At 72.8% G+C, this 451182-nt stretch carries 412 protein-coding genes, 8 tRNA genes, 3 rRNA genes, 3 pseudogenes and 1 riboswitch (1 of these 427 cut by a window edge); of the genes and pseudogenes, 154 read left to right on the top strand and 272 right to left on the bottom strand.

Annotation, left to right across the window (positions count from 1 at the left end):
• From secD to pgsA, 12 genes are all read right to left on the bottom strand, one after another.
• Positions 1–389: the start of a protein translocase subunit SecD gene (secD, locus tag ACSURM_RS29905; protein ID WP_436958888.1), read on the bottom strand. It extends 1420 nt beyond the left edge of the window; only the first 389 of its 1809 coding nucleotides appear in the window; its start codon is at positions 387–389; its stop codon lies beyond the left edge, outside the window.
• 142 nt (positions 390–531) lie between these two features.
• Complete coding sequence (gene yajC, locus ACSURM_RS29900) at positions 532–1008, bottom strand: preprotein translocase subunit YajC (RefSeq protein WP_359044761.1); 477 nt, start codon at positions 1006–1008, stop codon at positions 532–534.
• Between the two features lie 177 nt (positions 1009–1185).
• Positions 1186–2256: a Holliday junction branch migration DNA helicase RuvB gene (ruvB, locus tag ACSURM_RS29895; protein ID WP_359044763.1), complete on the bottom strand. Its 1071-nt coding sequence runs from the start codon at positions 2254–2256 to the stop codon at positions 1186–1188.
• 26 nt (positions 2257–2282) lie between these two features.
• The gene (gene ruvA / locus ACSURM_RS29890) at positions 2283–2888 is read right to left on the bottom strand and encodes a Holliday junction branch migration protein RuvA (RefSeq protein ID WP_436958887.1); all 606 of its coding nucleotides are present in this window, start codon (positions 2886–2888) and stop codon (positions 2283–2285) included.
• Positions 2885–3424: a crossover junction endodeoxyribonuclease RuvC gene (gene ruvC, locus ACSURM_RS29885; RefSeq protein ID WP_436958886.1), complete on the bottom strand. Its 540-nt coding sequence runs from the start codon at positions 3422–3424 to the stop codon at positions 2885–2887. The genes ruvA and ruvC overlap by 4 nt, the downstream gene beginning before the upstream one ends.
• Before the next feature lie 125 nt (positions 3425–3549).
• The gene (locus tag ACSURM_RS29880) at positions 3550–4302 is read right to left on the bottom strand and encodes a YebC/PmpR family DNA-binding transcriptional regulator (protein WP_436958885.1); all 753 of its coding nucleotides are present in this window, start codon (positions 4300–4302) and stop codon (positions 3550–3552) included.
• A gap of 75 nt (positions 4303–4377) precedes the next feature.
• Positions 4378–4983: a pyridoxal 5'-phosphate synthase glutaminase subunit PdxT gene (gene pdxT, locus ACSURM_RS29875; protein WP_436958884.1), complete on the bottom strand. Its 606-nt coding sequence runs from the start codon at positions 4981–4983 to the stop codon at positions 4378–4380.
• 29 nt (positions 4984–5012) lie between these two features.
• Positions 5013–5918 carry a pyridoxal 5'-phosphate synthase lyase subunit PdxS gene (gene pdxS, locus ACSURM_RS29870; protein WP_030781005.1) on the bottom strand — a complete coding sequence of 302 codons (906 nt, stop codon included), beginning with the start codon at positions 5916–5918 and terminating at the stop codon, positions 5013–5015.
• A 114-nt stretch (positions 5919–6032) separates the two neighbouring features.
• On the bottom strand, positions 6033–6575 hold the full coding sequence (locus tag ACSURM_RS29865) for a hypothetical protein (protein WP_436958883.1): 543 nt from the start codon (positions 6573–6575) through the stop codon (positions 6033–6035).
• Positions 6576–7218: 643 nt separating this feature from the next.
• The gene (locus ACSURM_RS29860; protein ID WP_436958882.1) at positions 7219–8382 is read right to left on the bottom strand and encodes a glycosyltransferase family 4 protein; all 1164 of its coding nucleotides are present in this window, start codon (positions 8380–8382) and stop codon (positions 7219–7221) included.
• A complete protein-coding gene (locus ACSURM_RS29855) occupies positions 8379–9287 on the bottom strand; it encodes a phosphatidylinositol mannoside acyltransferase (protein ID WP_436958881.1) in 909 nt (302 codons plus the stop codon). The genes ACSURM_RS29860 and ACSURM_RS29855 overlap by 4 nt, the downstream gene beginning before the upstream one ends.
• Positions 9284–9946: a phosphatidylinositol phosphate synthase gene (gene pgsA / locus ACSURM_RS29850; RefSeq protein ID WP_354671417.1), complete on the bottom strand. Its 663-nt coding sequence runs from the start codon at positions 9944–9946 to the stop codon at positions 9284–9286. The genes ACSURM_RS29855 and pgsA overlap by 4 nt, the downstream gene beginning before the upstream one ends.
• A 307-nt stretch (positions 9947–10253) precedes the next feature.
• On the opposite strand from pgsA, the gene ACSURM_RS29845 reads away from it, so the two are divergent.
• Together ACSURM_RS29845 and ACSURM_RS29840 are read left to right on the top strand one after the other, a co-directional pair.
• Complete coding sequence (locus ACSURM_RS29845) at positions 10254–12455, top strand: elongation factor G-like protein EF-G2 (RefSeq protein ID WP_436958880.1); 2202 nt, start codon at positions 10254–10256, stop codon at positions 12453–12455.
• Positions 12456–12656: 201 nt separating this feature from the next.
• Positions 12657–14303 (top strand): hypothetical protein, encoded by a 1647-nt coding sequence (locus tag ACSURM_RS29840; protein ID WP_436958879.1) that lies wholly within the window; start codon positions 12657–12659, stop codon positions 14301–14303.
• A gap of 36 nt (positions 14304–14339) precedes the next feature.
• On the opposite strand, the gene ACSURM_RS29835 is transcribed toward ACSURM_RS29840, so the two are convergent.
• The 3 genes from ACSURM_RS29835 to ACSURM_RS29825 all read right to left on the bottom strand — a co-directional run bounded on the left by ACSURM_RS29835 (position 14340) and on the right by ACSURM_RS29825 (position 17253).
• Positions 14340–14900 carry an HIT family protein gene (locus ACSURM_RS29835; protein ID WP_289971488.1) on the bottom strand — a complete coding sequence of 187 codons (561 nt, stop codon included), beginning with the start codon at positions 14898–14900 and terminating at the stop codon, positions 14340–14342.
• Between the two features lie 106 nt (positions 14901–15006).
• The gene (gene thrS / locus ACSURM_RS29830; RefSeq protein WP_436958877.1) at positions 15007–16983 is read right to left on the bottom strand and encodes a threonine--tRNA ligase; all 1977 of its coding nucleotides are present in this window, start codon (positions 16981–16983) and stop codon (positions 15007–15009) included.
• Positions 16984–17097: 114 nt separating this feature from the next.
• Positions 17098–17253, bottom strand: a complete 156-nt coding sequence (locus tag ACSURM_RS29825; protein WP_436958876.1) for a hypothetical protein — start codon at positions 17251–17253, stop codon at positions 17098–17100.
• 521 nt (positions 17254–17774) lie between these two features.
• Between ACSURM_RS29825 and ACSURM_RS29820 the strand changes: the two genes are divergently transcribed.
• A complete protein-coding gene (locus ACSURM_RS29820) occupies positions 17775–18500 on the top strand; it encodes a 3'-5' exonuclease (protein WP_436958875.1) in 726 nt (241 codons plus the stop codon).
• A 73-nt stretch (positions 18501–18573) separates the two neighbouring features.
• On the opposite strand, the gene ACSURM_RS29815 is transcribed toward ACSURM_RS29820, so the two are convergent.
• The 10 genes from ACSURM_RS29815 to ACSURM_RS29770 form a co-directional block, all read right to left on the bottom strand.
• Positions 18574–18645 (bottom strand) — tRNA-Val (locus ACSURM_RS29815).
• Between the two features lie 39 nt (positions 18646–18684).
• A complete protein-coding gene (locus ACSURM_RS29810; RefSeq protein ID WP_436958874.1) occupies positions 18685–19131 on the bottom strand; it encodes an SRPBCC family protein in 447 nt (148 codons plus the stop codon).
• Positions 19132–19260: 129 nt separating this feature from the next.
• The gene (locus tag ACSURM_RS29805) at positions 19261–21999 is read right to left on the bottom strand and encodes a Tat pathway signal sequence domain protein (RefSeq protein ID WP_436958873.1); all 2739 of its coding nucleotides are present in this window, start codon (positions 21997–21999) and stop codon (positions 19261–19263) included.
• Between the two features lie 468 nt (positions 22000–22467).
• On the bottom strand, positions 22468–23058 hold the full coding sequence (locus ACSURM_RS29800; RefSeq protein WP_436958872.1) for a hypothetical protein: 591 nt from the start codon (positions 23056–23058) through the stop codon (positions 22468–22470).
• Positions 23059–23061: 3 nt separating this feature from the next.
• On the bottom strand, positions 23062–23961 hold the full coding sequence (locus ACSURM_RS29795; protein WP_436958871.1) for a carbohydrate ABC transporter permease: 900 nt from the start codon (positions 23959–23961) through the stop codon (positions 23062–23064).
• Positions 23958–24929: a carbohydrate ABC transporter permease gene (locus tag ACSURM_RS29790; protein ID WP_436958870.1), complete on the bottom strand. Its 972-nt coding sequence runs from the start codon at positions 24927–24929 to the stop codon at positions 23958–23960. The genes ACSURM_RS29795 and ACSURM_RS29790 overlap by 4 nt, the downstream gene beginning before the upstream one ends.
• On the bottom strand, positions 24929–26212 hold the full coding sequence (locus ACSURM_RS29785) for an ABC transporter substrate-binding protein (protein WP_436958869.1): 1284 nt from the start codon (positions 26210–26212) through the stop codon (positions 24929–24931). The genes ACSURM_RS29790 and ACSURM_RS29785 overlap by 1 nt, the downstream gene beginning before the upstream one ends.
• A gap of 240 nt (positions 26213–26452) precedes the next feature.
• Positions 26453–27523, bottom strand: coding sequence for an alpha/beta fold hydrolase (locus ACSURM_RS29780; RefSeq protein ID WP_436958868.1), 1071 nt, complete (start codon positions 27521–27523; stop codon positions 26453–26455).
• Positions 27524–28423: 900 nt separating this feature from the next.
• A tRNA-Val gene (locus ACSURM_RS29775) sits at positions 28424–28495 on the bottom strand.
• An 85-nt stretch (positions 28496–28580) separates the two neighbouring features.
• Positions 28581–29045, bottom strand: a complete 465-nt coding sequence (locus ACSURM_RS29770; protein WP_436958867.1) for a TIGR02611 family protein — start codon at positions 29043–29045, stop codon at positions 28581–28583.
• Between the two features lie 191 nt (positions 29046–29236).
• Between ACSURM_RS29770 and ACSURM_RS29765 the strand changes: the two genes are divergently transcribed.
• Both ACSURM_RS29765 and ACSURM_RS29760 read left to right on the top strand, forming a co-directional pair.
• Complete coding sequence (locus ACSURM_RS29765; protein WP_004002642.1) at positions 29237–29650, top strand: SsgA family sporulation/cell division regulator; 414 nt, start codon at positions 29237–29239, stop codon at positions 29648–29650.
• A gap of 395 nt (positions 29651–30045) precedes the next feature.
• A complete protein-coding gene (locus tag ACSURM_RS29760; protein ID WP_436958866.1) occupies positions 30046–30606 on the top strand; it encodes a CGNR zinc finger domain-containing protein in 561 nt (186 codons plus the stop codon).
• Between the two features lie 98 nt (positions 30607–30704).
• Here the strand turns inward: ACSURM_RS29760 and ACSURM_RS29755 are convergent, their stop codons facing one another.
• Together ACSURM_RS29755 and ACSURM_RS29750 are read right to left on the bottom strand one after the other, a co-directional pair.
• Positions 30705–30857 (bottom strand): hypothetical protein, encoded by a 153-nt coding sequence (locus ACSURM_RS29755; RefSeq protein ID WP_184971216.1) that lies wholly within the window; start codon positions 30855–30857, stop codon positions 30705–30707.
• Between the two features lie 154 nt (positions 30858–31011).
• A complete protein-coding gene (locus tag ACSURM_RS29750) occupies positions 31012–31467 on the bottom strand; it encodes a hypothetical protein (RefSeq protein ID WP_436958865.1) in 456 nt (151 codons plus the stop codon).
• Positions 31468–31691: 224 nt separating this feature from the next.
• Here ACSURM_RS29750 and ACSURM_RS29745 point away from each other — a divergent pair, with 224 nt between their 5' ends.
• Positions 31692–32225 carry a DsbA family protein gene (locus ACSURM_RS29745; protein ID WP_436958864.1) on the top strand — a complete coding sequence of 178 codons (534 nt, stop codon included), beginning with the start codon at positions 31692–31694 and terminating at the stop codon, positions 32223–32225.
• Positions 32226–32307: 82 nt separating this feature from the next.
• Here the strand turns inward: ACSURM_RS29745 and ACSURM_RS29740 are convergent, their stop codons facing one another.
• From ACSURM_RS29740 to ACSURM_RS29730, 3 genes are all read right to left on the bottom strand, one after another.
• A complete protein-coding gene (locus tag ACSURM_RS29740; RefSeq protein WP_436958863.1) occupies positions 32308–33132 on the bottom strand; it encodes an N-acetyltransferase family protein in 825 nt (274 codons plus the stop codon).
• 132 nt (positions 33133–33264) lie between these two features.
• A complete protein-coding gene (locus ACSURM_RS29735) occupies positions 33265–34086 on the bottom strand; it encodes an aminotransferase class IV (RefSeq protein ID WP_436958862.1) in 822 nt (273 codons plus the stop codon).
• Positions 34083–35138, bottom strand: coding sequence for a chorismate-binding protein (locus ACSURM_RS29730; RefSeq protein WP_436958861.1), 1056 nt, complete (start codon positions 35136–35138; stop codon positions 34083–34085). The genes ACSURM_RS29735 and ACSURM_RS29730 overlap by 4 nt, the downstream gene beginning before the upstream one ends.
• Positions 35139–35316: 178 nt before the next feature.
• On the opposite strand from ACSURM_RS29730, the gene ACSURM_RS29725 reads away from it, so the two are divergent.
• The 5 genes from ACSURM_RS29725 to ACSURM_RS29705 all read left to right on the top strand — a co-directional run bounded on the left by ACSURM_RS29725 (position 35317) and on the right by ACSURM_RS29705 (position 35785).
• Positions 35317–35389: transfer RNA gene (locus tag ACSURM_RS29725), tRNA-Gly, on the top strand.
• A 38-nt stretch (positions 35390–35427) separates the two neighbouring features.
• Positions 35428–35501, top strand: a tRNA-Cys gene (locus tag ACSURM_RS29720).
• A 1-nt stretch (position 35502) separates the two neighbouring features.
• Positions 35503–35574, top strand: a tRNA-Val gene (locus ACSURM_RS29715).
• Between the two features lie 38 nt (positions 35575–35612).
• Positions 35613–35684: transfer RNA gene (locus ACSURM_RS29710), tRNA-Val, on the top strand.
• A gap of 29 nt (positions 35685–35713) precedes the next feature.
• A tRNA-Val gene (locus ACSURM_RS29705) sits at positions 35714–35785 on the top strand.
• Positions 35786–35834: 49 nt separating this feature from the next.
• Here the strand turns inward: ACSURM_RS29705 and ACSURM_RS29700 are convergent.
• From ACSURM_RS29700 to ACSURM_RS29690, 3 genes are all read right to left on the bottom strand, one after another.
• Positions 35835–36134, bottom strand: coding sequence for a zf-TFIIB domain-containing protein (locus ACSURM_RS29700; protein WP_436958860.1), 300 nt, complete (start codon positions 36132–36134; stop codon positions 35835–35837).
• An 81-nt stretch (positions 36135–36215) separates the two neighbouring features.
• Entirely contained in the window at positions 36216–37220 is a 1005-nt protein-coding gene (locus tag ACSURM_RS29695) for a phosphotransferase (protein WP_436958858.1), read from the bottom strand.
• Positions 37221–37473: 253 nt separating this feature from the next.
• On the bottom strand, positions 37474–37650 hold the full coding sequence (locus tag ACSURM_RS29690; RefSeq protein WP_030613749.1) for a hypothetical protein: 177 nt from the start codon (positions 37648–37650) through the stop codon (positions 37474–37476).
• Between the two features lie 601 nt (positions 37651–38251).
• Here ACSURM_RS29690 and ACSURM_RS29685 point away from each other — a divergent pair.
• The gene (locus ACSURM_RS29685; RefSeq protein ID WP_436958857.1) at positions 38252–39691 is read left to right on the top strand and encodes a protein kinase domain-containing protein; all 1440 of its coding nucleotides are present in this window, start codon (positions 38252–38254) and stop codon (positions 39689–39691) included.
• A gap of 140 nt (positions 39692–39831) precedes the next feature.
• Here ACSURM_RS29685 and ACSURM_RS29680 read toward each other — a convergent pair whose 3' ends face one another.
• From ACSURM_RS29680 to ACSURM_RS29635, 10 genes and pseudogenes are all read right to left on the bottom strand, one after another.
• Positions 39832–40650 (bottom strand): TrmH family RNA methyltransferase, encoded by an 819-nt coding sequence (locus ACSURM_RS29680; RefSeq protein ID WP_436958856.1) that lies wholly within the window; start codon positions 40648–40650, stop codon positions 39832–39834.
• Between the two features lie 124 nt (positions 40651–40774).
• Entirely contained in the window at positions 40775–42007 is a 1233-nt protein-coding gene (gene cobA, locus ACSURM_RS29675; RefSeq protein WP_189996244.1) for a uroporphyrinogen-III C-methyltransferase, read from the bottom strand.
• A gap of 396 nt (positions 42008–42403) precedes the next feature.
• Complete coding sequence (gene cobT / locus ACSURM_RS29670) at positions 42404–46576, bottom strand: nicotinate-nucleotide--dimethylbenzimidazole phosphoribosyltransferase (protein ID WP_436958855.1); 4173 nt, start codon at positions 46574–46576, stop codon at positions 42404–42406.
• A gap of 342 nt (positions 46577–46918) precedes the next feature.
• The gene (gene cbiE / locus ACSURM_RS29665; protein WP_436958853.1) at positions 46919–48214 is read right to left on the bottom strand and encodes a precorrin-6y C5,15-methyltransferase (decarboxylating) subunit CbiE; all 1296 of its coding nucleotides are present in this window, start codon (positions 48212–48214) and stop codon (positions 46919–46921) included.
• A gap of 90 nt (positions 48215–48304) precedes the next feature.
• Positions 48305–48943, bottom strand: coding sequence for a GNAT family N-acetyltransferase (locus tag ACSURM_RS29660; protein ID WP_436958851.1), 639 nt, complete (start codon positions 48941–48943; stop codon positions 48305–48307).
• A 160-nt stretch (positions 48944–49103) separates the two neighbouring features.
• Complete coding sequence (locus ACSURM_RS29655; protein WP_436958850.1) at positions 49104–49937, bottom strand: MetQ/NlpA family ABC transporter substrate-binding protein; 834 nt, start codon at positions 49935–49937, stop codon at positions 49104–49106.
• A 22-nt stretch (positions 49938–49959) separates the two neighbouring features.
• A complete protein-coding gene (locus ACSURM_RS29650) occupies positions 49960–50790 on the bottom strand; it encodes a MetQ/NlpA family ABC transporter substrate-binding protein (protein ID WP_436958849.1) in 831 nt (276 codons plus the stop codon).
• 91 nt (positions 50791–50881) lie between these two features.
• Positions 50882–51619, bottom strand: a complete 738-nt coding sequence (locus ACSURM_RS29645; protein ID WP_436958848.1) for a methionine ABC transporter permease — start codon at positions 51617–51619, stop codon at positions 50882–50884.
• Entirely contained in the window at positions 51616–52707 is a 1092-nt protein-coding gene (locus tag ACSURM_RS29640) for a methionine ABC transporter ATP-binding protein (RefSeq protein WP_289967422.1), read from the bottom strand. The genes ACSURM_RS29645 and ACSURM_RS29640 overlap by 4 nt, the downstream gene beginning before the upstream one ends.
• Before the next feature lie 297 nt (positions 52708–53004).
• Positions 53005–53157: pseudogene (locus tag ACSURM_RS29635) on the bottom strand (HAD family hydrolase); the annotation flags it as partial.
• A 39-nt stretch (positions 53158–53196) separates the two neighbouring features.
• Between ACSURM_RS29635 and ACSURM_RS29630 the strand changes: the two are divergent.
• Together ACSURM_RS29630 and ACSURM_RS29625 are read left to right on the top strand one after the other, a co-directional pair.
• Positions 53197–53556 (top strand): hypothetical protein, encoded by a 360-nt coding sequence (locus tag ACSURM_RS29630; protein ID WP_436958847.1) that lies wholly within the window; start codon positions 53197–53199, stop codon positions 53554–53556.
• A 1-nt stretch (position 53557) separates the two neighbouring features.
• Positions 53558–53977, top strand: a complete 420-nt coding sequence (locus ACSURM_RS29625; protein ID WP_436958845.1) for a hypothetical protein — start codon at positions 53558–53560, stop codon at positions 53975–53977.
• Between the two features lie 72 nt (positions 53978–54049).
• Here the strand turns inward: ACSURM_RS29625 and ACSURM_RS29620 are convergent, their stop codons facing one another.
• The 3 genes from ACSURM_RS29620 to ACSURM_RS29610 all read right to left on the bottom strand — a co-directional run bounded on the left by ACSURM_RS29620 (position 54050) and on the right by ACSURM_RS29610 (position 56367).
• Positions 54050–54547 carry a GNAT family N-acetyltransferase gene (locus ACSURM_RS29620; RefSeq protein WP_436961208.1) on the bottom strand — a complete coding sequence of 166 codons (498 nt, stop codon included), beginning with the start codon at positions 54545–54547 and terminating at the stop codon, positions 54050–54052.
• A 45-nt stretch (positions 54548–54592) separates the two neighbouring features.
• Entirely contained in the window at positions 54593–55099 is a 507-nt protein-coding gene (locus ACSURM_RS29615; RefSeq protein WP_436958844.1) for an RNA polymerase sigma factor, read from the bottom strand.
• Between the two features lie 92 nt (positions 55100–55191).
• Positions 55192–56367 (bottom strand): glycerophosphodiester phosphodiesterase, encoded by a 1176-nt coding sequence (locus tag ACSURM_RS29610; RefSeq protein WP_436958843.1) that lies wholly within the window; start codon positions 56365–56367, stop codon positions 55192–55194.
• A gap of 330 nt (positions 56368–56697) precedes the next feature.
• On the opposite strand from ACSURM_RS29610, the gene ACSURM_RS29605 reads away from it, so the two are divergent.
• Positions 56698–57387 carry a lysophospholipid acyltransferase family protein gene (locus ACSURM_RS29605; RefSeq protein WP_289967402.1) on the top strand — a complete coding sequence of 230 codons (690 nt, stop codon included), beginning with the start codon at positions 56698–56700 and terminating at the stop codon, positions 57385–57387.
• A 122-nt stretch (positions 57388–57509) separates the two neighbouring features.
• Positions 57510–59117 carry a multicopper oxidase family protein gene (locus ACSURM_RS29600; protein WP_436958842.1) on the top strand — a complete coding sequence of 536 codons (1608 nt, stop codon included), beginning with the start codon at positions 57510–57512 and terminating at the stop codon, positions 59115–59117.
• A 67-nt stretch (positions 59118–59184) separates the two neighbouring features.
• Here ACSURM_RS29600 and ACSURM_RS29595 read toward each other — a convergent pair whose 3' ends face one another.
• From ACSURM_RS29595 to ACSURM_RS29575, 5 genes are all read right to left on the bottom strand, one after another.
• Positions 59185–60708: an MFS transporter gene (locus ACSURM_RS29595; protein ID WP_436958841.1), complete on the bottom strand. Its 1524-nt coding sequence runs from the start codon at positions 60706–60708 to the stop codon at positions 59185–59187.
• On the bottom strand, positions 60705–61256 hold the full coding sequence (locus ACSURM_RS29590; protein ID WP_436958840.1) for a TetR/AcrR family transcriptional regulator: 552 nt from the start codon (positions 61254–61256) through the stop codon (positions 60705–60707). The genes ACSURM_RS29595 and ACSURM_RS29590 overlap by 4 nt, the downstream gene beginning before the upstream one ends.
• 83 nt (positions 61257–61339) lie before the next feature.
• A complete protein-coding gene (locus ACSURM_RS29585) occupies positions 61340–62311 on the bottom strand; it encodes an aldo/keto reductase (protein ID WP_436958839.1) in 972 nt (323 codons plus the stop codon).
• A gap of 88 nt (positions 62312–62399) precedes the next feature.
• Positions 62400–63833, bottom strand: coding sequence for an argininosuccinate lyase (argH, locus tag ACSURM_RS29580; protein ID WP_436958838.1), 1434 nt, complete (start codon positions 63831–63833; stop codon positions 62400–62402).
• 114 nt (positions 63834–63947) lie between these two features.
• The gene (locus ACSURM_RS29575) at positions 63948–65150 is read right to left on the bottom strand and encodes an argininosuccinate synthase (RefSeq protein WP_436958837.1); all 1203 of its coding nucleotides are present in this window, start codon (positions 65148–65150) and stop codon (positions 63948–63950) included.
• 126 nt (positions 65151–65276) lie between these two features.
• Between ACSURM_RS29575 and ACSURM_RS29570 the strand changes: the two genes are divergently transcribed.
• Both ACSURM_RS29570 and ACSURM_RS29565 read left to right on the top strand, forming a co-directional pair.
• On the top strand, positions 65277–65864 hold the full coding sequence (locus ACSURM_RS29570; RefSeq protein WP_030781143.1) for a pyridoxamine 5'-phosphate oxidase family protein: 588 nt from the start codon (positions 65277–65279) through the stop codon (positions 65862–65864).
• 3 nt (positions 65865–65867) lie between these two features.
• The gene (locus tag ACSURM_RS29565; RefSeq protein WP_436958836.1) at positions 65868–66572 is read left to right on the top strand and encodes a L,D-transpeptidase family protein; all 705 of its coding nucleotides are present in this window, start codon (positions 65868–65870) and stop codon (positions 66570–66572) included.
• A gap of 106 nt (positions 66573–66678) precedes the next feature.
• On the opposite strand, the gene ACSURM_RS29560 is transcribed toward ACSURM_RS29565, so the two are convergent.
• The 9 genes from ACSURM_RS29560 to ACSURM_RS29520 all read right to left on the bottom strand — a co-directional run bounded on the left by ACSURM_RS29560 (position 66679) and on the right by ACSURM_RS29520 (position 76281).
• Positions 66679–67224 carry an arginine repressor gene (locus ACSURM_RS29560; RefSeq protein WP_030613671.1) on the bottom strand — a complete coding sequence of 182 codons (546 nt, stop codon included), beginning with the start codon at positions 67222–67224 and terminating at the stop codon, positions 66679–66681.
• A 7-nt stretch (positions 67225–67231) separates the two neighbouring features.
• Positions 67232–68437 carry an acetylornithine transaminase gene (locus ACSURM_RS29555; protein ID WP_289967385.1) on the bottom strand — a complete coding sequence of 402 codons (1206 nt, stop codon included), beginning with the start codon at positions 68435–68437 and terminating at the stop codon, positions 67232–67234.
• Positions 68434–69333 (bottom strand): acetylglutamate kinase, encoded by a 900-nt coding sequence (gene argB, locus ACSURM_RS29550; RefSeq protein ID WP_436958835.1) that lies wholly within the window; start codon positions 69331–69333, stop codon positions 68434–68436. The genes ACSURM_RS29555 and argB overlap by 4 nt, the downstream gene beginning before the upstream one ends.
• Positions 69330–70481 carry a bifunctional glutamate N-acetyltransferase/amino-acid acetyltransferase ArgJ gene (argJ, locus tag ACSURM_RS29545; RefSeq protein WP_436958833.1) on the bottom strand — a complete coding sequence of 384 codons (1152 nt, stop codon included), beginning with the start codon at positions 70479–70481 and terminating at the stop codon, positions 69330–69332. Before argJ ends, argB begins: the two co-directional genes overlap by 4 nt.
• Positions 70478–71506: an N-acetyl-gamma-glutamyl-phosphate reductase gene (gene argC, locus ACSURM_RS29540; RefSeq protein WP_436958832.1), complete on the bottom strand. Its 1029-nt coding sequence runs from the start codon at positions 71504–71506 to the stop codon at positions 70478–70480. Before argC ends, argJ begins: the two co-directional genes overlap by 4 nt.
• Positions 71507–71551: 45 nt before the next feature.
• A complete protein-coding gene (locus tag ACSURM_RS29535) occupies positions 71552–71920 on the bottom strand; it encodes a GtrA family protein (protein WP_189996219.1) in 369 nt (122 codons plus the stop codon).
• On the bottom strand, positions 71920–72870 hold the full coding sequence (locus ACSURM_RS29530; protein ID WP_436958831.1) for a glycosyltransferase family 2 protein: 951 nt from the start codon (positions 72868–72870) through the stop codon (positions 71920–71922). The genes ACSURM_RS29535 and ACSURM_RS29530 overlap by 1 nt, the downstream gene beginning before the upstream one ends.
• A gap of 21 nt (positions 72871–72891) precedes the next feature.
• Positions 72892–75441: a YfhO family protein gene (locus ACSURM_RS29525; protein ID WP_436958830.1), complete on the bottom strand. Its 2550-nt coding sequence runs from the start codon at positions 75439–75441 to the stop codon at positions 72892–72894.
• Positions 75442–75687: 246 nt separating this feature from the next.
• Positions 75688–76281, bottom strand: a complete 594-nt coding sequence (locus ACSURM_RS29520) for an ABATE domain-containing protein (RefSeq protein WP_436958829.1) — start codon at positions 76279–76281, stop codon at positions 75688–75690.
• 105 nt (positions 76282–76386) lie between these two features.
• Here ACSURM_RS29520 and ACSURM_RS29515 point away from each other — a divergent pair, with 105 nt between their 5' ends.
• Positions 76387–77619 carry a cysteine desulfurase gene (locus tag ACSURM_RS29515; protein ID WP_436958828.1) on the top strand — a complete coding sequence of 411 codons (1233 nt, stop codon included), beginning with the start codon at positions 76387–76389 and terminating at the stop codon, positions 77617–77619.
• Between the two features lie 15 nt (positions 77620–77634).
• On the opposite strand, the gene ACSURM_RS29510 is transcribed toward ACSURM_RS29515, so the two are convergent.
• On the bottom strand, positions 77635–80115 hold the full coding sequence (locus ACSURM_RS29510; protein ID WP_436958827.1) for an alpha-L-arabinofuranosidase C-terminal domain-containing protein: 2481 nt from the start codon (positions 80113–80115) through the stop codon (positions 77635–77637).
• 133 nt (positions 80116–80248) lie between these two features.
• Here ACSURM_RS29510 and ACSURM_RS29505 point away from each other — a divergent pair, with 133 nt between their 5' ends.
• Positions 80249–80758 (top strand): DUF6314 family protein, encoded by a 510-nt coding sequence (locus tag ACSURM_RS29505; RefSeq protein ID WP_436958826.1) that lies wholly within the window; start codon positions 80249–80251, stop codon positions 80756–80758.
• Positions 80759–80789: 31 nt separating this feature from the next.
• Here ACSURM_RS29505 and ACSURM_RS29500 read toward each other — a convergent pair whose 3' ends face one another.
• Positions 80790–81281: a GNAT family N-acetyltransferase gene (locus tag ACSURM_RS29500; protein WP_436958825.1), complete on the bottom strand. Its 492-nt coding sequence runs from the start codon at positions 81279–81281 to the stop codon at positions 80790–80792.
• Between the two features lie 43 nt (positions 81282–81324).
• Positions 81325–82758, bottom strand: a complete 1434-nt coding sequence (locus ACSURM_RS29495) for a PLP-dependent aminotransferase family protein (RefSeq protein WP_289967368.1) — start codon at positions 82756–82758, stop codon at positions 81325–81327.
• Here ACSURM_RS29495 and ACSURM_RS29490 point away from each other — a divergent pair.
• Together ACSURM_RS29490 and ACSURM_RS29485 are read left to right on the top strand one after the other, a co-directional pair.
• The gene (locus tag ACSURM_RS29490; protein ID WP_436958824.1) at positions 82757–83668 is read left to right on the top strand and encodes a DMT family transporter; all 912 of its coding nucleotides are present in this window, start codon (positions 82757–82759) and stop codon (positions 83666–83668) included. The two genes, ACSURM_RS29495 and ACSURM_RS29490, sit on opposite strands and share 2 nt — an antisense overlap.
• A 17-nt stretch (positions 83669–83685) precedes the next feature.
• Positions 83686–83886, top strand: coding sequence for a DUF1918 domain-containing protein (locus tag ACSURM_RS29485; protein WP_436958823.1), 201 nt, complete (start codon positions 83686–83688; stop codon positions 83884–83886).
• Here ACSURM_RS29485 and ACSURM_RS29480 read toward each other — a convergent pair whose 3' ends face one another.
• The gene (locus ACSURM_RS29480; protein WP_436958822.1) at positions 83887–85200 is read right to left on the bottom strand and encodes a glycoside hydrolase family 10 protein; all 1314 of its coding nucleotides are present in this window, start codon (positions 85198–85200) and stop codon (positions 83887–83889) included. It abuts the gene before it with no gap.
• A 170-nt stretch (positions 85201–85370) separates the two neighbouring features.
• Here ACSURM_RS29480 and ACSURM_RS29475 point away from each other — a divergent pair, with 170 nt between their 5' ends.
• Both ACSURM_RS29475 and ACSURM_RS29470 read left to right on the top strand, forming a co-directional pair.
• The gene (locus ACSURM_RS29475; protein WP_436958821.1) at positions 85371–86231 is read left to right on the top strand and encodes a 3-hydroxybutyryl-CoA dehydrogenase; all 861 of its coding nucleotides are present in this window, start codon (positions 85371–85373) and stop codon (positions 86229–86231) included.
• A 206-nt stretch (positions 86232–86437) separates the two neighbouring features.
• A complete protein-coding gene (locus ACSURM_RS29470) occupies positions 86438–86698 on the top strand; it encodes a hypothetical protein (protein WP_030613616.1) in 261 nt (86 codons plus the stop codon).
• Here ACSURM_RS29470 and ACSURM_RS29465 read toward each other — a convergent pair.
• The 10 genes from ACSURM_RS29465 to infC all read right to left on the bottom strand — a co-directional run bounded on the left by ACSURM_RS29465 (position 86695) and on the right by infC (position 97344).
• Positions 86695–87231: an NUDIX hydrolase gene (locus tag ACSURM_RS29465; protein ID WP_436958820.1), complete on the bottom strand. Its 537-nt coding sequence runs from the start codon at positions 87229–87231 to the stop codon at positions 86695–86697. The genes ACSURM_RS29470 and ACSURM_RS29465 overlap by 4 nt on opposite strands.
• A 64-nt stretch (positions 87232–87295) precedes the next feature.
• Positions 87296–88636, bottom strand: a complete 1341-nt coding sequence (locus tag ACSURM_RS29460) for a transcriptional regulator (protein WP_436958819.1) — start codon at positions 88634–88636, stop codon at positions 87296–87298.
• 28 nt (positions 88637–88664) lie between these two features.
• The gene (locus tag ACSURM_RS29455; RefSeq protein ID WP_436958817.1) at positions 88665–89732 is read right to left on the bottom strand and encodes a PP2C family protein-serine/threonine phosphatase; all 1068 of its coding nucleotides are present in this window, start codon (positions 89730–89732) and stop codon (positions 88665–88667) included.
• Between the two features lie 160 nt (positions 89733–89892).
• Positions 89893–92406 carry a phenylalanine--tRNA ligase subunit beta gene (gene pheT / locus ACSURM_RS29450; RefSeq protein ID WP_436958816.1) on the bottom strand — a complete coding sequence of 838 codons (2514 nt, stop codon included), beginning with the start codon at positions 92404–92406 and terminating at the stop codon, positions 89893–89895.
• Entirely contained in the window at positions 92406–93527 is a 1122-nt protein-coding gene (gene pheS / locus ACSURM_RS29445) for a phenylalanine--tRNA ligase subunit alpha (protein WP_189754939.1), read from the bottom strand. Before pheS ends, pheT begins: the two co-directional genes overlap by 1 nt.
• Positions 93528–93656: 129 nt before the next feature.
• Positions 93657–94790: an ATP-binding protein gene (locus ACSURM_RS29440; protein ID WP_436958814.1), complete on the bottom strand. Its 1134-nt coding sequence runs from the start codon at positions 94788–94790 to the stop codon at positions 93657–93659.
• Between the two features lie 50 nt (positions 94791–94840).
• Positions 94841–95704 carry a TrmH family RNA methyltransferase gene (locus tag ACSURM_RS29435; protein WP_436958813.1) on the bottom strand — a complete coding sequence of 288 codons (864 nt, stop codon included), beginning with the start codon at positions 95702–95704 and terminating at the stop codon, positions 94841–94843.
• A gap of 199 nt (positions 95705–95903) precedes the next feature.
• Positions 95904–96287, bottom strand: a complete 384-nt coding sequence (rplT, locus tag ACSURM_RS29430) for a 50S ribosomal protein L20 (protein WP_006141703.1) — start codon at positions 96285–96287, stop codon at positions 95904–95906.
• Between the two features lie 98 nt (positions 96288–96385).
• On the bottom strand, positions 96386–96580 hold the full coding sequence (rpmI, locus tag ACSURM_RS29425) for a 50S ribosomal protein L35 (RefSeq protein WP_004933563.1): 195 nt from the start codon (positions 96578–96580) through the stop codon (positions 96386–96388).
• Positions 96581–96705: 125 nt separating this feature from the next.
• Complete coding sequence (infC, locus tag ACSURM_RS29420) at positions 96706–97344, bottom strand: translation initiation factor IF-3 (protein WP_078637498.1); 639 nt, start codon at positions 97342–97344, stop codon at positions 96706–96708.
• 400 nt (positions 97345–97744) lie between these two features.
• Here infC and ACSURM_RS29415 point away from each other — a divergent pair, with 400 nt between their 5' ends.
• Positions 97745–98101, top strand: coding sequence for a DUF1844 domain-containing protein (locus tag ACSURM_RS29415; protein ID WP_190015665.1), 357 nt, complete (start codon positions 97745–97747; stop codon positions 98099–98101).
• A gap of 25 nt (positions 98102–98126) precedes the next feature.
• Here ACSURM_RS29415 and ACSURM_RS29410 read toward each other — a convergent pair whose 3' ends face one another.
• Positions 98127–98858, bottom strand: a complete 732-nt coding sequence (locus tag ACSURM_RS29410) for an SseB family protein (RefSeq protein ID WP_436958811.1) — start codon at positions 98856–98858, stop codon at positions 98127–98129.
• A 227-nt stretch (positions 98859–99085) separates the two neighbouring features.
• Between ACSURM_RS29410 and ACSURM_RS29405 the strand changes: the two genes are divergently transcribed.
• Positions 99086–100258, top strand: a complete 1173-nt coding sequence (locus ACSURM_RS29405; RefSeq protein ID WP_436958810.1) for an alpha/beta hydrolase family protein — start codon at positions 99086–99088, stop codon at positions 100256–100258.
• A 6-nt stretch (positions 100259–100264) separates the two neighbouring features.
• Here ACSURM_RS29405 and mycP read toward each other — a convergent pair whose 3' ends face one another.
• Positions 100265–101443 (bottom strand): type VII secretion-associated serine protease mycosin, encoded by a 1179-nt coding sequence (gene mycP / locus ACSURM_RS29400; protein WP_436958808.1) that lies wholly within the window; start codon positions 101441–101443, stop codon positions 100265–100267.
• Complete coding sequence (locus tag ACSURM_RS29395; RefSeq protein WP_436958807.1) at positions 101440–102900, bottom strand: hypothetical protein; 1461 nt, start codon at positions 102898–102900, stop codon at positions 101440–101442. Before ACSURM_RS29395 ends, mycP begins: the two co-directional genes overlap by 4 nt.
• Before the next feature lie 273 nt (positions 102901–103173).
• On the opposite strand from ACSURM_RS29395, the gene ACSURM_RS29390 reads away from it, so the two are divergent.
• Entirely contained in the window at positions 103174–104376 is a 1203-nt protein-coding gene (locus tag ACSURM_RS29390; RefSeq protein WP_436958806.1) for an amino acid deaminase/aldolase, read from the top strand.
• 6 nt (positions 104377–104382) lie between these two features.
• On the opposite strand, the gene ACSURM_RS29385 is transcribed toward ACSURM_RS29390, so the two are convergent.
• Genes ACSURM_RS29385 through ACSURM_RS29375 form a run of 3 tightly spaced genes read right to left on the bottom strand, consistent with a single transcriptional unit; the run spans position 104383 to position 107917 of the window.
• The gene (locus tag ACSURM_RS29385; RefSeq protein WP_436958805.1) at positions 104383–105174 is read right to left on the bottom strand and encodes a 3-oxoacyl-ACP reductase; all 792 of its coding nucleotides are present in this window, start codon (positions 105172–105174) and stop codon (positions 104383–104385) included.
• Entirely contained in the window at positions 105171–106544 is a 1374-nt protein-coding gene (locus tag ACSURM_RS29380; protein WP_436958803.1) for an aldehyde dehydrogenase family protein, read from the bottom strand. Before ACSURM_RS29380 ends, ACSURM_RS29385 begins: the two co-directional genes overlap by 4 nt.
• Before the next feature lie 11 nt (positions 106545–106555).
• On the bottom strand, positions 106556–107917 hold the full coding sequence (locus tag ACSURM_RS29375) for a glutamine synthetase family protein (protein WP_436958802.1): 1362 nt from the start codon (positions 107915–107917) through the stop codon (positions 106556–106558).
• Between the two features lie 96 nt (positions 107918–108013).
• On the opposite strand from ACSURM_RS29375, the gene ACSURM_RS29370 reads away from it, so the two are divergent.
• The gene (locus tag ACSURM_RS29370) at positions 108014–108751 is read left to right on the top strand and encodes a FadR/GntR family transcriptional regulator (protein WP_436958801.1); all 738 of its coding nucleotides are present in this window, start codon (positions 108014–108016) and stop codon (positions 108749–108751) included.
• A gap of 109 nt (positions 108752–108860) precedes the next feature.
• Entirely contained in the window at positions 108861–109547 is a 687-nt protein-coding gene (locus ACSURM_RS29365; RefSeq protein WP_436958800.1) for a gamma-glutamyl-gamma-aminobutyrate hydrolase family protein, read from the top strand.
• On the opposite strand, the gene ACSURM_RS29360 is transcribed toward ACSURM_RS29365, so the two are convergent.
• Both ACSURM_RS29360 and ACSURM_RS29355 read right to left on the bottom strand, forming a co-directional pair.
• Entirely contained in the window at positions 109531–110481 is a 951-nt protein-coding gene (locus ACSURM_RS29360; protein ID WP_436958799.1) for an aminoglycoside phosphotransferase family protein, read from the bottom strand. The two genes, ACSURM_RS29365 and ACSURM_RS29360, sit on opposite strands and share 17 nt — an antisense overlap.
• Before the next feature lie 156 nt (positions 110482–110637).
• A complete protein-coding gene (locus ACSURM_RS29355; RefSeq protein WP_436958798.1) occupies positions 110638–111561 on the bottom strand; it encodes a LysR family transcriptional regulator in 924 nt (307 codons plus the stop codon).
• A gap of 70 nt (positions 111562–111631) precedes the next feature.
• On the opposite strand from ACSURM_RS29355, the gene ACSURM_RS29350 reads away from it, so the two are divergent.
• Complete coding sequence (locus ACSURM_RS29350) at positions 111632–112777, top strand: TDT family transporter (RefSeq protein WP_436958797.1); 1146 nt, start codon at positions 111632–111634, stop codon at positions 112775–112777.
• Here the strand turns inward: ACSURM_RS29350 and ACSURM_RS29345 are convergent.
• The 4 genes from ACSURM_RS29345 to ACSURM_RS29330 all read right to left on the bottom strand — a co-directional run bounded on the left by ACSURM_RS29345 (position 112689) and on the right by ACSURM_RS29330 (position 117275).
• Positions 112689–113417 carry a helical backbone metal receptor gene (locus tag ACSURM_RS29345; RefSeq protein ID WP_436958796.1) on the bottom strand — a complete coding sequence of 243 codons (729 nt, stop codon included), beginning with the start codon at positions 113415–113417 and terminating at the stop codon, positions 112689–112691. The two genes, ACSURM_RS29350 and ACSURM_RS29345, sit on opposite strands and share 89 nt — an antisense overlap.
• 17 nt (positions 113418–113434) lie before the next feature.
• A complete protein-coding gene (locus ACSURM_RS29340; protein WP_436958795.1) occupies positions 113435–114007 on the bottom strand; it encodes a helix-turn-helix domain-containing protein in 573 nt (190 codons plus the stop codon).
• 384 nt (positions 114008–114391) lie between these two features.
• On the bottom strand, positions 114392–116206 hold the full coding sequence (locus tag ACSURM_RS29335) for an ABC transporter permease/substrate binding protein (protein WP_436958794.1): 1815 nt from the start codon (positions 116204–116206) through the stop codon (positions 114392–114394).
• Positions 116199–117275, bottom strand: coding sequence for a quaternary amine ABC transporter ATP-binding protein (locus ACSURM_RS29330; RefSeq protein WP_436958793.1), 1077 nt, complete (start codon positions 117273–117275; stop codon positions 116199–116201). Before ACSURM_RS29330 ends, ACSURM_RS29335 begins: the two co-directional genes overlap by 8 nt.
• Before the next feature lie 154 nt (positions 117276–117429).
• Here ACSURM_RS29330 and ACSURM_RS29325 point away from each other — a divergent pair, with 154 nt between their 5' ends.
• A complete protein-coding gene (locus ACSURM_RS29325; protein WP_436958792.1) occupies positions 117430–118350 on the top strand; it encodes a 5'-3' exonuclease in 921 nt (306 codons plus the stop codon).
• Positions 118351–118525: 175 nt separating this feature from the next.
• The gene (locus ACSURM_RS29320; RefSeq protein ID WP_436958791.1) at positions 118526–119377 is read left to right on the top strand and encodes a siderophore-interacting protein; all 852 of its coding nucleotides are present in this window, start codon (positions 118526–118528) and stop codon (positions 119375–119377) included.
• A gap of 191 nt (positions 119378–119568) precedes the next feature.
• On the opposite strand, the gene ACSURM_RS29315 is transcribed toward ACSURM_RS29320, so the two are convergent.
• The gene (locus ACSURM_RS29315) at positions 119569–120150 is read right to left on the bottom strand and encodes a GNAT family N-acetyltransferase (protein WP_436958790.1); all 582 of its coding nucleotides are present in this window, start codon (positions 120148–120150) and stop codon (positions 119569–119571) included.
• Positions 120151–120302: 152 nt separating this feature from the next.
• Here ACSURM_RS29315 and ACSURM_RS29310 point away from each other — a divergent pair, with 152 nt between their 5' ends.
• Positions 120303–121265 (top strand): pseudouridine synthase, encoded by a 963-nt coding sequence (locus ACSURM_RS29310; RefSeq protein WP_436958789.1) that lies wholly within the window; start codon positions 120303–120305, stop codon positions 121263–121265.
• Positions 121266–121281: 16 nt separating this feature from the next.
• Here the strand turns inward: ACSURM_RS29310 and ACSURM_RS29305 are convergent, their stop codons facing one another.
• From ACSURM_RS29305 to ACSURM_RS29230, 16 genes are all read right to left on the bottom strand, one after another.
• Positions 121282–122796, bottom strand: a complete 1515-nt coding sequence (locus ACSURM_RS29305) for a cytochrome P450 (RefSeq protein ID WP_436958788.1) — start codon at positions 122794–122796, stop codon at positions 121282–121284.
• A gap of 44 nt (positions 122797–122840) precedes the next feature.
• On the bottom strand, positions 122841–123461 hold the full coding sequence (locus tag ACSURM_RS29300) for a GTP-binding protein (protein WP_359044949.1): 621 nt from the start codon (positions 123459–123461) through the stop codon (positions 122841–122843).
• Entirely contained in the window at positions 123442–123858 is a 417-nt protein-coding gene (locus tag ACSURM_RS29295) for a DUF742 domain-containing protein (protein WP_030781275.1), read from the bottom strand. Before ACSURM_RS29295 ends, ACSURM_RS29300 begins: the two co-directional genes overlap by 20 nt.
• Positions 123855–124259 carry a roadblock/LC7 domain-containing protein gene (locus ACSURM_RS29290; protein WP_030608271.1) on the bottom strand — a complete coding sequence of 135 codons (405 nt, stop codon included), beginning with the start codon at positions 124257–124259 and terminating at the stop codon, positions 123855–123857. Before ACSURM_RS29290 ends, ACSURM_RS29295 begins: the two co-directional genes overlap by 4 nt.
• Entirely contained in the window at positions 124256–125926 is a 1671-nt protein-coding gene (locus tag ACSURM_RS29285; RefSeq protein ID WP_436958787.1) for a sensor histidine kinase, read from the bottom strand. The genes ACSURM_RS29290 and ACSURM_RS29285 overlap by 4 nt, the downstream gene beginning before the upstream one ends.
• 368 nt (positions 125927–126294) lie before the next feature.
• Positions 126295–129147 (bottom strand): DEAD/DEAH box helicase, encoded by a 2853-nt coding sequence (locus tag ACSURM_RS29280; protein WP_436958786.1) that lies wholly within the window; start codon positions 129145–129147, stop codon positions 126295–126297.
• A 159-nt stretch (positions 129148–129306) separates the two neighbouring features.
• Positions 129307–130257, bottom strand: coding sequence for a twin-arginine translocase subunit TatC (gene tatC, locus ACSURM_RS29275; RefSeq protein ID WP_436958785.1), 951 nt, complete (start codon positions 130255–130257; stop codon positions 129307–129309).
• A gap of 47 nt (positions 130258–130304) precedes the next feature.
• A complete protein-coding gene (gene tatA / locus ACSURM_RS29270) occupies positions 130305–130586 on the bottom strand; it encodes a Sec-independent protein translocase subunit TatA (protein WP_436958783.1) in 282 nt (93 codons plus the stop codon).
• A gap of 259 nt (positions 130587–130845) precedes the next feature.
• Positions 130846–131040 (bottom strand): hypothetical protein, encoded by a 195-nt coding sequence (locus ACSURM_RS29265; protein ID WP_189754965.1) that lies wholly within the window; start codon positions 131038–131040, stop codon positions 130846–130848.
• A 98-nt stretch (positions 131041–131138) separates the two neighbouring features.
• Positions 131139–131399 carry a hypothetical protein gene (locus ACSURM_RS29260; RefSeq protein ID WP_436961207.1) on the bottom strand — a complete coding sequence of 87 codons (261 nt, stop codon included), beginning with the start codon at positions 131397–131399 and terminating at the stop codon, positions 131139–131141.
• Between the two features lie 184 nt (positions 131400–131583).
• Complete coding sequence (locus ACSURM_RS29255; protein ID WP_436958781.1) at positions 131584–132588, bottom strand: helix-turn-helix transcriptional regulator; 1005 nt, start codon at positions 132586–132588, stop codon at positions 131584–131586.
• Positions 132589–132602: 14 nt separating this feature from the next.
• Positions 132603–133556, bottom strand: coding sequence for a helix-turn-helix transcriptional regulator (locus tag ACSURM_RS29250; protein WP_359044963.1), 954 nt, complete (start codon positions 133554–133556; stop codon positions 132603–132605).
• A gap of 221 nt (positions 133557–133777) precedes the next feature.
• Positions 133778–134149: an FKBP-type peptidyl-prolyl cis-trans isomerase gene (locus ACSURM_RS29245; RefSeq protein ID WP_436958780.1), complete on the bottom strand. Its 372-nt coding sequence runs from the start codon at positions 134147–134149 to the stop codon at positions 133778–133780.
• Positions 134150–134232: 83 nt separating this feature from the next.
• On the bottom strand, positions 134233–135237 hold the full coding sequence (locus ACSURM_RS29240) for an FKBP-type peptidyl-prolyl cis-trans isomerase (RefSeq protein WP_436958779.1): 1005 nt from the start codon (positions 135235–135237) through the stop codon (positions 134233–134235).
• A gap of 142 nt (positions 135238–135379) precedes the next feature.
• Positions 135380–136741, bottom strand: a complete 1362-nt coding sequence (pafA, locus tag ACSURM_RS29235; RefSeq protein ID WP_030781321.1) for a Pup--protein ligase — start codon at positions 136739–136741, stop codon at positions 135380–135382.
• Positions 136742–136750: 9 nt separating this feature from the next.
• Positions 136751–138010 carry an MFS transporter gene (locus ACSURM_RS29230; protein WP_436958778.1) on the bottom strand — a complete coding sequence of 420 codons (1260 nt, stop codon included), beginning with the start codon at positions 138008–138010 and terminating at the stop codon, positions 136751–136753.
• 105 nt (positions 138011–138115) lie between these two features.
• On the opposite strand from ACSURM_RS29230, the gene ACSURM_RS29225 reads away from it, so the two are divergent.
• Positions 138116–139132, top strand: coding sequence for a LacI family DNA-binding transcriptional regulator (locus ACSURM_RS29225; RefSeq protein ID WP_436958777.1), 1017 nt, complete (start codon positions 138116–138118; stop codon positions 139130–139132).
• Between the two features lie 61 nt (positions 139133–139193).
• On the opposite strand, the gene prcA is transcribed toward ACSURM_RS29225, so the two are convergent.
• The 6 genes from prcA to arc all read right to left on the bottom strand — a co-directional run bounded on the left by prcA (position 139194) and on the right by arc (position 145335).
• Entirely contained in the window at positions 139194–139946 is a 753-nt protein-coding gene (gene prcA, locus ACSURM_RS29220) for a proteasome subunit alpha (protein WP_181794042.1), read from the bottom strand.
• Positions 139947–140007: 61 nt separating this feature from the next.
• Positions 140008–140853: a proteasome subunit beta gene (gene prcB / locus ACSURM_RS29215; protein WP_436958776.1), complete on the bottom strand. Its 846-nt coding sequence runs from the start codon at positions 140851–140853 to the stop codon at positions 140008–140010.
• Positions 140805–141038: an endonuclease VII domain-containing protein gene (locus ACSURM_RS29210; protein WP_307784797.1), complete on the bottom strand. Its 234-nt coding sequence runs from the start codon at positions 141036–141038 to the stop codon at positions 140805–140807. Before ACSURM_RS29210 ends, prcB begins: the two co-directional genes overlap by 49 nt.
• 397 nt (positions 141039–141435) lie before the next feature.
• Positions 141436–141654, bottom strand: coding sequence for a ubiquitin-like protein Pup (locus ACSURM_RS29205; protein WP_030608326.1), 219 nt, complete (start codon positions 141652–141654; stop codon positions 141436–141438).
• A gap of 171 nt (positions 141655–141825) precedes the next feature.
• A complete protein-coding gene (gene dop, locus ACSURM_RS29200) occupies positions 141826–143337 on the bottom strand; it encodes a depupylase/deamidase Dop (RefSeq protein ID WP_351325955.1) in 1512 nt (503 codons plus the stop codon).
• A 231-nt stretch (positions 143338–143568) separates the two neighbouring features.
• Positions 143569–145335 carry a proteasome ATPase gene (gene arc / locus ACSURM_RS29195; protein WP_436958775.1) on the bottom strand — a complete coding sequence of 589 codons (1767 nt, stop codon included), beginning with the start codon at positions 145333–145335 and terminating at the stop codon, positions 143569–143571.
• Positions 145336–145854: 519 nt separating this feature from the next.
• Here arc and ACSURM_RS29190 point away from each other — a divergent pair.
• The gene (locus ACSURM_RS29190; protein WP_189996167.1) at positions 145855–146157 is read left to right on the top strand and encodes a ferredoxin; all 303 of its coding nucleotides are present in this window, start codon (positions 145855–145857) and stop codon (positions 146155–146157) included.
• A gap of 7 nt (positions 146158–146164) precedes the next feature.
• Here ACSURM_RS29190 and ACSURM_RS29185 read toward each other — a convergent pair whose 3' ends face one another.
• The 3 genes from ACSURM_RS29185 to ACSURM_RS29175 all read right to left on the bottom strand — a co-directional run bounded on the left by ACSURM_RS29185 (position 146165) and on the right by ACSURM_RS29175 (position 149582).
• On the bottom strand, positions 146165–146737 hold the full coding sequence (locus tag ACSURM_RS29185; RefSeq protein ID WP_436958774.1) for a hypothetical protein: 573 nt from the start codon (positions 146735–146737) through the stop codon (positions 146165–146167).
• A 282-nt stretch (positions 146738–147019) separates the two neighbouring features.
• Entirely contained in the window at positions 147020–147922 is a 903-nt protein-coding gene (locus tag ACSURM_RS29180; protein ID WP_043499232.1) for a tRNA (adenine-N1)-methyltransferase, read from the bottom strand.
• Between the two features lie 52 nt (positions 147923–147974).
• Positions 147975–149582 carry a site-2 protease family protein gene (locus tag ACSURM_RS29175; protein WP_436961206.1) on the bottom strand — a complete coding sequence of 536 codons (1608 nt, stop codon included), beginning with the start codon at positions 149580–149582 and terminating at the stop codon, positions 147975–147977.
• A gap of 432 nt (positions 149583–150014) precedes the next feature.
• On the opposite strand from ACSURM_RS29175, the gene ACSURM_RS29170 reads away from it, so the two are divergent.
• Both ACSURM_RS29170 and ACSURM_RS29165 read left to right on the top strand, forming a co-directional pair.
• Entirely contained in the window at positions 150015–150959 is a 945-nt protein-coding gene (locus tag ACSURM_RS29170) for a RecB family exonuclease (RefSeq protein WP_436958773.1), read from the top strand.
• A gap of 53 nt (positions 150960–151012) precedes the next feature.
• Complete coding sequence (locus ACSURM_RS29165) at positions 151013–151684, top strand: response regulator (RefSeq protein WP_436958772.1); 672 nt, start codon at positions 151013–151015, stop codon at positions 151682–151684.
• A gap of 82 nt (positions 151685–151766) precedes the next feature.
• Here the strand turns inward: ACSURM_RS29165 and ACSURM_RS29160 are convergent, their stop codons facing one another.
• From ACSURM_RS29160 to metH, 4 genes are all read right to left on the bottom strand, one after another.
• The gene (locus ACSURM_RS29160) at positions 151767–153350 is read right to left on the bottom strand and encodes an ABC transporter substrate-binding protein (protein ID WP_436958771.1); all 1584 of its coding nucleotides are present in this window, start codon (positions 153348–153350) and stop codon (positions 151767–151769) included.
• A gap of 98 nt (positions 153351–153448) precedes the next feature.
• Complete coding sequence (locus ACSURM_RS29155; RefSeq protein WP_436958770.1) at positions 153449–155053, bottom strand: ABC transporter substrate-binding protein; 1605 nt, start codon at positions 155051–155053, stop codon at positions 153449–153451.
• Between the two features lie 378 nt (positions 155054–155431).
• The gene (locus ACSURM_RS29150) at positions 155432–156133 is read right to left on the bottom strand and encodes an HAD family hydrolase (RefSeq protein WP_436958769.1); all 702 of its coding nucleotides are present in this window, start codon (positions 156131–156133) and stop codon (positions 155432–155434) included.
• A 112-nt stretch (positions 156134–156245) separates the two neighbouring features.
• Positions 156246–159761 carry a methionine synthase gene (metH, locus tag ACSURM_RS29145; RefSeq protein WP_436958768.1) on the bottom strand — a complete coding sequence of 1172 codons (3516 nt, stop codon included), beginning with the start codon at positions 159759–159761 and terminating at the stop codon, positions 156246–156248.
• A 275-nt stretch (positions 159762–160036) separates the two neighbouring features.
• Between metH and ACSURM_RS29140 the strand changes: the two genes are divergently transcribed.
• From ACSURM_RS29140 to ACSURM_RS29120, 5 genes are all read left to right on the top strand, one after another.
• Positions 160037–160801 carry an IclR family transcriptional regulator gene (locus ACSURM_RS29140; RefSeq protein ID WP_436958767.1) on the top strand — a complete coding sequence of 255 codons (765 nt, stop codon included), beginning with the start codon at positions 160037–160039 and terminating at the stop codon, positions 160799–160801.
• Between the two features lie 366 nt (positions 160802–161167).
• Positions 161168–161962, top strand: a complete 795-nt coding sequence (locus ACSURM_RS29135; RefSeq protein WP_436958766.1) for an MIP/aquaporin family protein — start codon at positions 161168–161170, stop codon at positions 161960–161962.
• Positions 161963–162041: 79 nt separating this feature from the next.
• Positions 162042–163580 (top strand): glycerol kinase GlpK, encoded by a 1539-nt coding sequence (gene glpK / locus ACSURM_RS29130; RefSeq protein WP_436958765.1) that lies wholly within the window; start codon positions 162042–162044, stop codon positions 163578–163580.
• A gap of 47 nt (positions 163581–163627) precedes the next feature.
• Positions 163628–165244, top strand: coding sequence for an FAD-dependent oxidoreductase (locus ACSURM_RS29125; protein ID WP_436958764.1), 1617 nt, complete (start codon positions 163628–163630; stop codon positions 165242–165244).
• Between the two features lie 140 nt (positions 165245–165384).
• Entirely contained in the window at positions 165385–166302 is a 918-nt protein-coding gene (locus ACSURM_RS29120; protein WP_436958763.1) for a PAC2 family protein, read from the top strand.
• Positions 166303–166374: 72 nt separating this feature from the next.
• Here ACSURM_RS29120 and mshC read toward each other — a convergent pair whose 3' ends face one another.
• From mshC to ACSURM_RS29100, 4 genes are all read right to left on the bottom strand, one after another.
• Positions 166375–167604, bottom strand: coding sequence for a cysteine--1-D-myo-inosityl 2-amino-2-deoxy-alpha-D-glucopyranoside ligase (gene mshC, locus ACSURM_RS29115; protein ID WP_436958762.1), 1230 nt, complete (start codon positions 167602–167604; stop codon positions 166375–166377).
• Between the two features lie 181 nt (positions 167605–167785).
• On the bottom strand, positions 167786–168610 hold the full coding sequence (locus tag ACSURM_RS29110) for an SCO1664 family protein (protein ID WP_436958761.1): 825 nt from the start codon (positions 168608–168610) through the stop codon (positions 167786–167788).
• The gene (locus ACSURM_RS29105) at positions 168574–169164 is read right to left on the bottom strand and encodes a DUF3090 domain-containing protein (protein WP_189996152.1); all 591 of its coding nucleotides are present in this window, start codon (positions 169162–169164) and stop codon (positions 168574–168576) included. Before ACSURM_RS29105 ends, ACSURM_RS29110 begins: the two co-directional genes overlap by 37 nt.
• A 97-nt stretch (positions 169165–169261) precedes the next feature.
• On the bottom strand, positions 169262–169948 hold the full coding sequence (locus ACSURM_RS29100; protein WP_359045017.1) for a histidine phosphatase family protein: 687 nt from the start codon (positions 169946–169948) through the stop codon (positions 169262–169264).
• A 61-nt stretch (positions 169949–170009) separates the two neighbouring features.
• Here ACSURM_RS29100 and corA point away from each other — a divergent pair, with 61 nt between their 5' ends.
• Positions 170010–171005 carry a magnesium/cobalt transporter CorA gene (gene corA, locus ACSURM_RS29095; RefSeq protein ID WP_436958760.1) on the top strand — a complete coding sequence of 332 codons (996 nt, stop codon included), beginning with the start codon at positions 170010–170012 and terminating at the stop codon, positions 171003–171005.
• Positions 171006–171234: 229 nt separating this feature from the next.
• On the opposite strand, the gene ACSURM_RS29090 is transcribed toward corA, so the two are convergent.
• A complete protein-coding gene (locus tag ACSURM_RS29090) occupies positions 171235–172290 on the bottom strand; it encodes an LLM class F420-dependent oxidoreductase (RefSeq protein ID WP_436958759.1) in 1056 nt (351 codons plus the stop codon).
• A 198-nt stretch (positions 172291–172488) separates the two neighbouring features.
• Between ACSURM_RS29090 and ACSURM_RS29085 the strand changes: the two genes are divergently transcribed.
• Together ACSURM_RS29085 and ACSURM_RS29080 are read left to right on the top strand one after the other, a co-directional pair.
• Positions 172489–173472, top strand: coding sequence for an aldo/keto reductase (locus ACSURM_RS29085; RefSeq protein ID WP_436958758.1), 984 nt, complete (start codon positions 172489–172491; stop codon positions 173470–173472).
• Complete coding sequence (locus tag ACSURM_RS29080) at positions 173469–175841, top strand: helix-hairpin-helix domain-containing protein (RefSeq protein WP_436958757.1); 2373 nt, start codon at positions 173469–173471, stop codon at positions 175839–175841. Before ACSURM_RS29085 ends, ACSURM_RS29080 begins: the two co-directional genes overlap by 4 nt.
• 67 nt (positions 175842–175908) lie before the next feature.
• On the opposite strand, the gene ACSURM_RS29075 is transcribed toward ACSURM_RS29080, so the two are convergent.
• Complete coding sequence (locus tag ACSURM_RS29075; protein WP_436958756.1) at positions 175909–176601, bottom strand: hypothetical protein; 693 nt, start codon at positions 176599–176601, stop codon at positions 175909–175911.
• Positions 176602–176648: 47 nt separating this feature from the next.
• On the opposite strand from ACSURM_RS29075, the gene ACSURM_RS29070 reads away from it, so the two are divergent.
• Complete coding sequence (locus ACSURM_RS29070) at positions 176649–176837, top strand: DUF5703 family protein (protein ID WP_043407302.1); 189 nt, start codon at positions 176649–176651, stop codon at positions 176835–176837.
• Positions 176838–176949: 112 nt separating this feature from the next.
• On the opposite strand, the gene ACSURM_RS29065 is transcribed toward ACSURM_RS29070, so the two are convergent.
• The 3 genes from ACSURM_RS29065 to ACSURM_RS29055 form a co-directional block, all read right to left on the bottom strand.
• Complete coding sequence (locus ACSURM_RS29065; RefSeq protein ID WP_436958755.1) at positions 176950–177807, bottom strand: chaplin; 858 nt, start codon at positions 177805–177807, stop codon at positions 176950–176952.
• A gap of 117 nt (positions 177808–177924) precedes the next feature.
• Complete coding sequence (chpH, locus tag ACSURM_RS29060; RefSeq protein WP_436958754.1) at positions 177925–178158, bottom strand: chaplin ChpH; 234 nt, start codon at positions 178156–178158, stop codon at positions 177925–177927.
• A 194-nt stretch (positions 178159–178352) separates the two neighbouring features.
• Entirely contained in the window at positions 178353–179678 is a 1326-nt protein-coding gene (locus ACSURM_RS29055; protein WP_436958753.1) for a M20/M25/M40 family metallo-hydrolase, read from the bottom strand.
• A gap of 217 nt (positions 179679–179895) precedes the next feature.
• Between ACSURM_RS29055 and ACSURM_RS29050 the strand changes: the two genes are divergently transcribed.
• Both ACSURM_RS29050 and ACSURM_RS29045 read left to right on the top strand, forming a co-directional pair.
• Positions 179896–179980, top strand: a tRNA-Leu gene (locus ACSURM_RS29050).
• Positions 179981–180172: 192 nt separating this feature from the next.
• Positions 180173–181339, top strand: a complete 1167-nt coding sequence (locus ACSURM_RS29045) for a serine hydrolase domain-containing protein (RefSeq protein ID WP_436958752.1) — start codon at positions 180173–180175, stop codon at positions 181337–181339.
• 29 nt (positions 181340–181368) lie between these two features.
• Here the strand turns inward: ACSURM_RS29045 and ACSURM_RS29040 are convergent, their stop codons facing one another.
• The 3 genes from ACSURM_RS29040 to ACSURM_RS29030 are packed head-to-tail and all read right to left on the bottom strand — an operon-like array spanning position 181369 to position 184171.
• Positions 181369–182481: a CapA family protein gene (locus ACSURM_RS29040; protein ID WP_436961205.1), complete on the bottom strand. Its 1113-nt coding sequence runs from the start codon at positions 182479–182481 to the stop codon at positions 181369–181371.
• Positions 182482–182538: 57 nt separating this feature from the next.
• A complete protein-coding gene (locus ACSURM_RS29035) occupies positions 182539–183843 on the bottom strand; it encodes a phosphoribosyltransferase family protein (RefSeq protein WP_436958751.1) in 1305 nt (434 codons plus the stop codon).
• Between the two features lie 16 nt (positions 183844–183859).
• Positions 183860–184171, bottom strand: a complete 312-nt coding sequence (locus tag ACSURM_RS29030) for a dsRBD fold-containing protein (RefSeq protein WP_436958750.1) — start codon at positions 184169–184171, stop codon at positions 183860–183862.
• Between the two features lie 92 nt (positions 184172–184263).
• Here ACSURM_RS29030 and ACSURM_RS29025 point away from each other — a divergent pair, with 92 nt between their 5' ends.
• Positions 184264–184665 (top strand): YchJ family protein, encoded by a 402-nt coding sequence (locus tag ACSURM_RS29025; protein ID WP_436958749.1) that lies wholly within the window; start codon positions 184264–184266, stop codon positions 184663–184665.
• Between the two features lie 23 nt (positions 184666–184688).
• Here the strand turns inward: ACSURM_RS29025 and ACSURM_RS29020 are convergent, their stop codons facing one another.
• A complete protein-coding gene (locus ACSURM_RS29020) occupies positions 184689–185390 on the bottom strand; it encodes a FadR/GntR family transcriptional regulator (protein WP_436958748.1) in 702 nt (233 codons plus the stop codon).
• 140 nt (positions 185391–185530) lie between these two features.
• On the opposite strand from ACSURM_RS29020, the gene ACSURM_RS29015 reads away from it, so the two are divergent.
• Together ACSURM_RS29015 and ACSURM_RS29010 are read left to right on the top strand one after the other, a co-directional pair.
• Complete coding sequence (locus ACSURM_RS29015; RefSeq protein WP_436958747.1) at positions 185531–186070, top strand: gluconokinase; 540 nt, start codon at positions 185531–185533, stop codon at positions 186068–186070.
• Positions 186071–186095: 25 nt separating this feature from the next.
• On the top strand, positions 186096–187493 hold the full coding sequence (locus tag ACSURM_RS29010; RefSeq protein WP_436958746.1) for a GntP family permease: 1398 nt from the start codon (positions 186096–186098) through the stop codon (positions 187491–187493).
• A gap of 95 nt (positions 187494–187588) precedes the next feature.
• Here the strand turns inward: ACSURM_RS29010 and ACSURM_RS29005 are convergent, their stop codons facing one another.
• Complete coding sequence (locus ACSURM_RS29005) at positions 187589–188638, bottom strand: hypothetical protein (protein ID WP_436958745.1); 1050 nt, start codon at positions 188636–188638, stop codon at positions 187589–187591.
• Positions 188639–189034: 396 nt separating this feature from the next.
• Between ACSURM_RS29005 and ACSURM_RS29000 the strand changes: the two genes are divergently transcribed.
• The 4 genes from ACSURM_RS29000 to ACSURM_RS28985 all read left to right on the top strand — a co-directional run bounded on the left by ACSURM_RS29000 (position 189035) and on the right by ACSURM_RS28985 (position 191245).
• The gene (locus tag ACSURM_RS29000) at positions 189035–189931 is read left to right on the top strand and encodes a DMT family transporter (RefSeq protein ID WP_436958744.1); all 897 of its coding nucleotides are present in this window, start codon (positions 189035–189037) and stop codon (positions 189929–189931) included.
• Between the two features lie 61 nt (positions 189932–189992).
• Positions 189993–190508 carry an NUDIX hydrolase gene (locus ACSURM_RS28995; protein WP_436958743.1) on the top strand — a complete coding sequence of 172 codons (516 nt, stop codon included), beginning with the start codon at positions 189993–189995 and terminating at the stop codon, positions 190506–190508.
• Between the two features lie 21 nt (positions 190509–190529).
• Positions 190530–190922: a YidH family protein gene (locus ACSURM_RS28990; RefSeq protein ID WP_189996126.1), complete on the top strand. Its 393-nt coding sequence runs from the start codon at positions 190530–190532 to the stop codon at positions 190920–190922.
• Positions 190919–191245: a DUF202 domain-containing protein gene (locus tag ACSURM_RS28985; RefSeq protein WP_436958742.1), complete on the top strand. Its 327-nt coding sequence runs from the start codon at positions 190919–190921 to the stop codon at positions 191243–191245. The genes ACSURM_RS28990 and ACSURM_RS28985 overlap by 4 nt, the downstream gene beginning before the upstream one ends.
• A 41-nt stretch (positions 191246–191286) precedes the next feature.
• On the opposite strand, the gene ACSURM_RS28980 is transcribed toward ACSURM_RS28985, so the two are convergent.
• Positions 191287–192453 carry an esterase-like activity of phytase family protein gene (locus ACSURM_RS28980; protein ID WP_436958741.1) on the bottom strand — a complete coding sequence of 389 codons (1167 nt, stop codon included), beginning with the start codon at positions 192451–192453 and terminating at the stop codon, positions 191287–191289.
• Positions 192454–192596: 143 nt separating this feature from the next.
• Complete coding sequence (locus ACSURM_RS28975; protein ID WP_436958740.1) at positions 192597–193547, bottom strand: NADP-dependent oxidoreductase; 951 nt, start codon at positions 193545–193547, stop codon at positions 192597–192599.
• A gap of 81 nt (positions 193548–193628) precedes the next feature.
• Here ACSURM_RS28975 and ACSURM_RS28970 point away from each other — a divergent pair, with 81 nt between their 5' ends.
• The 6 genes from ACSURM_RS28970 (at position 193629) to ACSURM_RS28945 (ending at position 199986) form a co-directional block, all read left to right on the top strand.
• Positions 193629–193928, top strand: coding sequence for a hypothetical protein (locus ACSURM_RS28970; RefSeq protein ID WP_436958739.1), 300 nt, complete (start codon positions 193629–193631; stop codon positions 193926–193928).
• A 144-nt stretch (positions 193929–194072) separates the two neighbouring features.
• Positions 194073–195095, top strand: coding sequence for a phosphotransferase family protein (locus tag ACSURM_RS28965; protein ID WP_436958737.1), 1023 nt, complete (start codon positions 194073–194075; stop codon positions 195093–195095).
• A 6-nt stretch (positions 195096–195101) separates the two neighbouring features.
• Positions 195102–196316 carry an acyl-CoA dehydrogenase family protein gene (locus ACSURM_RS28960; protein ID WP_436958736.1) on the top strand — a complete coding sequence of 405 codons (1215 nt, stop codon included), beginning with the start codon at positions 195102–195104 and terminating at the stop codon, positions 196314–196316.
• A gap of 219 nt (positions 196317–196535) precedes the next feature.
• Positions 196536–198209: a PucR family transcriptional regulator gene (locus ACSURM_RS28955; protein ID WP_436958735.1), complete on the top strand. Its 1674-nt coding sequence runs from the start codon at positions 196536–196538 to the stop codon at positions 198207–198209.
• Positions 198210–198424: 215 nt separating this feature from the next.
• Complete coding sequence (locus ACSURM_RS28950; RefSeq protein WP_436958734.1) at positions 198425–199768, top strand: diaminopimelate decarboxylase; 1344 nt, start codon at positions 198425–198427, stop codon at positions 199766–199768.
• Positions 199769–199779: 11 nt separating this feature from the next.
• Entirely contained in the window at positions 199780–199986 is a 207-nt protein-coding gene (locus tag ACSURM_RS28945; RefSeq protein ID WP_436958733.1) for a hypothetical protein, read from the top strand.
• 16 nt (positions 199987–200002) lie between these two features.
• Here ACSURM_RS28945 and ACSURM_RS28940 read toward each other — a convergent pair whose 3' ends face one another.
• Genes ACSURM_RS28940 through ACSURM_RS28930 form a run of 3 tightly spaced genes read right to left on the bottom strand, consistent with a single transcriptional unit; the run spans position 200003 to position 203052 of the window.
• Positions 200003–200596 carry a TetR/AcrR family transcriptional regulator gene (locus tag ACSURM_RS28940; protein WP_189996117.1) on the bottom strand — a complete coding sequence of 198 codons (594 nt, stop codon included), beginning with the start codon at positions 200594–200596 and terminating at the stop codon, positions 200003–200005.
• Between the two features lie 27 nt (positions 200597–200623).
• Positions 200624–202285 (bottom strand): class I adenylate-forming enzyme family protein, encoded by a 1662-nt coding sequence (locus ACSURM_RS28935; RefSeq protein ID WP_436958732.1) that lies wholly within the window; start codon positions 202283–202285, stop codon positions 200624–200626.
• The gene (locus ACSURM_RS28930; RefSeq protein WP_436958731.1) at positions 202282–203052 is read right to left on the bottom strand and encodes an SDR family oxidoreductase; all 771 of its coding nucleotides are present in this window, start codon (positions 203050–203052) and stop codon (positions 202282–202284) included. Before ACSURM_RS28930 ends, ACSURM_RS28935 begins: the two co-directional genes overlap by 4 nt.
• 139 nt (positions 203053–203191) lie before the next feature.
• Between ACSURM_RS28930 and ACSURM_RS28925 the strand changes: the two genes are divergently transcribed.
• Positions 203192–204412, top strand: a complete 1221-nt coding sequence (locus ACSURM_RS28925) for an exo-beta-N-acetylmuramidase NamZ family protein (RefSeq protein WP_436958730.1) — start codon at positions 203192–203194, stop codon at positions 204410–204412.
• A 31-nt stretch (positions 204413–204443) separates the two neighbouring features.
• A complete protein-coding gene (locus tag ACSURM_RS28920) occupies positions 204444–205745 on the top strand; it encodes a serine-threonine protein kinase (protein WP_436958729.1) in 1302 nt (433 codons plus the stop codon).
• Between the two features lie 27 nt (positions 205746–205772).
• Here the strand turns inward: ACSURM_RS28920 and ACSURM_RS28915 are convergent, their stop codons facing one another.
• Positions 205773–208562, bottom strand: a complete 2790-nt coding sequence (locus tag ACSURM_RS28915) for a penicillin acylase family protein (RefSeq protein WP_436958728.1) — start codon at positions 208560–208562, stop codon at positions 205773–205775.
• A 208-nt stretch (positions 208563–208770) separates the two neighbouring features.
• Here ACSURM_RS28915 and ACSURM_RS28910 point away from each other — a divergent pair, with 208 nt between their 5' ends.
• Together ACSURM_RS28910 and ACSURM_RS28905 are read left to right on the top strand one after the other, a co-directional pair.
• Complete coding sequence (locus tag ACSURM_RS28910) at positions 208771–209373, top strand: hypothetical protein (protein ID WP_436958727.1); 603 nt, start codon at positions 208771–208773, stop codon at positions 209371–209373.
• Between the two features lie 110 nt (positions 209374–209483).
• Positions 209484–210236 carry a 3-keto-5-aminohexanoate cleavage protein gene (locus ACSURM_RS28905; protein WP_436958726.1) on the top strand — a complete coding sequence of 251 codons (753 nt, stop codon included), beginning with the start codon at positions 209484–209486 and terminating at the stop codon, positions 210234–210236.
• A 6-nt stretch (positions 210237–210242) separates the two neighbouring features.
• Here ACSURM_RS28905 and soxR read toward each other — a convergent pair whose 3' ends face one another.
• A complete protein-coding gene (gene soxR / locus ACSURM_RS28900) occupies positions 210243–210701 on the bottom strand; it encodes a redox-sensitive transcriptional activator SoxR (RefSeq protein ID WP_436958725.1) in 459 nt (152 codons plus the stop codon).
• A gap of 113 nt (positions 210702–210814) precedes the next feature.
• Between soxR and ACSURM_RS28895 the strand changes: the two genes are divergently transcribed.
• On the top strand, positions 210815–211276 hold the full coding sequence (locus tag ACSURM_RS28895; RefSeq protein ID WP_436958724.1) for a MaoC family dehydratase: 462 nt from the start codon (positions 210815–210817) through the stop codon (positions 211274–211276).
• Positions 211277–211305: 29 nt separating this feature from the next.
• Here ACSURM_RS28895 and ACSURM_RS28890 read toward each other — a convergent pair whose 3' ends face one another.
• The 3 genes from ACSURM_RS28890 to ACSURM_RS28880 form a co-directional block, all read right to left on the bottom strand.
• Entirely contained in the window at positions 211306–211929 is a 624-nt protein-coding gene (locus ACSURM_RS28890; RefSeq protein ID WP_436958723.1) for a TetR/AcrR family transcriptional regulator, read from the bottom strand.
• A 73-nt stretch (positions 211930–212002) separates the two neighbouring features.
• Positions 212003–212290 carry a YiaA/YiaB family inner membrane protein gene (locus ACSURM_RS28885; RefSeq protein WP_344350317.1) on the bottom strand — a complete coding sequence of 96 codons (288 nt, stop codon included), beginning with the start codon at positions 212288–212290 and terminating at the stop codon, positions 212003–212005.
• 59 nt (positions 212291–212349) lie between these two features.
• On the bottom strand, positions 212350–213501 hold the full coding sequence (locus ACSURM_RS28880) for an acyl-CoA dehydrogenase family protein (protein ID WP_436961204.1): 1152 nt from the start codon (positions 213499–213501) through the stop codon (positions 212350–212352).
• Between the two features lie 104 nt (positions 213502–213605).
• On the opposite strand from ACSURM_RS28880, the gene ACSURM_RS28875 reads away from it, so the two are divergent.
• Complete coding sequence (locus ACSURM_RS28875; RefSeq protein WP_359050359.1) at positions 213606–214241, top strand: TetR/AcrR family transcriptional regulator; 636 nt, start codon at positions 213606–213608, stop codon at positions 214239–214241.
• A 43-nt stretch (positions 214242–214284) separates the two neighbouring features.
• Entirely contained in the window at positions 214285–214998 is a 714-nt protein-coding gene (locus ACSURM_RS28870; RefSeq protein ID WP_436958722.1) for an ArsR/SmtB family transcription factor, read from the top strand.
• A gap of 9 nt (positions 214999–215007) precedes the next feature.
• Here the strand turns inward: ACSURM_RS28870 and ACSURM_RS28865 are convergent, their stop codons facing one another.
• The 8 genes from ACSURM_RS28865 to ACSURM_RS28830 all read right to left on the bottom strand — a co-directional run bounded on the left by ACSURM_RS28865 (position 215008) and on the right by ACSURM_RS28830 (position 223773).
• Positions 215008–216090 carry a Zn-dependent alcohol dehydrogenase gene (locus tag ACSURM_RS28865; protein WP_436958721.1) on the bottom strand — a complete coding sequence of 361 codons (1083 nt, stop codon included), beginning with the start codon at positions 216088–216090 and terminating at the stop codon, positions 215008–215010.
• 14 nt (positions 216091–216104) lie between these two features.
• Positions 216105–217493, bottom strand: coding sequence for an aldehyde dehydrogenase family protein (locus tag ACSURM_RS28860; protein ID WP_436958720.1), 1389 nt, complete (start codon positions 217491–217493; stop codon positions 216105–216107).
• Between the two features lie 289 nt (positions 217494–217782).
• Positions 217783–218439: a class F sortase gene (locus ACSURM_RS28855; RefSeq protein WP_436958719.1), complete on the bottom strand. Its 657-nt coding sequence runs from the start codon at positions 218437–218439 to the stop codon at positions 217783–217785.
• Positions 218426–219118, bottom strand: a complete 693-nt coding sequence (locus ACSURM_RS28850; protein ID WP_359050369.1) for a hypothetical protein — start codon at positions 219116–219118, stop codon at positions 218426–218428. The genes ACSURM_RS28855 and ACSURM_RS28850 overlap by 14 nt, the downstream gene beginning before the upstream one ends.
• Before the next feature lie 102 nt (positions 219119–219220).
• Entirely contained in the window at positions 219221–220459 is a 1239-nt protein-coding gene (locus ACSURM_RS28845; protein ID WP_436958718.1) for an MFS transporter, read from the bottom strand.
• A gap of 23 nt (positions 220460–220482) precedes the next feature.
• Positions 220483–221865, bottom strand: coding sequence for a CitMHS family transporter (locus ACSURM_RS28840; protein WP_436958716.1), 1383 nt, complete (start codon positions 221863–221865; stop codon positions 220483–220485).
• A gap of 141 nt (positions 221866–222006) precedes the next feature.
• Complete coding sequence (locus ACSURM_RS28835) at positions 222007–222624, bottom strand: TetR/AcrR family transcriptional regulator (RefSeq protein WP_189996099.1); 618 nt, start codon at positions 222622–222624, stop codon at positions 222007–222009.
• Between the two features lie 603 nt (positions 222625–223227).
• Positions 223228–223773, bottom strand: coding sequence for a hypothetical protein (locus ACSURM_RS28830; protein ID WP_436958715.1), 546 nt, complete (start codon positions 223771–223773; stop codon positions 223228–223230).
• Between the two features lie 150 nt (positions 223774–223923).
• Between ACSURM_RS28830 and hmgA the strand changes: the two genes are divergently transcribed.
• The 4 genes from hmgA (at position 223924) to ACSURM_RS28810 (ending at position 228533) form a co-directional block, all read left to right on the top strand.
• Positions 223924–225234 carry a homogentisate 1,2-dioxygenase gene (hmgA, locus tag ACSURM_RS28825; RefSeq protein ID WP_436958714.1) on the top strand — a complete coding sequence of 437 codons (1311 nt, stop codon included), beginning with the start codon at positions 223924–223926 and terminating at the stop codon, positions 225232–225234.
• A 46-nt stretch (positions 225235–225280) separates the two neighbouring features.
• Entirely contained in the window at positions 225281–226030 is a 750-nt protein-coding gene (locus ACSURM_RS28820; protein WP_436958713.1) for a GntR family transcriptional regulator, read from the top strand.
• A 24-nt stretch (positions 226031–226054) separates the two neighbouring features.
• Positions 226055–227209: a type ISP restriction/modification enzyme gene (locus ACSURM_RS28815; RefSeq protein WP_436958712.1), complete on the top strand. Its 1155-nt coding sequence runs from the start codon at positions 226055–226057 to the stop codon at positions 227207–227209.
• 127 nt (positions 227210–227336) lie between these two features.
• A complete protein-coding gene (locus ACSURM_RS28810; protein WP_436958711.1) occupies positions 227337–228533 on the top strand; it encodes a CaiB/BaiF CoA transferase family protein in 1197 nt (398 codons plus the stop codon).
• A gap of 41 nt (positions 228534–228574) precedes the next feature.
• Here ACSURM_RS28810 and ACSURM_RS28805 read toward each other — a convergent pair whose 3' ends face one another.
• Complete coding sequence (locus tag ACSURM_RS28805) at positions 228575–228844, bottom strand: hypothetical protein (protein WP_359050385.1); 270 nt, start codon at positions 228842–228844, stop codon at positions 228575–228577.
• A gap of 403 nt (positions 228845–229247) precedes the next feature.
• Positions 229248–230054, bottom strand: a complete 807-nt coding sequence (locus tag ACSURM_RS28800; protein WP_436958710.1) for an SGNH/GDSL hydrolase family protein — start codon at positions 230052–230054, stop codon at positions 229248–229250.
• A gap of 304 nt (positions 230055–230358) precedes the next feature.
• Here ACSURM_RS28800 and ACSURM_RS28795 point away from each other — a divergent pair, with 304 nt between their 5' ends.
• The 3 genes from ACSURM_RS28795 (at position 230359) to ACSURM_RS28785 (ending at position 232874) form a co-directional block, all read left to right on the top strand.
• Positions 230359–230790, top strand: a complete 432-nt coding sequence (locus tag ACSURM_RS28795; RefSeq protein WP_436958709.1) for a hypothetical protein — start codon at positions 230359–230361, stop codon at positions 230788–230790.
• A 160-nt stretch (positions 230791–230950) separates the two neighbouring features.
• Positions 230951–232045 (top strand): DUF5925 domain-containing protein, encoded by a 1095-nt coding sequence (locus ACSURM_RS28790; RefSeq protein ID WP_436958708.1) that lies wholly within the window; start codon positions 230951–230953, stop codon positions 232043–232045.
• Positions 232046–232091: 46 nt separating this feature from the next.
• Positions 232092–232874, top strand: coding sequence for a DUF72 domain-containing protein (locus ACSURM_RS28785; RefSeq protein ID WP_436958707.1), 783 nt, complete (start codon positions 232092–232094; stop codon positions 232872–232874).
• Between the two features lie 155 nt (positions 232875–233029).
• Here ACSURM_RS28785 and ACSURM_RS28780 read toward each other — a convergent pair whose 3' ends face one another.
• Complete coding sequence (locus ACSURM_RS28780; RefSeq protein ID WP_436958706.1) at positions 233030–233401, bottom strand: GntR family transcriptional regulator; 372 nt, start codon at positions 233399–233401, stop codon at positions 233030–233032.
• A 72-nt stretch (positions 233402–233473) separates the two neighbouring features.
• On the opposite strand from ACSURM_RS28780, the gene ACSURM_RS28775 reads away from it, so the two are divergent.
• Entirely contained in the window at positions 233474–234403 is a 930-nt protein-coding gene (locus tag ACSURM_RS28775) for an N-acetyltransferase family protein (protein WP_436958705.1), read from the top strand.
• A gap of 60 nt (positions 234404–234463) precedes the next feature.
• Here ACSURM_RS28775 and ACSURM_RS28770 read toward each other — a convergent pair whose 3' ends face one another.
• Positions 234464–235084 (bottom strand): class I SAM-dependent methyltransferase, encoded by a 621-nt coding sequence (locus tag ACSURM_RS28770; RefSeq protein WP_436958704.1) that lies wholly within the window; start codon positions 235082–235084, stop codon positions 234464–234466.
• Between the two features lie 137 nt (positions 235085–235221).
• Between ACSURM_RS28770 and ACSURM_RS28765 the strand changes: the two genes are divergently transcribed.
• Positions 235222–235359 (top strand): hypothetical protein, encoded by a 138-nt coding sequence (locus ACSURM_RS28765; RefSeq protein WP_436958703.1) that lies wholly within the window; start codon positions 235222–235224, stop codon positions 235357–235359.
• 12 nt (positions 235360–235371) lie between these two features.
• Here ACSURM_RS28765 and ACSURM_RS28760 read toward each other — a convergent pair whose 3' ends face one another.
• From ACSURM_RS28760 to ACSURM_RS28710, 11 genes and pseudogenes are all read right to left on the bottom strand, one after another.
• A complete protein-coding gene (locus tag ACSURM_RS28760; protein ID WP_436958702.1) occupies positions 235372–235839 on the bottom strand; it encodes a GNAT family N-acetyltransferase in 468 nt (155 codons plus the stop codon).
• A gap of 33 nt (positions 235840–235872) precedes the next feature.
• A complete protein-coding gene (locus ACSURM_RS28755) occupies positions 235873–236739 on the bottom strand; it encodes an esterase/lipase family protein (protein WP_436958700.1) in 867 nt (288 codons plus the stop codon).
• A gap of 167 nt (positions 236740–236906) precedes the next feature.
• Positions 236907–237875: a DNA polymerase Y family protein gene (locus ACSURM_RS28750; protein WP_436958699.1), complete on the bottom strand. Its 969-nt coding sequence runs from the start codon at positions 237873–237875 to the stop codon at positions 236907–236909.
• Positions 237872–241378 (bottom strand): annotated as a pseudogene (locus ACSURM_RS28745) (DNA polymerase III subunit alpha). Before ACSURM_RS28745 ends, ACSURM_RS28750 begins: the two are co-directional and overlap by 4 nt.
• A gap of 199 nt (positions 241379–241577) precedes the next feature.
• On the bottom strand, positions 241578–242480 hold the full coding sequence (locus ACSURM_RS28740) for a S1 family peptidase (RefSeq protein WP_436958698.1): 903 nt from the start codon (positions 242478–242480) through the stop codon (positions 241578–241580).
• Positions 242481–242724: 244 nt separating this feature from the next.
• Entirely contained in the window at positions 242725–243507 is a 783-nt protein-coding gene (locus tag ACSURM_RS28735) for a DUF1684 domain-containing protein (protein WP_436958697.1), read from the bottom strand.
• A 22-nt stretch (positions 243508–243529) separates the two neighbouring features.
• Entirely contained in the window at positions 243530–244831 is a 1302-nt protein-coding gene (locus tag ACSURM_RS28730) for an NtaA/DmoA family FMN-dependent monooxygenase (protein WP_436958696.1), read from the bottom strand.
• Complete coding sequence (locus ACSURM_RS28725; protein WP_436958695.1) at positions 244828–245910, bottom strand: LLM class flavin-dependent oxidoreductase; 1083 nt, start codon at positions 245908–245910, stop codon at positions 244828–244830. The genes ACSURM_RS28730 and ACSURM_RS28725 overlap by 4 nt, the downstream gene beginning before the upstream one ends.
• A gap of 34 nt (positions 245911–245944) precedes the next feature.
• Positions 245945–246706 (bottom strand): amino acid ABC transporter ATP-binding protein, encoded by a 762-nt coding sequence (locus ACSURM_RS28720; protein ID WP_436958694.1) that lies wholly within the window; start codon positions 246704–246706, stop codon positions 245945–245947.
• Complete coding sequence (locus tag ACSURM_RS28715; RefSeq protein ID WP_436958693.1) at positions 246703–248484, bottom strand: FAD/NAD(P)-binding protein; 1782 nt, start codon at positions 248482–248484, stop codon at positions 246703–246705. Before ACSURM_RS28715 ends, ACSURM_RS28720 begins: the two co-directional genes overlap by 4 nt.
• Positions 248481–249338: an amino acid ABC transporter permease gene (locus ACSURM_RS28710; protein WP_436958692.1), complete on the bottom strand. Its 858-nt coding sequence runs from the start codon at positions 249336–249338 to the stop codon at positions 248481–248483. Before ACSURM_RS28710 ends, ACSURM_RS28715 begins: the two co-directional genes overlap by 4 nt.
• A gap of 437 nt (positions 249339–249775) precedes the next feature.
• Here ACSURM_RS28710 and ACSURM_RS28705 point away from each other — a divergent pair, with 437 nt between their 5' ends.
• Positions 249776–250696: an ABC transporter substrate-binding protein gene (locus ACSURM_RS28705; RefSeq protein WP_436958691.1), complete on the top strand. Its 921-nt coding sequence runs from the start codon at positions 249776–249778 to the stop codon at positions 250694–250696.
• A 311-nt stretch (positions 250697–251007) separates the two neighbouring features.
• Positions 251008–251445, top strand: coding sequence for a cell division protein SepF (locus tag ACSURM_RS28700; RefSeq protein ID WP_030790534.1), 438 nt, complete (start codon positions 251008–251010; stop codon positions 251443–251445).
• A gap of 37 nt (positions 251446–251482) precedes the next feature.
• On the opposite strand, the gene ACSURM_RS28695 is transcribed toward ACSURM_RS28700, so the two are convergent.
• Both ACSURM_RS28695 and ACSURM_RS28690 read right to left on the bottom strand, forming a co-directional pair.
• Positions 251483–252673 (bottom strand): acyl-CoA dehydrogenase family protein, encoded by a 1191-nt coding sequence (locus ACSURM_RS28695; protein WP_436958690.1) that lies wholly within the window; start codon positions 252671–252673, stop codon positions 251483–251485.
• A 182-nt stretch (positions 252674–252855) separates the two neighbouring features.
• Positions 252856–254481 (bottom strand): MFS transporter, encoded by a 1626-nt coding sequence (locus tag ACSURM_RS28690; protein WP_436958689.1) that lies wholly within the window; start codon positions 254479–254481, stop codon positions 252856–252858.
• Between the two features lie 259 nt (positions 254482–254740).
• On the opposite strand from ACSURM_RS28690, the gene ACSURM_RS28685 reads away from it, so the two are divergent.
• Together ACSURM_RS28685 and ACSURM_RS28680 are read left to right on the top strand one after the other, a co-directional pair.
• Complete coding sequence (locus ACSURM_RS28685; protein ID WP_436958688.1) at positions 254741–255979, top strand: glycosyltransferase family 39 protein; 1239 nt, start codon at positions 254741–254743, stop codon at positions 255977–255979.
• Positions 255980–256217: 238 nt separating this feature from the next.
• Entirely contained in the window at positions 256218–257237 is a 1020-nt protein-coding gene (locus tag ACSURM_RS28680; RefSeq protein WP_436958687.1) for a phosphatase PAP2 family protein, read from the top strand.
• A 106-nt stretch (positions 257238–257343) separates the two neighbouring features.
• On the opposite strand, the gene ACSURM_RS28675 is transcribed toward ACSURM_RS28680, so the two are convergent.
• Positions 257344–257559, bottom strand: a complete 216-nt coding sequence (locus ACSURM_RS28675) for an I78 family peptidase inhibitor (protein WP_436958686.1) — start codon at positions 257557–257559, stop codon at positions 257344–257346.
• Positions 257560–258016: 457 nt separating this feature from the next.
• Here ACSURM_RS28675 and ctaD point away from each other — a divergent pair, with 457 nt between their 5' ends.
• A complete protein-coding gene (ctaD, locus tag ACSURM_RS28670) occupies positions 258017–259702 on the top strand; it encodes an aa3-type cytochrome oxidase subunit I (RefSeq protein WP_436958684.1) in 1686 nt (561 codons plus the stop codon).
• Positions 259703–259776: 74 nt separating this feature from the next.
• On the opposite strand, the gene ACSURM_RS28665 is transcribed toward ctaD, so the two are convergent.
• A complete protein-coding gene (locus ACSURM_RS28665) occupies positions 259777–260472 on the bottom strand; it encodes a transglycosylase family protein (RefSeq protein ID WP_436958683.1) in 696 nt (231 codons plus the stop codon).
• A gap of 544 nt (positions 260473–261016) precedes the next feature.
• On the opposite strand from ACSURM_RS28665, the gene ACSURM_RS28660 reads away from it, so the two are divergent.
• Both ACSURM_RS28660 and ACSURM_RS28655 read left to right on the top strand, forming a co-directional pair.
• Positions 261017–261808 carry a hypothetical protein gene (locus tag ACSURM_RS28660; protein ID WP_436958682.1) on the top strand — a complete coding sequence of 264 codons (792 nt, stop codon included), beginning with the start codon at positions 261017–261019 and terminating at the stop codon, positions 261806–261808.
• 77 nt (positions 261809–261885) lie between these two features.
• Positions 261886–262281: a hypothetical protein gene (locus tag ACSURM_RS28655; protein ID WP_436958681.1), complete on the top strand. Its 396-nt coding sequence runs from the start codon at positions 261886–261888 to the stop codon at positions 262279–262281.
• Positions 262282–262348: 67 nt separating this feature from the next.
• Here ACSURM_RS28655 and der read toward each other — a convergent pair whose 3' ends face one another.
• The 5 genes from der to aroH all read right to left on the bottom strand — a co-directional run bounded on the left by der (position 262349) and on the right by aroH (position 266868).
• Positions 262349–263830 (bottom strand): ribosome biogenesis GTPase Der, encoded by a 1482-nt coding sequence (der, locus tag ACSURM_RS28650; protein WP_359051296.1) that lies wholly within the window; start codon positions 263828–263830, stop codon positions 262349–262351.
• Between the two features lie 83 nt (positions 263831–263913).
• Positions 263914–264501, bottom strand: coding sequence for a lysophospholipid acyltransferase family protein (locus ACSURM_RS28645; protein ID WP_436961203.1), 588 nt, complete (start codon positions 264499–264501; stop codon positions 263914–263916).
• A 62-nt stretch (positions 264502–264563) separates the two neighbouring features.
• The gene (gene cmk, locus ACSURM_RS28640) at positions 264564–265259 is read right to left on the bottom strand and encodes a (d)CMP kinase (RefSeq protein WP_436958680.1); all 696 of its coding nucleotides are present in this window, start codon (positions 265257–265259) and stop codon (positions 264564–264566) included.
• Positions 265260–265423: 164 nt separating this feature from the next.
• Entirely contained in the window at positions 265424–266509 is a 1086-nt protein-coding gene (locus ACSURM_RS28635; RefSeq protein ID WP_436958678.1) for a prephenate dehydrogenase, read from the bottom strand.
• Positions 266506–266868, bottom strand: coding sequence for a chorismate mutase (gene aroH, locus ACSURM_RS28630; protein WP_436958677.1), 363 nt, complete (start codon positions 266866–266868; stop codon positions 266506–266508). Before aroH ends, ACSURM_RS28635 begins: the two co-directional genes overlap by 4 nt.
• A 146-nt stretch (positions 266869–267014) precedes the next feature.
• Between aroH and ACSURM_RS28625 the strand changes: the two genes are divergently transcribed.
• Together ACSURM_RS28625 and ACSURM_RS28620 are read left to right on the top strand one after the other, a co-directional pair.
• Positions 267015–267500 (top strand): Rieske (2Fe-2S) protein, encoded by a 486-nt coding sequence (locus ACSURM_RS28625; RefSeq protein ID WP_436958676.1) that lies wholly within the window; start codon positions 267015–267017, stop codon positions 267498–267500.
• Between the two features lie 22 nt (positions 267501–267522).
• A complete protein-coding gene (locus ACSURM_RS28620; RefSeq protein ID WP_436958675.1) occupies positions 267523–268266 on the top strand; it encodes a nucleotidyltransferase domain-containing protein in 744 nt (247 codons plus the stop codon).
• Here the strand turns inward: ACSURM_RS28620 and ACSURM_RS28615 are convergent.
• The 11 genes from ACSURM_RS28615 to ACSURM_RS28565 all read right to left on the bottom strand — a co-directional run bounded on the left by ACSURM_RS28615 (position 268192) and on the right by ACSURM_RS28565 (position 280754).
• Positions 268192–268941, bottom strand: a complete 750-nt coding sequence (locus tag ACSURM_RS28615) for a nucleotidyltransferase domain-containing protein (protein WP_436958674.1) — start codon at positions 268939–268941, stop codon at positions 268192–268194. The two genes, ACSURM_RS28620 and ACSURM_RS28615, sit on opposite strands and share 75 nt — an antisense overlap.
• A 4-nt stretch (positions 268942–268945) precedes the next feature.
• The gene (locus ACSURM_RS28610) at positions 268946–269953 is read right to left on the bottom strand and encodes an ADP-ribosylglycohydrolase family protein (protein WP_436958673.1); all 1008 of its coding nucleotides are present in this window, start codon (positions 269951–269953) and stop codon (positions 268946–268948) included.
• A 66-nt stretch (positions 269954–270019) separates the two neighbouring features.
• Entirely contained in the window at positions 270020–271081 is a 1062-nt protein-coding gene (locus ACSURM_RS28605) for a pseudouridine synthase (protein ID WP_436958672.1), read from the bottom strand.
• A 13-nt stretch (positions 271082–271094) separates the two neighbouring features.
• Positions 271095–271712 carry an SMC-Scp complex subunit ScpB gene (scpB, locus tag ACSURM_RS28600; protein WP_359051278.1) on the bottom strand — a complete coding sequence of 206 codons (618 nt, stop codon included), beginning with the start codon at positions 271710–271712 and terminating at the stop codon, positions 271095–271097.
• A complete protein-coding gene (locus ACSURM_RS28595; RefSeq protein ID WP_436958671.1) occupies positions 271709–272779 on the bottom strand; it encodes a segregation and condensation protein A in 1071 nt (356 codons plus the stop codon). Before ACSURM_RS28595 ends, scpB begins: the two co-directional genes overlap by 4 nt.
• Positions 272780–272797: 18 nt before the next feature.
• Complete coding sequence (locus ACSURM_RS28590) at positions 272798–273346, bottom strand: hypothetical protein (RefSeq protein WP_436958669.1); 549 nt, start codon at positions 273344–273346, stop codon at positions 272798–272800.
• Positions 273331–274464, bottom strand: a complete 1134-nt coding sequence (locus ACSURM_RS28585) for a ParA family protein (RefSeq protein ID WP_189996052.1) — start codon at positions 274462–274464, stop codon at positions 273331–273333. Before ACSURM_RS28585 ends, ACSURM_RS28590 begins: the two co-directional genes overlap by 16 nt.
• A gap of 425 nt (positions 274465–274889) precedes the next feature.
• Positions 274890–276014, bottom strand: coding sequence for an alanine dehydrogenase (gene ald / locus ACSURM_RS28580; protein WP_436958668.1), 1125 nt, complete (start codon positions 276012–276014; stop codon positions 274890–274892).
• A gap of 135 nt (positions 276015–276149) precedes the next feature.
• Entirely contained in the window at positions 276150–278225 is a 2076-nt protein-coding gene (locus ACSURM_RS28575) for a tetratricopeptide repeat protein (protein ID WP_436958667.1), read from the bottom strand.
• Between the two features lie 164 nt (positions 278226–278389).
• Positions 278390–279016 (bottom strand): NUDIX domain-containing protein, encoded by a 627-nt coding sequence (locus ACSURM_RS28570; RefSeq protein ID WP_436958666.1) that lies wholly within the window; start codon positions 279014–279016, stop codon positions 278390–278392.
• A gap of 88 nt (positions 279017–279104) precedes the next feature.
• Positions 279105–280754, bottom strand: coding sequence for a CTP synthase (locus ACSURM_RS28565; RefSeq protein ID WP_436958665.1), 1650 nt, complete (start codon positions 280752–280754; stop codon positions 279105–279107).
• Between the two features lie 542 nt (positions 280755–281296).
• Here ACSURM_RS28565 and ACSURM_RS28560 point away from each other — a divergent pair.
• Together ACSURM_RS28560 and ACSURM_RS28555 are read left to right on the top strand one after the other, a co-directional pair.
• Complete coding sequence (locus ACSURM_RS28560) at positions 281297–283099, top strand: glycoside hydrolase family 15 protein (protein WP_436961202.1); 1803 nt, start codon at positions 281297–281299, stop codon at positions 283097–283099.
• 74 nt (positions 283100–283173) lie between these two features.
• The gene (locus ACSURM_RS28555; protein WP_436958664.1) at positions 283174–284538 is read left to right on the top strand and encodes an FAD-binding oxidoreductase; all 1365 of its coding nucleotides are present in this window, start codon (positions 283174–283176) and stop codon (positions 284536–284538) included.
• Between the two features lie 15 nt (positions 284539–284553).
• Here ACSURM_RS28555 and ACSURM_RS28550 read toward each other — a convergent pair whose 3' ends face one another.
• Together ACSURM_RS28550 and ACSURM_RS28545 are read right to left on the bottom strand one after the other, a co-directional pair.
• The gene (locus tag ACSURM_RS28550) at positions 284554–286182 is read right to left on the bottom strand and encodes a flavin monoamine oxidase family protein (protein ID WP_436958663.1); all 1629 of its coding nucleotides are present in this window, start codon (positions 286180–286182) and stop codon (positions 284554–284556) included.
• Positions 286183–286191: 9 nt separating this feature from the next.
• Positions 286192–287700, bottom strand: coding sequence for an APC family permease (locus tag ACSURM_RS28545; RefSeq protein ID WP_436958662.1), 1509 nt, complete (start codon positions 287698–287700; stop codon positions 286192–286194).
• Positions 287701–287923: 223 nt separating this feature from the next.
• Between ACSURM_RS28545 and ACSURM_RS28540 the strand changes: the two genes are divergently transcribed.
• Positions 287924–289570 carry a PucR family transcriptional regulator gene (locus ACSURM_RS28540; protein WP_436958661.1) on the top strand — a complete coding sequence of 549 codons (1647 nt, stop codon included), beginning with the start codon at positions 287924–287926 and terminating at the stop codon, positions 289568–289570.
• Positions 289571–289614: 44 nt separating this feature from the next.
• On the opposite strand, the gene ACSURM_RS28535 is transcribed toward ACSURM_RS28540, so the two are convergent.
• From ACSURM_RS28535 to ACSURM_RS28510, 6 genes are all read right to left on the bottom strand, one after another.
• Positions 289615–290769, bottom strand: coding sequence for a glycosyltransferase family 4 protein (locus tag ACSURM_RS28535; RefSeq protein WP_436958660.1), 1155 nt, complete (start codon positions 290767–290769; stop codon positions 289615–289617).
• Positions 290770–291074: 305 nt separating this feature from the next.
• The gene (locus tag ACSURM_RS28530) at positions 291075–291827 is read right to left on the bottom strand and encodes a hypothetical protein (RefSeq protein WP_436958659.1); all 753 of its coding nucleotides are present in this window, start codon (positions 291825–291827) and stop codon (positions 291075–291077) included.
• 83 nt (positions 291828–291910) lie between these two features.
• Positions 291911–293653: a DNA repair protein RecN gene (gene recN / locus ACSURM_RS28525; protein ID WP_436958658.1), complete on the bottom strand. Its 1743-nt coding sequence runs from the start codon at positions 293651–293653 to the stop codon at positions 291911–291913.
• Positions 293654–293692: 39 nt separating this feature from the next.
• Positions 293693–294610 (bottom strand): NAD kinase, encoded by a 918-nt coding sequence (locus ACSURM_RS28520; RefSeq protein ID WP_189996041.1) that lies wholly within the window; start codon positions 294608–294610, stop codon positions 293693–293695.
• On the bottom strand, positions 294607–295422 hold the full coding sequence (locus ACSURM_RS28515) for a TlyA family RNA methyltransferase (RefSeq protein WP_436958657.1): 816 nt from the start codon (positions 295420–295422) through the stop codon (positions 294607–294609). Before ACSURM_RS28515 ends, ACSURM_RS28520 begins: the two co-directional genes overlap by 4 nt.
• A gap of 23 nt (positions 295423–295445) precedes the next feature.
• Positions 295446–295727, bottom strand: coding sequence for a hypothetical protein (locus ACSURM_RS28510; RefSeq protein WP_436958656.1), 282 nt, complete (start codon positions 295725–295727; stop codon positions 295446–295448).
• 42 nt (positions 295728–295769) lie between these two features.
• On the opposite strand from ACSURM_RS28510, the gene ACSURM_RS28505 reads away from it, so the two are divergent.
• Complete coding sequence (locus ACSURM_RS28505) at positions 295770–296117, top strand: sterol-binding protein (RefSeq protein WP_436958655.1); 348 nt, start codon at positions 295770–295772, stop codon at positions 296115–296117.
• Here the strand turns inward: ACSURM_RS28505 and ACSURM_RS28500 are convergent.
• From ACSURM_RS28500 to ACSURM_RS28485, 4 genes are all read right to left on the bottom strand, one after another.
• Positions 296101–296943, bottom strand: a complete 843-nt coding sequence (locus ACSURM_RS28500; RefSeq protein WP_436958654.1) for an ABC transporter ATP-binding protein — start codon at positions 296941–296943, stop codon at positions 296101–296103. The genes ACSURM_RS28505 and ACSURM_RS28500 overlap by 17 nt on opposite strands.
• Complete coding sequence (locus ACSURM_RS28495; RefSeq protein ID WP_436958653.1) at positions 296940–297986, bottom strand: FecCD family ABC transporter permease; 1047 nt, start codon at positions 297984–297986, stop codon at positions 296940–296942. Before ACSURM_RS28495 ends, ACSURM_RS28500 begins: the two co-directional genes overlap by 4 nt.
• The gene (locus tag ACSURM_RS28490; RefSeq protein WP_359051238.1) at positions 297983–299026 is read right to left on the bottom strand and encodes a FecCD family ABC transporter permease; all 1044 of its coding nucleotides are present in this window, start codon (positions 299024–299026) and stop codon (positions 297983–297985) included. Before ACSURM_RS28490 ends, ACSURM_RS28495 begins: the two co-directional genes overlap by 4 nt.
• Positions 299027–299159: 133 nt before the next feature.
• On the bottom strand, positions 299160–300188 hold the full coding sequence (locus tag ACSURM_RS28485; RefSeq protein ID WP_436958652.1) for an HAD hydrolase-like protein: 1029 nt from the start codon (positions 300186–300188) through the stop codon (positions 299160–299162).
• Between the two features lie 74 nt (positions 300189–300262).
• Here ACSURM_RS28485 and ACSURM_RS28480 point away from each other — a divergent pair, with 74 nt between their 5' ends.
• Entirely contained in the window at positions 300263–301621 is a 1359-nt protein-coding gene (locus tag ACSURM_RS28480) for a DUF1015 family protein (RefSeq protein WP_436958651.1), read from the top strand.
• Between the two features lie 70 nt (positions 301622–301691).
• Here the strand turns inward: ACSURM_RS28480 and ACSURM_RS28475 are convergent, their stop codons facing one another.
• Positions 301692–302444 carry a hypothetical protein gene (locus ACSURM_RS28475; RefSeq protein ID WP_436961201.1) on the bottom strand — a complete coding sequence of 251 codons (753 nt, stop codon included), beginning with the start codon at positions 302442–302444 and terminating at the stop codon, positions 301692–301694.
• Between the two features lie 57 nt (positions 302445–302501).
• Between ACSURM_RS28475 and ACSURM_RS28470 the strand changes: the two genes are divergently transcribed.
• Complete coding sequence (locus tag ACSURM_RS28470; protein WP_436961278.1) at positions 302502–303746, top strand: hypothetical protein; 1245 nt, start codon at positions 302502–302504, stop codon at positions 303744–303746.
• Between the two features lie 29 nt (positions 303747–303775).
• Here ACSURM_RS28470 and rrf read toward each other — a convergent pair.
• The 4 genes from rrf to ACSURM_RS28450 form a co-directional block, all read right to left on the bottom strand.
• Positions 303776–303892: ribosomal RNA gene (gene rrf / locus ACSURM_RS28465) — 5S ribosomal RNA — on the bottom strand.
• 109 nt (positions 303893–304001) lie between these two features.
• A 23S ribosomal RNA gene (locus ACSURM_RS28460) occupies positions 304002–307123 on the bottom strand.
• A gap of 306 nt (positions 307124–307429) precedes the next feature.
• A 16S ribosomal RNA gene (locus ACSURM_RS28455) occupies positions 307430–308956 on the bottom strand.
• The 16S, 23S and 5S rRNA genes sit together here, the layout of an rRNA operon.
• A 606-nt stretch (positions 308957–309562) precedes the next feature.
• Complete coding sequence (locus ACSURM_RS28450) at positions 309563–310213, bottom strand: DNA-3-methyladenine glycosylase (protein WP_436958650.1); 651 nt, start codon at positions 310211–310213, stop codon at positions 309563–309565.
• A gap of 100 nt (positions 310214–310313) precedes the next feature.
• Between ACSURM_RS28450 and ACSURM_RS28445 the strand changes: the two genes are divergently transcribed.
• From ACSURM_RS28445 to ACSURM_RS28435, 3 genes are all read left to right on the top strand, one after another.
• Positions 310314–311096 (top strand): sporulation protein, encoded by a 783-nt coding sequence (locus tag ACSURM_RS28445; RefSeq protein ID WP_436958649.1) that lies wholly within the window; start codon positions 310314–310316, stop codon positions 311094–311096.
• A gap of 44 nt (positions 311097–311140) precedes the next feature.
• Positions 311141–311680, top strand: coding sequence for a YbhB/YbcL family Raf kinase inhibitor-like protein (locus tag ACSURM_RS28440; protein ID WP_436958648.1), 540 nt, complete (start codon positions 311141–311143; stop codon positions 311678–311680).
• Positions 311681–311848: 168 nt separating this feature from the next.
• A complete protein-coding gene (locus ACSURM_RS28435) occupies positions 311849–312355 on the top strand; it encodes an HNH endonuclease (RefSeq protein WP_436958647.1) in 507 nt (168 codons plus the stop codon).
• A 106-nt stretch (positions 312356–312461) separates the two neighbouring features.
• On the opposite strand, the gene ACSURM_RS28430 is transcribed toward ACSURM_RS28435, so the two are convergent.
• The 3 genes from ACSURM_RS28430 to ACSURM_RS28420 all read right to left on the bottom strand — a co-directional run bounded on the left by ACSURM_RS28430 (position 312462) and on the right by ACSURM_RS28420 (position 314815).
• On the bottom strand, positions 312462–313406 hold the full coding sequence (locus tag ACSURM_RS28430) for an SPFH domain-containing protein (RefSeq protein ID WP_436958646.1): 945 nt from the start codon (positions 313404–313406) through the stop codon (positions 312462–312464).
• 122 nt (positions 313407–313528) lie between these two features.
• Positions 313529–313957, bottom strand: a complete 429-nt coding sequence (locus tag ACSURM_RS28425) for an NfeD family protein (protein ID WP_189998053.1) — start codon at positions 313955–313957, stop codon at positions 313529–313531.
• A gap of 60 nt (positions 313958–314017) precedes the next feature.
• Complete coding sequence (locus ACSURM_RS28420) at positions 314018–314815, bottom strand: ABC transporter ATP-binding protein (protein WP_436958645.1); 798 nt, start codon at positions 314813–314815, stop codon at positions 314018–314020.
• Between the two features lie 148 nt (positions 314816–314963).
• On the opposite strand from ACSURM_RS28420, the gene ACSURM_RS28415 reads away from it, so the two are divergent.
• Positions 314964–315752: a hypothetical protein gene (locus ACSURM_RS28415; RefSeq protein WP_436958644.1), complete on the top strand. Its 789-nt coding sequence runs from the start codon at positions 314964–314966 to the stop codon at positions 315750–315752.
• Positions 315753–316217: 465 nt separating this feature from the next.
• On the opposite strand, the gene ACSURM_RS28410 is transcribed toward ACSURM_RS28415, so the two are convergent.
• From ACSURM_RS28410 to ACSURM_RS28400, 3 genes are all read right to left on the bottom strand, one after another.
• On the bottom strand, positions 316218–316457 hold the full coding sequence (locus ACSURM_RS28410) for a chaplin family protein (protein ID WP_436958643.1): 240 nt from the start codon (positions 316455–316457) through the stop codon (positions 316218–316220).
• Positions 316458–316636: 179 nt separating this feature from the next.
• On the bottom strand, positions 316637–317278 hold the full coding sequence (locus ACSURM_RS28405; protein WP_436958642.1) for a response regulator: 642 nt from the start codon (positions 317276–317278) through the stop codon (positions 316637–316639).
• Complete coding sequence (locus tag ACSURM_RS28400; protein ID WP_436958641.1) at positions 317271–318416, bottom strand: GAF domain-containing sensor histidine kinase; 1146 nt, start codon at positions 318414–318416, stop codon at positions 317271–317273. Before ACSURM_RS28400 ends, ACSURM_RS28405 begins: the two co-directional genes overlap by 8 nt.
• Positions 318417–318971: 555 nt before the next feature.
• Here ACSURM_RS28400 and ACSURM_RS28395 point away from each other — a divergent pair.
• Complete coding sequence (locus ACSURM_RS28395) at positions 318972–319712, top strand: transglycosylase SLT domain-containing protein (protein ID WP_436958640.1); 741 nt, start codon at positions 318972–318974, stop codon at positions 319710–319712.
• A 102-nt stretch (positions 319713–319814) separates the two neighbouring features.
• On the opposite strand, the gene ACSURM_RS28390 is transcribed toward ACSURM_RS28395, so the two are convergent.
• On the bottom strand, positions 319815–322445 hold the full coding sequence (locus ACSURM_RS28390; RefSeq protein ID WP_436958639.1) for an FHA domain-containing protein: 2631 nt from the start codon (positions 322443–322445) through the stop codon (positions 319815–319817).
• A gap of 616 nt (positions 322446–323061) precedes the next feature.
• Here ACSURM_RS28390 and serB point away from each other — a divergent pair.
• A complete protein-coding gene (serB, locus tag ACSURM_RS28385; protein ID WP_436958638.1) occupies positions 323062–324285 on the top strand; it encodes a phosphoserine phosphatase SerB in 1224 nt (407 codons plus the stop codon).
• 423 nt (positions 324286–324708) lie between these two features.
• Here serB and ACSURM_RS28380 read toward each other — a convergent pair whose 3' ends face one another.
• The 4 genes from ACSURM_RS28380 to ACSURM_RS28365 form a co-directional block, all read right to left on the bottom strand.
• Positions 324709–325227: a SixA phosphatase family protein gene (locus ACSURM_RS28380; RefSeq protein WP_436958636.1), complete on the bottom strand. Its 519-nt coding sequence runs from the start codon at positions 325225–325227 to the stop codon at positions 324709–324711.
• A gap of 78 nt (positions 325228–325305) precedes the next feature.
• Positions 325306–325512 (bottom strand): hypothetical protein, encoded by a 207-nt coding sequence (locus ACSURM_RS28375; RefSeq protein ID WP_436958635.1) that lies wholly within the window; start codon positions 325510–325512, stop codon positions 325306–325308.
• Between the two features lie 453 nt (positions 325513–325965).
• On the bottom strand, positions 325966–326085 hold the full coding sequence (locus tag ACSURM_RS28370; protein ID WP_094374424.1) for an SGM_5486 family transporter-associated protein: 120 nt from the start codon (positions 326083–326085) through the stop codon (positions 325966–325968).
• Between the two features lie 57 nt (positions 326086–326142).
• Positions 326143–327462 (bottom strand): CynX/NimT family MFS transporter, encoded by a 1320-nt coding sequence (locus ACSURM_RS28365; protein WP_436958634.1) that lies wholly within the window; start codon positions 327460–327462, stop codon positions 326143–326145.
• Positions 327463–327544: 82 nt separating this feature from the next.
• Here ACSURM_RS28365 and ACSURM_RS28360 point away from each other — a divergent pair, with 82 nt between their 5' ends.
• The gene (locus tag ACSURM_RS28360; protein WP_436958633.1) at positions 327545–328237 is read left to right on the top strand and encodes a FadR/GntR family transcriptional regulator; all 693 of its coding nucleotides are present in this window, start codon (positions 327545–327547) and stop codon (positions 328235–328237) included.
• On the opposite strand, the gene ACSURM_RS28355 is transcribed toward ACSURM_RS28360, so the two are convergent.
• From ACSURM_RS28355 to fabG, 3 genes are all read right to left on the bottom strand, one after another.
• Entirely contained in the window at positions 328215–328580 is a 366-nt protein-coding gene (locus ACSURM_RS28355) for a hypothetical protein (protein WP_436958632.1), read from the bottom strand. The genes ACSURM_RS28360 and ACSURM_RS28355 overlap by 23 nt on opposite strands.
• Positions 328581–328820: 240 nt before the next feature.
• Positions 328821–329588: an enoyl-ACP reductase FabI gene (gene fabI, locus ACSURM_RS28350; RefSeq protein ID WP_030791082.1), complete on the bottom strand. Its 768-nt coding sequence runs from the start codon at positions 329586–329588 to the stop codon at positions 328821–328823.
• Between the two features lie 5 nt (positions 329589–329593).
• Complete coding sequence (gene fabG, locus ACSURM_RS28345) at positions 329594–330298, bottom strand: 3-oxoacyl-[acyl-carrier-protein] reductase (RefSeq protein ID WP_189998068.1); 705 nt, start codon at positions 330296–330298, stop codon at positions 329594–329596.
• Positions 330299–330701: 403 nt separating this feature from the next.
• Here fabG and ACSURM_RS28340 point away from each other — a divergent pair, with 403 nt between their 5' ends.
• From ACSURM_RS28340 to tyrS, 3 genes are all read left to right on the top strand, one after another.
• Entirely contained in the window at positions 330702–332225 is a 1524-nt protein-coding gene (locus tag ACSURM_RS28340; RefSeq protein ID WP_436958631.1) for a TldD/PmbA family protein, read from the top strand.
• The gene (locus ACSURM_RS28335) at positions 332222–333613 is read left to right on the top strand and encodes a metallopeptidase TldD-related protein (RefSeq protein ID WP_436958630.1); all 1392 of its coding nucleotides are present in this window, start codon (positions 332222–332224) and stop codon (positions 333611–333613) included. The genes ACSURM_RS28340 and ACSURM_RS28335 overlap by 4 nt, the downstream gene beginning before the upstream one ends.
• 66 nt (positions 333614–333679) lie before the next feature.
• A complete protein-coding gene (gene tyrS / locus ACSURM_RS28330) occupies positions 333680–334948 on the top strand; it encodes a tyrosine--tRNA ligase (protein ID WP_436958629.1) in 1269 nt (422 codons plus the stop codon).
• Positions 334949–334984: 36 nt separating this feature from the next.
• Here tyrS and ACSURM_RS28325 read toward each other — a convergent pair whose 3' ends face one another.
• Complete coding sequence (locus ACSURM_RS28325) at positions 334985–335269, bottom strand: GlsB/YeaQ/YmgE family stress response membrane protein (protein WP_436958628.1); 285 nt, start codon at positions 335267–335269, stop codon at positions 334985–334987.
• A 245-nt stretch (positions 335270–335514) separates the two neighbouring features.
• Between ACSURM_RS28325 and ACSURM_RS28320 the strand changes: the two genes are divergently transcribed.
• A complete protein-coding gene (locus ACSURM_RS28320) occupies positions 335515–335922 on the top strand; it encodes a DUF3099 domain-containing protein (RefSeq protein WP_436958627.1) in 408 nt (135 codons plus the stop codon).
• Positions 335923–336160: 238 nt separating this feature from the next.
• Positions 336161–336385: a hypothetical protein gene (locus tag ACSURM_RS28315; protein ID WP_189998077.1), complete on the top strand. Its 225-nt coding sequence runs from the start codon at positions 336161–336163 to the stop codon at positions 336383–336385.
• Positions 336386–336407: 22 nt separating this feature from the next.
• Here the strand turns inward: ACSURM_RS28315 and moaA are convergent, their stop codons facing one another.
• The 3 genes from moaA to ACSURM_RS28300 all read right to left on the bottom strand — a co-directional run bounded on the left by moaA (position 336408) and on the right by ACSURM_RS28300 (position 339548).
• A complete protein-coding gene (gene moaA / locus ACSURM_RS28310; protein WP_436958626.1) occupies positions 336408–337397 on the bottom strand; it encodes a GTP 3',8-cyclase MoaA in 990 nt (329 codons plus the stop codon).
• 172 nt (positions 337398–337569) lie between these two features.
• Positions 337570–339195: a solute symporter family protein gene (locus ACSURM_RS28305; RefSeq protein ID WP_436958625.1), complete on the bottom strand. Its 1626-nt coding sequence runs from the start codon at positions 339193–339195 to the stop codon at positions 337570–337572.
• Positions 339192–339548 (bottom strand): DUF485 domain-containing protein, encoded by a 357-nt coding sequence (locus tag ACSURM_RS28300; protein WP_030791110.1) that lies wholly within the window; start codon positions 339546–339548, stop codon positions 339192–339194. Before ACSURM_RS28300 ends, ACSURM_RS28305 begins: the two co-directional genes overlap by 4 nt.
• A 285-nt stretch (positions 339549–339833) precedes the next feature.
• On the opposite strand from ACSURM_RS28300, the gene ACSURM_RS28295 reads away from it, so the two are divergent.
• Both ACSURM_RS28295 and ACSURM_RS28290 read left to right on the top strand, forming a co-directional pair.
• On the top strand, positions 339834–341357 hold the full coding sequence (locus ACSURM_RS28295) for a S8 family peptidase (RefSeq protein WP_436958624.1): 1524 nt from the start codon (positions 339834–339836) through the stop codon (positions 341355–341357).
• A 69-nt stretch (positions 341358–341426) separates the two neighbouring features.
• Positions 341427–342821 carry a CoA transferase gene (locus ACSURM_RS28290; protein WP_436958623.1) on the top strand — a complete coding sequence of 465 codons (1395 nt, stop codon included), beginning with the start codon at positions 341427–341429 and terminating at the stop codon, positions 342819–342821.
• Between the two features lie 59 nt (positions 342822–342880).
• Here the strand turns inward: ACSURM_RS28290 and ACSURM_RS28285 are convergent, their stop codons facing one another.
• Both ACSURM_RS28285 and ACSURM_RS28280 read right to left on the bottom strand, forming a co-directional pair.
• Complete coding sequence (locus ACSURM_RS28285) at positions 342881–343591, bottom strand: VIT1/CCC1 transporter family protein (RefSeq protein WP_436958622.1); 711 nt, start codon at positions 343589–343591, stop codon at positions 342881–342883.
• 79 nt (positions 343592–343670) lie between these two features.
• Complete coding sequence (locus ACSURM_RS28280) at positions 343671–344474, bottom strand: acetoacetate decarboxylase family protein (protein ID WP_436958621.1); 804 nt, start codon at positions 344472–344474, stop codon at positions 343671–343673.
• A 274-nt stretch (positions 344475–344748) separates the two neighbouring features.
• Here ACSURM_RS28280 and ACSURM_RS28275 point away from each other — a divergent pair, with 274 nt between their 5' ends.
• The 5 genes from ACSURM_RS28275 (at position 344749) to ACSURM_RS28255 (ending at position 349651) form a co-directional block, all read left to right on the top strand.
• A complete protein-coding gene (locus ACSURM_RS28275) occupies positions 344749–345732 on the top strand; it encodes a DEDDh family exonuclease (protein WP_436958620.1) in 984 nt (327 codons plus the stop codon).
• 103 nt (positions 345733–345835) lie between these two features.
• The gene (locus ACSURM_RS28270; RefSeq protein WP_436958619.1) at positions 345836–346069 is read left to right on the top strand and encodes a hypothetical protein; all 234 of its coding nucleotides are present in this window, start codon (positions 345836–345838) and stop codon (positions 346067–346069) included.
• Positions 346070–346118: 49 nt separating this feature from the next.
• Positions 346119–346922 carry an SURF1 family cytochrome oxidase biogenesis protein gene (locus ACSURM_RS28265; protein ID WP_436958618.1) on the top strand — a complete coding sequence of 268 codons (804 nt, stop codon included), beginning with the start codon at positions 346119–346121 and terminating at the stop codon, positions 346920–346922.
• A 184-nt stretch (positions 346923–347106) separates the two neighbouring features.
• Complete coding sequence (locus ACSURM_RS28260; RefSeq protein WP_436958617.1) at positions 347107–348891, top strand: glycoside hydrolase family 15 protein; 1785 nt, start codon at positions 347107–347109, stop codon at positions 348889–348891.
• A gap of 4 nt (positions 348892–348895) precedes the next feature.
• Positions 348896–349651, top strand: coding sequence for an SDR family oxidoreductase (locus ACSURM_RS28255; protein WP_436958615.1), 756 nt, complete (start codon positions 348896–348898; stop codon positions 349649–349651).
• Positions 349652–349751: 100 nt separating this feature from the next.
• Here the strand turns inward: ACSURM_RS28255 and ACSURM_RS28250 are convergent, their stop codons facing one another.
• The 3 genes from ACSURM_RS28250 to abc-f form a co-directional block, all read right to left on the bottom strand.
• A complete protein-coding gene (locus ACSURM_RS28250) occupies positions 349752–350555 on the bottom strand; it encodes an enoyl-CoA hydratase/isomerase family protein (protein ID WP_359050236.1) in 804 nt (267 codons plus the stop codon).
• A gap of 117 nt (positions 350556–350672) precedes the next feature.
• Positions 350673–350894, bottom strand: a complete 222-nt coding sequence (locus ACSURM_RS28245; RefSeq protein ID WP_004002281.1) for a helix-turn-helix domain-containing protein — start codon at positions 350892–350894, stop codon at positions 350673–350675.
• Between the two features lie 336 nt (positions 350895–351230).
• Positions 351231–352829, bottom strand: a complete 1599-nt coding sequence (abc-f, locus tag ACSURM_RS28240; RefSeq protein WP_436958614.1) for a ribosomal protection-like ABC-F family protein — start codon at positions 352827–352829, stop codon at positions 351231–351233.
• A 466-nt stretch (positions 352830–353295) separates the two neighbouring features.
• Here abc-f and ACSURM_RS28235 point away from each other — a divergent pair, with 466 nt between their 5' ends.
• A complete protein-coding gene (locus ACSURM_RS28235; protein ID WP_436958613.1) occupies positions 353296–353709 on the top strand; it encodes a VOC family protein in 414 nt (137 codons plus the stop codon).
• Between the two features lie 17 nt (positions 353710–353726).
• Here ACSURM_RS28235 and ACSURM_RS28230 read toward each other — a convergent pair whose 3' ends face one another.
• The 3 genes from ACSURM_RS28230 to ACSURM_RS28220 form a co-directional block, all read right to left on the bottom strand.
• Positions 353727–355145 carry a hypothetical protein gene (locus tag ACSURM_RS28230; RefSeq protein WP_436958612.1) on the bottom strand — a complete coding sequence of 473 codons (1419 nt, stop codon included), beginning with the start codon at positions 355143–355145 and terminating at the stop codon, positions 353727–353729.
• A gap of 193 nt (positions 355146–355338) precedes the next feature.
• Positions 355339–356466, bottom strand: a complete 1128-nt coding sequence (locus ACSURM_RS28225) for an alpha/beta hydrolase (RefSeq protein WP_436958611.1) — start codon at positions 356464–356466, stop codon at positions 355339–355341.
• 639 nt (positions 356467–357105) lie between these two features.
• On the bottom strand, positions 357106–357843 hold the full coding sequence (locus ACSURM_RS28220) for a class II aldolase/adducin family protein (protein ID WP_436958610.1): 738 nt from the start codon (positions 357841–357843) through the stop codon (positions 357106–357108).
• A 217-nt stretch (positions 357844–358060) separates the two neighbouring features.
• Between ACSURM_RS28220 and ACSURM_RS28215 the strand changes: the two genes are divergently transcribed.
• The 10 genes from ACSURM_RS28215 (at position 358061) to cobI (ending at position 371805) form a co-directional block, all read left to right on the top strand.
• Positions 358061–358795 (top strand): lysozyme, encoded by a 735-nt coding sequence (locus tag ACSURM_RS28215; RefSeq protein WP_436958609.1) that lies wholly within the window; start codon positions 358061–358063, stop codon positions 358793–358795.
• Between the two features lie 143 nt (positions 358796–358938).
• Positions 358939–360222 (top strand): anion permease, encoded by a 1284-nt coding sequence (locus ACSURM_RS28210; RefSeq protein WP_436958608.1) that lies wholly within the window; start codon positions 358939–358941, stop codon positions 360220–360222.
• 34 nt (positions 360223–360256) lie between these two features.
• A complete protein-coding gene (locus ACSURM_RS28205; RefSeq protein ID WP_436958607.1) occupies positions 360257–360478 on the top strand; it encodes a hypothetical protein in 222 nt (73 codons plus the stop codon).
• 158 nt (positions 360479–360636) lie between these two features.
• Positions 360637–360779, top strand: a riboswitch (cobalamin riboswitch).
• Between the two features lie 98 nt (positions 360780–360877).
• Entirely contained in the window at positions 360878–361822 is a 945-nt protein-coding gene (locus ACSURM_RS28200) for a cobalamin biosynthesis protein (RefSeq protein ID WP_436958606.1), read from the top strand.
• Positions 361819–363327, top strand: a complete 1509-nt coding sequence (locus ACSURM_RS28195; protein ID WP_436958605.1) for a cobyric acid synthase — start codon at positions 361819–361821, stop codon at positions 363325–363327. Before ACSURM_RS28200 ends, ACSURM_RS28195 begins: the two co-directional genes overlap by 4 nt.
• Complete coding sequence (gene cobN, locus ACSURM_RS28190) at positions 363324–366974, top strand: cobaltochelatase subunit CobN (protein ID WP_436958604.1); 3651 nt, start codon at positions 363324–363326, stop codon at positions 366972–366974. Before ACSURM_RS28195 ends, cobN begins: the two co-directional genes overlap by 4 nt.
• Before the next feature lie 169 nt (positions 366975–367143).
• Entirely contained in the window at positions 367144–369132 is a 1989-nt protein-coding gene (locus ACSURM_RS28185; protein WP_436958603.1) for a putative cobaltochelatase, read from the top strand.
• A complete protein-coding gene (cobO, locus tag ACSURM_RS28180; protein WP_030620436.1) occupies positions 369132–369731 on the top strand; it encodes a cob(I)yrinic acid a,c-diamide adenosyltransferase in 600 nt (199 codons plus the stop codon). Before ACSURM_RS28185 ends, cobO begins: the two co-directional genes overlap by 1 nt.
• Positions 369725–371077, top strand: a complete 1353-nt coding sequence (locus ACSURM_RS28175) for a cobyrinate a,c-diamide synthase (protein WP_436958602.1) — start codon at positions 369725–369727, stop codon at positions 371075–371077. Before cobO ends, ACSURM_RS28175 begins: the two co-directional genes overlap by 7 nt.
• Positions 371074–371805, top strand: coding sequence for a precorrin-2 C(20)-methyltransferase (gene cobI, locus ACSURM_RS28170; protein WP_436958601.1), 732 nt, complete (start codon positions 371074–371076; stop codon positions 371803–371805). Before ACSURM_RS28175 ends, cobI begins: the two co-directional genes overlap by 4 nt.
• 11 nt (positions 371806–371816) lie before the next feature.
• Here the strand turns inward: cobI and ACSURM_RS28165 are convergent, their stop codons facing one another.
• Positions 371817–372755, bottom strand: coding sequence for a ZIP family metal transporter (locus tag ACSURM_RS28165; protein ID WP_436958600.1), 939 nt, complete (start codon positions 372753–372755; stop codon positions 371817–371819).
• A gap of 91 nt (positions 372756–372846) precedes the next feature.
• Between ACSURM_RS28165 and cobM the strand changes: the two genes are divergently transcribed.
• From cobM to cobC, 6 genes are read left to right on the top strand one after another with little or no spacing between them, the layout of a single operon-like run.
• Entirely contained in the window at positions 372847–373683 is an 837-nt protein-coding gene (gene cobM, locus ACSURM_RS28160) for a precorrin-4 C(11)-methyltransferase (RefSeq protein ID WP_436958598.1), read from the top strand.
• Positions 373680–374915 (top strand): precorrin-6y C5,15-methyltransferase (decarboxylating) subunit CbiE, encoded by a 1236-nt coding sequence (cbiE, locus tag ACSURM_RS28155; protein WP_436958597.1) that lies wholly within the window; start codon positions 373680–373682, stop codon positions 374913–374915. The genes cobM and cbiE (ACSURM_RS28155) overlap by 4 nt, the downstream gene beginning before the upstream one ends.
• On the top strand, positions 374912–376591 hold the full coding sequence (gene cobJ / locus ACSURM_RS28150) for a precorrin-3B C(17)-methyltransferase (RefSeq protein WP_436958596.1): 1680 nt from the start codon (positions 374912–374914) through the stop codon (positions 376589–376591). The genes cbiE (ACSURM_RS28155) and cobJ overlap by 4 nt, the downstream gene beginning before the upstream one ends.
• Entirely contained in the window at positions 376588–377178 is a 591-nt protein-coding gene (locus ACSURM_RS28145; protein ID WP_436958595.1) for a precorrin-8X methylmutase, read from the top strand. The genes cobJ and ACSURM_RS28145 overlap by 4 nt, the downstream gene beginning before the upstream one ends.
• On the top strand, positions 377175–378089 hold the full coding sequence (locus ACSURM_RS28140) for a sirohydrochlorin chelatase (RefSeq protein ID WP_436958594.1): 915 nt from the start codon (positions 377175–377177) through the stop codon (positions 378087–378089). The genes ACSURM_RS28145 and ACSURM_RS28140 overlap by 4 nt, the downstream gene beginning before the upstream one ends.
• Positions 378079–379176, top strand: coding sequence for an Rv2231c family pyridoxal phosphate-dependent protein CobC (gene cobC, locus ACSURM_RS28135; protein WP_436958593.1), 1098 nt, complete (start codon positions 378079–378081; stop codon positions 379174–379176). Before ACSURM_RS28140 ends, cobC begins: the two co-directional genes overlap by 11 nt.
• A gap of 77 nt (positions 379177–379253) precedes the next feature.
• Here the strand turns inward: cobC and ACSURM_RS28130 are convergent, their stop codons facing one another.
• From ACSURM_RS28130 to ACSURM_RS28110, 5 genes are all read right to left on the bottom strand, one after another.
• Entirely contained in the window at positions 379254–380162 is a 909-nt protein-coding gene (locus tag ACSURM_RS28130) for an SCO1860 family LAETG-anchored protein (protein WP_436958592.1), read from the bottom strand.
• 142 nt (positions 380163–380304) lie between these two features.
• Complete coding sequence (locus ACSURM_RS28125; protein ID WP_436958591.1) at positions 380305–381396, bottom strand: amidohydrolase family protein; 1092 nt, start codon at positions 381394–381396, stop codon at positions 380305–380307.
• A gap of 18 nt (positions 381397–381414) precedes the next feature.
• The gene (locus ACSURM_RS28120) at positions 381415–382209 is read right to left on the bottom strand and encodes an amino acid ABC transporter ATP-binding protein (protein ID WP_436958590.1); all 795 of its coding nucleotides are present in this window, start codon (positions 382207–382209) and stop codon (positions 381415–381417) included.
• Positions 382206–383039: an amino acid ABC transporter permease gene (locus ACSURM_RS28115; protein WP_436958589.1), complete on the bottom strand. Its 834-nt coding sequence runs from the start codon at positions 383037–383039 to the stop codon at positions 382206–382208. Before ACSURM_RS28115 ends, ACSURM_RS28120 begins: the two co-directional genes overlap by 4 nt.
• Positions 383036–383884 (bottom strand): transporter substrate-binding domain-containing protein, encoded by an 849-nt coding sequence (locus tag ACSURM_RS28110; RefSeq protein WP_436958587.1) that lies wholly within the window; start codon positions 383882–383884, stop codon positions 383036–383038. The genes ACSURM_RS28115 and ACSURM_RS28110 overlap by 4 nt, the downstream gene beginning before the upstream one ends.
• Positions 383885–384022: 138 nt before the next feature.
• On the opposite strand from ACSURM_RS28110, the gene ACSURM_RS28105 reads away from it, so the two are divergent.
• The 5 genes from ACSURM_RS28105 to thpD all read left to right on the top strand — a co-directional run bounded on the left by ACSURM_RS28105 (position 384023) and on the right by thpD (position 388652).
• Complete coding sequence (locus tag ACSURM_RS28105) at positions 384023–385123, top strand: pyridoxal-phosphate-dependent aminotransferase family protein (protein WP_436961200.1); 1101 nt, start codon at positions 384023–384025, stop codon at positions 385121–385123.
• 324 nt (positions 385124–385447) lie between these two features.
• Entirely contained in the window at positions 385448–385966 is a 519-nt protein-coding gene (ectA, locus tag ACSURM_RS28100) for a diaminobutyrate acetyltransferase (protein WP_436958586.1), read from the top strand.
• 13 nt (positions 385967–385979) lie between these two features.
• Positions 385980–387251, top strand: a complete 1272-nt coding sequence (gene ectB / locus ACSURM_RS28095; RefSeq protein WP_436958585.1) for a diaminobutyrate--2-oxoglutarate transaminase — start codon at positions 385980–385982, stop codon at positions 387249–387251.
• A gap of 96 nt (positions 387252–387347) precedes the next feature.
• Positions 387348–387752 (top strand): ectoine synthase, encoded by a 405-nt coding sequence (locus tag ACSURM_RS28090; RefSeq protein WP_436958584.1) that lies wholly within the window; start codon positions 387348–387350, stop codon positions 387750–387752.
• A 6-nt stretch (positions 387753–387758) separates the two neighbouring features.
• The gene (thpD, locus tag ACSURM_RS28085) at positions 387759–388652 is read left to right on the top strand and encodes an ectoine hydroxylase (RefSeq protein ID WP_436958583.1); all 894 of its coding nucleotides are present in this window, start codon (positions 387759–387761) and stop codon (positions 388650–388652) included.
• A 52-nt stretch (positions 388653–388704) separates the two neighbouring features.
• Here thpD and ACSURM_RS28080 read toward each other — a convergent pair whose 3' ends face one another.
• Complete coding sequence (locus ACSURM_RS28080) at positions 388705–389766, bottom strand: alkene reductase (protein ID WP_436958582.1); 1062 nt, start codon at positions 389764–389766, stop codon at positions 388705–388707.
• 143 nt (positions 389767–389909) lie between these two features.
• Here ACSURM_RS28080 and ACSURM_RS28075 point away from each other — a divergent pair, with 143 nt between their 5' ends.
• Positions 389910–390473, top strand: a complete 564-nt coding sequence (locus tag ACSURM_RS28075; protein WP_436958581.1) for a MarR family winged helix-turn-helix transcriptional regulator — start codon at positions 389910–389912, stop codon at positions 390471–390473.
• Here ACSURM_RS28075 and ACSURM_RS28070 read toward each other — a convergent pair.
• From ACSURM_RS28070 to ACSURM_RS28055, 4 genes are all read right to left on the bottom strand, one after another.
• Positions 390422–391483: an aminotransferase class V-fold PLP-dependent enzyme gene (locus tag ACSURM_RS28070; RefSeq protein WP_436958580.1), complete on the bottom strand. Its 1062-nt coding sequence runs from the start codon at positions 391481–391483 to the stop codon at positions 390422–390424. The genes ACSURM_RS28075 and ACSURM_RS28070 overlap by 52 nt on opposite strands.
• A 118-nt stretch (positions 391484–391601) precedes the next feature.
• Entirely contained in the window at positions 391602–392321 is a 720-nt protein-coding gene (locus ACSURM_RS28065; RefSeq protein ID WP_436958579.1) for a DsbA family oxidoreductase, read from the bottom strand.
• Between the two features lie 174 nt (positions 392322–392495).
• Entirely contained in the window at positions 392496–393221 is a 726-nt protein-coding gene (locus ACSURM_RS28060; protein WP_436961199.1) for a dienelactone hydrolase family protein, read from the bottom strand.
• Between the two features lie 259 nt (positions 393222–393480).
• Positions 393481–394479 (bottom strand): GlxA family transcriptional regulator, encoded by a 999-nt coding sequence (locus ACSURM_RS28055; protein ID WP_436958578.1) that lies wholly within the window; start codon positions 394477–394479, stop codon positions 393481–393483.
• A 49-nt stretch (positions 394480–394528) separates the two neighbouring features.
• Between ACSURM_RS28055 and ACSURM_RS28050 the strand changes: the two genes are divergently transcribed.
• Positions 394529–395905: an MFS transporter gene (locus ACSURM_RS28050; RefSeq protein ID WP_436958577.1), complete on the top strand. Its 1377-nt coding sequence runs from the start codon at positions 394529–394531 to the stop codon at positions 395903–395905.
• Positions 395906–395964: 59 nt separating this feature from the next.
• On the opposite strand, the gene ACSURM_RS28045 is transcribed toward ACSURM_RS28050, so the two are convergent.
• Positions 395965–397494 carry an aldehyde dehydrogenase (NADP(+)) gene (locus ACSURM_RS28045; RefSeq protein WP_436958576.1) on the bottom strand — a complete coding sequence of 510 codons (1530 nt, stop codon included), beginning with the start codon at positions 397492–397494 and terminating at the stop codon, positions 395965–395967.
• Positions 397495–397639: 145 nt separating this feature from the next.
• On the opposite strand from ACSURM_RS28045, the gene ACSURM_RS28040 reads away from it, so the two are divergent.
• The 5 genes from ACSURM_RS28040 to ACSURM_RS28020 all read left to right on the top strand — a co-directional run bounded on the left by ACSURM_RS28040 (position 397640) and on the right by ACSURM_RS28020 (position 402193).
• Positions 397640–398413, top strand: a complete 774-nt coding sequence (locus tag ACSURM_RS28040; RefSeq protein WP_189998125.1) for an IclR family transcriptional regulator — start codon at positions 397640–397642, stop codon at positions 398411–398413.
• A gap of 53 nt (positions 398414–398466) precedes the next feature.
• Positions 398467–398970, top strand: a complete 504-nt coding sequence (locus ACSURM_RS28035; protein ID WP_436958575.1) for a GNAT family N-acetyltransferase — start codon at positions 398467–398469, stop codon at positions 398968–398970.
• Between the two features lie 65 nt (positions 398971–399035).
• Positions 399036–400490, top strand: coding sequence for a peptidoglycan D,D-transpeptidase FtsI family protein (locus tag ACSURM_RS28030; RefSeq protein WP_436958573.1), 1455 nt, complete (start codon positions 399036–399038; stop codon positions 400488–400490).
• Positions 400491–400769: 279 nt separating this feature from the next.
• A complete protein-coding gene (locus ACSURM_RS28025) occupies positions 400770–401339 on the top strand; it encodes a SigE family RNA polymerase sigma factor (RefSeq protein ID WP_436958572.1) in 570 nt (189 codons plus the stop codon).
• Positions 401336–402193, top strand: a complete 858-nt coding sequence (locus ACSURM_RS28020; RefSeq protein WP_436958571.1) for a hypothetical protein — start codon at positions 401336–401338, stop codon at positions 402191–402193. Before ACSURM_RS28025 ends, ACSURM_RS28020 begins: the two co-directional genes overlap by 4 nt.
• Positions 402194–402211: 18 nt before the next feature.
• Here ACSURM_RS28020 and ACSURM_RS28015 read toward each other — a convergent pair whose 3' ends face one another.
• The 14 genes from ACSURM_RS28015 to ACSURM_RS27950 form a co-directional block, all read right to left on the bottom strand.
• Positions 402212–403009 carry an HAD family acid phosphatase gene (locus ACSURM_RS28015; protein WP_436958570.1) on the bottom strand — a complete coding sequence of 266 codons (798 nt, stop codon included), beginning with the start codon at positions 403007–403009 and terminating at the stop codon, positions 402212–402214.
• Between the two features lie 80 nt (positions 403010–403089).
• Positions 403090–404205 (bottom strand): pectinesterase family protein, encoded by a 1116-nt coding sequence (locus ACSURM_RS28010; RefSeq protein WP_436958569.1) that lies wholly within the window; start codon positions 404203–404205, stop codon positions 403090–403092.
• Positions 404206–404258: 53 nt separating this feature from the next.
• Positions 404259–405575 (bottom strand): pectate lyase family protein, encoded by a 1317-nt coding sequence (locus ACSURM_RS28005; RefSeq protein ID WP_436958568.1) that lies wholly within the window; start codon positions 405573–405575, stop codon positions 404259–404261.
• A gap of 89 nt (positions 405576–405664) precedes the next feature.
• A complete protein-coding gene (locus ACSURM_RS28000) occupies positions 405665–406444 on the bottom strand; it encodes a rhamnogalacturonan acetylesterase (RefSeq protein WP_436958567.1) in 780 nt (259 codons plus the stop codon).
• A 103-nt stretch (positions 406445–406547) separates the two neighbouring features.
• A complete protein-coding gene (locus ACSURM_RS27995; protein WP_436958566.1) occupies positions 406548–407882 on the bottom strand; it encodes an ABC transporter substrate-binding protein in 1335 nt (444 codons plus the stop codon).
• A 142-nt stretch (positions 407883–408024) separates the two neighbouring features.
• Complete coding sequence (locus ACSURM_RS27990; RefSeq protein ID WP_436958565.1) at positions 408025–409530, bottom strand: glycoside hydrolase family 43 protein; 1506 nt, start codon at positions 409528–409530, stop codon at positions 408025–408027.
• Positions 409527–410372: a PmoA family protein gene (locus tag ACSURM_RS27985; protein WP_436958564.1), complete on the bottom strand. Its 846-nt coding sequence runs from the start codon at positions 410370–410372 to the stop codon at positions 409527–409529. The genes ACSURM_RS27990 and ACSURM_RS27985 overlap by 4 nt, the downstream gene beginning before the upstream one ends.
• Entirely contained in the window at positions 410372–411511 is a 1140-nt protein-coding gene (locus ACSURM_RS27980) for a Gfo/Idh/MocA family protein (RefSeq protein ID WP_436958563.1), read from the bottom strand. Before ACSURM_RS27980 ends, ACSURM_RS27985 begins: the two co-directional genes overlap by 1 nt.
• Positions 411508–412797, bottom strand: coding sequence for a pectate lyase family protein (locus tag ACSURM_RS27975; RefSeq protein ID WP_436958562.1), 1290 nt, complete (start codon positions 412795–412797; stop codon positions 411508–411510). Before ACSURM_RS27975 ends, ACSURM_RS27980 begins: the two co-directional genes overlap by 4 nt.
• Positions 412794–413678 carry a carbohydrate ABC transporter permease gene (locus ACSURM_RS27970; RefSeq protein WP_436958561.1) on the bottom strand — a complete coding sequence of 295 codons (885 nt, stop codon included), beginning with the start codon at positions 413676–413678 and terminating at the stop codon, positions 412794–412796. The genes ACSURM_RS27975 and ACSURM_RS27970 overlap by 4 nt, the downstream gene beginning before the upstream one ends.
• Positions 413675–414610: a carbohydrate ABC transporter permease gene (locus tag ACSURM_RS27965; RefSeq protein WP_436958560.1), complete on the bottom strand. Its 936-nt coding sequence runs from the start codon at positions 414608–414610 to the stop codon at positions 413675–413677. Before ACSURM_RS27965 ends, ACSURM_RS27970 begins: the two co-directional genes overlap by 4 nt.
• An 80-nt stretch (positions 414611–414690) precedes the next feature.
• On the bottom strand, positions 414691–416424 hold the full coding sequence (gene araD / locus ACSURM_RS27960; RefSeq protein ID WP_436958559.1) for an L-arabinonate dehydratase: 1734 nt from the start codon (positions 416422–416424) through the stop codon (positions 414691–414693).
• The gene (locus ACSURM_RS27955; RefSeq protein WP_436958558.1) at positions 416421–417332 is read right to left on the bottom strand and encodes a dihydrodipicolinate synthase family protein; all 912 of its coding nucleotides are present in this window, start codon (positions 417330–417332) and stop codon (positions 416421–416423) included. The genes araD and ACSURM_RS27955 overlap by 4 nt, the downstream gene beginning before the upstream one ends.
• Positions 417329–417985, bottom strand: coding sequence for a GntR family transcriptional regulator (locus ACSURM_RS27950; RefSeq protein ID WP_436958557.1), 657 nt, complete (start codon positions 417983–417985; stop codon positions 417329–417331). The genes ACSURM_RS27955 and ACSURM_RS27950 overlap by 4 nt, the downstream gene beginning before the upstream one ends.
• 275 nt (positions 417986–418260) lie before the next feature.
• Between ACSURM_RS27950 and ACSURM_RS27945 the strand changes: the two genes are divergently transcribed.
• A complete protein-coding gene (locus ACSURM_RS27945) occupies positions 418261–419481 on the top strand; it encodes an MFS transporter (protein ID WP_436958556.1) in 1221 nt (406 codons plus the stop codon).
• A 103-nt stretch (positions 419482–419584) separates the two neighbouring features.
• Here the strand turns inward: ACSURM_RS27945 and ACSURM_RS27940 are convergent, their stop codons facing one another.
• Complete coding sequence (locus ACSURM_RS27940; protein ID WP_436958555.1) at positions 419585–420748, bottom strand: hypothetical protein; 1164 nt, start codon at positions 420746–420748, stop codon at positions 419585–419587.
• Positions 420745–421686, bottom strand: a complete 942-nt coding sequence (locus ACSURM_RS27935; RefSeq protein WP_436958554.1) for a 5-dehydro-4-deoxyglucarate dehydratase — start codon at positions 421684–421686, stop codon at positions 420745–420747. The genes ACSURM_RS27940 and ACSURM_RS27935 overlap by 4 nt, the downstream gene beginning before the upstream one ends.
• Positions 421687–421926: 240 nt before the next feature.
• Here ACSURM_RS27935 and ACSURM_RS27930 point away from each other — a divergent pair, with 240 nt between their 5' ends.
• The 7 genes from ACSURM_RS27930 (at position 421927) to ACSURM_RS27900 (ending at position 429279) form a co-directional block, all read left to right on the top strand.
• On the top strand, positions 421927–422736 hold the full coding sequence (locus ACSURM_RS27930; protein ID WP_436958553.1) for an NAD-dependent epimerase/dehydratase family protein: 810 nt from the start codon (positions 421927–421929) through the stop codon (positions 422734–422736).
• Positions 422737–423021: 285 nt separating this feature from the next.
• The gene (locus ACSURM_RS27925) at positions 423022–423792 is read left to right on the top strand and encodes a DeoR/GlpR family DNA-binding transcription regulator (RefSeq protein WP_436958552.1); all 771 of its coding nucleotides are present in this window, start codon (positions 423022–423024) and stop codon (positions 423790–423792) included.
• 92 nt (positions 423793–423884) lie between these two features.
• Positions 423885–425252, top strand: a complete 1368-nt coding sequence (locus ACSURM_RS27920; protein WP_436958551.1) for an ABC transporter substrate-binding protein — start codon at positions 423885–423887, stop codon at positions 425250–425252.
• Positions 425249–426184, top strand: a complete 936-nt coding sequence (locus ACSURM_RS27915) for a carbohydrate ABC transporter permease (RefSeq protein ID WP_436958550.1) — start codon at positions 425249–425251, stop codon at positions 426182–426184. Before ACSURM_RS27920 ends, ACSURM_RS27915 begins: the two co-directional genes overlap by 4 nt.
• Positions 426181–427005, top strand: coding sequence for a carbohydrate ABC transporter permease (locus ACSURM_RS27910; RefSeq protein ID WP_436958548.1), 825 nt, complete (start codon positions 426181–426183; stop codon positions 427003–427005). The genes ACSURM_RS27915 and ACSURM_RS27910 overlap by 4 nt, the downstream gene beginning before the upstream one ends.
• Positions 427002–427991 carry a zinc-dependent alcohol dehydrogenase family protein gene (locus tag ACSURM_RS27905; protein ID WP_436958547.1) on the top strand — a complete coding sequence of 330 codons (990 nt, stop codon included), beginning with the start codon at positions 427002–427004 and terminating at the stop codon, positions 427989–427991. The genes ACSURM_RS27910 and ACSURM_RS27905 overlap by 4 nt, the downstream gene beginning before the upstream one ends.
• 97 nt (positions 427992–428088) lie before the next feature.
• A complete protein-coding gene (locus ACSURM_RS27900) occupies positions 428089–429279 on the top strand; it encodes a TerD family protein (protein WP_436958546.1) in 1191 nt (396 codons plus the stop codon).
• A gap of 60 nt (positions 429280–429339) precedes the next feature.
• Here ACSURM_RS27900 and ACSURM_RS27895 read toward each other — a convergent pair whose 3' ends face one another.
• The 4 genes from ACSURM_RS27895 to ACSURM_RS27880 form a co-directional block, all read right to left on the bottom strand.
• On the bottom strand, positions 429340–430164 hold the full coding sequence (locus ACSURM_RS27895; protein ID WP_436958545.1) for a S1 family peptidase: 825 nt from the start codon (positions 430162–430164) through the stop codon (positions 429340–429342).
• A gap of 133 nt (positions 430165–430297) precedes the next feature.
• A complete protein-coding gene (locus ACSURM_RS27890; protein WP_436958544.1) occupies positions 430298–430873 on the bottom strand; it encodes a TetR/AcrR family transcriptional regulator in 576 nt (191 codons plus the stop codon).
• A gap of 102 nt (positions 430874–430975) precedes the next feature.
• Positions 430976–432427: an alkaline phosphatase PhoX gene (locus ACSURM_RS27885; RefSeq protein ID WP_436958543.1), complete on the bottom strand. Its 1452-nt coding sequence runs from the start codon at positions 432425–432427 to the stop codon at positions 430976–430978.
• Positions 432428–432742: 315 nt separating this feature from the next.
• Complete coding sequence (locus ACSURM_RS27880) at positions 432743–434176, bottom strand: hypothetical protein (RefSeq protein ID WP_436958542.1); 1434 nt, start codon at positions 434174–434176, stop codon at positions 432743–432745.
• A gap of 268 nt (positions 434177–434444) precedes the next feature.
• On the opposite strand from ACSURM_RS27880, the gene ACSURM_RS27875 reads away from it, so the two are divergent.
• Entirely contained in the window at positions 434445–436268 is a 1824-nt protein-coding gene (locus ACSURM_RS27875) for an endonuclease/exonuclease/phosphatase family protein (RefSeq protein WP_436958541.1), read from the top strand.
• 71 nt (positions 436269–436339) lie between these two features.
• On the opposite strand, the gene ACSURM_RS27870 is transcribed toward ACSURM_RS27875, so the two are convergent.
• On the bottom strand, positions 436340–436975 hold the full coding sequence (locus ACSURM_RS27870; RefSeq protein WP_436958540.1) for a DUF3618 domain-containing protein: 636 nt from the start codon (positions 436973–436975) through the stop codon (positions 436340–436342).
• Positions 436976–437079: 104 nt separating this feature from the next.
• Entirely contained in the window at positions 437080–437244 is a 165-nt protein-coding gene (locus tag ACSURM_RS27865) for a hypothetical protein (RefSeq protein ID WP_436958539.1), read from the bottom strand.
• A 149-nt stretch (positions 437245–437393) separates the two neighbouring features.
• Between ACSURM_RS27865 and dapA the strand changes: the two genes are divergently transcribed.
• Complete coding sequence (gene dapA / locus ACSURM_RS27860; RefSeq protein ID WP_436958537.1) at positions 437394–438305, top strand: 4-hydroxy-tetrahydrodipicolinate synthase; 912 nt, start codon at positions 437394–437396, stop codon at positions 438303–438305.
• Between the two features lie 53 nt (positions 438306–438358).
• On the opposite strand, the gene dapD is transcribed toward dapA, so the two are convergent.
• The 11 genes from dapD to ACSURM_RS27805 all read right to left on the bottom strand — a co-directional run bounded on the left by dapD (position 438359) and on the right by ACSURM_RS27805 (position 446903).
• On the bottom strand, positions 438359–439345 hold the full coding sequence (gene dapD, locus ACSURM_RS27855; RefSeq protein WP_189752301.1) for a 2,3,4,5-tetrahydropyridine-2,6-dicarboxylate N-succinyltransferase: 987 nt from the start codon (positions 439343–439345) through the stop codon (positions 438359–438361).
• Positions 439346–439409: 64 nt separating this feature from the next.
• The gene (locus ACSURM_RS27850; protein WP_436958536.1) at positions 439410–439946 is read right to left on the bottom strand and encodes a TetR/AcrR family transcriptional regulator; all 537 of its coding nucleotides are present in this window, start codon (positions 439944–439946) and stop codon (positions 439410–439412) included.
• Positions 439946–440269 carry a DMT family transporter gene (locus tag ACSURM_RS27845; RefSeq protein WP_436958534.1) on the bottom strand — a complete coding sequence of 108 codons (324 nt, stop codon included), beginning with the start codon at positions 440267–440269 and terminating at the stop codon, positions 439946–439948. The genes ACSURM_RS27850 and ACSURM_RS27845 overlap by 1 nt, the downstream gene beginning before the upstream one ends.
• Before the next feature lie 90 nt (positions 440270–440359).
• Positions 440360–440692: a metal-sulfur cluster assembly factor gene (locus ACSURM_RS27840; protein WP_436958533.1), complete on the bottom strand. Its 333-nt coding sequence runs from the start codon at positions 440690–440692 to the stop codon at positions 440360–440362.
• A complete protein-coding gene (gene sufU, locus ACSURM_RS27835) occupies positions 440689–441156 on the bottom strand; it encodes a Fe-S cluster assembly sulfur transfer protein SufU (protein ID WP_359050141.1) in 468 nt (155 codons plus the stop codon). The genes ACSURM_RS27840 and sufU overlap by 4 nt, the downstream gene beginning before the upstream one ends.
• 16 nt (positions 441157–441172) lie before the next feature.
• Complete coding sequence (locus ACSURM_RS27830; RefSeq protein ID WP_436958532.1) at positions 441173–442429, bottom strand: cysteine desulfurase; 1257 nt, start codon at positions 442427–442429, stop codon at positions 441173–441175.
• On the bottom strand, positions 442426–443190 hold the full coding sequence (gene sufC, locus ACSURM_RS27825) for a Fe-S cluster assembly ATPase SufC (RefSeq protein ID WP_289965555.1): 765 nt from the start codon (positions 443188–443190) through the stop codon (positions 442426–442428). Before sufC ends, ACSURM_RS27830 begins: the two co-directional genes overlap by 4 nt.
• Positions 443191–443197: 7 nt before the next feature.
• Positions 443198–443518 carry a non-heme iron oxygenase ferredoxin subunit gene (locus ACSURM_RS27820; RefSeq protein WP_189998169.1) on the bottom strand — a complete coding sequence of 107 codons (321 nt, stop codon included), beginning with the start codon at positions 443516–443518 and terminating at the stop codon, positions 443198–443200.
• Positions 443515–444696, bottom strand: coding sequence for a Fe-S cluster assembly protein SufD (sufD, locus tag ACSURM_RS27815; protein ID WP_436958531.1), 1182 nt, complete (start codon positions 444694–444696; stop codon positions 443515–443517). The genes ACSURM_RS27820 and sufD overlap by 4 nt, the downstream gene beginning before the upstream one ends.
• A gap of 54 nt (positions 444697–444750) precedes the next feature.
• Positions 444751–446172 carry a Fe-S cluster assembly protein SufB gene (gene sufB / locus ACSURM_RS27810; RefSeq protein ID WP_436958530.1) on the bottom strand — a complete coding sequence of 474 codons (1422 nt, stop codon included), beginning with the start codon at positions 446170–446172 and terminating at the stop codon, positions 444751–444753.
• A complete protein-coding gene (locus ACSURM_RS27805) occupies positions 446169–446903 on the bottom strand; it encodes a helix-turn-helix transcriptional regulator (protein WP_436958528.1) in 735 nt (244 codons plus the stop codon). Before ACSURM_RS27805 ends, sufB begins: the two co-directional genes overlap by 4 nt.
• 183 nt (positions 446904–447086) lie before the next feature.
• Here ACSURM_RS27805 and ACSURM_RS27800 point away from each other — a divergent pair, with 183 nt between their 5' ends.
• The 4 genes from ACSURM_RS27800 (at position 447087) to ACSURM_RS27785 (ending at position 450735) form a co-directional block, all read left to right on the top strand.
• On the top strand, positions 447087–447902 hold the full coding sequence (locus tag ACSURM_RS27800; RefSeq protein WP_436958527.1) for an aminoglycoside N(3)-acetyltransferase: 816 nt from the start codon (positions 447087–447089) through the stop codon (positions 447900–447902).
• 30 nt (positions 447903–447932) lie between these two features.
• On the top strand, positions 447933–448856 hold the full coding sequence (locus ACSURM_RS27795) for an ABC transporter ATP-binding protein (RefSeq protein ID WP_189998173.1): 924 nt from the start codon (positions 447933–447935) through the stop codon (positions 448854–448856).
• Positions 448857–448903: 47 nt separating this feature from the next.
• Complete coding sequence (locus tag ACSURM_RS27790) at positions 448904–449620, top strand: ABC transporter permease (RefSeq protein ID WP_436961198.1); 717 nt, start codon at positions 448904–448906, stop codon at positions 449618–449620.
• A gap of 104 nt (positions 449621–449724) precedes the next feature.
• The gene (locus ACSURM_RS27785) at positions 449725–450735 is read left to right on the top strand and encodes a COX15/CtaA family protein (protein ID WP_436958525.1); all 1011 of its coding nucleotides are present in this window, start codon (positions 449725–449727) and stop codon (positions 450733–450735) included.
• A gap of 3 nt (positions 450736–450738) precedes the next feature.
• Here the strand turns inward: ACSURM_RS27785 and ACSURM_RS27780 are convergent.
• Positions 450739–450878: pseudogene (locus ACSURM_RS27780) on the bottom strand (nucleotidyltransferase); the annotation flags it as partial.
• Between the last annotated feature and the right edge of the window lie 304 nt (positions 450879–451182).

Genomic DNA, 451182 nt, shown 5'->3' with positions numbered 1-451182 from the left:
GCCAGGACCGGCCGGAAGTACAGCTTGGCGGTGGTGCCTACCTGCTCCTGGGCCTCCTCGGAGTTGGTGCCCTTGGGGATGTTGACGATGATGTTGTCGTTCCCCTGGGTCTGCACCTCCGCCTCGGAGACACCCAGGCCGTTGACCCGGCGGTTCATGATGTCGACCGCGGTGTCCATGTTGGCCTTGTTGATCGCGGACCCCTGGTCGGCCTTCGCCTTGAGCGTGATGCTCGTACCACCGGCGAGGTCGATGCCGAGACGCGGAGTGGTGTGCCCGGAGGCGAACATCCCTCCGGCGAGCGCCACGATGGCGATCAGGATGAGGGCCAGCGAGCGCCCTGGCTTGCTCGGGGCGCTCGCGCTTCGGCCCCTCTTAGGTGCTGCCACCTTCTCGTACTCCCTCTCGGGCCGCCCCGCGCCCGGTCGGCGCGGTCGGCCATGACATGGTGTCGGACTCCCGTGCGGGAACGGACGCGCCCGGGACACGCGGGGCGCCCGTCATGGCGTCGCCGCGTATCCAGGGGAGTGCCTACTTCGCGTCGGAGTCGCCGTCGGTCTTCTTCGGCTGGTCGTCCGCACCGGCCTCGGCGGTGTCCTTCTTACCGAGGTCGATCTTGTCGTCCGAGGCGGCGGCAGCGTCGGCGGATCCGTCGGTCTCGTCGGTCTCGGTGAGGGAGGAGGCGTCGTCCGGGACGATGCCGGTGTCGGACTTCAGGTCGTGCTCGATGCCGTGGACGATGCGGTTGTACTCGTCGTCGGAGAGGACGGCGCCGATGGCGTTCTTGGCGAAGAGGAGGTCGACGCCCGGCCCGGCGTCGAGGAGGACCGTGTCCTCGTTGACCTCCTTGACCGTCGCGTACATCCCCCCGATCGTGCGGACTCCGGATCCGGGCTGCATCTGGTTCCGCATGTCGGCGGCCTGCTGCTGCTTCTTCTTGGCCGAACGCGTCATCAGGAACATGGCCGCGATGAGCACGATGAACGGGAGAAGGGTATAGGCATTCACGGGACGGAATTTCCTTCGCGCGACCGCGCGGGTGAGCGGCCTGTTGGATGGGGGTGTGGTCGGCGCCGCCCGCAAGGGCGGCATCGGCGGAGTCTAAGCGAGTCCGCTCTCATGGAACAACGCTCAGCATGGCACCTGGGTTCCGGCCGGGCCATCGCCCTCGCCGCTCGGCCGCCCTCACGCCCCGAACAAGTCCTGTTGTCCGTTTCCCGCCGCCGGTGCGTGCGGCGGGGTCAGGCCCAGGTGCGCCCAGGCGGCGGGGGTGGCGACCCGGCCGCGCGGGGTGCGGGCGAGCAGTCCCTCGCGGACCAGGAACGGCTCGGCGACCTCCTCCACGGTCTCCCGCTCCTCCCCCACCGCGACGGCCAGGGTGGACAGGCCCACCGGACCGCCGCCGAACAGCTTCAGCAGGGCCTCCAGGACCGCGCGGTCCAGCCGGTCCAGGCCGCGCTCGTCGACCTCGTAGACGGCGAGCGCGGCGGCGGCGATCTCCCGGGTGATCATGCCGTCGGCCTTGACCTGCGCGTAGTCGCGGACGCGGCGCAGCAGGCGGTTGGCGATGCGGGGCGTGCCCCGGGAACGGCCGGCGATCTCGGCGGCGCCGTCCGGCTCGATCCCGACGTCCAGCAGGGCCGCCGAGCGGTGCACCACGCGCTCCAGCTCGTGCGGGGAGTAGAACTCCATGTGCGCGGTGAAGCCGAAGCGATCGCGCAGCGGCGGCGGCAGCAGGCCCGCCCGCGTGGTGGCGCCGACCAGGGTGAACGGCGGCAGCTCCAGCGGGATCGCGGTGGCGCCGGGGCCCTTGCCCACGATGACGTCGACGCGGAAGTCCTCCATCGCCATGTACAGCATCTCCTCGGCGGGCCGGGACATGCGGTGGATCTCGTCGAGGAAGAGCACCTCGCCCTCCTGGAGCGAGGACAGGATCGAGGCGAGGTCGCCGGCGTGCTGGATGGCGGGGCCGGAGGTGATGCGGATGGGGGCGCCCATCTCCGCCGCGATGATCATCGACAGGGTGGTCTTGCCGAGGCCGGGCGCGCCGGAGAGCAGCACGTGGTCGGCGGTGGCGCCCCGCGCGCGGGCGGCGCGCAGCACCAGGTCGAGCTGTTCGCGGACCTTCTCCTGGCCGATGAACTCGCCGAGGTCCTTGGGGCGCAGGGCGGCCTCGACGGCCTGGTCCTCCCGGTCGGCGGACGCACCGACGAGCCGCTCCTCGGCGGGGGTGGGGGTGGTGTCGTCCCAGTTCACGAAGTTCTCCTAGCGGGTGGCGCAGGTCAGCGGGCGCGGTTCAGGGTCTGCAGGGCGGCCTTCAGCAGCGGGCCCACCTGCGGGGTGCCGGCCGCCGCCTCGGCCTGGGGCGCCACGGCGGCCACCGCCTCGTCGGCCTCGCGGGTGGCGTAGCCGAGACCGATCAGGGCCGCGTGCAGCTGGTCGCGCCACCCCTGGCTCACGGGCGCGCCGACGGCCGGGGCGCCGACGGGCGCGCCGAGCCGGTCCTTCAGCTCAAGCAGCAGCTTCTGGGCGCCCTTCTTGCCGATGCCGGGGACGGCGGTGAGCGCCTTCTCGTCACCGGTGGCGACCGCGCGGCGCAGCGCGTCCGGGGAGTGCACGGCCAGCATGGCCTGGGCGAGGCGCGGGCCGACGCCGCTCGCGGTCTGGAGCAGCTCGAAGACCTGGCGTTCGTCGTCGTCCGCGAAGCCGTACAGGGTGAGCGAGTCCTCGCGGACGACGAGGGAGGTGTGCAGCCGGGCGGGCCGGCCGACGCGCAGCGCCGACAGGGTGTTCGGCGTGCACTGGACGGCCATGCCGACGCCCCCGACCTCGACGACGGCGGCGTCCGGGGCGAGCGCGGCGACCGTGCCGCTGACGAAGGCGATCATGCCGTGGGGCCTTTCGTTGCGTGGACCGTGTGCCGGGCCACTGCCTGCTGGAGCCGGTTCTGGGCGGGGGCCCGCCAGATGTGGCAGATGGCGAGCGCGAGGGCGTCGGCGGCGTCGGCGGGCTTGGGCGGCGCGGCCAGCCGCAGCAGGCGGGTGACCATGGCGCCCACCTGGGCCTTGTCGGCGCGTCCGGAGCCGGTGACGGCGGCCTTGACCTCGCTGGGGGTGTGCAGGGCGACCGGGATGCCGCGCCGGGCGGCGCACAGCATGGCCACGGCGCTGGCCTGGGCGGTGCCCATGACCGTCCGCACGTTGTGCTGGCTGAAGACGCGTTCCACGGCGACGAACTCGGGCCGGTGCTCGTCCAGCCACTCCTCGATGCCCCGCTCGACGGCGAGCAGCCGGTGGCTGAGGTCGGCGTCGGCCGGGGTGCGGACGACCCCGACGCCGAGCATCGTCAGCGGGCGGCCCGCGACGCCCTCGACCACGCCGATCCCGCACCGGGTCAGGCCGGGGTCCACCCCCAGAACACGCACGCGCACCGCTCCCTTCGGTCACCCGATCGCATGTTTGTGCAGGCTATCGGGTGCCACTGACAACGCCGTACAACGCGACGGGCCGACGGGGGATGTCCCGTCGGCCCGGTCGTCAGCCGTACGCGTTACGCGTCGACCTTCTCCATGATCTCGTCGCTCACGTCGAAGTTGGCGAAGACGTTCTGCACGTCGTCGCTGTCCTCCAGCGCGTCGATGAGCTTGAAGATCTTCTTGGCGCCGTCCTCGTCCAGCTCGACCTGCATGGTCGGGACGAAGTTGGCCTCGGCGGAGTCGTAGTCGATGCCGGCGTCCTGCAGGGCGGTGCGCACGGCGACCAGGTCGGTGGCCTCGCTGAGGACCTCGAAGGTCTCACCGAGGTCGTTGACCTCCTCGGCACCGGCGTCCAGGACGGCACCGAGGACGTCGTCCTCGGTCAGCTCGCCCTTGGGGACGATGACGACGCCCTTGCGGTTGAACAGGTACGACACCGAGCCCGGGTCGGCCATGGAGCCGCCGTTGCGGGTCATGGCGACGCGGACCTCGGAGGCGGCGCGGTTGCGGTTGTCGGTGAGGCACTCGATGAGCACCGCGACACCGTTCGGGCCGTAACCCTCGTACATGATCGTCTCGTAGTCGGCGCCGCCGGCCTCCAGGCCCGCGCCGCGCTTGACCGCGGAGTCGATGTTCTTGTTGGGGACCGACGACTTCTTCGCCTTCTGGATGGCGTCGTACAGCGTCGGGTTGCCCTCGGGGTCCGCGCCGCCCATGCGCGCCGCGACCTCGATGTTCTTGATCAGCTTCGCGAAGAGCTTGCCGCGCTTGGCGTCGATCACGGCCTTCTTGTGCTTCGTCGTGGCCCATTTAGAGTGGCCGGACATCTGCCTGTCTCCTTCGCGTAACCCATCCTGTACGAACGCCCCTCGGTCGCAAGGCCGGGGGGACCCCCGGAGATCCTACAAGGACTCCGCCGCCCGGTTGGCGCGCACCATGTCGACGAACAGCGCGTGCACGCGGTGGTCGCCGGTCAGCTCCGGGTGGAAGGAGGTGGCGAGCGCGTTGCCCTGGCGGACGGCGACGATGTGGCCGTCGTGCTCGGCGAGCACCTCGGTCTCGGCGCCGACGGACTCCACCCAGGGGGCGCGGATGAAGACGCCCTCCACGGGGTCGCCCGTGATTCCCTTGACGTCGACCGATGCCTCGAACGACTCGTTCTGCCGGCCGAAGGCGTTGCGGCGCACGATCATGTCGATGCCGCCGATGGTCTCCTGGCCCGAGCGCGGGTCGAGGATCTTGTCGGCGAGCATGATCAGGCCCGCGCAGGTGCCGTAGACGGGCATGCCCTCGCGCACACGCGCGCGGAGGGGCTCCATCACGCCGAAGAGGACGGCCAGCTTGGAGATGGTGGTCGACTCGCCGCCGGGCAGGACGAGGCCGTCCACCCCGGCGAGTTCCTCGGGGCGCCGCACCGGCCTGGCCACGGCGTCGGCCGCGGCCAGGGCGATGAGGTGCTCCCGTACGTCGCCCTGGAGGGCCAGGACGCCTATGACAGGAGTGTTCATGACTCTTCGGTGTCTTCAGAAGGGGCCGTTTACCAGCCGCGGTTCGCGTAGCGCTCGGTCTCGGGGAGGGTGTCGCAGTTGATGCCGACCATGGCCTCGCCGAGGTTGCGGGACGCGTCCGCGATGATCTTCGGGTCGTCGTAGAAGGTGGTGGCCTTCACGATGGCGGCGGCGCGCTTGGCCGGGTCGCCGGACTTGAAGATGCCGGAGCCGACGAACACGCCCTCGGCGCCGAGCTGGCGCATCAGGGCCGCGTCGGCCGGGGTGGCCACACCGCCGGCGGAGAACAGCACCACCGGGAGCTTGCCCAGCTCGGCGACCTCCTTGACCAGCTCGTACGGGGCGCGCAGCTCCTTGGCGGCGGCGTACAGCTCGTGGTTGTCCAGGCCGCGCAGGCGGGCGATGTCGCCCTTGATCTGGCGCAGGTGGCGGACGGCCTCGACCACGTTGCCGGTGCCGGCCTCGCCCTTGGAGCGGATCATCGCGGCGCCCTCGGCGATGCGGCGCAGGGCCTCGCCCAGGTTGGTGGCACCGCACACGAACGGGGTGGTGAAGGACCACTTGTCGGAGTGGTTGACCTCGTCGGCCGGGGTGAGCACCTCGGACTCGTCGATGTAGTCCACGCCGAGGGACTGCAGCACCTGGGCCTCGACGAAGTGGCCGATGCGGGACTTGGCCATCACCGGGATGGAGACCGCGTCGATGATGCCCTCGATCATGTCCGGGTCGGACATACGGGCCACGCCGCCGTCCTTGCGGATGTCGGCCGGGACTCGCTCCAGGGCCATGACGGCGACGGCGCCCGCGTCCTCGGCGATCTTCGCCTGCTCCGGCGTGACGACGTCCATGATCACGCCGCCCTTGAGCTGCTCGGCCATGCCGCGCTTCACACGGGCGGTGCCGGTCTCGGGAGCCTGGTTCTCGGTGGTGGACACGGGTGACCTCACTGATGGGAAAGAGGGTTGGTGCTCCCCTGAGGAAACGCGAACCGACCAGGCCACAGCAAGGGCCAATGGCAAGCCGGTGGATCCTTTTGGTTCACCCGGGCTTCAGGAGACCCGCTCCACCAGGGCCGCGGGCGGCTCGTCGTCCATCTCGAAGGCCAGCGGGAAGGGAGCGTGGCCGGCCAGCCGGAACCAGCGGACCTTGCGGTGTTCGCGGAGTCTGCGGGCGGCCCCCACGGCGTCGTTGTGGAACCGGCGGGCCATCGGCACCCGGCGGACGGCCTCGGCCAGCTCACGGGCCGCCGCGTCACCGCCGGGGGCCTCGCGCACCGCCTCCACCTGGGCCGCGTGCTCGAACACCGCCCGCAGCGCCTGGCTCAGCTCGCTCTCGGCGACCTCCCGCTGCTCCTCCTCGGCCTGCCGGGCGGCGTGCGCTGCCTCGTAGAGCACGATCGAGGCGGCCGGGTCCAGCACGCCGGAGGTCGCCAGCTCCTGGGCCACCGAGGCGCGCCGCAGCAGCTGGGCGTCGAGCGCGGCCCGGGCGGCGTCCATCCGCACGTGCAGCCGGTCCAGCCGCCCGGCCGTCCAGCTGAGGTACACGCCGACGGCGACGAGCACGACGAGGATCCAGATGAGGGTTGCGGTCACGCCCGAAGGCTATCCGCCGCCCCACGGCCTCCTCCAAGCCGCCGGGGCCGGGGCCGCCGCGCTGTCCGGAAGCCAGTGCGGGCTCGTACCGGGCCGGTTGTCGCGTGGGGGCCGGGCGTTCGGCTTCCGGCGCCGGAGTGCCGGGGCGCCGGGTTCGAGGCGGCTCGTCCCGCTCCCTGAGGGTCCGGGGGCGCGCGAGCCGGGACGGCACCTCCCGCCCACGCCACGTACTCGGCGCGCGGGCTTCGCCGCTACCGCGGGCGGCCGGATCCCGGTGCGCGTCGCGGGGCTCGTGTGTCCGGGTCCGACTGGGGCCGCCGCCCCGCGTACGGCACACCCCGGGGTCCGGCACGCCGGTGACTTCGGGCGGCTGCGGCGGCCCGCCGGGGTCGATAGGGCCGCCAGGGACGGTAGGCCCGCCGGGGACGGTAGGCCCGCTGCGGAATCGGCACGGCGGCGGACCGGTGGCCGGCGGCCGTCCCGGACCCGTACGGCCGCAGGGCGGATCCGGCGCGCGCCGCTCCGGACGGGCCCCGGACAGGGGCCCGGCTCACACGCCGCCGGGGCCGGGGCCGGGGCCGCGCCCGCCCCGCGACCGGCGCGGCGTTCGCCCGGGCCCGCGCCCGCCCATATCAGTCCCGTGTCAGTCCCGTGCCAGGCCGAAGCGGGCCCGCAGGCCCGTCGCGCGTTCGTCCGTGGCGACCGCCGCCGCGCCCGCCGTCACCGTCTCGTAGACGGACAGGATGTCCGCGCCGACCGTCGACCAGTCGAAGCGCCGTACGTGGGCGCTGCCCCGCGCGCGCAGCTCGGCGAGGCGGGCGGGGTCGCCGAGCAGGCGTACGGCGGCCCCGGCCAGCGCGTCGGCGTCCTCGTTGGCGAACACCTCGCCGGCCTCGCCCTGGTCGAGGACCTGCACGAACGCGTCCAGGTCGGAGGCGAGCACGGGCGCGCCCGCCGACATCGCCTCGACCAGGATGATGCCGAAGCTCTCCCCGCCGGTGTTGGGCGCCACGTACAGGTCGACGCTGCGCAGCAGCCGGGCCTTGTCCTCGTCGCTGATCATGCCGAGGAACTCCACGCGCGGGCGCAGCTCCTCGGGCAGGTCGGCGACGGCCGCCTCCTCGTCGCCCCGCCCGGCCACCAGCAGCCGGGTCTCCGGCCGGGCCGCCAGGATCCCCGGCAGCGCCCGCATCAGCACGGGCAGCCCCTTGCGCGGCTCGTCGATCCGGCCGATGAACCCGATGGTGCCGCCCTGCCACTCGGGCCGGGGCTCGGCCTGGGCGAAGAAGTCCACGTCGACGCCGTTGGGGATGACCACCGCGTCCCCGCCGAGGTGCTCGACCAGCGTGCGCCGGGCGTACTCGCTGACCGCGATCCGCGCGCTGATCTTCTCCAGCGCGGCCTGGAGGATCGAGTAGGCGGCGATCATCGCGCGCGAGCGCGGGTTGGAGGTGTGGAAGGTGGCCACGATCGGGCCGGACGCCGCCCAGCAGGTCAGCAGGCCCAGCGAGGGCGAGGTCGGCTCGTGGATGTGCACCACGTCGAAGGCGCCCTCGTGCAGCCAGCGCCGTACCCGCGCGGCCGACAGGAAGCCGAAGTTCAGCCGGGCCACCGAGCCGTTGTACGGCACCGGGACCGCGCGGCCGGCGGAGACGACGTACGGCGGCAGCGGGGTGTCGTCGTCGGCCGGGGCGAGCACGGACACATCGTGGCCCAGGCGGAGGAAGTACTCGGCGAGGTCACGGATGTGGAACTGGACGCCACCGGGCACGTCCCAGGAGTACGGGCAGACGATCCCGATTCTCACGAGGGTCCCTTCGCGGGGTCGAGGTCGGCGAGCCACAGGCGCTGGAGCATGTGCCAGTCCTCCGGATGCTCGGCGATCCCGGCGGCGAAGGCGTCGGCCAGCGCCTGTGTCACTACAGACGTCTTCTCCGCGCGCGTACCTGACCCGGGTACCTCGATCGGGGGGTGAACCCGGCCCCGCATGACCGGCGAGTCGTCGTACCAGAGCGTGACGGGCAGCAGCAGCGCGCCCGTGTGCTGGGCGAGCAGGGCCGGACCGGCCGGCATGCGGGCCCGCTCCCCGAAGAAGTCGACCTCGACGCCGGAGGCGGACAGGTCCCGGTCGGCGACCAGGCAGACCAGGCCGCCGTCGCGCAGCCGCCGGGCCAGCGTGCCGAAGGCCGCTCCGCCGCTGTGCGGCAGCACCTCCATGCCGAGACCTTCGCGGTAGGCCACGAAACGGTCGTAGAGCGACTCCGGCTTCAGGCGCTCGGCGACCGTCGTGAACGGCGTTCGAAGCTCGGTGGTGACCCACGCCCCGGCCAGGTCCCAGTTGGCCAGGTGCGGCAGGGCGAGGACCACGCCCCGGCCGGCGGCCAGCCCGTCGGTCAGATGGTGCAGGTCCTCGGGGACGAAGCCGGCCTTCACCCGCTCCGCGCTCCAGGCCGGCAGCCGGAAGGACTCCATCCAGTACCGCAGGTACGAGCGCATGCCCGCGCGCGACAGCTCCGCCAGCCGCTCGGGGGACGCGCCGGGCACCACGCGCGCGTAGTTCGCCTCCAGGCGCCGTACCCCCTTGCCGCGCCGCTTCCAGGCGGTGTCGGCGATGGTCCGGCCCAGGCGCACGGCGACCGGCTCGGGGAGCTTCTTCACGGTGCTCCAGCCGAGGCCGTACAGCGCGTCGGCGAACCGGTCGGCGGCGCTCACCGCGCGGCCCCGCCGGCCTGGCCGGCCGCCGCCTCGGCCTCCGCGGACTCACGGCGGACGGTGACCACCCGCTGCACCAGGGTGACCAGGCTGCCCGCCGCGACGATCCACAGCGCGATCGGCAGCAGCCACTGGATGCCCGGCACACCGAACTTGTGCAGGCCCGCGAAACCGGCCGCGACCAGCGAGATCACCAGCCGCTCGGCGCGTTCGACGAGCCCGTTGACGGCGACCGGCAGCCCGATCGACTCGCCGCGCGCCTTGGTGTACGACACCACCTGGCCGCTGGCCAGGCAGAAGATCGACACGGCACACAGCACGTTGTCGTCGCCGCGGCCCGCGTACCAGAGCGCGAAACCGCCGAAGATCGCGCCGTCGGCGACCCGGTCCAGGGTGGAGTCCAGGAAGGCGCCCCAGCGGCTGGAGCGGCCCAGCTGGCGGGCCATGTTGCCGTCGACCAGGTCCGAGAAGACGAACAGGGTGATCACGACCGTGCCCCAGAAGAACTCCCCCCTGGGGTAGAAGACCAGCGCCCCCGCGACCACCCCGGCCGTGCCGATGAGCGTCACCGTGTCAGGGCTCACCCCCCGCCGGATGAGAAACGCGGCGAACGGTGTGAGGACACGCGTGAAGAATGCACGCGCGTACTTGTTCAGCATGGCCTTCCCGACGGTCGGTGACGCCGCGGCCCCTGCTGGCCGCCGGCTGGCCCATCGTAGCCACGCGCGCGCGTGGCCGACGGGCGGGCACCCGCGGCCGCTGCCCGGAAGCGGTGCGCGCGGCGCCCCACGAGGCCGGCGTGACGGAAACGGACAATAGCGCGCACTCTTCGTAGTCCTTCGTATGGACGCAACGTGACGGGAGTGGAAAGCTCGAATAACCGCGGGCGTCGCCGGAGCCGCCAGAGCACGCGGATCCCGCGTGTCCGCGCCCACAGTGACCTCACCGTGCACGGGAGGCAGGATCATGGGCGACAAGGCACAGACACACCACCCCGGAGCCGCCGGCAGGGCTCTCACGGCCGACCGGCCCACCTCCGTACGGAACGTGGTGCTGGTCGGCCACACCGGTTCGGGAAAGACGACCCTCGTGGAGGCCCTCGCGCTCACCGCGGGGGCGGTGAACCGGGCGGGCCGCGTGGAGGACGGCGGCACCGTCTCCGACTACGACGACATCGAGCACCGCCAGCAGCGCTCGGTCCAGCTCTCCCTGGTACCGGTCGAATGGGACGGCATCAAGGTCAACCTGCTCGACACCCCCGGATACGCCGACTTCGTCGGGGAACTGCGGGCCGGGCTGCGCGCCGCGGACGCGGCCCTCTTCGTCGTCTCGGCCTCGGACGGCGTCGACGGCTCCACCCGGATGGTGTGGGAGGAGTGCGCGGCCGTCGGCATGCCCCGCGCCATCGTGATCACCCACCTGGAGGCCGCCCGCGCGAACTTCGAGGAGATGACCCGGATCTGCGCGGAGGCCTTCGGCGGCGACGACCCCGACGCCGTACTGCCGCTGTACCTGCCGCTGCGCGGCCCCGAGGGACCCGACGGACACGCACCGGTCACCGGCCTGGTCGGCCTGCTCTCGCGGAAGCTGTACGACTACTCGACCGGCGAGCGCAAGGAGTCCGAGCCCGGCGAGGACCAGCTGCCCGGCATCGAGGAGGCCCGCGACCGGCTCATCGAGGGGATCATCGCCGAGAGCGAGGACGAGACCCTCATGGACCGCTACCTGGGCGGCGAGCAGGTCGACGTCAAGACCCTGGTCCAGGACCTGGAGCGGGCCGTGGCGCGCGGCTCCTTCCACCCCGTGCTGGCCGCCGCGCCCGCCGCCGAGGGCGCCCGGCAGGGACTCGGCACCGTGGAACTGCTGGAACTGGTCACCGGCGGCTTCCCCACCCCCTTCGAACACCCCATGCCCCAGGTCACCACGATCGACGGCAGGCCGCGCGAGCTGAAACCGTGCGACACCGACGGCCCCCTGGTCGCCGAGGTCGTCAGGACCTCCTCCGACCCCTACGTGGGCCGGCTCTCCCTGGTCCGCGTCTTCTCCGGCACCCTCCGCCCGGACCAGCCGGTGCACGTCTCCGGGCACGGCCTCGCCGACCGCGGCCACGAGGACCACGACGTGGACGAGAAGGTCGGCACCCTGTCCATGCCCTTCGGCAAACAGCAGCGCCCGGTCACCCACGCCGTCGCCGGCGACCTGGTGTGCGTGGCCAAGCTGGGCCGCGCCGAGACCGGCGACACCCTCTCCGCCAAGGATGACCCGCTGCTGATGGAGCCCTGGCAGATGCCCGACCCGCTGCTGCCGGTCGCCATCCGGGCGCACAGCAAGGCCGACGAGGACAAACTCTCCCAGGGCCTGGCCCGGCTGGTCGCCGAGGACCCGACGATGCGCCTGGAACAGAACCAGGACACCCACCAGGTCGTCCTGTGGTGCCTGGGCGAGGCGCACGCCGACGTCGCCGTGGAACGGCTGCGCAGCCGCTACGGCGTCCAGGTCGACGTCGTCCCGCACAAGGTCTCCCTCCGGGAGACGTTCGCCACCAGGGCCACCGGGCGGGGCCGGCACGTCAAGCAGTCCGGCGGGCACGGCCAGTACGCCATCTGCGAGATCGAGGTGGAGCCGCTGCCGGGCGGCTCGGGCATCGAGTTCGTGGACAAGGTGGTCGGCGGCGCGGTGCCCCGGCAGTTCGTCCCGTCCGTCGAGAAGGGCGTCCGCGCCCAGGCCGCCAAGGGCGTCGCCGCCGGATACCCCCTGATCGACGTCCGGGTCACGCTGCTGGACGGCAAGGCACACTCGGTGGACTCCTCCGACGCCGCCTTCCAGACGGCGGGCGCGCTCGCCCTGCGCGAGGCCGCCGCGGACGCGCGCATCCATCTGCTGGAACCGGTCGCCGAGGTGAGCGTGCTCGTCGGCGACGCCTACGTGGGCGCCGTGATGAGCGACCTCTCCAGCCGCCGCGGCCGGCTGCTCGGCACCGAGCAGGCCGGCTCCGGGCGGACGCTGATCCGCGCCGAGGTGCCCGAGTTCGAGATCGGCCGGTACGCCGTCGACCTGCGCTCGCTCTCGCACGGCACCGCCCGCTTCGACCGCGCCTACGCCCGGCACGAACCGATGCCGCCGCAGATCGCCGAACGCGTCCGCGCACAGGCCGGGGACGAGGGGTAGCACGGAAGCACCGGACCGGCGCACGGGCGGGCGGCTTCGGCCGTCCGCCCACGGCTGTCGGTGCCGGCCGATACGCTGATCACCTGACGACGTCGTGCCGCCGCCCACCCGGCGGCGGCCCGGCGACCGGTCCAACAGGTGTGCGGAGCAAGGAAGTCGGGAAGGCCGCAGGCACGGCACCGGCGGCGATAGGGGCGGGGAATGTCGATAGGAACGGAGTGGGACGGGCCCCAGGTACCCGTCTCGGTCGGCGAGGGACAGGCGGCGACCGCCGCGCTGGCCTCCGCGGCATACCGGGACAGCCCGATCGAGAAGATCAAAGAGGCCGACAACGAGTGGCACCAGTCGACCGTCAAGGCCGGCCGGATCAAGATGTTCCGGCCCAACCTGGGCGAGGCGTTCTCCCGGGCCCTCGTGGACCGGATGCTGTCCCCCGGCCGCAAACCGCTCATCCAGTCCTTCGGCACCGAACCGCAGTTCGTGGTCGAACACGCCCTGGCCGCCAACAACATCCGCCGGGAGCGGGACAACCGCCTGACGGTCATCACCGTCGTCTGCGGCCTCGTCTTCCTGCCCGGGTTCATCGCCTGGCTGCTCGTCTTCCTGCTGCGCTCCTTCGTCGCCCGGCGCGACGACAAGCGGGCCGGGACACTGGCCACCACCCTCCTGCTGGGCGTCGGTCTGCTCGCCGCGCTGTTCCTGGTCAAGATGCCGTTCTCCGGCTTCTGGGCGTGGTACGCCCGCGCGGCCGTCGTCGCCCCCGTGGTCGGCTGGTACCTGGCCAAGCAGCTGTGCGAACGCACCGCCAAGGACCTGCGCGCGCGCTGGGACGGCCTGCTCTCCGGGACCAGCGTCGGCGCCAAGATCCCGGAGGCCGTGCCCCGCGGCCCCGACCAGACCGCCGCCGAGGAGCTGCGCCAGTCCCTGGCCCGGTTGAGCGCCGAGCAGCAGTCCAACGCGGTCTTCTACGCCGGCCCCAAGGGCATACTCGGCATGGGCACCCGCTGGGGCGCCTGGCAGCTCGCCGAGGACCTGGTGCCCGCCGACCCCGGCCGGGAGATCCACCCCTTCCGCAGCTGGGACGTGATACGCGCGATCCACGACAAGCTGTCCCTGCTGGAACGCGGCCCGCTGCACACCGGCGGCTTCCCCAAGCCCTCCGTACGGCACTGGATCGTCACGCCCATCGGCGAGAAGGCCACGGCGGTGTCCCGGCCCGAGGGCGCCGACGTCGAGGCGTTCCAGGTCAAGCCGCACGCCATACAGGAGATCTGCAACAAGCAGCAGTTCGGCAGCGGCGACCGGCACTACCTGGGCGTGCAGTGGACCCTGTGGGACGGCCAGCTGGTGATCACCATGCTGATCACCGTCACCGTGCTGCACCAGACCCTGCGCATCGAGGTCACCGGGCACGCGCTCGGGCCGGTGAACTCCCTGTTCACCAGCAAGCCGGAGGCACCGACCAAGGAAGTCGCCAAGTCCCTCAAGCCCTGGGAGAACCGCACGATCAAGCTGCCGCTGGTCACCACCGACGAGGTCGTACGGCTCGCCGTCCGCGCCCCGCTCACCTGGTATCCGCCGCTGCTGAACTGGCTCGGCGGCTCCCTCGGCCTGCCCGAGCCGTTCGGCCTGCGGCACGCCTGGGCCGACCAGCCGTGGCGCCATCGTTTCATGGCCGACGACGCGCTGCGCGCGGCCACGCCGGTGCTGCGCGTGGTGCACTCGGCTGCGATCAAGGTATTGGAGGAGAACGGCGTGGACACCGAGAAGTTCGGCGCCCGCTCGTCGTTCCTCAGCGGCAACGTCCAGGACCCGACGCCGAGGAAGGCCGACCTCTACGACGCCTGACCGGGTGCCCTCCGAGGAGGGCACCCCGTCGTACGCCTAGGCGGCCGGCCAGGAGTCCGCGAGCATCTTGCGGGTGTCGGCCAGCAGCTGCGGCAGCACCTTCGTGTGGCCCACCACCGGCATGAAGTTCGTGTCCCCGCCCCAGCGCGGCACGATGTGCTGGTGCAGATGCGCGGCGATGCCGGCGCCCGCGACGGAGCCCTGGTTCATGCCGATGTTGAACCCGTGCGCGCCGGACGCGGTGCGCAGGGCCGTCATCGCCTGCTTGGTCAGCTCCGCCAGCTCGGCGGTCTCCGGCCCGGTCAGCTCGGTGTAGTCGGCCACATGCCGGTAGGGCACGGTCATCAGATGGCCGCCGTTGTACGGGTACAGGTTGAGCACGGCGTACACCTGCTCACCGCGCCGCACGATCAGCCCGTCCTCGTCCGACTTGGCCGGGATCGAGCAGAAGGGGCAGCCGTCGTCGGCCCCCGGACCGGTCGGCTTGTTCTCGCCCTGGATGTAGGCCATCCGGTGGGGCGTCCACAGGCGCTGGAACGCGTCCTGCGTCCCCACTCCGATCTGCTGCTCCGGCTCACTCGTCATGCTAGGCAGCATATGGCGTCACCCCGGCCCGCCGTGCGGCCGGGGCGGACTCGGGTCACCGCCGCGCACGAGCGGGCCCCCGGGACGGTGGTCCCGGGGGCCGCGGCGCCGGTGCGGATCAGACCTGGGTCCGCTCCGTCACGATCTGCTCGATCTTCGCGATGGCCTCGTCGAACGGGATGCCGTTCTCCTGCGAGCCGTCGCGGTAGCGGAAGGACACCGAGCCGTTGGACATGTCCTCGTCGCCGGCGATGACCATGAACGGCACCTTCTGCTTCTGCGCGTTCCTGATCTTCTTCTGCATGCGGTCCGAGGAGGAGTCCACGTCGACGCGCAGGCCCTTCTTCTTGGCCGCGGTCGCGAACTTCTGGAGGTACTCCACGTGCGCGTCGCCGATCGGGATGCCGATCGCCTGGACCGGGGCCAGCCACGCCGGGAAGGCGCCCGCGTAGTGCTCCAGCAGGACGGCGAAGAACCGCTCGATGGAGCCGAACAGCGCGCGGTGGATCATGACCGGGCGCTGCTTGGAGCCGTCCGGGCCGGTGTACTCCAGGTTGAACCGCTCGGGCAGGTTGAAGTCGAGCTGGATGGTCGACATCTGCCAGGTCCGGCCGATGGCGTCCTTCGCCTGCACGGAGATCTTCGGGCCGTAGAAGGCGGCGCCGCCCGGGTCCGGAACCAGGGGCAGGCCCTGCTTCTCGGCGACCTGGCGCAGGGTCTCGGTCGCCTCCTCCCAGACCTCGTCGGAGCCGACGAACTTCTCCGGGTCCTTGGTCGACAGCTCCAGGTAGAAGTCGGTGAGGCCGTAGTCCCGCAGCAGGCCGAGGACGAAGGTGAGCGTCTTGTCCAGCTCCTCGGACATCTGCTCACGGGTGCAGTAGATGTGCGCGTCGTCCTGGGTGAAGCCCCGCGCGCGGGTCAGGCCGTGCACGACGCCCGACTTCTCGTACCGGTACACGGTCCCGAACTCGAACAGGCGCAGCGGCAGTTCGCGGTAGGACCGGCCGCGCGCGTCGAAGATCAGGTTGTGCATCGGGCAGTTCATGGGCTTGAGGTAGTAGTCCACGCCCTCGTCGAGCTGCATGGGCGGGTACATGCCCTCGGCGTACCAGTCCAGGTGCCCGGACGTCTCGAAGAGCTTCCCCTTCGTGGCGTGCGGGGTGTAGACGAACTCGTAGCCCTCTTCCTCGTGGCGGCGGCGCGAGTAGTCCTCCATCACGCGGCGGACGATGCCGCCCTTGGGGTGGAAGACGGCCAGGCCGGAGCCGATCTGCTCGGGGATCGAGAAGAGGTCCAGCTCGGTGCCGAGCTTGCGGTGGTCGCGCTTCTCGGCCTCGGCGAGGAAGTCGAGGTACGCCTTCAGCTCGTCCTTGGACGGCCAGGCGGTGCCGTAGATGCGCTGGAGCATCGGGTTCTTCTCGCTGCCGCGCCAGTAGGCGGCGGCGTTGCGCATCAGCTTGAACGCCGGGATGAGCCGGGTCGAGGGCAGGTGCGGACCGCGGCACAGGTCCTTCCAGCACAGCTCGCCGGTCTTGGCGTCCAGGTTGTCGTAGATCGTCAGCTCGCCGGCGCCGACCTCGACGTCCGCGCCGTCGTCGTGCGAGGCGGAGCCCTTGAGGCCGATCAGCTCCAGCTTGTACGGCTCGTCCGCCAGCTCCTCGCGGGCCGCCTCGTCGGTGACGACACGGCGGGCGAACTTCTGCCCGCGCTTCTGGATCTCCTGCATCTTCTTCTCGATGGCCTTGAGATCCTCGGGCGTGAACGGCTTGTCCACGTCGAAGTCGTAGTAGAAGCCGTCCTTGACGGGCGGGCCGATGCCCAGCTTGGCCTCGGGGAACAGCTCCTGCACGGCCTGCGCCATGACGTGCGCGGTGGAGTGGCGCAGGATGTTCAGGCCGTCCTCGGACGAGATCTCGACGCCCTCGACCTCGTCGCCGTCGGACAGTGCGTACGTGAGGTCCTTCAGCTCGCCGCCCACGCGTGCGGCGATGATCGAGCGCTCGCCCGCGAAGAGGTCGGCGGCCGTAGTGCCCGTCGTCACCACGCGTTCTTCCCGCTCGGAATCGCGTTGGATGATCACACGGACGTCTGACACCGGTCTCTCCTGACTGAAGGTGGGGTGCGGCGCCATACCAGGAGCGCGCGCACAGGCGATCGTACCGACCCGACGGCACCGACCGCGAAACGGTCACCCTCGGTCCGCGTCCGGTCACCCGTCCCCGCCGGTCTCCTCGGGGAAGCCGGGGTACTCCTGGAGGGACCTCAGCAGCCGGTCCCGTTCGGCGTCGTCCACGGGTACGGCGACGACACCGGAGGCGCCGGTGAGTACGCGGAAGCCGCCGCGGCGCTCCAGCCGGCCCCGCACACGGACGGGCCTCGCGGGACGCGTGCAGGGCGTGGTGGAGGCGGACGGCGAGGGGGCGGCGGCGCCGGGCGCCGTGGTAGCCGGCCCGGGCGTGGGTGGCGAGGGCGGCGGCGAGCAGCAGGTGCCGGGTGGCGGAGCGCGGCCGGTCGTCGGCGCTCCGGGGGGCAGCACCGGCGGGGCCGCCGGGGGTGTCGCGCCACCAGCGGGTCTCGTCGCTGGGTACGGCCAGGGCGATCAGGATCTTGGGTACGGAGACGGGGCTGCGGGCGAGTCGGTGAGCAGCCGGCCGCGGCGGTATCGGCGTGCGGACAGCCGACCTGGAGTGTCTCCATGCGGGCGGTGGTGACGAGGGTGGCCAAGCCCAAGTTCCTTCCATGACCGTTGTGTTGCCGCTGTGGGCCGCTGAACTGCGCGGACTCGTACTCCTGTTGCCTCCGGGCGGCGTACGGCGCAAACGGGCCGGGTATCACCAAACGGCAGAAGTCGGGACGTCAGCTGCCGTGGGTGAGCGAGGAGTTGGGATGACGACCTGGTACGAGGGGCCGCTGGCCGCCTTCGACACGGAGACGACGGGCGTGGACGTGGAGACCGACCGGATCGTGTCGGCCGCCGTCGTCGTCCAGGACGCGCCGGGGACCCGGCCCCGGGTGTCGCGCTGGCTGGTGAATCCGGGGGTGCCGGTGCCGGCGGAGGCGACGGCGGTGCACGGGCTGACGGAGGAGCACCTCCAGCACAACGGGCGCTGGCCGGCGCCGGTGATGTACGAGATAGCCGAGCAGCTGGCGGAGCACGCGACGCTGGGCCGCCCGCTGGTGGTGATGAACGCGCCGTTCGATCTGACGCTGCTGGACCGGGAGTTGCGCCGGCACCGCGCGTCGTCGCTGGCGCGCTGGTTCGACTCGGTGCCGCTGAAGGTGCTGGATCCGCGGGTGCTCGACCGGCAGCTGGACCGGTACCGCAAGGGCCGCCGCACGCTGGGCGATCTGTGCGGGCACTACGGCGTGACGTTGCGGGGCGCGCATGACGCGGCGGCGGACGCGCTGGCCGCGCTGGATGTCGTACGGGCGCTGGGGCGGCGTTTCGCGACCCGGCTGGAGCGGCTGTCCCCGGCCGAGTTGCACGCGCTCCAGGTGGAGTGGCACGCGGCGCAGGCGCGCGGGTTGCAGGCGTGGTTCGCGCGCAGTGGTTCGGAGGAGACGGTGTGCCCGGAGTGGCCGCTGCGGCCGGAGCTGCCGGCGGCGGCGTGATCCGGGCTCCGGCGGGAGGGCGGTAGGAGATACGAAGAAGGCCGGTCCGCTGTGGCGGACCGGCCTTTCCCGGTGGGCGATACTGGGATCGAACCAGTGACCTCTTCGGTGTGAACGAAGCGCTCTCCCGCTGAGCTAATCGCCCGGGAACGCACTGAACAATACAGGTCCGGGCGCCCTTCGTTCAAACCGCGTCCAGGCGGCGCAGCAGTCCGCGCCGCCCGGCCCGCATCATCAGGCGGTGATTGAGGCGGAAGAGGGGTCGTCCGGGCAGGGCGAGCCGCCTGAGCAGGGGCCGGCCCACGCGGACGTCCTGTTCGTAGTGGGCGAGGGTGCCGGGGCCGTCGGCGGTGATCGTCCAGCGGGCCCAGCCCCGGAGGTCTCCGGAGAGGGTGGCCTCGATGACGCCGGCGGCCGGGTCGCGGCGGGTCTGCCGCAGGGTGGCGGTGAGGGCGAGGGGCAGCGCGGAGCGGATGACGACGAGGCCGGTGTGCTCGGCCAGGCGGGTCGCCGACCGCACCTGGGGCCACCACCGGGGGTAGTCGTCGGCCCGCTCCAGCACCGCGTAGACGGCGGCCGGCGGTGCGGGCAGGGGCCAGGTGCTGTGGAAGCGGTAGTGGTGGGGGTCCATGGGGCGAGTGTGCCGGGGTGGTCGCGGGAATCTGAGTACGCGTACTCATGTGCCCCGCCGTGGGCCGGGTCACACTCGGAGGGCGAGCGCCGCCGCCCGTGCTGCGGCGCTCCCCCAGCCGCCTTCCGGCTAGCCCGGCATCCTGTGGCCGAGCAGGGCGAGGTTCTCGATGGCGGCGAGGCCGTAGAGGGCGGTGTCGTTGGTGGACACCCAGGCCGCCTCGTCGCTCTCCACGAGGGCGGCCGGTCCGGTCAGCTTCTCGGTCTTCCAGGGGGAGGACTCGGTGTAGCCGTCGGAGCCGTAGAACTTGGCCCAGGCGCGTTCGGCGAGGGCCGCGTCGCCGGTCTGTACGGCGGCGTAGGCGTCGAGGCGCGAGTGGCCCTGGAAGAGCAGCAGGCTGCCGAAGTGGGTGCCGTAGCGGGCGGCCTGTTCGGCCTTGGTGGCGTTGAAGTAGCGGCAGTAGTCCAGGTATGCCTCCTTGAACTCCGGCATGTCGACGAGGTGGATGAGTTCGGCGCACAGTTCGTTGAGTCCGAAGACGGCCGAGAGGTGGGAGACGGAGACGGCCGGCTTGTCGGCGACGGCGAACTCGCCGGTGTCGAGGTCGTACAGTCCGCTGCCCTGGACGAAACCGTTGGGCTGGGCGGCGATGCCCGCCATCGTGGACAGCACGCGTGCCTTGGCCTTCTCCCACTTGGGGCCCTTGCGTTCCCACTCGGTGAGCCAGGCCGACACCAGGCCGCTCCAGTCGGTGCCGAAGCCGATGGACAGGGCGTGCCGGTCGGGGGTGTAGGGGTCGGTGCGGACCTTGCGCTGGGGGTCGAGGGCGAGGAAGGTCTCGTCGGAGTCGACGTTGGCGTGCATGAGGTCGCCGACGCGTTCGTCGGCGGTGAGGAAGTAGTAGAAGCGCCGGTAGGTGGTGTTGGCGATGCGCTGCTGTTTGGCGCTGTCGGCGAAGTGCTGGACGCCGTGCCGGGTGCCGAGGCCCGCCCAGGTGCCGAGGTGGTAGACGTCGACCTCGCCGGTGTGCCGGGTCATGGCCTCGGCGAAGCGGAAGATGTCGGAGCGGCCGCTCCTGAGGTAGGCGTACCAGAGCCACAGGTCGGGTGAGAGCTCGGAGTTGTCCCAGGCGTAGCCGCCGATGTCGTAGCGCCATGCGTGCCGGGCGGAGTCGTAGGTGTGCATGATGTCGCCGTAGTCCCAGAAGCCGTACCAGCGGCGCGTCTCCACCTGGTCCTTGTAGTAGGTGAAGAGGAAGTCGAGGTGGTCCTCGATCCTGGCCTTGGCGGGGGTGGAGCGGTCGGGCTCGGAGTACAGGCCGGGGCCGAAGACCTCGGCCTTGATGAGCTGCCCGGGCGGGGCGGCGAGCTGCGGCGGGACGCGTACGGCTTCGGCCTGCCGGGCGAGGGTGTCGGCGGTGGGGGTGGAGTCGTTGGCCCAGAAGAGGAGTTCGGAGGTACGGGCGATGCCGTAGGGGGTGCCGAAGCCGGGCTCGTGGTCCTCGTAGGTGATGTTGAGGCCCTCGAGCTGTTCGGCGTAGGTGTCCTGGCCCATGCCGTCGTGGTAGAAGCGCAGGTCCATGGGCTGGGCCTCGGGTGACCAGAGCCAGAGGGTGACGGTGGCCTGGTCGGTGTGGGCGTCGCGGATGTCGAGCTGGGCGGGGAACTTCTCCCAGAAGTCGCGCAGGCCGAAGGAGAGGCCGCCGCTCGCGCCGCCGACGTAGCCGAATCCGGAGGCGCGCCGGCCGCCGCCGGCGGTGATCCAGCCGTGGCCCTTCTTGGTGCGCTTGCGGACGGTGAAGCCGTCGGCGGAGAGCTGGGCGAGGGTGTAGTCGCCCCAGTGCGGGATGTACCGCAGGCGGGTGGTGACCCGCTGGTCCCAGGTGGCGGGGTCGGGGAGCCTCTTCCCCTCGTACTGGGCGGCCTGGACGGCGGCGCCGGGGTCGCGGCGCAGTCCGGTGATGCCCTGGACGGCCTCGCGCAGCAGTCCGGTGCCCTCGCCGCCGATGCGGATGTGCCGGTCGTAGGCCGGGTCGCGCATCGGCACGGTGAAGCGGACGCCGAGGCCGCGGATGAAGTCGCCGCTCGCCTTGCCTGGCTCCTGCTTCCCGTCGTAGGTGAGGGTGTGCACCATGCGGAAGGAGTCGGAGCCGGCGTAGAAGTACAGGCGGAGGGAGAACGGCAGCCATTCCCGGCCCCCCTTGCGGTGTCTGCCGTCGACGCGGACGACGGCCCGGACCGGTCCGTCCTGTTCCACGGTGACGGCGGAGACGGCGCCGTCGAAGCGTTCGGTCCTGACCGTGCCCTGGTCCTCGTCCTCGATCTCGGGCTGGCGGAGGAGGACGAGCCGGCCGTTCCGGGCGATCTCGGTGGAGCCGCGGGTGACGGACTTGATGAGCGTGGAGCCGTTCTTGCCGATCTTCGCGGTGATGACGCCGGTGGAGACGTCGATGGTGCCGCCGCCGCTGTCGACGGTGACCTTCCGCGCGGGCTCGGCGGGGGTGCCCGTGGTGAGCGTGAGCCTGCCGGTGCCGGTGCCGACGGCGTGGGCGGTCCATTTCAGGGAGCCGTCGGGCCAGTAGGCGAGCGGCCAGGTCTGCACGGGGACGGGCCCGCCGTCGGCGTCGGTGACCGCGAAGGACTGGTCCGGCTGGTGGGCGCCCATCGGCCAGGGCACGCCGACGGTGGTCCCGGGCGCGGCGCCGAGGCCGCCGTCCTCCAGCCAGTCCAGGGTCACCGGGTCGGCACCGTCGGCGGCGGCAGCGGGCGCGGCCCCGGCGTCCCGGGCGCCGAGGGCCCAGCTGAACTGGGCGGCCGCTCCGGCGACGGCGGCGGCCTTGAGGAGGGACCTGCGGGGTATGGGGGACATGACCTTTCCTTCCGTTGAGGCGCTGTGGTCAGGGGCATGACAGCGGTGGCGGTGGTTACGAGGCTCGGGGCGCGGGTCGCGAGAGGGGCGGCGGTCCGGCGGCGCCCGGCTCCGGGGACCGCCCGTTCAGCGGCGCCCGGCTCCCCCAGACCGCCCGTTCGGCGAAGCCGGGGTCCGGGCCGCGGGTCCCAGGGCGCCAGTCCTCGGCGGACGCGAATTCCAGGGGGCATCCGTCATCGGATGCCGCGAGTTCCGGCGGCTACCGAATCTCCGGCGTTGCCGGTCGCCCGGTGGCGCCGCACTCCGCGGGCCGCCGCTTCCCGGCCCGTCCGGCGCCGGACGGGGCACCGTCGGTCCCGACGGCGGCCGGGCTCGGCGGTGGCCGGGCTCGGCGGTGGCCGGGCTCGGCGGTGGCCGGGCTCGGCGGTGGCCGGACTCGGCGGTGGCCGGACTCGGCGGTGGCCGGACTCAGCGGCGGCGGTGGCGTTCCTCGACGGCGACGGCCGCCGCGGCCACGGCTCCCAGCACGGGGACCGCCAGCGGGGCGATGAGCAGGGCGGAACAGCAGGTCAGGGCGGCTCCGGCGACCAGCAGGAAGGAGCCCGCGGGATCCCGTACGGTACGCCGCCCGGCGTCGGCGAGCAGGGTCCGCCAGCGCTCCCCCGGCGCCCACACCGCCGCCGCCCGCAGCCCGGCCACCGCGAGCCCGAGCAGCGCGAGCAGTCCCACGGCCCCGACCAGGGGGCCGCCGGGCAGCCCGGCGCGTACGGCCCGGACGTCCAGCCAGGCGACCGCCGCGGCGACCCAGCCGACGGCGCCGACGGCCCATCCCCCGCGCAGCGCACGGCGGAAGTCGGTGGTGAACTCCCGCCATCCGCCGCCCTGGTGGGCGGTACGCCGGCGCAGGTGCCGGGCCCCGGCGGCGAACGCGGCCGGGTAGGTGACCACACCGAGGCAGGCCACCGCGATCCACACCCCGGTCAGCAGGGACTCGGCGAAGACGCCGTAGCGCTCCGCGAAACCGGACTCCCGGCGCGGCCGCACCCGAGCTTGGGACATGGTTCAGCCCTTCAGTCCGGAGGTCGCCATGCCGTCGATCAGATAGCGCTGGAAGGCGAGGAAGAACAGCAGCACCGGCAACAGCGCGACCAGTGACATGGCGATCATGCCGCCGTAGTTGGCGGCGACGCCGTCGGAGTCGCGGAACATCATCAGGCCCAGGGAGACGGTGTACTTGCCGGGCTCGTTGAGGTAGATCAGCGGGCCCATGAAGTCGTTCCAGGCGTTGATGAAGGTGAAGATCGCGCTGGTGATGAGCGCGGGCCGGCACAGCGGCAGCACGATCGACCAGTAGGTGCGCAGGTGCCCGCAGCCGTCGAGGCGGGCGGCCTCGTCCAGTTCCCGGGGCAGGTTCCGCATGAACTGCACCATGAGGAAGACGAAGAAGGCCTCGGTGGCGAGGTACTTGCCGATCAGCAGCGGGACGTAGGTGTTGACCAGCTCCAGCTTCTGGAACATCACGTACTGCGGGATCAGCAGCACGTGGTACGGCAGCAGGAGCGTGCCGATCATGAGGGAGAACAGCAGGTTGCGCCCGGCGAACTTGACGCGCGCGAAGGCGTAGGCGGTCAGCGAGCAGGAGACCAGGACGCCGACGACCGCGCCGCCCGCGTAGAGCAGGGAGTTCTGGAAGAACGTCCAGATCCTGATGTCCGCTATGCCGTCGGCGAGGCCCTTGAAATTGGACAGGATGGGGTGGGACGGGAACAGCGTGAGGCTGTTGATGATGTCCTTGCTGGGCTTGAACGAGGCGCCGATCACCCAGACGACCGGGTAGAGAATGACGGCCAGGATCAGCAGGGCACCGAGGTGCCAGGCGAGGGAGCCGGCCCGCCGTCGGCCGGGGCCCGGGGTCCGGGTGCCGGCCGCGCGCACCGGGGCCTTGGTCATGGTGGCGCTCATCGGGCGTCCTCCTCGTAGTGCACCCACTTCTTCTGGGACCAGAAGAGGACGGCCGTCACCAGGGCCACGGCGAGCAGCAGCATCCAGGCCATGGCGGAGGCGAAGCCCATCTGGGCGTTCTTGAAGCCCTGCTGGTAGAGGTAGCAGGTGTAGACGAGCGTGGCGTCGGCCGGTCCGCAGGCGGTGTTGGAGACGACGTAGGCCGAGCCGAAGATCTGGAACGAGTGGATGGTCTCCAGCAGCACGTTGAAGAACAGCACGGGGGAGATCATCGGCAGGGTGATGTTCCAGAACCTGCGCAAGGGCCCGGCGCCGTCCATCTCGGCCGCCTCGTACAGTTCCCTGGGCACCTGCTTGAGCCCGGCCAGGAAGATGACCATGGGCGCCCCGAACTGCCAGACGGTCAGCGCGACCAGGGAGTACATCACCCAGTCGGCGTTGCCGACCCAGCCGCCGACGTGGAAGCCGAGGAAGGTCTGCGTGCGGTCCACGACGGCGCCGTCGGAGAACAGCGAGCGCCAGACGAAGCCGACCGAGACGCTCGCGCCGATGAGCGAGGGGGCGTAGAAGGCGGCCCGGTAGAAGGCCTGGCCGCGGCGGCTCTGCGCGAGGAGCAGGGCGACGCCCAGGGCGAGCAGCAGCTTGAGCGGGGTGCCGATGACGACGTACTTGGCCGTCACCTCCACCGACTTCTGCCAGCGCGGGTCGTCGAACATCTTGGTGAAGTTGTCGAGACCGACCCACTTGGGGCTGGTGAAGAGGTTGTAGTCGGTGAACGCGAAGTAGAGGGAGGCGATCATCGGGCCCGCGGTCAGCAGCAGGAACCCGGCGAGCCACGGGGACATGAACAGATAGCCGGCGAGGTTCTCCCGCCGCCGGCCCGGCCGCCCCGTCCTCGCGGTGGCGGCCCGGCGCGCGCCGCGGGTCGCGGGCACGGAGTCCTTGACGAGCGTCACGGCGTTTCCCATCAGGCCTGGAAGGCGGCTTCGGCCTCGGTGAAGAACTGCTTCACCGCGTCGGAGACCTTGGACTTGCCCTGTCCGAGGTCGCCGCCGATGCGCAGGAAGGCGGACTCGATGGTGTCGGCGCCGGAAGGGTGCGGGGTGATCGCGCCGAGGACGCCGGCCTTGGCGGTGTCCTCCTCGTACTGCGCGATCTCCTTGTTGACCGCGTCGGCCGGCTGGTAGGCCGCGAACTGCTCGGTGCTGGTGAGGATGCCGCGGTCGTAGCCCATGATCTTGCCGACTTGGGGGTCGTGGACCATGAAGTCGATGAACCGCGCGACCTCCTCGGGGTGCGAGGTGCGGGCGGAGGCGCTGAGCATCAGGGAGGCGAGGTACTGGCCGGTGTGCTTGCCGTCCATGGTGGGGATGGGCGCGAGGCCGTACTCGCTGTCGCCCTCGGCCGAGTAGCGGACGGTGAAGTTGTCCCAGGTGAACTCCGAGGCGCCGTGACCGGCGGAGAGGGAGGACTTGGGCTTGTCCTGCTGGACGACCTTGGGGTCGGTGACCACACCGGCCCTGACCCGGCCCAGGCCGTCCGTCCACCACTCCGTCAGGTCGGCCTGGTCGAAGCCGAGTCCGTCGTCGCTGAAGAACGCCTTGCCGTTCTGGCGCAGGTAGAGGTCGTACAGGTACATGATGGTGAAGTAGCCGGTGTCCCCGGGGACCCGCGTCTTGTCGCGGATGGTCTTCAGGGCCTTGAAGTACTCGTCCCAGGTCCAGCCCGGCCGGGGTTCGACGCCCGCCTTCCGGAAGACCTTCTTGTCGATGACGAGTGACATGGTGTTGGAGCCGACCGGAACTCCGAGCTGCTTGCCGTCGACCTCGCCGACCTTCGTGACGCCCGCGCGGAAGTGATCCAGGCTCAGATTCCCGGCATCGACCTGAGGCTTGAGATCGAGGAGAATTCCGCGCTTGTCGTACTTCCTGAGGAAAGTGACGGCATTTTGGAAAACGTCCGGGGGGTTTCCGCCGGCGGCCTGGGTCTGGAACTTCTCCCAGAACGAGTCGTACGTCTGGAAATCTGTTTTGACCTTGATCTTGGGGTATTTCCGCTCGAAGAGGGCGATGGACTGGTTGATCTTCTTGGCCCGCTCCTCGGCACCCCACCAGGAGTAACGGATCGTCACCGTGCCGTCCCCGGAGCCGCTTCCGCCGCCGCAGCCGGTGGTCGCGGCGAGCCCGAGCGTGGCCGCCGACGCCCCGGCCGCCTTCAGGATCGTACGCCTGTCAAGATTCCTGGTTCCCACAGTCGGGCCTCCCCGCAGCATCTCCGCCACGCGCATGAATCGTTTCAAGTAAGCGCTTGCTGGCACAAGGTACGAAGGGGCCCGGGGTGCGTCAATGACCCGGACAGGATTTTCTCGCGGGCGCCCGGACCGGCCGACCGGCCCGGCATCTGACCCCACCGCCGGAAACGGACCGGCCCGTCGGCCGTTCCCACTGGTGAGGGAAGCGCGGCCGACGGGCCGAACGAGCCGGACGGGGAATCAGGCGGGCAGCGCGGCCAGCCAGTCGAGCAGGATCCGATTCGTCTCCTCCGGACGCTCCTGCTGGACGAAGTGCCCGCAACCGTCCAGGATGTGCGAACCGAGAAGGCCGGGCAGCGTCTCGGGGTACGCCTCGACCGCGTCGGCCAGCCAGGCGAGGGAGGCGTCCCGTTCACCTCCGATGAACAGCGAGGGCCGCGTGATCGGCCGCCCCGCCCACTCGGCCAAGTCGGCCCAGTCCCGGTCCATGTTCCGGTACCGGTTCAGGGCCCCGGTCATCCCCGTCCGCTCGAACTCACCGGCGAAGACGTCGAGGTCCCCCTCCCCCAGCCAGTTCGGCAGCACACCGGTGGGAAAACGCTCGCGCAGCGTCCCGCCGGCCCCGGTGAAGTGCGGGTCGGGGGCGCCGGGGGCGGGCATGGTGCCGGCGGACAGGGCCGCGTAGAAGCCCGCGAGCCAGCCGCGCACATCGGGCTCGATCTCGGCTTCGGCCCGGCCGGGCTGCTGGAAGTAGGAGACGTAGAACTCCTCGGGGCGGGAACGGGAGTCGGCGCCGGGCTCGTCCCCCGCGCCGGCTCCGCCCATGCGGGCGAAGACCTCGCTGGGGCGGGGGCCGCCGGGCGGGGTGTACGGCACCCCGAGCAGCCCCACGGCCCGGAAGACGTCCGGCCTGGTCAGCGTGGACATGGCGGCGATCGTCGCGCCCCAGTCGTGCCCGACGACCACGGCGGAACGCTCGCCCAGCCCCTCCACCACGGCGACGTTGTCCGCGACCAGGTCGAGCATCCGGTACGCCTCCACGGCCTCCGGCCCGGAGGAACGGCCGTACCCCCGCACGTCGATCGCCACCGCGCGGTACCCGGCCGAGGCGAGCGCCGCCAACTGGTGCCGCCAGGCGTACCAGGACTCCGGGAAACCGTGCAGAAGCAGCACCAAGGGCCCGCTGCCCTGCTCGACCAGGTGGATACGCCCGGCCGGGGAAGGGAGAAGACGGTGGGTGGGGGCGGAGGAGGGCGCGGCGGAGGAAGAGCCGGTGGAGGCGGCGGGGGTGGAGCCGGCGGTGGGTGGCACGGGATCTCCTGTGGGTCGCGGGAGCTGGATGGGCGGGTCGGGAGTGGTCCTGGGGGGGGTTCTGGGTGCTTACGCGGAGCGGTCGCACGCGCCGGGAGCGGGTCGGGTCGGTCGGCGCGCCGATGGCCGGTCGGTGTCGGGTGTGCGGGCCACGACAGCGCCGGTCGGAACGGCTCCGGGGGCGCCGGAGGCGTGGGTACGCGCGGGCGGGTGTCGGCGACGGTGGGTGGCTCTTGCCCGGGGCCCTGAGCACGATCATCCGGCGGGTGGCCGGGCCGGAACGAGGGTTGTTGCCGGTTCGGCAAAACACGCCCGCTCGACGGTGGAGCGGAGACCGACCACGGCGGGTGTCCCCCTGACCACGCCCGCGCGTCCGAGCCGGTCACCGTCCGTGAGCCGACGCTCGGCCGCATGCCCGGTGCAGGAGGCATCCCGAGCCGTCCCTGTACGCCGGTGCACAGGGCGTACGTCGGTACGCCGCAGCCGCAAGGGCTGCTACCGCCTTCGGTGGGTCGAGCCGGGCCCCGCGCGGGGCAGGGGGCTTGGAGGCCCAAGGCGCCAGAGGGCTCGGTAGGGCATGGGCTCAGGGGGGCGGTACACGGAAGAGGGCGCCTGCGGAGGTGAAGGATGCCCGAGGCCGTCACGGGGGCGGAGACGGGGCGGGAACGCCCAGGAAGCCCGGCCAGGCAGCCCCAGGGGCTCTGAGCCCGCAAAGGCCCGACCAAGCCGGCCTCATAGGGCCCTGAGCCCGCGAGGGGGCCCGAAGAGGCCGGCTGCCTTCCGGCGAGCCACCCGCCCGGCACCCGACCGCCCGCCGCGCCCTCCCACCGCCGTACGCCCGCGCCGGTGCGGATACGCCGACGGCCCATCTGCTCGTCGCAGATGGGCCGTCGGTCCGGGTGGGCGATACTGGGTTCGAACCAGTGACCTCTTCGGTGTGAACGAAGCGCTCTCCCACTGAGCTAATCGCCCGGGCGCAGGAAGAACATTACCCCATGTCAGGGGGTGCTTCCGACCAGAGGCCGGGCGGCGGACGCCGCCGACCCCCGGTGCCGCGTCACTGGTCCTTGATCTTCCAGGGCATGACGACGCCGAACTTCCACAGGTAGATCCCGGCGAGCACGCCGATGATCACCAGACCGATCACGGTGAGGGCGATGTTGCGGCGGCGCACCTTGGGGTCGAGGGCCCGTTGGGCCGCCTCGGTGACCTTGCGTTTGGTCCAGCGCAGCACGAGCTGGGCCCAGACGAACTCGGTCGCCCAGATCGCCATGCCGCCGAAGATCACGACCCAGCCGGGCCCGGGCAGCGGCAGCATGATGATGCCCGCGACGACCACCGCGAGGCCGACCACGAAGACCCCGACCTGCCAGCTCAGATGCAGGAGCCGGCGGGCCTTGATGAATTCCGGCGCCCGCGAGCCCAGCCCGCTGCCGGCTCCTTCGGCGGTCTCCTGCCGGTCCGTGTTGGCTTTGTTGGATGCCACGGCGACCTCGCCCGGTTCGTCACTCCCCGTATTCATATAGACAAACCCTACCCGAGTGAAACCAGTCACCGGGATGGTCGTAGATCCGGTACGAGTTCTCGGCCGGAAGAGTTACGTAAACACACCCAAAACCCTCAGAGGGGTTTACAACGGCACCGTAGGTGGCATGTCGATTTCGCCGACGTGCGAATCCCCGAGCGCACACTGAGCGAAAGGCCCTGGCGCTTATGAACACCACGGTCAGCTGCGAGCTGCACCTGCGCCTCGTTGTGTCGAGCGAGTCCTCCCTGCCTGTCCCCGCAGGCCTGCGGTACGACACGGCCGACCCCTACGCCGTGCACGCCACCTTCCACACCGGAGCCGAGGAGACCGTCGAGTGGGTGTTCGCCCGTGACCTCCTCGCCGAGGGCCTGCACCGGCCCACCGGCACCGGCGACGTCCGCGTCTGGCCGTCCCGCAGCCATGGTCAGGGCGTCGTGTGCATCGCCCTCAGCTCCCCGGAGGGAGAGGCGCTGCTCGAGGCCCCCGCGCGGGCCCTGGAGTCCTTCCTGAAGCGAACCGACGCCGCCGTGCCGCCCGGCACGGAGCACCGGCACTTCGACCTCGATCAAGAGCTCTCGCACATCCTGGCGGAGAGCTAGGCCGCGGCCCCTCCGAGCAGCCCGGCGCCGTCCACTCGGGGAGACGGCTCGGGCCAAGACAACCGCATACGGCAACGGACCGACGCCGCCCCGTGAGCGTTCACGGGCGGCGTCGGTCTGCCGCCGCAGGCCGCGGACCGCGAGCGGACGGACGGTGTGCGTGGACGGCGCCCGGGTCAGCGCCCCGTACGGCGCGGTCGGCCGTCATCCCGTTCGGCCGGCCCGGGCCGTGGGCCGCCGCGCGGCCGGGCCGGTGCGGCGGGAACCCCGTGCGGGGCGGGGGCGTTCTCACGGCAAGCGGGGTCGGGGAAGCAGGGGTGCGGTCGGCGCGGGAGTCGCTACCATCGGCCAGCATCGGCGGGCGCCCGCCCGACCCCCAGGCCAGGGAGCGAAACGTGCTGATCACCCACGACACCCGGTGTGCCCTCGACACCGTGGTGGATCTGGTGAACTCCGCGCCCGAGGACGATGCGGCGGCGGACGGTCTGCCCGATGTCCAGGCACTCACGGATTTCGTGCGAAGCCACAAAATCAGCGATGTCGGCGTGCTGTCGGAGCTGGATCTCTCCGCGGTGCGCAGGCTCCGGGGGCGCTTCGCGGCGGTCTTCGCGGCGCCGGACGCCCGGTCGGCGGCCGTGCTGATCAACGAGCTGGTCGCCGCCGCCGGCACCACCCCCCGGCTGACCGACCACGACGGCTACGACTGGCACATGCACTACTTCGCTCCGGGTGCCTCCGTGGCCGACCATCTCGCCGCCGACTGCGGGATGGCGCTGGCCTTCTTCGTGGTGGCCGGAGAGCAGGAGCGGCTGCGGCGCTGCGAGGCACCGGACTGCCGGCGCGCCTTCGTGGATCTCTCCCGCAATCGCTCGCGCCGCTACTGCGACAGCCGTACCTGCGGGAACCGGCTGCATGTCGCCGCCTACCGGGCCCGGCGCAAGGAAGCGGCGGGCTGAGCGGGGCGGATGGGGCCGGCCGGCCATGTGCATGCCCGGGACGGTGCCCCGATGCGACGTCGGTCCCGGCGGGTGGCGCCGGGACGGACGTGTACGGCTCACAGCAGCAGCAGGTCGTGCAGCGCAGCCGTGAGCAGCAGACACCCGATCACCGCCAGGAAGATCATCAGCGGTGGCTGGGAAAGGGCGAAGAGGCACCCGCGAGGCTCGTCCTTGGGCGGCGCGGCCTCGCTCTGTGTAGTGTCCAGCATCTCGCCGCAGATCATGGCGTACCCGGTGCCCGGCCGCGATCAGCGCTCGGAGATCTTGCGGGAGTTCGCCGAATACCGTGAGGACTCGTCCGGCTGGTGAACGATTCCGGCCGCCCGGGGACACTCTGTGTCCCTTCGGCCAGTCATGTGACTGTCATATGCCGTGCTTCTTGAGGATGGCCTCGATGTCGCTGAAGTCCTCCGACGCGTCGCCGGGCCGGGGGGCGGACCGCGCGGTGGAAGGGCGGGCCGAGGGACCGGCCGTCGTCCCGCCGAGGGGCGGCGCCGTGGCCGTGGGAGCCACCGCCTCGCGCCGCGCCCGTCTCGCCGCCTTGCGCCCGTCGCCGGTCGTTCCGCGCCGGCGCTCCACGGCCCGGGTGCCGGTGAACAGGAGCCAGGCCGCGCCGAGCACTCCGAAGCCGGCCCAGGCGGTGGGGCTCAGCGCGGTGTCGGCGAGCCAGCCGACGACCCCGGTCAGTACCAGGCCGACCGGGACCAGCGAGTAGGCCGCGATGCGGGCCGCCGCCAGGAAGCGTCTGCGGTAGGCCGTGACCACCGCGATACCCAGGCCCGCCGCGGAAACGGCGGAGCAGACTGTCTCGGCGATCATCTGGTCCTCCTGGCGGGCTCGGTGCGTCGCTTCCATCGTGCACCGCCGGATCCCCGCGAGGCCATGGTCCAGCCGGACATCAGGGACATCTCCGGGTTCTCTCCTACTGGAGTCCCGGCACGTCCCGGCACGTCCCCGCCTCCCCCGCCCCTCCCGGCGCTCGACCCGCTCGCACAGCGAGGTCCGGTTGGGCCGCCCGGGCCCGGCCTGGAAGACTGGTGGCCATGAGCGACTCCTCCCCCGCCCGCACCGCCCCCCTCGTCCTCGACGTCTGGTGCGAGCTGCAGTGCCCCGACTGCCGTACGGCCCTGGACGACGTACGCGCCCTGCGTGCCCGCTACGGCGACCGGCTGGAGCTGCGGCTGCGGCACTTCCCGCTGGAGAAGCACAAGCACTCCTTCGCCGCCGCGCAGGCCGCCGAGGAGGCGCTGGAGCAGGGCAAGGGCTGGGCGTACGCGGAGGCCGTGCTGGAGCGGGTGGCGGAGCTGGACCGTCAGGGGGAACCCTTCCTGGTCGAGGTGGCGCGGGAACTCGGGCTGGACGCGGAGGAATTCGACACCGCGCTGATCGACGGCCGGCACATCCTGGCCGTGGACGCCGACCAGGCCGAGGGCAAGGCCATCGGTGTGACCGGCACGCCGACGTACGTCATCGAGGGCGAGCGTCTCGACGGCGGCAAGAGCCAGGAGGGCCTGCGTGCGCGCATCGAGCAGATCGCGGACCGCCTGCTGGCCGACCGCGCCCCGGAACAGGGCTGAGCGCCCGCCGGTACGGAACCGAACACCGGCCGGACCCGAGTACCGCACCAGGTGCGACCGGGCCCGGGAGCAGCCGCGGCGGCTACAGCAGGGGCTTGCTCAAGAAGTACGTCACCGTTTCGTAGCCGAGTGACGTGTACAGGGCCTCGGCCGGAGTGTTGCCCGCGAAGACGTTGAGGCCCAGGACCTGGCGGCCGGAGCCGGTCGCCTGGTGTTCCGCCAGGAGCATGAGCGTACGGCCGTGCCCCCGGCCCCGGTGGGCCGGGTACGCCTGCACGTCGAACACGAACGCCTTGCCCTCCTGGAGTGCCACCCACAGGGTGCCCACCGGGCTGTCCTCGTGCTCCAGCACGCTGAAGAGCATGCCCTCCGTCGCCGAGCCGTGCGGCAGCAGCCGTGCGTGGTCGTCCCGGGACTTGGCGCGGGCGGCGGCCTCCGGGATGCCGCGCTCGATCCACGTACGCGCGAACTGCTCGCGCTCCGCCTCCAGCCAGGCGTCGAACTCCTCCCCCGTCATGGGTCGCGCACGGCTGCCCGCGGGCAGGGCGGGCGGGGTGCCGCCCAGGCGTTTCTCCATGCCGCGGTTGCGCACGGTGTAACCGAGGGCGCGGAACAGGCCGAGGGCGGCGTCCGCCGCGCCGGGCACCGCGGCCTCCAACTGCGCGCAGCCCCAGCCGCGGGCCACCTCCTCCGCGGCCAGCGCCGCCACGGTGGCCCGCCCGCGCCGCCGGTCGGGCTCGGCGATCCGCAGGTCGATGACGCGGGCCACGGAGTCGCCGAGGGACGGGGAGGTGCCGAGGTGGATCTCGCCGACGGGACGGCTGTTCACGCACACCGCGTAGCGGCGTGAGCGGGTCCCGTCGGGGTTCTGCCGGAGCGGCTCGGCCGGCCGCAGGGTCGTCGTCATTACAGAGGTTCTACCCGCGCCGGCCGGCCGAGTCAGCCCGTTTTCGGGCCCGCCCCCGGCCCCCGCCTCCGGGCCCGTCCCCGGGCCCCGCTACCGGTGGGCCGCATCGCCGTCGCCGGTCCGGCCGTCGGCTCAGGGGTCCAGGTGCCTCCCGGACCGCTCGTCGAAGACGCGCATCACCTCGGTGGTCAACGGCCCCTCGGCGCCGGGAAGTTCACGGTCGTCGACGCGGTGCAAAGCCTGTACGTCCCGCAGGGAGGAGGTGAGGAAGACCTCGTCGGCGCGGTCGAGGACGTCCAGCGGCAGGTCCGTCTCCCGGGCACCCGTCCACTCGATGACCAGGGCGCGGGTGATGCCGGGCAGACAGCCGGAGGCGACCGGCGGGGTGTGGATCTCGCCGTCCAGGACGACGAAGACGTTCGTCGCGGTGCCCTCGCAGAGGAGTCCGGCCGTGTTGCCGAACAGCGCCTCGGAGGCGCCGAGTCGGCGGGCGCGCTCCAGGGCGACGAGGTTCTCGGCGTACGACGTGCTCTTCACGCCGGCGAGGGCGCCGCGCTCGTTGCGGGTCCACGGAACGGTGACCGCCGCGGTGGAGTCGGGGCGGCGGGTGGCCCCGGCGACGGCGACCACCAGGGTCGGGCCGTGCTCGCCGCGGCCGGGGCCGAGCGGGCCGGGGCCGCCGGTGCAGGTGATCCGCAGCCGGCCGAGCGGCACCGGGTTGGCCTCCAGTACGGCCGTACAGGCGCGGCGGATCTCGTCGTGGTCGGGGTCGGGCAGGCCGAGGACGCGGGCCGAGCGGGTCAGCCGGTCGAGGTGCCGGGTGAGCGCGAAGGGGCGGCCGTGGACCGTCTTCACGGTCTCGAAGACGCCGTCGCCGACGGTCAGACCGCGATCGAGGACGGAGACCCGGGCGGCTTCCGCCTCGCGCAGGCCGCCGTCCAGCCAGATCCTCATCCGAGGGCCTCCTCGGTCTCCTCGTACGCGCCCGACGCCACCGCGAGCAGCCGGGCCGCCTTCAGCTCGGTCTCCCGCCACTCCCCCTCCGGGTCGGACCCCCAGGTGATGCCGGCGCCCGCGCCGAAGCGCAGGGTGCCGTCGGCGCGGTCGATCCAGAAGGTGCGTATGCCCACGGCCAGCTCGCCGGTGCCCCGGTCGGCGTCCACCCAGCCGATACCGCCGCAGTAGGGGCCGCGCGGTGCCGTCTCCAGCTCCTCGATGATCCTCATGGCGCTCGACTTGGGGGCACCGGTGACCGAGCCGGGCGGGAAGGCCGCGGCCAGCAGCTCGGGCCAGCCGGCGTCCGGGCGCAGCTCGCCGCGCACGGTGGAGACGAGGTGGACGAGGCCGGGGTGCTTCTCGACCGCGCACAGGTCGGGGACGGTCACGCTGCCGGTCTCGCAGACCCGCCCGATGTCGTTGCGGACCAGGTCCACGATCATCACGTTCTCGGCGTAGTCCTTCTCCAGGAGGTCCGCCTCGGTGCGCCCGGTGCCCTTGATGGGACCCGACTCGACGGTCCGGCCGTCCCGGCGCAGGAACAGCTCGGGAGAGGCGGTGGCGATCTCCACGCCGTGCTCCGGCAGGCGGATCGTTCCGGCGTACGGCGCCGGGTTGCCGCGGGCCAGTACGGCGGTCAGGGCGTCCACGTCGGCGCCGGGGACGGCGGGCGCGCTGAGCACGCGGCAGAGGTTGGCCTGGTAGACCTCGCCGGCCGCGATGTGCTCGCGGATGCGCTGGACGGCCGCCGTGTACGCGGCGCGGTCCAGGGAGGAGGTCCACTGTCCCGGCTCCGGGCCCCGCCACCGGCCGGGGCGCGGCGCGGGCACCGGCTCCTCGCGTACGTCCGCGAAGCGGGCGCAGGTCAGCCGGCCCTCGTAGTCCGCGCAGACGGCCCAGAAGCCGGTGGAGTCCAGGGCGGCCGGGTCGCTGGTGACGTCGAGCAGACCCGTGGCGACACGGTCGCCGAAACGGGCCAGGGGAGGGAGTCCGCAGGGGTCGTGGAGCACGTGGTCGAGTCTAGGTCGGGTGTCCGCCGGGTGACCTCGGGATGTCCCGCGGGGGGCGCTGACCACGGGGTACGCGGGGCGCACCGCAGCACGCTGCGCAAACGCGTTTTTGTGCTGGCCCAGGAATCCGCTAGAGTTCAACACGTCGCCGGGACGCGGAAGCGGACCGAAACGACAAGCGGACGTAGCTCAGTTGGTAGAGCGCAACCTTGCCAAGGTTGAGGTCGCGAGTTCGAGCCTCGTCGTCCGCTCGAAGGAAGAAGGGGTCATCCCGATCCCCTACACTCCTGGTGGAGTGGCCGAGAGGCGAGGCAACGGCCTGCAAAGCCGTCTACACGGGTTCAAATCCCGTCTCCACCTCCAAGGACGATTAGCTCAGCGGGAGAGCGCTTCCCTGACACGGAAGAGGTCACTGGTTCAATCCCAGTATCGTCCACTGGATCTTCGGATCCCGGATCTTCTCGAAGGTCCCCCGCGCGATTAGCTCAGCGGGAGAGCGCTTCCCTGACACGGAAGAGGTCACTGGTTCAATCCCAGTATCGCGCACTGCCCGTGCCCCTTAGGTCACGGTCCGCGGACGATTAGCTCAGCGGGAGAGCGCTTCCCTGACACGGAAGAGGTCACTGGTTCAATCCCAGTATCGTCCACACAGCAAGAGCCCCCGGCCGTCTCGTACGGCCGGGGGCTTCTTCGTGCTCAGCTGGAGAACAGCATGTGGCCGAAGCTCTTGTGGCGGTGGTGGCCGTAGTGACCGTGGTCGCCGTGGTGACCGCCGTGCGGGGCGCCCCAGGCGGGCGCGGGCGGGGCCGCCGGGGGGTATGCCTGCGGGGCGGGCGGCGGGGGCGGGGCCGGCTGGGACCACTGGGCCTCCAGACGGGTCAGCGCCTCCAGCTCGCCGTAGTCGAGGAAGATGCCGCGACAGCCGCCGCACTGCTCGATCTGGACGCCGTTGCGGTTGTAGGTGTGCATCGGCGCATGGCACTTCGGACACTGCATGCTCGGCTCAACTCCTCGCCGGTCGGTACTGCTTGGTGCTTCCCCGGGGACAGACTCCGTCCGGCCCCGGGCGGTTGCAGCCTAGCCCGGGATTCCGGGTGCCCGGCGGGGAGGGTGCGCGGGGGCGGACGGCATGCGCGCACAGGCGTCGGCCAGGGCCTGCTCCACCTCGTCCAGCGGGCGGGCGGCGGCGAGCGCCTTGCTGATCGCCAGGGCGGCCGTCTGCACGGTGAGCGCGCGGGCCGGGACGTCCAGGGCGGGCCAGGGGTCGCCGTCCGCGGGCACGGCCGGGCCGCCGGCCCGCCGGTAGGCGGTCAGGAAGCGGGTCCACTCGTCGGGCGGGAGGAGTCCGCAGGCGTACCAGGCGGCGGGGCGGGCGAGGTCCCAGGCGGGGACGCCCGCGCCGAGGTCGTCCACGTCTATGAGCCGCCACGGGCCGTCCGGCACGGGGTGCCGGACGAGCTGGCCGAGGTGCAGGTCGCCGTGGCAGAGGGCCGCCGGGCCGGGCATCGGGGCTCCGGCCCCGGCCCAGGCGGGCAGCGCGGCCCAGGCGGCGAGCACCGGGCGGGCGGCGGAGCGGGCGGGCCCGTGGGGCGTGGCGCGCAGGGCCGCGTGGAGCCGGTCGAGGGCGCGGGCGGCTTTGGCGGGGCCGCGCATCGGGGGGAGGCCGGCGGGGACGGGGGTGCGGTGCAGCCGGGCCAGGAGGGTGGCCACGGCCTCCCAGGGGGCCGCGTCGGGGTCGTCCCGGTCCACGGGGGCGCCGTACGGCCAGAGGGTGACCAGACGGCCGTGCGGGTCGCGCAGCGGGGCCGGGGCGGGGGTGATGGGCGGCAGCAGCACGTCCGGGAGACGGGCGGCCGTGGCGACCCGGAGGGTCAGGGCGGCCGGGTCGCTGTCCGGGGCGTGGGCCTTGGCCACGGCGCCGGCGTGGCGGACGACGGTGGCGTCGGGGCGGACGGCGAGGGAGGTGGTGGCGCACGGGCAGGGGGCCGGGCTGCCGTGGGCCGCCGCCCTGGCCCGGGCGGTCAGGGCGGATATGAGGGGGTCGGCGGGGGTGTCTGTGCTGGTGGCTGTGTCTGCGGTCACCGTTGCCTCGGGGAAGGGGGATGTCCGGCCGAGGGTACTGGGGCCGGTCACGGGGAGGACCGCTCGCCCGCGGCCCCTGAGGGCCCGGAGGGGGAGCGCGCCCCCCTACGGGGCACCACGGCGGGAAACGGCCGATGCCGGCGCAGCTCCCCAGCTGCGCCGGCATTCTGCCGTCCGCCGTACCCCCGTCCCCACGGGGTTTCATGGATCGATGTCCCCGCCCGGACCGCTCTTCCGGGCCTGGGGTCGCCGCTCAGCGCCCCAGCATCGCACCCACGGACGACGCTTGTGTGGCCACCGTCTCCCAGCCGTCGAAGACGAGCAGGAGCAGGGCCGCGAGGGGAAGGGCCATGAGCGTCGCCACCAACGGGTGGCGACGGCCCGTGCGGCGGGAGGCGAACGCCGGGCGTCGCGGTGCCGTGTGGGCCATGGTCCCTCTCCTTACTGTTCGGTTGTCTGCCGCGGCGGCGGATGTCCGGCCTCGGGACCGAGTACCGCACCCGCCGCTCGACCTCAAATCTAGGCGGACCGCCCGGGACTGACGTCATGCCCTCGTACCGATTGCCGGGCCTCCGGGAGGATGAGCCCCCGGCCACGGAGTACTCCCCTGGGTGGAGACGCGGGCCCGGGCATCGGGGACTTCCCGGAGGGGTCGTCCGCTCTGTCCGGTCATTTCGGAAGCGTCCCGCTCACCGGGTGGAGTGACTTCGCTCACTCGGACCGGTGCCGGAAGGGGTACCGGAGGTGGCTCCCGGTCCGGGGCCCGGCCCCGCCCGCGGACGGCCCGCGACCGGCGGCCGGCCCGGGTGCCGCCCTGGGTGCCCCGGCTCCGCGCGGGCTCAACCTCCCGGAGCGGCAGGCGGGTTGAGCGCCCGTCCGGTGCGAAGTCGCGCTGCCGCGTGGCCTGCTGACCGGGTTTCACCTCCCCCGGACGGCCCGCGCAATCCGTCCCGCCGAGAGGGCGCGGCCTATGCGCGCGGGCGGCCGTGGAAACGTAAGCTGTGCCACGTCACAGGGACCGGGCAGCGGGGATGAACATGGCGATGATGCGCCTGAGGCGCGAGGACCCGCGCGTCGTCGGCTCGTTCAGGCTTCACCGACGGCTCGGCGCGGGCGGAATGGGCGTGGTGTACCTCGGCTCCGACAAGAAGGGGCAGCGGGTCGCGCTGAAGGTGATCCGGCCGGACCTGGCGGAGGACCAGGAGTTCCGGTCGCGGTTCGCGCGCGAGGTGTCCGCCGCCCGGCGGATCCGCGGCGGCTGCACGGCCCGGCTGGTCGCCGCCGATCTGGAGGCCGAGCGGCCCTGGTTCGCCACGCAGTACGTGCCCGGCCCCTCCCTGCACGACAAGGTCGCCGAGGAGGGGGCGCTCGGCGCGGCGGACACGGCGGCGATCGGCGCGGCCCTGTCCGAGGGGCTGGTCGCCGTGCACGAGGCCGGTGTCGTCCACCGGGACCTGAAGCCCTCCAACATCCTGCTGTCCCCCAAGGGGCCGCGGATCATCGACTTCGGCATCGCCTGGGCCACCGGCGCCTCCACGCTCACCCACGTCGGCACCGCGGTCGGCTCCCCCGGCTTCCTCGCCCCCGAGCAGGTGCGCGGCGCGGCGGTCACCCCGGCCACCGACGTCTTCTCGCTCGGCGCCACGCTGGCGTACGCCTCGACCGGTGACTCGCCCTTCGGGCACGGCAGTTCCGAGGTGATGCTGTACCGGGTGGTGCACGAGGAGCCGCAGCTGGCCGGCGTGCCGGACGCGCTGGCCCCGCTGATCCGGGCCTGCTTGGCGAAGGACCCCGAGGAGCGGCCCAGCACGCTCCAGCTGTCGCTGCGGCTGAAGGAGATCGCCGCCCGGGAGGCGCAGGGGCTCAACGACGTACGGCCGCCGCACCCGCGGGCCGCCGAGGCCGACCGGCCCACCGGGCGGCTCGCCGACACCTACCCCGAGCCGCAGCGCGCCCAGCGGCGAAGCTCCTCCGGCACGCCGCCGCGCCCGGGCGTCTCCGCGCGGGGCGGGATGCCGTCCCGGGGCGGCGTCTCCGCGCGCGGCGACGCGCCGTCCCGTGAGGGGGCGCCCTCGCGGGGCCGCGGCGGGACCGCGTCCGCCCGGCCGGGTACGGTACGCCCCACCCCGGCGCCACGCGGCGGCCCGCGCTCCGGTGGCGGCCGTCCGGTTCCGCGCGGCGGCTCCGGGCGGCGCCCGACGGGGACCGGTCTGCGGCCCGCCAATCCGCGGCTGCTGCGGCAGCGACTGTTCGTGTTCGTGGTGGTGACGCTGCTGGTGGCGCTCGGCATCGCGGTGGCCCAGGGCTGCCAGGGTCCGGCGCGCGGGCTGGACGGCGACGGCGGGGTCCGGTGGGAGCGGCACGCTCGGCCAAGCGCTCCGGCACACCACAGCGTCACGGGGCCGTCGGGTGACGGCAGGCCGACGTGGGACCCGTCGGCTCGGACGCCGGTCGACGGCAGCGGAAGCTGACGGCTTCGGGGAAGCGCGGGCGCTGAGCACCGGGGCGGGCAGCGGGGGTGAGGCGGGCACCGGCGGGCGGCTCCGTGCGTCGGGCTCCGAGGGGCGGTGACCGGGTGCCGAGGGCGGGCATCGCGTGCCCGCCCCTACGGTCAGGCCTTCGGCCGGCCCGTCGCCACCGCGTAGAACGCCACCGCTGCCGCCGCGCCCACGTTGAGGGAGTCGACGCCGTGGGACATCGGGATGCGGACCCATTCGTCTGCGGCGACCAGGGCCTGCGTGGACAGGCCGTCGCCCTCCGCGCCGAGCATGAGCGCCACCCGGTCCATGCGGTGCGGCGCTGCCTCGTCCAGGCTGCTGGCCTTCTCGTCCGGGGTGAGCGCGAGCAGCTTGAAACCGGCCTCGCGGACCGACTCCAGCCCCTTCGGCCAGGTCTCCAGGCGGGCGTACGGCACGGAGAACACCGCGCCCATGGAGACCTTGACGCTCCGCCGGTACAGCGGGTCGGCGCAGTCGGGCGACAGCAGCACCGCGTCCATGCCGAGGGCCGCTGCCGAGCGGAAGATCGCGCCGATGTTGGTGTGGTCGTTCACCGACTCCATGATCACCACGCGGCGGGCGGTGCGGAGCAGTTCGCCGGCCGTCGGCAACGGCTTGCGCTGCATGGACGCGAGGGCGCCGCGGTGCACGTGGTAGCCGGTGACCCGCTCGGCGAGTTCCGGGCTCACGGCGTACACCGGGGCCGGGAGTTCGTCGATGACGTCGCGCATGACGTCGATCCACTTGGCCGAGAGCAGCATGGACCGCATCTCGTAGCCCGCTTCCTTGGCCCTGCGGATAACCTTCTCGCCCTCGGCGATGAACAGGCCCTCCGCGGGCTCCCGCCGGCGGCGCAGCTCCACGTCGGTCAGGCCCGTGTAGTCGGTCAGGCGCGGGTCGTCGGGGTCCTCGACGGTGATGAGATCGGCCACAGGGTGATACTGCCTTGTCCTGGGTGTGCTGCCAACGGCTGGGTAAGGGTTGTGTTACCCGGGGTTACTCGGGGTGGCCCGAGGGTGTCCCGGAGGGGGCCCGGTGGGGTCCCCCTGGGTGTGATCAGGCGGCCGGCTCGGGGCCGACCCGTACGACCTCGCCCACGACGATGACCGCCGGGGGCTTCACCTCCTGAGACCGTACCGTCTCCGCGACCGTGGCCAGGGTGGCGTCCACCCGGCGCTGGGCGGCCGTCGTGCCCTCCTGGACCAGGGCCACCGGCGTCGTCGGCGGCTTGCCGTGGGCGACGAGCGTCTCGGCGATCTTCCCGATCTTGTCGACACCCATCAGGATCACCAGGGTGCCGGTGAGCTTGGCCAGCGAGGGCCAGTCGACCAGGGACCGCTCGTCGTCGGGCGCCACATGGCCGCTGACCACGGTGAACTCATGGGCGACCCCCCGGTGCGTGACCGGGATGCCGGCCGCGCCCGGGACCGAGATGGAGCTGGAGATGCCGGGAACCACCGTGCACGGGATGCCGGCCTCGGCGAGCGCCTGGACCTCCTCCATGCCGCGGCCGAAGACGAACGGGTCGCCGCCCTTGAGCCGGACCACCGCCTTGCCCTGCTTGGCGTGCTCGATCAGCGCGTTGTTGATGGCCTCCTGGGCCATGTAACGGCCGTAGGGGATCTTGGCCGCGTCGATCACCTCGACGTGCGGCGGCAGCTCAGCCAGCAGATCGCGCGGGCCCAGCCGGTCGGCGATGACGACGTCCGCCTCGGCGAGCAGACGCCGGCCGCGGACGGTGATCAGGTCGGGGTCGCCGGGGCCGCCGCCGACCAGGGCCACTCCGGCGGTGCGGGTGCGGTGGTGCGGGGCGACGAGGGTGCCGTCGCGCAGGCCCGCCACGACCGCGTCCCGGATGGCGGCGGTGTGGCGGGGGTCGCGGCCCCGCGCGTGGGTGGTCAGCACGGCGACGGTCACGCCCTCGCTGTGGCCGGTCGCCGGGGTCCAGGCCGTGGCCTGGTCCGCGTCGTCGGAGCGGACGCACCAGACGCGGTGCCGCTCCGCCTCGGCAGAGGCGCGGGTGTTGGCGTCGGGGTCGCTGGTGGCGATGAGGGCGTACCAGGCCTCGGCGAGGTCGCCCTCGGCGTAGGCCCGCCGCTCCCAGGTGATCTCCCCCGCCTCGGCCATCGCCTCGACCGAGGGAGTGGCCTGCGGGGATACGACGGTGATGTCCGCGCCGGCCGCGATCAGGGCGGGCAGGCGGCGCTGGGCCACGGTGCCGCCGCCCAGGACGACCACGCGGCGGCCGGAGAGGCGGAGACCTACGGGGTAGGCGGGGTGTTCGGCCATGAGGGCGTCCTCCGGTGGCTGTGCGGTGGCGCTGACGTGCGGATTTTACGGTGGCGACGGTGCGGGTGGGGGCAGGTGTCCGGTGGCTGGGCAGCGACGCCGGGCACCAGCCGTGGTGGGGACCGGAGGGCGGGCCCGTGGCGGCGCGGAAGGGCATCGACAGAGGCTCGGCAGCGGCCCGCGGACGCCGTGCGGCGTCGGCAGGCGCCCGGCGTCCGGCCCGTAGACGACTCAAGGGAGGCATCGACAGGTGCCCGACAGCGGTCCGTAGCCGCCGGAAGGCATTGCCGGACGCCGGGCGACCGGCCCGTGGACGGCGGAAGGCATCCTCGGACGCCCACCGGCCCATGGACGGCGGACCGGCGCCCGGTGCCGGGCGTGCCGGGCGCCTGCCGCCTACTTCTCGGTGACGCCCGCCGCGTCGAACGTGGCCACCTCGTGCATGGCCCGCGCCGTGCTCTGGACCAGCGGGAGCGCCAGCAGGGCGCCCGTGCCCTCGCCGAGGCGGAGGTCGAGGTCGACCAGGGGGCGCAGACCCAGCTTGTTCAGCGCCGCGACGTGCCCCGGCTCGGCGCTGCGGTGGCCGGCGATGCAGGCCGCGAGCACCTCGGGGGCGATCGCGCGGGCGACGAGGGCCGCCGCGCCGGCGCTGACGCCGTCCAGGATCACCGGCGTACGCAGGGACGCGCCGCCGAGCAGCAGGCCGACCATGGCCGCGTGCTCGAACCCGCCGACGGCCGCGAGGACGCCGATCGGGTCGGCCGGGTCCGGCTGGTGGAGTTCCAGCGCGCGGCGGACGACCTCGGTCTTGCGGACCAGCGTCTCGTCGTTGATGCCCGTGCCGCGCCCGGTCACCTCGGCCGGGTCGGCACCGGTGAAGACGGAGATCAGCGCGGCGGACGCGGTGGTGTTGGCGATGCCCATCTCACCGGTGAGCAGCGCCTTGTTGCCGGCCGCCACCAGGTCGCGGGCGGTCTCGATGCCCACCTCGATGGCCGCCTTGGCCTCCTCGCGGGTCATCGCGGGGCCGGCGGTCATGTCGGACGTGCCACCGCGGATCTTGCGCGGCAGCAGGCCCGGCGTGGCGGGCAGGTCGGCGGCCACGCCCACGTCCACGACGCACACCTCGGCGCCGACCTGGGCGGCGAAGGCGTTGCAGACGGCTCCCCCGCCGAGGAAGTTGGCCACCATCTGGGCCGTCACCTCCTGCGGCCAGGGGGTGACGCCCTGGGCGTGCACGCCGTGGTCGCCGGCGAAGACCGCGACGGCGGCGGGTTCCGGGATCGGCGGCGGGCACTGCCGGGACAGCCCGCACAGCTGTGCGGAGATGATCTCCAGCATGCCGAGCGCGCCGGCCGGCTTGGTCATGCGCTTCTGGCGCTCCCATGCCTCGCCGAGCGCCTTGGCGTCGAGCGGGCGGATCTGTGCGACGGTCTCGGCGAGCAGGTCGTGGGGTTCCTCTCCGGGCAGGGCGCGGCGGCCGTACGTCTCCTCGTGCACCACCCAGGACAGGGGGCGTCGCTTGGACCAGCCGGCCTGCGTCAGCTCGGGCTCGTCCGGGAACTCGTCGACGTACCCGACACACAGGTAGGCGACGACTTCCAGGTGCTCGGGCAGACCGAGCGCGCGGACCATCTCCCGCTCGTCGAAGAAGCTGACCCAGCCGACGCCGAGGCCTTCGGCACGGGCGGCGAGCCAGAGGTTCTCCACCGCGAGCGCCGAGGAGTAGGGCGCCATCTGCGGCTGGGTGTGACGGCCGAGGGTGTGCCGGCCGCCGCGGGTGGGGTCGGCGGTGACGACGATGTTGACCGGGGTGTCGAGGATGGCCTCGATCTTCAGTTCCTTGAACTGCTTGGCCCGGCCCTTCGGCAGCGACTTGGCGTACGCCTCGCGCTGTCGCGTCGCCAGTTCGTGCATCGTCTGCCGGGTCTCGGCGGATCTGATGACGACGAAGTCCCAGGGCTGCGAGTGGCCCACGGACGGCGCGGTGTGCGCGGCCTCCAGGACCCGGAGCAGTACCTCGTGCGGGATGGGGTCGCTGCGGAAGCCGTTGCGGATGTCGCGGCGTTCGCGCATCACCTTCAGGACGGCCTCGCGCTCGGCGTCGGCGTAGGGGGGCGCGGCCGGGCCGGTGGACTGTCGTGCTTCCGCCACCGCGGCCGTGCTCTCCTCCTGCTCGGCGGCCCCGGCGTCCGGGTCCTCCGCCCGTTCCATGTGCTGTACGGCATCGGCGGCGGGCCGCGGGTCCGTCCCGTCCGGTACCTGGGCCGGCTCGCCCTCGCGGGGCGCGGGCACCGTGGCCACCGGCTCCGAAGGCTCCGGCCGCTCCTGCGGGACGTGCGGTTCGGCCGCGGGAACCGCCACGGGCTGCGGCGGGGTGGGCGCCAGGTGCGGGGTGGTGGGCACCTGGCCCTGCACGGGCACGAACTGTCCCAGCGGCTGCTCGGGGCCGGGCACGGCGGCGTCCGGCGCGGCGGCGTCCGGTACGGGCGCGGGCGCCTGGGGCTGCGGTGCCTCCGGGGTCTGGGCTGCGGCGGGCTGGGCGGCCGGTACGACGTCGGGGGCATCCGGACCCGGCTGGGCCGGAACGGCAGCGGGGGCGGGCTCGGCGGGGGCGGTCTGTGCGGTGGGCTCGGCCACCGGAGCGACCTCTTCGGCCGGGGCTTCGGAAGCAGCCAGGGCTTCGGAGACGGCCGGGGCGGGGTCCTGAGCCATCTCGTGGGCGGCGGGCGGGACTTCGGCGGGCGCCTGGGCGGCGGCCGGGGCCACCTCCTGGACGGTGGCCGGGAGTTCGGCGGAAACCTGGCCGGTGGGCTGGGCCGGGCCCTGTGCCGGGTCCTGAGTCACGTCTTGATCGGCGGCCGGGGCGGCGGGCGCGACCGGCTCCGGGGTGTCGACGGCGGGCTGGGGCTGGGCGGGGTCGATGACCTGCGGCGCGTCGGTCAGTTGCGGCGCGTCGACGACCTGCGCGGGTACGTCCGGCTGCATGCCTTGGGCGGGCTGCGCGGCCTGGGTGGTCTGCGGGTCCTCGGGGAGGTGGGCGGCCTCGGTGGGCTGCGTGGCCTCGACCGGTTCCGTGTCCGTGGCCTCGACCGGTTCCGCGTCCGCGTCCGTGACCGTGACCGCGTCCGGCTGGACCGCCTCGGTCACGGCGGCCTCGGCCACCACGGATTCGGGCGCGTCGGATTCGGGCGCGCCGGGTTCCGTCACAGCCGGCTCGGCGGCCATGGTCTCGACGGCCTCGGTCTCGGCGGTTACGGCGGCTTCGGGGGTCACTGCGGCTGCCTCGGCGGCGGCGACCTCGGCATGCGTCGCGGCGGCCTCGGCAGCCTGCGCGAGCCGCACGGCCTCCTCCGGTGCCACCGGCTCCGCGACGGCCTGCTGCGGCGCCGCCTGGACGGGAGCGCCCGGCTCCGCCGTGTCCACGGCGGCCGCGACGCCCTCAGCCTCGGCAGCCGGTGCCTCGGCCGGTGCGGTGTACGCCCCGTCGTCACCGTGCGCGATGGGGAATTGGCCGGTGTCGCCGGGCGCGCCGTGGGCCGCCGCCTGGGTCGCGAGGCGGGCCATCGTGGCCTGGGCCGCGTCGGCCGGCTCGGCGGAGGCAGGAGCGGCGGGGGCGACGGGCTCGACGGCCTCGGCCGGGACAACCGTTTCCGCAGCCGGTGCCTGCGCGCCGCCCGGAGCCTGGGCGGGGGCCTCGGCCGGATCCGGGGCCGGGACCGGGGCCTCAACCGGAGCAGGGGCCTCAACCGGAGCCTGCGCCTGTGCATGACCCTGAACCTCGGCCGAAGCCTGGTCCTGGTCCTGGTCCTGACCCTCGACGTGCCCCTCGCCTGCGGCCTGAGCCTCGACCCCGGGCTGGACCTGAACGTACGTCTCGGCCCGCTCCTCGGCCGGAAGCTGAGCCTGGCCCTCGACCGGAACCTGTGCCTGCGCCTCGGCCTGCGCGGGAACCTCGACCTCACCCTGGACCTGGACCTGGGCCTCGCCCTGGACCTGTACCCCGGCCTCCGCCGGAACCTGGGTCTCGGGCGGCGCCCCCCACGGTGTCGCGTTCTGCGGGGCCGGCTGGGGCTGGGCGTCGAGGTACTCGGGGCCGGAGGACGGCGGGCCGGGCTGTCGTGCCGGCGCTCCGGCGGGGCCGCGGTCGGCGAGGGAGCGGACCGGGCTCGCGAAGGCGTCGGGGATCGGCGGGCCGAGGTGCAGCGGGCGGCGCGGCGGCTGCGGCGCGGCCGCCGGGTCGTGCGGCGCCGAGAGGATGGGCGACGGCGGCACCGACGCGGGACCCGAGTGGGGCAGGCGGACGCCGTTGAGGTCGACCGAGCCGGTGTCACGGCCGGCCGTCTCGTGCGGGCCCGGCTCGTGGACGGCCTCCACCACCGGTTCCGGAGCGGGTGGCGGCACCTCGTTGCCCCACGCGCCCTGGGCACCCGGCAGCAGCAGGTCCTCGTCCTCGGCGGGCGCCTCGGACAGGTAGGTGTACGCGCCGTGCGCGGGGACGCCCGGCTGTTCCACCATGCCTGCGCTCTCCGGCTGCCCCTCGCCCGGGACCTGGCCGGTGTCGGTCATGCGTACCCCTCGCCCATCGGTTAGTGCTTCTACGACCAGCTCACCCGGAACGGCGCACCGACCGCCCCGCAGTGAAGAACGAGCGTCCGTGCCCAGCGGCACGAACGACCCGCCGGAAAAGGCGACAAAGCCATTCAGTGGCATTGTCCCGGCCGTTCCGCCGTCGCGACAGCATGATCCGCGACAGCCCGCTGTGGACTGCGCCACGTTGCGCGTCCTCCGGTTCCGCAGTACCGCACCCGCCCAAGACGGGCGTGCGATCCGGACATTGGCGAACGAAGTCCGGGCCACCGGTGCGGTACAACGATCGGCCAGCCTACCGCGCGCGGTACGACAACCGGATCACGGGGCGCGATCGGGCAGGACCCCGCTGAGCAGGAACGCGACGTTCCGCTCGGTCTCGGTCCAGGCCCTGGTGTCGAGTTCGACGGACTGGATCAGGGCGCACTGGACGTGGTAGCCGTGCTCGGTCAGGTCGCGGCCGACGCGTTCGGCGGCGTCCCGGGTGGCGGCGTGGGTGACGATGCGCCGCGGGCGCCGGTCGGCGACCGCGGAGACGACGGCCGGGCCCCCGCCGCCGACCCGGACGATGTCCGGCTCGGGCAGGTTCTCCAGGACGTGCGGGGCGCTGCCGTGGACCACCTGGAGCTGGACCCCGAAGCGGCGGGCGGCCCCCTCGGTGCGGGCGCAGGCGGCCGGGTCGTGGTCGACGGCGATGACGGCCGCGCCGGCCCGGGCGGCCTCGGCGGCGAACGCGCCCGCGCCGCAGCCGATGTCCCACACGAGGTCGCCGGTCCGGGGCCCCAGGCGGGCGAGTTGGGCGGCGCGCAGCAGCTCCTTCTCCCCCTCACCGAGCACCCCGGCCGTACCGTGGCCCGGACCTCCGCCCGAACCGCCACCCGGACCGTTGACCGGACCGCCGCCCGGGCCGTGGGCCGTGGCGACGGCGTAGCTCGCGTCGGGCTGTACCCAGCCCCGCGGGCCCGTGCCCGGGTCGCGGCCGGCGATCCAGCCGCCGCCCTCCGCGGCACCGGCCGGTCCGCCGATGACGATGACCACGTTGGGGTCGCGCCAGGTGTGGTCGGCGGCCTTGTCGGAGGTGACGACGCTGACCTGTTCGCGTGCGGTGCCCAGTTCCTCGCAGATGACGAAGGTGCGGTGCACGCCCTCCAGCAGGAGACCGAGTTCGGCGGGGCCGGCGCCCGGCGCGGTGAGGACGGCGACCTTGGCGTGGGCGCGGCAGACGTTCACGGCGCGGCGCAGGGTGCGCGGGTGGGCGACGACCACCTGGGCGTCGTCCCAGGGCATGCCGGCCCGGGCGAAGGCGGTGGCGACGGAGGAGACGGCGGGGACGACCTCGACCTCCAGGCCGTACTCGGGCGCGCGCAGGGTGCGTACGACGCCGAAGAAGCCGGGGTCGCCGTCGGCGAGGACGACGGCGGTGCCGCGGTGGGCGGCGATGCGGCGGGCGGCCAGCGGGAGGCTGCCGAGGCGGATGCGTTCGGCGGCGGGCGGCACCTCGGGCAGCGCCAGGTGGTGGGCGGCTCCGGCCACGAGGGTGGCGGCGCCGAGGGCGCCCCGTGCCGCGGCGGTCAGCGGCGAGCCGTCCCAGCCGATCACCGTGACCCGGTCGGCCATCGTCGTCAGTCTCCAGTGGTTCTGCTCGGGTCTTCGGGGAGGGAGCCCGTGCGCGGGCTCCGTGAGCGTACCTGGTGAAGTCCGGAAGTCTCAGTTCCAGTCCGAGTACGAGGTGAAACCGTTCGCGTCGGCGAGCTGCTCGCCGACCCCGGCGAGGTCCTCGGGCAGCAGGCTCCAGACGATGACGTCGGTGCGTACCCGGCCCCAGGTGCCGTCCTCGGTCCGGGCGCGGGCTATCCAGGCGTTGCGCAGGACGCCCTCGCTGATGCAGCCGATCTTCTGGGCCACCTGCTGGGAGGCGGTGTTGCCGGCGGCGGTGCGCAGTTCGAGCCGCTCGAAGTCCCGGTCGTGGAAGAGCCACTGGGCGAGGGCGAGGGCGGATTCGGAGGCGTAGCCCTCGCCGCGGGCCCAGGGCGCGATGACGTAGGCCAGTTCGCTGGAGCGGATGCGCCAGTCCGTGTTCTTCAGATGGACGAGGCCGACGAGCCGCTGGGTGAGGAACTCGGTGACGGCGAGGACGATGCCGCGGCCCTCGGTGCGCTCGGCGGGGGCGAGCCGGGTGATCCACTGGCGGGCGTCGGCCTCGGTGTAGGGGTGGGGGACGCTGGTCCAGGCGACGACCTGTTCGTCGTTCATCATCTCGGTCAGGGCGGGCACGTCGTCCTCGTCGAGGGGACGCAGCACCAACCGCTCCGTGCTGATGGAGATGTTGGGGAAGGTGCTCGTCATGCGCCGCTCCGTAACCTTCGGAAGTTCCTCGGAAAGACCGTCAGGGCCGTCAGGTCCGCTGAACTGCCAGCATGCAGCATGAAACCACCGGAGCGCACGACGGGGTCCGCTCCTCGTGAGGAGGGGACCCCGTGCGTCGCCGTACCCGGTGTGCGTGCCGTCAGCCGCCGGTCGCGGGCAGGACGGACCCGTGGTACTTGTCCTTGATGAACGCCCGGACCTCGGGTGAGACGAGCAGGCCGGCGAGCTTCTTCACCCGTGGGTCGTCCTCGTGGCCGCGTTTGACGGCGAGGAGGTTGGCGTACGGGTTGTCCTTCGCCGACTCCAGCAGGATCGCGTCCTCGGCGGGGCTCAGGCCCGCGTCCTGGGCGTAGTTGTTGTTGACGACCGCGGCGTCCACGTCGTCGAGCGAGCGGGGCAGCTGGGCGGCCTCCAGCTCCCTGAACCTCAGGTGCCGGGGGTTGTCGGTGACGTCCCGGGGTGAGGCGTCGGCGCCGGCGCCCGCCTTGAGCTTGATGACACCGCCGGCGGCGAGCAGCTTCAGGGCGCGGCCCTCGTTGGTGATGTCGTTGGGTACGGCGACGGTGGCGCCGTCGGCGAGCTCGGTGATGTCCTTCACCCGGTGCGAGTAGACGCCCATGGGCGGCAGGTAGGGCTTGACGACCGGGACCAGGTCGGTGCCCTTGGACTCGTTGAAGTCGTCCAGGTAGGGCTGGTTCTGGTAGAGGTTGGCGTCCAGCTCGCCCTCCTGGAGGGCGGTGTTGGGCAGGACGTAGTCGGTGAACTCCTTGATCTCCAGCTTCAGGCCGGCCTTGGCGGCGAGGTGGTCCCTGATGTAGGTGAGCACCTCTCCGGCCGGGACGGCGGTGGCGCCGACGACGAGGGTGTCGTCCTTGCCACCGCCCTTGCCGGAGTCCGTGCCGGAGCCGCAGGCGGTGAGGCCGAGGCCGAGGCCGAGGGCCAGGGCCACCACGGCGGCGACGGACGTGCGCATGGCGTCAGTCCCCCTCGGCGGCTCAGAACGACGGGATGACCGAGCCCTGGTACTTGTCCTCGATGAACTTCTTGACCTCGGGCGAGGTGAGGAGCTTGGCGAGCTTGGTCACCCGCGGGTCCTTCTCGTTGCCCTTCTTCACGGCGAGGAAGTTGCCGTAGGGGTTGTCCTTCGGGGACTCCAGGACGAGGGCGTCCTTGGCGGGCTTCAGGCCGGCGGAGATGGCGTAGTTGCCGTTCACCACGGCCGCGTCGACGTCGTCCAGGGAGCGCGGGGTCTGGGCCGCCTCGACCTCCTTGAACTTGAGGTTCTTGGGGTTCTTGGTGATGTCCCGCGGGGTGGCCTCGTTGCCGGCGCCGTCCTTGAGGGTGATCAGCCCGTTGTCGGCGAGCAGCTTCAGGGCGCGGGCTTCGTTGACGGCGTCGTTCGGGACGGCGACGGTCGCACCGCTCTTGAGGGCGTCGGCCTTCTTGACCTTGTGGGAGTACAGGCCGAGCGGTTCCAGGTGCACCGTGACGACGGGCACGATGTGGGTGCCGCGCTTGTTGTTGAAGTCGTCGAGGTACGGCTGGTTCTGGAAGTAGTTGGCACCCACCGAGCCGTCCTCGGTCGCCGTGTTCGGCGCGATGTAGTCGGTGAACTCCTTGACCTCCAGGTCGAGGCCCGCCTTCTTCGCCAGCTTGTCCTTGACGAAGTCGAGGATCTCGGCGTGCGGGGTCGGGCTCGCGGCGACGATCAGCGGGCCGTCGGCGTCGAGGGAGCCGGAGTCCTTGTCGGAGCCGCAGGCGGTCAGCCCGAGGGTGAGGGCTGAGGCGGCGAGGACGGCGGTGGTGAGCTTGGCGGTGTTACGCACGAAAAGTGCCTTTCCTTAAGGGTGGTGCGACCCCGGGTACGAGTGGCCGGGGAGCCTGGGGTGCCCGGCGCGGCCTTGCCGGCCGGGTGCGTCACGCGACCTTGCTGATCTCGGCCGCCGCGGGCTCCTTGGCCTTCAGCAGGCGGAGCTTGGGGGCCGGGCCGGAGCGGGCGCCACGGCGGTGCAGGGAGCGGGCGGCGAAGTCGCCGGCGAACTGGATGAGGGAGATGACGACGGCGAGGATGGCCACCGTGATCCACATCAGTTCGGTCTCGAAGCGCTGGTAGCCGTAGCGGACGGCGAGGTCGCCGAGGCCGCCGCCGCCGACCGTGCCGGCCATGGCGGAGTAGCCGATGAGGGCGATGATCGTGGTGGTGGTGGAGGCGATCAGCGAGGGCAGGGCCTCGGGGACGAGGACCTTGCGGACGATCGTCCAGGTGTTGCCGCCCATGGACTGCACGGCCTCGACGAGTCCCTGGTCGACTTCGCGGACGGCCGTCTCGACCAGGCGGGCGAAGAAGGGGATGCCGCCGATGGCGAGCGGCACGATGGCCGCGGTGGTGCCGATGGTGGTGCCGGTGACCCAGCGGGTGAAGGTCATCAGCGCGACCATCAGGATGATGAACGGCATGGACCGGCCGACGTTCACGACCTGGCCGATCACCTTGTTGGCGAGGACGTTCTGCAGCAGGCCGCCCCGGTCCGTGAGGACGAGGAGGATGCCGAGCGGCAGGCCGGCGACGACAGCGATCACGGTGGACCAGACCACCATGGTGAAGGTCTGGCTACACGCGTCCGACAGCAGCGGCTGCATCTCCGACCAGGTCACTTGGCACCTTCCTTCACCAGCGGGGCGTCCTGGCCCACGACGTCGATCTGCAGGCCCTGTTCGCGCAGGAACCCGATCGGGACCACGTTGTCCTCGTAACGGCCGGGCAGTTCGATGCGCATCCGGCCGACCTGGAGGCCGCCGACGGTGTCGATGGCGGCGCCGAGGATCGAGATGTCGATGTTGTAGGTGCGGGCGAGCTGGGAGACGACCGGCTGGGTGGCGCTCTCGCCGTGGAAGGTGACGTCGAGGACGGTCCGGTCGGCGCCGGTGGCCTCGCCGCCCACCGGGAACAGCGCGGCGGCCAGCGTGGAGCCCGGGGTGGCCAGCAGCTCGCTGACGGTGCCGGACTCCACGATCCGGCCCCGCTCCATGAGGGCCGCGGAGTCGCAGATCGTCTTCACTACGTCCATCTCGTGGGTGATGAGCAGGACGGTCAGGCCCAGCTGCCGGTTCAGGTCGCGCAGCAGCTGGAGGATGGAGCGGGTGGTCTCCGGGTCCAGGGCGCTGGTGGCCTCGTCGGAGAGCAGCACCTTGGGGTCGCCGGCCAGGGCGCGGGCGATGCCGACGCGCTGCTTCTGGCCGCCGGAGAGCTGGGCGGGGTAGGCCTTGGCCTTGTCGGCGAGGCCGACGAGGTCCAGCAGCTCCAGGGCCTTGCGGGAGCGCTCCTTGCCGGACTTGCCGAGGATCTCCAGCGGCAGCTCGACGTTGTCCTGGACGGTCCGCGAGGACAGCAGGTTGAAGTGCTGGAAGACCATGCCGATCCGGCTGCGGGCGCGGCGCAGCTCCCGGCCGGCCCGCGGGCCCCGCCCGGCCAGGGCGGTGAGGTCCTGCCCGGCGACGGTCACGGTGCCGGAGGTGGGGCGCTCCAGCAGGTTGACGCAGCGGATGAGGGAGGACTTGCCGGCGCCGGACTGGCCGATGACGCCGTAGACCTCTCCTTCGCGGACGTGCAGATCGACGCCGTCGAGGGCGGTGACCTCACGGCCGCGGGAGCGGTAGACCTTGGTCAGGCCCGAGGTGGTGATCACGTGGGTTTCCGTCACTGTCGAGTGCGCGGGCGTGGGTGTGCCCGGGCACGGGTGCATGCGGTTGCGGCATGGAGCGGGGGGTGCGTCTCGTACGGCCTACGGCGCACGGACATGCCACGGTCTCGCTTCGGGGCGCGAGGCTGGCTGATGCGGGGGCCCTCTAGAAGGCGCACATTCGACACATCAGGCGACACATACAACGAGCACCGGGCGTCATGGTCGCCTCGGTCGCAAGGGTGCGGCAGCTCGTCGTGGTCATGCGTTCAGTAAACCAGACGGGCGGTCCCGGGCTGTCGCCGCCGTCCGGATGCTGGACAACGGCGGACAGGGCGGGCCGGCCTCTCCGCCGTGGCGGGATGTCGTCACGCCCCGCTCGGTGACCAGTACGGACAAGGCCGGCAGGTCGTCGGCCACCAGGTCGGCGTCCAGTGCGGCGGCCCGGTGGGTTGTGGCCAACGCCACGGTGGCCGGGCCGGCCGCGCGGCCGGCCCGCGGTCCGGCGGGGGCGGCGGCCGGGGCGTGTTTCGGCCGTAATAAGGTCACGGCATGCTCAACGCCCTGATGCTGGTGACCGGGGTCGCCGCGCTCCTGCTCGCCGCCTGGTGCGGCTGGGCCGCCTACCGCGACCAGCCGACGAAGGACTGGCACTTCATCGGCATGGCCGTGGTGTCGGTGCTGGCGCTCGTCCAGCTGCTGGCGGGGATCGTGCAGCTGACGCGGGGCGAGAAGCCGGAGCAGGGCACGACGATCTTCGTGGCGTATCTGCTGGGCTCGTTCGCGTGCGTGCCGGCCGCGGGATTCATGTCGCTGGCCGAGCGGACCCGCTGGGGCTCGGTGACGGTCGCCGCGGCCGGGGTGGTGCTGGCCGTCCTGGAAGTACGGCTCTACGACATCTGGGGAGGCTGAGGTGACGGCGGTGCGGGAGAAGCCGGCCCGGCTGATCAGCGGGCCGGGCATGCTGCTGGTCTGGTTCTACGGCGTGATGGTGGTCGGCGCGCTGTCGCGTTCCGTGTACCAGATCGCCACGGAGTTCGACCGGGCGCCGCTGGCGTACACGCTGTCGGCCGTGGCGGGCGCGGTGTACGCGTTCATCACGTACACGCTGGTGCGCGGCGGGGAGACGGCGCGCAGGGCGGCGCTGGTGTGCTGCGCCGCCGAGCTGGCGGGGGTGCTGGTCGTCGGCACCTGGACGCTGGTGGAGCCGTCGGCGTTCCCGGACGCGACCGTGTGGTCCGAGTACGGCATGGGGTACGTGTTCATCCCCGTGCTGTTGCCCTTGTCCGCGATGTACTGGCTGCGGAGGGCGCGGGAGCGGAGGGGCGCCTGAGGCGGTCGCGCGGGTGCGGGTCCGTCGTGGTCGCTCGCGCGGCTCCCCGCGCCCCTTTCGGGGCGCTTCGTCTTACGCCGTGGCGACGAAATCGCTCGCTTCCTTTTCGAGGATGATCAGCTCCACGCCGTCGTCGCCCTTGACCCGGCCCACCGCCTGGTAGCCCACCTTGCGGTACAGGCGGAGGTTGCCCTCGCTGCGGTGGCCGGTCCGGAGGCGGAACCGGGTGGCGCCGTGCCGCTCGGCCAGTGCGGCCTCGGCCGCGCGCAGCAGCCGGGCGCCGATGCCGTGGCCCTGGAGGCGGGGGTGGACGCAGAGCTTGGCGATGGCCGCCGCGCCGTCCTCGGTCACCTTGCCGCGCACCGATCCGACGACCTCCTCGCCGAGCCGGGCGACGAAGACGCAGTCGGTGGCGACCTCCTGGCGGACGGAGTCCAGGGTCTGCACGAGCGGGTCGATGCGGTAGTTGCCGTACAGCGCGGCCTCGCTCTGGAAGCAGAGGTACTGGAGCCTGAAGATCTGCTCCGCGTCCGGCTCGGTCGCCGCCGAGATGGTCACGCTCATGCCCATGTGCGCACGCCTCCCGCTCACCTGATCACCTGTCGTCCCCCACTCCTATCCCCGCGCTTCGCACGCCGCAACCTCCGGTGTGAGCAATCTCCGCAGACAACCGAGACATCTGGAACGTTCCGGTCCGAGACTGCCCTGTGAGATACCCAACTCGCCCGCGATTTCCCGGTAGGTGAGGTCCTGCGGCGACAGCAGCGCCTCCATCAGGCGCGGGCAGCGTCCGGGCAGCCGGCGGACCGCCTGGCGCAGGGCGCGGTGGCGGGCGGCGGCCAGGGCGTGCTGTTCGGGGCCGGGGCCGAGGTGGTCGGGGGGTTCGCCGTCGTACGGCCGTTCCCGCCGGGTGGCGTGCCGGGAGCGGCGGGCCTCGGCGCGGACGGCCTCGCGCAGCCAGCCGGGCGGGTCCGGTGGCGGCCCGTCGGTCCGCAGCCGCTCCAGCAGCCGGAGCCAGACGGCCTGCTCCAGATCGCCCGGCTCGCTTCCGGAGGCATATGCCTCGGCGGATGCCTCGGCGGCCAGCAGCGGGCGCAGGGCGGCTACCAGGTCGTGGGTCATATGCGGAACGACGAGCCGCCCCGGCGGCGGGTTGCCGGGGCGGCGCACACTCACCCCGAACGGGGGGACGGCCGGTGCGGTGGTTGACGGGGTCAGCGGGCCAGGAAGTCGGCGCGGGCGAGCAGCCCGGTGTCGGGGTTGTCGGTGAAGACGCCGTCGATGCCGGTCGCGAAGTACTTCCGGAAGGCGCCGAGGACATCGCCGTAGCCGTCGGCGGCGCCGCCCCTGCGATATTCGGCGGGCAGGAAGGGGTTCTCGTTGCGCAGGGTGTAGGGGTGCACGACCAGGCCCACCCGGTGCGCGTCGGAGACCAGCGTGGTGGGCTCGGCCAGGGTGCCGTCCGCCTTCTTCGGTATGACCAGGTCCACGGTGGGCCCGATGCCCTGCGCGTAGCCGGCCATCTCCCGCAGGCCCTTGGGGGTGATGAGGTCGGCGACCGTGCGCGGGTCGTTCGCCGCCACGAAGTCGTGGGGCCGGCTGCCGGCCGAGGAGAGCAGGACGACCAGCGGGTTGTCGACCAGCCGGTTCAGCCGCTGGATGCTGGTCGGTTCGAAGGACTGGATGACGACCGGGGAGTGCCGGCCGTCCTTGCCGTACTTGCGCAGCAGCTTGGCCACCCGCTCCTCCAGGCCGAGGCCGAGCTCGCGGAAGTAGGTGGGGTGCTTGGTCTCGGGGTAGATCCAGACCTGCCGGCCGCGCCTGCGGGTCTGCTCGTCCTGCCACTTCAGGACCTCTTCGAAGGTGGGGATCTCCCAGCGGCCGTCGTAGAGGGTGTTGTGCGGCCGGTTGGCCGGGACGCGTTCGACGGCGCGCAGCGTCTTCAGCTCGGCGAGGGTGAAGTCCTCGGTGAACCAGCCGGTCGTGGGGACGCCGTCGAGCACCTTGGTGGTCCTGCGGCCGGCGAACTCCGGGTGGGCGGCGACGTCCGTGGTGCCGCCGATCTCCGGCTCGTGCCGGCACACCAGGTGGCCGTCCTTGGTCGGCACCAGGTCGCCTGCCTCGACCACGTCGGCGCCCAGGTCCAGCGCCAGGTCGTAGGAGCCGAAGGTGTGCTCGGGGCGGTAGCCGCTGGCTCCCCGGTGGCCGATGATCGTGGGCACCGGCAGGCTCTTCAGCCCGCGGCCCGGGCGTCCGGCCGGGCGGGTGCCCTCGGCCCGGGCGGTGCCGGGGAGTCCGAGGACCGCTCCGCCCGCGCCGAGCACCGCGGCGCCGAGCAGTGCCCGCCGCCCCGTCGCCTGTGTCTGCCCGTTGTCCTGGTCGCCGCCCATGAGCGCCCTCCTGCCGTTCGCTGCTGCCGGTGCGCGCCGATCGTAGGGGCGTACACATGACCGAAGGGAGGCCCTCGTTCGAACACCGGGGTGCCGTCGGGTGTCCGGCGGACGGCGGAGGGTGACGGGGCGTCGGCCGGGGGCGGGACCCGGGCCGGCGCGATGTCCGTCACATGCGCACAAGGCTGTTACCCGCCGTCCTGGCCGCACCACCCCAGGTGAACGCGTGTCAATAGTTGGTAAGACCTCGGCGAAGCGGATGCCTTCGATGTGCGCGCGGGCGTGCCCCGCGAGTAATGTCCTCACCTGCACAGACTCATATCGCCCCCCTTGACATCGGAGGACCCGTTGTCCCGCTTCGCGCTCATCAAGGCAGTGCTCGGACCGATCATGCGCCTGATGTTCCGCCCCCAGGTGGAGGGCGCGGAGCACATTCCGGGGGACGGCCCGGTGATTCTGGCCGGTAATCACCTCACCTTCATCGACTCGATCGTGCTGCCGCTGGTCACCAAGCGGCAGGTGCACTTCATCGGCAAGGACGAGTACGTCACCGGCAAGGGCGTCAAGGGACGGCTGATGGCCTGGTTCTTCACCGGCGTCGGCATGATCCCGGTGGACCGGGACGGGGCGAACGGCGGTGTGGCGGCGCTGATGACCGGGCGCCGCGTCCTGGAGGAGGGCCGGGTCTTCGGCATCTACCCGGAGGGCACCCGCTCGCCCGACGGCCGGCTGTACCGGGGCCGCACCGGCATCGCCCGGCTGACCCTGATGACCGGCGCGCCGGTGGTGCCGTTCGCCATGATCGGCACCGACAAGCTCCAGCCGAGCGGCAAGGGCCTCCCGCGGCCGGGCCGGGTCACCGTGCGGTTCGGCGAGGCCATGGAGTTCTCGCGCTACGACGGCATGGACCGGGACCGCTACGTCCTGCGGGCGGTGACGGACTCGGTGATGACCGAGGTGATGCGGCTGTCCGGGCAGGAGTACGTGGACATGTACGCCACCAAGGCGAAGGCCGCCTGAGCCCCCGGGGCGAGCGCGCGGTGCCCCTCGCCCTCCGCCTGCCGGTGGAATCTGCCCCCGACACATAGGGCATTCGGCCGCATTACCGGGCCACCTGACCACCCAACATGTCTTATTTAGACATGTTCACACCTTCTCGGCGTACCCTGCTCCGCACGCCCCTCGCCGCCGCCGGCGCGGGATTCCTCGCAGCCTGCACCGGTTCCGGCCCGGAGTCCGGCTCCGGACCCGAACATCCCGGCGGCGGGGAGAGGTTCGTCCCGGCCGGGCCCCGAGGCTACGTCAACCCCTCGGATCCGGAGGTGCTGGCCGCCGAACACAGACGCGGGGCCGGCCGCGAGCGCGTCCTGCGGTTCACCGCGGCGGAGACCGAGCTGGACATCGGCGGGCACTCCGTGCGGACGTGGGCGTACGACGAGGAGGTGCCGGGCCCGCTGGTGCGGGTCACCGCCGGTGACGTGCTCGACCTGACACTGGCCAACCGGCTGCCCGAGACCACCACCCTGCACTCCCACGGGGTGCGGCTGCGCTGCGACATGGACGGCGTCCCGGACCTGACCCAGCGCGCCATCCACCCCGGCACCGACTTCCGCTACCGCTTCACCGTCGCGCACCCGGGGACGTACCTGCTGCACTCCCACGTCGGGATGCAGCCCGACCGGGCCCTGTACGCGCCGCTCGTCGTGGACGACCCCAAGGAGCCCCTCTCCTACGACAAGGAGTGGGTCGTGGTCCTGGACGACTGGCTCGACGGCGTGGAGGGCTCCACCCCCGAGAACGTCCTGGAACAGCTCAAGCCCGGCGGCGCCATGGACATGGGAGGCATGGCCATGGGCCCCGGCCACCCGACGAAGGGGCACCCGAAGCCGTCCAAGAAGCCGACCGGCCCCAACCGGGTGCTGCACAAGTCGCACAGCCGCATGCTGAACGGGGAGGGCGGCAGCGTCGCCTACCCGCACTACCTCATCAACGGCCGGCTGCCCGACGCGCCGTCGGTGTTCCGCTGCCGCCCCGGCGAACGGGTGCGGCTGCGCATCATCAACGCCGGTTCCGAGACCGCCTTCCGGGTGGCGCTGGGCGACCACAAGATGACCGTCACGCACACCGACGGCTACCCGGTGCGGCACAAGGAGACCGACGCGCTCCTCGTCGGCATGGCGGAGCGGTACGACGTGCTGATCACCGCGCGGGACGGCATGTTCCCGCTGGTCGCCCTCCCCGAGGGGAAGAAGGGCAGGGCCCTCGCCGTCCTGCACACCGGCAAGACGCGCAAGACCCCGCCCTCCGGCGAGGTCCGCCCGCGGGAGATCGACGGCAACACCGTCCCCGCGCGCCGGCTGCTGCCCCACGAGTCCGTGGCCCTGGACGACCGGAAGCCGGACCGCGAGGTGCGCATCCGGATCACCGGGACGATGGCGAAGTTCGACTGGGGGTTCGACCACAGGACCTACACCCCGCAGCAGCGCCACCCGGTCCGTGCCGGTGAGCGAGTGCGGCTCACCCTCATCAACGCCACCGACATGTGGCACCCGATGCATCTGCACGGGCACACCTTCGCGGTGACCGGGCTGGACTCCGCGGGCGCCCGCAAGGACACCGCGCTGGTGCTGCCGCACCGCAAGCTGGTGCTCGACTTCGACGCCGACAACCCCGGGCTGTGGATGCTGCACTGCCACAACCAGTACCACTCGGAGAGCGGGATGATGACGGTGCTCGGCTACAAGAAGTGAGCGAGGCGCGGCCGGCTCCCCCGGCGTGAGCCGACCGGGCCCGGTCCGCTCCCCCGGCCCGGTCGGCTCACGCCGCGCCGTCCAGCTTCTGGCCCCGCAGCAGGAACCACGCCACCGCCGACGCCGTCAGCAGGACCACCGCGCCCGCCGCCGAGGCCAGGTGCAGGCCGTGGACGAAGGACTCGCGGGCCGCGTCGAGCAGCCCCTCGGCCTGGTGCGGCGGCAGATGGGCGGCGGCCTGCACCGCCGCGCCCAGCGACTCGTGGGCCCCGGCCGGGGTGCCGGCCGGGCCCGGGAAGCCGCGGTAGACGCCGGTCACGATGGAGCCCAGCAGGGCGATGCCGAGGGCGGCGCCCAGTTCGTACGCCGTCTCGGAGACCGCCGAGGCCGCGCCCGCCTGGTCCTTCGGGACGCTGGAGAGGATGACGTCGGCGGTCACCGTGAAGGAGAGGCCCGCGCCGACGCCGACCACCAGCAGGGCGGCGCCGAGGACGGGATAGCCGGTGGTCTGGCCGAGCGTGGTCAGCGCCGCCAGGGCGACGCCGACCGCGGCCAGGCCGCCCGCGACCACCGCGCGGACCGAGAAGCGCCGGGCCGCGCGGCCCGCGACCAGACCGGCCGCCACCGCGCCCACCGCGGCGGGCAGTTCGGCCAGGCCCGCCTCGAACGGGTGCCGGTCCTGGACGAGTTGCAGGAACTGGGAGAGGAAGAACACCAGGCCGGACATGCCGAGGACGGTCAGCAGGTCGGCGAGGACCGCGCCGCTGAAGCCGCGCCGCCTGAACAGCCGCATGTCCAGCAGCGGCACCGGCATGGTCAGCTGACGGCGGACGAAGCCGTACAGCGCCGCCGCGCCCAGCAGGCCGGCGCCGAGGGCCGGCCAGGAGAAGCCGTGCGCCGCCGCCTCCTTGACCGCGTAGACGAGGCCGATCATGCCGACCAGCGACAGCAGCACGCTGGTCAGGTCCCACGGGCCCGGGCGCGGGTTGCGGGACTCGGGCAGGGTGCGCACGCCGACCAGCACCAGGACGGCCATCACCGGCAGGTTGATCAGGAAGACCGAGCCCCACCAGAAGTGTTCCAGGAGGAATCCGCCGGCGATCGGGCCGACGGCCATGCCGGCGGAGGCGGTCGCGCCCCAGATACCGACGGCCAGGCTGCGTTCGCGCGGGTCGTGGAAGATGTTGCGGATCAGGGCCAGGGTGGCCGGCATCAGGGTCGCGCCCGCGACGCCGAGCAGCGCCCGGGCCAGGATCATCAGCTCGGGCGTGGTGGCGTAGGCGTTGAGCACGGACACCGCGCCGAACGCGGTGGCGCCGACCAGCAGGATCCGCTTGCGGCCGATGCGGTCGCCGAGGCTGCCCATGGAGACGAGCAGACCGGCGATGACGAAGGAGTAGACGTCGCCGATCCACAGCAGCTGGGTGCCGGTGGGGTGGAGGTCTTCGCTGATGTAGGGGGTCGCCAGGCCGAGGACGGTGGCGTCGACGGCCACCAGCAGCACGGCCAGGACGAGGACGGACAGCGCCAGCCAGCGGCCCGGGCGCTTCACCGCCTCGGTCGTCCGGTCCGGCCGCAGGGTGCTGGTCATGGTTCCTCTCTTCGCAGTGCGCCGCCGAGCAGCAGCTCGGCGATCATGGTCGGGAAGTCCCGGGAGGCCACCCGGCCGTCCAGGGTGGCCCAGGCGCAGGAGGCGATGAGCCCGTACAGCGCCTCGGTGAGCCAGACCGGGCTGAGATCGATACGGAATTCGCCGGCGCGCTGACCGCGCTGGAACAGGGCCCCGATCCGGGTGTCCAGGCGCTGCCAGCCCTCGTTCAGCCCGTCGCCCTCCCACAGCTGGTTCTCGCCGTAGAGGAACGACAGCAGTCCGGCGGCCGGCTGGATCTCGCGGACCAGCCGGCGGACGGCCTCGGCCGCGGCACCTTCTTCCAGCCGGGCGCGCTCCAGCGCGCCCTCGCATTCGGTGATGCCGAGCTGTTCCAGCGCCCTGACGAGCGCGTCGCGGCCGGCGAAGTGGCGATGCAGCGTGGCCCGGCTGATCCCGGCGGCCTTGGCGACCTCGTCCATGGTCGCGGTGGATTTACGGGTCAGCAGGGCGGCTGCGCTGCGCAGCACGTGGTCACGGTCGATGGCCATGAGACAAGAGTAGCCCAGATGAGACGTTGATGTCTCATTCTGGGCGTGCGTGACTCATTTCCCCAGCTTGTAAGGGGTGTGTGTCAGTGCCAGGGCAGCTGCCGGCGTCGCTCCCAGTAGGCGTGCGGGTCCTCCCGCAGCGCGGCGAGAGGGGTCAGCCGGTCCGGGTCCGGGTCGACGGCGGGGGCCCGCAGATTGGACAGCAGCTGGGGCACGGTCGCGGCGCCGGAGAGGACCACGCCCGCCCACGGGCGGCGCAGGATCCAGCCGAGGGCGACCGCGTCGCAGCCGAGCCCGGTGGCGGCGGCCACGGCGCGGAGGGCCTCCGGGGCGTGCGGTCCGGCCAGCCGGCCGTTCGCCATGCCCTCCTTGACGATCACGGTGAGTCCGGCGTCGTGCGCCTCGGCGAGGGCGGGACCGGCCGAGGTCTCCAGGAGGTTGTACGTCGACTGGACGGTGCGGAAGAGGGGCTCGCCGCCGACCGTGACGGCGAGGGCCGCGCGGATGGCGTCGGCCTGGGCGGGGCCGCTGGTGGAGAAGCCGACGGTGAGGCCCCGGGCGGCGGCCTCCGCGAGCCTCGCGTGCAGGTCCTTGTCGGTCAGGGCCGGGCTGTCCGGGGTCACCGAGTGGATCTGGTAGAGGTCGAGCCGGTCGCCGAGCAGGGCGTCGGTCTCGGCGCGCTGCCGGTCGTAGGCGGCGGTGCTGTGGTCCTTGACCTCGTGCGTCTCGGCGTCCGCCGACCAGCCGGCGGTGTAGGTGTAGCCCCATTTGCTGCCGACGACCACATCGTCGGCGCCCGGGTGGGCGGCCAGCCAGTCCGCGAGGAACTCCTCGGAGCGGCCGTAGGAGCGGGCGGCGTCGACGTAGCGGACGCCCTGGGCGTAGGCGGCGTCGAGGAGCGCGTGGGTCCGGGTGCGCAGTGCTTCGACGCCGCGGTTCTCCCCGAGGTCCTCGCCGCGGCGGAGGTTGATGTAGCCGGGGCGGCCGACGGCGGCGAGGCCGAGGCCGATGCGGCTGGTGGGGGCGGTCGCTGTGGCGAGGCGGGCGAAGGGCATCGCGGGGTCCGTTCGGTCGGGTCCGGTACGGCTCCGGCCAACGTAACCCGCGAAGACCTTCGTACGGCGGTACGGGCCCGGGTCGCCCTCAGCCCTTCTTCTTCGCGTCCGCCCACTCGTGCTGACGTGCCACGTCCGCCTTGACCTCCGTCAGCTGGACCGCCACCGCGCTCGGGGCCGTGCCGCCGCGGCCGGACCGGGAGGCGAGGGCGCCGGGGACGTTGAGGACCGTGCGGACCTCGGGGGTGAGGTGCGGGGAGATCTTCGCGAACTGCTCGTCCGTGAGGTCGTCCAGCTCCTTGCCCTCGGCCTCGGCGGCCTTGACGCACTCCCCCGCGACCTCGTGCGCCACCCGGAACGGCACGCCCTGCCGCACCAGCCACTCGGCGATGTCGGTGGCCAGCGAGAAGCCGGCCGGGGCCAGCTCCTCCATGCGCTCGCGGTGGACGGTGAGCGTGGCGATCATGCCGGTGAAGGCGGGGAGCAGCACCTCCAGCTGGTCGCAGGAGTCGAAGACCGGCTCCTTGTCCTCCTGGAGGTCGCGGTTGTACGCGAGGGGCAGGGCCTTGAGGGTCGCCAGCAGGCCGGTCAGGTTGCCGATCAGCCGGCCGGACTTGCCGCGGGCCAGCTCGGCGATGTCCGGGTTCTTCTTCTGCGGCATGATCGACGAGCCCGTGGAGAAGGCGTCGTGCAGGGTCACGAAGGAGAACTCCTTCGTGTTCCAGATGATGATCTCCTCGGCGATCCGGGAGAGGTTCACGCCGATCATCGCGGTGATGAACGCGAACTCCGCGACGAAGTCCCGGGAGGCGGTGCCGTCGATGGAGTTGCCGGCGCTGCCGTGCTCGAAGCCGAGGTCCCGGGCGACCGCCTCCGGGTCCAGGCCCAGGGAGGAGCCGGCGAGGGCGCCGGAGCCGTACGGCGACACGGCCGTCCGCTCGTCCCACTGGCGCAGCCGCTCGGCGTCCCGGGACAGGGACTGGACGTGGGCGAGGACGTGATGGGCGAAGAGCACCGGCTGGGCGTGCTGGAGGTGGGTGCGGCCGGGCATCGCCACGTCCGGGTGGGCCTCGGCAAGACCGATCAGGGCGTCCTGGAGGTCGGCGATCAGGCCGCCGATGATCCGGGCGTGGTCGCGCAGGTACATCCGGAAGAGGGTGGCGACCTGGTCGTTGCGGGACCGGCCGGCGCGCAGCTTGCCGCCGAGGTCCGGGCCGAGGCGCTCCAGCAGGCCGCGCTCCAGGGCGGTGTGCACGTCCTCGTCGGCGATGGTGCCGACGAAGGCGCCCGACGCCACGTCCGCTTCGAGCCGGTCGAGGCCGGCCAGCATCCGGGTCAGCTCGTCCTCGGTGAGCAGCCCCGCCTTGTGCAGGACGCGCGCGTGGGCACGCGAGCCGGCGATGTCGTAGGGCGCGAGCCGCCAGTCGAAGTGGACGGACGCGGACAGCTTCGCCAGGGCCTCGGCGGGTCCGTCGGCGAAACGGCCGCCCCAGAGCCGTACGTCACCGCTGTTGCTGCTCACTTGCGTTGCTCCTCGAAGCTCGTGATGTGCCACCGCCTCCCCGCGTTTCCGGGCGGGGAGGCGGCTGTCAGGCTGATGCGGGGAGATGGCCCCGCGGGTCACGCCAGGTCTGCGTCAGGCTCCGCCTGCCAGATCACGCCGCGCGGCGATCTTCGACGACAGGCTGTAGATGTCGATGAAGCCCTTGGCCGCCGACTGGTCGAAGGTGTCGCCCGTGTCGTAGGTGGCGAGGTCGAAGTCGTACAGCGACTCCTGGGAGCGCCGGCCGGTGACGACCGCGCGACCGCCGTGCAGGGTCATCCGGATGTCGCCGGAGACGTGCTGGTTGGCCTCGTTGACGAAGCCGTCCAGGGCGCGCTTGAGCGGGGAGAACCACTGGCCGTCGTAGACCAGTTCGCTCCAGCGCTGCTCCACCTGGCGCTTGAACCGGGCGAGTTCGCGCTCGACGGTGACGTTCTCCAGCTCCTGGTGGGCGGTGATCAGGGCGATCGCACCCGGCGCCTCGTACACCTCGCGGGACTTGATGCCGACCAGGCGGTCCTCGACCATGTCGATCCGGCCGATGCCCTGGGCGCCGGCGCGCTCGTTGAGCTGCTGGATGGCCTGCAGGACGGTGACGGGCTTGCCGTCGATGGCGACCGGGACGCCCGCCTCGAAGGTGATGACCACCTCGTCGGCCTCGCGGGGGGCGGCCGGGTTGGAGGTGTATTCGTAGATGTCCTCGATCGGGGCGTTCCAGATGTCCTCCAGGAAGCCCGTCTCGACGGCGCGTCCGAAGACGTTCTGGTCGATGGAGTACGGGGACTTCTTGGTGGTGGCGATCGGGAGCTGCTTGGCCTCGCAGAAGGCGATCGCCTTGTCCCGGGTCATGGCGTAGTCGCGGACCGGGGCGATGCACTTCAGGTCGGGGGCGAGGGCGACGATGCCGGCCTCGAAGCGGACCTGGTCGTTGCCCTTGCCGGTGCAGCCGTGGGCGACCGTGGTGGCGCCGTGCTTCTTGGCGGCGGCGACCAGGTGCTTGACGATGGTCGGCCGGGACAGGGCGGAGACCAGCGGGTAGCGGTCCATGTACAGGGCGTTGGCCTTGATCGCCGGGAGGCAGTACTCGTCGGCGAACTCGTCCTTGGCGTCCGCGACCTCGGCCTCGACGGCGCCGCACGCGAGGGCGCGCTTGCGGATCACATCCAGGTCCTCGCCGCCCTGGCCGACGTCGACCGCAACGGCGATGACCTCGGCGCCCGTCTCCTCGGCGATCCAGCCGATGGCGACGGAGGTGTCCAGACCGCCTGAGTAGGCCAGTACGACGCGCTCGGTCACGGGTTTCTCCTCACAGTGCATTCGCTGATATGCATGAGTATGCAGGGCTCTGCATGATTCGTCAATCAGCCTTGCGAGGGAGAGATGCTTAGACAGGCGAAGGATCTTCCGCGATAATCGTTAGCCATGGGAAAGACTTATGAACGCATAGACGGCAGACTGCGCGCCTTCATCGAGGAACAGCCGCTCTTCTTCACCGCGACCGCCCCGCTCTCCGGCGACGGCACGGTCAACCTCTCGCCCAAGGGGCTCAAGGGCTCCTTCGTCGTGCTGGACGAACTCACCGTGGCCTACCTGGACTTCGCCGGGTCCACCGCCGAGACCATCGCCCACCTGCGGGAGAACGGGCGGATCACGCTGATGTGGTGCGCCTTCCAGGGCCCGCCCAACATCGTGCGCGTACACGGCCGGGGCGAGCCCGTCTTCCGCGACGACCCGCGCTTCCCGGACCTCCTCGCCCGCTTCCCGGACATCGACCACACCGCGCACGGACTGCGCGCCGTCATCGTGGTGCACGCCGATGTGGTCCGCGACTCCTGCGGCTACGCCGTCCCCTTCATGGCGTACGAGGAGGACCGCGACCTGCACGGCAGGCGCTTCGCCCGCGAGGACGACGCCTCGCTGAGCGCGTACTTCACCAAAAAGGAGCACATCGCGACCAGCCTGGACGGACTGCCCGGGCTGCCGTTGCCGCTGCCCCCGTCTAGCGTCTGAGGCATGCGCCCCGGTGTGGTCCTCGCCCTCGTGTCCGTGTCCTGTCTCGCCCTGCTCGGCGCCGCCCCCGGCCGGGACCCGGCACCGCTGCCGGCCCGGATGGCGGACACCGGCGGCGGCTCCCAGCTGATCGTCGCCCAAGCCCCGGACACCGGCGCCACCGAGGGCACGGTCGACTGGTGGGACCTCCGGGACGGCCGGTGGGTCCGGGCCGGATCCGCGCCGGCCCGCTTCGGGGCGCACGGGCTGGTCGAGGGCACCACCCGGGAGCAGGGCACCGACACGACCCCGACCGGCCTGTACGACCTACCGTTCGGCTTCGGGACCGAGCCGGCCCCGGCCGGGACGAGCGTGGAGTACCGGGCGGTGCGGGACAGTTCCTGGTGGTGCCAGGACAACCGCTCCCGCTCCTACAACCGCTGGGTCGACCCGCTGCCCGCCGACTGCCGCGCCGCCGAGTCCGAGCACCTGGCCGACTACCGGGAGCAGTACGCCCACGGCCTGGTCATCGGCTTCAACTACGACCGGCCCGTGCGCGGACGCGGCGCCGGGATCTTCCTGCACGTCAACGGGCGCGGGCCGACGTCCGGTTGTGTGTCGGTGCCCAAGGAGGCGATGGAGCGGATCCTGCGCTGGGCGGCACCGGACCGCGGGCCGCACATCGCGGTGGGCACCGAGACCGGACCCACCGCCGTCACCCGCTACTGACACACCCCCGCACGCGCCGCGCCCGCCCACGCCGCTCCTCGCCAGCGCCCTGGCCTCGCGGTCGGCTCCTGTCCCGGCACCCGGCGCTCCCGCGCCGCCGCCCCCTTCAGTGGCCGTTCTGGGCCAGCCGCAGCAAGTGGTCCGCCAGGGCCTGGCCCCCGGTGGGGTGCCGGCTGATCAGCAGCAGCGTGTCGTCGCCGGCGATGGTGCCCAGGATGTCGTGGAGTTCGGCCTGGTCGATGGCGGAGGCGAGGAACTGCGCGGCGCCGGGAGGCGTGCGCAGGACCACGAGGTTCGCCGAGGCCTCCGCGGAGATCAGCAGCTCCTGGGAGAGCCGCCGCATCCGCTCCTCCTTCGCCGACTCCCCCAGCGGAGCACGCGGGGTACGGAACCCGCCCTCGCTCGGCACCGCGTAGATCAGGTCGCCGTCGGTGTTGCGGATCTTGACCGCGTTCAGCTCGTCGAGATCCCGGCTGAGCGTCGCCTGCGTGACGCTCAGCCCGTCGTCGGCGAGCAGCTTCGCCAGCTGGCTCTGCGACCGCACCGGCTGCCGGTTGAGGATGTCCACGATCCGGCGGTGCCGTGCGGTGCGGGTCTGCGGTACGGCGGGCCCGGCCCCCACGCCCTGCTCGTGGTCCTGCGCCTCGCTCATCGTCGTCTCATTCTCCGGATCGTCCGTCCCCGTCCACGGGGCCCGCTGCGTCGAGGATGCCGGGCAGTGCCCCGAGCAGCGCGTCCACCTCGTCGTCGCGCAGATTCAGCGGCGGCATGAGCCGTACGACGTCGGGGGCGGGCGCGTTCACCAGGAACCCGGCCTCCTGGGCCGCCGCCTGCGCCTGCGGCGCGCGCGGCCCGGTGAGCACGATACCCAGGAGCAGGCCCGCACCCCGGACACCGTGGACCAGCGGGTGGTTCAGTGCCTCGATTCCCTCCCGCAGCCGCTCGCTCTGCCGCTTGACGTTGTCCAGCAGGCCCTCGGCCTCGATGGTGTCGAGCACGGCGAGTCCGGCGGCGCAGGCGACCGGGTTGCCGCCGAAGGTGGTCCCGTGGTGGCCCGGCCGGAGCAGTTCGGCGGCCCGGCCGAAGGCCACGGTCGCGCCGAGCGGCAGCCCGCCGCCGAGCTGCTTGGCGAGGGTGACGACATCGGGCAGCACGCCCTCGTGGGCCTGGTACTCGAACCAGGTCCCGGTCCGGCCGATGCCGGTCTGCACCTCGTCCAGGACCAGCAGCGCGCCGGTGGCCGCGGTGATCGCGCGGGCGGCCTTGAGATAGCCGGCCGGGGGCACGATCACGCCGTTCTCGCCCTGGATCGGCTCGATGACCACCAGGGCGGTGTCCTCGGTGACCGCGGCGGCCAGCGCCTGGGCGTCGCCGTAGGGGACGTGGGTGACCTCGCCGGGCAGCGGCCGGAACGGGTCCTGCTTGGCGGGCTGGCCGGTGAGCGCGAGGGCGCCCATGGTCCGGCCGTGGAAACCGCCCTCGGTGGCGACCACATGGGTGCGCCCGGTCAGCCGGCCGATCTTGAAGGCGGCCTCGTTGGCCTCGGCGCCGGAGTTGCAGAAGAAGACCCGGCCGTCCCGGCCGAAGAGGCGCAGGAGCCGCTCGGCGAGGGCGACGGTGGGCTCGGCCATGAAGAAGTTGGAGATGTGGCCGAGGGAGGCGATCTGCCCGCTGACGGCGGCGACGACGGCGGGGTGGGCGTGGCCGAGCGCGTTGGTGGCGATGCCGCCGACGAAGTCCAGGTACTCCCGGCCCTCGGCGTCCCACACCCGGGTGCCCGCACCGCGGACGAGGGGCAGGCGGGGGGTGCCGTAGTTGTCCATGAGCGCGCCCTGCCACCGCGCGGTCAGTTCCTGGTTGCTCATGACTCCCCCTGTTCGTCCGGCACGACCATGGTGCCGATGCCTTCGTCGGTGAAGATCTCCAGCAGGATCGAGTGCTGGACCCGGCCGTCGATGACCCGGGCGGTGCGCACGCCGTTGCGCACCGCGTGCAGGCAGCCCTCCATCTTGGGCACCATGCCGGCACTCAGGTCGGGCAGCAGCTTCTCCAGTTGGGAGGCGGTGAGGCGGCTGATCACCTCGTCGGAGTGGGGCCAGTCCACGTAGAGTCCCTCGACGTCGGTGAGGACCATGAGGGTCTCGGCGCCGAGGGCGGCGGCGAGTGCCGCGGCGGCCGTGTCGGCGTTGACGTTGTAGACGTGGCCGTCGTCCTCGGAGCGGGCGATGGAGGAGACGACCGGGATGCGGCCGTCGGCCAGCAGGGCCGCTATGGCACCGGTGTCGATCCCGGTGATCTCGCCGACCCGCCCGATGTCGACCGGCTCCCCGTCGATCTCGGGGGTGTGCCGGGTGGCGCTGATGGTGTGCGCGTCCTCGCCGGTGAGACCGACGGCGAGCGGGCCGTGCCGGTTGAGCAGGCCGACCAGCTCGCGCTGGACCTGTCCGGCGAGCACCATCCGTACGACGTCCATGGCGTCCTCGGTGGTGACGCGCAGGCCCGCCTTGAACTCGCTGGCGATGCCGTGCCGGTCGAGGGCGGCGCTGATCTGCGGGCCGCCGCCGTGCACGACGACCGGCCTGAGGCCGGCGTGGTGCAGGAAGACGACGTCCTGGGCGAAGGCTGCCTTCAGCTCCTCGTCCACCATGGCGTTGCCGCCGAACTTGATGACGACGACCTTGCCGTGGTGCCGGGTGAGCCAGGGCAGCGCCTCGATGAGGATGCGGGCCTTGGGCAGCGCGGTGTGCTTACGGGTTGTCATGAGGAGTAGGCGCTGTTCTCGTGTACGAAGTCGGCGGTCAGGTCGTTGGTCCAGATGGTCGCGGTCTCGGAGCCCGCGGCCAGGTCGGCGACGATATGCACCTCGCGGTAGCGCATGTCGACCAGGTCGCGGTCCTCGCCGACGCAGCCGTTCCGGCACACCCAGACGCCGTTGATGGCGACGTTCAGGCGGTCGGGTTCGAAGGCGGCCCCGGTGGTGCCGATCGCGGAGAGCACGCGGCCCCAGTTGGGGTCCTCGCCGTGGATCGCGCACTTGAGGAGGTTGTTGCGGGCGATGGAGCGGCCCACCTCGACGGCGTCCTCCTCGGTCGCCGCGTTGATCACCTCGACCTTGATCTCCTTGCTGGCGCCCTCGGCGTCGCCGATGAGCTGCCGGCCGAGGTCGTCGCAGACCTGGCGCACGGCATCGGCGAACTCGTCGTAGTCGGGGGTGGTCCCGGAGGCGCCGGAAGCGAGCAGCAGCACGGTGTCGTTGGTGGACATGCAGCCGTCGGAGTCGACGCGGTCGAAGGTGACCCGGGTGGCCGCGCGCAGCGCCTTGTCCAGCACCTCGCTCTCCAGGTCGGCGTCGGTGGTGAGGACGACCAGCATGGTGGCGAGGCCGGGGGCGAGCATGCCGGCGCCCTTGGCCATGCCGCCGACAGTCCAGCCGGACCGCGTCGCCACGGAGGTCTTGTGGACGGTGTCGGTGGTCTTGATGGCGATGGCGGCCTTCTCGCCGCCGTGCTCGCTCAAGGAGGCGGCGGCCGTCTCCACGCCCGCCAGGACCTTGTCCATGGGCAGCGGCACGCCGATCAGGCCGGTGGAGCAGACGGCGACCTCGATGGCGCCCCGGCCGAGCACCTCGGCGACCTTCTCGGCGGTGGCGTGGGCGTCCTGGAAGCCCTTCGGTCCGGTGCAGGCGTTGGCGCCGCCGGAGTTGAGGACGACGGCCGAGACCTGGCCGCCCTTGAGGACCTGCTCCGACCACAGCACCGGGGCCGCCTTGACGCGGTTGGAGGTGAAGACGCCCGCGGCGGCACGGCGGGGCCCGTCGTTGACCACCAGGGCCAGGTCGGGGTTGCCGTTCTCCTTGATCCCGGCGGCGACCCCCGCCGCCGTGAATCCCTTGGCTGCCGTGACACTCACGGTGCGACTCCGATCGTGGAAAGCCCCGTGGTCTCGGGAAGACCCAGGGCGATGTTCATGCTCTGGACGGCACCGCCGGCGGTGCCCTTGGTGAGGTTGTCGATGGCGCTGATCGCGATGACACGGCCCACGGCGGCGTCGTACGCGACCTGCACCTGGACGGCGTTGGAGCCGTGCACGGACGCCGTGGCGGGCCACTGGCCCTCGGGGAGCAGCTGGACGAACGGCTCGTCGGCGTACGCCTTCTCGTAGACGGCGCGGACGCTGTCCGCCGTGACGCCCGCGGCGGCGGACGCGCTGCACGTGGCGAGGATCCCGCGGGGCATCGGGGCCAGGGTCGGGGTGAAGGAGACCCGCACGGGTTCCCCGGCGACGGCGCTGAGGTTCTGGATCATCTCGGGGGTGTGCCGGTGGCCGCCGCCGACGCCGTACGGCGACATGGAGCCCATGACCTCGCTGCCCAGCAGGTGCCGCTTGGGGGCCTTGCCCGCGCCGGAGGTGCCGGACGCGGCGACGATCACCGCCTCGGGCCCGACGAGGCCGGCCGCGTAGGCCGGGAACAGGGCGAGGGAGACGGCGGTCGGGTAGCAACCGGGCACCGCGACGCGCTTGGACCCCTCCAGCGCGGCGCGGGCGCCCGGGAGTTCGGGGAGGCCGTAGGGCCAGGTGCCGGCGTGCGGGGAGCCGTAGAACCGCTCCCAGTCGGCCGGGTCCTTCAGCCGGAAGTCGGCGCCCATGTCGATCACCAGGACATCGGGGCCGAGCTGTTCGGCGACGGCGGCGGACTGGCCGTGCGGCAGCGCGAGGAAGACCACGTCGTGCCCGGCGAGCGCCTCCGGCGTGGTCTCGGCGAGCACGCGGCCGGCCAGCGGCGGCAGGTGCGGCTGGAGCGCTCCGAGCCGCTGCCCGGCGTTGGAGTTCCCGGTCAGGGCACCGATCTCGACCTCGGGGTGCGCAAGGAGCAGCCGCAGGACCTCTCCGCCCGCGTATCCGCTCGCTCCGGCCACCGCCGCACGTACTGCCATGTCCATCCTCCTCTGGATGGCATGACTATACGTATCGCTGCACGTTTATGCAATGGACTTGGGGAGCATCACCCAGCGGGAGACGACGTAGGTGACCGGGATCGCCGCGGCGGACGCGACCAGCGGGGCGAAGCGGCTCCCGGCGTGCAGGACGTCCACGATCAGGTACACCCCGGCCGTCGTGATCAGGAAGTTGGTGACGTTCGTCAGCGGGAACAGCAGGAATTTCCGCCAGGTCGGCGGGGTCCGGTAAGTGAAGCGCGCATTGAGGAAAAAAGAGCCGACCATGGCGAGCGTGAAGGCCAGGATGTGTGCCGCGAGATACGGCAGGCCGGTCAGGAACAACAGGTAAAGGCAATAGTAGGTCGCCGTATTGACGACACCGACCGCCGCGAAGGTCAGTATCTGCCGCATCAGGGAATGAGATCCTTCGTCCGTTCCGCATTGGTGGCCTTCACCAGGAAGTGCGGACGCCTCTTCACCTCGTAGTAGATGCGGCCGGTGTACTCCCCGATGACTCCCAGCATGACCATCTGGACGCCCGCGAGGGCGGTCACGGCGGTGATGATGGTCACATAGCCGGGCGTCTGGACGCCGTGGACGAGCGCGGCGCCCACGATCCACGCGGTGTAGACCCCCGCGCACAGCAGCAGGGTCACCCCGAGCCAGAGGGCGGCGCGCAGCGGGCGGTTGTTGAAGGACAGCAGGCCGTCGAGGCCGTAGTTGAGCAGTCCGCGCAGGTTCCAGGAGCTGCGGCCGGCCTCGCGGACGGCGTTGTGGTATTCGAAGGTGGTGCTCGGGAAGCCCACCCAGGCGAACAGGCCCTTGGAGAAGCGGTTGTACTCGGTCAGGTCCAGCACCGCGTCCACCACCCGGCGCGACAGCAGCCGGAAGTCGCCCACTCCGTCCACGAGTTCGACGTCGACCAGGCGGTTGACGAGCCGGTAGTACAGGCGCGCGGTGAGGGTCCGGGTCAGCCGGTCGCCGGTGCGGGTGCGCCGGGCGATGACCTGGTCGTGGCCCTGTTCGCGCAGCTCGACCATGTGCCTGATCAGCCCGGGCGGGTGCTGGAGGTCGGCGTCCATGACGATCACCGAGTCGCCCGAGGCGTGCCGCAGCCCGGCGAGCAGGGCGGCCTCCTTGCCGAAGTTGCGGCTGAAGGAGACGTAGCGCACCCGGGCGTCGGCCGCGGCCAGCTCCTGGAGGACGGCGAGCGTGCGGTCCCGGCTGCCGTCGTCGACGTAGACGAACTCCATGTCGTGGCCGAGGGGCAGCAGCTCCTCGGCGACCTTCTGGACCTCCTCGTGGAAGCGGGCGAGGACGTCCTCCTCGTTGTAGCAGGGCGCGACGATGGATATCAGCATGGTGGTTTCCCCCTGGCGCGATCAGTGAGCGGTGGTCACCCGCTCGCGCGGTGATGTGGTCGTGGGCGGCATGGGCGTGCGTCGGCGGCGCAGGGCGGCACCGGCGGTCAGCACGGCGAGGACGAGCAGCGAGGCGCCCCCGACCGCCGTGCCCAGCCGCAGGCCGGGCGGATGGAAGGTGCAGGTCAGGCTGGTGGTGCCGGGGTCGACGGGGACGGCGATCAGGCCGTGGTACTCCCCCGCCGGCCGGGCCGGTCCGTCCCCGGTGGCGCACCGCCAGCCGGCGATGCGGGGCGCGGCGAGGACCGCGAGGCCCCTGCTCCCGGCGGGCAGCCGGGCGTGCACGGTGCCGTCGGAGACGGTGACCTCCCTCGCCCCGCCGGCCGTCAGGCGCGCGGCGGCGGTGCGCAGCCGGCCGGTGTCCAGGCAGCCGATCGCGCCGGGCGGGATGCTGCCGGGCCGGTTCGGGGTGAGCCGGATCGTCAGTCGCCCGGAGGCGGGGGCGGTGCCGAGCGGGGCCATGGCGGCGCGGTTGCGGGTGTCCTTGGCGTTGAAGAGCGTGGCGGTGCCGTCGGCGAGCCGGGCGGTGCCGGAGTAGTGCGGGGCCCACAGGTGGACCTGGGTGCCCGCCGGGCAGCGGGCGGTGATCACCGGCCGGGTCCGGGCGGTGCCGGCGCCGGTCCGGCGGTCCGGCAGCGGTCGGCCGGAGTCGTCCCGCACGGTGAGCGGCGGCACGGTGTAGACGCGGCTGCCGAGTAGGATCTCCTGGTTGCGGTAGGGCGAGTCGCCGAAGGGCCGGTGGTCCGGGCGGGGCCGCACGGTCACCAGGGGCGGCACGTCCCGCCGGGTCAGGTGCGCCGGGTACGCGGCGGGCGGGGAGTGCCTCTGGTGCGGGTCGGGCGGGGAGTGCACCCGGGCGCCGACGGAGAAGAGCACGTCCGTGACGGCGTTGTCCAGGCTCTGCACGCTGCGTCCCCGGGAGGTCCAGCCGCCGCCGAGCGCGGTCAGGGTGCGGCTGAGGACGTCGGAGGTCAGGCTGCTGTAGTACTGGGCGCCCTCGCCGCCCACCACCAGCGGGTCGTTGCCGACCGTCTGTTCCCGGCCGGGGTCGGTGCGGTGGCGGGGCCAGTCGTCGGCCTCGGCGATCAGCGCGGACTGCCGGTCCTGCCGCTCGCCCCAGGGCGCGTAGTCGTCCAGGTGCGCGAGGTGCAGCCGGGTGGTGACGGCCGTGGTGGCGGCGCTCTCCCCGGCCTGCGCGCCGAGCAGCAGGGCGACGGCCAGTCCGGCCAGCGGCCCGCGCCGCCCGGCGCGGGCCAGCAGCGCGAGGCCGCCCAGCGCGCCGGCGACGGCGAGCAGCAGCACCGGCCAGGTGAGCGGCCGCAGCGTGCTGCTGTGACCGGCGAGGGCGGTGATCAGGGCGAACAGCGCGGCGGCCGGGATGAGGGCGCGCGGGCCGGGCGGGCCGTGGGACAGGGTGTGCCAGGCGGCGATGACGAGGAGGCCGCAGACGACGAAGGTCTGCCGGTAGGGGCTGCCCTGCGGGGTGGCGAAGGCGTGCCAGACCAGGTGGGTGGGCGCCCACTGGAGGGACAGGACGGCCAGCACCACCAGGGCGGTCCAGCCGGCCCGGACCCGTCCGGGGACGGCCCGGTGGAAGGGCAGGGCGAGGGCGAGCAGCAGCGCGGTGGTGCCGACGTAGAGGGCCGGGGAGCCCCAGCCGTACGACGTCGGCAGCAGCCGGGCGAGCACGTCCTCGGCCGGCACCGGGGCGAAGGCGCGCACCCGGCCCGGGTAGGCGTGCCGGGTGCCGAAGTACACGGTCAGCACCAGCGGGGCGGCGAGGCCCACGCCGAGGGCGGTGGTGAGGGCGGCGCGGCCGGCCGTGGCGAGGGCCTGCCGGACCGGCGGCCGGGCGAGCACCAGCCGGAGCAGCAGCACCAGGGCGGCGCCGAGGGTGGCCATGTAGGCGGTGTAGAAGTTGGCGGTCCAGGCGAGCGCGACGACGAGCACTCCGGGCAGGAACCGGCGTCCGGTGCGCGCCCATTCGCCGACCAGGCACAGCAGGGGCAGGGCGATCAGCCCGTCCAGCCACATCGGGTTGTAGTCGGCGTCGGCGAGGGTCCAGCCGCACAGCGCGTACGAGGAGCCGAGCAGGCCCGCAGCCCACCAGCGGCCGGGCCGGCAGGCGAGGAGCAGCCCGGTCATGGCCGCGGCGGCGCAGGCGAGTTTCAGGACGGTGATCACGTACACCGCGAGGTCGATCTCGTCGCGCGGGAAGAGGGCGACCAGCAGGGCGAACGGGCTGCCGAGGTAGGTGCCGAGGTCGGGCAGGAAGGAGGCGCCGTAGCCGGACTGCCAGTTGACGAGGAGGCCGCCCTCGGCCCTGCCGTGCAGCAGGTCCCACAGGTGGGCGTGGAAGGGCACGAACTGGTTGCCCAGGTCGTTGACGCCGCGGGTGCGCGGGCCGAAGGGGTGGCTGCGGGCGAGGGCGTCACCGGCGCAGAACGCGATGACCGTGAGGGCGGCGGCGAGCAGGCAGGCGGCCCGCCCCGGCCGGGAGGTCGCTTTCACGCGCGGTTCCCGCCCGGGTGCGGCCGTGACTTCCGCCCGCCATTGCCGGGCGCGTCCGGTGGAGTGCTGCACTGCATTTTCGGTGTCCTCACAGAATGCGTACCCCGTCTATTCGCGGACTTAGACGGAGGCCGTTTCCGATTGGTTGTGCGCTCATCGAAAAATGGAGCGACTTTCTCCGGACCGGGGAAACACCGAGTGAATTGGATGACCTGCCGGGAAATTCTGGATTTCCGGCAGGTGTTCTCAGGGTGAACCGGCCTTGCGGGCCGCGTAGGCCCGGGCCGCGCGGACCCGGTTGCCGCACTTGGTGGTGCACCAGCGGCGGGCGCCGTGGGAGCGCAGGAACCAGCGGGCGCAGCCCTGGGCGGCGCACTCGGTGAGCTGGGCGGCGTCGGCGCCGGTGAGCAGGTCGGTGGCGTCCTCGGCGAGCAGGGAGAGCGCGGCGGCGGCCGGGTTGCCGCCGTCGGGGAGGTCGGCGCGGCGCGGCCCGTCGGCGCCCCAGGCCAGGCGGGGGGTGGCGGGGGCGGCGGCGAGGGCGGCGTTCAGGGTGTCGAGGGCGTCGCCGGGCGGCCGGGTCCCCGCGGTCCGGGCCGTGAAGAGGGCCCGCAGCGCCTCGCGCAGGGCCCGCAGCCGGCCGGACTGGCGGCCGTTCAGCTCCACCGGGTCGGGCAGCAGGGCGTGCCGGACCAGCCACAGGTGCGCGGCCTCGGCGCCGTCGAGCAGGTCGACCCGGCCGTGGCTGACGGTGAACCGGGTGTTGACCAGCGCCAGCGAGGCGTACCGGTCCTCGCCGGGGACCGGGAGCTGGTGCAGATAGACGGGGGTCTCGTGCTCCACGCCCGCATCCTAGCCGTCTCTCACGGCAATTCTTGCGGTTCCCCGTGAGAAAGGCTTAGCGTGCCTCACGGAGAACGATCCGAGAAACCGTGAGAGGTGACCGTCGTGGCCTTCGACGTGGACGCGCTGCGCAAGGACTTCCCGATCCTGGGACGGACGGTGGAGAGCGGCGCGCCGCTGGTCTACCTGGACTCCGGGGCCACCACCCAGAAACCGCTCCAGGTCCTGGACGCGGAGCGGGACTTCTACCTCACCCGCAACGCCGCCGTGCACCGCGGGGCGCACCAGCTGGCCGGCGAGGCGACCGATGCCTACGAGCGGGCGCGGCACACGGTCGCCCGGTTCATCGGCGCCGCCGACGACGAGGTGGTCTTCACCAAGAACACCACCGAGGCCGTCAACCTCGTCGCGTACGCGCTCGGCAACGCCGGCCGGATCGGGCCCGGCGACCGGATCGTGGTGACGGAGATGGAGCACCACGCGAACCTGGTGCCCTGGCAGCAGCTGGCCGAGCGGACGGGCGCCACGCTGGACTGGTTCGGCCTGACCGACGACGGCCGGCTGGACCTGACCCGGGCGGCGGAGCTGCTGGACGAGCGGACCAAGGTGCTCGCCCTCACCCACCAGTCCAATGTCCTCGGCACCCTGAACCCGGTGCGGGAGCTGGCCGACCGGGCGCACGCGGCCGGGGCGCTGGTGGTGGTGGACGGCGCCCAGTCGGTGCCGCACCGCCCGGTGGACGTCACGGAGCTGGGCGCGGACTTCCTGGCCTTCTCCGGGCACAAGATGCTCGGCCCGAACGGCATCGGCGTGCTGTGGGGCCGCGCGGCGGAGCTGGCCGCTCTGCCGCCGTTCCTGACCGGCGGCTCGATGATCGAGATCGTGGAGATGGACCGCACCACGTTCCTGCCGCCGCCGCAGCGCTTCGAGGCGGGGGTGCCGATGACCGCGCAGGCGGTGGGGCTCGCGGCGGCGGTGGAGTACCTGGAGCGGCTGGGCATGGCGGAGGTCGCGGCCCACGAGGACACGCTCACCGCCCGCGCCCTGGGCCTGCTGGCCGAGGTGCCCGGGGTGCGGATCGTCGGCCCGCGCGACCTCACCGACCGCGGCTCGGCCGTCTCCTTCACCGTGGACGGCGTCCATCCGCACGACGTCGGGCAGGTGCTGGACGAGCGGGGCGTCGCCGTGCGCGTCGGCCACCACTGCGCCCGGCCGCTCGCCCGGCGGTTCGGCGTACCGGCGACCACCCGGGCGAGCTTCTACGTCTACAACACCCCGGAGGAGGTCGACGCGCTGGTGGCGGGGGTGCGGGCGGCCCAGCGGTACTTCGGGGTCTGAGCCGCCCACCCGCTGCTACCTCTGCTTGATCCTGAGGAAGGTGACGGAGTTCGCCGGGAAGGTGTACGTGAACTTACCCGCGACCCCGGTGACGGTGGACGTGCGCGGGGCGACCGCCGTGGACGTCTCGGTGTTCACCGCGTCCGGCGCGGCGGCGAGCGTGGTCGCCCTGGCCCGGGACGCGACCTTCGCGCCGCCCAGGTCGATGGCGGTACGGGCGGCGGCGGACCGGGCGTTGACGACCTTGACGATCAGCTCACCGGTCTTCGCGTCGCGCGTCACGACCTGGCGGAACGGCTCGGCCGGCTTGTCGTCGGTGAAGCTGCCCCACTCCTGGCCGTCGAGGTAGAGGGTGACCTGGCGGCCGCGCACCTTGACGTCGATGTCGTAGGCGCGGCCGGTCTCGATCGAGCCCGCCTTGGTCATCAGCGTGGACTTGCCGCCGTCCACGGCCTGCTCGACGGCCGACTGGGTGTTGTTCCAGCCGCCGAGGTTCCACCAGTAGTAGTTCCCGGTGTCCTTGACGCCGAAGGCGACGAGGAAGCCCTCCTTGCCGGACTTCTTGGTGGCCTTCACGTGCAGGTCGTAGTCGTGCCAGGACGGGTCGCCGGCCTGGACCATGGTGTTCTCGACGGTGTCGTCGGTCTGGACGTACCGGCCGTCCTGGACGGTCCAGCTGCCGGCCCCGGTGTGGGTCCACTTCGAGGCGTCACCGGAGAAGTCGTCGCCGAACAGCGGGGTGCCGTCGGCGCCGGTGACCCGTACGTCGTCGTAGGCGGCGCTGGTGTTCCAGGTGGACAGCCCGACCGCGCCGGTGAGGGGACCGCTGACGCCCGGGGTGCCGGTCGCGGTGCTCGGCACCACCCGGTCGCCCACGTTGGTCATGAACAGCTTCTGCACCTCGTAGTTGGCCGTGCCCCAGGAGGCGTGGTTGTTGAACCACACCAGGTCCGGGCGCCACTGGACGTAGTCCTCGTTGGCGAACAGCGGGGCGTAGGAGGCGAGTTCGACCACGTCCGCGTTGCGTTCCAGGCCGGTCATGAAGGCCGCCTCGGCGAGGCCGTTCTTGAAGGCGTTGCCCTGGGAGGCGTACTCGCCGAGGAAGACCTTGGGGCCGGAGCGGTCGTAGGAGTCGTAGCGGTCGTTGTTCTGCAGGAACCACTGAGGGCTGTTGTAGTAGTGCTCGTCGACCATGTCCACGTCGGCGTCGCGGTTGAGCTTCCAGGCGGTGTCGAAGACGGTGCCGGAGTCGTCCGGGCCGGAGTTGGAGATGACCTTGATGTGCGGGTACTTCGCCTGGACGGCCGCGCGGAACCGCTGGAAGCGGGCGAAGAACTCGGTGGGCAGGTTCTCCTCGTTGCCGACCTCGATGTGGGTGAGGCGGAAGGGCTTGGGATGGCCCATCCGCGCCCGCACCTTGCCCCAGGTGGAGGTCGCCGGGCCGTTGGCGAACTCGATGAGGTCCAGGGTGTCCTGGATGTGCCGCTTCAGCAGGGCGTCGTCGGCGACGGCCCGGTTCTCGCCGCAGCCGGTCACCAGGGCGGGTACGACGGGCAGCGGCATGGCGCCGATGTCCTCGGCGAACCGGAAGTACTCGTAGTAGCCGAGGCCGTAACTCTGGTTGTAGCCCCAGAAGTTGGCGTTGGTGGCGCGCTGCTCGACCGGGCCGACGGTGTCCTTCCACTGGTAGGAGCGCTTGCGCTGCCAGCCGGACGCCTCGCTGTAGTCGTGCATGGAACCGGTGTTGACCAGGCAGCCGCCGGGGAAGCGGACGAAGCCCGGGCGCAGGGCGGCGACCTTCTCGGCGAGGTCCTTGCGCAGGCCGTTGGGCTGGTGCTTGTAGGTGTCGCGGGGGAAGAGGGACACCATGTCCAGGGCGGCGGCGGTGTCCGCGGCCACGGTGAGCCGGCCCGTGGCGCTGGTCCGGGTGGCGGTGAAGGTGGCCTTGTACTGGGCCCAGCCGTCCTTCCGCACGGCGATCCGCCGGGCGGTGGCGAGCGGGCCGCCGGAGTCCTGGAGGGAGACCGTGAGCGCGGCTCCGGCCCCGGCGCGGGCCCACACCGAGAAGTCGTACGTCTCGCCGTCCCGCACGGCGATGCCGGTGTTGTAGCCGGCGTTGGTGACGGACGAGCCGGCGGCCAGCGCCAGGTAGGTGCGGTTGCGCTCGTTGAGCCGGCCGGAGTCGTCCACCGTCCGGGCGGTGCCGGAGACCGTCCAGGAGGTCAGCGGGGTGTAGGAGGCGTTGTCGGCGGCCGTGTACTCGAAGGACCGGTTCTGGACGAGTTCGGCGTACAGGCCGCCGTCGGCGGCGCGGTTGATGTCCTCGAAGAAGACCCCGTACATGGTGCGGGAGATCGCGGGACCGGTGGCGGAGGGGTCGACGGTGATCGCGTAGTCGGCGACCTCCTCGGCGTGGGCCGGGGCGGGGAGGCCGGCCGTGGCGAGCAGGACGGCGCCCGCGCCCAGGCCGAGTCTGAAGCGGGTGGTGCGTGACATGGATACTCCGCGGCTCTTGTTGTTCGAAATATCAGACATTGGTCAGCACTTCGAACGGCAAGATAGGGAAGGGGTATGAGCACGTCAATGGGGCGGACCGAGACCGGACGGAAAGAGGGGCAGGCCGCAAGGGATGCGACGGAAAGAGGGGCGGGCCCTCACGGATGCGCGTGAGGACGAGTTCTGGCCGGTGGCGGACCCGCTGGCCTATCTGTCCGGCCGCTGGCGCGTCGAGCGCGCGGTGCGGGATCTGGCGAGCGGGGACGAGGGCCGCTTCACCGGGACCACCGTCTTCGGCCCGCTGGACGGCGGCGGGCTGCTGCACGAGGAGTCCGGCGTCTTCACCTGGCGCGGGGTGGCCCGGCCGGCCACCCGGACCCTGCGGTTCCTGCCGGGACCCGCGCCGGGCCGGGTGGACGTGCGCTTCGCGGACGGGCGGCCCTTCCACGACCTGGACCTGACCCGGGGCCGGTACGTCGCCGACCACCCCTGCGCGGCCGACCTCTACCGGGGCGAGTTCACCGTCCTGGACGCCGGGCGCTGGCGCACGGTGTGGCGGGTCGGCGGCCCGGCGAAGGACCTGGAACTCACCACGGACTACGCCCGCGAGGTGCTCACCGGGGACACCACCCGCGAGGACTGAGCCGGACGCTCACGTGAAGGAGGCCGGGCGCTCACTCGAAGGAGTGCGCCATGTACTGCTCCGGGCGCTCCAGCGGCCGGAAGCCCAGCCTGGCGTACACCTCGTGGGCGTCCTCGGTGGCGAGCAGCAGCCGGCTCAGCCCGAAGGGCGCCAGGTGGTCGCGGATCCGGCCGACGAACGCCGTGCCCACGCCCTTGCCGCGCACCGAGGGGTCCACGTACACGTCGGCGAGCCAGGCGAACAGCGCCCGGTCGGTGACCACGCGCGCGTACGCCACCTGCTCCCCGGACTCCGTGGCGTAGACGCCGAAGTTCAGCGAGGAGGCCATCGCCCGCTCGTGCTTGTCGCGGGGGCGGCCGAGCGCCCAGTACGTGTCGGACGACAGCCAGCCGTGCACGCGGTCGACGTCGACGCGGGCGGGGTCGGCGGAGAACTCGTAACCCTCGGGGAGGGCGGGAGCCTCGGGGAGGGCGGGGCGCTCGGGGAGGTCGGGAGCCTCGGGGAGGTCGGGTGCATCGCTCATACGATGATCCTCACAGTCCGCGCTCCGTACGGACCAGGGGTTTTCACCGCACCTCCTCGTACGCCGCCCGCAGCCGCCGCACCCCCTCCGTGATCTCCCCGGTGCCGGCCACCGCCGCGAAGCTCAGCCGGAGGTGGCCGGCGGGCGCTTCGGCGCTGAAATAGGGGCGGCCGGGGGTGAGGGCGACGCCCGCGCGGAGCGCCGCCGCGGTCAGCGCGGCCTCGTCCAGCCCGTCGGGCAGCCGCAGCCACAGGTGGTAGCCGCCGGTAGGGATGTGCGGCAGGGCCAGCGCCGGGAGCTCCCGGGCGAGCGCGCCCGTCATGACGTCGCGGCGGGTCTTCAGCTCGGCCGACAGCGCCCGCAGATGGCGCGGCCAGGCCGGCGAGCCGACGAGTTCGAGGGCGGCCTCCTGGAGCGGGCGGGGCACGAAGAAGCTGTCCACGACCTGGATCGCGCGCAGGCGTTCCAGCACCGGCCCGCGCGCGGCCAGCGCGCTCACCCGGAAGCTGGGCGAGGTCGCCTTGGTGAGCGAGCCGACGTGCACCACCACGCCGTCCGGGTCGTCGGCGGCCAGCGGGCGCGGCAGCGGCCCGGCGTCGGCGTGCACGAGGCGGCGCACGAAGTCGTCCTCGACGACGAACGCCCCGGCCTCGCGGGCGATCCGCAGCACCTCGGCGCGCCGGGCGGGGGCCAGCACGGCACCGGTCGGGTTCTGGAACAGCGGCTGGCAGACGAAGACCCGGGCGCCGGTGGCGTGGAAGGCGTCCGCGAGCAGGTCGGGGCGGACCCCGTCGGGGTCCACGGGTACCGGCACCGGCCGCAGCCCGGCCGCGCGGGCGAGCGCCAGCATGCCCGGGTAGGTGGGCGACTCCACCAGCACCGGGGCGCCGGGCGGGGCGAGCGCGCGCAGGGCGGTGGCCAGGGCTGCCTGGCCGCCCGCGGCGATCAGCACCTCGGCGGCGGTGACGGCGCCGCCGATCCCGCGCGCGAACCACTCCCGCAGCTCCGGCAGCCCCTCCAGCGGCGGCCGCTCCCAGGCACCGGGGCGCCGGCCGGCCCGGGCCAGGGCCGCCGCCATGGCCCGCTCCGGTTGCAGGGAGGGGTGCGGGTAGCCGCCGCTGAACTCCAGCACCCCGGGCGGCGGGGCGGCCAGCGAGACGGTGACGCCCGAGGCGTCCACCGTGCGCGGGACGAGGTCGGCCGCGCCGTCGGCGCTGAGGGCGACCTCCTGCCAGGAGGTGTCCCCGGCGGGACCCTCCGGCCGGTGCGGCCGGGCCCGGAAGGCGCCGGCGCCGGGGCGGGTGACCACCAGGCCCTCGGCGGCGAGCTGGGCGAGGGCCCGGGAGACGGTCACCGGGCTGACCCGGAACCGCTCGACCAAAGCCCTGCTCGACGGAAGCTTTCCACCTGGAGAGTAGCGGTCGAGCTCCCGTCGGAGCTGTTCTGCCAATTCACCCACACTGCTACGCTGTTGCATGAGAACACAGAGTAGCGCTACTACCGCGAGCCCGATAGCAGTCACCGCCCCCGGGGACCTGCGTGGTCTTGGCACCGTCCAGGCCGGTCTCGGCGTGATCGCCTTCTCGCTGACCTTCCCGTCCACCGCCTGGGGCCTGGAGAGCTTCGGCCCGTGGTCGCTGGTGGCGGTGCGCGGGGTCCTCGCCGCGGTCGTGGCCGGAGGCTGTCTGCTGGCGCTGCGGGTACGACTGCCGGCGCGCCGCCATCTGGCCGGGCTGGCCGTGGTCGCCGCCGGGGTGGTGCTGGGCTTCCCGATGCTGACCACGCTCGCGCTGGAGACGTCCACCACCTCCCACGCGGCCGTCGTGGTGGGGCTGCTGCCGCTGACCACCGCCGTGTTCTCGGCCCTGCGCACCGGCGCCCGGCCCTCCCGCCGGTTCTGGCTGGCGGCCGTGGCGGGCGCGGCGGCCGTCATCGCCTTCGCCCTCACCCAGAGCGGCGGCGCGCTCACCACGGCCGACGGCTATCTCTTCGGGGCGCTGCTGGTGTGCGCGGCCGGCTACACCGAGGGCGGCCGGCTGGCCCGCGTCATGCCGGGCTGGCAGGTCATCGGCTGGGCGCTGGTGCTGTGTCTGCCGCTGAGCGTGCCGGCCACCGCGGTGGCGCTGGCGTACGAGCCCGTGCACCTGACCGGGCACGGCGTCGCCGGGCTGCTGTGGGTGGCCCTGGGCTCGCAGTTCCTCGGTCTGGTCGTCTGGTACCGGGGCATGGCCGCCATCGGCATCCCGCGGGCCAGTCAGTTGCAGTTGGCCCAGCCCCTGCTCACACTGGTGTGGTCGGCGCTGCTGCTGGGCGAACACTTCACGGTGGCCGCACCGCTGACCGCCGTGGCCGTGCTCGTGTGCATCGCCGTCACGCAGCGGTCGTGAGCGCAAGGAGGGCCCAGATGCACGCGTCCAAGGGCGACAAGCTGGTCCAGCACGGCAGGGTGGTCGGTCAGCACGACCATGTCGTGGAAGTGGTCGAGGTACTCGGTCCCGAGGGCAACCCGCCCTATCGTGTCCGCGCCGAGAACGGTCACGAGACGATCATGTCCCCCGGGCCCGACTGCCAGGTCAAGCACGAGGAGAAGCATCCGCAGCGGTAGTCAGCGCGGTGGTCGCGCCGGCCCCCGGTAGTGGTCGGCGACCACCCGCGCCATCGCCCCGGCCGGGTCGGCCGCCACGTCCCGGGCGGCGAAGAACACGTGCCCGCGCACCTGCGGATACCGGGCGGCGAGGGTGAGGTGGCGGGACAGTTCGACCGGGTCCTGCCAGGCCGACGGCTGCGCGGCGTCGCCCGCCTTGTACAGGGCCTCCCCGAGGTACAGCCGCGTCGCCGTGCCCTCGGCGGTCCCGGCCCACCAGGCGGCCAGGGCCGCGTAGTCGGCGTCGGCGTTGCCGATGTGCCAGTACAGCTGGGGGACGACGTAGTCGATCCAATGCTCGCGGACCCAGGTGCGGGTGTCCGCGTACAGGTCGTCGTACGTCTGGACGCCCGCCCGGGTCTCCGAGCCGCGCGGGTCGGTGGCGGCGTTGCGCCAGACGCCGAAGGGGCTGATCCCGAACCGGGTGCCGGGACGGACGCGCCGGATGTCGGCGGCCGTCTCGCGCACCAGCGTGTCGATGTTGTGCCGGCGCCAGGCGGCCCGGCTGGGGAAGGCCCCGCCGTGACGGTCGTAGGACGCGTCGTCGTCGAAGGTCTGTCCGGCGACCGGGTAGGGGTAGAAGTAGTCGTCGAAGTGGACGGCGTCCACCGGGTAGCGGGCGACCGCGTCCAGCATCGCCCGCCGCACGAAGGCGCGGACCTCGGGCTGCCCCGGGTCGTAGTACAGCCGGCCGCCGTACGGCACCACCCAGCCGGGGTGCTCGCGGGCCGGGTGGGAGGCGGCCAGCCGGGTGGGGTCGGCGTGGTTCGCGACCCGGTACGGGTTGAACCAGGCGTGCAGCTCCAGGCCCCGGGCATGGGCCTCCCGCACGGCCGTGCCCAGCGGGTCCCAGCCCGGATGGCGGCCCTGGGTGCCGGTGAGCCACTCGGACCAGGGCTCGTACGGCGACGGCCACAGCGCGTCGGCGGCCGGCCGCACCTGGAGGATCACCGTGTTGAGCCGGAGGCGGACCGCGCGGTCGAGGTGGGCGAGCAGCTCGTCCCGCTGGCGGTCCGGCGGCAGGCCGGGCCGCGAGGGCCAGTCCCGGTTGGCGACGGTCGCGATCCAGACGCCCCGCATCTCCGCGGTCGCCCGCGGCGCACGGTTCGGCCCCGGCGGCCCGGAAACGCTCCGGGCGGCGATACCGGTGCCCGCGGTCGCCCCCGGGGCGGCCGGGACGGGGGCGGTGCCCCCCGGCCCGCCCGGGACGGGCACCGGCACGGCCAGTGCGGACAGCGCGGCCCGTGCGAGGGTCCGTCGTGAGATGCGCGCCATCGGGTCTCCCATACGCCGCGGATCCGCCCGGTCACGGATCGTTTCACGCTCCAGGATGTCCCCACCCCGGCGATCGATCATCGATACTTGGCGGTAACGTGCACGGTCGGAGCAGGCGCCGAAACCCGGGGGTCCTGCCAGCCAGCCGGAAGACCAGCGAAGGGGACGATGTGACCGACATCGAGCGCGTCGGAGTCGTGGGCTGCGGCCAGATGGGCGCGGGCATCGCCGAGGTGTGCGCCCGTGCGGGACTGGACGTGAAGGTCGCCGAGACCACCGGCGAGGCCCTGGAGATCGGCCGTACCCGGCTGTACAACTCCCTGGCCAAGGCCGCCGAGCGCGGCAAGATCACCGAGGCGGAGCGGGACGCCGGCCAGGCGCGGCTGAGCTTCACCACCGACCTCGGCGAGTTCTCCGACCGGGACCTGGTGATCGAGGCCGTGGTCGAGAACGAGCAGGTCAAGACCGAGATCTTCCAGGTGCTCGACCAGGTGGTGACCCGGCCGGACGCCATCCTGGCCTCCAACACCTCCTCGATCCCGCTGGTGAAGCTGGCCGTCGCCACCTCCCGCCCGGACCACGTCGTCGGCATCCACTTCTTCAACCCGGCCCCGGTGCAGCAGCTGGTCGAGCTGATCCCGGCGCTCACCACCTCAGAGGGCACGCTCAGCCGCGCCCAGGTCTTCGCCGAGAAGGTGCTCGGCAAGCACGCCATCCGCGCCCAGGACCGCTCCGGGTTCGTGGTGAACGCGCTGCTGGTGCCCTACCTGCTGTCGGCGATCCGGATGTTCGAGTCCGGCATCGCGAGCCGCGAGGACATCGACAACGGCATGGAGATGGGCTGCGCCCACCCGATGGGCCCGCTGAAGCTGTCCGACCTGATCGGCCTGGACACCATCGTCTCCATCGCCAACTCGATGTACGCCGAGTACAAGGAGCCGCTGTACGCCGCTCCCCCGCTGCTCCAGCGCATGGTGGAGGCGGGCCGGCTCGGCCGCAAGACCGGATCGGGCTTCTACACCTACGGCTGAACCCACGGCTGATTACGAAGAGCGACGCCCGTCGGGCCCGGCACCGGAGTACGGTGCCGGGCCCGACTGTTTCACACACCGTGTGCGCGCCGGGCACGCATACGCCCGCCACACACGCTCCCCACGCGCCCACCAGGCGAGTTGACTCATCATGCGCATGCAGGGGATGCGGAACCTTCATTTCGACTACCGAGAGGAACGAACCCGTGACCGCCGAACCGGAGCATCCCGTGGTCCATGGAGAACTCGCAGAGTTACGGCGCCGCCTCGACGTGGCCTACGCCAGGGTCGAGGGAGGACTGGCGCTGCTGCGCCACCGCACCGAGGAGACCGCCAAGGAACTGGACGATCTGAACTCCCGGATGGCCTCGCTGGAACACGCACGCTGGCCGCTGCCCTCGCTCGCCGCGCTGACCGCCCTCGGCGCGCTCGTGGTGACGCTCTGGCAGGCGCTGTCGGCCCACTAGCCCTCGGCGAGCCTGAGGTGGTGCAACAGGAGTAACGCGGCCGCCATGTTGGCGGCCGGGACCTCCCCACGGGCGATCAGGTCGGGGACGAGTTTGAGGGGGACCCATTCCCGCCGGTCCGACTCGAAGTCGTCCACGGGATGTCCGGCGTACTCGCCCCGGCCGGACCAGTAGATGTGGTGCCGGGCGTCGGTGAGGCCGTTGGACGGCTCCACGGTCATCAGGTGGTGCAGGGGCCCCGGCCGCCAGCCGGTCTCCTCCTCCAGTTCCCTGGCCGCCGCGCTCGCGATGTCCTCGCCGTCCTCGACGACGCCCGCCGCCAGCTCCCAGCCCCAGCTGTCGGTGATGAAGCGGTGCCGCCACAGCAGCAGCACCTCGTTCGCCTCGTTGACGATCGTCGCCACGGCCACGGGCCGCAGCCGGATCACGAAGTGGTCGAGGTGCCGGCCGTCCGGCAGCTCGACATCCGCCAGGTTGACACGGAACCAGCGGGTCTCATACACGGATTTCTCACAGTGTTTCGTCCACTGCACGGTATGCCACCTTCCGTCGGGGAGTGGCAATATCGCAGCAGGGACCGTGTACCCCACAGTGGGCCTACAACGGCACGCGCAGCGCTCCGTCGATCAGTTCGGCGGCCTCGGCGGTGCCGGCCGAGCCGCAGCGCGCCAGATGCTCGCGCACCGCGCGCAGCCGGTCGCGCAGCCGCTGGGACTCCATGCCGCGGGCCTGCTCCGCCATCTGCACGGCGGTGGCCACGGCCTGGTCGGCGTTGCCCCGGCGCAGCTCGATGGTGCTGAGCATGGCCAGCCGGTGCACCCGGCCCCGGTCGTGGGCGGGGGTGCCGACGGCCGCCGCCGCGTGCTCCCGGGCCGCGGTGAGGTCACCGAGGCTGAGCAGCGCCTCGGCCACCTGCACATTGACCAGCCCCGGCTGCACGTACCCGGTCTCGGCGGGCTCGTGACCGCGCCGGATCCGCTCGGCCGCCGTCTCCGCGCGCCGGATGCGGGACAGCGCGCCGCCGCTGTCGCCCAGGTGGGCGTACGCCTTGGCCTGCATGGCGTACAGGTCGGAGGCGAGCGCCGGGGTGATGTGCCGGCCGGCGGTGCGCAGCGCGGCCTCGGCGAAGGCGACGGCCTGCCGGTACTCCCGCATGAACAGCGACTGGTTGACCAGCAGCGCGATCACATAGGCGCCGAGTCCCCGGTCCCCGCTGGCCTTGGCGAGCCTCAGCGCCTGGTGGAAGTAGCGCTGGGCGAGGCCATGGGCGTCGGAGTCGTACGCGCAGATGCCCGCGATCGCCACCAAGGCGCCCGTGGCCCGGTGCAAGCGGCGGCCGGTGGCGTCGGTGTAGCTGCCCCGCAGCAGCGGCGCGGCCTCGGCGTTGAGGAAGCCGACGACCCGGGTGCGGGTCGCCATCCCGCCGGCCTTGCGGTACATCTGCTCGTAGTGCGCCCGGGCGGCCCGCAGCACCTCGATGTCTCCCGCGGTGACCTGCTGCCGGCCGCCCCGGGAGACGTCCACGTCCTCGGGCGGGTTCTCCCACTCCCACACCGGCATCACGGCCGGGGTGCCGGTGACCGCGGGGGCGTCCAGCACGTGGGGCCGCTGCTGTTCGTCCGACCGCCACAGGGCGGTGGCCCGCTCCACGAACCCGCCCAGCGAACCGGCGTGCGGGCTGCCCGGCCCGCCGGGCACGCCGAGCCCGATGTCGTCCAGCGTGACCGGTCTGTGCAGCCGGGCCGCGAGTACCTCGCAGATCAGGTCGGGCACCTGGCCGCGGGGCCGCTGGCCCTTCAGCCAGCGGGCCACGGCGGTGTGTTCGTACCGCAGCGCGAGACCGCGGGCGCGGCCCGCCTGGTTGACGTGGGCGGCGAGTCCGGCGTGCGAGATCCCCGCCTCGTCCAGGATCGCGTCGAGCAGAGTGTTGGGCTGCATGGGATGCCCCCCGGGTGGCCTGGTCCCGTCAGCGTAGTGGCTCGGCCTTCACACGGGGTGTGAACCGGGCGCCGGACTCCGCGGCCGCCGGCCGGGGCCTGGGTTCGCGCGCGTTGCACAGCACCAGGAGCGCCACGTCGTCGCCGGGGGTGCCGCCCGTGTGGTCGAGGAGGGCGCTCAGGACCGTGCGCAGGACCGTCTGCGGGGCGGCGGGCCGCCCCCGCACCGCGTCCGCCAGCACCGTCGGCAGCGGGAAGAACCGCCCCCGCGCGTCCCGCGCCTCCTCCGCCCCGTCGGTGAACAGCACCAGGGACTCCCCCGGCAGCAGCCGGCCGCAGGACCGGGCCGTCAGCTCGGCCGGCAGCGGGAACGGCCCGAGCGGCGGCAGCGGATCGAGGTGCGAGAGCGGGCCGACCGTCGTACCGCTGAGCAGATAGGGCCAGGGGTGGCCGCAGTTGAGGGCGCGCACCTCGCCGTCCGGGCCGATCTCCAGGAGCAGCACGGTGACGAACTCCTCCGCGACCGGGGCGTCCGGCTCGGGGCCGCCGTGCGCCGGGTGCTCGGCGCGGGCGCGTTCGCGCAGGTGGCGGGCGAGGGCGCGGTCCAGCCGGCGCAGCACCCGGTCCAGTCCGGCCTCGTCGTGGGCGGCCTCGCGGAAGCTGCCGAGCAGGGCGGCCACGGTACCGAGGGCGGCCAGGCCGTGCCCGCGCACGTCCCCCATCACCACGCGGACGCCGTGCTCGGTGGCGATGGCCTCGTACAGATCGCCGCCCACACTCGCGCCCCGGTCGGCGGAGAGCTGGGCGGCGGCCACGTCGATCCCGTCCACGCGGGGCGGCGGCGGACGCAGCACGACGTTCTGCGCGGTACGCGCCACCTTCCGGGCGATCCGCAGCTCCCGGAGCAGGGTGCGGCGGACGTGCAGGACGAGGCCGGTGCCGACGGCGAAGAACACGGCGCTGGTGACGATGCGCGCCCCGAGGCCGGTCTGCTGGGCGAGCGGGCAGCCGAGCTTGTAGCCGACCGCGACGGCTCCCCAGACCGCGGGCAGTACCGTCGCCCGCCCGGTGGGCGCCCGTGCCTTGATGCGGATCATGCCGGTGGTCCCCCATGTGGGCCTGACAGAGCAGTCGGACCGGCCCCGAAAGGCCGGTCCGATTCTGTCGAGGGAAGGACCCGAGCGGACCGGATCACCCAGAGTTCCCACTCAAATGAGTGATCCGATCGTCGGTCGACCCGCATTTATGGGGCGGCGCTCAGCCCCTCAGCACCGCACCCGTCCGCTCGCCCGCGAGGGCGACCGCCGCGTCCCGCGCGGCCGACGCCTCGTCCACGGTCAGCGTCCGGTCGCCCGCCCGGAACCGCAGCGCGTACGCGAGCGACTTGCGGCCCTCGCCCAGCTGCTCCGCGTTCTCGTAGACGTCGAACAGCCGGATGGACTCCAGCAGTTCGCCCGCGCCCTCGCGCAGCGCCGCCTCGACCTCGGCGGCCGGTACCGGCTTGTCGACGACGAGGGCGACGTCCTGCGTGGCGACCGGGAACGCCGAGATGCCCGGGGCCTGCGGAACGCCGTCGCCCGCCGCCTCCAGGGCGTCCAGGTCCAGCTCCATCGCGCAGGTGCGCTCGGGCAGGCCCAGGGCCTTCAGGACCCGCGGGTGCAGTTCGCCCGCGTGGCCGACGACCTTCTCCGTACCGTCGGCGACGACCGCCAGCTCGGCGCAGCGGCCCGGGTGCCAGGGGCCGTACTGGCCCTTGCGCACGACCAGCTCCGCACCGGCCTCGCGGGCGAGGGCGCGCGCCGCCTCGACGGCGTCGGCCCAGTCCGCCGGGCGGCCCTTGCCCCACCAGCCGGCCTGCTCGCGCGCGCCCGCCAGGACGACGGCCGCGTGCCGCGGCTGCTCGGGCAGCGCGGCGTTCAGCGCGGCGATCTCCTCGTCGGTGGGCCGCCGGTCGACAGGCAGGTGCGCGGCGGCACGGCCCTCCTCGCGCGGCTGGAAGACCAGCCCGGTCTCGAACAGCGCCAGGTCGTGCGAGCCCCGGCCCGCGTTGCGCCGCAGCGCGCCGAGCAGGCCCGGCAGCAGCGTGGTGCGCAGCGCGGGCTCCTCCTCGCTGAGCGGGTTGACCAGCTTGACGACGCGGCGGGCCGGGTCGTCGGCCGCGAGCTGGAGCTGGTCGAAGACCTGCTCGCTGACGAAGGGGTAGTTCGGCGCCTCGACGTACCCGGCGCCGGCCAGCGCGCGGCCGGCCCGGCGGTGCAGCCGCTGGCGGTGGGTCAGACCGCGGCCGGAGGGCGGCTTGGGCAGCGTGGAGGGCAGGTTCTCGTAGCCCTCCAGGCGGATGACCTCCTCGGCGAGGTCGTTCGGGTCGGCCAGGTCGGGCCGCCAGGACGGGACGGTGACGATCAGCTCGTCCTGCCCGTAGACGTCGCAGCCGACCTCCTGGAGGCGGCGGACGACCGTCTCACGGCCGTAGGTGACGCCCGCGACCTTGTCCGGGTGGTCGGCCGGGAGGGTGATGGTGTGCGGCGCCGAGGGCGCGATGACCTCGGTGACGCCGGCCTCCGCCGTGCCGCCCGCGAGCAGCACCAGCAGGTCCACGGTGCGCTGCGCGGCGGCGGCGGCGGCCTGCGGGTCGACGCCGCGCTCGAAGCGGCGGGACGCCTCGGACAGCAGCTTGTGCCGGCGGGCCGTACGGGCGATGGAGACCGCGTCGAAGTGGGCGGCCTCGACGACCACCTCGGTCGTCGCGTTCTCCGCGTCGTCGTGGTCGGCGATCTCGGTGTTGGCGCCGCCCATCACGCCGGCGAGCCCGATCGGGCCGCGCTCGTCGGTGATGACCAGGTCCTCGCCGTGCAGGGTGCGCTCGACGCCGTCGAGGGTGACGAGCTTCTCGCCCTCCTCGGCCCGGCGCACGCCGATGGTGCCCTGGATCAGCTTCCGGTCGTAGGTGTGCAGCGGCTGGCCCAGCTCCATCATCACGTAGTTCGCGATGTCCACGGCGAGCGAGACCGGGCGCATGCCGACCTTCTGCAGCCGGCGCTGGAGCCAGATCGGGGAGCGCGCCTCGGGGCGCAGTCCGGTGACCGTGCGGGCGGTGAAGCGGTCGCAGCCGTACGGCTCGGAGACCTGCACCGGGTAGCCGAAGGCGTTCGGGGCCGGTACGTCGATCAGGGCCGGGTCGCGCAGCGGCAGGCCGTAGGCGATGGCGGCCTCGCGGGCCACGCCGCGGATGGACAGGCAGTCGCCGCGGTTGGCGGTGACGGCGATGTCCAGGACCTCGTCGACCAGCTCCAGCAGCTCGATGGCGTCCTTGCCGACCTCGGTCTCCGGCGGCAGCACGATGATGCCGTGGGCACCGTCGTCGCCCATGCCCAGCTCGTCGCTGGAGCAGATCATGCCGTGCGAGACCTTGCCGTAGGTCTTACGGGCGGAGATGGAGAAGCCGCCGGGCAGGGTGGCCCCGGGCAGGACCACGACGACCTTGTCGCCGACCGCGAAGTTGCGGGCGCCGCAGACGATCTCCTGGGGCTCACCGGTGCCGTTGGCCCGGCCGACGTCGACGGTGCAGAAGCGGATCGGCTTCTTGAAGCCCTCCAGCTCCTCGATGGTCAGCACCTGGCCGACGACCAGCGGGCCCTTGAGGTCGGCGCCGAGCTGCTCGACGGTCTCGACCTCCAGGCCTGCCGAAATGAGCTTGGCCTGGACGTCGCGGCCGGTCTCCGTCGCCGGCAGGTCGACGTACTCCCGCAGCCAAGAAAGCGGGACCCGCATCAGATCTCCATCCCGAACGGCCGGGTGAACCGGACGTCACCCTCGACCATGTCTCGCATGTCTTCGACGTTGTGGCGGAACATCAGCATCCGCTCGATGCCGAACCCGAAGGCGAAGCCGCTGTACTTCTCCGGGTCGACGCCGCAGGCGGTGAGCACCCGCGGGTTGACCATGCCGCAGCCGCCCAGCTCGATCCAGCCCTCGGACGAGCAGGTGCGGCAGGGCCGGTCGGCGTTGCCGACGGACTCGCCCTTGCAGACGTAGCAGAGCATGTCCATCTCGGCGCTCGGCTCGGTGAAGGGGAAGAAGTTCGGGCGCAGCCGGGTCTTCATGCCCTCACCGAACAGGGACTGGACCATGTGGTCCAGGGTGCCCTTGAGGTCGGCCATGGTCAGGCCCTCGTCCACGGCGAGCAGCTCGACCTGGTGGAAGACCGGGGTGTGGGTGGCGTCCAGCTCGTCGGTGCGGTACACGCGGCCGGGGCAGATCACGTAGACCGGCGGTTCGCGGTCGAGCAGGGAGCGGATCTGCACCGGCGAGGTGTGGGTGCGCAGCACCACGCCGGACTCGGCGCCACCGTCCGGGCCCTGGACGAAGAAGGTGTCGGCCTCGCCGCGGGCCGGGTGGTCCGGGCCGATGTTGAGCGCGTCGAAGTTGAACCACTCCGCCTCGACCTGCGGGCCCTCGGCGACCTCGTAGCCCATGGCCACGAAGATGTCCTCGATGCGCTCCGAGAGCGTGGTGAGGGGGTGGCGGGCGCCGGCCGGGACGCGGTCGTACGGCAGCGTGACGTCGACGTCCTCCTCGACCAGCACCCGGGCGTCGCGCTCGGCCTCGAGCTCGGCCTGGCGGGCGGCGAGGCCCTTGTTGACGGCGCCGCGGGCCATGCCGACGCGCTTGCCGGCCTCGGCCTTGGCGTGCGGGGGCAGGGCGCCGATCTCGCGGTTGGCGAGGGCCAGCGGGGAGGCGGGGCCGGTGTGGGCGACCTTGGCCTCGTGGAGCGCGTCGAGGGAGTCCGCGGCGGCGAAGGCGGCGAGCGCCTCGTCCCGCATGCGCTCGATCTCTTCCGGTTTCAACGCCTCGACCTCTACAGGGTCGTACGACTTATTGGGTGCCGACATCTCTTCCCGTGCTTCCGAATTAGCTGGCGGATGGTCCCCGTCACCGACTCGCGAGGGCCGCGTGAAGGACACAAAGGTGCCAAAGGCCGAGTCTAACGGGGTGGAGGTATGCGAAGAGCCCGTGGGCCGTCAGCCGAGATAGGCCGGGGCCGCCACGGGCAGGGTGAATCGGAACTCGGCGCCGCCGCGGGGGGCACGGCCGACCGTGATGGTGCCGCCGTGGGCCTCCACGATGCCCTTGACGATGTACAGCCCGAGCCCGGTGCCGCCGCGCTTGCTGCCCCGCCAGAAGCGGGTGAAGACGCGGTTCATGGACTCCTCCGGGATGCCGGGCCCTTCGTCGCTCACCGTGACCGACGTGCCGGTTTCCTCGCCCTCGCGCGGGGACGCCGAGGGCGTGATGCCAATGGTGACGGTTCCCTCGCCGTGCCGCACGGCGTTTTCGATGAGGTTGCTGAGCACCTGGTCGATCTTGTCGGGGTCGGCCCACAGGGCGGGCAGCGGCTGTTCGGTGCGGAGCAGGAACCGCTCGGCGGGCTGGCCGGCCGCCACATAGGCCTGGATGTGCCGGGAGACGGCGGCCTTGATGTCGACGGGCTGGCGGCGGACCTCCAGGCGCCCGGAGTCGATGCGGGAGATGTCCAGCAGTTCGGCGATGAGCCGGGTGACCCGGTCGGCGTCGGCGTCGACGGTCTCCAGCATGAGCCGCTTCTGGTCGTCGGTGAAGCGCTCCCACTTGGCGAGCAGGGTGGCGGTGAAGCCCTTCACGGAGGTCAGCGGAGAGCGCAGTTCGTGGGCGACGGTGGCGATCAGCTCGGCGTGGCTGCGCTCGGTGCGGCGGCGGGCCTCGGTGTCCCGGAGGCAGACGACCACGGACCGCACCGGCCCCAGCGGTTCGTCGCGCACGTAGCGGGCGGTGACCAGGACCTCCCGGCCGCCCGGCAGCAGCAGATTGCGCTCCGGCTGCCGGGTGCGGACGGCGAGTCCGCCGTAGGGGTCGGTGAGCTGCCACCAGCGGCGCCCCTCCAGGTCCTCTAATGGCAGCGCCTTCTCCAGCGGCTGTCCGAGGGCGTCTGCGGGCGGTACCCCGGTGATACGTCCGGCGGCGGCGTTGAAGCAGGTCACGCGGCCTTGTTCGTCGGCGATGACCAGGCCGTCGGGCAGCTGGTCCGGGTCGAGGCCCCGGTGTCCGCCCGGCTCGGGCACAGGTGTGTCCCGTTCGTTCCGTCCCTCCGGCGCGGTGCTCGTGCCGGCCACACTCATCCCCGTACCCCACCTCTCAGACGGCGCAGGGCCCCGCGCTGGTCACCCTACTAGCTCTGGGTGACCGAGCGGCACCCTCCGGAGGCGCGCTGCGCACGGGCCGACGCGTAGAGGCATACGGCGGCGGCCGTGGCGAGGTTCAGGCTCTCCGCCCTGCCGTGGATGGGGACGCGGACGACGGCGTCGGCGAGGGCCCGGGTCTCCTCGGGCAGTCCCCACGCCTCGTTGCCGAACACCCAGGCGGTGGGTCCGCCCATGGTGCCCTTGTCCAGCTCCTCGTCGAGGTCGCGGTCGCCGGCGCCGTCGGCGGCGAGGATCCGCACCCCGGCCTCCTTCAGGCCTGCCACGGCCCGCTCGACGGGCACGCCGACGGCGACGGGCAGGTGGAAGTGGGAGCCGACGGAGGCCCGGACGGCCTTGGGGTTGTACAGGTCCACGGAGGCGTCGGTGAGGATCACGGCCTCCGCGCCGGCGGCGTCGGCGCAGCGCAGCACGGTGCCGGCGTTGCCGGGGTCGCGTACGTGGGCGAGGACGGCGACCAGCTTGGGCCGAGCGGCGAGGATCTCCTCGAAGGGGGTGTCCAGGAACCGGCAGACCCCGACCAGGCCCTGCGGGGTGACGGTGGTGGAGATCTCGGCGATGACCTCCTCGGAGGCCAGGTGCACCCGGGCGCCGGCGTCCCGCGCCTCCGCCACGATGTCGGGGTACCGCTCGGCGGCCTCGACGGTGGCGAACAGCTCCACGAGCGTCGCGCTGCCGTCGGCCCCCCGGTGCCCGGCCCCTTCCCGCACGGCCTGCGGCCCCTCGGCGAGAAACAGCCGGTCCTTCCCCCGGAAGTTCCGCTTGGCAAGCCGCCGAGCAGCAGAAACACGCGCGGACCGGGAGGAGATCAGCTCGGGGCTGACGGGGGGCATGTTGTTCTTCACCTTCGGATGAGTTGTGCTGGTTTCCACGCGGGGCGGCTGCGGCGCCCCGTAAGGGGCGCGGGGAACTGCGCGACAAGCCCCCACCGGCGGGCAGCCGAACGACTGCCTGGCGGCCCCAACAGCAGGACCCGCAAGCTTATGCAGCCTGCGGGTCCCGAAGTGAACGTCGGCTAGAGCCAGCGCAGCGTCACGCGGCCTTGGGCGCGTTGACGTCCGACGGCAGCGCCTTCTGCGCGACCTCGACGAGCGCCGCGAAGGCGTTCGCGTCGTTCACGGCCAGCTCGGCCAGGATCTTGCGGTCGACCTCGACGTTCGCGGCCTTCAGACCCTGGATGAAGCGGTTGTAGGTGATGCCGTTGGCGCGGGCAGCGGCGTTGATGCGCTGGATCCACAGCTGACGGAAGTCGCCCTTGCGCTTCTTGCGGTCGTTGTAGTTGTAGACCAGCGAGTGGGTGACCTGCTCCTTGGCCTTGCGGTACAGGCGCGAACGCTGACCGCGGTAGCCGGAGGCCTGCTCCAGGATCGCCCGGCGCTTCTTGTGGGCGTTGACTGCCCGCTTGACGCGTGCCACTTGTTAACTCCTTGTAGCGGGGTCGTGGGGGTCCTCACACGACCCGGAAACGATTCGGTCCCGGTCCAGACGCTCGGCGCCCACAGGGCGCCGCCGCGTCACTTGCCGAGAAGCTTCTTGATCTTCGCGGCGTCGCCCGGGGCCATCTCGGCGTTGCCGGTGAGGCGACGCGTGACGCGGGACGACTTGTGCTCGAGCAGGTGGCGCTTGCCGGCGCGCTCACGGAGCACCTTGCCGGAGCCGGTGACCTTGAAGCGCTTGCTGGCACCGCTGTGCGACTTGTTCTTCGGCATAGCGCCGTTATCTCCTCGTCGGTGGCGCTCCGGTGCCCGGTCGTGAAAACCGGGCACGGTGGAGCGTCGCTCTCTTCTTTCGGTTACATCCTCGGGGACGTACTGGGGTGTACATCCCCCGGGGATCACGCCTCGGCCGGCTCCTCGGACGGTGCCTCGGCCTCGGCAGGGTTCTGCGACTTGCCAGGGTTCGCCTTCGCCTCGGCCTTGCGGGCCTCCTGCGCCTGACGGGCCTCGGCCATCGCCTCGGTCTTCTTCTTGTGCGGACCGAGGACCATGATCATGTTGCGGCCGTCCTGCTTCGGGTTCGACTCGACGAAACCGAGGTCCTGGACGTCCTCCGCGAGCCGCTGCAGCAGTCGGTAGCCCAGCTCGGGGCGGGACTGCTCACGGCCACGGAACATGATCGTGATCTTGACCTTGTCGCCCTGCTTGAGGAACCGGACGACGTGACCCTTCTTGGTGTCATAGTCGTGCGGGTCGATCTTCGGCCGGAGCTTCATCTCCTTGATGACCGTGTGCGCCTGGTTCTTGCGCGCCTCACGGGCCTTCATGGCCGACTCGTACTTGAACTTCCCGTAGTCCATGAGCTTGCACACGGGCGGACGGGCGTTCGCCGCGACCTCGACCAGGTCCAGGTCGTACTCCTGCGCAAGCTCCAGTGCCTTCGCGAGCGGCACGATGCCGACCTGCTCGCCACTGGGACCGACAAGTCGCACCTCGGGAACGCGAATCCGGTCGTTGATGCGGGGCTCGGCGCTGATGGATCCTCCTCGGTAGCACCACGCGACGGTCTGGCGGACAGCCGCGTAACGTCTGTGTTCGTTAGACCTAACCGCGCCGAAGCAACAAAAATGCCCCGGACGATCACCTGCGGGGCTCCAATACATCCGGAGCACCGCCGCGATGTCGCGGGGCGCGCTTTCGGGCGACTCCATCGCCCGTACGGAACGATGGCGGTCACCTGACCGGACCCGCCGTCCCGGGGGACGGAGCAGGTGGGAGATCGGAGCCTCCACTTGTGGGCCGAACACGCAGGTGTCCGGCCGGTCGTTTCCCCCAGACTACAGGGTTGCCGCAGAGGGTGCCAAACCGTGCGCGGGGGCCGTGCGGGGCGGGCTCCCGCGGGCCGGGGCGCGCCCGGCGGGGCCTATCGTGTGGGGCATGAGTGACACCCCTCCTGAGTCCCCCGACTTCGACGCGATGACCCGGGACATCGCCGAGGTCCCCGCCGTCGAGGTGATCGTGACGGTCGCCGTCAACCTGATGAGCGCCGCCGCCGTGAAGCTCGGGCTGAGCGAGGAGGGCGAGAAGTACAAGGACCTGGACGAGGCCCGCAAGCTGATCACCGGGCTCGCCGGTCTGCTGGACGCGAGCGCGACCGAGATCAGCTCCTTCCACGCGGCCCCGCTGCGCGACGGCCTGAAGTCGCTCCAGCTGGCGTTCCGCGAGGCGTCGCTCGTCCCGGACGAGCCGGGCCAGGGCCCGGGCGAGAAGTACACCGGCCCGGTCTACGGCTGACCCTTCCCGTACCTCGCGTACGGCCTCATTCCCTCACGTACAAGGGCTCGCCCGGAGGCGTGGTCCCGGCCGGCAGCAGTGCCAGGTCGAGGCCGCGCACCAGGCGGGCCCGCAGTGTTTCGTCGGCGGCGAGCCGTCCGGCGACCGCGCGGGCGGCCTCGGCGGGCGGCGCCGCCGGGTCGAGGACGAGGGCGAGGGTGCCGTCGGCCCGCCCGGGGCCGAGGTGGGCGCGCAGCACGGCGGGCTCCGCCGCCACCGCCGTGCGGACGGCCGCCACCACGGCCGGGTCGGCGAGCGGGTCGGTGCTGGTGCGTCCCTCGGCGAGGGCGAGCAGCGCCGGGCCGGTCAGCTCGAAGGGCACCGGTCCGGCGAGGTCCAGCACGACCGTGTCGGCCCTCTCGTGCGCGGCGGCCTGGAGCGCCTGGTGCAGGGGTACGGCGACCGGGCGGGCGGCGGGGTCCCAGCGGGCCAGGGAGTCGGTGGAGGTGAAGGCGGGCAGCGCTGTGCGGTCGCCGGCCTTCAGCGTGGGCACGGCCATGTCGCTGGTCTTCTCGCGGCGCAGCCCGTTCTCGTCCTCCTCGACCTCGCCGAGCACGGCGACGACGGGGACCAGCAGGCGGGCGCCCTTGAGCGCCTCCAGGACGGGCCCGACGGCGCCGCGGTCCTCGGCCCAGGCGGCGAGCGCGGCGCTCAGCCGGGGGTCGGCGGAGCCGTCGTCGTCGGAGAAGCCGGGGTCGGGAATGTTCTTGTTCGCCACGGTCACCGACCCTATCGGGGGCCCGGCGGGTACGGGCCGCCGGGCCGGTACGGGGCCGGGAACCCCGGGAGCGGGACGGGAGCCGGGCAGCCGCGAGGCGCCGGGCGCCGGGGGCGCGGCGAGGCCCTTACGTCAACTCTTTTAGACTCCGGGGCAGTTGATCTTCAGCAGGCCGGACGCCGGCGTTCTCCTCATCGTGCCGGGAGTCCGGTCGTGGAAGGAGCGCGGTGCCTCCCGTACGTCCGTCTCGCCGTTCCCTGATCGCCGGTGGCCTCGCGGCCGCCGCGGCCGTCTCGCTGCCGGCGCCCGCGTACGCCTCGGCGTCCGGCCCCGTCCCCCTCCGGCTGGCCGGCCCGACCGGGCCGTTCGCGGTGGGCGCGGTCGAGCTGCACCTGGTCGACCGGTCGCGGACCGACCCCTGGTCGGGCCTGCCGCGCGAGCTGATGGCGACCGTCGCCTATCCGGCCGTGGACGTCCGGGACCGCCCGCGGCTGCCGTGGCTGCCGCCGGGCGCCGAGCGGGCGCTGAAGGCACGGTACGGCGGTGCGCTGGACGGCTACGCGATGCCCCTGACGCACGGCGCGGAGGGGGCGCCGGCCCGGCCGGGCCGGTACCCGGTGCTCCTGTACTCCCCGGGCGCGGCCTCGGACCGCACGTTCAACACCCTGGTGGTCGAGGAGCTGGTGTCCTGGGGGTATGCCGTGGTCACGGTCGACCACCCCTACGACTCGGGTGAGGTGGAGTTCCCCGACGGCCGTGTGGTGCTCTCCGTCGGCGAGGACAGCGAGGAGGAGGTCGTCGCCGCGGTCGCGGTGCGCGCCGCCGACCTGCGGTTCGTGCTCGACCACCTCACCGTCCCGGCCCGGGGTGGTGTTCCCGGCCCCGGACGGCGGCGGCTCCCCCGCGGGCTGCGCGCCGCCCTCGATCCGACGCGCGTGGGGGCCTTCGGCCACTCCCGGGGCGGTGCCGCGGCGGCGGCCCTGATGGACCTGGACCACCGGGTGCGGGCCGGCGCCGACCTGGACGGCACGGTGTTCGGCCCCGTGGTCGGGCGCGGCCTGGACCGGCCGTTCCTGCTGATGGACACGGCGGAGCACGACGGCCTGGTCAAGGACCCGCACTGGCCCGAGTTCTGGCGGAACCTGCGCGGCTGGCGCCGCTGCCTGCGGCTCGCCGACGCCGGGCACCTGTCCTTCAGCGACATCGTCGCCCTCGCGCCGCAGCTTCCGCCCGGGCTGCCGTTGCCGGTCGGCACGGTCCCCGCGGACCGGGCGGTGGCGGCCGTACGGGCCACGGTGCGGGCCTTCTTCGACCTCCAGCTGCGCGGCCGGCCCGACACCGGACTGCTGCTGCGGGGCGCGTCGGCACGCCACCCGGAGATCGGGTACGTCGCCGGATAGCGGATCTCAGGGCCGCCGGCCGCGGCTGCGCCACAGGAGCGCCCCGGCCGCCAGGAGGACCGCGCCCGTGCCGGCCGCGAGCGGGGCCGCCCAGTCGGCGGTGGTGTCGGCGGCCTCGGGGGCGTCCGGGCCGGAGCCGAAGTACTTCTCGCCGTACGACGCGGCGTGCAGGCGGCGCGGTTCGAGGCGGGCGGCGGCCTCCAGCGCCGCCGCCGGGTCGATCATGCCGAAGCCCCGGGAGTCGTCCCGGCCGCCGGCCGGGGCGTCCCGCGCGGTGTCCTCCAGCAGCTTCTTGATCTGGGCCGGGGCCAGGTCCGGGTACACCGACCGGATCAGGGCCGCCGCCCCGGAGACGAAGGCGGAGGCCGCGCTGGTGCCCCAGCCCGCGTAGTACTTGTGGTCGGGGTCGGCGATGACGACGTCGACGCCGGGCGCGCTGACGGCCGCGTACCAGCGGCGGGTGGAGAAGGCGGCGCGGGTGCCGTACTTGTCCACGGCGGTGGCGGCGATGACGCCCGGGTAGGCGGCCGGGTAGGAGACGTGGTCGCCCTTGTCGCCGCCGTTGCCCGCGGAGGCGACGACGACCACGCCCTTGCCCAGGGCGTACTGCACGGCCTCGTCCTCGCCGGGTTCGGGGTGGGCCGAGTTCGAGTCGTCGCCGAGGGAGAGGTTGATGACGTCGGCGCCGTGGTCGGCGGCCCAGCGGATGCCGTCGGCCAGGGCGGTGCCGCGGGTGGTGCGGGCCTTGGCGCGGGCCGGGTCGCCGTCCTCCAGGATCACGCGGACCGGCAGGATCTTCGCCTCCGGGGCCACGCCGAGGACGCCGTCGGCGTTGCCGGGGCCGTGGCCGTGCCCGGCGATGATGCCGGCCATGGCGGTGCCGTGCCGGGCCCACAGGCGCTCGCCGGGCCCGGCGCCGAAGCCGATCATGTCCTTGCCGGGCAGCACGTTCCCGGCGAGGTCCGGGTGGTCGGACTCCACGCCTGTGTCAAGGACGGCGACGGTGACGCCCCGGCCCTCGGTGGTCCGCCAGGCCTGCTCCAGGTGGAGCGCGGTCAGGGCCCACTGCTGGGCGCGCAGGCCGTCGGCGTGGGCCGGGGCGGCGGGCAGCAGGGCGAGGGAGCCGGTGAGCAGCAGGCTCGCCACGGCGGCGAGGGCCCCGCGGCGGCCGGTCGGTCGGGTCATGCGGACTTCTCCGTGGCCGTGCCGATGGTCTTGCGCAGCCGCCGTTCGACGCGGTCGGCCAGCCCCTTGGCCTCGTTGCCGAGGCCGGCCTGGGCCGGTGCGGTGGCGGCGCCGGTACGGACGGCGTCGGCGGCGGGCTGGGGCTCGTCGACGGTACGGCCGTCGGCCCAGCCGGAGACGGCGTACGCCACCACGGGGGCTTCGGTGAGGACGGAGAGGGTCCAGGAGGCCCGCTGCCGGTCGCCGAAGCCGGCGGCGGCCGTGCCGGGGGCGGCGTAGGGCCGGGGCATCAGGTCGGGGCGCCGGTCCAGGCGTTCGGCGCGGAAGCGGGCGGCGAGCGCGGACATGGCGGCGGGGTCGGCCTTGGTGAACAGCAGGCCGACGGTGGTGACGTGGCTCTGGGTGGCGTCGGTGTAGGTGGCGCGCAGCAGCCGTCGGCAGCCGACCGGGGCGAGGGCCCGGGCCAGCAGCGGGTCGAAGGCGTGGGCGCAGTCGCCGTCCGGGGCCACGGCGATGCGGGTCCAGGTGCGGTCGGCTCCGCCGGGGCCGGCCCCGGTGCCCTGGACGGTGGGCGGGAAGAGCCGGTCCACGGGCACGCTGTGCCACAGGGTGCCGGCGGCGGTGTACGCGGTGCGGGCGGCGTCGTCGTCGCCGTCTCCGGCGAGCCGGCTCCCGGCGGCGGCCCCGCCGATGAGGCCGAGGCCGAGGACGAGGCAGGCGGCGGCAGCGGCGGTGCGCGGCCCGACCCGGGGGCGGACGCGCGCGCCGGACAGCTCGGGTTCCGCGAACGACACGAGGGGCCGGTCGGCCGGCGCCGCGCTCCAGGGGCGGCCCGGGCCGGGCACGCCGGACCGTCCCGGCTCCCACGCCCGTACTCCGGTCGGGGGCGCGGCGGGTGACGGTGCGTCAGCGGAGGCGGGCGGGACGGGCCGGAGCCGCCTGGTCGTCTCCGACGCCGGCTCGGCCGGAGCGCCCTGCCGGGGCGCCTCCCGCCGGGGCGGCTCCGCACCGGACCGTGGCCCGGCCCCCGCCGCCCGCGCCGCCTGGGCGGCAGGCCCGGTGACGGTCCGCGAGGCGCTCGCCCCGGCCGTTCCCACGGGCGTCCGGGCGGGAGCCGGCGCCTGCCCGGCACGGCCGCCGGAGCGCACCGCGCCGCCCCCCGCCGGCCCGCCGCCCGCGCTCGGCGGTACGTCGGGGAAGCGGGCCGACGCGGGCGGCGGAGGCGGGCTCACCGGGTCGGGGGCCTCGGGTACCGCCGCGGGACGCGGGGGCCGTACGGCGCGCGGGGTGAAGACCGACGGCTCGTCGTCGGGATCGTCGGCCGGGCGGGGGGCCGTAGGCGTGGACGGGCGCGGGACCGTACCGGCGGTCCCCGTGTCGGGGCGGGCCGTGCCCGCGGCGGGGGGCGGGGCCGAGGGGCGGGGCGGTACGGGGGTGTGCCGCGCCTCCGTGCTCATGCACCCCCCGTTTCCTCGTGCCCAGGGCCGTTTCCTTCGTACGCGGGCCGTCCGCCGTCCGGCCGCGCCCGGTGCGCTGGTTCCTCCCGGGCACGCATACCCGTACGGCCGGACGGGCATCCCGGTTCACCTGGTGTGCCGGGCGCGGTCCGCCGTACGTGCGCGTCACTCTACGGCTTGCCGGGGGCCCGGACGGAACCGGTCCGCGCGCCCGGGGCATCTGCCCGGAACGTCCCCCTACCCTGCGGTAATCCTCTCTGGCAGGCTTCCGCCATGACTGCGCCTGCCGCCGCCCGGGCCCGTTACGACCGGGCCACCGCCCATCTCGACGCCCCCCTCGCGATCGTGGACCTGGACGCGTTCGACGCCAACGCGGACGACCTGCTGCGCCGGGCCGGGGGCAAGCCCGTGCGGGTCGCCAGCAAGTCGGTGCGCTGCCGGGCCCTGCTGGAGCGGGTCCTGGCCAAGGACGGCTTCCGGGGCGTCATGTCGTTCACCCTGGCCGAGTCGCTGTGGCTGGCGCGGTCGGGGTTCGAGGACGTGCTGCTGGCCTATCCGTCCGCCGACCGGGCGGGGTACGCCGAGCTGGCCGCCGATCCGAAGCTCGCGGGTGCCGTCACCGTGATGATCGACGATCCGGCGCACCTGGACCTCATCGACGCGGCCCGCGACGGCGGGCGCGAAGTCGTCCGGGTCTGCCTGGAGCTGGACACCTCGCTGCGGCTGCTGGGCGGCCGGGTGCGGATCGGCGCCCGGCGCTCGCCGCTGCACTCCCCCGCCCAACTCGCCGAGCTGGCACGCTCGGTGGCCCGGCGGCCGGGTTTCCGGCTGGTGGGGATCATGGCGTACGAGGGACATGTCGCCGGGGTCGGGGACGCGGTGGCGGGGCGGCCGCTGCGGTCCCGGGCGGTCCGGCTGATGCAGGCCGCCGCCCGGCGGGAACTGGCCGAGCGGCGGGCCGCGGTCGTCCGTGCGGTGCGGGCCGTCGCCCCGGACCTGGAGTTCGTGAACGGCGGCGGCACCGGCAGCGTGCAGCACACCGCCGCCGAGGAGGCGGTCACCGAGATCGCCGCCGGTTCGGGGCTGTACGTGCCGCGTCTGTTCGACAACTACTCCTCCTTCACCGGCCGTCCGGCCGCCCTGTTCGCGCAGCCGGTGGTCCGGCGGCCCGGGGTGGGGGTGGTGACCGTGCTCGGCGGCGGCTATCCGGCCTCCGGTGCCTCCGGGCCCGACCGGCTGCCGGTGCCGTATCTGCCCGAGGGGCTGCGGTACGACCCGCAGGAGGGCCCCGGGGAGGTGCAGACCCCGCTGCTCGGCTCGCCCGCCGACGACCTGCTCATAGGCGACAAGGTGTGGTTCCGGCACGCCAAGGCGGGCGAGCTGTGCGAGCGGTTCGAGGCGCTGCACCTGATCGAGGGGGACACGGTGGCCGCGACCGTGCCGACCTACCGGGGTGAGGGGCACACCTTCCTGTGAGGCGTCCTACAGGGGGGTGACGTAGGCGCCGGTGAGGCCGCCGTCCACCAGGAAGTCGGTGGCGTTGACGAAGGAGGAGTCGTCGCTGGCCAGGAAGGCGACGGCGGCGGCGATCTCCTCGGCCTCGGCGAACCGCCCGGCGGGGATGTGCACCAGGCGGCGCGCGGCGCGCTCGGGGTCCTTGGCGAACAGCTCCCGCAGCAGCGGGGTGTTGACCGGGCCGGGGCACAGGGCGTTGACCCGGATGCCCTCCCGGGCGAACTGCACGCCGAGTTCGCGGGACATGGCGAGGACTCCGCCCTTGGAGGCGGTGTACGAGATCTGGCTGGTGGCGGCGCCCATCCGGGCCACGAAGGACGCGGTGTTGATGATGGAGCCCTTGCCCTGGCGCCGCATGTAGGGGATGGCGGCCTTGCAGCACAGGTACACGGAGGTGAGGTTGACCTCCTGGACGCGCTTCCATGCCTCCAGGCCGGTCTCGAGGATGGAGTCGTCGTCGGGCGGGGAGATGCCGGCGTTGTTGAAGGCGACGTCGACGCTGCCGTAGGTGTCGTAGGCCGCCTGGAACAGCGCCTCGACCTGTTCGGGGTCGGTGACGTCGGTCTTGACGAAGAGTCCGCCCACCTCCCCGGCGGCGGCCTTGCCGGTGGTCTCGTCGATGTCCGCGCAGACCACGTGGGCCCCTTCGGAGGCGAGGCGGCGGGCGGTGGCGAGGCCGATGCCGCTGCCGGCCCCGGTCACGACGGCGGTACGGCCGGTCAGGCGGCGGCAGACATGGTTCTCGGTGGTGGCGGTCACTTCTCGGGGCCCTCCGTGCTGATGAAGACGTTCTTGGTCTCGGTGAAGGCGGTCAGGGCGTCGGGGCCGAGTTCGCGGCCGAGGCCGGACTGTTTGAAGCCGCCGAACGGGGTCCAGTAGCGGACGCTGGAGTGGGAGTTCACGGACAGGTTGCCCGCGCGGACGGCCTGGGAGACGCGCAGGGCGCGGCCCAGGTCCCGGGTCCAGACCGAGCCGGACAGGCCGTAGGGGGTGTCGTTGGCGAGGCGGACGGCGTCCTGCTCGTCGGTGAAGGGGAGCAGGACGGCCACGGGGCCGAAGATCTCCTCGCGGGCCGCCCGGCCGTCGGGCCGCTCGGCGGTGAGGACGGTCGGCGGGAACCAGAAGCCGGGGCCGTCGGGGGCGCTGCCGCGCAGGGCCGGGGCGTCGTCGGGGACGTAGGACCGTACGCGCTCCCGTTGCCGTGCCGAGATCAGCGGCCCCATCTGGGTCTTCTCGTCGGCCGGGTCGCCGACGACCACGGCGGCCAGCGCGTCGGCGAGCAGCGCCCGGGCCTCGTCCAGCACGCTCTCCTGGACCAGGAGGCGGGTGCGGGCGCAGCAGTCCTGGCCGCAGTTGTCGAGGAAGGAGAAGGGGTCGAGGGCGGCGGTGAGGTCGGCGTCGGCGAAGACGACGTTGGGGCTCTTGCCGCCGAGTTCGAGGGTGACCGGTTTGACCAGCCGGGCGCAGCGTTCCATGACCTCGCGGCCGGTGCGGGTGGAACCGGTGAAGACGATCTTGGCGACGTCCGGGTGGTCGACCAGGGCGCGGCCGGCGGTGGTGCCGTGGCCGGGCAGCACCTGGAAGAGGTGTTCGGGCAGGCCGGCCTCCAGGGCCAGGGCGGCGAGGCGGAGCGCGGTGAGCGGGGTGGCCTCGGCGGGCTTGAGGACGACGGCGTTGCCCGCGGCGAGCGCCGGGAAGGAGCCCCAGGCGGCGATCGGCATGGGAAAGTTCCAGGGGGCGATGACGCCGACCACGCCGAGGGGTTCGTGGAAGGTGACGTCCCAGCCGCCGGGTGCCGGGATCTGCCGGCCGAGCAGGCGTTCGGCGCCGCCGGCCGCGTACAGGAGCAGGTCGCGGGCGTTGCCGGCCTCCCAGCGGGCGTTGCCGAGGGTGTGGCCGGCCTCGCTGACCTCCAGCCGGGCGAGTTCCTCGGTGTGGGCGTCGACCACGTCCGCGAAGCGGCGCAGCAGCCGGGCCCGGTCGGCGGGGGCGAGGGCGGCCCAGGTCCGCTGGGCCCGTACGGCCCGTGCGACGGCGGCGGCGACGTCCTCCTCGCTCGCGGCGGGGACGGTGGCGACGATCTCCTCGGTGGCGGGGTTGAGGACGGTCAGCTCGTTCGGGTCGGACACGTGGTGACCTTTCACAGGCGTTCGAAGGAGCGGCGCAGCTCCCAGTCGGTGACCGCGGCGTCGAAGGCGTCCAGCTCGACGCGCGCCATGTTGCGGTAGTGCGCGACCACTTCGTCGCCGAAGGCGGCCTTGGCGATCGGGCTGTTCTCCCACAGCTCGGCGGCTTCCCTCAGGGTGGTCGGGACGTGTTCGAACCCGGCGGTGTAGGCGTTCCCGGCGCAGGGCTCGGGCAGTTCGAGCCCGTGCTCGACGCCGTACAGGCCGGCCGCGACCAGTCCGGCGACGGCGAGGTGGGGGTTGACGTCGCCGCCGGGGAGCCGGTTCTCGAAGCGCAGGGAGCGGCCGTGGCCGACCACGCGCAGGGCGCAGGTGCGGTTGTCGTGGCCCCAGGCGACGGCGGTGGGCGCGAAGGAGCCGGGCTGGAACCGCTTGTAGGAGTTGATGTTGGGGGCGTACAGGAGGCAGAAGTCGCGCAGGGCGGCGAGCTGTCCGGCGAGGAAGTGCCGCATCACGTCGGACATGCCGCCGTCGGGGCCGGCCATCGCGTTGCGGCCGTCGGCGTCGGCGAGGGAGAGGTGGATGTGGCAGGAGTTGCCCTCGCGTTCGTTGTACTTGGCCATGAAGGTGATCGAGACGCCCTCCTGGGCGGCGATCTCCTTGGCGCCGGTCTTGTACAGGGCGTGCTGGTCGCAGGTGCGCAGGGCCTCGGCGTAGCGGAAGGCGATCTCGTGCTGGCCGGGGTTGCACTCGCCCTTGGCGGACTCCACGGTGAGGCCGGCGCCGGCCATGTCGTTGCGCAGCCGGCGCAGCAGGGGTTCGACGCGGCCGGTGCCGAGGATGGAGTAGTCGACGTTGTACTGGTTGGCGGGGGTCAGGCCGCGGTAGCCCGCGTCCCAGGCCGCCTCGTAGCTGTCCTTGAAGACGATGAACTCCAGCTCGGTGCCGGCCTGGGCGGTGTAGCCGAGGGCGGCGAGCCGCTCCAGCTGGCGGCGCAGGATCTGGCGGGGCGCGACGGCGACCGGGGTGCCGTCGTTCCAGGCGAGGTCGGCCAGGAGCAGGGCGGTGCCGGGGTGCCAGGGGACGCGGCGCAGGGTGGCGGGGTCGGGGCGCATGGCGAAGTCGCCGTAGCCGCGCTCCCAGGAGGACATCGCGTAGCCGTCGACGGTGTTCATCTCGGGGTCGACCGCGAGGAGGTAGTCGCAGCCCTCGGTGCCGTGGTGGAGTACCTCGTCGAGGAAGAAGCGGGCGGCGAACCGCTTGCCCTGGAGCCGTCCTTGCATGTCGGGGAAGGCCAGGACGACGGTGTCGATCTCACCGGCCGCGACGAGGGCGTGCAGCTCCTCGACGGTGAGCGGGGGTGTGCGGTCTGCCACGGGAGAGCCTCCTTCGGCGTCAACGCGCTGTTCCCGGCCGAGCCGGGAGCCATAAGGTATTGCCGGGAACCATTGGTTGGGAAGGGGGCACGGCGGATGGCACGGGAGGCGGGCCCGGACACGCCTCAGGACCGGCTCACCGCGGTGCTGCGGCCGGTGCGGGCGGGCAACGGCTTCGAGGAGGCGCTGGAGCAGATCCTCCAGGTCGTCCGGCTGGGTCTGGTGCCGGACGGCGGGCGGCTGCCGGCCGAGCGGGAGCTGGCGGAGCGGCTCGGGATCAGCCGGGTGACGCTGCGCGAGGTGCTGAAGGTGCTCCAGGACCAGGGGCTGGTCCGGGCGCGGCGCGGGCGGTACGGCGGAACGTTCGTGCTGCCGCGTCCGGACGTGGGCGGCGAGGACGAGCTGCGGCGCCGGGTGGCCGGGGTCGACATCGAGGACGTGCTGCGCTTCCGCGAGGTGCTGGAGGTGGGCGCGGCCGGGCTGTGCGCGGCGCACGGGCTGTCCGGGGAGCGCGCGCGGCGGCTGCGGGACGCGTTGGAGCGCACCCGCGAGGCCCCGCTCGCGGACTACCGGCGGGCGGACACGCTGCTGCACCTGACGCTGGCCGAGCTGTGCGGCTCGCCGTCGCTGGCCGAGCGGTACGCGGCGGTCCGGGCCACGGTGAACGACCTGCTGGACTGCATCCCGCTGCTGGTGCGCAACCTGGAGCACTCCCAGCGGCAGCACACCGCGCTGGTGGAGGCGGTGCTGGAGGGGGACGCGGACGGGGCCCGGGAGGTGATGCGCGAGCACTGCGCCGGCACGGCGGCCCTGCTGCGGGGCTTCCTGACCTGACCCGGCCACACAAAGGTTCGACCGAACACCTTTACCTAGGCGCTCTTGAAGCGGGCGCCCCGATCGAGCACGGTGGAAGCAGGACCGCCGGGTTCCCGTGGAGGACCGCATGACGGCACGGCCGCTGATCGGCGTGAGCACGTACCTGGAGTCCGGCACGCGCTGGGGGGTGTGGGAGCTGGAGGCGGTGCTGCTGCCGGCCGCGTATCCACGGCTCGTCCAGCGGGCCGGCGGGCTGGCGCTCCTGCTGCCGCCGGACGCGCCCGAGCGGGCCGCCGCCGCACTGGCCCCGCTGGACGGGCTGGTCGTCGCGGGCGGCCCGGACGTCGACCCGGCCCGCTACGGCGCCGAGCGCTCCCCGCGCACCGGGCCGCCCGCACCCGAGCGGGACGCCTGGGAACTCGCGCTGATCGAGGCCGCGCTGGCGACGGGGGTGCCCCTGCTCGGCGTCTGCCGGGGCATGCAGCTGCTGAACGTCGCCCTGGGCGGCACGCTGGTCCAGCACCTGGACGGGCACGCGGAGAAGGTCGGCGTGTTCGGCGGGCACCCGGTGAAACCGGTACCGGGGACGCTGTACGGCGGGATCGTCCCGGAGGAGCTGACCGTGCCGACGTACCACCACCAGGCCGTGGAACGGCTCGGCGCCGGGCTGGTCCCCTCGGCCTACGCGGCGGACGGCACCGTGGAGGCCGTGGAGCTGCCCGCGGACCGGGGCTGGGTGCTCGGCGTGCAGTGGCACCCCGAACAGAGCGAGGACCTACGGGTCATGCGCGCCCTGGTCACAGCCGCTTCCTGAGCCACGCCAGGGCGGCGCCGCCCTGGGCCCGCTGAAAGGCCCGCAGGGTGGGCAGCCCGGGCGGGTCCGGCCGCAGCGAGCCGCGCAGGAAGTAGCCGGCGAGCGCGGCCAGCGCCGCGGTCACGGCGGCCGGGTCAGCGGCCCGGCCGAGCGGGTGCGCGGTGAACACCTCGTCGGGGTCCGGTCCGCCCTGGGCCCGTACGCACGGCAGCATCACCAGCAGGTCGAACCAGGGCGCGGCGCGCAGGGCGTGCGGCCAGTCCACGAAGACGACGCCACCGTCGTCCCCGAGCAGGATGTTGTCCGCGCGCAGGTCGCCGTGGGCCAGGGTGTCCCCGGACGCGCCGTTCGCCCACCCGGCCTCCAGCGCGGCGAGTTCCGGCAGCCGGCCGGCGGTCCACTCCCCGAGGCGGTCCCGTACGTCACCGGCCTCGCCGTCGGCCAGCCGGCGCCAGCCGGAGAAGTCGTCGGCCAGGGCCTCGGCGACGGGCGGGGCGTCGACCTCCGGGGCGTCGGTGCGGGCGAGGGCCGTCACGGCGTCGAGCACCCGGCGCAGTTCCGCCGGCCGCCAGGGCACGTGCGGCTGGCGGCCCGCCACCTCCTCGAAGACCAGCGCCACCCAGGTGCCGTCGTCGTACGAGCCGAGCAGCCGGGGCGCGGGCACGGTGGCCGGCAGCGCGGCGGCGTGCCGGGCCTCCTCGCGGTGCAGGCCGGGGCTGTGCGGGTTGGTCTCAGCGCTCACCGCCTTGACGAAGGCGGTGCGGCCGGCCGCGGTGCGGACCCGGGCCGCCACGCCCGGGGAGAAGCCGCCGGGCTGGGTCACGGCGCGTACCACCGGCGCGCCCAGCACGTCACCGACGGCGTCGCGGACGACGGCCGGGAGGGTCTCCCAGGGGGCGCGGACACCGGAGGCGGGTGGGGCGGTGAGGGTCATGCACAGCAATGGTGTCGGGGGCCGGGGGGTTCGGCCACCTCTTTTTTGGGGCTGGGTGGGTTGGGGGCGGAGCGCGTCATAGGGGCGTGTTGTTGTTCGCCGGGTGCGGGTGCGTCGTGGCTGAGCGCGCCGTTCCCCGCACCCCCCTTCCGGGGCTCACGCTCGTGTCAGTGACAGGAGTTCTCTTGCCGGGCCTGTGGGGCGGTGGCCGGTGGGCCAGACCGCTCGGAGGGCGCGGCGCAGGGGGACGCCCTCCACGGGGATGCTGACCAGGCGGCGCAGGGACAGTTCCTCGCCCACCGCCAGTTCGCTGAGGACGGAGGGGCCCGCGCCGCTGACCGCCGAGGCCTTGACCGCCGTGGTCGAGGACAGCTCGATCAGGGGGCGGGCCAGACCGCCGAGCGCCGCGTCCAGGACCTGGCGGGTGCCGGAGCCGCGCTCCCGGAGGATGAGCGGGGTGGACGCCAGCTCCTCCGCCGTCAGGGGCCGCCGGCGCCGGGCCCACGGGTGACCGGGCGCGGTGACGACGATCAGCCGGTCATGGGCGATGACCGTGGAGTCCAGGCCGGTCGGCACGTTCAGCCCCTCCACGAACCCGAGGTCCGCCTCCCCGGTCAGCAGCAGCTCCGCGACCTTCGCCGAGTTGCCCGCGAGCAGCGAGACGGCCGTGTCGGGCCGCTCGGCGTGCAGCGCGAGCAGCCAGCCGGGCAGCAGGTACTCGGCGATGGTCATGCTGGCCGCGACCCGGAGCCGGGAGTCGCGCCGGTCCCGCAGCGCCCGCGCGCCCGCGTCGAAGGCGGCCGCCGCCTCCACCACCCGGCGGGCCCAGTCCGTGACCAGGGCGCCCGCGTCGGTGAGCCGGGAGCCGCGCGGGGAGCGGTCGACGAGGGCCACCCCCAGCTGCCGTTCCATGGAGCGCAGCCGGCTGCTCGCGGCCGGCTGGGTGATGCCGACCTCGCGGGCCGCCGCGCCCAGACTGCCCAGCCGCGCCACCGCGAGCAGCAGCTCCAGCGCGGCCAGGTCCGGCACCCGGTGCGCCAGAGATTCCGTGCGTTCCCGCTGTCCCTCGGCCCTGCTCATAAGACCAGCTTATGCCCTCATAGACGGGAACTCCCTGGTCAGGGCGGAATCACTGGGACATCGTGAGCGCATGGTCACCGCAGCCCAGCCCCGTACGCCATCGGTCAGACACCTCGGCCCCAACTGGTACGCCTCCGTGATGGGCACCGCCATGGTCGGCTCCGCCGGGGTCGCGCTGCCCGCGCCGGCGAACGGGCCGCGCGCCGTCTTCGCCGCCGTCTGGCTGCTGTCGCTGCTGCTGCTCGTGGCCCTGCTGGCCGCCCGCGCCGTGCACTGGGCCCGCCACCGCGACCAGGCCCGCGCCCACCTCCTCGACCCGGCCATGGCCCCCTTCCACGCCTGCCTGGCGATGGCGCTGCTGTCGGTGGGCGGCGGCGCCCTGACGGCCGGCCGGTTCCTGATCGGCACCCGCGCCGCCGTCGCCCTGGACACCGTGCTCTACACCGCCGGTACGGCGGCCGGGCTCGGTGCCGCCGTCGCCGTGCCGTACCTGCTGGCCGTACGGCACCGGGCCGAACCCGGCCAGGCCAGCCCGGTGTGGCTGCTGCCGCTGGTCGCGCCCATGGTGTCGGCCGCGGTCGGCCCGTCTCTGGTGCCGCACCTGCCGCCGGGGCAGCCCCGGGAGACCCTGCTGCTGGCGTGCCTCGCGCTGTTCGGCGCGAGCCTGCTGGCCGTGCTGCTGATGCTGCCGCTGGTGTTCGCCCGGCTGATCACCGCCGGCCCGCTGCCGCTCGCGCTCACCCCGACCCTGTTCCTGGTGCTCGGCCCGCTCGGGCAGTCCGCCACCGCCACGGGTGTGATCGCGGACGCCGCGCCCGGGGTCGTACCGGCCCCCTACGACCGCGGCCTCGCGGTCTTCGCCGTGCTGTACGGCGTGCCCGTGATGGGGTTCGCGCTGCTCTGGCTGGCGCTGGCGACCGCGCACGTGGTGCGGGCCCGGCGGCACGGGATGGGCTTCGCGCTGACCTGGTGGGCGTTCACCTTCCCGGTGGGCACCTGTGTCACCGGCGCGGCCGCCCTGGCCCGGGACACCGGCCTGGCGGTGTACGAGGCGCTGGCCGTCGGTCTGTACGTCGTCCTGGTGGCGGCCTGGCTCGCGGCGGCCCGCGGCACCGCGCGCGGCCTGCTCAGCGGCGAGCTGCTCGCAGCGCCCCGGCCAGCACCCGTGGTGCTCGCGTCAGGGACGGGCCGTACCACGTCAGGTGCCGTCCGCTGACCAGGGCGCAGGGCAGGCCCGGAAATGCCTCGGGGCCGTCGTCGGCGGTGAAGCGGTAGGGCTCGTCGGGCAGGACGACCAGGTCCGGGGCCGCCGCGCGCAGCTCGGCCGCCGGGACGCGCGGATAGCGGTCGGGGTGGCCGGCGTAGAGGTGGTCCACGCCGAGGCGGGCCAGGACGTCACCCGCGAAGGTGTCCCGGCCGAGGACCATCCAGGGCCGACGCCAGACGGGCACCACCGCGGTCGTGCGCTCCGCGGGCTCGGGCAGCGCCGCCCAGGCCCGCTCCGCCTCGTCCAGCCAGCTGGGCCGGCCGGGGGCGCCGCACGCGGTGAGCACCCGGTCCAGCTCGGTGAAGGCCTGCGGCACGCCCCGCACCTCGGTGACCAGGGCCTCGATGCCGGCCGCGCGCAGGGCGTCGAGGTCGGCGGCGCGGTTCTCCTCCTCGTTGGCGATCACCAGGTCCGGCGCGAGGGAGACGATCCGGTCCACCCGCGGGTTCTTCGTGCCGCCGATCCGGGCGACGTCCAGACCCGCCGGGTGGGTGCACCAGTCGGTGGCGCCCACGAGGGCGCCGGGCAGGGTCACCGCGACGGCCTCGGTCAGGGACGGGACCAGGGAGACCACCCGCGTCACGCCCACCGCCTTCCGCCCGCCGCTCAGCGGGACCTGTTCTGGACGGCCTCGACGTGCTCGGCGACCGCCACCACGATGATCCGGGTGTCCGGGACCGTGGCCCGCCAGCGGTGCCGGACGCCACCGGTCAGATACAGGGTGTCGCCCCGGCCGAGGCGGTAGGCGCGGCCCTCCGCCTCGATCTCCACCGCGCCGTCGGCGACGTACATCAGCTCGTCGTTGCGGTGCTGGAGCTCGCGGCCGGCGTCGTGGTCGCCGGTGAACTCGGAGGCGTGCAGCTGGTGGTGGCCGCGCACCAGGGCGCGGGTGCGCGGGTCGAAGTCGCCCTCGGCGAGCGGCTCGGCGCGCACCACGTCCACGCTGGCCGCCGGGTCGGCGGCGGCGAGGAGCTCGACGGCCGTGGTGCGCAGGGCGTCGGCCAGCTTCTCCAGGGAGGTGCTGCTGGGGCGGGCCCGGTCGTTCTCCACCTGGCTGAGGAAGGGCACCGACAGGCCGCTGCGCTCGGCCACGACGGCGAGGGTCAGTTCCAGCGCGCGGCGGCGCCGCCGGACGGCCGCGCCCACCCGCACGGGCTGCTGCTCTTTGTGGTCGCCCATCGCTCCGGCTCCCTCCCTCACTCGTCGTTCCGCTGTCCGGGTGCCCCTTACGGGGCGTCCCTCTTCTGATGACTTCTCTGCACCCTACGCATGTTCGGCAAACCGTTTCACGTGCCTGTCACATCCCCGACACCTCCCTGATCCTCCACCCTCATTGTTCGCGCCAGTATCCCGGGGTGGGGAGGGACCCCGGAGCCCGTGCTCCGGGTGGATGAAGACGGCTGCCTGCCTGCCCCCGGCCGGGGGCCCGGGCCAGGGGTCGTCACGGGTGGTGATTGGCCTGAAGTGTGCCGTGACCGGAACGGCCGGAGGGGCGGGCGGCACCGGACGCGGCTCCGCGTCCGGCGGCACCCGCCCCTCACAAGGCGGTCCGGGCCGGTCAGGTCACCCGGCCGCCTCGCTGTGGGTGCCGGCCTTGGCGACGGGGGCCCACTTGTCGACCAGGCCGGGATGGTCGCGCAGCCAGTCGCGGACGGCGTCCTGCTCCTTGCCCTTGCCGGCCTGCTGGACGCGTGCCTCCAGGCCGGTGAGCTGCTCCTCGGTCATCGAGAAGTCCTTCAGCCACCGGCCGACCAGCGGGTTGTCGGCGGCGAAGCCCTTGCGAGCGAGGGTGTGCACACCGTCGCCCTTGCCCCAGGCGCCCTTCGGATCCTTGAGCTTCTTCAGGTCGTAGTCGCTGTACGCCCAGTGCGGCGACCACAGGGTGACGAGAACCGGCTGGTGCCGGGCGTAGGCGCGCTTCAGCTCGGCGAGCATGGCCGGGGTGGAGCCGTCGACCACCTCGTACGTGCCCTGAAGGCCGTACTCCTTGAGCACCTTGCTCTTGAGCAGGCTCATCTCGCCCGCGCTGGGCTCGATGCCGATGATCTTCCCGTCGAACTCGGAGGCGTGCTCCTCGAGGTCTGCCAGGGAGTTCACGTCCTTGACATAGGAGGGCACGGACAGCTCCAGGGACGTGGGGCCGTACCACTTGCCGAGGTCGTCCAGCTGCTTGCCGTACTTGGCCCAGTACTCCGCGTGCGTGGTGGGCAGCCAGGAGTCCGTCTGGAAGTCGAGCTGGCCGGTGGCGAGACCGGTGTAGAGCGGGCCGGCCGCGTACTGGGCCGTGCTCACCTTGAAGCCGCGCTCCTCGAGGATCTCCTTCCACAGGAACGTGGAGGCGATGCCCTCGTCCCAGGGGATGTAGCCGATCCGGATCTCCTTGCCCTTGCCGACGTTCGTGCCGGATGCCTCGGAGGTGCCCGCGGAGGGACCGAAGACGCCGAGTCCGCCCGCGACGAGGGCCAGGACGACCACGCCGGCCAGGGCGACGGCCGGGCGCGGACGGTACGACCACGCGCGCGTGGGTGCCTTCACGGCGGCCCTGCGGCCCAGCGGGGAGAGCTGGGTGCCGAGCGCGCCGGTGACCCGGTCCAGGTAGATGGCGAGGACGACGATGCCGACGCCCGCCTCGAAGCCGTAGCCGATGTCGAGCTGGCCGATGGCCTCGTTGACGGCGCCGCCGAGACCGCCGGTGCCGACCATGCCGGCGATGACGACCATGGACAGGCCCAGCATGATCACCTGGTTGACGCCGGCCATGATGGTCGGCAGGGCGAGCGGCAGCTGCACCCGCCACAGGATGTTCCGCGGGGTCGTGCCGAACGCCTCGGCGGCCTCGACCAGTTCGGCGTCGACCTGGCGGATGCCCAGCTCGGTCATGCGGACGCCGGGGGCGAGCGCGAAGATCAGCGTGGCGACCACACCGGCGGCGGTGCCCAGCCCGAAGAACAGCATGGCCGGGATCAGCAGCACCATCGAGGGCATCGTCTGGAGCAGGTCCAGGACCGGCCGTACGGCGGCGCTGACCGCCTTGGAGCGGGCGGCCCAGATGCCCAGCGGGAGGGAGATCACCAGGGCGATCACGGTCGCCACCAGGACCAGCGCGAGGGTGGACATGGCCCGGTCCCACAGGTCGAGCGAGTCGACCAGGGCGAACCCGGCGAAGGCGAGGACACCGGCGAGCAGCCCGCGCAGCCACCAGGCGACGACGGCGAGGATGCCGGCCATCAGCAGCGGCTGGGGGGCGGAGAGCAGGGCGTCGATGCCGTCGTACATGCCCTCCATGACCGCCTTGACGGCGTCGAACAGCCAGGAGAGGTGGGCGACCAGCCAGTCCACGCCGGAGTCGACCCAGTCGCCGAGGGGGATCCTAGGCATGGCTGACCACCTTCCCCTCGGGGCTGTCGCAGGCCACGGGGGCGGTCGTCTCGTCGCCGAGGAAGCCGAGCAGGCGCCGGCGCGGCACCACCCCGACGACCCGGCCCGCGCCGTCCACCACCGAGACCCGGTGGGTCAGCCGGGCGCTGATCGCGCACAGCTCCGCGAACGGCGTCTCGCGGGTCGCCGTCTCGCAGCCGCACAGCGGCGCGTCGGAGGTCACCGAGGTGTCCATGAGCGCGCCCGCCGTCAGCACCCGGGAGCGGTCCACGTCCTGGATGAAGGAGGCCACGTAGTCGTTCGCGGGGCGCAGCAGGATGTCCTCGGCGGTGCCGGTCTGCACGATGCGGCCGTCCCGCATGACGGCGACCCGGTCACCGAGCCGCATGGCCTCGTTGAGGTCGTGGGTGATGAAGACGATCGTCTTCTTCAGGGTCTTCTGCAGCTCCAGCAGCTGGTCCTGCATGTCGCGGCGGATCAGCGGGTCCAGGGCGCTGAAGGACTCGTCCATCAGCAGCAGGTCCGCGTCGGTGGCGAGGGCGCGGGCCAGGCCGACGCGCTGCTGCATGCCGCCGGACAGCTCGTCGGGCCAGGACGCCTCCCAGCCGGCCAGGCCGCACAGGGCGAGCGCCTCGTCGGCGCGGCGCTCGCGCTCGGCGCGGGGCACGCCCTGCACTTCCAGGCCGTAGGCGGCGTTGTCGCGGACACTGCGGTGCGGGAACAGCGCGAAGTGCTGGAAGACCATGCTGATCTTCTTGGAGCGCAGTTCGCGCAGCGCCCGGTCGCCGAGCGCGGTCAGGTCCTGCCCGTCGAAGCGCACGCTGCCCGCGGTCGGCTCCAGGAGCCCGTTGAGCATGCGCAGCAGGGTGGACTTGCCGGAGCCCGACAGTCCCATCACGACGAAGATCTCGCCGGCCTCGACGCGGAAGGAGGCGTCGATCACGGCGGCCGTCGCGCCGTCCGCGCGCAGCTCCGCCCGGTCGGCGCCGCGCCGCAGTCGCTCCACCGCGTCGTCGGGTCGTCTTCCGAACACCTTGAACAGGTGCTCTGCCTCAAGCCTGGGTGACACGCGTACCTCTCGTCTCCGGGGACAGGACAGAGGCGGCGCCTCCCCAGGTCAAGCCGGGGCAAACCCGCGAGTGGCCGGGCTCACGGCAGTGCGCGTCACGCAACGCGTTCCCGGCTCGCGGGGCGCTGTCGGTGCCGTGCGGCATGATGCGTGCGTGACCGGACGACTCATGCTTCTCGACACCGCCTCGCTGTACTTCCGCGCCTACTTCGGCGTCCCGGACTCGGTGCGCGCACCGGACGGCACGCCCGTCAACGCGGTGCGCGGACTGCTGGACTTCATCGACCGGCTGGTCAGGGACCACCGGCCGGACCACCTGGTGGCCTGCATGGACGCCGACTGGCGCCCGCGGTGGCGGGTGGAGCTCATCCCCACCTACAAGGCGCACCGGGTCGCCGAGGAGCACACCGGCGCGCCGGACGCGGAGGAGGTGCCGGACACCCTGGCCCCGCAGGTGCCGGTGATCGAGGAGGTGCTGGACGCGATCGGCATCGCCCGGGTGGGCGTCGCGGAGTACGAGGCGGACGACGTGATCGGCACGTTCACCGCGCGGGCCCGGGGCCCGGTCGACATCGTCACCGGCGACCGCGACCTGTACCAGCTGGTGGACGACGAGCGCCGGGTCCGGGTGCTGTATCCGCTCAAGGGCGTCGGCACGCTCCAGGTGACCGACGAGACGGTGCTGCGCGAGAAGTATGGCGTCGACGGCCGCGGGTACGCGGATCTGGCACTGCTGCGCGGCGATCCCAGCGACGGCCTGCCGGGCGTGGCCGGGATCGGCGAGAAGACGGCCGCCAAGCTGCTCGCCGAGTTCGGCGACCTGGCCGGGATCATGGCCGCGGTCGACGACCCGGGGGCGAAGCTGACGCCGTCGCAGCGCAAGCGGCTGACCGAGGCCCGGCCGTATCTGGCGGTCGCGCCGAAGGTGGTGCGGGTGGCCGGTGACGTGCCGCTGCCGGAGGTCGGCACGGCCCTGCCGGACGCCCCGCGCGATCCGGCGGCGCTGGCCGAGCTGGCGCGCCGGTGGGGGCTGGGCGGCTCGCTGGACCGCCTGCTGACCACGCTGACGAGCTGAGCCGGGACCGAGGGGGCCGAAGGGCCGAGGGGGGCGGATGGGACCCAGGGGGCGGGTAGGCGACGCCGAACGAAAGATTCCGGCAAAAGACTCGCATCGGCGTCGATGAGAGGGGTGTTGGCCCCACCGAGGTGTTAACTTAGGTAAACCTAACCAACCCCGCCAGGAGGCCGTCATGGCAGAGCGCCCGGGACGAAAGCCGCGCAAGCCCCATACCGCCCAGGTCGTGCGTACCGAACGGCTGACCCCGCACATGCAGCGCGTGGTGCTCGGCGGCGCGGGTCTCGCCGGATTCGCCGCGGACACCTGCACGGACCACTACGTCAAACTGCTGTTCGGCGCCGACGGGGTGAGCTACCCCGAGCCCTTCGACCTGGAGCGGATCCGCGCCGAGTTCCCGCGCGAGCAGTGGCCGGTGACCCGGACGTACACCGTGCGCGACTGGGACGCGGAGCGGGGCGAACTGACGCTGGACTTCGTGATCCACGGCGACGCGGGCCTGGCCGGACCCTGGGCCGCCCGCGTGCGGCCCGGCGAGACCGTGCGCTTCATGGGCCCCGGCGGGGCGTACGCGCCCGACCCGGAGGCCGACTGGCATCTGCTCGCCGGTGACGAGAGCGCGCTGCCGGCCATCGCCCGGGCCCTGGAGACGCTCCCCGCCGGCGCCCGCACCCACGCCTTCATCGAGGTCTCCGGCCCCGAGGAGGAGCAGAAGATCGCCACCGGGGTGGAGGTCGTCTGGCTGCACCGCGGCGACCGGCCGGTGGGCGAGGCCCTGCTGGAGGCCGTGCGCGGGCTCGAGTTCCCGCAGGGCCGGGTGCACGCCTTCGTGCACGGCGAGGCGGGCCTCGTCAAGGAAATGCGCCGACTGCTGCGCATCGAGCACCAGATCCCGCGCGAGGACCTGTCGATCTCCGGCTACTGGCGCCTCGGCCACAACGAGGACGGCTGGCAGGCATCCAAGCGCGAGTGGAACGCCCGGGTCGAGGCCGAGCAGGAGGGCGGCACGGCGACGGCGGCGGCGTGAGCGGGCGGGCACCCACCCCATCAACCGGGCCGAACCCGGCCTGAGCACGCCGGGGCCTGAGCGAGCCGGCGGCTGAACAGCGGGGCGACGGGCGGCGGCACCCGCCACGAGGAACCGCCGCTCTCCCGGCCCCCGCGCGCGACCGCCCGGCCGCACCTCCACCACGCGCCCACTCCCCCGCCACCTTGGGTTCAGTCCCCCCGCACCCGCGCGTGGAAGTGCATGTCGTGCCAGCCGTCCTGGTGCTGGAGGGCGCTGCGCTTGGTGCCCTCCAGGGCGAAGCCGGCCTTGGCGGCGACCCGGCAGGACGCCTCGTTGGCGGTGGCGTGGAAGAGTTCGAGGCGGTGGAAGCCGATCTCCTCGAAGGCCCAGCGGGACAGCGCGGCGGCGGCCCGGGCGGCGACACCCTGCCCCCGCGCCCGCGCCACCGTCCAGTACGCCACCTCGGCCACGCCGTCCCCGAGCAGTATCTGCCGCAGCGCGACCCGGCCCCGCAGTTCGTCCGTCCGCTCGTCCACGACGGCCCACTGGGCCTCGTTCTCCCGTGCCCACGACGCCTGCCACTGCGCGATCCAGCCGGCGGCCTCCTCCTCGGAGTCGCAGGCCCTTATGTGCCACTGGTGCATCGCCGGGTCCTGGAAGGCGGCGTGCACGGCGGGCGCGTCCTCGGCCCGCCACGGGCGCAGGACCAGGCCGTCGGCGGCGGGAAGGGTGGGCTGCGGAACCCTGGCCAGGGCGCCGGCGGTCAGGACCGGCTTGATGAGAAAGGGCATGATCCACATCCTGCCGGGTCCGCGCCCGGAGCCCCACCCTTTTCCCCTGATTCCCGGGTGACCGCGCCACCGCCCCCTTGACGCCCCCGCACCCCTCTCCGCCGCCCCCTCGGCTCCGCCCGGCTCCGGCTCCCGCCGTACCCTTGACGCCGATGAGACGCCGTACGCCGCCCCCGCCCGCCCCGCTCCCGCAACGCGAGGGAGTCGATCCCGTACGGGTACGGCTGCCCGTCGGCGGGGCGTGGGCCACCGTGCGGGAGCACCTGGTGGAACGGCTCACCGGGGCCGGGCCCGGACTGGTCGAGGCGATGTTCGCCGCCGGCCAGGTGTTCGGCGCCGACGGGCGGGCCGTGCCACCGGACGCCCCGTACCGGCCGGGAATGTACGTCTGGTTCCACCGCGAGCTGCCCGCCGAGGTGCCGGTGCCGTTCCCGGTGGAGGTGGTGTACCGGGACGAGCACATCGTGGTGGCCGACAAGCCGCACTTCCTGGCCACCACCCCGCGCGGCTCGCATGTCGCCCAGACCGCGCTGGCCCGGCTCCGGCACGAGCTGGGCCTTCCGGCGCTGACGGCGGCACACCGCCTGGACCGGCTCACCGCCGGGCTGGTGCTGTTCACCGTGCGGCCCGACGAACGCGGCGCCTACCAGACCCTGTTCCGGGACCGGCGGGTACACAAGGAGTACGAGGCCGTCGCCCCGTACGACCCGTCGCTCGCGCTCCCCCGCACCGTGCGCAGCCGGATCGTGAAGGAGCGCGGGGTACCGGCCGCCCGGGAGATCCCCGGCGAGCCGAACGCCGAGACCCGGGTGGAACTGGCCGGACACCGGGCCGGACTGGGCCGGTACCGGCTCCTCCCGGCGACCGGCCAGACCCACCAGCTGCGGGTGCATCTGGCCGCGCTGGGCGTGCCCATCCTCGGCGATCCGCTGTATCCCGAGGTGACCGGCCCGGTGCCGGCCGGCGACTTCCGGCGTCCGCTGCAACTGCTCGCCCGGCGGCTGGAGTTCACCGACCCGGTCACCGGCACGCACCACGCCTTCACCAGCGGCCGCGAGTTGCGCGCCTGGACGTCGTACACCGACTGGTCCGGCGAGTCCCGGCCGCCCGGCTGACGCCCGGCCGGGGGTGTCAGCCGCCGTGCCACCAGCGCAGGAGCCGCTGCCACAGGCCGCCAGGACGGTCCGGTTCGGGGGCCGCGGGGGCGGATTCCGGTACGGGGGCCGCGGGGGCGGGTTCCGGTACGGGCGGCGGCTGGTGGGCCGCCGGCTGCGATCCTGCGGCCGGGGCCGGGTCGCTGCTCAGCGCGCCGACCTGCCAGTTGGAGCGCTGCGGCGGGATCGGCATGGCCCGCGGCGGCAGGTCCACGTCCTGCTGCGGCTTGGGTTCGAAGCGCACCGGCAGGGCCACCAGGTGCCGGGAGGCGATGGACGACCGCCAGCGCAGGTCCTCCTCGGCGCAGTCGAGCTGGATGTCGGACAGCCGGGTCAGCAGCGCGTCCACGCCGACGTCGGCGATGGCGCGGCCGATGTCCTGGCCGGGGCACTCGTGCGGGCCGCCGCCGAAGGCGAGGTGGGAGCGGTTGCCCTGCATGCTCTCGGTCGGATCGGGCCGCACCTTCGGGTCGACGTTGCCGGGGGCGGGCGCGAACAGCAGCCCGTCGCCCTTGCGGATGCGCCGGCCGCCCAGCTCGGTGTCCTGCTTGGCGAAGTAGCCGAAGACCGTGCTGAACGGCGGCTCGTCCCACAGGGATTGCTCGATCGCCTCGGGCACGGTCATCTGGCCGCCGTTGAGCCGGGCCCGGAAACCCGGCTCGGTGAGGACCATGCGCAGCGCGTTGGCCAGGAGGTTCGCCGTCGCCTCGTAGGCGGCGAACAGGACGAGCCGCAGGTGTTCGCGGACCTCGTCGTCGGTCAGCCCGGCCGGGTGGCCGATGAGGTGACTGGTGAAGTCGTCCTCGGGCCGGGTGCGCCGCCGGGTGGTGAGCCGGCTGAGGGCGTCCATGACGTAGGTGTGGCTCTGGATGGCGGTCTCGGTGCCCTTCAGGGCGTCCCGCGCGGCCTGCACCATCCGGTCGTTGTACTCCTCGGGCATGCCGAGGATCTCGCACAGCACGGCCATCGGCAGATGCTCGGCGAACTGGGAGACCAGGTCGGCCCGTCCGCGTTCGCAGAAGCCGTTGACCAGGGCCTGGGTGTGGCGTCCGATGTGCCGGCGGACACTGCGGTGGTCGATGGTGGCCATGGCCGCGGTGACCGCGTCGCGCAGCCGCTCGTGCTCGGCGCCCTCGGCGTGCGAGCAGATGGGCTGCCAGGCGATGTGCGGCATGAGCGGGTGGTCCGGCTTGACCCGGCCGTCCTTCAACGGGGTCCAGATCCGGCTGTCCCGGGTGTACTGCGAGGGGCTGCGCACCAGTTGCAGGTTCTCGGCGTGCCCGAGCACCACCCACATGGGTACGTCGTCGTGGAGCAGCACGGGAGCCACCGGGCCGTGCTCTTCCCGCAGGCGTTCGTAGAGGCCGGCGAGGTCCTCGGCGTCGGGGCCGTAGAGCCGCCGCGGCCCCCCGGCGCCGAGGCCGTGCGCGGGGCAGCCCGGCGGCGGGGCGAGGGAATCTGTGCCGGTCAGGGAGGGGGATTCAGACGTCACGGTGGTGTCGCTCCGGAAACGGATGGTGGGGTGGGCCGGCGGTGTCAGGTGAGGGCGCCGGACAGGGCGAGGGAGTGCAGGAAGCGGGTGAGGGTGAGCAGCACGTCCTTGCTGGAGGCCCGGCGGCGCACATCGCACTCGATGATCGGGATCTCCGGGCCCAGGTCCAGGGCCGAGCGCAGTTCCTCGACCTGGTAGCGGGGCGCGTCCGGGAAGGAGTTGACGGCGACGACGAAGGGCACGCCCCGTTCCTCCAGCCGGCCCATGACGTCGAAGCTGACCTCCAGGCGCCGGGTGTCTACCAGGACGACCGCGCCGAGGGCGCCCTCGAACAGGCCGTTCCACAGGAACCAGAAGCGCTCCTGGCCGGGTGTGCCGAAGAGGTAGAGCACCAGTTGGTCGGTGATCTGGATGCGGCCGAAGTCCATGGCCACGGTGGTGGCCGTCTTGGACTCGGAGCCGTAGTCGTCGTCCACGCCGATGCCGGCCTGGGTCATGGTCTCCTCGGTGGTCAGCGGCCTGATCTCGCTGACGGAGCCGACCATGGTGGTCTTGCCGACGCCGAACCCGCCCACGATGACGATCTTCAGCGCGGCCTGGGCCGTGTGCGGCAGATGATCCTCGGTGCGCGGGCCGGGGATGGTGTCAGAGCCTTTGAAGTCCATGCATCACCGCTTCGAGGAGGGAACGGTCGAAAGCCGCCTGGCGGACGATCGGGGCGCGGGCCTGCACCAGCTCCGCCTGGATCAGCTCGGTGATCAGTACGGTCATCGCGCTGAACGGCAGTTGGAGATAGGCCGAGAGCTCGGCCATGGACAGGGGGGCGGTGCACAGCCGGAGCACGGCCGCCACCTCCGGGGAGGCGGACAGCGGGGGTGCGGAGCGGGCCACGATCAGCGTCACCAGATCGAGTTCCGCGCGCTTGCCGTCCGCCGATCCGGCGATGGTGTAGAGCCGTTCGGGGTTGCCGGGTTTCTCCGCGCCGCCCGCCGGTTTCGCGGCGGGCGCCGGCGGAGGTGACGGGTGCTGCGGCCGGCGCCGCTTGCGTCGTGGAGGGGTCATACGGTCTGCCCGTTCCGCCGGGGCGGACTGGTGAGGTGGGCGCCGATCCGGACGACGAGGTCGCGCATCATGCCGCTCATCCGGCCCGGTTCGCAGGTGACGTCGGCGAGCACGGCGAGGTAGGCGTTGGGGCCGGCGTTCATCAGGTAGAAGTAGCCGCCCTCGATCTCGAAGACCACGAGCTTCATGTCCCCGGCGCCCGGCAGCTCCTGGATGATGGCGCCGGCCAGGCTCTGTACGCCCGCGCAGGCGGCGGCCACCCGGTCGGCGGCGTCGGGCTCGCCGCCGTAGCGGGCGATGCGCAGTCCGTCGGCGGACAGGACCACGATCATCTCGATACCCGGGACGCCGTCGTTGAGCTGCTTGAGCATCCAGTCCAGGTTCGCTCGCTGCTGGATCACTTGAGGTCCCCCTCGTCGTCGGCCTCGGTGCCGCCCTGCGCGTATTCGGCCGGATCTTTGAGCAGATGCAGGTACTTGGTCGGGTTGCGGGTGAAGTCGGTCAGCTCGGGGCCGGTGGCGTCCGGGGGCATGCCCTCCCTGAGGCCCTTCCAGAAGGCTTCGATCCCGGAGCCGATCGGCCGGTCCATGAGCTTCCTGCGCTCGGGGTCGATCTCGGGCTCGGGTTCCGGCTCGGACCGGGTCTGGGACCAGATGGTGGGCCTGCCCTCGCGCTCGGCGCGCTCGATGGCGGCCTGTTCCGCGATCCGCTGGCTGAGCGGGGTCTTCACCCGGCTGCGGCGCTGCGGCAGCCCGGTGGCGGTCCACTCGGTGACCTCCGGAATGTCGTCCTCCAGAGAGATTCCGGCGGGGATCTTGGGGCTGGTGGGGCGGCGCGTCTTGGGCGGACGCTTGGGGCCTTCCACGGCGCCGAGTTCGGGCTTGGGGATGCCGGTGGCGCCGATGCCGTGGGCGACGCCGACACCGGGCTCGGTGGTCGTCATGACGCGCGGCACGATGAGGATCGCGCGGACGCCGCCGTAGGCCGAGGAGCGCAGCGAGACCTCCATGTCGAACTGCTTGCAGAGCCGGCCGACGACGGCGAGGCCGAGGCGCGGGTTCTCGCCGAGGTTGTCCGCGTCGTCGAGGTTCCTGGCGTCCTCGATGGCCTTCTCGATCCGGGCGCGGGACTCCTCGCTGAGGCTGACACCCGCGTCCTCGATCTCGATGACGATGCCTGCCTGCACCTCGGAGGCGGTGACGTGCACCTTGGTGGTCGGCGGCGAGTAGCGGGTGGCGTTGTCGAGCAGTTCGGCGGCGGCGTGGATGACCGGCTCGACAGCGGTGCCCTTGATGTTGATGTTGACGATGGAGCTCAGCTCGATGCGGCGGTACTCCAGGATGCGGGACATCGCGCCGCGCAGCGTGCTGTAGAGGGAGACCGGCAGCGGCCACTGGCGGCCGGGCCGGCCGCCGCCGAGGACGGAGATGGTGTCGGCGAGGCGGCCGATCAGCGAGGTGCCGTGGTCGATGCGCAGCAGGTCGTCGAAGACCTCGGGGTTGCGCCCGTGGTCCTCCTCCATCTCGCGCAGTTCCTTGGCCTGCTGGTGGACGATGGCCTGGACGCGGCGGGCGATGCTCACGTAGGAGCGCTCGGTGGCGTCGCGCATCGAGATCTCGTGGTCGGCACCGGTCAGCGCGATGCGCACCAGTTCGCGGTAGCCGTCGGGCAGGCCGCGCAGTTCGGGGTCCTCGTCGAAGACGTAGCGCACGGTGTCGCGCAGCGCCTCGCCGCGGCGCAACCGGATGAAGCCGAGGGGCAGGACGTTCTGGGCGAAGTGCTCCATCAGGTGGTGGTGCAGCGCGATCTGCTGTTGCAGCTGGGCGGCGTGCCGGGTGTGTTCGGCCTGTGCCTCGCGCAGCAGCCGGCCGCGCCGGGCGGCCTCCGCGGCGGTGCAGAGGACCAGCAGCACGGCCAGCACTCCGCAGACGCCGACGGCCGTCCGGGCCGTGGGCGGTACCAGGGCGACGGCGGCCCCGGCCGCCGCGGCCATCACTATGGCCGGCGGCAACAGCACGCGGGCATAGGGCCGTTCACGGCGACCGGGAGGCTTCTGAACACTCACCATGGATGCCTTCTGTAACGAATCGGCTGGGTGTCGGGTGGAGCTTGCGGGGGAAGGTATGGAGAACTGTCGGGACGCACTTCACATGTGGGAACAGACGCACGAATTGCCTCAACTCGGTGCGCCGCGGGCGAGCTTAGTCCGACCGGATCAACGCCGTGTCATCTTCGGCAAGCATCTGAAAACGACCCGCGACAGGAGTACGCTCAACTCCTTGTGCACACTGCGCTGCCGCTCACACACAGACAGTATCGACGTACGCACGTGCGATTGTCACTCACCGTAACGAGTGAAAAAACAGTCGAGGCCGCACCTGGACAGGTGCGGCCTCGGTTCCCCCGGACGAGTGGTCCTGGCGGACCCGGGACGGATCAGCCCACGGACGAGTAGGCCACCACGCCCCGCAGCAACTGGTCGACAGCCTTGCGCGCGGCCTTGGCCACGGTCGAGTTCTCCGTGGGCGCGGCCGCCGAGATCTGCCCGAGGACGTCGATGACCTGCTTGCACCAGCGCACGAAGTCACCGGCCGGCATCTCCGCCTCGCGCAGCACCTCGTCCAGCCCCTTGCCCGACGCCCACATATAGGCGGCCCAGGCGAAGCCCAGGTCGGGCTCGCGCTGGCCGACGCCCTCCGTCTGACTGATCCGGAACTCCTCCTCCAGGGCGTCGAGCCGGCCCCAGATCCGGACCATCTCGCCGAGCGCCGCCTTGGCCTTGCCCGAGGGCATCTTCGGCGCCATGGCGTCGTCACCGACCCGTGCCTCGTACACCAGCGCCGAGGCGCAGGCGGCGAGTTCGGCGGGGCCCAGTCCCTCCCAGACCCGCTCCCGCAGGCACTCGCTGGCCAGCAGGTCCAGTTCGCTGTACAGCCGCGCGAGCCGCCTGCCGTGCTCGGTGACCTCGTCACCCCGCAGATAGTCCAGCTCGGTCAGCAGCGCCACGATCCGGTCGAAGGTGCGCGCGATGGTGTTCGTACGGCCCTCGATGCGTCGCTCCAGCTGCGAGGTGTCGCGCAGCAGCCGGTGGTAGCGCTCAGCCCAGCGGGCGTGGTCCTCGCGCTCGTCGCAGCCGTGGCAGGGGTGCGCGCGCAGCGCCGTGCGCAGCCGTGCGATCTCGCGGTCGTCGGCGGCCTGCGAGCGCTTCTTGCGGGCCCGCTCCGGCGGGATGTGCCCGGCCTTGGTGCGCAGCGCGGAGGCGAGGTCCCGGCGGGACTGCGGCGAGCGCGGGTTGAAGGACTTCGGGATCCGCATCCGGTCCAGCGGCTCCACCGGCACCGGGAAGTCCATCGTCGCCAGCCGCTTGACCTGCCGTTCGGCGGTCAGCACCAGCGGGCGCGGCCCGTCGTGGTGGTCGAAGCCGCGGTGCCCGTTGGAACGGCCCGCGGGCAGGCCCGGGTCCAGCACCAGCGCGAGGCCCGCGTACTTGCCCGTGGGCACGTGGATGACATCGCCCGGCCTCAGCTTCTCCAGGGCGACGGTGGCCTCCGCCCGGCGCTGGGCGACGCCCTGCCGGGCGAGCTCGGTCTCCCGGTCCTTCAGCTCCCGGCGCAGCCGCGCGTACTCCTCGAAGTCGCCGAGGTGACAGGTCATGGAGGCCTTGTAACCGGCCAGGCCCTCCTCGTTGCGCTGGACCTGGCGGGAGATCCCGACGACCGACTTGTCCGCCTGGAACTGCGCGAAGGACGTCTCCAGCAGCTCGCGCGAGCGGTGCCGGCCGAACTGCTCGACCAGGTTGACCGCCATGTTGTACGACGGCTTGAAGCTGGAGCGCAGCGGGTACGTGCGCGTGCCCGCGAGACCGGCCAGGTGCTCGGGGCTCATGCCGCGCTGCCACAGCACCACGGCGTGGCCCTCGACGTCGATGCCCCGGCGGCCCGCGCGGCCGGTGAGCTGGGTGTACTCGCCGGGCGTGATGTCGGCGTGCTGCTCGCCGTTCCACTTGACGAGCTTCTCCAGCACCACCGAGCGGGCGGGCATGTTGATACCGAGCGCGAGGGTCTCGGTGGCGAACACCGCCTTGACCAGGCCGCGTACGAACAGCTCCTCCACGACCTCCTTGAAGGTCGGCAGCATGCCCGCGTGGTGGGCGGCTATGCCCCGCTCCAGGCCCTCCAGCCATTCGTAGTAGCCGAGGACGTGCAGGTCCTCCGTGGCGATGTGGGCGGTGCGCTCCTCGACCAGGGCGCGGACCTTGTCCCGCGCCTCCTCGTCGTTGAGCCTGAGGCCCGCGTACAGGCACTGCTGGACGGCGGCCTCGCAGGCGGCACGGCTGAAGATGAAGGTGATGGCCGGGAGCAGGCCCTCGGAGTCCAGGCGCTCGATGACCTCGGGACGGCCCGGCGTCCACACCCGCGAGCGCTGTCGGCGCTCTCGCTCCCGGTCGGCCTCGCGCATCGCCCGGCCGCGCCTGCGGTCCTGGTACGACGGTCTGGTGGCCTCCATGCGGGCGAGGCGGACCAGGTCGGGGTTGACGGCCTTCTTGTGGCCCTCGCCCTCCTCGAACAGGTCGTACATCCGCCGCCCGGCGAGCACGTGCTGGAACAGCGGCACGGGGCGGTGCTCGGAGACGATCACCTCGGTGTCGCCGCGGACGGTGTCCAGCCAGTCGCCGAACTCCTCGGCGTTGGAGACGGTCGCGGAGAGCGAGACCAGCGTCACCGACTCGGGGAGGTGGATGATCACTTCCTCCCAGACGGCGCCGCGGAAGCGGTCGGAGAGGTAGTGCACCTCGTCCATGACCACATAGCCGAGGCCGAGGAGGGTCTGGGAGCCGGCGTAGAGCATGTTCCGCAGCACCTCGGTGGTCATCACGACCACCGGGGCGTCGGAGTTCACGCTGTTGTCGCCGGTGAGCAGGCCCACCTTCTCGGTGCCGTAGCGGCGGCACAGGTCGGCGTACTTCTGGTTCGACAGCGCCTTGATGGGTGTCGTGTAGAAGCACTTCTTGCCCTGCCGCAGGGCCAGGTGGACGGCGAACTCGCCCACGATCGTCTTGCCGGAGCCGGTGGGGGCGGCCACCAGTACGCCCTTCCCCGCTTCGAGTGCCTGGCAAGCCTCGATCTGGAAGGGGTCGAGGCCGAAGTCGTACATCTCGCGGAAGGGGGCGAGCGCGGTGGCCTGCTCGGCTGCCCGCCTGCGGGCTGCCGCGTACCGCTCGGCCGGTGAGAGATCCTCTGTCATCGTACTTTCGAGCGTACCGGGCGCCACTGACAACGGGACGATCATTATCGCGATCCCGCGCGGAGGTCCGACAGGGGCCGCCGGCGGGTGGGGCGGCGGGCCGGTCGCGGGAGGTGCCGGTACGGACGGATGCCCCCGTCCCCGGGACGGATCCGGGGGCGGGGGCATCGCGTGCGGGCCTCGGTGGAGATGGGGGCCGGCCGGTTACGTCACGTCGTCGTAGCCGTTGACCCGGTCGGTGCTCGACTGCTCGGGCAGCGCGCGGGCGGCGGAGACCGGCTCGGTCTTGCCGATGTCCTCGGGCGTGAGGTCCAGCTCGGCGGCCTCGTCGTCGGCGGGGCCCTCGGCCTCGCGCAGACGCCTGCGCTTGTCGTTGAGGAGCGAGAACAGGACCGCCGCGAAGTACAGCACCCAGATCGGCCCGGCGAGGGCCACCATCGACAGCGGGTCGGTGCTCGGGGTGGCCACGGCCGCGAAGACCGTGATGCCGAGGATCATGGCCCGCCACCAGCTGAGCATGCGCCTGCCCGTCAGCACCCCGGTGAGGTTGAGCATGATCAGCAGCAGCGGCAGCTCGAAGGAGAGACCGAAGACGATCACCATGCGGGTGACCAGCTGGAGCAGGTCGTCGAGCGGCAGCAGGTTCTTGATCTCGCCGTTCGGTGTGAAGTCGATCAGCACCTTGGCGGTGGTCGGCAGCAGCTTGTACGCGAAGAACCCACCGCCGAGGAACAGCGGGACGCCGGTGAAGACGAAGGCGTAGGCGTACTTCTTCTCGTGCCGGTGCAGACCCGGCGCCACGAACGCCCAGAGCTGGAAGAGCCAGATCGGCGAGGCGGCCACCACGCCCGCCATCAGCGAGACCTGGAGGGCCAGCGTGAACGGCGCGAGCAGACCGTTGATGGTGATCTCCGCGCACTGGGTCTTGCCACTGGACTTGGCCAGCTCTGCGAAGGTCTCCCGACAACCGACGGAGTCCAGGATCGGCTCCGTCAGGAAGTTGATGATGTCGTTGTAGTAGAAGGCCGCGACGATCGTCACGATGACGATGGCCAGCATCGCCTTCGCGAGCCGGTTGCGGAGCTCACGAAGGTGATCCGCGAGGGGCATCCGCCCCTCGGGATCCTTCTCCTTCTTGCGGGCAGGCTTGAGCAACCCACGTCCTCATCTCGTGCGGCAGGCCGGGGCTTTCCGGCCTTGTGTCAGCGCTGGGCGGAATCCGTCGGCTCGTTGACCGGCCGCGAGCTGCTCACGTCGCCGGGGGCCGCCTGGATGGTGCGCTGGGCCGCGGACTGCTCGGTGGAACCGGACGCCTGGGTGGAGTTCTTGCCCTCTTCCTTCATCGCCTTCGCCTCGCTCTTGAGGATGCGGGCGGACTTGCCGAGCGAGCGCGCCATGTCCGGAAGCTTCTTCGCGCCGAACAGCAGGATGATGACGACGAGGATCAGAATGATCTCGGGAGCTCCGATTTTTCCACCGAACATGAATCTTTACCTTCTCACCGAGGCGGCTGGGTGGGGTGCTGTCCGACCAGTCGGACATGTGTCCGATGGTCGTGCTGGCAGCGATCGTAACGCTCAGGGGTAAACGTGAGGCAATCCCCGTGCGTACTCCCGGTCCACAGTGCGGGCCTCGTTTTCCGCACTGCGACCAGCAGGGTACCTGTCCGGCAGGGCAGCATGACAGGGCGAAGCGACCCAAATCCCTTGTATCGCTGGTCTCACAGCCACCGTCCGGCGCTGTTCACAGCGTGTCGACGGCACGGGCCGCGCTCACCGTCGCCCGCTCCAGGTCCTCGGCGGCCCGGCTGATACGGCGCGCCGAGTCCGTCACCTGCTGCCCGAGGCGCCGCGCCGCCACGAACACCCGGACGGCGAGCACCCCCAGGACGGCGAGACCCAGGAACCCCATGGCTACGGCGAACATCGGCCAGAACATGACGTCGAGACTAGACGGTCCGCCGCCCCGGCCCGCACCCGGCCGTACGGTGGCCGGCACCGTCCCGGTCCCCGTACGGCGGGCGGCCGGGCCGCCCGCTACACCGTGGAGTGCAGCCGCAGGGTCCTGACCCCGCCCCCGGTGAGCAGTTCCACGATCCGCTCCCCGGCCGGTTTGCGGACCGCGGCCCCGCAGTCGGGGCAGGTGAAGGAGTAGAACGTCGTCCGGCTGCTGGCGCCGATGGCGAGCCGCAGCGCGCTCGCGGCGAGCTCGAAGCGGCCCCGGCAGTCCGGGCAGCCCGCCTTGAACACCACGGGGGTCACCCTTCTCATCCCCGCGAAGGCGGTCGCCACCGTCATCTCACCCTTGCCGGATTCCGGAGACTCGCTCACAGGCACTCGCTCCCTCTTCCCCTGGTCGTTTCTGGTAGCAGCCGAATCCTCTGGTCGCAGCTGATCACACCCGGTCGTTCACCGGCAGGGCCGTACGGCCCCGGTCGCCGTCGCCGTACGGCCCGGTCACCCACGGCACTCGCACCGGGTTCTACGGCACCCGCACCGCGCCGGCCGGAACGTCGTACGCCGCGAGGGCCTCGCGGGCCGCCCGGCGGGCGCTCTCGGCCAGCTCGGGCGGTGAGACGATCCGGCCGTCCCGGCCGAGCCGCAGCGCCAGCCGGCGCAGGGAGGCCGGATCGGGGGTGCGCAGGGTGATGCGCAGCCCGCCGTCGGGAAGCTCGTCGGCGCTGTCGTGCGGGTAGTACTCGGCGACCCAGCGACCGCCGGGACCGACCTCGACCACGACCTCCGGGTCCTCGGCGGCCGGCTGCACCAGGCCCTCGGAGAGGTCGCGCAGTTCTATCTCGGGCGGGGCCGAGGGCGCGTCGAGGACCTTGATCTCGGCGACCCGGTCCAGCCGGAAGGTCCGCCGGGCCTCGGAGCGGCGGCACCACGCCTCCACATAGGTGTGGCCGACGCTGACCAGCCGGATGGGGTCGATCTCGCGCTCGGTGACCTCGTCGCGGGCCGGTGAGTAGTAGCGGATCCACAGCCGGCGGCGCTCGGAGATCGCCCGGTCGACGTCGGCGAAGACGCCGCCCTCGGACTCGAAGGTCACCGACAGCCGGGAGCTGGCGCCGGCCGCCTCGCCGGCCGCGGCCTCCACCTTGGCCGTCGCCCGCAGCAGGGCCTGCCGGTCGCCCTCCCGCAGGCCGGGCAGCGTCGCCACCGCGCGGGCCGCGACCAGCAGGGCGGTGGCCTCGTCGGCGGCCAGCCGCAGCGGTTCGGCCGCCTCCTCGCCGAGCGCGGCCGGATTGTGCCACCAGATGCGCTCGCCGTCGGTGTCGATGTCCAGCAGATCGCCGCCGCGGAAGCTGGTGCCGCACATGGGCAGCACGTCGAGGTCGGCGACCAGCTCGTCCTCGCTGATGCCGAAGGCGCGCGCGACATCGGCGATCCGGGCGCCGGGGCGCTCGCGCAGATACGTCACCAGGGAGAGCATCCGCCGGGTCTGGTCGATCGCGTTGCCGGTCCTGACCGGTTTGCCTGCCACTGTCCCGCTCCCCCTCAGCCCTTGGCCACGGCGCGCAGCCGGTCCACCACGTCGGCCCGCAGCTCGGCCGGCTCCAGGACCACCACGTCCGGTCCGAACTCCACCAGCCAGGCGTCCAAGCCGTGCCCGTACGGAATCTCCAACTCGTCCCAGCCGTCACCCAGTTCCCGGACCTTGACGGCCTTCGCCCGAAGGGGGTAACCGGCGCCGGAACGCAGCCGGATCAGCGCCGAGCGGTCGGCGATCTCGCCGGCCCAGCTCGCGACGGTCTCGCGCACGGTGACGACGTCCGGCACCGGCGCGGTGAAGCCCGTGCCGCGGGAGCGGACCTTGCCGGTGATCCGGGAGAGCCGGAAGACGCGTTCGGCGCCCCGGTCGCGGTCGAAGCCGGCCAGGTACCAGTGGCCGCGCCAGCACTCCAGCGCCCAGGGTTCGACGTGCCGGGGCTCGGGGCGGGCGGCGGTGGCCTTGCGGTAGTCGAAGAGGACCGGGCGACGGTCGCGGCAGGCCAGCATCAGCGGCTCGAAGGCGGCCTCGTGCACCGGGATGCGCGGCTCCAGGGCGCCGTGCGCGCCGTACGGGTCGACGTCCTCGGGCAGCCCGGCGGCGCGCAGCTTCTGCAGGGCCCCGCTGGCCGCGCCGGCCAGCCGGGCCTGCTGCCAGACCTTGGCGGCCAGTCCGAGGGCGGCGGCCTCCTCGGCGTCCAGGGTGATGGGGGGCAAGCGGTTGCTGTCGCGGCGGGCGAGATAGCCGACCTCGCCGTCCAGGTTCTCGACGGTCTCGATGACCAGGCCCAGCTCGCGCAGATCGTCCTTGTCCCGCTCGAACATGCGGTTGAAGGAGTCGTCGGAGCCCGCCTCCAGATAGGCCTCGATGGACTCGCGCAGCTCGCGCTTGCTGAGCGGCCGGCGTGCGCCGAGCAGACACAGCGCGAGGTTCATCAGCCGCTCGGCCTTGGCAATGGCCATCGACGCCCTTCGCCTTCCCTATGGTGCTTCCGACCGATGACCGTACCGCTCCGCGGGGCGTCGGCAAAAGCCGAGGGCCCATGCCCGGCCGGGCATGGGCCCCAGGTGATCACGTCCGGTCCGGTCCGCGCCCCGGCACGGGCCGGTTCCGGCCGGCCGGGCGCGGGGCGTTCCGGACGCCGAGCGCGCCGGCCGGAGCGGCCGGGACGCCCCGGCGGGGATCAGACGCCGAGCAGGTCCACCACGAAGATGAGGGTCTCGCCGGGCTTGATCGCCGGGGTCGGGCTCTGGTTGCCGTAGGCGAGGTGGGCCGGGATGGTCAGCTGGCGGCGGCCGCCGACCTTCATGCCCTGCACGCCGCGGTCCCAGCCCGCGATGACCCGGCCGCCGCCCAGCGGGAACTTGAACGGAGTACCGCGGTTCCAGCTGGCGTCGAACTCCTCGCCGGTGCTGAAGGCGACGCCCACGTAGTGGACGGTGACCGTCTGGCCCGCCTGCGCGACCGGCCCGTCGCCCTCCCAGATGTCCTTGATCTCAAGGTCGGCCGGGGGCGCGCCCTCGGGGAAGTCGATCTCAGGCTTGTCGATGTTCACGTCAAAAGCTCCTGCTTGTGTACGGCACGAATCCCGGACAGTCTTTCACCCCGCGGCCCTCCCGCCCGTCATCGGGCCCCGTGCTACATCGCCGCGAGGATGTCCACCGTGAACACGAGGGTGGAGCCCTTCTTGATGGCCCCGCCCTCCGGCGGGTTGTCGCCGTAGCCCAGCTCGGGCGGGACGACGATCAGGACCCTGCTGCCCACCTTCTTGCCGGTCAGGCCCTGGGACAGGCCCTTGACCGCCTCCTGCATCTGCTTCAGCGAGAACTGGCTCAGCCGCCCCGAGTCGTACGTCCGCTCGAACGTCTTGCCGCCGTCCCAGACCAGGCCCTGGAACTGGCACAGCACCGTCTGATCGGCCTTCAGCTCGGGGCCGTCGCCCTCCAGGACGTACCGCGACACGAGCTTCTTCGGCGGGGCCGCCCCAGGGACGGTGACCTTCGGCGCCTTGCCGTCGGTGCCGGTGCCCACCTCGGGCAGACCGGCGTCCGTCTGCGGGACCGGGGTGCCCTTGGCCGAGCTCTTGGAGTTGAAGGACTCGATCAGGTCGATGACGAAGACCAGGGTGTCGGTGCCCTCGATGCCCGCCTGCGGGTTGCCGCTCTCGCCGTAGCCCCAGGTGGGCGGGACGGCGATCTGGACCCGGCTGCCGGTCTTCCTGCCCTGGAGGGCGTACCGCCAGCCGTCGATGATGCTGCCCTGGGCGAGCTGCATGACCAGCGGACGCCCCCGGTCGTAGGAGTTGTCGAAGACCTTGCCGGTGTCCCAGATCTGGCCGAGGTAGTCCGCCCGGATGAACTCATTCTCCGCGACCGTCCGCCCGCCGCCCGCGATCAGCGTCCGGACCGCGAGGTTCTTCGACGGGGTCCCCGGCCCCTTGGCGACCGTCGGCTTCTCGCCGAACCTCTTGCCCGCCGTGACCGCCGGCAGCGGCCCGTCCACGATCTTGGGCGGGGGCGCGGCGGACGCCGACGGCGACGGCGACGCCCCGGCGTTGCCGGAGTCGGACGAATCGTCACCGCATCCGGCGAGCGTGACCAGTCCTGCGGGTACGGCGGCGAGGAGAAGCGAGCGTCGGCGCACGGAAGAGCCTCGTAATCGATCGGTCCAGCGGATGGCGTGCGCGCAACTCTACGACTCGAGACGGGCGCCGTACGGGAAACGTACGGCGCCCGTGTGGCGTTCCGGCATGTCGCGGCCGGGCGGACGGTCCGCCCGGCCCCCGCTACATACCGGCGATCAGCTTCTCCACCCGGTCGTCCACCGCGCGGAACGGGTCCTTGCACAGAACGGTGCGCTGCGCCTGGTCGTTGAGCTTCAGGTGCACCCAGTCCACCGTGAAGTCCCGGCGCTGCTCCTGCGCCCGCCGGATGAAATCGCCGCGCAGCCGGGCCCGAGTGGTCTGCGGGGGAACCGACTTGCCCTCGAAGATCTTCAAGTCGTTGCAGATCCGGGCGGCTTGGCCCTTCTTCTCCAGCAGGTAGTACAGGCCGCGACGGCGGTGGATGTCGTGGTAGGCGAGGTCTATCTGGGCGACGCGCGGATGCGACATCGTCATGTTGTGCTTGGCCCGGTACCGCTCGATGAGCTTGTACTTCATGACCCAGTCGATCTCGGTCTCGACGCGGTCCAGTTCCTCGGTCTCGATGGCCTCCAGCGTGCGACCCCACAGCTCCAGGACCTGCGCGACGGTGCCGGTGCGGATGCCCCGGCGGTCGCAGAAGTCCAGCGCCTTGTCGAAGTACTCGCGCTGCACCTCCAGCGCGGAGGCCTCCCGACCGCTGGCCAGGCGCACCTTGCGCCGGCCGGTGATGTCATGGCTGACCTCGCGGATCGCCCGGATCGGGTTCTCCAGGGTGAGGTCGCGCATCACCGTGCCCGCCTCGATCATGCGCAGCACCAGGTCGGTGGCGCCGACCTTCAGCAGCATCGTCGTCTCGGACATGTTCGAGTCGCCGACGATGACATGCAGCCGGCGGTAGCGCTCGGCGTCCGCGTGCGGTTCGTCGCGGGTGTTGATGATGGGCCGGGAACGGGTCGTCGCCGAGGAGACGCCCTCCCAGATGTGCTCCGCGCGCTGGCTGACGCAGTAGACGGCACCGCGCGGGGTCTGCAGTACCTTGCCGGCGCCGCACAGCAGCTGCCGGGTGACGAGGAAGGGGATGAGAATGTCCGCGAGCCGGGAGAACTCCCCGTGCCGGGCCACCAGGTAGTTCTCGTGGCAGCCGTAGGAGTTGCCCGCCGAGTCGGTGTTGTTCTTGAAGAGGTAGACGTCGCCCGCGATTCCCTCCTCGTGCAGGCGTCGTTCCGCGTCCACCAGGAGTCCTTCGAGAATGCGCTCGCCGGCCTTGTCGTGGGTGACCAGCTCGGTCACGTTGTCACATTCGGGGGTCGCGTATTCCGGATGTGAGCCCACGTCGAGATAGAGCCGGGCGCCGTTTCGCAGAAAGACATTGCTGCTGCGGCCCCATGACACGACACGGCGGAAGAGGTACCGCGCCACCTCGTCAGGAGACAGGCGCCGCTGTCCCCTGAACGTGCACGTGACGCCGTACTCGTTCTCCAGCCCGAAAATGCGGCGGTCCATGAGGGAACATTACGCCCGATCCCCCGAGCTGAAACGGGGTTCGAGGGCACGATTTGGATCATTTTCCGAGGAAGCCGCGACGACATCGGCCCGCGCGGGAGCCATCAGGACCCTTCCGGTGGCGAGCAGCACCAGCAACGACACCGCCCCGGCCACGCTCGGCAGACCGAAGCCCCACACCGCGCCGCCACTCTGCACCACCGGCCCCGCCAGGCCCGTTCCCACCGACGCGCCCACGGTGAACGTCGTCACGAGCCAGGAGAACGCCTCGGTGACCGTGCCCCTCGGCGCGTGCCGGTCCACGATGATGAACGCGCAGGCGATACAGGGCGCCAGGAAGACACCGGAGACCACGCTGAGCAGCACCATCCAGACCGCGCCCGGCGTCAGCGTGAGCGGCAGGTAACACACCGCCAGCAGGGCCACCAGGACCCTCAGCCGCCGCTCGGGCGAGCCCGCCCACTGACGGGCGCCGTAGACGGTACCGCCGGCCAGCGCGCCCAGCCCCAGCCCCGCCATCAGCCAGCCGTAGACCGCGTCACCGCCATGACCGTCGGCGTACGACACCGCCGCGACCGTGATCGAGCCCAGCGCGATCCCGATGAACAGGAACGCCGCGAGCAGCGCCAGCAGACCGGGTGAACGCAGCGCGCCCAGCCAGTGCGCCTCGCGCGGGGCCGAGCGCCAGGCACGCGACGGCGGCGAGACGACCACGGACAGGGCGCCGAGCACACCCAGCAGGTTCAGCACGAGCAGGGCCGCCCGCTCGTCCCACACCGACACGCACACGGTCACCAGCAGCGGACCGACGGTGAACATCACCTCCTGCGCGATCGCGTCCATGGCATACGCGACGTGCACCTGCTCCTCACGGCGCAGCACGGACGGCCACAGGGCCCGCAGACCGCCCTCCAGCGGCGGGGCGAACAGACCCGACACCGCGACGGCCGCGTAGGCCAGCGGCAGCGGATCGGTGCCGCAGAAGGCGAACACCGTCATGGCCAGAGCCGCCAGGACGGCCGCGGGCAACTGGACACGCGGCTGGCCGTAGAGGTCCACGAGCCGGCCCAGCACCGGCTGACCGACCGCGTTGGCCACGCCGTACACGGCCGCGAGGGCGCCGGCCAGGCTGTAGGTGCCGCCGTCGGCGCGGACGAAGAGCACCAGCGCGATGGCCGCGGTCGCGTTCGGCAACCGGCCCACCAAAGTCCCGGCGAGCAGCCGGAGCGCATGTCTCGCCCGCAGGATCTCCAGGTACCCCGTGGCCATGCCCGCCTCCAAGTGTTACGTATAACGTCGCTCATCATACGTACCATGTGCGCTGTTCACACGTCCAACGTGATCTACCCGCCCACCCGAAGGAGCACGTCCACCGTGGCACGCAGCAGCACGCGCCCGACCAGCCGGGACGTCGCCCAAGCGGCCGGGGTCTCCCAGGCGGCCGTCTCCCTCGTGCTGGGCGACAAATGGCGCGGCCGGGTCTCCGAGGCCACCGCCGAACGCGTCCGCCAGGCCGCCCGCGACCTGGGCTACCGGCCCAACCTCGCCGCCCGCAACCTCCGCCTCGGCCGCACCCGCACGGTCCTCCTCGTCGTCCCCGCCCTGACCACCGAATTCTTCGCCGGCGTCTACACCGGCGCCGCCCGCGTCGCCGCCGAGCACGGCTTCGGCGTGGTCCTCTACCCCTCCCCCGAAGGCATCGGCCCCGCCCGCGACCCCTTCGCCTCCGCACAGGCCGCCCTGGACGGCGTCATCGCCTCCTCCATGGCCGCCGACGCCCTCACCGACATCCGCGGCGACCAGCTCCCCCTCGTCATGCTGGACAGCGACCCCGACGGCAGCCTCGGCGCCGCCACCGTCAACCTCGACATCACCGACGGCGTCCGCCAGGTCGCCGAACACCTCCTCGGCCTCGGCCACCGCCGGGTCCTCCACCTCGCCGCCGACGTCCCCTCCTGGACCTTCGAGATCCGCGCACGGGAACTGGCCGCCCGCATGGCCGCCGTCCCCGGCACCGAGATCCGCACCTCCCGCGCCCCGATCTCCATCGACGGCGCGCTCACCGCCACCGAGGCCGCCCTCACCGCACCCGGCCCCCGGCCCACCGCCATCGTCTGCGACGACGACAAACTCGCCGCCGGCGCCTACAAGGCCCTGCGCCGCCTCGGCCTGCGCATCCCCGACGACGTCTCCGTCACCGGCCTCGACGACCTGGCCCTCGCCACCGCCATCGACCCCGAACTGACCACGGTACGACTGGACGCCGAACTGTTCGGCGAACACGGCATGCGCGCCCTGCTGGCCGTCCTGGAGGGCCACAGCCCGACGAGCGGGGACATCCCCGTCCAACTCGTCGTCCGCGGCTCCACGGCCCCGCCACCCACCCCCTAGGAACGCGCGACGCCCCGGCCGTGCCCGGCCGGGGCGTCCCACCGCGTGTGCCGCGGGCGGCTCACTGCTCCTCGGAACCGTCCTCCGCGGAACTCTCCGCCTCCGTGCTCGCCCCGTCCGCCGCCAGCAGCCGGTCCAGCTGCCGGCCGACGATCCGCTTGAACTTCCGCTTCTGCGGACGCGTACGGTCCAGCACCGCCACCTCGAGCCGCTCGGCGGGGATCTCCCGCTCGCTGCCGTTGGTGTCCCGGGACAGCGCCTGCACCGCCAGCTTCAGCGCCTCCGCCAGGCTCATGCCGTCACGGTGCCGCTGGTCCAGGAAACCGCTGATCTGCTCCGCGTTGCCGCCCACCGCGACCGAGCCGTGCTCGTCCACGATGGAGCCGTCGTGCGGCAGCCGGTAGATCTGGTCGCCCTCCGGGGTCTCCCCGACCTCGGCCACCACCAGCTCCACCTCGTAGGGCTTCTCGGCCGCCGAGGAGAAGATCGTGCCCAGCGTCTGCGCGTAGACGTTGGCCAGGCCGCGCGCGGTGACATCGTCGCGGTCGTAGGTGTAACCCCGCAGGTCGGCGTAGCGGACGCCACCGATGCGCAGGTTCTCGTACTCGTTGTACTTGCCGGCCGCGGCGAAGCCGATCCGGTCGTAGATCTCGCTGAACTTGTGCAGCGCGCGGGACGGGTTCTCCCCGACGAACACGATGCCGTCGGCATACTGCAGCACGACCAGGCTGCGGCCACGGGCGATGCCCTTGCGGGCGTACTCCGCCCGGTCGGCCATGGCCTGCTGAGGTGAGACATAGAACGGCGTCGACACCGGTTATCCGTCCCTTTCTGTCATGGTCACTGGATCACCTTGATAAGAACCGGGCCCGCGCTCAGAGCAGGGCGGCCTTGGGGCCGTCCGGCTCCTCCAGGCGCTTCTGGAGCACCGCGCGGGACAGCTCCGACGCCTCCTCCTCGGTGAGCCGGCGGAAGCCGTCCTCGGTGATCACGGTGATGATCGGGTAGATCCGGCGGGCGACATCGGGACCACCGGTCGCCGAGTCGTCGTCAGCCGCGTCATAGAGGGCCTGCACCACCAGTGTGGTGGCCTGCTCCTCGGTCAGGTCGTCACGGAACAGCTTCTTCATCGCGCCGCGCGCGAAGATCGAGCCCGAACCCGTCGCCGCGAAGTTGTGCTCCTCGGAGCGGCCGCCCGTGACGTCGTAGGAGAAGATGCGCCCCTTCTCGCGGTCCACGTCGTACCCCGCGAACAGCGGGACCACGGCCAGGCCCTGCATGGCCATGCCGAGGTTGGAACGGATCATGGTCGACAGCCGGTTCGCCTTGCCCTCCAGCGACAGCTGGGCGCCCTCGACCTTCTCGAAGTGCTCCAGCTCCAGCTGGAAGAGCTTGACCATCTCCACGGCCAGACCGGCGGTGCCGGCGATACCGACCGCCGAGTACTCGTCGGCCGGGAACACCTTCTCGATGTCCCGCTGGGCGATCACGTTGCCCATCGTGGCCCGGCGGTCGCCGGCGAGGACGACCCCGCCGGGGAACGTCACGGCCACGATGGTCGTTCCGTGCGGCGCCTCGATCACGCCCTGGGTGGGCGGCAGCTGGCGGTTGCCGGGCAGCAGCTCGGGCTGGTGCTCGGCGAGGAAGTCCATGAACGAGGAGGATCCTGGCGTCAGGAAGGCAGCTGGTAGACGCCCGGTGCTACGAGTGTTGGCTTCCACAGGTTTCCTTCCAGGTATGCAACAGCACGACGGCCAACATCGGGATCATCCCGCAATTTGCCGATGGCCGAATTGCAGTTGAAGCACAGTACGCCACGGACCCTACCCGTCCTGTGGCAGTGATCCACATGCACGGGCGGGGCGTCCAGACAGATCGCACACAAGCCTCGCTGGGCAGCGATCATCGCGTCACGCTCGGCCTCGGTCAGGCCGTAGTTGCGCTTCAGATGACTCGCACGCCCCTGGACTGCCCGGCACGCTTTGCAGCTTGTCGACAAACCATCGGACGCCGTCCTGTTGCGATCCCACTCGGAGTGCGGCTTGATCTTCCCGCAACGCTGGCAGTACTTGTGCCCCTCCGGTGCGGCCACCCTCGGACGCGGTTTCCTGCCACGGGCGTCTTGGCGCTGTCGGTAGTACATCGCTGCGCACTCTCGACAGTAGGCCTGCAGCCCATCTCGCGTGGACTTGTTACTAGCGAAGGCTGCTCGCGGCTTCGACTGCTTGCACCGCGAGCAGCGCTTCACACGCTCTTGACTCTCCAACCGAAGCTCCCCCGCAACCTTCGAACCGAAGGGAAAATCACTGACCACCCTTCTGAACGAAGGACCGCACGAAGTCCTCGGCATTTTCTTCGAGTACGTCGTCGATCTCGTCCAGTACCGAGTCCACGTCGTCCGACAGCTTCTCGTGTCGTTCCTTCAGGTCTTCGGAGGCCTGCGCGTCCTGCGCCTGCTCCTCGACCTCCTCGGTGGACCGGGTGGCCTTCTGCTGGCCGCCGCCGGTGTCCTTGGTCGCCATAACCTCACCCCGCTCAGTTCGCCTGCCGATCGGTGATGATCAGACCCTATAGGCCGGGTCCGACATCGGCCCCGCAGTTTCCACAACGTGCGGGGCCCACCTCGATGATTCCCGGGCGGTGGGGTTTCCACCCCGCCCGCCCGGAGCGGTCCGAGGACCCGCTGGTCGTACTCAGCCGCCGGACAGCACCCTGACCAGGTCATCCGCCGTGCGGCAGCGGTCCAGGAGTTCCTTGACGTGATTTCGCGTTCCGCGTAGTGGTTCCAGGGTTGGGACGCGCTGGAGGGAGTCGCGGCCCGGGAGGTCGAAGATGACCGAGTCCCAGGAGGCGGCCGCGACGTCGTCGGCGTACTGCTCCAGGCAGCGCCCGCGGAAGTACGCCCGCGTGTCCTCCGGCGGCTTCGTACGGGCCCTGTCGACCTCGGACTCGTCCAGGAGCCGCTTGATGCGTCCGCGGGCCACCAGACGGTTGTAGAGGCCCTTGTCGGGGCGTACGTCGGCGTACTGGAGGTCGACCAGGTGCAGCCGGGCGGCATCCCAGTCGAGGTCGTCGCGGCGGCGGTAGCCCTCCATCAGCTCGCGCTTGGCGACCCAGTCCAGTTCGCCGGCCAGGCTCATGGGGTCGTTCTCCAGCCGGGTCAGGGTGTCCTCCCAGCGGCTGAGGACGTCCTTGGTCTGGTCGTCGGCGTCGGCGCCGTAGCGCTCCTCGACGTACTTGCGGGCCAGTTCGAAGTACTCCATCTGCAACTGGACCGCGGTGAGGGTGCGCCCGCTGCGCAGGGTGACCAGGCGCTTGAGCGACGGATCGTGCGAGACCTGGTGCAGGGTGCGCACGGGCTGGTCCACGGCGAGGTCCACGGCGATGAAGCCGTCCTCGATCATGGACAGGACCAGCGCGGTGGTGCCCAGCTTGAGGTAGGTCGAGATCTCGGAGAGGTTCGCGTCGCCGATGATCACGTGGAGCCGGCGGTACTTCTCGGCGTCCGCGTGCGGCTCGTCGCGGGTGTTGATGATGGGGCGCTTGAGCGTGGTCTCCAGGCCGACCTCGACCTCGAAGTAGTCCGCGCGCTGGCTGAGCTGGAAGCCGTGCTCGTGGCCGTCCTGGCCGATGCCGACGCGGCCGGCGCCGGCGAAGACCTGGCGGGAGACGAAGAAGGGCGTGAGGTGGCGCACGATGTCCGAGAAGGGGGTCTCCCGCTTCATCAGGTAGTTCTCGTGCGTGCCGTAGGAGGCGCCCTTGTTGTCGGTGTTGTTCTTGTAGAGGTGGATCGGCTGGGCGCCGGGGAGCTGTGCGGCCCGCTCGGCGGCCTCGGCCATGATCCGCTCGCCGGCCTTGTCCCACAGGACGGCGTCGCGGGGGTTGGTGACCTCGGGGGCGCTGTACTCGGGGTGGGCGTGGTCGACGTACAGGCGCGCGCCGTTGGTGAGGATGACATTGGCCAGGCCGATGTCCTCGTCGGTGAGCTGGCTGGCGTCGGCGGCCTCCCGGGCGAGGTCGAAGCCTCGTGCGTCCCGCAGCGGGTTCTCCTCCTCGAAGTCCCAGCGGGCCCGGCGGGCCCGGTGCATCGCCGCCGCGTAGGCGTTGACGATCTGGGACGAGGTGAGCATGGCATTGGCGTTGGGGTGGCCGGGGACGGAGATCCCGTACTCCGTCTCGATGCCCATTACTCGCCGTACGGTCATGCGGCCCTCCTTGCCCGGCGGCACCCTCGGTCGTGGGCGCCGCTCAAGTGCGCTGGCGCTCCGGTGCGTGTGCGGTGCCCGTCCCCGCACGGCGCGACTCGGCGGTAGGAACGAGCCTAGAACGCCTTTGCGCTGGTGGGGAGATCATTTGCGTCATTGGCTGCTCCGGTCGTGGCCGGAAAAACAGGCGGCTGCGGGTACCCGTCGAGGGCACCCGCAGCCGCCCTGCCGTTACAGGTACTGACCGGTGTTCGCCACCGTGTCGATGGAGCGTCCGGTGTCCGCGCCCTGCTTTCCGGTGATGAGGGTACGGATGTAGACGATCCGTTCGCCCTTCTTTCCGGAGATGCGGGCCCAGTCGTCCGGGTTGGTGGTGTTGGGCAGGTCCTCGTTCTCCTTGAACTCGTCCACGCAGGCCTGGAGGAGGTGGGAGACGCGGAGGCCCTTCTGGCTCTTTTCCAGGAAGTCCTTGATCGCCATTTTCTTGGCGCGGCCCACGATGTTCTCGATCATGGCGCCGGAGTTGAAGTCCTTGAAGTAGAGGACTTCCTTGTCGCCGTTGGCGTAGGTGACTTCCAGGAAGCGGTTCTCCTCGGATTCGGCGTACATCTGCTCGACCGCGGTCTGGATCATGCCCTGGACCGTGGCGGCCCTGTCCCCGCCGTGTTCGGTGAGGTCGTCGGCGTGCAGCGGGAGACGCTCGGTGAGGTACTTGCCGAAGATGTCCTTGGCGGCCTCGGCGTCGGGACGCTCGATCTTGATCTTCACGTCGAGGCGGCCGGGGCGCAGGATGGCGGGGTCGATCATGTCCTCGCGGTTGGAGGCGCCGATGACGACCACGTTCTGCAAACCTTCGACACCGTCGATCTCGGCGAGCAGCTGGGGGACGATGGTGTTCTCCACGTCCGAGCTGACGCCGGAGCCGCGGGTGCGGAAGAGGGATTCCATCTCGTCGAAGAAGACGATGACGGGGGTGCCCTCGCTGGCCTTCTCGCGGGCCCGCTGGAAGACCAGGCGGATCTGCCGCTCGGTCTCGCCGACGTACTTGTTGAGCAGCTCGGGGCCCTTGATGTTCAGGAAGAAGCTCTTGCCGGCGGCCTGGCCGGTGACCTCGGCGACCTTCTTGGCGAGCGAGTTCGCGACGGCCTTGGCGATCAGGGTCTTGCCGCAGCCGGGCGGGCCGTAGAGCAGGACGCCCTTGGGCGGACGGAGCTCGTGCTCCTTGAAGAGGTCGGGGTAGAGGTACGGCAGCTCGACCGCGTCGCGGATGGCCTCGATCTGGTTGCCGAGGCCGCCGATCTGCTCGTAGCCGATGTCGGGGACCTCTTCGAGGACGAGTTCCTCGACCTCGCTCTTGGGTACGACCTCGTAGACGTAGCCGGAGCGGGGTTCGAGCAGGAGGGCGTCACCGGCGCGGATGGTGGTGCCGAGCAGGGGCTCGGCGAGCCGGACCACCCGCTCCTCGTCGGTGTGCCCGAGTACGAGGGCGCGCTCGCCGTCCTCGAGGATTTCCTTGAGGGTGACGATGTCGCCGACGCGCTCGAACTCCATGGCCTCGACCACGTTGAGCGCTTCGTTGAGCATGACCTCCTGGCCGCGCCTCAGTACGTCGAGTTCGACGCTGGGGCTGACGTTCACCCGGAGTTTGCGGCCGCCGGTGAAGATGTCGGCGGTGCCGTCCTCGTTGGCTTGCAGGAAGACACCGAAGCCGGCCGGCGGCTGGGCGAGCCGGTCGACCTCCTCCTTGAGGGCCACGATCTGGTCGCGGGCCTCGCGCAGGGTGTTGGCCAGCCGCTCGTTCTGGGCGGAGACGCCGGCCAGGTTGGTCTGCAGCTCGACGATCCGCTCTTCGAGAATCCTCGTGTGACGCGGAGAGTCGGCGAGCTTGCGGCGCAGGACGGCGATCTCCTGCTCAAGGTAGGCGATCTGCCCGGCCGGGTCGTCGGACCCGCGTCCCGGGCGGATGCCGCGGTTCATGTCGTCGTCGTGGGCTGCCACGGTCCTCACCTCCTCCAAGGGGAGCTGGACGCTTCCAGACCCTACCTGGGTGGGTGTCGATTGAAACCCCTAGATCACAAAGACTGTCAAGGTGTGTCGTCGGTCACCCGCTGCACACTCCCTCGCACGGAGGGGATACCCACTCAACGTGAGGGGAAAGCAGCTTGTTCCATGCATCCTGTGGTCGAAACCCTTCGTGACTGGCCGGAGTTGTCCGTACGGGGACCGTTCGGCCGGGATGCGGGCAGCACGCGATGCGCTCGTACGATCATCACGTAGAGCGACGTCTCAGGCGGACGGTGTGACTGCCGTGGCGGCTGGGGACGATCGGTCCGGCCACCGGTGCTTCCCTCTCCCGGTCCGGCGCTGTTACCCGGGCGGGCCGGGCCGGAAACCCCGGACGGCGCCCGGTGGCCGAGAAGCGGCCGGAGGTAGGGTCGGGGGTGTTCAACGACCGCTGGTGCGGACCCGGCCGGCCCTCGGGGCGCCGGGACGTCCGGCGAACCGAAGGCAGGAGAGATGACCGTGCAGCAGGAGGCCCCGGGCGGCGAGGCGCTGGAGGTCTGGATCGACCAGGACCTGTGTACCGGCGACGGGATCTGTGCCCAGTACGCCCCGGAGGTGTTCGAGCTGGACATCGACGGGCTCGCGTATGTGAAGGGCGCGGACGACGAACTGCTCCAGGCCCCGGGGGCGACCGTGCCGGTGCCGCTGCCGCTGCTGACGGACGTGGTGGACTCGGCGAAGGAGTGTCCCGGCGAGTGCATCCACGTCCGCCGGGTTTCGGACAAGGTCGAGGTGTACGGGCCCGACGCGGACTGAGTCCGGTTCAGACGCTGTGTGCCCCGGCGGGGGTGGAGCGGACCATGACGTTCCCGTTCCACCGCCAGGTGGCCGGGGTCCGGGTGTCGGGGCAGCAACTGGGCACGGTGTCCGAGGAGTAGCCGAGCAGGGTGGCGGAGACCGTGCCCGCGTGTATGCCGAATCCGGTCACGGTGAGCCGTTCCTCGGGCCGCACCAGGGTGGCGACGACGCGCGCGGTGCCGCTGCCGGCGCCGCGGGTGAGGACGTAGACCCCGTCGGGCGGGGTGCCCATGGGGGCGTCGCAGTGGACCACGGCGACGGTTTCCGGCCTGCCGTCGCCGTCCAGGTCGCCGGTGGCCTTCTTGACGACCACGGCTTTCACCGGCCCGCAGTCCAGGGGGAAGTCGACGCCGGTGGTGCTCGGTGCCGCGGCGGCGGGCTTGCCGTGGGAGCCGGGGGCGGGCTGGACGGCCGTGGCCGGTTCGGGCCGGACGACCGAGGAGAGGGCCACGACGCCCGCGAGGGCCGTGGCGGTGGCGACCCAGTGGATGGGCCGGGTCCGGGTGTGCGCGAGTTCCGGGGCGGCGGATTGCTGCACGAGGAGTGTCTCCTGCGAGGGCGGTGCCGGTGGGATGGCCTGCATCGTGCCACACGTCACAGTGCGGGGGAACGGCGGGGTCCGCGGGCGCCCGCCGGCGGCGGCTCCGCGCGCGGGAGGCCCTTGGAAACGGGTGCCCCTCGTCACCACACCGGCGACGGCTGCGCGCACGGGCGTCTCCTTGGCCGGTACCGGGTCAACGGACGGGCGCCGTGCCCGGGTTCCCGTCGTGGACGGGGAACTCGGGCACGGCGCCCTCGCGTTGCGGTGAGTGGGGGCCGGTCAGCGGCCGGCGCCGCCGTCGGCGTTGGGGCCGGCGTAGTCCTCGCCGTAGGCGCCCTTGGCGGGGCGGCGGCGGCGCATGGGCGGCTCGACGCCGTCCGCGAGGCGGCGGGCGGTGAGCAGGAAGCCGGTGTGGCCGATCATCCGGTGGTCCGGGCGGACGGCCAGGCCCTCGATGTGCCAGTTGCGGATCATGGTCTCCCAGGCGGTCGGCTCGTTGAAGCAGCCGATCTCCCGGATGGACTCCACGGTCCGGGCGAGCTGGGTGGTGGTGGCCACGTAGCAGCACAGGATGCCGCCGGGGACGAGCGCCTTGGAGACGGCCTCCAGGCACTCCCAGGGGGCGAGCATGTCGAGGATGACGCGGTCCACGTCGGTGTCGGACAGGTTGTCCTGGAGGTCGCCGACGGTGAGCTGCCAGGCGGGGTGCGGGCCGCCGAAGTAGCGCTCGACGTTCTGCCGGGCGATCTCGGCGAAGTCCTCGCGGCGCTCGTAGGAGTGCAGCATGCCCTGGTCGCCGATGGCGCGCAGCAGGAAGCTGCTGAGCGAACCGGAGCCGACACCGGCCTCCACGACGCGGGCGCCGGGGAAGATGTCGGCGAAGGCGAGGATCTGCCCCGCGTCCTTCGGGTAGACGACGGCTGCCCCGCGGGGCATGGAGAGGACGTAGTCGGGGAGCAGGGGGCGCAGCGCGAGGTAGGCCACGTTGCCGGTGGTCCGGACAACGCTGCCCTCGGGAGCGCCGATCAGTTCGTCGTGCGGGAAGGAACCCTTGTGGGTGTGGAAGTTCTTTCCGGCTTCGAGCGTGAACGTGTAGTGGCGGCCCTTGGGGTCGGTCAGCTGTACCTGGTCCCCGACCTTGAAGGGCCCGCGCCTGCGGGCGGCACCGGTCGGTTCGGACATGTGACCAGCCTACCGGGTTCCCGTGGGGGGCTTGACCGTCGCCTCGGGGGCGCTACGACGCGGGCCTGGCCATCGCCCTGACGAAGGCCCGCTCGACGTCGGCCGCCGACAGGACGCCGTAGATCTCGCCGGTCTCCTCGACGACCAGGTATTCGGTGGCGGGGGTGGCGCGCAGCGCGTCCAGGAGGTCTTCCCCGGCCAGTTCGGCGGAGACCCGCATGCCGTCGGTCAGCTCCTGGGCGAGGCCGCTGACGGCCACCCAGGGGCGGCGGTGTTCGGGTACGCCGACGATGGCGGCCTCGCGGACGAGGGAGACCGGGGTGCCGTCGGCGTCGACCACGACCAGGGCGCGGGCGCCGGCGGCGTTGGCGCGGCGCAGCGCCTCGGAGAGCGGGGTGTCGTTCTCGACCGGCACGGCCCGCCGGGTGAGGGCGCGGGCGCGCAGTTCGGGGAGGTGTTCGCGCAGCCGGGCCACGCGCAGGCTGTTGCCGGCGCCGGTCCAGATGATCGCGGCGAGGATGGCGGCGAGCAGGGCGTCGGTGACGGTGTCCATGCCGCCGACGTCCTCCCCGCCGTTGCCGAGGACGCCGGAGGAGTTCAGCAGCGGCAGGCCGATCAGGACGGAGACGGCGAGGGCGCGGCCCACCCAGGCGGCGGCGACGGTGCCGCTCATCGGTTTGCCGGTGATCTTCCAGACGACGGCGCGGAGCATGCGGCCGCCGTCCAGGGGCAGGCCCGGGAGGAAGTTGAAGATCGCCACGATGAGGTTGGAGATCATCAGGCCGGCCAGCAGGACGCCGGGTACGGTGCCGGGTTCGACCGGTTTCATGGCGAGGTAGAACAGGCCGGCCAGCACCAGGGAGAGCAGCGGGCCGACGAAGGCGAGCACGAACTCCCGGCCCGGGGTCTCGGCTTCCTTCTCGATCTCCGAGACACCGCCGAAGAACTGGAGCTGGATGCGGCGCACCGGGAGCTTGAAGCGGATCGCGGCGACCGTGTGGGCCAGCTCGTGGACCAGGACGGAGGCGTAGAAGGCGACCGCGAAGAAGAGGGAGACCAGGTAGCGGGCGGCGCCCAGCTCGGGCAGCACGCGGTCGAGCTGTCCGCCGAAGACCCAGGTGATCAGGGCGGCGACGAGGAACCAGCTCGGCGCGACGTAGACGGGCACGCCGAAGGGGCGGCCCATGAGGATGCCGCCGCCGGGGCCGGGTTCCTTGGGCCGCGGCCCGGGCGGCCGGCCCTTGGCCATGCCGGTGTGCGCGAAGGAGTGGTGCTGGCCGGGGGTGTGAGCGGGGGTGGCGGCGCGCTGGTCCGGTTCGGCCGGGGCGGGGGCCGCGGGTGGGGCGGTGTGAGCGGTGGACCGGCTGTCGGGGGTGTCCGTGCCGTCGGTGGCGGGCTGATCGCCGCTGGAGGGGGTGTCCGCAGGGCCGTCGGAGGCGGGTCGGCCCCCGGCCGAGGGGCCGACCGCAGGGCTGTCGGCGCCAGGCTGAGCCCCACCGGAGCGGCTGCCCGCAGGACCGTCGGCGGCGGGCTGAGCCCCGCCCGAGGGGCCGCCCGCAGGACCGTCGGCGCCGGGCTGGTCCCCGCCCGAGGAGCTGACCGCAGGACCGTCAACGGCGGGCTGGTCCCCGCCAGAGCGGCTGCCCGCAGGACCGTCGATGGCGGGCTGAGCCCCGCCGGAAGAGGCGTCCGCAGGGCCGTCGGCGGTGGGTTGCTGTCCGGCGGGGGCAGGGGTCGTGGGGGTGTTCCCGGTGGGGGTGGTGGTTGTGCGGGATGTCTCGGGTGGCGGGTTCTCCCGGGGTCCGGGGCCGCGCTTGTCGGTGGGTCCGGTCGCCGGGGCCGTAGGGTCCGCGGCGTCCTCGGCCGGCCTGTCGTCGCCGGACCGGGGCTGCCCGCTCCCGCCGCTCACGTCCACGGTGTCCCCTCGTTCGAAGCGTCTTCCGCACCTGGCTGGTCGGAAGGGTCTCTGGTCGATGGTATGCGCCCGTGGCGGTGCGTTCCGCCCCGGCACCCCTGGTGTTCGCCTGGCGGACGCCGGGTGACGCGGGCGGCGACTGGGGCGCTGTCAGTGCCGGGCCGTATGGTCTGGGGCATGGACAGCAGCATCGACGAGGCAGTGGCGTCGGACACGGGAGACGGGGCCGGGAGCGGGTCCGGGGCCGGCCCGGCGGCGAGCGGTGGCCCGGAGGGGGCCGCCGGTGAGCGTCGCGCCCTCGCGCCGGTGTCGCTGTCGCCGTCCCGGGCCGGTGACTTCATGCGGTGTCCGCTGCTGTACCGGTTCCGGGTGATCGACCGGCTGCCGGAGAAGCCGAGCGAGGCGGCGACCCGGGGCACGCTGGTGCACGCCGTGCTGGAGCGGCTGTTCGACGCGCCCGCCGGGGAGCGGACCGCGCCCCGGGCGAAGGCGCTGATCCCGGGGCAGTGGGACCGGCTGCGGGAGAGCCGCCCGGAGCTGACCGAGCTGTTCGCCGACGATCCGGAGGGCGAGCGGCTGGCCGGCTGGCTCGCCGAGGCGGAGCGGCTGGTGGAGCGCTGGTTCACGCTGGAGGACCCGACGCGGCTGGAGCCGGCCGAGCGGGAGCTGTTCGTGGAGACCGAGCTGGACTCGGGGCTGCGGCTGCGCGGGATCATCGACCGGGTGGACGTGGCGCCGACCGGTGAGGTGCGGATCGTCGACTACAAGACGGGCAAGGCCCCGCGCCCGGAGTACGCCGAGGACGCGCTCTTCCAGATGAAGTTCTACGCCCTGGTCGTCTGGCGGCTGAAGGGTGTCGTGCCGCGCAGGCTCCAGCTGGTGTACCTCGGCAGCGGGGACGTGCTGACGTACGACCCGGTCCCGGCGGACCTGGAGCGGGTGGAGCGCAGGCTGCACGCGCTGTGGGAGGCCATCAGGCAGGCCACGGAGAGCGGGGACTGGCGGCCCCGGCCGACCAAGCTGTGCGGCTGGTGCGACCACCAGGCTCTCTGCCCGGAGTTCGGCGGCACTCCCCCGCCCTATCCGCTGCCGGTCCGGGCGCCCGGGTCCCGGGCGGGGTGAGGCGGGGCGCGGGGGCAGGGCAGAATGGGCCCGGACTAGCGAAGGAGTGTCACGTGGCCATCCGTGTCCTACTGGTCGACGACCAGCCCCTGCTGCGTACGGGTTTCCGGATGATCCTGGAGGCCGAGCAGGATCTCGCGGTCGTCGGCGAGGCCGGTGACGGCCTCCAGGCCCTCGACCAGGTACGAGCACTGCAGCCGGATGTGGTGCTCATGGACATCCGGATGCCGCGGATGGACGGTGTGGAGGCCACCCGGCAGATCACCGGTCCCGGCCGGGACGGCCCGGCCAAGGTGCTGGTGCTGACCACCTTCGACCTGGACGAGTACGTGGTGGAGGCGCTGCGCGCCGGGGCGAGCGGCTTCCTGCTGAAGGATGCGCCCGCGAACGAGCTGGTGCAGGCGATCCGGGTGGTGGCGAACGGTGAGGCGATGCTCGCGCCGAGCATCACCCGGCGGCTGCTGGACAAGTACGCCACGCATCTGCCGTCCGGTGAGGAGGCGGTGCCGGACACCCTGCACACCCTCACGGACCGTGAGGTGGAGGTGCTGAAGCTGGTGGCGCGCGGGCTGTCCAACGCGGAGATCGCGGCGGACCTGTTCGTCAGCGAGACGACGGTGAAGACGCATGTGGGTCATGTGCTGACCAAGCTGGGGCTGAGGGACCGGGTGCAGGCGGCGGTGTACGCGTACGAGAGCGGGCTGGTGCGTCCCGGCGCCCAGTAGGTGTCCGTCCGGCACGGTGGGTGACGACGGCGAAGGGCGCCCCGCTCCTTGTGGAGCGGGGCGCCCTTCGCCGTGTGCGGGGTCAGCTGCTCTTGCTGAGTTCCCAGAACCGGAACACCGTGGAGGCGTCCAGGCAGTACTCCAGGCCGTATACGCCGTCGCGGACGACCGCGTACTGCTTGGCCTGCCAGACCGGCAGCACGGGCAGGTCGTCGGCGACGATCTCCTGGAGCTTGCCGAAGTCCTTGTCGGTGGCCGCGCGGTCGCTCTGGGCGGCGGTGCCGGGCAGCAGGGATCCGGTGATGGTGCGGTTGTCGTAGTGGTTGTTCAGTACGTTGCCCTTGCCGAAGAAGGGGGCGGTGAAGTTGTCGGCGTCCGGGTAGTCCGGCACCCAGCCTTTCACGTAGACGCCGTACTTGCCTGCGGCGATGTCCTTCTCGTACTGGTCGAAGGCGACGGACTTGACGTCGGCGTCGAACAGGCCGCTGGCGTTGAGCTGTTCGGCGATGGCCTTCAGCTCCTCGTCGGTGGCGGGGCCGTAGCGGGACGGCGTGGACCACAGGGTGAGCTTGACCTTGCCGGTGATGTCGTCGGCGCGCAGCGCGGCGGCGGCCTTGGCCTGGGAGGGCCGGGCGCCGTAGGTGTCGAAGAAGGCGGTGTTGTGGCCCGCGACACCGGCCGGGACGATCGAGTACAGCGGGGTGGCGGTGCCCTGGTAGACGTCCTTGATCAGGGCGTCGCGGTCGATGAGGTAGGCGATGGCCTTGCGGACGCCGAGCTTGCCGGCCACCGGGTCCTTCATGTTGAAGACCAGGTGCTGCACCTCGGCGCTGGTGCCCTCGATGACGTCGATGCCCTTGCTGTCGTCCTGCTGGTCGAGCTGGGTGATGTCGGCTGCGGTCAGGCCTCGGTAGGCGATGTCGATGTCGCCGCCGAGGAGGGCTTCCTTCAGCGCCGCGCGGTCGCCGTGGAAGAACTTCAGGGTGACGCCGGAGTTGTTCGGCTTGGCGCTGCCCTTGTAGTTGCCGTTGACGGAGAAGACGGCCTGGTCCTTGTCGAAGGAGTCCAGCTTGTAGGGGCCGGAGCCGATCGCCTGGTGGTCGGTGCGCAGGCTGCCCGCGTCGTACTGGCGGTGGTCCACGATGGAGCCGGCGCCGGAGGCGATCTTGCTGGGGAAGGTGGCGTCGGGCACCTTCAGGTGGAAGACGGCCGTCTTGGCGTCCGGTGTCTCGACCTTGTCGAGCATCGGGAACATCAGGGCGGGGCCGGCCGGGTCGGCGATCTTCAGCATGCGGTCGAAGGTGAACTTGACGTCCTCGGAGGTGAGGTCGTCACCGTTGCTGAACTTCAGGCCGTCCTTCAGTTCGCACTTGTAGACCATGGCCCGGGTGTCGGTGAAGCCGCACTGCTTCGCCAGTTCGGGCTGGGGTTCGGTCGCGCCCTTGGGGAAGCTGAGCAGCGACTGGAAGACGTTGTTGAACAACAGCCAGGAGCCGGGGTCGTAGCCGGCCGCCGGGTCCGTGGCGAGGACGTCGTCGGACATCCCCATCACCACGGAGGAGCCGGTGCCCCCGGAGTCGCCGGACTCGGATCCGCAGCCGGTCAACAGGCCGGAGGCGAGCACCGCCGCGAGGGGCAGGACCGGCCACTGGGTACGCAGGTTCACTCGGAGTGCCTTGTCGTCGGGTCGTCAGCCCGGGTCCGCCATCCCTGGACCCGGGCACCGGGGGCCGCGCCGTTGCGCGGCCCCGGGTACGGGAGCCGTCAGCCGCTCACGCCGCGGCCGAGCTCCCACAGCTGGAGCGTGGAGGAGGAGTTCAGGGCGTAGGCCGTGCCGGTGATGTCGTCGCGGGCGGCGACGTACTGCTTGCCCTGCCACAGCGGCAGGACGGGGACGTCCTCGGCGACGGCGTCCTGGATGTCGGTCAGGCTCTTGGAGGCGCCGAGCCGGTCGGCCTCGCGGCGGGACTGCGGGATCAGCGTGTGCTGGACGGTGCTGTTGCTGTACGGCGAGCCGAGGAAGTTGTCCTTGTCCAGGAAGGGCGCGAGGAAGTTGTCGGCGTCGGGGAAGTCGGGGAACCAGCCCATGCCGTAGACGTCGTACTCGCCCTTCTGCTCGGCGGGCCGGAAGGTGGACCAGGGGTGGCCCTGGATGGTGACGTCGAACAGGCCGCTGTCGTTGAGCTGCTTCCGCAGGATCTCGAACTCCTGCTTGGTGGCCGAGCCGTAGTGGTCGGTCGTGTAGTGCAGGGTGAGCTTCACCGGGGTGGTGACGCCGGCCTTGGCGAGCACGGACTTGGCCTTGTCGGTGCTGGGGTTGCCGTACTTGTTGAAGAACGAGTTGGAGTGGCCGGTGACGGTGGCCGGGACCAGCGAGTACAGGGGCTCGGCCTGGGTGCCGTAGACCTTGGAGACCAGTTCGCCGCGGTTGATGACCTGGGCCATGGCCTGGCGTACGGCCTTGTCCTTGACGCTGGTGGCGTCGGTGTTGAAGGCCAGGTAGCGGATCTCCAGGCCGGGCATGTCGACCAGGTCGACCTTCTCGTCGTCGCCGGCGTCCAGCTTCTGGATCTGCGCGGGCGACATGGTGCGGGTCATGACGTCGATGTCGCCCTTGTCGATGGCCTCGCCCATGGCGTCGGCGTCGGTGAAGGAGCGCAGCTCGACCTTGTCGTTGTTCACCGTCACATTGCCCTTGTAGGAAGGGTTCTTGGTGAAGGTGGCCGTGGTGATGGCGTCGTCCTCGACGTCGGCCTTGAAGGTGTACGGGCCGGAGCCGTCGATGTCGAAGCCCTCGCGGAGCTTGTCCTTCGGGTAGTCCTTCGGGTTGACGATGCCCGCGACCGGGGTGGACAGCTTGTAGGGGAAGGTGGCGTCGGCGGTCTTCAGGTGGAAGACGACGTCGCGGTCGCCCTGCGTCTCGATCGTGTCGATGGTGTTCAGCAGGGCGGCCACCCCGCTGTCGGCGTTGAGGCGCAGCACACGCTCGATGGAGTACTTGACGTCCTCGGCGGTCACCGGGTCGCCGCCGGCGAACTTCAGGCCCTCGCGCAGCTTGCAGGCGTAGCGCTCGCTGCCGCTGTCGGTGAAGGAGCAGCTCTCGGCGGCGTCCGGGACGGGCTCGCCCTCGCCCTTGGGCTGCGCCATCAGGGTCTGCACGGACTGGCGCAGGATGTTCCAGGAGCCGACGTCGTAGGCGTAGGCCGGGTCGAGGGGCGCGGGGGCTTCCTTGGTGGCCGTGAACCGGTCCGTGGTACCGACGACGATGGCGTCACCGCTCGTGCTCCCGCTGTCGGATCCGCCGCACGCGGCGAGAACCGGGGTGAGCAGGCCGGCCACCGCCGGCAGCACCAAAGTCTTGCGGTTCATGCGGGAGTTTCTCCAGAGCTGTTCGGGTCCGTGGATCCGGCGTGCGGGGGTGGTGCGAGGGGATCACGGGGGTTCTCGGCGATGTTCTCGCGATGAGATTAGTCCGCACCCGCAGGGGGGTTCACGGTCGCGTGAGTTGACCCGCCATCACGCAGGGGAGCCGGTCGCGGACGCACCGAAAACCCGACAGTGGCAGGATTAGTGCAGGTTCCCATCAATCGGGACACAAGGTCACCCCGGAACCGGCCCGGTGGGACCGGCCGGTGGGTGTCGGCAACGTTGTCGGACCCTTTTCGCGTGGCGAACATCACACTGGGGGCCGTGATGGTGACCGATTGAATCCGGCCGCGCGACGGTGGACGGATTTCCCCGTGGTGTCTAGTGCGTTTCCGTCATCATGCCGCGCAGGAACGCCAGGTCGACCTCCTCCAGGGAGGAGACGACGGTGCGTCCCAGGGCCGGGCCGATGGGGGCGATGGAGGGGACGGCGACCACGCGGCAGCCGGCGGCCTCGGCCGCGGCGACCCCGGTGGCGGTGTCCTCGATCACGGCGCACCGGGCCGGGTCGGCGCCGAGTCCGGCGGCGGCGAGCAGATAGGGGTCCGGGAAGGGCTTGGTGCGGGAGACCTCGTCGCCGGCGACGGACAGGGCGAAGTGGTGCGGGCCCAGTACGGACAGCACGCGGTCGATGATGCGCCGGTGGGAGGCGGAGACCAGGGCGGTGGGGATCTCGTGCGCGTGCAGTTCGGCGAGCAGCCGGGCGGCGCCGGGCATCAGCGGCAGTCCGCCGTCGATCCGGTTCTCGAAGCCGTCGTTGAGCAGCACGGTGAGTTCGGCGAGGCCGATGTCGGCGCCGGTGGCCTCGATGAGGAAGCCGGCGCTGCGGGTCATGGGGCCGCCGACCACGACATGGCGCCAGGTCTCGTCCAGGGTGTGCCCGAGGGAGGCGAAGACCTCGACCTCGACGTCCCACCAGAAGCCTTCGGAGTCCACCAGGGTGCCGTCCATGTCCAGCAGCACCGCTTGCAGGGCGGAGCCTTCGGCCGTACGGGTTCCTAGCGCGGGGACCGTGCTGGTCATCCGGGCGCACCTCCTTGAGGGACGACCAGGCCGGTTCCCCGGTGGGGAACCGGCCTGCGGTGGACCGACCAGTGTACGACTTATCCGATCAGTGTGCCGAGTGAGATGTGCGTCACCGTGCGTTGAAGTACTTGGCTTCGGGGTGGTGGATCAGGATGGCGTCGGTGGACTGTTCGGGGTGGAGCTGGAACTCCTCGGACAGGTGGACGCCGATGCGTTCCGGTTGGAGCAGGTCGGCGATCTTGGCGCGGTCCTCCAGGTCGGGGCAGGCGCCGTAGCCGAGGGAGAACCGGGCGCCCCGGTACTTCAGGGCGAACATGTCCTCGATGTCGGCGGGGTCCTCGCCGGCGAAGCCGAGTTCGGCGCGTACCCGGGCGTGCCAGTACTCGGCGAGTGCCTCGGCCAGCTGGACCGACAGGCCGTGCAGTTCGAGGTAGTCGCGGTAGGCGTTGGCCTCGAACAGCTTCGCGGTCTCCTCGCCGATGCGTGAGCCGACGGTGACGACCTGGAAGCCGACGACGTCGGTCTCGCCCGATTCCTGGGGGCGGAAGAAGTCGGCCAGGCACAGCCGCCGGCCCCGGCGCTGGCGGGGGAAGGTGAAGCGGGTGCGTTCGTTGCCGTGCTCGTCCAGGATGATCAGGTCGTCGTCCTTGGACACGCAGGGGAAGTAGCCGTAGACCACGGCGGCTTCGAGGAGGTTGTCGGTCTGGAGCCGGTCCAGCAGGCCGCGCAGCCTGGGGCGGCCCTCGCTCTCCACGAGTTCCTCGTAGGTGGGGCCCTCGCCGGTGCGGGCCTGCTTCAGGCCCCACTGGCCCTTGAACAGGGCGCCCTCGTCCAGCCAGCTGGCGTAGTCCTTGAGCGGGATGCCCTTGACGATCCGGGTGTCCCAGAACGGCGGGGCGGGCACGGGGTTGTCGGTGGCGACGTCGGAGCGGACGGCGCCCTGCTCCGGCTTCTCGTCCGCCTGCGCGGTGGCCGTGGCGCGGACCCGGCGCTGGCGCAGTTCGGGGAGTTTGGCTCCGGGGACGCCGCGCTTGACGCCGATCAGGGCGTCCATCAGGTGCAGGCCCTCGAAGGCGTCGCGGGCGTAGCGGACCTCGCCCTCGTAGATCTCGTGCAGGTCCTGTTCGACGTAGGCGCGGGTGAGGGCGGCGCCGCCGAGGATGACGGGGAAGCGGGTGGCCAGGCCGCGCTGGTTGAGCTCCTCCAGGTTCTCCTTCATGATCACGGTGGATTTGACCAGGAGGCCGGACATGCCGATGACGTCGGCGCGGTGTTCCTCGGCGGCCTCCAGGATCGCGGAGACCGGCTGCTTGATGCCGAGGTTGACCACGTTGTAGCCGTTGTTGGACAGGATGATGTCGACCAGGTTCTTGCCGATGTCGTGGACGTCGCCGCGGACGGTCGCCAGCACGATCGTGCCCTTGCCCTCGGCGTCCGACTTCTCCATGTGCGGTTCCAGGTAGGCCACCGCGGTCTTCATCACCTCGGCGGACTGGAGCACGAACGGCAGCTGCATCTGCCCGGAGCCGAACAGCTCGCCGACGACCTTCATGCCGTCCAGCAGCGTGTCGTTGACGATATCCAGCGCAGGGCGGTCCTGGAGCGCCGCGTCGAGGTCGGCCTCCAGGCCGTTGCGCTCGCCGTCGATGATCCGCCGCTTGAGCCGCTCCTCCAGCGGCAGCGCGGCCAGTTCCTCGGCCTTGCCCGCCTTCAGCGACTTCGCCGTGGCGCCCTCGAACAGCTGCATGAGCTTCTGCAGCGGGTCGTAGCCGTCGCTCCGGCGGTCGTAGATCAGGTCGAGGGCGGTGGTGACCTCCTCCTCGCTGAACCGGGCGATGGGCAGGATCTTGCTGGCGTGCACGATCGCCGAGTCCAGTCCCGCCTTGACGCACTCGTCGAGGAACACCGAGTTCAGCAGGATGCGGGCGGCCGGGTTCAGGCCGAAGGAGATGTTCGACAGCCCCAGCGTGGTCTGCACCGCCGGGTGGCGCCGCTTCAGCTCCCGGATCGCCTCGATGGTGGCGATGCCGTCCTTGCGGGACTCCTCCTGACCGGTGCAGATGGTGAAGGTCAGGGTGTCGATGAGGATGTCCTCCTCGCGGATGCCCCAGTTCCCCGTCAGGTCCGCGATCAGCCGCTCCGCGATCTCGACCTTCTTCTCCGGGGTGCGGGCCTGGCCCTCCTCGTCGATGGTCAGCGCGATCAGCGCCGCGCCGTGCTCCCGCGCCAGCCGGGTCACCTGCGCGAACCGGGAATCGGGACCGTCGCCGTCCTCGTAGTTCACCGAGTTGATCACGGCGCGGCCGCCGAGCTTCTCCAGGCCCGCGCGGATCACGGCGACCTCGGTGGAGTCCAGCACGATCGGCAGCGTGGAGGCGGTGGCGAAACGGCCCGCCAGCTCCTCCATGTCCGCCACACCGTCCCGGCCCACGTAGTCCACGCACAGGTCGAGCATGTGCGCGCCCTCGCGGATCTGCTCCCGGGCCATCTCGACGCAGTCGTCCCAGCGGCCCTCCAGCATCGCCTCGCGGAACTTCTTCGAGCCGTTGGCGTTGGTCCGCTCACCGATGGCCAGGTAGGAGGTGTCCTGCCGGAAGGGGACGGACTGGTAGAGGGAGGCGGCACCCGGTTCGGGGCGGGGGTCGCGCTCGGTCGGGGTCACGCCCCGGACGCGTTCGACGACCTGGCGCAGGTGCTCGGGCGTGGTGCCGCAGCAGCCGCCGACCAGCGACAGGCCGTACTCGCGGACGAAGGTCTCCTGCGCGTCGGCCAGCTCGGGGGCCGACAAGGGGTAGTGGGCGCCGTCCTTGCCGAGGACCGGCAGACCCGCGTTCGGCATGCAGGACAGCGGGACGCGGGCGTTGCGGGCCAGGTAGCGCAGGTGCTCGCTCATCTCGGCGGGGCCGGTGGCGCAGTTCAGGCCGATCATGTCGATGCCCAGCGGCTCCAGCGCGGTCAGGGCCGCGCCGATCTCCGAGCCCAGCAGCATGGTGCCGGTGGTCTCGACCGTCACCGACACGATGACCGGCACGTCCAGACCGAGGGCCTCGATGCCGCGCCGGGCGCCGAGGACGGCGGCCTTGGTCTGGAGCAGGTCCTGGGTGGTCTCCACCAGCAGCGCGTCGGCGCCGCCGGTGAGCAGACCCTCGGCGTTGCGCTGGTAGGCATCGCGCAGGGTGGCGTAGGGGGCGTGGCCCAGGGTGGGCAGCTTGGTGCCGGGGCCCATCGAGCCGAGCACCCAGCGGGGCCGGCCGTCCCGCGCGGTGAACTCGTCGGCGGTCTCCCGGGCCACCCGGGCTCCCGCCTGCGACAGCTCGTGGACCCGGTCCGGGATGTCGTACTCGCCGAGCGCGGAGTGGTTGGCGCCGAACGTGTTGGTCTCGACGCAGTCCACGCCGACGGCGAAGTACGCCTCGTGGACCGAGCGGACGATGTCGGGGCGGGTCAGGTTGAGGATCTCGTTGCAGCCTTCGAGGTTCTCGAAGTCCTCGAGGGTGGGCTCCTGGGCCTGGAGCATCGTGCCCATGGCTCCGTCGGCGACCACCACACGGGTGGCGAGCGCCTCGCGGAGCGCGGACACACGGGCCCGGCTGTCGGCGGAAGGGGACGTTGGCGACGAGGCCATGTAAGGGCTCCCTGGGATGCGACGGCTGTCGGCTATGCGGCTTCCCCGGACGGGCGGGGCTTGCCGCACGGCGTCAGGGTAACCGGAGGTCGGCTTGGATGGGCACCACGTCCACGAGACGGACGCGAGTGGCCGGAATGTCACCCAGGCATCACGTGTGATGTAACAGGTGGCGTCCGACCATTAGCGGGAGGTCGGCATGGACCGGTAGTGTTCGGCATTGCCGAACGGTGACTGCGTGCTACGCAGTCGAAGGGGACGGAGGCAGGACGGCGATGGCACGGAACATCCAGTCGCTCGAACGGGCGGCGGCGATGCTGCGGCTGCTCGCGGGCGGCGAACGGCGGCTGGGGCTGTCGGACATCGCCTCGTCGCTGGGTCTCGCCAAGGGCACCGCCCACGGCATCCTGCGCACCCTCCAGCAGGAGGGGTTCGTGGAGCAGGACGACGCCTCCGGCCGCTACCAGCTGGGCGCGGAGCTGCTGCGCCTGGGCACCACCTATCTGGACGTGCACGAGCTGCGCGCCCGGGCCCTGGTGTGGGCGGACGACCTGGCCCGCTCCAGCGGGGAGAGCGTGTACCTGGGGGTGCTGCACCAGCAGGGGGTGCTGATCGTGCACCACGTCTTCCGGCCCGACGACAGCCGGCAGGTGCTGGAGATCGGGGCCATGCAGCCGCTGCACTCCACGGCGCTGGGCAAGGTGCTCTCGGCGTACGACCCGGTGGCGCACAGCGAGGCGCTGGAGGCGGACCGCAAGTCCTTCACCGACCGCACGGTGTGCGACACCGCCGGCTTCGAGCACATCCTCGACCTCACGCGCGCGCGTGGCTACGCGGCCGACGTGGAGGAGACCTGGGAGGGCGTGGCGTCGATCGCCGCGCCGATCCACGACCGGCGCCGCATGCCGGTGGGCGCGGTCGGCATCACCGGAGCGGTGGAGCGGCTGTGCCGGGAGGGCGAGCTGCGCCCGGAGCTGATCGCGGCGGTGCGGGACTGCGCCCGCGCGGTCTCCCGGGACCTGGGCGCCGGGCGGTTCTGAGGCAGGCCGCGGCAGGCCGTCGCGCGAGGCGCGCGCGTACGGGAACAGCCGGGACGTCAGGCGACGTTCCGGCCGTCGTTCTACCCCGAAACGGACAAAAAACCCGCTATCGTACGTCCGAACCCGAAGATCGATAACCCGCGGCGATCAATAACGATCCTGTTTTCGATAACGGAACTCTTGACGTGCGCGTAACGCGGAACAAGACTCCCGTCCATCGGTCGGCATTGTCGAACACCTACCGGCAATACGCGCTAGAGTGTGACAACGCCAAGGGCCGGCATCGCTCTCACCCACGAGGGCGCCAGAACCACCGGAGGGACCCGGGGTTCGGCTACCCCTGGACGAAGGACAAAGGAGTCGCGGGTGTCCAGCTCCGACATCTTCATCGGCGAGACCATCGGTACCGCCATACTCATCCTGCTCGGCGGCGGTGTCTGTGCCGCCGTCACGCTGAAGGCCTCCAAGGCCCGCAACGCCGGTTGGCTCGCCATCGCCTTCGGGTGGGGCTTCGCCGTCATGACGGCCGCGTACATCTCCGGACCGCTGTCCGGCGCGCACCTCAACCCGGCCCTCACCGTCGCCCTGGCCATCAAGGACGGCGACTGGAGCAACGTCCCGACCTACTTCGCCGGTCAGCTGCTGGGCGCCCTCATCGGCGCCGCCCTGGTGTGGGTCGCCTACTACGGCCAGTTCCTCGCCCACCTGACGGACAAGGAGATCGTCGGCGGCCCCGGCGCGCAGGCCACCTCGGCCAAGGCCGTCGAGGCACAGGAGAAGGGCGCCGGCCCGGTCCTCGGCATCTTCTCCACCGGTCCGGAGATCCGGAACGTGGCGCAGAACCTCGCCACGGAGATCATCGGCACCTTCGTGCTGGTCCTCGCCGTCCTCACCCAGGGCCTGAACGACCAGGGCAACGGCCTCGGCGTCCTCGGCGGTCTGATCACCGCGCTCGTGGTGGTGTCCATCGGCCTGTCGCTGGGCGGTCCGACGGGCTACGCGATCAACCCGGCCCGCGACCTCGGCCCGCGCATCGTGCACGCCCTGCTGCCGCTGCCCAACAAGGGCGGTTCCGACTGGTCCTACGCCTGGATCCCGGTGGTCGGTCCGCTGGCCGGCGGCGCGATCGCGGCGGGCGTCTACAACCTCGCCTTCGCCTAGGAAGCTTGCGGAAAGCACCGAGTCTTCGCGCGCACGCCGTACGCACAGCCCCATCACCACGGACTTCCAGGAGCACACAGTGACCGACGCCCACACCGCAGGCCCCTTCATCGCGGCGATCGACCAGGGCACCACCTCCTCCCGCTGCATCGTCTTCGACCGGGACGGCCGCATCGTCGCCGTCGACCAGAAGGAGCACGAGCAGATCTTCCCCAAGCCCGGCTGGGTCGAGCACGACGCCAACGAGATCTGGACCAACGTCCAGGAGGTCGTCGCCGGTGCCGTCGCCAAGGCCGGCATCACCCGGGACGACATCAAGGCCATCGGCATCACCAACCAGCGCGAGACCACCGTGCTGTGGGACAAGAACACCGGTGAGCCCGTCCACAACGCCATCGTCTGGCAGGACACCCGCACCGACGCCCTGTGCCGGGAACTGGGCCGCAACGTCGGCCAGGACCGCTTCCGCCGGGAGACCGGCCTGCCGCTCGCGTCGTACTTCGCCGGGCCCAAGGCCCGCTGGCTGCTCGACAACGTCGAGGGCCTGCGCGAGCGCGCCGAGGCCGGCGACATCCTCTTCGGCACCATGGACACCTGGGTCATCTGGAACCTGACCGGCGGTGTCGACGGCGGCCGGCACGTCACCGACGTCACCAACGCCTCGCGCACCCTGCTGATGAACCTGCACACGATGCGCTGGGACGACAAGATCTGCGAGTCCATCGGCGTGCCGGAGCGGATCCTGCCCGAGATCCGCTCCTCCGCCGAGGTCTACGGCGAGATCAGCGGCGGCCGGCTGGGCGAGCTGCTCGGCGGCGTCCCGGTCGCCTCCGCGCTCGGCGACCAGCAGGCGGCCCTTTTCGGCCAGTGCTGCTTCTCCGAGGGCGAGACCAAGTCGACCTACGGCACCGGCACCTTCATGGTGATGAACACCGGCGAGAAGATCATCAACTCCTACGCCGGTCTGCTCACCACCGTCGGCTACAAGATCGGCGACCAGCCGACCGTGTACGCCCTGGAGGGCTCGATCGCCGTCACCGGCTCGCTGGTGCAGTGGATGCGCGACCAGATGGGCCTGATCTCCACCGCCGCCGAGATCGAGACGCTCGCGCTCTCCGTCGAGGACAACGGCGGCGCCTACTTCGTGCCGGCCTTCTCCGGCCTGTTCGCCCCGCACTGGCGCTCCGACGCGCGCGGGGTGATCGCCGGCCTGACCCGGTACGTGACCAAGGCGCACCTCGCGCGCGCCGTCCTCGAAGCCACCGCCTGGCAGACGCGGGAGATCGCCGACGCCATGGTGAAGGACTCCGGCGACGAGCTGGTGACCCTCAAGGTGGACGGCGGCATGACCGCCAACAACCTGCTGATGCAGACCCTGGCCGACGTCCTGGACGCGCCGGTGGTGCGGCCGATGGTCGCCGAGACCACCTGCCTCGGCGCCGCCTACGCCGCCGGTCTCGCCGTCGGCTTCTGGTCCAGCACCGACGACCTGCGCGCCAACTGGCGCCGGGCCGCCGAATGGACCCCCCGCATGGACGCGGAGACCCGCGCCCGTGAGTACAAGAACTGGCTCAAGGCCGTCGACCGGACCATGGGCTGGCTCGACGACGAGAGCTGAGCGGTTCATCCGGCTCAGTCAGCTCTGACGAGGAGTAAGTACCCGACATGACCAGTCAGTCCACCCTGCAGTCCGTGCCTGCCCTGGGGACGCGCCCGGCCTCCGGCTCCAACCCGAGCCGCGCCGAGACCAGGGAGCAGCTCTCCAAGGCGTCGTACGACCTTCTTGTGATCGGCGGCGGCATTCTGGGCATCTCCACCGCCTGGCACGCCGCGCAGTCCGGGCTCAGGGTGGCCCTGGTCGACGCCGGCGACTTCGCCGGCGCCACCTCCTCCGCCTCCTCCAAGCTGCTCCACGGCGGCCTGCGTTACCTGCAGACCGGCGCGGTGAAGCTGGTGGCGGAGAACCACTTCGAGCGCCGGGCGGTCTCCCGCCAGGTGGCCCCCCACCTGGCGAACCCGCTCACCTTCTACCTGCCGGTGTACAAGGGCGGCCCGCACGGCGCGGCCAAGCTCGGCGCGGGCGTCTTCGCCTACTCCGCGCTGTCCGCGTTCGGCGACGGCGTCGGCCACCTGCTCTCGCCGGCCAAGGCGGCGCAGGACGTGCCCGAGCTGCGCACCGAGAACCTCAAGGCCGTGGCCGTGTACGGCGACGACCAGATGAACGACGCGCGCATGGCGCTGATGACGGTCCGCGCGGCCGTGGAGGCGGGCGCGGTCGTCCTCAACCACGCCGAGGTCACCGGGCTGCGCTTCACCCGGGGCCGGGTGACCGGGGCGGAGCTGAGGGACCGGCTGTCCGGCGAGGAGTTCGGTGTGAACGCCCGCCTGGTGCTGAACGCGACCGGCCCGTGGGTCGACCACCTGCGCAGGATGGAGGACCCGAACGCGGCGCCGTCCATCCGGCTGTCCAAGGGCGCGCACCTGGTCCTGAAGCGCACCTCCCCCTGGAAGGCCGCGCTCGCCACGCCCATCGACAAGTACCGCATCACCTTCGCCCTCCCCTGGGAGGACATGCTGCTGCTCGGCACCACCGACGAGGAGTACGAGGGCGACCCGGCGGACGTTTCGGTCAACGACAAGGACATAGCCCAGATCCTGGACGAGGCCGCGTTCTCCGTCCGGGACCAGCAGCTGCGGCGCGAGCTGATCACCTACGCGTTCGCCGGGCTGCGGGTGCTGCCGGGCGGCCCCGGCGACACCGCCAAGGCCAAGCGGGAGACCGTGGTGACCGAGGGCAGGGGCGGCATGCTGTCGGTCGCGGGCGGCAAGTGGACGACGTTCCGCCACATCGGCCGCACGATCATGAAGAAGCTGGAGGCGCTGCCCGGCCACCCGCTCGGCGACGACTTCGAACCGATCTCCTCGCTGCCGAAGAAGCTGCCGCTGCCCGGTGTCGCCAACCCGCGCGCGGTCGCCCACCGGCTGCTGGTCGACGCTCCGGCGCCCGGCCCGCGCATGGCCGCCGACACCGCCAAGCACCTGGCCACCCACTACGGTTCGCTGGCCTTCGACATCGCCCGGCTGGCGAACGAGAACCCGGAGCTGGCCGAGCGCGTCCACCCCGACGCCCCCGAGATCTGGGCGCAGGTGGTCTGGGCCCGCGACCACGAGTGGGCCGAGACCCCGGACGACGTGCTGCGCCGCCGCACCACGCTGACCATCCGGGGCCTGGCCACGGACGAGGTCCGGGCGAAGGTCCGGGAGGTCCTGGACGGCAAGTGAGTCCGGCGCGCCCGCGTGTTCCCCGGTGGCGAACGGGGCAGTGATCCGTTCACTCCCCCGTGCAAGGGGGCTGCGGGCGCCCCCGCGGGACGCCGTAAGGTTGGTGGGTCAAGCGAGGGCACGTCGGAAGGAGGCACTGGGTGATCGAGCTGGAGGGGGTTCCCGAGCTGATCGACCCAGTCATGGTGGCCGCGTTCGAGGGCTGGAACGATGCCGGCGACGCCGCCTCCACGGCGGTCGCGCACCTGGAACGCGAATGGAAGGGCGAGGTGTTCGCGGCGTTGGACGCCGAGGACTACTACGACTTCCAGGTGAACCGTCCCACGGTGTTCATGGACGGCGGTGTGCGCAAGATCACCTGGCCGACGACGCGGTTGTCGGTGGTCCGGGTCGGCGGCGACAAGCCGCGCGACCTGGTGCTGGTCCGGGGCATCGAGCCGTCCATGCGGTGGCGTTCGTTCTGCAACGAGCTGCTCGGCTTCGCGCACGAGCTGGGCGTGGAGCTGGTGGTCATCATGGGCGCCCTGCTCGGTGACACCCCGCACACGCGCCCGGTCCCGGTCAGCGGGGTCACGTCCGACCCGGACCTGGCCCGCCGCATGGATCTGGAGGAGACCAAGTACGAGGGTCCGACGGGCATCGTCGGCGTCCTTCAGGAGGCGTGCACGCACGCGGGCGTCCCGGCGGTCTCGCTGTGGGCGGCCGTGCCGCACTACGTCTCCCAGCCGCCCAACCCGAAGGCCACACTGGCGCTGCTCAACCGCCTGGAGGACCTGCTGGACCTGCGGATCCCGCAGGGCGAGCTGCCCGAGGACGCGCGGGCCTGGCAGGTGGGCGTGGACCAGCTGGCGGCCGAGGACAGCGAGGTCGCCGAGTACGTCCAGACGCTGGAGGAGGCCCGGGACACCGCGGAGCTGCCGGAGGCGTCCGGTGAGGCGATCGCCCGGGAGTTCGAGCGGTATCTGCGGCGCCGGGACGTGGGTCCTCCGGGCGGGAAGCCGAGGCCGCCCGCCGCCGGCGGTCCGGCCGACGCGGACGAGGACGGCCCGGAGGGCTGAGGCGACGAGAAGGAGGGGCGGTTCCCCGGCCGGGGAACCGCCCCTCCTTCTCGTACCGTCGCGTCGCGGTGTCTACAGGGCCACGCCCAGCAGCGCGTCCACCGCGCGCGTCACCAGGCCCGGGGCGCCCGTGTCCGTGCCGCCCGCTTCCTCCTGCCGGGCCGCCCAGCGGTCCACCGCGGCGAGGGCGGCGGGGGCGTCCAGGTCGTCGGCGAGGGCCTCGCGGATCTCCTCCACCAGGGCGTCGGCCGAGGGGCCGTCGGGGCGGGAGACCGCCGCGCGCCAGCGGCCGAGGCGGGCCACGGCGTCCTGGAGGACCTGGTCGGTCCACTCCCAGTCGGCCCGGTAGTGGTGGGCCAGCAGGGCGAGGCGGATGGCGGCGGGGTCGACGCCGTCGCGGCGCAGCCGGGAGACGAAGACGAGGTTGCCCTTGGACTTGGACATCTTCTCGCCGTCCAGGGCGACCATGCCGGCGTGCACGAACGCCTTGGCCATGGGGAACTCGCCGGTGAGCACCTGGGCGTGCGAGGCGCCCATCTCGTGGTGCGGGAAGGCGAGGTCGGAGCCGCCGCCCTGCACGTCGAAGCCCATGCCGAGGTGGTCCAGGGCGATGGCCACGCACTCGATGTGCCAGCCGGGGCGGCCCCGGCCGAGCGAGCCGCCGTCCCAGCTGGGCTCGCCCTCGCGGGCCGCCATCCACAGCATCGGGTCCAGCGGGTTCTTCTTGCCCGGGCGGTCCGGGTCGCCGCCGCGTTCGGCGGACAGCAGCCGCATGGCGGCGGCGTCCAGGTGCGAGACCTTGCCGAAGTGCGGGTCGGACTCGACGGAGAAGTAGATGTCGCCGTCCAGCTCGTAGGCCGCGCCGATGTCACGCAGCCGCTCGACGAGCGGGACGATGCCGGGTATGGCCTCGACCGCGCCGATGTAGTGCCGGGGCGGGAGCATCCGCAGGGCGGTCATGTCCTCGCGGAAGAGGGCCGTCTCCTTCTCGGCGAGGGCGACCCAGTCGACGTTGTCCCGCTCGGCCCGCTCCAGCAGCGGATCGTCGACGTCGGTGACGTTCTGGACGTAGTGGACCTGCCGCTTGGTGTCGAGCCACACGCGCTGAACCAGGTCGAACGCGTTGTAGGTCGCCGCGTGACCCATGTGGGTCGCGTCGTACGGCGTGATGCCGCAGACGTAGATGCGGGCGACGGGACCGGGGTCGAGGGTGACCAGACCGCCGGTCGCGGTGTCGTGGATCCTCAGGTCGCGGCCCTGACCAGGCAGGGCGGGGACCTCGGAAGCGGGCCAGGCATGCATGTACATGAGCCTAACCGGCCCCGCCCCGCCTGTACGAACGGGATCCGGCCGGTTGACCGGTTCCGTGTTCTTGAACATCGGCGCGGTGTGTGCGGGGTCCGGCCGGCGCTCACCCCGCGTGGCCGGCCGGGCGCTCAGCGGGGCGGCCCGGCCGCTCGTACGGGGGCCGCTCCGCGGATGCTCATACCGGGGGCCAGGGGATGGCGGGCCAGTCGCCGCCCGGCTCGGGGTGCCGACCGGAGGTGAGCAGCGCGTCGACCCGCGCGCGCGTGGCGTCGACCTCGGCCGTCGTGATCAGCGTGGCCAGCCGTGCGCCCAGCGGGCCGTCCAGGGCGTCCCGCAGTCCCTTGAGGACGCCGACGGCCTCCTCCGGCAGGGGTTCGCCCGCCCAGCCCCACAGCAGGGTGCGCAGCTTGCCGTCCACGTTGAAGGTGACGCCGTGGTCGATGCCGTAGAGCCGGCCGTCGGCGGTGGGCAGCAGGTGGCCGCCCTTGCGGTCGGCGTTGTTGATGACCGCGTCCAGGACGGCGAGCCGGCGCAGCCGCGCGTCGTCGGCGTGCACCAGCAGCGCGGTGCGGCCCTCGCCGACATCGGCGAACCCGACCGCCTTCCAGCCCGGCTCCGGTTCCTCGCCGTCGACCAGGGCGAGCAACTCGGCCTCGGGGTGGACGTCGATCCACAGCTGGCACATGCCCTCGCCGTACGGGCCCTCGCGCAGCACGGTGGGCGGCACCAGGCCCCAGCCGGTGGCCTCGGACACCTCATAGGCGGCCACCTCGCGGCCCGCCAGGGTGCCGTCGGGGAAGTCCCACAGGGGGCGCTCCCCGGCGACCGGCTTGTACACGCAGGAGGCCTGGCGGCCGTCGAGGGCGACCGTGCAGAACAGGGCCGCGTTGGACGCCTCGCGGATCCGCCCGCGTACGGTCAGCTCACCCCGGGCGAGCAGTTCGGCCGGGTTCGCATCGGGCGTCACGCTCCGCGGCGGTATCCGTTCTGGCGCGGACATACGTGTCCTTCCGGATCGAGCGGGAGGCTGCACAGCGGGCACGGCGGCCGCCCGGCGTTGACGACGTCGAGGGCGCGCTTGGCGAAGGCCCGGGCCTGCGCGCCGGTCAGCCGGACCCGCAGCATCGGGGGTCCGTTCTCCTCGTCCTGGAGCAGGCGCTCCTCGGCCTCGGCGAGGTCTTCCTCGTTGTCGGCGTCCAGCTCGACCAGCGCCTGGGCCTCGACGATCATGCGCTGGTCCTCGCCGTCCCAGGCCAGGGCCATGGTGCCGACGCGGAACTCCTCCTCGATGGGAGTGTCGAGCGGTGCGGTGTCGGTGATCTCGGCGGGGGCGACGGCGGGGACGGCGGCGCTGCCGCCACTACGCCGTACGACCTCGTCCAGCAGTTCGTCCATGCGCTCGGCGAGCGCGGCCACCTGGGTCTTCTCCAGGGCCACGCTGGTCACCCGGGAGCCTGCGATGGCCTGGAGGAAGAACGTACGGCGCCCGGGCAGTCCGACCGTGCCGGCCACGAAGCGGTCCGGCTGGTCGTAGAGGAACACCTGACGGGACACGTCCTGTCTCCATAAAGTCGTGGTTTCGAGAGGTTCGGCGGTTGGCCGTACGGGAAAGCGAACGGGATGGGTCGCCTCACCCTACTGCGGCCGACGATCACGGTGCGCCCGCACCGCCTCCGACCGGTGCGTCACCCTCGCCGGGTTCCTCACGTGGGACGAGCGAAGCGAAGTCCCCGGTGTCGCCGAGACGGACGAGATACGGCCGGAGCCGGGTGTAGCGGATCGCGGTGACGGAGCAGGGTTCGACGGAGATCCGCTGGAAGAGGTCGAGGTGCAGGCCGAGGGCGTCGGCCACGAGGGACTTGATGATGTCGCCGTGCGAGCACATCAGGTAGACGGCGTCGGCGCCGTGGTCGCGCTCCACGCGCGCGTTCCACTCGCGTACGGCCTCGGCGGCGCGGGTCTGCATGGCCCGCATGGACTCGCCGCCGGGGAAGGCGGCGGCGGACGGGTGGGACTGTACGACCTCCATCAGCGGCTCGTCCTTCAGCTCGGCGAGCTTGCGGCCGGACCAGTCGCCGTAGTGGCACTCACCGATCCGCTCGTCGGTGTGGGAGCGCAGGCCGGGGCGGGCCTCCAGCAGCGGGCGCACGGTTTCCTGGCAGCGCTGCAGGGGGCTCGCGACCACCTCGGAGATCGGCAGTCCGGCGAGCCGGCCGGGCAGCGCGGCGGCCTGCGCGGCGCCGCGCTCGTCCAGGGCGACGCCGGGCGTCCACCCGGCGAGCAGGCCCGAGGTGTTGGCGGTGGAGCGTCCGTGCCTTACGAGGATCAGCGTGGGCATGCGGCAAGGGTAGGCGCATGGGGAAGTGCGCCGTTGACCGGGCGAAGGGAGAATGCGCTCCGTGATCGTCGACTGCGCCGTCTACCGGCACGGGCACCGCAGCGAGGGGCCCGCGGACCTGTCCGACGCGCTCGCCGGGGCCAGGGCCGCGGGCGGCTTCGTGTGGATCGGCCTGTACGAGCCCTCCGAGCGGGAGTTCGACCTGGTCAGCCAGGAGTTCGGGCTGCATCCGCTGGCCGTGGAGGACGCCCTGAAGGCACATCAGCGGCCGAAGCTGGAGGTGTACGACGACTCGCTGTTCATGGTGCTGAAACCGGTGGTGTACGAGCCCGAGAGCGACACGGTCTCGGCCGGTGAGGTGATGGTCTTCGTCGGGGAGAGTTTCGTGGTGACGGTGCGCCACGGGGAGGGTTCGCCGCTGGCGGCCGTGCGGCAGCGGCTGGAGCAGGAGCCCGAGATGCTGGACAAGGGTCCCACCGCCGTGCTGTACGCGATCGCCGACGCCACCGTGGACCATTATCTGGAGGTGGCGACGGAGCTGCAGAACGACCTGGACGAGCTGGAGGCGGAGGTGTTCCGGCCGGACACCGGCGGGTCCCGCAACACCGCGTCCCGGATCTACACCTTCAAGCGGCAGATCCTGGAGTTCCGCCGGGCGACCGGCCCGCTGGCGCTGCCGCTGGCCCGGCTGGCCGGCAGCGGCCCGCTGGGCAACTCGGTGCCGTTCGTGCACGACGAGTCCCGGCCCTTCTTCCGGGACGTGGGCGACCACCTCACGCGCGTGAACGAGTCCGTGGAGGCCCTGGACCGGCTGGTCTCGGACATCCTGTCGGCGCACCTGGCGCAGATGAGCGTCCGGCAGAACGACGACATGCGGAAGATCTCGTCGTGGGCGGCGATGGCGGCGGTGCCGACGATGATCGCGGGGATCTACGGCATGAACTTCGACCACATGCCCGAGCTGCACTGGCTGTGGTCGTACCCGGCGGTGATCGTGGTGATGGCCGCGCTGGAGGTCCTGTTGTACCGGCTGTTCAAGCGACGCGGCTGGCTGTGAGCGGGTCCGGGCGGCGCGGCTGGTTGTGAGACCGGTTCACGCGGCTTCGGGTGCGGGGGGCGGGGGGACGCCGAGGGCGGCGCGGCGCTCGGGGGAAGAAGCCGGGAAAGAAGGGCGCCGAGGGTCGTAACCGTGTGGCGTCCGGGGCGTTGTTCCCGGTGACGGCCGTGGCGGGGAAGACCCCCGAGCCCCCACCACGGCCGTAAAAGTCCCCTCCGCGGTGCCTCGCTCACGCCAGTCCGGCACGCTCCAGGGCCTCGCTGCCGGCCCGCAGGGAGGCGAGCCGCTCCTCGAGTGTGAAGCCGGCCGGGGCCAGGCTGAGGGTGGTGACCCCGGCGGCGGCATAGGCCTTCATCCGGTCGGCGATCCGGTCGACGGAGCCCAGCAGCGTCGTCCGGTCGATGAGGTCCTGCGGCACCGCGGCGGCGGCGCCCTGCTTGTCCCCGGACAGGTACTTCCGCTGGATCTCGGCAGCCGCCTCCTCGTAGCCCATGCGCTGGGCCAGCTGGTTGTAGAAGTTCTGCTTGGCGCTGCCCATGCCGCCGACGTACAGCGCGGTGTACGGGCGGAAGGTGTCGGCGAGCCGGGCCACGTCCTTGTCGTCGCCGAGGGCGATCGGCAGGGTCGGGCACACGTCGAACCCCTCCAGCGTCAGCCCCGCCTTCTCCCGTCCGGCGCGCAGGTACGTGATCGTGGTCTCCTCCAGGTGCTCGGCGGAGGGGAAGATCAGCAGCGCGCCGTCGGCGATCTCGCCGGTCTGCTCCAGGTTCTTCGGGCCGATGGCGGCGATGTAGAGCGGGATGTGCTCGCGCTGCGGGTGCACGGTCAGCTTGATCGGCTTGCCGGGGCCGCCGGGCAGCGGCAGCGTCCAGTGCTCGCCCTCGAACGTCAGCCGCTCCCGGGTCATCGCCTTGCGGACGATCTCCACGTACTCGCGGGTGCGGGCCAGCGGCTTGTCGAACTTCACGCCGTACCAGCCCTCGGAGACCTGCGGGCCGGACACGCCGAGACCGAGCCGGAACCGGCCGCCGGAGAGCGAGTCGAGCGTGGCCGCGGTCATCGCCGTCATCGCGGGCTGGCGGGCCGGGATCTGGAAGATGGCCGAGCCGACGTCGATGCGCTCGGTCTGCGCGGCGACCCAGCTGAGCACGGTGGCCGCGTCGGAGCCGTACGCCTCGGCGGCCCAGCACACCGCGTAGCCCAGCCGGTCGGCCTCCTGCGCCACGGCCAGGTTGTCGCCGTCCATTCCGGCACCCCAGTAACCGAGGTTGATCCCGAGCTGCATGCGCGATTCCCCTTACCCGTGAGTAACGTGCTTGTGGGGCAGACCTTAGCGCGGGGAGGGGGCGGGAGGGCAGGGCGGTGGCGGACGGGCGGAGGGGTCCCGTGCCTCTTCGGGAGGGGAGGGCGGGGGTCGTCCCCTTCGGGGGTGGTTATCCACAGGCAACCCATCGCACCGGTTCTGGCCAGTAATCTCGCCCGCATGGAGCAGAGGCATCTCGGCCGTACCGGCCTGCGCGTGTCCCGGATCGGACTCGGCACCCTCACCTGGGGGCGGGACACCGACGAGCACGACGCCGCTGACATGCTGAAGACGTTCTGGGAGGCCGGCGGCACCCTCGTCGACACCGCCGACGTGTACGGCGACGGGGAGGCGGAGTATCTGCTCGGGCGGCTCATGGACGAGCTGGTGCCCCGCCGGGATCTGGTCATCTCCACCAAGGCCGGCAGCGTGCCCGACCCCCAGCGCCGCTTCGACGGCTCCCGGGGCCATCTGCTCGCCGCCCTCGACGCCTCCCTGGTCCGCCTCGGCACGGAGTACGTCGACCTGTGGCACATCCACGCCTACGACACCGAGACCCCGCTGGAGGAGACGCTCCAGGCCCTCGACCTGGCGGTGAGCAGCGGCCGGGCCCGGTACGCCGGTGTCTCGAACTTCTGCGGCTGGCAGCTGGCCAAGGCGGCCACCTGGCAGCTCGCGGCGCCGGGCACCCGTACCCGGCTGGCCAGCACGCAGATGGAGTACTCGCTGCTCCAGCGCGGTGTGGAGCGCGAGGTGCTGCCGGCCGCGCTCGACCTCGGCGTGGGTCTGCTGCCGTCCTCGCCGCTCGGCCGGGGCGTGCTCACCGGGAAGTACCGGCACGCCACTCCGCCGGATTCGCGCGGTGCCTCCGAGGACCTCGCGCCGTTCGTCGAGCCGTACCTGGACGACACCGCGACCCGCATCGTGGACGCGGTGACGACGGCGGCCGACGGGCTCGCGGTCACCCCGCTCCAGGTGGCGCTGGCATGGGTGCGGGACCGGCCTGGGGTGGCCGCGCCGATCGTCGGGGCGCGCACCGCGCAGCAGCTCACGGCGGCGTTGTCAGTGGAGGCCCTTAGTCTTCCTGACGAGATCTGCCGGGCGCTGGACGATGTGTCGGCGCCCGTGCACCGCTATCCCGATCACGACTGGAGCACGCTGTGAGCACGGAGCCGGAGACCACGGAGGAAGCCGGGCCGGGGACGCCGGACACCCGTGGAACACGGGAGGGAGGCGCCGGGACGAGCGCCGACGGGAACGCCGACGCGGGTACGGAGGACGTCGGCGCCGTCGAGGACGCCGGTGCCGCCGAGGGTACCGGTGCCTCCGAGGAGGACCGTACCCCTGAGGACGCCGGTGCGTCAGGGGGCGACGGTTCCTCGGAAGGTGCCGAGGGTGCCGCCGGGGAGGGCGCGGGCGACGCGGGCGCGTTGTCCGAGGCGGAGGCCGAGCTGGCCGCGCAGCGGATCGAGCGGGAGCGGATCGAGCGGCGCAAGGCCGAGAGGAAGGGCCCGATCGCCGGCGGCACCAAGCTCAGCGGCAAGGCGGCCGACCTGCTCGCGGCGGTCCGGGCGGTGGAGAGCGGCGAGAAGCCGGTGGCCGCGGTGTTCGCCGAGCCGGCCCCGGCTCCGCGCCGCCCCGCGCCGGAACCGGTGCGCCGGCCCCAGCCCGCCCCCGCCCCCGTCGCGCCCGCCGCTCCCGCGCCGGAGACCGTCGACGCCGTGCGCCGGGTGCTGGCCGAGGGCGGCGCGCCGGACACCCTGGCCCCCCAGGCGGCCGCGGTGCTCGGCGAGGGCGCCGACGCCGCGCTCCGGGAGGACCCCTGGCAGCTGCTCCGGGTCGGCGGGGTACGGCCGGAGCAGGCCGACGGCTTCGCGCGGGCGCTGCTCGGGCCGGACTGCGGCCCGGACGACGCGCGGCGCGGCCGGGCGGTGACGGTCTGGCTGCTGGAGCAGGCGGCCGTGGCCGGGCACACCGCCCTGGAGCTGCCCGCGCTCACCGCGGCGCTCGGCCGGCAGGGCGTGCCGGACCCGGACGCGGCGGTGCAGGACACGCTCGCCGAGGGTGAGGCGCTGGCGTTCCAGGACGCCCTGGAGGAGCCCGGCGCGCCCGCGCCCCAGGACACCGACGAGGAGCAGGAGCGGCCGGTCCGGGTCCTGGTCGGTCTGGAGCGGTACGCCCTGGCGGAGGAGAGCCTCGCCGACGGCCTGGCCCGGCTGGCCAACTCCGGGCCCGAGGAGGCCGGGCAGGCGTGGGAGACGGTCGCGGCCGGGCTGTCCGGCGGCGCGGCCGAGCTGGCCCGCGCGGTCGCGGGACACGGGCTGGTACTGCACACCGGCGGCGAGGCGGCCCGCGCGGAACCGGCCGCGCTGCTCGCCGCCGCCCGCGCGGCGGGCCTGCGGGCCTACGCCGCCTGCCACACCCCGAACGGCCGCGGCCGCCTGACGGCACATCTGGAAGCGGCTTCCGGGCGGGCGGGCGAAGCCACGGGACGGCCGGTGGCTGATCCGGCGCGGCAGGGCGAAGCCACGGGACGGCCGGGCGGGCACCCGGGCCCGCCGGCCGTGGAGCCCGGTGACCACGGGGTCGTCACCGTTTCCGGGCTGCTGGCCGGGGCCGAGGGGCCCGGGCGGGACGCCGACGGGGCCCTGGAGGTCGATCTGCTGATCGTGCTGGACGCGCCGCAGCTCGATGTGGAGAGCGCCGCGATGCTGGTGGAGTCGTTGCCCGACGGGGCGCGGCTGGTGCTCAGCGGTGACCCCGGGGTGCTGTGGTCGGCCGGGCCGGGCCGGGTCTTCGCCGACCTGCTCGCGGCCCGGGTCTGCCCGCAGGCCGTCTCCCGCGTCCCGGACCCCGGCCCGCTGGGCGAGCTGGTCTCCGGCATCGGCGTCGGCGAGCTGAACCAGGTCGCCGCCCCCGGCAAGGAGATCGTCATCGTGCCGGTGCGGGACGCGGGCGAGGCGGTGCACCGGACGGTGCAGCTGGTGGCGGACTCGGTGCCGCGGGCGATCGGCGTCCCCGCCGACCAGACAGTGGTGATCACGCCGGGTCACGGCGGCGCCGCGGGTACCCGCGCCCTCAACTCCGCGCTGAAGCAGCGCCTCAACCCCGGTCCCGGCCGGTTCGGCGGCTTCGACCCCGGTGACCGGATCGTCTACTCCCCCGCGCCGGGGCGTACGGTGCCGGGCGTGGTGGTGAAGGCCGACGCCGACGGGCTGCACCTGTCGTGTGCCGGCGCCCCGGTCGTCGTACCGCGGGAGCGGGTGGAGGGCGGTGTCCGGCACGGCTGGGCGCTCACGGCGCACCAGGCGGTGGGCGCCCGCTGGCCGGCGGCGGTCGTGGTGCTGCCCGGTGACGCGGCGCGGGCGCTCAGCCGCCCGTGGGTGTACACGGCGTTCGGCCGGGCGGAACGGCATCTGTCCGTGGTGCACGGCGTGGAGCAGGCCCTGCCGAAGGCGGTCGCGGAGGTCCCGGCCAAGCCCCGCACCACCCGCCTGGGGACCCTGCTGCGCACGCAGGTGCCGGCGAGCTGACCCCGCCCTCGCGGGCATCCGGCGGTGCCGTACCGGGCCCGGCCCGCACGGCACCGCCGGACCCGTCTCACTTGTCGGCGTCGAGCGGCTCCAGTTCCTCCTCGTCGTCCCCGACGAAGTCCAGCTCGTCCTCGTCCTCGTCGTCGGAGGCGTCGTCGTCGAAGACGGCGCTCACGTCGAAGCGGCACACCACCGCTTGCGGATCGATGTGCTCGAACGGCGCCGCCAGCCACTCCCCGGCCTCCGGCGGTTCCTCCGCCGCCGTGACCCAGAGCGTGGAGTCGCCCTCCTCCAGGCCGAACTCCTTGTGCCGGGAGGCGATCTCGTCCGGTTCGAACTCGCCGAACAGGGTCCCCAGCGCGCCGGGGACGCTCGCGGCGGCCCCGTCCTCGTCCCCGCCGTCGTCGTAGTCCGCCGCCTCGACCCGCTGGGCCTGGGCCAGCAGCCGCTGGGGTTCCGCCACGGTGTAGTCGCGGCGGATCAGCACACTGATGGCATGGGGTTCCCCGGGCCCGGCGTACGGCGGCAGTGTGTCCTCGGCGCCGGGGATCTCGAAGGGCGTGACCTCGTCGTAGCGGTCGTAGAGCAGCTCGTCGTACGCCTCGGCGGCTGCGGCCAGCTGGTTGAACGCCTCGGAGACGGCCGGGTCGTCCTCCCCCGACCTGCGTTCGATCGCAGCCAGATGACGGTCGAGCGCGGTCTTGACCGCCTCGGCGGCGGCGCGTACCTCGGCAGCGGTGGGCTGCGCAGCATCAGACATAGTGCAGACGCTATCCGTACCGGGCACCAGCCCGCACAATAGATGCGATGCCGGAATACGAATTTGTCGACGTGTACGTACCTCGCGGGGTCTCCCGCAAGGAGGCGACGCGTCTGCTGACGGACCATGCCGAGTACGGACACTGGGAGTTGGACCGACTGAGTCTGTTGCGCGACGGCAGTCGCAAGGTGCGGCTGCGCCGGCGGATCATCCGCCAGGTGCGAGCCACATGGTGAGACCGGCGCCGGGGCCGGGCACCTACGGAGCGGGCCCCGCCGGCATGGCGGGGCCCGCTCCGTTCTCCGCTCGCCGCTGTGCGGTCACCCTGTACCGGTCACCGCGGCGCGATCATCGCGCGGCGCGGGCCTTGCGGTAGAGGACCGTACCGGCGAGCAGCGCGCCGGCGCCGACCGGGAGCGCGATGCCGAGCGGCACGTCACCGCCGGTGTGGGCGAGTTCACCGCCGGTCCGCGGCTGGAGCGGGCGGCCCGCCTCCGCCGTGACCTGGGAGCCGCCGCGGGGGCCGGAGCCGTGCTCGGCCGGCGGGGTGCCCGGGCCGGGGCGGCCGGGCTGACCGGGCTCACCCGGCCGTCCGGGCTCACCGGGGTCGCCCGGCTCCCCCGGCTTGCCCGGCTTCCCCGGCTTCCCCGGGTCGCTCGGTTTCTCGGGCTCACCCGGACCTCCCGGGCGGCCCGGTCCTCCCGGCTCTCCCGGTCCTCCCGGCCTTTCCGGCTTCGCGGGCGGGTTGCCGTGCCCCCCGTCATTGGCGCAGTCGTTGCCCGTCGTGGTGTTGCCCACACCGACGACGTCGACACTGTTGCCGCACACGTTCACCGGGATGTCGACCGGCACCTGCACGGTGTTGCCGGATCCGACGCCCGGCGAGCCGCCGGTGCGACCGTCCGCGCGCGAGCCGCCGGAGCCGCTGCCTGCGGAGCCGCCCGGCCGGTTGCCCGAAGTGCCGCCGTGGTGGGCGCACTTGTTGCCCACCGACGGGTTGAGCAGCCCGACGACGTTCACGGTGTTGCCGCAGATGTTCACCGGAGCGTGCACCGGTGCCTGCACGGTGTTGCCGGACAGTACGCCGGGTGAGTTCCCGGCGGCGCCCCCGGCGCCCGAGTCGGCGTGTGCGTGGCCGGTCGCGGCGGCGATCACGCCGGTCGCGGCGGCCATGGTCATGAGGCCTTTGCGCGTGCCCTCACGCATGCTGGATTCCCCCCTGCCTTCGTGCTTTCGTTCTCCGGAAAGCCGGTCGGCCCCGGAGCGCATGGCACGCGCTCCGGGGCCGACGGCTCGTAAAGGACGCCCCTCAGGGAGCCTGCGTCACTTGTTGATGCAGACGTTGCCGAAGGCGGGGTTCAGGACGCCGACCACGTCGATCGTGTTGCCGCACACGTTCACCGGGACGTGGATGGGAGCCTGCACGACGTTGCCGGACGCGACACCCGGGGAGTTCAGGGCGGCACCCTGAGCACCGGAGTCGGCGACGGCGAGGCCCGCACCCGCGAGAACCAGACCACCGGTGGCGGCCGCAGCTGCGACGACCTTCTTGATCATTCTTCCTCCTAGTTGGCAATGCGACCCCAAGGCGCGGGATCACATCAGATGCAACGAGGAGGAACTAATGAAGCTACGAACTGATCGTCGCATTCACCCGTCTCAGCGCGTCTCGTACGACTGCCCGATTGTCGCGGCGTGCGCCCCGGCCCGGGGAGGGCGCGGGGCGCACGCCGCGACGCGCCGATGAAGCCTCACGAGGCGTCGATGAACCGGTCTAGCACCCGCACGCCGAACTGGAGCCCGTCGACCGGCACCCGCTCGTCCACGCCGTGGAACATGCCGGCGAAGTCCAGCTCCGGCGGCAGCTTCAGCGGGGCGAAGCCGAAGCCGCGGATGCCGAGGTCGTCGAAGGACTTGGCGTCGGTGCCGCCGGAGAGCATGTACGGGATCGCCTTGGCGGTCGGGTCCTCGGCGAGCAGCGCGGACTGCATGGCCGCCACCAGGGGTCCGTCGAAGCCGGTCTCCAGCGCCTTGTCGGAGTGCACGTCCTCGCGGCGGACGTTCGGGCCGAGCAGCCGGTCGAGGTCGGCGAGGAACTCCTCCTCGTGACCGGGCAGGAACCGCCCGTCGATGTGGGCGGTGGCCTCGCCCGGGATGACGTTGACCTTGTAGCCGGCGTTCAGCTGGGTGGGGTTGGCGGTGTTGCTCAGGGTCGCGCCGATCAGCTTGGCGATGCCGCCGAGCTTGGCGACGGTGGCCTCCATGTCCTCCGGGTCCAGCTCGGTGCCGAGCGCGTCGCCCAGCTCGTCGAGGAAGGCCCGGGTGGTCTTGGTGACCCGCACCGGGAACTTGTGCCGGCCGACCCGGGCCACGGCCTCCGACAGCTCGGTGATGGCGTTGTCACGGTGGATCATCGACCCGTGCCCGGCGGTGCCGGCCACGGTCAGCTTCATCCAGTGCATGCCCTTCTCGGCCGTCTGGATCAGATAGAGCCGCCGCTCGTCGTCGACGGTGAAGGAGAAGCCGCCGACCTCGCTGATGGCCTCGGTGACGCCCTCGAACAGCTCGGGGTGGTGGTCGACCAGGTAGCGGGCGCCGTAGGTGCCGCCCGCCTCCTCGTCGGCGAGGAAGGCGACCACGATGTCCCGCGGGGGGCGGCGCCCGCTGCGCAGCCGGTCGCGGACCACCGCCAGCGTCATGGCGTCCATGTCCTTCATGTCGACGGCGCCGCGCCCCCATACGCAGCCGTCGGCGATCTCCCCGGAGAACGGGTCGTGGGTCCAGTCGACGGCGTTGGCCGGTACGACGTCCAGGTGGCCGTGGATGAGCAGCGCGGGCCGGGACGGGTCCTCGCCCTCGATCCGGGCCACCGTGGAGGCGCGGCCGGGGTGCGACTCGTAGATCTTCGGCTCCAGCCCGACCTCGGCGAGCTTCTCGGCGACCCATTCGGCGGCCTTGCGCTCGCCGGGGCCGGAGTGGTCGCCGTAGTTGCTGGTGTCGAACCGGATCAGCTCGCGGCAGAGGTCCACGACCTCGTCCTCGCCGGTGACGGTCCTGGCCGTGCCCGTCTCGCTCACGATGCTTCCTCCCGCTGTCGCTGCTGGTGGTCCCCCTCATCCTCTCTCCGCTCCCGCCCCGGGCCCAAGACCGGGCCCCGCCTGTGACACGCCGTTCACGCGCGCCCGGCCCCGGGACCGGGGGGTGATCGGACACCCCCGAAAGCCTGGTAATGTTTCCTTCGTCGCCGCGAGGGAAACCCCGCCGAAAGGGAAGATCTCGCACGACAGACACCTTGTCCGGGTGGCGGAATGGCAGACGCGCTAGCTTGAGGTGCTAGTGCCCTTTATCGGGCGTGGGGGTTCAAGTCCCCCCTCGGACACCGGCGAAAGACCCCAGTCGATCTGGGGTCTTTCTGTTTCTCCGGCTGTGACGTGACCCACCGCGTGACCGACGGCCGGGCGGGCTTCCCGCCCGGCCCGCGCGGCGGACCGGGCGGCGGCAGAGGATCAACCCGCCGCGGCGGTCGGGAGTCCTCCTGGATACCGGATCCGGCCAGGGATGGGAACCTCACATGACCGCGTACGCCTTACCCCGCACTCTGATCGCCGTGGCTCTGGCGGCCGCGGTCGCCGCGACCGCGGCCGCCCCGGCCTCCGCGGCACCGCGCGCCGCCTCACACCGCTCCCCTCACTCCGCGACGCGGGACGCCCTCGACGCGATCACCCGCGCGGGAACGCCCGGTGTCCTGGCCCGGACCGACCGCGCGGGCGAGGTCTGGCACGGCGCTTCCGGTGTGGCGGATCTTCGCACCGGCCGCCCGCGCCTGCCGCGGGACCGGTTCCGCATCGGCAGTCTGACCAAGCCCTTCATCGCCACCGTCGTGCTCCAGCTCGCCGCCGAGCCCGGGTACGGCCTGTCGATCGACGACACGGTGGACGAGTGGCTGCCCGGCCTGGTGCGCGGAAACGACAACGACGGGCGCCGGATCACCCTGCGCCAGCTCCTTCAGCACACCAGCGGGCTGTACGACTACATCGACGACGACGGATTCCGCGCCAGGTTCACCGGGCCGGCGTTCCTCTCCCACCGGTACGACGGTGCCACGCCGGAGGAACTGGTGCGGACCGCCCTCGCCCACAAGCCGCTCTTCGGCCCCGGCGACGGCTGGTCCTACTCCAACACCAACTACATCCTGGCCGGCATGATCATCGAGAAGGCCACGGGCAACAGCTACGCCTCCGAAGTGGAGCGGCGCGTCATCAGGCCCCTCGGCCTGCGCGGGACCACGGTCCCCGGCACGTCGTCGTCGGTGCCCGGCCCGCATGGGCGGCACTACTCCAGGCTCTACGTGGACGACCCCGCCGCCCGGGTCCACGACGTCACCGACTTCGACCCTTCGGTGTCCGGAGCCTCCGGCGAGATGATCTCCACCACCCGCGACCTGAACGTCTTCGTCCGTGCCCTCCTGCGCGGCGAGCTCCTCCCCCCGGCCCAGCAGCGGGAGATGTTCACCGGCCACGACCTGGGGGACGGGCGGTCGTACGGCCTCGGGATCAGGTCACAGACGCTCAAGGCATGCGGGGTGAAGGTCTGGGGACACTCGAGCGAGATCCCCGGCTCCCTGACCCGGACGGCGGCCACCGCCGACGGCGAGCACGTCATCACGCTCAACCGCAACAGCGACTGGGGCGATCCGGCACTGGAACAGGCGGCCGTCGAAGCGGAGATCTGCGGCTGACCCGGCACCGTCCGCTCCGGCGGCCGGTCTCAGTGCAGTGGCCGTACCGTCAGCGTGCCGTCGGGGCCGTGGTCGACGCGGGTGGCGTGGGGGCGGGCGTGGGTGTCCAGGGCCGTGCGCAGCCAGGCGGTCTCTTCCGCGGTGGTGTGCTCCAGGCGCATCCGGCGGGGCCGCAGCGGCACCAGCCGCGCCTCGGTCAGCCGGCCGGTGCCGGGGTCGACCGACACGAGGTTCAGCAGCCGCAGGTCGTCGCGGTAGCTCTCGTAGCCGCTGATGCCCTCGTAGTCGTTGACGAGGTCGCCGCAGCCGTACAGGACCAGCCGGTCCCGGTAGATCTCCGGCGCGCGCGGGTGGTGCGAGGAGTGGCCGTGGACGATGTCGGCGCCCGCGTCGACGAGCGCGTGGGCGAAGCGGACCTCGTCGCGGGTGACGGGGTAGCCCCAGTTGGCCCCCCAGTGGACGGAGGCGACGACGATGTCCCCGGGCCGCCTGTGCCGCCGCAGGCGGTCGGCGAAGTCCAGGGCGACGGCCGCGGTCGGCCCGGCGGCGAAGGCGACTCCGGGCCGTTCGGCGGTGGCGGCCCAGCCGTGCGGGATGAAGCTGGAGGGCATGCCGAAGGCGAGGACCAGGACGCGTCCGCCGGTGCGCAGCGGCACGGCCGCGGGCCGCCACGCGGCGGCCGCGTCCGGGCCGGCGCCGGCGGTGCGCAGTCCGGCGGCGGTGAGGAAGTGCAGGGTGTCGGCGAGGCCGGCGGGGCCGAAGTCGAGGACGTGGTTGTTGGCGAGGACGCAGACGTCGGGGCGGACGGCGGTGAGGCAGGGCAGGTTGGCCGGGTGCATCCGGTAGTGGATGGCCTTGCCGGGGACGAAGTCGCCGCCGGCGGTGACGGCGGTCTCCAGGTTGATCACCCGGACATCGGGCGCGGCGCGCTCCAGGACGGGCAGGGCCTCGCCCCAGGGCCAGGCGGGGTCCACGGGCCGGGGCACCGGGCCGTTCACGGCCTCGGCCAGGGCGACGTAGTCCCGGGCGTCGTGGACGTACTCCTCCCGCAGGGCCGGGTCGCCCGGGTGCGCGAGGATCTGGTCGATGCCCCGGCCGAGCATGACGTCCCCGGCGAGGAACAGGGTGACGTCCTCGGGCATGGCCGCCGCCCGGCCCTCCGGCATGGTCGCCTCCTGATCCTCGGGCACGGTCCCCGCCTATACGTGCGCGGGTGCCATGTGGTCGGTGAACCAGGCGCACGCCAGCTCGGTGACCTGCTCCAGGGTGCCGGGCTCCTCGAAGAGGTGGGTGGCGCGGGGGACGACCGCCAGCCGGTTCTCGCAGCGCAGCCGGGCCTGCGCGTCCCGGTTGAGGTCGAGCACCATCGGGTCGGCGCCGCCGACGATGAGCAGGGTGGGTGCCGTCACCTCGGGCAGCCGGGCCCCGGCGAGGTCGGGCCGGCCGCCGCGGGAGACCACGGCGGCGGGCCGCGCGGCGGGGTCGGCGGCGGCCCACAGGGCGGCGGCGGCGCCGGTGCTGGCGCCGAAGTAGCCGACGGCGAGGCCCTCGGTGTCGGGTTCCTCGCGCAGCCAGGCGGTGGCGTCCAGCAGCCGGCCGGCCAGCAGCCCGATGTCGAAGACGTTGTCCCGGTCGGCCTCCTCCGCGTCGGTGAGCAGGTCGAACAGCAGGGTGCCGAGCCCGGCGCGGTGCAGTCCCGCGGCGACGAACCGGTTGCGCGGGCTGTGCCGGCTGCTGCCGCTGCCGTGGGCGAAGACCACGACGCCGGTGGCGCCGTCGGGCACGGTGAGCCGTCCGCCGAGCCGGACGGCTCCGGCGGTCACCGTGACCTCCCGGGCGCCGGACGCGGCGCCCGCGGTGTGCCGGTGGCGCTCGGCGGCCCGCCGCAGGCAGGCGGTGACCTCCTCGTCCTCGACCTGGGTGAAGTCGGTGTAGAACTGGCCGACGGCGGCGAAGTCCCAGGGGGTGTCCAGGCACACCAGGTCGTCGGCGTCCTCGCCGAGGCGGCGGGCGAAGTCGCGGGGGGCGACCGGGACGGCCAGCACGATGCGGGCCGCGCCCCGGGCACGGGCGACGCGGCAGGCGACCCGGGCGGTGGAGCCGGTGGCGACGCCGTCGTCCACGACCACGGCGGTCCGGCCGCCGACCGGGGACGGGGAGGTCGCGCCCCGGTAGCGCGCGCCGCGCTCGGCGAGGACGCGGCGCTCCCGTTCCTCGACCGCCGCGAGGTCGTCCGGTCCGACGCCGGTGGCGCGCAGCACCTCCCGGTTGATCACCCGGACGCCGTCCTCGCCGATCGCGCCCATGCCCAGCTCGGGCTGGTAGGGCACGCCGAGTTTGCGCACCAGCAGGACGTCCAGGGGCGCGTCCAGCGCCTCGGCGACGGCCGCGGCGACCGGTACCCCGCCCCGGGGCAGTCCGAGCACCACCACGTCCTGGCCCCTGAGGTACTCCAGGCGCTCCCCCAGCAGCCGTCCGGCTTCCGGGCGGTTCGCGAAACGCACGGCGGCACTCCTTCCTTCACTCGCGGGGCAGCCAGAGCGGGGCCGGGCCGTCCGTGTCGGCCGCCCCGGTGGCCTTCATGTCGCCGTCGGCGGCGCGCAGCAGCATGCGGCCCATGGCGATCAGGGCGCGCCCGGCGGCCAGTTCGTCGCCGATCTCCGGCATCGCCCGGTCGCCGGGGCTGCGGCGGGCCCCGGCGTGGCTCTCCAGGACGTTGTCCCCGGTGTCCAGGACGATCCGGGCCGTGGTGTCCGGGTCGTGCTCGGACAGGTACACGTTCAGCCGCCATTCCTTGACGGCGGGAGGCCGGCTGCTCACGGGTCCGGTCATCCTCGACCTCACCTCCCTGTGCGCCGGTGTGCGGTCCGGCTCTTCCACTGTGCACCCGGCCCCTGCCGGGCGCCTCCGCTGCCCCGGGCACAATGGGCGCCATGTCCTCGCGCACCTGCCCCTGCGGGCTCCCCCGGTCCTACGACGCCTGCTGCGGCCGCTTCCACACGGGGCGGGCCGCCGCGCCGACCGCGGAGCTGCTGATGCGCTCGCGGTACAGCGCGTTCGTCAAGGGGGACGCCGCGTATCTGCTGCGCACCTGGCATCCGCGGACCCGGCCGCAGCGGCTGGACCTCGACCCGGGGATGAGGTGGACGGGGCTCGAGATCCTGGACACGGCCGACGGGTCGGCGTTCCACACCACGGGCACGGTGGAGTTCCGCGCCTCCTACCGGGGCGGCGCGCTGCGCGAGCGGAGCCGGTTCGAGCGGGTGGCCGGCGCGTGGGTGTACGTGGACGGGGAGTTCCCGCAGGAGTTTGACGACAGGACCTAGCCGGACCCGCGAGGCGCCGTCGCTCAGGGGGCCAGGACGTCCAGTTCCTGGAGGGCGCCCTCGGTGATCTCGCGGGTCAGTTCCTCGGCGCGGGCCGCGTCCCGGGCGCGGACGGCTTCGGCGAGCCGTACGTGCAGGGTGACGGCGGCCGGGTCGGGGTCCTCGAACATGACCTCGTGCCGGGTGCGGCCGGTCAGCACCTCCGCGACGACATCGCCGAGTCGGGCGAACATCTCGTTGCCGGAGGCGGTGAGGATGACGCGGTGGAAGGCCACGTCGTGGAACAGGTACTCCTGGAGCCGGTGGCCGCGTGAGTGGGCCACCATGCCGAGGGCGCACTCGGTGAGTTCGGCGCACTGCTCGGCCGTGGCGTGCCGGGCGGCCAGGCCCGCCGCGACGGGTTCGACGGCGGAGCGCAGCACGGTGAGCGAGCGCAGCTGGTGGGGGCGGTCGGCGCCGGCCAGCCGCCAGCGGATGACCTGCGGGTCGTAGACGTTCCACTCGGCCTTGGGGCGGACCGTGACGCCCACCCGGCGGCGGGACTCGACCAGGTGCATGGACTCCAGTACGCGGACCGCCTCGCGCATCACCGAGCGGGACACCTCGAAGCGCTGTGCCAGCTGGTCGGTCCGCAGGACGCTGCCCGGCGGGTACTCGCCGGACGTGATGGCGGGGCCGAGGGTGTCCAGTACATGGCCGTGCAGCCCCCGGCCCCGTGTGCTCATGCACTCAGCGTACGGCCTGGATCACAGCCATAAAAAGTCAGACTTATACGTCACACTCTCTTGAATTCGTCGTACCTAATGGGTTTCAGTGTGGCGACGCCGCAGTGGCGTCGGATGTCGAGGAAGACAGCGAGGCAGTAATGCGAACCCCCCAGGTCGTCGTCGTGATGGGCGTCGCGGGGACGGGCAAGACCACGATCGGTCCCTTGCTCGCCGCGCGGCTGGGCGTCCCGTACGCCGAGGGCGACGACTTCCACCCGCAGGCCAACATCGACAAGATGTCGGCCGGGATCCCGCTCGACGACGCCGACCGGTGGCCGTGGCTGGACGCCATCGGGCACTGGGCGCACGGCAGGGCCGGACTGGGCGGGGTGGTCAGCAGCTCCGCGCTGAAGCGGGTCTACCGCGACCGGCTGCGGGCCGTGGCGCCCGGGATCGTGTTCCTGCACCTGACCGGCGACCGCCGGCTGATCGAGGAGCGGATGTCCCGGCGGCAGGGCCACTTCATGCCGACCGCGCTGCTGGACTCCCAGTTCGCCACCCTCCAGCCGCTCCAGCCGGACGAGGCGGGAGTCGCCGTGGACGTCAGCGGCGGCCCCGAGGAGATCACCGAGCGTGCCGTACGGGCCCTCTCGGCGCTTCCCGACACCGCGGGCAGCTCTCCCCAGCGCCCCCAGTAATCCCCCGTAACCGCAAGGAACCCCCGTGACCAGACTCAGCGTCGAGATGCTGGCAGCGGACGCCCCTCCGCCGATCACCTCCGCCGGGCACGCCCAGCTGGGCATCGCCGTCCTGGTGGGCATCGCCGTCATCGTCCTGCTCATCACCAAGTTCAAGCTCCATGCCTTCCTGGCGCTGACCATCGGGTCGCTGGCGCTCGGGGCGGCCGCCGGGGCGCCGCTCGACAAGGCCATCACCAGCTTCACCAACGGGCTCGGCTCCACGGTGGCCGGCGTGGGCGTCCTGATCGCGCTCGGGGCGATCCTGGGCAAGCTGCTCGCCGACTCCGGCGGCGCGGACCAGATCGTCGACACGATCCTGGCCAAGGCCGGCGGGCGGGCGATGCCGTGGGCGATGGTGCTGATCGCCTCCGTGGTCGGTCTGCCCCTGTTCTTCGAGGTCGGCATCGTCCTGCTGATCCCGGTCGTGCTGATGGTCGCCAAGCGCGGCAACTACTCCCTGATGCGCATCGGCATCCCGGCGCTGGCCGGCCTGTCCGTGATGCACGGTCTGATCCCGCCGCACCCCGGCCCGCTGGTCGCCATCGACGCGGTCAAGGCCAACCTGGGCGTGACCCTGGCCCTCGGCATCGTGGTCGCCATCCCGACCGTGATCATCGCCGGTCCGCTGTTCTCCAAGGTCGCGGCCCGCTGGGTGGACGTGCCCGCCCCCGACCGGATGCTGCCGCAGCGCGCCTCGGAGCAGCTCGAGCGCCGCCCGGGCTTCGGCCCGACGCTCGCCACCGTGCTGCTGCCGGTGGTGCTGATGCTGGCCAAGGCGCTGGTGGACATCGTCGTCGACGACCCCGCGGACCACACCCAGCGCGTCTTCGACGTCGTCGGCTCCCCGCTGGTCGCCCTGCTCGCCGCGGTGATCGTCGGCTTCTTCACGCTGGGCCGGCCCGCCGGGTTCACCCGGGACCGGCTCCAGCAGACCGTGGAGAAGGGCCTCATGCCCATCGCCGGCATCCTGCTGATCGTCGGCGCGGGCGGCGGCTTCAAGCAGACGCTGATCGACTCCGGCGTGGGCCAGATGATCCTGGACATCTCCGAGGACTGGTCGATCCCGGCGCTGCTGCTGGCCTGGCTGATCGCGGTGGCGATCCGGCTGGCGACCGGCTCGGCCACGGTGGCGACGGTCTCGGCGGCCGGCCTGGTGGCGCCGCTCGCGGCCGACATGTCGACCACCCACACGGCCCTGCTGGTCCTCGCCATCGGCGCCGGCTCGCTCTTCTTCAGCCATGTCAACGACGCCGGTTTCTGGCTGGTGAAGGAGTACTTCGGGCTGAACGTCGGGCAGACCGTCAAGACCTGGTCGCTGATGGAGACGATCATCTCGGTGGTCGCGGGCGCCTTGGTGCTGCTGCTGTCCCTGATCATCTAGGGCCGCGGCGCGCGGCTCCGCCACGGCGAAACCGGCCCGTCCGGCCGAGGGCTTCCCCTCGGCCGGACGGGCCGGTTTCGCCGTTCCGGGCGCCGTCAGCCGGGCCCGAGCGCGCGGGCGCGGGCCGCGCGGAAGGCCGCGAGCGGGTCGTGGTGGGCGTAGGCCCAGGGCGCCGGGGTGGCGTGGTCGCCGATGCGCTGGAACAGGGCCGCCGCCTCGGCCGGGCGGCCGGCGCGGGACAGGGCGAACGCCAGGTGGTTGAGGTCGATCAGGCGGCGCGGGTGTTCGTCGTGCTCCCACTCCAGCCACCAGTCGAAACAGGCGCCCAGCACGCGCCGGGCCCGGGGGCCGGACCAGTGCCGGGAGGCGGCCGGGTCGGCGGGGCCGAGGCCGGAGGCGGCGAGGACCCGGTACCGCTCGGCGTAGGCGACCACCGGCAGCACGGCCAGCGGGGAGTCGGCGGGGGCCTCGGCGGCGGCCAGCTCGGCGGCGTCGTACACCTCGTGGGTCTCGGCGCTGCCGCACCCGGGCCGTTCGGCGAGGCAGGCGATCAGCAGGTGGTGGGCGTGGTGGTGCTCGGGGTGGCGGCGGCGCAGCTCGGTGAAGGCGTCGAGCAGGGCGCGCTCCGGGCCGAGGGCGCGGGCCAGCAGGAGCAGGCCGAGCCAGGGCGTGGGGTCGGCCGGGGCGAGGGCGGCGGCCGTGGCGCAGGAGTCGCGGGCCCGGCCGGGCTCCTCCTCGCCGCGTACGGCCCGGTGGACGAGGGCCAGGGCCAGCAGGGTGGCGGCGTCGGCCGAGCCGGGCTCGGCGGCCAGCCAGTCGGCCGCCCACGCGGTGGCACGGGGGTCCTGGGCGAGGACGGTGAGGCGGTGGCCGCGGCGGTCCCAGTCGTCGCCGGTGTGCACCAGCAGGGAGCGGGCGGTCTGTCGCCGGCCCTGGGCCAGCGCCGCACGGGCGGTGCGCAGTTCGGCGTCGTCGAGAGCGGCGTCGAAGGCGTCGCGGGCACCGGGGGCGAGGACGTCGCAGGCGCCGGGTGCTAGGGCGTCGCGGGCACCGGGGGCGAGGGTGTCGCGGGGGCCGGCGGCGGGGGCGACGGACGGGTCCGTCGCGGCCCGGCGCGGGCCGAGCAGAGGCGGGGAAGGGGGCACCGCGGGGCTTCCTGTTTCTCGGGCTGCCATCGACCGATCACGCACAGCAAACCCCCCGCCAACGGTCGCGTCAAGCGGATCTATGCTGTTCATCCCTTCAACTTCCCTGTCCGGAGGGGTACTTGAGTCGGCGCGGCGCAGGTGGGGCCCGTCGCGGGTGTGAACGCGGGGTCATTCCTGTGGCGTATGCCATGCCCGCCTGCCCGGCCGTACCGGGCCGTACGCCCCGGGATCCGAGGTGCGGATGTGGCGCACGCCATGGCGCGCCGCACTTGAGTCGCGGACCATGGCCCGCGACCGTCCGGTTCCGCGTCCTTCCGGGGCATCGCCGTTCCGGTGGCGCTACAGTCGGCCACTGCACGCCCGTGGTCCGGCCGGATGATCGAGGTACACAGCGTGTCCGTTCTGGTTCTGCTTCTCGCCGTGGGCGCGGCCTGCTGCCTCGGCTTCGGATTCGTCCTCCAGCAGAACGCGGCGCGGCAGGCGCCGCTCGGCGACTTCCTCTCCTTCCGGCTGCTGCTCGACCTGATGCGGATCCCGCGCTGGCGGGGCGGCCTCGCGCTGATGGTGGCCGGCATGGTGCTGGGCGCCATCGCCCTCGGCAAGGGCGAGATCTCGCTGGTGGAACCGCTGCTCGCGACCAACCTGCTGTTCGCCCTCGCCCTCTCCCGGCACCAGACCGGACAGCCGCTCGGCCGTCAGGGCTGGGCCGGACTGCTGCTGCTCGCGGGCGGGGTGAGCGCGTTCATCCTGGCGGGCGAGCCGCGCGCCGGCACGGCCGTCACCGATCCGCTGCGGCACTGGCTGATCATCGGCGCGGTGGTGGGCGCGGCCCTGCTGATGACGATGTACGCCAAGCGCTCCCGGCTGAGCGGCGGCCCGGTGCTGCTGGCGCTCGCGGCCGGGCTGCTGTACGGCGTCCAGGACGCGCTGACCCGGGTGAGCGGCACCCGCTTCTCCGACGGCGGCCTGACCGGACTGCTCACCGGCTGGCAGCCGTACGGCGTGGTGGTCTGCGGGGTCACCGGACTGGTCCTGGTGCAGAGCGCGTTCGAGACGGCGCCGCTGCGCATGTCGCTGCCCGCGCTGACCGCGGCCGAGCCGCTCGCCGGGATCCTGTGCGGGGTGGGCTTCCTCGGGGACCGGCTGCGCACCGACACCGGGGCGCTGGCGTGGGAGGCGGCCGGGCTCGCGGCCGTGGTGGCGGGCATCGTGCTGCTGGGGCTGCACCCGGCGATGCCGTGCGGCGCGGACGGGACGGAGCGGGGCGCGTCGGACCTCCAGCGCCGCTGACCCGGCACCCGGCACCCGGCACCCGGCCCCGCCCGGTACGGGTCCTGCTTGGATGAAGGACATGAATCCCGCTGACGAGATCCTCGACATCGTCGACGAGCACGACCGGGTCGTCGACCGGCGCCCGCGCGGCGAGGCGTACGCCCTCGGGCTGCGCCACCGCTGCGTGTTCGTCCAGGCCCGGGACGCGGCCGGCCGGCTGTTCGTGCACCGGCGCACGGCGACCAAGCTGGTGTTCCCCTCCCTGTACGACATGTTCGTCGGCGGGGTCGTCGGCGCGGGCGAGTCCTACGACGACGCGGCGCTGCGCGAGGCCGAGGAGGAGCTGGGCGTGAGCGGACTGCCGCGCCCCGCCCGCCTGTTCAAGTTCCTCTACGACGACGGCGCCGGGAACAGCTGGTGGTCGGCGGTGTACGAGGTGCGCTGCGACCTGCCCGTGCGTCCGCAGGGGGAGGAGGTGCAGTGGCACGCCTTCCTGCCCGAGGAGGAGGTCGAGCGGCGGCTCGGCACCTGGGAGTGGGTGCCGGACGGGCTGGCGGCCTACGAGCGGCTGCGGGCGTTCCGGGCGGGCGGGTGACCGCCCGGTAGGGTCGGCCGGGTGAGCGAATTCGTACGGAACATCCGGCTGTGGTTCGCGCCGGAGCGGGTGCGGGAGGAGGGCGGCACGCCCGACTACCGGTTCTCGCTGGCGAACGAACGCACCTTCCTCGCCTGGCTGCGCACCGCGCTGGCGCTGATCGGCGGCGGGTTCGCGGTGGACCAGTTCCTGCCCGATCTGCGCTGGGCCTGGCGGGTCGGGCTGGCGCTCGCGCTGCTCGCGGCCGGGGTGCTGTGCTCGCTGCGGGCGGTGAACCACTGGGTGCGCTGCGAGCGGGCGATGCGGCGCGGCGAGGACCTGCCCGCCTCCCGGTTCCCGGTGCTGCTGAGCCTGGTCGTGGCGGTGGTGGCGGTCGCGATGGTCGTGGTCGTGCTGGTGGGGTGGGAGGGGTGACGGCCGGGGCGGAGAGCGCGGGCCGGGACCCCGGCCTCCAGCCCGAGCGCACCCGGCTGGCCTGGCGGCGTACGACGCTGTCGGCCGCCGTGGCCACCGTGCTGGCCCTGAAGGCCGCGCTGCACGGGGGGCCGTCGGCGGCCGGGGTCCTGGCGAGCGCGGTGTGCTGCGCGCTGTGGCTGGCCTTCCTCGGGGTCGCCCACTCCCGGGTCCGCGCCCTGGCCACGACGCCCCGCCCGTCGGCGCTCGCCCCCCGCCAGGCGACGGCGGCGGTGCTGTGCGCCCTCGCGCTGGCGGTGTGCGCGGCGGTGCTGGTGCTGTAGCCGCGCGCGTCGGTGGCCCCGGGACTCCCCTCCCCCGCGTGTCAGCGGTCGCGGAAGGCGAGGGCGACGAACTGGGTGGCCTCGTCCTCGGCGAAGTTGTCGTCGCTGACCAGGAGCAGGGTCCGTTCGCCGCTGGGCAGCCTGGGGCCCCAGGTCAGGCCCTCGGTGTTGACGACGGTGCTCAGCCCCAGGTCGTGGAAGTCGGCGACCAGCCTCTTGCGCATCGGCACGACCGCCCGGCCGGACAGGGAGGACATGCGCCGCACGTCGGTCGCGCCGCGCGTGGTGGCGTCGAAGACACGGATCTTGTATCCGGCTCCGGCCACCCAGGTGCGTTCGAGGACCAGGTAGCGGTCGGGGTCGTCGGGGAAGGCGAGGATCGCGGGCACGCCGGTGTCCGGGGCCCACGGGCTGGACGGGTCGGACGCGGTGAAGATCCTCTCCAGCGGGTAGGCGAACTGCCGCAGCACCGCGCCGTCGCGGTTCTGCCGGGTCACCCGGACCAGGGCGCCGTGCCGCAGGTCGGGTTCCGGGCCGTCCTGGATCAGCGGGCCCTCCAGGGCGCTGGTGAACGTGGCGCCCCGGGCGCCGAACGTGATGGCCTCCACCCCCTTGTTCCGCCGCGGCCCCCGCTCCTCCCGCGTGTACTGATAGTTGGCCGGCAGCCGGAACCGGCCGTGGTAGGCACCTCCGGGCCCGGCGATCCCGACGGACTGCTGGATCAGCGGGTCGCCCGCCGACGCCGGCCGGTCCCCCTCCTGCGACCACCAGTACCGGCAGCTGCGCGGGTCGACCCGCAGTTCCTCCGGGTCCACGGCCTTGCCGTCGCGGGCGCTCGCCGGCGGGTGGACCGAGCCGTCCGGCTGCCGCAGCGGGTGGGTGCCGGTGAAGTCGACGGAGCGCACGCCGGTGCCGTCCACGGCGATCCTGGCGGTGTAGAAACGGGCGGGCTGGAGCACCGAGCGGTCGTCGCTGATCATGACGTACTCGCCGGTGCAGGGGTTGCGGTCGATGCCGGACAGTCCGCCGACGGTGGTGCCGCGGAAGGCGAGTTTGTGCGGGACGATCCGCTCCCCCAGCAACCGCGCGTGCCCGCCGGTCCCGGGCGCCTTGGTGTCGTCGGCCGGCCGGGCCGCCGCCGCGGGCGCCATCGTCGTGACCATCATGAGCGCCACGGCGCACGCGCGGCGGATCAAGGAAGTTCGCATGGGGTCGATCTTGGACCGGCGCACGCCCCCGGCGCAGTTACCCGTTCGTGTGAACCTCGGTCACCCCGGTCCCCGCGACGGAGCGAACATCCCGTACAACTCTGTAGTTATCGCACCGCAGTTGACGCCCTGTGGGGAACGTCCTACGTACGGACCTCCGCGGGCCCCCGGTCCACGGTCACCACGATCTTGCCCCGGGTGTGGCCCTCCTGGTTCAGCCGGTGGGCGTCCGCCGTGCGCTCCAGCGGGAAGGTCCGCTGGACATGGACGGAGAGGACGCCCTGGTCCGCCCACTCCGACAGGCGCGCCAGGTCCTCGGGGTCCGGGCGGACGAAGACGTACCGGCCGCCGTACTCGCGTACCTCCGGGTCGGTGATCGAGGCGAGCCGGCCCTCCGGGGCGAGGAGGCCCGCGGAGACCGTGAGCGTGTCGCCGCCGACGGTGTCGAAGATCGCGTCGACCCCCTCGGGGGCGAGCCCGCGCACCCGTTCCGCCAGTCCCTCGCCGTAGGCCACGGGCTCGCCGCCCAGGGTGCGGACGTAGTCGTGGTTGGCCTCGCCGGCCGTGCCGAGGACGCGGGCGCCGAGGTGGGCGGCGATCTGGACGGCGAGGGAGCCGACGCCGCCGGCCGCGGCGTGCACCAGGACGGTTTCGCCCCGCTTGACCTGGAGTGCCTTGACCAGCACCTGGTAGGCGGTGAGGCCGGCCAGCGGGAGCCCGGCGGCCTCCTCGAAGGACAGGGTGCGCGGCTTGCGGGCCAGGGTGCGTACCGGCGCGGCCACGTACTCGGCGCAGGTGCCCCGGGAGAGGAAGTCCTCGCGGACGTAGCCGATGACCTCGTCCCCGGGGGCGTACTCGGTGACGGCGGCGCCGGGGCGGACGACCACGCCGCTGACGTCCCAGCCGGGGACCACCGGGAAGACGGCGTCCAGCACCGGATCGAGGTAGCCCTCGCGGCACTTCCAGTCGACCGGGTTGACGGCCGCCGCGCGCACCTCGACCAGCACCTGGTCGGGACCGACCTTGGGGTCCCGCAGCTCGCCGTACTCCAGCACCTCGGGTCCGCCGTAGCGGCGGTAGCTGATGCCCTTCATGCCCTCGACCCTCCGGGGTACTCGTGCGCCACGCAACCGGGACGCCCCGTCGCCGGCACCCGTACCCCGGAGGTGAGCGCCATGACCACCCTCCACCACGAACACACCGCCCACGGGTCGCACCGTCACGGGCCGGTCTGCGGGCACTGCGCGGTGCCGCACGGCGACCACGTGGACTACGTGCACGACGGGCATCTGCACCAGGAGCACGCGGGCCACTGGGACGAGTGCGAGCCGGCCGGGCACTCGGTCCACCGGGACCACGCGCACGTGCACCACGAGGAGTGCGGGCACGCGCAGGTGCCGCACGGCGACCACGTCGACTACCTGCACGGCGGCCACCGGCACGCCGAGCACGGGGACCACTGGGACGACCACTGACCGCACCGGACCCCGCCCGCGGAGGCCGTGGGCCTATCGTGGGCCGTGTCACGTTCGGCGTGATCTTCGCTCCTGCTCTGGACGGCATACCGACCGGTCGGCATCATGAGTCGGGTCCTGTTCACCCGTCCCTAGGAGTGATGTATGAGCGCCGACCACCCGCCCGGGCTGGACCTGGACCGGCTGCGCGCCCTGCTCGACCGCGAGCGTCCCGGTCTGGTGCGCGGTCCGCTGACCGGACGGCTGATCGAGGGCGGACGGTCGAACCTCACCTACGCGCTCTACGACGACCACTCGAAGTGGGTCGTCCGCCGGCCCCCGCTCGGCCATGTGCTGGCCACCGCGCACGACATGAGACGCGAACACCGGGTCATCAGCGCCCTGCACCCGACCCGGGTGCCGGTCCCGCGCCCGGTGCTGCTGTGCGAGGACGAGGAGGTGCTCGGGGCCCCGTTCTACGTGATGGAGTTCGTCGAGGGCACCCCGTACCGCACCGCCGGCCAGCTCGCCCCGCTCGGCCCGGAACGCACCCGGGACGCGGTGCTGTCCCTGGTGGACACGCTGGTCGAGCTGCACGCCGTGGACCCGGGTGAGGTGGGCCTCGCGGACTTCGGCCGCCCGGAGGGCTTCCTGGACCGGCAGCTGCGCCGCTGGGGCAAGCAGCTGGACGCCTCCCGCAACCGCGACCTGGCGGGCATCGACGAGCTGCACGCGGCGCTCGGCCGCGCCCTGCCCGCCTCCCCCGCCCCGGCCGTCGTGCACGGCGACTACCGCCTGGACAACGTCCTGATCGGCGACGACGACAGGATCAGGGCGATCCTCGACTGGGAGATGTCCACGCTCGGCGACCCGCTGACCGACCTCGGCCTGCTGGTGATGTACAGCCGGCCGCTGGGCATGCCCGACTCCCCCGTCTCCACCACCGCCGAGGCCCCCGGGCACCCCTCGCCCCGCGAGCTGGTCGAGCGGTACGCCGAGCGCTCGGGGCGGGACGTGTCGGCCGTCTCCTGGTACGAGGCGTTCGCCTGGTTCAAGCTCGCCGTGATCCTGGAGGGCATCCACTACCGGTACACGCTCGGCCAGACGGTCGGCCACGGCTTCGACCGCATCGGCGACCTCGTCCCCGTCTTCATCCGCCACGGACTGACCACCCTTCAGGAAGGCTGACCGCACATGGACTTCGCGTTCGACGCGCGTACGGAAGAACTGCGCGCCCGGCTGCTCGCCTTCATGGACGAGTACGTGTACCCGGCCGAGGCGGTCGCCGAGGAGCAGCGGGCCGCGCTCGCCTCGCCGTGGGACACCCCGGCCGTGGTGGCGGAGCTGAAGGCCGAGGCACGCCGGCAGGGCCTGTGGAACCTCTTCCTGCCGGACACCGGGTACGGCGCCGGTCTGACCAACCTCCAGTACGCGCCGCTGGCCGAGATCACCGGCCGGTCCCCGCACCTCGCGCCCACCGCGACCAACTGCGCGGCGCCCGACACCGGGAACATGGAGGTGCTGGCGCAGTTCGGCACCGAGGAGCAGAAGAAGCGGTGGCTGGAGCCGCTGCTGGCCGGGGAGATCCGCTCGGCGTTCGCGATGACCGAGCCGGACGTGGCCTCCTCGGACGCCACGAACATCACCACGCACATCGAGCGGGACGGCGACGAGTACGTCATCACCGGCCGCAAGTGGTACATCTCCGGCGCGATGAACCCGGACTGCGCGATCTTCATCGTGATGGGCAAGACCGACCCGGACGGCGCCGACATCCGCCGCCAGCAGTCGATGGTCCTGGTCCCCCGCGACACCCCGGGCGTCACCGTGAAGCGGGCCATGCAGGTGTTCGGCTACGAGGACCACTCGCACGGCGGCCACGCCGAAGTGGTCTTCGACCGGGTACGGGTCCCGGTGACCAACCTCGTCGGCGAGGAGGGCGGCGGCTTCGCCATCGCCCAGGCCCGGCTCGGCCCCGGCCGGATCCACCACTGCATGCGGCTGATCGGCATGGCCGAGCGGGCGATCGAGCTGATGTGCCGGCGGGCGGTGTCCCGTACGGCGTTCGGCAAGGCGCTGGCCCAGCAGGGCGTCGTGCGGAACTGGATCGCCGACGCCCGGGTCACCGTGGAGCAGTTGCGGCTGCTGGTGCTGAAGACGGCCTGGCTGATGGACACCGTCGGCAACAAGGGCGCGCACACCGAGATCCAGGCCATCAAGATCGCCACACCGCGCGCGGTGGTCGGCATCCTGGACCGGGCGATCCAGCTGCACGGCGCGGGCGGGGTGAGCCAGGACTTCCCGCTGGCCGAGCTGTACGCCAGCGCCCGCACGCTGATGCTCGCCGACGGCCCGGACGAGGTGCACCAGCGGTCGCTGGCGCGCCGGGAGCTGAAGAAGTACCTCTGAGTCCCGCGCCGGGCGCGTGCCGCCGTACCCCCGTGGAGCACGCGCCCGGTCTGCCGAACCCTGCCCCCTGAGCAAACGCTCGGTCTGCCGGAGCCCTGCCCCCCTGAGCACATGCCCGGTCCATGACGCCGTAGCCCATTGAGCGCGCGCCCGGTGTGTGGTGTCGTACCTCTTCCGGGAGTGGCCGGGATCCGGCCGCCGGCGTGTCGAGGGGGAAGCGTGACCGAGTCACGGGAGCACGCGGAGTGGGGCCCGGCCGCCGGGCCCGGGGTGACCCTGGAGCGGCTGCTGTCGGTCGTGGGCCCGGGGGCCCTGGAGCTGGACACGGCGCCCGGCGGCCTGGCCGCGGCCGTCGGCGGCGTCACCCTGCTCGATGTGCTGGCCCCCGAGGTCCGGCCCGGGGAGCTGGTGCTCGCCGTCGGTGTCGCCGCCGGGTCGGCCCAGGCGGTGGACATCGTGCGCCGGGCCGGTGCCGCCGGCGCCTGCGGGGTGGTCTTCGGCCCGGAACGCCCCGAGGGGAGCCTCGGTGTCCTGCGCTCGGCGGCCCACGAGGCCGGTACGGCGCTGCTGTTCCGCACCTGGTACCGGTGGGAGGAACTGGTGGCGGCGCTCCGGGCCGGGCTCGCCGCGGCGGGGGTGCCGCCGTTACCCGCCGCCCGAGGCCTGGCGCTGGGCGATCTCGACGGGCTGGCCGACGCGGTGGCCGCCCTGGTCGGCGGCTCGGTGACCATCGAGGACACCGAGTCGCGGGTGCTGGCGTACTCCTCGACGGAGGAGAACGTGGACGAGATGCGCCGGCTGACCATCCTCGGGCGGCGCGTGCCCGCCTGGCGGGTGGCCGCGATGCGCGACGCCGGGTTCTTCCGCGCCCTGTGGACCACGGACGACGTGCTGCACCGGCGCGCCCAGGGCGACAACCCCGAGCGGCTGGTGTGCGCCGTCCGGGCGGGCGGCGAGGTGCTGGGCTCCGTCTGGGTGGCGGCGGTCGCGGGCCGGCCGCTGTCCCCGAACGCGGCTCAGGCGCTGCGTGCCGCGTCCCGGGCCGCCGCCCCGCGCCTGCTCCACCAGCGCACCCGCGGCGCGGACAGCCGGCTGGTGGAGGACGCGGCGCGCGCCCTGCTGGAGGAGCGCGGCTCGGCCGAGGTGCTGGCCGAGCGGGCCGCGCTGCCGGCCCGGGAGCCCTGCGCGGTGCTGGCGGTGGGCGTGGCGACCGGGGAACAGGGGCCGGCCGGTGAGCCGTCCCGGATGTACGCGCTGCTCGCCCTGCACTGCGCGGCCCTCGGCCACCGGATCGTGGTCGTGCCGGCGGGCGGCCGGGCGCTGGTGCTGGTCGGCGCGCTGGACCGGGACGAGGAGCGGGCCCGGGAGCGGATGACGGCGCTCGGCGCCTCGCTGACCGCCCGCCTGTCGGCGGCGTCCGGCGCGCCGGTGCGGGCCGGGCTGGGCGAGGTGGTGCCGGCGCTGGCGGGGGCCGCGCGGTCGCGCCGCAGCGCCGAACAGGCGCTGAAGGCTCTGGTCCGGACCGGGGACGGGCGGGCCGTGGCGTGGGTGGAGGACGTGGCCGACACCATCGGCGTCCTGCACGTGCTGGAGGCGCTGCGGGACCTGGAGCTGCCGCCGGGGACCTCGGTGGCGCGGCTGGCCGCGTTCGACGCCGGGCACGCGGGCAGCCGGCTGGTGGAGACACTGCGGGCCTATCTGGACCACTTCGGCGATGTGCCGGCCGCCGCGCGCAGCCTCTCGCTGCACCCGAACACCATGCGGTACCGGCTGGGCCGGATCACGGCCGTGTCGGGGCTGGACCTCGGCAGTCCGGACGCCCGGCTGCTGGCGCAGCTGCAACTGCGCCTCGGCCTCGGGGACGGGGAGCGGCGCGGCACCCCGGACCCCTGAGGCGCCGTTCGTGCGCCCGCACCACCGAAGGGTCCGTTCCTCGTCGCCGCGCACGAAGCGGGCGCGCGCCGGGGTGGGAACCCCCGGTGCGGGCCCGGCCGGGGCGGGTATGCCTGTGCGCAGCCGACGAAGACCGTCCCCGGGTGCGGCGAGCAGTCTGGTCATGTGCCCGGGGAAACGGCCCCGGGCCGCCGTCCCACACCGGAGGGTGCACCATGACCGCTGTGTCCCGTGCCGCCGCGCGCCGCGAGCACGTCCTGAGGGAGGCCGTGCGGCAGGGCCTGCTCGACCCGGAACGCTCCCCGCTGGCCGCCTTCGTGGACCTCGACGGTGTCGCGGCCACGGTCCGGGCGCTGCGCGAGGCGTTTCCCGGCGCCCCGGAACTGCCCGCCGTCACGCACGCGTTCGCCGCGAAGGCCAACTGCCTGGTGCCCGTGCTGCGGGAGCTGGAGCGGCTCGGGATGGGCTGCGAGGTCGCGACCGGGGGCGAGCTGGCCCGGGCGCTGGCGGCGGGTTTCCCGGCCGACCGGATCGTCTTCGACTCCCCGGCCAAGACGCGCGCCGAGCTGGCGCGGGCCCTGGAGCTGGGGGTGGCCGTCAACGCCGACGGCTTCCAGGAGCTGGAGCGGATCGACGCGCTGCTGGCGGGCCGCCCGTCCGCGTCCCGGATCGGGGTGCGGCTGAACTGCCAGGTCGGCGGCGGGGCCATCGCCGCGATGAGCACCGCCACGGCCACCTCGAAGTTCGGCGTCCCGCTGACGGACCCGGGCAACCGGGAGCGGCTGCTGCGGGCGTTCGCCGCCTATCCGTGGCTGACCTGGGTGCACACCCACACCGGGTCGCAGGGCTGCCCGCTGGACCTGATGGCGCGCGGGGTGGCGCAGGCGGTGGAGTTCGCCGACCAGGTGACGGCGGCGTTCGGCCCGGGCCGGGTGGAGGGCATCGACATCGGCGGCGGACTGCCGGTGAACTTCGCCGACGACGAGGTCACGCCGACGTTCGCCGACTACGTCGGACAACTGCGGGCGCACGCCCCGGGGCTGTTCGAGGGCCGGTACCGGGTCGTCACCGAGTTCGGCCGCTCGGTGCTGGCGAAGAACGGGTTCCTCGCGGCGTACGTCGAGTACACCAAGAGCGCCGGGGGCCGGCCGATCGCCGTGACGCACGCCGGGGTGCAGGTCGCCACCCGGACGGTGTTCAGCCCCGACGCCTGGCCGCTGCGGATCGAGGCGTACGGCCCGGACGGAGCCGCCCTGCGGGCCCGGCCCGTGCGGCAGGACATCGCCGGACCGGCCTGCTTCGCCGGCGATCTGCTGGCCCGCGGCCGGGCGCTGCCGCCGCTCGGGCCGGGCGACCTGGTGGTGGTGCCGGACACCGGCGCGTACTACTTCTCCACGCCGTTCCACTACAACAGCCTGCCCGAGCCCGCCGTGCACGGGGTCCGGACGGACGCGGCCGGGCGGGTGGAGTTCACTCCGGTGCGGCCCGCGCAGGATCCGTGGCTGCTGACGGACCGGGACGGCGTGCCGGAGCCGGTCCCGGCCCGCGAAGACCGGTGAGGAGCGGCACGGTGCCCCGGTCCGGTTCCGGGCGGCCCGGCGGGGGCGGGCCGCTGCTGACCCAGCGCGCCACCATCGTCTTCCTGCTGGCCGGGCTGGCCGGCGCCGGGGCGGGCGTGCTGGCGGCGCTGGCCGGCAGCGCCTGGCCGGTCGCGGTGAGCGCGGGCGCCGGCACGGCCGCCTCGGCGGTGCTGTTCTTCAAGGAGATCATCGACTAGGCGCGGGCGCCCGGGGTCAGGGTCGCAGGGCCCGCAGCAGGAGGTCGGCGAGGTGGTCGGCGACCTGCTGGGGGGTCAGTGGGCCGTCGGGGCGGTACCACGTCGACAGGTGGTGGACGGAGCCGAAGTGGTAGTCCACCACGAGGTCGGCCGGGGTCGCCGTGGAGAAGACACCCTCCTTCTGGCCCTCCTCCACCAGCGCGCGGAAGCGTTCGTGGTAGCGCCGGCGCTCGGCGCGGACCTGCTTGTTCTTCTCCGGGCTCAGGTGGTGCATGGACCGGAAGAAGATCGACGCGTCGTCGAGGTTCTCGATGGTGGTGACGACCACGTCGGCCGCCGCGTCCCTGAGCCGCTTGGCCACCGGCTCGTCGGCGTTCGCGTAGGTGTCCAGCCGCTCCTGCTGGAGGCGCAGCACGCGCGCGTACACCTCGTGCAGCAGGTCGTCCTTGGAGCCGAAGTAGTGGTACAGCGCGCCCTTGGTGACGCCGGCCGCCTCCACGATCTCCTGCACGGAGGTGCGGTCGTAGCCCTGCTCGGCGAAGAGCCGGGTGGCGGCGGCCAGCAGCCGCTGCGGAACGGGCGTGCCGTCTCCGTCCGTGGTCCTGGGCACTGCCGCCACCTGCCTTTCCGTGGTCTTTCAGTCGGTGTTCCGGGAACGCAGTTCCCGACGGAGGATCTTCCCACTGGCCGTCTTGGGCAACTCGGGCAGGATCTCCACCTGACGCGGGTATTTGTACGCGGCCAGTCTCTCCTTGCAGTACGCGGCCAGTTCACCGGGGGCCGCCTCGGCGCCCGGACGGAGGCTGATATATGCCTTGACGGTCTCGCCCCGGTACCCGTCGGGCACCCCGACGACGGCCGCCTCACGCACCGCCGGGTGTGTGTAGAGGACGTCCTCGACCTCGCGCGGCCACACCTTGAAGCCGGAAGCGTTGATCATGTCCTTCTTGCGGTCCACGACGTACAGCCAGCCCCGCTCGTCCATGAACCCGATGTCGCCGGTGCGCAGTTCGCCGTCCGGGAAGGTCTCGGCGGTGGCGTCGGGCCGCCGCCAGTAGCCGGGCACCACCTGCGGTCCGCGTACGGCGATCTCCCCGTGCTCCCCGAAGGGCACCTCCGCGCCCTGGTCGTCCAGGATGCGCACGACCGTGTCGGCGCCGGGCAGGCCGACGGACAGGGTGCCGGAGACCGGGTCCACGGGCGCCTCCAGGTGGGGCGGGACGGAGGCGCAGGGGGCGGTGCACTCGGTGAGGCCGTAGCCGACCCGGATGTACGGCCCGAAGCGCTCGCGGAACCGTTCCACGAGGGCGGGCGGCACGGGCGCGCCGCCGGAGGAGAGCTGCACGAAGGAGGTGAAGTGCTCGCGGGTGACGCCGGGGTGGGCGGCGAGCGCCATGTAGGCGGTGGAGGGGCCGACGGTGTAGTGCGGGCGGTGCTCGGCGAAGGCGTCCAGGACGACACCGGGCTCGAAGCGGTAGGTGAGCACCAGGGTTCCCGCGCCGTTCAGGCAGGCGCCGAGCTGGCAGACCATGCCGGTGATGTGGAACAGCGGGGCGAGCGCGTAGTAGACGGGCAGCTCGGGCAGGCCGAGTCCGGTGCTCTGCCGCTCGGCGTTGTACATGATGTTGGCGTGGGTGTTGGTGGCGCCCTTGGGGGTGCCGCTGGTGCCGGAGGTGTAGCTGATCAGCGCGATGTCCTCCGGGCGCGGCAGGCGGCCCTCGGGGGGCCGGCCGCCCTGCCGGGCGACCGCCGTCAGGTCGTCGGCGTCCGGGGCCTGGGGCAGCCGCTCGAAGGCCAGCACGCGGGGGTCGTCGCGAGTCTGGAGGTCCCGTTCGCAGGCGGTGAGCACGATCCGTACCGGGGAGTCGGCGGCGGTTGGCCGCAGGTACGCCTCCCAGGCCCGGTCGGAGCAGATCAGCGCGGTCACCTCGGCGTCCCGCAGGACGTGCGCGACCTCGCCCGACTTGTACATGGGGTTGACCGGGACGACGGTCGCGCCCGCCTTCCAGGCGCCGAGCACGGCCAGCACGAAGTGCGGGGAGTTCTGCAGCAGTACGGCCACCCGGTCGCCGCGCCCGAGTCCGCGCCCGGCGAGGTGGGCGGCGACGGAGTCGGTCAGCTCGTCGGTCTCCCGGTAGCTCAGCCGGGTGTCGAAGTAGGTGAGGCAGGTGCGGTCGGGGTGCTCGGCGGCGGCGGTGCGCAGGGCGTGCGCCAGGGAGTCGGCGGGGTCGAGCGGGGCGCGCTGGTCGTCGGTCAGCAGCGCGAGCCAGGGGCGGTCGGCGTAGCGGGAGGCGGTCACCGGGCGGCCTCCCACTTGCGCTGGATGTGGTTCATGGTGGCGAGCCAGCGGTCGGGCTCGTCGGCCCGGGTCCGGTAGAAACCGGCGACCTCGGGGTGCGGCAGGATCAGGAAGCGGTCCTCCTCGATGCCCTTCAGCAGGGCGTCGGCCACGGCCTCGGGTTCGATCGCGGTGGGCCGCAGCACCAGGTCGCCTGCGCTGCCGGTGGCGGCCAGCATGTCGGTGCGGACGCCCTGCGGGCAGATGGCGTGCACCTTCACGCCCCGGTGGCGGTAGGTCAGGGACAGCCACTCGGCGAAGGCGTAGGCGCCGTGCTTGGTCACGCTGTAGGAGGGCGCGCCGATCATGGTGAGCAGTCCGGCGGCGGAGACGGTGGAGACGAACCGCCCGGCGCCCCGCTCCAGCCAGCCGGGCAGCAGCGCGTGGGCGGCGCGGACGTGGGCCATCAGGTTGACGTCCCAGGAGGTCTCCCAGGTGCGCTCGTCCAGGGCGGTGAGGTCGCCGTCCTCGAAGGCGACCCCGGCGTTGGCGCAGTAGACGTCCACCGTGCCGCCGAGGGCGTCGCGGGCCGCGTCGACGACGCGGGAGGCGTCGCCGGGCACGGCGGTCCCCCCGATCTCCTCGGCCACCGCCTTCGCCTTGCCGGCGTCCAGGTCGTTCACCACGACCCGGGCCCCCTCGGCGGCGAACCGCCGGGCCAGCGCGGCCCCGATCCCCCCGCCCGCTCCGGTGACGACCACTCCCGCATCCCGCACGGCTTCCACCATCGGTCTCCTTCGACACGACACGACGCGACGCGACGTCGACACGACACGCTGCGACTCGGCTCGGCGAGCGCCAGACTAACCAGTCGGTATGTGTAAAGGAAGGGCCCGCTGCACCAACCTCTAGGGGACTGGAGGACTCATGGACCTGTCCCGAAGAAACCTGCTCGCCTCGACCGCACTGGCGGCGACTCCGATGGCACACCACCACCGCGCTCCTGTCCGTACCGGGTTCGACAACCTCGCCGCCCACGACTACGCGCCCCTCTCCGGCCAGAAGGTGGGCATCGTCACCAACCCCACCGGCATCACCAGCACCGCGGAACACATCGTGGACGTGATGCACGAGGACCCCCGGGTCGAGCTGATCGCGGTCTTCGGCCCGGAGCACGGCTTCCGCGGCACCGCCCAGGCCGGCGGCTCCGAGGGGCGCCACGACGACCCGGCGACCGGCCTGCCGGTGTACGACACGTACCTGAAGAGCGGCCGGCCGCTCGCCGACATCTTCACCGCGTCCGGCGTGGACACGGTCGTCTTCGACATCCAGGACGTCGGCGCCCGCTTCTACACCTACATCTGGACCCTGTACGACTGCATGGAGGCGGCGGCGCTCGCCGGGAAGCGCTTCGTCGTGCTGGACCGCCCCAACCCGGTGACCGGCCGGGCGGCCGAAGGCCCGGTGCTGCGCGAGGAGTTCGCCAGCTTCGTCGGCCGCAAGCCGATCGCGCAGGCGCACGGCATGACGGTCGGGGAGCTGGCCGGCCTGTTCAACGGGGAGTTCCTGAACAAGCCGGTCGCGCTGGAGACCGTCCGCGTGTCGGGCTGGAGGCGGACCGCGTTCCACGACGGCACGGGCCTGCCCTGGGTGCCGCCGAGCCCCAACATGCCCACGCCGGACACCGCGTTGGTGTACTCCGGGACCTGCCTGTTCGAGGGCACCAACCTCTCCGAGGGGCGCGGTACGACCCGGCCCTTCGAACTCCTCGGCGCCGAGGGCGTGGACGGGCGCTGGGCCGCCGCCGTGAACGGGCTGGGGCTGCCCGGCGTGCGGTTCCGGGAGGCGTACTTCGCGCCCACGTTCTCCAAGTTCCAGGGGAAGACGGTGGGCGGGGTGCAGGTCCATGTGACCAACCGGGCCGCCTTCGACCCCGTGCGCACCGGGATCGCGCTGCTGGTGACGGCGCGGAAGGCGTGGGACGGGTTCGCGTGGCGGTCCGACCACTGGATCGACAAGCTCACCGGCTCCGAGCGGGTGCGCACGATGATCGACGCGGGCGCGGACACCGACGAGGTGACGGGCGCCTGGCAGGAGGAGCTGGCCGCGTTCCGGCGGGTGCGAAAGGGGTATCTCCTGTACAAGTAGCGCGTCTTCATCGGGGACGAGGGAGCCCGGCATGGCCGATCCTGGGATGAGCGTGTCTCCCTACTGGGAGCTGACCTTCGACGCGGACGGGGACGTGGACGGCCCCGAACGGGACCGGCTGCTGGCCCAGGTCACCGACCGCGGTGTGCGGGACCTGGTCGTCTTCTCGCACGGCTGGAACAACGACCGTTCGGGCGCGACCTCCCTGTACCGGCGTTTCTTCGCCCCCGTCCCCCGGCTCGCGCCGAAGGCCCGGATCGGGTACGTCGGGGTGATCTGGCCGTCGATGCGGTTCAGCGACGAGCCGATCCCCGACTTCCCGAGGTCCGTGGCGGCCGAGGAGGTCCAGGCGGTGCCCCGCCCGGCGCTGGACAAGGACACCCGGCGCGCGCTGCTGGAGACCTTCCCGGGCCGGGTGACCGTGCTGGACCGGCTGGCCCGGCTGCTGGACGAGCGGCCGTCCGGCACCGAGGGGCCGGCCGAGTTCGGGCGGCTGGTGCGGCTGCTGCTGGAGCCCGAGGGGCGGCGGGCGGTGGCCGACACCGACGAGGACGGCGAACCGGCCGTGTTCACCGGGGACCCGGTGACCGCCTGCGAGCGGTTCGCCGAGGCCCTGGCCGCGCTGCGACCGGACGCCGGGACGGCCGGGTTCGGGCTGCCGAACCCGTGGGACGGCGCCAAGGAGCTGCTGCGGCAGGCGACGTACTACCAGATGAAGCGGCGGGCCGGGACGGTCGGCGAGCACGGACTCGGTCCGCTGCTCGGGCGGTTGGCCAAGGCGGCGCCCGGGGTGCGGGTGCATCTGGTGGGGCACAGCTTCGGCGGCCGACTGGTGGCGTTCGCGCTGCGCGGGCTGCCGGACGAGGTGCGCACGGTGAAGTCGGTGACCCTGCTGCAAGGCGCGTTCTCGCACTACGCGTTCTCCGCCCGGCTGCCGCACGCGGCGGGCCGGTCGGGAGCGCTCAAGGACGCCCGGCGGCGCGTCGACGGCCCCCTGGTGTGCTGCCACTCGCGTTTCGACACGGCCCTCGGCACGATCTATCCGCTGGCCTCACGGCTCGCCGGGGACGACCGCTCCTGCGCCGGGAACGAGATCGCGGCCGTGCTGGGCCCGCGCTGGGGCGCCCTGGGGCACGACGGGGTGCAGGCGGTGCCGGGCACCGCCCGGCTGGACCTGGCGGCGGCGCTCGGCGGCGGGCTGCCGGCGTCGGGCTGTGTCAACGTGGACGCGGCGGCCGTGGTCCGGCGCGGGGGCGCGCCGACCGGGGCGCACAGCGACATCGTGCACCCCGAGCTGGCGCGGCTGGTGCTGGCGGCGGGCCGCATCGCCTGACCCGCCGCCCGTGGGCCCCGGACCGGTTCAGCGGTGCGAGGTGAACTCCACGACCTGCTGATAGGTCGGCCGGTTCTGCCAGCCGATGCGGCCGTGCTTGATGCCGCCCAGGGCGCGCTGGGTGATGGAGTCGGCGCACCACTGGTCGCCCGCCGCGCACTGGTCGTCGCCGGGGTAGACCTGGGCGGCGGTCAGTCCGGCCGCCTGCTTCAGGGTGCCGAGCAGCAGGTCCCGGCAGGCGGTGAGGCTGCCGTCACCGCAGTACGTGCGCGCCAGCGGGCCCTGTACGGGCTCTTTCAGCACCGCCCGGATGTCCTTGTCGACGTAGGACCACCAGCCGTACTGGAAGGCGCTGCCGGCGTGGGAGCCGGTCGGGCCGTGTCCGGCGGACGGGGCCTCGTCGACGGGCAGGTTGCGGGTGAGCGCGGTGTACAGGCCGGTGCCGAGGCCGGGCTCGAACTCGGCCTTGACCAGCAGCGGCCACCAGGCGTCCAGGACGCGGATGGCGTCCGCGTCGGCGTAGGTCCGGGAACCGGCGGAGGTCTCGGCGCGTCTGGCGCCCGCGGTCACCCACGCCTGGAGCTTGGCCACGGCAGCGGCGGCCGTGGGGTCGGTCACCGGCTGGGCGGTGACGACCTTGAGCAGCCTGGGCAGCACGTCCTCGGCACGCAGGTCGGCGAGGCCCGCGTCGGCCATGGCCCGGGTCAGCCCGGCCCGGGTCACCCCGCCGGCCGCGACGAGCTTCTTCACCCGGTCGTCGAGCAGGTCGCCGCGGTGCACCGAGCCCTCGCCCCAGGGCGCGGCGGCGTAGTCCTTCGCCTGCTTGTTGTTCCAGGAGATGTAGTAGTCCTGGTCGACGGAGTTCGGGTGGGCGGAGGCGGGGGTGTAGTCGGCGGTGTTCCCGGCCGGGTCCCAGCCCCGCCACTCGTAGGCGGGGGCCGCCCACACCGGGAAGTCGGCGTCGACCCCGTCCGCCCGGACCGGGTTGTCACCGCTGTTGTAGTACGCGGTGTGCTCGGAGTCGGCGTAGAACCAGTTGAAGGTGTAGTTGATGTGCCGGGCGGCGTTCTGGAAGTCCTGCGGGCCCTTGACGTAGTCGGGGTCGTTCAGCATCTGGAAGCCGATGATGGAGTCGGCCTCGTGCAGGTAGGAGGAGCGCAGGGTGGTGTAGGCGACCTTCTTGCCGCCGACGGTCGCCCGGTAGGCCACCGGCCCGTACTCGGTGCGCCAGACGCGCATGGTGTACGACCCCGCGGCGGTGCCGTCGGCCACGGTCGGCTTCCAGGCGTTCTTCTGCTCGACCTTCTCCATCGCGGTGCAGGTGCCGTGGAAGAGGTAGTGGTGGTCGTCCTGGCACAGTTCGACCGCGTAGGTGTCGATGATGTCCTGGCCGGAGGTGGTGGCGCTCCACGCGTAGTCCTGGCCGCGGCCGAGTTCGACGTACATGCTCAGGCCGGCGAAGGAGGCGCCGCGGGCGCTGATGCCGGGGCCCTGGATCTCCTGGAGCAGCAGCAGTTGCGGGGCGAAGTAGCCGGTCTGCGGTCCGAAGACGGCGATCGGGTGGCCGCTCGCGGTGTGCTTGCCGCTGACCACCAGGGCGTTGGACATGCCGCGCCGGGCGGAGCCGAGCGCGGTGCCGGCCGCGCCGGCCGAGGTCTTCGCGGCGCCCGCGGTGGCGGCGCTGCCGGTGCGGTCGTACACGAGCGGTTCCGGGGTCACCGAGCCGGCGTCGGGCAGGGCCGCGCCCTGGGGGTCGGCCGGTTTGGCGCCGTAGGGGAAGCTCTCGCCGTTGTGCACGGTGAGGACGGCCTCGGGGTCGTCGCGCTGGCGGAAGGACTCCCAGACCTTCGTGCCCTCCGCCACGCCGTACCTCTCCTGGGCGGCCAGCAGGGACAGCGCGTTGGCGACCTCTCCGCCGCCGCCGGAGCCGAACAGGGAGCCGATGACGGAGGCCAGCGCCACCAGGTCGGTGACCTTGAAGTGTTCTATGGTGCCGGCGTTGGTGATCGAGTCCTTGTGGCCGGTCAGGACGTACTCGCCGGGGAAGTAACGGCCCTTGTCGGAGGCGTCGATGTAGGCGTTGATGCCGTCGAGGTAGGCCCTGACGTCGGCGAGGGCCTGCTGGCCGCGGGCGCCGTTGTGCGCCACCGCGTTGTCGATCTGCGCCTGGAGGTCGGCCTCGGTGTAGGGCGCGTTGCGGTAGAACTGCTGCTCCAGGCCCTGGTTGGCGGGTGCGCCGCCCGCGAAGCCGGTGAGCTGTCCGCGTCCGACGTGCCGGAAGACGTCCATCAGCCAGAGCCGGTCCTGGGCCGCCGCGTATCCGGCGCCGAACTCGGTGCCGTAGCGGGTGGTGCCCGTGATGTGCGGCACGCCGGTCTTCTTGTCGCGGACGATGGTCACGTCCGTGCGGCCGGCCGGTTTCTCGGTGGAGGCGACCTGGTCGGCGGGGACGCCGAAGGAGGCGTCGTTGAAGAAGGTGTTGACGGTGGCGTCGGTCAGCGTCTTGTAGCCGGTGGCCAGACCGGCGTACGGGCCGAGCTGGTCGTCGGCGTGCGCCGGCTGGGTGCCGAAGGCCTGGTTGAGCAGGATCTGCGCGAGGGTCGCGGTGCCGTTCTCGCCGGGCGGCAGGATGTCCGAACACCGGCCTGCGCAATGGTCGTTGGGGGCAGCCGCGTCGGTCGCCGCCGCCGCGGTCCGTGTGAGGGGTGTGAGGAGACCGGCGACGAGGACGCATACGGACGCCGTCTTCAGGAACCCGGGGAGTCGGCGGAACGTTCTCAGACCGTCAGGGGCGGTACGTGGGGTTCGCCGTGGCATGGCAGCTCCAAGCGACTGGGGTGGCCGAACGTTACCGCCGGTTATCCCCACGTTTAAAGGTGAACATGCGTCACTTTCTGGAGTCCGCGAGGAGAACCGGAGAAGAGATGGAGCCGAATCGCCTGTCGATACGTCTATTCGGCGACGTCCGTGCGACGACGCCGAAGTGACCGCAGCGCAGGTACAGGTGTGACGGAGGTGCAGGGCGATGGCCGGTTTCCGGAGTCTGGCGAGACAGGTACGCGATCCGGACTGCGATCTGGCACTGCGGCGGTACTCGCTGCGCAAGTGCCTTGAGAAGTTCGCCCCTTACGGGCATCGGGCGACCTGGGACCATCTGTGCTCCCGGGCGGGGTTCGGCCCCGAGGACCGCTCGCCCGATCCGGCGCGGCTGGTGGCCGCGCTGGAGGAGCTGGAGGAGGCGCGTGACGTCTGGCTCGCCTACGAGACGGACTTCACCGAGCGGCGCAAGCGGGAGAAACACGACGGACTGCGCCGGCCGGGCAGCGTGGACGACTGGCACCGGCTCACCTGGGGCGGGTTCGGGGTCGCCTGGTGCGACGATCCGCGGGTGCACCCCCGGGCGCCGCTGGCGGAGGTGCTGCGCCGGCTGATCGCCGCGCTGGAGCGGGAGCCGGGCACGTCGTGCCCGGTGTGCGGCGGGGAACACCTGGTCTGGAAGTACGGCCTGGACCACGAGCCGTCGTCCGGCCCGGTCTGCACGGGCTGCGGCATCCTGGTCCCCCGCCCCGTGCTCAGCCCCCTGGCCCTCCGGCACGCGGGCCGGGGCCGCCAGCTGACACCGGCCTGACCACCGGTCCCGCCGAAGTGCGGGGGTGCGCAGGGGATGCCGCACCCCTCCGGCGGGAGGCCCACCGGGAGGCGGGTGGTGCCGTCCGTGGCCGCGGGCACCATCAAGACTTGGTGCAGGTGTGTCTCAACGGAAGCCGCTCGGCCGCCGACGACGCGGGCGTCCCGATGTCCCCGCGGGATCTGGCCCGTTCCGCCGCCGAGGCGGTGGCGGCCGGTGCCACCTCGGTGCATGTCCACCCCCGGACGCCGTGCGGGCACGAGAGTCTCTCCCCCCGTGTGGTCGGCCCGGCGCTGGAGGCGATACGGGCACGGGTGCCGGTACCGGTCGGCGTGACCACCGGCGCCTGGGCGGAGCCCGACCCGGCGGCCCGGCTCGACCGGGTGCGCTCCTGGACGGTGCTGCCCGACTTCGCCTCGGTCAACTGGCACGAGCCGGGCGCCGAGGCGGTCGCGGCGGAACTGCTGGCCCGGGGCGTGGGCGTGGAGGCGGGCATCTGGTCCGGCACCCGGGGAGCGGAGCGATTCGCGGCCTCGCCGCTCGGGCCGGAGGTGCTCAGGGTCCTGGCCGAGGTGACCGACCCGGACCCGGCGACGGCCGGGACGTCGGCACGGTCGCTCCTGGCGGAACTGGGGACGGCGCACGGCCGCCCGGTGCTGCTGCACGGCGAGGAGGGCGGCACCTGGCCGGTGCTCCGGCTGGCGGTCCGGCTGGGTCTGGCCACCCGGGTCGGCCTGGAGGACACCCTGCTGCTGCCGGACGGCCGACGGGCCGGGTCGAACGCCCGGCTGGTGGCGGAGGCGGTGGCCGAGCGGGCCCGGTTCCCGTACCGCGCCGGACGCACCGGCGGAGGGCGACGGTAGCGGCGCTCAGCGGCGCTCCGCCATGAGCCGGGACCCCGTCAGGCGCTCGCCGAACACGTCGTCCGGGTTGGACAGGGCGCAGGTCTTCAGGGACAGGCAGCCGCACCCGATGCAGTCGGTGAGCTGGTCGCGCAGCCGGTTCAACTGCTGGATGCGCTCCTCCAGTTCCGAGCGCCACTTCTCCGACAGCCGCGCCCAGTCCTCCCTGGTCGGCGTGCGCCCCTCCGGCAGTTCCGCCAGGGCCTCGCGGATCGTGGCGAGGGGGATGCCGACCCGCTGGGCCGCGCGGATGAAGGCGACCCGGCGCAGGGTGTCACGGCCGTACCGGCGCTGGTTGCCGGAGGTGCGCCGGCTGGAGATCAGGCCTTTGGACTCGTAGAAGTGCAGGGCGGACACCGCCGCTCCGCTGCGCGCGGACAACTGGCCGACGGTCAGCTCGTGGATCTTCTCGGGAATCTGGGGCACCCCTCAGAGATTACAGAGACCCCCGGCCGCACCGGCCCCGCGTCCGTTGACATCGCCCCGCCACCCGACCATGCTAAGCAGTTGCTTAGAGATGCGAGCGAGAGGCCGGGAACATGGCAGAACCGAGGACCTTCACCTCCCCCGACGAGCTGAAGGCGGCCGTGGGCGAGCAGCTGGGGTACACCGACTGGCTGGAGATCGACCAGAAGCGGATCGACCTGTTCGCCGAGGCGACCGGCGACCACCAGTGGATCCACGTGGACCCGGAGAAGGCCGCCGCCGGGCCGTTCGGGACCACCATCGCGCACGGCTATCTCACCCTGTCGCTGCTGCCCCTCTTCGGGCCGCGGCTCATCCGGGTGGAGGGCGTGAAGATGGGCGTCAACTACGGGACGAACAAGGTCCGCTTCCCCTCCCCCGTGCCCGTGGGCTCCCGGCTGCGCGCCACCGGGACGATCACCGGCGTCGAGGACGTCACCGGCGGTGTGCAGGTGACGGTCGCGTTCACCGTGGAGCGCGAGGGCGGCGACAAGCCGGTGTGCGTCGCGGAGTCGGTGTCGCGGTACTACCTGTAGGCCGCGCGGCGCCCGTACCCCCTCGGGACCTAGCGGGCCCCGACCATCCGCAGGACGAGGTCGGCGTAGAGCGCGCCGACCTCCTCGGGGGTGCGCGGGCCGTCCACGTTGAACCAGCGGGCCACGTCGATGCACAGCGACAGCACGGCGAGCGTGGTGCCCCGCACGTCCAGGACGTCGAACTCGCCGGCGGCCACGCCGTCCTCGATGATCCGGCGCACCTCGGCGTCCACCTGGCGGCGCAGCGCGACGATCTCCGCGCGGGCCTCGGGGCCGAGGGCGTCCAGCTCGTACTGCACGACCCGGGCGGTGGTGCGCCGTCCCGCGTGCCAGCGGACGAAGGAGCTGACCGCGTCGGCCAGCCGCTCCTTGGCACTGCCCTCGCGGCGGGCCGCGGTGCGCAGGATGCCGAGGGCCTTGTCGTGGCCGATCCGGCTGATCCGGTGGAGCAGCTCTTCCTTGGTCTTGTAGTGGATGTACAGCGCGGCCGGGCTCATGCCGGCGCGGCCCGCGATGTCCCGGGTCGTCGTGGCGTGGTAGCCGCGCTCGGCGAAGGCCTCCACGGCGGCGACGAGCAGCCGCCGGGCCGCGTCCGGGGTGACCTCTTCCCACGGCTCCACTTCGCCGCCGGTCGTCTCCTCCGCCGTACTCATCGCTCGCTCGCCCCTCTCGGTGACAGGAGCACCACCATACCGCCGACGGTGAGCGGTCGCTTAGCGCGGCCGCTCAGACCTTGTCGAAGGGGTCGTGCTCGGCGAGCAGCTTCTCCAGCCGGGCCTGGTCGACCCGGCTGACCAGCTGCCCGGCCTCCTGCCGGTCGCGGATCACCTTGGCGAGGGTGAAGGCGGAGGTGACGAGGTACAGCACGGCGATCGCCAGGAAGCCGCGGACCCAGGCGCTCGCCTCCAGCCGGAGGATGCCGATGCCGGTGGCCGCCATGGCGACCGCGAAGGATGCCACCGCCTGGCCGTAGAAGGCGGCCGTGCTCTGCTGTCTGACCGGTGCGTCGCTCATGGACCCAGCTTCGGCGGACGCGGGCCCGGGGACATCCGCCGGAATACTCAGGCGGGTACTCAGAACGCCGAGACGCCGGTCAGGGCACGCCCGATGAGCAGCTTCTGGATCTGGCTGGTGCCCTCGTAGAGCGTCATCACGCGGGCGTCGCGCAGGAGCTTGCCGACCGGGTACTCGTCGATGTAGCCGTAGCCGCCGAAGACCTGGAGGGCGTTGTTGGCGGCGCGGACGGCGGCCTCGGAGGCGAACAGCTTGGCCTTGGAGGACTCCACGGCGAACGGCTCGCCGCGGTCGATCAGATCGGCGACCCGCCAGGTCAGCAGCCGGGCCGCGTCGACGTCGACGGCGATGTCGCTGAGCAGTTCCTGCACCAGCTGGTGGTGGGCGATGGGGGTGCCGAACTGCTCGCGCTCCCCCGCGTACGCCACGGCCGCGTCCAGCGCGGCCTGGGCTATCCCGACGCAGCCGGCGGCCACCGACATCCGTCCCTTGGCGAGCGCGGACATGGCGACGTTGAAGCCCTTGCCCTCCGCGCCGACCATGGCGGAGGCGGGCACCCGCACGTCCTGAAGGACCAGTTCGGCGGTGGCCTGGCCGCGCAGGCCGAGCTTGCCGTGGATGGTGCGGCGGCTCAGGCCGGGCGTGTCGGTGGGGATCAGGAAGGCGGACACGCCCTTGTGGCCGGGGGCGTCGGTGGAGCGGGCGAAGAGCAGGACGACGTCCGCCCAGGTGCCGTTGGTGATGAACATCTTGCTGCCGTTGACCACGTAGTCGTCGCCGTCGCGCACGGCGCGGGTGGTGAGGCTGCCCGCGTCGGAGCCGGTGCCGGGCTCGGTGAGGCCGAAACAGCCGACGTACTCGCCCGCGGTGAGCCCGGGCAGCCAGCGCCGCTTCTGCTCCTCGCTGCCCCAGGCGGCGATCGTCTTGGCGACGAGCCCGAGGGAGACGGACACGATGCCGCGCACGGAGGAGTCGCCGCGGCCCAGTTCCTCGGTGACCAGGCAGTACGCGAGATGGTCGCCGCCCGAGCCGCCGTACTCCTCGTCGACGGTCAGCCCCAGGAAGCCGACGTCGCCGAGCTTCTTGACGATGCCCCGGTCCACCTCCTCGGCGCGGTCCCAGGCGACCACGTGCGGGGCGATCTCGCGCTCCACGAAGTCCCGGGCGAGCTGCCGTACGGCCGCCTGCTCCTCGCTGAGCCCCAGGTTCACCACGAGATCACCCCACACCGAACGCGTCCGTCGATTGAATCTTGAAAGCCGTACATTTAAATTAGCACTGCTAGTTTCCGGCTCGCAGCCCTACTATGTGCGCCATGGCCCGACCGCGCAAGCCCCTCCTCAGCCCCGACCGGATCGTCGAAACGGCCCGGGACCTCGTGGACCGGGAGGGCCTGGCGGCCGTCTCCACCCGGCGCCTGGCCGCCGAGCTGGGGGTGAGCGGGCCCTCGCTCTACAACCACTTCCGCACCAAGGACGAGATCCTGGAGGCCGTCGCGGACTCGGTGAGCGCGCAGGTCGACCTGTCGATGTTCGAGGACGGCCGGGACTGGCGGACCGCGCTGCACGACTGGGCCGTCTCCTACCGGGCCGCCCTGCGCGACCACCCGAACATCGTCCCGGTCCTCGCCCGGGGCCCCGGCCGCCGCCCGGCCGCGCTGCGGCTGGCCGACGCGGTCTACGGCGCGATGGTCGACGCGGGCTGGCCGCCGGCCCAGGCGACCTCCATCGGCGCGCTGATGCGGTACTTCATCATGGGCTCGGCACTCGGGTCGTTCGCCGGCGGCTTCGTGGACGACGCCAGCGCCTACGACCCGGCCGACTACCCCCACCTCGGGCAGGCCCATCTGCTCGCCGAGCAGCAGGAGAAGATCGACGAGCGGGCCTTCGAGGCGGGGCTCGGCGCGCTGCTGGACGGGCTGGCGCAGCAGTACGAGCGGGTACGGGTGTGACACTTCGGCGACCGCCGAAGCAACGGCGCCCCATGCTGGGGACATGAGCACCGAGGAACCCCGGGCCGCCGGCCTCGCCGCGCTGGCCGGACTGATCGCCGACCGGACGCGGGCCGCCTGCCTGCTGGCGCTGCTGGACGGGCGGGCGTGGACGGCCGGTGAGCTGGCCCGGCACGCCGGGGTGGCCCCCTCCACGCTGAGCGAGCACCTGGACCGGCTGGTGGCCGGCGGGCTGCTCGTCCAGGAGCGGCAGGGGCGGCACCGGTACGTACGGCTGGCCGGCGCGCGGGTGGCCCAGCTGGTGGAGGACCTCGCCGCGCGGGTGTCCCCGGATCAGGCGCGGCGCCCGCCCCGGGGGCTGCGCGAGGCGCGCGCCGGGGCCGCCATGGCCCGGGGGCGCACCTGTTACGACCATCTCGCCGGGCGGCTGGGCATCGCGGTGACCGACGCGCTGACCGAGCGGGGGCTGCTGCGGCGGGACACCGGGTTCGCGCTGACCGACGCGGGCCTGGAGTGGTTCGGCGCGGCCGGCATGCCGCTCGACCCCTCCGGGCGCCGCCCGCTGGCCCGCGCGTGCCTGGACTGGACCGAACGCCGGCCGCACCTCGCGGGGGCCGCCGGCGCGGCGCTGTGCCGGCGGGCGCTGGAGGCGGGGTGGTGCGTGCGGGTGGGCGGCGGGCGGGCCGTGCGGATCACTCCGGCGGGCGAGCAGGCCCTGTCCGGTCTGCTCGGCATCCCGTCCGGTGCGCTGCGGTGAGGGCCGGCGTCAGAACACCACCACCGCCCGGCCCCCCTTCCCCGCGAGCATGTTGTCGAAGGCCGCCGGGATGTCCTCCAGGGTGATGCGGTCGGTGACCAGGGCGGACAGGTCGAGGCGGCCCTGCCTGACGTGGTCCGCGAGGACCGGCACGTCGCGGGACGGGTCCGTGTTGCCGTAGACGCAGCCCGACAGGGTGCGGCCCCAGTGGAAGAGTTCCAGGGCGTTGAAGGTGACCTGCTGGTCCTTGCCGCCGATGCCGACGACCGTGGTCCGGCCGCCCCGGCGGGTGGACTCCCAGGCCGCGCGGATGGAGACGGCGCGGCCCGCGCACTCCACGGCCACGTCGACGCCCTGCTTGCCGGTGAGGGCGCGGATCTCGCGGGGCGTGGTGTCGGAGGCGAGGACGTAGTCGGTGGCGCCGGCCGCGCGGGCCAGTTCCTCCTTCGCGGGCGTGACGTCGACGGCGACGATGCGGGACGCGCCGGCGATCCGGGCCGACTGGATCGCGGCGAGGCCCACTCCGCCGACGCCGAACACGGCGACGGTCTCGCCGGGCCGGACCCCCGCCGAGTAGTGGACGGCGCCGTAGCCGGTGAGGACCGCGCAGCCCAGGAGGGCGGCGTCGACGGGCTCCACCCCGTCCGGCACCGGCAGCACACAGGACGCGGAGACCACCGTCTCCTCGGCGAACGCGGCCACGTTCAGGCCGGGGTGCAGCTCGGTGCCGTCGGCGGTGCGGGCGTAGACGTCGGCGGAGCCGTTCAGCGCGTTGCCGCAGAGCCAGACCTCGCCGAGCGAGCAGGCGTGGCAACTTCCGCAGGCGGGCGCCCAGTTGAGCACCACCGGGCTGCCGGGGGCGACATGCGTGACGCCCTCGCCGACGGCGATCACCGTGCCGGCGCCCTCGTGACCGAGGACGGCCGGGACCGGCACCCGCATGGTGCCGTTGGACAGGGACAGGTCGGAGTGGCAGACGCCGGCGGCGGCGAGGCGGACCCGGACCTGTCCGGGACCGGGGTCGGGCAGCTCGATGCCGGTGATCTCCAGCGGTGCGCCGACGGCGGGCAGGACGGCGGCTCGTACGGCCATGGTCGCGGACTTCCTTAGAACTGGAGGGACTTGGTCTGCAGGTACTCGGCGAGTCCGTGGCTGCCGAGTTCGCGGCCGACGCCGGACTGCTTGTAACCGCCGAAGGGCGCGAGGGGGTTGAACCGGCCGCCGTTGATGTCGACCTGCCCGGTGTCCATCCGGCGGGCGAAGGCCACCGCCTCGGCCTCCTCGGCGGCCCAGACGGCGCCCGCGAGGCCGTACACCGTGCTGTTGGCGATGCGCAGGGCGTCCTCCTCGTCCTCGTAGCGCAGGATCGTGAGGACCGGGCCGAAGATCTCCTCCTGGGCGATCGTCATCTCCGGGGTGACGTCGGCGAAGACGGTCGGGCTGACGAAGTAGCCGCGCTCGCGCGGGGCTTCGGGGCCGCCCGCCACCAGCCGGGCGCCCTCGGCGATACCCTTCTCGATGTAACCGCGCACCCGGGCCTGCTGCTTGGCGTTGACCACCGGGCCGATCCGGTCGCCGTACTTGGCGGCGGCGGTGGCGGCCATCCCGACGGCCTCGGCGTACTGGTCGCGGTGGACCAGCATGCGGGTCCAGGCGCTGCACGTCTGGCCGGAGTTGGACATCACGTTGGCGACGCCGACGTTCACGGCGCGGGCGAGGTCGGCGCTCGGCAGGATGACGTTGGCGGACTTGCCGCCGAGTTCCAGGGCGACCTTCTTCACGGCGGCGCCCGCCACCGCGCCGATCTGCCGGCCGATCGCGGTGGAGCCGGTGAAGGAGACCAGGTCGACGCCGGGGTGCTCGGCGAGGGCCTGCCCGGCGACCGGGCCGAGGCCGGTGACCAGGTTGAACACGCCCGCGGGCACGCCCGCCTCGTGCACCGCCTCGGCGAACAGCTGGGCGACGAGCGGGGTGTCCTCGGCGGGCTTGAGGACGATCGTGCAACCGGCGGCGAGGGCCGGGGCGACCTTGGCGACGATCTGGTGGAGCGGGTAGTTCCAGGGGGTGATCGCGGCGACCACGCCGATGGGCTCGTGCAGGATGGTGGAGTTGCCGACCTTCTCCTCGAAGGAGTGGCGCGCGGCCAGTTCGGCGAAGGAGGCGGCGACCGCGAGGGGGACGGCCGCGTGCACGGCCTCGGAGAACTTCGGCGGCGAGCCCAGCTCGGCGGTGACCGTCGCGACGATCTCGTCCTTGCGCTCGGTCAGGGCGCGGTGCAGGGCGGCGAGGCGGGCGGCGCGCTCGGCCGGGGGTGTGGCGGCCCAGGGGGGCAGGGCGGCGCGCGCGGCCCTTACGGCGGTGTCGACGTCCAGCGCGCCGCCTGCCGGGACCTTGCCGATGACCTGCTCGTCGGCGGGGTTGACGACCTCGATCACGTCCCCGCTCCCGGCGGGGCGCCAGGCGCCGTCGATGTACAGGGCGTCATGTGCCTTCATGCTGTGTCCTCCCGGCGGGTCCACGTCGTCCGGCACACAAACTAGCGGTGATAGTTTTGCCGCGCCAGACATTCCCGGACCCTGGGCCCACCGGGACATCATCGCGGACGGCCCGGCCTGCGCGAACGGCCCGGCCGACACGAACGGCCCGGCCGGCGCGGACGCCGGGTCCGCCGCACGGCCGGGCCGCCGGTTCACTGGCCGCCGGTCAACTGGACTCCGGTCGGCTGGATGCCCGTTCCCTGGACGCCGGTTCACCGGCCGCCGGTCTCCGGGGCGCGCCCGCCGCTCACTTCGCCGCGGTCAGATGGGCGAAGACCACCACGTTGCTGGTGTAGCCGGTGCGCCGGCTGAACAGGCCGCCGCAGGTCATGATCCTCAGCTCCGGGCGCCCGGTCGCGCCGTAGACCTCCCGGTCGGGGAAACCGGCCTTGTCGTAGACCTTCACCCGGTCCACGGAGTAGACGGCGGTACGCCCGTCCGCCCGCCGCACCTCGACGGCCTTGCCGGGCTCGACCGAGGCGAGCCCGGCGAACACCGCGGCTCCGCTGCGGGTGTCGCGGTGGCCGACGGCGACCGCGGTGCCCGCCTCGCCCGGCGTGGGGCCGCCCGCGTACCAGCCGACCAGCCGGGGCTGGTCCACCGGCGGCGTCTCCAGCTCCCGGTGGGCGTCCAGGCGGAGCGGGACGATCGGGGCGTCGATCCCCAGGGAGGGCACGCGGAAGGAGGTCGGCCGGGACCGGGGCAGCGGGCGGGGCGGCGGGGCGGGCGGCGCGGCCGGGGCCGCCGCCTCGGCCGCGCCGCCCGCCCGGCCGGCCGTGGCCGGTCCGTCGGGTCCCCCGCAGCGCGAGCCGACCGCCACCAGGACGGTCACCAGCACGGCCGTCCGCGCGAGGCGGTAGGCGCGGGTCCGGTACCAGGGCCTGCGCCGTCTACGCGGCGCCATGGGGCCGGCGGCGGATCAGCCGGACGTACACGGCGGCGCTGACGGCGACCAGGCCCACGGCCGCCGCGGCGGCCACCGGGGAGTACGCGGCGGCCGTGTCGATGAGGCCGCCGCCGCCCGCGTGCACACCGCCCCTCGGGCCGTCGTGGTCGCTCTGGCCCCAGGAGCCGTTGTCCTGGTGCTCCCCGTCGTGCTGCTGGTGGTCCTCGATCTGGCCGCCGGGCGCGCCCTCCACCTTGCCGTCGTGGCAGTTGACGCGGAAGACCTTCTCCTTCAGGGCCGGGGGCGCCCCCACCGTCCAGCTGATCTTGTACTGTCCGTCGGCCAGCCCGAGCGGGTCGGTGTGCCCGGCGCCGCCGGCCAGCTGGATGATGCCGGTCACGGTGGCGGCGGTGGGCAGCGGGGGCTGGGGCGTGATCGTGTACGCGATGCTGGTCAGGGTGTCGAAGTTGACGGCCTCCAGGAAGAACTTGCAGACCACCGGGTCGTCCTTGGCCGAGCCGATGAACGAAGGGGGGTTGGTGGAGCGGGCGTTGTGGATCCTGATGTCGCCGTTCTCCCCCTGGGCCGCCGCGTTCGGCGCCGCCACCCACGACGCGCCCGCCGCGGCCAGGGCGGTGAGGACGACGGTGGCGCCCGCGCGGGAGCCGGCTGCACGGGGGAGTGTCAGGGTGGGCATGCGCAATCCTCCGGGTTCAGACGATTTTCATACAAATCGCTCTTTCGCCTGGACACTGCCTCAAGGACCGCGCGGCTCCCGGCAACGGGGCCGGGCGCGCCGTCAGATATCGCTCGTGCGGCGCAGTCCCCGGCCCTCGCGCCGCTTCCCCGTCACCCGTCCGGCCCCCTCCCGGGGCGCTCCGGAGGAGCGCAGCGCCACCCCGGAGGAGGCCAGCAGCAGCCCGCCCAGCATCAGGAACGGCGCCGCCACCCCCGCCACCCCGGCGACCAGGCCCGCGGCGGCCGGGGCGGCGACCTGGCCCAGCCGGTTGCCGGTCAGCCGCAGGGCGAGCGCGGTGGAGCGGGCCTCCTCGGGCGCCGCCTGCACCACCGTCGTCATCGACAGCGGCTGGCCCACGCCCAGACAGAAGCCGAGGAGGGTGAGCATCACGCCGAGCACCCACACCGGCACCGGCAGCGCGACCCCCGCGCACAGCAGGGCCGCCAGCAGACAGGTCCCGGTGAGCAGCGCGGTCCTGCCGAGCAGCCGCAGCAGCGGGGTGAGGACGAGCCGGCAGGCGATGGTGGCGCCGGCCCGCAGGGCGAGCAGGACGCCGATCACCGCGGGGGCGATGCCCCGGTGCTCGCCGACCACCGGCAGATAGGCGGTGAGGATGTCGGTCGCGGACAGCACCGAGAGGCTGATCAGCATGCCCGCGGGCACACCCCGGGCGCGCAGGATGCCCGCGACCGGCACCCGCCCGCCGCGCGGCGCGCGCGCCGGACCCGCCGTGCGGTCCTCGATCCGCCACAGCGCGGTGAACGCGACGGCGGCGCCCGCGCCCGCCGTGACGAGGGCGAGCGCGCTGCTGTGCGCCAGGCCGGGACCGCCGACGAGGGCGCCCGCGGCGAGCGGGCCGACGAGCTGGCCGAGGGAGGCGCCGATGGTGAAGTGGCCGAAGTTGCGGTCCTGTTCGTGCGGCGCGGACTGGCGGGCCACCAGCGACTGGGCGCCGATCACGAAGCACAGGTGGCCGAGGCCCATCACCCCGCTCCACAGGGCCATCGCCCACAGGGAGCCGGCCAGTCCGCTCAGGACGCAGCCGCCCGCGATGAGGACCACGCCCGCGGGCAGCAGGGGCGCGCAGCGGCCGTGGTCGGTGCGACGGCCGAGCGGTACGGCGGCGAACAGCGGCAGCAGCGCGTAGACACCGGCGATGACGCCGACCGCCCGTTCGTCGGCGCCCAGCGCGAGGGCCCGGTAGGAGACGGCGGGGCGGGCCATCGACACCGCCCCCTGGGCGCAGCCGAAGGCGATGACGAGGCGGAGCAGCCAGCCGCGGTTTCCACCGGGCGCCATGGGCGCGGTCCTTTCCGAGGTGATCAGACGATGCCGAACAGGAGCGCCGAGCCGAGCACCACCAGGGAGGTGAGCGCGGCCCACTTCACTACGAACCGGGTGTGGTCGCCGAACTCCACCTTGGCCATGCCGACCAGGACGTAGACGGCCGGGACGAGCGGGCTGGACATGTGCAGCGGCTGGCCGGCGATCGAGGCGCGGGCGATCTCCAGCGAGGAGACGCCGTGCGCCTGGCCCGCCTCGGCGAGCACCGGCAGGACACCGAAGTAGAAGCCGTCGTTGGACATGAAGTAGGTGAGCGGGATGCTCAGCACGCCGGTGACCAGGGCCATGTGCGGGCCCATGCCGTCGGGGATGTTGCCGACCAGCCACTCGGCCATGTGGTCGACCATGCCGGTGCCCTGCAGGACGCCGGTGAAGACGGCGGCGGCGAACACCATGCCGGAGACGTTGAGGACGTTCTCCGCGTGGGCGGCGATCCGGGCCTTCTGGTCCGGCATGTGCGGGAAGTTGACGGTCAGCGCGAGGGCGGCGCCGAGCAGGAACAGCACCGGGATCGGCAGCCACTCCATGATCATGGCGGTGAGCAGGACGACCGTGAGCAGCGCGTTGAACCAGTACAGCTTCGGGCGCAGGGTGGGGCGGTCCGGGTCCAGGCCCTGGAAGCCGTCGTCGTCGGCGGGCTCCCCGGGCAGGTCCGCGCCGGCGCCGGGACCGCCGGCCTTGGCGCCGGGGGCGGCGCCGACCAGCACCGTCTCGGTCTCCTCCACCAGCACCTCGTCCAGCGTGAGCACGCCGAGCCGCTTGCGCTCGCGGCGGCCGAGGACGTAGGCGAGGACGAGGACGAAGAGCAGGCCCATGGCGAGGGCCGGGATCATCGGTACGAAGACGTCGCTCGCGTCCACCTTCAGCGCGGTGGCGGCGCGGGCGGTGGGGCCGCCCCAGGGGAGCGTGTTCATCACGCCGTTGGCCATGGCGGCGACGCCGGTCATGACGACCAGGGACATCTTCAGCCGCTTGTAGAGCGGGTACATCGCCGAGACGGTGATCATGAAGGTGGTGGAGCCGTCGCCGTCCAGGGAGACGATCGCGGCGAGGACCGCCGTGCCGACCACGATCCGCAGCGGGTCGGCCTTGCAGAACTTCAGGATGCCCCGCACGACCGGGTCGAAGAGGCCGACGTCGATCATCACACCGAAGTAGACGATCGCGAACATGAGCATCGCCGCGGTGGGGGCGAGGCTGGTGACGCCGTCGATGACGTAGTCACCGAGTTTGCCGCCCTTGCCCACGAACACGCAGAACAGCGCGGGGATGAGCACGAGCGCCGCGATCGGCGACATCTTCTTCAGCATGATCAGGACCAGGAAGGTCGCGATCATGGCGAAGCCGAGGATGGTCAGCATGAAATGGATACCTAACGTTCGCCCTTGAACATCCCACCTGGGGGTCGGCGGTGCGATGACGTTAGGTCCGTTCAACCGGCGTTAACAAGATGTTGACGTGCGAGCAATAAGCGCAAAAGTCCAGGTCAGGCGCGGGGCCGGTCAGTCGAGTACGCGGGCCAGGTAGGCTCGCAGCAGCTCCCGGGTCTCCGCGATGACCGCCTCGTCGCCCTGCGGGTCGATCCGGAAGGCGAGTTGCACGAGGGTGTCGGCGCTCTCCACGGCGACCAGGAAGACCCGCCGCAGATCCGTGTCGGGGGTGCGGCCGAGGTAGCCGGCGAGCAGCTCGGTGAGCCGGTCGGAGACGCGGGTGTTGGGCTCGTCGTGGCGGCAGCCGACCGGGATCTGATTGCCGAAGTCGACCAGCGAGAAGCCCGGCGCGGTGCGCTTCATGGCGAGGTACTCGTCCAGGACGGCGTCCATGGCGGCCCGCCAGTCGCCCGTGCGGGCCTTGTCCAGCCGCTCGGTGACGCGTTCGACGTACCGCTCCAGATTGCGCTGGGCGAGGGCGTCGGCCATCTCCCGTTTGTTGCCGAAGAAGCGGTAGACCGAGCCGATGGGGACGCCGGCGCGCTGGGCCACGGCGCGGGTGCTCAGGGCGTCGTAGCCGACCTCGTCGAGGAGGCCGGCACAGGCGTCGAGGATCCGGGTGAGCCGCTCGGCGCTGCGCCGCTGGACGGGCGCGCGACGGAGCGATGTCGCGTGGGGCACGGGCTTCATGATGCCTTTCCGCCGGAGTTAGGTAAACCTTCCTCAGAGTACGCAGCAGGCCGGCCAGGCACTCATCCACCGACCCGACCGCACGCGGGGACGACACACACCGGGCACGTCACCGCACACGGCGACCAGCGCCCACACCGCTCATGTCCCCCACGGGACGACCTCGCCCACCGGCCGACGGGACGCCTTGGACCAGGGGACCGCCCCGGCCGACGGGACGCCTTGGACCAGGGGACCGCCCCGGCCGACGGAACGCCCTGGACCAGGGACCACCCCGACCGACCCCGGCCACCGGACCACCACCGGCCGCCGGTCGACCCCGGCCACCGGACCACCACCGGCCGCCGATCGGCCTCGGCCACCGAACCCCGGCACCTCCCGCGCCGGGCCCGCCGGAGCAACCGGCACTCCGCCGCCGCGGCCGGAACCCCGCCGGGCCGACCGCCCCCGCCGAGCCGGCCGAGCCGCCCGCCAATCCGGCCCGGCCGCCCGCCGACAAGGCCGGTCCCGCTCCCCGCGCGGCCAGGCCCTCGTACAGCCGGGCCCGCCCGCCGGATCCGCCACCGCCTTTCCCCGCCGCGCGCCCCTCCCCCTCCGTCAGGCTCACGCGGTCGGTGTGACGTTCGGGGAGCGGTGCGGGTGGGTTTCCGCGTCGGAGACCGTGATGTCGGCGGTGCTTTCGATCGGCTTGCCGTGGACCGCCCACACCGTGCCGTCGTCGGCGTACAGCCGGGCCGTGATCTGGTGGGTGCCGTGCGGGACGCGGTCGGCGGCCAGGTGGTAGGAGGGGGTGTGCAGCCGGGCGACCCGGTGGCCGTCGACGTAGAGATGGACGAGCCCGCGCCCGAGGGCGGCGGCCGGCCGGGTGCCGGGCGCCGAGCAGCGGAAGTGACGCAGCCTCAGCCGGACGTCCCAGCCGCCGGCCGAGTCCGGGGCGACCTCGACGGCGACGCCGGGCGCGTTCTTCGCGGGCACCTCGCGCAGGTTGCGGCCCGCCTCGTCGGTGCTGTCCAGCACGGATCCCACGGGCGAGGGCGAGACCGTGCCCTCGTGCGCCTCACCGGTTGCGCAGGCCGCCGCTCCCCACGGCAGCAGGACGCACACCACGAGCGCGGTGAGCCGCCCGCGCGTCCACTTCTTCCACGACATGATCCGGAGCGTAGAACAGCGCCCCGGCGCCCGGATCCGCCTCAGGTCTGGTTCGCCCCCTACCTCGGAGGGAGGACCGGGAACCCTCTTGCGCGGACCCCCGCTCATTCCTACGGTGAGCCATAGGAATCGGGAGCGCGAGGAGCGAACATGAGCGGGGACACGCGGAAGACCGCCGAGGGGCTGTCGTATCTGACCGGGTTCGGCAATGAGCACGCCTCGGAGGCGGTGCCGGGCGCCCTGCCCGAGGGCCGCAACTCGCCGCAGCGCGCACCGCTCGGCCTGTACGCGGAGCAGCTGAGCGGCTCGGCGTTCACCGAGCCGCGCGCGCACAACCGGCGCTCGTGGCTCTACCGCATCCGCCCCTCGGCCGCCCACCCGCCGTTCACCCGCACCGGCAACGGCGCGCTGCGCACGGCCCCCTTCACCGAGACGGTGCCCGACCCCAACCGGCTGCGCTGGAACCCGCTGCCCGAGCCGCCGGCCGGCACCGACTTCCTCGGCGGGCTGTGGACGCTGGGCGGCAACGGCGACGCGACGCAGCGCACGGGCATGGCCGTGCACCTGTATCACGCCAACGCCTCGATGGAGCGCGTCTTCTCCGACGCCGACGGGGAGCTGCTGATCGTGCCCGAGCGCGGCGGGCTGCTGCTGCACACCGAGTTCGGCCGGCTGCGTGTGGAGCCGGCCCATGTGGCGCTGGTCCCCCGTGGGGTGCGCTTCCGTGTGGAGCTGCTGGACGACTCCGCGCGCGGTTATGTGTGCGAGAACTACGGGGCGCCGTTCCGGCTGCCCGACCTCGGTCCCATCGGCGCCAACGGCCTCGCCAATCCCCGGGACTTCCAGGCGCCGGTCGCCGCGTACGAGGACGTCGAGGGCCCGGTGGAGGTGGTGAACAAGTTCTGCGGCAACCTGTGGACGGCCACCTACGACCACAGCCCCCTGGATGTGGTCGCCTGGCACGGCAACCATGTGCCGTACGTCTATGACCTGCGCCGGTTCAATGTGATCGGCACCATCTCCTACGACCACCCGGACCCGTCGATCTTCACGGTGCTGACCTCCCCGTCGGACACCCCGGGCCTGGCCGGTGTGGACTTCGTGGTCTTCGCGCCGCGCTGGCTGGTGGGCGAGGACACCTTCCGGCCGCCGTACTTCCACCGGAACGTGATGAGCGAGTACATGGGCCTGATCGAGGGCGCCTACGACGCCAAGGCGGAGGGTTTCGTGCCCGGCGGCGGCTCGCTGCACAACATGATGTCGGCGCACGGCCCGGACCGGGAGACGTTCGACCGGGCGAGCGCGGCCGAGCTGCGGCCGCACAAGGTGGACGACGGGCTGGCCTTCATGTTCGAGACCCGCTGGCCGGTGGCCCTCACCCCGCACGCGGCCGGCGCGGACCACCTCCAGCGGGGCTACGACGATGTGTGGCAGGGACTTCAGCGGCACTTCCGGGGATGACGTCCGCCGTTGCGCGGGAGGTTCCCCGCCGGGTACGGATAGCGGGGTGACCTCCTTCGCCCCGGACTCCATCGTCCTGAACCGCAAGCTGCCGCTGTGGTACCAGGTGTCGCAGTCGCTGCGCGCCTCGATACTGGGCCGCTCCCCCGAGGACCCGCTGCGTCTGCCCACCGAGGAGCGGCTGGCGGAGCACTACGGCGTGAGCGTGCTGACCATGCGGCAGGCGCTGAAGGAACTGGAGGACGAGGGGCTGATCAGCAGGCACCGGCGGCGCGGCACGTTCATCGAGCCCGGGGTGCGGCGCGGGGCGCCGGTGCGGCTGCTGGGCTCGGTGGACGCCATCGTGGCCCAGCAGTCCGGGATGACGACCGAGCTGCTGGCGCACGGGCGGGTGCCGGTGCCGGCCGCGCTCGCCGAGTACTTCCCGGACCTCGCGGAGGTGGCGGCGTACCACCGGCTGCGCGGCGACGAGAAGACCGGGGAGCCGACCAACCACGCCGTCAACCACGTCCGGCCCGACCTGGCCGAGCGGATCGACCCGGACGACCTGGTGCGCTGGCCGATGACCAAGGTGCTGCGGGACGTGGTGCGGGCCGACATCAGCCGGATCACCGACACGGTGCAGGCGCGGCTCGCCGACCCGGAGACGGCGCGGCTGCTCGATGTGCCGCTGCTCAGCCCGATCCTGCACTACACCGGGGTGACGTACGACAGCGAGGGGCGGGTGCTGGACGTGGCCGTCATCCACTACCGGGGGGACCGGTTCTCCTTCACGGTCACTCTCGACGCCACCTGAACCGGGGGCGGGTGAGGCCGTACGATGCCGACCGTGACGCATGACGACGCTCCGCCGCTGGCGGACCTCATGCCGTGGTCCGTCGCACCGCTGCGGCCGGGCCGCCACTGGCCGACGGCGCCCGATCCGGGCTCGCTGCGGGCCCGCTGGGAGACGCTGCTGAGGGCCGAGGGGGCGGACCGGGAGGCCCTGTTCGAGCCGACCCGGGCGCGTGCGCTCACCTCGGCCGTGGCGCAGTTGCCCGGTCAGTCCACCGGTACCGGACGGCTGGCCCGGGCCGAGGGTCCCTGCGCGGAGCCGGTGCGGGTGCTGGCCGCGCCGTTCGACGAGCGGTGGCTGATCCCGGACCACCGGCTGATCGACACGGCCCGCCCGGAGCTGTGGCGGGTCGCGGACGCGCGGCAGGTGTTCACGGCCGGGACGGGGGACGCGGACCTCCCGCTGCTGGCGACCCCGCTGCTGCCCACGCTGCGCACCGGCCGGATCCGCCCGCTGTACCGCCGCCCCGGCGGCGCCGAACCGAACCTGGCCCCGGGCCTGGTGGACCTGCTGTCCGTCCGCCTGGGCGCACGCCCCTCGGCGGCGGACGTGCTGGCGTGGATCGTGGCGACGGTCCGCCCGGACCTGACCGTGCCGCTCACCGACGACGCCGGTCTGTGGACGGCCGGGGTGGAGCTGGGCCGCCGGATGCTGTGGCTGATGTGCCGGGACGGGGAGCGGCCCAGGCTGCCCGGTGGCCGCCGGCCGTACGTCCGGGCGCCGCTGCCGGCCCGTCCGGGGACCCTCCGGTACGACCCCGAGGAGGAGACCCTGCACCTGGACGGGGGCCGGATCTCTCCCGTCCCGGCCGAGGCGTGGGAGTTCGAGGTGGCCGGGGTGCGGGTCCTGGAGTCCTGGTTCGCGGCCCGTACCGCGCCGGCCGAGCCGGGCACGCTCGCCGCGATCCGCCCGGCGGCCTGGCCGCAGGGCTGGACGTCGGAGCTGCTGGAGTTGATCACGGTCCTCGCGCTGCTGGCCGAGACGCGGGCGCCGCGTGCCCGGTTGCGGCCGGTGTCGGCGGTGACGGCGGGCGAGCTGCGGCGGGCGGGCGTACTCCCCGTCCCGGAGTCCGCCCGGCGTCCGGCGTCGGTGCTGGACCATCAGGAGGAGGGCCCGGAGGGGCAGTTCGCGCTGCTCTAGGGATGCGGGGCGGCTTACGGCACCCGCGCGATCGGGCCGAGCGGCGCCGGGCACTCTCCTCGTCGATCACGGCTGGCGGCGCCCGCACTGCTGACAAGGCCGCCGGTCAGGGGAGATCATCCACCCCATGGATCAACTCCCGCTCCCCTTGGAGGGCATCACCGTCGTCGCCGTCGAACAGGCCGTGTCCGCGCCCTTCGCGACCCGGCAGCTCGCCGACCTGGGCGCCCGGGTCATCAAGGTGGAGCGGGTCGACGGCGGCGACTTCGCGCGCGGCTACGACACGGCGGCCTGCGGTCTGGCCTCGCACTTCGTGTGGTGCAACCGCGGCAAGGAGTCCCTCGCGCTGGACTTGAAGGACCCGCGCGGCCTGGCCGTCGTACGGCGGCTGGTCGCGGACGCGGACGTGTTCGTGCAGAACCTCGCGCACGGCGCGGCGGCCCGGCTCGGCCTGGACGCGGCCACGCTGTGCGCGGCCCACCCGCGGCTGATCGCCGTGGACATCTCGGGCTACGGCGGCTCGGGACCGTACGCGGACAAGCGGGCCTACGACATGCTCGTGCAGTGCGAGGCGGGCCTGGTGTCGGTGACGGGGACCCCGGAGCGGCCGGTGAAGGCGGGCGTCCCGGCGGCGGACATCGCGGCGGCCATGTACGCGTTCTCCGGTGTGCTGGCCGCGCTGGTACGCCGCGGCACGACCGGGCGGGGCGGCCCGGTGGAGGTGTCGATGCTGGAGGCGCTCGCCGAGTGGCTGGGTCATCCGCTGCACCACACGATGCACGGCGGCGAGCCGCCCGCCCGCACCGGGCTGGCGCACGCGGTGATCGCGCCGTACGACGCGTATCCTACGGCGGACGGCGGCCGGGTGCTGCTGTCGGTGCAGAACGACCGGGAGTGGCGGCGGCTGGCCGAACAGGTCCTGGATCGCCCGGAGTTGGGCACGGACCCGGCGTACGCGACGAACGCCGCCCGGGTGGCGCACCGGGAGCGGACCGACGCGCTGGTGGCGGCGGCGCTGCGGGTGCTGGACGCCGAGGAGGCGCTGGCCCGGCTGGAGCGGGCGGGCATCGCCTGCGCCCGGCTGCGGGATGTGCGCGAGCTGGCGGAGCATCCGCAGCTGGCGGCCCGGGAGCGGTGGCGTCAGGTGGGAACGCCGGCCGGGCCGCTGCGGGCGCTGCTGCCGCCCATCACGCTGCCGGGCGGGGGCGAGGCACGGATGGGTGAGGTGCCCGCGCTCGGGCAGCACACCGGAGCGCTGCTGCGCGCCGTGGGGATGACGGACGACGAGATAGCAGCGCTGCGCCGGGACGGCGTGGTGGCCTGAGCGCGGCGCCCCCGCTCGGCGGCCGGGGCCCTGCGGTGCGGTCAGTGACCGCCGAACAGCGAACGGCGCAGCCGGCGCAGCGGCGCGAAGAGGGACACCCGGCTGACCCGCGCACGCCGGTCGCTGCGCGGGTGCACGGAGCCGCGTGCCGTCAGCTCACGCATCAGCGAGGTCGCCTCGACCGTCTCCCGCTGCGGTATGGCGGGTCCCGCCAGCACCGACAGATGGCGGTCCAGGCGCGAACTGGTCGCGCTGCTCCCGCAGGTGATCGCAGGGACCCTCGCCCTGCTGCGCATCGTTATCTGTTCCATGTCACTCCCCACCCGTACGAGTCACCCGGCCCGGGCAGGCTAACCCTATCGCCCCACTGAGGCACCCGGGTATCTCGGTCACAGGATTCACCATCCCTGTAAGGGGGTTGACCGTCCCCCTTTGACTACGCTCCGAATCCGACCGATTCCCGGGTGAGTTGGACAAGCGCCACCCGGCGGGGCGGGCCGAGCCGCCGTCGGGCCCGGTGGTCACGGCGAGTGATGGCACGGAGGGGCGAGGTCGTGCGCGATCGAGGGCGTGTCGCCCGCCGGACGGAACGTGGGCGATCTCACCTCTCCGGGCGCCCGGGCGCCCGCGGTGTGGGCCTCGACCGCGGGCCCGCCCTGACCGGATTGCCGGGACACGCCCGGAAGTTCACCCGGCAGGGCGAGCCCGGCCGGATCACGCGTTGTTCGTGAACACCGGCAGATAGCCGCCGGACTGGCCGGCCGCGGTCGGGTGGTACGACTCGCCGATGTCGAGCCAGTCGACGCTGTGCAGCCAGGAGGAGCCGGAGCAGATCTCGTGGCCGGAGAAGGTGGTGCGGACATCGCCGAAGACGAAGCCGTGGGCGGTGGCGCGGGCCTTGATGGCGGTGTCGAGGTAGTCGGCGGCATCGTTGATGGCGGCCCGCTTGGTCTCGGAGAGGCCGAGGCAGGTCTGGCCGAGCAGGTAGAAGCGGGGGTAGCCGATGACGACGACCCGGGCGGACGGGGCCTTGGCCCTGATCGCGCCGTAGAGGCTGTCCAGCTTGCCGGGGAGCGTGTTGGCGACGTACGCCCTGGCGGTGTTGATCCGGGAGAGGCAGGAGCTGTCGGACTGGAGCACACACGTCGTCATGACGTCGCCGAAGCCCGCGTCGTTGCCGCCGGCCGTGACGGACACCAGCGAGGTGGAGGAGGCGAGGGAGCCGAGCTGGTTCGCGCGCACGTCGTCCGTCGTGGCGCCCGAGCAGGCGTTGAAGGCGAACGACGAGGGGCTGTGGGCGGCGTTCCACAGGTACGGGTACGCCTTGGTGCTGCGCTTGCAGTTGCCGCTGGAGCCGATGTAGCTGTCGGCGCCCACTCCGGAGGAGTAGGAGTCGCCGAGGGCCACGTAGCCGCCGACCGAGGCCGACGAGGTCGCCTGCGCCGAAGCGGCCCCGGTGAGACCGAGGCCGGCGGCGAGGAGGAGCGAGGTAACGAGTCCGGTAAGTCGGGAACGTCTCATGGAACCTCCCTTTAGCAGGATCTCTGCCTCAATGTTGGTAGCAGCTACGCGTGTTGACAGGAAGTGTTCATGCCAAAACTGTTGAGGTCTTGACAAGATCGACCCGAGACATTCACCGCCGATGCATTGCGCGTGCACACCATGTCTGTTGACACAGCGACAACTGCCGCGCGGCGCACGGGAGAACGGCCGTCGGCGCACTCCGGGGAACGTCCGTTCCGCCCCTGCCGCCGTCTTGACGGCCCGTCGGCGGCTGCGCCACATTGAAACCCGGCATCAGGCGCGTCGGGGGGCAAAGTCGCCAATGCAGAACATACGTATCAAGCCACCTTCGCCGGACGGCACCGGGCCGGACACCGACGGCATCCGGCCGGGACCGGGGAGGGGCCCGGCACCGCTGCTCGTCGGGGCCGTGGCCGCCGTCGCGGCGGCCGGCGCGCTGCTCGCGCTGATCGACTCCGGATCACCCCTGCGTGCCCCGTGCACGCTCTTCTTCCTGCTCGCGGCGCCGGCCGGGGCGATCGCCGCGGCACTGCGCGGGCCGGACCCGCTCGGCCGCGCGGTCACCGCCCTCGTGGGCGCGATCGCCGTCGACCTGCTGGTCGCCCAGTGCATGCTGGCCGCGCACCGCTGGTCGGCCGGGGGCGGGGTGGTCGTGGTGACCGGGTTCAGCCTGCTGGTCCTGCTGGTCGCGCTGGTGCGGGGGCGCGGTACCGCGAGGGTCGGGGACGACTGACGCTTCGGCCCGCGGGCGTAAGGCCGGGCTTCCCGGGGGCCGGGCTTCCGGAGGACGGTTCGGGCTCTTCCGGTGGAGCGCCGGACCGGAAGTGCCGCACTGGAAATGTTGGACCGGAAATGCCGTGCGGGCGGGGCATCCGTGCCGGATCATGGCGGACATGTCCGCGAACCCACACGACGCCCTGCCGATCCGGCTCCACGTCGACGATTCCGACTCCCCGTCCGACGTCGTCGACGCGCTGTTCCTCGGCCGCTTCGCGACGGGCGAGCAACCGTACTCGCACGCGGTGAACATCGACCGCGTCCGCTCCGGAGCGACCCTGCTGCCGGAGGGCGCCCGGGTGCTGCGGGTGGCCCGGGACGACGACCGCAGCGCGACCCTCGCCGAGGGGGACGGCTGGACCCTGCTGGTCTCCCGCTGGAACCGGGGCGCGGACGTGACGGTCACCGCGACCAGTGCCGACCTGGCCAAGCGGATCCTCGACCAGGCCACGGACGGCGCGACCGACGAGCCGGAACCGCAGCCGGAGAACGTGACGATGGGGTTCTGGTACGTCTCCCCGCGGCGCGGCCCGCACCGCACCACCCGGCAGATCTCGGCGGGCACCTGGGAGGAGGTCCGGGCCAACTACACGGCGCCGGTGGCGGACGCCATGGACCGGCTGATGCGGACGACGCCCGACGACATCGCCGGCCGGCTGCTGCTGCTCCACGGCCCGCCGGGCACCGGCAAGACCTCCGCGCTGCGCACGCTGGCCCGTTCCTGGCGGGACTGGTGCCAGGTCGACTGCGTCCTGGACCCGGAGCGGCTCTTCTCCGACGTCGGCTATCTGATGGACATCGCGATCGGCGAGGACGACGGCGCGGGCAAGGGCCGCTGGCGCCTGCTGCTGCTGGAGGACTGCGACGAACTGATCCGCGGCGAGGCCCGGCACACCGCGGGCCAGGCTCTGTCCCGGCTGCTGAACCTCACCGACGGCCTGCTCGGCCAGGGCCGCAACGTACTGGTCGGCGTCACCACCAACGAGGACCTGGAGCGCCTCCACCCGGCCGTGGTCCGCCCCGGCCGCTGCCTGGCCCGGATCGAGGTGGGCCCGCTGACCCACCGGGAGGCGGTGGACTGGCTCGGCACCGAGCAGGGCATCGGCCGGGAGGGCGCGACCCTGGCCGAGCTGTACGCGCTGCGGCGGGGCACCACGCCGACGTCGGTGCCGGGGGCCCGGGAGGGCGCGGACGCGGGGCTGTACCTGTGAGCACCGCTCGGGTGAGTGCGCTCACGACCAGTGCTTTCATGGGGGTATGACCCTGTATGTCGGCACGTCGGGGTGGCAGTACAAGGACTGGCGGGACCTCGTCTACCCGGCCGGGGTGCCGGCGCGGCGGTGGCTGGAGGAGTACACCCGGCTGTTCGCGACCGTGGAGATCAACAACGCCTTCTACCGGCTGCCGTCGTACGACACCTTCGCCGGCTGGCGGGAGCGGGTGCCGCCGGACTTCGTGGTCGCGGTCAAGGCCAGCCGGTTCCTCACCCACGTCAAGCGGCTGAAGGACCCCGGGGAGCCGGTGCACCGGCTGCTGACCCACGCGGCGGGGCTCGGTGACCGCCTGGGCCCCGTCCTCCTCCAGCTCCCGCCCACCCTGCGCGCCGACCCGGCCCTGCTGGACGACTGCCTGGCCCGCTTCCCCACCGGTACGAGGGTGGCGGTCGAACCCCGGCACGACTCCTGGTGGACCGGCGAGGTGCGCGAGGTGCTGGTGTCCCGGGGCGCGGCCCTGTGCTGGGCGGACGTCCTGGCCCGCCCGGCCGGCCCGCTGTGGCGCACCGCCGACTGGGGCTACGTCCGCTTCCACCAGGGCCGCGCCCGGCCCTGGCCGCGCTACGGCCGGCGCAGCCTGGAGACCTGGGTGGACCGCGTCGCGACGACCTGGTCCGACGACCGGGACGTGTACGCGTACTTCAACAACGACCCGGGCGGCGCGGCGGTACAGGACGCGGTGGTGTTCGGGCGGGCGGCACGCCGGGCGGGGCTGACGGTGACGAGGACACCGGAGCGGGCGAACGCGGGCAGCGGCCCCGGCTGATTCCCGCTGGCGGTCAGGCACCCGGCGGCCCGGAACCGCCGATGCCACCGCCCCCACCCATGCGCCTCGGCCGGTCGTCCCCGCGACGACGCTCGGCCACGGCGGCGAAGCACGACAGGTCGGGGCCGGAGCGGCGGAGCAGTCGGCGGCGGGCCTCAGTCCTCCCCGTAAGCCGCCCGCAGGGCGTCCCGTACGGCGTCCAGTGCCTCGTCCTCGGCGAGGCCGAGCCGCCGGACCCGCTCGGCGTACGCCTGGGCGGCCGAGGACGCCTCCCGCCGCGCGGCCGATCCGGCGGCGGCCACGAACGTGCCGTTGCGCCCCCGCGTCTCGATCACCCCGTCGCCCTCCAGCGCCCGGTACGCCTTGGCCACCGTGTTCACCGCGAGCCCCAGCGACTCGGCCAGCCCCCGCACGGTGGGCAGCCGGTACCCCACCGGGAGCGCCCCGGACCGCGCCTGTTCGGAGATCTGTGCCCGCACCTGCTCGTACGGGGGCGCGCTGTCATCGATGCGGATCTTCAGGCTCACGGGGCCGATTGTCCCGCACCCGCCGGAAAATGGGAGGCAGCCCGGCGGCCCGGCCTCGTACGGTGCGGTGCCATGACAGTCCTCGTGCGTGACCTGCGCCCCGACGTCCCGGCCGACGCGGAGGGCTTCGCCCGGGTGCGCCGCCTCGCGCTGCCGTACATCCTGTTCACCCCGGACTCGGTGCGGCACACGGCCGCCCACGTGCACCCCGCCGCCCGGTTCCGGCCGCTCGTCGCGGAGGAGGACGGCGAGATCATCGGCACGGCGCAGGTCCATCTGATCCATGACAGCCCCGAGCCGGGCCAGGGCGCGCTGAACGTATACGTCCGCCCGGACCGGACCGGGCGCGGGGCCGGCCGGCTGCTGGCGCGGGTCGCCGAGGAGTACCTGGCGGACCTGGGCGCGACCCGGCTGCTGGCCTGGGCCCTGGACGAGCCGGCCAACCGGTCCTTCGCCGAGCGGCACGGCTACCGGCCGGGCCGCAGCGCCCACTTCCTCCGGCTCGGCCTGGGGCACGGCACCCTGCCGCCGCTCCCGCAGGCCCCGGCCGGGGTGGAGCTGCGCACGGCCGCCGACTTCGCGGCCGATCCCCGGCCGCTGTTCGAGCTGGACGCGGAGACGGTGCGCGACGAACCGGGCGACGTGGACACCGAGTTCACGGACTACGACGCGTGGGTCGAGGAGGTCTGGCACCATCCGCTGCTGAACCGGGAGCTGACCGTCGTGGTCTGTGCCGGCGGCCGGCCGGTCGCCTTCACCGTGGCCTACACCGACGGCGGCACCCGTTACTCGACGGCGATGACCGGCACCGTCCGCACTCACCGCGGCCGTGGCCTGGCCAAGCTCGCCAAGCTCCACTCCCTGCACCGGGCCCGTGCCGCCGGTCTCACCGAGGCGTTCACGGGCAACGACACCGGGAACGAACCGATGATCGCGATCAACAAGCGGCTCGGGTACGACTTCTGCGCGCGGGAAGTGCGTTACATCCGTGACGTCGGCTGAGCGGAGCCGGTCGTGGAGGGCCTCGGCGCGGGCCGGTGGTGCTCGCGCACGGGCGGGAGGTCACACGGTGGCCACCACCGCGTACCGCTCGTCGTCCACCTCCTTGCCCCACAGCGCGCGGTGCCCGGACAGTCGCTCCACGCGCACGCGCGCGGTCAGCGGCTCCAGCAGGGCGGTGAGCCGCTCCGCGGGTATGCCGACCGGGGTGAGGGTTCCCCACACGCCCTCGATCAGCACGATCCGGCCGCCGGGGCGCAGCAGGTCCCGCCAGTGGCGCAGCGCCCCGGCGGGGTCCGGCAGGGCCCACAGCACATGGCGGACCAGGACCGCGTCGAAGCGCCGCTCCCCCACCGGCGGGGCCGCCGCGTCCCCGCGCAGGATCTCGGCGGGGTGCCCGGCGAGCTTGGCGCGGGCCCGCTCGATCATCGCCGGGGACCGGTCGACGGCCGTCACCCGGTGCCCCTGCCCGACCGCGAGGAGCGAGAGGCTGCCGGTGCCGCAGCCGAGGTCGAGGAGGTCGCAGGGGTGGCCGGGGAGCCAGGCGCGCAGCCGGTCCGCCCAGGCCGCGCGCACCTCGGCATCGCGCAGTCCGTGATCCGGCTCGTCGTCGAAACCGGCGGCCAGCGCATCCCAGTCCGCTTCCGGGGCACCAGCACCCCTGTGCGTGTTCTCGCTCTCCATGCCCAGAGGGTGACACACGCCACTGACAGTACGGACGTGACAGCCACCACTGACAAACCCCCACCCATGAGGAAATCTCCCGGAAAACGTCTACCTCCGTGACAACACGGAACCCGGTAGCCACGAAGGAGGCAGCGATGCGCCGCATGACCGTGCAGAAGAAGCCCCTGAAGCGGACGGACAGCCGCCGGAGGTACGAGGAGGCGGAAGAGACCCCGGCGGGACGGCCGGAGGTGCGCAAGGACATCGCGCGCACCTGGTGGCCCGACGCCTGACGCGAGGGCGGCTCAGTCCAGCCGCTTGCGGTAGTGGACGCGGTCGTAGGGGCCGTCGACCCGGCGGGCCACGACCTCGTAGCCGTAGCGCGGATAGATCTTCTGGTTCTCCCACATCATCGCGTTCGTATAGAGCCTGATCTCGCCCAGCCCGAGCGCACGCGCGTGTGCGTCGACGAAGCGCAGCAGGCGGCGTCCGACGCCCGTGCCGTGGGCGCTGGGGTGGACGGCGACGCTGTCCAGGAAGAGATGGTCGGCGAACGCCTCGACCACCACCAGCCCGACGACGGGTTCGCCGGTGACGAACACCTTGCCGGCGGCCACGTCCGCCGCGTGGTCGGCCTCCATGGGCTGGGGCACGACCCCGATGCGTGCGATGTAGTGGTGGTAGGCCGCGTCCGTCACCGCCCGCACGGCGGGTACGTCCCGCGCGCCGGCCGGCCGGACCTCTTCCGTGCCGCTGTGGCTGTTGTCGATCATGGGGCGCACGCTATCCGTCGCCCCGGCGGCGGCTCAGCTCAGGGCCGAGGCGCAGGTGGTGGGGGTGGCGTGGGCCGGGTCGAGGGCGTTGGCCACCTCGTGGAAGGCGATCCGGTCGAACAGGCCGATCGCGAGGTGTTCGGACAGGTCGAGCGGGCAGAGGTCCTGGAGCAGGACGTTGCGGACGCCCGGGCCGCTCAGGTACTGGGTGCGCCAGGGGGTGACCACCTCGTCGTACTTGGTGGCGATGACGGTGTAGCGCACGCCGGGGACGGTGTCGCCGCCCGTGTTGAGCCTGGTCAGGAAGTCGGAGCCGGCGATCTGGTCGGCGAGGCCGGGGGTGGTGGCCTTGAGCAGGTCCTCGGCACCGGGGAAGTACGGCAGCAGGTGGGTGAGGCCGATCAGGTCGGTGCCGTGGTTGTCGGGGGCGATGCCGACGAGGGCGTGCACCTTGGCGGCGCCGCCGAGGAACTTCAGGTAGTGGCGGGGCATCATGCCGCCCTGGGAGTGGCCGACCAGGTCGGCCTCGGCGGCTCCGGTGGCGGCGAGCACCTTGTCGACGAAGGCGGACAGTTGCCCTGCCGACTTGTCGATGGGTCCGAGACCGTGGAAGAGGGGCACCCCGGGGAGTTGCCCGTAGTCGAGGGAGTAGACGCAGTACCCGCGGCCGGTGAGGTACGGGGCGAGGCCGAGCCAGTTGTCGACCGAGTTGCCGAAGGTGCCGTGGACGAGGACGACGGGCCGGGGATGGGCGGCGGACGGCTCGCACGAGTAGTCGTTCCAGCCGCCGCCGGCCGCGGCGGTGCCGGAGGCGCTGGCGGTGGCGGCCGGCACGGCGGCGACGGCAAGGGCGAGCAGAAGCGCGGCGAGCGGTCTGAGCACTCGCTTCCAGGGCAGCATCGTGTGATCTCCTTGCGACTCAGAGGGAGGTGCACGGCCTGACCCTGTGATCCGGATCACGGGATGCTGTTCACTCGTCAAGTTACGTTCGAGTAGTCCGACTGTGAAGTTACGCGTCGGTAAAAACTCGCGGTGCCAACCGGCCGGGACCGCGCGGCGGGCCGGCGTCACGCCGCCAAGGTGCCCGGGAACACCGCGCGGGGGCCGAACTTGGCCCGGGCTCGGTCTGCTGTCTGCTCGAGGCGGCGGGCCTTGTCGTCCACCGGGTCGAAGGTGAGCTGGTGGGCGGCCTGGTCGGCGGGGGTCAGGTCCTCGGCGCGCAGGGCGAGCGCGCGGACCCGGGCGCGTTGCAGGCCCAGCGCCTCGTACATGCCGTAGGCCGTCCTCGTCAGGGCCGCCGAGTGCGCGGTCGGCTCCTTCAGCGCACGACTGCGGGTGGTGGCGGACCGGTCGGCGTAGCGCACGGTGAGGGTCAGGGTGCGGCAGACCTTCTCCACCGCGCGCAGCCGGGCGCCGATCTCCTCGGCGGCCGACAGCAGCGCCTTGCGATGCCGACCGGGGTCCAACTCGTCGAGGGAAAAGGTTCGTTCGGTCACCAGTGAGCGCGAGACGGCGTTCGGGACGACCCGGCCGCGGTCGACGCCGCTCGCCTTCTCCCGCAGTTCCCGGCCCGCCCGCGCGCCGATCAGCCGCTGGAGCGTGGACAGCGGCGCGGCGGCGACCCGGCCGAGAGTGTCCAGGCCGTACTCGTCCAGGGTGCGGGCGGTCGCCGCGCCGACGCCGGGCAGCGCGGTGACGGGCTTGCCGGCGAGGAACTCGGCGACGGCGTCCGCCGGCACCGCGCGGGTCACCCCGGGCCGGGCCTCGCGCAGCGCCACCCGGGCCAGCATCGGGCCCGGCCCGGCGCCGATCGCGCAGTCGACGCCGTACCGGGCGAGGGCCCGCACCCGGATCACCGAGGCCAGCTCCACCGCGTCGCGCCCGAAGTACCGTTCGGCGCCGCGCAGATCGGCCAGCGCGCCGTCCGGCGGCAGCGCCTCCACCACCGGGGTGAACTCCTCCAGCAGCCCGAGCAGCCCCGGCAGGGCCGCCTCGTACATCGGCGGCAGCTGGAAACGTACGCAGAGGATGGTCATCCCGCACTCCCCGGACTCTGGTGCCACAACTTCCGTACCGCCGCGGGGGCTCGCGCGGCGTCCTCACCCGCGGGCCGCAGATCGGCCCAGGGGTGCAGCTCGTATCCCGTGGGCATGCGGATCGTCCGGGCCGCCATCGGGTCGCGGGCCGCGGAGCCGGCCGGCGCGGGCAGCCCCTCGGACCCGGCGACCCGGGCCCGGAACGGGCCGTCGTCGCCCTTCGCCGGTGTCCCGTCCGCGCCGGTGGGCGCGGCCAGCCGGGCGGCGACCCCGTCGAGCCCCTCCGCGCGCCGCACCTCCACCAGGTCGGCGAGGTTCCAGGCGGCGGAGCCGACCACGCTGAGGCTGCGCGGGCCGCGCCGCTGCACCACCCCGCGCACCAGCAGCAGCCAGGAGTGGAAGACGGTGTGGGCGCAGGCGTCGTGGGAGTCGTCGAAGAAGGCCAGGTCCACCAGCCCCGTGCCGTCGTCCAGGGTGGAGAAGATGACCCGCTTGCCGGAGCGGATCGGCGGGGTCTGGGTGGCCGCCTTGGCGCCCGCGACCAGCACGGTCTCCCCGTGCCGGGCCGTGCGCAGCCGGCGCGCGGAGACCACGCCCAGCTCGGCGAGGAACTCCCGGTGGTCGTCCATGAGGTTGCGCGAGGCGTCCATGGACAGCACGCCCAGTTCGGCGCTGAGCCGCTCCGCCGGGGTCAGGTCCGGCAGCCCGGCCGGCGCGGTCTTCCGGCCGCCGGCCAGCGGGAGCTGGCCACCGCCGCCGCCCCGGGCCCCCCGGTGCAGCTCGGACAGGTGCAGTTGCAGGTCGCGCCGGTTGGCGCCGAAGGCGTCCAGCGCGCCCACCTGGGCGAGCCGCTGGGCCAGCGGGCGGCTCGGCCGGGCCCGCTCCCAGAAGTCCACCAGCGAGGAGTACGGCTGCCCGTCCGCGATCCGCCGCGCCTCGGCCTCGCTGATGCCGTGGACGTCGCAGAGCGCCAGCCGCAGCCCCCACACCTTCGACTCGGACACCAGTTCGATCCGATGGGCGACCCCGGAGACGTTCACGTCCAGCGGCAGGACCGGCACCCCGCGCCGCCGGGCGTCGGCCAGCAGCAGCCGCTTGGGGTACATCCCCGGGTCGTGGGTGAGCAGCCCGGCGTAGAAGGCGGCCGGGTGATGGGTCTTCAGCCACGCCGACTGGTAGGTGGGCACGGCGAAGGCGACGGCGTGCGCCTTGCAGAAGCCGTACGACCCGAAGGCCTCCACGATCTCCCAGGTGCGCCCGATGGTCTCCGCGTCGTACCCCCGGGCCGCCGCCCGCTGGGCGAACCACACCCGGATCCGGCCCTGGGAGTCGGGATCGGACAGCCCGCGCCGCACCCGGTCGGCCTCGCCCCGCCCGCAGCCGGTCATGATGGCGACGATGTCGATGACCTGCTCGTGGAAGACGACGACCCCGTACGTCCCCTTCAGCGGCTCCGCCAGGTCCGGGTGCGGACAGCGCACCGGCGCCCGTCCGTGCCGGGCCTCGATGAACGGCCGGACCATGTCGGCGGCGACGGGGCCGGGCCGGAACAGCGAGATGTCCACGACCAGGTCGTGGAAGGTGCTCGGCTGGAGCCGCCCCACCAGGTCCCGCTGGCCGGGCGACTCGATCTGGAAGCAGCCCAGCGTCTCGGCGGACCGGATCAGCCGGTAGGTCTCCGGGTCGTCCGGCGCCACCGCGTCCAGGTCGATCCGCTCCCCGGTCGCCCGCTCCACCTCGGTGACCGCGTGCGCCATCGCCGACTGCATCCGCACCCCGAGGACGTCCAGCTTGAGCAGCCCGAGGTCCTCCACGTCCGCCTTGTCGAACTGGGCCATGGGCAGCCCCTCGCCGCTGGTCGGCACCACCGGCGTACGGGCGAGCAGGGAGGCGTCGGACAGCAGCACCCCGCACGGGTGCATGGCGACCCCGCGCGGCAGCGCGTCGAGCGCCTCGACCAGCTCCCACAGCCTGCCGTACTTCTCCTTCTCCCCGGCGAGCCGCCGCAGTTCGGGCAGTTCCGCCAGGGCCGCGCGGGCGTCGCGGGCCCGGATGTGCGGGAAGGACTTGGCGATCCGGTCGGTCTCGGCCGGGTCCATGGACAGCGCGGCGCCCACGTCCCGGATGGCGTGCCGGACCCGGTAGGTCTCCGGCATGGCGACGGTCGCGACCCGCTCGCCGCCGAACCGGCCGATGATCGCCCGGTAGACCTCCAGCCGCCGCGCGGACTCCACGTCGATGTCGATGTCCGGCAACACCACCCGCTCCTTGGACAGGAAGCGTTCCATCAGCAGCCCGTGCTCGACCGGGTCGGCGTGCGCGATCCCGAGCAGGTGGTTGACGAGCGACCCGGCCCCGGAACCGCGGGCGGCCACCCGGATGCCCATGGCCCGTACGTCGTCGACCACCTGGGCGACCGTCAGGAAGTAGGAGGCGAAGCCGTGGTGGGCGATGATGTCCAGCTCGTGGTGCACGCGTTCCCAGTACGCGCGCCGCCCGCCGTAGCCGAGCCGGAGCATGCCCGCCGCCGCCCGGGAGGCGAGCGCCCGCTGGGCGGTGCGCCGGCCGGCGCCGACGAGGTGCGGCTCGGGGAAGTGCACGCTGCCCAGGCCCAGGTCGTCCTCGGGGTCGACCCGGCACTCGGCGGCGGTGGCCAGGGTCTGCTCCAGCAGCCGGTGGGCGGCCTGCCGCCGGTACCCGGCCGCCTCCACGATCCGCTCGGCGGCGTCCAGCATGGCCGGGGCGTCCTTCAGTCACGCCTCGCCGGAGTCCAGCTCCCGGCGGGGGTCGATGGGCACCAGGCGCCGGGCGGCGTCCAGCACGTCGGCCACCGGGCCCTGACCGGGGTCGGCGTAGCGGACGGCGTTGCTGAGCACCGGCCGCACCCCCTGCTCGGCGGCGAACCCGACGGTACGGGCCGCCAGCCGCAGCGAGCCGGGGCCGGTGCCGGTACGGCCGTGCCAGACCGTCTCCAGCCGCAGCGCGTCGCCGTACACCTCGCGCCACGGGGCCAGCAGGACAGCCGCCCGGTCGGGCCGGCCGGCGGCGAGCGCCCGCCCCACGTCCGAGTCGGGTCCGAGCAGCACCACCAGTCCCTCGCCCTGGTTGCCGGCCCACGGCAGCAGCGGGGGCCCGCCGCCCGCGTGCGCCGCGGTGACGAGCCGGCACAGATCGGCCCAGCCGCGGGCGCCGCCTGCGGCGAGGAAGGTCACCCGGGGGTCCGACTCGTCCACGAAGGCACCGCCGCGCACCGGGCTGCGGCGCTTGTCACGGCGTACGGGCTCCTTCGGCGCCACCGCCAGGTCCACCCCGAACAGCGGGCGGACGCCCGCCCCGGCGCAGGCCTTGGCGAAGCGCACGGCACCGGCGAGGGTGTCGCGGTCGGTCAGGGCGAGGGCGTCCATGCCCCGCTCCGCGGCGCGCTCGGCCAGCCGCTCCGGGTGGGACGCCCCGTACCTCAGGGAGAACCCGGAGACGGTGTGCAGATGCGCGAAGCCCGGCACACCCACCTCCCGCACACGTGAGCCCCGAAAACGACTCTCGAACATCAGTTCCCTACTGCTCTCCCCACCATACCTCCATTCTCGAACGTGTGTACGACACCCGTTCAACCGCCTCCGACCTGCGCAAACGCACCGCGACCCCACGACGAGGCCCCCGCACACCGGGGTGTGCAGGGGCCGGGCCGGTACGGGCAGGGCGTCAGAAGACGTGCACCCCGTAGGCGCTCAGCGCCTCGGTGACCGGCTGGAAGAACGTCGTCCCGCCGGAGCTGCAGTTGCCGCTGCCGCCGGAGGTCAGGCCGTAGGCGGTGGAGCCGCCGTACAGCGGGCCGCCGGAGTCGCCGGGCTCGGCGCACACGGTGGTCTGGATCAGGCCGGAGACGATGTCGCCGCCGCCGTAGTTGACCGTGGCGTTGAGCGCGGTGACCCGGCCGCTGTGCGTCCCGGTCGTCGAGCCGCGCCGGTAGACGGTCGTGCCCACCGACGGGGTGGCCGCGCTGGCGATGTCCTGGCTGCCCACGGCGCCCGACTTGGCCACCGAGCTGTTGGTGTAGCGCACGAGGCCGTAGTCGTTGCCCGGGAAGCTGGACCCGGCCGTGGTGCCGAGCGTGGTGGTGTGCCCGGAGTTCGACCACCAGGTGGTCGCGCCGTCGGTGCAGTGCCCGGCGGTGAGGAAGAAGTAGTTGCCGCTGGAGTCCTGGACGTTGAAGCCCAGCGAGCAGCGCCAGCTGCTCGCGTAGATGGCGTCGCCGCCGGAGATCAGCTTGTTGAACTTGCCCGGCGTGTGCTTGATCACCAGGGCGTCCGCGCCGGCCCCGGCCTGCTTCTTGATCTTGGCGATCTCGGCCTCGGACACCGTGCTGTCGACGGTGACGACGACGCGGTTGGTCTTGGCGTCCACCGCCCAGGCCGTGCCGGGTACATCGGCCTTGAGGACGGAGTCGCTCGCCTGGGTGAGCTGGGCGGCGCTGAAGGTGTGGACGTCACTGGCGTTCGCGGTGGGGGCGGCGAACGCCGCCGCGGCGAGGAGGCCGGCGGCCACGGCCGCCATCTGGGTCCGTCTTGCGGTGCCGGCGCGGGGAGTGGTGCGCTTGATCCTCACTTTTCGTTCCCTCCAAGGGAAGTCGGGGGCCCGCGTGGGGTCGGGGCCCGTGAGGCGCAGCCAGGGGCCCGACCGGGTTGCGATGTACATGCCCCTGACAAGCGCTGGGGTGGAGTATTCGGCCGAACGGCCGGTCGGCACAAGGGTGCCTTTCGGCCGTCGGCCCGGAACCACCCGAACGCCCCCGGGACGCCACCGGACCGGCCCCATGCCCTCCGCGTGGGACCGGCCGGCGCGCCGCGGCTCAGCCCAGCCGGCGCTCGCCCGCCTCCACCGCCACGTCCAGCGTGTTGCCGGGGGCCGGCAGGGGGCAGATGAAGTGGCCGGCGAAGGCGCACGGCGGGAGCTGCGCGCGGTTGAAGTCGACGGTCACGCGTCCCTCGGCGTCCGGCGCCGCCGGGAAGAGGAAGCGGAACCGGAAGCTGGTGTCGCCGCTGGTGGCGTCGGCGAACACCGCCCACAGTCCGCCGTCCGCCCGCCGTGCGACCTTCAGCGTCCGCTCCCGGCCGGCCAGCGGGAAGACCAGCTCACCGGCGAGGTCGAAGCCGCGCTCGCGGCCGTCGGCGTTGCCGAGCCGGATGGTGCGGGTGGAGTCGTACGGCGTGAACCGGCCCGGCACCGACCAGCGGGGGTCGTAGGGGCCGGCCTCGATGCCCCGGAAGGCCCGCCGGGCGGCGGAGTCGGGGTCATACACCCGTACTCCCCATACGCCCTCGCGCACCAGGACGACCAGCCGCTTCTCCCCCAGCGCCACCCGCGCCCCGGCCTCCGGGCCGCTGTCGGCGGCCAGCCGGGTCTCGCCCGCGAAGGGCCGGCCGGCCACGGTCAGGCCGTCGGCCTCGGCGGCGGTGAGCACCACCCCGTCCGGTTCCGCCACCCACTTCCCGGGAATGTCCGGAAGTCGACCGTCCGGATAGTCCTCGATCCAGTGCGTCGCGGTCAGTGCGAGCGGGCCGTAGGGCGCCGAGACGCTCTCCACCCGCTCCTCGTGCCACCGCTTCCAGGCGTCGGACGCGTCCGTCGTCATCTCATCGGTTCCTTTCCTCGTGTCATCCGTCGTCATCCGTCGTCCCTCCCGGCACCCCGAGATGGGAGCGGAGCGTGCCGCCCCGGTATTCCGTGCGGAAGGCGGAGCGCTCCTGGAGCAGCGGCACCACCCGGTCCACGAACTCCTCCAGCCCGTCCGGGAGCTGCGGGGCCAGCAGGAAGCCGTCGGCGGCCCCCTCCTCGGCGTACCGGTGCAGGTCGGCGGCGACCGTGCCGGGCGTGCCGACGAAGGACTGCCGGCCGCTCGCCTCGATCACGGTCTCCCGCAGGGAGAGCCCCTTCTCCTCGGCCAGCGCCCGCCAGCGCGCGGCGAGCGCGAGCGTACGGCGGTCCCGGGCGCGGGGCTCGGTCCGGGGCAGCGGGCCGTCGGGGTCGTATCCGGACAGGTCCGTCCCCCAGACCCGCTCCACCGCGCACAGCGCGTGGCGCGGGGTGATCAGCCGCCGTCTGATCCCGGCGGCCCGCTCCTGCGCCTCGGCCGCGGTGTCCCCGAGGACGACGGTGATCCGGGACATCACCTTCAGGTCCCCGGGGGCGCGGCCGTACGCCGCGAGCCGCCGTTTGACGTCGGCGTAGCGGGCGCGGGCCGGCTCCGGCGGGGCGTGCCGGACGAGGAGCACGTCGGCCCAGGCTGCGGCCGGTTCCCGGGCCCGCTCGCAGTCCCCGGAGCGGATCACCACGGGGTGGCCCTGGGGCGAGCGGGGCAGCCCGAACTCGCCCGCGATGTCGAAGTGCCGGCCCCGGTGGGCGACCGGCCGGGGCACCCCCTCGGGGGTCCAGGAGTCCCATAACTTCCGTGCGGCCAGCACGAGTTCGGCGGCCCGGCCGTACGGGTCGGGGTGGCCGGCGAAGCGGTGGTCGGCGCCGGTGCGGGGGTCCGCCGAGACCGCCACCCGCCAGCCCGCCCGGCCCGCGCTCAGGTGGTCCAGGGTGGCCAGCCCGCGGGCGAGTTCGTACGGCTGGGCGCGGGCGGCGTTCACGGTGGCGGCGAGGCCGAGCCGGGTGGTGACCCCGGCGAGCGCGTTCAGTACGGCGACCGGCTCGGGCCCGCCGGCCGGGGCCGGCTCGTGCGGCCGCCCCCGGTGCTCGGGCAGCGGCGGCTCCTCGTCCAGCAGGAGGAAGTCGAACAGGCCGCGCTCGGCGGTGCCGGCGAGCCGTTCGTAGGCGGCGAACGCGATCCGGGAACCGGCGCGCGTACCGGCCCACACGGCGTCGGGTCCGAGGCCGGCCGGGTCGTCGCCGCCCGCGTCGGGCCGGCCCGCGCCCGGCGGCGCGGCCGCCAGGTGCAGCTGTCGTACGGTCATGACGCCCTCCGAGACACCGCCGGCGCCCCGGCCGCGGCGTACCGGCCAGCGGGCCGGGCCAGGCCCAGGTGCTCGCGCAGGGTGCTGCCCGGGTAGAAGGTGCGGAACAGGCCGCGGTGCTGGAGCAGCGCCACCGTGCCGTTGACCAGCCGCTCCAGGTCCCGGCGCGGTTCGACGGGGACGAAGTGGAAGCCGTCGGTGACGCCCTGGGCGTGCCAGGAGGCCACCAGCTCCGCGAGGTCGACGGGTCCGCCCCGGTACAGCGGCCCGTGCACGGAGGGACGCGGTCCGCCGCCTCCATGGCCGGGCTCCGCGGCATGCTCGCCGTCGCCGAGGTCCACCAGCAGGCTCACCAGCACCCGCAGCGTCTCCGGGTCCCGGCCGAAGGCCCGCGCCTGCTCCCGCAGCCGGTCCCGTACGCCCGCGGCCTGGGCGGGGGAGGCCGCCCGGACCAGGGCGACGTCGGCGTGGCGGGCGGCGACCGCGCAGGCGTGGGCGTCGGTGGCGTCGACCACGCGGACCGGGTGGCCCTGCGGCGGCCGGGGCACGGTCGAGGGCCCCCGGACCGAGAAGCCGGTGCCGGTGAAGTCGACGCGGTGTACCCGGCCCCCGTCCAGGAAGCGGCCGTCGGCCGCGTCCCGGATCTCGGCGCCGTCCTCCCAGCTGTCCCACAGCCGCGCGGCCACGTCGGCGACCTCGCCCGCCTCCCGCCACAGGGCGTCGGCGGGTGCCGTGTGCCGGCGGCCGAACAGCCGGGCCTCCTCCTCCGTGACGGACACGTCGATCCGCCAGCCGGCCCGGCCCCGGCCGATCCAGTCCAGGGTGGCCACGGCGGCCTGCACCCGGAAGGGCTCGGTGTGGGTGGTGGTGACCGTCGGCACCAGTCCGATCCGCCGGGTCGCGGGCGCCACCCGGCACAGCACGCCGAGCGCGTCGGGACCGGGCCGGGCGAAGGAGTCGTCCAGCGTCACGAAGTCCAGCCCGCCGCGCTCGGCGAGCCTCGCCAGTCCGGCGAACGCCCCGCCGTCGACGACCCCCGGCAGATCGAGCGCGGCGGCGAGGTGCACCAGCCCCCTCATGCCGGCCCCTTCCCTCTCACGCGCCGTTCCACCCTCACAGCACCTTCGCCAGGAACGTCCGGGTCCGCTCCTCGCGCGGCGCGCCCAGCACCTGCTGCGGGGTGCCCTGTTCCACGATCCGGCCGTCGGCCATGAACACCACCGTGTCGGCGACCTCGCGGGCGAACGCGATCTCGTGGGTGACGACGATCATCGTGGTGCCCTGCGCCGCCAGGTCCCGGATGACGTCCAGCACCTCCCCCACCAGCTCGGGATCGAGCGCGGACGTCGGCTCGTCGAACAGCAGCAGTCTCGGCTCCAGCGCGAGCGCCCGCGCGATGGCCACTCGCTGCTGCTGCCCGCCGGACAACTGGCGCGGGTAGGCACCGGCCTTGTCCCCGAGCCCGACCCGCTCCAGCAGCCGGTGCGCGGTCTCCTCCGCCGCCTTCCGGGGCCGCTTCAGCGCGGACACCGGCGCCTCGGTGACGTTCTCCAGGACGGTGAGGTGGGGGAAGAGGTTGAAGTTCTGGAAGACGAACCCGATCCGGGTGCGCTGCCGCAGCACCTCGCGCTCGGGCAGTTCGTGCAGCTTGTTCCCGGAGCGCCGGTAGCCCATCAGCGCGCCGTCCACGCTGATCTCGCCCCGGTCCACCTTCTCCAGGTGGTTGATGGTGCGCAGCAGGGTGGACTTGCCGGAGCCGGAGGGGCCGAGCACGACGGTGACCTCACCGGTGCGCACCTTCAGGTCGATGCCCTTGAGCACGTCGAGCGAGCCGAAGCTCTTGTACACCGACCTGATGTCGACCATGACGCTCATCGCGTGAGTTCCTTTGCTTGTGGGGCCGCGTGGGGGGCTGCCTGTGAACGGAGGAAGAAGAGCACCGCCCGGGCGGTCGCGTCGTTCTGCCGGAACGCGGGGCCGCCGGTGCGCGGCCGGGTGAACGCGCCGGGGGTGCGGACATCGGTGTACGGGCCGAGCGCGAACCGCCGGGGGTGCGGACGCCCGGCGGTGTCCAGGATCCGGCCGTCACGGGGATCGGTCCGGAGCAGTCCGTCGGGGGTCTCGGCGGCGCCGTCGGCGCGCAGTGCGCGCAGCAGGCCGTCCCGGGTCCGGCCGACGGCGGGCTCGGGCAGCCGGGCCTCCACCAGGGCCCGGGCGGTGACGGAGAAGCCCGGCACGGTGGGGCTGGCGGCCCGGAACACCCCGTCCTCGGCGGTGACGGTCATGCCGGCCCCGACGAACCGGAGCAGCCCGGCCCGGGACAGCGCGAGCATCTGCCGCAGCCGGGGTCCGGGCGGCCCGGACGCCAGGTAGCTGAAGAACCCGTGCCACCAGGGCTCGACGCCGCCGAGACGCACCAGTTGCCCGTAGACGGAGAGCAGCCCGAGGAAGACGGCCAGGTCGGGGCTGTGGGCGGGGTCGTGACGGCGGCGCAGGTCCGCCTCGATGTAGGCGCGCAGCCCGTCCTGGAAGGCGTCGTGCGAGGCGTACCGCACACCGTCCAGCGGGCGGTCGAGCGCGGCCAGGTCGAGCCGGTCGGCGGGGTCGGGCACGGCGGCGGCGGCCAGCGCCCGCAGCTCGGCGGGGCCGTCGGCCGCCGCGTACTTCTCCTCGAAGTCCCGCCAGGCCATCGCCGTGCGCCCGGGGTGGGCGGTGAACAGCCGGTGGTAGTGGGCGAAGCCCAGCTCCTTCTCGACCAGCGGCCACACATCGCGCCGGAAGTCGGGGCCGCCGGGGCGGGCCAGCAGGGCGTCCACCTCGGCGGGGCCGAGGAAGCGGGGCAGCGGCGGCCGGTCGCCGGCGAGGTCGTAGCCGATCTTGGAGTGGTACGGAACGCCGCGCCGGGAGCCGACGTGGAGCACCGGTTCCCGCCCCGAGGGCAGATACGTTTCGCCCTCGTACCGTCCGCCGCGGCCCTCGGTGAGCAGCACCATCAGGTCGACGAAGGCCAGCCCGAAGCCGCGGACGAGGACGGGTTCGCCGGGCCGCAGCGCGGACAGGTCGCTGTCGGCGGTGAAGTCGGGCGGCAGGTGCACCAGGCCGTGCTCGCGGGCGTAGGCGGCCAGCGCGGCCTGCTCGCCGTCGGGTTCGGCGTCCAGGTGGCCGAGGGCGAGGATCACCAGGTCGGCCGGGAGCGGGTCCGGGCTGCCGTCGAGCCACACCTGCTGGCGGCCCTCGCGGGGCCCGCTGATCCTGAGGGCGCGCCGGGGGTGGTGGTGGACGGTGACGTTCGGCGGCAGGGCGGCCCGGGCCCGTTCGTAGACCCAGCGCAGATAGCGGCCCTGGAGCCGCCGGTCGGGGAAGAAGCGGCCGTCGAGCCCGGCCCACTCGTGCAGGGTGGGACCCGGGCGCACCGGTCCCTCCATGACCACCGTGTCGTCGGTGAACATGGTGACGTCCTCGGCGTGCGAGTTCATCCACAGCAGCGGGGACTGTTCCTGACGCCATATGCGTCCGCCGCCCGGCGGGTGGGGGTCGACCAGGTGGATGTCCAGGCCCTCGCCGGCGTACAGGGCGGGCGCGTTGGCGGCGAGGCGTTCGAGGACGCCGGTCCCCCGCGGCCCGGCCCCGACGATCACCAGTTGCTGCCTCATCGGGTCTTCTCCGTGCCGCGCGCGTAGCGCTTCTCGACGTAGTACTGGCCGATGCCGAGCAGCGAGGTGACCACGGCGTACCAGAGGGTGGCGACCATCAGCAGCGGGATCACCTGGTAGGTGCGGTGGTAGACCAACTGGGCGGAGAACAGCAGGTCGTTGACGGCGATGATGCTGACGATCGAGGTGCCCTTGAGGGTGCCGATCAGCATGTTGGCGGCGGGCGGCACGATGGAGCGCATCGCCTGCGGCAGCACGATCCGCCACCAGCGCCGCCCGGGGCTCAGGCCGAGCGCCTGGGCGGCCTCGATCTGCCCGCGGTCGACGGAGAGGATGCCGCCGCGCACGACCTCGGCGGCGTAGGCGGCCTCGTGCAGGGTGAGGCCGACGATCGCGACGGCGACCGGGCTGAGCAGGTCGACGGTCTTCACGCCGAAGACCTGCGGGTACAGCGCCCCGATGTTGAACCACAGCAGCAGCTGCACCAGGATCGGGATGGACCGGAACAGCCATACATAGCCCCAGGCGACCGCCCGCAGTACGGGGTTGGCGGACAGCCGGAACGCGGCGAGCAGGGTGCCGAGGGCGAAGCCGAGGGCCATCACCACGGCGGTCAGCCAGAGGGTGAGCCACAGTCCGCGCAGGATGGCGTCGGAGGTGAAGTGCTCGGCGACGACGTCCCATTGGAACGCCTTGTTGTTCAGGACGGAGTTGACGGCGAGCCCGAGCAGCACGAGGACGGCGACGGCCGCCGTCCACTGGCCGAGGCGGCGGCGCGGGACGATCCGCGGGGCGTCGGCGGGTTCGGGGGTCTTGGCCGGGGCGGGGGCTTGGGCGAGGGTGTCGGATGACATGCGAAGGCTCCGTGACGCGTGAATCGTCGGAACGAAGGTGGTGCCTTCACACGGGCGCGCCGCGCGGCGCGGATACGGCCGAGCCCCTCAGCAGGACCGTATGCCCGAGAGTACGGGGCCGTTTCGGTCCGCTGTCAAGGCTGTCCATACTGTGAGCCGTACATCTCAAGTCAGTTGACGCGGAACCGGATGCCTGTTCCACTTGGCCCATGCATCCACAGCAGTGGCTGGTCACCCGCTCCCACATCGACTTCGGTCGCGTGTGGTCCTCTTCCTGTTGAGCTGACCCCCTGCGTGTGCCCGCCGCTCCGGCGGGCCTCCTCGCGTTCTCTTGTTCCTCCCCGCCTTCACACGCGCCCCTCCCCTCGCGTTTTTCGCATACCCGTCTGCTCCCAGGAGACCGCTGACCGATGCGTACGCCCATTTTTCGGTATGTCATGCCCTTTACCGCCATCACATCGGCCGTTCTGCTGCTCACCGCCTGCGGGTCCGGCTCCGGTGGTACGGGCGGTACGGACGCCTCGGGAGTGGCGGCCAAGAACGCCGGGATACCCACCACCGACGTCGTCTCCGCCATCCGGAAGGACCCGGCCGCGGCGAAGCTGCTGCCCGCCGGCACCACGGACCTGACCGTCGCGGTCAGCGTCGGCGGTACCCCGCCCGGCACCGCCTACCTGAGCGACGGCAAGACCCTGACCGGCCAGGATGTCGACTTCACGCAGGCGGTGGCCCGGGTGCTCGGCATCCGGCTGAAGGTGGAGCAGGCGAGCTTCGACGCGATCCTGCCCGCCCTGGACAGCGGCAAGTACGACTTCGGGGCCAGCAACTTCGGCGTCACCGACGAGCGCCGCAAGACCGTGGACTTCGTCACCTACGTCAACGACGGCCAGGGCTTCGCCACCCGCGCGGACAGCGACCTGGCGAAGATCACCGACCTGAGGCAGCTGTGCGGCCTGAACGTGGCGACGGGCGCCGGCACCACCTTCGAGGCCACGCTGGAGCGCGAAAAGCACGTGTGCGCCGACGCGGGCAAGAAGGCGTACCGGGTGCAGACCTACGGCGAGACGAGCGCGGTGTGGTCCTCGCTCCAGCAGGGCCGCAGCGACGTGGTGATGTCCACGATCAACGGCCTGCGCTACGCCGTCGCCCACCAGGACGGCCTGAAGTTCCTCAACGAGTACCACCGCCTGGACGTCGGCTTCGCCTTCAAGAAGGGCTCGAAGCTGGCGCCGGCCTTCCAGGCAGCCGTCAACAAGCTGCTCTCCGACGGCTCCTACGAGCGGATTCTCAAGAAGTGGGGGACCACCGGCTCGGCGATCGAGGAGTCCCGCGTCAGCCCGCCGGAACAGCGGAGCTGAACAGGGGAACACACAGCGGAACTGACACTCAGACGGGCCCCGGCGACCGGCCGGGGCCCGTCTGAGTGTCTGTCAGGATCACCCGGACGCACCTCTTCTCACCCGTCCGCCGCGAACAATCATATTTCACTCTCAGTCAGCAGCGGTGTGAGTCAGGACCCTTGGGGCACAAGGACTCTCGACGGATCGACTGTGCACCAGTACCGTCACAAACCCCCCGCGCGGCGTCTATCCACTTGGCGCACCGTCCGCATCATGGATGACCATAGGGATGCGGAAAGCAAGAAAGACCGCTGTGAGAGGAGGCGTCCATGGGATCGGTACGCAAGGCGAGTGCATGGCTCGGCCTCGTCGACGACAACGATGACGAGCGCTACTACGACGACGACTACTCCGAGGGCACCGAGTCCGGGGACGCCTGGGTCACCGACCCGCGCGTGCGGGTGGCCACGGACACCGCCGAGGAGAAGGGCCGCCGGATCGGCACGGTGACCCCGGACAGCTTCCGGGACGCCCGCGCCATCGGCGAGCTGTTCCGGGACGGGGTCCCGGTCATCATGAACCTCACCAACATGGAGCCCGGCGACGCCAAGCGGGTCGTGGACTTCGCGGCCGGGCTGATCTTCGGGCTGCGCGGCTCGATCGACCGCGTGTCCAACCGCGTGTTCCTGCTCACCCCGGCCGACACGGAGATCATCAGCGGCGAGGCGTCCGCGCACCGCTCCGACGGCTTCTTCAACCAGAGCTGAGGCAGGGCCGCTCACCGGCCCCGCCCTGCCAGGGGGCTCACCGGAAGGCGTCCAGCCCGGTGAGCGCCTTGCCCAGCACCAGCTGGTGCATCTCGACGGTGCCCTCGTAGGTGAGCACCGACTCCAGATTGGTCGCGTGCCGCATCACCGGGTACTCCAGGGAGATCCCGTTGGCACCGAGGATCGTCCGCGCCGTACGGCAGATCTCGATGGCCTCGCGGACGTTGTTGAGTTTCCCGAAGCTGACCTGTTCCGGACGCAGCCGCCCGGCGTCCATCCGCCGCCCCAGGTGGTGGGCGAGCAGAATCCCCTTGTGCAGTTCCACGGCCATGTCGGCAAGCTTGGCCTGGGTGAGCTGGAAGCCGCCGATGGGCCGCCCGAACTGCTCCCGTGACGTCGCGTAGTCCAGGGCCGCCTCGAAGCTGCTGCGGGCGGCGCCCATCGCGCCCCACACGATGCCGTAGCGGGCGTGCGAGAGACAGCTGAGCGGTCCGCGCAGCCCGGTGACCTCCGGCAGCACGGCGCTGCCGGGCAGCCGTACGTCGTCCAGGACCAGTTCGCTGGTGACCGAGGCGCGCAGGGACCACTTGTGCTTGATCTCCGGCGCCGAGAAGCCGGGGCTGTCGGTGGGCACGACGAAGCCGCGGATGCCCTCCTCGGTCTGCGCCCAGACCACGGCCACCCCGGCGACCGAGCCGTTGGTGATCCACATCTTGCGGCCGCTGAGGACCCAGTCGCCGCCGTCGCGCTTGGCGTGGGTGCGCATCGAGGCGGGGTCGGAGCCGTGGTCGGGCTCGGTCAGCCCGAAGCAGCCGATCACCTCGCCGGCCGCCATGCGCGGCAGCCACTGCCGCTTCTGCTCCTCGCTGCCGAACCGGTGGATGGCGTACATCGCCAGGGAGCCCTGCACGGAGACCAGCGACCGGATGCCCGAGTCGGCCGCCTCCAGCTCCAGGCAGGCCAGGCCGTACTGCACGGCGCTCGCGCCCGCGCAGCCGTACCCGGTGAGCGACATGCCGAGGGCGCCGAGCGCGCCCAGTTCGCGGGCGAGGTCCCGGATGCCGGGCAGCTCGCCCTTCTCGTACCAGTCGGCGACGTACGGCAGGACACGGTCGGCCGCCCAGTCGCGGACCGTGTCCCGGATCGCCAGGTCCTCCGGTTCCAGCAGGTCGTCGATGCCGAGCGGGTCGGCGGCATCGAACGGGGGCAGCTTCGCGGACGCGGACATGGGACACCCTCCGGAACGGAAACGCGACAAAAACTAGCAGCGCTAGTCACGGCTCTCCGGCCGACGTTACGGTGGAGCGTCCCACACGTCCAGAGCGGACCGGCAGGGTGCCGCGCGCGAGCCGATCCGCACGATGGCTCATGCCCGGGCACGCTCGCCCGCGCCTCCCGGCGGGGCCGGGGTCAGGCGGTGACCCGGGGTGTGGTGGCGGCCGGCTCCGCCTCCCGGGGGGCCGGCAGCTCCACCTCGCCGCCGTCCGGTTCCTCCCCGCACTGCATGACCCACGGCAGCCGCAGTGCCAGCACCGCGCCCAGCAGCAACAGCCCCGCGCTCACCAGCAGCGTGACGTGCAGCCCGTGCACGAAGGAGTCGCGCGCCGCCCGGCGCAGCGCGGCCCCGGCACCCCCGCCGAGCCGCCCGGCCACCTCGTAGGCCTCGCCGAGCGAGTGGCCCGCCGCGTCCGCCGCGGGCCGGGGCACGCCGGGCACCGCGCGGAGCCCCGGGGCGTAGGCCGCGTTCATCACGCTGCCCAGCAGCGCGATGCCGAGGCCCGCGCCGAGCTGGTACGAGGTCTCGCCGATCGCCGCCGCGCCGCCGGCCCGGCCGGCCGGGGCCTCGCTCAGCATCGACTCGTAGGCGCCGAAGAGGGTGGTCTCCAGGCCGAAGCCCAGCAGCACGAACCCGGCCAGCAGCAGCGGCGGGTCGTCGGTGCCGCCCATCTCGGTCAGGACCAGCACCGCGGCGGCCGTCAGGCAGAACCCGGCGCACACCATCCGGCGCGGCCCGAAGCGGCGCAGCACGCGGGCGCCCGCCAGGCCCGCCGCCATCGCCGCGACGGTCAGCGGCAGCAGCCTCAGGCCGGTCTCCAGCGGGGACAGCCCGAGCACCAGTTGCAGGTACTGCGCGGCGACCAGTTCCAGGCCGACCAGCGCGAGCATGGCCAGCACGATGCAGCCCACCGAGGTGCCGAACGCGGGCCGGGCGAACATCCGCAGCTCCACCAGCGGGTGCGGATGCCGCCGCTGGCGCCGTACGAAGAGGAAGAGGAGGGCCGCGCCGGCCAGCAGGGGCAGCACGGTGACCGGGCTCGCCGCCGCCTCCCCGCCGCCGAGCCGTTTCACCCCGAGGACGCAGCCGAAGAGCCCGCCCGCCGCGAGCAGCGCGCCGGTCACGTCCCAGGGGCCGCTGTCCGTGCCCCGCGACTCCGGCAGCAGCATCCGGCCCACCGGAAGGCTGACCAGCATCAACGGGATGTTGACCAGGAAGACCGAGCCCCACCGGAAGTGCTCCAGCAGGAACCCGCCGAGCAGCGGTCCCACCGCCGCGCCGACCGCCGCCACCGCGCTCCAGACGCCGATGGCGAGGGCGCGCTCGCGCCGGTCGGGGAAGACCTGCCGGAGGATCGACAGGGTCGCCGGCATGATCATCGCGCCGCCGGCGCCGAGCAGCGCGCGGGCCAGGATGAGCATCGGCGCGCTCCAGGCGAACGCGGCCAGGGCGGAGGCGACGCCGAAGAGGCCGTAGCCGAGCAGGAGCACCCGTCTGCGGCCGACCCGGTCCCCCAGGGTGCCGAAGAGGATCAGCAGCGAGGCGCAGACCAGCGGGTAGACGTCGACGATCCACAGCAGTTCCACGGCGCCGGGCCGGAGGTCCTCGGTGACGGCGGGGACCGCGACGTGCAGCACGGTGGCGTCGAGGGCGACGAGCAGCAGGCTCACGCACAGGACGACGAGGACGACCCACCGGTCGGCACCGGCCCCGGCCGCCCGACGATGCCGCCCGACGGCAGCCGTGGTCGTCCCGGACATGTACGTACCTCCCAGATGATCCCTCGCGCGGGGCGGACCGACGGGGTGGGGACTGACCGTCGTACGGCCGGAGCGAGCGGTGTCTCCGGCCCACGCGAACCCACGCGAGTGACTCGTCAGCGTACGCGAGTCGGCCGGGCGGACACGTGGCGGACCTCTCACACGCACGAGGCAACCCGTGTGGCGTACCGCACGTCACCGACCCTTGACCGCGACCCGGCGGCCGGTCCGGTGCGCGGCGCGGTCGATAATCGAGCCCGTGAGCGATCTTGAAACGCGCGCGGTCCCGGCCCGTGCCCCCCTCCCGCGCCGGGCGGTCCCGGCCCTGCTGGGCTACGCGGCGGTCCGCGCCCTGGGGCTGGCGGTGCTGGCCGGCTGGAGCGCCGCGCGCGGCAAGAGCGCCTACACGCTGCTGACCGCGCGCTGGGACTCGCTGTGGTACACGGGGGTCGCCGAACTGGGCTACGGCTACGAGCTGCGGCTGCCGAACGGGGACGTCCACTCCAACCTGGCGTTCTTCCCGCTGCTGCCCTGGCTGGAGCGGCTGCTGCACGCCCTCACCCCGCTGTCGTACGCGGACGCCGGGTTCGTGGTGAGCCTGCTGGCCTCGCTCGCCGCCGCGGCCGGGATCTTCGCCGTGGCGGACCGGCTGTACGGCCCCCGGGCCGGCTTCTTCGCGGTGCTGCTGTGGGCGGTGCTGCCGGTCGGGATCGTGCAGTCGATGGCGTACAGCGAGTCGCTGTTCACGGCGCTGGCGGCCTGGTCCCTCTACGCGGTGCTGACCGGGCGGTGGGTGAGCGCGGGTGTGCTAGCGGCGCTGGCGGGACTGACCCGGCCGGTGGGGGCAGCGGTGGTCGCCGCGGTGTGGACGGCGGGCGTGATCTCCTTCGTACGGGACCGCGGCACGCGCGACGCACCGGGCGCACACCGTGACGCCCACGCCCCCGGCGCGCACGGCCCCGATGCCCCCTCCCCCGGCGCGTCCGTGCCCGGTGCTCCCGCCCGGCGGCGCCTGCTCGGCATGCTGCTCGCCCCGCTCGGGGCCGGCGGGTACGTGCTGTGGGTCGGCCACCGCACCGGCGCGGGTCCGCTCGGCTATCTGGACGTCCAGGCCGGATGGCGCAACGGCTTCGACGGCGGCTACGCCTTCGCCCGCTTCGTGGCCGGCCGGTTCACGTCCTTTCCGTCCGCCCTCGCCGGCCTCGGCCTGATCGCCGGCGTGGCCCTGCTGATCTGGCTGTACGTCACCTGCGTGCGCCGGCGCCAGCCGGCCGCGCTGCTGGTGTACACCGGCGTCGTCCTCGCCCTCGCCCTGTGCGCCTCCAGCTACTTCGGTTCCAAGCCACGGCTGCTGCTGCCCGCCTTCCCCCTGCTGCTGCCGCTCGCCGGTGCCCTGGCCCGTCGGCGCCCGCCGGTCGCGGCCCTGGTCACGGCCGGTCTGGCGGGCGCGGCGGCGGTCTACGGGGCGTTCTGGCTGAACGGCTCCGGGCCGCCATGATCGAATCCGTCGGCCCGGTGACGTCCGGGAGAATTCCACGCCAGGAACGGGTTAACGCATTCATAAGCGCCATATAAACAACACCCGGCGTGATCAAAGGAATTGGCCCGATCGGACTCCCCGGATTGCGGAATCGCGGGAATTCTGGCCGCCCTTGAGAGGTTTCCCACATCACATCGTCATCACAAAGCAGCAGTTTCGACCGGGAACACCGCTCACTCGCTGTAACGTCGATTGGGTGCGTACCGAACGAAACCTCACCCGGCGTCTGGACCGGGTGTTCGCCAGACTGGACCGGGAGCCGGAACGACCGGCCCACATCGATATGCCGCGGATGAGCCGGCACCGGGTCGTGCTGTTCTCCGCGACCCTGGCCTTCTACCTGGCGATCGTGTGGGCCGTCGTGACCACCTCCTGGCTCGTCCGGCTGGACTGGCAGGTCATGTTCTTCCGGCCGTACCAGCAGTGGCCGGAGATCCACGCGTTCCTCGACTACTACGTGGTGCTGGGCCAGCGCGGCCCCACCGCCGTGATGGTCGCGGCCTGGCTCGGCTGGCGCTCCTGGCGGCAGCACACCGTGCGCCCGCTGCTCACCCTCGCCACCTCGCTGCTGCTGCTGAACGTCACCGTCGGCGCCGCCAAGATCGGCATGGGACGGCTCGGCCCGCACTACGCCACCACGATCGGCTCGAACGAGATGGGCCTGGGCGGCGATATATTTCCCAGCGGCCACACCGCCAACGCGGTCGTCACCTGGGGCATCCTGGCCTATCTGGCCTCCACCCCGAGAGCGCGCCGCTGGCTGTCGGCCCTCTCCGCGGTCACCTCGCTCGGCGTCGGCCTCACCACCGTCTACCTCGGTACGCACTGGCTGAGCGACGTGTTGCTGGGCTGGGCCGCCGGCCTGCTGATCCTGCTCGCCCTGCCCTGGTTCGAGCCGCTGATCGCCAGGGCCGAACTGTGGCTGTTCGAGCTGCGCGACCGCTGGCGCGCCCGCCGCGGCCGGCCCGAGCCGACCGTGCCGGTCGCCCCGGTCGCGCTCCGGCCGCTCGGCCCCCCGGCGGAGCAGCCGGCCCCGGCCCGCGAACCGGTCGCCCCGACCCGCGCCTCCCGGGGCCTCGCGCACCTGGCTCCGGGACCGCACTCCATCCGGTCGGAGCGCACCCCGGTCACCCCGGCGGGCAGCCGTCGCCCGCCGCACGCCGACCGCGTCCCGCGCGGCACGAGCCAGCCGGCCCGCCCCCTGACGGGCGGCTGACGGAGGGTCGGGCGACGGGTCCGGTACGCACCACCTCCCCCGCGCCGGTACGACGAAGGCCCCGCTCCTGCGACAGGAGCGGGGCCTTCGTCGTACCGGCGCCGGGTCACCCCCTCCAGGCCCGGCTCACCCGGCCGTCCCGCACCTCGAAGTTCAGCCGTCCAGCCCGGTACTCCATGGTGATGATCGCGCCCGGCGGCAGCGACCGCACCGTGGTCCAGCCGCGTCGCCGGGCGAGCCGTTCGGCGGGGGCGGCGTCCAGGCCGACGTAGTCGTCCGGATTGTCCTGGGGCTCCGCTGGCGGAGTGGGAATCGGTGCCATACGGCCACGCTAGCCGGGCCCGGCCGGGCAGGAGAAGCGGCCGCCGCCTCAAGGAGAAGCGGCCGTCCCCGGTCACATCTCCGTCACAGCTTCCCCTCCCGGGTTTTGTCCGAAGTCCGTCACACGTGCGGGGGGTTTCCGTTCGGCTTACCGGGGTAATCGAACAGAATTCACGCGTGTCGGACGGCGCCTTCGAATTCCCCGGCGGAAAGTGCCGCAGTGGGGATCGGGGCGGACCCGGGGCGCGATTCCCCGCGCAATCCGGTGCGGTGCCACGGCATCTGACGCCACATGGGAAATTCACGGATCCGGCGCGACCGCCGGCCGCGCCCCGCCCCGGTGCACGCCCCGGCGCACGGCCCGGCGGGCATCTCGGCGGCCGCTCCCGGGTACCCGCCCGCGGGCCGGGGGCGACCGGCAGGCGGGCCCGGGGCGCGACGACGCGAAGGGGCGAGCGATGGGGACCGAGACCGCAGGGGTGACGGCACGTCCGGCGGAGCGCCACCGGGCCGGCCGAGTGGTGGTGGACTGGCTCTCCACCACCGACCACAAGAAGATCGGTCATCTGTATCTGATCACGGCGTTCGGCTTCTTCCTGGCCGGCGGGGTCATGGCCCTGCTGATGCGCGCGGAACTCGCCCGGCCGGGACTCCAGCTGATGGACAACAACCAGTTCAACCAGTTGTTCACGCTGCACGGCACGATCATGCTGCTGCTGTTCGCGACCCCGAGCTTCGCGGGCTTCGCCAACGAGCTGATGCCGTTGCAGATCGGCGCCCCGGACGTGGCCTTCCCCCGGCTGAACATGCTGTCGTACTGGCTGTTCGCCTTCGGCGGGCTGATCGTGCTGGGTTCGCTGGTGGTGCCGGACGGACCGGCCGCCTTCGGCTGGTTCGCCTACGCGCCGCTCAACGACGCCCACCACTCCCCCGGCGTCGGCCCGGACCTGTGGATCATGGGCCTGGCGCTGTCCGGCTTCGGGACGATCCTGGGCGCGGTCAACTTCGTCGCCACGATCATCGGGATGCGGGCGCCGGGCATGACGATGTTCCGGATGCCGATCTTCACCTGGAACACGCTGTTCACGTCGATCCTGATCCTGATGGCGTTCCCGGTGCTGGCGGCGGCGCTGCTGGTGCTGGAGTCGGACCGGCGGTTCGGCTCGCAGGTGTTCCAGGCGGCGAACGGCGGGGCGCTGCTGTGGCAGCACCTGTTCTGGTTCTTCGGGCATCCCGAGGTCTACATCATCGCGCTGCCGTTCTTCGGGATCATCACGGAGATCATTCCGGTGTTCAGCCGCAAGCCGGTCTTCGGCTATCTGACGCTGGTCGGCGCCACGATGGCGATCACCGGGCTGTCGATGGTGGTGTGGGCGCACCACATGTTCGCCACCGGCGCGGTACTGCTGCCGTTCTTCTCGCTGATGTCGTTCCTGATCGCGGTGCCGACGGGGGTGAAGTTCTTCAACTGGACCGGCACGATGATCAAGGGCTCGCTGTCCTTCGAGACGCCGATGCTGTGGGCGATGGGCTTCCTGGTGACGTTCCTGCTCGGCGGTCTGACGGGGGTGATCCTGGCCTCGCCGCCGCTGGACTTCCACGTCACGGACTCGTACTTCGTCGTCGCCCACTTCCACTACGTCGTCTTCGGCACGGTCGTCTTCGCGGTCTTCGGCGGCTTCTTCTTCTGGTGGCCGAAGTTCACCGGCAAGATGCTGGACGAGCGGCTGGGGAAGATCCAGTTCTGGACGCTGTTCATCGGCTTCCACGCCACTTTCCTGGTGCAGCACTGGCTGGGCGCCGAGGGCATGCCGCGCCGGTACGCCGACTATCTGGCGGCCGACGGCTTCACCGCGCTGAACACGGTCTCGTCGATCGGCTCCTTCCTGCTCGGCCTGTCCACGCTGCCGTTCCTGTACAACGTCTGGAAGACCGCCATGTACGGCGAGAAGGTCCAGGCCGACGACCCCTGGGGCTACGGCCGCTCGCTGGAGTGGGCGACCTCCTGCCCGCCGCCCCGGCACAACTTCGTCACCCTGCCCCGCGTCCGCAGCGAGTCCCCCGCCTTCGACCTGCACCACCCGGAGTACGCGGGCGAGGCCCCGCAGCCCGAGCCGAAGGGGCATCAGGCGCGGGAGTCATGAGGCCGGGTGCCGGACGCGGACGGCCGCCGCCCCCGGCTGGGGCGGCGGCCGTTTCCGTCCACCGTGTCCGGCGCTCAGAGCGCGAGGCGCTGACCGGGCACGATCATGTCGGGGTCGGCGCCGATGACGGCCCGGTTGGCGGCGTAGATCCGCTGCCAGGTGGTCCCGTGCCGGGCGGCGATGGTGCTCAGGGTGTCGCCCTCGCGGACCGTGTAGTCACCGCGGGAGGCGCTGCGGCCGGAGCCGGCCGCCGGGCGCTCCGGGGCCTTCGCCGGGGCGGACCGGGTGGGGGCGGGCTGCGAGGGGGCGGACTTCGTCGTCGCGCCGCCGCTGTGGGCCGCCGTGCCCGGGGAGCCGGTGCGGGCGGCCGTCGGGGCCGCGCCGGAGGCCCCGGCCCGCGCGGAGCAGACCGGCCAGGCGCCCCAGCCCTGGGCCTGCTGGACCCGGGTGGCGACGGCGATCTGCGCGCTTCTGGAGGCCTGGTCGGCCGTCGGGGCGTAGGCGGTGCCGCCGTACGCGCGCCAGGTGCCGGCGGAGAACTGGAGCCCGCCGTAGTAGCCGTTGCCGGTGTTGATGTGCCAGTTGCCGCCGCTCTCGCACCGGGCGATGCGGTCCCACACCCCGTTGTCCGCCGCGGCGGCGTTGCCGGTCGCGGCCAGCAGGCCCAAGGGGGCCAGCAGGGCGGCTCCCGCCAGGGTGGCCGCGGCGCGGCCCTTGCGGATGCCCTCGGAACGGGCGGGGTGACGGGTGGTATCGGCACACTCGGACATACGTTTCCCTCTCCACGAACCCGGGCTCCCCCGGGCGGAACGCGCCGGACCCCGCACGACCGGGGTCCCTCGCGCCCGCCCCGTCCGCCGCGGCCGGTGTCGGCGATCGTGCTCTGCCTGACGCCGGCCGGCGGACGTACCCGAGCGGTGCTCGTTGCACACGGCCGAGGAATCTAGGGAGGTCGAGCGGCCGGAATCAACCAACTCACCGTTGTGCCAGGCCAGTTGCCAGTTACCGGCGGTAGCGCCTTTTTCCGGCCACCCACTACATGCGGCGATGTGCGGATATGCCCACCACCGCCTCGCGGCGGCCTGTGAGTCACCTCACCCTTTCAAGTGCCCTCGCCATACAAGAAGTTGACGGTGTGTGGCGGATTCCGCACCCAAGGTGACCGGGCGCGGGGGAAGGCGCGAACCAGTCCTCCCCGGGGCGTGACTCCCACCACAGCACGCCCGTTGTCTTCTTCATGAGCCCGCAACCCCGGGGCTCAGCGACCGGGAGCCACCCGGCCGACACCAGCACCGCATCCCGAGGGAGCCACCCGTGCCGCGCATGCTCGACGTCAGTGACGCCGTACGCGCCGAGATCGGCGACGAAGAAGCCGAACGGCTGCTCGCCGGAGAGAACGCCCCGGGCAGTTACGACTGCACGTCCTGCCGCACCCCGGGCGACTCCGAGCAGGAGCGCACCAGCACCGTACTGTTCGTCGGCGACGAGACCGCCGTCCTCGCCTTCGCCCACGCCGGCTGCCTGCCCTCGCAGGTCGTGCGGGTCACGGAGGAGCAGTTGCGGGGCGCCGTCCGGTCCATCGGCGTCGTCGACGAGGCGCCGGCCGGCGGCGAGCCGCAGCGGTCCGTGCCCGAGCAGGCGGTGCTCGGCGTGACCAGCGGACTGGTCCTGGTCGACGGCGAGTTGCACCCCGCGCTCGTGGTCGAGCCCACCTCCGCGATCGTCCGGCCGGGCACGGACGGACCCGACGACGAGTTCCTCACGCTGCTCCTCGAACAGGGCTTCACGCCGGTGTCCGAGCTGTCCGGCGTCCCCGAGGTGCTGCACGGCTGGTCCGTGCTGCTGGCCGTGGGGCAGCTGCACGCGGTGCTCCAGCCGGGCGGCGACGGCGGCCGGCCGGTGGCCTGGTGGCAGGCGCATCAGCCGCTCCAGGTGACCGACGGCTGGCGGGCCGCCGCCAACAAGCACCAGCAGGTGCTGATGTTCGCGGCGCCGGTGGGGTCCATCGGACGGCAGCCGCGGGAGGACCTGCTGCGGGAGGCGCTCGACAAGGCCGCCGCGCAAGGGAAGCTGGTCGCCGCGGCGCTGCCTCTCGCCGGCACGTGAGGCTCGCCCGCCGGGCGGGCCGCCCCTGAGGAGCCGTACGACCGCATCCCTTTGGAATTCCGGTCGTTTGGACATACGTGCACGCATACGACACACCGCCCCGTCGGTCCTTCTCCTCCGTGCCGCCCGCCCGGGCGGCACAGGAGCCTTCCGGTGGACCGTCGGCCACACCGATCTACGACACGCTCTACGCCGAGTGGGTCAAGACCTTCCGCACGCTGCCGGGGGACCGCAGCGGTGAGGAGGAGCTGAGGTTCAGCGCCTTCGGGGACTTCCCGGACGGCAGCAGCAGATACGGCGGCCACCGGGCGGGGACGTTCAGCAGCTCCTACAGCGCCTACAGCGCGGGGGCCTACAGCGCCCGGCAGCAGTCGCAGTGGCAGCGGGTCGGCACGCTCGGCCGGCAGCAGGACTCCTCGGCGCCGTACGTCCCGGCGGCCGCCCTGCCACCGGGGCAGCGCCGCGGCGCGTGAGACACCCCCCCGCACACGACGGGCGGCCCCCGGTGAACCGGGGGCCGCCCGTCGTGTCGTACCGCCGTTACTTCTTCTTCGCGCCGCGCTTCTCGCGCACCCGCACCGAGATGTGGATCGGGGTGCCCTCGAAGCCGAACTCCTCGCGCAGCCGGCGCTCGATGAAGCGCCGGTAGCCCGCCTCGATGAAGCCGGAGGCGAACAGCACGAACCGCGGCGGCTTGGTGCCGGCCTGGGTGCCGAACAGGATCCGCGGCTGCTTGCCGCCCCGGATCGGGTGCGGGTGGGCCGAGACCAGCTCGCCGAGGAAGGCGTTCAGGCGGCCGGTGGGGACCCGGGTCTCCCAGCCCGCGAGGGCCGTCTCGATCGCCGGGACCAGCTTCTCCATGTGCCGGCCGGTGCGCGCCGAGACGTTCACCCGGGGCGCCCAGGCGACCTGGCCCAGCTCGGTCTCGATCTCCCGCTCCAGGTAGTAGCGGCGCTCCTCGTCGAGGGTGTCCCACTTGTTGAAGGCCAGGACGATCGCGCGGCCCGCCTCGACGGCCATGGTGACGATCCGCTGGTCCTGCACCGAGATGTTCTCGGAGGCGTCCAGCAGGATGACCGCGACCTCCGCCTTCTCCACCGCGGCCGCCGTGCGCAGAGAGGCGTAGTAGTCGGCGCCCTGCTGGAGGTGGACCCGCTTGCGGATGCCGGCGGTGTCCACGAACTTCCAGGTCTTGCCGCCGAGTTCGATCATCTCGTCCACCGGGTCGCGGGTGGTGCCCGCCAGCTCGTTGACGACGACGCGCTCCTCGCCGGCGACCTTGTTCAGCAGCGAGGACTTGCCGACGTTCGGGCGGCCGATCAGGGCGATCCGGCGGGGGCCGCCGATGGCGGTGCCGAAGGACTGCTCGGGCGCGTCCGGCAGCGCCTCCAGGACGGCGTCGAGCATGTCGCCGGTGCCGCGGCCGTGCAGCGCCGAGACCGGGTGGGGCTCGCCGAGGCCGAGGTTCCACAGATAGGAGGCGTCCGCCTCGCCGCTCGGGCCGTCGACCTTGTTGGCGCACAGCACGACCGGCTTGCCGGCCTTGCGCAGCAGCCGGACGACCGCCTCGTCGGTGTCGGTCGCGCCGACCTTGGCGTCCACCACGAAGACGACCGCGTCGGCCGCCTCGATCGCGTACTCGGCCTGGGCCGCCACGGAGGCGTCGATGCCGAGGACGTCCTGCTCCCAGCCGCCGGTGTCGACGACCTTGAAGCGGCGCCCGGCCCACTCGGCCTCGTAGGTGACGCGGTCGCGGGTGACGCCCGGCCGGTCCTCCACGACCGCCTCGCGGCGGCCGATCATCCGGTTCACCAGAGTCGACTTGCCGACATTGGGGCGGCCGACGACGGCGAGCACGGGCAGCGGACCGTGGCCCGCCGCCTCGATGGCGCCCTCGACGTCCTCGATGTCGAAGCCCTCTTCCGCGGCGAGCTCCATGAACTCCGCGTACTCGGCGTCGCCGAGAGCCCCGTGCTCGTACTCGTGCTCGGCCGAGCCGTCGGGCTGGATGTCGTCGTTCATGAAGTCCGTACCTCGTCGTTCATCGGTGGTGATCGGTGGGCCGGCCCGGTGGGGGCTGATCCACTACTCAAGTCAAGTGTCGCCTAGCGCCCGGTCAGGCGCCTGGCGTTTTCCAGGTGGCTGGTGAGCTGTTTCCGGATCCGCTCGGTCGCCGCGTCCAGCGCCGCGCGCGTCCGCCGGCCGCTGCCGTCACCCGCGTCGAAGGGGTCCCCGAAGACCACGTCGACACGGGACCGCAGCGGCGGCAGCGCCTTGATCAACCGGCCGGGACGATCCGCGCTTCCCAGGACCGCCACCGGGACGATCGGCGCCCCGCTGCGGACCGCGAAGTAGGCCAGTCCGGCGCGCAGCGCGGCGAAGTCGCCCTCGCCCCGGGTGCCCTCCGGGAAGATGCCCAGCACTCCCCCGTCCGCCAGCACGCCGAGGGCCTGGGAGATCGCGCCCCGGTCGGCCGTGGCGCGGTCCACCTTCAGCTGGCCGATGCCGGTCAGGAAGGGGTCCAGCGGGCCGACGAAGGCCTCCTTCTTGATCAGGAAGTGCGTGGGGCGGGGTGCCACGCCCATCACCATCGGTCCGTCGATGTTGTGGGAGTGGTTCACGGCGAAGATGACCGGGCCGGTGGCCGGCACCTTCCAGGCGCCGAGCACCCGCGGCCGCCACAGGCCGTACATCAGGCCGACGCCGATGCGGCGGCCGACCTCCGCGCCCCGCTGCGAGGGCACCGGCGCGAGCGTCACTTCCCGGCCCGCTTCTCCTCGACCAGGGTGACGACGCACTCGATGACCTGGGCGAGGGTCAGCTCGGTGGTGTCCACCTCGACGGCGTCGCCGGCCTTGGCGAGCGGCGAGGTCTTGCGGCTGGAGTCGGCCGCGTCCCGCTTGATCAGGGCCTCGCGGGTGGCGTGGACGTCGGCGCCCTTCAGCTCGCCGCTGCGGCGGGCCGCGCGGGCCTCCGGGGAGGCGGTGAGGAAGATCTTCAGGTCGGCGTCCGGCAGGACGGTCGTCCCGATGTCCCGGCCCTCCACGACGATGCCGTGCTCCGCGGCGGCGGCCAGCGAGCGCTGGAGCTCGGTGATCCGGGTACGCACCTCGGGCACCGCGCTGACCGCGCTGACCTTGGAGGTGACCTCCTGGGTGCGGATCGGGCCGGACACGTCGACGCCGTCGACCGTGATGGTCGGGGCGGCCGGGTCGGTGCCCGAGACGATCTCCGGCTTGCCCGCGACGGCGGCGATGGCGGTCGGGTCCTCCAGGTCGATGCCGTTGGTCACCATCCACCAGGTGATCGCCCGGTACTGGGCGCCGGTGTCCAGGTAGCTGAGGCCGAGCTGCGCGGCGACGGCCTTCGACGTGCTCGACTTGCCCGTGCCGGAGGGACCGTCGATCGCGACGATCACGGGCCTGGCGGTCGGGGCGGCGCCGTTTTCCACGGGGGGACACCTTCCTGGTGCGGTGCGGGCGGGGTGCGGGGAGCGAGAGCGCCCCGCACAAGGTTACTGGGTGCGGGTCACTCGTCCGGACGTACGCGGGCGGCGGGACCCGGCGGCGGACGAGCGCACGCGGGCGGCGGCGGGCGGGCCGCGACGCGCGGGTGCTACTGGCGCAGCGCCCAGCCCCGCTCCCGCAGTGCCTCCTTCAGCGCCGTCTGCGCCTGGGGCTCGACCATGAGCTGGACCAGGCCGGCCTGCTGTCCGGTGGCGTGCTCGATGCGCACGTCCTCGATGTTGACGCCGGCCCGGTCGGCGTCCGCGAAGATCCGGGCGAGCTGGCCGGGCTGGTCGTCGATGAGGACGACCACGGTCTCGTAGGCCCGCGGCGCGGACCCGTGCTTGCCGGGTACCCGCACCTGGCCGGCGTTCCCGCGGCGCAGCAGGTTCTCGATGCCCGCGCCGCCCTCGCCGCGCCGGGCCGCGTCGGCGGACTCCAGGTCGCGCAGCGCCCGGACCGTCTCCGTCAGGTCGGCGGCGACCTCGGAGAGCAGGTCGGCGACCGGGCCCGGGTTCGCGGACAGGATGTCGATCCACATGCGCGGGTCGGAGGCGGCGATCCGGGTCACGTCCCGGATGCCCTGCCCGCACAGCCGTACGGCGGACTCCTCGGCGTGCTCCAGGCGCGCGGCGACCATGCTGGACACCAGGTGGGGCATGTGGGAGACGAGGGCCACGGCGCGGTCGTGGGCGTCGGCGTCCATGACGACCGGGACGGCCCGGCAGTGCGAGACCAGCTCCAGGGCGAGGTTCAGCACCTCGGTGTCGGTGTCCCGGGTGGGGGTGAGCACCCAGGGGCGTCCCTCGAAGAGGTCGGCGGTGGCGGCCAGCGGGCCGGACTTCTCCCGGCCGGACATCGGGTGGGTGCCGATGTAGGAGGTGAGGTCCAGGCCGAGCGCCTCCAGTTCGCGGCGCGGGCCGCCCTTGACGCTGGCCACGTCCAGGTAGCCGCGGGCCAGGCCGCGGTGCATGGCGTCGGCGAGCACCTTGGCGACGTGGGCGGGCGGGGCGGCTACGATCGCCAGGTCGACCGGGCCGTCGGGCGCCTCGTCGGTGCCGGCGCCGAGCGCGGCGGCCGTGCGGGCCTGTCCGGGGTCGTGGTCGGCGAGGTGGACGGCGACGCCGCGCCGGGCCAGGGCCAGGGCGGCGGAGGTGCCGATCAGGCCGGTTCCGATGACGAGGGCGGTTCTCACTGGGCGATGTCCTTGCGCAGGGCCGCGGCGGCGCCGAGGTAGACGTGGGTGAGGTCGGTGCGGGGCTTGTCCGACTCGATGTGCGCGAGGATCCGTACGACCCGGGGCATGGCGCCCTCGATGTCGAGTTCCTGGGCGCAGATCAGGGGGACGTCGACGAGGCCGAGCCGGCGGGCGGCGACGGCCGGGAAGTCGCTGTGCAGGTCGGGGGTGGCCGTGAACCAGATGCTGATCAGGTCGTCGGCGGTCAGCCCGTTCCGGTCGAGGACGGCGGTGAGCAGCGCGCCGACCCGCTCCGCCATGTGACCGGCGTCGTCCCGTTCCAGTTGGACGGCTCCCCGGACCGCTCGTACCGCCACGGCGCTGCTCCTCGCTGACGTGCGTGTTTCGTTCTTGGTCCGTCCAGCGTAGTCAGCCGCGCGGTACGGGCGTGCGCCGACCGCGCACTGAGACCATGCGGAACGTCCGGTATCCACGGATATGTACGTCTGTACGGAGGTCTGACATGCCCCAGCCAGCGACACGGCGCACCGTTCTCGCCACGAGCGCCGGCGCGCTCGCCCTGGGCTGTGTGGGGTGCGGCGGCGACAGCGGCGCTTCCACGGCACCACAACCGCCCACGGCTCCGGCGTCCCCGCCCTCCCCCGCCGCCGAGGGCGGCGCCGGGGAGACGTCCCCCGCCGCGCGGGAGGCCGCCCCGGCCGGCGCACCGCTGGCCCGCACCGCGGACATCCCCGAGGGCGGCGGCAAGGTCTTCGAGGACCGGAAGATCGTGGTCACCCAGCCGGAGAAGGGCCGCTTCAAGGCGTTCTCGGCGGTCTGCACCCACCAGGGCTGCACGGTGACCCAGGTCACGGACGGCACCATCCTGTGCCCGTGTCACAGCAGCCGGTTCCGCATCACCGACGGCTCGGTGACCGCCGGCCCGGCGACCAGGCCGCTGACCGAGGAGCAGGTCATGGTGCACGAAAACTCTGTCTACCTGACCTGAGCCGCCCGCGTACGCTCCGGGGATGCAGCCGCTGGATCTGGTACGCGACCACACCGTCTACGCCTGTGTCATGGGCTCCCGCGCCTTCGGCCTGGCGACGGACGCCAGCGACACCGACCGGCGCGGGGTGTTCCTCGCCCCGACCCCGCTGTTCTGGCGGTTCGACAAGCCGCCGACGCATGTGGAGGGGCCGGGCGAGGAGCGCTTCTCCTGGGAGCTGGAGCGGTTCTGCGAGCTGGCGCTGCGCGGCAACCCGAACATCCTGGAGTGCCTGCACTCCCCGCTGGTGGAGCACGTGGACGACACCGGCCGCGAGCTGCTGTCCCTGCGCGGCGCCTTCCTGTCCCGGCAGGTCCACGACACGTTCACCCGGTACGCCCTCGGCCAGCGCAAGCGGCTGGAGGCCGACGTGCGCACCACCGGCGCCCCGCGCTGGAAGCACGCGATGCACCTGCTGCGGCTGCTGGCGGCCGCCCGGGACCTGCTGCGCACCGGCGAGCTGCGGATCGGCGTGGGCGAGCTGCGCGAGCCCCTGCTGGCGGTCCGGCGCGGGGAGGTGCCGTGGGCGCGGGTGGAGGCGTGGATGGCCCGGCTGGCGGACGAGACGGAGGAGGCCCTGCGGGGCAGTCCGCTGCCGGCCGAGCCGGACCGGGCGCGCGTGGCCGCCTTCCTGTACCGGGTGCGCCGGGCCTCAGCCCGCCAGGCGGAGCCGGACCACGAGGTCGTGCAGGGCGTCGTGGGCGGTGGCGGTGTCGGGCAGCGCTGAGCCGGCCTGCGCCTCGTCCAGCGCGGTGTGCAGCCGCTCCACGTCCGTCGCCACGCGGTCCCGGTCGACGTCGGCGCGGGCGTTCTCCCGCTCCCGCTTGGCGGCGATCAGCTCGGGCAGGTAGCCGGGCCCGCCCGCCAGCTCCAGGAGCGTGGGCAGATGCGCCTGGACCTCGCCGCTGCGCATGAGGTGGATGCCGGTGAGCAGCACCCGGAAGGTGTAGAGCAGCGGCTTGAGTTCGCCGGTCTTCTCGAACAGCCGCCACTGGGTCGCGGCGAACCCGCGGTAGTGGTGGGCGTGGTGGCTGGTGAGGACGCCGGGGGCGAGCGCGGTCAGCTCCCGGTGGGCCTCGCCGGTGTGCACGACCAGCGGGGAGAGCAGCTGCTCCAGCACATAGCCGTTGCGGCGGAGCATCAGGCGGGCGAACTTGCGCAGGTCGTGGGTGACGAGGTCCAGCTCGACGCCGTAGCGGACCCAGGTCCGCGAGCGGGTCTCCTCCGGCTCGCCCAGGCCGACGAGGTCGGCGGCGGGGAGCAGGTGGACGCCTCTGAGGTCCACGTCAGAGTCCTGCGAGGGGAAGCCGTACAGATGTGCTCCGGAGACGGTGGCGAACAGCAGGGGGTCGGGCTGTTCCCCGATCACCGGAGCCAGGTCTATGTCGAGGTCGTCGAGCATGGGCCTAAGCGTCCCAGAGCGTACCCAGGGCCAACAGGTCGCCTCGGTACTCGATCCGCTCCGTCCAGTCGGCGGGCCAGGCCCCGGCGCCCAGCCAGGCGCCCGCGAAGGCGCCGGTGAGGCAGGCGATGGAGTCGGAGTCGCCGGCGGTGCAGGCGGCCCGGCGCAGGGCGGTGACGGGCTCGTCGGGGAAGAGCAGGAAGCACAGCAGCCCGGTGGCGAGGGCCTCCTCGGCGATCCAGCCCTCGCCGGTGGCCAGGCAGGGGTCGGTCTCCGGGGAGACGGTCCGCACGGCCTCCTGGAGCCGGCCGAGGATCTCCAGGCACTCGTCCCAGCCGCGCGCGATGAAGTGCTCGGGGCCGGGGTCCTGGGCGCGGGTCCACAGGTCGCCGAGCCAGGTGTGGTCGTAGTGCGTGCGGCGTTCCAGGGCGTACGAGCGCAGCCGCCCGACGAGTCCGGCGGGGTCGGTGCCCCGGGCGAGCAGGTGGACGGCGTGGGCGGTGAGGTCGGAGGCGGCCAGCGCGGTGGGGTGGCCGTGGGTGAGCGCGGCCTGCGACTGGGCGGCTCCGGCGCGCTGTTCGTCACTGAGACCGGGGGCGAGGCCGATCGGGGCGACCCGCATGTTGGCGCCGCAGCCCTTGGAGCCGGTCTGGCTGGCGTCCTGCCAGGCCCGGCCCCGGTCGGTGAGCAGCTCGCAGGCCCGCAGGCAGGTGCCGCCGGGGGCGCGGTTGTTCTCCGGCGACCGGTACCAGTCCACGAATTCCGCGCGCAGGGGCCCTTCCAGCCCCCGGGGCGTCACGTCACCGCGGTCCAGGGCGGTCCGCAGGGCGCGGCCGACGGCGAGGGTCATCTGCGTGTCGTCGGAGACGAAGGCCCGCTTCGGCAGCTCCATCCCCCGCCAGGGCCCGCACTTGGCCAGGATCGACGGTACGTCGTTGAACTCGGTCGGGAAGCCGAGGGCGTCCCCGAGGGCGAGTCCGAGAAGTGCTCCGGTCGCCGGCTGTTTCGGCATGACACCGTCCCCCTTTATCGTCACCATGACAATAAAGGGGGACGGTGATCAAGCGCAAGGCGCGCTCTAGAGATCGACTTCCTTCATCAGCATGCCGACCTCGGTGTTCGACAGGCGGCGCAGCCAGCCCGACTTCTGGTCGCCGAGGGTGATCGGGCCGAAGGCGGTGCGCACCAGCCGCTCGACCGGGAAGCCGGCCTCCGCCAGCATGCGGCGCACGATGTGCTTGCGGCCCTCGTGCAGGGTCACCTCGACCAGGTAGTTCTTGCCGGTCTGCTCGACCACGCGGAAGTGGTCGGCGCGAGCGTAGCCGTCCTCCAGCTGGATGCCGTCCTTCAGCCGCTTGCCCAGGTCGCGCGGGATCGGGCCGACGATGGCCGCGAGGTAGGTCTTCTTCACGCCGTACCGCGGGTGCGTGAGGCGGTGCGCCAGCTCGCCGTGGTTGGTGAGCAGGATGACGCCCTCGGTCTCGGTGTCCAGCCGGCCGACGTGGAAGAGCCGGGTCTCGCGGTTGGTGACGTAGTCGCCGAGGCACTGCCGGCCCTCCGGGTCCTCCATGGTGGAGACCACGCCCGCGGGCTTGTTCAGCGAGAAGAACTGGTACGACTGGGTCGCCACGGTCAGGCCGTCGACCTTGACCTCGTCCTTCTCCGGGTCGACCCGCTTGCCCTGCTCGGTGACGATCTCGCCGTTCACCTCGACCCGGGCCTGCTCGATCAGCTCCTCGCAGGCCCGCCGGGAGCCGTAGCCCGCGCGCGCGAGGACCTTCTGCAGCCGCTCGCCCTCCTGCTCGGCGCCCGGGAAGGTCTTGGGCAGCTTGACGTCCTTCTTGCCCGCGTACCGCTCCCGGTTGCGCTCCTCGACCCGCGTCTCGTACTCGCGCGAGCGCGCCGGGGCCGTACGGCCGCCCTGCTGGGGCCGCTTCGGGCCGCCCTTGGAGCCGCCGCGCGCGGCACCGCCGCGTCCGGCCTTGGGGCCGTCCTTGGTGGCCCCGGGGCCCACGTCGTAGCGGCGCTCCTCGGGGCGGGGCTTGCGGGGCCGGCCCTGCCCCTGCTTCTGGTCCCTGTCGTTGCCGGCACCGCGGTAGTTACCGCGCCCGCCGCTCTTGCCGCTGCCGCTGCTTCGCATCAAGGTTTCCGTCTTAGTCGTCTGCGTCCTGACCGCCGGGCGCGTCGGGCGCGTCCGGGTCGAACGACGGGACTCCCTCCTGGGTCTCGGCCTCGATCGCCTCCGCCTCGGGGAGGAAGGGCGCGAGCTCCGGAAGCTCGTCCAGGCCGCGCAGGCCCATCCGCTCCAGGAAGTAGTTCGTCGTCCTGTACAGGATCGCACCTGTTTCGGGTTCCGTGCCCGCCTCCTCGACCAGACCGCGCTGGAGCAGGGTGCGCATCACACCGTCGCAGTTCACCCCGCGTACGGCGGAGACCCGGCTGCGGCTGACCGGCTGGCGGTAGGCGACCACCGCGAGGGTCTCCAGCGCCGCCTGGGTGAGCCGGGCGGTCTGGCCGTCCAGGACCAGGCGCTCGACGGCGGGCGCGTAGGCGGCGCGGGTGTAGAAGCGCCAGCCGCCCGCGACGAACCGCAGCTCGAAGCCGCGGCCCTGCGCGGTGTACTCGTCGGCCAGCTCGCGCAGGGCGTCCGCGACCTGCCGGCGGGGCCGCTCCAGCAGCCGCGCCAGGTGCTCCTCGGCGGCGGGCTCGTCCACGACCATCAGCATCGCCTCCAGGGCGGGCTTGAGGTCGAGACCGGCGGGCTCGCTCATGCCTTCTCCTCCTCGGGCTCCTCGGGCCGCTCCGGCGGGCGGTCGAACTCGTCGGTGACCAGCGGCTCCGGATCCGTCCGGCCGCCGGTCCAGCGCACGGTCAGCTCCCCCAGCGCGGTCTCCTGCTCCAACTCGACGGCCTTCTCCCGGTACAGCTCCAGCAGCGCCAGGAACCGGGCCACGACGGTGAGGGTGTCCCCGGCGTCCTCGGTCAGCTCCCGGAACCCGGCCTCGCCCAGCTCGCGCAGGAGCGCCACCACGATCCGGGCCTGCTCCCGCACGCTGACCAGCGGGGCGTGGATGTGGTCGACGTAGACCTGCGGCCGGGGTCTGGGCCGCATGGCCTTGACCGCCAGCTCCGCGAAGCCCTCCGGGCCGATGCTGATGACGACCTCGGGCAGCAGCTCGGCGTGCCCGGGCTCCAGGCCGACGGTACGGGGGTGACGCCGGGCCTCCTCGTCGAGCCGCTCGTTGAAGATGTCGGCGATCCGTTTGTAGGCGCGGTACTGCAGCAGCCGCGCGAACAGCAGGTCCCGGGCCTCCAGCAGGGCGAGGTCGGCCTCGTCCTCCACCTCGGCGGCGGGCAGCAGCCGGGCGGCCTTGAGGTCGAGCAGCGTGGCCGCGACGACGAGGAACTCCGTGGTCTGGTCCAGGTCCCAGTCCGGTCCCATGGCCCGGATGTGCGCCATGAACTCGTCGGTGACCCGCGACAGGGCGACCTCGGTGACGTCCAGCTTGTGCCGGGAGATCAGCTGGAGCAGCAGGTCGAAGGGGCCCTCGAAGTTGGCGAGGCGGACCTTGAAGACGCCGTCGGCAGTCGACTCGGTCCCGGCCGGGCCGGACTCCGGCGAGGCGGGCTCGGGCTCGGACGAGGCAGGCCCCGGTTCCGGCGCGGCCGGCTCGGGTTCCGGCGCGGCCGGCTCGGCATGCCCGGGTTCCGGCGGCTCCGCCTCAGCGGGCTCGGCGGGTACGGCGACCGGCTCGGCCGGCCCGGTACCCGGTCCCCGCCCCAGCGCGCGCCGACGGCCGGCCGGTGCACCGGGGGCAGGGGCTTCGTTCCAGGTCATAGCCCCCGCAGGCTATCGCTACCGGCCGCGCAGCCGGCGTACGAGGATGCTCGCGTCCCCGCGGGACTCCAGGTCGGCCAGGACCACGGCCACCGCCTCGCGGACGATCCGCCCGCGGTCCACCGCGAGCCCGTGCTCGCCGCGGAGCACCAGGCGGGCGTGCTCCAGGTCCATCAGTTCCTCGGCCGAGACGTAGACGGTGATCTTCTCGTCGTGCCGCTCGCGCCCGCTGGGCCGCCGGGTCGCCGACCGGCCGCGCTTGCGGGGCTGGGCCGCGGCCGGGGCCTCCTGCGCCGCCTGGCGGCGCACCGGGCGGCTGCGGGACTCGCCGGTGTCGGCGGGCTCGGCGTCCGCCGCCATGTGCTCCGCGCCCTCTCCGTCGCCGCCTCGGACGGGTACCGACGGCGGTACGTCCTCCCCGGCGGCCGTCTCGTCGCTCTCCCCGGCGGGAGCCGGCACCCGGGCCTCGCCGCCCGCCGCGCGCCGGGGAGTGGACGGCTGGAGCGCCGTCCCTCCTGTCGTACGGAAGAGTTCGTCGGCCCCGGGCAGACTCACTCGGCGTGACACCGGGCGAGCACCTCCCTGGCGAGCTGGCGGTAGGCGGCGGCACCGACGGAGTTGGAGGCGTACGTGGTGATCGGCTCACCGGCGACCGTGGTCTCCGGGAAGCGGACCGTGCGGCCGATGACCGTGTGGTACACGTGGTCGTCGAAGGCCTCGACCACGCGGGCCAGCACCTCGCGGCTGTGGACGGTGCGCGAGTCGTACATCGTGGCGAGGATGCCGTCGAGCTCCAGGTCCGGGTTGAGCCGCTCCTGGACCTTCTCGATGGTCTCGGTCAGCAGGGCCACACCGCGCAGCGCGAAGAACTCGCACTCCAGCGGCACGATCACCTTGTGCGCGGCCGTCAGGGCGTTGACGGTGAGCAGGCCGAGCGAGGGCTGGCAGTCGATCACGATGTAGTCGTAGTCGGGCAGCAGCGGCTTCAGGGCCCGCTGGAGCGTGGACTCGCGCGCGACCTCGGAGACCAGCTGGACCTCGGCGGCCGACAGGTCGATGTTGGAGGGCAGCAGGTCCATGTTGGGGACCGCGGTCTTCAGCAGGACCTCGTCCGCGGACATGCCCCGCTCCATGAGCAGGTTGTAGACGGTGAGGTCGAGCTCCATCGGGTTCACCCCGAGGCCCACCGACAGCGCGCCCTGCGGGTCGAAGTCCACGAGCAGCACGCGCCGGCCGTACTCCGCGAGCGCGGCGCCCAGGTTGATGGTCGACGTCGTCTTGCCGACGCCGCCCTTCTGGTTGCACATCGCGATGATCTTCGCGGGGCCGTGGTCGGTCAGCGGGCCCGGGATCGGGAAGTAGGGCAGCGGGCGTCCGGTCGGGCCGATGCGCTCACGGCGCTGACGGGCCGCGTCGGGCGCGAGCGTGGCCGCGTACTCCGGATCCGGCTCGTACTCGGCGTCGGGGTCGTAGAAGTGCCCCTCGGGCAGTTCGTCGTAGTCGGCGAAGTGGTTGTGGGGCGCGCCACTTCCGTCGCCGGCCATGGCGTTCACGTGATGGCCATCCATGCTCTGGTGTGCTGTCCCGGCCGTCCGCGGACCGGAACTCTGGTGGGCTGCGAAGGTGCGCACAGCTACGGAGCCGACAGCCTCGAATCCCGCGGGGCCCTGGCCCCGGACCGGCATTCCTGGTTGACCACCCCCGGGAGAAAATGTCGACTCATTCACAAGTCGTCTTACCTCCTTGGTGACCAGGAAACTTCTAGACAAGGTCAGCGTGGCACCATGCCGACGGTTGGCGACTCTATGGCGTGTCGGCGGTCCGCAGCAACACAATCCGCCGGACCCGGCAGGATGTGTCGGCAATGAAACATGTCGCTGTCAAGGGCGTACGGCCGTCGCACAGCAGGTTTCCAGGGTGTGCGAATCGGTCGAAGCGTTACGTTCGAGGCGAGTTGACCGAGAGCCGCAAAGTGACCATACACACATCCGGCCGGACCTTGTCGGGCAAGGTCCGGCCGGGTGCGCGGGATTGACGAGTCGTGTTGACGAATCGCCTTTTGGCGGGTGGTGACTTGACGACTCACCCGGTCGTTGCCTGCTGGCGCAGGTCAGCCGAGCAGCGACTCCAGCTCGACGTGCGGCAGGCCGTGGGCCTCCGCGACCTCCTTGTAAACGACCTTGCCGTCATGGGTGTTGAGACCCTTGGCGAGCGCGGCGTCGCGGCGCAGCGCCTCCACCCAGCCGTTGTTGGCCAGCGAGACGATGTACGGCAGCGTCGCGTTGGTGAGCGCGTTGGTGGAGGTGTTGGGCACGCCGCCCGGCATGTTGGCGACGCAGTAGAAGACCGAGTTGTGCACCTTGAAGGTCGGCTCGGCGTGCGTGGTGGGGCGGGAGTCCTCGAAGCAGCCGCCCTGGTCGATCGCGATGTCGACAAGGACACTTCCGGGCTTCATCCGGGCCACCATCTCGTTGGTGACCAGCTTCGGGGCCTTGGCGCCCGGGATGAGGACCGCGCCGATGACGAGGTCGGCGTCGAGGACGGCCTTCTCCAGCTCGAAGGAGTTGGACATGACGGCCTTGATCTTCGTCCCGAAGATCTTGTCGGCCTCGCGCAGCTTGTTGATGTCGCGGTCGAGCAGGGTCACGTCGAAGCCCATGCCGATGGCGATCTGGGCGGCGTTCCAGCCGGAGACACCGCCGCCGATGACGACGGCCTTGGCCGGGGTCACGCCCGGGACGCCGCCCGGCAGCACGCCGCGGCCGCCGACCGCGCGCATCAGGTGGTAGGCGCCGACCTGCGGGGCCAGCCGGCCCGCGACCTCGGACATCGGGGCGAGCAGCGGCAGCGCGCGGTTCGGCAGCTCGACGGTCTCGTAGGCGATGGCCGTGGTGCCGGAGGCCAGCAGCGCGTCGGTGCACTCCTTGGACGCGGCCAGGTGCAGGTAGGTGAAGAGGGTCTGGTCCTTGCGGAGGCGGTGGTACTCCTCCGCGATCGGCTCCTTGACCTTCAGCAGCAGGTCGGCGCTCGCCCAGACCTCGTCCGCGGTGTCCAGGATGGCGGCACCGGCGGAGACGTACTCCTCGTCCGTGATCGAGGAGCCGAGGCCGGCGCCCCGCTCGACGACGACCTGGTGGCCGTTGCGCACCAGCTCGTGCACACCGGCGGGGGTGATGGCCACCCGGAACTCGTTGTTCTTGACCTCGCGGGGGATGCCGACCTTCACGTCGATCACGGTCCTTGGCTCAGAGGGTATGGGGGTGCATTACAGACGTACCCAGACATGCGGGGGCATACCGGGAGACACCGCAGGGGAGTGCGGCAGAGCCAGTCTAATGAAGGTGTTCGAGCTGTCTAGCCTTTCATTGCATCAATCTTCGCTGGATGCGGTGCGGATTTCGCAGGCGTTAGCGTCTTGTTCCGGCCTTGCGTCGTCCTGCGGCGGCTCCTCCGCCAGCATGCGCTCCGCCGCCGCCCGGTGCAGCCGGGCCGCCGCCGGGTCGCCGAGGCGGTCCAGGGTGTCGGCCAGCCGCAGCTGCACCGCGGCCTGGAGCCGGGCGTCCTCGGCCCGCCGGGCCCACTCGACGGCCTCCTGGCAGGTGCGCAGCGACTCCTCGGGCCGTCCCGCGTACTCCTGCACCCGGGCGATCTCGCTCAACGCCCGCGCGCTGGCGGCCACATCGCCGCTCCGGCGGTAGCCGGCCAGGGCGGCCCGCCAGTTGCGCAGCGCCTCGCCGTAGCGGCCGGCGTAGGTGTGGGCGGTGGCGATCCTGCCGTACAGCCGGGCGGCCTCCGGGAGCTCGCCGCGGGCCAGCCGCTCGGCCAGCGCCCGGCCGAACCAGTCGGCGGCCCGGTCGTGATCGCCCAGCTCCTGGTGGGCGCCGCCTACGGATTCCATCGCGCGGCCGGTGGCGTACGGGTCGCCGGCCTCCCGTCCGGCGTCCAGCGCGGCCCGGTAGCGGGCCAGCGCCTCCCGGGTGCGGCCGGTCTGCGCGTCCAGGTCGCCCAGGTTCAGCAGGGCCGCGGCCTTCTCCCGGGGCAGCCCGCGCCGCTCGGCGACGTCCAGCACGAGGCTGTGCACCCCGTACAGGTCGGCGGCGGCGGCCTGGGTGCCGACATGGGCCGCCAGGGCCCGCACCAGCTGGGACATCAGCCGGCGGGCGAGGGTGTCCAGCTCGCCGTCGGCCACCGCGAGGCGCACCGACGCCAGCAGCGCGGGCCGCCGGATGCGCAGCCAGTCGGCGGCGGCCCGCGGGTTCGGGAAGCGCAGCGCGGGCGGCATGCCGTTCAGCTTCTCCCGGGCCTGCGGGCTGTCCGTCTCGGTGATCGCCCGGCAGGACTGGAGCAGCCGCACCGTCCGCTCCAGCATCCGGGCCCGGGCCAGCTGGAGCTCGGCGGGCCGCTCCTGGGTCTCGGCCAGGGCGCGCAGCAGCGGGTGCAGCCGGCCGGGGACCTCGTACTGGGGCAGCGGGGAGTCCACCGCGCGCAGCAGACCGAGGGCGGTGAGGTCGTCCAGGGTGGCCCGGGCGGCGTCGACCGAGCAGCCGGCCAGGGCGGAGGCGGTGTGCGGGTCGGCGAGGCCGGCCGGGGCGAGGCAGAGCAGCCGCAGCAGCCGGGCGGCGGGCCCGGGCAACTGGTCGTGGACGAGCCGGAAGACGCGGGAGAGCGGGGTCGTCTCGGTGCCCTCCGGGCCGTCCTCGGCGGCCGCGTGCAACCGCTTGGCGAGGTCGGAGACGGTGGCCTTGGGGCGGGCCGCGAGCCAGCCGCCGGCCAGCACCAGGGCGGCCGGGTGGCCCTGGCACGCCTCCACCAGGCTCTCCGCGGCGCGCGGGTCGACGGTGACGCGGACGGCGCCGGCGTAGCCGGTGAGCAGGTCCACCGCGGACTTGGTGTCGAGGCCGCCCAGCGTGCAGGGGCGGACGTCGGCGATCCCGGTGAGCGGGCCCCGGGAGACGGCGACCACCAGGCAGTCCGGGGCCTCGGGCAGGAGTGCGTCGACCTGGTCGGCGCCGGCCGCGTCGTCCAGCAGCAGCACCGCCCGCCGGCCGGCCAGGGCCGCCCGCAGGGCCGCGGCGAGGTCGTCCTCGGCGGCTCCGGCGGGGGCGGGCAGTTCCAGCGCCTCCAGCAGCGCGCGGGCCGCCCGCTCGACGGGCACCGGGGTGCCGTCGGGCTCGCTGAGCCGGGCCCGCAGCACCCCGCCCGGGTAGCGGCCGGCGACCCGGCGGACGAGTTCCTCGGCGAGGCTGGTGCGGCCGGAGCCGGGGCGGCCGGCGATGAGGAGGACGCGCGCGCGGGGCGCCTTGCGGCCGGAGAGGGTGTCCAGGCCGGCCCGCTCGATGTCGGCGCGCAGTTCCTTCAACTCCCGGGCCCGGCCCAGGAAACGGTCCTTCGGAGCCGGGGGCGCGGACAGCTCCGCACCGTCTGGGTCCACCGCCTGTTCCGTCACGGGCCACACTCCCGTCCCACCGCACGCGCAAGCCCGCCGGTGTCTTCCGGTACGGGCGTTTGCAGAGCCTAGTTCACGCTCTGCGACGTACCCGGAGGAGCGCGGCGAACGCATCGCCCGATCGGATCAGGCGATGGTCACACCAGTGGTCCGGACGGGTCCGGTCAGCTCTCGAAGGGGCGCGCGGGCCAGGGCGCGTCGGCCGGGCGCAGGGCGTCCAGCCCGTCCCCGCCGCGGGCGGCGACCAGGGAGAGCACGCCGACCACGAGACAGGTGTTGTGCACGTCCCCGGCCAGGATCCGGCGCACGAGTTCATCGACCGGCACGCGCGCGTGCTCCATGTCGGTCTCCTCGTGCTCCGCCGCGAAGCGCTCCCCGTCGGCCTCGGACAGCTCGCGGGCGAGGAAGACCCGCACGGCCTCGTCGCAGCCGCCGGGGGTGGTGTACACGTCGGTGAGCACCCGCCAGTCCTCGGCCTTGACGTGCGCCTCCTCGTACAGCTCCCGCTGGGCGGCGTGCAGCGGGTTCTCGCCGGGCACGTCCAGCAGGCCGGCCGGGATCTCCCAGAGCTTGTGCCGCACGGGGTGGCGGTACTGGTTGATCAGCAGGACCCGGTCCTCCTCGTCCAGGGCGAGGACGGCGACCGAGCCGGGGTGGACCTGGTAGTCCCGGCGGACCACCGAGCCGTCGGGCATGACCACCTCGTCGGTGCGGACGGAGGTCTTGTTGCCCCTGAAAGGCGTCTCCGTGGCCCGGATCTCCCACTCCTCGCGGGTGTCCTTGATCGTCATGCCCTGTTCCTTCCGCCTGCGCACAGTGAAACCGGGGTGCCCCACTTCCTACGAAGGTACGCACCCCGGCCACCGTACAACCGGCGTGTTACTTGGAGTTCTTCCGCTCGACGGCCGCCTTCACCAGACCGGCGAAGAGCGGGTGGGGGCGGGTCGGGCGGGAGCGGAGCTCCGGGTGGGCCTGGGTGGCGACGAGGTACGGGTGGACGTCGCGCGGGTACTCCACGTACTCCACGAGCTTGCCGTCGGGGGAGGTGCCGGAGAAGACGATGCCGGCCTTCTTCTCCAGTTCCGCGCGGTAGGCGTTGTTCACCTCGTAGCGGTGGCGGTGGCGCTCCTCGACGTACTCCTTGCCGTCGTAGACCTCGCGCACGATGGAGCCCTCGCCGAGCTTGGCCGGGTACATGCCCAGCCGCATCGTGCCGCCCATGTCGCCCTCACCGGCCACGATGTCCATCTGCTCGGCCATGGTGGAGATCACCGGGTGGGCGGTGGCCGGGTCGAACTCGGTGGAGTTGGCGTCGGGGATGCCGGCCAGGTTGCGGGCGGCCTCGATCACGATGCACTGCAGACCCAGGCACAGCCCCAGCAGCGGGATCCTGTTCTCCCGGGCGTAGCGGATCGCGCCGACCTTGCCCAGCACACCGCGGTCGCCGAAGCCGCCGGGGATGCAGATGCCGTCCACGCCCGCCAGCTGGGCCTTGGCCCCGGCCGGGGTCTTGCAGTCGTCGGAGGTGACCCACTTGATCTTCACCCGGGCGCGGTTGGCGAAGCCGCCCGCGCGCAGCGCCTCGGTGACCGACAGATAGGCGTCGGGCAGGTCGATGTACTTGCCGACCAGGGCGAGGGTGACCTCGTGCTCGGGGTTGTGGACGCGGTCGAGCAGGTCGTCCCAGGTCGTCCAGTCCACGTCGCGGAACGGCAGGTCGAGCTTGCGCACCACGTAGGCGTCCAGGCCCTCGGTGTGCACGACCTTGGGGATGTCGTAGATCGAGCGGGCGTCGGGGCAGGCCACCACGGCGGCCTCGTCCACGTCGCACATCAGGGAGATCTTCCGCTTGATCGCGGTGGGCACCTCCCGGTCGCAGCGCAGCACGATCGCGTCGGGCTGGATGCCGATGTTGCGCAGCGCGGCCACCGAGTGCTGGGTGGGCTTGGTCTTCAGCTCGCCGGAAGGACCGATGTAGGGCAGCAGCGAGATGTGCACCACGAAGACGTTGTCCCGGCCGACCTCGTGGCGGACCTGGCGGACGGTCTCCAGGAACGGCAGCGACTCGATGTCGCCGACCGTGCCGCCGACCTCGGTGATGACCACGTCGACCTCGTCGGTGGCCATGCGCCGGATACGGTGCTTGATCTCGTTGGTGATGTGCGGGATGACCTGCACGGTGTCGCCCAGGTACTCGCCGCGCCGCTCCTTGGCGATCACGGTGGAGTACACCTGGCCCGTGGTGACGTTGGCGCTGCCGTCCAGGTCGCGGTCGAGGAAGCGCTCGTAGTGACCGATGTCCAGGTCGGTCTCGGCGCCGTCGTTGGTGACGAACACCTCACCGTGCTGGAAGGGATTCATCGTGCCCGGGTCGACGTTCAGGTACGGGTCGAGCTTCTGCATCACGACACGCAGGCCCCGGGCCTTGAGCAGCATGCCCAGGCTGGAGGCGGTCAGACCCTTGCCGAGCGAGGAGGCGACACCCCCGGTGACGAAGATGTGCTTGGTCGTCGTGGATTTGGGCGGCATGGCCAAGAGGGGGCTCCCGTGGTCGCTGGCGGTGATGCGGTGCGGCTTCCGTCCCGGAGAGTTCCGGGGGTGCCGTCGCTGCGGTTCGGGGGGTTTTCTCCCACCGGTCCACGGGCTACCAGCGTATCAGCGCCTGAGCGAGATGGCTTCCGGCCACGCTCCGCGCTCGTCCGGGCACACCACGAGAACACTGGAGTCACTCTGGCAACTTTCGCACCGGTCCGGGCACACGGTTCTCACCCGGCGCTCACTCGTTCGGCCCATACGGGTTGCCCGGAGCGGCACCCGGATCATCTGCACGCGTCGTATCCTGCTCGGACACTCACTGCCGAGCCCGGCCGGTAACGACGGCACACCCCCGCCTGCAGCAACCCGGAACAACGAGAGCGCGGCAGTTCGTTGAGCAAGGACTGTCGTGTTGCCTAAGGGCTCGGCGGGCTGCTTTGCTTCACCGCTCAACGACACACAACAACGACCCTTGACCGCACTAGCGACAGCCCCCTGCGCGGGGGTGTGACGTGGCCGTTCGACTGGAGTTGCACGTGGCCGGGCGCATCGAAGACTACGCACTCATCGGAGACATGCAGACCGCCGCACTGGTCTGCCGGGACGGCACGGTGGACTGGCTGTGCCTGCCCCGCTTCGACTCGCATGCCATCTTCGCCGGCCTGCTGGGCACCGAGGAGCACGGCTTCTGGCGGCTCGGCCCGGCGCACGCGGCGGACGCCGAGCCGCCCACGGCCGCCCGGCGCGGCTACCGCGGCGACTCGCTGATCCTTGAGACCGAGTGGGACACCCCGCGCGGCACCGTACGCGTGACCGATTTCATGCCCCCGCGTGACGGCGCCCCCCAGCTGATCCGGATCGTCGAGGGCGTCACCGGCCGGGTGCCGATGCGCTCCGCGCTGCGGATGCGGTTCTCCTACGGCCGGGTGGTGCCGTGGGTGCACCGGCACGAGGGGCGCACGGTGGCCGTCGCCGGACCCGACTCGGTGTGGTTCGACACGGAGGCCGAGACCTACGGCAAGGCGCTGACGACCTACGCCGACTTCACCGTGGCCCCGGGCGACCGCATCGCCTTCACCATCTCCTGGCAGCCCTCGCACAAGGAGCCGCCGCCGCTGCCGGAGCCGGAGACCTCGCTGGAGGCCACGGAGGACTTCTGGCGCGAGTGGGTCGAGCACTGTACGTACCACGGGCCCTACCGCGAGGCCGTGATCCGTTCGCTGATCACCCTGAAGGCGCTGACGTACGCCCCCACCGGCGGCATCGTCGCCGCCCCGACGACCTCCCTGCCCGAGGACATCGGGGGCGTGCGCAACTGGGACTACCGCTACACCTGGCTGCGGGACGCGGCGATCACCCTGTCCTCGCTGCTGCGCACCGGCTACCGCGAGGAGGCCCGAGCCTGGCGCGAGTGGCTGCTGCGGGCGGTCGCCGGCGACCCGGAGAACCTCCAGATCATGTACGGCATCGCCGGCGAGCGGGAGCTGGGCGAGGCCGAGCTGGACTGGCTGCCGGGCTACGAGAACTCCGCCCCGGTCCGGGTCGGCAACGGCGCCGCGCACCAGCTCCAGCTGGACGTGTACGGCGAGGTCACCGAGGCCCTGCACCTGGGCCACATGACCGGTCTGGCCCGCAACGACTACGCCTCCCTGCTCCAGCTCAAGCTGATCCGCTACCTGGAGGACCACTGGCAGGAGCCGGACGAGGGCATCTGGGAGGTGCGCGGCCCGCGCCGGCACTTCGTGCACTCCAAGGTGATGGCCTGGGTCGCGGTGGACCGCACCATCAAGCTGATCGAGTCCGGGGACGCGGACGGTCCGCTGGAGCGCTGGCGGGAGCTGCGCGACGACATCCACCGGGACGTGTGCGAGAAGGGCTACGACAAGGAGCGCAACACCTTCACCCAGTCCTACGGCTCGAAGGAGCTGGACGCCTCGCTGCTGCTGATCCCGCAGATGGGCTTCCTGCCGCCGGACGACAAGCGGGTGATCGGCACCATCGAGGCGATCCAGCGCGAGCTGTCCACCCCGGACGGCTTCATCCTGCGCTACCCCACCGAGGGCGAGGACGCGGGCGTCGACGGCCTGCCCGGCGACGAGGGCGCCTTCCTGGCCTGCTCGTTCTGGATGGCGGACGACCTGGCGATGATCGGCCGGGTGGACGAGGCCCGCAAGCTGTTCGAGAAGCTCCTCGCGCTGCGCAACGACCTCGGTCTGCTCGCCGAGGAGTGGGACCCGCGGCTGAAGCGGCAGGTGGGGAACTTCCCGCAGGCGTTCAGCCACGTGCCGCTGATCGACACGGCACTGCGGCTGACCGCGTCCGGCGCGTACGGGGGGTAGCGGCCGTCGGTCGGCTGCGGGGACGTCGGGCCTGGTCGCGCCCCTTCGGGGGCGCGCGGGCCTAGGCTGACAGCGTGGCTTTCCGCTCCACGGCGCACTCGGCGCTCGCCGCCCTCCGCGGCGAGCTGACCGGCGAGGTGTTCGCCCCGTGGGACCGCGGCTACGACGCGGCCCGCGCCGTCTTCGACGCGCGGGACGACCGGCGGCCGGCGGTGATCGCCCGGTGCGCGGACGCGGCCGACGTGGTGCGGGCCGTCCGCTTCGGCCGGGAGCTGGACCTGCGCATCGCGGTGCGCGGCGGCGGCCACGGCGCGGCCGACACGGCGGCGGCCGACGGCGCGCTGATGGTGGACCTGAGCCGGATGCGCCGGGTGACCGTCGACCCGGTGGCCGGGGCGGCCCGGGTCGAGGGCGGTGCCACGACGGGCGACTTGGACCGGGCGGCCCTGCCCCACGGACTGGCGACCACCGGCGCGCGCTCCCGCACCACCGGTGTGGCCGGCTCCGTCCTCGGCGGCGGCACCGGCTGGCTGGACCGCCTCTTCGGACCGGCCGTCGACAACCTCCTCGGCGTGGAACTGGTGACCGCCGGCGCCGAGCGGGTGCGCGCGAGCGCCGACGAGCACCCGGAGCTGTTCTGGGCGCTGCACGGCGGGGGCGGCAACTTCGGTGTCGCCACCGCGCTCACCCTGCGGCTGCACGAGCTGCCGCGGTTCTCCCTCGCCCTGCTGCGGTACCCGCCCGGGTACGGAGCTCAGGTGGTCCGCGCCTTCCGGGAGGTCTTCCGGAGCGCGCCGGACGAACTGGGCGGCGCGGTGCTGTACCTGGCCGGGCCGCCCGCGCCGGCGGGCGGCCCGCGGTGCGCGGCCGTGCTGACCCACGCCGGCGGCGCGGACGGGCTGCGCGACCTCGCCGGGCCGCTGCGCGCGCTGCCGCACGAGGCGGGGCCGGCCGGCGAGCTGCCGTACACGGCGGCGCAGCGCCTGCTCGACACCCCGCCCGGGCTGCGCCACCACCGGTCGGCCCGGTGTCTGACCGGGCTGCCGCAGGAGGCGGTGGACGCCTTCCGCGCGGGCGGGGAGGGCCTGCCGACGGCGTCCGGCTCCCGGTATCTGCTGTTCCCGCAGGGCGGGGCGGTCGCCGCCGGGCCGCGCGGCTACCCGGTGGCCTGGCGGGACGCCCCGTGGACCGCGCACCCGTGCGCCTTCTGGGCGGACCCGGCGGACGACGAGCGGGCGTGCGGCTGGGTCCGGGAGGCGTGCGCCGCCCTGGCGCCGTGGAGCACCGGGGCCGTGTGCCTGAACCTGATCGGCGACGAGGGCCCGGAGCGGGTCCGGGCGGGGCTGGGCGCCGGGAACATGCTGCGGCTGGAGAAGGTGAAGCGGCGCTACGACCCCGACAACGTCTTCCGCTGCAACCACAACATCCGGCCCGTGTGAGGCCCCGCCCCCCGGTCAGCCCAGGGCGGCGATCACCTCCCGCGCCGCCCGCTCGCCCTCCCGCGCGCCGCCCTCCATGAAGCCCTGGAAGTCGTAGGAGCAGTGCTCGCCGGCGAGGTGGACGCGGCCCTGGGCCACGCCCTCGTAGCCGGCGTACCGGTGCAGGTAGCCCACCGGCCAGTACGAATAGGCGCCCAGGGCATAGGGGTTGAGGTGCCAGGCCGACAGCTGGGCGCGCCCGGTCCAGGCGGCCGACGTGCCGGGGAAGAAGGCGTCGACGTCCTTCAGGTACCGGGTGGCGAGGTCCTTGACGTAGGGGTCGCTCTCGTACGAGAAGGGGCCCGACGGCGTCAGCGACCTGGCGCGGCTGCCGCCGCCGTACTGGATGAGGATGCCGCCGGTGCCGGGCTGGACCTTGGTGGTGTCCCAGGTCTGCTGCACCCCGAGGTCGGTGAAGCAGTCGCCTGCGGACACCCCGGGCCAGGGGCCGGTGCCGCGCCAGGGGCGGCTGGTGAACTGCATGTTGAGCTTGGTGCAGTGGCCCATGCGGGCATCGCGCAGCAGGCCGGTCATGCGGGGGTCGAAGCCGGCCCCGCTCAGGTCCAGCCGTTGGAGGACCGGCAGGGGCAGGCACAGGACGGTGTGGTCGGCGGTGACCGTCCGGGTGCTGCCCGCCTCGGTGAAGGTGAGGGTCTGGGTGCCGTCGGCGCCGGCCCGCACCGCCTGGAGGGACCAGCCGTGCCGGATGGTCCCGTCGGGCAGGGAACCGGCGATGGCCCGCGGGAGTCGGTCGTTGCCGCCGACGATGTGGTAGCGCTCGTCGGACAGGCCCCAGATGTTGAAGTGGCCCGGATTGGGCTGGTAGCCCATGAGCAGGACGAGGGCGAGCGAGGACTGCTCGGTGGTGTCGGCGCCGTACTCGACGGCGTAGGCGACGTCGAAGAAGCGGCCGAGCGGGGAGGCGTGGCCGCCCGGCACCCGCGTCTCGATCCACTCGTACAGGGACAGGTTGTCCAGGGCGGTGCCCGCCGGGGTGGTCCGGTCCCAACTGACCTCCCCGGCGGCCTGGAGGTCGGCGCGCAGGGCCTGGTAGACGGCCTTGAAGTCCTCGTCGGCCCGGTCGCGCGGGTAGTAGGCGCCGTCGAACCAGAGGACCTCCTCCGCGCCCCGGGGGCCGCCGCCGAGGAAGTCCTCGACCGGCAGGGAGAAGCGGCGGCACAGTTCCAGCATCTTCTTGTGGCCGGTGTCGATCAGCTCGCCGCCGATCTCCGAGGTCTGCCCCCAGGCCCAGTGGTCGCGCTGGGTGTACATGCGGCCGCCGACGCGGGAGGGGTGGGCCTCGTAGAGGGTGCAGGCGTATCCCGCGTCGCGCAGGGTGAGGGCAGCGGTCAGGCCGGCGATGCCCGCGCCGACGACGGCGACGCGGGGCGCGGCCGCGGCGGCGGCCGGTACCGGGCCGGTCGCGGCGGCGGCCGGCGTCGGGACGGTCGCGGCGGCCGTCACGGCGGCCGCGCCGGCGGCGCCCCTGAGGACGGCGCGCCGGCGCACGGCCCGCGCCTCGGCGACGGGCAGACCGAGCCGCCGGGCGGCGGCGTGGTCGGCGGTGAGGGTGCGAAGGACGTGCATGAGCCGTGTTCGGGACACGGTGCCTCCTCAGGCGTTGGCGGGGGCTTGCTCGGTGTCGTCGTCCGTGCGCTCGGCCGCGTCCTCCAGGACGATCCGGCCGATGACCTCGTACCGTTCCGGCCGGCGGGCCCGCAGATACAGGCCGAGCCCGAGGCCGCCGAAGAAGACCAGCCCGACGATCCACGGGATGGCCTCGAAGAAGAGCGAGCCGGCCGCCGTACCGGCCGCGGTGTCCATGTTGACCACCAGCAGCACCACGACGGCGGCCATGCCGAGGCCGCCGAGCAGCGGCGCGGTCAGGGTGCGGAACCAGTGCCGGTCCTCGGGGTGGTTGCGGCGGAAGTAGCCGATGACGGCGAAGGAGCAGAGCGTCTGCACGATGAGGATCGCCATCGTGCCGAGGATCGCCAGCAGCGTGTACAGGTGGATGTACGGGTCCTGCCCGGTCGCCCAGAACGCGCCGACGATGACGACGGCGACGACGGACTGGGCGAAGGAGGCGAGGTACGGCGACCCGTGGCGCGGGTGGGTGCGGCCGAGGGCGGGGTGCAGGAAGCCCTCGCGGCCGATGGCGTACAGATAGCGGGCCGCGCACTGGTGGAAGGCCATGCCGCAGGCGAACGAGCCGGTGATCAGCAGCCACTGGAAGGCGTCCACCGCCCAGGCGCCGATGAAGCCGCGCGCCGGGTCGAAGAACAGGTCGAGGGGGCTCGCGCCGGCGGAGACCCGTACCGCGCCGTCGAGGCCGTTGCCGGCGATGGTCATCCAGGACACGTAGATGTAGAACAGGCCGACGCCGATGACGGAGATCAGGGTCGCGCGCGGGATGACGCGCTTGGGGTCGCGGGACTCCTCGCCGTACATCGCCGTCGACTCGAAGCCGACCCACGACCAGAACGCGAAGAACAGGCCGAGCCCCGCGGAGGCGCCGGTGAAGGCGTTCTTGGGGTTGACCGGTGCGACGGGGATGCCGTCCGGGCCGCCGCCGTGCAGCAGTACGGCGGTGGCGACCGCGAAGAGCACCGCGATCTCGGCGACGAGCAGCACGCCGAGCGCCTTGGCGGTCAGATTGATGTCGAAGTACGACAGCACGGCCGTCACCAAGAGCATCGCGGCCGCGTAGCCGGCCCACGGCAGGTCGGCGCCGAGCTGGTCGCGGACGGTGGTTCGGGCGAAGTAGGAGAAGACGCCGACGATGGACGCCTCGAAGACCACGTAGGCGAGCACGGCGAGCATGCCGGAGGCCATGCCCGCGATGCGCCCGAGGCCGTGGGAGATGTAGCCGTAGAAGGCGCCGGCCGCGGTGATGCGGCGGGCCATGGCGACGTAGCCGACGGAGAAGACCGCCAGGACCAGCGTCGCGAAGAGATAGCCGGCCGGCGCTCCGGTGCCGTTGCCGAAGCCGACGGCGATCGGCAGGTTGCCGGTCATCGCGGTGATCGGCGCGGCGGTGGCCACCGCCATGAACACCACGCCCACCAGCCCTACGGAGTCCGCCTTGAGGCGCTGTACCTCTCGCGTGGGTTTCTCTGTCATTCCCGCCCCTCATGTGGTGCTCGCGCAACGAAATCCGAAGGTCAAACGGCGGTTCTTGTACGGTCGCGACAGTGTGCCGGGACAGTGACGTACACCACAACAGGCAGGCGGTCGGGTAATCGCGGGCCGGGGGCGACGCAGTGTCGCGCGCACGGGGCCGGTGACCGCCGCCGTGATCGCGCGGAGATGTCACCGAAACGTGTGCACGGGTAGCGTCCGCTGCATGGACAGCCGTACGGACCACCGACTCGACACCCAGGGCGCCGGCATCACCGTGCAACGGGCGCTGGAGCTGCCCGGACTGCGCAGCGGACTGCCGGAGATCCTGGCGGGCGCCGACCGGCTCGGCCGCACCGTGCGCTGGGTGCACGCGGGCGAGGTCCCGAACATCGCCTCGCTGCTCAAGGGCGGCGAACTGCTGCTCACCACGGGCTACGGCCTGGGCACCCGGCCGGCCGAGCAGCGGGCGTTCGTGCGGACCCTGGCCGAGCGGGGCATCGCCGCCCTGGTGGTGGAGCTGGGCCCGCGCTTCGGCCGGCTGCCGGCGGCGCTGGTGGACACGGCCCGGGCGGCCGGTCTGCCGCTGGTCCAGCTGCACCGCGAGGTGCCGTTCGTGACGGTGACCGAGGAGATCCACACCGAGATCGTCAACGGCCACTACGCGCTGCTCCAGCGCGCCGAGGAGGTGCACCGGCGCTGCACCGAGGCGTTGCTGGGCGGCGGCGGGGTGCCGCAGGTGCTGTGCATCCTGGCCGACTTCAGCGGCAACCCGGTGTTCCTGGAGACGGCGGACGGGCGGCTGCTGTACGCCGCCGGGGCCGGGCCGGAGGGCGCCGACCCGCTCCAGGTGTGGGAGGGGCTGCGCGGCCCGCACAAGGAGGCCCCGCCGCCGGCCGGCACGGTGCTGGTGGACGTGCCCGGCGGCGGCCCCGGCTCGGCGGGCTCGGTGCGCGCCCGGCTGGTCCTGCTGCCGGTCCGCGCGACGCCGGCCCCGGTGCACCGGATCGCCGCCGAGCGGGCCGCGGGCGTCCTGGCCGTGGTGCTGATGCAGGCCCGGCAGGAGGAGGAGCTGGCGGCGCGCGGGCGCGGGGACTTCCTCACCGATCTCGCCGAGGGCCGGATCGCGGCGGAGGACGCCCCGGCGCAGGCCCGGGTGCTCGGCTTCAAGCCGGGTGACAGCCCGCTGCTGCCGGTGGTGATGCGGATCGGGGACACCCTCTCGCCCGGTGGCGGCTGGGCGGTGCTCGCCCGGGCGGTCTCCGAGGAGCTGGCCGCGGTGGGGGTGCCGGCGCTGCTGGGCGTGCGGCCGGTGGAGGGCCGGGTCCTGGTGCTGGTGGGGCTGCGCGCGGAGGCGGAGCGGACGGCGGTCGCGGACCGGGTCGCGGCGGCGCTGCGGGCCGGGGTGGAGCGGGCCGGGATGCGGCGGCCGGGCTCGCCGCCGCCGGTGGTGGTGGTCGGGGTGGCGGGCGGCTGGGCGGCGGCCTCGGCGGGGCTGCGGCACGCGGCGGAGACGGCGACGGCGGCGCAGGGCCTGACCGACCGGCCCTGGTACGACGCCCGGCGCCTGGACATCGACCTGCTGCTGTGGCGGCTGCGCGACCACCCGGACCTCGCGGCCTTCGTGGACCGGGCGATCGGCCCGCTGCGCGAGCACGACCGGCGCTCCCGGCCGCCGCTGCTGCCGACGCTGGAGACCTATCTCGCGCACGCGGGCCGCAAGGCGGAGACAGCCCGCGAGCTGCACCTCAACCGCCAGACGCTGTACAACCGCCTGGCCCGCATCGGGGAGTTGCTGGGCACCGACCTGGACGATCCGCAGACGGTCCTGGCGCTGAGCCTGGCCCTGCGGGCCCGCCGGCACGTGCCGTAGGCGTCCGCGGCGCCGGGCCCGCTCCGGGCGGGTCTGTGCCGGGTTCAGGTGAGCGGTGTGGGCCGGGTCAGCTCGTCGTAGACGCTGAGGACCTGGGCGACGGTCTCGTCCTCGGTCGGCCAGGTCGCGCACTGCCGGGCCGCGCGCTCGCGCAGCCGGGCGCGCCGCCCGGGGTCGGCGAGCAGCCCGAGGACCGTCTCCGCGAGGGCCGCCGGATCGCCGTAGGGGACGAGTTCGGCCGCGTCGCCGACGAGGTCGGGGATGCCGCCGACCCGGGTCGCGACGAGCGGCACGCGCGCGTGCAGCGCCTCCTGGGCGAGCACGGACCGCGATTCCCATCTGCTGGTGATCAGGGCCAGGTCGGCGGCGGCCAGCAGGTCGGGGACGTCGTCGCGGCGGCCGACGAGCCGCACCGGCAGCTCCTCGTCCTCGATCCGCCGCTGGAGGACCGGCCGCAGCGGTCCCTCCCCCGCGATCACCACCAGCGGCACCGGGTCCCGCTCCCGCCACCGGCGGGCCGCGTCGAGCAGGACGTCGTAGCCGCGGTGGCGGTCCAGGGAGCCGACCGCGAGGAGCAACGGGCGGTCGACGGCGCCGAGTTCGGCGCGGACCTTGGACCGCTGCCGGTCGGTGTCGTCGTGGTCGGCCGGCTCGTCGGGGCCGTCGTACCGGCGCCGGCCGGGCAGGGCGACCGGGGCGAGCCGGGCGTCCCGCGCGCCGGTCCGCCGGGCGCGGTCGACCAGGTCGGGGCTGGTGCCGAGGACGACGGCCGCGGTGCGCGTCACCCGCCGCTCCAGCATGCGCAGCAGCTGGGCCCGCGGGCCCTCCGCGTGGGCGCGGTCGTGCCAGGTGACCACCAGCGGGGTGGTGCGTCCGCCGAGCGCGAGCACGGACCGGAAGGAGGCGTGCAGCCCGTGGGCGTGCACCAGGTCGGCGTGGGCGCAGGCGGTGCGGAGGGCGGCCACGGAGACGGGGTCGCTGCTGCGCGGTACGTGGACGTGGTCGGCGCCGGTGCCGCTGAAGTCGTAGGACCGGTCGGCCTCGGTGGGGGCGCACACCGTGACCCGTACGCCCCTCGCGACCAGTCCCTCGGCCAGGGAGCGCACGTGCGCGCTGCTGGCGGCGTTGCCTCCGCCGAGCACCTGCACGGTGCGCAGCGGCGGCCGGCCGTGCGGTGCGTTGCTGCTCAGCGGGCTCACGGGGCCAAGGCTCCTGGTTCGTGGACGGTCACGAGAAGGCGCGTGGGGCGGTCACGGGAAAACGTACAGAAGGTTGGGGGCTCAGGGGGGCGGAAGAGCTCAGCCCGCGCGCCTCCCCCGCGGACCGTCCGGGCCCGCTGTCCGCCCGCGTTCCCCGCCAAGCATGCCAGGGCACACGGGCGTTCAGGGAAGATCCGGGAGGGCGCATCGTGCGGCGGGCCGGGGCAATGCGCCGGAGCACATCACCCACATGGGTGAGGGGGAGGCGGCCCTGGACGGGCGGTACGCGCGGGCATCCGGCGAGGTCAGCCGGGCAGGGTACGCGCCAGGGCGCTCACCCGGTCCCCGCAGCAGGCCGCGGCGACCAGCGCCACGGCGTGCGCGAGCAGTCCCGCGCGCCGGTTTCCCGCCACCACGGCCGCCCCCAGCGCGGCGCCGAGCGCGTGGGCCCCCGTGTCCCCGAGCATGACCCGCTCCCCCGCGTCGTCGGGCAGCACGGCCGCGGCGGCGCCCATCGCCCCGGCGGCCAGCCGCGCCCCGGGCCCCTCGCGCAGCAGTCCGGGCGCCCCGAGCGCGAGCACGGCACCGGCGGCCCGGCCCGGCCGTACGTCGAGCAGGTTCACGAGATGGGCGCTCCCGGCGATGACGACCCCGGCGAGCAGCTTGTCGGCCGGCCGCTCCTTCAGCACGGCGCCCGCGGCCAGCCCCGCCGCCGCGATCCCGAACAGTTTCACGGCCCCGCTGGTGATCTCCCCGTGCCGCAGCGCCCGCAGATGGGCCCGGAACCCGCGCCGGTGGTCCCCGGCGACATCGTCGTAGGCCCCGCAGGCCCCGGCGGCCAGCACCGCGGCCCCGGCCGCGGGATGCACCCGCGCGGCGGCGATCCCGGCCCCCACCGCGACCGCGGGCCCGGCGTACAGCCCGACGGCCCGCCCGGCGTGGTTGGTCCGCTCCCAGCGCGCGCGTCCACCGGGCGGGGCGGCGCGCAACACGGCCTGCCCGGCCCGGGCGAGCCCGGCGGCGAGGAGCAGGGGACGGCACGTTCGCTTGTCGATCATGCCGCCCACCTTAGAAAACGGACCGGGACCGGACCGCACCCGGGAAACGTCCCCGGACTCCCCGGACTCCCCGGCCGCCCCCGCTACACCTCCGCCCTCGCGGTGGCCAGCAGTTCCTCCGCGTGGGCTCGGGCCGCTTCGGAGTTCTCCTGGCCCGCCAGCATGCGGGACAGCTCGCGGACGCGTTCCTCGCCCTCCAGGACCTTGACACCGGAACGGGTCACGGAGCCGTCGTTGGTCTTCTCCACCAGCAGCTGACGGTCGGCGAACGCGGCGACCTGGGGCAGGTGGGTGACCACGACGACCTGCGCGGTCTTGGCGAGCTTCGCCAGGCGCCGGCCGATCTCGACCGCGGCCTTGCCGCCGACCCCGGCGTCCACCTCGTCGAACAGGTACGTCGGGACCGGGTCGGTGCCCGCGAAGACCACCTCCACCGCGAGCATCACCCGGGACAGCTCACCGCCCGAGGCGCCCTTGGCGATGGGCCGCGCCGGGGCGCCCGGGTGCGGGGCGAGCAGCAGCTCGACCTCGTCCACGCCCGACGGGCCGTAGGCGACCGTGCGCCCGCCGACCTCGACGCCCTCGGGATCGTCGGTCTGCCGGATGTCGAAGGACACGCGCGCGTGGGGCATCGCCAGCGAGGCCAGCTCGGCGGTGACGGCCGCGGCGAACCGTTCGGCGGCCTCGGTCCGCGCGTCGGTCAGCCGCTGCGCGAGGACGCCCAGTTCGCCCCGGAGCGCGTCGCGCTCGGCGGTCAGCTCGGTGATCCGCTCGTCGTCGCCGTCCAGCTCGGTGAGCCGGGCGGCGCCCTGCTCGGCCCAGGCGAGGACCGCGTCGATGTCCTCGCCGTACTTGCGGGTCAGCGCGGTCAGCGCGGCCCGGCGCTCCTCCACGGCGGCCAGCCGCAGCGGGTCGGCGTCGAGATCGTCGGCGTATCCGGCCAGCTCACCGGCCACGTCGGTGAGCAGGATGCCGATCTCCCCGATCCGGTCGGCGAGCGCGGCCAGCGCCGGGTCGTGCGCCCGTACGGCCTCCAGGGCGCGGTGGGCGCCCGCGACGAGGGTCGAGGCGTCGATCCCCTCGGGGTCCTCCGGGTTGCCCGCGAGAGCGGCGTGCGCGACCGTCGCGGCGGACGACAGCGCCTCGGCGTGCCCGAGCCGCCCGGCCTCCTCGGCCAGCTCGGCGTCCTCGCCGGGCCGGGGCTCCACGGCGGCGATCTCGTCGAGCCCGTAGCGCAGCAGGTCGGCTTCCTGCGCCCGCTCCCGCGCGCGGGTGGTGATCTCCTCCAGCTCGGCGGAGACGGCCCGCAGCCGCCGGTAGGCCCCGGTGTACTCGGCGAGCGGCACGGCGACGGCGTCGCCCGCGTACCGGTCGAGCGCCTGCCGCTGCCGGGACAGCTTCAGCAGCCCCTGCTGGTCGGTCTGCCCGTGCACGGCCACCAGGTCGTCGGCCAGCTCGGCGAGCAGCCCGACGGGCACGCTGCGCCCGCCCAGATGCGCCCGGGAGCGGCCCTCGGCGGAGACGGTACGGCTGATCAGCAGGGCGCCGTCGTCCAGTTCGGCCCCGGCCTCCTCGGCGCGTGCGACGGCCGCGGCTCCGGGGGGTACGGCGATCCGCCCCTCCACGACCGCCCGCTCCGCCCCGATCCGCACGAGCGCCGGGTCGGCCCGGCCGCCGAGCAGCAGCCCCAGGCTGCTGACCACCATGGTCTTGCCCGCACCCGTCTCACCGGTGACCGCGGTGAACCCCGGTGACAGCTCGACGACGGCATCGTCGATGACCCCGAGCGACCGTATCCGCATCTCCTCCAACACGGAACAGACCATACGAGGTCCGGGGCGGGCAGCGCACATGGCCCGCCCGCGTCACTCCGAGGAGTGGTGCGGCGCCCCCCGCCACCCCGTGGTCGGCAGGGCGAACTTCGCCACCAGCCGGTCGGTGAACGACGAGTGGTGCAACCGGGCCAGCCGCACCGGCACCGCCCCCCGGCGCACCTCCACCCGCGCCCCGGGCGGCAGCTCGACCGTGCGCCGGCCGTCGCACCACAGCACGCCCGGCGGGATGTGCGGCAGCACCTCCACCGCGAGCACCGAGTCCGGGGAGGTGACCAGCGGCTTGGCGAACAGCGCGTGCGCGCTGATCGGCACCATCAGCAGCGCCTCCACCTCCGGCCAGACCACCGGGCCGCCGGCGGAGAAGGCGTAGGCGGTGGACCCGGTGGGCGTGGACAGGATCACCCCGTCGCAGCCGAACTCCGACACCGGCCGCCCATCGATCTCCAGCACGACCTCGAGCAGCTTCTCCGCGCCGGCCTTCTGCACGGCCGCCTCGTTCAGCGCCCAGTCGGTGTGCACGATGTCGCCGTTGCGGTGCACGACGACGTCGACGGTCATCCGCTCCTCAACCTCGTAGGACCGGGCCACCACGCGGTCCACCACCCGGTCCAGGTCGTCCCGCTCGGCCTCCGCGAGGAAGCCGACGCGCCCCAGGTTGACGCCGAGCATCGGCACCCCGGAGGCCCGCGCGAACTCGGCCCCGCGCAGCAGCGTGCCGTCGCCACCCAGCACGATCAGCAGCTCACAGCCGTCCAGGCACTGCGCGGTGGCCTCCTTGACGAGGTGCACCTCGTCCGGGAGCGGCAGGTCGCACGCCTCCTCCTCCAGCACCCGCACCCCGATGCCGTGGCGCAGCAGGCCCTTGACGACGAGTTCCGCGCTGCGGATCGCCGCGGGCCGCCCGGTGTGGGCGAGCAGGAAAACGGTACGCCCATGGTTCTGTGTCAACGCGGCCCCTCCGCCACTGCACGGTCGACGTCGGCCGGGTCCACCCGGGGTGCCCCCGCCCGCAGCCAGAGAAAGTACTCGACGTTCCCCGAGGGGCCGGGCAGCGGGCTGGCGGTGACCGACCGCACCCCGAGGCCCAGCTCCCACGCCCGCTCGGCCACGGTCCGCACGGCCTCCGCCCTGAGCTCGGGACTGCGCACGACACCGCCGCTGCCCAGCCGCTCCTTGCCCACCTCGAACTGCGGCTTGACCATCATCACCAGATCGGCGTCCGGCGTCGCGCACCGCTTCAGGGCGGGCAGCACCAGTCCGAGCGGGATGAAGGACAGATCCCCCACGACCAGCTCCACCGGCTCCCCGTCGATCGCCTCCAACGTCAACTCGCGTACGTTCGTACGGTCCTTGACGGTGACGCGTGCATCCTGCTGCAGGGACCAGGCGAGCTGTCCGTAGCCTACGTCCACGGCGACGACATGGGCGGCGCCCGCGCGCAGCAGGACATCGGTGAAGCCGCCGGTGGACGCGCCGGCGTCCAGCGCGCGCCGGCCCTCGACCACGAGCCCCTGCGGCACGAAGGCCGCGAGCGCGCCGGCCAGTTTGTGCCCGCCCCGGGAGACGTAGTCGGGATCGCTGTCGTCGGCCTGGACGACGATGGCGGCGGCGGTCTCCACCTGCGTGGCCGGCTTGGTCGCCACGGTCTTGCCGACGGTGACCCGGCCGGCGGCGATCAGCTGGCTGGCGTGCTCGCGCGAACGGGCGAGCTTCCGGCGGACCAGCTCCGCGTCGAGACGGCGGCGTGCGACTCCTGCCACGTTCGGTTCAGCTCCTGCTCTGGTTACGGTCTGCTGGGGTACGGCGTCGGGGGCGCCGGAGGTTCCGGGCGGGCGTCGAGCGCGGTGAGCGCGTCACGCAGCCCCCGGAGTACATCCTCGTACACCTCCGCGTGTCCGTCGGTGGCGAGGTGGTCGGCGTCGGCCAGCCGCTCCAGGCAGGCGTCGACGCCCGCGTCGCCGGTCGGCGCGCGCGGGATGTTCAGGGGGGCCGGGGCGGCGGGCTCCGACGCCCGGTCGGGCTCGGCCGGCGCCGCCGTACCGGCCTCGGACACGGTCTCGCTCATGCCCCGACGCTACCCCGAACCGCTGCGGTACCGTCGGGGGCGATGGCCACGATCGAGGAGTGCCGCGCCGCACTGGGGAAGCTTTCGGACAGCATGCGGGGGGCCGAGGGAGACGTCCGCGCGGCCGCCGCGCTGGAGCGCTCGGTGAGCTGCCACGTCACCGACCTGGACGTCACCTTCGCCGGCCGGATGACGGGCGGGCGGATCGAGGTGGACGCCACCCTCCCCGGCCCGCCGCGGGAGAAGGCACAGATCAGGCTCGCCCTGGCCGGGGACGACCTGGTGGCCCTGGTGGACGGCGAGCTGAACTTCGCGACCGCCTGGGGCTCGGGCCGGGTCCGGCTGGAGGCGAGCCTGCTGGATCTGTTCCGGCTCAGGAAGCTGCTGTGAGCCGTGCCTTGCGGGCGGCGGGCACGACCAGCGGGGTGCCCGTCTCCGGGTCGTCGATCACCTGACAGCGCAGCCCGAACACCTCTTCCACCAGTTCGGCGGTGACGATGTCGCCCGGCGCGCCCTCGGCGATCACCTTCCCGCCGCGCAGGGCGATGAGGTGGGTGGCGTAGCGGGCGGCGTGGTTGAGGTCGTGCAGCACCGCCACCAGCGTCCGGCCCTGCTCCTCGTGGAGTTCGGCGCACAGGTCGAGGACATCGATCTGGTGCTGGATGTCCAGGTAGGTGGTCGGCTCGTCCAGGAGCAGCAGCGGGGTCTGCTGGGCGAGCGCCATGGCGATCCACACCCGCTGCCGCTGGCCGCCGGACAGCTCGTCGACGTACCGGTCGGCCAGCTCGGCCACGCCGGTCTGCCGCATCGACTCCCGCACCACCCGCTCGTCCTCGGCCGACCACTGGCGCAGCAGGCCCTGGTGCGGGTAGCGGCCCCGGCCGACGAGGTCGGCGACCGTGATGCCGTCGGGCGCGACGGCCGTCTGGGGCAGCAGGCCGAGGGTGCGGGCGACCTTCTTCGCGGGCATCGACTGGATGGCCTGCCCGTCCAGCAGCACCCGGCCCTCGCTGGGCCTGAGCATCCGCGACAGCGCCCGCAGCAGCGTCGACTTGCCGCACGCGTTCGGGCCGACGATCACCGTGAAGGAGTGGTCGGGGATCTCCACCGACAGCTGCTCGGCGATGACACGCTGGTCGTAGGCGAGGGTGACGTTCTCGGCGGACAGGCGGTTCACAGTGCTCCTCGGATTGTTCGTCGGGCCGGCGGGGGTCATATCCGGCCCGCCCGGCGCTCGGTGACCAGCAGCCACAGCAGGTAGGCGCCGCCGAGCACGCCGGTGACCACGCCGACGGGCAGCTGGTCGGCGCCGAAGGCGCGCTGGGAGGCCCAGTCGGCGGCGACCAGCAGGGTCGCGCCCATGCACAGCGAGGGCACCAGGTTGGGCCCCGGCGAGCGGGTCAGCCGGCGGGCGAGCTGCGGCGCGGTCAGCGCGACGAAGCTGACGGGGCCGGCGGCGGCCGTGGCGGCGGCGGTGAGCAGGACGGCGCTGACCATGAGCAGCAGCCGCACCCACTGGACGCGCACACCGAGGGCGTGGGAGATGTCGTCGCCCATCTCCATCATCCGCAAGCCCCGGGCGTTGACGAGGACCAGCGGGACGAGGACGGCGCACAGCGCGAGCAGCGGCCAGACCTGGGCCCAGTCCCGGCCGTTGAGCGAACCCGTCATCCACACCACCGCGCGGGCGGCGTCGACCAGGTCGGCCTTGGTGAGCAGATAGCCGTTGACGGCCGTCATGACCGCGTTGACACCGATGCCGACCAGCACCATCCGGTAGCCGTGCACGCCCTGCTTCCAGGCGAGCAGATAGACGGCGAGACCGGTCGCGAGGCCGCCGGCCAGCGCGCCGAGGGTCACCTGGGAGGCGCTGCCGGACAGCAGCACGATCACGATCAGCGCGCCGGCCGTGGAGCCCTGCGACAGGCCCAGCACGTCGGGGCTGCCCAGCGGGTTGCGGGAGATCGACTGGAACAGGGCGCCGCCGAGGCCGAGACAGGCTCCGACCAGCAGGCCGACGAGGACCCGGGGCAGGCGCAGTTCGTTGACGATGAAGTCCTGGTAGGCGGTGCCGTTCCCGGCGAGCGTGCGCAGCACGTCGGTCGCCGGGATCCGCGCGTCGCCGGTCCCGATCAGGGCGACACCGGCGGCGCAGGCGGCGACCAGCAGCAGCACGACGACGGTCAGGGCACGCGGGTCCAGGCGCACGGAGAGCCCGCCGGGGGTGCGTACGGCACGGCTCCTGGGGTGGGTCTTCACAGCTGGGCCGTCCTCCGCCGTCGTACGAGAAAGATGAAGACCGGGCCGCCGATGATCGCGGTGACGATGCCGACCTGGAGCTCGGCGGGCCGGGCCACGACCCGGCCGAGGACATCGGCGCCGAGCAGCAGCACGGGCGCCAGCACCATGGCGTAGGGCAGGATCCAGCGCAGGTCGGGGCCGGTGAACGAGCGCACGACGTGCGGCACCATCAGGCCGACGAACATGATCGGGCCGCAGGCCGCGGTCGCGGCACCGCACAGCACCACGGCGGACAGCATGGCCAGCGCGCGGGTGCGGTCGAGGTTGGCGCCGAGGGCGCGGGCGGTGTCGTCACCCATCTCCACCGCGTTCAGCGGCCGGGCCAGCGCCAGCGCCAGCACCATGCCGACCGCGAGGAACGGCAGCACCTGCACGATGGTCGCGTCGGTGGCCGAGACCAGCGAACCCACCGTCCAGAAGCGCATCTTGCCCAGGGCCGCGCCGTCCGTGATCATCACGGCCTGGAGATAGCCGTACAGGGCCGCGGTGATCGCCGTACCGGCGAGCGCGAGCCGCACCGGGGTGGCGCCCCGGCTGCCGCCGAGGAACCACACCAGCCCGCCGACCGCCGCCGCGCCCAGGAACGCGAACCACACATAGCCGGTCAGGCTGGTGACGCCGAGATAGGTCATGGCCGTGACGACGGCGGCGGACGCGCCCGCGTTGATGCCGAGCAGCCCGGGGTCGGCCAGCGGGTTGCGGGTCAGCGCCTGGAGCACCGCGCCGGAGAGCCCGAGCGCGGCACCGACCAGCAGACCGAGCACCGTGCGCGAGAGCCGCTCGCCCACGACCACGTCGCCGTACGTGCCCGTGTCGTGGAACAGGCCGTGCCAGACCTGGGCCGGTGACAGCCCTTTCGCCCCGATCGCGATGCTCGCCAAGGCGACGAGGACCAGGAGCACGGCCGCGAGCAGGAGCCCAAGGGCCCTGACCACATGGCGGGTTGGGGGCGCGGGGGCGTGCTCCGCGCGCTGTTCCGGGGGACTGTCGACCAACACGGGGTTAGGTTAGCCTACCCTGCGCTCCTTCTCGATCCCCGGTACGCGCCCGGTCCCGCCGGCCCCGTGCGCCCCCTCCGGCTCTCCGGCCCGCCGGCCCTTCGGCCGGGGATGACTACCCCGGCCGGGCCCGTCAAAGCCCCAGCCGGGCCAGCGCCTTGCCGCCGTCCAGCGCGCAGGAGCCCTCGCCCGCCGCCGTCCAGGCCGCCGCGCAAAGCGCCCGCAGCCCGTCCAGCGCCTCGCCGTCGCCCGTCAGCTCCAGCCGGTCGGCCCCCGCCGTCGCCGTCCAGCCGCCGCAGCGGAACCCGGCCCCGTCCCCGGTGACCTCCGGCTGCCCGGTGAGCAGCCCGCGCAGATCCGCGTCGACATAGGTCGGCCGGTGGTGGGGCGGCGCGGCGAGCAGCTGCGCCCCGTCGGTGACCCCGGTCAGCACCAGCAGCGAGTCGACCCCGCCGTTGAACGCGCCCTCGATGTCGGTGTCCAGCCGGTCCCCCACGACCAGCGGGCGCTCCGCACCGGTCCGGATGATCGTCTCGCGGTGCATCGGGGGCAGCGGCTTGCCCGCGACCTGCGGCTCGGCGCCGGTCGCGATCCGTACGACCTCCACGGCCGCCCCGTTGCCCGGCGCGATGCCCCGGCCGCTGGGAATGGTCAGGTCGGTGTTGGACGCGAACCACGGCACGCCCCGCCGGACGGCGTACGACGCCTCCGCGAACCGGCCCCACGGCAGGTCCGGCCCGCCGTAGCCCTGGACGACCGCGGCCGGGTCGTCGTCCGCCGACTCCACCGGCACCAGACCGCGCTCCCGCAGCGCCACCCGGAGCCCCTCGCCGCCGATCACCAGCACCCGCGCCCCGGCCGGCACCTGCTCGCTGATCAGCCGGGCGACGGCCTGCGCGGAGGTGATGACGTCGTCCGCGCCGGTCGGTATGCCCAGCTCCGTCAGGTGCCCGGCCACCGTGTCCGGGGTGCGCAGCGCGTTGTTGGTGACGTACGCCAGCCGCATGCCGCCCGAGCGGGCCACCGCCAGCGAGTCGACCGCGTGCGCGATCGCGCTGCCACCCGCGTAGACCACCCCGTCCAGGTCGAGCAGCGCCGTGTCGTACGCCTCGCTCAGGGGCCGCCCACTGCCCTCGGGCCTGGTCCTGACGCCTTGGCTCATGTCCGCATCGCTCCTCGTAGACTCGCCTTTCCCCCGATCATCCCGCATGCCACCGTCACACGTACGATGCCGGGATGAAGACAGCAGGTCACTCGGAGGCAACGACGCGCCGCGGCCTGGAACTCACCCCGTTCCGTGGCCTGCGTTACGACCCCGACCGGGTCGGCAGCCTCGCCTCCGTCACCTCCCCTCCCTACGACGTCGTCGTACGGCCCGACGGCCTGCATCACCTCCAGTCGGCCGACCCGCACAACATCGTCCGGCTGATCCTGCCGCAGGCCGGCACCCCCAGCGCCCGCACCGAGCAGGCCGCCGACACCCTGCGCCGCTGGCTGGCCGAGGGCATCCTCGTCGCCGACCCGGATCCGGGCCTGTACGTGTACGAGCAGCGCGACGGCGACGGCATGCTCCAGCGCGGGATCATCGGCACGCTGCGGGTGACGGAGCCCGCCGAGGGCGTGGTGCTGCCGCACGAGGACGTCATGCCGCCCGTGGTCGCCGACCGCGCCGCGCTGATGCGCGCCACCCGCGCGAACCTGGAACCCCTCCTGCTCACCTACCGGGGTGACGGCGCCCCGGCTCCCGGTACGGCGGACGGGCCCGGCGCGGGTACGGCGGCCGGGGCGGGCACGGCGGCCGAGGCGGGCACGGCGGCCGAGGTGATCGAGCGCACGGCGAGCCGCCCGCCGCTGCTGGCCACCACCACCGAGGACGGCTTCCGGCACCGCCTGTGGTCCATCACCGACCCCGTCGACCTGGCCCGCGTCCAGGGCGACCTGGCCGGCCGCCAGGCACTGATCGCGGACGGCCACCACCGCTGGGCCACCTACCGGCGGCTGCGCCTGGAACACCCCTCCCCCAGCCCCTGGGACTACGGCCTGGTCCTGCTGGTCGACACCGTCCGCTATCCGCTGCGGGTCCGCGCCATCCACCGGCTGCTGCACGGCCTGCCGGTCGCGGACGCGCTCCGGGCGGTGGAGGGCCTGTTCCGGGTACGACGGCTAGACGCGCCCCTGCCGGACGCCCTGGCCGCCCTGGCGGACGCGTCCTGCGCCGGCAACGCGTTCCTGCTGGCCGGTGACGGCGCCTTCCACCTGCTGGACCGCCCGGACCCGCGGCTGCTGGCCCGGACCGTCCCGGCGGACCGGCCGGCCGCCTGGCGCTCGCTGGACGCCACGGTGCTGCACGCCACGCTGCTGGAGCACGTCTGGCGCATCCCCGAGGACTCCCCGGCGCACATCGCGTACATCCACGACACGGCGGCGACGGTCGAGAAGGCGGAACGCGACGGCGGTACGGCCGTCCTGATGCACCCGGTCCGCGAGGAGGTCGTACGCGACCTGGCCCGGCAGGGGGTGACGATGCCCCGCAAGTCGACGTCGTTCGGCCCGAAGCCGGCATCGGGGCTGGTACTGCGCGCGCTGGAGGTCTGAGCCGAGGGCATGACCGGAAAGGGGGGCGGGCTCCATGGGAACCCGCCCCCCTTTCAGGTGACCGCCGGCGTCAGTGCTTGTCGCCGTCCTCCGGGGAGGCGTCCGGGGAACCGGCAGCTTCCCCGGGCTCGTCCGAGGAGTCCTCGGCCAGGGCGTCGACGAACTCCACGCCGTCCAGCTCGGCGAGCCGGTCGGAGGCGTCCGTGCTGCCGTCCCGGTCGGCCTCGACGGCCTTGGCGAACCACTCCCGTGCCTCGCGCTCCCGGCCGGCGGCCAGCAGGGCGTCGGCGTAGGCGTAGCGCAGGCGCGCGGTCCAGGGCTGCACCGAGTTGGACGCCAGCTCCGGGCTCTGGAGCGTCACGATGGCCGCGTCCAGCTGGCCCATGTCACGCCGGGCACCGGCGGCGACGAGCCGCATCTCGACCTGGCCGGCCTTGTCCAGCTTGTGCACCTCCGGGGCGCCGGCCATGTCGAGCGCCTTCTCCGGCCGGCCGAGCCCGCGCTCGCAGTCGGCCATCAGCGGCCACAGCTCGACGGTGCCGGTCATCCGCCGGGCGGCCCGGAACTCGGCGAGGGCCTCGCTGTACTTCTGGGTGGCGTACGCGGCGAACCCGGCGGCCTCGCGCACGGCGGCCACGCGGGACGCCAGGCGCAGGGCGACCTTGGAGTAGCCGTAGGCGGCCTCGGGGTCCTCGTCGATGAGCCGGGCGACCATCACCAGGTTCCTGGCGACGTCCTCGGCGAGCGTCTTGGGCAGGCTCTGGAGTTCCTGCCGGACGTCCTTGTCGACCTCGTCCCCGGTGACGTCCTCCGGGATCGGCAGCCGCTTGATCGGCTCGCGGTCCCGGTCGCGCTCGTCGCGGAACCGGCCACCGCCACGGTGGTCGTCGCGGCCGTCACGTCCCCGGAAGCCACCGCCCGGCCGGCCACCGCGGTCGTCCCTGCGGGGCCCACGGCCGCCACGGTCGTCCCGTCCCCGGAAGCCACCGCGCTCCCCACGGCTGTCGTCCCGACGGAAGCCACCACGGTCGTCACGGCGGTCGTCCCGTCGGTCGTCACGGCGGAAGCCACCACGGTCGTCGCGGCGGTCGTCCCGACGGAAACCATCGCGGTCATCGCGCCGGTCGTCCCTGCGGAAGCCACCGCGGTCGTCGTCGCGGCGGAAGGAGGGACGGTCACCCCGGTCGCCTCGGTCGTCACGGCGGTCGTCGCGGCGGTACGACGGACGGTCGCCACGGTCGTCACGGCGGTCGTCACGGCGGTCGTCACGGCGGTCGTCGCGCCGGTCGTCGCGCCGGTCGTCACGGCGGAAGCCACCGCGCTCGCCACGGTCACGGTCGTCCCGCTGGAACCCCGGACGCCCGCTCCGGTCGCCCTCGCGGCGGAACCCACCACTACGACGGTCGTCCCGCCGGTCATCACGACGGTCATCACGGCGATCGTCGCGGCGGAAACCGCCGCGCTCGCCACGGTCACGGTCGTCACGGCGGTCGTCCCGCCGGTCGTCGCGACGGTCGTCACGGCGCACGAACCCACCGCGGTGGTCGTCGCGGCGGTCGTCCCTGCGGAAGCCACCGCGGTCGTCGTCGCGGCGGAAGGAGGGACGGTCACCCCGGTCGCCTCGGTCGTCGCGGCGGTACGACGGACGGTCTCCACGGTCGTCACGGCGGTCGTCCCTGCGGTCGTCGCGGCGGTACGACGGACGGTCTCCACGGTCGTCACGGCGGTCGTCCCTGCGGTCGTCGCGACGGTCGTCACGGCGGAAGCCACCGCGCTCGCCACGGTCACGGTCGTCCCGCTGGAACCCCGGACGCCCGCCCCGGTCGCCCTCGCGGCGGAACCCACCACCACGACGGTCGTCCCGCCGGTCATCACGACGGTCATCACGGCGATCGTCCCGCCGGCCGTAGCCGCCACGGTCGTTGCCGCCACGGTCGTTGCCGCGACGCTCGGTGTCCCGGCGGTCGTTGTCCCGCCGGAAGCCGCCGCGGTCACCCCGGTCACCACTGTCCCGTCGCCGCTGGTCGCGCTCCGGTCGGTCGCCGGGAGAGTTGGTGGACATGGTGACTCCTGTCTGTGGTACCGCAAGCATTGTAAAAACAAAAGGACCCCTGGTCCCAGCTGAACGCTGGGACCAGGGGTCCTCCAAAGATTGTTCGGCGGCGTCCTACTCTCCCACAGGGTCCCCCCTGCAGTACCATCGGCGCTGTGAGGCTTAGCTTCCGGGTTCGGAATGTAACCGGGCGTTTCCCTCACGCTATGACCACCGAAACCCTAATGGTTTCGAGCGAACAAGCACACTTTTTACTTGTGTCTCGGTTCAGCTCTGAGCCGGCAACCGTTCGTTGCCTCAGAACATACACAGTGGACGCGAGCATCAATGGACAAGCCCTCGGCCTATTAGTACCGGTCACCTCCACACGTTACCGTGCTTCCAGATCCGGCCTATCAACCCAGTCGTCTACTGGGAGCCTTACCCCATCAAGTGGGTGGGAGTCCTCATCTCGAAGCAGGCTTCCCGCTTAGATGCTTTCAGCGGTTATCCCTCCCGAACGTAGCCAACCAGCCATGCCCTTGGCAGAACAACTGGCACACCAGAGGTTCGTCCGTCCCGGTCCTCTCGTACTAGGGACAGCCCTTCTCAAGACTCCTACGCGCACAGCGGATAGGGACCGAACTGTCTCACGACGTTCTAAACCCAGCTCGCGTACCGCTTTAATGGGCGAACAGCCCAACCCTTGGGACCGACTCCAGCCCCAGGATGCGACGAGCCGACATCGAGGTGCCAAACCATCCCGTCGATATGGACTCTTGGGGAAGATCAGCCTGTTATCCCCGGGGTACCTTTTATCCGTTGAGCGACGGCGCTTCCACAAGCCACCGCCGGATCACTAGTCCCGACTTTCGTCCCTGCTCGACCCGTCGGTCTCACAGTCAAGCTCCCTTGTGCACTTACACTCAACACCTGATTGCCAACCAGGCTGAGGGAACCTTTGGGCGCCTCCGTTACCCTTTAGGAGGCAACCGCCCCAGTTAAACTACCCATCAGACACTGTCCCTGATCCGGATCACGGACCCAGGTTAGACATCCAGCACGACCAGACTGGTATTTCAACGACGACTCCACCCACACTGGCGTGCGAGCTTCACAGTCTCCCAGCTATCCTACACAAGCCGAACCGAACACCAATATCAAACTGTAGTAAAGGTCCCGGGGTCTTTCCGTCCTGCTGCGCGAAACGAGCATCTTTACTCGTAGTGCAATTTCACCGGGCCTATGGTTGAGACAGTCGAGAAGTCGTTACGCCATTCGTGCAGGTCGGAACTTACCCGACAAGGAATTTCGCTACCTTAGGATGGTTATAGTTACCACCGCCGTTTACTGGCGCTTAAGTTCTCAGCTTCGCTCACCCGAAAGTGAGCTAACCGGTCCCCTTAACGTTCCAGCACCGGGCAGGCGTCAGTCCGTATACATCGCCTTACGGCTTCGCACGGACCTGTGTTTTTAGTAAACAGTCGCTTCTCGCTGGTCTCTGCGGCCACCCCCAGCTCGAACAGCAAGTGTTCTCACCAGGTGTGGCCCCCCTTCTCCCGAAGTTACGGGGGCATTTTGCCGAGTTCCTTAACCATAGTTCACCCGAACGCCTCGGTATTCTCTACCTGACCACCTGAGTCGGTTTAGGGTACGGGCCGCCATGAAACTCGCTAGAGGCTTTTCTCGACAGCATAGGATCATCCACTTCACCACAATCGGCTCGGCATCAGGTCTCAGACACATGGCGTGCGGATTTACCTACACACCGTCCTACACCCTTACCCCGGGACAACCACCGCCCGGGATGGACTACCTTCCTGCGTCACCCCATCACTCACCTACTACCAACTTGGGTCAGCGGCTCCACCACTTTCCATTCCCCGAAGGGTCCGGAACGGCTTCACGGCCTTAGCATCACTGGATTCGATGTTTGACGCTTCACAGCGGGTACCGGAATATCAACCGGTTATCCATCGACTACGCCTGTCGGCCTCGCCTTAGGTCCCGACTTACCCTGGGCAGATCAGCTTGACCCAGGAACCCTTAGTCAATCGGCGCAAACGTTTCTCACGTTTGTATCGCTACTCATGCCTGCATTCTCACTCGTCAACCGTCCACGACTACCTTCCAGTGCCGCTTCACCCGGCAGACGACGCTCCCCTACCCATCACAGCCTCCGTTGGGAGTATGTGCTGCAATGACACGACTTCGGCGGTACGCTTGAGCCCCGCTACATTGTCGGCGCGGAATCACTAGACCAGTGAGCTATTACGCACTCTTTCAAGGGTGGCTGCTTCTAAGCCAACCTCCTGGTTGTCTCTGCGACTCCACATCCTTTCCCACTTAGCGTACGCTTAGGGGCCTTAGTCGATGCTCTGGGCTGTTTCCCTCTCGACCATGGAGCTTATCCCCCACAGTCTCACTGCCGCGCTCTCACTTACCGGCATTCGGAGTTTGGCTAAGGTCAGTAACCCGGTAGGGCCCATCGCCTATCCAGTGCTCTACCTCCGGCAAGAAACACACGACGCTGCACCTAAATGCATTTCGGGGAGAACCAGCTATCACGGAGTTTGATTGGCCTTTCACCCCTAACCACAGGTCATCCCCCAGGTTTTCAACCCTGGTGGGTTCGGTCCTCCACGAAGTCTTACCTCCGCTTCAACCTGCCCATGGCTAGATCACTCCGCTTCGGGTCTTGAGCGTGCTACTAAAATCGCCCTATTCGGACTCGCTTTCGCTACGGCTTCCCCACCCGGGTTAACCTCGCAACACACCGCAAACTCGCAGGCTCATTCTTCAAAAGGCACGCAGTCACGAGACACCAGCAAGCTGATGTCCGACGCTCCCACGGCTTGTAGGCACACGGTTTCAGGTACTATTTCACTCCGCTCCCGCGGTACTTTTCACCATTCCCTCACGGTACTATCCGCTATCGGTCACCAGGGAATATTTAGGCTTAGCGGGTGGTCCCGCCAGATTCACACGGGATTTCTCGGGCCCCGTGCTACTTGGGTGTCTCTCAAACGAGCCGCTGACGTTTCGACTACGGGGGTCTTACCCTCTACGCCGGACCTTTCGCATGTCCTTCGCCTACATCAACGGTTTCTGACTCGTCCCACGGCCGGCAGACCGTGGAAGAGAGATCCCACAACCCCCACGACGCAACCCCTGCCGGGTCTCACACGTCGTAGGTTTGGCCTCATCCGGTTTCGCTCGCCACTACTCCCGGAATCACGGTTGTTTTCTCTTCCTGCGGGTACTGAGATGTTTCACTTCCCCGCGTTCCCTCCACTTGCCCTATGTGTTCAGGCAAGGGTGACAGCCCATGACGACTGCCGGGTTTCCCCATTCGGAAACCCCCGGATCAAAGCCTGGTTGACGACTCCCCGGGGACTATCGCGGCCTCCCACGTCCTTCATCGGTTCCTGGTGCCAAGGCATCCACCGTGCGCCCTTAAAAACTTGGCCACAGATGCTCGCGTCCACTGTGCAGTTCTCAAACAACGACCAGCCACCCATCACCCCGAACCAGAAGCTCGAGTGCACTGGGGCCGGCAACTGAGGAAAGTTCATTCCCCCAGACACCCAACAGCGTGCCCGGCCATACTCCGTCCAGTGATCATGCGTTCCACGCTCCGAAGAGCAGTACTAGCAGCCACCAGCCCGGCATCCTGACCGAGTAGTCAACGTTCCACCCATGAGCAACCAGCATCAGACATTCGCTGATGTACTGGCCTCTGAACCAGGCAAGCCTGGCTTAGAAGTGCTCCTTAGAAAGGAGGTGATCCAGCCGCACCTTCCGGTACGGCTACCTTGTTACGACTTCGTCCCAATCGCCAGTCCCACCTTCGACAGCTCCCTCCCACAAGGGGTTGGGCCACCGGCTTCGGGTGTTACCGACTTTCGTGACGTGACGGGCGGTGTGTACAAGGCCCGGGAACGTATTCACCGCAGCAATGCTGATCTGCGATTACTAGCGACTCCGACTTCATGGGGTCGAGTTGCAGACCCCAATCCGAACTGAGACCGGCTTTTTGAGATTCGCTCCACCTTACGGCATCGCAGCTCTTTGTACCGGCCATTGTAGCACGTGTGCAGCCCAAGACATAAGGGGCATGATGACTTGACGTCGTCCCCACCTTCCTCCGAGTTGACCCCGGCGGTCTCCCGTGAGTCCCCAGCACCACAAGGGCCTGCTGGCAACACGGGACAAGGGTTGCGCTCGTTGCGGGACTTAACCCAACATCTCACGACACGAGCTGACGACAGCCATGCACCACCTGTACACCGACCACAAGGGGGGCACTATCTCTAATGCTTTCCGGTGTATGTCAAGCCTTGGTAAGGTTCTTCGCGTTGCGTCGAATTAAGCCACATGCTCCGCCGCTTGTGCGGGCCCCCGTCAATTCCTTTGAGTTTTAGCCTTGCGGCCGTACTCCCCAGGCGGGGCACTTAATGCGTTAGCTGCGGCACGGACAACGTGGAATGTTGCCCACACCTAGTGCCCACCGTTTACGGCGTGGACTACCAGGGTATCTAATCCTGTTCGCTCCCCACGCTTTCGCTCCTCAGCGTCAGTATCGGCCCAGAGATCCGCCTTCGCCACCGGTGTTCCTCCTGATATCTGCGCATTTCACCGCTACACCAGGAATTCCGATCTCCCCTACCGAACTCTAGCCTGCCCGTATCGACTGCAGACCCGGGGTTAAGCCCCGGGCTTTCACAACCGACGTGACAAGCCGCCTACGAGCTCTTTACGCCCAATAATTCCGGACAACGCTTGCGCCCTACGTATTACCGCGGCTGCTGGCACGTAGTTAGCCGGCGCTTCTTCTGCAGGTACCGTCACTTTCGCTTCTTCCCTGCTGAAAGAGGTTTACAACCCGAAGGCCGTCATCCCTCACGCGGCGTCGCTGCATCAGGCTTTCGCCCATTGTGCAATATTCCCCACTGCTGCCTCCCGTAGGAGTCTGGGCCGTGTCTCAGTCCCAGTGTGGCCGGTCGCCCTCTCAGGCCGGCTACCCGTCGTCGCCTTGGTGAGCCGTTACCTCACCAACAAGCTGATAGGCCGCGGGCTCATCCTGCACCGCCGGAGCTTTCCAGAATCACCGATGCCGATGAAACTCGTATCCGGTATTAGACCCCGTTTCCAGGGCTTGTCCCAGAGTGCAGGGCAGATTGCCCACGTGTTACTCACCCGTTCGCCACTAATCCCCTCCCGAAGGAGGTTCATCGTTCGACTTGCATGTGTTAAGCACGCCGCCAGCGTTCGTCCTGAGCCAGGATCAAACTCTCCGTGAATGTTTTCCCGTAATCGGGATGAACACATCACGAGAGCGGTGCGAGAGGAGGAATAGTCCTCTCGCACACAGCGTCCTCGCTGTGTTTTTTCAAAGGAACCTCGTCCCAGCGGATGCTGGAGACGGGGTATCAACATATCTGGCGTTGACTTTTGGCACGCTGTTGAGTTCTCAAGGAACGGTCGCTTCCTTTGTACTCACCCTCTCGGGCTTTCCTCCGGGCGCTTCCCTTCGGTCTTGCGTTTCCGACTCTATCAGATCTTTTCTCGATCCGATTTCCTCGGTGCTTTCCAGGTTCTCGCTCTCGCGTTTCCCTTTCCGGCGGTTCCGACTCTATCAGATCCTTTCGGTTCCGATTCCCGGTCGGCGGGATTTGTCCAAGGGTTTTCGGCTTTCGCCGTCCGCCCTTTCGACATTCACTACGTTAGCCGAATCCTTCCGGGACTCATAATCGAGTCCCGCGGGTTCGAATTCGGGCACGCGCGGGCGCTCGAAACGACCCTGTCGAAGGGCTTGTGCTAGGTAGTGGGTTGGCCGCTCCGGCTGCAGGCGATCGCCGTACCCGGTTCAGCGGCTCGGAATACGTTACGCACTTCGACCGGCCGCGTCAACCTCGGCGGCGCCTGGGCACATGCGCCCGGTAAGGGCTGACGGTGGGGTCGTCCGCCACCCAGTAGCGCCACGGATGGAGGTCGCCGTCGCCGCCCACGCCGGCGACACCGGTGCGGGGACCGCTGCGTACCTGGTCGGAGGGGACCGGCGTGCCGGTCAGTACCCGCAGTGGGGTCTCGTCCGAGGTGCACGCGTCCGTGCCGTCCAGGGCCCGGTCGATCCCCAGGGCGGTGGCCAGCCGGGCGGGACCCTTGGCCAGTTCCTTGTCGTTGCGGGCCGAAAGACGTCGCTTGCGGGCCAGCTCGGCGCCCTCCACCACCTCGCCGGCGCGCAGCAGCACCGCGCTCGCCCGGCCCTCGGGTCCGCAGACCAGGTTCATGCAGTGCCACATGCCGTAGGTGAAGTAGACGTAGACGTGTCCGGGCGGGCCGAACATCACGGCGTTGCGGGCGGTGCGGCCGCGGTAGGCGTGGGAGCCGGGGTCCATCTCGCCGTCGTACGCCTCCACCTCGGTGAGGCGGAGGGCGATCGGGCCGTCGGGAGTGCTGCGGACCAGGATGCGGCCGAGGAGGTCCGGGGCGACCTCCAGGACCGGGCGGTCGAAGAAGGTGCGGGGCAGTGGCGTACGGTCCGTGGGCGCGATCATGCCCTCCGAGGGTAGTCCAGACGGCGTACCGGCCCGGCGGAACCGGTCGTGGGCGGATCGCGTTCGTACCGGTCGAGGATTCTTCGTAATAGGGAGTGCCATGGCGTTCAAGAAGCTGCTCGCGAGCCTGGGGGCCGGCGGCGCGTCGGTCGAGACGGTGCTGACCGAGGTCAACGTGGTGCCGGGCGGTGTCGTCCAGGGCGAGGTGCGGATCCAGGGCGGTTCCGTGAACCAGGCCATCGAGGGGCTGTCCGTCGGTCTGCAGGCCAAGGTCGAGGTGGAGAGCGGCGACCAGGAGTACAAGCAGGACATCGAGTTCACGAAGGTGCGGCTCGGCGGTGCCTTCGAGCTCCAGGCGGGCGCCCTGCACGCGGTGCCGTTCGGGCTGGAGATCCCGTGGGAGACGCCCGTCACCATGATCGACGGGCAGTCCCTGCACGGGATGCACATCGGTGTGACCACCGAGCTGGCGATCGCGCGGGCCGTGGACTCCGGCGACCTGGACCCGATCAACGTGCACCCGCTGCCGGCGCAGAAGGCGATCCTGGACGCCTTCGTCCAGCTGGGCTTCCGCTTCAAGAACGCGGACATGGAGCGCGGCCTCATCCGGGGTACGCGGCAGAAGCTGCCGTTCTACCAGGAGATCGAGTTTCTCCCGCCGGCGCAGTACCGGGGTCTGAACCAGGTCGAGCTGAGCTTCGTGGCGGACGAGCACGCGATGGACGTCGTGCTGGAGATGGACAAGAAGCCGGGTCTGTTCAGCGAGGGCTCGGACACCTACCGGTCCTTCCAGGTGGGTCTGAACGACTGGCAGGGGACCGACTGGGCGGCTTACCTCAACCAGTGGCTGTCCGAGGTCGGCAGCAAGCGCAACTGGTTCTAGGCTCGGAGCTGCTGGTTCCAGATCATCGATCAGGAGGTACCGAGGTGACCGAGCTCAAGCGGCGGCCGCTCCCCCATGACTTCCATCCGCCCGTGCCGTCGTTCACGGTGACGAGCGAGGACGTCCGGGAGGGTGCCACGCTGGGAAGCGCCCAGGTGTACGCGGAGGGCAACACCTCGCCGCAGCTGCGCTGGGAGGGCTTTCCTCCGGAGACCAAGAGCTTCGCCGTGACGTGCTACGACCCGGACGCGCCGACCGGCAGCGGGTTCTGGCACTGGGTCCTGTTCGACATCCCGGCCTCGGTGACCGAGTTGCCCGCCGGTGCGGGCGGCGGCAAGTTCGAGGGGCTGCCCGAGGGTGCCGTGCACGCGCGGAACGACTACGGGACGAAGGACTTCGGCGGTGCCGCTCCGCCGCCCGGGGACGGCCCGCACCGGTACGTCTTCACGGTGTACGCGGTGGACCAGGAGGAGCTGGGTCCGGACGCGGACGCCTCGCCGGCCGTGGTGGGCTTCAACCTCCGGTTCCACACGCTCGCGCGCGCCCAGCTGATCGGCGAGTTCGAGAACCCCGCGCAGGGCTGAGCGCCGTAACTCGTTACAGTCCAGCGTTCACTGAACGTTTGCCCGCCTCCGGTCTTGGAAGTGATCGGAGGCGGGCATTTTTTATTGCGTTGTCCATCTCGGCGTGCCCGTCCAGAGTTGATCCAAGCCCGCCGGGGGGCGGGCAGGCGCACACGGGAGGTGGGCTGGATGCGTGACACGCTGGTCCTGAACGCGAGTTTCGAGCCGCTGTCGACGGTGTCCCTGAACCGAGCCGTGGTCCTGGTGCTCCAGGACAAGGCCGTGGTCGAACAGGCCCACCCCGAACTGCGGATGCGCGGTGCGGATGTGGACATCCCCGTGCCCCGGGTGATCCGGCTGTGCCGGTACGTACGGGTGCCGTTCCGAAGACGAGCCCCGTGGTCGCGGCGGGGGGTGCTGGTGCGGGACCAGCACCGGTGCGCGTACTGCGGGCGCCGGGCCACGACCGTGGACCATGTGGTGCCGCGGGCGCAGGGCGGGCAGGACACGTGGCTGAACACGGTGGCCGCGTGCGCGGAGGACAATCACCGCAAGGCGAACCGGACTCCGGAGGAGGCCGGGATGACGCTGCTGCGGCAGCCGTTCGAACCCACGCCGGCCGACGCGATGCTGCTCTCGCTGGGGCAGGAGGAGATCGCCGCGCTTCCCGAGTGGCTCGCCAGGGAAGCGGCCTAGGCGAGGCCCGGGCGTCTGCCGGGTTCTTCCGTGTGTGCGGCCGGGGTTGGCGTGGCGGGGTGACGCGGTTCCCGCGCCCCTTGAGGGGCGCGGGATGCAACGGGGGTCAGTCGATCGGGGGCTTCTCCCGGCGTTCCGTACCGCCGTTGTTGCCGCTGTTGCCCGAACCGCCGCCCAGGGAGCCGAAGTTGCCGACGGCTCCGGAGAGGCCCTTGAGGGCGTCGCCGATCTCGCTGGGGACGATCCAGAGCTTGTTGGCGTCGCCCTCGGCGATCTTGGGGAGCATCTGGAGGTACTGGTAGGAGAGCAGCTTCTGGTCCGGGTCGCCGGCGTGGATGGCCTCGAATACCGTGCGGACGGCCTGGGCCTCGCCCTCGGCGCGCAGGGCCGCGGCCTTGGCCTCACCCTCGGCGCGCAGGATCTGGGACTGCTTCTCGCCCTCGGCGCGCAGGATCTCCGACTGCCGGACACCTTCGGCCTGGAGGATCGCGGCGCGCTTGTCGCGGTCGGCGCGCATCTGCTTCTCCATCGAGTCCTGGATGGAGGTGGGCGGTTCGATGGCCTTCAGCTCCACGCGGTTGACGCGGATGCCCCACTTGCCGGTGGCCTCGTCCAGGACGCCGCGCAGTGCGGCGTTGATCTCCTCGCGGGAGGTCAGGGTCCGTTCGAGGTCCATGCCGCCGATGATGTTGCGCAGCGTGGTGACGGTGAGCTGCTCGATCGCCTGGATGTAGCTGGCGACCTCGTAGGTGGCGGCCCGGGCGTCGGTGACCTGGTAGTAGATGACCGTGTCGATGTTCACGACCAGGTTGTCCTGGGTGATCACCGGCTGCGGCGGGAACGGTACGACCTGTTCCCGCAGGTCGATGCGGTTGCGGATGGTGTCGATGAACGGGACGACGATGTTGAGGCCCGCGTTCAGCGTGCGTGTGTAGCGGCCGAAGCGCTCGACGATGGCGGCGCTGGCCTGTGGGATGACTTGGATCGTCTTGATCAGGGCGATGAAGACCAACACCACCAGGATGATCAGGACGATGATGACCGGTTCCATCGTCGCTCCCCGTACCCTTCTCCGCCTCGGCGCCTTCGGCAGATCTCTGTCTGTTGAGGATCTTGCTGGTCGAGTCTGTCAGACCGTCGCGCAACTCGTGAGCCGTTCCCGGTGAGTTGTCCTCACAGGACGATCGCGGTGGCCCCTTCGATGTCCACGACGTCCACCTCCTGGCCCGCCTCGTAGGTCCGGCCGGTGTCGAGGGCGCGGGCCGACCAGACCTCTCCGGCGAGCTTGATCCGGCCGCCGGACGCGTCGACCCGTTCCAGGACGACGGCTTGTCGTCCCTTCAACGCCTCGACGCCGGTGGCGAGTTGTGGTCGCTGTCTGCTGTGCCGGGCGGCGATGGGCCGGACTACGGCGATGAGGGCGACGGAGACGACGACGAACGCCAGGACCTGGATGACGGCGTCGAAGCCGAGGGCGGAGACCACCGCCGCCGCGACGGCTCCCACCGCGAGCATGCCGAACTCCGGCATGGCGGTGACCACGAGCGGGATTCCGAGTGCCGCCGCGCCGACGAGCCACCACACCCATGCGTCGATGTTCACATGGTCATGGTAGGGCCGCGGTCGGGCGGCGGACAGGGCGCGCAGGGGGGAGCGGCGGGGTCAGGACAGGGGCAGGCCCTGGGCGGTCCAGCGGTCGCCGACCTGTTCCACGACGAGCGGGAGGCCGAAGCACAGGGAGAGGTTGCGGGAGGTCAGTTCCAGCTCCATGGGGCCGGCGGCGAGGACCTTGCCCTGGCGGATCATGAGAACGTGGGTGAAGCCGGGGGCGATCTCCTCGACGTGATGCGTGACCATGATCATCGAGGGCGCGATGGGGTCGCGGGCGAGCCGGCCGAGGCGGCGCACCAGGTCCTCGCGCCCGCCGAGGTCGAGGCCGGCGGCGGGCTCGTCCAGCAGGAGCAGCTCGGGGTCGGTCATCAAGGCGCGGGCGATCAGGGTGCGCTTGCGCTCGCCCTCGGAGAGGGTGCCGAACTTCCGGTCCAGGTAGTCGCTCATGCCGAGGCGGTCGAGGAAGGCGCGGGCGCGCTGCTCGTCGACGTCCTCGTACTGCTCCTGCCAGCCGGCGGTCATGCCGTAGGCGGCGGTGAGCACGGTCTGCAGGACGGTCTGGCGCTTGGGGAGCTTGTCGGCCATGGCCATGCCGGCCATGCCGATGCGGGGGCGCAGCTCGAAGACGTCGGTGCCGGGCTTGCCGAGGGTCTCGCCGAGGATGGTGGCGGTGCCCTTGCTGGGGTAGAGGTAGCTGGAGGCGACGTTCAGGAGGGTGGTCTTGCCGGCGCCGTTGGGGCCGAGGATGACCCAGCGCTCGCCCTCCTTCACCGACCAGGAGACCTGGTCCACCAGAGCCCGGCCCTCGCGGACCACGGATACGTCCTCAAGCTCCAGAACATCGCTCATGAGCGCGTTGTCTCCCCTTGCAGTGTGGCCGGTCTCGGCTGTCGCGTACGCCTGTGACGGGGTCTCGCGCCGGTGGGCGCAGCCCTTATGAAATCTACGCCACGAGTGCCCCGCTCCATTCCATCGGTCCGGTCCTTAGGGTGGGGGCATGCTCTCGGAACCGCGTTCAGGACGCCTCGCAGCTTGGGGCAATGCCCTTTTGGCCGGACTTGTCTCTCCGGACGACGCCGCCCTCGCCATCGTGGGCGGGGACGCGGTGCACCGGGTGGACGGGCTGCCCGGTGAGCCGGCGCCGGCCGGGCTGACGCTCGCGCTGGGGCGGCTGCGCGCGCTGGGGGTGTCCGGGCTGCGGGTGGCGCTGCCGGCGCCGGGGCATCCGCTGGGGCTGAGCGGCCCGCCGGAGTTCAACACGCGGGCGCTGGAGGCCGGGGAGGCGGTGGTCTGCCACGGGGCCGCGTTCGGGCTGGTGCCGGAGGTGTACGAGGCCGGGCCCGAGGGCGATGTGCACGCCGAGGTGGTCTGGCGGGTGCTGCCGGTGCGCGAGGCGCCGCCGGCCGACGTGCCGTCGCTCGGTGAGGCCGAGCGGGAGCTGGCGGAGGCGCTGCGGGAGGCGACCGAGGTGCTGTCGAAGCTGGACGTCGCCGGGTCGGGGCCGGTGGCGGAGGCGGCGATCGACGCGTACCGGGCGCGGGCCGAGCGGGGCCGGGAGGTCCTGGCGCCGGGCTATCCGCCGCGCGCGGTGCGGGTGCTGGAGCTGGCACAGCGGGTGGGGCTGCTGGTGTCCCTGGCGTACGGCGGCGGGCACGGGGGCGCGGTCAGCTCCGCCGAGATGCGGGCGCGGTCCGAGGCGCTCAGGCCGGTGGAACGAACGGCCCGGCGGGCACAGGTGGCGGCGTACAACGCGTATGTGGAGGAGCGGGAGCGCGGGGGGCGGTGACCGGCCGCGAGCGACGGTGACGGGCGGGAGCGCCGCTACGGAGGAATGGGGCGCAGGGCGCCGTGACCGGCCGCAGGAGCTCGGCCGCAGGCGCGGGCGCCGCTACGGAGGAATGGGGCGCGGGGCACCGTGACCGGCCGCAGGAGCTCGGCCGCGGGCGGCGGCGGTGGCCCATGAGGGGCCGGTCGGCGGGGCCGGTCGTCCGGCGGACGCGGCGGCATCGGCGGCGGGCGGATGCCGGAGGCGAGGACACGGGAGCACGGCGACACGGCTACGAAGAAGCCCGGGCGTGCCACCTCGTTCCCGGCCGCCGGGGCGCGGTCACGGCAGAGCGGGAGCGCTCCGCGCCGTCACCGTCCGCGAAGGCTCGGCCTCGGGCGGCGGGGCCCGCCTCGGTGTCCGGGGGCGAGAGCGGCAAGGCCTCCCGGTGGGGCCGGGAGGCCTGGGGTGCTGTCCGGGTGCGGGTCAGCTGTTGGCGCCGTGGTTGCCGAAGGCCGGGTTCAGTACGCCGATGACGTTCACGCTGTTGCCGACCGCGTTCACCGGGACGTGCACCGGCACCTGGACGACGTTGCCCGAGACGGCACCCGGGGACCCGGCGGCCCCGCCGGCGGCACCGCTGTCGGCGGAGGCCATGCCCGCGCCGGCGGCCACCAGGCCACCCGCCACCATCGTCACGGCCGCCGCCTTCTTCAGGTTCTTCACTGTCTACCCCTCCTGGATGTCCACCGCGGCGATCACCGCGGCACGCACTGGAGAACGGCGGGAACCACCGGAGGATGCGCCGTCCGGGTGACATTCCCACGACGGTATGAATCTCAGTCCGGTCCGTGACGCTCCGTGTTGCCGTGGTGCGGGCCGGGGCCGGGGACGGCCGGGGCGGGTCAGCCGGCCACGCCGTGGCGTACGGCCCACAGCGCGGCCTGGGTGCGGTCGGCGAGGTCGAGCTTCATCAGGATGTTGGAGACGTGCGTCTTGACGGTCTTCTCGGACAGGACGAGGGCGCGGGCTATCTCCCGGTTGGAGCGGCCGTCCGCGATCAGGCCGAGCACCTCGCGCTCCCGCTCGGTGAGCGAGCCGCCCCTGCCCTGTCCGCCGCCGGCCTCCTCCCGGGCGAGCAGGGCGTCGGCGACCTCCGGCTGGAGCAGGACGTGCCCGGCGCGCACGGAGCGGATGGCACCGGCGAGGGCGTCGGGGTCCACGTCCTTGTAGACGTACCCGGCGGCGCCCGCGCGCAGGGCCGGGACGACCGTGCGCTGCTCGGTGAAGCTCGTGACGATCAGCACGCGCGCGGGGTTGCCGAGTTCGCGCAGTCTGCGCAGCGCGTCGATGCCGTCCATGCCCGGCATCTTGACGTCCATGAGGACGATGTCGGGTCGCAGTTCCTCGGCGCGGGCGACTCCCTCGGCGCCGTCGGCGGCCTCGCCGACGACCTCTATGTCGTCCTGCACCTCCAGGAAGGTGCGCAGGCCCCGGCGGACGACCTGGTGGTCGTCGACCAGCAGCACCTTGATCGGTTCACCCACCGGGGACCTCCATCTCGATCGTGGTGCCCTTGCCGGGCGCCGATTCCACGGTCAGCGAGCCGCCGACCCCGCCGGCCCGGTCCCGCATGGAGACCAGGCCGAGGTGGCGGCCGGCGCGGCGGACCGCCGTGGGGTCGAAGCCGCCGCCGTCGTCGGTGACGCGCAGGACGGCGCCGCAGCCGCGCCGCCGCACGCTCACGTCCACGTGTGCCGCGCCGGAGTGCCGCAGGGCGTTGTGCAGGGCCTCCTGGGCGACCCGGAGGATGGCCTCCTCCTGGGCGGCGGGCAGGGCGCGCAGGCCGGTGCCGGTGAAGGTGACGCGGGCGGTGTGGGCGCGGTCGAGGACCTGTATCTGGGTGCGCAGGGTGGCGACGAGGCCGTCCTCCTCCAGCGCGGCGGGCCGCAACTCCACGACGGCGGCGCGCAGTTCGTCGGCGGCCTCGGCGGCGAGCGAGGCCACCTGATGCAGTTCGCCCTTGGCCCGGGCGGGGTCGCGGTCGACGAGCGCCGCCGCGGCCTGGGCCGTCAGACGCAGCGAGAACAGCTTCTGGCTGACCGCGTCGTGCAGCTCGTGGGCGAGGCGGGAGCGCTCCTCGGCGATGGTCAGTTCGCGGCTGCGCTCGTAGAGCCGGGCGTTGGTGAGGGCGATGGCGGCGTGCTGGGCGAGGATGGAGAGCAGTTCCTCGTCTTCCTGGGTGAAGCCGCAGCTTCCCTCCGGCTTGGGGCAGCGCTTGTTCGCGAGGAAGAGCGCCCCGATGACCTCCTCGCCGTCCCTGATCGGCAGGCCGAGGAAGTCGGCCAGGTCGGGGTGGGCGTCCGGCCAGCCCTCGAAGCGGGGGTCCTTGCGCACGTCGGCGAGGCGCTCGGCCTTCGCCTCGCGCAGCATCGCGGCGAGGATGCCGTGCTGGCGCGGGAGCGGGCCGATGGCGCGCCACTGCTCCTCGCTGACGCCGTCGACGACGAACTGGGCGAAGCCCCCGTGGTCGTCGGGGACACCGAGGGCGGCGTACTGCGCGTCGAGCAGTTCACGGGCGGAGGCGACGATCGTCTTGAGGACGTCGCGCACCTCCAGATGCCTGCTCATGGCCAGCAGCGCGGAGCTGACCGCGGCGAGGCCGGACCGGGGGCCTTGACTCATGTCCTCACGGTACCGGCGGGGTCCGACAGCCCGGATCGGGCCGGTGACGGCGGGGCCTGGTCCCCTGGTCCTAGGGCGGTCGGCGGAGCCGGGGGTGCCGGTGGTGGACGCCGTACGTACATACGCGTCGTACGCGCGCCTACGTGGCGTACGCGCGCGAGGCGCCGGGCTCTGCCTCGGGGACGAGGCCGACGGCGGCCGACTCCTACCTGGGGAGGAGGAGACTCACGCTGGGCGTTGCGATGGCAACTCCCCGTGAGAGCGATCGGTATTCCATGTGAGCCCGCGCATAGGGCCCACATCACGTACGAAAGAGCATAGGAGATGCACTCGCCCGCATGAACGGGATCGACGGTCCCGTCTGTCCTATTTTGCCCTTCCCTGATCCACTATCCCGGATCGTATGTCACACCTTTGCCTGGGCATTTTGCTGCCGCTAAGAATTGCCTCGTCGCTCAGCGCCGCGGGTTCCCACCGCGGCGTTCGTGCGGGAGGAGCCGATTCCCCCGGCGGACGCAGGAGCGACCTCCGCGCTATCGAAGAGGTCCATCAGCCATGCCCAAGAACATGCTCAACCGTGCTCATAGTCGTCCGCTGACCAAGCAGCGCAGGATCGCCGCCGTCGCGGGTGTCGCCGCGTTCGGCACCGCCGCCCTCGCCCTCTCGGCCACCGTCGGTCACGACGGCACCGTCACCACGGGTGCCCCGGCCACGTCCGCGCAGGTCTCCTCCGGCCTGGTGCTGGAGAATGTCAAGGGCACCGTCACCGGCCGGGAGGCCGCGGACAACGTCAAGCTGGACACCCTCGCGGCGCGCAAGAAGGCCGTCGACGCCGCTGCCGCCGCCAAGGCCGCCGAGGCCGCCGAGCAGAAGCGGGCCGCCGCCCGCAAGGCCGCGCGGCAGCACTCCGCGGCCCAGGCCGCCACCCGCTCCACCCAGCGTCTGGACATCCAGCCGGTCGCCGCCAAGACGTACGCCAACAACCTCGATGGCTGGATCCGGCAGGCCCTGTCCATCATGAAGGCCAAGGGCATCCCGGGCAGCTACAGCGGCCTGCACCGCAACATCATGCGGGAGTCCTCCGGCAACCCCCTCGCCATCAACAACTGGGACATCAACGCCGTCAACGGCATCCCCTCGAAGGGCCTGCTCCAGGTCATCCCGCCGACCTTCAGCGCCTACCACGTCCCCGGCACGTCCTGGAACATCTACGACCCGGTCGCCAACATCACCGCCGCCGCCAACTACGCGGCCGACCGGTACGGCTCGATCGACAACGTCAACAGCGCGTACTGAGGCCTGGCGCGGGACCTCAGCCACGTAACGCCGAAGGGCGGCACCCCGGATCACGGGGTGCCGCCCTTCGGCGTCGCGCGGGCACGCGCGTACGGGGCGCGGTTACTTGCGCATGACCTCCGGCTCGTGGCGGCGCAGGAAGCGGGAGACGAAGAAGCCGCAGACCGCGCCGAGCCCGAGCAGCACGAGCATGTCCAGTCCCCAGGCCGAGGCGGCGTGGTCCCACAGCGGGTCGGTGCTGCCCGGGTCGTCGGTGTTCGGGGCGATGGCGTTGAAGTCCAGCGTGGTGCCGGCCGCGGCCACCGCCCAGCGGGACGGCATGAGGTACGAGAACTCGTTCACGCCGGGCGTGCCGTGCAGGGTGAACAGGCAGCCGGTGAAGACGACCTGGACGATCGCGAACATCACCAGCAGCGGCATGGTCTTCTCGGCGGTCTTCACCAGCGAGGAGATCACCAGGCCGACCATCATCGAGGTGAAGCCCAGCGCCATGATCGGCAGGCACAGCTCGACCAGCGTGGAGCCGCCGAGCACCAGCCCCTCGCCGGGGATCTCTCGGCTGGTGAAGCCGATGACGCCGACCAGCAGGCCCTGGAACATGGTGACGGCGCCGAGCACGACCACCTTGGACATCAGGTACGCCGAGCGGGACAGGCCGGTCGCGCGCTCCCGCTCGTAGATCACCCGCTCCTTGATCAGCTCTCGGACCGAGTTCGCGGCGCCCGCGAAGCACGCGCCGACGGCGAGGATCAGCAGGACGGTGGTGGCGGTGCCGTTCGGGGCGGGCAGGTGGGTCTTGGGGTTGACCGGGTTCGGCAGCAGTCCGCGGTCGGGCTGGATCAGCAGGCTGACCGCGCCGATGACCGCCGGCAGCAGCACCGTCAGCGCCAGGAAGCCCTTGTCGGAGGCGATGACCGCGACATAGCGCCGGACCAGGGTCATCAGCTGTGAGCCCCAGCTCTGCGGCTTGGGCGGCCGCAGCGCCTGCGGTACGGGTATGGGGCCGGTCTGCGGGGCCACGGCGTCGATCTCCGCCGCGTACATCTGGTAGTGCTGCGAGCCCTTCCAGCGGCCCGCCCAGTCGTAGTCGCGGTAGTTCTCGAAGGCGGAGAAGACATCGGCCCAGCTGTCGTAGCCGAAGAAGTTCAGCGCCTCCTCGGGCGGGCCGAAGTAGGCGACCGCGCCGCCCGGGGCCATCACCAGGAGCTTGTCGCACAGCGCCAGCTCGGCCACCGAGTGGGTGACGACGAGGACCGTGCGGCCGTCGTCGGCGAGGCCGCGCAGCAGCTGCATGACGTCCCGGTCCATGCCCGGGTCGAGGCCGGAGGTGGGCTCGTCCAGGAAGATCAGCGACGGCTTGGTGAGCAGTTCCAGGGCGACCGAGACGCGCTTGCGCTGGCCGCCGGAGAGCGAGGTGACCTTCTTGTCCTTGTGGATGTCGAGCTTCAGCTCGCGCAGCACCTCGTCGATGCGGGCGTCGCGCTCCCGCGCCGTGGTGTCGGCGGGGAAGCGCAGCTTGGCCGCGTACTTCAGGGCCTTCTTCACGGTCAGCTCGCGGTGCAGGATGTCGTCCTGCGGCACCAGGCCGATGCGCTGGCGCAGCTCGGCGAACTGCTTGTACAGGTTCCGGTTGTCGTACAGCACCTCGCCCTGGTTGGCGGGCCGGTAGCCGGTGAGCGCCTTGAGCAGGGTGGACTTGCCGGAGCCGGACGGGCCGATCACGGCGATCAGCGATTTCTCGGGGACGCCGAAGGAGACGTCCTTGAGGATCTGCTTGCCGCCGTCGACCGTGACGGTCAGGTGGCGGGCCGAGAAGGAGACCTCACCGGTGTCGACGAACTCCTCCAGCCGGTCGCCGACGATCCGGAAGGTGGAGTGGCCGACGCCGACGATGTCGGCCGGTCCCAGCTGTACGGAGCCGCCCTTGGGGATCGGCTGGCCGTTGACGTAGGTGCCGTTGTGCGAACCGAGGTCGCGGATCTCGAAGCGGCCGTCGGGCGTGGCGTGGAACTCGGCGTGGTTGCGGGAGACCTGGAGGTCGGAGACGACCAGGTCGTTCTCCAGGGCACGGCCGATGCGCATCACGCGGCCGAGCGCGAACTGGTGGAACGTGGTCGGGCTGCGGTCGCCGTAGACCGGCGGCGCCCCCGCGCCGTCACCGGGCGTCTGCTGCGCGTACTGCCCGGCGGGCCCGGCCTGCTGCCAGCCCGCGTGCGGGGCCTGCTGGTGGGCGGGGGCCTGCTGGGGTACGGCTTGGTGGTGAGCGGGTGCCTGGTGGGCGGGTGCGTGGTGGGCGGGGGCCTGCTGGGGCATGGCCTGCTGGGACCAGTCGGGGGCGGCGGGGCTCTGGGGCGCGTACGGTGCCGCCGCATGCGCCTGCTGCTGCGGCTGTGACTGCTGCTGCGGCTGCGGCTCGTGGGCCGGGCCTCCGACCGGTACGGCGGTCGCCGAGAGGTTCACCCGCGGGCCGTCGGTGGCGTTGCCGAGGTGCAGCGACGAGCCGGGGGCTATCTCCGTGTACCGGACGCGCTGACCGCGCACGTACGTGCCGTTGGTGCTGCCATGGTCCTCGATGACCCAGGTGTGGCCGTTGAAGCTGACCGTGGCGTGCCGCCAGGAGACCCTGGCGTCGTCGAAGACGATGTCACCCTGCGGATCACGGCCGAGGGTGTAAGGCCTGGACGGGTCGAGCGTCCAGGTCCGTCCGTTTGATTCCAGTACGAGTTCCGGCACTCCATGCCCCACTGAGTTGTCCCCCGAATTGCCCCCGTGGCGGGGAGTCTAGGGATGTCGAACATCGTGGGGAACTATTCCAGGCGCAGCCCCCTGACCGAAACCCGGGCCTTGCCAAGCGGTCCCGGGCGCCGTCTACTTCGCCCTGGTGACGGGGGGGGAACCGGGCCGGACGGTGGCAATCGCCGCGAGGGGGCGAGCGGGGCCGTCGGCGTCGTGGGGATACGTCGGGCGCCCGCGCCGAGCCGGACCGCCTCGGGCACAGTCGGCGGGCTCGCCGAGGGGCGCCGAGACCCGCACGGCCGTCGGGATCACGCCACCGGGCGCGGACGGGGCCGACGCCCTGTGCCGGGGGCCCGTGGCGGTGCGGGGGCCCGTGGCGGTGCGGGGGCCCGTGGCGGTGCGGGTGAGGACGGCCGGGGATCGCCGTTCGCCGGCCGGCGTGGCACGCTCGGGGTGGGGCGGGGCGCGGCGGGCGGGGCGGTGTCCGGGTCCCGCGCCGCGGCGGTCGGCCAACCGCAAGGTCCCCGACACCGGGGCGTCGGCGATTGTTCCGTGTCCGTCAGGCGGACCTCGGCAGCGGGAGGCACTGGGTGCCGGATACGGTGGTGACACCATGAGCGCTTCGCAGACCTCCGCTTCGCAGACCTCCGAGGTCCCCACCCTCCTTGTCAAGATCTTCGGCAAGGACCAGCCGGGCATCACGGCGGGTCTCTTCGACACCCTCGCCGCCTACCTCGTCGATGTCGTCGACATCGAGCAGGTCGTCACCCGGGGCCGACTGGTGCTGTGCGTCCTGGTGACCCAGCCGCCGGCCGGTCTGGAGGGCGACCTGCGGGCCACCGTGCACAGCTGGGCCGAGTCGATGAAGATGCAGGCCGAGATCATCTCCGGTCACGGCGACAACCGCCCGCGCGGCCTCGGGCGCTCCCTGGTGACCGTGCTGGGCCACCCGCTCACCGCCGAGTCGACGGCCGCGATCGCCGCCCGTATCGCCAAGGCCGGCGGCAACATCGACCGTATCTTCCGGCTCGCCAAGTACCCCGTGACAGCGGTGGAGTTCGCCGTCTCCGGCGTGGAGACCGGGCCGCTGCGCACCGCCCTGGCCTCCGACGCCGCGGCACTGGGTGTCGACATCGCCGTGGTCTCGGCGGGCCTGCACCGGCGCGCCCAGCGGCTGGTGGTCATGGACGTGGACTCGACCCTGATCCAGGACGAGGTCATCGAGCTGTTCGCCGCGCACGCCGGCTGCGAGGACCAGGTCGCCGAGGTGACGGCCGCGGCGATGCGCGGGGAACTGGACTTCGAACAGTCGCTACACGCGCGCGTGGCGCTGCTGAAGGGGCTGGACGCGTCGGTGGTGGAGAAGGTGCGCCAGCAGGTCCGGCTGACGCCGGGTGCGCGCACCCTGATCCGCACCCTGAAGCGGCTCGGCTACCAGGTGGGGGTCGTCTCCGGCGGCTTCACCCAGGTCACCGACGATCTCAAGGAGCGGCTGGGTCTGGACTTCGCGCAGGCCAACACGCTGGAGATCGTCGACGGCAAGCTGACCGGCCGGGTCGTCGGGGAGATCGTGGACCGGGCGGGCAAGGCGCGGCTGCTGCGCCGGTTCGCCGCGGAGGCCGGGGTGCCGCTGTCGCAGACGGTGGCGATCGGCGACGGCGCCAACGACCTGGACATGCTGAACGCGGCGGGGCTGGGCGTGGCCTTCAACGCCAAGCCGGTGGTGCGGGAGGCGGCGCACACGGCGGTGAACTTCCCCTTCCTGGACACGGTCCTCTACCTCCTCGGCATCACCCGGGAAGAGGTCGAGGCGGCGGACACACACGACGAGGACTGAGACGGACGGGACCGGGCCGGGCGGTCCGGGCCGGGTGGACCGGGCCGGGAAGTGCTGCTCCGGATAGTGCCGGACCGGGTGGTGCGGGGCCGGGCGGGTCTGCGGGCGACTGTGGGCGATCCGTCCACCGAGGGTCGACCACCGGGTGGGCCGACCACCGGCGGGTCGGTCACCGGCGGGTCGGTCACCGGCGGGTCGGTCACCGGCGGGTCGGTCACCGGCGGGTCGGCCACCGGCGGGTCGGCCACCCGGGGGGCGCCCCCGTGATGTCGCCATCGGTGAGTCGCCCCCGGCGGGACCGCCATCGGTGAGTCGGTCGCGGAGACCGCGGCCCCCCCAATGGTTGCGCTGTCGGGAGGGCCCGGCACCCCGCCCGGGTCCCGGGCCCTCCCGCCTACGGCGTGCCGGAGCGGCGGTGCCGGGTCACTCGGAGGGGGCCCAGTAGTCCGTGAGCGTGGCCACGCCGGGCTCCACGCCCTTCCAGTGGCCGTCGTAGGAGAGCAGAGCGAAGCCGGCGGCGGGGAAACCACGGCGGTTCATCCGGGCGCGCGCGTCGCCCTCGGCCGAGCCTGCAAGGATGTCGGCCAGGCCGTGGATGCCCGGGTTGTGGCCGATGAGGATCACGCTCCGCACCTCGTCGGGCAGCTCGTTGAGCACGGCGATCAGCTCGCCCGGCGATGCCTCGTAGATCCGCTCCTCGTAGACGGTCTTCGGCCGGTGCGGCAGCTCCTGGACGGCGAGCTTCCAGGTCTCGCGGGTGCGGATCGCCGTGGAGCACAGGGCCAGGTCGAAGGTGATGCCGGTGTCGGCCAGCTTGCGGCCGGCGACAGGGGCGTCCATGCGGCCTCGCTCGGCGAGTGGGCGCTCGTGGTCGGGAACCTGGGGCCAGTCGGCTTTCGCATGCCGGAAGAGGACGATCCTGCGGGGTTCTGCGACGCTCATGAGATCCAGCTTCGCATGAAACGGGCCACCCGGCGCAGGGAGTTGACATGCGGATTCACGACGCGAGGGATCTTGCCGTCAGCGCGCGACGAGCTGCTGGACGCGCTCCAGCAACCGTGCGAGCGCCTGGTCGCCGCCGGCCGCCTGGGCCTCCGACGGGTTGAGTATCAGCGCGAGCAGCGCGACGAAGGCGAGGACGGGCAGGGCGAGCGCCCACCAGGGCAGTCGGGTGCCGATGCCGCCCGTGGTCGCCGGGTGGGGCCGGGAGTGGGTGCGGGCCGGCATGGTCGCCTCCGTGAGTGAGTCTTCGAGGGTGCCGCGACCGCCTCGCGCGGTCACATCTCGAAGCTACGGAATCCAGGGCCGCCAACCCATCCGGATTCCCACCCAGTTGACCCTGACCCTGGCCCCCTAGGGGACGGGGGGCCAGCACCACCATCCACCCGGAGAAAGCCGACAGAAGCCACAGAACCGGTAGGACCGGTAGGACCGGTAGGACCGGTAGGACCGGTAGGACCGGACAGAGCCCACACCCCCCGGAGAAACCGGAAGTCGCGGCGCTCACCTCCGAACCGGCGAGCGATCCGGCCGGGGCCGGGCGATGCCGGCAGCGACCAAGCGCGGGCGCCCCGGAAGAACGGGGCGATCCCTGGACCACCAGGCGCCCCCGCCACCCGCCGCACCCAGGCAGTCCGGCAGGTCCCCGGCGTCACGGCGGGGCGGGGAGCCTCCCCGGCGTCACGGGGACGCGATGGTTGCCACCACGGCGATGATCACGAAGATGGCGAGGAACGAGCCGAAGACGAGCAGCATCTTCTTCTGGCCGTTCTTCGGGTTCGGGTCGAGCACAGGCTGCATGCGTCCAGTCTCGCACCCCGTCTCCCCCGCGACGGCGCCGGGGCACCCCCGGTCGGGTCAGTTCGTCGCCTCGTCCTCGACTGTGCGGTCGCGACCGGCGATGAAGCCCACCACCATCTGCGGCACCATCAGCGCAGCCATCAGGGCGATCGGCAGCCCCCAGCCGCCGCTCTGCTGGTAGAGCACGCCGACCAGCAGCGGGCCCGGGATGGAGATCAGATAGCCCGTGCTCTGGGCGAACGCGGACAGCTGGGCCACGCCCGGGCCGCTGCGGGCGCGCATGCCGACCATGGTCAGGGCGAGCGGGAAGGCGCAGTTGGAGACGCCGAGCAGCAGGGCCCAGGCCCAGGCGCCGCCGGACGGCGCGAGGTAGAGCCCGGCGTATCCGACGAGTCCACAGACGCCCAGCACCAGCACGATCGGCCCCTGGTGGGACAGGCGGCTTGCGACCCGGGGAATGATGAAGGCCAGCGGCACGCCCATCACCATGGTGACGGCGAGCAGCACACCGGCGGTGCCGGCCGAGACACCGGCGTCCCGGAAGATCTGCGGCATCCAGCCCATCGTGATGTAGGCGGCCGTGGCCTGGAGGCCGAAGAAGACGGCGAGCGACCAGGCGGTGCGGCTGCGGGTGATGCGCAGCGGGGCCTGCTGCTGCTCCGCGGCCCCGGGCGCCGCGTCCTGCGGCTGGGCGCCGGCCGGGCCGCGGTCGCGGACCAGCGGCAGCCAGGGCAGGACGGCGGCGGCGGCGATGGTCGCCCACACCACGAGGCCGGACTTCCAGTTGCCGCCCATGGCGTCGGTGAGCGGGACGGTCAGCGCGGCGGCGAGGGAGGTGCCGGCGGCGAGGGCCATCGAGTACAGGCCGGTCATGGAACCGACCCGGTCGGGGAACCAGCGCTTGACGATGACCGGCATCAGGACGTTGCTGACGGCGATGCCCATCAGGGCGAGCGCGCTGGCGGCCAGGAACCCGGCGGTGTTGCCGACGTACGGCCGTATGACGAGGCCGGCGGCGATGGCGGCCATACCGGCGCACACCACGGCGGCCGGCCCGAAGCGGCGGGCCAGGCGGGGTGCCATCACACCGAAGACGGCGAAGCACAGCGGGGGCACGGAGGTGAGCAGTCCGGCCACGCTGCCGCTCATGCCGAGTCCGTCGCGGACCTCTTCGAGGAGGGCGCCGAGGCTGGTGATGGCCGGCCGGAGGTTCAGCGCGGCGAGCATGATGCCCACGACGACAAGCCGGGTGGCCCACGCGCGCGTGCGGCCCGCGCCGCGGGTCGTCTCTGGGGTGTTCGTCGCGGCGGCCGCACCGCGTTGGGTCGGTGTCATCGCCGTACGGGTCTCCACTGTCCGGATTTCCTCACTAGCCATAAGACCCATCATAGAATCATAGGATGATTACCTGTCCATCCCCGGAGCGTCCGCGCCCGGTCCCCTCGTGCGAAGGTGTGCCATGCCCTTGAGCCACCCGCGCCGTTCGGCGCTGTCCGAGCAGGTCATCGCCGAACTGCGCAACCAGATCGCCTCCGGCGAGTGGCCGGTCGGCTCCCGTATCCCGACCGAGCCGGAGCTGGTCGAGCAGCTCGGTGTCGCCCGCAACACCGTCCGCGAGGCCGTCCGCGCGCTCGCGCACAACGGGCTGCTGGACATCCGCCAGGGCTCGGGCACGTACGTCGTGGCCACGAGCGAGCTGGCCGGCGTGATGCACCGCCGCTTCGCCGACGCCGACCCCCGGCACATCGCCGAGCTGCGCTCCACGCTGGAGTCGGGCGCGGCCAAGCTGGCCGCCGAACGGCGCACCGAGAAGGACCTCAAGCAGCTGGACGCGCTGCTGGTCCGGCGCGAGCAGGCGTGGGAGACGGGCGACACGGAGTCCTTCGTGGCGGCCGACGCCACCTTCCACCTCGCGGTGGTGGCCGCGTCCCACAACGACGTGATGACGGCGATGTACGCCGATCTCGGCGAGGTGCTGCGCGACTGGCTGCGCGCGGACGTCGGGGCGGAGCTGACCCCGGAGACCCACATGGATCACGCGCGCCTGGTGGACGCGATCCGCGCGGGGGACGCCGAGGCGGCGGCCGGGGAGGCCGCGAGCTATCCGTTCCTGTGCAACCCGGGCCGGCTCAGCGCGCCTTCTGGTGGCTGATCCACACCGAGCGGATCTCCTTCCAGCACCGGCCGGCGAGCCGTACGGTCATGGCCGGCCAGGCGTCCGCCGGGGCGCTGTCGGTGTCGATGTCCCACCAGCGGGCGCACTCGATGTGCAGCCGTACGCGGTCGATGTCCACATAGGGGTTGTGGCAGTGGGCCACCACCTGGGAGCCGCGTACGGCCGTACGGCAGGAGGCGCCGAACCGGACCGGTGAGGGTGCCGCGCCGGCCTCCACGCGCGCGTGCGGCAGCGCGTCGTACGGAGCCGCGTCGTACGGCAGCGACAGCACGAGGACCAGGGCCACCGACAGCGGGCCCAGGCTGCGGGACAGGCGCACGAGCGGGACCTCCTCGGCCGGGCTGCGGAGGGGCGTGCGAGCGAACGCGTCGTCCGGGGGCGTACTGCCAGGGTGCGCCGACGGCCCGGCGGCGGCCCGGCCGGTGGGCCGTACGGGTGACACCCCGGCACGCGCGCCCGGCCCTACGGCGACGCCCCGCTCCCCGCGCGCGGCGGGAAACGGGGCGTCGGCAGGGCCGCGCGAGCACCAGGGCTCGGCAGGACCTAGTGGGTCATCGGGTCAGGCGCCGATGGCGTGCAGGCCGCCGTCGACGTGGATGATCTCGCCCGTGGTCTTCGGGAACCAGTCGCTCAGCAGGGCGACGATGCCGCGGCCGGCCGGCTCCGGGTCCTTCAGGTCCCACTCCAGCGGGGAGCGGGTGTCCCACACGGAGGCCAGGTCGCTGAAGCCCGGGATGGACTTGGCGGCCATGGAGCCGATCGGGCCCGCCGAGATCAGGTTGCAGCGGATGTTCTGCTTGCCCAGGTCGCGCGCCATGTAGCGGTTGACGGCCTCCAGGGCGGCCTTGGCCGGGCCCATCCAGTCGTACTGCGGCCAGGCGTACTGCGCGTCGAAGGTGAGGCCGACGACCGAGCCGCCGTTCTGCATCAGCGGCAGGCAGGCCATGGTCAGCGACTTCAGGGAGAACGCCGAGACGTGCATGGCGGTGGAGACGGACTCGAACGGCGTGTTGAGGAAGTTGCCGCCGAGCGCGTCCTGCGGCGCGAAGCCGATGGAGTGCACGACGCCGTCCAGGCCGCCCAGCTCCTCGCCGACGACGTCCGCGAGCCGCCCGAGGTGCTCGTCGTTGGTGACGTCCAGCTCGATGACCTTGGTCGGCTTCGGCAGCTTCTTGGCGATGCGCTCGGTCAGCGTGGGGCGCGGGAACGCGGTCAGGATGATCTCGGCGCCCTGCTCCTGGGCCAGCTTGGCGGCGTGGAAGGCGATGGAGGACTCCATCAGCACACCGGTGATCAGGACGCGCTTGCCCTCGAGGATTCCGCTCATGGTGATCAGTGACCCATTCCCAGTCCGCCGTCAACCGGGATGACGGCTCCAGTGATGTACGAGGCGTCGTCGGACGCGAGGAAGCGCACGGCGGCGGCGATCTCCTCCGGCCGCGCGTACCGGCCGAGCGGCACCTGGGCGACGATGTTCTGGCGCTGCTCGTCGCTGAGCACCTTGGTCATGTCGGTGTCGACGAAACCGGGCGCGACGACGTTGAACGTGATGTTGCGCGAGCCCAGCTCCCGGGCGAGGGAACGCGCGAAGCCGACCAGCGCGGCCTTGGAGGCGGCGTAGTTCGCCTGTCCCGCCGAGCCGAGCAGACCGACCACGGACGAGATGAGGACGACGCGGCCCTTCTTGGCCCGCAGCATGCCGCGGTTGGCGCGCTTGACGACCCGGAAGGTGCCGGTGAGGTTGGTGTCGATGACCGAGGTGAAGTCGTCCTCGGACATGCGCATCAGGAGCTGGTCCTTGGTGACGCCGGCGTTGGCGACCAGGACCTCGACCGGACCGTGCCGGTCCTCGATCTCCTTGTAGGCCTGCTCCACCTGCTCCGGGTCGGTGATGTCGCACTTGACGGCCAGGAAGCCGGCCGGCGGCTCACCCGAGCGGTACGTGATCGCGACCTTGTCGCCGGCGTCGGCGAAAGCGCGGGCGATGGCGAGGCCGATGCCCCGGTTGCCTCCGGTGACGAGAACCGAGCGGCTCAACGGATCACCCTTTCGATAGCGGTCTTACTTATCCGCCCGGACTCCTGGGCGGCAGGCGGCTTCATCGGAAACCTATCGGTATCACCGCGCCCAAGGGCAATCGGGCACCGACAGTGGCTCATGTCGCACACTGTGGAGTCCCTACAGTCGGCGTGCCGCCGGAGCGCCTCAAGCCCGACGGGACGTGCCACTGTCCCGGCCCCGCCGACAGCACGTCGCACTCCGCCCACACCGTCCTGCCCGGCCCGGGAGGCTCGGGCCGCCCGGGCCGGGTGTGCCGGTCTCGTGCCCGCCCGCCGGTCCGTGCCGTCGCGGCGGGGATTTTCCCGGGAGTGTCACCGGCGGGACATGATTCACTGCCTGCGAAGGTCACCACAGGCAAGCGCCCGAAGGGATCCCGCCGATGCCCCACGAGATCGATCGTTCTTTCCTGGCGCTCCCCCTACGCGCCCTCGCCGACGCCGCGCTGGCACGCGCGCGTGCGCTGGGGGCCGAGCACGCGGACTTCCGGTTCGAGCGGGTGCGCAGCGCCTCCTGGCGGCTGCGGGACGCGCGGCTCGCCGGATCGTCGGACACCACCGACCTCGGGTACGCGGTCCGGGTGGTGCACGGCGGCACCTGGGGCTTCGCCTCCGGGGTGGACCTGACCATGGACGCCGCCGCCCGGGTCGCCTCGCAGGCGGTGGCCATGGCCAAGCTGTCCGCGCGGGTGATCAGGGCCGCCGGGTCGGACGAGCACGTGGAGCTGGCCGACGAGCCGGTGCACGCGGACAGGACGTGGATCTCGTCGTACGAGATCGATCCGTTCTCGGTGCCGGACGAGGAGAAGTCGGCGCTGCTGGCGGAGTGGAGCGACCGGCTGCTGGGCGCGGACGGCGTCAATCATGTCGACGCCTCGCTGCTCACCGTCCACGAGAACAAGTTCTACGCGGACACCGCCGGGACGGTGACCACCCAGCAGCGCGTACGGCTGCACCCGCAGCTGACGGCCGTCTCGGTCGACGAGGCGAGCGGCGAGTTCGACTCCATGCGCACCCTCGCCCCGCCGGTGGGGCGCGGCTGGGAGTACCTGACCGGGACCGGCTGGGACTGGGACGACGAGCTGGCCCGGATCCCGGAGCTGCTCGCCGAGAAGATGCGGGCGCCGAGCGTGGAACCGGGCGTGTACGACCTGGTGGTGGACCCCTCCAACCTGTGGCTGACCATCCACGAGTCCATCGGCCACGCCACCGAGCTGGACCGCGCCCTCGGCTACGAGGCCGCCTACGCCGGCACCTCCTTCGCCACCTTCGACCAGCTCGGCACGTTGCGGTACGGCTCCGAGCTGATGAACGTCACCGGTGACCGCACCGCCGAGCACGGCCTGGCCACCATCGGCTACGACGACGAGGGCGTCCAGGCCCAGTCCTGGGACCTGGTGAAGGACGGCACGCTGGTCGGCTACCAGCTGGACCGGCGGATAGCGCGACTGACCGGGTTCGAGCGGTCCAACGGCTGCGCGTACGCCGACTCCCCCGCGCACGTGCCGGTGCAGCGCATGGCCAACGTGTCGCTGCGCCCGGACCCCGCCGGGCTGTCCACGGAGGATCTGATCGGGGGCGTGGACCGGGGCATCTATGTCGTCGGCGACCGGTCCTGGTCGATCGACATGCAGCGCTACAACTTCCAGTTCACCGGCCAGCGCTTCTTCAAGATCGAGAACGGGCGGATCACCGGGCAGCTGAAGGACGTCGCCTACCAGGCCACGACGACCGACTTCTGGGGGTCCATGGCGGCCGTCGGCGGGCCGGGGACCTACGTCCTAGGCGGCGCCTTCAACTGCGGCAAGGCCCAGCCGGGCCAGGTCGCCGCCGTGTCGCACGGCTGCCCCTCGGCCCTCTTCAAGGGCGTCACCATTCTGAACACCACGCAGGAGGCCGGCCGATGAGCGTCCGTACCCACAAGCCGCACGAGGTCGTCGAGCAGGCGCTGGCGCTGTCCCGGGCGGACGGCTGTGTCGTCATCGCCGACGAGCACTCCACCGCCAACCTGCGCTGGGCGGGCAACGCGCTCACCACCAACGGGGTGACCCGCGGCCGTACGCTCACCGTGATCGCGACCGTGGACGGCGCCGAGGGCACCGCCTCCGGTGTGGTGTCCCGGTCGGCGGTCACCGCGGAGGAGCTGGAGCCGCTGGTGCGGGCCGCCGAGGCCGCCGCGCGCGGTGCCGGTCCCGCCGAGGACGCGCAGCCGCTGGTCGGCGGGGTGCCCCAGTCCCCCGACTTCACGGACGCGCCCGCCGAGACCTCCTCCGCGGTGTTCGCCGACTTCGCGCCGGCGCTCGGCGAGGCGTTCGCCCGCGCGCGTGCGGGCGGCCGGGAACTGTACGGTTTCGCCAACCACGAGCTGGTGTCGACCTATGTGGGCACGTCCACCGGGCTGCGCCTGCGGCACGACCAGCCCACCGGCACGCTGGAACTGAACGCCAAGTCCCCGGACCGCACCCGCTCGGCCTGGACCGGCCGCTCCACCCGGGACTTCAAGGACGTCGACCCCGGCGCGCTCGACGCCGAGCTGGCCGTACGGCTCGGCTGGGCCGAGCGGCGCATAGAACTGCCCGCGGGCCGCTACGAGACGCTGCTGCCGCCGACCGCGGTCGCGGACCTGCTGATCTACCAGCTGTGGTCGGCCTCCGGCCGGGACGCCGCCGAGGGGCGGACGGTGTTCTCCAAGCCGGGCGGCGGCACCCGGATCGGGGAGCGGCTCTCGGAGCTGCCGCTCACCCTGCGCAGCGACCCGGACGAGCCGGGGCTGGAGTGCCCGCCCTTCGTGATCACCCACTCCTCCGGCGGCGACGAGTCCGTGTTCGACAACGGGCTGCCCACGCACGCCACGGAGTGGATCGGCCAGGGCGTGCTGAAGCACCTGACGACGACCCGGCACAGCGCGGCCCTGACCGGGCTCCCGGTCGCCCCCGTGCTCGGCAACCTGATCCTTGACGGCGGCGAGCGCTCGCTGGAGGAGATGGTCGAGGACACCGAGCGCGGGCTGCTGCTGACCTGCCTGTGGTACATCCGCGAGGTCGATCCGGCGACCCTGCTGCTCACGGGCCTGACCCGGGACGGCGTCTACCTGGTGGAGAACGGCGAGGTGACCGGGCAGGTGAACAACTTCCGGTTCAACGAGTCGCCGGTGGACCTGCTGGGCCGGGCCATCGAGGCCGGGCGGACGGAGAAGACGCTGCCGCGCGAGTGGAGCGACTGGTTCACCCGCGCCGCGATGCCCGCGCTGCGCATCCCGGATTTCAACATGAGCTCTGTCAGCCGGGGCGTATAACCTCGTAGGCGTTCGTGGCCGGGTGTCACCCGGCCGCCGGAAGATCATCGAGGAGACACGAGAACCGTGACGGACATCGTCGACGAGCTGAAGTGGCGCGGGCTGTTCGCCCTGTCCACCGACGAGGACGCATTGCGCAAGGCGCTCGCGGACGGTCCCGTCACGTTCTATTGCGGTTTCGACCCGACGGCGCCCTCCCTGCACGTGGGGCACCTGGTGCAGGTGCTGACCGTGCGCCGGCTCCAGCAGGCCGGGCACCGTCCGCTGGCGCTCGTCGGCGGTGCCACGGGCCTGATCGGCGACCCGCGTCCGACGGCCGAGCGCACGCTGAACGACCCGGAGACGGTGGCCGGCTGGGTGGACCGGCTGCGCGCCCAGATCGAACCGTTCCTGTCCTTCGAGGGCGAGAACGCGGCGATCATGGTCAACAACCTGGACTGGACCGCGGGCCTGTCCGCGATCGAGTTCCTGCGGGACATCGGCAAGCACTTCCGCGTCAACAAGATGCTGACGAAGGACTCCGTGGCCCGCCGCCTGGAGTCCGACCAGGGCATCAGCTACACCGAGTTCAGCTACCAGATCCTCCAGGGCATGGACTTCCTCCAGCTCTACCGGCGCTACGGCTGCACGCTCCAGCAGGGCGGCAGCGACCAGTGGGGCAACCTCACGGCCGGGCTCGACCTGATCCACCGGCTGGAGCCGGACGCCTCGGTGCACGCCCTGGCCACCCCGCTGATGACCAAGGCGGACGGCACCAAGTTCGGCAAGACCGAGGGCGGCGCCGTCTGGCTCGACCCGGAGCTGACGACCCCGTACGCGTTCTACCAGTTCTGGCTGAACGTGGACGACCGGGACATCTCCCGGTACATGCGCATCCTGTCCTTCAAGTCCCGCGAGGAACTGGAGGAGCTGGAGCGGCAGACCGAGGAGCGTCCGCAGGCCCGGGCCGCGCAGCGGGCGCTCGCCGAGGAGCTGACCACGCTGGTGCACGGCGCCGGCCAGACGGCCGCGGTGATCGCCGCGTCCAAGGCGCTGTTCGGCCAGGGCGAGCTGGCGGAGCTGGACGAGCGGACGCTGGCCGCGGCGCTGTCGGAGGTGCCGCACGCCCGGGTCACCGAGCTGGCCCCGGTGGTCGACCTGCTCGCCGAGGTCGGCCTGGTGCCCAGCAAGTCCGCCGCCCGGCGGACGGTGAAGGAGGGCGGGGCCTACGTGAACAACGTCAAGGTCACCGCGGAGGACGCGGTGCCCGCCCGGGAGGACCTGCTCCACGGGCGGTGGCTGGTGCTGCGGCGCGGGAAGAAGAACCTGGCCGCGGTGGAGGTCGTCACCGCGTGACGCCGTGCGGTGTGGGGGCGCGGGACGCCCGCGCCCCTACACCCGGGCCCGGTGCTTCCGCTTGCCCAACGTCGCCATGTAGAGGGCGTCGACGGCCGCGACGATGATGATCGCCGCCACCAGCTGGAAGATGTGCCGGCTCCAGTCGATGCCCTTGGTCTCCGCCACGCCGACGGCGCGGGCGACCGCGTTGCCCACGATGGCACCGAGGATGCCGCAGATGGTGGTCAGCCAGAGCGGACTGTGCTGCTTGCCCGGAATGACCGCCTTGGCGATGAGGCCCAGCACGAATCCCAAGATGATCGCCCACAACCAGCCCATGGCTGCCTCCTCGTACGGCTCGACGTGAGCATTACGGCCAGTGTGGGGCGGTACGCCGTACGGCGCATGTCGGATTGCCCCGTACGCGCCGAAGCCCACGGCGTCGTCGCAGGCAGGGGGCGACCCGGCCTCGATCGCGGCGTGGGGGCGGCGTAACGTGGGGGGTGGCCCGGCCGGGACTCCCGCCGGACGCGGACGAGGGCGCGGGCCGGAACGGGTCCGATACGGGCGGATGGTGAATGGTGATGCGGAAACAGCACGGCGGCGGCGTCCAGGTGTTCCGGATCACCGGCGCGCGGACCGGACTCGCCGAGGACGTCCGGGGCCGGCAGCGGCGGTACGTGATCTCGATGTCCGTCCGCACCGTGTCGGTGATCCTCGCGGCCTCGTTGTGGAACGTCGAGCGGTACGTCGCGATCGTGGCGCTCGTGCTCGGCGCGGTGCTGCCGTATGTCGCCGTGGTGGTCGCCAACGCGGGCCGCGAACGGCCTCCGTCACTCCCGTCGACGTTCGTCGCCACGCCGCCGCGTCCGATGATCGCGGCCCCGCCGGCCGAGGGCCAACGGGCGGAATCCGTACGGGACTCCGCGCCGCACGACGTGCCGACGAACCAGGCGGCCGGGGCGGGCGGCGAACGCCCGGAACCGGTCTGAGCACGGCGGACGCGGGGACCGCCGGGGCGGCCACCTGGGAGCTCAAGAAAACCTCAGATCAATCTAGCTGTTCCGGTCCCGGGCGACGGGGTGTCCGTGACATACTGCGTAGGCGCTCCGCATCCCCCGTCGGAGCGACGGACCGACGCCGGGCAGCTCCCCCCGTGGCTGCCCGGCGTCGCCTTGTTTTCCGCCCTTTCGTTTTCCGCCCCTCGACGAGACGAACCGAGACGAAACCGTGAGTGACGTAACCCCGATCTGCTCGGCCAAGGGCTGCCGCACGGCCGCCGTGTGGGTGCTGGCGTGGAACAACCCCAAGGTCCACACCCCGGAGCGGCGCAAGACGTGGCTGGCCTGCGAGGAGCACCGCGAGCATCTGTCGCAGTTCCTCGGGGTGCGGGGGTTCTTGAAGGACGTCGTACGGTTCGAGGAGTGGCGGGCCGCCGAAGAGGCCGGGGCGTAAGTCCGGGGCACCGCGCCCCGGTTCAGCCGCCGATCGCCGACATAGGGCGGTCCGGCTGGACGAACGACGGGTCGTCCAGGCCCGCTCCGGCCTTCTTGCCCCACATCGCCAGCTTCCAGACGCGGGCGATCTCCTCGTCCGGGGCGCCCGAGCGCAGGGCCGCCCGCAGGTCGGTCTCCTCGGTGGCGAACAGGCAGGTGCGTATCTGGCCGTCGGCGGTGAGGCGGGTACGGTCGCAGGCCGCGCAGAACGGCCGGGTCACCGAGGCGATCACGCCGACCCGGTGCGGACCGCCGTCCACCAGCCAGCGCTCCGCGGGGGCGGAGCCGCGCGCGTCGGCGCCCTCGGGGGCGAGGTCGAAACGGGTGCGCAGGGAGGCGAGGATGTCCCCGGCGGTGACCATGCCCTCGCGCTTCCAGCCGTGCTGGGCGTCCAGCGGCATCTGCTCGATGAACCGCAGTTCGTAGTCGTGCTCGATCGCCCAGGCGAGCAGGTCCGGGGCCTCGTCGTCGTTCAGGCCCGGCATCAGGACCGAGTTGACCTTGACCGGGGTCAGGCCGGCCTCGCGGGCGGCGGCCAGGCCGTCCAGGACGTCCTGGTGGCGGTCGCGGCGGGTGAGGGTCTTGAAGACGTCCGGACGGAGGGTGTCCAGGGAGACGTTGACCCGGTCCAGGCCGGCCGCCTTCAGGGCGGTCGCGGTGCGGACCAGGCCGATGCCGTTGGTGGTCAGGGACATCCGGGGGCGCGGGGCGAGGGCGGCGACGCGCTCCACGATGCCGACCAGGCCGGGGCGGAGCAGGGGCTCGCCGCCGGTGAAGCGGACTTCCTCGATGCCGAGGGTGCGGACCGCGATGTCGATGAGGCGGACGATCTCGTCGTCCGTGAGCAGGTCGGGCTTGGCCAGCCACTGCAGGCCCTCCTCGGGCATGCAGTAGGTGCAGCGCAGATTGCACCGGTCGGTCAGCGAGACGCGCAGGTCGGTGGCGACCCGGCCGTAGGTGTCGATGAGCACGTGGGCCCCTCCCTCTCCCGGTCACCCATTCTCGGTCGCGGATGCCCCGTCCGTCACCTGCGAGCGTACGTGACCCCGCCGACATCGACAGCGGCCCGATCCCACGAGGTACGGCGCGACCGCGTCGTAGGACCGTACAGTCCCGGCCGACGCGGTCGTCCCGTGTGCCGCCTCAGTGGGCTCCGGTGCCGGTCAGGAACCGCACCTCCAGCTCCGCGTACTTCGCGGCGTCCGGGGCCTCCTTGGACAGCAGGGTGCCCACCACGCCGAGCAGGAAGCCGACCGGGATGGAGATGAGGCCGGGGTTCTCCAGCGGGAACCAGTGGAAGTCGACGCCGGGGAACATCGAGGTCGGCTTGCCGGAGACCACCGGGGAGAACAGCACCAGGCCGACCGCGGTGACCAGGCCGCCGTAGATCGACCACAGGGCGCCCGCGGTGGTGAACCGCTTCCAGAACAGGCTGTAGAGGATGGTCGGCAGGTTGGCGGAGGCGGCGACCGCGAAGGCGAGGGCGACCAGTCCGGCCACGTTCAGATCGCGGGCCAGGGCGCCGAGGACGATGGAGACCGCGCCGATGCCGACGGTCGCCCAGCGGGCCGCGCGCACCTCCTGCTGCTCGGTGGCCTGGCCCTTCTTGAGGACGTTGGCGTAGATGTCGTGCGCGAACGAGGACGACGAGGCCAGGGTGAGGCCGGCGACGACCGCGAGGATCGTGGCGAAGGCGACCGCGGAGATGGTGGCGAGCAGGATGGCCCCCCAGTTGGAGTCCACGCCGCCCAGGTGCAGCGCCAGCAGCGGGGCGGCCGTGTTGCCCGCCTTGTTGGAGGCGATGATCTCGCCCGGTTTGATCAGCGCGGCGGCGCCGAAGCCGAGGGCGAGGGTCATCAGGTAGAAGACACCGATCAGGCCGATGGCCCACAGGACGGACTTGCGGGCGGCCTTGGCGGTGGGGACGGTGTAAAAGCGGATCAGGATGTGCGGCAGTCCGGCCGTGCCCAGGACCAGGGCGATGCCGAGGGAGAGGAAGTCCAGCTTGCTGGTGCCGGTGGCGCCGTACCGCAGGCCGGGCTCCAGGAAGGCGCTGCCCTGGCCGCTGTTGTCGGCGGCCCTGCCGAGCAGTTCGGAGATGTTGAAGTCGAACTTCAGCAGGACGAGGAAGGTCAGCAGCACGGCGCCGGCGATGAGCAGCACCGCCTTGACCATCTGGACCCAGGTGGTGCCCTTCATGCCGCCGATGGTGACGTACACGATCATCAGCAGGCCGACCAGGGCGACGATGCCGATCTTGCCGCCGTCGCTGGTGATGCCGAGGAGCAGGGAGACCAGCACGCCGGCCCCGGCCATCTGGGCCAGCAGGTAGAAGATCGACACGACGATGGTGGAGGTGCCGGCCGCGGTGCGCACGGGGCGCTGGCGCATGCGGTAGGCGAGCACGTCGCCCATCGTGTAGCGGCCCGAGTTGCGCAGTGGTTCGGCGACCAGCAGGAGCGCGACGAGCCAGGCGACGAGGAAGCCGATGGAGTACAGGAAGCCGTCGTAGCCGAAGAGGGCGATGGCGCCCGCGATGCCGAGGAAGGACGCGGCGGACATGTAGTCACCGGAGACGGCGAGGCCGTTCTGGAAGCCGGTGAACTGCCGTCCGCCCGCGTAGAAGTCGGCGGCGTCCTTGGTCTGCCGGCCCGCCCAGACGGTGATGACGAGGGTCGCGGCGACGAACACCGCGAACAGGGTGATGATCAGTGTCCGGTGCTCGCTCGCCTCGCCGGCGGCCAGCAGCGTGTGGGGTACGGCGTTCATGCTCCGCTCTCCATCCGGGACTTGATGGCCTCGGCCCGGGGGTCGAGCCGGGTGGCGGCGCGGCGGGCGTACCACCAGGCGATCAGGAACGTGGTGAGGAATTGGGCGAGGCCCAGGACGAGGGCGACGTTGATGTGGCCGGCCACCTTGATGCCCATGAAGTCGCCCGCGTAGTTGGACAGCAGGACGTACAGCAGGTACCAGGCGGCGAAGGCGATCGTCAGGGGGAAGGCGAAGGAGCGGTGGGCGCGGCGCAGTTCACCGAACTCCGCGCTCTGCTGCACCTCGGTGAACTCCTCGGCTGAGGGAAGGCGGGTCGGGGTCTGCGCGGGTGGCGGTGTCTCGGTAGCCACGGAGTCTCCTCGCGTCACGGACGTGCGCTTGCTCATCTCACAGGGACGGGACCACATTACAGAAAGTCATCACTCGACTCCATCGGGTGATTCCCGTAGGGGGCCCGGTCTTTCGGGCCTCCCGTCCACGGTCACGGCGCCGCCCGGGGAGTGGTTCAAGTCCGCCTGGGCCTTTCGGAGATCAGCGCCGGGAGATAGCTTCGGCCCAGCACCGCCTCGTCATGTACCTGCCCGGACCGTCACCGTGTTCCGGGCGGTTCCTTATCCGGATGATGTGGAGATCCCATGGCTCATCTGCGCTCCAGGCGCCGGCTGGCGCTCGCCGTACCGGCCGCGCTGTCGCTGACCGCCTCGCTCGGCTTCCTGCCGTCGGCGGCCTCCGCGGCGGCCTCGACGGCCCCGGCGGCGACGGCGGCGCGGGCGGCGGACGGCCCCACCCTGTCGTACGTGGTGAACACCCGGACGGACCGTTCCACGATCGCGTCGGTGCGGCGGGAGATAGCCCGCAACGGCGGTACGGTCGTGACGAGTTACGACCGGATCGGGGTGATCGTGGCGCACTCCGCGAACCCCGGGTTCGCCCAGGCGGTCCGCGCCGTGCGCGGTGTCGCCTCGGCGGGTGCCACGCGCAACGCGCCGCTGCCCGCCCAGTCCACCACCGACGTGGGCACGCCGAAGGCGCTGAGCGCGGCGGAGGCCGCCGGTGTCCGGGCCGCCGTCGGCCAGGACCCGCTGGAGCCGCTCCAGTGGGACCTGCCGGCCATCAAGGCGGACAAGGCGCACGAGAAGACCCTGGGCAGCCCGGACGTCACGGTCGCCGTCATCGACACGGGCGTCGACGACACCCACCCGGACATCGCGCCCAACTTCGACCGGGCGGCCTCCGTCAACTGCGTGTCGGGCAAGCCGGACACGACGGACGGCGCCTGGCGCCCGGGCGCCTCGGAGAGCCCGCACGGCACGCACGTGGCCGGGGAGATCGCGGCGGCGAAGAACGGCGTGGGGATGACGGGCGTGGCGCCGGGGGTGAAGGTCGCCGGCATCAAGGTGTCCAACCCGGGCGGCTACTTCTACACCGAGGCCGTGGTCTGCGGCTTCGTGTGGGCGGCCGAACACCACGTCGACGTGACCAACAACAGCTATTACACCGACCCGTGGTACTTCAACTGCACCACCGACCCCGACCAGAAGGCGCTCGTGGACGCCATCACCCGGGCCTCGCGCTACGCGGAGCGGAAGGGCACGGTCAACGTCGCGGCGGCGGGCAACGAGAACTACGACCTCGCGTCCCACGCGATCACCGACGAGGACTCGCCGAACGACGGCACCCCGTCGGACCGGGTGATCGACCCGCACGAGTGCTTCGACATACCGACCCAGCTGCCCGGGGTCGTCACCACCGCGGCGACCGGCGCCAAGGGACTGAAGTCGTCCTTCTCCAACTACGGTCTCGGCGTGGCCGACATCGCCGCGCCCGGCGGCGACTACTACCAGCCGCCGCAGGCCCCGGCGACCAGCGGCCTCATCCTGGGCACGCTGCCGGGCGGCAAGTGGGGCTACATGGCCGGGACGTCCATGGCGACCCCGCACGTCGCCGGTGTCGCCGCATTGATCAAGTCAACCCATCCGCACGCCCCGGCGGCGGCCGTGAAGGCGCTGCTGTACGCGGAGGCCACCGCCACGCCCTGCACGGACCCGTACGACATCAACGGCGACGGCAAGGTGGACGCGGTGTGCGAGGGGACGAAGAACCGCAACGGCTTCTACGGGTGGGGCGTGGCGGACGCGCTGGCCGCGGTGACCAGGTAGACGCCGCCCGGCGCGCCCCGGAGGCGTCCACGCAATATATTGATCGAATCAATAATGCATAGTGCAGTCATGACTGCACTCATGTACGCGTGGTCCGCGCTGGGCGGCGATCCCGCCCGGCTCTCCCGGCTCACCGTCGTCCCGCGGGAGGGCGTGCTCACGGCGCGCCTTCCCGTGCGGGAGCTGGCCCGGGCGTGCGTCGGCGCCTGCGGGCTGGCCGCGGCGGAGCTGACGGCCCGCCGGGCCGGGCTCGCCGAGGTCCCGGACGTCCGGGTCGACGACGGCGCGGTGGCGGCGGCCTTCCACAGCGAGCGGTTGCTGCGGGTGGACGGCCGGGCGCCGGTCTCCTTCGCGCCCCTGTCCCGGTTCTGGCGGACGGCCGACGGCTGGGTGCGCACGCACGCCAACTACCCGCACCACCGGGCCCGGCTGCTCGGCGCGCTGGGGCTGCCCGACGACGCCCCGGCGGAGCGGGTCGCCGGGCTGCTCGCCGGGCGCGGGGCCGTGGAGGTGGAGGAGACCGTCGGCGGCGCGGGCGGTCTCGCCGTGGCCCTGCGCACACCGGAGCGGTGGCGGGCCCACGAGCAGGCGGCCGAAGTAGCCGCGCGCCCGCTGGTCGAGCGCGAGCGGCTGGACACGGCGCCCGCGCGGAAGTTCCCGCCACTCGGCCCGGGGGCCGCCGGGCTGCCTGCCGCCGGGCTGCGCGTCCTGGACCTGACCCGGGTCCTGGCCGGCCCGGTCGCCACCCGCACCCTCGCCCTGCTCGGCGCGGACGTGCTGCGCGTGGACGCCCCCTGGCTGCCGGAACTGCCGGACCAGCACGCCGACACGGGCTTCGGCAAGCGGTCCGCCACGCTGGACCTCGGCACCGGCCGGGACGTCCTGGAGGACCTGCTGAGCACGGCGGACGTCGTGGTGACCGGCTACCGGCCGGGCGCCCTGGACCGGTTCGGGCTCTCCCCCGAGGTGCTGAGCGCGCGCCACCCCGGCCTGGTCGTGGCGCAGGTGTCGGCGTGGGGCGCGTACGGCCCCTGGCGCGGGCGGCGCGGCTTCGACAGCCTGGTGCAGGTCGCCACCGGCATCGCGGCCACCGAGGGGACGGCCGGGGAACCCGGCGCGCTGCCCGCGCAGGCCCTGGACCACGGCACCGGCTATCTGCTGGCGGCGGCCGTGCTGCGGGCGCTGACCGAGCAGTCGTACGACGGCGGGAGCCGGCTGGTGCGGCTCGCGCTGGCCCGGACCGCGCACTGGCTGACCTCCGGCATCCGCCCGGAACCGGCCGGCGGGGAGCCGTACCCGGGCCCGGACGCCTGGCTGGCGGAGACCGGCGGCGCGCTCGGCCGGCTGCGGTACGCCCGTCCGGCCGTGTCCTTCACGGGCGGCCCCGCCGGCTGGGCCCGGCCCCCGGTGCCGTGGGGTTCGTCCCCGGCCCGCTGGGCCGCCGCCCCGGTCGCCCGCGGGTGACGGACGCGCCGCTTCCCGGTACGTCGTGAGCACGGGCGCGCGGACGGGCCCCGTCGCGCTCACACCCCGGCCGCCCCCAGCAGGCTGCCCGCCGCGTAGGTCACCGCCATCGCCAGTGCCCCGCCGGCCACGTTGCGCGAGATCGCGCGCCGGGGGGCGGCCGCGCCGAGGCGGGCACTGCTCCAGCCGGTGAGGACCAGGGCGGCGAGGACGCAGCACACGGTGACGGGGAGCCGCGCGCCGGCCGGGGGCAGCACGATGGCCAGCAGCGGCAGCAGCGCGCCGACGGTGAAGGCCAGGAAGCTCGCCCAGGCCGCGTGCCAGGGGTTGGTCAGCTCGTCGGGGTCGATGCCCAGCTCCACGCGCGCGTGGGCCCTCAGCGCGTCCCGCGCGGTGAGCTGTTCGGCGGCCTCGCGAGCCACCTCCCGGGACAGGCCGCGCGAGGCCAGCAGGTCGGTCAGCTCCCGCAGTTCGGCCTCCGGTTGGTCACGCAGCTCCCGTCGCTCCAGGGCCAGCGCGGCCATCTCGGAGTCGCGCTGGGTGGAGACGGAGACGTATTCGCCGGCCGCCATGGACATCGAGCCGGCGAGCAGGCCGGCCAGTCCGGCGGTGAGCAGGGCGGAGCGGCTCTCGGTGGCGCCGGCCACGCCGACGACCAGGCCGGCGGTGGAGACGATGCCGTCGTTCGCGCCCAGCACGGCGGCCCGCAGCCAGTTCAGCCGGGAGCCGAGGGCGCCGCCGTGGGCCTCGTCGTGGGTGGGTTCCGTCACAGCAGGGAGGATCCCACCGCGAGGCTCCGGCCCACCGCACCGACGCTCCCCCCGCCCCCCTGTCCCGCCCGGAGGTCCGTCAGCGGCTCCCGGTCGCGGCGGGCGGCGCGTCGAGGGCGTGGAACGGGTCGTCGTAGCGCTGGTGCAGGAAGGGCAGCAGGGCGCGCGGGTCGACGCGTTCGACCACCCGGCCGCGCCGGCCGCCGGTCCTCTCCCCGATGGTGATCTCCACCAGACGCAGCACCGGGAAGTCGGCGACGGGGTCGTACACCGACTCGCGCAGGACGACGTCTCCGGTGACCCGTTCCAGCCGGCGCACCCTCTCGTCGCGTTCGCAGTGCACGAGCAGGGGGTCGCCGTCGAAGCCCCGGCCGTTCACCGCGGGCAGGAACTTGAAGCAGAAGTCGGTCCGGCGGACGGGGCCGGGCAGCGGCAGCGGGCCGCTCACCGCGCCGCGCACCTCCACGAAGGCGATGCCGTGCCGGGCCATCGACGCGCGGACGACGAGCCCGTCCCGCTCGACGGTGACCTCGCCGAGCTTCTTGGGCTCCCCGAACACCTCGCGCTCGACGGCCAGGGCCCGCTCCTGGGTCATCGGCATCACCAGCGGGTACCAGCCGTGGACCGGGCCGTGGGCCGCCGCGACCGCGAAGGAGCCCGCGCCGAGCGGCTGTCCGCGCAGGTCGACCCTGCTGATGGCGGCCCGCACCAGCGGCCGTGCGGTGGGCTTCAGCGGGCGCGGCAGCACCGCCGCGACCGCGTCCGGGTCGGTCTCCCAGACGGCCACCACCCCGGTGGACCACAGGTCGGAGAGCTGTGCGCCCGCGGTGCGCGTGGCGGCGGTCTCCCGCTCGGTCCGCGCGCCGTACCGTACGCGTGCCATACCGTACCGCCCTTCGTCGGGACACCTGACGGGACGTCACCTGTAACACAGTTACAGCAGTCCGGGGGCGCGGTAAACAGGCGTGCGGCCAGAGGGAGTCGGCCGTCGCGGCGAGCCGGGCAGGGGCACGCGCGCGTGCGGGGAGCGGGCGCGGGGCGGGGTCGGTGCCGGCACGCGCGCGTGTGTGCGGGGAGCGAGCGGGTGGCCGGGCCGGGGGCGCGGTGCCGGACCTGGGGGACGGTGTTGTCAGTGGCGGCCCGTATCCTCAGTGACCATGCTCGAAGACCGTGCGACCGCAGCGCCCTCCGCCACCCCGTGGCCGGCCGCGTATCCGAAGGGATACGCGGTCGTTGACGTGGAGACCACCGGACTGGCCCGGGACGACCGGATCATCTCGGCGGCCGTGTACCGGCTGGACGCGCGCGGCGAGGTCGAGGACCACTGGTACACGCTGGTCAACCCCGAGCGCGATCCGGGTCCCGTGTGGATACACGGTCTGACGAGCGAGGTGCTCGACGGCGCGCCGCTGTTCGCCGAGGTCGCCGAGGAGTTCGCGGCCCGGCTGGACGGCCGGGTGCTGGTCGCGCACAACGCGGTCTTCGACTGGCAGATGATCGCCCGGGAGTACGCGCGCGTGCGGCGCGAGGCGCCGGTGCGGCAACGGCTGTGCACCATCGCGCTGTCGAAGGAGCTGGGGCTGCCGCTGCCCAACTTCAAGCTGGAGTCGCTGGCGGCGCACTTCGGTGTGGTACAGCAGCGGGCGCACCACGCGCTGGACGACGCGCGCGTGCTGGCGGAGGCGTTCCGGCCCAGCCTGCGGGCCGCGGCGGCGGGCGGGGTCCGGCTGCCGCTGCTGGAGTGCCGGCCGCTGACGGAGTGGTCGGACCGGCCGGTGCCCCGGCAGGCGACGGGCGGCTACGGCGGCTATCGCGCGGCCAGTTGGCGACCCTCCCGCAAAAGGCCCGCATGCCCGTATCCCAACCCGGGTCGCTACGAAGACGGCAAAAGGCTCAAACAGGGCATGCGGGTCGCCTTCTCGGGTGACACGTCGACGGAGCGCGAGCTGCTGGAGGACCGGGCCACCGAGGCCGGGCTGCACGTGGCCACCAGCATCTCCCGGCTGACCAGCCTGCTGGTGACGAACGACCCCGACTCGGGCACGTCCAAGACGGTCAAGGCCCGGCAGTTCGGCACGCCGATCGTGGACGAGGCCGCGTTCGGCCAGCTGCTGCGGGACGTGGAGCCCGCCGACGAGTAGCCACGGCCGACCCCGCGCGGATCATCGTACGAACGAGTGATTGCCCCACGACTCACCCGGCTCCGGCTCGCCGGGGGGTCGGCGACGGCTCACCCTGTGGCGCATGGCGACATGCGAAGTTTGCGGCAATGAATACGGAATGACCTTCGAGGTGCACGCGCAGGGCGCCGTGCATGTCTTCGACTGCTTCTCCTGCGCGATCCACCGCATGGCCCCGATCTGCGAGCACTGCCGGGTGCAGATCATCGGCCAGGGCGTGGAGGTGGAGGGCCACTGGTTCTGCGGCGCGCACTGCGCCCGGGCCGAGGGGAGGATCGGCATCGTCGACCGGGTCTGACCCGGTACCCGCCTGAACGCACCCCACGGCGCGGAGGTACCGTCGTGGGGTGCACCGCTACCGCTTCCTGCTGTCCCGCCAGTGGGTGATCCTCACGCTCGTCGCGATCGCGCTGATCCCTACGATGATCCGGCTGGGCTTCTGGCAGCAGCACCGCTACGAGGAGCGCACCGCGCGCAACGACCTGGTCTCCACCGCGCTGCATGCCGACCCGGTCCCCGTGGAGCGGCTCACCTCCCCCGGGCACACGGTGACCCGCGCCGAGAAGTACCGCACGGTCACCGCGACCGGCACCTTCGACACCGCCGAGGAGGTCGTGGTCCGCCGCCGTACCAACGCGGACGGCAAGATCGGCTTCCACGTCCTCACGCCCCTCGTCCTCGACGACGGAAAGGTGCTGCTGGTCAACCGGGGCTGGATCCCCGCGAACGGCGCGCAGACCGACTTCCCCAAGGTGCCCGCGCCGCCGGCCGGGCGGACCACCGTCACCGGGCGGCTGATGTCCGACGAGACGACCGCCGCGAGCGGCATCAAGAACGTCAAGGGCCTGCCCGACCGGCAGATCATGCTGATCAACAGCGCGGAGGAGGCGCGGCGGCTGGACGCCCGGGTGCTCGGCGGCTACATCCAGCAGACCGCGCCGCAGCCGAAGGACGGCTCCCCGGAGCAGATCTCCGACCCGGGCAACGAGGACGCCCCGCTGAACTACGCGTACATGATCCAGTGGTGGCTGTTCGCGGCGGCCGTTCCGGTCGGCTGGTGGTTCCTGGTCCGGCGCGAGCTGCGGGACCGGGAGGAGGCCGCGGCGGAACGGCGCACCGAGGAGGCGGAGGCGGAACCGGCGTCGGTCTGACCCCGACCCCCGTCCCGAACCCGGCTCCCGGCACCCGGCACCCGGCACCCGGCACCCGCAGCGGCACACCCCCCTCCGCGGCCCTGATCGGCGGCCGTCCGTCTCCGTCCGCGTCCCGGTGGTCGGCTCACTCCCCCGGCGGACCACCTGGTTGGCCCTCTGGTCCGCCGGGAAACCGCATCCCGTGAACGCGCGCATCGAGGACTACGCCCTCATCGGGGACGAGCAGACCGCGGCCCTGGTCGGCAAGGACGGCTCGATCGACTGGCTGTGCCTGCCGCGCTTCGACTCCGGCGCCTGCTTCGCCCGGCTGCTGGGCGACGAGGACCACGGCCACTGGCGGATCGCGCCCGAGGGGGCGGACGTCTGCGCCCGCCGCGCCTACCGGCCCGACACCCTCGTCCTGGACACCGAGTGGGAGACGGCGGACGGAGCGGTCCGCGTCACCGACCTGATGCCGCAGCGCGAGCGCGCCCCCGATGTCGTACGGATCGTGGAGGGCCTCAGCGGCCGGGTCACCGTCCGCAGCACGCTGCGCCTGCGCTTCGACTACGGCTCGATCATGCCGTGGGTGCGGCGCGCGGACGGCCACCGGGTGGCCATCGCCGGGCCGGACTCCGCCTGGCTGCGCGCCGAGCCGGCCGTACCCACCTGGGGCGAGGGGTACGGCACCCACTCGGAGTTCACCGTCGCCGCGGGCGAGCGGGTCGCGTTCGTGCTCACCTGGCACCCCTCGCACGAGAGGCGCCCACCGCTCATCGACCCGTACGAGGCGCTGGAGAGCAGCGTCGCCGACTGGCGGTGCTGGGCCGGGCGGTGCCGTTACGACGGGCCGTACCGGGATGCGGTGGTGCGCTCCCTCATCACCCTCAAGGCCCTCACCTACGCCCCGACCGGCGGGATCGTGGCCGCGCCGACCACCTCGCTGCCCGAGAAGCCGGGCGGCGTGCGCAACTGGGACTACCGCTACTGCTGGCTGCGCGACTCCACCCTCACCCTCGGCGCGCTGCTCACCGCCGGCTACCAGGAGGAGGCCGAGGCCTGGCGGGACTGGCTGCTGCGCGCGGTGGCCGGCAACCCGGCCGATCTGCAGATCATGTACGGCGTGGCGGGCGAGCGGCGGCTGCGCGAGACGGAACTGCCCTGGCTGCCCGGCTTCGCCGGCTCCGCCCCCGTACGCACCGGCAACGACGCCGTCGACCAGCTCCAGCTGGACGTGTACGGCGAGGTGATGGACTCCCTGTCGCTGGCCCGCGCCTCGGGCCTGCCCACCAAGCCGCACATGTGGGCCATGCAGCGCTCGCTGATGAGGTTCCTGGAGTCGGCGTGGCGGCGGCCGGACGAGGGCCTGTGGGAGGTGCGCGGCGGCCGGCGGCAGTTCGTGCACTCCAAGGTGATGGTGTGGGTGGCCGCCGACCGGGCCGTCAAGACGCTGGAGCGGCACCACGAGCTGAGCGGCGACCTGGCGGGCTGGCGCCGGCTGCGCGACGAGGTCCACCGGGAGGTGTGCGAGAAGGGCTACGACAAGGAGCGCAACACCTTCACCCAGTACTACGGCTCCCGGGAACTGGACGCCGCGCTGCTGCTCATCCCGCGCGTGGGCTTCCTGCCGCCGGACGACCCCCGGGTGGTCGGCACGGTCGACGCCATCCGTGACGACCTCGGGCACTGCGGCTTCCTGCGCCGCTACGACACCGAGGACTCGGTGATCGACGGGCTGCCGGGCGGCGAGGGCGCCTTCCTCGCCTGCTCCTTCTGGCTGGCCGACGCCCTGCACATGACGGGCCGCACCCAGGAGGCCCGCGCCCTGTTCGACCGGCTGGTGGGCCTGTGCAACGACGTGGGTCTGCTGGCCGAGGAGTACGACCCCCTCGCCGGCTGCCAGCTGGGCAACTTCCCGCAGGCGTTCAGCCATGTCGGCCTGGTGAACACGGCACTCACGCTCTTCGGGGAGGACGGGGCAGGATAGTGCCATGGATCTTGGACTGAAGGACCGGGTGTACGTCGTCACCGGAGCCACCCGGGGACTGGGCAACGCCACCGCGCGGGAACTCGTCGCGGACGGGGCGAAGGTGGTCGTCAGCGGCCGGGACGAGGAGCGGGTCGCCGAGGCCGCCGCCGCCCTGGGCCCGAACGCGGTGGGCGTGGCCGTGGACAACGCCGACCCGAGCGCCCCGGAGCGGCTGATCGCGGCGGCCCGGGAGAACTTCGGGGGCTTCCACGGGGTGCTGGTGAGCGTGGGCGGGCCGGCGCCCGGGTTCGTCGCCGACAACACCGACGAGCAGTGGCGGGACGCGTTCGAGTCGGTCTTCCTCGGCGCGGTGCGGCTGGCCCGGGCGGCGGCGGCCGAGCTGCCGGAGGGCGGGGTCATCGGGTTCGTGCTGTCCGGCTCCGTGCACGAGCCGATCCCGGGGCTGACGGTGTCCAACGGGCTGCGGCCGGGGCTCGCCGGGTTCGCGAAGTCGATCGCCGACGAGCTGGGGCCGCGCGGCATCCGGGTGGTGGGGCTGCTGCCGGGCCGGATCGACACCGATCGGGTGCGCGAGCTGGACGCGCGGTCCGCCGACCCCGAGGCCACCCGGACGGCGAACGCGTCCCGGATCCCGCTGCGCCGCTACGGCCGGCCCGACGAGTTCGGCCGGACCGCCGCGTTCCTGCTGTCCCCGGCCGCGTCGTACCTGACCGGCGTCATGGTGCCGGTCGACGGCGGCATGCGGCACGGATTCTGACGGCGACGCCCGCCTCGGCGGGACCGGTACGCGCCGTGCCGTCCCGCCGTGAGGCGACGGCCGAGGCGGACCCGCTCACGCCGGACACGCACGCCGGGCTCTACTCGCCGAGGCCGGCCAGGTCGCGCAGGCGGCGGGCCTGGGCGGCGCGTTCGGCCGTACGCTGCTCCTCGTAGGTGCGGTCCAGGGCGCCGCGCAGCAGCGCCTTGGTCTCCACGACGGCGTCGCGCGGCGCGGCCAGCAGCGCCGCCGCCAGGTCCCGTACCGTCGCGTCCAGGTCGGCCGCGGGCACGGCGAGGTTGGCCAGCCCGCTCGCCACCGCCTCCTCGGCCCCGACGAACCGCCCGGTCACGCAGATCTCCAGCGCCCGGGCGTACCCGACGAGGCCGACCAGCGGGTGGGTGCCGGTCAGGTCGGGCACGAGGCCGAGGCTGGTCTCGCGCATGGCGAACTGGACGTCGTCGGCGACGACCCTGAGGTCGCAGCCCAGCGCGAGCTGGAACCCGGCCCCGATGGCATGGCCCTGGACGGCGGCGATGGACACGAGGTCGGTGCGCCGCCACCAGGTGAACGCCTCCTGGTATTCGGCGATGGTCGCGTCGATCCCGGCGTCGTCGCGGCGCGCGAGGTCGACGAAGGTCGGCTCGCCCGGGATCCCCTCCGGGGTGAACATGCGGCGGTCCAGCCCGGCGGAGAAGGACTGGCCCTCGCCGCGCAGCACGACCACCCGGACGGAGCCCGGCAGCAGCCGCCCGGCCTCGGCGAGCGCCCGCCACAGGGCGGGGGTCTGCGCGTTCCGCTTGGCCGGGTTGGTCAGCGTCACCGTGGCGAGGGCGTCCTCGACGGTGAGCCGTACGCCGTCCTTGTCGAGTGCGGGAGCGAGGTCCTGGTCGGGCGAAGCCATGGGGTGCCTCCGATGGGTGCGGTCAGCAGAGCTGAGCTAAGTGACTGCACAGTAACCACCCGGCCGGTCGGACCGCCGACCGGGTGGCCACCATCGAAGCCGATGGGCCGCCCGGAGTCAGGACGAAGCGGCCTTCTTACCCCGGGTCGCTCCGCCACGCCCACGGAGCGTGACGCCCGACTCGCTGAGCATCCGGTGCACGAAGCCATACGAGCGGCCGGTCTCCTCGGCCAGCGCCCGGATGCTCGCACCGGAGTCGTACTTCTTCTTCAGGTCTGCCGCGAGCTTGTCGCGCGCGGCGCCGGTCACCCGGCTGCCCTTCTTCAGAGTCTCGGCCACCCGTGCCTCCTCATGGGAAGTGCGCTCTGGTCTCCTCATGATCACCCCTCCTGGGCGTGATGGCCACCCATTCGGCAAGGTCGGTGGGACATCGTTGTGACGACAGGAGGGGTTCCCCACAACCGGAATACGTGATTCCAGCGGGTGGGGTCCAGGGGTCCGTACGGGTGGATTCGCGAAGTACCAGGTCAGGAACGCCGAGCGGCCGACCCCCGGCTACTGGGGGGTCGGCCCGCGAAATCCGTGTATGACACACCTCGATACGAGGAGATCTCACACAGATGATGGATCACGGATCGGCCGAATGATCCATGCGCGACGGATCCGGCCCGTCGATCACGCCAGGGTGACGAGGTCCGCGTAGTCGGAACCCCACAGGTCCTCGACGCCGTCCGGGAGCAGGATGATCCGCTCCGGCTGGAGCGCCTCGACGGCGCCCTCGTCGTGGGTGACGAGGACGACGGCGCCCTTGTAGGTGCGCAGGGCGCCGAGGATCTCCTCGCGGCTGGCCGGGTCCAGGTTGTTCGTCGGCTCGTCCAGGAGCAGCACGTTCGCCGAGGAGACGACCAGCGTGGCGAGGGCGAGCCGGGTCTTCTCGCCGCCGGAGAGGACCCCGGCCGGCTTGTCGACGTCGTCACCGGAGAACAGGAACGAGCCGAGCACCTTGCGGACCTCGACCAGGTCCATGTCGGGGGCGGCCGAGCGCATGTTCTCCAGGACCGTGCGGTCCGGGTCCAGGGTCTCGTGCTCCTGGGCGTAGTAGCCGAGCTTCAGGCCGTGGCCGGGGACGACCCGGCCGGTGTCCGGCGTCTCCACGCCCGCCAGGAGGCGCAGCAGCGTGGTCTTGCCGGCGCCGTTGAGGCCGAGGATGACGACCCGGGAGCCCTTGTCGATGGCCAGGTCGACGTCGGTGAAGATCTCCAGCGAGCCGTACGACTTCGACAGGCCCTCGGCCATCAGCGGGGTCTTGCCGCAGGGCGCGGGCTCCGGGAAGCGGAGCTTGGCGACCTTGTCGGACATCCGGATGTCCTCGAGGCCGGAGAGCAGCTTCTCGGCGCGGCGGGCCATGTTCTGCGCGGCGACCGTCTTGGTGGCCTTGGCGCGCATCTTGTCGGCCTGGGCGTTGAGCGCGGCGGCCTTCTTCTCGGCGTTGGCGCGCTCGCGCTTGCGGCGCTTCTCGTCGGCCTCGCGCTGCTGCTGGTACAGCCGCCAGCCCATGTTGTAGATGTCGATCGCGGAGCGGTTGGCGTCCAGGTAGAACACCTTGTTCACGACCGTGTCCACGAGGTCGACGTCGTGGGAGATGACGATGAAGCCGCCGCGGTAGGACTTCAGGTAGTCCCGCAGCCAGATGATCGAGTCCGCGTCGAGGTGGTTGGTGGGCTCGTCCAGCAGCAGGGTGTCGGCGTCGGAGAACAGGATCCGGGCCAGCTCGATACGGCGGCGCTGACCGCCGGAGAGGGTGTGCAGCGGCTGGCCGAGCACCCGGTCGGGCAGGTTCAGCGCGGCGGCGATGGTGGCGGCCTCGGCCTCGGCGGCGTACCCGCCCTTGGTGAGGAACTCCGTCTCCTGGCGCTCGTACTGCTTCAGGGCCTTCTCGCGGGTGGAGCCCTTGCCGTTGGCGATGCGCTCCTCGTTCTCCCGCATCTTGCGGATCAGCACGTCGAGGCCGCGCGCGGACAGGATGCGGTCGCGGGCGAGGACGTCGAGGTCGCCGGTGCGGGGGTCCTGCGGGAGGTAGCCGACCTCGCCGGAGCGGGTGATCGTGCCGGCGGCCGGGATGCCCTCGCCGGCCAGGCACTTGGTGAGGGTGGTCTTGCCTGCGCCGTTGCGGCCGACGAGGCCGATGCGGTCGCCCTTGGCGACACGGAAGGTGGCGTTCTCGATGAGGACGCGCGCACCGGCGCGCAGCTCGATACCGGAGGCGGAGATCACGGACAGACTCCAGGGCGTACAGGGATTGGCGGGTGGGCGGCTGAGGACGTTCCCGCCGTCTAATGCGCGAGGAGAATGGCCATGGGGCCCAGTCTAACGGGGCGGTGCAAGCAGTTTTCCTGCGTCCCGGTGAGGGGGGCGCGGGGCGGGAGTCCCCCCAGGGGGTGCGGCCGGGAGTGACATGCCGCCGAGCGGCCGGCGGAGGGGCGCGGCCAGGGCGCGGGGGTGGTGCCGGAGGGGCGTGAGGGGTGCGAGGGGCGCATCGGGTGCCCGCCGGGAGCCGGTCGGCGGGGCGGGGCGGTGGGGCGCGCGGGCCGGGAGAGTCACTCGGTCGGGTCATGCCCGTACTCGGCGGGATGTGGCGGTTTCGGGTGTTGTGTGCGGTGGGAAGCGAAGACGCGTGCGGTGCGACGGCCGCCGGAGGACGACGGAATCGGTGCGCGACGGACGCGAAGGAGTGGTCGGCATGGCGGGCACGGGCGGCGGACGGCCGGGCATCTGCCCCACGCTGCTGTACACGGACGCGAAGGCGGCGATCAGGCAGCTCACCGAGGGCCTGGGCTTCACCGAGCTGTCGGTGTACGAGACGGCGGACGGCACGGTCCTGCACGCCGAGCTGGTCCAGGCCGGCGGCGTGGTGATGGTCGGTTCCAAGGGCCGCGGCGGCCCCCTCGACTCCGCCCTGGAGCACGCGGGGCCCGCCGGGGTGTACGTCGTGGTGGACGACGTGGACACCCACCACGAGCGGGCCGCGGCGCACGGGGTGGAGATCCTGATGCCCCCGGCGGACCAGGACTACGGGGCCCGGGAGTACCTGGCCCGGGACGCCGGGGGGAACATCTGGAGCTTCGGGACGTACGCCCCGGAGACCGGGGTCTGAGCCGCCCCGGCGGGGACTCAGCCCCCGGTGTGCACCTGGAACGCGGCCCGGCGCACGGCCTTGGCCAGCGCCGGGTCGGGGTGCGCGGCGGCGAGCGCGACCAGCACCTGCACGGTGCGCGGATGGCCGACCGCGCGGACCTCTTCGAGCAGCTGGGGCACGGTGGGCTGCACGGCGGCCTCCAGGTGCCGCACCAGCATCGGCGCCTCACCGTGGTCGGCGACCGCGGCGGCGGTGTCCACCCACAGCCAGGTCGCCTCCTCCCGGGTGAGCACCTCGTGGGCGTCCTCCGGGTCGACCCCGTCGTGCTCGGCGAGCCACAGCAGGGCGTACGGCCGCAGCGCCGGCTCCCGCACCACGGCCCGTACGTCGGGCTCGGCGGGCGCGCCGACGACGCGCAGCGCCTCGAAGGCCAGCCCGCGCAGCAGCGCGTCGTCGCCGCGGGCGGCGTCGATCAGTTCGGTGACGGCGCTGCCGACGGGGCGGGCGGCGAGCCAGGCGCGGTACTCGGCGCGGGCCGCGTTGGGGCGCAGCTGGGCACAGCCGCGCAGCATGTCCTCGGCGGCCTGCTCGATGTTGCCTGCGGGGCTCTGCGCGGCCACGCAGATCTGCTCCAGCTTGACCCACACCGCCCAGCTGCCCAGCGGGGTGAGGGTGGCCTGGCCGCCGCCGTAGGTGAGGGCGCCGACCGAGGCGAGGGCCCGCAGCGCCCAGTCGAGCAGCGGGGCGAGCGCGGCGTCGGCGGCGGGCGTGGCGTCGGCCGGGGCGGGCGCTCCGGCGGGCCGTCCGGTGCCGGGTTCGTAGGCGACCTCGCAGCGTTCGGTGCGCAGTTCGGTGACCCGCTGCTGGAGCAGGTCGAGCAGCTGCTCCACCGGGACCGGGCCGGCCGAGAGCTGGAGGAAGGAGAGCACCTGGGGCATGGCCGAGACGACCTCGGCGACGGCGGCCGGCTCGTGTCCCGCGGGCTCGGGCGAGGCGAGCGACCAGGCGTCGAAGAGGGCGACCCAGCCGCGCAGTACGGCACTGTCGTCGCGGTCCCAGGCGCGCAGCCGCCAGCCGGGCCGGGCGCTGTCGCCGTGCACCTCGACGAGTCCGGCGAGGCGGGCGGTGTCCCAGTCGGCGCGGATCCGGGCGACGCTCAGGCCCAGGTCGGCGGCGGCGCGTTCGGCGGTGGCGTCGGAGAGGGTCGCCTTGCCGTCCGCGGTGGCACCGTGCCGGCCGGGGCCGAGGGCGGAGTCGGCCCAGCGGGCGACGCGGACCGCGCCGGCCAGACCGGCACGGGCCATTCCGGCCAGTTCGGCGGGGGCGGGCGTGCCCTCGGGCGGCCGGGGCGCCGGGCGGCGCGGGCGCCGCTGGTTCACAGCTCTTGGGGCGGCGGCCAGGGGTCGAGGTCGGACGAGTCGGAGCCTGGAGTCGCGCGGGATACGGGACGTCACGGGTGCAGTCTTCCGGTTGACGGTCCGAAAACCCAAACGGAATGTCAGGGCGGGCGCCGGGGCCGAGCGGAGTACGGGGCGAGGGGCGGTGGGACGGACAGGATCGAGCCAGTCGTGCGCCGGTGGCCGGATCGGTCCCGCGGCCGTAACCGGAATGTCGGTCACCGGCCCTCGCGGGCGCCCGCGCCCGGGGTCACAGCAGCGGGGTGAGGAACCTGCGCAGCCGTTCCTCGTACTCCTCGGGGTCCGCGTTCCACATCGCCGCGTGCGGGGCGCCCGGGACGGTGTGCAGGGTGACCAGGCCAGGCCGGCGCCGGGCGAGCCGGCGGGAGTGCTCCCAGGGCGCGACCCGGTCGTCCGGGCCGTGCACGAGCAGGGTGGGCACCTGGAGCCGGTCCGGGCCGCCCGGCTCGGCGAGCCCGTCGGCGTGCAGTCCGGCCCGGCCCTGCGCGGCCCGCACCGCGAGCGGCAGCAGCGGCTCGGGGGTGTGCCGGGCCCGGGCCAGCGCGCGCAGCGTGGCCGGCCAGCTGAGGACCGGGGAGTCCAGGACGAGTCCGGCGACGCGGTCGCGGACCTGGGAGTGCTCGGCGGCGCGCAGGGCCATGGTGGCGCCGGTGGACCAGCCGAGGAGGACGACGCGGCGGGCGCCGTGGCGGACGGCGTACCGGATGGCCGCCTCGACGTCCCGCCACTCCGTCTCGCCGAGGTGGTTCAGCCGGTCCGGCGGGCGGGGGGCGCCGGGGTCGCCCCGGTAGGCGAGGGCGAGGACGGGCAGCCGGCGGGCGTGCAGGAAGCCCATGACGTTCAGGGCGTGCTCCCGGGTGGTGCCCAGGCCGTGTACGGCGATCACCCAGGTGTCCCGGCCGCCGGGCACGAACCAGGCGGGCAGGGCCCCGAGTTCGCCGGGCACGGACACGTCGGTGTGGTCCAGGCCGAGGGCGGTGCGGGGGTTGCCGACGTACAGGTTGGGGGTGAGCCAGGCCGCGTCGCCGGCCGTGAAGGTGCCGTGGGTGACGCGTTCCAGGCGCCGTACGACGGTGTCGGCGGCGTGCGGGACGCCCTCCAGGACGGGGCCGACGACCGCGTGCGAGCCGTCGCCGGCGAGGCCGTAGACGCCGGGGCGCAGGGTGGCCAGGTCGCGGGTGAGCGTGATCCGGCCGGCGGCCGTGCCGTGCACGGTGAGCCGTGGCTCGGTGGGCAGCGGGCGGCCTGCGGACGCCTTCAGGGCGGCGTCGCTGGCGAGCCGGCCGACGACCACGGAGGCCGTACCGGCGGCCAGGAAGGCGGTGACCGCGCCGGCGGTCGCTGAGACGGTGCGCACGGATCCAGTGTCACGGGGGCGACGGGCGGCGGCCAGCCGAAGCGCGGGGCGGGGTGAGGGGGCCGGGGCGGGAGAGGGGCGGGGCGGGGAGGGTGGGAGGGCCGGGCGGGTGGGCGTGGGCGGGGTGCCGTCGTGCCGGGGTGGGGTGCCCACGCGCCAGGGCCAGGACCATGTACCGGCGCGCCGGGGCCGGGGGTCGTCGCGGCGGGCCGGGGCGGGCCGGTCCGCCAGGGCGCGGCGGAGTACGGCGAGCGGGGCCGACCGGGCCCGGGCGCGTGTGGCCGGGGTGCCGGACGTCGTCGTGGCCGCGACCGCCGTCGGCTTCCGGGGCTGCGGCGAGGCCGACGGCTGGATCCCCGGCCGCGCGGCCAGCGGGGCCGGCCAGGTCCGGGCGCGCGCGGTGCGCGGCGTCGGCCGGGCCCGGCGGAGCAAAGCCAGTGCGGCCGGCACGGTTCGGTCGTACACGGCGCGCGCGACCGGCAGAGCTCGGCTATGTGCGGCGCGCGCGACCGGCAGGACCCTGTCGTACGCGGTGTACGCGGCCCGCAGGGTGCCGTGGGGCGGGGCCGGTGTGCCCGGTCGGGCCCGGCCGGGGGGGGTGTGCGGGGTGCGGGGCGGGCTGCTGTTCGGCAAAAGGGGTCACCTCCGTTGGCCGTACCCCTTCAAACGTTCCCCGGCCTCCGCGACTTGTGCCTCGGTGAGAAGGGACGGGGTCAGGCCGGGCACCGACGACGCGGTCAGCCACAGGCGGCACATCCACTCCAGCTGGGCGGTGCGGTCGTAGGCCTGGTCGAGGGTGGCGCCGTAGGTGACCGTGCCGTGGTTGCGCAGCAGGCAGCCGGAGCGGCCGGCGAGGGCGCTGAGCATGTTCCCGGCCAGCTCGTCGGTGCCGTAGGGGGCGTAGGGAGCGACCCGTACGGGACCGCCGAGGGCGGCGGTCATGTAGTGGACCGGCGGCAGCTCGGGGACGAGCATGGAGACCGCGGTGGCGTGCACGGCGTGGGTGTGGACGACCGCGCGGGCGTCGGTGGCGCGGTAGACGGCGAGGTGCATGGGCAGCTCGCTGGTCGGCACGAGGGTGCCGAGCACCCGGCGGCCGGTGAGATCGACGCCGGTGAGGTCGGCGGGGGTGAGCCGGTCGTAGGGCACGCCCGAGGGGGTGACCAGGACGAGGTCGCCGAGGCGGGCGGAGACGTTGCCCGAGGTGCCGACCACCAGCCCGTCGGCGACGGTCCGCCGCGCCGTGGCGACCACGTCCGCCCACAGCCGCGCCACGTCCTCCCGCACGTCCTCCCGTACGTCCTCCCCCACGACCGGCCACTCGTCCGGCCGCCCGTCCCGTCGTCCGTCCTTCGCGTTCCGTCGCGGTTCAGCCATGCGGTGATCCTGCCAGCCTGAGGGACGGGGGCGGGCGGCCGGCGGAGCCGGGTCGGGAACCGTAGGGCCGAACGAGGGGATTTAGGGGTGAAACGCCTGAAATCGCCCAGAAATCCGTGATCGGCGGACCTTGAATGGCTCACTCCTGCCCACCCCACGAGCGCCGCCGCCACCGAGGACCGGCGCGCCCGTCGTCCGCCACCCCCGGGGGAGCCGCATGGCCCGTGTACCCACCCTTGTCCGCCGCCGCGCGAGCGTCCTCGCGGCGGCCGTGGCGGCGGTCCTCGCCCTCACCGGCCCCGCGACCGCCGCCGCCAAGCCGCCCAAGGGCCACGACGTGTCGTCGTACCAGCGGCACGTGAAATGGCCGGACGCGCGGAAGAAGGGAGCGCGGTTCGTCTACGTCAAGGCGACCGAGTCCACCGGCTACCGCAACCCCTACTTCACCGAGCAGTACTCCGGCGCCCGCAAGGCCGGCCTGATCCGGGGCGCGTACCACTTCGCCCGCCCCGACCGGTCCTCCGGCGCCAAGCAGGCCGCGTACTTCGTGAAGCACGGCGGCGGCTGGCGCGGGGACGGCTGGACGCTGCCGCCCGCGCTCGACATCGAGTACAACCCCTACGGCTCGCGCCAGTGCTACGGACTGAGCAAGAAGCGCATGGTCGCCTGGATCCGTTCGTTCAGCGACGAGACCCGGCGCAGGACCGGCCGCCGCCCGGTGATCTACACGACGACCCAGTGGTGGAAGTTGTGCACCGGCAACAGCCGGGCGTTCTCGAAGAACCACCCGCTGTGGATCGCCCGGCACGGCACCGCGAAGCCGGGGGCGCTGCCCGGCGGCTGGCGGTACTGGACGTTCTGGCAGTACCGCACGAAGGGCACGCTGCCGGGTGACCAGGATCTCTTCAACGGCACCCTGGACCGGCTGCGGATCTTCGCGCGGGGCCGGTAGCCAAGGGGGGCCCGGCCCGGCAGGGCGGAAAAGAACCCGGGTATGGGATTGCCGACACCACTGTGCCCGTCCCAGTTCATCTTCCGTTCACCCAGGTTGCCTACGTTCGTCCAGCCAACGACCTCGAACGATTGCCTGGGTAAATGGAAAGCTTCTCGCTGATCCTCGCGATTGTGGTGGTAACCGCTCTCGCGTTCGATTTCACGAACGGTTTCCACGACACCGCGAACGCGATGGCCACCACCATCTCCACAGGCGCCCTGAAGCCCAAGATCGCGGTGACCATGTCCGCCGTCCTCAATCTTGCGGGCGCCTTCCTCTCCGTGGAGGTCGCGAACACGATCTCCAAGGGTCTCGTCGACGAGACCGGCATCCGTCCCGAGGTCATCTTCGCCGCCCTGGTCGGCGCGATCCTCTGGAACCTGCTGACCTGGCTGGTGGGCCTGCCCTCCAGCTCCTCGCACGCCCTGATGGGCGGCCTGGTCGGCGCCACCGTCGCCTCCGCCGGCTTCGACGGCGTCCACGGCGGCGTCCTGGTCACCAAGGTCCTGCTCCCCGCCGTCGCCGCGCCGGTCGTGGCGGGCCTCGCCGCGTTCCTGGCCACCCGGCTCTCCTACCGCGTCGGCGGCACCGGCGACACCGAGGCGACCCGCAAGGGCTACCGCGTCGGCCAGATCGCCTCCGCCGGCCTGGTCTCGCTCGCGCACGGCACCAACGACGCCCAGAAGACGATGGGCATCATCACCCTCGCGCTGATCGCGGGCGGCTCCCTCGCCCCCGGCTCCAACCCTCCCACCTGGGTGGTCCTCTCCGCCGGCCTGGCCATCGCGCTCGGCACCTACATCGGCGGCTGGCGCATCATCCGCACCATGGGCAAGGGCCTGACCGACCTGGAGCCGCGCCAGGGCTTCGCCGCCCAGACCGGCGCCGCGACCGCCATCCTGGCCTCCTCCCACCTCGGCTTCTCCCTCTCCACCACCCACGTCGTCTCCGGCTCGGTGATGGGCGCGGGCCTCGGCCGCAAGGGCGGCGTGGTCCGCTGGTCCACCGCGACCCGCATGGCCGTCGCCTGGGTGCTCACCCTGCCGGCCGCCGCGCTGGTCGGCGCGGGCGCCGAGGCAGTCACCGACCTCGGTGACTGGGGCACCGCCGGCGTCGCCGTCTTCCTGGTCGCCGCGAGCGCCGCCATCTGGAAGATCTCCCGCCGCGAGGTCGTGGACCACACCAACGTGATCGAGGAGACCGGCGAGCCGGCCGGTGTCGTCACCACCGCCATCGCCGCGGTCACCCCGCCGCCCGCCGGCCCGGTGGCCGACAGCCTGACGGTCCCGGCCACCGCCGGCCTGACGACCGCCGGCCTGACGGCCACGATCCCCGCCCCGGCCGCCGAACCGGCCCCCGCCGCCCCGCCGGCCGCCACGGTCTGACCCGCCCGCACGGTTACTGAAGGAAGCAATCCGCATGAAGATCGACTGGGCGGCCCTCGGCTCCGTACTGGGCGTCAGCGTCGTGTTCACGGTGGGCCTGGTGGCCCTGTTCACCCTCGGCATCAACGGCATGTCCCGCCGCGAACGGGCCGCGGCCCAGGGCGGCTCCGCCACGCTCGCCGTCACCGGCGCCTACGCCTGCTTCGCCGCCTGCGCGGCGGCCGTGGCCTACGGCATCTACCTGATCGTGGCCTGACCGCAGGCCCCCGATCCCCGCCTCCGCCCCGCCGACCGGCCCACCCGCCGGACCCGGCGGGGCGGACGCGTGTGCGGGGGCTCCCAAGGCCCGCCCGGCGCCCCGGGGATGTGGGCCTCGGCACAGTCGGGCGTCCCAGGTCAAAGGCAAGTTGACGGCCCTTCCGGGCACGTGGTGGACTGCCCAGGCCATGTACGGCGGCAGCAGAGGAAGCCGGTGCGAATCCGGCGCGGTCCCGCCACTGTCACCGGGGAAGAACTCCCCGGGAGCCAGGAACTCTCGCCGCCGGAATCCGTCGAACCAGGGCGTGGACACCCTGAGTGAGGACACGAATCGCCATGCTCGGCTGCCGAAGGACCCGTACCAGGAACGCCCCCGCGCCCACGGCCGGCTGAGCCGATGGGTGCCGACCGCACATACGCGTACGGTGCCGCCGCCGGCGTCCTCGGTGATCTGCTCCTCGGCGATCCCCGCCGCGGGCACCCGGTCGCCGCGTTCGGCCGCGCGGCCACGGCCGTGGAAGGCGCCTTGTGGCACGACCACCGAGCCTGGGGCGCCGTGCACACCGCCGTATGCGCCGGTGGCGCCGTCGCGCTCGGGGCGCTGGCCGCACGCGCCGTACGCCCCTCCCGTACCGCCTCCGTCGCGCTGACCGCCGCCGCCACCTGGGCCGTCGTCGGCGGCACCTCGCTCGCCCGCGAGGCCCAGGCGATCGGGCGCGCCCTGGCCGCGGGGGACACCGAGGCCGCCCGCGCCCGGCTGCCCCACCTGTGCGGCCGCGACCCGCAGGCGCTGGACGCCGACGGAATGGCCCGGGCCGTGGTCGAGTCGGTCGCCGAGAACACCTCCGACGCCGTGGTGGGCGCCCTGGTGTGGGGAGCCGTGGCCGGGGTGCCGGGGCTGCTCGGGTTCCGCGCCGTCAACACCCTGGACGCGATGGTGGGTCACAAGTCGCCCCGGCACCGCCGCTACGGCTGGGCCTCCGCCCGCCTCGACGACGTCGCCGGCTGGCCGGGCGCCCGGCTCACCGCCGTACTCGCCACCGTCGCCGGACCCGACCCGCGTGGCGCCCTGCGCGCCTGGAAGGCCGACGCCCGCAAGCACCCGAGCCCCAACGCCGGTCCCGTGGAGGCCGCCTTCGCGGGCGCCCTCGGCGTCCGGCTCGGCGGGACCCTCTCCTACGGCGGCCGGGTCGAACACCGGCCCGTGCTCAACGGCGGCACCGGACGGCCGGTCCGGGTCACCGACATCGACCGGGCGGTACGGCTCTCCCGCCGCGTCGGCCTGCTCGCCCTCGGCACCACGCTCGCCGCGCGCGCACTCCTGAAAGGACGTGGGAAGTGAACGGTGGTCTCCTCGTGGCCGGCACCACCTCGGACGCCGGCAAGAGCGTCGTGACGGCCGGGATCTGCCGGTGGCTGGCGCGCCAGGGCGTGAAGGTGGCGCCGTTCAAGGCGCAGAACATGTCCCTGAACTCGTTCGTGACCCGCGAGGGCGCGGAGATCGGCCGCGCCCAGGCCATGCAGGCCCAGGCCTGCCGGATCGAGCCGACCGCGCTGATGAACCCGGTGCTGCTCAAGCCCGGTGGCGAGCAGAGCAGCCAGGTCGTGCTGCTCGGCAAGCCGGTGGGCGAGCTGAGCGCGCGCGGCTACCACGGCGGACGCCAGCAGCGGCTGCTGGGCACGGTGCTGGACTGCCTGGCCGAACTGCGGGGCACGTATGACGCGGTGATCTGCGAGGGGGCGGGCAGCCCGGCCGAGATCAACCTGCGGCGGACCGACATCGTCAACATGGGCATCGCGCGGGGCGCGCGGCTGCCGGTGCTGGTGGTGGGCGACATCGACCGCGGCGGCGTCTTCGCGTCCTTCTTCGGCACGGTCGCCCTGCTCTCCCCCGAGGACCAGGAACTCGTCGCCGGGTTCCTGGTGAACAAGTTCCGCGGCGACGTCGGCCTGCTCGAACCCGGCCTGGACATGCTGCACGGCCTCACCGGACGGCGGACCTACGGCGTGCTGCCGTTCCGGCACGGGCTCGGCATCGACGAGGAGGACGGACTGCGCGTCTCCCTGCGCGGCACCGTACGGGAATCCACGGTCGCTCCCCCGGTCGGCGAGGACGTGCTCCGCGTCGCCGTGTGCGCGATCCCGCTGATGTCCAACTTCACCGACGTGGACGCCCTCGCCGCCGAACCGGGCGTCGTCGTACGGTTCGTGGACCGGCCGGAGGAACTGGCCGACGCCGACCTCGTGGTGGTCCCGGGCACCCGCGGCACCGTACGGGCACTGGAGTGGCTGCGGGAACGCGGACTGGCGGACGCCCTCGCACGCCGGGCCGCCGAGCACCGCCCCGTCCTCGGCATCTGCGGCGGCTTTCAGCTCCTCGGCGAGCACATCGAGGACGAGGTCGAAAGCCGCCAGGGACACGTCGACGGCCTCGGCATCCTGCCCGTGCGCGTGCGCTTCGCCCGCGAGAAGACCCTCACCCGGCCCACCGGGCAGGCCCTCGGCGAGCCCGTCGACGGCTACGAGATCCACCACGGCGTGGCCACGGTCGAAGGCGGCGAACCCTTCCTGGACGGCTGCCGCGTCGGCCAGACCTGGGGCACCCACTGGCACGGCTCCCTGGAGTCGGACGGCTTCCGGCGGGCCTTCCTGCGCGAGGTGGCCGCCGCCGCGGGCCGCCGCTTCGTCCCCGCGCCGGACACCTCCTTCGCCGCGCTGCGCGAGGAGCAGCTCGACCGGCTCGGCGACCTCATCGAACAGCACGCGGACACGGACGCGCTGTGGCGGCTCATCGAGTCCGGCGCGCCGCAAGGACTGCCTTTCATCCCACCGGGAGCGCCCGCATGAGCACAGTGTTGTTGTTGTCGACCGCCGACACGGATCTGCTGGCGGCCCGGGCCTCGGGCGCCGGCTACCGCATCGGCAACCCCACCCGGGTCGACGTCGCCGGGGAACTGCCCGCCCTCATCGAGGGCGCGGACCTCGCCGTCGTACGGCTGCTGGGCGGCAAGCGGGCCTGGGAGGACGGGCTGGCCGCGCTGAAGGCGTCCGGCATCCCGACCGTACTGCTGGGCGGCGAGACCGTACCCGACGCCGAACTGATGGCCGAGTCCTCGGTGCCCGCCGGCGTGGTCGCGGAAGCCCTGAAGTACCTGGTCGAAGGCGGCCCCGCCAACCTGCTGGAGCTGTCCCGGTTCCTGTCGGACACCGTGCTGCTGACCGGCGAGGGCTTCGAGGAGCCGCGCCGCATGCCCGAGTTCGGCGTGCACGGCGACTACGCCGTCCAGGACGGCCGCCCGACCGTCGGCGTGCTGTTCTACCGGGCGCACGAACTGAGCGGCAACACCGCCTTCGTGGACACCCTGTGCCAGGCGATCGAGGCGGCCGGCGCCAACGCCCTCCCCGTGTACTGCGGTTCGCTGCGCGGCGCGGACCCCGCCCTGTACGAACTGCTCGGCCGGGCCGACGCACTGGTCGCCACCGTCCTCGCGGCCGGCGGCACCCACGCCTCCCAGGCCTCCGCGGGCGGCGACGAGGAGTCCTGGGACATCGGCGCGCTCGCCGACCTGGACGTCCCCGTCCTGCAAGGGCTGTGCCTCACCTCCTCGCGCGCCGCGTGGCAGGAGTCCGACGCCGCCCTGTCCCCCATGGACGCGGCGATGCAGGTCGCCATCCCCGAATTCGACGGCCGGCTGATCACCGTCCCCTTCTCCTTCAAGGAACAGGGCCCCGACGACGTCCCGGTGTACGTCGCCGACCCCGAACGGGCCGCCCGGGTCGCCGGGATCGCCGTCCGGCACGCCCGGCTCAAGCACAAGCCGAACGCCGAGAAGAAGATCGCCCTCGTCTTCACCGCCTACCCGACCAAGCACTCCCGGGTCGGCAACGCCGTCGGCCTGGACACCCCCGCGTCGGCCGTCCGGGTGCTCGACGCGCTCCGCGACGCCGGCTACTCGCTGACCGAATACCCTGACAGCGGCGACGAGTTGATCCACCGGCTCATCGAGGCCGGCGGCCACGACGTGGAGTGGCTGACCGAGGAGCAACTGGCCGCCGCGCCCGCGCGGGTGCCGCTCGCCGACTACCGGGCCTGGTTCGAGAAGCTGGACCCCGAGCTGCGGGACGCGATGACCGAGGCGTGGGGCGAACCCCCGGGCAGCCTCTACGTGGACGGCGACGACGTCGTACTCGCCTCCCTCCAGTACGGCAACGTCGTCGTCATGATCCAGCCGCCGCGCGGCTTCGGCGAGAACCCGATCGCGATCTACCACGACCCCGACATGCCGCCCTCCCACCACTACATGGCGGCCTACCGCTGGCTGGAGAACAGCTTCGGCGCCGACGCGATCGTGCACATGGGCAAGCACGGCACCATGGAATGGCTGCCGGGCAAGGGCCTCGGGCTCTCGCGCGGCTGCGCCCCGGACGCGGTCCTCGGCGAACTGCCGCTGATCTACCCGTTCATCGTCAACGACCCCGGCGAGGGCACCCAGGCCAAGCGGCGCGGGCACGCCACCGTGGTCGACCACCTGGTGCCGCCGATGGCCCGCGCGGACACCTACGGCGACCTCGCCAAGCTGGAACAGCTCCTCGACGAGTACGCGCTGGTCAGCGACCTCGACCCGGCGAAGGCACCGGCCGTGCGCGCGCAGATCTGGACGCTCGTCAAGGCGGCGGAGCTGCACCACGACCTGCACGTGGACGAACAGCCGGACGACGACGAGTTCGACGAGTTCGTCATGCACATCGACGGCTACCTGTGCGAGATCAAGGACGTCCAGATCCGCGACGGCCTGCACATCCTGGGCGGCGGCCCGGTCGACGAGGCACGCGTCAACCTCGTCCTCGCGGTGCTGCGCGCCTCCCAGGTGTGGGGCGGCCAGGCCAACGCCCTGCCCGGCCTGCGGGCCTCGCTCGCGGCCCACTTCGGGCTGGTGGAGAAGGAGTTGCTGGCCGAGCCGGGCGCCCCGGTGAAGGTCCCGGTGGAGCTGACGGACCTGGTGGAGGGCCCGGCCCGGTCCGCCGCCGACGCCATCGACCTGCTGGAGCAGCTGTGCCGGCGGATCGCGGAGGGCATGGAGGCCCGGGCGTGGGACCGTACGGTGGTCCCGGCCGTCCTGCGGGGCGTGCTCGGCGCCGAACTGCCCGACGCGGTCGCGGTGCTGGAGTTCGCCTGCGACGAGGTCGTGCCGCGGCTGGCGCGGACCACCGACGAGATCGGGCACATCCTGCGCGCCCTGTACGGCGGTTACGTACCGGCGGGGCCGTCGGGCTCCCCGACCCGCGGCCTGGTGAACGTCCTGCCGACGGGCCGCAACTTCTACTCCGTCGACCCCAAGGCCATCCCGTCCCGGCTGAGCTGGGAGGTCGGGCAGTCGCTGGCGGACTCGCTGGTGCAGCGGTATCTGAGCGACACCGGGGAGTACCCGAAGTCCGTGGGCCTCACCGTGTGGGGCACCTCCGCGATGCGCACCCAGGGTGACGACATCGCCGAGATCCTGGCCCTGCTCGGCTGCCGCCCGGTGTGGGACGAGGCCTCGCGCCGGGTGACCGGCTTCGAGGTGGTCCCCCTGGCGGAACTGGGGCGGCCCCGCATCGACGTCACGGTCCGCATCTCCGGGTTCTTCCGGGACGCGTTCCCGCATGTGGTCGGGCTGATCGACGACGCGGTCCGGGCGGTGGCGGAGCTGGACGAACCGGCCGAGTCCAACTACGTGCGGGCGCACGTGGACGAGGACGCGGCCGAGCACGGCGACCGGCGCCGCGCCACCGCCCGCGTCTTCGGCTCCAAGCCGGGTGCCTACGGCGCGGGCCTGCTGCCGCTCATCGACGCGCGGAACTGGCGCTCCGACGCCGACCTCGCCGAGGTGTACGCGGTGTGGGGCGGCTACGCCTACGGCCGCGGGCTCGACGGGCGGGCGGCGCGCGGCGACATGGAGACGGCGTTCCGGCGGATCGCGGTGGCGGCGAAGAACGTCGACACGCGAGAGCATGACTTGGTCGACGCGGACGACTACTTCCAGTACCACGGCGGCATGGTCGCGATGGTGCGGCACCTGACGGGCGCCAACCCCGAGGCGTACGTGGGCGATTCGGCGACGCCGGACCAGGTGAAGACGCGCACGCTGGGCGAGGAGACACACCGCGTGTTCCGGGCGCGGGTGGTCAACCCCCGGTGGATGGCGGCCATGCGTCGGCACGGCTACAAGGGCGCCTTCGAGATGGCGGCGACCGTGGACTACCTGTTCGGCTACGACGCCACGGCGGGCGTGGTCGACGACTGGATGTACGAGAAGCTCAGCGCCGAGTACGTCTTCGACCCGGAGAACCGGGACTTCATGAAGAAGTCCAACCCGTGGGCCCTGCGCGGCATCACCGAACGCTTGCTGGAGGCGGCGGACCGGGGGCTGTGGGCGGAGCCGGACCAGGAGACCCTGGACCGGCTCCGGGCGACCTACCTCGAGCTTGAGGGAGATCTGGAGGGGGACGCTTGATGTCCCTGAGAATCCCCGCGTCGGCGGGGAGCACCTGGCGCTGCCGCATCGCCGACGGCGTAACCCAGGACCATCCCCGCGTCGGCGGGGAGCACGCACCAACGATGACAGCGCGGCGCGCGGCGTCCGTGCTTCTGCGCCCCACCTCACCTGAAGGAGTGATCGCCGCGTGAGCACGCCCTACCCGTTCAGCGCCATCGTCGGACAGGACGATCTCCGCTTGGCGCTGCTCCTCAACGCGGTGAGCCCCGCGGTCGGTGGTGTTCTCGTGCGCGGCGAGAAAGGCACCGCCAAGTCGACGGCGGTGCGGGCGCTCTCGGCGCTGCTGCCCGCGGTGGCCGTCGTGCCCGGGTGCCGGTTCTCGTGCGACCCGGCCGCGCCCGACCCCTCGTGCCCGGACGGGCCGCACGAGGCGGGCAACGGCACCGAGCGGGCCGCGCGGATGGTCGAGCTGCCCGTCGGTGCCTCCGAGGACCGGCTGGTGGGCGCGCTGGACATCGAGCGGGCGCTCGCGGAGGGCGTCAAGGCTTTCGAGCCCGGTCTGCTGGCCGACGCCCATCGGGGCATCCTCTACGTCGACGAAGTGAACCTGCTCCACGACCACCTGGTCGACCTGCTGCTGGACGCGGCCGCGATGGGTGCCTCGTACGTCGAGCGCGAAGGCGTCTCCGTGCGGCACGCCGCGAAGTTCCTGCTCGTCGGGACGATGAACCCGGAAGAGGGCGAGCTGAGGCCGCAGTTGCTCGACCGGTTCGGGCTCACCGTGGAGGTCGCCGCCTCGCGGGAGCCGGACCAGCGGGTGGAGGTCGTCCGGCGCCGCCTCGCCTACGACGACGATCCCGCCGGGTTCGCCGCGAAGTGGGCGGAGGAAGAGGCCGCCGTACGGCAACGGATCGTCGCCGCGCGGGAGTTGCTGCCGCAGGTGCGGCTGGGTGACGCGGCGCTGCGGCAGATCGCGGCGACTTGTGCCGCGTTCGAGGTGGACGGCATGCGCGCCGACATCGTGATGGCGCGCACCGCGACCGCGCTGGCCGCGTGGGCCGGGCGGACCGACGTCCTCGCCGAGGACGTGCGGCAGGCGGCGCTGCTCGCGCTGCCGCACCGGCGGCGGCGGAACCCGTTCGACGCGCCGGGCCTGGACGAGGACAAGCTGGACGAGACGCTGGAGCAGTACTCCGGGGACGACGGCGACGACGAGCCGGACCCCGACGGTCCCGGCGGCGGTGGGCAGCCGGCGCCGGACAGCGGTCCGCAGGGCGACGGCGGTGAGGCCGCGCGGCCGGAGGCCGGTGAGGGCGGGCAGCCGCAGGCGTCCGGCGCGGGCGAGCAGTCGGCGGTACGGGCCGCCGAGCCCTTCCGCACCAAGGTGCTGAGCGTCCCGGGTATCGGGGAGGGTGCCGCCGGGCGGCGGTCCCGGGCGCGGACGGAACACGGCCGGACCACGGGGGCCCGCCGGCCGCGGGGGACGCTGACCAAGCTGCACCTGGCGGCCACCGTGCAGGCCGCCGCGCCGTATCAGCGGGCGCGGGGGCGGTCCGGGCCGGGCCTTGTGGTGCGCCGGGACGATCTGCGGCAGGCGACCCGGGAAGGGCGTGAGGGAAACCTCGTGCTGTTCGTCGTGGACGCCTCCGGGTCGATGGCCGCGCGGCAGCGGATGAGTGCCGTGAAGGGTGCCGTGCTGTCGTTGCTGCTGGACGCCTACCAGCGGCGGGACAAGGTGGGGCTGGTGACCTTCCGGGGCGGCTCGGCGGAGGTCGCGCTGCCGCCCACCTCGTCCGTGGACGCCGCCGCCGCGCGGCTGGAGACGCTGCCGACCGGTGGCCGTACGCCGCTGGCGGCCGGGCTGCTGAAGGCGCACGAGGTGCTGCGCGTGGAGCGGCTGCGGGACCCGGCGCGGCGGCCGCTGGTGGTCGTGGTGACGGACGGGCGGGCCACGGGCGGTCCGGAGCCCGTGCTGCTCGCGTCCAGGGCCGCCGGGCTGTTCGCGGCCGAGGGTGTCGCCTCGGTGGTCGTGGACTGTGAGTCGGGGCCGGTGCGGCTCGGGCTCGCCGGGCGGCTCGCCGCCGATCTCGGCGGTACCGCCGTGACGCTGGACGAGCTGCGGGCGGACGCGATCGCCGGGCTGGTGAAGGGGATTCAGGGCAGGAGGGCCGCGTAGTGCCGCAGGGACAGCCGAGTGTCGTACCGGACGACGGACTGACGACGCGTCAGCGGCGGAATCGTCCGCTGGTCGTGGTGCACACGGGCGTGGGCAAGGGCAAGTCGACGGCCGCGTTCGGGCTCGCGCTGCGGGCCTGGAACCAGGGGTGGCCCATCGGGGTGTTCCAGTTCGTCAAGTCGGCGAAGTGGAAGGTCGGCGAGGAGAACGCGCTGCGGGTGCTCGGTGCCTCCGGTGAGGGCGGCACGGTCGCCTGGCACAAGATGGGCGAGGGCTGGTCGTGGGTCCAGCGCGATGCCCAGATGGACAACGAGGAGAAGGCCCGGGAGGGCTGGGAGCAGGTCAAGCGCGACCTGGCCGCCGAGACGTACCGGCTGTACGTGCTGGACGAGTTCGCGTACCCGATGCACTGGGGGTGGGTGGACACCGGCGAGGTGATCGAGGTGCTGCGGAACCGGCCCGGTACCCAGCACGTGGTGATCACCGGGCGGAACGCGCCGCCGGAGCTGGTGGACTTCGCCGATCTCGTCACCGACATGTCCAAGGTCAAGCACCCCATGGACGTGGGGCAGAAGGGCCAGAAGGGCATCGAGTGGTGAGATCGCCGGTGCCCCGGCTGGTCGTCGCCGCGCCCTCGTCGGGCAGCGGCAAGACCACCGTCGCCACGGGGCTGATGGCCGCGTTCGCCGCGCGGGGGCTCGCCGTGTCCCCGCACAAGGTCGGGCCGGACTACATCGACCCGGGGTACCACGCCCTGGCGACCGGGCGTACGGGGCGCAACCTGGACGCGTATCTGTGCGGGCCGGAGCTGATCGCTCCGCTGTTCCTGCACGGGGCGCGGGGGTGCGACCTGGCCGTTGTCGAGGGTGTGATGGGGCTGTACGACGGGGCGGCCGGGCAGGGTGAGCTGGCGTCCACCGCGCACGTGGCGAAGCTGCTGCGGGCGCCGGTGGTGCTGGTGGTCGACGCGTCCTCGCAGTCGCGGTCGGTGGCGGCGCTGGTGCACGGGTTCGCCTCGTGGGATCCGCAGGTGCGCCTCGGGGGCGTGATCCTGAACAAGGTGGGTTCGGACCGGCACGAGGAGCTGCTGCGGGAGGCGCTGGATTCGGCCGGGGTGCCTGTCCTGGGTGTGCTGCGGCGGGTTCCGCAGGTGGACACGCCGTCCCGGCACCTGGGGCTGGTCCCGGTCGCCGAGCGGCGGGCCGCGGCGCTGGACGCGGTCGCGGCGATGGCCGCGCAGGTCGAGCGGGGATGCGATCTCGACGCCCTGGCGCGGCTGGCGAGCGGTGCGGGGCCGCTGCCGGACGCTCCCTGGGAGGCGCCCGTGGGCGCGGCGGGGAGGCGTGCGGTGGTCGCCGTGGCCGGTGGTCCCGCCTTCACCTTCTCCTACGCCGAGCACACCGAGCTGCTCACCGCGGCCGGGGCCGAGGTCGTCGCCTTCGACCCGCTGCGGGACGAGCGGCTGCCCGAGGGCACGGCGGGGCTGGTCATCGGCGGTGGTTTCCCCGAGGTGTACGCCGCCGAGCTGTCGGCGAACGAGCCGCTGCGCGAGGCTGTCGCCGAACTGGCCCGCTCCGGCGCCCCCGTGGCCGCCGAGTGCGCCGGACTGCTGTACCTGTGCCGCGAGTTGGACGGCAGGCCGATGTGCGGTGTGCTGGACGCCGGCGCGCGGATGAGCGAGCGGCTGACGCTCGGCTACCGGGACGCCGTGGCGGTGGGTGACAGCGCGCTGGCGGCGGCCGGGACGCGGATGCGGGGGCACGAGTTCCACCGCACGGTCGTGGAGCCGGGCGCGGGTGCCGCTCCCGCGTGGGGGGTCACGGCTCCGGTGCGGCGGGTCGAAGGTTTCGTACAGCAGGGCGTGCACGCGAGTTATCTGCACACGCACTGGGCGTCCGAGCCCGGTGTCGCCCGTCGGTTCGTGGAGAGGTGCCGGACGTCATGAGCAGCAGGCTGGTCGGAGTCGGGGTCGGTCCCGGTGATCCGGAGCTGGTGACCGTCAAGGGGGTCAACGCCCTGCGCGCGGCCGATGTCGTCGTGGTGCCCGTGATGGACACCGGGGAGCGGGGGCGGGCCGAGGCGACGGTGGCGCACTACGTGCCCGCGGAGAAGATCGTGCGGGTGGTGTTCGCGCTGAACGAGCGGACCGACCGGGCGCGCCGGGAGGCGGCGTGGGACGCGGCGGGGCGGCGGGTCGCCGGGCTGCTGGAGGCGCACGCGTGCGTCGCGTTCGCCACCATCGGTGACCCGAACGTGTACTCGACGTTCACCTATCTGGCGCAGACCCTCGTGGAGCTGGTGCCCGGTGTGGTCGTGGAGACGGTGCCGGGGATCACCGCGATGCAGGATCTCGCGGCGCGGTCGGGTGCGGTGCTGACGGAGGGCACCGAGCCGCTGACGCTGGTGCCGGTGACGGCCGGGGCGGCGGTGCTGAAGGAGGCGCTGGCCGGGCCGGGCACGGTGGTGGCGTACAAGTTCGGGCGGCAGGCCGCCGAGGTCGCCGAGGCGCTGGCGGAGACCGGGCGGCTCGCGGACGCGGTGTGGGGGTCGGCGCTGGGGCTGCCGGAGGAGTCGGTGCGGCCGGCCGCCGAGCTGGACGGGTCGCCGCTGCCGTATCTGTCGACGCTGATCGCGCCGCCGCGGCGGGACGGCGGCCGGGGCGGGAAGCTGTGAGACCGTGCCCGTCACCCGGTGACGCCCACCACCAGCCAGATGAACGCGACGCCCGCGACCGTGCACAGCAGGGTGGAGCGGGCGGGGTGGGCGTGGTGGGCCTCGGGGAGGATCTCGGCGGCGGCGAGGTAGAGCAGGGCGCCGCCGAACAGGCCGAGATAGCCGCCGAGGACGTCCTCCGGGATGGCGAGGAACGCGGAGGCGGCGGCTCCGGCGACGGGGGCGACGGCGTCCGCGAAGAGCATGGCGAGGGCCTTGCGGCGGGCGTTGCCGTACAGGCGGGTGAGGGTGAAGGTGTTGAAGCCGTCCGCGAAGTCGTGGGCGATGACGGCGAGCGCGACCGCGGTGCCCATGCCGCCGCCCACCTGGAAGGACGCGCCGATCGCCACGCCGTCCATGAGGCTGTGCCCCACCATGGCGGCCGCCGCGGTCAGCCCCACCTCGGGGCTGCGGTGGCGGTGCTCGGCCGTGTCGTGCGGGACCGCCGTGTGTTCGGCCGCTTCGTGCTGGACCGCCGTGTGTTCGGCCGCCGCGTGCTGGACCGGCCCGTGCTCGGCCGCCTCGCGTTGGATCGACCCGTGCTCGGCCGCCTCGCATGCGGCTGCCCCGTGCTGGACCGGCCCGTGCTCAGCCGCCCCGCATTCGGCCGCTTCGTGTCGGACCGTCGCGTGTTCGACCGCTCCGTGCGCGGCGCGGCGGGTCGCCAGCAGGCGTTCCACCAGATGGGCGAGGAGGAAGCCGGCCACGAACAGCAGCAGTGCGGCCGGGACGCCGTGGATCTCGTCGTCCGCCGCCCTCAGGGCCTCGGGCAGCAGGTCCAGGCCGACCACGCCCAGCATCAGCCCGCCGGCCAGGCCCAGCACCAGATGGCGGCGGTCGGTCACGCGCTGTGCCGTCCAGCCGCCGGCCAGCGTCATCAGGAACGCGCCGAGCGCGACGAAGACCGCCATACGCCCTTGCTATCGGATCGACCCGGGTTCCCGCACGTCCGACGGCAGTCACCGCAGTTCTCGTAGGACTCGTAGGAGAGGACAGATTTCCATGGCCGATGCCACCACCGGCAAGGTGACCTTCGTCGGTGCCGGCCCCGGCGCCGCCGACCTGCTGACGTTCCGGGCCGCGCGGGCCATCGCCGAGGCCGACGTCGTGATCTGGGCCGCGAGCCTGGTCCAGGCGGAGGTCCTCGACCACGCCCGCGAGGGGGCCGAGATCCTGGACTCGGCGGCCATGTCGCTGGAGGACGTCGTCGCGGTGTACCGACGTGCGTTCGAGGAGGGGCTGAAGGTCGCCCGGATCCACTCCGGTGACCCGGCGCTGTGGGGCGGCACGCAGGAGCAGCTGGACCGCTGCCGGGAGATCGGGATCGCGACCGAGGTCGTGCCGGGCGTGTCGGCGTTCTCCGCGGTGGCCGCGCTGGCGCAGCGGGAGCTGACGATCCCGGAGGTCGCACAGTCCGTGGTGCTGACCCGGCTGGGCGGCGGCAAGACGCCGATGCCGCCCGGCGAGGAGGTGCGCGAGTTCGCCCGGCACGGCACCACCATGGCCGTCTTCCTGTCGGCGGCGCGCAGCGGGCAGCTGGTGCGGGAGCTGCTGGAGGGCGGCTACCCGACCTCGACGCCGGTGGTGGTCGCGTATCAGGCGACCTGGCCGGAGGAGCTGGTCGTGAAGTGCACGATCGGCACGCTGGAGGAGACGGTCAAGGAGCACAAGCTCTGGAAGCACACGCTGTTCCTGGTCGGTCCGGCGCTGGACGCGCACGGCACCCGCTCGCACCTGTACCACCCGGGGCACTTCCACGGCTACCGCAAGGCCGACCCCGAGGCGCGGCGGGCGCTGCGGGAGCAGAGGACACAGAGGACGCAGAGGACGCAGAGTTGATCACGGTCGTCGGTACGGGGACCGGGGCGCCGGTCGACCCCGGCCTGCTCGCCGGGGCCGCGCTGGTGGTCGGCGGGCGGCGGCACCTGGAGGCCGCAGCGCTGCCCGAGGGGGCGGAGCGCGTGGTGCTCGGGCCGCTGGCGCCCGCGCTGGACGCCGTCGCGGAGTACGTCGGCAAGGAGCTGCCGGTGGTGGTGCTGGCGTCCGGGGACCCGGGGTTCTTCGGGATCGTGCGGGCGCTGGCGGAGCGGTTCGGCGCCGGGCTGCTGGATGTGCGGCCGGGGGTGTCCTCGGTGGCGACGGCGTTCGCGCGGATCGGGCTGCCCTGGGACGACGCGGTGGTGGTGAGCGCGCACGGGCGGGAGTTGCGGACGGCGGTGAACGTGTGCCGGGCGCGGCCGAAGGTGGCGGTGCTGACCGGTCCGGGGGCCGGGCCGGCCGAGCTGGGGGCGGCGCTGCCCGGGGACCGGGTGCTGGTGGTGGCGAGCGCCCTCGGTGATCCGGAGCGGGAGCGCGTGGAGCGGGTGACGGCGGCCGAGGCGGCGGCGCGGGACTGGGGTGCGGCGGTGAGCGTGGTGCTGTGCCTGGACGAGGCGCGGGCGCTCGGTGCGGTGCGGACGGTCGCGGGGGTGCCCGGATCGCCGGAGCGGTGGGCGCTTCCGGAGGACGCGTTCGCGCACCGGGACTCGATGATCACCAAGTTCGAGGTGCGGGCGCTGGCGCTGGCCCGGCTGGGGCCGCGCCTGGGCGACCTGGTGTGGGACGTGGGTGCCGGGTCGGGGTCGGTCGCGGTGGAGTGCGCGCGGCTCGGCGCGGCCGTCGTCGCCGTGGAGAAGGCGGCCGACGGGGTCGGGCGGATCCGGGCCAACGCGCGCGCCCACGGTGTCGCGGTGGACGTGGTGCACGGTGCGGCTCCGGCGGCCCTGGCGGGGCTGGCGGACGATCCGGACGCGGTGTTCGTCGGCGGCGGGGGCCGGGAGCTGCCGGACGTGGTCGCCGCGTGCGCGCGGCGGGCGCGGCGGACGGTCGTCGTGGCGATGGCCGCGCTGGACCGGGTGCCGGCGGCGCGCGCGGCGCTGACGGAGGCCGGGCTGGTCTGCGACGGGGTGCTGTTGCAGTCGTCGCGGCTGGCGCCGTTGCCGGGGGACGTGACCCGGCTGGCGGCCACCAATCCGGTGTTTTTGCTGTGGGGCGTGAGAACCCCGGTGTCTAGTGAAGGAGTTGACCAGTGATCGGCCTGATTTCCGCCACCGCGGCGGGGGCGGCGGCGCGGGACCGGCTGGCCGCGGCCTGGCCGGACCGCACGCGGGTGTACGAGGGCCCGGTCAAGGAGGCGGTGCGGGCCGCGTTCGCCGAGTGCGAGCAGCTGGTGTGCTTCCTGGCGACGGGCGCGGTGGTGCGGCTGCTGGCGCCGCTGCTGGCCGGCAAGGCGGCCGACCCGGGTGTGGTGTGTGTGGACGAGGGCGGCCGGTTCGCGGTGTCGCTGCTCGGCGGGCACGGCGGCGGCGCCAATGAACTGGCCCGCGAGGTGGGCGCGGTACTGGGCGCGGAGCCGGTGGTGACGACCGCGACGGACGCGGTGGGGCTGCCGGGTCTGGACACGCTGGGGCTGCCGTACGAGGGTGCGGTGGCGGCGGTGTCCCGGGCGCTGCTGGACGGGGAGCCGGTGGCGCTGGCGGCGGAGGTGGCGTGGCCGCTGCCGCCGCTGCCGGTCGCGGACGAGGGGGCGTACACGGTGCGGGTCACCGACCGGGACGCCGTGCCGGGCGAGCGGGAGGTGCTGCTGCGTCCGCCGTCGCTGGTGGTCGGGGTCGGGGCGTCCAAGGGCGCGCCGGCCGGGGAGGTCCTCGCTCTGGTGGAGGGGTCGCTGCGGGAGGCGGGCCTCTCGGCGCGGTCGGTCGCCGAGCTGGCCACCGTGGACGCCAAGGCGGCGGAGCCGGGCATCGTGGCCGCCGCCGAGCGGCTCGGGGTGCCCCTGGTGACGTACTCCGCCGAGGAGTTGGCGCGGGTGGAGGTGCCGAATCCGTCCGCCGCGCCGCTGGCCGCGGTGGGTACGCCGTCGGTCGCCGAGGCCGCCGCCCTGCTGCGGGGCGGTGAACTCCTGGTGCCGAAGCGGAAGTCGGCGATGGCGACCTGTGCGGTGGTACGGCGGCCGGCGCGCGGGCGGCTCGCGGTGGTCGGGCTCGGGCCGGGCGCCCGGGACCTGCTCACCCCGCGGGCGGCGGCGGAGCTGCGGCGGGCCTCGGTGGTGGTGGGTCTGGACCAGTACGTGGACCAGGTCCGCGATCTGCTGCGGCCGGGGACCCGGGTGCTCGAGTCCGGTCTCGGCGCGGAGGAGGAGCGGGCGCGGACGGCGGTCGCCCAGGCCCGCGCGGGGCACGCGGTGGCGCTGATCGGCAGCGGGGACGCGGGGGTGTACGCCATGGCGTCCCCGGCGCTCGCGGAGGCGTCGGACGACATCGACGTGGTCGGGGTGCCCGGGGTGACGGCGGCGCTGGCCGCCGGGGCGATCCTGGGCGCGCCGCTGGGCCACGACCATGTGTCGATCAGCCTGTCGGACCTGCACACGCCGTGGGAGGTCATCGAGCGGCGGGTGCGGGCGGCGGCCGAGGCGGATCTGGTCGTCACCTTCTACAACCCGCGTTCCCGGGGCCGGGACTGGCAGCTGCCCAAGGCGCTGGCGATCCTCGCCGGGCACCGGGAGCCGGGGACGCCGGTGGGGGTCGTGCGCAACGCGTCCCGGCCGGACGAGTCGAGCCGGGTCACCACGCTGGCCGCGCTGGATCCGGCGACCGTCGACATGATGACGGTCGTCACCGTCGGGAACACGGCCACCCGGATCGTCGCGGGGCGGATGGTGACCCCGCGCGGCTACCGCTGGCAGGCGTCGCGGGAGGAGCCGAAGTGAACCGTGTCGTCCACCCGATCGAGCAGGAGTCCTACCGGCGGCTGCGCGCCCGCCTGGACACCTCGCACTTCCCGCCGCTGACCCGGGCGGTGGTGGAGCGGGTCATCCACTCCGCCGCCGACCTGGAGTACGCGACCGATCTCGTCATGGACGAGGGCGAGTTGGTGAGGGCGCACGCCGCGCTGCACGCCGGGGCGCCGGTGGTCGTGGACGTGGAGATGGTGGCCGCCGGGATCACCCGGCGGGAGACCGTCTGCCGGCTCAGGGACGCCGTGGCCGGGCCGGGGCTGACCCGTTCGGCGCACGCGATCCGGCTCGCGTACGAGCAGGTGGGTCCCGGTGCCCTCTGGGTGATCGGCAACGCGCCGACCGCGCTGGAGGAGCTGCTGACCCTGGACGCCGATCCGGCCCTGGTCATCGGGCTGCCCGTCGGTTTCGTCGGCGCGGTGGAGTCCAAGGCCGCGCTGCGGGAGAGCGGACTGCCCGCCGTGAGCAACGTGTCCGAGAAGGGCGGGTCGGCGGTCGCGTCCGCCGCGCTCAACGCCCTGCTGTACCACCCCGTTTCACACTCCGAGGAGACTTCGTGACCACCCCGCCCGCCCTGCTCATCGCCGGACACGGCACCCGTGACGACGCCGGTGCCGAGGCGTTCCGCGACTTCGTCCGGGAACTGGGGCGCCGCCACCCCGGTCTGCCCGTCGCGGGCGGCTTCATCGAGCTGTCCCCGCCGCCGCTCGGCGAGGCCGTCGCCGACCTGGTCGGGCGGGGCGTGCGCCGGTTCGCCGCGGTGCCGCTGATGCTGGTGTCCGCCGGGCACGCCAAGGGGGACATCCCGGCCGCGCTGGCCCGCGAGAAGGAGCGGCACCCGGGCATCTCCTACACCTACGGCCGTCCGCTGGGCCCGCACCCGGCGCTGCTGAGCGTGCTGGAGCGGCGGCTGGCCGAGGTGCTGGACGGCGTGGACCCCGCGGAGGTGACGGTGCTGCTGGTGGGGCGTGGTTCCACCGATCCGGACGCCAACGCCGAGGTGTTCAAGGCGGCGCGGCTGCTGTGGGAGGGCCGCGGGTACGCCGGGGTGGAGACGGCGTTCGTGTCGCTGGCGGCGCCGGACGTGCCGAGCGGCCTGGAGCGGTGTGCGGCGCTGGGCGCGCGGCGGATCGTGGTCCTGCCGTACTTCCTGTTCACCGGCATCCTGCCGGACCGGGTGCGGCGGCAGACCGAGGACTGGGCGGCGGCGCACCCGGAGCTGGACGTGCGGTCGGCCGATGTCATCGGGCCCGAGCCGGAGCTGCTGGACCTGGTGATGGAGCGGTACGAGGAGGCCGTCAAGGGCGATCTGCGGATGAACTGCGACTCGTGCGTGTACCGGATCGCGCTGCCGGGGTTCGAGGACAAGGTGGGGCTGCCGCAGCAGCCGCACTTCCACCCGGACGACGACGGTCACCACCACGGGCACGGGCACCACCACGGGGGCCACTCGCACAGCCATGCGCACTGAGCCGGGCGGCGCCCCGGAGCCCGACCTGCGGCACCACGGGGACGCCGAGGTCCGGGACGACGGGGCGGATGTGGTGGATCTCGCCGTCAACGTCCGGGCGGACACCCCGCCGCCGTGGCTGCGGGAGGAGATCGCCGGTTCGCTGTCGTCCCTCGCGGCCTATCCGGACGGGCGGGCCGCGCGGGCGGCGGTGGCCGCGCGGCACGGGCTGCCGGTGGAGCGGGTGCTGCTGACGGCGGGGGCCGCGGAGGCGTTCGTGCTGCTGGCCCGTGCGTTGAAGGTGCGCCGGCCGGTGGTCGTGCATCCGCAGTTCACGGAGCCGGAGGCGGCGCTGCGGGACGCCGGGCACAGCGTGGACCGGGTGCTGCTGCGGGAGCGGGACGGGTTCCGGCTGGACCCGTCGGCGGTCCCGGAGGACGCCGACCTGGTGGTGATCGGCAACCCCACCAACCCGACGTCGGTGCTGCACCCGGCGGGGACGGTCGCCGGGCTCGCCCGCCCCGGCCGGACGCTGGTGGTGGACGAGGCGTTCATGGACGCGGTACCGGGCGAGCGGGAGGCGCTGGCCGGGCGCACGGACGTGCCCGGGCTCGTCGTGCTGCGCAGCCTGACCAAGACCTGGGGCCTGGCCGGGCTGCGCATCGGCTACGTGCTCGCCGCCCCGGAGACCGTCGCCGATCTGGAGCGGGCGCAGCCCCTGTGGCCGGTCTCCACCCCGGCGCTGGCCGCGGCGCGGTCCTGCGTGACGCCGCGGGCGCTGGCCGAGGCAGGGCACGCGGCGCACCGCATCGCGGCGGACCGGGCGCACCTGGTGGCCGGACTGCGCTCCCTCGCCTCCCGCGGTGTGCGGGTGGCGGAGCCCGCGGCGGGGCCGTTCGTGCTGGTGCGGATGGCGGGGGCGGCCGGGGTACGGCGACGGTTGCGCGACCTCGGCTACGCGGTGCGGCGCGGGGACACGTTCCCCGGGCTCGGGGCGGACTGGGTGCGGATCGCCGTACGGGACCGGGCGACGGTGGACGGGTTCCTGGAGGCGCTGTCGGCCGTGCTCGGCGCGCCGGACTCCCCGGCCCGCGAGGCCGCTCCCTGACCGGGGGCGGCGCACCGGGCGGGGAGCGGCGCGGAGGCCGTCGGGCGTCCCGGCGGCCGGCCGGGCCGCCCGGGCCGTCAGTGCTTCCGGCGCCGGGCCAGGGTCAGCGCTCCCCCGCCCGCCAGCAGCAGGGCGAGGGCGCCGCCGGCGATGTACGGGGTGGTCGAGTCGCCGCCGGTCTCCGCGAGGCTGGCTTCCGACGGGGCGCCCTGGGGGCGGGGGCCGGCGGCCGGGTCGTGGCCGGGGGCCGGCTTCGCGGTGGGCGGGGTCGTCGGGGACTCGCAGGTGGCCTCGGCCAGGGTGACCGTGCCCTCGACCTCGGCGACGTTGAGCTTCAGGGGGTTGACGGAGACCTTGAGGCCGAGGGCGGTCGCGGCGGCCGTGCGGGTCGTCGTGGTGTGCCGGGACAGGTCGAGGCGGACCTCGCCGACGCCGGGCACCTTCACCTCGACGGGGCCGCCGGCGGTCAGGGTGACGCGCTTGCCGAGGACGGTGACGGTGCCGAGGACGTTCGCCTCGGCGGTGGGTGCCTGGCCGGCCGCGCAGGTGGCCCGGGCGGTGATCGCCTCCGCCTCGATGAGGGACAGCAGGGGCAGCCCGGGGAGGTGCAGCCGGGCGTGGGCGATGCGGACCGAGCCCTCGGCGCGCCGGGCGGTGGCCGTGGCCTTCGACTCGGCGACGTCGGCGCCGACCACGGTGAACGGTTTGCCGCCGTCGACGCCGTCGAGCCGGACGGAGAGCGCCGTCCGGTCCGCGCTGCGCGGTGCCCGGACCTCGTTGAAGGAGACCGCGAGCGGGACGTTCACGGTCCTGTTCAGCAGGGACACGTCGAGCGCGGTGCGCAGTACGGTGGCGGAGGCGCGGCCGTCGCCGGTGGCCGCGTGCGCGGTGCCCGTGCCCAGGGCCAGGGGTGCCGCGGTGAGGGCGGCGGCGGTCGCGAGGGCGGCCGAACGGCGTGCGGGCATGCGGAAGTTGTTGCTGTTCAAGGCGGTGGGACCCCCAGAGGAAACGTGCTTGGGACCCGTCAACCTTGTCCCCGGTGTGGGTGAACGGTCAGCGTTCCGGGGCTACTTCACCCGAACGTGAATACCCCGCACGGTGATTCGAATCAGGGGCGCGGCTACTCGATCACTCGATGATCCGCCCGTTCAGCACCACCCGGCGCGGCGCCGCCAGCACCCGTACGTCGGCCCGGGGATCGGCCTCGTACACCACCAGGTCGGCGGGGGCGCCCTCCTCCAGTCCGGGGCGGCCGAGCCAGGCGCGGGCCCCCCAGGTGGTCGCCGACAGGGCCGCGAGGGGCGGGATGCCGGCGGCGACCAGCTCGGCGACCTCCTCGGCGACCAGGCCGTGGGCCAGCGAGCCCCCGGCGTCCGTGCCGACATAGACCGGGATGCCGGCGTCGTAGGCGCCGCGCACGGTGTCGTAGCGCCGTTCGTGCAGCCGGCGCATGTGGGCGGACCAGCGGGGGAACTTCCGCTCGCCGCCCTCGGCGAGCCTCGGGAAGGTGGCGATGTTGACGAGGGTGGGCACGATGGCGACGCCCCGCTCGGCGAACAGCGGGATCAGGTCCTCGCTGAGCCCGGTCGCGTGCTCGATACAGTCGATGCCCGACTCGACCAGGTCGCGCAGCGAGCTCTCCGCGAAGCAGTGCGCGGTGACGCGGGCGCCGAGCCGGTGGGCCTCGGCGATGGCCGCCGCCACCGCCTCGCGCGGCCAGCAGGGGGCGAGGTCGCCGAGGTCCCGGTCGATCCAGTCGCCGACCAGCTTGACCCAGCCGTCGCCGCGCCGGGCCTCCTGGACGACGTAGGCGACGAGGTCGTCCGGTTCGATCTCCCAGGCGTAGTTGCGGATGTAGCGGCGGGTGCGGGCGATGTGCCGGCCCGCCCGGATGATCTTCGGCAGGTCGGCGCGGTCGTCGATCCAGCGGGTGTCGGAGGGCGAGCCCGCGTCCCGGACCAGCAGGGTGCCCGCGTCCCGGTCGGTGAGCGCCTGCTTCTCGGCGGTCTCGGCGTCGACCGGGCCGTGCGCGTCCAGGCCCACGTGGCAGTGCGCGTCGACCAGGCCGGGCAGGGCCCAGCCGGTGACGGTCCTGACGTCCCGGGCGCCTGCGGGGCGGTCGTAGGAGATCCGGCCCCCGACCACCCACAGCTCGTCCCGGACGTCGTCCGGACCGGCCAGGACGCGCCCCTTCACGTGCAGCACAGCGCCATCGCTCATGCACCGCACCCTAACGGCCTACGGCTTCGGCTTCCCCACCTGGTCGGAGGTCTCCTCCTCCACCTCGGCCATCGCCGGGTCCAGCAGCCGGGACAGGAAGTGCCGGGTGCGTTCGTGGCGGGGGGCGCCGATGACCCGCTCGGGGCTGCCGTCCTCGACGATCACCCCGCCGTCCATGAAGACGACCCGGTCGGCGACCTCGCGGGCGAAGGTCATCTCGTGGGTGACGACCATCATCGTCATGCCCTCCCGGGCGAGCATGCGCATCACGGCGAGGACGTCGCCGACCAGCTCGGGGTCGAGCGCGGAGGTCGGCTCGTCGAAGAGCATCACCTCGGGGCCCATGGCGAGCGCGCGGGCGATGGCGACGCGCTGCTGCTGGCCGCCGGAGAGGGAGGACGGGTAGGCGTCCGCCTTCTCGGACAGGCCGACCCGGGCCAGGTTCTCGGCGGCGGTCCGCGCGGCGGTCGCCTTGTCCCGCCCGAGGACCCGGCGCTGGGGCAGCGTGAGGTTCTCGGTGACGCTCAGGTGCGGGAAGAGGTTGAACTGCTGGAAGACCATGCCGATGCGACGGCGTACGGCGTCGATGTCGACGTCCGGGTCGGTCACCTCGGTGCCGCCCACGAACACCTGGCCCTTGGTGGGCTCCTCCAGCAGGTTCACGCAGCGCAGCAGCGTCGACTTGCCGGACCCGGAGGGGCCGATGACACAGACGACCTCGCCCTGGCCGATCTCCAGGTCGATGCCGCGCAGCACCTCGTTGTCGCCGAAGGACTTGTGCAGCCCCCGGACCTCGATCTCCGGACGGCTCACCGGATCGCCTCCTGGGCCTTGGTCTCCATGCGGCGCACGACGAGGCTGAGCGGGATGGTGACCAGCAGGTAGCACAGGCCCGCGACCAGGATCGGCGTGGAGTTGGCGGTCGTGCTGGCCAGGTCCCGGCCGAACTTGGACAGTTCGCGTTCCTCCAGGGTGACGCCGAGGAACAGCACCAGCGAGGAGTCCTTGAACAGCAGGACGAGTTCGTTGGTCAGCGGCGGCAGGATGATCCGGAACGCCTGCGGGATGATGATCGAGACCATGGCCTTCGCCGGCGAGAAGCCGAGCGAACGGGCCGCCTCCATCTGTCCCTTGGGCACGGCCTGGATGCCGGCGCGGATGGTCTCGGCCATGTAGGCGGCGGAGACCAGGCCGAGCGCGAGGGCGACCTTGCCGTAGGTGCCGCCGGGGATCTCCGTGCCGGGGAACGCGAGCGGCACGGCCACGCCGACGAAGATGAAGATCAGCAGGGCGGGCAGGCCGCGGAAGATCTCGATGTAGATGCCCGCCAGCCAGCGGTAGGGGCCGACGGAGGACAGCCGCATCAGCGCGATGACCATGCCGAGGACCAGCCCGACCACGAAGCCGGACAGCGTGTAGAGCACGGTGTTCTTCAGCGCCAGCGTGATGACGTCCGGGAACATCTGCCCGGCGATGTCGGCCTGGGCGAACTGGTTCCGCAGCCGGCCCCAGTCGGCCGTGACCGCGAAGGCGATCACGGCGGCGGCGAAGACGGCGTACTGGGCGCCCCGCGACAGGGTGCGCTTCTGCCGCCGGGTCAGTCCCTTCTTCTTCGGCTGGAGAGCTGTGTCCGTGTCGGTCATGAGGCGGCGGGAGACGCGACGGAGGCGTCGTACGGGCCGATCCACTTCTCGTAGATCTTCTTGTAGGTGCCGTCGGCCTTGGCCTGCTTGAGGGCCTTGTCGATGGCGTCGCGCAGCGCCGTGTTGCCCTTCTTGACGGTGAAGCCGTACTCCTCGCCGGTCTTGAGGTTGTCGACGACCTCGAACTTGTCCGCGGTGGCCTTGTCCTTCAGCCAGCCCTGGACCACCGGGTAGTCGATGACGACGGCCTTGACCTGGCCGGTGCGCAGGCCGTTGAGGACCGCGTCGGAGGACTCGAAGGAGATCGGGTCGTAGCCCTTCTCCTTGACGTAGTCCTCGCCGGTGGTCTGCGCCTGGGCGCCGAGCTTCTTCCCCTTGGCCTTGACGTCGGCGAGCGAGGTGATCCCGCTGTCCTTGGCGACGAGGACGGCCTGGGTGGCCTCGAAGTACGGGGCGGAGAAGTCGACGTTCTTCTTGCGCTCGTCGGTGATGGTCATGCCGGCGGCGGCCAGGTCGCACTCCCCCGAGTTGAGGAAGGCGCCGGTCTTGAAGTTCTCGAAGGGCGTGTCGAGGATCTTCTGCTCGACGCCGAGGTCCTTGGCGACGAGGTCGATCAGGGCGACGTCGAAGCCCTGCACCTTGCCGTCGACCTCCGACTGGAACGGCGGGTACGGGAGGTGGGTGCAGGTGGTCAGCTGTCCCGCCTTGGCCAGGTGGACGCCCTTGACGGTGGTCTTGCCGCTCCCCCCGCCGTCGTCCGAGGAGCAGCCGGCCACGAGCGCGAGCCCGGCCGTCACGGTGATGGCTGCCAGAGCACGGGTCCGGCGCCCGAGGAGCGTTGTCATGGGGGGAATCTCCCGGTAGGGAACGTTGGGTTCCGATTATAAGGAAAAGTTTGAGCCCCTCAAATCAAACCCACGGTAACGGAGGCGTTGCACCTAAGATCGAGAGAATCGACTTCCCGTATGAAGAGAGAGCACGCCGTGACCCACCCCTTCCTCGATCTGCCCCCGCTGAGTGCCGAGCGCTTCGCCGCCATCGAGGACGGCGTGGCCCGGCTGCTGGACACCCGGCAGGACGTCCTGATCACCCAGGGCGAGGCGCTGCTGCCGCTGGAGGGCGCGATCCGCGCGGCGGCCGGTCCGGGCACGGTGGCCCTGAACGTGATCACCGGCCCGTACGGCCAGACCTTCGGCGACTGGCTGCGGGACGCCGGCGCCACGGTGCACGACCTCTCCGTCCCCTTCCACACGGCGGTGACCGCAAGGCAGATCCGGGAGGCGTTCGCCGAGCACCCGGAGATCGACTTCGTGTCGCTGGTGCACGCGGAGGCGGCGACCGGCAACACCAACCCGGTCGCCGAGATCGGCGAGGCGGTACGGGAGCAGGGTGCCCTCTTCTATCTGGACGCGGTGGCCTCCGTGGGCGCGGAACCGGTGCTGCCGGACGCCTGGGGCGTGGACCTGTGCGTGATCGGGGCGCAGAAGGCGATGGGCGGCCCGGCGGGGGTGTCGGCGATCTCGGTGAGCGAGCGGGCGTGGGCCCGGATGGCCGCCAACCCGAACGCCCCGCGCCGCTCCTACCTGTCCCTGCTGGACTGGAAGGAGCGCTGGATCGACGCGGGCCGCAAGGCGCTGCCGCACGCGCCGGCCCAGCTGGAGATGCTGGCGCTCCAGGCGTGCCTGGAGCGGATCGGGTCGGAGGGGCTGGAGACGGTGATGGCCCGGCACCGGAGCGCGGCGCGGGCCGCGCGGGCGGGCGCGGTGGCGCTGGGCGGGGGCCTCGAACCGTACGTGTACGAGGAGCGGGACGCGGCGCCGGTCGCGACGACGCTGCGAGTGCCGTCCGGCGTGGTGGCGTCGCGGGTGGTGGCACGGGCCCTGGAGAGCGACCCGGCGCTGCCGCTGGCGGCCGGCGGCGGGGCGCTGGCCAAGGAGATGATCCGGGTCAACCACTACGGCCGGGACGCGACGCCGGGCGCGGTGCAGGGCTCCCTGGCGGCGCTGGGCGCGGCGCTCGCGGAGCAGGGCCTGACGGTCGATCCGGCCGCCGCCCGCCGGGCCGCGGAGGACGCCTGGCACTGAGGTCCGTTCGCCGTTCCCGGGGGCTCCGCTCCCGGGAACTTTTTTATGCCCGGACGTTATCGAAACCCACTCCATTTCGTTTTCACAATTCCCGCCGATTCGGCGGGCGATAGCTTCCCATCTTCTTCTGCCCGCTTTTTGCAGAGCTAAACAGGCGAGTTTTCCGGCAGGTTTCTCCGGCATTTCGGGCTGTGACACACTCCACAGCGATTGAGATTTGTACCGATTTTCCCGGGTGCATTACGGACATACTTCATCACCGCCGAGACGGCTCCCCAGCGGCTCCCGTGCATTTTCGAATTCACCTCGCTAAATTCGTGCCGCATGACCGCCGCACCCGCAGACCTGCTCATCGAACGTCCGGCGACCAGCGACGGAGCCGCGCTCTGGCGCATCGCCAAGGAATCGAAAACCCTCGATCTGAACTCCTCCTACAGCTATCTGCTGTGGTGCCGGGACTTCGCCGGCACCTCGGTGGTGGCCCGCGGCGCGGACGGGGAGCCGGTCGGCTTCGTCACCGGTTACCTGCGGCCCGGCCGTCCCCGCACCCTGCTCGTCTGGCAGGTGGCCGTCGACGCCGCCCACCGGGGCTGCGGCATCGCCGCCAGGCTGCTGGACGGGCTGGCCGGACGCCTCGTCGCCGAGCGCGGCATCACCGAGCTGGAGACCACCATCACCCCCGGCAACACCGCCTCCGAGCGCCTGTTCACCTCGTTCGCCGAGCGGCACGGCGCACGGGTCAGCCGCGAGGTGCTGTTCCCCGCCGACCTGTTCCCGGGCGGCTCGCACGACCCCGAAGTCCTCTACCGCATCGGCCCGTTGACCGAGTCCACCGCCCTCTGAGGAGCGATTCACCGTGACCATCACCCAGCCCGACCTGAGCGTGTTCGAAACCCTCGAATCCGAGGTACGCAGCTACTGCCGCGGCTGGCCCACCGTCTTCGACCGGGCCCGGGGCAGCCGGATGTACGACGAGGACGGCCATGCCTACCTCGACTTCTTCGCCGGCGCCGGATCACTCAACTACGGCCACAACAACCCGGTACTGAAACGGGCGCTGCTCGACTATCTGGAACGGGACGGCGTCACGCACGGCCTGGACATGTCGACCACGGCCAAGCGGACCTTCCTGCGGACCTTCCAGGACCTGGTGCTGCGCCCGCGGGACCTGCCGTACAAGGTGATGTTCCCGGGGCCGACGGGCACCAACGCGGTGGAGTCCGCGCTGAAGCTGGCGCGGAAGGTGAAGGGCCGCGAGGCGGTCGTGTCGTTCACCAACGCCTTCCACGGCATGTCGCTGGGCTCGCTCGCCGTCACCGGCAACGCCTTCAAACGGGCCGGCGCCGGCATCCCGCTGGTGCACGGCACGCCGATGCCCTTCGACAACTACTTCGACGGCACCGTCCCGGACTTCCTGTGGTTCGAGCGGCTGCTCGAGGACCAGGGCTCCGGACTGGACAAGCCCGCCGCCGTCATCGTGGAGACCGTGCAGGGCGAGGGCGGCATCAACGTCGCCCGGCCCGAGTGGCTGCGCGCGCTGAAGGAACTGTGCGAGCGGCAGGACATGCTGCTCATCGTCGACGACATCCAGATGGGCTGCGGCCGTACCGGCGCCTTCTTCTCCTTCGAGGAGGCCGGCATCACCCCGGACATCGTCACCGTCTCGAAGTCGATCAGCGGCTACGGCCTGCCCATGGCGCTCACCCTGTTCCGGCCCGAGCTGGACGTGTGGGAGCCCGGCGAGCACAACGGCACCTTCCGCGGCAACAACCCCGCCTTCGTCACCGCCACCGCCGCCCTGGAGACGTACTGGACCGACGGCTCGGCCATGGAGAAGCAGACCCGCGCCCGCGGTGAGCAGGTCGAGCGGGCGCTGATCTCCATCACCGAGGAGAACCTCGCCGACGTGAAGGAGTACCGCGGGCGCGGGCTCGTGTGGGGCCTGGAGTTCCACGCGAAGGACCGGGCCGCGCGGGTCGCCCGGCGCGCCTTCGAACTGGGGCTGCTGATCGAGACGTCCGGCCCCCAGGGCGAGGTCGTCAAGCTGCTGCCCGCGCTCACCGTGACCCCCGAGGAACTGGACGAGGGCCTGAGCGTCCTCGCCCGCTCCGTCCGCGAAACCGCGTGAAGACCGCGTGAAGACCGCCTAGAGAACGCCTAGACAACGCCTAGGGACCGTCCGCCAACCGCCTGGCCAGGCCGGGCAAGGAGGAAGAGCACCACCGTGATCGTCCGATCGTTCAAGGAGATCGAGGGCACCGACCGCCATGTGAAGGCGGCGTCGGGCACCTGGGAGAGCAAGCGGATCGTCCTCGCGAAGGAGCGGGTCGGCTTCTCCCTGCACGAAACGATTCTGTACGCCGGGACGGAGACGTCGATGTGGTACGCCAACCACATCGAGGCCGTCGTCTGCACCCGGGGCGAGGCGGAACTCACCGACCACGAGACCGGCGAGACGCACACCATCACGCCCGGCACCATGTACCTCCTCGACGGGCACGAGCGGCACACGCTGCGCGTCAAGGAGGACTTCCACTGCCTCTGCGTGTTCAACCCGCCGGTCACCGGCCGGGAGGACCACGACGAGAACGGCGTCTACCCCCTGCTCACCGAGCCCGAGGAGGTGTGAGAACCCATGACCACCGCCACCGTGAAGGATCTCTACCCGACCCGCGGCACCGCCGAGGTGACCGTCCCCCGCCAAGACCCAGTCGTCTGGGGCGCCCCGGACACCCCGGGGCCGATCGCGACGGCCGACCTCCAGCGTTACGAGCGGGACGGCTTCCTCGCCGTCGACCAGCTGATCACGCCGGACGAGGTCGAGGTCTACAAGCGTGAGCTGGACCGGCTGGTCTCCGACCCGGACGTGCGCGCCGACGAACGCTCCATCGTGGAGCCGAAGTCGAAGGAGATCCGCTCGGTCTTCGAGGTGCACCGGATCAGCGAGGTGTTCGCGAACCTGGTGCGCGACCCGCGCGTGGTGGGCCGCGCCCGCCAGATCCTCGGCTCGGACGTGTACGTCCACCAGTCCCGGATCAACGTCAAGCCGGGCTTCGGCGCGAGCGGCTTCTACTGGCACTCGGACTTCGAGACCTGGCACGCCGAGGACGGCCTGCCGAACATGCGGACGGTGTCCGTCTCGATCGCGCTGACCGAGAACCTCGACACCAACGGCGGCCTGATGATCATGCCGGGTTCGCACCGGACGTTCCTGGGCTGTGCCGGTGCCACGCCGAAGGACAACTACAAGAAGTCCCTCCAGATGCAGGACGCGGGCACCCCGTCCGACGAGGCGCTGACCGCCCTGGCGAGCGAGCACGGCATCCGCCTGTTCACCGGCAAGGCCGGCTCGGCGACCTGGTTCGACTGCAACTGCATGCACGGCTCGGGCGACAACATCACCCCGTACCCGCGCAGCAACGTGTTCATCGTGTTCAACAGCGTGGAGAACACGGCGGTGGAACCGTTCGCGGCACCGGTGCGGCGGCCGGAGTTCATCGGGGCGCGGGACTTCACGCCGGTCCGCTGAGCCCATCCGCGAGGGCCTCCGCGCACCGCCCGGAGGCCCTCGCGGCGCGTGGTCACAGCGCCGGGTAGTCCGTGTAGCCCTCGGCTCCGCCGCCGTAGAAGGCCGCCGGGTCCGCCGGGTTGAACGGGCCGCCGGTGCGGAGGCGGGCCGGGAGGTCGGGGTTGGCGAGGAACAGCCGGCCGAAGGCGATCAGGTCGGCCGAGCCGTCCTCGATCAGGGCGAGGGCGTCCGGGCCGGTGGGGCCCTCGGTCGCCGGGTTGAGGACGAAGGCCCCGCCGAAGCGCTTGCGCAGCACGGGCGTCAGGGCGCGGAAGTCCGCGCTCTCCATCACGTGCAGGTAGGCGAGGCCCAGCGGCTCCAGCGCGTCGAGCAGCGCGGTGTACTCCGGCTCCGGCTCGGGTTCCTCGATGTCGTTGAGGGGATTTCCCGGGGAGATCCGCAGGGCGGTGCGGCCGGGGCCGATCGCCTCGGCGACGGCCCGGACGGCCGCCACGGCGAAGCGGACGCGGCCGGCCACGGATCCGCCCCAGCCGTCCGTGCGCCGGTTGCTGCCGGGCGCCAGGAACTGGTGGATCAGATAGCCGTTGGCGCCGTGCAGTTCGACCCCGTCGAACCCGGCCTCGACGGCGCCCCGGGCCGCCGCCGCGAATTCCGCGAGGGTGACGTGGATCTCCGCCTCGGACAGTTCCCGGGGCGTGACGAAGTCCTTGGGCCCCTGGTGGGTGTAGACCTGGCCGCGCGCCGCCACCGCCGAGGGGGCGACGTTGACCAGGCCCCCGGGCAGCAGGTCGGGGTGGCCGACGCGGCCGGTGTGCATGAGCTGGGCGAAGATCCGGCCCCCGGCGGCGTGCACGGCGTCGGTCACGGCACGCCAGGCGGCGACCTGCCCGGCGGTGTGCAGGCCGGGGGTGTCAGGGTAGCCCTGGCCGGCGGCCGAGGGCTGGATCCCCTCGGTGACGATCAGCCCGGCCGAGGCGCGCTGGGCGTAGTACTCGGCGGTCAGGGCGGTGGGCAGTCCGCCGGCGGCGGCCCGGCTGCGGGTCATCGGCGCCATGGCGATGCGGTTGGCCAGCCGCAGGCCGGGGAGGTCCACGGGGTCGAAGGCGGTGGTCACGGTAGCCCCCAAGAGGTTTTAGTTGGTCGGCCAAGTAGCTCGACATGGACACCTTAACCCATTAATTGGTCGACCAATCAAATGTCGGTGAGTACGCTTCGGGACCGTACGGACGGGATCTACGAGCAGCGCGGGAGCCACCCATGGACGCCAGCAACGACCCGGCGACGGCGGACGCCGCCCGGCACTCGCGCGGCGAGCTGCCCGCCGCCGCCCGGGGCGGTCCGGTCGGGCACGCGCTGAGCCGGGTGGCCCGGCTGCACCGCACGGCCGCCGCCGGACTGCTGCGCGGGCTCGGCCTCTACCCGGGCCAGGAACTGGTGATGATGCACCTGTGGGAGCGCGGCCCGGCCCGGCAGTCGGAGCTGATCCGGCTGCTCGGGCTGGACCCGTCCACGGTGACGAAGATGCTCCAGCGGCTGGAGCAGGCCGGCCATGTGCGGCGGCTGCCGGACCCGGCGGACCGGCGCGCGGTGCTCGTGGAGGCCACGGAGTCCGGGGCGCGGCTGCTGGACGAGGTGGCGCGACTGTGGAGCGCGCTGGAGGAGGAGAGCTTCGCCGGGCTGACGCCCGCCGAGCGCGGGCAGCTGCTGGCGCTGCTCGGCCGGGTCGAGGCCAATCTGTGCGCGTCGGCCGCGCGGGAGGACCGGGACGGTCAGGCGGACAGCGCGGCCAGCAGGCGGTCCACGTCCTCGGGCGTGTTGTAGAGGTGGAAGGCCGCGCGCAGGTTGCCCGCGCGGTCGGATACCTCGATGCCCGCCGCGCTCAACTCCTGCTGCCGGGCGCCCAGTTGAGGCACCGAGACGATCGCCGAGCCGGGGGCCGGCACCGGTTCGTGGCCGAGCGCGGCGAGCCCCGTACGGAACCGGTCGGCGAGCGCGGTGTCGTGGGCGTGGATCACCGGCACGCCCAGTTCCTCGACGAGTTCGAGGGACCGGCGCAGTCCGGCGAAGGTGAACAGGGCGTGGGTGAGGTCGAACCGCCGCGCAGAGTGGGCGAGTTCGGCCACCGGGCCGTAGCAGCTGTCCCACGGGTGCTCGGCCGCGACCCAGCCCGCGAGCAGCGGGGTGAGTCCGCCGAAGTCCTCGGGCACGGTCAGGAAGGCGGCGCCGTGCGGGCCCAGCAGCCACTTGAAGGCGACGCACGCGGTGAAGTCGTAGGCGTCCGCGTCGAAGGGCAGCCAGCCTGCGGACTGCGAGAAGTCGACGTAGGTGCGGGCGCCGTGGGCGCGGGCGGCCTCGCGCAGGGCGGGCAGGTCGGCGAGCCGGCCGTCGGCGGACTGCGCGGCGCTGACCGCCACGAGCGCGGTGCCCGGCCGGACCGATTCGGCGATCCGCTCCAGCGGGACCGTGCGGACCTTGAGGTCGCCGCGGACGTGGAACGGGTTGAGCACGGAGGTGAAGTCGTCCTCGGCGGTGAGGACTTCGGCGCCCGCGGGCAGCGCGGCGGCGATCACCCCGGTGTGCGCGGCGACCGAGGCGCCGGCCGCGACCCGGGTGGCCGGGACGCCGGCGAGCCGGGCGAAGGCGGCCCGGCTCGCCTCCACGTCCTCGTGCAGCGCGGTCAGCGGCCGGCCCTCGGCCCGCAGCAGCGCCGCCTCGTTCAGGGCGGCGACGGTACGGGCCGGCAGCAGGCCGTTGCTCGCGGTGTTGAGGTAGGCGCCCCGGGGCCGGAACTCGGCGCGGACGAGGCGGTCGAAGGTCTCCGTGGTCTGCATGGGACCACTCTGCGGCCCCCGCATCCGCCCGTCCATTGCGCGATTTCACGTGGTAACCATCAGAAACACTTATACGAGGCCCATGACCTGCGGGTTCCGTCAGCGCCGCCCGCCCGTCTCAGTCCTGTCGCGGGACCGCGCAGCCGTCCGGGCCGCAGGCGTCGCCGTCGCCCTGGCCGACCGGCAGCAGCGGGGAGCGCTCGCCCCACGCCTGGGACAGCGCCTGGGTGAAGACCTCGGCGGGCTGGGCGCCGGAGACGCCGTACTTGCGGTCCAGGACGAAGAACGGCACGCCGGTCGCGCCGAGCTGGACGGCCTCGCGCTCGTCGGCGCGTACCTCGTCGGCGTAGGCGTCCGGGTCGGCGAGCACCGCGCGGGCGGCCCCGGCGTCCAGTCCGGCCTCGGCGGCCAGCTCCACCAGGCGCTCGTCGCCCTCGGCGAAGACGGACCGCTCCTCGGCGAAGTTGGCCCAGTAGAGGACCTGGATCAGCGCGTCCTGCCGGCCGTGCTCCTTGGCGAAGTGCAGCAGGCGGTGCATGTCGAAGGTGTTGCCGTGGTCGCGGTCCCGGGTGCGGTAGTCCAGGCCCTCGGCGGCGGCCTGGGCGCCGAGGTTGTCCTCGCCGGCCTGGGCCTGGGCCTCGCTCATGCCGTACTTCCTGGTCAGCATGGTGATCACCGGCTGCACGTCGCCCTTGGCACGGCCCGGGTCCAGCTCGAAGGAGCGGTGCACCACCTCCACCTCGGCGCGGTGCGGGAAGGCAGCCAGCGCCTTCTCGAAGCGGGCCTTGCCCACGTAACACCAGGGGCAGGCGATGTCGCTCCAGATCTCGACGCGCATGTCTTCCGGCTCTCTTTCCAGGTCGTACGGCCGTGGGGAACCTCCCCGGGCCAAGTACCTGAACGTTCAAGCAGCCTCTGGCATTCCCGGCCGGCCTCGGTCACGGCCCACGCCGGGCCGGCCCTGCCCGGCGCCATCGGCGACGGTCACGGCCCTGAGTCCGGACCGACCGGATCACTCCGTCACGGGCAGGCACTCGCCGAGCAGGCCGACGACGTCCTGCCAGGCGCGCCGCGCGTGCCGCGGGTGGTGGCCGACGCCGGGGCGCACGGTGTGGCCGACCGGCGGGTGGTGGAAGGCGTGCAGGGCGCCGCCGTAGACCGTGAGACGCCAGTCGACGCCCGCTGCCCGCATCTCGGCGGTGAACGCGTCCCGTTGCGCGGGCGACATGATCGGGTCCTCCGAACCGACCCCGGCCCACACCGGGCAGCGGATGCGCGCCGCCTCGCCCGGCCGGCCGGTGATCAGCCCGTTGACCGTCGCGATCGCGCGCAGGTCGACGCCGTCACGCCCGAGTTCCAGCGCGATCGCGCCGCCGGTGCCGTAGCCGACGGCGGCGATCCGGTCGGGGTCGGTGCGCGGTTCGGCGCGCAGCACGTCGAGCGCCGCGTGGCCGATGTCCCGCATCCGGTCGGGGTCGGCGAGCAGCGGCAGGCAGCGGGCCAGCATCTCCTCGGGGTCGTCCAGATAGCGTCCGCCGTGGAGGTCGAAGGCCAAGGCCACGTATCCCAGTTCGGCGAGCGCGTCGGCCCGGCGGCGCTCGACGTCGCTGAGCCCCGTCCCCTCGGGCCCGACCAGCACCGCGGGCCGGGGGCCGGTACCGGCCGGGAGCGCGAGGTGCCCGGTCATCGTCAAACCGTCGGCCTGATACTCGACCGTACGCGTCGTCATCGTCGTCATCGTCGTCATGAGACGGACGGTAGTGATCGGCGAGCCCGGTCCGGCCGGTGTTCTGCCACTGGCAGAACAGCGCGGGCGGCCCTCCGGCCGGCCGCTTCGGGGGCCGGCGGGCGGCGGCCTGCTACGAGGCGTTCGGCCGGGGTCTCCCCGTCGGGCGCCGCGCTTGGGCGGCCGGTCGGTTCGGCGGCGACGGCGAGGTGTTCGCGGCTGTGCCGGGACAGGTCGGTGCCCTGGCCCCAGACCGGGGGTCTTCCCGCCCTCAGGCCACGGCGGGCGTGCCGGACCCGGTCGGGTGGCCGTGCCTGCTGAACTGGGCGCGGTACGCGCTCGGGGTGAGGCCGGTGCGGCGGACCAGGTGGGCGCGCAGGGAGTCGGCGGTGCCCAGGCCGCAGGCGGCGGCCACCTGGTCCATGGGCAGCCGGGTGGTCTCCAGCAGCTCCTTGGCCCGCTCGATGCGCTGGTGCAGCAGCCACTGCAACGGGCTGACCCCGCTCTCGGCCTGGAACCGGCGGGTGAGGGTGCGCACCGAGACACCGGCGTGCCGGGCCAGGTCGGTCAGGGTGAGCGGCTTGTCCAGGTTGCGCATCGCCCAGCCGCGGGTGTCGGCGCAGGCGGTGCCGCGCTCGGGCGGCAGCGGGGTCTGGGTGAACTGGGTCTGCCCGCCGGGCCGGACCGGGGCGACCAGGGCGAGCCGGGCGACCTCGTTGGCGACGGCGGCGCCGTAGTCGGTGCGGACGATGTGCAGGCACAGGTCGATCCCGGCGGCGTAGCCGGAGGCGGTGAGGAACGGGCCGTCCTGGACGAACAGGACGTCACCCTGGAGGTCGATGTCGGGGTGGCGGCGGCGCAGCTCCCCGGCCAGCGCCCAGTAGGTGGTGGCCTTGCGGCCCTTGAGCAGGCCCGCCTCGGCGAGCGAGAAGGCGCCGGAGCAGATGGAGGCGATGCGCTTGCCCGCCGCCGCGGCCTCGCGCAGCGCCTCCACCACCCGCGGGTCCGGCGACAGGGGCCGGCCGGTGCCCGCGACGATCACGGTGTGCGCCTCGCGCAGCGCCTCCAGGCCGTGCGGCACGTACAGGTCCAGCGTGCCGGTGGTGGGCATGGGGCCGGGCTCGGGCGCGCAGATCACGACCTCGTAGCCCGGCTCGCCGTCGACCCGCACCTTGTCGAGGAGCAGCTCGGGGATGGCGAGGTTGAACATCGACACGGGCGGGGACGCGACGACGGCGACACGCAGCATGGCCAGAACCTCCGGATGCATGGCATTCAGGTCACTACTGTAGGCCGGAAATGATCAGCACCATGGCCGCATGCCGAACGGAAAGACTCTGACCAGCCCCGAACTGACCGGCCAACAGGAGGAAAAGGGCGCCGCGCCGGTGCTCACCCTCGTGGCGGCCATCCTCGGGACCGCCCTGATCACCCTGGACTCGACCATCGTGACCGTCGCCCTCCCGGCGATCGGCTCCTCCCTCGGCGGCGGGATGTCCGGCCTCCAGTGGGTGGTGGACTCCTACACCCTCGCCCTGGCCGCGCTCATGCTGTCCACGGGCGCCTTCGCGGACCGCGCGGGGGCGAGTCGCGCGTACGCCCTGGGCATCACGGTGTTCACGCTCGCCTCGGCGGCCTGCGGGCTGGCACCGGGCCTGCCGGCGCTGATCGGCGCGCGAACGGTGCAGGGGGTGGCGGCGGCCGTGGTGCTGCCCGCCTCGCTGGCCCTGGTGCGCCAGGCCTACCCGGATCCGGCCCGGCGCGGCCGGGCGGTGGCCACCTGGGCGGCGGGCAGCTCGACGGCGCTGGCCCTCGGTCCGGTGGCGGGCGGGGTGCTGACCACCTGGTGGGACTGGCGGGCGATCTTCTTCGTCAACCTGCCGCTGGGCGTGGCCGCGCTGGTCCTGCTGGTGCGCGCCCCCCGTTCGGCGCGCCGCCCGGCGCCGCTGGACGTGCCGGGCCAGGCGACGGCCGTGCTCGCCCTGACCGCGCTGACGTTCGCGGTGATCGAGGGCGGTACGGCGGGCCTCGTCTCCGGTGCCGTGGCCGTGGCCGCCGCCGTCGCGTTCGTACGGATCGAGACGCGGCGACCGCACCCGGTGGTGCCGCTCGGCCTGTTCCGCGACCGGACGGTGCGGCTGGCCGTGGCCACCGGGTCGGCGTCCAGCGTGGCGTTCTACGGGATGGTCTTCGTGTTCTCGCTGTTCTTCCAGCAGGTGCAGGGCCGTTCGGCGCTCGCCGCCGGGCTGCTGTTCCTGCCGATGACGGGGCTGATCGCGGGGACGAACGTGGTGGCGGGCCGGCTCGCGGGGCGCTACGGCGCCCGGGTGCCGCTGCTGACCGGTCAGGCGCTCGCGGTGGCGGGCCTGCTGGCCCTGTTCACCGTGGACGCCGGGACCCCGGCCGCGGTGGTGGCCGTGCTGCTGGTGCCGATGGCCGTCGGCGTCGCGCTGGCCATCCCGGCCCTGACCACCGTGCTGCTGGACGCCGTGCCGGCCGAGCGGACGGGGGTGGCCGCCGGCGTGCTCAACGCGGCCCGGCAGGTGTCCGGCGGGCTCGGGATCGCGGTGTTCGGTGCCCTGGTGGACGGCGGTTTCGCCGCCGGACTGCGGGCGAGCCTGACCGTGGCGGCGGCCCTGCTCGCCGTGACGTTCCTGCTGGGCTGCCGCCGGGTCACCGCTCCGGCCGCCCGCTGAACCACCGGGGCGGCCGGGCTGCCGCTACGCCCGCCCGCTGAACCACCCGGCCCGGCGGGCTACCGCTCCAGCCGTCCGTTGAACCGCCGGGGCAGGCCGAGGGGGTTGTCGTCCTTCAGCTCGGCCGGCAGCAGTGCCTCGGGCGAGTTCTGGTAGACGACCGGCCGCAGCCACCGCTCGATGGCGGTGCCGCCCACGGAGGTCGAGGTGGAGGTGGTCGCCGGGTAGGGCCCGCCGTGGTGCTGGGCCGGTGCCACGGCCACCCCGGTCGGCCAGCCGTTGACCAGGACCCGCCCGGCCAGCGGGGTCAGTTCGGCGAGCAGCTCCGGTCCCCGGCCCTGGCCCGCGGCCTCCCCCGAGGAGAGCTGGACCGTCGCCGTGAGGTTGCCCGGGAGCCGGGACAGGACGGCCTTGGCCTCCTGCTCGTCGGCGTAGCGGGCCACCACCGTGACCGGCCCGAAGCACTCCTCCAGGAGCAGGTCGTGGTCGCCCTCCTCGGTGAGCCTGGCCGCCGGCACGGTGAGGAAGCCCGCGCTGACGGTGTGCTCGCCGCCCTCGCCCGGGGTGACGGGCGCGTCCACGTCGGGCAGCTCGGCGCGTTCGGCCACACCGGCGATGAAGTTGTCCCGCATGCGGTGGTCGAGCAGGACTCCGGCGTCGGTGCCGGCGACGGCGTCGGCCAGCGACTTCACCAGCTGGTCGCCGGCCCCGCCGGAGGGCACCAGCACCAGGCCGGGCTTGACGCAGAACTGGCCGACGCCGAGGGTCATCGACCCGGCGAGTCCGCCGCCGATCTCCTCGGCCCGCTCGGCCGCGGCGGCCTCGGTCACCAGGACCGGGTTCAGCGAGCCGAGTTCGCCGTGGAACGGGATCGGCACCGGGCGCGCGGCGGCGGCGTCGAACAGCGCCCGGCCGCCGCGGACGGAGCCGGTGAAGCCGGCCGCGGCGACCAGCGGGTGCTTGATCAGTTCGATGCCCGCCTGGAAGCCGTGCACCAGGCCGACGACGCCCTCGGGGATGCCGTGCTCGGTGGCGGCCCGGCGCAGCACCTCGGCGACCCGCTCGGACAGCGCCGGGTGGTCGGGGTGGGACTTGACCACGACGGGGCAGCCCGCGGCGAGCGCGCTCGCGGTGTCGCCGCCGGCGACGGAGAAGGCGAAGGGGAAGTTGGAGGCGGAGTAGACGGCGACGACGCCGAGCGGCACCTTGTAGCGCCGCAGGTCCGGCACGGGCGGGGTCGCGGTGGCGTCGGGGTGGTCGATGACGACGTCCAGGAAGGCGCCCTCGTCGACGATGTCCGCGAAGGCCCGCAACTGGTAGGCGGTACGGGCGAGTTCGCTGGCCAGCCGGACCTGGCCGAGGGCGGTCTCGGCGTCGGCGGTGTCGACCAGGGGGTCCCGGGCCGCGTCCAGGCCCGCGGCGGCCGAGCGCAGGAAGGCGGCGCGGACGGCGCGGTCGGCGAGCGCCTCGCGCGCCGCGTGCGCCGCCCGGACGGCCGCGTCCACCTCCTGGGCTGTGGCCTCGGCCGCAACCTGTTCGCGCTGCTTCCCGGTGCGCGGGTCGACACTCCAGACTGGTGCTGCTGCCACCGCGGGTCCCTCCAAAAGGCCGCACTGATTGAACCTGTGCGTCACCCATCAGCCGCGTTCGATATACTGAACACTGTCTCTGATGATGAACGCTGCTCGGAGACTATATATCTCAGGTCCTCGTCGAACGAAGGGGTCAAGGGCGATGACGGCAGGCGACGCAGGGGGCGGGGCGCAGGTCAAGTCCGCGGTACGGACCGTGGAACTGCTCGAGTACTTCGCCGGCCGGCCCGGCATGCACTCCCTCGCGGCCGTCCAGGAGGCCGTGGGCTATCCCAAGTCCAGCCTGTACATGCTGCTGCGCACACTGGTGGAGCTGGGCTGGGTGGAGACGGACGCCACGGGCACGCGGTACGGCATCGGGGTGCGGGCGCTGCTCGTGGGCACCTCCTACATCGACGGCGACGAGGTGGTGGCCGCCGCCCGCCCGACCCTGGACCGGCTCTCCGACGACACCACGGAGACCATCCACCTCGCCCGGCTCGACGGCACCAACGTGGTCTACCTGGCCACCCGCCAGTCCCAGCACTACCTGCGCCCCTTCACCCGGGTCGGCCGCCGGCTGCCCGCCCACTCCACCTCCCTCGGCAAGGCGATCCTCGCCACCTACACCGACGAGCAGGTGCGCAAGCTGCTGCCGGAGACGCTGCCCGCGCTCACCGAGCACACCATCACCGACCGGGAGCGGCTCATCGAGGAGCTGCGCCAGGTCCGGGAGCAGGGCTTCGCGGTCGACCGCGAGGAGAACACGCTGGGCCTGCGCTGCTTCGGCGTGGCCATTCCCTACCGCACGCCCGCCCGGGACGCCATCAGCTGCTCGGTCCCGGTGGCCCGGCTGACCCCGGCCCACGAGCAGATGATCAAGGACGCGCTGTTCGACGCGCGCGACCGGCTGACGCTGGCGACCCGCCGGCTGTGAGCCGGCCGGGCTGAGGTATGCCGTCGTGGGACGGCGCGCCTAGGCTCGGTCGCATGGAGATCGCGTTGCGCGCCGTCCGGGACAGCGACGTGCCGGTGTTCCGCCGCCAGATGACCGACCCGGAGGCCGTCCGGATGGCCGCCTTCGGGCCGGAGGGCGCCACCGGTCCGGAATCCTTCGCGGCGTACTGGCGGCGCCTGCGCGCCGGCCGCGCCGTCCTGCGCACGGTCCTGGCCGACGGGGCCGTGGCGGGCAACGCGCTGGTGTACGGGGAGGCCGGCGAGCGCGAGGTGTCGTACTGGATCGGCCGCGCGTACTGGGGCCGGGGCGTGGCGACGGCCGCGCTGCGGGCCCTGCTCACCGAGGTCCCCGAACGCCCGCTGTACGCCCGGGCGGCGGCCGACAACACGGGCTCGCTGCGCGTGCTGGCCAAGTGCGGCTTCCGGGAGACGGCCCGCGCCCGGGGGTTCGCGAACGCGCGGGGCCGGGAGATCGAGGAGGTCGTGCTGGTGCTGGAGGGCGGGCCGGACGGCCGCCCTCGGGCCGCCGCTTCCTGAGAGCCGGATGAAAAAGCGGGGCGTACGGGAACGATCGGCACCGGTCCGGTCGTCTTCCGTGCGGGATGAACAAGACGATCAGGCGGGCGTCCGTCTTCGCGCTGCTGCTCGTGCTCGCCCTGCTGGTCAGGGCGACATGGCTGCAGTTCTACGACGGCCAGGCCCTCGCGGACGACAAGGACAACCGGCGGAACGTGATCGCGACGTACTCGCGTCCCCTGGGGAACATCATCGTGGCCGGGGAGGCGATCACCGGTTCCGCGCGGACGAAGGGAAGCGATCTCGCGTACAAGCGCACGTACACGGACGGCGAGCTGTACGCGGCGGTGACGGGCTACGCCTCGCAGGCCTACGCCCCCACCCAGCTGGAGGGCATCTACACGGACCTGCTCAACGGCACGGACACCAAGCTCAAGACGGTGATGGACACCGTCACCGGCGAGCGCCCCGAACCGGGCAACGTGCTCACGACGATCGACCCGGCCGTGCAGAAGGCGGGCTATCGCGCGCTGGGCGACAAGAAGGGCGGGGCCGTCGCGATCGACCCGAAGACCGGGAAGATCCTCGGGGCGGTCTCGACGCCGTCGTACGACCCCTCCACGCTCACCGACGCGAACACCGCGGGCAAGGCGTGGAAGGCGCTCAACGCGGACGAGGACAAGCCGCTCACCAACCGCGCGCTGCGCCAGCCGCTGCCGCCGGGCTCGACGTTCAAGCTGGTCGTCGCCGCGGCGGCGCTGGAGGACGGGCTGTACGAGAACGTGGACCAGCCCACCGACAGCCCCGACCCGTACATCATGCCGGGCACGGTGCGGCCGCTGGAGAACGAGAACAAGTCGGCGCCGTGCGAGAACGCCTCCATCCGGGTCGCCCTGCGCTACTCCTGCAACAACGTCTTCGGTCACATGGCCGTCGAGCTGGGACAGGACAAGGTCAAGGAGATGGCCGAGAAGTTCGGCTTCAACGACGGCGAGCAGGACGTGCCGGTGCGCGCCTACCCGAGCGTCTACCCCTCCGGCATGGACAAGGCGCAGACGGCCCTGTCGGGCATCGGCCAGTTCGACGTCACGGCCACCCCGCTCCAGATGGCCATGGTGTCCGCGGCCATAGCCAACGGCGGCAAGCTGGTCTCGCCGCACATGGTCTCGCGGATCACCGACAGCGGCGGTGACGTGCTGAAGGACTACGACGACGACACCGACACCTCGGAGATCATCAGCGCCGGCACCGCCGAGCAGCTCCAGTCGGCGATGGAGACGGTGGTGAAGGACGGTACGGGCACGAACGCGCTGATCGACGGGGTGACCGTCGGCGGCAAGACCGGTACCGCTCAGCACGGCGAGAACAACAGCAAGACGCCGTACGCCTGGTTCACCTCCTACGGCAAGTCGGACGCCAACGGCAAGGAGGTGGCCGTCGCGGTCATGGTGGAGCAGTCCGACGCGGCCCGCTCCGAGGTGAGCGGCAACGGCCTGGCGGCGCCGGTGGCGCGGGCCATGATGCAGGCGGCACTGAAGTAGCACCGCCCGTGGCGCCCCGGCAGGGGGCGGGGCGCCACCCACTCCCCCGGCTCGTCCGGCGCGGATTCCCCCTCCTTCTCCCCTCTTGGTGAACCCTTTTCGGATCGTTTCCGTGTTCCCTCAGTAGGTTCGGTCGGTCATACGGTGTCCGACCCCCCGTACGAGAACACGTAAACGATCACTGCTACGCTTCCGGATCTCCGTCCGGGCCTCCCTGGACCCTCGCATGTCATTCACATGACACTCGCCTCCAGAGCGCGCATCGAGAAGAGGTCACCCGTGGGCACAGTCGTCGACGACGCCGCCTCCGTGGAGTTCCATGCCTTCTTCGAACGGCACTACGCCGAACTGTCCCGGCTCGCCCACCTGTTGACCGGCGAGGCGGACGCCGCGGACGACCTGGCGGCGGACGCGCTGCTGGCGCTGTGGCACCGCTGGGACCGGGTGCGCGCCGCCGACCGGCCGGTGGCGTACGCGCGGGGCGTGGTCGCCAACCTGGCCCGTACCCGCATCCGCGGCGCGGTGCGCGAGCGGCGGCGGATCGCGCTGTTCTGGCCGCGCGGCGAGGAGCGGACCGAGAACCCGGACGTCGCCGGTGTGGTGGACGTCCAGGAGGCCCTGCGCGGGCTGCCGTTCCGGAAACGGGCGTGTGTGGTGCTCCGGCACGCGTTCGACCTGTCCGAGAAGGACACCGCGCTCGCGCTGGGGATCTCGGTGGGTACGGTTAAGAGCCAGACGTCCAAGGGCATGGCCGAACTCCAGCGGCTGCTCGGCCCGCAGGGCGACCCGCGGCGGGTGCGCGCGGCGATGGCGGCCCGGGGCGGCGAGAGCGGAGGAAGGAACCGATGAGGCGGCAGGACGTGCACGACGAGCTGCGCGCCCGGCTGCACGAGGCGGCCGGCGCCCACGAACCGGACCGCGCGCGCATCCTGGCCCGGGTGGAGCGCGGCATGGCCGAGCCGTCCGGCCCCGGCCACCGGGCCGTGCGCCCGCCGGTGGCGGGCTGGTTGCGGGTGGCCTCCGCGACGGCCGCGGTGGCCGGTGTGCTCGCGGTCGGGGGCTACGCGGTGGCGTCCGCCGTCCGGGACGAACCGCCGGCCCGGCGGTCGGCGGCGGTGTCACCGACGCCCAGCGCGGCACCGGAGCGCTCCACGGCCCCGGCAGCCCCCGCTCCCCCGACGCGCCCGGCGCCCGGCGAGACCGGCGGCGGGCCGTCCCGCACACCCTCCTCCTCCCCTTCCTCGCCCTCCTCCGCCACTCCCGGGACCAGCGCCCCGGCCGTTCCGCCGCCGGCCCGCGCCGAACGGAACGGCCCCCTGTGGTCGGACGGTTCGGTGGACCCGCACAGCAACGACTTCTGGGCGCAGAGCAATCTGACCCTGAAGACGTCCGTGCCGCTTAGGTCGCTCACCGTCGAGCTGAGGATCGCCCAGACCGGCGGGGTGACCTCCACGGGCGCCTGGCGCTCGCTGCCCGAGGCGGACTTCGCCCAGGGCGTCGTGGAGCGGGACGGGTTCGTCGTCTACACCTGGACGCTCAAGCCGGGGCGTACGGTACCGGCGGGCGAGTGGGTGTTCGCCGGGCAGTACGACCACGCCCGCGGGGGGCGGGACGCCAAGGACGACGGCTATGTCATGACGGGGGCCGCCGCCGGGCACACCTACACGGTGACCGGCGACTTCGCCCCGCACGACCGCTCCTGAGGCCCGCGGGCCCGGACGTCAGGAGACGAAGTACGTCGGGTTCGGCAGCTTGTAGGTGCGGTCGGCGTAGCCGCCCCCGAAGTCCGAGTACTGGTCGCCGAAGTTGGCGATGATCTCGTAGCCGAGGTCCTGCTCGATGTGCTTGCGCGTGGCGGACTTGAACTGGACCGTGGTGCACTTCCAGTTGCCCGGGGTGGCACAGCCCTTCAGGTAGGCCGGCGGGTTGGCCTTGTCCTTGAGGAACATGTGGGCGGTGTCGAGGTTGACGTCGGCGCCGACCTTCTTCAGGTTCGCCACCGCGGCGGCACGGCGGGCCTCGCCCAGACCGGTGTTGTAGAAGACCTCGACGCCCTTGGCGTCGGCGTAGCGCACCAGTTCCGGGCTGCCGAAGACGGCCGGGCGGTCGGCCCGGTCGACGTACGCGTTCCAGTCGGCGTCGTCGTAGGTGTAGTTGGTGCGCTTCTCGTAGTCCAGGCTGAGCAGCAGCGTGTCGTCGATGTCGAAGACGACGGCCGGCTTCTCGCCCCGGTGGTGGGCCTTGCGGGCGGCCTTGTCGATGTAGCTCTTGGCGTCGGCGTCTATCCGCGCCAGGTCCCGGGCGTACGGGCTGTCCGGGGACGCCTGGTAGACGCCCTTGGCGTCGAGGGTGGTGCCGTAGTAGGCGTCGATGTCCTTCACCAACTGGCCGATGTTGTACGGCTCGTGGGTGGAGTTGGCGGTCGACTGGCCGGCGGTGGCCGGGCCCGCGCCGTACAGCGCCGCGCCGGCGACGGCACAGGCGGCGCCGGCCGCGAGGGCCCTGAGGGACTTCCGCATGGTTCTCCGATCCGGTGGATGAGAGTGATGTACCAGGTCGGAGACTGTCTACGCGCATCACATCGAGAGTGCGAGCCCTGTTACCCGATCGATATACGATCCGCTTTCCTCGGGCGCCAGTCGCCGAGGTAGGCGGCCGGGGTGTGCGACGCCGCCTCGGCGTCGGTGAGCTGGGGCCGGTTGGCCGGAACGGTGACCACCGCGCCCGGACCGGAGTTGCGGTACTCGCCGAAGCGCATGGACTGCCAGGGGTAGGCCTCCCGCATGTCGGCGTAAGGAGCCACCGGGTCGATGCCGGGCCCGATGACGCTGTCCCGGACGACCAGCGCGGGCCGGGCCGTGGTCTCGCTCGACGGCACCCACGGCCGGGCCAGCTTGTACGCCCCGTCGGCCGCGCCGGAGGTGAACCGGCAGCGCACGGCGAGCATGCCGTGCGGGTTGGCCCGGGCGGTGGAGGGCGCGAAGACGAAGCCGTAGGGCGGGGCGGACAGGTCGGTACGGTCCAGGGTGCGGAAGCGGCAGTGCTCGTACACGGCGGTGGCCCGCCCGAAGACGAAGTCGACGTCGCCCTCGATGTGGCAGTGGGCGTAGTACTGCCGGGCGAAGACGGACAGGGCGGTGGAGTCGGCGTACAGGGTGTCTTGGTGGCCGAGGAAGCGGCAGTGCCAGAAGGCGTTCCGGTCGCCCTGTGCCTTGAGGGCGACGGCCTGGGTGCCGGTGGTGCCGGGGTGGCCGGCGCGCAGCCAGTCGTTGGCGAAGGTGATCCAGCGGGCGGTGAACCCGTCGGCCTGGACGGTGGTCGTGGCCGAGCCGCTGGTGCCGTGGGTGCCGCCGCCGGGCTTGGGGGTGCCGGCCGCGTTGTCGTAGACGATCACCACGTCCCGCGGGTCCCCGGAGGCGCCGATCCAGGTCATCTCCGTACGGCCGGCGTCGACGGCGACCGTCTCGCGGTAGGTGCCGGGCGCGATGACCAGGGTCCGGCCGGTGCCGGTGGCGGCGGTCACCGCGGCCTGGACGGAGGTGAAGTCGCCCCGGCCGTGCGGGTCGACGTACAGGGTGCCCGGGGTGCGGCGGCGGTCCGGGGAGCCGTGACGGCCGAACGGGCGGGTGCGGGCGTGTGCGGGGGCCGGGGTCAGGGCGAGCGCGGCGGCGGCGCCGGTGCCCGCGGTGAGCAGGGCCCTTCTGGTCAGGGTCATGGGAGTCCTCCCTCTCGGGCGGCCGGGGCGGGGGCGCCCCGGCCGGGAACGGGTCAGCGCAGGCGTCCGGCGCCCGCGTGGCGGCCGACGATGCCGGGGACGGCCCGCGGCCGGTCGACCCGGGTACGCAGCTCAGGCGTCCAGCCGGCCCCCGACCGGAGGGTCTCGCCGGGCACCTCGGCGTTGTGGACGGCGAGGAGGTCCACCGGCCGGCCGTTGACGTAGTTGTCGGCGGCGGTGACCGGCGCGTCCTTCCACTTCTTCAGCACCGAACCGGCCCGGACGCCGTCCGGCAGGGTGAACGCGTTGTGCTCGGCCACGAGTTGGGACTCCATGCCGATGCCGTAGGTGTAGGAGTAGCCGTCACCGGCGACGAAGTGGTTGTTGTAGGAATCCACCTGCCCGAAGCGGACGCGCGGGGCCCGCTCGACCAGGTTCCGGAACAGGTTGTGGTGGAAGGTGACCTTCAGGTGCCCGCGGTCGACGGCGGCGGTGGCCGCGCTGTCGCTGTTGCCGATGAGGATCGTCTTGTCGTGGTCCTCGAAGACGTTCCAGGAGGCGGTGACGTAGTCGGAGCCCTTGACGACGTCCAGCTCGCCGTCGTGCCGCTGGTAGGTCCGGCCGTAGTACGACGGCAGGGAGCTGTCCGGGTGGTCGCCGTCGGTGAAGGTGTCGTGGTCGATCCACACATGGGTCGAGCCGTGCACCACGGCGCTGTCGTACTCGGAGTTCCAGTTGCCGTCGGCGGTGTCGGTCGGGTCCCACTGCGGGAAGCAGTCGAGGGGGCTCTCGAAGGCGAGGTTGCGCACGATGACGTTGTCGACGCCCTTGATCTGGAGGCTGGCGCCCTTGAACCCGGCGTCGCGACCGACGCCGACGATGGTGGTGTTGGCGGGGACGGCCGCCTTGATGGAGGCGTCCTGGCGGGCGGCGGAGGCGCGGCGCAGGCCCTCGGGGCTGTCGTCGGGCTCGGCGTCGAGGGTCCTGGTGCGGCCCCACACCGCCGGGTCATAGGTCTTCAGATAGGCGGCGAAGTCGTAGCCGGGCACGGCGAAGGAGTCGCAGCCCGGGCCGTCGGCGTCGAGGGTGCCCTGCACCCGGACGATCTTCGGCGCGCTGCCGCCGTCGGCGAGGGCGGCCTTGAACTGCTCCCAGGTGGTGACGGTGTACACATGCGCGGGGTCGGCGGCGGCCCCGCCGGTCGTCCCGGTGCCGTACGCGGCCCAGCCGTCCCGGGCGGGGAGCACCTGCCGGTCGGGGCCGGGGTGGTGGGCGGGGTGCGCGGACGCGGTGCCGGTGACGGCGAGGACGAGGGCGGTGGCGCCCACCAGTGCACTCATGACCCGTCCATGACATCTCTGTGTACGCACTGTGCGGCTCTCCTCAATGGCTCGGTGGCTCGATGAATCGGTGGCTCGGTTGCCCGACGGCTCGGTGACAGGGGTGACTCGGTGGCGCGTCAGGACGCGGGGGCGTCCGGCCAGGTGATCCAGGACGCCGGGACGTCCTCGTCCAGCCGGCGGACGTCGCGGCGGGCCAGTACCCGGGTGCGCAGCAGCTCGCGCGCCACGAGCCGCGCCACGGCGAGGGCGCCCGGCGGGTTGAAGTGCGTGTTGTCCTGCTCGGTGGCGGTCCAGTTGAAGTAGGTCTTCGTCCCCTCCGCCCCGAGCCGCTGCCACAGCGCGAGCGACAGCGCCTGGAGGTCGAGCAGCGGGACCCGCTCCGCCTCGGCGAGCGCCCGCATGGCCGCCGGATAGTCGCCGTGGGTGGGCTGGGCGGTGCCGTCGGGGCCGAACCGGCGGCGCTCCACGGAGGTGGCGAGGACGGGCCGGGCGCCCCGGGACCGGGCGCCGTCCAAGTACAGCCGCAGATACCGCTGGTACGACGTCCACGGCTCGGTGTAGCGGGTGGGGTCGGTGGCCTTCTCGTCGTTGTGCCCGAACTGGACGACCAGGAGGTCCCCGGGCCGGATCACGGCGAGGACGGCGTCCAGCCGGCCCTCGTCGACGAAGCTCTTCGAACTCCGGCCGTTGACCGCGTGGTTGGCGACCGTCAGGTCCTTGTGGAGGAAGAAGGGCAGTGCCATGCCCCAGCCGGTCTCAGGAGCGGCGTCGGCGTACTTCTGGGCGGCCGTCGAATCACCGGCGATGTAGAGGGTCCGCGCCTCTTTCCCGGACCGCCCGGCCAAGGGGACGGCGGCGACAGCGGCGGACGTGACCTGTCTGCGCGTAAGGGACACAACCTGCGCCTTTCACATACGTTGTCCGACAAGGGGCGCGGGGAACCGCGCGACCGGCCCGTGACCGGGCGGCGGCTCCCCACCACCGCGACCACCCGGAACCTCAGTGGTTCTCCTTCCAGTCCTGCTGGGCCTTGTTGAGCTGATCGGCCAGCAGGTCCAGGAACTCCTTGGCGCTCATCTTGCCGAGCAGCACCTTCTGGAAGTTCGGCTCGTTGTCGGCCTTGGAGATGGTGTTCCAGTCGGGCAGGTAGTACGGCAGCTGCACGATCTTCGTGCCGGCCCCGTCCAGCGCCTCGGCCGCCAGCTTCGCCGGCTCGTTCGCCCGCACCCAGGCGTCACGCGCGGCCTCCGTGTTGGCCGGCACCGACCCGGCCGACTCGTTCCACTTGCTGTTGGCCTCGTGGGAGGCGGCGAACTCGATGAACTTCCAGGCGGCGGCCTTGTTCTCGCCGGACTTGAACAGGGCGAGCCCGTCGACCGGGTTGGAGACCTGCACCCGTGTCCCGTCGTCCAGGGTCGGGCTGGGAATGCCCCGGAACCTGCCCTTCAGCGCCTTCTCGTGGTCGGCGTAGGAGCCCAGGTTGTGGCTGAGCATCCCGATGGTGCCGGAGTCCCACTGGGCGACCATCTTGGTGAAGTCGTTGTTGACGTCGGCGGACGGGGTGTTCTTCTTGTACAGGCCGGTGTACTTCTCCAGCGCGGCCACGTTCTTCGGGTCGTTGACGGTGGTCTTGTCGCCGTTCCAGAAGGACGTGATCCCGCTCTGCCCGTACATCGCGTCCAGGGCCTGGGCGATGGAGCCGTCACCGCCGCGGATGGTGTACCCGAAGGCGTTCTTGCCCTTGTCGGTGAGCTTGTCGGCGGCCTTGTAGAACTTCGTCCAGGTGGTCGGCGGCTCCAGCCCGGCCGCGCGGAACAGGTCGGTGCGGTACCACAGCGTGCCGTTGTTCGCGGACGTCGGCACGGTGTACGTCCTGCCGTCCCCGCCGGCCGCCTTCACGCTCTCCAGGAACTTGGCGTTGAGCCTGCCCTTGAGCGGGCTGCCGGCGAGCCGCTCGTCCAGCGGCTCCAGCGCGCCCTGCGCGGCGACCTCGGCCAGCATCGCCGTGCCGACGCCGCCGACGTCCGGCAGGCCGCCGCCCTGGATGGCGGTGTCGTACTTGGACTGCGCGCTCGCGGCGGGCACGCCGACGTACTCGACCTTGATGTCGGGGTACTTGTGCTCGAAGTCGGCGATGATCTCCTTCCAGATGTCGGTGCGGACACCGCCGTTGTTGTCCCAGAAGGTGATCGTGCCCGTGCCGGAGCCCTCGTCGCCCTTCCCGCCCGCGCTGCCGCTGCCGTCGTCGCCGCAGGCGGTGGCGGTCAGCGCGAGGGCGGAGCCCAGGGCCACGGCCAGGGCGGCGCGCCTGCTTCTGCGGATGCTGCTCTTCATTGGTCGGCTCTCTTCTGCTGGTTCGTGCGGGGACAGGGGGTGTGGGGGCGGTGCGACGTCGCGGCCAGGACGGCGCCCGGGCGGGGCAGGCGCTTGCCGGGGATGTGCGTCATCGCGGCTCCCAACAGGGCTTCTCGGGCGGCTACAGGGGCGTGATCCGGAACCGGGCGAAGGTCGCCGAGCCCGCGTGCCCGGGTCCCTCGGGCGCGGTGGCGAACAGGCCGAGCAGGGCGCCGACCCAGCGCCAGGGCGTGGCCGCGAAGACCGGACCGGAGGGGCAAAAACCGTCCCCGACGTCGTAGGAGAACCGGCAGCGCGCCCCGGGTCCGGCCTCGATCCGCAGCCGCGCCCGGCCCTCGGGCGCGACGCACGGCACCCCGGCGTCGCGCTCCCGCTCGGCGACCGCCTCCGCGAACCGGTGCACGAGCCGCACCATGCCGTCGGCGCCACGCTCCAGCCCGATCCAGCAGAAGGCGTCCCCGAGCACCACGAGTCCCGCGCGGGCACCCGGCTCGCCGGCGTCCAGCCGCAGCTCGGCCTCGACCGCGCTCGGCAGTCCGGGCAGCCGCTGGGTGAGCACGTTCGGCAGTTTCCGCGGGTCGTGGGCGTCGGCCGAGCGGACGCAGGTCAGCCGCAGCCCGTCCCCGGAGTGCTGGGTGGCCCAGCCGTCGCCGGGGTTGGCGGTCCACTGCCACTGCCGGCCGTACCGGCCGCCGGGAAAGTCGTCGTCGGTGGCGGGCGCGGCGGGCGGCTGCGCCGGCAGCGCGGGCCTGCGGTGTACGGCGACGGGGGCGCCCTCGTCCCCGATGACCGGCCAGTGGTCCCTGCCCCAGCGCATCGGCTGGAGGTGGACCACCCTGCCGTAGGGGCCGCGCTGCTGGAAGTGCAGGAACCAGTCCTCGCCGGCCGCGGTGCGCACCCAGCCGCCCTGGTGGGGGCCGTTGACGTCGGTGTCCTTCTGCTCCAGCACGATCCGCTCCTCGTACGGTCCGAAGAACCCGCGCGAGCGGAACGCGCCCTGCCAGCCGGTCTCCACTCCCCCGGCGGGGGCGAGGATCCAGAACCAGCCGTCGTGCCGGTAGAGCTTGGGCCCTTCGAGGGTGAACCAGCCGGGGATGCGGTCGCCGTCGATGATGACCTTGCCCTCGTCGAGCAGCGAGGTGGCGTCGGGGTGCATCCGGTGGCCGGTGAGGCGGTTCTTGACGCCGGAGCGGGACTTGGCCCAAGCGTGCACGAGGTAGGCCTCGCCGGTCTCGTCGTCCCACAGCGGGCACGGGTCGATCAGGCCCTTGCCCGCCTTGACCAGATGCGGCCGGGTCCAGGGGCCCCTGATCTCGGGCGCGTTGACCTGGAAGACGCCCTGGTCGGGGTCGCCCCAGAAGATCCAGAAGCGGTCGTCGTGGTGCCGGATGGACGGCGCCCAGACCCCGCGGTCGTGCCGGGGCAGGGCGTACTCCTCCTCCGGTTCCAGGCGTTCGAGGGCGTGTCCGACGAGGGTCCAGTCGACCAGGTTCCGGGAGTGCAGCAGGGGCAGTCCGGGGGCGCGGCCGAAGCTGGAGGCGGTGAGGTAGAAGTCGTCGCCGACGCGGACCACGTCCGGGTCGGACCAGTCGGCGTTCAGCACCGGGTTGCGGTAGGTGCCGGTCACTGGGCCACCGCCCTGCGGACCAGGGCGGCCACCTCGTCGCGGGCCGGGCGGCCGTCGGCGACGACGGTGACGATCCGGCGCACGACGGTCTCGCCGGGCGCGACGGTCAGCCGCTCGGTGTGCGCCAGCGAGGAGCCCACGCCGGGGTATTCGGCGGCCCGGACGAACCAGGGGTCGCGGCGGGTGTCCTCGGTGGCCCCGGCGAAGACCAGCGTCCAGCCGGCGCCGGCCAGCGCGAGCCAGTCGGCGCGGGTGCCGTGCGCCTCGGCCTCGCCCTCCCGGTCGGCGGTGTAGACCTCGGGGGGCTCGGCCTCCTTGGGGGCCCGCCAGAAGAAGCCGCCGTAGGCCGCGCCGGGCCGGCCGTTGGTGGCGGGGCTGCCGAAGGACAGCGGGCCGGGGGTGACGTTGGTGAGGGAGAAGGTGAAGTCCAGCGCCCAGGCGGCCTCGGTGAGCCCGGTGGCCGCGACCGTGCGGCGCTCGCGCAGCAGCTCGGTGCCGGCGGCAGCCCAGCGCAGCTCCTCCACGAAGCCGTCGGGGTCGCACAGCTGGAAGCCGGTGTGCCGCTGGACGCCGTGGTTGTCCAGTTCGGTCGGCCCCTGGTCGCGCACGAAGGTGCGGCCGCCCCAGAAGTTGTGCCCCTCGACGTCGGGAACGGCGACACCGACACCGAGGTGGTGTACGTGGTCGGCGGGGCTCACCTCGGTGACCGGGGTGCCGGCCAGGGTGGTGACGGGGTGCAGGTAGGGGCGCGGGGCGAGCCGGGCGGGCAGGCCGGGCCGGGTGACGTAGCGGCCGACCGGGCGGCCCGCGGCCCACAGGACCAGGCTGTCGGGGGATGTCATCAGGTGCTCACCTCGTTCGGCAGGGCCCAGGAGGCGCCCAGTTCGGAGTAGAGGGCGAGGGTGTCCGCCGCCGCCGCGACCAAGCCCTCGACGCCGGGCACGATCCGGCGCCGTTCGTCCGGCAGCGACCGCCAGGCGGTGTCCGGCAGGGGTGCCGGGTCGGGGGCGGTGCGGATCGCCTCGACGACCCGCATGAAGGCGCCGGTGTCGTCGGGCGGGACCAGCAGCGCGGTGCCGTGCTCCAGGTGGCCGGCCAGGTTCTCCAGCAGGTCCGTGCGGCCGTGCTCGGTCTCCTCGGGGCCGTGCCCGGAGCGCTGGAGCAGCACCCGGTCCTGCTTGTACCAGAAGGTGATCCGGCCGCGGTCGCCGTGCACCAGCACATACGGGTCCCCGGGGTGCTCGGCGCACAGGGTCGCGGCGACCGTGACCGGTCCGCGCGGGGTGTGCACGCGGACGCAGGAGGTGTCGTCGGACTCGATGGCGTTGGCGCGCAGCAGCTCGGTCTCGATGCCGGTGACGTCCTCGGCGCGGGTGGTGCCGAGCAGGGCGAGGCTGGTGGCGACGGCGTGCGCGAGGGGGTTGGTGAGCACCCCGTCGACCACGTCGGCGCCGTCCAGCCGCCGCCGGCCCGCCCAGGGGGCCCGCCGGTAGTAGGCCTCGTCCCGGGCCCAGGCCCCGGCGGCGCCGACCCCTTTGACCGTGCCGATGGCGCCCTCGGCGATCAGGCGCCGGATCGCGGGCACCGCGTGCGAGCCGAGCGACTGGAAGCCGATCTGGCAGGCCACCCGGGCCTCGGCGACGCCGTCGGCCAGGCGGCGGAACTCGGCGTAGGAGGGCGCGGGCGGCTTCTCCAGCAGCAGGTGCACGCCCCGCGCGGCGGCGGTGAGGGCGAGTGGGGTGTGGGTCGGGATGGGCGTGCAGATCACGGCGATCCGCGCGCCGGTGGTGTCCAGGAGCGCCCCGAGGTCGGCGGACTGCTCGGGTGTGCCCAGGCCGTCGGGGATCTCCGCGCCGGTGAGCGGGGTCAGTTCGCAGATCCCGGCGAGGCGGACCACGCCCCGGGCCTGGAGCCGGCGGATGTTGTCCAGGTGCCAGCGGCCGTGACCGCGGGCGCCCGCGAGGACGACGGGTACGGTCACGGGATCCTCCCCGCGCCCGCGCCGCGCGCCACGGCCCGGTCGGCCACGGCGGCGCTGTCGATCCTCCCGTGCAGGACGGGTGTCCAGCCGACGTCCGCCGTCAGGTCCCGCTCGCCGCCGGAGTTGTAGGCGTTGTGGAGGGCGAGCAGATCGACCGGATAGCTGTTGAACAGGGTGCCGCTCGCGTGCAGCGCGCTGCCGTTCCAGCTCTTGACCAGGTCGGCGGCCTCGACGTGGGCCGGGGTGTGGAAGGCGTTGTTCTCCGCGTAGACGGCGGACTCGGTGGAGACGCCGAGGGAGTAGCGGTAGTCGTCGTCGGCGGTGACCACGTACCGGTTGTCGTACAGGTGCACCTGGCCGAAGCGGACCCGGGGCGCGCGCTGGACGACCGACTCGAACTGGTTGTGGTGCAGGGTGACCCGGAGCCGGCCCCGGTCCCCGGCGGCCGTGTCACTGTTGCCGATGAGCATCGCCTTGTCGTGGCCGGCGAACCGGGACCAGGAGACGGTGATCAGGTCGGAGCCGTCGGTGATGTCCAGCAGGCCGTCGTGGCGCAGGTAGTTGCGGGCGAAGTAGGCGGGTTCCTCCGCGTCCGGGTGGCCCTGGTCGGAGGCGGTGACGTGGTCGACCCAGACGTGGGTGGCGCCGGTCAGCCAGAGGGTGTCGTAGGCGGTCTTCCAGTCGCCGAGGCCGCCGGTGTTGGGCTGCCAGACGGGGAAGCAGTCGTAGGCGTCGCGGAGTTCGAGGTCGCGGACGATGACGTTGTCCGCGTTCCGGACCTGGAGGCTCGCCCCCTTCAGCACCGCGCGGCCGAGGCCGACGATCGTGGTGTTGGAGCCGATCGTGAACCGCACGCGCTCGGCCTGCCGGGCCGCCGAGGCCCGCCGGGCCTCCTCCTGGGGCCCGCTGGGCCTGGCGGAGCCCCAGGTGCGGGGGTCGTAGGCGGCCAGGTAGTCCTTCAGGCGGTAACCGCCGGTGGCGTAGTCGGCGCAGTCCAGCCGGCGGCCGGAGTCGTCGGTGTTGGCGTCGATGGTGCCGGCGATCTTGATGATCTTCGGGGTGTCGCTGCCGCCGTCGAGGGCGCGGACGAGTCCGGCGCGGTCGGTCACCGTGTACACGTGCGCGTCGTCGGCCGCCGCGCCTCCGGTGGTGCCGGTGCCGTACGCCGCCCAGCCGTCGTCGGCGGCGAGGACGTCGCGGCTGATGTCCCGGGCCGTGCCGGCGTGGGCGGGCAGGCAGAACAGGCCGGCCAGGGCCACCGCCGGGAGGAGGTGACGCGCTCTCATCCCTTCACCGCCCCCGCGCTGAAGCCGGTGATCAGCCACTTCTGGATGAAGGCGAACACGATCACCACGGGCACGGCCGCGATGATGCCGCCCGCCGCCAGGGCTCCGAGGTCGACGCTGTCGGCACTCATCAGGGTGTTCAGGCCGACCGGGATGGTCTGCTTGCCCTGGTCGGAGAGGAACATCAGGGCGAACAGGAAGTGGTTCCAGGCGTGCACGAAGGCGAAGGAGCCGACGGCGATCAGGCCGGGCCGCAGCAGCGGCAGCACCACGATCCGGAAGCCGGTCAGGCGGTTGCAGCCGTCCACCCAGGCGGCCTCCTCCAGGGAGTAGGGCACGTTCCGGATGAACCCGCTGATCAGGATCATCGACAGCGGCAGCTGGAAGACGGTCTCGGCGATGACCACGCTGCCCAGCGAGTTGATCATGCGCAGGTTGGCGAAGATCTGGAACAGCGGCACCAGCAGCAGCGCGCCGGGGACGAACTGCGAGCACAGCAGCGCCAGCATGAAGCCGCGCTTGAGCCGGAAGTCGAAGCGGGCCAGCGCGTAACCGCCGGCCAGCGCGACGACGGTGGTCAGCACCAGGGTGGCCAGGCCGACGTAGACGCTGTTGGTGAAGTAGGTGCCGAAGCTGCGTTCGGTCCACACCTTCTCGAAGTGCTCGAAGGTCATCGGCCAGGGCACCAGCGAGGTGGAGCCGGCCGGGCGGAGCGCGAAGAGCAGGATCCAGTAGAAGGGGATCAGGGTGAACAGCAGGTAGAGGGTCAGCGGGACGTAGATCTGCCAGCGCGGGACCTCGTCCCAGGCGCGGCGCTTCCCGCCGGGCCGGGCGGGCTCGGCCGCCGTGCGCTCGGGAGCGGGAGCGATCTCGGTGATCACCTGGACTCACCTCCGAACTTGCTCAGCCGCAGATAGACGATCGAGCAGAAGAGCAGGATCACGAACGCCACCGTGGTGAGGGCGGAGGCGTAGCCGAAGTTGTGGGCGTCGACGGACGTGTTGGCGATGTACAGCGGCAGGGTGGTGGTCTCGCCGGCCGGGCCGCCGCCGGTCAGGGTGTAGAGCAGGTCGACGTTGTTGAACTCCCACACCGCGCGCAGCAGCGTGGACAGGACGATGGCGTCCTTCAGGTGGGGCAGGGTGATGTGCCAGAACTGCTTGAGCCGGCTCGCCCCGTCGACCTCGGCGGCCTCGTACAGGTCCTTGGAGACGGACTGGAGGTCGGCGAGGATGAGGATCGCGAAGAACGGCACCCCGCGCCACAGGTCGGCGACCACCGCCGCCGGGAACACCGTGGAGGTGTCCGACAGCCAGCTCGTGCCGTACGAGCCCAGCCCCGCGTCGGCGAGGTAACGGCTGATGCCGGTCTGGGAGTTGTAGAGCAGCACCCAGATCGCGGAGGTCAGCACGCCGGAGACCGCCCAGGGCGAGAAGACGAGCGCGCGGCCCACCGCCCGGCCCACGAAGGTCTGGTTGACGATCAGCGCCAGGGCGAGACCGAACAGCAGCTGCAACGCGACTTCCACCACGACCCACTTGGCGCTGAAGGTCAGGGTGTCCCAGAACTGCGGGTCGTGGACGAAGGCCTGGGTGAAGTTGTCCAGGCCGGCGAATCCGTTCCGCCAGGGCTTGGTGGGGTTGTAGTTCTGCAGGCTGTAGTAGAAGACGCTGAGCACCGGGTAGGCGATGAAGCCCAGCATCAGCAGGGCCGCCGGGGCGATCAGCAGATACGGCAGCCTGCGCGGGGTGGCGGAGGCACGGCGCCGCCGGGGTGGCGCGGGCGGTTTCGCCACGGCTGCGGCTTGGGCCATGACTGTTCTCCGTTCTCGGTGAAGCGCTTTCCGATCAGTGTTCGAGATCTCGACCGCAGGGGGCCGTGATCCCGTGCGGTTCAGCCCGCGTACGGGTCCTGCACCATGCCCGGCCGGGCGAGGAACTCGAAGTCGCAGCCGGTGTCCGCCTGGGTGATCTGCTCGCTGTAGAGCGCGCCGTAGCCGCGTTCGTAGCGCACGGGCGGCGGGGTCCACTCGGCCCTGCGGCGATCGAGTTCGGCGTCGTCCACGTCGAGCCGGAGGGTGCGCGCCTCGACATCCAGCGTGATCAGGTCGCCGGTGCGCACCAGGGCGAGCGGTCCGCCGACGTAGGACTCGGGGGCCACGTGCAGCACGCACGCGCCGTAACTCGTGCCGCTCATCCGGGCGTCGGAGATCCGGACCATGTCGCGCACGCCCTGCTTCAGCAGGTGGTCGGGGATCGGCAGCATGCCGTACTCGGGCATGCCCGGGCCGCCCTTGGGGCCGGCGTTGCGCAGCACCAGGACGCTGTCGGCGGTGATGCCGAGCGCGGGGTCGTTGATGGTGCGCTGCATGGTCCTGTAGTCGTCGAAGACGACGGCCGGGCCGGTGTGCTTGAGCAGGTGCGGCTCGGCGGCGATGTGCTTGATGACCGCGCCGTCCGGGCAGAGGTTGCCGCGCAGCACCGCGACCCCGCCCTCGCGCGCGACCGGGTTGTCCCGGGTGCGGATGACGTCGTCGTCGTGGACCCGGGCGCCGGCGAGCTGCTCGCGCAGGGTGTCGTGGGACACCGTCGGCCGCTCCAGGTGGAGCAGGTCGGTGATCCGGGACAGGAAGCCGGGCAGGCCGCCGGCGAAGTGGAAGTCCTCCATCAGGTATTTCTGCCCGCCGGGGCGGACGTTGGCGAGGACCGGGACCGTGCGGGCGATGCGGTCGAAGTCGTCCAGGGTGAGCCGGACCCCGGCCCGGCCGGCCATGGCGATGAGGTGGATCACCGCGTTGGTGGAGCCGCCGAGGCCGAGCACGGTGGTGACGGCGTCCTCGAACGCCTCCCGGGTGAGGACGCGGGACAGCCGGCGGTCCTGGTGCACGAGTTCCACGGCGGTCATGCCCGCCTTCGCCGCCATCCGGTCGTGCCCGGAGTCCACCGCCGGGATGCTGGACGCGCCCGGCACGGTCACCCCCAGCGCCTCGGCCGCCGCGGTGAGCGTGGACGCCGTGCCCATCGTCATGCAGTGGCCGGGCGAGCGGGCCAGGCCGCTCTCCAGCTCGGCCATCTCGCAGTCGCCGATGAGGCCGGCCCGCTTGTCGTCCCAGTACTTCCACATGTCGGTGCCGGAGCCGAGGACCTCGCCGCGCCAGTGGCCCGGGAGCATCGGGCCGGCCGGTACGAACACGGCGGGCAGGTCGGCGGAGGCCGCGCCCATCAGCAGCGCGGGCGTGGATTTGTCGCAGCCGCCCATGAGCACGGCCCCGTCGACCGGGTAGGAGCGCAGCAGCTCCTCGGTCTCCATGGCGAGCAGGTTGCGGTAGAGCATGGGGGTCGGCTTCTGGAAGGTCTCGCTGAGCGTGGAGACCGGGAACTCCAGGGGGAAGCCGCCCGCCTGCCACACCCCGCGCTTGACGGCCTGGGCGCGGTCGCGCAGGTGGACGTGGCAGGGGTTGATGTCGGACCAGGTGTTGAGGATGGCGATGACCGGCTTGCCCAGGTGTTCCTCGGGCAGGTACCCGAGCTGGCGGGTGCGGGCGCGGTGGCTGAAGGAGCGCAGCCCGTCGGTGCCGTACCACTGGTGGCTGCGCAGTTCCTCGGGCCGCTTGGGGGTCGCGTTCATATGGACCATCCGGCGGCGATGGCGGCGACCTCGGCGCGCTCGTTCTCGGGCAGCGGCCTGCTGGGCGGGCGGACGTCCCGGCGGCACAGGCCGAGCGCGGCGAGGGCCTCCTTGACGACGGTGACGTTGTTGGCGCTGCCCTGCGCGGCGCGCAGCTCCTCGAAGCGGCGGATCTGCTCCCAGACCTTCATGGCGGCCGGGTAGTCGCCGGCGCGCAGCGCGTCCAGCATGTTCCGGGAGACGGCCGGGGCGACGTTGACGAGCCCGGAGGTGAAGCCGGTGGCGCCCGCGGAGAAGTAGGAGGGCGCGTACGGTTCGGCGAGTCCGGCCACCCAGACGAAGCGGTCCAGGCCGGCGTCGCGGGCGAAGGCCGCGAACCGGGCGGCGTCCGGGACGGCGTACTTCACGCCGATGACGTTCGGGCAGTGGTCGGCGAGTTCGGCGAGCCGGGCGCCGGGCAGCCGCTCGTTGCGGATGTAGGGCACCACGCCCAGTTCGGGGACGGCCTCGGCGATGGCGCGGTGGTAGTCGACCCAGCCGGCCGCCGACACGTAGGGGTGCACCGGCTGGTGGACCATGACCATCCGGGCGCCGAGGCTCTCGGCGTGCCGGGCGGAGGCGATCGCGGTGGGCAGGTCGTGGCCGACGCCGGCCAGGATCACGGCGCGGTCGCCGGCCTCGTCCGCGGTGAGCTCGGCGACCAGCCGGCGCTCCTCGGGGGTGAGGGCGTAGAACTCGCCGGTGTTGCCGTTGGGGGTGAGGGTGGTGATGCCGCCGTCGAGCAGACGGCGCAGCAGCGCCCGGTGGGTGGCGGTGTCGACGGTGCCGTCCGCGGCGAAGGGGGTCACCGGGATGGCCACCACGTCGGCCAGGGCCGTCCGTTGGGTCTCGAAGGTCACGCTGCTCATTGCTCGCCTTCCGTGGGGAGGGGCTCGGGGAACGCCCGGCCGACGAAGGACGCGATGTGGGCGTGCAGGGCGCCCGCGGCCCCGTCCGCGTCGCCGTCCAGGGCGAGCCGCAGGATCTCGCGGTGCTCGGCGGCCTCCCGTTCCCAGGAGGGGTCGGTGGCCCAGGCCACGGCGGAGACGAGGGCGGCCTGGTCGCGGACCTGGTCCAGCATCCGGGCGAGCAGCGGGTTGCCGCACGGCAGGTACAGGGCGCGGTGGAACTCCCGGTTGGCCAGGGAGCGTTCGGCGGTGTCGGTGGCGTCGTCGGCGCGGGTCAGCGCGTCGCGGGCGGCGTCGAGGGAGGCGCCCTTGGTCACGGCCCGGCGCAGGGCCTCCGGCTCCAGCAGCAGCCGTACGTCGTACACCTCGCGCGCCATGTCCGCGTCCACCATGCGCACCGTGACGCCCTTGTACTGGCTCATCACGACCAGGCCGGTCCCGGCGAGGGTCTTCAGCGCCTCGCGCACCGGGGTCTTGGACACCCCGAACTGCGCGGCCAGTTCCGTCTCGACCAGCGCCTGACCGGGTGTCAGCAGCCCGGTGAGGATGCGGTGTTTGATCGCGTCCAGCACGTACTGCGTACGGGACGGGATCGGGGTGGGCACAGAGGTCATGCGGCCCTCTCGGATCTCACATATCGCGTCTCATATATGACGTACGAAGTACGACGCGTTGAAGGTAGGAGGGCCCGAATGTTTCGTCAATGCTTCTGGCAAAGGAAGTTGCGGGGGCGCGGGTTCCGGTTCGTCGGGGCGGGGGCGGCCCGGTGACTCCCCACGGGGCACCGGAACCGCCTTAGTCCGGCCCCCGGCTCCTCCCTGTACGCGCCCCCCGATCCGGGGCATTCTCCCGATCCCCCGCCCCTGCCTTAGGCCCACGATGGGCGGGCATGACGACTTCTCCGACCGTGTTCCGTGTGCTGCGGGACCGGGACGCCGGGCTGTATCTGGGGGCCGTGGTGGTGTCCGGGTTCGGCACCTCCTCCTTGTGGCTGGCCTCGGGGGTGTGGGTGAAGGACATGACCGGCTCCGACGCCCTCGCCGCGCTGTGCATGCTCGCGATGTGGGCGCCCTCGCTCGCCGGTCCCGCGCTCGGTACGCTCGCCGACCGGATGCGCCGCAAGCCCCTGCTGATCTGCCTGAATCTGGGCCTCGCCGCGCTGCTCCCGGTGCTCTTCGCCGTCGACTCCCCGGACCGCGTGTGGCTGCTGTACGCCGTGCTGCTGGTGTACGGCGCCGCCGGCACCGTCCATGACGCCGCCGAGTCGGCGCTGGTGACCACCGTGGTCGGCACCGGCCTGCTCGGTGACTTCAACGGACTGCGGATGACGGTCACCGAGGGCATGAAACTCGTCGCCCCGCTGACCGGCGCGGGCCTGTACGCGGCCTGGGGCGGCCCCGCCGTGGCCTGTCTGGACGCGGTCAGCTTCGTGCTCGCGGCCGGGATGTGCGCCCTGCTGCGGGTCCGCGAGGAGCGGCCCGTGCGGTCGGGCAAGGGCTGGTGGCGCCAGACCGCCGAGGGCACCCGCCACCTGTGGGGGCACCCGGATCTGCGCCCGCTGGTCCTGGCGGGCGGCCTGACGATACTGTTCACCTCGCTCGCGAGTACGGCGGTGTACGCCGTGGTCGACCGCCTCGGCCACTCCCCCGCCTATCTGGGCGTGCTGTACGCCGCCCAGGGCGCCGGCTCGGTGGCGGCCGGGCTGCTCGCCGGGCCGGCGCTGCGCCGGCTGGGCGCGCGGCGGCTCGCGGCGGCCGGGATCGCGCTGACCGCGGTCGCGGCGGCGGCGCGGGCGGTGCCGTGGGACCCGGTGGCCCTGGCGTCGAGCGCGGCCGGCGGGCTGGGCCTGCCCTGTGTGCTGATCGCCGCGCTCACCGCCGTGCAGCGGCGCACGCCGGGGCCGCTGCTGGGCCGGGCGACGGCGACCGCCAACACGCTGATGTTCACGCCCACGGCGGTCGGGCTGGCCGCCGGGGCCGGCCTGGTGGGACCGGCCGGCCCCGGGCTGCTGCTGCCGCTGTGCGGCCTGGCCCTGCTGGCGACGGCCGTCCCGCTGCGGAAACGGCCGCCCGCCCCGGCGGAGTCCCCGGCCGGCGCGGACCTCACCTGACCCCCTCCGCAGGGTCCCCGGCCGGCACGGACCTCACCTGACCCCCGGCGCAGTCCCCAGGCGGCGCGCCGGCCTCACATGCCCACTTCGGCGGCAGCCCCCCTCAGCGGGCCGCCAGCCCCGCGCGCACCGCGGCCAGGTCCTCGTCCGAGGCCAGCCCGGCGTGGTACAGCCGCAGTTCGGTGGCGCCCTCGGCACGCGCGCGTGCCGCGTCCGCCGCGAGCGTGCCGGGGCTGCCGCCCATGCCGGTGACGACGGTGAGGTTGGCGGCCAGCACCGTCCCCTGGCGCGCCTCGGCGGCGAACGGCGCCAGCGCGGCCGTACCGCCGGTGCAGGGCACCACGACGCCGTCGGCCACGGACAGGATGTGGGCGGGGTCGACGCCCGCGTTGGCGCCGCAGTGGTAGGAGACCGGGTCGGCGTGCAGCAGCACCCGGAAGCCGCGCGGCGCGGCGGCGCGCACGGCGGCGACGGCCTCCTCCTGGAGGGTGCGGGCGGTGGTGTCCCGCCACGCGCGCGTGGCCGCCGCCGTCTCCTCGCCGAGCAGCTTCTCCACCGTCGGCCACCCGGTGTCCTCGGCCGTGCCCCGCCACAGCGGCTCCAGCGCCCCGCGTACGGCCGCGGCCAGCGCGTCGGCGTCCAGGCCCTGTCCGCCGTACCCGGACCGGCAGGACGGGCAGAAGCACAGGGACATCAGGTACTGCCCGGCCTCCCCGAGGGGCACGCCGGCGGTCTTGTCGTGGGCGTGCAGGTGCTGGAACCCGTACCAGCCCAGGGACTCCAGTTCGGTGCCCCGCGCGCCGGGGCGTACGGCGGCCTCGGCGGCCAGGTCGGTCAGGTACGCGCGGGTGCCGGGCTGGGCGACGCAGGGCGCCCACGGGTAGCGGTCGCCGTAGGCGTTGACGACGGAGGTGTCCGGGTGCTCGGCGCCCATGCGGGAGTTGTGGGCGAGGACGACCCAGGTGTGCACCTCCAGGCCGGCCGCGGCGAGGGCCTCGGCGGCTTCGGCGTAGGCGTCGCCAGGGGCCCAGCGGCCGGCCGGGTAGGGGCGCAGGCCGCGGCCCGCCCAGCGGTCGCCGGGCGGGTAGAGGACGGCCGCGTACTCGGCGGTGACGACCCGGTGCCGCGGGTGGCGGGGGGTCAGCGCGCGGGTGGAGTGGTAGGCGGCGGCGAGGGTGACCTGCTCGACGCCGAGCCCGGCGACGCGCGCGGGCGCCTCCGGGTCGCCGTTGACGTCCCAGGGGTAGACGAACGCCGAGGCCCTCACGCGTCCCCCTCCAGCAGCGCCTGGCCGCGCTCGATGAGCCGGGCGAGCTGTTTGACGTGGTCGTCGGCCGGCTCGTGCAGCGGGGGCCGGACCTCGCCGACGTCCAGTCCGCGCAGCCGTACGCCCGCCTTGACCAAGGAGACGGCGTAGCCGCGGCCCTGGGCACGCAGGTCGGCGAACGGGCCGTAGAAGCCGTCCAGGAGGCGGTGCGCGACGGGCAGGTCACCGGTGCGCAGGGCGCGGTGGAAGGCGAGGGCGATCTCGGGGGCGAAGCAGAACACCGCCGAGGAGTACAGGGTGATGCCGAGCGCGCGGTAGGCGAGCTGGGTCTGCTCGGCGGTGGGCAGACCGTTGAAGTACAGGAAGTCGCCGGGGACCTCGGTGCGGACGGCGCTGACCACGCGCTGCATCAGGTCGAGGTCGCCGAGGCCGTCCTTGAGGCCGATGACGCCCTCGGTGCGGGCGAGTGCGACGACGGTCTCCGGGGTGAAGACGGCGTTGTCGCGCTGGTAGACGATCACCGGCAGGGCGGTGGCCGCGGCGACCTCGCGGTAGTGCCGCAGCAGGCCCTCCTGGCCGGCGAGCACCAGGTACGGCGGCATGGCCAGGAGGCCGTCGGCGCCCGCGGCCTCGGCGAGCCGGGCGTAGCGGACGGCGAGGGCGGTGCCGTATCCGGCGCCCGCGACGACCGGGACGCGTCCGTCGGCGGCCTCGACGGCCGCGCGGACGCAGGCCTCGAACTCCTCCGGCAGCAGCGCGTGGAACTCCCCGGTGCCGCAGGCCGCGAAGACGGCGGCGGCACCGGCCTCGACGCCCTGGCGCACATGGGTGCGGTAGGCGTCCAGGTCGAGCGAGCCGCCCGGGCCGTAGGCCGTGACGGGGAAGAAGAGCGGCCCGCGCGGGTCGCGGAGCCGGGCGGCGAGAGGGGCTGGCGTCACAGGCGCTCCCTGTCGGTGCATGTTTCTGATCACTGTCTATATCTCTGAACAGCCTCACGCTAAGGGCCGCAATTGCGGCGGGTCAAGCCGGAGTACGGGCAACAGAGCAGCGGATTTCCCCCTGGCGGGGCACACTTGACGGGGCACGGCACCCCTCCCTAGCGTGTCCACGCATGTGAACCTTGTCCATGCATGCGGCCGTTGAGGACACCGGTTCCCTGAGACCAAGGAGATCGAAGGATGCCCGCTCCCCGCACCGTCCTGCTCACCGGCGCCGCCGGCGGGCTCGGCACCCTGATGCGGTCCCTGCTCCCTGAGTACGGCTACGCACTGCGCCTGTTCGACGTGCGCCCCATCGAGGGCGAGCCGGACGCCGTCACCGCCGACCTCACCGACAAGGACGCGCTGCGCGAGGCGGTGCGGGGCGTGGACGCGGTGCTGCACCTCGCGGGCATCTCCCTGGAGGCGCCCTTCGAGAAGATCCTCCGGTCGAACATCGAGGGCACCTACAACCTGTACGAGGCCGCGCGCCAGGAAGGCGTCGGGCGGATCGTCTTCGCCTCCTCCAACCACGCCGTCGGCTTCACCCCGGCCCCGCGCGCGGGCGAGCCGCTCATCCCGGTTGACACCCCGCGCCGCCCGGACACCTTCTACGGCCTGTCGAAGTCCTTCGGCGAGGACCTGGCCCAGTTCTACTGGGACAAGCACGGCCTGGAGACCGTCTCGGTGCGCATCGGCTCCTGCTTCCCGGAGCCCTCCAGCGTGCGCATGCTCTCCGTGTGGATGAGCCCCGCCGACGGCGCCCGCCTCTTCCACGCGGCCCTGACCGCCGAGGGCGTCGGCCACACGGTGGTCTACGGCTCCTCCGCCAACACCCGCCTGTGGTGGGACCTGAGCAGCGCCCGGGCGCTCGGCTACGACCCCCAGGACGACTCCGAGCCGTACGCGGCCAAGCTCATCGCCGAGCAGGGCGAGCTGGACCCGGAGAACCCGGCCCACGGCCGCCTGGGCGGGCACTTCGTCACCGAACCCCCGATCTGGCCGTACTGAGAACCGGACGGCCGCCGGACGACTCCCCCGGCGGCCGGAAACCGACGTCCACGCGCGCGGGCGGGCACCGAACGGGCCCGCCCGCCGCCGTGTCCGGGCATCCGCGGTGCCCGCATCCACCCCGCACCGCACGGCCGCGCAGGTCCGCCGCGGGCACACCCCGGGCGAGGCGGGCGCGAACGGGCAGCATCGGGCCCGCGACAGACCTGGTCAGCGCCGCGCACCGACGGTAGAACTTCCCCCATGGGCCCGAACGGGCAACCCCACACGGAGGCGGGTGACGACATGGGCACGTGGACCGCGGAGGCACGCCGGCGCGAGATCGTGCGGGCCGCGCGCGCCACCGGCTCGGTGGACGTCTCCGTCCTCGCCGCCGAACTCGGCGTGGCCAAGGAGACCATCCGCCGCGACCTGCGGGCGCTGGAGGACCACGGCCTCGTCCGCCGCACCCACGGCGGCGCCTATCCGGTGGAGAGCGCCGGCTTCGAGACGACGCTCGCCTTCCGCGCCACCAGCCGGGTGCCCGAGAAGCGCCGGATCGCCGCCGCGGCGGCCGGGCTGCTCGGGGAGGCCGAGACGGTCTTCGTCGACGAGGGCTTCACCCCGCGGCTCATCGCCGAGGCACTGCCCCGGGACCGGCCGCTGACCGTCGTGACCGCCTCCCTGCCGGTCGCGGGCGCCCTCGCGGAGGCCGACGAGGTGTCCGTGCTGCTGCTCGGCGGCCGGGTCCGCCCGGGCACGCTGGCCACCGTCGACCACTGGACGACGAAGATGCTGGCCGGCTTCGTGATCGACCTCGCCTACATCGGGGCCAACGGCATATCCCGGGAGTACGGACTGACCACCCCCGACCCGGCGGTCAGCGAGGTGAAGGCACAGGCCGTCCGGGCCGCCCGCCGCACCGTCTTCGCGGGCGTGCACAGCAAGTTCGGCGCGGTCAGCTTCTGCCGGTTCGCGGAGGTCGGCGCGCTGGAGGCGATCGTGACCAGCACCCTCCTGCCGTCCCCCGAGGCCCACCGCTACTCCCTGCTGGGCCCCCAGGTCATCCGGGTCTGACCACCCGCCCGCCCCGCCTCCCGCCCCGGCCGCGACACCCCTTCGTACGCCCTTTATCCACCCTTTTCCACCCTTCTATCCAGGAGCGATCCATGCGCACCCCGAGCCGACGGAGGCCGCGAGCGGCGCTCGCCGTGGCCGCCGGGACGCTGCTCGCCCCGCTGCTGTCCGGCTGCTGGGCCGGTGCGGGCGGGTCCGGTTCCGGCGGCGACGCCATCAACGTCCTGATGGTCAACAACCCGCAGATGACCGAGTTGCGGAAGCTGACCGCCGCCCACTTCACCCGGGACACCGGCATCAAGGTCAACTTCACGGTCCTGCCGGAGAACGACGTCCGCGACAAGATCAGCCAGGACTTCGCCAACCAGGCCGGCCAGTACGACGTCGCCACCCTGTCCAACTACGAGATACCGATCTACGCCCGCAACGGCTGGCTGCACGAGATGGACTCGTACGTGGCGAAGGACCCCGGGTACGACCAGCCGGACATCCTGCGGCCCCTGCGCGAGGCCCTCACCGGCGCCGACGGCAAGCTCTACGGGCAGCCCTTCTACGGCGAGTCGTCCTTCCTGATGTACCGCAAGGACGTGTTCGCGGCGAAGGGCCTGACGATGCCCGCCCGCCCCACCTGGCGGCAGGTCGCCGAACTGGCCGCGAAAACGGACGGCGCCCGGCCCGGCATGCGGGGCATCTGCCTGCGCGGACTGCCCGGCTGGGGCGAGCTGACGGCACCGCTGACCACCGTCGTGAACACCTTCGGGGGCACCTGGTTCGACAAGGACTTCAAGGCCCGGCTCAACTCGCCCGCCTTCCGCGAGGCGACCGAGTTCTACGTCGGCCTGGTCCGCCGGCACGGCGAGTCCGGCGCCGCCCAGTCCGGCTTCGCCGAGTGCCTGAACAACATGACCCAGGGCAAGACCGCCATGTGGTACGACGCCACCTCCGCGGCCGGCCTGCTGGAGGCGGAGGGTTCCCCGGTGCGCGGCAAGCTCGGCTACGCCCCCGCGCCCGTGGAGCGCACCGGCTCCTCCGGCTGGCTCTACACCTGGGCCTGGGGCATCCAGCAGTCCTCCCGCAACCCGGACAGGGCCTGGAAGTTCGTCTCCTGGGCGTCCGGCAAGGGCTACGAACGGCTGGTCGGCGAGACCAGCGGCTGGGCGAACGTCCCCGCGGGCAAACGGGCCTCGACGTACGCCAACCCCGACTACCGGGCGTCCGCCGCCGCCTTCCAGGACATGACCAGGAAGGCCATCGAGAGCAGCCGCCCGGACGACCCCGGCGTCCAGCCGCGCCCCGCGCCCGGCATCCAGTTCGTCGGCATCCCCGAGTTCACCGATCTGGGCACCAAGGTCTCCCAGGAGATCAGCGCGGCCATCGCCGGACGCCGGTCCGTCGCCTCGGCGCTGCGCGAGTCCCAGCGGCTCGCCGAACGGATCTCCGAGGAGTACGAGGGACGATGACCGCGACGACCGCGCCCCTGACCCGCACCCCGGAGCGGGCCGCCCGGCGGCCTCCGGCCCGGCTGCGCGCCTGGGCCACCCGGGCCCCGCTGCTGCCCGCCCTGGTCTTCCTGATCGCCGTCACCCAGCTGCCGTTCGTGGCCACGCTGGTGATCTCCTTCTTCGACTGGAACGCCCTGTATCCCAAGGCCCGCCGCTTCACCGGCCTGGACAACTACCGCCAGGTCCTGACCGACGCGGACCTGCGCCACTCGGTGTGGACGACCGTGCTGCTCACCGCGGCGGTGGTGCTGGCCAGCCTGGTCCTGGGACTTGTGCTGGCGCTGCTGCTGGACCGCCGGTTCCGCGGCCGGGGCATCGTGCGCACCCTGCTCATCGCGCCGTTCCTGGTGGTGCCGGTGGCGGCGGCCCTGCTGTGGAAGCATGTGCTCTACAACCCTGAATACGGCTTGTTGAATGGCTTGTCGCACTATGTGGGCGGCCCACAGCCCGACTGGATCTCCCGCACCCCGCTGCTCGCCGTCGAGGCCTCCCTGGTGTGGCAGTGGACGCCGTTCATGATGCTGATCCTGCTGGCCGGGCTGCAGAGCCGGGACCAGCAGCAGGTCGAGGCGGCCCGGGTGGACGGCGCGGGCGACTGGCAGATCTTCGTCCACCTCACGCTGCCGCATCTGCGCCGCTACCTCGAACTGGGCGCCCTGCTGGGCTCGATCTACATCGTGCAGAACTTCGACGCGGTGTTCACGATCACCTCCGGCGGCCTGGGCACCGCCAACCTGCCCTACACCGTGTACCAGAGCTTCTACCAGGCCCACGAGAACGGCCTGGCCTCCGCCGCCGGGGTGCTGGTGGTCATCGGCTCGCTCGTCATCGCGACGTTCGCGCTGCGCGTGGTGTCGTCGCTGTTCCGCGAGGAGGTGTCCCGCGCATGAGGGCCCTACGCCGCCACGGGCCGGGCCTGCTGGCCTGGTTCGCCGGGATCGTGTTCTTCCTGCCCATCGCCTGGATGGCGCTGACGTCCTTGCACTCCGAGGCGGACGCGGCGGCCAACCCGCCGTCCTTCACCGCCGCCCTGACCCTCGACGGCTACCGCGAGTTCTTCGGCAGCGACGGCGGCGCGAGCCCGTGGCCCGCGCTGGCCAACTCCGCGGTGGCCTCGGTCGCCTCGACCCTCCTCGTGCTGCTGCTGGCCCTCCCGGCCGCCTACGCGCTGTCGATCCGGCCGGTGCGCAAGTGGACGGACGTGCTGTTCTTCTTCCTGTCGACGAAGATGCTGCCGGCCGTGGCGGGCCTGCTGCCCGTCTACCTCTTCGCGAAGAACGCCGGGCTGCTCGACAACATCTGGCTGCTGGTCGTCCTGTACACCTCCATGAACCTGCCGATCGCGGTGTGGATGATGCAGTCCTTCCTCGCCGAGGTGCCGGTCGCGGTCATCGAGGCGGCCCGGGTCGACGGCGCCCGGCTCCCGGTCGTCCTCACCCGCGTGGTGGCCCCGATCGCCCTGCCCGGCATCGCCGCCACGGCCCTGATCTGCTTCATCTTCAGCTGGAACGAACTGCTCTTCGCCCGGGTCCTGACGGGCGTGGTCGCCGAGACCGCCCCCGTCTTCCTGACCGGCTTCATCACCAGCCAGGGCCTGTTCCTGGCGAAGGTGTGCGCCGCGTCGCTCGTCATCTCCCTGCCGGTGCTCGCCGCGGGGTTCGCCGCCCAGGACAAGCTGGTCCAGGGCCTGTCGTTGGGAGCCGTGAAATGAAGGCCGCCGTCATCGAGTCCGTGGGCCGCGCCGTCGTCACCGAGGTCCCCGATCCGGTGCCGGGACCCCGCGAGGTCGTCGTCGAGGTGGCCGCCTGCGGCCTGTGCGGCACGGACCTGCACATCCTCCAGGGCGAGTTCGCGCCCGAGCTGCCGATCGTGCCGGGGCACGAGTTCGCCGGCGAGGTGGTCGCGGTGGGCACCGGGGTCACGGAGCTGTCGGCCGGCGACCGGGTCGCCGTCGACCCCTCCCTGTACTGCCACGAGTGCCGCTACTGCCGTACGGGCCACAACAACCTCTGCGAACGCTGGGCGGCGATCGGCGTGACCACGGCCGGCGGCGCGGCCCGGTACGCCGTCGCCCCCGTGGCGAACTGCGTACGGCTGCCCGAGCACGTGCGCACCGAGGACGCGGCCCTGGTGGAGCCCCTGTCCTGCGCGGTCCGCGGCTACGACGTCCTGCGCTCCCGCCTCGGCGCGCATGTGCTGATCTACGGCTCCGGGACGATGGGCCTGATGATGCTGGAGCTGGCCAAGCGGACCGGCGCGGCGAGCGTGGACGTGGTCGACGTGAACCCCGCCCGGCTGGAGACCGCCCGCCGGCTCGGCGTCACCGGCGCGGCGGACAGCGCGGACGAGCTGGACCGGCCGCAGGGCTGGGACGTGGTCGTGGACGCGACCGGCAACGCGGCGGCGATCCAGGACGGCCTGGGCCGGGTGGCGAAGGCGGGCACCTTCCTCCAGTTCGGCGTGGCGGACTACGCGACCCGCGTGTCCATCGACCCGTACCGGATCTACAACCAGGAGATCACGATCACCGGTTCCATGGCCGTGCTGCACAGCTTCGAGCGGGCGGCGGAACTGTTCGCGAACGGGGTGCTGGACCCGGAGGTCTTCATCAGCGACCGGGTCCCGCTGGAGCGCTACCCGCAGGCGCTGGAGCAGTTCGCGGCGGGCGTGGGGCGGAAGATCGTGGTGGTGCCGTAGGCCCTGTCGTCGGTCGGGCCGGGTGGGCCGTTCGGCGGGTTCCGGCCGGTAAGGGAACGGTAAAGCGGTGTCGTTCGTTCTACCCGGCATGACAGCTATGACCCCAGGCTCGAACATCCCTCTGCCGACCGCGCGCGTGACGGTGGACGTCTCCGCCCCGGTGCGGCTCGACGTGTCGGGCCTGCTGCTCACCGGCGACGGCAAGGTGCGATCCGACGACGACTTCATCTTCTACAACCAGCCGAGCGGCCCGGGCGTGACCTACCGCTCGGGCGGCGGTACGGCACCGGACGCGGTCACGGTGGACACCGCCGCCGTCCCGCCGGAGATCGAGAAGATCGTCGTCACGGCCAGCCCGGACGCGGCCGGCCAGACCTTCCAGGGCATCGAGCCGACGGCCACGGTCCGGGACGCGGACGGCGGCACTGTGCTGGCGACGTTCACCCCGCCGCGGCTCGGCACCGAGACCGCGCTGGTGATCGTGGAGATCTACCGCCGGGGCGGCCAGTGGAAGGCGCGGGCCGTCGGCCAGGGGTACGCCGACGGACTCGCGGGCATCGCGACCGACTTCGGCGTGACGGTGGAGGAACCGGCGGCAGCGCCCGCTCCGGCGGCCCCCGTGGCCCCGCCGCAGCCGGTGACCGCACCGCCCGCACCGGCCGCCCCGCCGCAGCCGGTGGCCCCGCCGCCCGCACCGGTGCCGGGCGCCGGGAAGATCAACCTGGACAAGGGCCGGGTCAGCCTCCAGAAGAACCAGACGGTGTCCCTGGTCAAGGGCGGCCGGCCGGTGCTGTCCCAGGTGCGGATGGGCCTCGGCTGGGAACCGGCGTTCCGGGGCAGGGACATCGACCTGGACGCCTCGGTCATCGCCTACGGTCCGCAGCGCAACCACATCGACAGCTGCTACTTCGGCAACCTGGTGATCCTGAACGGCGCGATCCGGCACTCCGGTGACAATCTGACCGGCGAGGGAGGGGGCGACGACGAGGTCATCACGGTCGACCTCGGCCGGCTGCCCCAGGAGGTCACCGGCCTGGTCTTCACGGTGAACTCCTTCTCCGGCCAGAAGTTCACGGAGGTCGCCAAGGCGTACTGCCGTCTGGTCGACGCGGCGACGGGCGAGGAGCTGGTCCGCTTCGACCTCACCGCGGCGGAGCCCCGCACGGGCGTCATGATGGCCAAGCTCATCCGCCAGTTCTCCGGCGAATGGGACATGACGGCGATGGGCGACTTCGTCAAGGCCCGCACGGTGCGCAACATGGTGGACCCGGCGGCGAAGGCGCTGTAGTTCCGGCCCGCCCCGGGGCGGCACCCCCGCCGCCCCGGCCGGCCCCCGCCGCGTCCCGGATCAGCCCTTGCGGCCCGCCACCTCGCGGATCCAGCCCGCGTAGGCGGGCGCGCTGGTGTAGAGCCCCGGACCCTCGCTACAGCGCACGCCCGGGGCGCCCGGACCCGAGGTGACACCGATGAGTTCCCAGCGCCCCCTCCGGTCCCGCCGGAGCTGGGGGCCGCCCGAGTCGCCGTTGCACGCCATGGCCCCGGGCACCTGGCTGACCGTGCACAGGCGGGTCCGGTCCGCGTAGCCCGGCGCGCACTCGGAGACCGCGCCCCTGCGCGTGTCGAGTTCCTGGAGCCGGTCGGGGAAGACCCACCGGGCGGGGTCGGGTGTGTCGTCGACGGTGCCGAATCCCAGGAGCCGGGTCGGGGTGCCGGGCCGTCCCGGCTCGTCGGCGACGCGGACGGGCCGCTCCGCGACCGGGCGGTTCAGGCGGATCAGGGCGATGTCGTCGCGGTTGGGGGCGGTGCCCTCGCCGTTCCGGTAGCCCGGGTGGGTCACCTTCTGCGTGACGGACCGGACCGTGCCCCCGGAGTTCTTCCACGCACTGCCGATCCGGACGGTGCCGTCCAGGGTGACGAGCCTCGGGTCCACGCAGTGGGCGGCCGTGAGCACCCACTCCGAGTCGATCAACGATCCCCCGCAGACACCCTTGAAAGCGGGGTCGTCCGCACCCGTCACCGGGATCGACACCATGAACGGGTAACGCTGGGTGGAATCCTCCCCGTTGACGACGGCTTCGGCGTTGCTGGTCAGCACGGCGGCGCACGCCGCTCCCGCCAGGACCACCGCGAGGGTGCGCGCCACCGTGCGGCGCGAGGACTTCAGGCTGAACACTGGTTCTCCGATCGGACGAGCATGAGCGATGCGCCCAGCCTCCGCGAACGAGAGCCAGTGATCCATCCGGCCAGCGGGCCTGTACGGGGTGGGGAGGGCCCCAGGGCGGCAGCCGGCCCGCGCCCCCGCCCGGTCAGCGGCGCACCGGCCCCAGCCCCTCCCCCAGCAGGCGCAGATAACGGCGGATCTCCTTCTCCCCCGCCCCCGCCAGCTCCACCGCCGAGGCCACTCCGTGGACCAGCCGCAGCACCTCGATCGGCTCGACGTCCCTCCGCAGTGCCCCGGCCTCCCGCGCCGCCGCCACCAACCGCGTTCCGGCCCCCTTCACCACGGCCCCGCACACGGTCAGCGCGGCCGGACCGCCGTCGGTCACCGCCGAACCCAGCAGCGCCTTCATCCCGCGCACCTGGATCGTGCCGACCGCCAGCTCGTACAGCCACTCCGCCAGCGCCTCCCCCGGCGCCAGCTCCCTCGCCAGCTCGTCGGCGCGCGCCCCCAGCGCCTCGACGCGGTCCACGTACGCCGCCTCCAGCAGTGCCTGCCGCGTCGGGAAATGCCGGTACAGCGTGCCCGAACCGACCCCCGCGCGCTTGGCGATGTCGTCGAGCGACGCGTTCTCCCCGTGCTCGGCGAAAGCCTCCGCCGCCACCTTCAGCAACCGCTCGTAGTTGCGCCGAGCGTCCGCGCGCATGGGCCTGCCCTGCGTCATCCACCCACTCCTCGCCGACCGGGGACCCTCTCCGCATCTTATCGAGCACAAAAGGAGAGGGTCCCCGGTCGCCGGTCCCGGTCACGGACCGGCCGGGCGAGGTCAGCGCCGCTGCCGCTTCCAGGGCCCGGTGATGGCGAGCATGATGCCGGGCGTCTGGATGTTGGCGAACAGGGTCCGGCCGTCGGGCGAGAAGGTGACACCGGTGAACTCGCTGTACTCCGGCTCCTCCGGGGTGCCGATGTTCAGCTCGTTGCGGGCGATCGGGTAGGTCCGGCCGCTCTCGGTGGCGCCGAACAGGTGCTGGACGCCCTCGCCGTCCTCGGCGATGACCAGGCCCCCGTAGGGGGAGACGGTGATGTTGTCGGGGCCGTCGAAGGCGCCGTCCGCGGCCGGGTCCTGGTTCACCCCGAGCAGCACCTTCAGGGTCAGAGTGCGGCGCTTGGGGTCGTAGAACCACACCTGGCCGTCGTGCTGGGCCGGGCTCTCCTGGCGGGCGTAGGAGGAGACGACGTAGACGCCGCCGTCGGCCCACCACATGCCCTCCAGCTTGCGGGCGCGGGTGACCTGGCCGTCGGTGAACTGCTTGCGCACCGAGACGGTCCGGGCGTCCCGGTCGGGCACGTCCACCCAGTCCACGCCGTACACGGTGCCGGTCTTGGTGGCACGGGCCAGGTCGTCCACGTACCGGCCGCCGGAGTCGAAGCACTTGAAGGCCTGGAGCACACCCGCGTCGTCGGCGAGGGTGCGCAGCTTGCCGCGGCCGTGCCGGAAGCCGGTCGGCGGGACCCAGCGGTAGAACAGGCCGTTGGGGCCGGAGGCGTCCTCGGTGAGGTAGGCGTGGCCGCGCTTGGGGTCGATGACGACGGCCTCGTGGGCGTAGCGGCCGAACGCCTTGACCGGCTTGGGGTCGCGGTTGGCCCGGCGGTCCTCGGGGTCGACCTCGAATACATAGCCGTGGTCCTTGGTGAAGCCGTTCTTCCCGGCCTTGTCCTCGGTCTCCTCGCAGGTCAGCCAGGTGCCCCAAGGGGTGCTGCCGCCCGCGCAGTTGGTGGCGGTGCCGGCGATGCCCACCCACTCGGCGACCTCGCCGCCCCGGCGGACCTCGACCACCGTGCAGCCGCCGGCCGCCGCCGGGTCGTAGACCAGGCCCTCGGCGAGCGGCACCGGGTGCGGCCACTGGGCTCGGGCGCCGGCCAGCTCGTGGTTGTTGACGAGCAGGGTGGTGCCGCGCCGGCCCTCGAAGGTGGCGGTGCCGTCGTGGTTGGACGGGGTGAACTCGCCGGACTCCAGCCGGGTACGGCCGCTGTAGGTGATGACCTCGTAGCGGAAGCCGACGGGCAGGGCCAGGATGCCGTCCGGGTCGGGGATCAGCGGGCCGTAGCCGACGCCGTGGTGGTGGCCCCCGTGCGCCGGGGCGGCCCCGGCGCTCTCGGTCTCCGTGGCGGCAAGGGCGTTCGGCGCGGTGGCGAGGGCGCCGACGCTGCCCGCCAGGGCGACCCCGGCTCCGGTGAGCGCGGATGTCCTGGTGAAGTCCCTGCGGGTGAGCGACATGGTGTCTCCTGTGACGACGGTTGCGGTGTCGTGGAGGGTGGGGGGCCTCGGTACGGCGCTCACGCTCCCGGCCACCCGTGAACGGAAGTTGAACACCGGACCACCACCGTGGCGCCTGTTCCATGAATCCGTATGCCACAGACCAAGACCGCGTACAGCACGACGCCCCAGGTCGGAACCGGTGCGACGAACAGCGCCCCGAAGGGGCGCGGGGAACTGCGCGACCAGCCCACCACAACCCGCGGCCGAACACCGGCCCGCGGCCCCGGGCCCGGGGACCGGGCCCACGCCCGCCCCGTCACCACCCCCCGGCGTTCACCCCCCGTGCTGGGAGCGCGCCTTGAACGCCGCCTTCCGGGCCTCCTTGGCCACCTTCTTGTCCGGGTGCAGCCGGCCCATCGCGTCCAGCACCTCGGCGGTGGCGGGATGGTCCACCCGCCAGGCCGCCGCGAAGAACCCGCTGTGCTGGGCGGCCAGCCCCTCCACCAGGGCGCGCAGCTCCTCGGAGTTGCCCTCGGCCGCCAGTTGCGCGGCCAGCGTGTCGACGGTCAGCCAGAACACCAGCTCCTGGGAGGGCGCCGGCACCCCGGCGGCCCCCCGCTCGCTCAGCCACACCCGGGCCAGCCCGCCCAGCTCGGGGTCGTCCAGCACCTCCCGCAGCGCGGGTTCGGCCTCGGCGCCCACCAGCGACAGCGCCTGCTGGCAGTGCAGCCGGCGCAAGGGGCCCCCGGCGTCCGCGCCGCGGGCCGCCGCCAGCAACTCCCGCGCCGCCGCGAGCGGTTCGCGGCGGGCGAGCCACAGCTCGGTCTCGGCGCGGGCGGCCGACTGCCCGAACCGGGCGGTGCCGTCGAGCAGCGCGTCCGCGCCCTTGTCGGCCAGCTCGCCGACGACGGGCGCCTCGAACCCGGCCTCCAGCAGCCGCGCCCGCAGCCCGTACACGCCGAGCGGGGTGAGCCGGACCATGCCGTAGCGGGAGACGTCGGTGTCGTCCACGGGCGCCGCGGGCTCCTCGTCGGCGTCGGCCATCAGCGCCTCGTCCACCGGCCGGTACGCCACGAGCCCGGCCGGCTCCAGCGCGCGGAACTGGTCGTCCAGCCGCATCATCGCGTCGGAGACCTGCTCCAGTAGGTCGTCGGTGGGCTCGTCCATGTCGTCGGGGTCGTCGGGCACCAGCATGGAAGCGGCGAGGGCGGGCAGCGGTACGGCGCCCTCGCCGGCGCCGTCCTCACCGACGGTGAGCAGATAGAGGTTGCCGAGGACGCCGTCGAGGAAGTCGGCGTCCGCCTGCGGATCCCAGTCGAGCGACGCGAAATCGACCCTGCCGCTGTCGTCCACGGCGTCGGCCAGGTCATCCAGGTCGGGCACGGCCGCGTCGGCGAGGACGGTCTCCAGCGCGGTGAGCCACACCGCGAGCACATCGCGCGGGGAGCCGGTGAGCAGGGCCAGGTTCTCCCCCGCCCGGACCGTGCCGACCTCCTCGTCCACGATCTCGACCAGGCCCGCGTCCACGGCGACCCGCCAGGCCTCGCTGGCGTAGGCGGCGGCGTCGTCCCCGGTCAGGCCGAGCAGGGCGGCGGCGGCCGGCAGCTGCTCCTCGACCAGGGTGCCGCCCGCGTCCACCCGGGTGTCCGGCCCGGCCCAGCGGGCGAGGCGGGCGGCCCGGGACAGCAACGGCGTGGACAGCGCGGCACGCGCCAGCTCCGCTTCGGGGTGCAGCCGCGCGGGCGGCAGGGGGGAGCTGTCTGACATCGGCTGGTTCTCCTCGGACCGAGAAACGGGCTCAGCCGCTCAGCCTAGACGGATTTCCACCCATGCCGCCCGGTTCATCTCTCCGTAAGCGGCCGGCCATGGCCGAAACCTTGACAACTCCCCGGAACAGGCAGGAGATTGACGCGCGTAGAAGTTCGGGGGACAACTGTTCACTCGGCGCTACGCGTGTCACAGGGGGCACACGCGTCCCCCGCGGTCTCCGTTCCGTCCTCGTCCCGGCGCTCACGCACGTCCCGGAGGGAATCCCTTGCCGAGCAGGTCTTCCGCGCGCCTCGCCGCGCTCACCGTCGCCGCCGTCTGCGGCGCGGCGTCCGCCGTCGTCCTCACCTCCCCCGCGCACGCCGACGCGGTGCGCGTCCACGACATCCAGGGCACGACCCGGATATCGCCGTACGCCGGGCAGAAGGTGACGGACGTGCCCGGCATCGTCACGGCCACGCGGACCTACGGCTCCTCCCGGGGCTTCTGGCTCCAGGACGCGGCCCCGGACGCCGACCCGGCCACCAGCGAGGGCGTCTTCGTCTTCACCAGCTCCACGCCGAAGGTCGCGGTCGGCGACGCGGTGACGGTGACCGGCACGGTCACCGAGTACGTCCCGGGCGGTGCCTCGTCCGGCAACCAGTCGCTGACGGAGATCACCAAGCCGCAGGTCACCACCGTCTCCACCGGCAACCCGGTCCCGGCGCCGGTCGTGATCGACGAGGACACGGTGCCGGACGCCTACACGCCCGAGGGCGACCCCGCCGCGGCGGGCTCGATCAACGGGCTCGCCCTGGACCCGTCGGCATACGCCCTGGACCGCTACGAGTCCCTGGAGGGCATGAACGTCCAGGTCGCCGACGCCCGCGTGGTCACCGCGACCGACGCGCACAGCGAACTGTGGGTCACGGTCAAGCCGTGGGAGCACCGCAGCCGCCGGGGCGGCACGGTCTACGGCTCCTACGACTCCCAGAACACCGGCCGGCTCCAGATCCAGTCGCTGGGTTCCGCCGCCGACTTCCCCAAGGCGGACGTCGGCGACCGCCTCTCCGGTACGACGACCGGCCCGCTGGACTTCAACCAGTACGGCGGTTACACGCTGGTCGCGAGCGGCCTCGGCACGCTGGAGAAGGGCGGCCTGGAGCGCGAGACCACCCGCGCGCAGTCGGGGCGCGAGCTGGCGGTGGCCACGTACAACGTCGAGAACCTCGACCCGTCGGACGCCACCTTCGAGCAGCACGCCGCCGCGATCGTGCGCCACCTGAAGTCGCCGGACATCGTGTCCCTGGAGGAGATCCAGGACAACAACGGCGCGAAGAACGACGGCACGGTCGCCGCGGACCGGACCGTCACCAAGCTGATCGACGCCATCGCCGCGGCGGGCGGCCCGGTCTACGACTGGCGCTCGGTCGATCCGGTCGACGGCCAGGACGGCGGCGAGCCCGGCGGCAACATCCGCCAGGTGTTCCTGTTCAACCCCGAGCGGGTCTCCTTCACGGACCGCCCGGGCGGCGGCCCGACCACCGCCACCGGTGTCACCAAGGTGCGCGGCAAGGCCCGGCTGACGGTCTCGCCGGGCCGGATCGACCCGGCGAACGCGGCCTGGAGCAACAGCCGCAAGCCGCTCGCGGGCGAGTTCGTCTTCCGCGGCAAGACCGTCTTCGTGATCGCCAACCACTTCAACTCCAAGGGCGGCGACCAGGCGCTGACCGCGCAGTACCAGCCCCCGGTGCGCGGCTCGGAGATCCAGCGGCACGCCCAGGCGACGGCGGTGAACGCGTTCGTCAAGGACATCCTGGCGGCGCAGAAGAACGCGGACGTGATCGCGCTCGGCGACATGAACGACTTCGAGTTCTCCGGCACCACGAAGATCCTGGAGGGCGACGGCGCGCTGTGGTCGGCGATCAAGTCCCTGCCGAGGAGCGAGCGTTACACCTATGACTACCAGGGCAACCAGCAGGTCCTGGACCAGATCCTGATCAGCCCGGCGATCCGCCGCGGCGGCTTCGAGTACGACAGCGTGCACATCAACGCGGAGTTCCACGACCAGATCAGCGACCACGACCCGCAGGTGCTGCGGCTGCGTCCCTGACCCCGGGAAACGACGGCGGGACCGGCCGGGCGGCGCGCCCGGCCGGTCCCGCCGTTTCGCGTGTCAGCGGCTCACTGTCCGCCGCGGTCGACGCGGCGCCAGACCACGGCCACGCCGACCAGCGCGGCGCCCGCCGCGCCCGCGAGCATCGCCGGCCGGGGGTGGCGCAGCGCGGTGCGCACGGCCTTGCGCACCGGCCTGGGCAGCCGCAGGTCGTGCTGCGCGGTGTGTCCGGCGTGCACCGCCCGGTCCCGCAGCACGTGCCGACTGTGTCCGGCCCGCTCCTGCATCAGGTGGCCGGCCCTGGTCATCCGCTCCTGTGCGTCGTGCCCGGCCCGCACGGCCCGGTCCTGGAGCAGATGCCCGGCCTTGGCCGCCCGGTCCTGCATCCGGGCGCCCGCCCCGGCGGCCCGGCCCTGCACGAGGTGTCCCGCCTTGGCCGCCCGGTCCTGCACCAGCTGTCCCGCCCGGGCCGCCCGGCCCTGGGCGCCGTGCCCCGCGTGGGCGGCGCCGGAACGCAGCTGCACGGTCATGGCGCCGGCCTTGTCCCTGAGGTCCGCGGCGCGCGTCCGGGCCCGGCCCGTGACATCGGCGCGGCCCGTCAGCCGGCCGACGGTGCCACCGAGCCGGCTCCGGGTCTGTTCCATCTGCCGCAGCAGCTCGTCGGGGCCCTTGGCGCCCGAGCCGCGCGGGTTCCTGTGCCTCATCGGTGTGCCCTTTCCCTGATCGCGTCCCCGGTCGCGGCGGCGTCCGCCAGGATCCGCCGCGATCGGTTCCGTGCGGATCGTCCGGGTACCCGGCCCGGGGGCGCTCACCCCTGTGCGCCGTCGCCCGCCCCGCGCTCGCCGCGCCGGGCGAGTTGGGGCTGGAACCAGTCGAGGCGGGCCTCCAACAGGGAGGCGCCTGCGACGAGTTCGGTCACACCCGGCCCGGCATCGGAGGCCAACTCGGCGGAGCCGGGGCGCCCGGTGCCCACCCAGCCCTGTGTCCGGCCAGCCGGGCGAACTCTGCGCGGGTGCCGTCCCGGCAGTCTCGTCGGACACCCGGAACCTCTCAGCAATGCTTACCCATATATCGTAGGAGAATTAAGTAGAGCTTCACGGAGGTGCCGTCGAGACTACCCCCATGACGAGCACCCGCACGCCCCCGCCCTTCGGCCGTACCCTCTGCGCGATGATCACGCCGTTCACCGAGGACGGGGCGCTCGATCTGGACGGCGCCCGGCGGCTGGCCGCGCACCTGGTGGCCGAGGGCTGCGACGGCCTGGTGCTGAACGGCACCACGGGCGAGTCGCCCACCACCACCGACGAGGAGAAGACCCGGCTGGTCCGGGCCGTGCGGGAGGCGGTCGGCGACCGGGCGGCGCTGGTCGCGGGCGTGGGCTCGGCGGACACCCGGCACACGGCGGAGCTGGCCCTCGCCGCGGGGAAGGCGGGCGCGGACGGCGTCCTGGTGGTGACGCCGTACTACAGCCGGCCCCCGCAGGAGGCCGTGGCGGCCCACTTCCGGCAGGTCGCCGACGCGAGCGAGCTGCCGGTGATGCTGTACGACATCCCGGGCCGCACCGGCACCCGGATCGAGCCCGAGACGCTGATCCAGCTCGCGGAGCACCCGCGGATCGTGGCCGTCAAGGACTGCTCCTACGACTTCCTCGGCGCCCAGAAGGTGCTGGCACAGACCGAGTTGGCGTACTACGCGGGCTGCGACGAGCATGTGCTGGCGCTGTACGCGGTCGGCGCGGCGGGCTGTGTCAGCACGGTCGCGAACGCCGTACCGGCGCACATCGCCGCGATCCCGGCCGCGTTCGACGCCGGCGACACCGCGCGGGCGCGGCGACTCCAGCTGGCGGCCACGCCGTTGATCGAGGCGATGATGGGCGCGGGCCTGCCCGGCACGGTCACCGCGAAGGCCCTGCTGGCCCGGCTCGGCCTTCCGGCGGGCCCGGTCCGCGCTCCTCTGCTGCCCGCAGACCGTCACACGACCGACGACCTGCTGTCCCGCTACGAGGCGCTGCGGGCGGCCCGGTCCGCCGCATGACGCGGCGCCCGCCACCCCACGGTGGCGGGCGCCGCGCCGGGTGCGGCGGGGTGTCAGTTGTGGCTGTGCAGGATGTCGTTCAGGCCGCCCCAGACCGCGTTGTTCGGGCGGGCCTCGACCGCGCCGGTGACCGAGTTGCGGCGGAAGAGGATGTTGGAGGCGCCGTTCAGCTCGCGGGCCTTGACGATCTGGCCGTCGGGCATGGTGACGCGGGTGCCCGCGGTGATGTAGAGGCCGGCCTCGACCACGCACTCGTCGCCGAGGGCGATGCCGATGCCCGCCTCGGCGCCGATCAGGCAGCGCTCGCCGATGGAGATGACCACGTTGCCGCCGCCGGACAGGGTGCCCATGGTGGAGGCGCCGCCGCCGATGTCCGAGCCGTCGCCGACCACGACGCCCGCGGAGATCCGGCCCTCGACCATGGAGGTGCCGAGCGTGCCGGCGTTGAAGTTGACGAAGCCCTCGTGCATGACCGTGGTGCCGGCGGCGAGGTGGGCGCCGAGGCGGACCCGGTCGGCGTCGGCGATGCGCACGCCCTTGGGGACGACGTAGTCCGTCATGCGCGGGAACTTGTCGACCGAGGTCACCTGGAGGTGCAGGCCCTCGGCGCGGGCGTTCAGCCGCACCTTCTCGATGTCGTCCACCGCGACCGGGCCGAGCGAGGTCCAGGCGACGTTGGCGAGGAAGCCGAACTGGCCCTCCAGGCTCAGGCCGTGCGGCTTCACGAGCCGGTGGCTGAGCAGGTGCAGGCGCAGATAGACGTCGTGCGCGTCCACCGGCTTGTCGTCCAGCGACGCGATGACCGTGCGGACCGCGACCACCTCGACGCCCCGGCGGGCGTCCGGGCCGGTCGCCGCGGTGGCGCCGCCGCCCAGCAGCTGAGCCGCCTGTTCGGCGGTCAGCCGCTCGGTGCCGGCCGGGCCCGGCTCCTCGACCAGCTCGGGGGCCGGGAACCAGGTGTCGAGAACGGTGCCGTCGGAGGCGATCGTGGCGAGGCCGGCGGCGACGGCGCCGGTGGTACGGGTTGCAGACTCGGTCATGGAGGAAAACCTAACGTGGGCGGGGTGGTGAGGGCGAACCGCGTCTCACGTGCCGGGCGGGGGTTCAGGGGATCAGCCGAGCCAGCAGGGTGCGCGCGTGGTCCTCGTCGTACGAACCGCCCGTCAGCAGCACCTGGAGGCACAGGCCGTCCATCAGCGCGAGCAGGGCCCGGGCCGTTTCCGGGTCGGTGCGCCGGGCCAGCGGGGCCGCCGCGCGCTCGGTCCACTCGGCGGCGACGGGACGCAGCGCGGGGCGGCGCAGCGCGGCCAGGTACAGCTCGTACTCCAGCTCCACGCCGGTGCGCTCGCCGCCCAGCCACACCCCCAGGGCCCGGGCCAGCTGCGCGGCGAGGCCGTCCGGGCCGCCGTGGTCCGGGACCAGCTCGGCGAGCACCCCGGAGAACCCCTCGCCGGCCTGCCGCAACGCGGCCACCAGCAGCTCTTCCAGGGTGGCGAAGTGGTACGTGGTGGAGCCGAGCGGCACGTCCGCCTCGGCGGCGACGCCGCGGTGGCTCAGCCCGGCGATGCCGTCCCGCCCCACCACGCGGATCGCCGCGTCGATGATCCGCTGCCGGCGCCCGGGGTCGTGGCGGCGGGGCATCAGTGCGTCGCCCCGCCCGTGTTCAGCACCACCACGCCCCCGATGATCAGCAGGATCCCGCCGACCTTGGCCGCCGTCAGCCCCTCCCCGAACAGCAGCAGCCCGAGGACGGCGATGGCCGCGGTGCCGACCCCGGACCAGATGGCGTAGGCGGTGCCGATCTGCACGGTCTTCAGCGTCTGGGCGAGCAGCGCGAAGGACACGACGTACCCCACCGCCGTCACCAGCGAGGGTCCGAGCCGGCTGAATCCCTCGCTGTACTTCATCGCCGTCGTGGCGGTGACCTCGGCCGCGATGGCGCCCGCGAGCAGCAGATATCCCATGTGTACGAGCGTACACAACGGGTCCGCGGACCGGCATGCGAAAGCGGCGGTCCCCCGAGGGGTACCGCCGCTTCGCACCCGCGGGTGCGGTCAGACGTTGAAGCCCAGCGCGCGGAGCTGGTCGCGGCCCTCGTCGGTGATCTTGTCGGGACCCCACGGCGGCATCCAGACCCAGTTGATGCGCAGCTCGTTGACCAGGCCGTCGGTGGCGGACTTGGCCTGGTCCTCGATGACGTCCGTCAGCGGGCAGGCCGCCGAGGTGAGGGTCATGTCGACGGTCGCGATGTTGGCGTCGTCGACGTGGATGCCGTAGATCAGGCCCAGGTTGACGACGTCGATGCCCAGCTCGGGGTCGACCACGTCCATCAGGGCCTCGCGGAGTTCTTCCTCCGAGGCCGGCTTCATCTCAGCGGTGTCGGTCATGCCGTCTTCCTTTCGGCGTCGGCGCCACCCAGCGCCTGGGCCGTCGCGTCCTTCCACGCCATCCAGCTCAGGAGGGCGCACTTGACCCGCGCGGGGTACTTGGAGACCCCGGCGAACGCGACCGCGTCCTCCAGGACCTCCTCCATCGCGTCGTCGGGCTCGATCCTGCCCTTGGACTGCATCAGCTCCAGGAAGGTCTCCTGGATCTTCTGCGCCTGGTCCAGGTCCTTGCCGACCAGCAGGTCGTTGAGGACCGACGCGCTGGCCTGGCTGATCGAGCAGCCCTGGCCCTCGTACGACACGTCCTCGATCTTCGTGCCGTCGTACTTCACGCGCAGGGTGATCTCGTCGCCGCACGTCGGGTTCACATGGTGCACCTCGGCGTCGCCGTCCCTCAGACCACGCCCGTGCGGGTTCTTGTAGTGGTCCAGGATGACGTCCTGGTACATCGAGTCCAGCTTCACCTTGTCAGCACGCCTCTCAGCCGAAGAAGTTCCGTACGTGCTCCAGGCCGTCGACCAGGGCGTCGATCTCGGCCGGCGAGGAGTACAGATAGAACGACGCTCGCGTGGTCGCGGGAATTCCGTAGCGGAGGCAGACCGGACGCGCGCAGTGGTGGCCGACCCGGACCGCGATGCCCTGCTCGTCCAGCACCTGGCCCACGTCGTGCGGGTGGATGTCGCCGAGCGTGAAGGAGATCGCCGCGCCCCGGTCCTCGGCCGTCGTCGGACCGATGATCCTGAGGTCCGGGACCTCCGCCAGGCGCCGCACCGCGTACTCGGTGAGCGCGTGCTCATGGGCGAGGATCTTGTCCATGCCGATCGAGTTCAGGTAGTCGATCGCCGCGCCGAGCCCGACCGCCTGGGCGATCGGGGGCGTGCCCGCCTCGAACTTGTGCGGTGCCGGGGCGTAGGTGGAGGAGTGCATCGAGACGGTCTCGATCATCTCGCCGCCGCCCAAGAAGGGGGGCAGGTCCTCCAGCAGCTCCTGGCGGCCCCACAGCACGCCGATGCCGGTCGGGCCGCACATCTTGTGGCCGGTGAAGGCCACGAAGTCGGCCTGGAGCGCCTGCACGTCCAGGGGCATGTGCGGGGCGGCCTGGGAGGCGTCGATGCACACCAGCGCGCCGACCTCCTGGGCGCGCCGGATGATCGTCTCGACCGGGTTGACCGTGCCCAGGATGTTCGACACCAGCACGAAGGAGACGATCTTCGTCTTCTCCGTGATGATCTCTTCGATGTTCGACAGGTCCAGCCGGCCGTCGTCGGTGAGGCCGAACCACTTCAGCTTCGCGCCCGTGCGCTGCGCCAGCAGCTGCCACGGCACGATGTTGGAGTGGTGCTCCATCTCCGTGATGACGATCTCGGTGTCCTGGTCCACCCGGTAGGGCTCGTCGGCCCAGCCGAGCATGTTCGCCACGAGGTTGAGCGACTCGGAGGCGTTCTTGGTGAAGATCACCTCGTCGCGGCTGGGCGCGTTGACGAACTCGGCGACCTTGTCGCGCGCGCCCTCGTACAGCGCCGTGGCCTCCTCGGCGAGCACATGCACACCGCGGTGGACGTTGGCGTTGTAGCGCTCGTAGTACTCGCTCAGGGCGTCCAGCACCTGGCGCGGCTTCTGACTGGTCGCCGCGTTGTCCAGGTACACGAGCTTCCTGCCGTCGTGGACGACTCGGTCCAGAACGGGGAAGTCCTTGCGGATCGCCTCGGTGTCGAGGAGGCCCGGCAGCTGTGTCACGCGGATGCGCCACCCTTCACGTATGCCTCGTAGCCCTCGTTCTCCAGCTTGTCCGCGAGCTCGGGGCCGCCGGACTCGACGATGCGGCCGCCGGCGAACACGTGGACGTGGTCGGGCTTGATGTAGCGCAGGATGCGCGTGTAGTGCGTGATCAGCAGGGTGCCGACCTCGCCGGTCTCGCGGACGCGGTTGACGCCCTCGGAGACGATGCGGAGCGCGTCGACGTCCAGGCCGGAGTCGGTCTCGTCGAGGATCGCGACCTTCGGCCGGAGCAGCTCCAGCTGGAGGATCTCGTGGCGCTTCTTCTCACCGCCGGAGAAGCCCTCGTTGACGTTGCGCTCGGCGAAGGACGGGTCCATGTTGAGGCGCTCCATGGCCTCCTTGACCTCCTTCACCCAGGTGCGCAGCTTCGGGGCCTCGCCGCGGATGGCGGTGGCGGAGGTGCGCAGGAAGTTGGAGACGGAGACGCCGGGGACCTCGACCGGGTACTGCATCGCCAGGAACAGGCCGGCGCGGGCCCGCTCGTCGACGGACATCTCCAGGACGTCCTCGCCGTCCAGGGTGACGGTGCCGCCGGTGATGGTGTACTTCGGGTGACCCGCGAGGGAGTAGGCGAGGGTCGACTTGCCGGAGCCGTTGGGGCCCATGATGGCGTGCGTCTCGCCCTGCTTCACGGTGAGGTCGACGCCCTTGAGGATCTCCTTCGTGGCGTTGTCGGCCTCGACGGTGACGTGCAGGTCTCGGATTTCAAGCGTTGCCATGGGTGCCTCAGGACTCCTGGGTGAGGGAGACGAGAACGTCGTCCCCTTCGATCTTTACGGGGTATACGGGGACGGGGCGCGTCGCCGGAAGACTGTCGGGCTTGCCGGACCGCAGGTCGAAGCGCGAGCCGTGCAGCCAGCACTCGATGTGGCAGTCGTCGACCTCGCCCTCCGACAGCGAGACGTTCGCGTGCGAGCAGATGTCGTGGATCGCGAACACCTCGCCCTCGGTCCGTACGACCGAGACCGGCGTGCCGTCGATCTCCACCCGCTTCGGGGTGTCCTCCGACAGCTCGCCCAGTCCACAGACGCGTACGAAGGTCGTCATGCGACCGAGGCCTCCAGCTCCGTCTCGATCTTGGCGAGCAGCCGCTCCTCGATGTCGGCGACGCCGATCTGCTGGACCAGCTCGGCGAAGAAGCCGCGGACCACCAGGCGGCGGGCCTCGTGCTCCGGGATGCCGCGGGCCATCAGGTAGAAGAGCTGCTCGTCGTCGAAGCGGCCGGTGGCGGAGGCGTGGCCGGCGCCGACGATCTCGCCGGTCTCGATCTCCAGGTTCGGCACCGAGTCGACGCGCGCGCCGTCCGTGAGGACCAGGTTGCGGTTCATCTCGTAGGTGTCCGTGCCCTCGGCCGCGGCCTCGATGAGCACGTCGCCGATCCAGACCGCGTGCGCGTCGTCGCCCTGGAGCGCGCCCTTGTAGACGACGTTCGACTTGCAGTGCGGGGTGTTGTGCGTGACCAGCAGGCGGTGCTCGTGGTGCTGGCCGGCGTCGGTGAAGTACAGGCCGAACAGCTCCGCCTCGCCGCCGGGGCCGGCGTACTCCACGCGCGGGTGGATGCGCACCAGGTCGCCGCCGAAGGTGACGACGACGTGCTTGAAGCTCGCGTCCCGGCCGACCAGGGCGTTCTGCTGGGCGACGTGCACGGCGGTGTCGGCCCAGTCCACGATGGTGACCACGGTCAGCTTCGCGCCGTCACCGAGGACGTACTCCACGTTCGCGGCGCGGATGGTGTCACCGGTGTGGTCGATGACGACCGTCGCCTCGGCGAAGGCGCCGAGCTCGAACACGGTGTGCCCGTAGGTCACGCCGCCCTCGCCGTGCAGCGTGAGGCGCACCGGCTCGGTCAGCACGGTCTCCTTCGGCACGGTGACGATCGTGGCCTCCTCGAAGGAGGAGTACGCCTGGGCCGCGATCCGGTCCACCGGCTTGCCGGCCCGGCCGAGCCGGGCGTCGTCGCGGCCGACGGTCTCCACGGTGACGCCGTCGGGGGCGGAGAGGTCGGCCTTGATCGAGCCTCCGGCGACCGCGGTGCCGTCGTGCAGCCCGCGCAGCCGCTCCAGCGGGGTGAACCGCCACTCCTCCTCACGGCCGTGCGGGACCGGGAAGTCCGCCACGTCGAAGGACGGGGGCGCGCTCATGCGCGAGACGACGGTCGACTCCGCGGCGACCGCGATGGAGCCGGCGGTGGTGGAGCCCACCGGGATGTTCTGGGCCTCAGCCATGGCTGTCGTAGTGCTCTCTTTCCTGAGTAAGACGTCTGCTGGCGAGGGCGGCGGTCAGCCGACCGCGCCCTCCATCTGCAGCTCGATCAGCCGGTTGAGCTCCAGCGCGTACTCCATGGGCAGTTCCTTGGCGATCGGCTCGACGAAGCCGCGCACGATCATCGCCATCGCCTCGTCCTCGGACAGACCGCGGCTCATCAGGTAGAAGAGCTGGTCCTCGGAGACCTTGGAGACGGTGGCCTCGTGGCCCATGGACACGTCGTCCTCGCGGACGTCGACGTACGGGTACGTGTCCGACCGGGAGATGGTGTCGACCAGCAGCGCGTCGCACAGCACGCTGGACTTGGAGCCGGCGGCGCCCTCGCCGATCTCGATCAGACCGCGGTAGGAGGTACGGCCGCCGCCGCGCGCCACGGACTTGGAGACGATGTTGGACGACGTGTTCGGCGCCATGTGGACCATCTTGGCGCCCGCGTCCTGGTGCTGGCCCTCGCCCGCGAAGGCGATGGACAGGGTCTCGCCCTTGGCGTGCTCGCCCATCAGGTAGACGGCCGGGTACTTCATCGTCACCTTGGAGCCGATGTTGCCGTCGATCCACTCCATGGTCGCGCCCTCGTAGGCGACGGCGCGCTTGGTGACCAGGTTGTAGACGTTGTTCGACCAGTTCTGGATGGTCGTGTAACGGCAGCGGGCGTTCTTCTTGACGATGATCTCGACGACCGCGGAGTGCAGCGAGTCGGACTTGTAGATCGGCGCCGTGCAGCCCTCGACGTAGTGCACGTAGGCACCCTCGTCGACGATGATCAGGGTCCGCTCGAACTGGCCCATGTTCTCCGTGTTGATGCGGAAGTAGGCCTGGAGCGGGATCTCGACGTGCACGCCCTTCGGCACGTAGATGAAGGAGCCGCCGGACCACACGGCGGTGTTCAGCGCGGCGAACTTGTTGTCACCGGCCGGGATGACCGTGCCGAAGTACTCCTTGAAGAGCTCCGGGTGCTCCTTCAGCGCCGTGTCGGTGTCCAGGAAGATGACACCCTGCTCCTCCAGGTCCTCGCGGATCTGGTGGTAGACGACCTCGGACTCGTACTGGGCGGCGACACCGGCGACCAGGCGCTGCTTCTCGGCCTCCGGGATGCCCAGCTTGTCGTAGGTGTTCTTGATGTCCTCGGGCAGGTCCTCCCAGGACTCCGCCTGCTTCTCCGTGGAGCGCACGAAGTACTTGATGTTGTCGAAGTCGATGCCCGAGAGGTCGGAGCCCCAGTTCGGCATCGGCTTCTTCTCGAAGAGCTTCAGGCCCTTCAGGCGCAGCTTGGTCATCCACTCCGGCTCCGACTTCTTGCCGGAGATGTCACGGACGACCTCCTCGCTCAGGCCGCGCCTGGCGGAGGCACCGGCCACGTCCGAGTCGGCCCAGCCGTATTCGTACTTGCCCAGGCCCTCGAGCTCAGGGTGGGCAGTCTCCGTGGGGAGAGTCATGCGGGGTTCCTCCCGGCCGTGCTTGCAGGTGCGTCAGTGGAAATCTTGGGGATGAACGTCGTGCAGACGCCGTCGCCGTGCGCGATGGTCGCCAGTCGCTGGACGTGGGTGCCCAGCAGCTCCGCGAAGATCTCCGTCTCCGCCTCGCACAGCTGCGGGAACTGTTCCGCGACATGGGCGACCGGGCAGTGGTGCTGGCAGAGCTGCTCGCCGACCGGTGCGCTGCGCGCCGTAGCAGCGTACCCGTCCGCGCTCAGGGCCTTGGCCAGTGCTTCGGCGCGCTTGTCCGGGGCCACCGCCTCGATCGCCTCGCGGTAGGCACGCGCCTGGGCGGCGACCCGGGCGCGGGCGAAGGCGGCGACCGCCTGGGGGCCGCCCTCCCGCTCGGCGATCCAGCGGAGCGCGTCCGCCGCGAGCTTGTCGTAGGACTGGTCGAAGGCGTCCCGGCCGCAGTCGGTGAGCGCGAAGACCTTGGCGGGGCGGCCACGCGTGCGCGTGCCGTACACCCGCTGTTCGCGGGGCTCCACGACGTCGTCGGCGACGAGCGCGTCCAGATGGCGCCGGACGGCCGCCTGGGTCAGTCCCAGCCGGCCGGCGAGTTCGGCGACGGTCGACGGCCCGTGGTCCAGGATGGAGCGCGCGACCCGGTTGCGCGTGGAGCGCTCACCGGTCGCTAGCTCCTCCTGAGGGGCCCCCGTGGGGGTCTCCCGAGCCTCGCCGACGTTTTTCACAACGCCATTGTTGCGTAATTCCGCGGAGCCTGACAAGCGACGTCCGGATCATCAGGCGGTGCCCTGCGTCACTTAGGCATACCTAATCTGACCTGCGGAAACGATCTTCTGCTGATCATTCCGCATCGTTTCCGCGGTCGAAACGGTGGCGCCCCGAGGCCCCGTCCGGAAGACTCCCTGACCATGCCCGCACCCCCTCCGACCGGCCCACTTGTCACTCGTTACTCCCTCGCCGCAGGTCTGCGCCTGCTGGGCGTCGAGAGCGGCGAGACCCTGCTCGTGCACTCCTCGCTCAGCTCCCTCGGCTGGGTGAACGGGGGCGCGGTCGCGGTCGTCCAGGGGCTCCTCGACGCGCTCGGCCCCGCCGGCACCCTCGTCGTCCCCACCCAGACCGGCGACCAGTCCGACCCGGCCCTGTGGGAGAGCCCACCGGTGCCCCGGGAATGGTGGGACCGGATCCGCGCCACCATGCCCCCGTACGACCCGCTGATCACCCCCTCGCGCGGAGTCGGCGTGATCCCCGAGACCGTGCGGACCTGGCCCGGCGCCCTGCGCAGCGCCCACCCGCAGACCTCCTTCGCCGCCCTCGGCCCCCGCGCGCGGGAGATCACCGAGGGCCACGCCCCGGACTGCCGGCTCGGCGAGGACAGCCCGCTGGCCCGGCTGGAGGAACTCGGCGCCCGGGTGCTGCTGCTGGGCGCGGGCTACGACTCCTGCACCGCCTTCCACCTGGCCGAGTACCGGATCCCCGCCCCGCGCGTGGAGGTCGGGCGGCCCGCTCCCGGCGGCGGCTGGGAGACCGTGGTCGAGGTGTCGGTCACCTCCGACCGGTTCGGCGAACTCGGGCGCGACTTCGAACGGGACCGGCCCGTCGTCCGCGGCCGGGTCGGCGGCGCGGACGCCCGGCTGTTCCCGGTGGCGGACGCCGTGGCCTACGCCGGACGGTGGCTCGCGGCGCACCGGCCACGGGAGGGGGACTTCCCGTACCCGCCCGTCTGATCCGCGCGCGGTCTCCCTACACTCGGCCCCATGCGAAGTGAGCCTGTGGTCCAGGTGGCGGCCCTGGTCAAGCGGTACGGCACGAAGACCGCGGTGGACGGCCTCGACCTGGTGGCCCGGCCGGGCGTGACCGCCGTGCTCGGCCCGAACGGCGCCGGGAAGACGACCACGGTCGAGACCTGCGAGGGGTACCGGAAGCCGGATTCCGGCACGGTGCGCGTCCTGGGCCTCGACCCGGTCCGGCAGGCCGCCGAGCTGCGGCCCCGCATCGGCGTGATGCTCCAGTCCGGCGGCGTGTACTCCGGCGCCCGCGCCGAGGAGATGCTCCGGCACGTGGCGAAGCTGCACGCGCACCCGCTCGACGTCGACGCCCTCGTCGAACGCCTCGGCCTCGGCTCCTGCGGCCGGACGAGCTACCGCCGGCTCTCCGGCGGCCAGCAGCAGCGGCTCGCGCTCGCCATGGCCGTCGTGGGCCGCCCGGAACTGGTGTTCCTGGACGAGCCCACCGCCGGCCTCGACCCGCAGGCCCGCCGGGCCACCTGGGACCTGGTGCGGGACCTGCGCGCCGACGGCGTGTCGGTGATCCTCACCACGCACCACATGGACGAGGCCGAACAGCTCGCCGACGACGTGGCGATCATCGACGGCGGCCGGGTCATCGCCCAGGGCTCCCCGGAGGAGCTGTGCAAGGGCGGCGCCGAGAACACCCTGCGCTTCACCGGCCGCCCCGGCCTTGACGTCGGCTCGCTGCTCAAGGCGCTCCCGGCCGACTGCGCGGCCGCCGAGCTGACCCCGGGCGGCTACCGGGTGGTCGGCAAGGTCGACCCCCAGCTGCTGGCCACCGTGACCTCCTGGTGCGCCCAGCACGGGGTGATGCCCGACCGGATCTCGGTCGAGCGGCACACCCTGGAGGACGTCTTTCTCGAGCTGACCGGCAAGGAGCTGCGCTCGTGACCACGGGTACGTACACCCCGAAGCCCGGAGCCGCCCCGCTCCCCCGCATGATCGCGGCGCAGGCGGCGCTGGAGACGAAGATGCTGCTGCGCAACGGCGAGCAGCTGCTGCTGACGGTCGTGATCCCGACCCTGCTGCTGGTGCTCTTCGGCTCCGTCGACATCGTGGACACCGGCGAGGGCGAGGCGGTCGACTTCCTCGCCCCCGGTGTGCTGGCGCTGGCCGTGATGTCGACGGCGTTCACCGGGCAGGCCATCGCCACGGGCTTCGAGCGCCGCTACGGCGTGCTCAAGCGGCTCGCCTCCTCGCCGCTGCCGCGCTGGGGCCTGATGACCGCGAAGACGGCGTCCGTGCTGGTCACGGAGGTCCTCCAGGTGGTCCTGCTGACCGTGATCGCCTTCGCGCTGGGCTGGTCCCCGCACGGCAACCCGGCCGCCGTCGTGTTGCTGCTCGTCGTCGGCACCGCCGCCTTCTCCGGGCTCGGCCTGCTGATGGCGGGCACCCTGAAGGCGGAGGCGACACTCGCCGCCGCCAACCTGGTCTTCCTGCTGCTGCTGGTGGGCGGCGGGGTGATAGTGCCACTGGAGAAGTTCGGCCCGACGGGCGAGCGGATCCTGGGCCTGCTGCCCATCTCCGCCCTCTCCGACGGCCTGCGGGACGTGCTCCAGCACGGCGCCGGCATGCCCTGGGGCGACCTGGGCGTCCTCGCCGCCTGGGCGGTCGTCGGCCTGGCCGCGGCCGGACGGTTCTTCCGCTGGGAGTGACCCTCCCCGCGCGCGGGACCCCGGCCGGCATGTGCCCCTCCCGTGACCAGGAACACCCCCGTCGGAGTGACCCTCGTGAACGCGTGCACAAGCGGCGGCCTACGATGGTGCGCGTGCCTAAGCTGAACCGCGCCGACGCCGAAGCCGCCCTGCGCAATCCGCTCGCCTTCATCGCCGACCGCTGGACCCCGGACCCCCGGACCGTCCGGCGGGCGGCCCTCACCGCGCTCGTCATGTCGGTGGTCATCGTGGTCACCGGCGGCGCCGTCCGCCTGACCGGCTCGGGCCTCGGCTGCCCGACCTGGCCCACGTGCACCGACGACTCGCTGACCACCACCCGGGCCATGGGCTTCCACGGGATCATCGAGTTCGGCAACCGCATGCTGACGTACGTGCTGTGCGCCGCCGTCGGCTGGGCGATCATCGCGGCACGCTCCGAGAAGCCGTGGCGGCGCGGCCTGACCCGGCTGGGCTGGGCGCAGTTCTGGGTCGTCATGGGCAACGCCGTGCTCGGCGGCATCGTCGTCCTGGTCGGCCTGAACCCGTACACGGTCGCCGCGCACTTCCTGCTCTCCACGGCCCTGATCGCCATCGCGACGGTCATGTGGCAGCGCACCCGGGAGGGCGACGAGGCCCCGCGCCCGCTGGTCGGCAAGGCGGTGGCGCAGCTGGTGTGGTTCCTGGTGGCCGCGTCCGCGCTGCTCATCGCCGTCGGCACGGTGGTGACCGGGGCCGGGCCGCACGCCGGCGACTCCAGCGAGGTCGAGCGCATCCCCATCGACTGGGAGACGGTCTCCAAGCTGCACGCGGTGCTCGCCTGGATCGTGGTCACGCTGACGTTCGCGCTGTGGTTCGTGCTGAAGGCGGTCGACGCGCCGAAGGTGCCGCTGGCGCGCACCCGGGAGCTGTTCGTCATCCTGCTGTGCCAGGGGGCCATCGGCTACGTCCAGTACTTCACCCATCTCCCGGAGGTCCTGGTGGCCGCCCACATGCTCGGCTCCACGGTGATGTGGATCTGGGTGCTGCGGGTGCTGCTGGCGCTGCGCGAGCGCCCCGAGGCCCCGCGGGACCTGCCGGTGACCCCGGCCGAGGTGCCGGTCGGCTCACGGGCCTGAGTCAGGCAGTACGGCGATGAGGTCCAGGTCGCCGCGCCCCTCCTGGTAGTCGCCGCCGGCCAGGGAACCGTGCGCCCAGACGGCGCGGTGTTCCCTGGCCGCAGGGTGTCCAGGAACCCGTCGAGCGGGGAAGCGCTCGTCATCCGCCCGGTCTCGGCGGCCCACCGGAGCGTGCACGTCCCGCGCGCGTCGCCCGCCGCGACCGGCCGGACCACCCGCCGGAGTCTCTGCACCCGGCTCGGCACCACTCGCGCCACCCACCGGAGCCTCTACATCCGGCCCGGGCGCCACCCACCACAACCGGCCGGACCACCCGCCGAAGTCTCTGCACCCGGCTCGGCACCACCCACGCCTCCCGCCGGAGTCTCTACATCCCGGCGCGCGCCGCCCGCCGCGGGAGCGGCCGGATGCCCTCCGGACACGGGCGGATACGGACGTACGCGAACG

Origin of the sequence: Streptomyces sp. SudanB182_2057 (assembly GCF_964272715.1) — a bacterium.
Lineage (GTDB): Bacteria > Actinomycetota > Actinomycetes > Streptomycetales > Streptomycetaceae > Streptomyces > Streptomyces rubradiris.
This window is presented reverse-complemented; position numbering and strand designations above follow the sequence as displayed.

What these genes read in the sequence shown, in the direction of transcription:
- ruvA (WP_436958887.1), bottom strand. Translation starts at nt 2,888, where the DNA reads ATGATCGCCTTCGTCAGCGGCACGGTCGCCGCGCTCGCCCCGGACGCC.
- ACSURM_RS29880 (WP_436958885.1), bottom strand. Translation starts at nt 4,302, where the DNA reads ATGTCCGGCCACTCTAAATGGGCCACGACGAAGCACAAGAAGGCCGTG.
- pdxT (WP_436958884.1), bottom strand. Translation starts at nt 4,983, where the DNA reads ATGAACACTCCTGTCATAGGCGTCCTGGCCCTCCAGGGCGACGTACGG.
- pgsA (WP_354671417.1), bottom strand. Translation starts at nt 9,946, where the DNA reads ATGCTGAACAAGTACGCGCGTGCATTCTTCACGCGTGTCCTCACACCG.
- ACSURM_RS29845 (WP_436958880.1), top strand. Translation starts at nt 10,254, where the DNA reads ATGGGCGACAAGGCACAGACACACCACCCCGGAGCCGCCGGCAGGGCT.
- ACSURM_RS29840 (WP_436958879.1), top strand. Translation starts at nt 12,657, where the DNA reads ATGTCGATAGGAACGGAGTGGGACGGGCCCCAGGTACCCGTCTCGGTC.
- ACSURM_RS29835 (WP_289971488.1), bottom strand. Translation starts at nt 14,900, where the DNA reads ATGCTGCCTAGCATGACGAGTGAGCCGGAGCAGCAGATCGGAGTGGGG.
- ACSURM_RS29820 (WP_436958875.1), top strand. Translation starts at nt 17,775, where the DNA reads ATGACGACCTGGTACGAGGGGCCGCTGGCCGCCTTCGACACGGAGACG.
- ACSURM_RS29810 (WP_436958874.1), bottom strand. Translation starts at nt 19,131, where the DNA reads ATGGACCCCCACCACTACCGCTTCCACAGCACCTGGCCCCTGCCCGCA.
- ACSURM_RS29805 (WP_436958873.1), bottom strand. Translation starts at nt 21,999, where the DNA reads ATGTCCCCCATACCCCGCAGGTCCCTCCTCAAGGCCGCCGCCGTCGCC.
- ACSURM_RS29800 (WP_436958872.1), bottom strand. Translation starts at nt 23,058, where the DNA reads ATGTCCCAAGCTCGGGTGCGGCCGCGCCGGGAGTCCGGTTTCGCGGAG.
- ACSURM_RS29795 (WP_436958871.1), bottom strand. Translation starts at nt 23,961, where the DNA reads ATGAGCGCCACCATGACCAAGGCCCCGGTGCGCGCGGCCGGCACCCGG.
- ACSURM_RS29790 (WP_436958870.1), bottom strand. Translation starts at nt 24,929, where the DNA reads ATGGGAAACGCCGTGACGCTCGTCAAGGACTCCGTGCCCGCGACCCGC.
- ACSURM_RS29770 (WP_436958867.1), bottom strand. Translation starts at nt 29,045, where the DNA reads ATGAATACGGGGAGTGACGAACCGGGCGAGGTCGCCGTGGCATCCAAC.
- ACSURM_RS29765 (WP_004002642.1), top strand. Translation starts at nt 29,237, where the DNA reads ATGAACACCACGGTCAGCTGCGAGCTGCACCTGCGCCTCGTTGTGTCG.
- ACSURM_RS29755 (WP_184971216.1), bottom strand. Translation starts at nt 30,857, where the DNA reads ATGCTGGACACTACACAGAGCGAGGCCGCGCCGCCCAAGGACGAGCCT.
- ACSURM_RS29750 (WP_436958865.1), bottom strand. Translation starts at nt 31,467, where the DNA reads ATGATCGCCGAGACAGTCTGCTCCGCCGTTTCCGCGGCGGGCCTGGGT.
- ACSURM_RS29745 (WP_436958864.1), top strand. Translation starts at nt 31,692, where the DNA reads ATGAGCGACTCCTCCCCCGCCCGCACCGCCCCCCTCGTCCTCGACGTC.
- ACSURM_RS29740 (WP_436958863.1), bottom strand. Translation starts at nt 33,132, where the DNA reads ATGACGACGACCCTGCGGCCGGCCGAGCCGCTCCGGCAGAACCCCGAC.
- ACSURM_RS29735 (WP_436958862.1), bottom strand. Translation starts at nt 34,086, where the DNA reads ATGAGGATCTGGCTGGACGGCGGCCTGCGCGAGGCGGAAGCCGCCCGG.
- ACSURM_RS29700 (WP_436958860.1), bottom strand. Translation starts at nt 36,134, where the DNA reads ATGCAGTGTCCGAAGTGCCATGCGCCGATGCACACCTACAACCGCAAC.
- ACSURM_RS29690 (WP_030613749.1), bottom strand. Translation starts at nt 37,650, where the DNA reads ATGGCCCACACGGCACCGCGACGCCCGGCGTTCGCCTCCCGCCGCACG.
- ACSURM_RS29685 (WP_436958857.1), top strand. Translation starts at nt 38,252, where the DNA reads ATGAACATGGCGATGATGCGCCTGAGGCGCGAGGACCCGCGCGTCGTC.
- cobA (WP_189996244.1), bottom strand. Translation starts at nt 42,007, where the DNA reads ATGGCCGAACACCCCGCCTACCCCGTAGGTCTCCGCCTCTCCGGCCGC.
- cobT (WP_436958855.1), bottom strand. Translation starts at nt 46,576, where the DNA reads ATGACCGACACCGGCCAGGTCCCGGGCGAGGGGCAGCCGGAGAGCGCA.
- cbiE (WP_436958853.1), bottom strand. Translation starts at nt 48,214, where the DNA reads ATGGCCGACCGGGTCACGGTGATCGGCTGGGACGGCTCGCCGCTGACC.
- ACSURM_RS29660 (WP_436958851.1), bottom strand. Translation starts at nt 48,943, where the DNA reads ATGACGAGCACCTTCCCCAACATCTCCATCAGCACGGAGCGGTTGGTG.
- ACSURM_RS29655 (WP_436958850.1), bottom strand. Translation starts at nt 49,937, where the DNA reads ATGCGCACGTCCGTCGCCGCCGTGGTGGCCCTGGCCCTCGGCCTCGGC.
- ACSURM_RS29640 (WP_289967422.1), bottom strand. Translation starts at nt 52,707, where the DNA reads ATGCACCCGTGCCCGGGCACACCCACGCCCGCGCACTCGACAGTGACG.
- ACSURM_RS29630 (WP_436958847.1), top strand. Translation starts at nt 53,197, where the DNA reads ATGCTCAACGCCCTGATGCTGGTGACCGGGGTCGCCGCGCTCCTGCTC.
- ACSURM_RS29620 (WP_436961208.1), bottom strand. Translation starts at nt 54,547, where the DNA reads ATGGGCATGAGCGTGACCATCTCGGCGGCGACCGAGCCGGACGCGGAG.
- ACSURM_RS29615 (WP_436958844.1), bottom strand. Translation starts at nt 55,099, where the DNA reads ATGACCCACGACCTGGTAGCCGCCCTGCGCCCGCTGCTGGCCGCCGAG.
- ACSURM_RS29610 (WP_436958843.1), bottom strand. Translation starts at nt 56,367, where the DNA reads ATGGGCGGCGACCAGGACAACGGGCAGACACAGGCGACGGGGCGGCGG.
- ACSURM_RS29600 (WP_436958842.1), top strand. Translation starts at nt 57,510, where the DNA reads ATGTTCACACCTTCTCGGCGTACCCTGCTCCGCACGCCCCTCGCCGCC.
- ACSURM_RS29595 (WP_436958841.1), bottom strand. Translation starts at nt 60,708, where the DNA reads ATGACCAGCACCCTGCGGCCGGACCGGACGACCGAGGCGGTGAAGCGC.
- ACSURM_RS29590 (WP_436958840.1), bottom strand. Translation starts at nt 61,256, where the DNA reads ATGGCCATCGACCGTGACCACGTGCTGCGCAGCGCAGCCGCCCTGCTG.
- ACSURM_RS29585 (WP_436958839.1), bottom strand. Translation starts at nt 62,311, where the DNA reads ATGCCCTTCGCCCGCCTCGCCACAGCGACCGCCCCCACCAGCCGCATC.
- ACSURM_RS29570 (WP_030781143.1), top strand. Translation starts at nt 65,277, where the DNA reads ATGGGAAAGACTTATGAACGCATAGACGGCAGACTGCGCGCCTTCATC.
- ACSURM_RS29565 (WP_436958836.1), top strand. Translation starts at nt 65,868, where the DNA reads ATGCGCCCCGGTGTGGTCCTCGCCCTCGTGTCCGTGTCCTGTCTCGCC.
- ACSURM_RS29560 (WP_030613671.1), bottom strand. Translation starts at nt 67,224, where the DNA reads ATGAGCGAGGCGCAGGACCACGAGCAGGGCGTGGGGGCCGGGCCCGCC.
- ACSURM_RS29555 (WP_289967385.1), bottom strand. Translation starts at nt 68,437, where the DNA reads ATGAGCAACCAGGAACTGACCGCGCGGTGGCAGGGCGCGCTCATGGAC.
- argB (WP_436958835.1), bottom strand. Translation starts at nt 69,333, where the DNA reads ATGACAACCCGTAAGCACACCGCGCTGCCCAAGGCCCGCATCCTCATC.
- argC (WP_436958832.1), bottom strand. Translation starts at nt 71,506, where the DNA reads ATGGCAGTACGTGCGGCGGTGGCCGGAGCGAGCGGATACGCGGGCGGA.
- ACSURM_RS29535 (WP_189996219.1), bottom strand. Translation starts at nt 71,920, where the DNA reads ATGCGGCAGATACTGACCTTCGCGGCGGTCGGTGTCGTCAATACGGCG.
- ACSURM_RS29530 (WP_436958831.1), bottom strand. Translation starts at nt 72,870, where the DNA reads ATGCTGATATCCATCGTCGCGCCCTGCTACAACGAGGAGGACGTCCTC.
- ACSURM_RS29510 (WP_436958827.1), bottom strand. Translation starts at nt 80,115, where the DNA reads ATGTCACGCACCACCCGCTTCAGACTCGGCCTGGGCGCGGGCGCCGTC.
- ACSURM_RS29505 (WP_436958826.1), top strand. Translation starts at nt 80,249, where the DNA reads ATGCGACGGAAAGAGGGGCGGGCCCTCACGGATGCGCGTGAGGACGAG.
- ACSURM_RS29500 (WP_436958825.1), bottom strand. Translation starts at nt 81,281, where the DNA reads ATGAGCGATGCACCCGACCTCCCCGAGGCTCCCGACCTCCCCGAGCGC.
- ACSURM_RS29490 (WP_436958824.1), top strand. Translation starts at nt 82,757, where the DNA reads ATGAGAACACAGAGTAGCGCTACTACCGCGAGCCCGATAGCAGTCACC.
- ACSURM_RS29495 (WP_289967368.1), bottom strand. Translation starts at nt 82,758, where the DNA reads ATGCAACAGCGTAGCAGTGTGGGTGAATTGGCAGAACAGCTCCGACGG.
- ACSURM_RS29485 (WP_436958823.1), top strand. Translation starts at nt 83,686, where the DNA reads ATGCACGCGTCCAAGGGCGACAAGCTGGTCCAGCACGGCAGGGTGGTC.
- ACSURM_RS29480 (WP_436958822.1), bottom strand. Translation starts at nt 85,200, where the DNA reads ATGGCGCGCATCTCACGACGGACCCTCGCACGGGCCGCGCTGTCCGCA.
- ACSURM_RS29460 (WP_436958819.1), bottom strand. Translation starts at nt 88,636, where the DNA reads ATGCAGCCCAACACTCTGCTCGACGCGATCCTGGACGAGGCGGGGATC.
- ACSURM_RS29455 (WP_436958817.1), bottom strand. Translation starts at nt 89,732, where the DNA reads ATGATCCGCATCAAGGCACGGGCGCCCACCGGGCGGGCGACGGTACTG.
- pheT (WP_436958816.1), bottom strand. Translation starts at nt 92,406, where the DNA reads ATGCGGGTCCCGCTTTCTTGGCTGCGGGAGTACGTCGACCTGCCGGCG.
- pheS (WP_189754939.1), bottom strand. Translation starts at nt 93,527, where the DNA reads ATGTCGGCACCCAATAAGTCGTACGACCCTGTAGAGGTCGAGGCGTTG.
- ACSURM_RS29440 (WP_436958814.1), bottom strand. Translation starts at nt 94,790, where the DNA reads ATGAGTGTGGCCGGCACGAGCACCGCGCCGGAGGGACGGAACGAACGG.
- ACSURM_RS29435 (WP_436958813.1), bottom strand. Translation starts at nt 95,704, where the DNA reads ATGCCCCCCGTCAGCCCCGAGCTGATCTCCTCCCGGTCCGCGCGTGTT.
- rpmI (WP_004933563.1), bottom strand. Translation starts at nt 96,580, where the DNA reads ATGCCGAAGAACAAGTCGCACAGCGGTGCCAGCAAGCGCTTCAAGGTC.
- ACSURM_RS29415 (WP_190015665.1), top strand. Translation starts at nt 97,745, where the DNA reads ATGAGTGACACCCCTCCTGAGTCCCCCGACTTCGACGCGATGACCCGG.
- mycP (WP_436958808.1), bottom strand. Translation starts at nt 101,443, where the DNA reads ATGACCCGACCGACCGGCCGCCGCGGGGCCCTCGCCGCCGTGGCGAGC.
- ACSURM_RS29395 (WP_436958807.1), bottom strand. Translation starts at nt 102,900, where the DNA reads ATGAGCACGGAGGCGCGGCACACCCCCGTACCGCCCCGCCCCTCGGCC.
- ACSURM_RS29390 (WP_436958806.1), top strand. Translation starts at nt 103,174, where the DNA reads ATGACTGCGCCTGCCGCCGCCCGGGCCCGTTACGACCGGGCCACCGCC.
- ACSURM_RS29370 (WP_436958801.1), top strand. Translation starts at nt 108,014, where the DNA reads ATGGCACGGGAGGCGGGCCCGGACACGCCTCAGGACCGGCTCACCGCG.
- ACSURM_RS29365 (WP_436958800.1), top strand. Translation starts at nt 108,861, where the DNA reads ATGACGGCACGGCCGCTGATCGGCGTGAGCACGTACCTGGAGTCCGGC.
- ACSURM_RS29360 (WP_436958799.1), bottom strand. Translation starts at nt 110,481, where the DNA reads ATGACCCTCACCGCCCCACCCGCCTCCGGTGTCCGCGCCCCCTGGGAG.
- ACSURM_RS29355 (WP_436958798.1), bottom strand. Translation starts at nt 111,561, where the DNA reads ATGAGCAGGGCCGAGGGACAGCGGGAACGCACGGAATCTCTGGCGCAC.
- ACSURM_RS29350 (WP_436958797.1), top strand. Translation starts at nt 111,632, where the DNA reads ATGGTCACCGCAGCCCAGCCCCGTACGCCATCGGTCAGACACCTCGGC.
- ACSURM_RS29340 (WP_436958795.1), bottom strand. Translation starts at nt 114,007, where the DNA reads ATGGGCGACCACAAAGAGCAGCAGCCCGTGCGGGTGGGCGCGGCCGTC.
- ACSURM_RS29335 (WP_436958794.1), bottom strand. Translation starts at nt 116,206, where the DNA reads ATGCCTAGGATCCCCCTCGGCGACTGGGTCGACTCCGGCGTGGACTGG.
- ACSURM_RS29320 (WP_436958791.1), top strand. Translation starts at nt 118,526, where the DNA reads ATGGCAGAGCGCCCGGGACGAAAGCCGCGCAAGCCCCATACCGCCCAG.
- ACSURM_RS29315 (WP_436958790.1), bottom strand. Translation starts at nt 120,150, where the DNA reads ATGCCCTTTCTCATCAAGCCGGTCCTGACCGCCGGCGCCCTGGCCAGG.
- ACSURM_RS29310 (WP_436958789.1), top strand. Translation starts at nt 120,303, where the DNA reads ATGAGACGCCGTACGCCGCCCCCGCCCGCCCCGCTCCCGCAACGCGAG.
- ACSURM_RS29300 (WP_359044949.1), bottom strand. Translation starts at nt 123,461, where the DNA reads ATGGACTTCAAAGGCTCTGACACCATCCCCGGCCCGCGCACCGAGGAT.
- ACSURM_RS29295 (WP_030781275.1), bottom strand. Translation starts at nt 123,858, where the DNA reads ATGACCCCTCCACGACGCAAGCGGCGCCGGCCGCAGCACCCGTCACCT.
- ACSURM_RS29285 (WP_436958787.1), bottom strand. Translation starts at nt 125,926, where the DNA reads ATGGTGAGTGTTCAGAAGCCTCCCGGTCGCCGTGAACGGCCCTATGCC.
- ACSURM_RS29280 (WP_436958786.1), bottom strand. Translation starts at nt 129,147, where the DNA reads ATGATCGTCCCGTTGTCAGTGGCGCCCGGTACGCTCGAAAGTACGATG.
- tatA (WP_436958783.1), bottom strand. Translation starts at nt 130,586, where the DNA reads ATGTTCGGTGGAAAAATCGGAGCTCCCGAGATCATTCTGATCCTCGTC.
- ACSURM_RS29265 (WP_189754965.1), bottom strand. Translation starts at nt 131,040, where the DNA reads ATGTTCTGGCCGATGTTCGCCGTAGCCATGGGGTTCCTGGGTCTCGCC.
- ACSURM_RS29260 (WP_436961207.1), bottom strand. Translation starts at nt 131,399, where the DNA reads ATGACGGTGGCGACCGCCTTCGCGGGGATGAGAAGGGTGACCCCCGTG.
- ACSURM_RS29250 (WP_359044963.1), bottom strand. Translation starts at nt 133,556, where the DNA reads ATGGCCATTGCCAAGGCCGAGCGGCTGATGAACCTCGCGCTGTGTCTG.
- pafA (WP_030781321.1), bottom strand. Translation starts at nt 136,741, where the DNA reads ATGGACCGCCGCATTTTCGGGCTGGAGAACGAGTACGGCGTCACGTGC.
- ACSURM_RS29230 (WP_436958778.1), bottom strand. Translation starts at nt 138,010, where the DNA reads ATGGCCACGGGGTACCTGGAGATCCTGCGGGCGAGACATGCGCTCCGG.
- ACSURM_RS29210 (WP_307784797.1), bottom strand. Translation starts at nt 141,038, where the DNA reads ATGATCGCTGCCCAGCGAGGCTTGTGTGCGATCTGTCTGGACGCCCCG.
- ACSURM_RS29205 (WP_030608326.1), bottom strand. Translation starts at nt 141,654, where the DNA reads ATGGCGACCAAGGACACCGGCGGCGGCCAGCAGAAGGCCACCCGGTCC.
- dop (WP_351325955.1), bottom strand. Translation starts at nt 143,337, where the DNA reads ATGACCGTACGGCGAGTAATGGGCATCGAGACGGAGTACGGGATCTCC.
- ACSURM_RS29190 (WP_189996167.1), top strand. Translation starts at nt 145,855, where the DNA reads ATGACCGTGCAGCAGGAGGCCCCGGGCGGCGAGGCGCTGGAGGTCTGG.
- ACSURM_RS29180 (WP_043499232.1), bottom strand. Translation starts at nt 147,922, where the DNA reads ATGTCCGAACCGACCGGTGCCGCCCGCAGGCGCGGGCCCTTCAAGGTC.
- ACSURM_RS29170 (WP_436958773.1), top strand. Translation starts at nt 150,015, where the DNA reads ATGGACAGCAGCATCGACGAGGCAGTGGCGTCGGACACGGGAGACGGG.
- ACSURM_RS29155 (WP_436958770.1), bottom strand. Translation starts at nt 155,053, where the DNA reads ATGAACCGCAAGACTTTGGTGCTGCCGGCGGTGGCCGGCCTGCTCACC.
- ACSURM_RS29150 (WP_436958769.1), bottom strand. Translation starts at nt 156,133, where the DNA reads ATGACCAGCACGGTCCCCGCGCTAGGAACCCGTACGGCCGAAGGCTCC.
- metH (WP_436958768.1), bottom strand. Translation starts at nt 159,761, where the DNA reads ATGGCCTCGTCGCCAACGTCCCCTTCCGCCGACAGCCGGGCCCGTGTG.
- ACSURM_RS29140 (WP_436958767.1), top strand. Translation starts at nt 160,037, where the DNA reads ATGGCACGGAACATCCAGTCGCTCGAACGGGCGGCGGCGATGCTGCGG.
- ACSURM_RS29125 (WP_436958764.1), top strand. Translation starts at nt 163,628, where the DNA reads ATGACCAGTCAGTCCACCCTGCAGTCCGTGCCTGCCCTGGGGACGCGC.
- mshC (WP_436958762.1), bottom strand. Translation starts at nt 167,604, where the DNA reads ATGCATGCCTGGCCCGCTTCCGAGGTCCCCGCCCTGCCTGGTCAGGGC.
- ACSURM_RS29110 (WP_436958761.1), bottom strand. Translation starts at nt 168,610, where the DNA reads ATGTCCGCGCCAGAACGGATACCGCCGCGGAGCGTGACGCCCGATGCG.
- ACSURM_RS29100 (WP_359045017.1), bottom strand. Translation starts at nt 169,948, where the DNA reads ATGCCCACGCTGATCCTCGTAAGGCACGGACGCTCCACCGCCAACACC.
- ACSURM_RS29090 (WP_436958759.1), bottom strand. Translation starts at nt 172,290, where the DNA reads ATGCAGCTCGGGATCAACCTCGGTTACTGGGGTGCCGGAATGGACGGC.
- ACSURM_RS29085 (WP_436958758.1), top strand. Translation starts at nt 172,489, where the DNA reads ATGGAGCAGAGGCATCTCGGCCGTACCGGCCTGCGCGTGTCCCGGATC.
- ACSURM_RS29075 (WP_436958756.1), bottom strand. Translation starts at nt 176,601, where the DNA reads ATGTCTGATGCTGCGCAGCCCACCGCTGCCGAGGTACGCGCCGCCGCC.
- ACSURM_RS29070 (WP_043407302.1), top strand. Translation starts at nt 176,649, where the DNA reads ATGCCGGAATACGAATTTGTCGACGTGTACGTACCTCGCGGGGTCTCC.
- ACSURM_RS29065 (WP_436958755.1), bottom strand. Translation starts at nt 177,807, where the DNA reads ATGCGTGAGGGCACGCGCAAAGGCCTCATGACCATGGCCGCCGCGACC.
- chpH (WP_436958754.1), bottom strand. Translation starts at nt 178,158, where the DNA reads ATGATCAAGAAGGTCGTCGCAGCTGCGGCCGCCACCGGTGGTCTGGTT.
- ACSURM_RS29045 (WP_436958752.1), top strand. Translation starts at nt 180,173, where the DNA reads ATGACCGCGTACGCCTTACCCCGCACTCTGATCGCCGTGGCTCTGGCG.
- ACSURM_RS29040 (WP_436961205.1), bottom strand. Translation starts at nt 182,481, where the DNA reads ATGCCCGAGGACGTCACCCTGTTCCTCGCCGGGGACGTCATGCTCGGC.
- ACSURM_RS29030 (WP_436958750.1), bottom strand. Translation starts at nt 184,171, where the DNA reads ATGACCGGACCCGTGAGCAGCCGGCCTCCCGCCGTCAAGGAATGGCGG.
- ACSURM_RS29025 (WP_436958749.1), top strand. Translation starts at nt 184,264, where the DNA reads ATGGGCGCCATGTCCTCGCGCACCTGCCCCTGCGGGCTCCCCCGGTCC.
- ACSURM_RS29020 (WP_436958748.1), bottom strand. Translation starts at nt 185,390, where the DNA reads ATGAGCACACGGGGCCGGGGGCTGCACGGCCATGTACTGGACACCCTC.
- ACSURM_RS29015 (WP_436958747.1), top strand. Translation starts at nt 185,531, where the DNA reads ATGCGAACCCCCCAGGTCGTCGTCGTGATGGGCGTCGCGGGGACGGGC.
- ACSURM_RS28995 (WP_436958743.1), top strand. Translation starts at nt 189,993, where the DNA reads ATGAATCCCGCTGACGAGATCCTCGACATCGTCGACGAGCACGACCGG.
- ACSURM_RS28980 (WP_436958741.1), bottom strand. Translation starts at nt 192,453, where the DNA reads ATGCGAACTTCCTTGATCCGCCGCGCGTGCGCCGTGGCGCTCATGATG.
- ACSURM_RS28975 (WP_436958740.1), bottom strand. Translation starts at nt 193,547, where the DNA reads ATGAAGGGCATCAGCTACCGCCGCTACGGCGGACCCGAGGTGCTGGAG.
- ACSURM_RS28970 (WP_436958739.1), top strand. Translation starts at nt 193,629, where the DNA reads ATGACCACCCTCCACCACGAACACACCGCCCACGGGTCGCACCGTCAC.
- ACSURM_RS28965 (WP_436958737.1), top strand. Translation starts at nt 194,073, where the DNA reads ATGAGCGCCGACCACCCGCCCGGGCTGGACCTGGACCGGCTGCGCGCC.
- ACSURM_RS28960 (WP_436958736.1), top strand. Translation starts at nt 195,102, where the DNA reads ATGGACTTCGCGTTCGACGCGCGTACGGAAGAACTGCGCGCCCGGCTG.
- ACSURM_RS28950 (WP_436958734.1), top strand. Translation starts at nt 198,425, where the DNA reads ATGACCGCTGTGTCCCGTGCCGCCGCGCGCCGCGAGCACGTCCTGAGG.
- ACSURM_RS28930 (WP_436958731.1), bottom strand. Translation starts at nt 203,052, where the DNA reads ATGGTGGAAGCCGTGCGGGATGCGGGAGTGGTCGTCACCGGAGCGGGC.
- ACSURM_RS28925 (WP_436958730.1), top strand. Translation starts at nt 203,192, where the DNA reads ATGGACCTGTCCCGAAGAAACCTGCTCGCCTCGACCGCACTGGCGGCG.
- ACSURM_RS28920 (WP_436958729.1), top strand. Translation starts at nt 204,444, where the DNA reads ATGGCCGATCCTGGGATGAGCGTGTCTCCCTACTGGGAGCTGACCTTC.
- ACSURM_RS28915 (WP_436958728.1), bottom strand. Translation starts at nt 208,562, where the DNA reads ATGCCACGGCGAACCCCACGTACCGCCCCTGACGGTCTGAGAACGTTC.
- ACSURM_RS28910 (WP_436958727.1), top strand. Translation starts at nt 208,771, where the DNA reads ATGGCCGGTTTCCGGAGTCTGGCGAGACAGGTACGCGATCCGGACTGC.
- ACSURM_RS28895 (WP_436958724.1), top strand. Translation starts at nt 210,815, where the DNA reads ATGGCAGAACCGAGGACCTTCACCTCCCCCGACGAGCTGAAGGCGGCC.
- ACSURM_RS28890 (WP_436958723.1), bottom strand. Translation starts at nt 211,929, where the DNA reads ATGAGTACGGCGGAGGAGACGACCGGCGGCGAAGTGGAGCCGTGGGAA.
- ACSURM_RS28885 (WP_344350317.1), bottom strand. Translation starts at nt 212,290, where the DNA reads ATGAGCGACGCACCGGTCAGACAGCAGAGCACGGCCGCCTTCTACGGC.
- ACSURM_RS28875 (WP_359050359.1), top strand. Translation starts at nt 213,606, where the DNA reads ATGGCCCGACCGCGCAAGCCCCTCCTCAGCCCCGACCGGATCGTCGAA.
- ACSURM_RS28870 (WP_436958722.1), top strand. Translation starts at nt 214,285, where the DNA reads ATGAGCACCGAGGAACCCCGGGCCGCCGGCCTCGCCGCGCTGGCCGGA.
- ACSURM_RS28865 (WP_436958721.1), bottom strand. Translation starts at nt 216,090, where the DNA reads ATGGCCGTACGAGCCGCCGTCCTGCCCGCCGTCGGCGCACCGCTGGAG.
- ACSURM_RS28860 (WP_436958720.1), bottom strand. Translation starts at nt 217,493, where the DNA reads ATGAAGGCACATGACGCCCTGTACATCGACGGCGCCTGGCGCCCCGCC.
- ACSURM_RS28855 (WP_436958719.1), bottom strand. Translation starts at nt 218,439, where the DNA reads ATGGCGCCGCGTAGACGGCGCAGGCCCTGGTACCGGACCCGCGCCTAC.
- ACSURM_RS28850 (WP_359050369.1), bottom strand. Translation starts at nt 219,118, where the DNA reads ATGCCCACCCTGACACTCCCCCGTGCAGCCGGCTCCCGCGCGGGCGCC.
- ACSURM_RS28845 (WP_436958718.1), bottom strand. Translation starts at nt 220,459, where the DNA reads ATGGCGCCCGGTGGAAACCGCGGCTGGCTGCTCCGCCTCGTCATCGCC.
- ACSURM_RS28840 (WP_436958716.1), bottom strand. Translation starts at nt 221,865, where the DNA reads ATGCTGACCATCCTCGGCTTCGCCATGATCGCGACCTTCCTGGTCCTG.
- ACSURM_RS28835 (WP_189996099.1), bottom strand. Translation starts at nt 222,624, where the DNA reads ATGAAGCCCGTGCCCCACGCGACATCGCTCCGTCGCGCGCCCGTCCAG.
- ACSURM_RS28830 (WP_436958715.1), bottom strand. Translation starts at nt 223,773, where the DNA reads ATGTCGTGGAAGAAGTGGACGCGCGGGCGGCTCACCGCGCTCGTGGTG.
- hmgA (WP_436958714.1), top strand. Translation starts at nt 223,924, where the DNA reads ATGAGCGGGGACACGCGGAAGACCGCCGAGGGGCTGTCGTATCTGACC.
- ACSURM_RS28815 (WP_436958712.1), top strand. Translation starts at nt 226,055, where the DNA reads ATGCCGACCGTGACGCATGACGACGCTCCGCCGCTGGCGGACCTCATG.
- ACSURM_RS28810 (WP_436958711.1), top strand. Translation starts at nt 227,337, where the DNA reads ATGGATCAACTCCCGCTCCCCTTGGAGGGCATCACCGTCGTCGCCGTC.
- ACSURM_RS28805 (WP_359050385.1), bottom strand. Translation starts at nt 228,844, where the DNA reads ATGGAACAGATAACGATGCGCAGCAGGGCGAGGGTCCCTGCGATCACC.
- ACSURM_RS28800 (WP_436958710.1), bottom strand. Translation starts at nt 230,054, where the DNA reads ATGAGACGTTCCCGACTTACCGGACTCGTTACCTCGCTCCTCCTCGCC.
- ACSURM_RS28795 (WP_436958709.1), top strand. Translation starts at nt 230,359, where the DNA reads ATGCAGAACATACGTATCAAGCCACCTTCGCCGGACGGCACCGGGCCG.
- ACSURM_RS28790 (WP_436958708.1), top strand. Translation starts at nt 230,951, where the DNA reads ATGTCCGCGAACCCACACGACGCCCTGCCGATCCGGCTCCACGTCGAC.
- ACSURM_RS28785 (WP_436958707.1), top strand. Translation starts at nt 232,092, where the DNA reads ATGACCCTGTATGTCGGCACGTCGGGGTGGCAGTACAAGGACTGGCGG.
- ACSURM_RS28775 (WP_436958705.1), top strand. Translation starts at nt 233,474, where the DNA reads ATGACAGTCCTCGTGCGTGACCTGCGCCCCGACGTCCCGGCCGACGCG.
- ACSURM_RS28770 (WP_436958704.1), bottom strand. Translation starts at nt 235,084, where the DNA reads ATGGAGAGCGAGAACACGCACAGGGGTGCTGGTGCCCCGGAAGCGGAC.
- ACSURM_RS28765 (WP_436958703.1), top strand. Translation starts at nt 235,222, where the DNA reads ATGCGCCGCATGACCGTGCAGAAGAAGCCCCTGAAGCGGACGGACAGC.
- ACSURM_RS28760 (WP_436958702.1), bottom strand. Translation starts at nt 235,839, where the DNA reads ATGATCGACAACAGCCACAGCGGCACGGAAGAGGTCCGGCCGGCCGGC.
- ACSURM_RS28755 (WP_436958700.1), bottom strand. Translation starts at nt 236,739, where the DNA reads ATGCTGCCCTGGAAGCGAGTGCTCAGACCGCTCGCCGCGCTTCTGCTC.
- ACSURM_RS28750 (WP_436958699.1), bottom strand. Translation starts at nt 237,875, where the DNA reads ATGACCATCCTCTGCGTACGTTTCCAGCTGCCGCCGATGTACGAGGCG.
- ACSURM_RS28735 (WP_436958697.1), bottom strand. Translation starts at nt 243,507, where the DNA reads ATGACGACGGACGCGTCCGACGCCTGGAAGCGGTGGCACGAGGAGCGG.
- ACSURM_RS28730 (WP_436958696.1), bottom strand. Translation starts at nt 244,831, where the DNA reads ATGACCGTACGACAGCTGCACCTGGCGGCCGCGCCGCCGGGCGCGGGC.
- ACSURM_RS28725 (WP_436958695.1), bottom strand. Translation starts at nt 245,910, where the DNA reads ATGAGGGGGCTGGTGCACCTCGCCGCCGCGCTCGATCTGCCGGGGGTC.
- ACSURM_RS28720 (WP_436958694.1), bottom strand. Translation starts at nt 246,706, where the DNA reads ATGAGCGTCATGGTCGACATCAGGTCGGTGTACAAGAGCTTCGGCTCG.
- ACSURM_RS28715 (WP_436958693.1), bottom strand. Translation starts at nt 248,484, where the DNA reads ATGAGGCAGCAACTGGTGATCGTCGGGGCCGGGCCGCGGGGGACCGGC.
- ACSURM_RS28710 (WP_436958692.1), bottom strand. Translation starts at nt 249,338, where the DNA reads ATGTCATCCGACACCCTCGCCCAAGCCCCCGCCCCGGCCAAGACCCCC.
- ACSURM_RS28705 (WP_436958691.1), top strand. Translation starts at nt 249,776, where the DNA reads ATGCCCTTTACCGCCATCACATCGGCCGTTCTGCTGCTCACCGCCTGC.
- ACSURM_RS28700 (WP_030790534.1), top strand. Translation starts at nt 251,008, where the DNA reads ATGGGATCGGTACGCAAGGCGAGTGCATGGCTCGGCCTCGTCGACGAC.
- ACSURM_RS28695 (WP_436958690.1), bottom strand. Translation starts at nt 252,673, where the DNA reads ATGTCCGCGTCCGCGAAGCTGCCCCCGTTCGATGCCGCCGACCCGCTC.
- ACSURM_RS28690 (WP_436958689.1), bottom strand. Translation starts at nt 254,481, where the DNA reads ATGTCCGGGACGACCACGGCTGCCGTCGGGCGGCATCGTCGGGCGGCC.
- ACSURM_RS28675 (WP_436958686.1), bottom strand. Translation starts at nt 257,559, where the DNA reads ATGGCACCGATTCCCACTCCGCCAGCGGAGCCCCAGGACAATCCGGAC.
- ctaD (WP_436958684.1), top strand. Translation starts at nt 258,017, where the DNA reads ATGGGGACCGAGACCGCAGGGGTGACGGCACGTCCGGCGGAGCGCCAC.
- ACSURM_RS28665 (WP_436958683.1), bottom strand. Translation starts at nt 260,472, where the DNA reads ATGTCCGAGTGTGCCGATACCACCCGTCACCCCGCCCGTTCCGAGGGC.
- der (WP_359051296.1), bottom strand. Translation starts at nt 263,830, where the DNA reads ATGAACGACGACATCCAGCCCGACGGCTCGGCCGAGCACGAGTACGAG.
- ACSURM_RS28645 (WP_436961203.1), bottom strand. Translation starts at nt 264,501, where the DNA reads ATGTACGGCCTGTGGCGGCCGCGGGTGCTCGGCGCCTGGAAGGTGCCG.
- ACSURM_RS28625 (WP_436958676.1), top strand. Translation starts at nt 267,015, where the DNA reads ATGCCCCAGCCAGCGACACGGCGCACCGTTCTCGCCACGAGCGCCGGC.
- ACSURM_RS28620 (WP_436958675.1), top strand. Translation starts at nt 267,523, where the DNA reads ATGCAGCCGCTGGATCTGGTACGCGACCACACCGTCTACGCCTGTGTC.
- ACSURM_RS28615 (WP_436958674.1), bottom strand. Translation starts at nt 268,941, where the DNA reads ATGCTCGACGACCTCGACATAGACCTGGCTCCGGTGATCGGGGAACAG.
- ACSURM_RS28610 (WP_436958673.1), bottom strand. Translation starts at nt 269,953, where the DNA reads ATGCCGAAACAGCCGGCGACCGGAGCACTTCTCGGACTCGCCCTCGGG.
- ACSURM_RS28605 (WP_436958672.1), bottom strand. Translation starts at nt 271,081, where the DNA reads ATGCGAAGCAGCGGCAGCGGCAAGAGCGGCGGGCGCGGTAACTACCGC.
- scpB (WP_359051278.1), bottom strand. Translation starts at nt 271,712, where the DNA reads ATGAGCGAGCCCGCCGGTCTCGACCTCAAGCCCGCCCTGGAGGCGATG.
- ACSURM_RS28595 (WP_436958671.1), bottom strand. Translation starts at nt 272,779, where the DNA reads ATGACCTGGAACGAAGCCCCTGCCCCCGGTGCACCGGCCGGCCGTCGG.
- ACSURM_RS28585 (WP_189996052.1), bottom strand. Translation starts at nt 274,464, where the DNA reads ATGCCGGTCCGGGGCCAGGGCCCCGCGGGATTCGAGGCTGTCGGCTCC.
- ACSURM_RS28570 (WP_436958666.1), bottom strand. Translation starts at nt 279,016, where the DNA reads ATGACGATCAAGGACACCCGCGAGGAGTGGGAGATCCGGGCCACGGAG.
- ACSURM_RS28565 (WP_436958665.1), bottom strand. Translation starts at nt 280,754, where the DNA reads ATGCCGCCCAAATCCACGACGACCAAGCACATCTTCGTCACCGGGGGT.
- ACSURM_RS28545 (WP_436958662.1), bottom strand. Translation starts at nt 287,700, where the DNA reads ATGACAGAGAAACCCACGCGAGAGGTACAGCGCCTCAAGGCGGACTCC.
- ACSURM_RS28540 (WP_436958661.1), top strand. Translation starts at nt 287,924, where the DNA reads ATGGACAGCCGTACGGACCACCGACTCGACACCCAGGGCGCCGGCATC.
- ACSURM_RS28530 (WP_436958659.1), bottom strand. Translation starts at nt 291,827, where the DNA reads ATGATCGACAAGCGAACGTGCCGTCCCCTGCTCCTCGCCGCCGGGCTC.
- recN (WP_436958658.1), bottom strand. Translation starts at nt 293,653, where the DNA reads ATGGTCTGTTCCGTGTTGGAGGAGATGCGGATACGGTCGCTCGGGGTC.
- ACSURM_RS28510 (WP_436958656.1), bottom strand. Translation starts at nt 295,727, where the DNA reads ATGAGCGAGACCGTGTCCGAGGCCGGTACGGCGGCGCCGGCCGAGCCC.
- ACSURM_RS28505 (WP_436958655.1), top strand. Translation starts at nt 295,770, where the DNA reads ATGGCCACGATCGAGGAGTGCCGCGCCGCACTGGGGAAGCTTTCGGAC.
- ACSURM_RS28500 (WP_436958654.1), bottom strand. Translation starts at nt 296,943, where the DNA reads ATGACCCCCGCCGGCCCGACGAACAATCCGAGGAGCACTGTGAACCGC.
- ACSURM_RS28485 (WP_436958652.1), bottom strand. Translation starts at nt 300,188, where the DNA reads ATGAGCCAAGGCGTCAGGACCAGGCCCGAGGGCAGTGGGCGGCCCCTG.
- ACSURM_RS28480 (WP_436958651.1), top strand. Translation starts at nt 300,263, where the DNA reads ATGAAGACAGCAGGTCACTCGGAGGCAACGACGCGCCGCGGCCTGGAA.
- ACSURM_RS28450 (WP_436958650.1), bottom strand. Translation starts at nt 310,213, where the DNA reads ATGATCGCGCCCACGGACCGTACGCCACTGCCCCGCACCTTCTTCGAC.
- ACSURM_RS28445 (WP_436958649.1), top strand. Translation starts at nt 310,314, where the DNA reads ATGGCGTTCAAGAAGCTGCTCGCGAGCCTGGGGGCCGGCGGCGCGTCG.
- ACSURM_RS28435 (WP_436958647.1), top strand. Translation starts at nt 311,849, where the DNA reads ATGCGTGACACGCTGGTCCTGAACGCGAGTTTCGAGCCGCTGTCGACG.
- ACSURM_RS28430 (WP_436958646.1), bottom strand. Translation starts at nt 313,406, where the DNA reads ATGGAACCGGTCATCATCGTCCTGATCATCCTGGTGGTGTTGGTCTTC.
- ACSURM_RS28420 (WP_436958645.1), bottom strand. Translation starts at nt 314,815, where the DNA reads ATGAGCGATGTTCTGGAGCTTGAGGACGTATCCGTGGTCCGCGAGGGC.
- ACSURM_RS28415 (WP_436958644.1), top strand. Translation starts at nt 314,964, where the DNA reads ATGCTCTCGGAACCGCGTTCAGGACGCCTCGCAGCTTGGGGCAATGCC.
- ACSURM_RS28400 (WP_436958641.1), bottom strand. Translation starts at nt 318,416, where the DNA reads ATGAGTCAAGGCCCCCGGTCCGGCCTCGCCGCGGTCAGCTCCGCGCTG.
- ACSURM_RS28395 (WP_436958640.1), top strand. Translation starts at nt 318,972, where the DNA reads ATGCCCAAGAACATGCTCAACCGTGCTCATAGTCGTCCGCTGACCAAG.
- serB (WP_436958638.1), top strand. Translation starts at nt 323,062, where the DNA reads ATGAGCGCTTCGCAGACCTCCGCTTCGCAGACCTCCGAGGTCCCCACC.
- ACSURM_RS28380 (WP_436958636.1), bottom strand. Translation starts at nt 325,227, where the DNA reads ATGAGCGTCGCAGAACCCCGCAGGATCGTCCTCTTCCGGCATGCGAAA.
- ACSURM_RS28375 (WP_436958635.1), bottom strand. Translation starts at nt 325,512, where the DNA reads ATGCCGGCCCGCACCCACTCCCGGCCCCACCCGGCGACCACGGGCGGC.
- ACSURM_RS28370 (WP_094374424.1), bottom strand. Translation starts at nt 326,085, where the DNA reads ATGCAGCCTGTGCTCGACCCGAACCCGAAGAACGGCCAGAAGAAGATG.
- ACSURM_RS28365 (WP_436958634.1), bottom strand. Translation starts at nt 327,462, where the DNA reads ATGGCTAGTGAGGAAATCCGGACAGTGGAGACCCGTACGGCGATGACA.
- ACSURM_RS28360 (WP_436958633.1), top strand. Translation starts at nt 327,545, where the DNA reads ATGCCCTTGAGCCACCCGCGCCGTTCGGCGCTGTCCGAGCAGGTCATC.
- fabI (WP_030791082.1), bottom strand. Translation starts at nt 329,588, where the DNA reads ATGAGCGGAATCCTCGAGGGCAAGCGCGTCCTGATCACCGGTGTGCTG.
- ACSURM_RS28340 (WP_436958631.1), top strand. Translation starts at nt 330,702, where the DNA reads ATGCCCCACGAGATCGATCGTTCTTTCCTGGCGCTCCCCCTACGCGCC.
- ACSURM_RS28335 (WP_436958630.1), top strand. Translation starts at nt 332,222, where the DNA reads ATGAGCGTCCGTACCCACAAGCCGCACGAGGTCGTCGAGCAGGCGCTG.
- ACSURM_RS28325 (WP_436958628.1), bottom strand. Translation starts at nt 335,269, where the DNA reads ATGGGCTGGTTGTGGGCGATCATCTTGGGATTCGTGCTGGGCCTCATC.
- ACSURM_RS28320 (WP_436958627.1), top strand. Translation starts at nt 335,515, where the DNA reads ATGCGGAAACAGCACGGCGGCGGCGTCCAGGTGTTCCGGATCACCGGC.
- ACSURM_RS28305 (WP_436958625.1), bottom strand. Translation starts at nt 339,195, where the DNA reads ATGAACGCCGTACCCCACACGCTGCTGGCCGCCGGCGAGGCGAGCGAG.
- ACSURM_RS28295 (WP_436958624.1), top strand. Translation starts at nt 339,834, where the DNA reads ATGGCTCATCTGCGCTCCAGGCGCCGGCTGGCGCTCGCCGTACCGGCC.
- ACSURM_RS28290 (WP_436958623.1), top strand. Translation starts at nt 341,427, where the DNA reads ATGACTGCACTCATGTACGCGTGGTCCGCGCTGGGCGGCGATCCCGCC.
- ACSURM_RS28280 (WP_436958621.1), bottom strand. Translation starts at nt 344,474, where the DNA reads ATGGCACGCGTACGGTACGGCGCGCGGACCGAGCGGGAGACCGCCGCC.
- ACSURM_RS28275 (WP_436958620.1), top strand. Translation starts at nt 344,749, where the DNA reads ATGCTCGAAGACCGTGCGACCGCAGCGCCCTCCGCCACCCCGTGGCCG.
- ACSURM_RS28270 (WP_436958619.1), top strand. Translation starts at nt 345,836, where the DNA reads ATGGCGACATGCGAAGTTTGCGGCAATGAATACGGAATGACCTTCGAG.
- ACSURM_RS28255 (WP_436958615.1), top strand. Translation starts at nt 348,896, where the DNA reads ATGGATCTTGGACTGAAGGACCGGGTGTACGTCGTCACCGGAGCCACC.
- ACSURM_RS28250 (WP_359050236.1), bottom strand. Translation starts at nt 350,555, where the DNA reads ATGGCTTCGCCCGACCAGGACCTCGCTCCCGCACTCGACAAGGACGGC.
- ACSURM_RS28235 (WP_436958613.1), top strand. Translation starts at nt 353,296, where the DNA reads ATGGCGGGCACGGGCGGCGGACGGCCGGGCATCTGCCCCACGCTGCTG.
- ACSURM_RS28220 (WP_436958610.1), bottom strand. Translation starts at nt 357,843, where the DNA reads ATGGCTGAACCGCGACGGAACGCGAAGGACGGACGACGGGACGGGCGG.
- ACSURM_RS28215 (WP_436958609.1), top strand. Translation starts at nt 358,061, where the DNA reads ATGGCCCGTGTACCCACCCTTGTCCGCCGCCGCGCGAGCGTCCTCGCG.
- ACSURM_RS28210 (WP_436958608.1), top strand. Translation starts at nt 358,939, where the DNA reads ATGGAAAGCTTCTCGCTGATCCTCGCGATTGTGGTGGTAACCGCTCTC.
- ACSURM_RS28205 (WP_436958607.1), top strand. Translation starts at nt 360,257, where the DNA reads ATGAAGATCGACTGGGCGGCCCTCGGCTCCGTACTGGGCGTCAGCGTC.
- ACSURM_RS28200 (WP_436958606.1), top strand. Translation starts at nt 360,878, where the DNA reads ATGGGTGCCGACCGCACATACGCGTACGGTGCCGCCGCCGGCGTCCTC.
- cobN (WP_436958604.1), top strand. Translation starts at nt 363,324, where the DNA reads ATGAGCACAGTGTTGTTGTTGTCGACCGCCGACACGGATCTGCTGGCG.
- cobI (WP_436958601.1), top strand. Translation starts at nt 371,074, where the DNA reads ATGAGCAGCAGGCTGGTCGGAGTCGGGGTCGGTCCCGGTGATCCGGAG.
- ACSURM_RS28165 (WP_436958600.1), bottom strand. Translation starts at nt 372,755, where the DNA reads ATGGCGGTCTTCGTCGCGCTCGGCGCGTTCCTGATGACGCTGGCCGGC.
- cobM (WP_436958598.1), top strand. Translation starts at nt 372,847, where the DNA reads ATGGCCGATGCCACCACCGGCAAGGTGACCTTCGTCGGTGCCGGCCCC.
- cobC (WP_436958593.1), top strand. Translation starts at nt 378,079, where the DNA reads ATGCGCACTGAGCCGGGCGGCGCCCCGGAGCCCGACCTGCGGCACCAC.
- ACSURM_RS28125 (WP_436958591.1), bottom strand. Translation starts at nt 381,396, where the DNA reads ATGAGCGATGGCGCTGTGCTGCACGTGAAGGGGCGCGTCCTGGCCGGT.
- ACSURM_RS28115 (WP_436958589.1), bottom strand. Translation starts at nt 383,039, where the DNA reads ATGACCGACACGGACACAGCTCTCCAGCCGAAGAAGAAGGGACTGACC.
- ACSURM_RS28110 (WP_436958587.1), bottom strand. Translation starts at nt 383,884, where the DNA reads ATGACAACGCTCCTCGGGCGCCGGACCCGTGCTCTGGCAGCCATCACC.
- ectA (WP_436958586.1), top strand. Translation starts at nt 385,448, where the DNA reads ATGACCGCCGCACCCGCAGACCTGCTCATCGAACGTCCGGCGACCAGC.
- thpD (WP_436958583.1), top strand. Translation starts at nt 387,759, where the DNA reads ATGACCACCGCCACCGTGAAGGATCTCTACCCGACCCGCGGCACCGCC.
- ACSURM_RS28075 (WP_436958581.1), top strand. Translation starts at nt 389,910, where the DNA reads ATGGACGCCAGCAACGACCCGGCGACGGCGGACGCCGCCCGGCACTCG.
- ACSURM_RS28070 (WP_436958580.1), bottom strand. Translation starts at nt 391,483, where the DNA reads ATGCAGACCACGGAGACCTTCGACCGCCTCGTCCGCGCCGAGTTCCGG.
- ACSURM_RS28065 (WP_436958579.1), bottom strand. Translation starts at nt 392,321, where the DNA reads ATGCGCGTCGAGATCTGGAGCGACATCGCCTGCCCCTGGTGTTACGTG.
- ACSURM_RS28060 (WP_436961199.1), bottom strand. Translation starts at nt 393,221, where the DNA reads ATGACGACGATGACGACGCGTACGGTCGAGTATCAGGCCGACGGTTTG.
- ACSURM_RS28055 (WP_436958578.1), bottom strand. Translation starts at nt 394,479, where the DNA reads ATGCATCCGGAGGTTCTGGCCATGCTGCGTGTCGCCGTCGTCGCGTCC.
- ACSURM_RS28050 (WP_436958577.1), top strand. Translation starts at nt 394,529, where the DNA reads ATGCCGAACGGAAAGACTCTGACCAGCCCCGAACTGACCGGCCAACAG.
- ACSURM_RS28040 (WP_189998125.1), top strand. Translation starts at nt 397,640, where the DNA reads ATGACGGCAGGCGACGCAGGGGGCGGGGCGCAGGTCAAGTCCGCGGTA.
- ACSURM_RS28035 (WP_436958575.1), top strand. Translation starts at nt 398,467, where the DNA reads ATGGAGATCGCGTTGCGCGCCGTCCGGGACAGCGACGTGCCGGTGTTC.
- ACSURM_RS28030 (WP_436958573.1), top strand. Translation starts at nt 399,036, where the DNA reads ATGAACAAGACGATCAGGCGGGCGTCCGTCTTCGCGCTGCTGCTCGTG.
- ACSURM_RS28020 (WP_436958571.1), top strand. Translation starts at nt 401,336, where the DNA reads ATGAGGCGGCAGGACGTGCACGACGAGCTGCGCGCCCGGCTGCACGAG.
- ACSURM_RS28015 (WP_436958570.1), bottom strand. Translation starts at nt 403,009, where the DNA reads ATGCGGAAGTCCCTCAGGGCCCTCGCGGCCGGCGCCGCCTGTGCCGTC.
- ACSURM_RS28010 (WP_436958569.1), bottom strand. Translation starts at nt 404,205, where the DNA reads ATGACCCTGACCAGAAGGGCCCTGCTCACCGCGGGCACCGGCGCCGCC.
- ACSURM_RS27995 (WP_436958566.1), bottom strand. Translation starts at nt 407,882, where the DNA reads ATGAAGAGCAGCATCCGCAGAAGCAGGCGCGCCGCCCTGGCCGTGGCC.
- ACSURM_RS27985 (WP_436958564.1), bottom strand. Translation starts at nt 410,372, where the DNA reads ATGACATCCCCCGACAGCCTGGTCCTGTGGGCCGCGGGCCGCCCGGTC.
- ACSURM_RS27975 (WP_436958562.1), bottom strand. Translation starts at nt 412,797, where the DNA reads ATGAGAGCGCGTCACCTCCTCCCGGCGGTGGCCCTGGCCGGCCTGTTC.
- ACSURM_RS27965 (WP_436958560.1), bottom strand. Translation starts at nt 414,610, where the DNA reads ATGGCCCAAGCCGCAGCCGTGGCGAAACCGCCCGCGCCACCCCGGCGG.
- araD (WP_436958559.1), bottom strand. Translation starts at nt 416,424, where the DNA reads ATGAACGCGACCCCCAAGCGGCCCGAGGAACTGCGCAGCCACCAGTGG.
- ACSURM_RS27955 (WP_436958558.1), bottom strand. Translation starts at nt 417,332, where the DNA reads ATGAGCAGCGTGACCTTCGAGACCCAACGGACGGCCCTGGCCGACGTG.
- ACSURM_RS27950 (WP_436958557.1), bottom strand. Translation starts at nt 417,985, where the DNA reads ATGACCTCTGTGCCCACCCCGATCCCGTCCCGTACGCAGTACGTGCTG.
- ACSURM_RS27945 (WP_436958556.1), top strand. Translation starts at nt 418,261, where the DNA reads ATGACGACTTCTCCGACCGTGTTCCGTGTGCTGCGGGACCGGGACGCC.
- ACSURM_RS27930 (WP_436958553.1), top strand. Translation starts at nt 421,927, where the DNA reads ATGCCCGCTCCCCGCACCGTCCTGCTCACCGGCGCCGCCGGCGGGCTC.
- ACSURM_RS27925 (WP_436958552.1), top strand. Translation starts at nt 423,022, where the DNA reads ATGGGCACGTGGACCGCGGAGGCACGCCGGCGCGAGATCGTGCGGGCC.
- ACSURM_RS27920 (WP_436958551.1), top strand. Translation starts at nt 423,885, where the DNA reads ATGCGCACCCCGAGCCGACGGAGGCCGCGAGCGGCGCTCGCCGTGGCC.
- ACSURM_RS27915 (WP_436958550.1), top strand. Translation starts at nt 425,249, where the DNA reads ATGACCGCGACGACCGCGCCCCTGACCCGCACCCCGGAGCGGGCCGCC.
- ACSURM_RS27910 (WP_436958548.1), top strand. Translation starts at nt 426,181, where the DNA reads ATGAGGGCCCTACGCCGCCACGGGCCGGGCCTGCTGGCCTGGTTCGCC.
- ACSURM_RS27905 (WP_436958547.1), top strand. Translation starts at nt 427,002, where the DNA reads ATGAAGGCCGCCGTCATCGAGTCCGTGGGCCGCGCCGTCGTCACCGAG.
- ACSURM_RS27900 (WP_436958546.1), top strand. Translation starts at nt 428,089, where the DNA reads ATGACCCCAGGCTCGAACATCCCTCTGCCGACCGCGCGCGTGACGGTG.
- ACSURM_RS27890 (WP_436958544.1), bottom strand. Translation starts at nt 430,873, where the DNA reads ATGACGCAGGGCAGGCCCATGCGCGCGGACGCTCGGCGCAACTACGAG.
- ACSURM_RS27885 (WP_436958543.1), bottom strand. Translation starts at nt 432,427, where the DNA reads ATGTCGCTCACCCGCAGGGACTTCACCAGGACATCCGCGCTCACCGGA.
- ACSURM_RS27880 (WP_436958542.1), bottom strand. Translation starts at nt 434,176, where the DNA reads ATGTCAGACAGCTCCCCCCTGCCGCCCGCGCGGCTGCACCCCGAAGCG.
- ACSURM_RS27870 (WP_436958540.1), bottom strand. Translation starts at nt 436,975, where the DNA reads ATGAGGCACAGGAACCCGCGCGGCTCGGGCGCCAAGGGCCCCGACGAG.
- dapA (WP_436958537.1), top strand. Translation starts at nt 437,394, where the DNA reads ATGACGAGCACCCGCACGCCCCCGCCCTTCGGCCGTACCCTCTGCGCG.
- dapD (WP_189752301.1), bottom strand. Translation starts at nt 439,345, where the DNA reads ATGACCGAGTCTGCAACCCGTACCACCGGCGCCGTCGCCGCCGGCCTC.
- ACSURM_RS27850 (WP_436958536.1), bottom strand. Translation starts at nt 439,946, where the DNA reads ATGCCCCGCCGCCACGACCCCGGGCGCCGGCAGCGGATCATCGACGCG.
- ACSURM_RS27845 (WP_436958534.1), bottom strand. Translation starts at nt 440,269, where the DNA reads ATGGGATATCTGCTGCTCGCGGGCGCCATCGCGGCCGAGGTCACCGCC.
- ACSURM_RS27840 (WP_436958533.1), bottom strand. Translation starts at nt 440,692, where the DNA reads ATGACCGACACCGCTGAGATGAAGCCGGCCTCGGAGGAAGAACTCCGC.
- sufC (WP_289965555.1), bottom strand. Translation starts at nt 443,190, where the DNA reads ATGGCAACGCTTGAAATCCGAGACCTGCACGTCACCGTCGAGGCCGAC.
- ACSURM_RS27820 (WP_189998169.1), bottom strand. Translation starts at nt 443,518, where the DNA reads ATGACGACCTTCGTACGCGTCTGTGGACTGGGCGAGCTGTCGGAGGAC.
- sufD (WP_436958531.1), bottom strand. Translation starts at nt 444,696, where the DNA reads ATGGCTGAGGCCCAGAACATCCCGGTGGGCTCCACCACCGCCGGCTCC.
- sufB (WP_436958530.1), bottom strand. Translation starts at nt 446,172, where the DNA reads ATGACTCTCCCCACGGAGACTGCCCACCCTGAGCTCGAGGGCCTGGGC.
- ACSURM_RS27800 (WP_436958527.1), top strand. Translation starts at nt 447,087, where the DNA reads ATGCCCGCACCCCCTCCGACCGGCCCACTTGTCACTCGTTACTCCCTC.
- ACSURM_RS27795 (WP_189998173.1), top strand. Translation starts at nt 447,933, where the DNA reads ATGCGAAGTGAGCCTGTGGTCCAGGTGGCGGCCCTGGTCAAGCGGTAC.
- ACSURM_RS27790 (WP_436961198.1), top strand. Translation starts at nt 448,904, where the DNA reads ATGATCGCGGCGCAGGCGGCGCTGGAGACGAAGATGCTGCTGCGCAAC.
- ACSURM_RS27785 (WP_436958525.1), top strand. Translation starts at nt 449,725, where the DNA reads ATGGTGCGCGTGCCTAAGCTGAACCGCGCCGACGCCGAAGCCGCCCTG.